The 444066-nt window shown below is 67.2% G+C and carries 425 protein-coding genes, 6 tRNA genes and 1 pseudogene (1 of these 432 only partly in view); 190 read left to right on the forward strand and 242 right to left on the reverse strand.

The genetic code is table 11. The features are described from left to right. Positions 1–13, reverse strand: partial view of an IPTL-CTERM sorting domain-containing protein gene (locus ACN20X_RS07900; RefSeq protein ID WP_392442605.1) — the 5' end (the start) only. The gene continues 2057 nt to the left of window position 1, outside the view; 13 of the gene's 2070 nt are visible here — the first part of the coding sequence; it begins with the start codon at positions 11–13; its stop codon lies off the left edge, out of view. Positions 14–901: 888 nt separating this feature from the next. Continuing rightward, positions 902–1315, reverse strand: coding sequence for a winged helix-turn-helix transcriptional regulator (locus ACN20X_RS07905; RefSeq protein WP_034347780.1), 414 nt, complete (start codon positions 1313–1315; stop codon positions 902–904). A gap of 95 nt (positions 1316–1410) precedes the next feature. Here ACN20X_RS07905 and ACN20X_RS07910 point away from each other — a divergent pair, with 95 nt between their 5' ends. Beyond that, positions 1411–2364, forward strand: a complete 954-nt coding sequence (locus ACN20X_RS07910) for an aromatic alcohol reductase (protein WP_074922799.1) — start codon at positions 1411–1413, stop codon at positions 2362–2364. A 175-nt stretch (positions 2365–2539) separates the two neighbouring features. After that, positions 2540–3700, forward strand: a complete 1161-nt coding sequence (locus ACN20X_RS07915; RefSeq protein WP_016448150.1) for an IS30 family transposase — start codon at positions 2540–2542, stop codon at positions 3698–3700. 337 nt (positions 3701–4037) lie between these two features. On the opposite strand, the gene ACN20X_RS07920 is transcribed toward ACN20X_RS07915, so the two are convergent. From ACN20X_RS07920 to ACN20X_RS07930, 3 genes are all read right to left on the reverse strand, one after another. After that, positions 4038–5296, reverse strand: a protein-coding gene (locus tag ACN20X_RS07920) for an IS3 family transposase (RefSeq protein ID WP_232357001.1) whose coding sequence is annotated in 2 segments (ribosomal slippage) — positions 4038–4966 and positions 4966–5296 — 1260 coding nt in all. Because the reading frame shifts where the segments join, the coding sequence is not laid out codon by codon here. Positions 5297–5462: 166 nt separating this feature from the next. Further along, positions 5463–6692 (reverse strand): multidrug effflux MFS transporter, encoded by a 1230-nt coding sequence (locus tag ACN20X_RS07925; RefSeq protein WP_016454546.1) that lies wholly within the window; start codon positions 6690–6692, stop codon positions 5463–5465. After that, complete coding sequence (locus tag ACN20X_RS07930; protein ID WP_016454547.1) at positions 6689–7126, reverse strand: winged helix-turn-helix transcriptional regulator; 438 nt, start codon at positions 7124–7126, stop codon at positions 6689–6691. The genes ACN20X_RS07925 and ACN20X_RS07930 overlap by 4 nt, the downstream gene beginning before the upstream one ends. Positions 7127–7390: 264 nt before the next feature. Here ACN20X_RS07930 and ACN20X_RS07935 point away from each other — a divergent pair, with 264 nt between their 5' ends. From ACN20X_RS07935 to ACN20X_RS07945, 3 genes are all read left to right on the forward strand, one after another. Continuing rightward, complete coding sequence (locus tag ACN20X_RS07935; RefSeq protein WP_043791185.1) at positions 7391–8194, forward strand: SDR family oxidoreductase; 804 nt, start codon at positions 7391–7393, stop codon at positions 8192–8194. 34 nt (positions 8195–8228) lie between these two features. Beyond that, the gene (locus ACN20X_RS07940; RefSeq protein ID WP_016454549.1) at positions 8229–8525 is read left to right on the forward strand and encodes a YciI family protein; all 297 of its coding nucleotides are present in this window, start codon (positions 8229–8231) and stop codon (positions 8523–8525) included. An 860-nt stretch (positions 8526–9385) separates the two neighbouring features. Continuing rightward, positions 9386–9712 carry a hypothetical protein gene (locus ACN20X_RS07945; RefSeq protein ID WP_080649883.1) on the forward strand — a complete coding sequence of 109 codons (327 nt, stop codon included), beginning with the start codon at positions 9386–9388 and terminating at the stop codon, positions 9710–9712. Positions 9713–9974: 262 nt separating this feature from the next. On the opposite strand, the gene ACN20X_RS07950 is transcribed toward ACN20X_RS07945, so the two are convergent. The 6 genes from ACN20X_RS07950 to ACN20X_RS07975 all read right to left on the reverse strand — a co-directional run bounded on the left by ACN20X_RS07950 (position 9975) and on the right by ACN20X_RS07975 (position 19192). Next, positions 9975–10049, reverse strand: a tRNA-Arg gene (locus ACN20X_RS07950). Between the two features lie 77 nt (positions 10050–10126). Beyond that, the gene (locus tag ACN20X_RS07955; protein ID WP_473210436.1) at positions 10127–14446 is read right to left on the reverse strand and encodes a translocation/assembly module TamB domain-containing protein; all 4320 of its coding nucleotides are present in this window, start codon (positions 14444–14446) and stop codon (positions 10127–10129) included. Positions 14447–14448: 2 nt separating this feature from the next. Beyond that, positions 14449–16371 carry an autotransporter assembly complex protein TamA gene (locus ACN20X_RS07960; protein ID WP_473210437.1) on the reverse strand — a complete coding sequence of 641 codons (1923 nt, stop codon included), beginning with the start codon at positions 16369–16371 and terminating at the stop codon, positions 14449–14451. Positions 16372–16375: 4 nt separating this feature from the next. Further along, entirely contained in the window at positions 16376–17563 is a 1188-nt protein-coding gene (locus tag ACN20X_RS07965; RefSeq protein WP_016453729.1) for a vWA domain-containing protein, read from the reverse strand. A 31-nt stretch (positions 17564–17594) separates the two neighbouring features. Continuing rightward, on the reverse strand, positions 17595–18329 hold the full coding sequence (locus ACN20X_RS07970) for a GNAT family N-acetyltransferase (RefSeq protein ID WP_016453730.1): 735 nt from the start codon (positions 18327–18329) through the stop codon (positions 17595–17597). Between the two features lie 8 nt (positions 18330–18337). Further along, positions 18338–19192, reverse strand: coding sequence for an AAA family ATPase (locus tag ACN20X_RS07975; RefSeq protein WP_016453731.1), 855 nt, complete (start codon positions 19190–19192; stop codon positions 18338–18340). Positions 19193–19308: 116 nt separating this feature from the next. On the opposite strand from ACN20X_RS07975, the gene ACN20X_RS07980 reads away from it, so the two are divergent. Then, entirely contained in the window at positions 19309–19983 is a 675-nt protein-coding gene (locus ACN20X_RS07980; RefSeq protein WP_016450129.1) for a c-type cytochrome, read from the forward strand. Between the two features lie 75 nt (positions 19984–20058). On the opposite strand, the gene ACN20X_RS07985 is transcribed toward ACN20X_RS07980, so the two are convergent. Together ACN20X_RS07985 and ACN20X_RS07990 are read right to left on the reverse strand one after the other, a co-directional pair. After that, positions 20059–20517, reverse strand: coding sequence for a DUF1841 family protein (locus tag ACN20X_RS07985; protein ID WP_016453732.1), 459 nt, complete (start codon positions 20515–20517; stop codon positions 20059–20061). 79 nt (positions 20518–20596) lie between these two features. Continuing rightward, complete coding sequence (locus tag ACN20X_RS07990; protein WP_017405388.1) at positions 20597–21196, reverse strand: short chain dehydrogenase; 600 nt, start codon at positions 21194–21196, stop codon at positions 20597–20599. Positions 21197–21302: 106 nt separating this feature from the next. On the opposite strand from ACN20X_RS07990, the gene ACN20X_RS07995 reads away from it, so the two are divergent. Further along, a complete protein-coding gene (locus ACN20X_RS07995; protein WP_244387281.1) occupies positions 21303–22193 on the forward strand; it encodes a LysR family transcriptional regulator in 891 nt (296 codons plus the stop codon). A 10-nt stretch (positions 22194–22203) separates the two neighbouring features. Here the strand turns inward: ACN20X_RS07995 and kefC are convergent, their stop codons facing one another. After that, positions 22204–24087, reverse strand: a complete 1884-nt coding sequence (kefC, locus tag ACN20X_RS08000; RefSeq protein WP_473210438.1) for a glutathione-regulated potassium-efflux system protein KefC — start codon at positions 24085–24087, stop codon at positions 22204–22206. A gap of 298 nt (positions 24088–24385) precedes the next feature. Between kefC and ACN20X_RS08005 the strand changes: the two genes are divergently transcribed. After that, positions 24386–25015 (forward strand): LysE family transporter, encoded by a 630-nt coding sequence (locus tag ACN20X_RS08005; protein WP_012203595.1) that lies wholly within the window; start codon positions 24386–24388, stop codon positions 25013–25015. A gap of 76 nt (positions 25016–25091) precedes the next feature. Next, positions 25092–25556, forward strand: a complete 465-nt coding sequence (locus ACN20X_RS08010; protein ID WP_017406698.1) for a MaoC family dehydratase — start codon at positions 25092–25094, stop codon at positions 25554–25556. 154 nt (positions 25557–25710) lie between these two features. On the opposite strand, the gene ACN20X_RS08015 is transcribed toward ACN20X_RS08010, so the two are convergent. The 3 genes from ACN20X_RS08015 to ACN20X_RS08025 all read right to left on the reverse strand — a co-directional run bounded on the left by ACN20X_RS08015 (position 25711) and on the right by ACN20X_RS08025 (position 27493). Next, positions 25711–26016 carry a DUF4148 domain-containing protein gene (locus tag ACN20X_RS08015; protein ID WP_016453737.1) on the reverse strand — a complete coding sequence of 102 codons (306 nt, stop codon included), beginning with the start codon at positions 26014–26016 and terminating at the stop codon, positions 25711–25713. A 183-nt stretch (positions 26017–26199) separates the two neighbouring features. Beyond that, a complete protein-coding gene (gene trmL / locus ACN20X_RS08020) occupies positions 26200–26697 on the reverse strand; it encodes a tRNA (uridine(34)/cytosine(34)/5-carboxymethylaminomethyluridine(34)-2'-O)-methyltransferase TrmL (RefSeq protein WP_016450136.1) in 498 nt (165 codons plus the stop codon). A 52-nt stretch (positions 26698–26749) separates the two neighbouring features. Next, positions 26750–27493: a phosphoribosyltransferase family protein gene (locus tag ACN20X_RS08025; RefSeq protein WP_473210439.1), complete on the reverse strand. Its 744-nt coding sequence runs from the start codon at positions 27491–27493 to the stop codon at positions 26750–26752. Between the two features lie 89 nt (positions 27494–27582). On the opposite strand from ACN20X_RS08025, the gene ACN20X_RS08030 reads away from it, so the two are divergent. The 7 genes from ACN20X_RS08030 (at position 27583) to ACN20X_RS08060 (ending at position 34066) form a co-directional block, all read left to right on the forward strand. Beyond that, positions 27583–28485, forward strand: a complete 903-nt coding sequence (locus ACN20X_RS08030) for a class I SAM-dependent methyltransferase (protein WP_473210440.1) — start codon at positions 27583–27585, stop codon at positions 28483–28485. Between the two features lie 670 nt (positions 28486–29155). Beyond that, the gene (gene coxB / locus ACN20X_RS08035; RefSeq protein ID WP_016450139.1) at positions 29156–30337 is read left to right on the forward strand and encodes a cytochrome c oxidase subunit II; all 1182 of its coding nucleotides are present in this window, start codon (positions 29156–29158) and stop codon (positions 30335–30337) included. A 35-nt stretch (positions 30338–30372) separates the two neighbouring features. After that, a complete protein-coding gene (ctaD, locus tag ACN20X_RS08040; protein ID WP_016450140.1) occupies positions 30373–32043 on the forward strand; it encodes a cytochrome c oxidase subunit I in 1671 nt (556 codons plus the stop codon). 105 nt (positions 32044–32148) lie between these two features. After that, entirely contained in the window at positions 32149–32256 is a 108-nt protein-coding gene (locus tag ACN20X_RS08045) for a cytochrome oxidase small assembly protein (RefSeq protein ID WP_016450141.1), read from the forward strand. A gap of 28 nt (positions 32257–32284) precedes the next feature. Then, positions 32285–32905, forward strand: coding sequence for a cytochrome c oxidase assembly protein (locus ACN20X_RS08050; RefSeq protein WP_016453742.1), 621 nt, complete (start codon positions 32285–32287; stop codon positions 32903–32905). Further along, positions 32902–33114: a DUF2970 domain-containing protein gene (locus tag ACN20X_RS08055; RefSeq protein ID WP_016450143.1), complete on the forward strand. Its 213-nt coding sequence runs from the start codon at positions 32902–32904 to the stop codon at positions 33112–33114. Before ACN20X_RS08050 ends, ACN20X_RS08055 begins: the two co-directional genes overlap by 4 nt. 70 nt (positions 33115–33184) lie before the next feature. After that, positions 33185–34066, forward strand: a complete 882-nt coding sequence (locus tag ACN20X_RS08060; protein ID WP_016450144.1) for a cytochrome c oxidase subunit 3 — start codon at positions 33185–33187, stop codon at positions 34064–34066. Positions 34067–34136: 70 nt separating this feature from the next. Here ACN20X_RS08060 and ACN20X_RS08065 read toward each other — a convergent pair whose 3' ends face one another. Next, entirely contained in the window at positions 34137–34379 is a 243-nt protein-coding gene (locus tag ACN20X_RS08065; RefSeq protein WP_016450145.1) for a twin transmembrane helix small protein, read from the reverse strand. A 29-nt stretch (positions 34380–34408) separates the two neighbouring features. On the opposite strand from ACN20X_RS08065, the gene ACN20X_RS08070 reads away from it, so the two are divergent. The 5 genes from ACN20X_RS08070 (at position 34409) to ACN20X_RS08090 (ending at position 40305) form a co-directional block, all read left to right on the forward strand. After that, positions 34409–35182 (forward strand): SURF1 family protein, encoded by a 774-nt coding sequence (locus ACN20X_RS08070; protein ID WP_473043205.1) that lies wholly within the window; start codon positions 34409–34411, stop codon positions 35180–35182. Beyond that, the gene (locus ACN20X_RS08075) at positions 35169–35858 is read left to right on the forward strand and encodes an SCO family protein (RefSeq protein WP_473042469.1); all 690 of its coding nucleotides are present in this window, start codon (positions 35169–35171) and stop codon (positions 35856–35858) included. The genes ACN20X_RS08070 and ACN20X_RS08075 overlap by 14 nt, the downstream gene beginning before the upstream one ends. A 208-nt stretch (positions 35859–36066) precedes the next feature. Further along, positions 36067–36681 carry an SCO family protein gene (locus ACN20X_RS08080; protein ID WP_016453745.1) on the forward strand — a complete coding sequence of 205 codons (615 nt, stop codon included), beginning with the start codon at positions 36067–36069 and terminating at the stop codon, positions 36679–36681. 160 nt (positions 36682–36841) lie between these two features. Continuing rightward, complete coding sequence (locus ACN20X_RS08085) at positions 36842–38437, forward strand: methyl-accepting chemotaxis protein (protein WP_473210441.1); 1596 nt, start codon at positions 36842–36844, stop codon at positions 38435–38437. After that, the gene (locus tag ACN20X_RS08090; RefSeq protein ID WP_473210442.1) at positions 38434–40305 is read left to right on the forward strand and encodes a putative bifunctional diguanylate cyclase/phosphodiesterase; all 1872 of its coding nucleotides are present in this window, start codon (positions 38434–38436) and stop codon (positions 40303–40305) included. Before ACN20X_RS08085 ends, ACN20X_RS08090 begins: the two co-directional genes overlap by 4 nt. 69 nt (positions 40306–40374) lie before the next feature. On the opposite strand, the gene ACN20X_RS08095 is transcribed toward ACN20X_RS08090, so the two are convergent. The 9 genes from ACN20X_RS08095 to ACN20X_RS08135 all read right to left on the reverse strand — a co-directional run bounded on the left by ACN20X_RS08095 (position 40375) and on the right by ACN20X_RS08135 (position 51152). Next, entirely contained in the window at positions 40375–41040 is a 666-nt protein-coding gene (locus tag ACN20X_RS08095; protein ID WP_016450151.1) for a Crp/Fnr family transcriptional regulator, read from the reverse strand. 227 nt (positions 41041–41267) lie between these two features. Next, positions 41268–42227: a DUF6999 family protein gene (locus tag ACN20X_RS08100; protein ID WP_473210443.1), complete on the reverse strand. Its 960-nt coding sequence runs from the start codon at positions 42225–42227 to the stop codon at positions 41268–41270. After that, positions 42227–44179: a 3-oxoacyl-[acyl-carrier-protein] synthase III C-terminal domain-containing protein gene (locus tag ACN20X_RS08105; protein WP_473210444.1), complete on the reverse strand. Its 1953-nt coding sequence runs from the start codon at positions 44177–44179 to the stop codon at positions 42227–42229. Before ACN20X_RS08105 ends, ACN20X_RS08100 begins: the two co-directional genes overlap by 1 nt. A gap of 15 nt (positions 44180–44194) precedes the next feature. Beyond that, on the reverse strand, positions 44195–45130 hold the full coding sequence (locus ACN20X_RS08110) for a fatty acid desaturase (RefSeq protein WP_473210445.1): 936 nt from the start codon (positions 45128–45130) through the stop codon (positions 44195–44197). After that, positions 45127–45873 (reverse strand): sterol desaturase family protein, encoded by a 747-nt coding sequence (locus tag ACN20X_RS08115; RefSeq protein ID WP_016453752.1) that lies wholly within the window; start codon positions 45871–45873, stop codon positions 45127–45129. The genes ACN20X_RS08110 and ACN20X_RS08115 overlap by 4 nt, the downstream gene beginning before the upstream one ends. A gap of 33 nt (positions 45874–45906) precedes the next feature. Next, on the reverse strand, positions 45907–46899 hold the full coding sequence (locus ACN20X_RS08120) for a Bug family tripartite tricarboxylate transporter substrate binding protein (protein WP_392417847.1): 993 nt from the start codon (positions 46897–46899) through the stop codon (positions 45907–45909). Positions 46900–47003: 104 nt separating this feature from the next. Beyond that, positions 47004–47948: an RNA polymerase sigma factor RpoH gene (rpoH, locus tag ACN20X_RS08125; protein WP_016450157.1), complete on the reverse strand. Its 945-nt coding sequence runs from the start codon at positions 47946–47948 to the stop codon at positions 47004–47006. A gap of 264 nt (positions 47949–48212) precedes the next feature. Beyond that, a complete protein-coding gene (locus ACN20X_RS08130) occupies positions 48213–49280 on the reverse strand; it encodes a 2,3-butanediol dehydrogenase (RefSeq protein ID WP_016450158.1) in 1068 nt (355 codons plus the stop codon). 69 nt (positions 49281–49349) lie between these two features. Next, positions 49350–51152, reverse strand: coding sequence for an NAD(P)/FAD-dependent oxidoreductase (locus ACN20X_RS08135; protein ID WP_473210446.1), 1803 nt, complete (start codon positions 51150–51152; stop codon positions 49350–49352). A 320-nt stretch (positions 51153–51472) separates the two neighbouring features. On the opposite strand from ACN20X_RS08135, the gene ACN20X_RS08140 reads away from it, so the two are divergent. Then, positions 51473–53440 (forward strand): sigma-54-dependent Fis family transcriptional regulator, encoded by a 1968-nt coding sequence (locus tag ACN20X_RS08140; protein ID WP_473210447.1) that lies wholly within the window; start codon positions 51473–51475, stop codon positions 53438–53440. 112 nt (positions 53441–53552) lie between these two features. Here the strand turns inward: ACN20X_RS08140 and ACN20X_RS08145 are convergent, their stop codons facing one another. Continuing rightward, positions 53553–54350, reverse strand: coding sequence for an SDR family NAD(P)-dependent oxidoreductase (locus ACN20X_RS08145; protein WP_016453773.1), 798 nt, complete (start codon positions 54348–54350; stop codon positions 53553–53555). 118 nt (positions 54351–54468) lie between these two features. Here ACN20X_RS08145 and ACN20X_RS08150 point away from each other — a divergent pair, with 118 nt between their 5' ends. Beyond that, positions 54469–55368 carry a LysR family transcriptional regulator gene (locus ACN20X_RS08150; RefSeq protein ID WP_016450162.1) on the forward strand — a complete coding sequence of 300 codons (900 nt, stop codon included), beginning with the start codon at positions 54469–54471 and terminating at the stop codon, positions 55366–55368. A gap of 29 nt (positions 55369–55397) precedes the next feature. On the opposite strand, the gene ACN20X_RS08155 is transcribed toward ACN20X_RS08150, so the two are convergent. The 3 genes from ACN20X_RS08155 to ACN20X_RS08165 all read right to left on the reverse strand — a co-directional run bounded on the left by ACN20X_RS08155 (position 55398) and on the right by ACN20X_RS08165 (position 58210). Continuing rightward, the gene (locus ACN20X_RS08155) at positions 55398–56390 is read right to left on the reverse strand and encodes a Bug family tripartite tricarboxylate transporter substrate binding protein (protein ID WP_034367978.1); all 993 of its coding nucleotides are present in this window, start codon (positions 56388–56390) and stop codon (positions 55398–55400) included. A gap of 73 nt (positions 56391–56463) precedes the next feature. Further along, complete coding sequence (locus ACN20X_RS08160) at positions 56464–57306, reverse strand: alpha/beta fold hydrolase (RefSeq protein ID WP_235434561.1); 843 nt, start codon at positions 57304–57306, stop codon at positions 56464–56466. 115 nt (positions 57307–57421) lie between these two features. Beyond that, a complete protein-coding gene (locus tag ACN20X_RS08165; protein WP_016453776.1) occupies positions 57422–58210 on the reverse strand; it encodes an IclR family transcriptional regulator in 789 nt (262 codons plus the stop codon). 274 nt (positions 58211–58484) lie between these two features. Between ACN20X_RS08165 and ACN20X_RS08170 the strand changes: the two genes are divergently transcribed. The 4 genes from ACN20X_RS08170 to ACN20X_RS08185 all read left to right on the forward strand — a co-directional run bounded on the left by ACN20X_RS08170 (position 58485) and on the right by ACN20X_RS08185 (position 63804). After that, positions 58485–59462 (forward strand): tripartite tricarboxylate transporter substrate binding protein, encoded by a 978-nt coding sequence (locus tag ACN20X_RS08170; protein WP_473210448.1) that lies wholly within the window; start codon positions 58485–58487, stop codon positions 59460–59462. A gap of 33 nt (positions 59463–59495) precedes the next feature. Next, positions 59496–60287 carry an enoyl-CoA hydratase/isomerase family protein gene (locus tag ACN20X_RS08175; protein WP_016450167.1) on the forward strand — a complete coding sequence of 264 codons (792 nt, stop codon included), beginning with the start codon at positions 59496–59498 and terminating at the stop codon, positions 60285–60287. A 4-nt stretch (positions 60288–60291) separates the two neighbouring features. Continuing rightward, positions 60292–62394, forward strand: coding sequence for an acetate--CoA ligase family protein (locus ACN20X_RS08180; protein WP_473210449.1), 2103 nt, complete (start codon positions 60292–60294; stop codon positions 62392–62394). A 72-nt stretch (positions 62395–62466) separates the two neighbouring features. After that, the gene (locus ACN20X_RS08185; RefSeq protein ID WP_473210450.1) at positions 62467–63804 is read left to right on the forward strand and encodes an MmgE/PrpD family protein; all 1338 of its coding nucleotides are present in this window, start codon (positions 62467–62469) and stop codon (positions 63802–63804) included. A 23-nt stretch (positions 63805–63827) separates the two neighbouring features. Here ACN20X_RS08185 and ssuD read toward each other — a convergent pair whose 3' ends face one another. The 14 genes from ssuD to ACN20X_RS08255 form a co-directional block, all read right to left on the reverse strand. Then, entirely contained in the window at positions 63828–64982 is a 1155-nt protein-coding gene (gene ssuD / locus ACN20X_RS08190; protein WP_016450170.1) for an FMNH2-dependent alkanesulfonate monooxygenase, read from the reverse strand. After that, a complete protein-coding gene (locus ACN20X_RS08195; RefSeq protein WP_473210451.1) occupies positions 64979–66139 on the reverse strand; it encodes a sigma-54 interaction domain-containing protein in 1161 nt (386 codons plus the stop codon). Before ACN20X_RS08195 ends, ssuD begins: the two co-directional genes overlap by 4 nt. Before the next feature lie 9 nt (positions 66140–66148). After that, complete coding sequence (locus ACN20X_RS08200; RefSeq protein ID WP_473210452.1) at positions 66149–67330, reverse strand: acyl-CoA dehydrogenase family protein; 1182 nt, start codon at positions 67328–67330, stop codon at positions 66149–66151. Further along, positions 67327–67956 (reverse strand): FMN reductase, encoded by a 630-nt coding sequence (gene msuE, locus ACN20X_RS08205; RefSeq protein WP_016453782.1) that lies wholly within the window; start codon positions 67954–67956, stop codon positions 67327–67329. Before msuE ends, ACN20X_RS08200 begins: the two co-directional genes overlap by 4 nt. Positions 67957–68227: 271 nt before the next feature. Further along, a complete protein-coding gene (locus ACN20X_RS08210) occupies positions 68228–69529 on the reverse strand; it encodes an acyl-CoA dehydrogenase family protein (RefSeq protein ID WP_473210453.1) in 1302 nt (433 codons plus the stop codon). Positions 69530–69616: 87 nt separating this feature from the next. Continuing rightward, positions 69617–70981 (reverse strand): LLM class flavin-dependent oxidoreductase, encoded by a 1365-nt coding sequence (locus ACN20X_RS08215; protein ID WP_277849462.1) that lies wholly within the window; start codon positions 70979–70981, stop codon positions 69617–69619. Between the two features lie 25 nt (positions 70982–71006). Beyond that, positions 71007–71831, reverse strand: a complete 825-nt coding sequence (locus tag ACN20X_RS08220) for a MetQ/NlpA family ABC transporter substrate-binding protein (protein ID WP_012203704.1) — start codon at positions 71829–71831, stop codon at positions 71007–71009. Positions 71832–71856: 25 nt separating this feature from the next. Further along, positions 71857–73134, reverse strand: a complete 1278-nt coding sequence (locus ACN20X_RS08225) for an SfnB family sulfur acquisition oxidoreductase (RefSeq protein ID WP_473210454.1) — start codon at positions 73132–73134, stop codon at positions 71857–71859. A gap of 5 nt (positions 73135–73139) precedes the next feature. Beyond that, positions 73140–74432: an SfnB family sulfur acquisition oxidoreductase gene (locus ACN20X_RS08230; RefSeq protein ID WP_473210455.1), complete on the reverse strand. Its 1293-nt coding sequence runs from the start codon at positions 74430–74432 to the stop codon at positions 73140–73142. An 83-nt stretch (positions 74433–74515) separates the two neighbouring features. Further along, complete coding sequence (locus ACN20X_RS08235) at positions 74516–75178, reverse strand: methionine ABC transporter permease (RefSeq protein WP_012203707.1); 663 nt, start codon at positions 75176–75178, stop codon at positions 74516–74518. Next, on the reverse strand, positions 75150–76343 hold the full coding sequence (locus tag ACN20X_RS08240) for a methionine ABC transporter ATP-binding protein (RefSeq protein ID WP_047217974.1): 1194 nt from the start codon (positions 76341–76343) through the stop codon (positions 75150–75152). Before ACN20X_RS08240 ends, ACN20X_RS08235 begins: the two co-directional genes overlap by 29 nt. 23 nt (positions 76344–76366) lie before the next feature. Continuing rightward, entirely contained in the window at positions 76367–77173 is an 807-nt protein-coding gene (locus tag ACN20X_RS08245) for a MetQ/NlpA family ABC transporter substrate-binding protein (RefSeq protein ID WP_016449092.1), read from the reverse strand. Positions 77174–77220: 47 nt separating this feature from the next. Next, entirely contained in the window at positions 77221–78036 is an 816-nt protein-coding gene (locus tag ACN20X_RS08250; protein WP_034390727.1) for a MetQ/NlpA family ABC transporter substrate-binding protein, read from the reverse strand. Between the two features lie 267 nt (positions 78037–78303). After that, complete coding sequence (locus tag ACN20X_RS08255; protein ID WP_016454129.1) at positions 78304–78876, reverse strand: MarR family winged helix-turn-helix transcriptional regulator; 573 nt, start codon at positions 78874–78876, stop codon at positions 78304–78306. A gap of 162 nt (positions 78877–79038) precedes the next feature. Between ACN20X_RS08255 and ACN20X_RS08260 the strand changes: the two genes are divergently transcribed. The 4 genes from ACN20X_RS08260 (at position 79039) to ACN20X_RS08275 (ending at position 81946) form a co-directional block, all read left to right on the forward strand. Beyond that, positions 79039–79497 carry a VOC family protein gene (locus ACN20X_RS08260; protein ID WP_012203712.1) on the forward strand — a complete coding sequence of 153 codons (459 nt, stop codon included), beginning with the start codon at positions 79039–79041 and terminating at the stop codon, positions 79495–79497. Positions 79498–79536: 39 nt separating this feature from the next. Continuing rightward, complete coding sequence (locus ACN20X_RS08265) at positions 79537–80223, forward strand: flavin reductase family protein (protein WP_016454131.1); 687 nt, start codon at positions 79537–79539, stop codon at positions 80221–80223. Positions 80224–80233: 10 nt separating this feature from the next. After that, a complete protein-coding gene (gene hpaH, locus ACN20X_RS08270; protein ID WP_016454132.1) occupies positions 80234–81037 on the forward strand; it encodes a 2-oxo-hept-4-ene-1,7-dioate hydratase in 804 nt (267 codons plus the stop codon). 138 nt (positions 81038–81175) lie between these two features. Continuing rightward, complete coding sequence (locus ACN20X_RS08275; protein WP_013803947.1) at positions 81176–81946, forward strand: SDR family oxidoreductase; 771 nt, start codon at positions 81176–81178, stop codon at positions 81944–81946. Positions 81947–81964: 18 nt separating this feature from the next. Here ACN20X_RS08275 and ACN20X_RS08280 read toward each other — a convergent pair whose 3' ends face one another. Continuing rightward, positions 81965–82972, reverse strand: coding sequence for an AraC family transcriptional regulator (locus tag ACN20X_RS08280; RefSeq protein ID WP_016449087.1), 1008 nt, complete (start codon positions 82970–82972; stop codon positions 81965–81967). A 192-nt stretch (positions 82973–83164) separates the two neighbouring features. Here ACN20X_RS08280 and ACN20X_RS08285 point away from each other — a divergent pair, with 192 nt between their 5' ends. The 8 genes from ACN20X_RS08285 (at position 83165) to cutA (ending at position 90148) form a co-directional block, all read left to right on the forward strand. Then, positions 83165–83956 carry an SDR family oxidoreductase gene (locus ACN20X_RS08285; RefSeq protein ID WP_012203717.1) on the forward strand — a complete coding sequence of 264 codons (792 nt, stop codon included), beginning with the start codon at positions 83165–83167 and terminating at the stop codon, positions 83954–83956. 36 nt (positions 83957–83992) lie between these two features. Further along, positions 83993–85288 (forward strand): styrene monooxygenase/indole monooxygenase family protein, encoded by a 1296-nt coding sequence (locus ACN20X_RS08290; RefSeq protein WP_016454134.1) that lies wholly within the window; start codon positions 83993–83995, stop codon positions 85286–85288. Between the two features lie 14 nt (positions 85289–85302). Beyond that, positions 85303–85830, forward strand: a complete 528-nt coding sequence (locus ACN20X_RS08295) for a flavin reductase family protein (protein ID WP_074923062.1) — start codon at positions 85303–85305, stop codon at positions 85828–85830. 59 nt (positions 85831–85889) lie between these two features. Continuing rightward, positions 85890–87125, forward strand: a complete 1236-nt coding sequence (locus ACN20X_RS08300) for a dienelactone hydrolase family protein (RefSeq protein WP_016449084.1) — start codon at positions 85890–85892, stop codon at positions 87123–87125. Between the two features lie 144 nt (positions 87126–87269). Then, positions 87270–87827 carry a MarR family winged helix-turn-helix transcriptional regulator gene (locus ACN20X_RS08305; protein WP_473210456.1) on the forward strand — a complete coding sequence of 186 codons (558 nt, stop codon included), beginning with the start codon at positions 87270–87272 and terminating at the stop codon, positions 87825–87827. Then, the gene (locus ACN20X_RS08310) at positions 87820–88653 is read left to right on the forward strand and encodes a class II aldolase/adducin family protein (protein ID WP_275405839.1); all 834 of its coding nucleotides are present in this window, start codon (positions 87820–87822) and stop codon (positions 88651–88653) included. The genes ACN20X_RS08305 and ACN20X_RS08310 overlap by 8 nt, the downstream gene beginning before the upstream one ends. An 18-nt stretch (positions 88654–88671) precedes the next feature. Next, a complete protein-coding gene (locus tag ACN20X_RS08315; protein WP_473210457.1) occupies positions 88672–89697 on the forward strand; it encodes a 2-dehydropantoate 2-reductase in 1026 nt (341 codons plus the stop codon). Positions 89698–89749: 52 nt separating this feature from the next. Then, positions 89750–90148, forward strand: a complete 399-nt coding sequence (cutA, locus tag ACN20X_RS08320) for a divalent-cation tolerance protein CutA (protein WP_133072566.1) — start codon at positions 89750–89752, stop codon at positions 90146–90148. Here cutA and ACN20X_RS08325 read toward each other — a convergent pair. The 6 genes from ACN20X_RS08325 to ftsY all read right to left on the reverse strand — a co-directional run bounded on the left by ACN20X_RS08325 (position 90135) and on the right by ftsY (position 97842). Then, entirely contained in the window at positions 90135–91124 is a 990-nt protein-coding gene (locus ACN20X_RS08325; RefSeq protein ID WP_126312518.1) for a Bug family tripartite tricarboxylate transporter substrate binding protein, read from the reverse strand. The genes cutA and ACN20X_RS08325 overlap by 14 nt on opposite strands. Before the next feature lie 323 nt (positions 91125–91447). Then, positions 91448–92377, reverse strand: a complete 930-nt coding sequence (locus ACN20X_RS08330) for a DMT family transporter (protein ID WP_016454141.1) — start codon at positions 92375–92377, stop codon at positions 91448–91450. A 120-nt stretch (positions 92378–92497) separates the two neighbouring features. After that, the gene (locus ACN20X_RS08335) at positions 92498–93469 is read right to left on the reverse strand and encodes an aminoglycoside phosphotransferase family protein (protein WP_133072565.1); all 972 of its coding nucleotides are present in this window, start codon (positions 93467–93469) and stop codon (positions 92498–92500) included. A gap of 10 nt (positions 93470–93479) precedes the next feature. After that, positions 93480–94607 (reverse strand): hypothetical protein, encoded by a 1128-nt coding sequence (locus ACN20X_RS08340; protein ID WP_082145145.1) that lies wholly within the window; start codon positions 94605–94607, stop codon positions 93480–93482. 344 nt (positions 94608–94951) lie between these two features. After that, on the reverse strand, positions 94952–95689 hold the full coding sequence (locus ACN20X_RS08345; protein ID WP_223275154.1) for a GntR family transcriptional regulator: 738 nt from the start codon (positions 95687–95689) through the stop codon (positions 94952–94954). Between the two features lie 932 nt (positions 95690–96621). Further along, positions 96622–97842, reverse strand: coding sequence for a signal recognition particle-docking protein FtsY (ftsY, locus tag ACN20X_RS08350; RefSeq protein WP_016454145.1), 1221 nt, complete (start codon positions 97840–97842; stop codon positions 96622–96624). Positions 97843–97870: 28 nt separating this feature from the next. On the opposite strand from ftsY, the gene ACN20X_RS08355 reads away from it, so the two are divergent. The 4 genes from ACN20X_RS08355 to coaD all read left to right on the forward strand — a co-directional run bounded on the left by ACN20X_RS08355 (position 97871) and on the right by coaD (position 102072). Then, positions 97871–99349: a M16 family metallopeptidase gene (locus ACN20X_RS08355; RefSeq protein ID WP_034366071.1), complete on the forward strand. Its 1479-nt coding sequence runs from the start codon at positions 97871–97873 to the stop codon at positions 99347–99349. A 26-nt stretch (positions 99350–99375) separates the two neighbouring features. Next, positions 99376–100737, forward strand: coding sequence for a M16 family metallopeptidase (locus tag ACN20X_RS08360; RefSeq protein WP_046985885.1), 1362 nt, complete (start codon positions 99376–99378; stop codon positions 100735–100737). Next, complete coding sequence (gene rsmD / locus ACN20X_RS08365) at positions 100734–101441, forward strand: 16S rRNA (guanine(966)-N(2))-methyltransferase RsmD (RefSeq protein ID WP_016449073.1); 708 nt, start codon at positions 100734–100736, stop codon at positions 101439–101441. The genes ACN20X_RS08360 and rsmD overlap by 4 nt, the downstream gene beginning before the upstream one ends. A gap of 130 nt (positions 101442–101571) precedes the next feature. Further along, the gene (coaD, locus tag ACN20X_RS08370; protein WP_016449072.1) at positions 101572–102072 is read left to right on the forward strand and encodes a pantetheine-phosphate adenylyltransferase; all 501 of its coding nucleotides are present in this window, start codon (positions 101572–101574) and stop codon (positions 102070–102072) included. A gap of 53 nt (positions 102073–102125) precedes the next feature. Here coaD and ACN20X_RS08375 read toward each other — a convergent pair whose 3' ends face one another. From ACN20X_RS08375 to ACN20X_RS08395, 5 genes are all read right to left on the reverse strand, one after another. Further along, positions 102126–103244 carry a zinc-binding metallopeptidase family protein gene (locus ACN20X_RS08375; protein ID WP_016449071.1) on the reverse strand — a complete coding sequence of 373 codons (1119 nt, stop codon included), beginning with the start codon at positions 103242–103244 and terminating at the stop codon, positions 102126–102128. Positions 103245–103409: 165 nt separating this feature from the next. Beyond that, positions 103410–103730 carry a BON domain-containing protein gene (locus ACN20X_RS08380; protein WP_012203732.1) on the reverse strand — a complete coding sequence of 107 codons (321 nt, stop codon included), beginning with the start codon at positions 103728–103730 and terminating at the stop codon, positions 103410–103412. Between the two features lie 70 nt (positions 103731–103800). Then, complete coding sequence (locus ACN20X_RS08385; protein WP_016449070.1) at positions 103801–104190, reverse strand: hypothetical protein; 390 nt, start codon at positions 104188–104190, stop codon at positions 103801–103803. A gap of 111 nt (positions 104191–104301) precedes the next feature. Further along, on the reverse strand, positions 104302–104463 hold the full coding sequence (locus tag ACN20X_RS08390; protein ID WP_013803930.1) for a DUF1328 domain-containing protein: 162 nt from the start codon (positions 104461–104463) through the stop codon (positions 104302–104304). Between the two features lie 244 nt (positions 104464–104707). Beyond that, positions 104708–106057, reverse strand: a complete 1350-nt coding sequence (locus tag ACN20X_RS08395; RefSeq protein WP_016449069.1) for a sensor histidine kinase — start codon at positions 106055–106057, stop codon at positions 104708–104710. A 143-nt stretch (positions 106058–106200) separates the two neighbouring features. Between ACN20X_RS08395 and ACN20X_RS08400 the strand changes: the two genes are divergently transcribed. Then, positions 106201–106833, forward strand: coding sequence for a response regulator (locus ACN20X_RS08400; RefSeq protein ID WP_012203736.1), 633 nt, complete (start codon positions 106201–106203; stop codon positions 106831–106833). An 89-nt stretch (positions 106834–106922) separates the two neighbouring features. On the opposite strand, the gene ACN20X_RS08405 is transcribed toward ACN20X_RS08400, so the two are convergent. The 4 genes from ACN20X_RS08405 to gpmA all read right to left on the reverse strand — a co-directional run bounded on the left by ACN20X_RS08405 (position 106923) and on the right by gpmA (position 110566). Beyond that, positions 106923–107321 carry a response regulator gene (locus tag ACN20X_RS08405; protein WP_013803928.1) on the reverse strand — a complete coding sequence of 133 codons (399 nt, stop codon included), beginning with the start codon at positions 107319–107321 and terminating at the stop codon, positions 106923–106925. Positions 107322–107440: 119 nt separating this feature from the next. Then, a complete protein-coding gene (locus tag ACN20X_RS08410) occupies positions 107441–108193 on the reverse strand; it encodes a HesA/MoeB/ThiF family protein (RefSeq protein ID WP_017404230.1) in 753 nt (250 codons plus the stop codon). A 71-nt stretch (positions 108194–108264) separates the two neighbouring features. Further along, positions 108265–109701 carry a S41 family peptidase gene (locus ACN20X_RS08415; protein ID WP_016449067.1) on the reverse strand — a complete coding sequence of 479 codons (1437 nt, stop codon included), beginning with the start codon at positions 109699–109701 and terminating at the stop codon, positions 108265–108267. A gap of 121 nt (positions 109702–109822) precedes the next feature. Continuing rightward, positions 109823–110566, reverse strand: a complete 744-nt coding sequence (gpmA, locus tag ACN20X_RS08420; RefSeq protein ID WP_473210458.1) for a 2,3-diphosphoglycerate-dependent phosphoglycerate mutase — start codon at positions 110564–110566, stop codon at positions 109823–109825. 98 nt (positions 110567–110664) lie between these two features. Here gpmA and ACN20X_RS08425 point away from each other — a divergent pair, with 98 nt between their 5' ends. From ACN20X_RS08425 to ACN20X_RS08440, 4 genes are all read left to right on the forward strand, one after another. Beyond that, a complete protein-coding gene (locus ACN20X_RS08425) occupies positions 110665–111072 on the forward strand; it encodes a rhodanese-like domain-containing protein (RefSeq protein WP_017404233.1) in 408 nt (135 codons plus the stop codon). An 88-nt stretch (positions 111073–111160) separates the two neighbouring features. Then, positions 111161–111418, forward strand: coding sequence for a glutaredoxin 3 (gene grxC, locus ACN20X_RS08430; RefSeq protein WP_016449064.1), 258 nt, complete (start codon positions 111161–111163; stop codon positions 111416–111418). Between the two features lie 129 nt (positions 111419–111547). Next, complete coding sequence (secB, locus tag ACN20X_RS08435; RefSeq protein ID WP_013803924.1) at positions 111548–112003, forward strand: protein-export chaperone SecB; 456 nt, start codon at positions 111548–111550, stop codon at positions 112001–112003. Between the two features lie 120 nt (positions 112004–112123). Next, complete coding sequence (locus tag ACN20X_RS08440; RefSeq protein WP_017404234.1) at positions 112124–113134, forward strand: NAD(P)H-dependent glycerol-3-phosphate dehydrogenase; 1011 nt, start codon at positions 112124–112126, stop codon at positions 113132–113134. A gap of 189 nt (positions 113135–113323) precedes the next feature. Here ACN20X_RS08440 and lysA read toward each other — a convergent pair whose 3' ends face one another. Further along, positions 113324–114577 carry a diaminopimelate decarboxylase gene (lysA, locus tag ACN20X_RS08445; RefSeq protein ID WP_061288232.1) on the reverse strand — a complete coding sequence of 418 codons (1254 nt, stop codon included), beginning with the start codon at positions 114575–114577 and terminating at the stop codon, positions 113324–113326. A gap of 102 nt (positions 114578–114679) precedes the next feature. On the opposite strand from lysA, the gene ACN20X_RS08450 reads away from it, so the two are divergent. After that, a complete protein-coding gene (locus ACN20X_RS08450) occupies positions 114680–115609 on the forward strand; it encodes a LysR family transcriptional regulator (RefSeq protein WP_473210459.1) in 930 nt (309 codons plus the stop codon). 16 nt (positions 115610–115625) lie between these two features. On the opposite strand, the gene ACN20X_RS08455 is transcribed toward ACN20X_RS08450, so the two are convergent. The 5 genes from ACN20X_RS08455 to ACN20X_RS08475 form a co-directional block, all read right to left on the reverse strand. Beyond that, complete coding sequence (locus ACN20X_RS08455; RefSeq protein WP_016454156.1) at positions 115626–115838, reverse strand: DUF3079 domain-containing protein; 213 nt, start codon at positions 115836–115838, stop codon at positions 115626–115628. A 45-nt stretch (positions 115839–115883) separates the two neighbouring features. After that, entirely contained in the window at positions 115884–116735 is an 852-nt protein-coding gene (gene panC / locus ACN20X_RS08460; protein WP_017404238.1) for a pantoate--beta-alanine ligase, read from the reverse strand. Positions 116736–116809: 74 nt separating this feature from the next. Further along, complete coding sequence (gene panB, locus ACN20X_RS08465; protein WP_012203749.1) at positions 116810–117691, reverse strand: 3-methyl-2-oxobutanoate hydroxymethyltransferase; 882 nt, start codon at positions 117689–117691, stop codon at positions 116810–116812. 87 nt (positions 117692–117778) lie between these two features. Next, complete coding sequence (locus tag ACN20X_RS08470) at positions 117779–119341, reverse strand: hypothetical protein (RefSeq protein WP_473210460.1); 1563 nt, start codon at positions 119339–119341, stop codon at positions 117779–117781. 3 nt (positions 119342–119344) lie between these two features. Next, positions 119345–120574, reverse strand: a complete 1230-nt coding sequence (locus tag ACN20X_RS08475; RefSeq protein WP_473210461.1) for an ATP-binding cassette domain-containing protein — start codon at positions 120572–120574, stop codon at positions 119345–119347. Positions 120575–120739: 165 nt separating this feature from the next. Between ACN20X_RS08475 and ACN20X_RS08480 the strand changes: the two genes are divergently transcribed. The 5 genes from ACN20X_RS08480 (at position 120740) to ACN20X_RS08500 (ending at position 125132) form a co-directional block, all read left to right on the forward strand. After that, positions 120740–121468 carry a Crp/Fnr family transcriptional regulator gene (locus ACN20X_RS08480; RefSeq protein ID WP_473210462.1) on the forward strand — a complete coding sequence of 243 codons (729 nt, stop codon included), beginning with the start codon at positions 120740–120742 and terminating at the stop codon, positions 121466–121468. A 221-nt stretch (positions 121469–121689) separates the two neighbouring features. Further along, positions 121690–122001, forward strand: coding sequence for a DUF4148 domain-containing protein (locus tag ACN20X_RS08485; protein ID WP_016449055.1), 312 nt, complete (start codon positions 121690–121692; stop codon positions 121999–122001). Between the two features lie 189 nt (positions 122002–122190). Beyond that, positions 122191–123360: an aminodeoxychorismate synthase component I gene (gene pabB / locus ACN20X_RS08490; protein ID WP_473210463.1), complete on the forward strand. Its 1170-nt coding sequence runs from the start codon at positions 122191–122193 to the stop codon at positions 123358–123360. Positions 123361–123374: 14 nt separating this feature from the next. Beyond that, positions 123375–124010 carry an aminotransferase class IV gene (locus ACN20X_RS08495; protein ID WP_473210464.1) on the forward strand — a complete coding sequence of 212 codons (636 nt, stop codon included), beginning with the start codon at positions 123375–123377 and terminating at the stop codon, positions 124008–124010. A gap of 138 nt (positions 124011–124148) precedes the next feature. Then, positions 124149–125132 (forward strand): Bug family tripartite tricarboxylate transporter substrate binding protein, encoded by a 984-nt coding sequence (locus ACN20X_RS08500; RefSeq protein WP_126312553.1) that lies wholly within the window; start codon positions 124149–124151, stop codon positions 125130–125132. 48 nt (positions 125133–125180) lie between these two features. Here ACN20X_RS08500 and ACN20X_RS08505 read toward each other — a convergent pair whose 3' ends face one another. From ACN20X_RS08505 to ACN20X_RS08550, 10 genes are all read right to left on the reverse strand, one after another. After that, the gene (locus tag ACN20X_RS08505) at positions 125181–125819 is read right to left on the reverse strand and encodes a tRNA-uridine aminocarboxypropyltransferase (protein WP_016449051.1); all 639 of its coding nucleotides are present in this window, start codon (positions 125817–125819) and stop codon (positions 125181–125183) included. 15 nt (positions 125820–125834) lie between these two features. Then, entirely contained in the window at positions 125835–126194 is a 360-nt protein-coding gene (locus ACN20X_RS08510; protein WP_012203756.1) for a 5-carboxymethyl-2-hydroxymuconate Delta-isomerase, read from the reverse strand. 31 nt (positions 126195–126225) lie between these two features. Next, entirely contained in the window at positions 126226–127443 is a 1218-nt protein-coding gene (gene bioF, locus ACN20X_RS08515) for an 8-amino-7-oxononanoate synthase (protein WP_473210465.1), read from the reverse strand. Further along, a complete protein-coding gene (gene bioD, locus ACN20X_RS08520) occupies positions 127440–128141 on the reverse strand; it encodes a dethiobiotin synthase (protein ID WP_043790591.1) in 702 nt (233 codons plus the stop codon). The genes bioF and bioD overlap by 4 nt, the downstream gene beginning before the upstream one ends. After that, positions 128138–129460: an adenosylmethionine--8-amino-7-oxononanoate transaminase gene (bioA, locus tag ACN20X_RS08525; protein ID WP_473210466.1), complete on the reverse strand. Its 1323-nt coding sequence runs from the start codon at positions 129458–129460 to the stop codon at positions 128138–128140. Before bioA ends, bioD begins: the two co-directional genes overlap by 4 nt. A gap of 27 nt (positions 129461–129487) precedes the next feature. Beyond that, positions 129488–129868, reverse strand: a complete 381-nt coding sequence (gene panD / locus ACN20X_RS08530; protein ID WP_016449047.1) for an aspartate 1-decarboxylase — start codon at positions 129866–129868, stop codon at positions 129488–129490. A 151-nt stretch (positions 129869–130019) separates the two neighbouring features. Further along, positions 130020–130385, reverse strand: coding sequence for a 6-pyruvoyl trahydropterin synthase family protein (locus tag ACN20X_RS08535; RefSeq protein ID WP_016449046.1), 366 nt, complete (start codon positions 130383–130385; stop codon positions 130020–130022). A gap of 8 nt (positions 130386–130393) precedes the next feature. Next, positions 130394–131032, reverse strand: coding sequence for a 7-carboxy-7-deazaguanine synthase (queE, locus tag ACN20X_RS08540; protein ID WP_016449045.1), 639 nt, complete (start codon positions 131030–131032; stop codon positions 130394–130396). A gap of 59 nt (positions 131033–131091) precedes the next feature. Beyond that, a complete protein-coding gene (locus ACN20X_RS08545) occupies positions 131092–131958 on the reverse strand; it encodes a segregation and condensation protein A (protein ID WP_026062089.1) in 867 nt (288 codons plus the stop codon). Positions 131959–132033: 75 nt separating this feature from the next. Continuing rightward, the gene (locus ACN20X_RS08550) at positions 132034–132237 is read right to left on the reverse strand and encodes a DUF3460 family protein (protein ID WP_016449043.1); all 204 of its coding nucleotides are present in this window, start codon (positions 132235–132237) and stop codon (positions 132034–132036) included. 46 nt (positions 132238–132283) lie between these two features. Here ACN20X_RS08550 and bamE point away from each other — a divergent pair, with 46 nt between their 5' ends. Together bamE and ACN20X_RS08560 are read left to right on the forward strand one after the other, a co-directional pair. Beyond that, a complete protein-coding gene (gene bamE / locus ACN20X_RS08555; RefSeq protein WP_016449042.1) occupies positions 132284–132781 on the forward strand; it encodes an outer membrane protein assembly factor BamE domain-containing protein in 498 nt (165 codons plus the stop codon). A 173-nt stretch (positions 132782–132954) separates the two neighbouring features. Then, positions 132955–133605, forward strand: a complete 651-nt coding sequence (locus ACN20X_RS08560; protein ID WP_016449041.1) for a YitT family protein — start codon at positions 132955–132957, stop codon at positions 133603–133605. A gap of 2 nt (positions 133606–133607) precedes the next feature. Here ACN20X_RS08560 and ACN20X_RS08565 read toward each other — a convergent pair whose 3' ends face one another. The 4 genes from ACN20X_RS08565 to ACN20X_RS08580 form a co-directional block, all read right to left on the reverse strand. Further along, positions 133608–133892, reverse strand: a complete 285-nt coding sequence (locus ACN20X_RS08565) for a hypothetical protein (protein WP_047217956.1) — start codon at positions 133890–133892, stop codon at positions 133608–133610. Between the two features lie 12 nt (positions 133893–133904). Next, a complete protein-coding gene (metG, locus tag ACN20X_RS08570) occupies positions 133905–135971 on the reverse strand; it encodes a methionine--tRNA ligase (RefSeq protein WP_473210467.1) in 2067 nt (688 codons plus the stop codon). Between the two features lie 139 nt (positions 135972–136110). After that, the gene (locus tag ACN20X_RS08575; RefSeq protein WP_016449038.1) at positions 136111–137349 is read right to left on the reverse strand and encodes a patatin-like phospholipase family protein; all 1239 of its coding nucleotides are present in this window, start codon (positions 137347–137349) and stop codon (positions 136111–136113) included. 56 nt (positions 137350–137405) lie between these two features. Next, a complete protein-coding gene (locus ACN20X_RS08580) occupies positions 137406–137966 on the reverse strand; it encodes a restriction endonuclease (protein ID WP_026062090.1) in 561 nt (186 codons plus the stop codon). 138 nt (positions 137967–138104) lie between these two features. Between ACN20X_RS08580 and apbC the strand changes: the two genes are divergently transcribed. Both apbC and ACN20X_RS08590 read left to right on the forward strand, forming a co-directional pair. Further along, positions 138105–139196: an iron-sulfur cluster carrier protein ApbC gene (gene apbC / locus ACN20X_RS08585; protein WP_012203771.1), complete on the forward strand. Its 1092-nt coding sequence runs from the start codon at positions 138105–138107 to the stop codon at positions 139194–139196. Between the two features lie 192 nt (positions 139197–139388). After that, the gene (locus tag ACN20X_RS08590; RefSeq protein WP_047217954.1) at positions 139389–140348 is read left to right on the forward strand and encodes a LysR family transcriptional regulator; all 960 of its coding nucleotides are present in this window, start codon (positions 139389–139391) and stop codon (positions 140346–140348) included. Here ACN20X_RS08590 and ACN20X_RS08595 read toward each other — a convergent pair. The 5 genes from ACN20X_RS08595 to ACN20X_RS08615 all read right to left on the reverse strand — a co-directional run bounded on the left by ACN20X_RS08595 (position 140345) and on the right by ACN20X_RS08615 (position 146253). Further along, positions 140345–142669: a xanthine dehydrogenase family protein molybdopterin-binding subunit gene (locus tag ACN20X_RS08595; protein WP_016449035.1), complete on the reverse strand. Its 2325-nt coding sequence runs from the start codon at positions 142667–142669 to the stop codon at positions 140345–140347. The two genes, ACN20X_RS08590 and ACN20X_RS08595, sit on opposite strands and share 4 nt — an antisense overlap. A gap of 107 nt (positions 142670–142776) precedes the next feature. Continuing rightward, a complete protein-coding gene (locus tag ACN20X_RS08600) occupies positions 142777–143466 on the reverse strand; it encodes an N-carbamoylsarcosine amidohydrolase (RefSeq protein ID WP_017406172.1) in 690 nt (229 codons plus the stop codon). After that, a complete protein-coding gene (locus ACN20X_RS08605) occupies positions 143463–144548 on the reverse strand; it encodes a 2,5-dihydroxypyridine 5,6-dioxygenase NicX family protein (RefSeq protein ID WP_473210468.1) in 1086 nt (361 codons plus the stop codon). Before ACN20X_RS08605 ends, ACN20X_RS08600 begins: the two co-directional genes overlap by 4 nt. Before the next feature lie 50 nt (positions 144549–144598). After that, entirely contained in the window at positions 144599–145453 is an 855-nt protein-coding gene (locus ACN20X_RS08610; protein WP_016449032.1) for an alpha/beta fold hydrolase, read from the reverse strand. A gap of 11 nt (positions 145454–145464) precedes the next feature. After that, complete coding sequence (locus ACN20X_RS08615; RefSeq protein WP_016449031.1) at positions 145465–146253, reverse strand: maleate cis-trans isomerase family protein; 789 nt, start codon at positions 146251–146253, stop codon at positions 145465–145467. 323 nt (positions 146254–146576) lie between these two features. Here ACN20X_RS08615 and ACN20X_RS08620 point away from each other — a divergent pair, with 323 nt between their 5' ends. From ACN20X_RS08620 to ACN20X_RS08635, 4 genes are all read left to right on the forward strand, one after another. After that, positions 146577–147734 (forward strand): FAD-dependent monooxygenase, encoded by a 1158-nt coding sequence (locus ACN20X_RS08620; protein ID WP_016449030.1) that lies wholly within the window; start codon positions 146577–146579, stop codon positions 147732–147734. A gap of 102 nt (positions 147735–147836) precedes the next feature. Then, positions 147837–148394 (forward strand): (2Fe-2S)-binding protein, encoded by a 558-nt coding sequence (locus ACN20X_RS08625; RefSeq protein WP_047474625.1) that lies wholly within the window; start codon positions 147837–147839, stop codon positions 148392–148394. Beyond that, on the forward strand, positions 148391–151399 hold the full coding sequence (locus ACN20X_RS08630; RefSeq protein WP_473210469.1) for a c-type cytochrome: 3009 nt from the start codon (positions 148391–148393) through the stop codon (positions 151397–151399). Before ACN20X_RS08625 ends, ACN20X_RS08630 begins: the two co-directional genes overlap by 4 nt. A gap of 353 nt (positions 151400–151752) precedes the next feature. Continuing rightward, entirely contained in the window at positions 151753–153069 is a 1317-nt protein-coding gene (locus tag ACN20X_RS08635) for an MFS transporter (protein WP_016454172.1), read from the forward strand. A 90-nt stretch (positions 153070–153159) separates the two neighbouring features. Here the strand turns inward: ACN20X_RS08635 and ACN20X_RS08640 are convergent, their stop codons facing one another. Beyond that, positions 153160–153603 (reverse strand): MarR family winged helix-turn-helix transcriptional regulator, encoded by a 444-nt coding sequence (locus tag ACN20X_RS08640; RefSeq protein ID WP_016449026.1) that lies wholly within the window; start codon positions 153601–153603, stop codon positions 153160–153162. Between the two features lie 299 nt (positions 153604–153902). Here ACN20X_RS08640 and ACN20X_RS08645 point away from each other — a divergent pair, with 299 nt between their 5' ends. The 3 genes from ACN20X_RS08645 to ACN20X_RS08655 are packed head-to-tail and all read left to right on the forward strand — an operon-like array spanning position 153903 to position 159304. Continuing rightward, positions 153903–156113: a formate dehydrogenase subunit gamma gene (locus tag ACN20X_RS08645; RefSeq protein WP_473210470.1), complete on the forward strand. Its 2211-nt coding sequence runs from the start codon at positions 153903–153905 to the stop codon at positions 156111–156113. Positions 156114–156125: 12 nt separating this feature from the next. Next, positions 156126–159062, forward strand: coding sequence for a formate dehydrogenase subunit alpha (gene fdhF / locus ACN20X_RS08650; protein WP_126312544.1), 2937 nt, complete (start codon positions 156126–156128; stop codon positions 159060–159062). Beyond that, positions 159062–159304, forward strand: a complete 243-nt coding sequence (locus ACN20X_RS08655) for a formate dehydrogenase subunit delta (RefSeq protein ID WP_126312543.1) — start codon at positions 159062–159064, stop codon at positions 159302–159304. Before fdhF ends, ACN20X_RS08655 begins: the two co-directional genes overlap by 1 nt. On the opposite strand, the gene ACN20X_RS08660 is transcribed toward ACN20X_RS08655, so the two are convergent. Further along, on the reverse strand, positions 159301–160185 hold the full coding sequence (locus ACN20X_RS08660) for a LysR family transcriptional regulator (RefSeq protein ID WP_280048043.1): 885 nt from the start codon (positions 160183–160185) through the stop codon (positions 159301–159303). The two genes, ACN20X_RS08655 and ACN20X_RS08660, sit on opposite strands and share 4 nt — an antisense overlap. Before the next feature lie 72 nt (positions 160186–160257). On the opposite strand from ACN20X_RS08660, the gene ACN20X_RS08665 reads away from it, so the two are divergent. Further along, positions 160258–161214 carry a DMT family transporter gene (locus ACN20X_RS08665; RefSeq protein ID WP_473210471.1) on the forward strand — a complete coding sequence of 319 codons (957 nt, stop codon included), beginning with the start codon at positions 160258–160260 and terminating at the stop codon, positions 161212–161214. Positions 161215–161230: 16 nt separating this feature from the next. On the opposite strand, the gene ACN20X_RS08670 is transcribed toward ACN20X_RS08665, so the two are convergent. From ACN20X_RS08670 to ACN20X_RS08720, 11 genes are all read right to left on the reverse strand, one after another. After that, complete coding sequence (locus ACN20X_RS08670; RefSeq protein ID WP_012203791.1) at positions 161231–162226, reverse strand: Bug family tripartite tricarboxylate transporter substrate binding protein; 996 nt, start codon at positions 162224–162226, stop codon at positions 161231–161233. A 111-nt stretch (positions 162227–162337) separates the two neighbouring features. Continuing rightward, positions 162338–163252 (reverse strand): dioxygenase family protein, encoded by a 915-nt coding sequence (locus ACN20X_RS08675; RefSeq protein ID WP_473210472.1) that lies wholly within the window; start codon positions 163250–163252, stop codon positions 162338–162340. A gap of 47 nt (positions 163253–163299) precedes the next feature. Beyond that, positions 163300–164292, reverse strand: coding sequence for a Bug family tripartite tricarboxylate transporter substrate binding protein (locus ACN20X_RS08680; protein WP_046984479.1), 993 nt, complete (start codon positions 164290–164292; stop codon positions 163300–163302). A gap of 42 nt (positions 164293–164334) precedes the next feature. Then, entirely contained in the window at positions 164335–164613 is a 279-nt protein-coding gene (gene catC, locus ACN20X_RS08685; RefSeq protein ID WP_046984478.1) for a muconolactone Delta-isomerase, read from the reverse strand. 28 nt (positions 164614–164641) lie between these two features. Further along, positions 164642–165829 (reverse strand): muconate cycloisomerase family protein, encoded by a 1188-nt coding sequence (locus ACN20X_RS08690; RefSeq protein ID WP_061288260.1) that lies wholly within the window; start codon positions 165827–165829, stop codon positions 164642–164644. 184 nt (positions 165830–166013) lie between these two features. Next, positions 166014–168395, reverse strand: a complete 2382-nt coding sequence (locus ACN20X_RS08695) for a TonB-dependent siderophore receptor (protein WP_473210473.1) — start codon at positions 168393–168395, stop codon at positions 166014–166016. A gap of 88 nt (positions 168396–168483) precedes the next feature. Next, positions 168484–169560: a FecR family protein gene (locus ACN20X_RS08700; protein ID WP_473210474.1), complete on the reverse strand. Its 1077-nt coding sequence runs from the start codon at positions 169558–169560 to the stop codon at positions 168484–168486. After that, positions 169557–170120, reverse strand: coding sequence for an RNA polymerase sigma factor (locus ACN20X_RS08705; protein ID WP_016449015.1), 564 nt, complete (start codon positions 170118–170120; stop codon positions 169557–169559). Before ACN20X_RS08705 ends, ACN20X_RS08700 begins: the two co-directional genes overlap by 4 nt. Before the next feature lie 146 nt (positions 170121–170266). After that, a complete protein-coding gene (locus ACN20X_RS08710; protein ID WP_473210475.1) occupies positions 170267–172792 on the reverse strand; it encodes a sensor histidine kinase in 2526 nt (841 codons plus the stop codon). Between the two features lie 15 nt (positions 172793–172807). Continuing rightward, the gene (locus ACN20X_RS08715) at positions 172808–172978 is read right to left on the reverse strand and encodes a hypothetical protein (protein ID WP_016454269.1); all 171 of its coding nucleotides are present in this window, start codon (positions 172976–172978) and stop codon (positions 172808–172810) included. Continuing rightward, a complete protein-coding gene (locus ACN20X_RS08720; protein WP_017407052.1) occupies positions 172978–173349 on the reverse strand; it encodes a response regulator transcription factor in 372 nt (123 codons plus the stop codon). Before ACN20X_RS08720 ends, ACN20X_RS08715 begins: the two co-directional genes overlap by 1 nt. 113 nt (positions 173350–173462) lie before the next feature. On the opposite strand from ACN20X_RS08720, the gene ACN20X_RS08725 reads away from it, so the two are divergent. Further along, the gene (locus tag ACN20X_RS08725) at positions 173463–174113 is read left to right on the forward strand and encodes a response regulator (RefSeq protein ID WP_016450119.1); all 651 of its coding nucleotides are present in this window, start codon (positions 173463–173465) and stop codon (positions 174111–174113) included. Further along, complete coding sequence (locus ACN20X_RS08730; RefSeq protein WP_203399882.1) at positions 174110–174910, forward strand: Hpt domain-containing response regulator; 801 nt, start codon at positions 174110–174112, stop codon at positions 174908–174910. Before ACN20X_RS08725 ends, ACN20X_RS08730 begins: the two co-directional genes overlap by 4 nt. Positions 174911–174934: 24 nt before the next feature. Here ACN20X_RS08730 and ACN20X_RS08735 read toward each other — a convergent pair whose 3' ends face one another. The 5 genes from ACN20X_RS08735 to ACN20X_RS08755 form a co-directional block, all read right to left on the reverse strand. Beyond that, the gene (locus ACN20X_RS08735; protein WP_016450117.1) at positions 174935–175132 is read right to left on the reverse strand and encodes a hypothetical protein; all 198 of its coding nucleotides are present in this window, start codon (positions 175130–175132) and stop codon (positions 174935–174937) included. Then, a complete protein-coding gene (locus tag ACN20X_RS08740; protein ID WP_017407054.1) occupies positions 175129–176271 on the reverse strand; it encodes a PepSY-associated TM helix domain-containing protein in 1143 nt (380 codons plus the stop codon). Before ACN20X_RS08740 ends, ACN20X_RS08735 begins: the two co-directional genes overlap by 4 nt. Positions 176272–176370: 99 nt before the next feature. Continuing rightward, positions 176371–178539, reverse strand: coding sequence for a TonB-dependent receptor (locus ACN20X_RS08745; protein WP_473210476.1), 2169 nt, complete (start codon positions 178537–178539; stop codon positions 176371–176373). Positions 178540–178613: 74 nt separating this feature from the next. Next, positions 178614–181124 carry a TonB-dependent siderophore receptor gene (locus ACN20X_RS08750; RefSeq protein ID WP_473210477.1) on the reverse strand — a complete coding sequence of 837 codons (2511 nt, stop codon included), beginning with the start codon at positions 181122–181124 and terminating at the stop codon, positions 178614–178616. A 172-nt stretch (positions 181125–181296) separates the two neighbouring features. Further along, a complete protein-coding gene (locus tag ACN20X_RS08755; protein WP_473210478.1) occupies positions 181297–182493 on the reverse strand; it encodes an MFS transporter in 1197 nt (398 codons plus the stop codon). A 95-nt stretch (positions 182494–182588) separates the two neighbouring features. Between ACN20X_RS08755 and ACN20X_RS08760 the strand changes: the two genes are divergently transcribed. Continuing rightward, positions 182589–183176: a TetR/AcrR family transcriptional regulator gene (locus ACN20X_RS08760; protein ID WP_473210479.1), complete on the forward strand. Its 588-nt coding sequence runs from the start codon at positions 182589–182591 to the stop codon at positions 183174–183176. Here ACN20X_RS08760 and ACN20X_RS08765 read toward each other — a convergent pair. Beyond that, positions 183173–184552: an aminotransferase-like domain-containing protein gene (locus ACN20X_RS08765; protein WP_043781063.1), complete on the reverse strand. Its 1380-nt coding sequence runs from the start codon at positions 184550–184552 to the stop codon at positions 183173–183175. The two genes, ACN20X_RS08760 and ACN20X_RS08765, sit on opposite strands and share 4 nt — an antisense overlap. Before the next feature lie 123 nt (positions 184553–184675). On the opposite strand from ACN20X_RS08765, the gene ACN20X_RS08770 reads away from it, so the two are divergent. Further along, a complete protein-coding gene (locus tag ACN20X_RS08770) occupies positions 184676–185539 on the forward strand; it encodes a DMT family transporter (RefSeq protein ID WP_012203816.1) in 864 nt (287 codons plus the stop codon). Positions 185540–185603: 64 nt separating this feature from the next. Here ACN20X_RS08770 and ACN20X_RS08775 read toward each other — a convergent pair whose 3' ends face one another. Together ACN20X_RS08775 and ACN20X_RS08780 are read right to left on the reverse strand one after the other, a co-directional pair. Continuing rightward, the gene (locus ACN20X_RS08775; protein WP_473210480.1) at positions 185604–186533 is read right to left on the reverse strand and encodes a tripartite tricarboxylate transporter substrate binding protein; all 930 of its coding nucleotides are present in this window, start codon (positions 186531–186533) and stop codon (positions 185604–185606) included. 3 nt (positions 186534–186536) lie between these two features. Next, the gene (locus ACN20X_RS08780; RefSeq protein ID WP_012203818.1) at positions 186537–187466 is read right to left on the reverse strand and encodes a LysR family transcriptional regulator; all 930 of its coding nucleotides are present in this window, start codon (positions 187464–187466) and stop codon (positions 186537–186539) included. Between the two features lie 145 nt (positions 187467–187611). On the opposite strand from ACN20X_RS08780, the gene ACN20X_RS08785 reads away from it, so the two are divergent. Further along, the gene (locus ACN20X_RS08785) at positions 187612–189000 is read left to right on the forward strand and encodes a hypothetical protein (RefSeq protein WP_198818814.1); all 1389 of its coding nucleotides are present in this window, start codon (positions 187612–187614) and stop codon (positions 188998–189000) included. 350 nt (positions 189001–189350) lie between these two features. Here the strand turns inward: ACN20X_RS08785 and ACN20X_RS08790 are convergent, their stop codons facing one another. Together ACN20X_RS08790 and ACN20X_RS08795 are read right to left on the reverse strand one after the other, a co-directional pair. Further along, entirely contained in the window at positions 189351–190241 is an 891-nt protein-coding gene (locus ACN20X_RS08790; protein WP_473210481.1) for a LysR substrate-binding domain-containing protein, read from the reverse strand. 64 nt (positions 190242–190305) lie between these two features. Beyond that, positions 190306–190704: a hypothetical protein gene (locus ACN20X_RS08795; RefSeq protein ID WP_473210482.1), complete on the reverse strand. Its 399-nt coding sequence runs from the start codon at positions 190702–190704 to the stop codon at positions 190306–190308. 725 nt (positions 190705–191429) lie between these two features. Here ACN20X_RS08795 and ACN20X_RS08800 point away from each other — a divergent pair. Next, the gene (locus ACN20X_RS08800) at positions 191430–193508 is read left to right on the forward strand and encodes a bifunctional 2',3'-cyclic-nucleotide 2'-phosphodiesterase/3'-nucleotidase (protein WP_034367775.1); all 2079 of its coding nucleotides are present in this window, start codon (positions 191430–191432) and stop codon (positions 193506–193508) included. A gap of 72 nt (positions 193509–193580) precedes the next feature. On the opposite strand, the gene ACN20X_RS08805 is transcribed toward ACN20X_RS08800, so the two are convergent. After that, positions 193581–194189, reverse strand: a complete 609-nt coding sequence (locus ACN20X_RS08805) for a PaaI family thioesterase (RefSeq protein WP_016450103.1) — start codon at positions 194187–194189, stop codon at positions 193581–193583. A gap of 105 nt (positions 194190–194294) precedes the next feature. Between ACN20X_RS08805 and ACN20X_RS08810 the strand changes: the two genes are divergently transcribed. Both ACN20X_RS08810 and ACN20X_RS08815 read left to right on the forward strand, forming a co-directional pair. Continuing rightward, positions 194295–194768, forward strand: a complete 474-nt coding sequence (locus ACN20X_RS08810) for a MarR family winged helix-turn-helix transcriptional regulator (protein ID WP_061289369.1) — start codon at positions 194295–194297, stop codon at positions 194766–194768. Positions 194769–194803: 35 nt separating this feature from the next. After that, positions 194804–196087, forward strand: a complete 1284-nt coding sequence (locus tag ACN20X_RS08815; protein WP_034367777.1) for an MFS transporter — start codon at positions 194804–194806, stop codon at positions 196085–196087. Positions 196088–196117: 30 nt separating this feature from the next. Here the strand turns inward: ACN20X_RS08815 and ACN20X_RS08820 are convergent, their stop codons facing one another. Together ACN20X_RS08820 and radC are read right to left on the reverse strand one after the other, a co-directional pair. Beyond that, positions 196118–196777 (reverse strand): Smr/MutS family protein, encoded by a 660-nt coding sequence (locus ACN20X_RS08820; RefSeq protein WP_012203828.1) that lies wholly within the window; start codon positions 196775–196777, stop codon positions 196118–196120. A 62-nt stretch (positions 196778–196839) separates the two neighbouring features. Then, positions 196840–197520 (reverse strand): RadC family protein, encoded by a 681-nt coding sequence (gene radC / locus ACN20X_RS08825; protein WP_160853355.1) that lies wholly within the window; start codon positions 197518–197520, stop codon positions 196840–196842. 97 nt (positions 197521–197617) lie between these two features. Between radC and ACN20X_RS08830 the strand changes: the two genes are divergently transcribed. Then, positions 197618–198088, forward strand: coding sequence for an FKBP-type peptidyl-prolyl cis-trans isomerase (locus ACN20X_RS08830; protein ID WP_016450099.1), 471 nt, complete (start codon positions 197618–197620; stop codon positions 198086–198088). Between the two features lies 1 nt (position 198089). Beyond that, complete coding sequence (gene ispH, locus ACN20X_RS08835) at positions 198090–199088, forward strand: 4-hydroxy-3-methylbut-2-enyl diphosphate reductase (RefSeq protein ID WP_016454293.1); 999 nt, start codon at positions 198090–198092, stop codon at positions 199086–199088. Positions 199089–199164: 76 nt separating this feature from the next. Here the strand turns inward: ispH and ACN20X_RS08840 are convergent, their stop codons facing one another. Beyond that, on the reverse strand, positions 199165–199863 hold the full coding sequence (locus ACN20X_RS08840) for a CBS domain-containing protein (protein ID WP_016450097.1): 699 nt from the start codon (positions 199861–199863) through the stop codon (positions 199165–199167). A 137-nt stretch (positions 199864–200000) separates the two neighbouring features. On the opposite strand from ACN20X_RS08840, the gene serS reads away from it, so the two are divergent. Both serS and ACN20X_RS08850 read left to right on the forward strand, forming a co-directional pair. Further along, a complete protein-coding gene (gene serS / locus ACN20X_RS08845; protein WP_016450096.1) occupies positions 200001–201317 on the forward strand; it encodes a serine--tRNA ligase in 1317 nt (438 codons plus the stop codon). A 33-nt stretch (positions 201318–201350) separates the two neighbouring features. Next, a tRNA-Ser gene (locus ACN20X_RS08850) sits at positions 201351–201440 on the forward strand. 118 nt (positions 201441–201558) lie between these two features. Here ACN20X_RS08850 and ACN20X_RS08855 read toward each other — a convergent pair. The 4 genes from ACN20X_RS08855 to ACN20X_RS08870 all read right to left on the reverse strand — a co-directional run bounded on the left by ACN20X_RS08855 (position 201559) and on the right by ACN20X_RS08870 (position 203319). Then, entirely contained in the window at positions 201559–201840 is a 282-nt protein-coding gene (locus tag ACN20X_RS08855) for an H-NS histone family protein (protein WP_392414965.1), read from the reverse strand. A gap of 140 nt (positions 201841–201980) precedes the next feature. Continuing rightward, positions 201981–202340, reverse strand: coding sequence for a hypothetical protein (locus ACN20X_RS08860; RefSeq protein ID WP_016450094.1), 360 nt, complete (start codon positions 202338–202340; stop codon positions 201981–201983). Positions 202341–202492: 152 nt separating this feature from the next. After that, positions 202493–202843, reverse strand: coding sequence for a four-helix bundle copper-binding protein (locus ACN20X_RS08865; RefSeq protein WP_047219217.1), 351 nt, complete (start codon positions 202841–202843; stop codon positions 202493–202495). 119 nt (positions 202844–202962) lie between these two features. Next, entirely contained in the window at positions 202963–203319 is a 357-nt protein-coding gene (locus tag ACN20X_RS08870) for a PRC-barrel domain-containing protein (RefSeq protein WP_016450092.1), read from the reverse strand. A 401-nt stretch (positions 203320–203720) separates the two neighbouring features. On the opposite strand from ACN20X_RS08870, the gene ACN20X_RS08875 reads away from it, so the two are divergent. Both ACN20X_RS08875 and ACN20X_RS08880 read left to right on the forward strand, forming a co-directional pair. Further along, positions 203721–204101: a hypothetical protein gene (locus tag ACN20X_RS08875; protein WP_016450091.1), complete on the forward strand. Its 381-nt coding sequence runs from the start codon at positions 203721–203723 to the stop codon at positions 204099–204101. Between the two features lie 99 nt (positions 204102–204200). Continuing rightward, positions 204201–204551 carry a DUF1304 domain-containing protein gene (locus ACN20X_RS08880; RefSeq protein WP_017407778.1) on the forward strand — a complete coding sequence of 117 codons (351 nt, stop codon included), beginning with the start codon at positions 204201–204203 and terminating at the stop codon, positions 204549–204551. Between the two features lie 91 nt (positions 204552–204642). Here the strand turns inward: ACN20X_RS08880 and pdxA are convergent, their stop codons facing one another. Further along, positions 204643–206376, reverse strand: coding sequence for a 4-hydroxythreonine-4-phosphate dehydrogenase PdxA (pdxA, locus tag ACN20X_RS08885; protein WP_046241203.1), 1734 nt, complete (start codon positions 206374–206376; stop codon positions 204643–204645). A gap of 138 nt (positions 206377–206514) precedes the next feature. Here pdxA and ACN20X_RS08890 point away from each other — a divergent pair, with 138 nt between their 5' ends. Next, positions 206515–207501 (forward strand): LysR family transcriptional regulator, encoded by a 987-nt coding sequence (locus ACN20X_RS08890; RefSeq protein WP_473210483.1) that lies wholly within the window; start codon positions 206515–206517, stop codon positions 207499–207501. A gap of 7 nt (positions 207502–207508) precedes the next feature. Here the strand turns inward: ACN20X_RS08890 and ACN20X_RS08895 are convergent, their stop codons facing one another. Beyond that, positions 207509–208429 carry a LysR family transcriptional regulator gene (locus ACN20X_RS08895; protein WP_047219220.1) on the reverse strand — a complete coding sequence of 307 codons (921 nt, stop codon included), beginning with the start codon at positions 208427–208429 and terminating at the stop codon, positions 207509–207511. Positions 208430–208571: 142 nt separating this feature from the next. Between ACN20X_RS08895 and ACN20X_RS08900 the strand changes: the two genes are divergently transcribed. The 5 genes from ACN20X_RS08900 to ACN20X_RS08920 all read left to right on the forward strand — a co-directional run bounded on the left by ACN20X_RS08900 (position 208572) and on the right by ACN20X_RS08920 (position 212984). After that, positions 208572–208778 carry a DUF3311 domain-containing protein gene (locus ACN20X_RS08900; RefSeq protein ID WP_016450086.1) on the forward strand — a complete coding sequence of 69 codons (207 nt, stop codon included), beginning with the start codon at positions 208572–208574 and terminating at the stop codon, positions 208776–208778. Between the two features lie 13 nt (positions 208779–208791). Then, on the forward strand, positions 208792–210174 hold the full coding sequence (locus ACN20X_RS08905; RefSeq protein ID WP_016450085.1) for a sodium:solute symporter family protein: 1383 nt from the start codon (positions 208792–208794) through the stop codon (positions 210172–210174). A gap of 14 nt (positions 210175–210188) precedes the next feature. After that, positions 210189–211853 carry an amidohydrolase gene (locus ACN20X_RS08910; protein ID WP_343740928.1) on the forward strand — a complete coding sequence of 555 codons (1665 nt, stop codon included), beginning with the start codon at positions 210189–210191 and terminating at the stop codon, positions 211851–211853. Next, positions 211850–212830, forward strand: coding sequence for a CobW family GTP-binding protein (locus tag ACN20X_RS08915; protein WP_209672571.1), 981 nt, complete (start codon positions 211850–211852; stop codon positions 212828–212830). The genes ACN20X_RS08910 and ACN20X_RS08915 overlap by 4 nt, the downstream gene beginning before the upstream one ends. A gap of 77 nt (positions 212831–212907) precedes the next feature. Further along, positions 212908–212984 (forward strand) — tRNA-Gln (locus ACN20X_RS08920). 63 nt (positions 212985–213047) lie between these two features. Here ACN20X_RS08920 and ACN20X_RS08925 read toward each other — a convergent pair. Beyond that, positions 213048–214016, reverse strand: a complete 969-nt coding sequence (locus tag ACN20X_RS08925; RefSeq protein WP_473210484.1) for an NAD-dependent epimerase/dehydratase family protein — start codon at positions 214014–214016, stop codon at positions 213048–213050. 101 nt (positions 214017–214117) lie between these two features. Between ACN20X_RS08925 and ACN20X_RS08930 the strand changes: the two genes are divergently transcribed. Further along, positions 214118–215011, forward strand: coding sequence for a LysR family transcriptional regulator (locus tag ACN20X_RS08930; protein WP_016450081.1), 894 nt, complete (start codon positions 214118–214120; stop codon positions 215009–215011). Between the two features lie 27 nt (positions 215012–215038). Here the strand turns inward: ACN20X_RS08930 and ACN20X_RS08935 are convergent, their stop codons facing one another. From ACN20X_RS08935 to xsc, 4 genes are all read right to left on the reverse strand, one after another. Then, positions 215039–215344 (reverse strand): hypothetical protein, encoded by a 306-nt coding sequence (locus ACN20X_RS08935; protein ID WP_016454302.1) that lies wholly within the window; start codon positions 215342–215344, stop codon positions 215039–215041. 137 nt (positions 215345–215481) lie between these two features. Next, entirely contained in the window at positions 215482–216528 is a 1047-nt protein-coding gene (locus tag ACN20X_RS08940) for a YeiH family protein (RefSeq protein WP_016450079.1), read from the reverse strand. Further along, positions 216525–217499 carry a bifunctional enoyl-CoA hydratase/phosphate acetyltransferase gene (locus ACN20X_RS08945; RefSeq protein WP_016450078.1) on the reverse strand — a complete coding sequence of 325 codons (975 nt, stop codon included), beginning with the start codon at positions 217497–217499 and terminating at the stop codon, positions 216525–216527. Before ACN20X_RS08945 ends, ACN20X_RS08940 begins: the two co-directional genes overlap by 4 nt. Positions 217500–217711: 212 nt before the next feature. After that, on the reverse strand, positions 217712–219523 hold the full coding sequence (xsc, locus tag ACN20X_RS08950; protein WP_016454303.1) for a sulfoacetaldehyde acetyltransferase: 1812 nt from the start codon (positions 219521–219523) through the stop codon (positions 217712–217714). 131 nt (positions 219524–219654) lie between these two features. On the opposite strand from xsc, the gene ACN20X_RS08955 reads away from it, so the two are divergent. Genes ACN20X_RS08955 through ACN20X_RS08965 form a run of 3 tightly spaced genes read left to right on the forward strand, consistent with a single transcriptional unit; the run spans position 219655 to position 223133 of the window. After that, positions 219655–220482, forward strand: a complete 828-nt coding sequence (locus ACN20X_RS08955) for an IclR family transcriptional regulator (RefSeq protein WP_016454304.1) — start codon at positions 219655–219657, stop codon at positions 220480–220482. After that, on the forward strand, positions 220475–221452 hold the full coding sequence (locus ACN20X_RS08960; RefSeq protein ID WP_016454305.1) for an AAA family ATPase: 978 nt from the start codon (positions 220475–220477) through the stop codon (positions 221450–221452). Before ACN20X_RS08955 ends, ACN20X_RS08960 begins: the two co-directional genes overlap by 8 nt. After that, positions 221442–223133, forward strand: a complete 1692-nt coding sequence (locus ACN20X_RS08965) for a cobaltochelatase CobT-related protein (RefSeq protein ID WP_473210485.1) — start codon at positions 221442–221444, stop codon at positions 223131–223133. Before ACN20X_RS08960 ends, ACN20X_RS08965 begins: the two co-directional genes overlap by 11 nt. Positions 223134–223190: 57 nt before the next feature. On the opposite strand, the gene pcaD is transcribed toward ACN20X_RS08965, so the two are convergent. Continuing rightward, complete coding sequence (gene pcaD, locus ACN20X_RS08970) at positions 223191–223955, reverse strand: 3-oxoadipate enol-lactonase (protein ID WP_473210486.1); 765 nt, start codon at positions 223953–223955, stop codon at positions 223191–223193. Between the two features lie 108 nt (positions 223956–224063). Further along, on the reverse strand, positions 224064–224684 hold the full coding sequence (locus tag ACN20X_RS08975; RefSeq protein ID WP_016454308.1) for a hypothetical protein: 621 nt from the start codon (positions 224682–224684) through the stop codon (positions 224064–224066). An 86-nt stretch (positions 224685–224770) separates the two neighbouring features. Here ACN20X_RS08975 and ACN20X_RS08980 point away from each other — a divergent pair, with 86 nt between their 5' ends. The 4 genes from ACN20X_RS08980 to ACN20X_RS08995 all read left to right on the forward strand — a co-directional run bounded on the left by ACN20X_RS08980 (position 224771) and on the right by ACN20X_RS08995 (position 228756). Then, positions 224771–225508 carry a helix-turn-helix transcriptional regulator gene (locus tag ACN20X_RS08980; protein WP_227469573.1) on the forward strand — a complete coding sequence of 246 codons (738 nt, stop codon included), beginning with the start codon at positions 224771–224773 and terminating at the stop codon, positions 225506–225508. A gap of 25 nt (positions 225509–225533) precedes the next feature. Further along, positions 225534–225902 carry a DUF2946 family protein gene (locus tag ACN20X_RS08985; RefSeq protein ID WP_016450071.1) on the forward strand — a complete coding sequence of 123 codons (369 nt, stop codon included), beginning with the start codon at positions 225534–225536 and terminating at the stop codon, positions 225900–225902. Positions 225903–226025: 123 nt separating this feature from the next. Next, complete coding sequence (locus ACN20X_RS08990; protein ID WP_016454310.1) at positions 226026–226691, forward strand: SCO family protein; 666 nt, start codon at positions 226026–226028, stop codon at positions 226689–226691. A 226-nt stretch (positions 226692–226917) separates the two neighbouring features. Continuing rightward, on the forward strand, positions 226918–228756 hold the full coding sequence (locus tag ACN20X_RS08995; RefSeq protein WP_016454311.1) for a sensor domain-containing diguanylate cyclase: 1839 nt from the start codon (positions 226918–226920) through the stop codon (positions 228754–228756). 82 nt (positions 228757–228838) lie between these two features. Here the strand turns inward: ACN20X_RS08995 and ACN20X_RS09000 are convergent, their stop codons facing one another. From ACN20X_RS09000 to ACN20X_RS09130, 27 genes are all read right to left on the reverse strand, one after another. Continuing rightward, positions 228839–229885, reverse strand: coding sequence for a hypothetical protein (locus tag ACN20X_RS09000; protein WP_047219229.1), 1047 nt, complete (start codon positions 229883–229885; stop codon positions 228839–228841). Beyond that, positions 229876–230916, reverse strand: a complete 1041-nt coding sequence (locus tag ACN20X_RS09005; protein ID WP_016454313.1) for a hypothetical protein — start codon at positions 230914–230916, stop codon at positions 229876–229878. The genes ACN20X_RS09000 and ACN20X_RS09005 overlap by 10 nt, the downstream gene beginning before the upstream one ends. Positions 230917–231390: 474 nt before the next feature. Beyond that, positions 231391–232038, reverse strand: coding sequence for a hypothetical protein (locus ACN20X_RS09010; RefSeq protein WP_473210487.1), 648 nt, complete (start codon positions 232036–232038; stop codon positions 231391–231393). Between the two features lie 257 nt (positions 232039–232295). After that, positions 232296–233063: a hypothetical protein gene (locus ACN20X_RS09015; RefSeq protein ID WP_016454315.1), complete on the reverse strand. Its 768-nt coding sequence runs from the start codon at positions 233061–233063 to the stop codon at positions 232296–232298. Positions 233064–233085: 22 nt separating this feature from the next. Next, on the reverse strand, positions 233086–233613 hold the full coding sequence (locus tag ACN20X_RS09020; protein WP_473210488.1) for a low molecular weight protein-tyrosine-phosphatase: 528 nt from the start codon (positions 233611–233613) through the stop codon (positions 233086–233088). 24 nt (positions 233614–233637) lie between these two features. Next, on the reverse strand, positions 233638–234708 hold the full coding sequence (locus ACN20X_RS09025; RefSeq protein WP_279994787.1) for a tyrosine-type recombinase/integrase: 1071 nt from the start codon (positions 234706–234708) through the stop codon (positions 233638–233640). 1 nt (position 234709) lies between these two features. Then, positions 234710–234925 (reverse strand): excisionase, encoded by a 216-nt coding sequence (locus ACN20X_RS09030; protein WP_046987606.1) that lies wholly within the window; start codon positions 234923–234925, stop codon positions 234710–234712. 192 nt (positions 234926–235117) lie between these two features. Then, complete coding sequence (locus ACN20X_RS09035) at positions 235118–235555, reverse strand: hypothetical protein (protein ID WP_250439383.1); 438 nt, start codon at positions 235553–235555, stop codon at positions 235118–235120. A gap of 105 nt (positions 235556–235660) precedes the next feature. Next, complete coding sequence (locus tag ACN20X_RS09040) at positions 235661–236317, reverse strand: hypothetical protein (protein ID WP_473210489.1); 657 nt, start codon at positions 236315–236317, stop codon at positions 235661–235663. Then, positions 236314–236946: a hypothetical protein gene (locus ACN20X_RS09045; protein ID WP_473210490.1), complete on the reverse strand. Its 633-nt coding sequence runs from the start codon at positions 236944–236946 to the stop codon at positions 236314–236316. Before ACN20X_RS09045 ends, ACN20X_RS09040 begins: the two co-directional genes overlap by 4 nt. Next, positions 236943–237179, reverse strand: coding sequence for a hypothetical protein (locus ACN20X_RS09050; protein ID WP_473210491.1), 237 nt, complete (start codon positions 237177–237179; stop codon positions 236943–236945). Before ACN20X_RS09050 ends, ACN20X_RS09045 begins: the two co-directional genes overlap by 4 nt. After that, positions 237172–237432, reverse strand: a complete 261-nt coding sequence (locus tag ACN20X_RS09055) for a hypothetical protein (RefSeq protein WP_473210492.1) — start codon at positions 237430–237432, stop codon at positions 237172–237174. The genes ACN20X_RS09050 and ACN20X_RS09055 overlap by 8 nt, the downstream gene beginning before the upstream one ends. After that, positions 237429–237722 carry a hypothetical protein gene (locus tag ACN20X_RS09060; protein WP_473210493.1) on the reverse strand — a complete coding sequence of 98 codons (294 nt, stop codon included), beginning with the start codon at positions 237720–237722 and terminating at the stop codon, positions 237429–237431. The genes ACN20X_RS09055 and ACN20X_RS09060 overlap by 4 nt, the downstream gene beginning before the upstream one ends. Further along, the gene (locus ACN20X_RS09065; RefSeq protein WP_473210494.1) at positions 237722–239047 is read right to left on the reverse strand and encodes a hypothetical protein; all 1326 of its coding nucleotides are present in this window, start codon (positions 239045–239047) and stop codon (positions 237722–237724) included. Before ACN20X_RS09065 ends, ACN20X_RS09060 begins: the two co-directional genes overlap by 1 nt. 197 nt (positions 239048–239244) lie before the next feature. Then, positions 239245–239430, reverse strand: a complete 186-nt coding sequence (locus tag ACN20X_RS09070; RefSeq protein ID WP_322737116.1) for a hypothetical protein — start codon at positions 239428–239430, stop codon at positions 239245–239247. After that, positions 239427–240329, reverse strand: a complete 903-nt coding sequence (locus tag ACN20X_RS09075) for a ParB/RepB/Spo0J family partition protein (RefSeq protein ID WP_322737114.1) — start codon at positions 240327–240329, stop codon at positions 239427–239429. Before ACN20X_RS09075 ends, ACN20X_RS09070 begins: the two co-directional genes overlap by 4 nt. Beyond that, positions 240326–240667: a hypothetical protein gene (locus ACN20X_RS09080; RefSeq protein WP_322737112.1), complete on the reverse strand. Its 342-nt coding sequence runs from the start codon at positions 240665–240667 to the stop codon at positions 240326–240328. The genes ACN20X_RS09075 and ACN20X_RS09080 overlap by 4 nt, the downstream gene beginning before the upstream one ends. Positions 240668–240674: 7 nt before the next feature. After that, complete coding sequence (locus ACN20X_RS09085) at positions 240675–241652, reverse strand: recombination-associated protein RdgC (protein WP_324622771.1); 978 nt, start codon at positions 241650–241652, stop codon at positions 240675–240677. Positions 241653–241746: 94 nt separating this feature from the next. Further along, a complete protein-coding gene (locus ACN20X_RS09090) occupies positions 241747–242037 on the reverse strand; it encodes a hypothetical protein (protein WP_324622770.1) in 291 nt (96 codons plus the stop codon). Then, positions 242015–242284: a hypothetical protein gene (locus tag ACN20X_RS09095; protein ID WP_473210495.1), complete on the reverse strand. Its 270-nt coding sequence runs from the start codon at positions 242282–242284 to the stop codon at positions 242015–242017. Before ACN20X_RS09095 ends, ACN20X_RS09090 begins: the two co-directional genes overlap by 23 nt. Before the next feature lie 184 nt (positions 242285–242468). Next, a complete protein-coding gene (locus ACN20X_RS09100; protein ID WP_473210496.1) occupies positions 242469–243158 on the reverse strand; it encodes a hypothetical protein in 690 nt (229 codons plus the stop codon). 602 nt (positions 243159–243760) lie between these two features. Beyond that, positions 243761–244000: a hypothetical protein gene (locus ACN20X_RS09105; RefSeq protein ID WP_473210497.1), complete on the reverse strand. Its 240-nt coding sequence runs from the start codon at positions 243998–244000 to the stop codon at positions 243761–243763. A gap of 704 nt (positions 244001–244704) precedes the next feature. Further along, positions 244705–244905 (reverse strand): hypothetical protein, encoded by a 201-nt coding sequence (locus ACN20X_RS09110; RefSeq protein WP_473210498.1) that lies wholly within the window; start codon positions 244903–244905, stop codon positions 244705–244707. A 67-nt stretch (positions 244906–244972) separates the two neighbouring features. Next, the gene (locus ACN20X_RS09115; RefSeq protein WP_473210499.1) at positions 244973–245596 is read right to left on the reverse strand and encodes a hypothetical protein; all 624 of its coding nucleotides are present in this window, start codon (positions 245594–245596) and stop codon (positions 244973–244975) included. 2 nt (positions 245597–245598) lie between these two features. After that, positions 245599–245946, reverse strand: coding sequence for an STAS-like domain-containing protein (locus ACN20X_RS09120; RefSeq protein ID WP_473210500.1), 348 nt, complete (start codon positions 245944–245946; stop codon positions 245599–245601). Between the two features lie 10 nt (positions 245947–245956). Continuing rightward, positions 245957–246841, reverse strand: a complete 885-nt coding sequence (locus ACN20X_RS09125; protein ID WP_473210501.1) for an ATP-binding protein — start codon at positions 246839–246841, stop codon at positions 245957–245959. Positions 246842–247361: 520 nt separating this feature from the next. Continuing rightward, the gene (locus tag ACN20X_RS09130) at positions 247362–248084 is read right to left on the reverse strand and encodes an XRE family transcriptional regulator (RefSeq protein WP_473210502.1); all 723 of its coding nucleotides are present in this window, start codon (positions 248082–248084) and stop codon (positions 247362–247364) included. 81 nt (positions 248085–248165) lie between these two features. Here ACN20X_RS09130 and ACN20X_RS09135 point away from each other — a divergent pair, with 81 nt between their 5' ends. After that, entirely contained in the window at positions 248166–248438 is a 273-nt protein-coding gene (locus ACN20X_RS09135; protein ID WP_473210503.1) for a helix-turn-helix domain-containing protein, read from the forward strand. A gap of 341 nt (positions 248439–248779) precedes the next feature. Here ACN20X_RS09135 and ACN20X_RS09140 read toward each other — a convergent pair whose 3' ends face one another. Then, the gene (locus ACN20X_RS09140) at positions 248780–249031 is read right to left on the reverse strand and encodes a hypothetical protein (RefSeq protein ID WP_473210504.1); all 252 of its coding nucleotides are present in this window, start codon (positions 249029–249031) and stop codon (positions 248780–248782) included. Between the two features lie 156 nt (positions 249032–249187). Between ACN20X_RS09140 and ACN20X_RS09145 the strand changes: the two genes are divergently transcribed. Genes ACN20X_RS09145 through ACN20X_RS09175 form a run of 7 tightly spaced genes read left to right on the forward strand, consistent with a single transcriptional unit; the run spans position 249188 to position 253557 of the window. Further along, positions 249188–249646 (forward strand): phage regulatory CII family protein, encoded by a 459-nt coding sequence (locus tag ACN20X_RS09145; RefSeq protein WP_099750637.1) that lies wholly within the window; start codon positions 249188–249190, stop codon positions 249644–249646. Beyond that, positions 249643–250545, forward strand: coding sequence for a hypothetical protein (locus ACN20X_RS09150; protein WP_473210505.1), 903 nt, complete (start codon positions 249643–249645; stop codon positions 250543–250545). The genes ACN20X_RS09145 and ACN20X_RS09150 overlap by 4 nt, the downstream gene beginning before the upstream one ends. Then, positions 250532–251194 (forward strand): DUF6475 domain-containing protein, encoded by a 663-nt coding sequence (locus ACN20X_RS09155; protein WP_193726210.1) that lies wholly within the window; start codon positions 250532–250534, stop codon positions 251192–251194. The genes ACN20X_RS09150 and ACN20X_RS09155 overlap by 14 nt, the downstream gene beginning before the upstream one ends. Next, positions 251191–251736 carry a hypothetical protein gene (locus tag ACN20X_RS09160; RefSeq protein WP_473210506.1) on the forward strand — a complete coding sequence of 182 codons (546 nt, stop codon included), beginning with the start codon at positions 251191–251193 and terminating at the stop codon, positions 251734–251736. The genes ACN20X_RS09155 and ACN20X_RS09160 overlap by 4 nt, the downstream gene beginning before the upstream one ends. Positions 251737–251792: 56 nt before the next feature. Continuing rightward, positions 251793–252320, forward strand: a complete 528-nt coding sequence (locus tag ACN20X_RS09165; RefSeq protein ID WP_473210507.1) for a hypothetical protein — start codon at positions 251793–251795, stop codon at positions 252318–252320. Further along, positions 252314–252916 (forward strand): recombination protein NinG, encoded by a 603-nt coding sequence (locus ACN20X_RS09170; RefSeq protein WP_473210508.1) that lies wholly within the window; start codon positions 252314–252316, stop codon positions 252914–252916. Before ACN20X_RS09165 ends, ACN20X_RS09170 begins: the two co-directional genes overlap by 7 nt. Further along, on the forward strand, positions 252913–253557 hold the full coding sequence (locus tag ACN20X_RS09175) for a hypothetical protein (protein WP_473210509.1): 645 nt from the start codon (positions 252913–252915) through the stop codon (positions 253555–253557). Before ACN20X_RS09170 ends, ACN20X_RS09175 begins: the two co-directional genes overlap by 4 nt. Before the next feature lie 465 nt (positions 253558–254022). Here the strand turns inward: ACN20X_RS09175 and ACN20X_RS09180 are convergent, their stop codons facing one another. Further along, the gene (locus ACN20X_RS09180) at positions 254023–254286 is read right to left on the reverse strand and encodes a hypothetical protein (protein ID WP_016454573.1); all 264 of its coding nucleotides are present in this window, start codon (positions 254284–254286) and stop codon (positions 254023–254025) included. A 447-nt stretch (positions 254287–254733) separates the two neighbouring features. Between ACN20X_RS09180 and ACN20X_RS09185 the strand changes: the two genes are divergently transcribed. The 31 genes from ACN20X_RS09185 to ACN20X_RS09335 all read left to right on the forward strand — a co-directional run bounded on the left by ACN20X_RS09185 (position 254734) and on the right by ACN20X_RS09335 (position 278367). Continuing rightward, a complete protein-coding gene (locus ACN20X_RS09185; RefSeq protein WP_473210510.1) occupies positions 254734–255051 on the forward strand; it encodes a hypothetical protein in 318 nt (105 codons plus the stop codon). Positions 255052–255060: 9 nt separating this feature from the next. Beyond that, entirely contained in the window at positions 255061–255438 is a 378-nt protein-coding gene (locus ACN20X_RS09190) for an HNH endonuclease (RefSeq protein WP_473210511.1), read from the forward strand. A 371-nt stretch (positions 255439–255809) separates the two neighbouring features. Then, positions 255810–256130, forward strand: a complete 321-nt coding sequence (locus tag ACN20X_RS09195; protein WP_473210512.1) for a hypothetical protein — start codon at positions 255810–255812, stop codon at positions 256128–256130. Positions 256131–256161: 31 nt separating this feature from the next. Further along, on the forward strand, positions 256162–257838 hold the full coding sequence (locus tag ACN20X_RS09200) for a terminase large subunit (protein WP_473210513.1): 1677 nt from the start codon (positions 256162–256164) through the stop codon (positions 257836–257838). Continuing rightward, complete coding sequence (locus ACN20X_RS09205) at positions 257835–259139, forward strand: phage portal protein (RefSeq protein ID WP_473210514.1); 1305 nt, start codon at positions 257835–257837, stop codon at positions 259137–259139. The genes ACN20X_RS09200 and ACN20X_RS09205 overlap by 4 nt, the downstream gene beginning before the upstream one ends. Next, complete coding sequence (locus tag ACN20X_RS09210) at positions 259120–259920, forward strand: head maturation protease, ClpP-related (RefSeq protein ID WP_473210515.1); 801 nt, start codon at positions 259120–259122, stop codon at positions 259918–259920. Before ACN20X_RS09205 ends, ACN20X_RS09210 begins: the two co-directional genes overlap by 20 nt. 96 nt (positions 259921–260016) lie before the next feature. After that, positions 260017–261261 (forward strand): phage major capsid protein, encoded by a 1245-nt coding sequence (locus ACN20X_RS09215; protein WP_473210516.1) that lies wholly within the window; start codon positions 260017–260019, stop codon positions 261259–261261. A gap of 59 nt (positions 261262–261320) precedes the next feature. After that, positions 261321–261722 carry a hypothetical protein gene (locus ACN20X_RS09220; RefSeq protein ID WP_473210517.1) on the forward strand — a complete coding sequence of 134 codons (402 nt, stop codon included), beginning with the start codon at positions 261321–261323 and terminating at the stop codon, positions 261720–261722. Next, entirely contained in the window at positions 261709–262032 is a 324-nt protein-coding gene (locus tag ACN20X_RS09225) for a head-tail connector protein (protein WP_099750621.1), read from the forward strand. Before ACN20X_RS09220 ends, ACN20X_RS09225 begins: the two co-directional genes overlap by 14 nt. Beyond that, positions 262032–262367 carry a phage head closure protein gene (locus tag ACN20X_RS09230; RefSeq protein WP_473210518.1) on the forward strand — a complete coding sequence of 112 codons (336 nt, stop codon included), beginning with the start codon at positions 262032–262034 and terminating at the stop codon, positions 262365–262367. The genes ACN20X_RS09225 and ACN20X_RS09230 overlap by 1 nt, the downstream gene beginning before the upstream one ends. Next, positions 262364–262618 carry a hypothetical protein gene (locus ACN20X_RS09235; protein ID WP_461609002.1) on the forward strand — a complete coding sequence of 85 codons (255 nt, stop codon included), beginning with the start codon at positions 262364–262366 and terminating at the stop codon, positions 262616–262618. The genes ACN20X_RS09230 and ACN20X_RS09235 overlap by 4 nt, the downstream gene beginning before the upstream one ends. A gap of 5 nt (positions 262619–262623) precedes the next feature. Next, positions 262624–263220, forward strand: coding sequence for an HK97 gp10 family phage protein (locus ACN20X_RS09240; RefSeq protein ID WP_473210519.1), 597 nt, complete (start codon positions 262624–262626; stop codon positions 263218–263220). Beyond that, positions 263210–263563, forward strand: coding sequence for a gp17 family tail completion protein (locus ACN20X_RS09245; protein WP_473210520.1), 354 nt, complete (start codon positions 263210–263212; stop codon positions 263561–263563). Before ACN20X_RS09240 ends, ACN20X_RS09245 begins: the two co-directional genes overlap by 11 nt. Before the next feature lie 98 nt (positions 263564–263661). Next, positions 263662–264318, forward strand: coding sequence for a phage tail tube protein (locus ACN20X_RS09250; RefSeq protein WP_473210521.1), 657 nt, complete (start codon positions 263662–263664; stop codon positions 264316–264318). Between the two features lie 102 nt (positions 264319–264420). Beyond that, a complete protein-coding gene (locus tag ACN20X_RS09255; protein ID WP_473210522.1) occupies positions 264421–264864 on the forward strand; it encodes a phage tail assembly chaperone in 444 nt (147 codons plus the stop codon). Then, on the forward strand, positions 264861–265172 hold the full coding sequence (locus ACN20X_RS09260; protein ID WP_230590765.1) for a DUF1799 domain-containing protein: 312 nt from the start codon (positions 264861–264863) through the stop codon (positions 265170–265172). Before ACN20X_RS09255 ends, ACN20X_RS09260 begins: the two co-directional genes overlap by 4 nt. 38 nt (positions 265173–265210) lie before the next feature. After that, the gene (locus ACN20X_RS09265; RefSeq protein ID WP_473210523.1) at positions 265211–265534 is read left to right on the forward strand and encodes a hypothetical protein; all 324 of its coding nucleotides are present in this window, start codon (positions 265211–265213) and stop codon (positions 265532–265534) included. A gap of 78 nt (positions 265535–265612) precedes the next feature. Beyond that, complete coding sequence (locus tag ACN20X_RS09270; RefSeq protein WP_473210524.1) at positions 265613–270835, forward strand: phage tail length tape measure family protein; 5223 nt, start codon at positions 265613–265615, stop codon at positions 270833–270835. Further along, complete coding sequence (locus ACN20X_RS09275) at positions 270832–271764, forward strand: hypothetical protein (protein ID WP_133073383.1); 933 nt, start codon at positions 270832–270834, stop codon at positions 271762–271764. Before ACN20X_RS09270 ends, ACN20X_RS09275 begins: the two co-directional genes overlap by 4 nt. After that, on the forward strand, positions 271761–272987 hold the full coding sequence (locus ACN20X_RS09280; RefSeq protein WP_473210525.1) for a hypothetical protein: 1227 nt from the start codon (positions 271761–271763) through the stop codon (positions 272985–272987). The genes ACN20X_RS09275 and ACN20X_RS09280 overlap by 4 nt, the downstream gene beginning before the upstream one ends. Then, positions 272984–273688 carry a hypothetical protein gene (locus ACN20X_RS09285; protein WP_082001562.1) on the forward strand — a complete coding sequence of 235 codons (705 nt, stop codon included), beginning with the start codon at positions 272984–272986 and terminating at the stop codon, positions 273686–273688. Before ACN20X_RS09280 ends, ACN20X_RS09285 begins: the two co-directional genes overlap by 4 nt. A gap of 10 nt (positions 273689–273698) precedes the next feature. Beyond that, entirely contained in the window at positions 273699–274211 is a 513-nt protein-coding gene (locus ACN20X_RS09290) for a hypothetical protein (protein ID WP_473210526.1), read from the forward strand. Positions 274212–274271: 60 nt separating this feature from the next. Beyond that, entirely contained in the window at positions 274272–274667 is a 396-nt protein-coding gene (locus tag ACN20X_RS09295; RefSeq protein ID WP_473210527.1) for a hypothetical protein, read from the forward strand. Beyond that, on the forward strand, positions 274664–274969 hold the full coding sequence (locus ACN20X_RS09300) for a hypothetical protein (protein WP_473210528.1): 306 nt from the start codon (positions 274664–274666) through the stop codon (positions 274967–274969). Before ACN20X_RS09295 ends, ACN20X_RS09300 begins: the two co-directional genes overlap by 4 nt. After that, positions 274959–275441: a glycoside hydrolase family 108 protein gene (locus ACN20X_RS09305; RefSeq protein WP_473210529.1), complete on the forward strand. Its 483-nt coding sequence runs from the start codon at positions 274959–274961 to the stop codon at positions 275439–275441. Before ACN20X_RS09300 ends, ACN20X_RS09305 begins: the two co-directional genes overlap by 11 nt. A 20-nt stretch (positions 275442–275461) precedes the next feature. Then, positions 275462–275803 carry a hypothetical protein gene (locus tag ACN20X_RS09310; RefSeq protein ID WP_407080947.1) on the forward strand — a complete coding sequence of 114 codons (342 nt, stop codon included), beginning with the start codon at positions 275462–275464 and terminating at the stop codon, positions 275801–275803. Further along, positions 275800–276075, forward strand: a complete 276-nt coding sequence (locus ACN20X_RS09315; RefSeq protein ID WP_473210530.1) for a hypothetical protein — start codon at positions 275800–275802, stop codon at positions 276073–276075. Before ACN20X_RS09310 ends, ACN20X_RS09315 begins: the two co-directional genes overlap by 4 nt. A gap of 114 nt (positions 276076–276189) precedes the next feature. Then, positions 276190–276513, forward strand: a complete 324-nt coding sequence (locus ACN20X_RS09320; RefSeq protein ID WP_473210531.1) for a hypothetical protein — start codon at positions 276190–276192, stop codon at positions 276511–276513. Beyond that, a complete protein-coding gene (locus ACN20X_RS09325; RefSeq protein ID WP_473210532.1) occupies positions 276513–276719 on the forward strand; it encodes a hypothetical protein in 207 nt (68 codons plus the stop codon). Before ACN20X_RS09320 ends, ACN20X_RS09325 begins: the two co-directional genes overlap by 1 nt. A 357-nt stretch (positions 276720–277076) precedes the next feature. Further along, positions 277077–277310: a hypothetical protein gene (locus ACN20X_RS09330; RefSeq protein WP_017407940.1), complete on the forward strand. Its 234-nt coding sequence runs from the start codon at positions 277077–277079 to the stop codon at positions 277308–277310. A gap of 307 nt (positions 277311–277617) precedes the next feature. Continuing rightward, complete coding sequence (locus ACN20X_RS09335; RefSeq protein ID WP_223275174.1) at positions 277618–278367, forward strand: hypothetical protein; 750 nt, start codon at positions 277618–277620, stop codon at positions 278365–278367. A 41-nt stretch (positions 278368–278408) separates the two neighbouring features. Here the strand turns inward: ACN20X_RS09335 and nirD are convergent, their stop codons facing one another. The 3 genes from nirD to ACN20X_RS09350 all read right to left on the reverse strand — a co-directional run bounded on the left by nirD (position 278409) and on the right by ACN20X_RS09350 (position 282558). Continuing rightward, positions 278409–278750, reverse strand: a complete 342-nt coding sequence (gene nirD, locus ACN20X_RS09340; protein ID WP_016454319.1) for a nitrite reductase small subunit NirD — start codon at positions 278748–278750, stop codon at positions 278409–278411. 32 nt (positions 278751–278782) lie between these two features. Beyond that, positions 278783–281299 (reverse strand): nitrite reductase large subunit NirB, encoded by a 2517-nt coding sequence (gene nirB, locus ACN20X_RS09345; RefSeq protein ID WP_026063040.1) that lies wholly within the window; start codon positions 281297–281299, stop codon positions 278783–278785. Between the two features lie 251 nt (positions 281300–281550). Continuing rightward, positions 281551–282558: an AraC family transcriptional regulator gene (locus ACN20X_RS09350; RefSeq protein WP_016454321.1), complete on the reverse strand. Its 1008-nt coding sequence runs from the start codon at positions 282556–282558 to the stop codon at positions 281551–281553. Positions 282559–282720: 162 nt separating this feature from the next. Here ACN20X_RS09350 and ACN20X_RS09355 point away from each other — a divergent pair, with 162 nt between their 5' ends. Genes ACN20X_RS09355 through ACN20X_RS09375 form a run of 5 tightly spaced genes read left to right on the forward strand, consistent with a single transcriptional unit; the run spans position 282721 to position 287746 of the window. Further along, entirely contained in the window at positions 282721–283569 is an 849-nt protein-coding gene (locus ACN20X_RS09355) for a TauD/TfdA dioxygenase family protein (RefSeq protein WP_016454322.1), read from the forward strand. Positions 283570–283598: 29 nt separating this feature from the next. Next, positions 283599–284657 (forward strand): beta-keto acid cleavage family enzyme, encoded by a 1059-nt coding sequence (locus tag ACN20X_RS09360; RefSeq protein WP_012203932.1) that lies wholly within the window; start codon positions 283599–283601, stop codon positions 284655–284657. Between the two features lie 14 nt (positions 284658–284671). Beyond that, positions 284672–285640, forward strand: a complete 969-nt coding sequence (locus tag ACN20X_RS09365) for a Bug family tripartite tricarboxylate transporter substrate binding protein (RefSeq protein WP_016454819.1) — start codon at positions 284672–284674, stop codon at positions 285638–285640. Between the two features lie 39 nt (positions 285641–285679). Next, the gene (locus ACN20X_RS09370) at positions 285680–286651 is read left to right on the forward strand and encodes a quinone oxidoreductase family protein (protein WP_016454820.1); all 972 of its coding nucleotides are present in this window, start codon (positions 285680–285682) and stop codon (positions 286649–286651) included. A gap of 12 nt (positions 286652–286663) precedes the next feature. Further along, entirely contained in the window at positions 286664–287746 is a 1083-nt protein-coding gene (locus tag ACN20X_RS09375) for an AraC family transcriptional regulator (protein ID WP_016454821.1), read from the forward strand. 4 nt (positions 287747–287750) lie between these two features. Here the strand turns inward: ACN20X_RS09375 and ACN20X_RS09380 are convergent, their stop codons facing one another. The 3 genes and pseudogenes from ACN20X_RS09380 to ACN20X_RS09390 all read right to left on the reverse strand — a co-directional run bounded on the left by ACN20X_RS09380 (position 287751) and on the right by ACN20X_RS09390 (position 290699). Next, positions 287751–288809, reverse strand: coding sequence for a beta-keto acid cleavage family enzyme (locus tag ACN20X_RS09380; RefSeq protein ID WP_126312797.1), 1059 nt, complete (start codon positions 288807–288809; stop codon positions 287751–287753). A 57-nt stretch (positions 288810–288866) separates the two neighbouring features. Continuing rightward, positions 288867–289710: pseudogene (locus ACN20X_RS09385) on the reverse strand (TauD/TfdA dioxygenase family protein). Positions 289711–289730: 20 nt separating this feature from the next. Further along, positions 289731–290699 carry a Bug family tripartite tricarboxylate transporter substrate binding protein gene (locus ACN20X_RS09390; RefSeq protein ID WP_016454807.1) on the reverse strand — a complete coding sequence of 323 codons (969 nt, stop codon included), beginning with the start codon at positions 290697–290699 and terminating at the stop codon, positions 289731–289733. A 246-nt stretch (positions 290700–290945) separates the two neighbouring features. Here ACN20X_RS09390 and ACN20X_RS09395 point away from each other — a divergent pair, with 246 nt between their 5' ends. From ACN20X_RS09395 to ACN20X_RS09405, 3 genes are all read left to right on the forward strand, one after another. Further along, positions 290946–292166 (forward strand): porin, encoded by a 1221-nt coding sequence (locus tag ACN20X_RS09395; protein WP_016454806.1) that lies wholly within the window; start codon positions 290946–290948, stop codon positions 292164–292166. Between the two features lie 84 nt (positions 292167–292250). Next, a complete protein-coding gene (locus ACN20X_RS09400; protein WP_016454805.1) occupies positions 292251–294785 on the forward strand; it encodes an ABC transporter permease in 2535 nt (844 codons plus the stop codon). A 218-nt stretch (positions 294786–295003) separates the two neighbouring features. Then, positions 295004–296191 carry an IS481 family transposase gene (locus ACN20X_RS09405; protein WP_473210533.1) on the forward strand — a complete coding sequence of 396 codons (1188 nt, stop codon included), beginning with the start codon at positions 295004–295006 and terminating at the stop codon, positions 296189–296191. A gap of 352 nt (positions 296192–296543) precedes the next feature. On the opposite strand, the gene ACN20X_RS09410 is transcribed toward ACN20X_RS09405, so the two are convergent. Both ACN20X_RS09410 and ACN20X_RS09415 read right to left on the reverse strand, forming a co-directional pair. Beyond that, positions 296544–296846 (reverse strand): hypothetical protein, encoded by a 303-nt coding sequence (locus ACN20X_RS09410; protein ID WP_232357016.1) that lies wholly within the window; start codon positions 296844–296846, stop codon positions 296544–296546. 661 nt (positions 296847–297507) lie between these two features. Then, positions 297508–298389 (reverse strand): LysR family transcriptional regulator, encoded by an 882-nt coding sequence (locus tag ACN20X_RS09415; protein ID WP_016454804.1) that lies wholly within the window; start codon positions 298387–298389, stop codon positions 297508–297510. Between the two features lie 205 nt (positions 298390–298594). On the opposite strand from ACN20X_RS09415, the gene ACN20X_RS09420 reads away from it, so the two are divergent. Together ACN20X_RS09420 and ACN20X_RS09425 are read left to right on the forward strand one after the other, a co-directional pair. Beyond that, positions 298595–300109 (forward strand): MFS transporter, encoded by a 1515-nt coding sequence (locus ACN20X_RS09420; protein WP_080649893.1) that lies wholly within the window; start codon positions 298595–298597, stop codon positions 300107–300109. Positions 300110–300148: 39 nt separating this feature from the next. Further along, positions 300149–300550 carry a group II truncated hemoglobin gene (locus ACN20X_RS09425; protein ID WP_016450756.1) on the forward strand — a complete coding sequence of 134 codons (402 nt, stop codon included), beginning with the start codon at positions 300149–300151 and terminating at the stop codon, positions 300548–300550. Positions 300551–300630: 80 nt separating this feature from the next. Here ACN20X_RS09425 and ACN20X_RS09430 read toward each other — a convergent pair whose 3' ends face one another. Next, complete coding sequence (locus ACN20X_RS09430; RefSeq protein ID WP_016454802.1) at positions 300631–302052, reverse strand: NAD(P)/FAD-dependent oxidoreductase; 1422 nt, start codon at positions 302050–302052, stop codon at positions 300631–300633. A gap of 334 nt (positions 302053–302386) precedes the next feature. Here ACN20X_RS09430 and ACN20X_RS09435 point away from each other — a divergent pair, with 334 nt between their 5' ends. Together ACN20X_RS09435 and ACN20X_RS09440 are read left to right on the forward strand one after the other, a co-directional pair. Then, a complete protein-coding gene (locus tag ACN20X_RS09435) occupies positions 302387–302785 on the forward strand; it encodes a nuclear transport factor 2 family protein (protein ID WP_016454801.1) in 399 nt (132 codons plus the stop codon). 124 nt (positions 302786–302909) lie between these two features. Next, complete coding sequence (locus tag ACN20X_RS09440; protein ID WP_016450754.1) at positions 302910–304352, forward strand: amino acid permease; 1443 nt, start codon at positions 302910–302912, stop codon at positions 304350–304352. A gap of 47 nt (positions 304353–304399) precedes the next feature. Here the strand turns inward: ACN20X_RS09440 and pdxR are convergent, their stop codons facing one another. Beyond that, entirely contained in the window at positions 304400–305929 is a 1530-nt protein-coding gene (gene pdxR, locus ACN20X_RS09445; protein ID WP_473210534.1) for a MocR-like pyridoxine biosynthesis transcription factor PdxR, read from the reverse strand. Positions 305930–306112: 183 nt separating this feature from the next. Here pdxR and ACN20X_RS09450 point away from each other — a divergent pair. The 3 genes from ACN20X_RS09450 to greB all read left to right on the forward strand — a co-directional run bounded on the left by ACN20X_RS09450 (position 306113) and on the right by greB (position 307110). Further along, a tRNA-Arg gene (locus ACN20X_RS09450) sits at positions 306113–306189 on the forward strand. A 160-nt stretch (positions 306190–306349) separates the two neighbouring features. Next, a tRNA-Arg gene (locus tag ACN20X_RS09455) sits at positions 306350–306426 on the forward strand. A gap of 117 nt (positions 306427–306543) precedes the next feature. Next, the gene (greB, locus tag ACN20X_RS09460) at positions 306544–307110 is read left to right on the forward strand and encodes a transcription elongation factor GreB (protein ID WP_016450306.1); all 567 of its coding nucleotides are present in this window, start codon (positions 306544–306546) and stop codon (positions 307108–307110) included. Positions 307111–307114: 4 nt separating this feature from the next. Here the strand turns inward: greB and ACN20X_RS09465 are convergent, their stop codons facing one another. Next, positions 307115–308509 carry a lytic murein transglycosylase gene (locus tag ACN20X_RS09465; RefSeq protein ID WP_016454734.1) on the reverse strand — a complete coding sequence of 465 codons (1395 nt, stop codon included), beginning with the start codon at positions 308507–308509 and terminating at the stop codon, positions 307115–307117. An 88-nt stretch (positions 308510–308597) separates the two neighbouring features. Between ACN20X_RS09465 and ACN20X_RS09470 the strand changes: the two genes are divergently transcribed. Further along, on the forward strand, positions 308598–309461 hold the full coding sequence (locus ACN20X_RS09470) for an NAD-dependent protein deacetylase (protein ID WP_016454733.1): 864 nt from the start codon (positions 308598–308600) through the stop codon (positions 309459–309461). A 27-nt stretch (positions 309462–309488) separates the two neighbouring features. Here ACN20X_RS09470 and ACN20X_RS09475 read toward each other — a convergent pair whose 3' ends face one another. The 4 genes from ACN20X_RS09475 to ACN20X_RS09490 form a co-directional block, all read right to left on the reverse strand. Continuing rightward, the gene (locus ACN20X_RS09475; protein ID WP_016450309.1) at positions 309489–311756 is read right to left on the reverse strand and encodes a RelA/SpoT family protein; all 2268 of its coding nucleotides are present in this window, start codon (positions 311754–311756) and stop codon (positions 309489–309491) included. Positions 311757–311857: 101 nt separating this feature from the next. Continuing rightward, a complete protein-coding gene (gene rpoZ, locus ACN20X_RS09480) occupies positions 311858–312061 on the reverse strand; it encodes a DNA-directed RNA polymerase subunit omega (RefSeq protein WP_016450310.1) in 204 nt (67 codons plus the stop codon). 18 nt (positions 312062–312079) lie between these two features. Further along, a complete protein-coding gene (gene gmk, locus ACN20X_RS09485; protein ID WP_016450311.1) occupies positions 312080–312709 on the reverse strand; it encodes a guanylate kinase in 630 nt (209 codons plus the stop codon). 44 nt (positions 312710–312753) lie between these two features. Further along, positions 312754–313647 (reverse strand): YicC/YloC family endoribonuclease, encoded by an 894-nt coding sequence (locus tag ACN20X_RS09490; protein WP_017407182.1) that lies wholly within the window; start codon positions 313645–313647, stop codon positions 312754–312756. Positions 313648–313736: 89 nt separating this feature from the next. On the opposite strand from ACN20X_RS09490, the gene ACN20X_RS09495 reads away from it, so the two are divergent. From ACN20X_RS09495 to hemW, 4 genes are all read left to right on the forward strand, one after another. Then, a complete protein-coding gene (locus ACN20X_RS09495) occupies positions 313737–314768 on the forward strand; it encodes a serine/threonine protein kinase (protein ID WP_016450313.1) in 1032 nt (343 codons plus the stop codon). Next, positions 314765–315670, forward strand: coding sequence for a PP2C family protein-serine/threonine phosphatase (locus ACN20X_RS09500; protein WP_016450314.1), 906 nt, complete (start codon positions 314765–314767; stop codon positions 315668–315670). The genes ACN20X_RS09495 and ACN20X_RS09500 overlap by 4 nt, the downstream gene beginning before the upstream one ends. A 99-nt stretch (positions 315671–315769) precedes the next feature. Beyond that, positions 315770–316372, forward strand: coding sequence for an RdgB/HAM1 family non-canonical purine NTP pyrophosphatase (gene rdgB / locus ACN20X_RS09505; protein WP_016450315.1), 603 nt, complete (start codon positions 315770–315772; stop codon positions 316370–316372). After that, positions 316369–317613 carry a radical SAM family heme chaperone HemW gene (gene hemW, locus ACN20X_RS09510; protein ID WP_016454731.1) on the forward strand — a complete coding sequence of 415 codons (1245 nt, stop codon included), beginning with the start codon at positions 316369–316371 and terminating at the stop codon, positions 317611–317613. The genes rdgB and hemW overlap by 4 nt, the downstream gene beginning before the upstream one ends. Positions 317614–317689: 76 nt before the next feature. Here the strand turns inward: hemW and ACN20X_RS09515 are convergent, their stop codons facing one another. From ACN20X_RS09515 to ACN20X_RS09535, 5 genes are all read right to left on the reverse strand, one after another. Beyond that, positions 317690–318043 carry an I78 family peptidase inhibitor gene (locus ACN20X_RS09515; protein ID WP_016454730.1) on the reverse strand — a complete coding sequence of 118 codons (354 nt, stop codon included), beginning with the start codon at positions 318041–318043 and terminating at the stop codon, positions 317690–317692. 175 nt (positions 318044–318218) lie between these two features. After that, positions 318219–319790: an SPOR domain-containing protein gene (locus ACN20X_RS09520; protein ID WP_016454729.1), complete on the reverse strand. Its 1572-nt coding sequence runs from the start codon at positions 319788–319790 to the stop codon at positions 318219–318221. A gap of 98 nt (positions 319791–319888) precedes the next feature. Beyond that, the gene (fahA, locus tag ACN20X_RS09525; RefSeq protein ID WP_016454728.1) at positions 319889–321205 is read right to left on the reverse strand and encodes a fumarylacetoacetase; all 1317 of its coding nucleotides are present in this window, start codon (positions 321203–321205) and stop codon (positions 319889–319891) included. A gap of 75 nt (positions 321206–321280) precedes the next feature. Next, the gene (locus ACN20X_RS09530) at positions 321281–322099 is read right to left on the reverse strand and encodes a 3-hydroxybutyrate dehydrogenase (RefSeq protein ID WP_016450320.1); all 819 of its coding nucleotides are present in this window, start codon (positions 322097–322099) and stop codon (positions 321281–321283) included. Then, the gene (locus tag ACN20X_RS09535) at positions 322096–322839 is read right to left on the reverse strand and encodes a GntR family transcriptional regulator (protein WP_016454727.1); all 744 of its coding nucleotides are present in this window, start codon (positions 322837–322839) and stop codon (positions 322096–322098) included. Before ACN20X_RS09535 ends, ACN20X_RS09530 begins: the two co-directional genes overlap by 4 nt. Before the next feature lie 176 nt (positions 322840–323015). Between ACN20X_RS09535 and ACN20X_RS09540 the strand changes: the two genes are divergently transcribed. Continuing rightward, positions 323016–325325, forward strand: coding sequence for a hypothetical protein (locus ACN20X_RS09540; RefSeq protein ID WP_473210535.1), 2310 nt, complete (start codon positions 323016–323018; stop codon positions 325323–325325). Between the two features lie 72 nt (positions 325326–325397). After that, entirely contained in the window at positions 325398–326513 is a 1116-nt protein-coding gene (locus ACN20X_RS09545; RefSeq protein ID WP_016450323.1) for a 3-deoxy-7-phosphoheptulonate synthase, read from the forward strand. A 350-nt stretch (positions 326514–326863) separates the two neighbouring features. Here ACN20X_RS09545 and ACN20X_RS09550 read toward each other — a convergent pair whose 3' ends face one another. From ACN20X_RS09550 to ACN20X_RS09560, 3 genes are all read right to left on the reverse strand, one after another. Continuing rightward, complete coding sequence (locus ACN20X_RS09550; RefSeq protein ID WP_016450324.1) at positions 326864–327319, reverse strand: PaaI family thioesterase; 456 nt, start codon at positions 327317–327319, stop codon at positions 326864–326866. After that, on the reverse strand, positions 327312–327779 hold the full coding sequence (locus tag ACN20X_RS09555) for a MerR family DNA-binding transcriptional regulator (RefSeq protein ID WP_016454514.1): 468 nt from the start codon (positions 327777–327779) through the stop codon (positions 327312–327314). The genes ACN20X_RS09550 and ACN20X_RS09555 overlap by 8 nt, the downstream gene beginning before the upstream one ends. Before the next feature lie 84 nt (positions 327780–327863). Continuing rightward, complete coding sequence (locus tag ACN20X_RS09560; RefSeq protein WP_016454515.1) at positions 327864–328646, reverse strand: SDR family NAD(P)-dependent oxidoreductase; 783 nt, start codon at positions 328644–328646, stop codon at positions 327864–327866. A gap of 66 nt (positions 328647–328712) precedes the next feature. On the opposite strand from ACN20X_RS09560, the gene ACN20X_RS09565 reads away from it, so the two are divergent. Next, a complete protein-coding gene (locus ACN20X_RS09565) occupies positions 328713–329660 on the forward strand; it encodes a LysR family transcriptional regulator (protein ID WP_016454516.1) in 948 nt (315 codons plus the stop codon). A 162-nt stretch (positions 329661–329822) separates the two neighbouring features. Here ACN20X_RS09565 and dbpA read toward each other — a convergent pair whose 3' ends face one another. The 5 genes from dbpA to ACN20X_RS09590 form a co-directional block, all read right to left on the reverse strand. Continuing rightward, entirely contained in the window at positions 329823–331223 is a 1401-nt protein-coding gene (gene dbpA / locus ACN20X_RS09570; protein WP_016454517.1) for an ATP-dependent RNA helicase DbpA, read from the reverse strand. A gap of 565 nt (positions 331224–331788) precedes the next feature. Further along, positions 331789–332226, reverse strand: coding sequence for a DUF4279 domain-containing protein (locus ACN20X_RS09575; protein WP_350337291.1), 438 nt, complete (start codon positions 332224–332226; stop codon positions 331789–331791). Between the two features lie 42 nt (positions 332227–332268). Continuing rightward, positions 332269–332604 (reverse strand): hypothetical protein, encoded by a 336-nt coding sequence (locus tag ACN20X_RS09580; RefSeq protein ID WP_143044711.1) that lies wholly within the window; start codon positions 332602–332604, stop codon positions 332269–332271. Positions 332605–332944: 340 nt separating this feature from the next. Then, positions 332945–333664 carry a hypothetical protein gene (locus tag ACN20X_RS09585; RefSeq protein ID WP_151020306.1) on the reverse strand — a complete coding sequence of 240 codons (720 nt, stop codon included), beginning with the start codon at positions 333662–333664 and terminating at the stop codon, positions 332945–332947. A gap of 516 nt (positions 333665–334180) precedes the next feature. Further along, positions 334181–334438, reverse strand: coding sequence for a hypothetical protein (locus ACN20X_RS09590; protein ID WP_151020308.1), 258 nt, complete (start codon positions 334436–334438; stop codon positions 334181–334183). A 435-nt stretch (positions 334439–334873) separates the two neighbouring features. On the opposite strand from ACN20X_RS09590, the gene ACN20X_RS09595 reads away from it, so the two are divergent. The 4 genes from ACN20X_RS09595 to ACN20X_RS09610 all read left to right on the forward strand — a co-directional run bounded on the left by ACN20X_RS09595 (position 334874) and on the right by ACN20X_RS09610 (position 336664). Continuing rightward, complete coding sequence (locus tag ACN20X_RS09595) at positions 334874–335275, forward strand: hypothetical protein (protein ID WP_051139131.1); 402 nt, start codon at positions 334874–334876, stop codon at positions 335273–335275. Positions 335276–335300: 25 nt separating this feature from the next. After that, positions 335301–335615: an ArsR/SmtB family transcription factor gene (locus ACN20X_RS09600; protein ID WP_016454521.1), complete on the forward strand. Its 315-nt coding sequence runs from the start codon at positions 335301–335303 to the stop codon at positions 335613–335615. Continuing rightward, entirely contained in the window at positions 335612–335968 is a 357-nt protein-coding gene (locus ACN20X_RS09605; protein ID WP_016454522.1) for an SRPBCC family protein, read from the forward strand. The genes ACN20X_RS09600 and ACN20X_RS09605 overlap by 4 nt, the downstream gene beginning before the upstream one ends. A gap of 90 nt (positions 335969–336058) precedes the next feature. Continuing rightward, positions 336059–336664, forward strand: a complete 606-nt coding sequence (locus ACN20X_RS09610; RefSeq protein ID WP_013803771.1) for an ATP-dependent Clp protease proteolytic subunit — start codon at positions 336059–336061, stop codon at positions 336662–336664. 199 nt (positions 336665–336863) lie between these two features. On the opposite strand, the gene ACN20X_RS09615 is transcribed toward ACN20X_RS09610, so the two are convergent. The 6 genes from ACN20X_RS09615 to ACN20X_RS09640 form a co-directional block, all read right to left on the reverse strand. Beyond that, positions 336864–337829: a DNA/RNA non-specific endonuclease gene (locus ACN20X_RS09615; RefSeq protein WP_016450334.1), complete on the reverse strand. Its 966-nt coding sequence runs from the start codon at positions 337827–337829 to the stop codon at positions 336864–336866. Between the two features lie 140 nt (positions 337830–337969). Continuing rightward, positions 337970–339181, reverse strand: a complete 1212-nt coding sequence (locus tag ACN20X_RS09620; protein WP_126313045.1) for an MFS transporter — start codon at positions 339179–339181, stop codon at positions 337970–337972. 11 nt (positions 339182–339192) lie between these two features. After that, complete coding sequence (locus ACN20X_RS09625; RefSeq protein WP_126313046.1) at positions 339193–339540, reverse strand: DMT family protein; 348 nt, start codon at positions 339538–339540, stop codon at positions 339193–339195. A 104-nt stretch (positions 339541–339644) separates the two neighbouring features. Further along, the gene (locus ACN20X_RS09630) at positions 339645–340313 is read right to left on the reverse strand and encodes a hypothetical protein (protein ID WP_047326122.1); all 669 of its coding nucleotides are present in this window, start codon (positions 340311–340313) and stop codon (positions 339645–339647) included. A 173-nt stretch (positions 340314–340486) separates the two neighbouring features. Then, positions 340487–341821, reverse strand: coding sequence for a sigma-54-dependent transcriptional regulator (locus ACN20X_RS09635; RefSeq protein WP_473210536.1), 1335 nt, complete (start codon positions 341819–341821; stop codon positions 340487–340489). Beyond that, positions 341806–343158, reverse strand: coding sequence for a sensor histidine kinase (locus ACN20X_RS09640; RefSeq protein WP_126313049.1), 1353 nt, complete (start codon positions 343156–343158; stop codon positions 341806–341808). Before ACN20X_RS09640 ends, ACN20X_RS09635 begins: the two co-directional genes overlap by 16 nt. A 368-nt stretch (positions 343159–343526) precedes the next feature. Between ACN20X_RS09640 and ACN20X_RS09645 the strand changes: the two genes are divergently transcribed. After that, positions 343527–344081 (forward strand): hypothetical protein, encoded by a 555-nt coding sequence (locus ACN20X_RS09645; protein WP_043792335.1) that lies wholly within the window; start codon positions 343527–343529, stop codon positions 344079–344081. A 15-nt stretch (positions 344082–344096) separates the two neighbouring features. After that, the gene (locus ACN20X_RS09650) at positions 344097–345539 is read left to right on the forward strand and encodes an EAL domain-containing protein (protein WP_473210537.1); all 1443 of its coding nucleotides are present in this window, start codon (positions 344097–344099) and stop codon (positions 345537–345539) included. 52 nt (positions 345540–345591) lie between these two features. On the opposite strand, the gene ACN20X_RS09655 is transcribed toward ACN20X_RS09650, so the two are convergent. The 22 genes from ACN20X_RS09655 to ACN20X_RS09760 all read right to left on the reverse strand — a co-directional run bounded on the left by ACN20X_RS09655 (position 345592) and on the right by ACN20X_RS09760 (position 376120). After that, positions 345592–346866, reverse strand: a complete 1275-nt coding sequence (locus ACN20X_RS09655; RefSeq protein WP_016450342.1) for a glycosyltransferase — start codon at positions 346864–346866, stop codon at positions 345592–345594. Between the two features lie 34 nt (positions 346867–346900). Then, complete coding sequence (locus ACN20X_RS09660; RefSeq protein ID WP_016450343.1) at positions 346901–348295, reverse strand: sigma 54-interacting transcriptional regulator; 1395 nt, start codon at positions 348293–348295, stop codon at positions 346901–346903. A 47-nt stretch (positions 348296–348342) separates the two neighbouring features. Further along, on the reverse strand, positions 348343–350619 hold the full coding sequence (locus tag ACN20X_RS09665) for a TadG family pilus assembly protein (protein ID WP_473210538.1): 2277 nt from the start codon (positions 350617–350619) through the stop codon (positions 348343–348345). A 17-nt stretch (positions 350620–350636) separates the two neighbouring features. After that, on the reverse strand, positions 350637–351155 hold the full coding sequence (locus tag ACN20X_RS09670; protein WP_473210539.1) for a TadE/TadG family type IV pilus assembly protein: 519 nt from the start codon (positions 351153–351155) through the stop codon (positions 350637–350639). Between the two features lie 140 nt (positions 351156–351295). Then, on the reverse strand, positions 351296–351811 hold the full coding sequence (locus tag ACN20X_RS09675) for a TadE/TadG family type IV pilus assembly protein (protein WP_016450346.1): 516 nt from the start codon (positions 351809–351811) through the stop codon (positions 351296–351298). Positions 351812–351843: 32 nt separating this feature from the next. Beyond that, positions 351844–352293 carry a DUF3613 domain-containing protein gene (locus ACN20X_RS09680; RefSeq protein WP_016454534.1) on the reverse strand — a complete coding sequence of 150 codons (450 nt, stop codon included), beginning with the start codon at positions 352291–352293 and terminating at the stop codon, positions 351844–351846. A gap of 10 nt (positions 352294–352303) precedes the next feature. Then, positions 352304–353278, reverse strand: coding sequence for a tetratricopeptide repeat protein (locus ACN20X_RS09685; RefSeq protein ID WP_046239030.1), 975 nt, complete (start codon positions 353276–353278; stop codon positions 352304–352306). 2 nt (positions 353279–353280) lie between these two features. Beyond that, entirely contained in the window at positions 353281–354285 is a 1005-nt protein-coding gene (locus tag ACN20X_RS09690) for a type II secretion system F family protein (RefSeq protein WP_016450672.1), read from the reverse strand. Between the two features lie 60 nt (positions 354286–354345). Further along, positions 354346–355308: a type II secretion system F family protein gene (locus tag ACN20X_RS09695; protein ID WP_016450673.1), complete on the reverse strand. Its 963-nt coding sequence runs from the start codon at positions 355306–355308 to the stop codon at positions 354346–354348. Then, positions 355305–356627: a CpaF family protein gene (locus ACN20X_RS09700; RefSeq protein WP_016450674.1), complete on the reverse strand. Its 1323-nt coding sequence runs from the start codon at positions 356625–356627 to the stop codon at positions 355305–355307. Before ACN20X_RS09700 ends, ACN20X_RS09695 begins: the two co-directional genes overlap by 4 nt. 7 nt (positions 356628–356634) lie before the next feature. After that, positions 356635–358176: a P-loop NTPase family protein gene (locus ACN20X_RS09705; RefSeq protein ID WP_473210540.1), complete on the reverse strand. Its 1542-nt coding sequence runs from the start codon at positions 358174–358176 to the stop codon at positions 356635–356637. Positions 358177–358180: 4 nt separating this feature from the next. Further along, on the reverse strand, positions 358181–359686 hold the full coding sequence (locus tag ACN20X_RS09710) for a type II and III secretion system protein family protein (RefSeq protein WP_203399848.1): 1506 nt from the start codon (positions 359684–359686) through the stop codon (positions 358181–358183). 25 nt (positions 359687–359711) lie between these two features. Beyond that, positions 359712–360758, reverse strand: coding sequence for a Flp pilus assembly protein CpaB (gene cpaB, locus ACN20X_RS09715; protein WP_016450677.1), 1047 nt, complete (start codon positions 360756–360758; stop codon positions 359712–359714). A gap of 192 nt (positions 360759–360950) precedes the next feature. Next, the gene (locus ACN20X_RS09720) at positions 360951–361535 is read right to left on the reverse strand and encodes an A24 family peptidase (protein WP_080649882.1); all 585 of its coding nucleotides are present in this window, start codon (positions 361533–361535) and stop codon (positions 360951–360953) included. Positions 361536–361537: 2 nt separating this feature from the next. After that, positions 361538–361714, reverse strand: a complete 177-nt coding sequence (locus tag ACN20X_RS09725) for a Flp family type IVb pilin (RefSeq protein WP_016454539.1) — start codon at positions 361712–361714, stop codon at positions 361538–361540. A gap of 109 nt (positions 361715–361823) precedes the next feature. After that, a complete protein-coding gene (locus tag ACN20X_RS09730; protein WP_016450680.1) occupies positions 361824–362000 on the reverse strand; it encodes a Flp family type IVb pilin in 177 nt (58 codons plus the stop codon). A 98-nt stretch (positions 362001–362098) separates the two neighbouring features. Beyond that, positions 362099–363826 carry a TolC family protein gene (locus ACN20X_RS09735; RefSeq protein ID WP_473210541.1) on the reverse strand — a complete coding sequence of 576 codons (1728 nt, stop codon included), beginning with the start codon at positions 363824–363826 and terminating at the stop codon, positions 362099–362101. After that, entirely contained in the window at positions 363826–365223 is a 1398-nt protein-coding gene (locus ACN20X_RS09740; protein WP_016454541.1) for an HlyD family type I secretion periplasmic adaptor subunit, read from the reverse strand. The genes ACN20X_RS09735 and ACN20X_RS09740 overlap by 1 nt, the downstream gene beginning before the upstream one ends. Next, on the reverse strand, positions 365220–367064 hold the full coding sequence (locus ACN20X_RS09745) for a peptidase domain-containing ABC transporter (RefSeq protein WP_016450683.1): 1845 nt from the start codon (positions 367062–367064) through the stop codon (positions 365220–365222). The genes ACN20X_RS09740 and ACN20X_RS09745 overlap by 4 nt, the downstream gene beginning before the upstream one ends. 99 nt (positions 367065–367163) lie before the next feature. Continuing rightward, a complete protein-coding gene (locus tag ACN20X_RS09750; protein ID WP_473210542.1) occupies positions 367164–370331 on the reverse strand; it encodes a UDP-N-acetylmuramoyl-tripeptide--D-alanyl-D-alanine ligase in 3168 nt (1055 codons plus the stop codon). Between the two features lie 136 nt (positions 370332–370467). Then, positions 370468–370992 carry an OmpA family protein gene (locus tag ACN20X_RS09755; protein WP_016450685.1) on the reverse strand — a complete coding sequence of 175 codons (525 nt, stop codon included), beginning with the start codon at positions 370990–370992 and terminating at the stop codon, positions 370468–370470. A gap of 82 nt (positions 370993–371074) precedes the next feature. Beyond that, positions 371075–376120 (reverse strand): hypothetical protein, encoded by a 5046-nt coding sequence (locus tag ACN20X_RS09760; protein ID WP_473210543.1) that lies wholly within the window; start codon positions 376118–376120, stop codon positions 371075–371077. A 480-nt stretch (positions 376121–376600) separates the two neighbouring features. Between ACN20X_RS09760 and ACN20X_RS09765 the strand changes: the two genes are divergently transcribed. Together ACN20X_RS09765 and ACN20X_RS09770 are read left to right on the forward strand one after the other, a co-directional pair. Beyond that, a complete protein-coding gene (locus ACN20X_RS09765) occupies positions 376601–377965 on the forward strand; it encodes a L,D-transpeptidase Cds6 family protein (protein WP_392443184.1) in 1365 nt (454 codons plus the stop codon). Next, complete coding sequence (locus ACN20X_RS09770; RefSeq protein ID WP_126312399.1) at positions 377965–379473, forward strand: L,D-transpeptidase family protein; 1509 nt, start codon at positions 377965–377967, stop codon at positions 379471–379473. Before ACN20X_RS09765 ends, ACN20X_RS09770 begins: the two co-directional genes overlap by 1 nt. 12 nt (positions 379474–379485) lie before the next feature. Here ACN20X_RS09770 and ACN20X_RS09775 read toward each other — a convergent pair whose 3' ends face one another. The 12 genes from ACN20X_RS09775 to ACN20X_RS09830 form a co-directional block, all read right to left on the reverse strand. Continuing rightward, positions 379486–379875, reverse strand: coding sequence for a hypothetical protein (locus tag ACN20X_RS09775; protein ID WP_016449810.1), 390 nt, complete (start codon positions 379873–379875; stop codon positions 379486–379488). Between the two features lie 192 nt (positions 379876–380067). After that, positions 380068–381120 (reverse strand): GntR family transcriptional regulator, encoded by a 1053-nt coding sequence (locus ACN20X_RS09780; RefSeq protein WP_016449809.1) that lies wholly within the window; start codon positions 381118–381120, stop codon positions 380068–380070. A 63-nt stretch (positions 381121–381183) separates the two neighbouring features. Beyond that, positions 381184–382374 carry an ABC transporter substrate-binding protein gene (locus ACN20X_RS09785; RefSeq protein ID WP_473210544.1) on the reverse strand — a complete coding sequence of 397 codons (1191 nt, stop codon included), beginning with the start codon at positions 382372–382374 and terminating at the stop codon, positions 381184–381186. Positions 382375–382387: 13 nt separating this feature from the next. Continuing rightward, positions 382388–383431 (reverse strand): CobW family GTP-binding protein, encoded by a 1044-nt coding sequence (locus tag ACN20X_RS09790; protein WP_473210545.1) that lies wholly within the window; start codon positions 383429–383431, stop codon positions 382388–382390. Then, positions 383428–383721, reverse strand: coding sequence for a hypothetical protein (locus ACN20X_RS09795; RefSeq protein ID WP_016449806.1), 294 nt, complete (start codon positions 383719–383721; stop codon positions 383428–383430). The genes ACN20X_RS09790 and ACN20X_RS09795 overlap by 4 nt, the downstream gene beginning before the upstream one ends. A 182-nt stretch (positions 383722–383903) precedes the next feature. Next, positions 383904–384662 (reverse strand): SDR family NAD(P)-dependent oxidoreductase, encoded by a 759-nt coding sequence (locus tag ACN20X_RS09800; RefSeq protein WP_473210546.1) that lies wholly within the window; start codon positions 384660–384662, stop codon positions 383904–383906. 11 nt (positions 384663–384673) lie between these two features. Further along, positions 384674–385450: an SDR family NAD(P)-dependent oxidoreductase gene (locus tag ACN20X_RS09805; protein ID WP_313283484.1), complete on the reverse strand. Its 777-nt coding sequence runs from the start codon at positions 385448–385450 to the stop codon at positions 384674–384676. Positions 385451–385457: 7 nt separating this feature from the next. Then, positions 385458–386903 carry an MFS transporter gene (locus ACN20X_RS09810; RefSeq protein ID WP_473210547.1) on the reverse strand — a complete coding sequence of 482 codons (1446 nt, stop codon included), beginning with the start codon at positions 386901–386903 and terminating at the stop codon, positions 385458–385460. 28 nt (positions 386904–386931) lie between these two features. Continuing rightward, positions 386932–387807, reverse strand: coding sequence for a polysaccharide deacetylase family protein (locus tag ACN20X_RS09815; protein ID WP_016449802.1), 876 nt, complete (start codon positions 387805–387807; stop codon positions 386932–386934). A 16-nt stretch (positions 387808–387823) separates the two neighbouring features. Further along, positions 387824–389260: an amidase gene (locus tag ACN20X_RS09820; protein WP_473210548.1), complete on the reverse strand. Its 1437-nt coding sequence runs from the start codon at positions 389258–389260 to the stop codon at positions 387824–387826. Between the two features lie 137 nt (positions 389261–389397). After that, complete coding sequence (locus ACN20X_RS09825) at positions 389398–390171, reverse strand: siderophore-interacting protein (protein WP_016452642.1); 774 nt, start codon at positions 390169–390171, stop codon at positions 389398–389400. After that, complete coding sequence (locus tag ACN20X_RS09830; RefSeq protein WP_473210549.1) at positions 390164–391372, reverse strand: arabinose transporter; 1209 nt, start codon at positions 391370–391372, stop codon at positions 390164–390166. The genes ACN20X_RS09825 and ACN20X_RS09830 overlap by 8 nt, the downstream gene beginning before the upstream one ends. A gap of 60 nt (positions 391373–391432) precedes the next feature. Here ACN20X_RS09830 and ACN20X_RS09835 point away from each other — a divergent pair, with 60 nt between their 5' ends. Beyond that, on the forward strand, positions 391433–392092 hold the full coding sequence (locus ACN20X_RS09835; protein WP_016449798.1) for a TetR/AcrR family transcriptional regulator: 660 nt from the start codon (positions 391433–391435) through the stop codon (positions 392090–392092). 31 nt (positions 392093–392123) lie between these two features. Here ACN20X_RS09835 and ACN20X_RS09840 read toward each other — a convergent pair whose 3' ends face one another. Then, positions 392124–392672 (reverse strand): hypothetical protein, encoded by a 549-nt coding sequence (locus tag ACN20X_RS09840; RefSeq protein ID WP_016452640.1) that lies wholly within the window; start codon positions 392670–392672, stop codon positions 392124–392126. A 158-nt stretch (positions 392673–392830) separates the two neighbouring features. Here ACN20X_RS09840 and ACN20X_RS09845 point away from each other — a divergent pair, with 158 nt between their 5' ends. After that, positions 392831–393175: a hypothetical protein gene (locus tag ACN20X_RS09845; RefSeq protein WP_016452639.1), complete on the forward strand. Its 345-nt coding sequence runs from the start codon at positions 392831–392833 to the stop codon at positions 393173–393175. Positions 393176–393196: 21 nt separating this feature from the next. Then, complete coding sequence (locus ACN20X_RS09850; RefSeq protein ID WP_016452638.1) at positions 393197–393724, forward strand: hypothetical protein; 528 nt, start codon at positions 393197–393199, stop codon at positions 393722–393724. A 24-nt stretch (positions 393725–393748) separates the two neighbouring features. On the opposite strand, the gene ACN20X_RS09855 is transcribed toward ACN20X_RS09850, so the two are convergent. Both ACN20X_RS09855 and ACN20X_RS09860 read right to left on the reverse strand, forming a co-directional pair. Further along, positions 393749–395281, reverse strand: coding sequence for an ArnT family glycosyltransferase (locus ACN20X_RS09855; RefSeq protein WP_223275280.1), 1533 nt, complete (start codon positions 395279–395281; stop codon positions 393749–393751). 191 nt (positions 395282–395472) lie between these two features. After that, on the reverse strand, positions 395473–396390 hold the full coding sequence (locus tag ACN20X_RS09860; RefSeq protein WP_016449796.1) for a LysR substrate-binding domain-containing protein: 918 nt from the start codon (positions 396388–396390) through the stop codon (positions 395473–395475). A gap of 226 nt (positions 396391–396616) precedes the next feature. Here ACN20X_RS09860 and ACN20X_RS09865 point away from each other — a divergent pair, with 226 nt between their 5' ends. The 5 genes from ACN20X_RS09865 to ACN20X_RS09885 all read left to right on the forward strand — a co-directional run bounded on the left by ACN20X_RS09865 (position 396617) and on the right by ACN20X_RS09885 (position 402501). After that, positions 396617–397585 carry a Bug family tripartite tricarboxylate transporter substrate binding protein gene (locus ACN20X_RS09865; RefSeq protein ID WP_016452636.1) on the forward strand — a complete coding sequence of 323 codons (969 nt, stop codon included), beginning with the start codon at positions 396617–396619 and terminating at the stop codon, positions 397583–397585. A gap of 16 nt (positions 397586–397601) precedes the next feature. Continuing rightward, complete coding sequence (locus tag ACN20X_RS09870) at positions 397602–399263, forward strand: FAD-dependent monooxygenase (RefSeq protein ID WP_473210550.1); 1662 nt, start codon at positions 397602–397604, stop codon at positions 399261–399263. A 145-nt stretch (positions 399264–399408) separates the two neighbouring features. Then, entirely contained in the window at positions 399409–400533 is a 1125-nt protein-coding gene (locus ACN20X_RS09875; RefSeq protein WP_473210551.1) for a porin, read from the forward strand. Between the two features lie 77 nt (positions 400534–400610). Then, on the forward strand, positions 400611–401447 hold the full coding sequence (locus ACN20X_RS09880; RefSeq protein WP_016449792.1) for a fumarylacetoacetate hydrolase family protein: 837 nt from the start codon (positions 400611–400613) through the stop codon (positions 401445–401447). Between the two features lie 76 nt (positions 401448–401523). After that, on the forward strand, positions 401524–402501 hold the full coding sequence (locus tag ACN20X_RS09885) for a VOC family protein (RefSeq protein ID WP_277849550.1): 978 nt from the start codon (positions 401524–401526) through the stop codon (positions 402499–402501). A 128-nt stretch (positions 402502–402629) separates the two neighbouring features. Here the strand turns inward: ACN20X_RS09885 and ACN20X_RS09890 are convergent. The 8 genes from ACN20X_RS09890 to ACN20X_RS09925 all read right to left on the reverse strand — a co-directional run bounded on the left by ACN20X_RS09890 (position 402630) and on the right by ACN20X_RS09925 (position 412918). After that, positions 402630–402717: transfer RNA gene (locus tag ACN20X_RS09890), tRNA-Ser, on the reverse strand. 114 nt (positions 402718–402831) lie between these two features. After that, positions 402832–405129, reverse strand: a complete 2298-nt coding sequence (locus ACN20X_RS09895; protein ID WP_012204029.1) for an NADP-dependent malic enzyme — start codon at positions 405127–405129, stop codon at positions 402832–402834. 185 nt (positions 405130–405314) lie between these two features. Next, positions 405315–406802 carry a nucleobase:cation symporter-2 family protein gene (locus ACN20X_RS09900; protein ID WP_034366640.1) on the reverse strand — a complete coding sequence of 496 codons (1488 nt, stop codon included), beginning with the start codon at positions 406800–406802 and terminating at the stop codon, positions 405315–405317. A gap of 404 nt (positions 406803–407206) precedes the next feature. After that, positions 407207–408499, reverse strand: coding sequence for a M20 family metallopeptidase (locus ACN20X_RS09905; RefSeq protein ID WP_133073331.1), 1293 nt, complete (start codon positions 408497–408499; stop codon positions 407207–407209). After that, on the reverse strand, positions 408496–410271 hold the full coding sequence (gene uraD / locus ACN20X_RS09910) for a 2-oxo-4-hydroxy-4-carboxy-5-ureidoimidazoline decarboxylase (protein WP_133073330.1): 1776 nt from the start codon (positions 410269–410271) through the stop codon (positions 408496–408498). The genes ACN20X_RS09905 and uraD overlap by 4 nt, the downstream gene beginning before the upstream one ends. Positions 410272–410277: 6 nt before the next feature. Then, positions 410278–411234, reverse strand: coding sequence for an allantoinase PuuE (gene puuE, locus ACN20X_RS09915; RefSeq protein WP_016452629.1), 957 nt, complete (start codon positions 411232–411234; stop codon positions 410278–410280). Continuing rightward, complete coding sequence (locus tag ACN20X_RS09920; RefSeq protein ID WP_012204034.1) at positions 411231–411908, reverse strand: GntR family transcriptional regulator; 678 nt, start codon at positions 411906–411908, stop codon at positions 411231–411233. The genes puuE and ACN20X_RS09920 overlap by 4 nt, the downstream gene beginning before the upstream one ends. Before the next feature lie 86 nt (positions 411909–411994). Beyond that, positions 411995–412918 carry a LysR family transcriptional regulator gene (locus ACN20X_RS09925; protein ID WP_016449787.1) on the reverse strand — a complete coding sequence of 308 codons (924 nt, stop codon included), beginning with the start codon at positions 412916–412918 and terminating at the stop codon, positions 411995–411997. A gap of 124 nt (positions 412919–413042) precedes the next feature. Between ACN20X_RS09925 and ACN20X_RS09930 the strand changes: the two genes are divergently transcribed. The 3 genes from ACN20X_RS09930 (at position 413043) to ACN20X_RS09940 (ending at position 416606) form a co-directional block, all read left to right on the forward strand. After that, positions 413043–414149 (forward strand): tartrate dehydrogenase, encoded by a 1107-nt coding sequence (locus tag ACN20X_RS09930; RefSeq protein WP_061288956.1) that lies wholly within the window; start codon positions 413043–413045, stop codon positions 414147–414149. A gap of 52 nt (positions 414150–414201) precedes the next feature. Next, positions 414202–415179: a tripartite tricarboxylate transporter substrate binding protein gene (locus ACN20X_RS09935; protein WP_473210552.1), complete on the forward strand. Its 978-nt coding sequence runs from the start codon at positions 414202–414204 to the stop codon at positions 415177–415179. Between the two features lie 104 nt (positions 415180–415283). Next, complete coding sequence (locus ACN20X_RS09940) at positions 415284–416606, forward strand: glycerate kinase type-2 family protein (RefSeq protein WP_046985281.1); 1323 nt, start codon at positions 415284–415286, stop codon at positions 416604–416606. An 83-nt stretch (positions 416607–416689) separates the two neighbouring features. Here ACN20X_RS09940 and ACN20X_RS09945 read toward each other — a convergent pair whose 3' ends face one another. After that, positions 416690–417607 (reverse strand): LysR family transcriptional regulator, encoded by a 918-nt coding sequence (locus ACN20X_RS09945; protein WP_016449783.1) that lies wholly within the window; start codon positions 417605–417607, stop codon positions 416690–416692. Positions 417608–417727: 120 nt separating this feature from the next. On the opposite strand from ACN20X_RS09945, the gene gcl reads away from it, so the two are divergent. From gcl to glxR, 3 genes are all read left to right on the forward strand, one after another. After that, positions 417728–419518 carry a glyoxylate carboligase gene (gene gcl / locus ACN20X_RS09950; RefSeq protein ID WP_016449782.1) on the forward strand — a complete coding sequence of 597 codons (1791 nt, stop codon included), beginning with the start codon at positions 417728–417730 and terminating at the stop codon, positions 419516–419518. Positions 419519–419758: 240 nt separating this feature from the next. Beyond that, on the forward strand, positions 419759–420559 hold the full coding sequence (gene hyi / locus ACN20X_RS09955; RefSeq protein WP_047217819.1) for a hydroxypyruvate isomerase: 801 nt from the start codon (positions 419759–419761) through the stop codon (positions 420557–420559). A 51-nt stretch (positions 420560–420610) separates the two neighbouring features. Further along, a complete protein-coding gene (gene glxR / locus ACN20X_RS09960; protein ID WP_016449780.1) occupies positions 420611–421525 on the forward strand; it encodes a 2-hydroxy-3-oxopropionate reductase in 915 nt (304 codons plus the stop codon). A gap of 96 nt (positions 421526–421621) precedes the next feature. Here the strand turns inward: glxR and ggt are convergent, their stop codons facing one another. Beyond that, the gene (ggt, locus tag ACN20X_RS09965) at positions 421622–423442 is read right to left on the reverse strand and encodes a gamma-glutamyltransferase (protein ID WP_016449779.1); all 1821 of its coding nucleotides are present in this window, start codon (positions 423440–423442) and stop codon (positions 421622–421624) included. A gap of 337 nt (positions 423443–423779) precedes the next feature. Here ggt and uraH point away from each other — a divergent pair, with 337 nt between their 5' ends. Then, positions 423780–424130: a hydroxyisourate hydrolase gene (gene uraH / locus ACN20X_RS09970; protein WP_012204044.1), complete on the forward strand. Its 351-nt coding sequence runs from the start codon at positions 423780–423782 to the stop codon at positions 424128–424130. Between the two features lie 110 nt (positions 424131–424240). Here uraH and ACN20X_RS09975 read toward each other — a convergent pair whose 3' ends face one another. Then, positions 424241–424630: a DoxX family protein gene (locus ACN20X_RS09975; protein WP_016449777.1), complete on the reverse strand. Its 390-nt coding sequence runs from the start codon at positions 424628–424630 to the stop codon at positions 424241–424243. A gap of 318 nt (positions 424631–424948) precedes the next feature. Between ACN20X_RS09975 and ACN20X_RS09980 the strand changes: the two genes are divergently transcribed. Continuing rightward, positions 424949–425533: a BPSL1445 family SYLF domain-containing lipoprotein gene (locus tag ACN20X_RS09980; RefSeq protein WP_016449776.1), complete on the forward strand. Its 585-nt coding sequence runs from the start codon at positions 424949–424951 to the stop codon at positions 425531–425533. A gap of 65 nt (positions 425534–425598) precedes the next feature. On the opposite strand, the gene ACN20X_RS09985 is transcribed toward ACN20X_RS09980, so the two are convergent. Then, positions 425599–425928 carry an Arc family DNA-binding protein gene (locus ACN20X_RS09985; protein WP_016449775.1) on the reverse strand — a complete coding sequence of 110 codons (330 nt, stop codon included), beginning with the start codon at positions 425926–425928 and terminating at the stop codon, positions 425599–425601. A 93-nt stretch (positions 425929–426021) separates the two neighbouring features. Here ACN20X_RS09985 and ACN20X_RS09990 point away from each other — a divergent pair, with 93 nt between their 5' ends. Next, the gene (locus tag ACN20X_RS09990) at positions 426022–426411 is read left to right on the forward strand and encodes a hypothetical protein (RefSeq protein WP_016449774.1); all 390 of its coding nucleotides are present in this window, start codon (positions 426022–426024) and stop codon (positions 426409–426411) included. 3 nt (positions 426412–426414) lie between these two features. Here ACN20X_RS09990 and ACN20X_RS09995 read toward each other — a convergent pair whose 3' ends face one another. Continuing rightward, the gene (locus ACN20X_RS09995) at positions 426415–426903 is read right to left on the reverse strand and encodes a hypothetical protein (protein ID WP_016449773.1); all 489 of its coding nucleotides are present in this window, start codon (positions 426901–426903) and stop codon (positions 426415–426417) included. 130 nt (positions 426904–427033) lie between these two features. On the opposite strand from ACN20X_RS09995, the gene xdhC reads away from it, so the two are divergent. Next, on the forward strand, positions 427034–427900 hold the full coding sequence (gene xdhC, locus ACN20X_RS10000; RefSeq protein WP_279493100.1) for a xanthine dehydrogenase accessory protein XdhC: 867 nt from the start codon (positions 427034–427036) through the stop codon (positions 427898–427900). 186 nt (positions 427901–428086) lie between these two features. Continuing rightward, positions 428087–429415: a urate hydroxylase PuuD gene (locus ACN20X_RS10005; protein ID WP_473210553.1), complete on the forward strand. Its 1329-nt coding sequence runs from the start codon at positions 428087–428089 to the stop codon at positions 429413–429415. Between the two features lie 70 nt (positions 429416–429485). On the opposite strand, the gene ACN20X_RS10010 is transcribed toward ACN20X_RS10005, so the two are convergent. After that, positions 429486–431369: an EAL domain-containing protein gene (locus ACN20X_RS10010; RefSeq protein WP_473210554.1), complete on the reverse strand. Its 1884-nt coding sequence runs from the start codon at positions 431367–431369 to the stop codon at positions 429486–429488. Between the two features lie 140 nt (positions 431370–431509). Between ACN20X_RS10010 and ACN20X_RS10015 the strand changes: the two genes are divergently transcribed. Then, complete coding sequence (locus ACN20X_RS10015) at positions 431510–432145, forward strand: Crp/Fnr family transcriptional regulator (protein ID WP_016449769.1); 636 nt, start codon at positions 431510–431512, stop codon at positions 432143–432145. Between the two features lie 120 nt (positions 432146–432265). Then, positions 432266–434527: a sensor domain-containing diguanylate cyclase gene (locus ACN20X_RS10020; protein ID WP_310038136.1), complete on the forward strand. Its 2262-nt coding sequence runs from the start codon at positions 432266–432268 to the stop codon at positions 434525–434527. A gap of 16 nt (positions 434528–434543) precedes the next feature. Here the strand turns inward: ACN20X_RS10020 and ACN20X_RS10025 are convergent, their stop codons facing one another. Both ACN20X_RS10025 and ACN20X_RS10030 read right to left on the reverse strand, forming a co-directional pair. Continuing rightward, positions 434544–435236: a Crp/Fnr family transcriptional regulator gene (locus tag ACN20X_RS10025; protein ID WP_017404028.1), complete on the reverse strand. Its 693-nt coding sequence runs from the start codon at positions 435234–435236 to the stop codon at positions 434544–434546. Positions 435237–435350: 114 nt separating this feature from the next. Beyond that, positions 435351–437675, reverse strand: coding sequence for a DUF6351 family protein (locus ACN20X_RS10030; protein ID WP_473210555.1), 2325 nt, complete (start codon positions 437673–437675; stop codon positions 435351–435353). A 276-nt stretch (positions 437676–437951) separates the two neighbouring features. On the opposite strand from ACN20X_RS10030, the gene ACN20X_RS10035 reads away from it, so the two are divergent. The 5 genes from ACN20X_RS10035 (at position 437952) to ACN20X_RS10055 (ending at position 443828) form a co-directional block, all read left to right on the forward strand. Then, the gene (locus ACN20X_RS10035) at positions 437952–438884 is read left to right on the forward strand and encodes a LysR family transcriptional regulator (protein ID WP_016449767.1); all 933 of its coding nucleotides are present in this window, start codon (positions 437952–437954) and stop codon (positions 438882–438884) included. Positions 438885–439004: 120 nt separating this feature from the next. After that, complete coding sequence (locus tag ACN20X_RS10040; protein ID WP_133073323.1) at positions 439005–440594, forward strand: ABC transporter ATP-binding protein; 1590 nt, start codon at positions 439005–439007, stop codon at positions 440592–440594. Then, on the forward strand, positions 440581–441687 hold the full coding sequence (locus tag ACN20X_RS10045) for an ABC transporter permease (RefSeq protein WP_473210556.1): 1107 nt from the start codon (positions 440581–440583) through the stop codon (positions 441685–441687). Before ACN20X_RS10040 ends, ACN20X_RS10045 begins: the two co-directional genes overlap by 14 nt. Beyond that, positions 441687–442607 carry an ABC transporter permease gene (locus ACN20X_RS10050; RefSeq protein ID WP_016452615.1) on the forward strand — a complete coding sequence of 307 codons (921 nt, stop codon included), beginning with the start codon at positions 441687–441689 and terminating at the stop codon, positions 442605–442607. The genes ACN20X_RS10045 and ACN20X_RS10050 overlap by 1 nt, the downstream gene beginning before the upstream one ends. A gap of 48 nt (positions 442608–442655) precedes the next feature. Continuing rightward, on the forward strand, positions 442656–443828 hold the full coding sequence (locus tag ACN20X_RS10055; RefSeq protein ID WP_052155404.1) for a BMP family ABC transporter substrate-binding protein: 1173 nt from the start codon (positions 442656–442658) through the stop codon (positions 443826–443828). Positions 443829–444066: the final 238 nt, after the last annotated feature.

Raw genomic sequence — 444066 nt, forward strand, 5'->3', positions numbered from 1 at the left:
GGCGCTGAATCATGTGTGGACACCTTTGAGGAAAACCCCTGAAAGCTTGCAATGCACGCCTTGAGGATTGGGGAGGCTGGAAAGAAGACTTGCTTAGACCGGAGGTTTGGGCCTTGGTCTCATAGTGAGACTTTTGCTACAAATTAGAACAAAAAGAAACATTCTGAATCTGAGCAAGTCTGAGCAGATCGCGTTGCCAGGCGCGTCTTCAGAAGGTGCTGGGGTAGGAGAGAGTTGCGGAACGCCACAACACATTAGTTCTTCCGCCACTGATCTTTAGTTTTTTCGGGGCGCGCCCGCGCTGCCCAGCGGCGAAGCGAGGCCTGCAGGAGCACACAGAACTTCCGGCGAAAGGCTGGCGCTGAATCACCATGCAGCCTTGCGGGCTGTGTCCTAACGTCGCATTGAGGGCGCCCCTGGCCGTGGGGCTGAGCGCACCCAAAATCAGCCAGCCGTGCAGAGTGACTGCCCTAGATCAGGCGCGAACGAGACCGAAGCCTCGGCTGGTGACCTCTGTGGAGTCGAAGGGAGGGAAGCTCCGCCTTCGTGGCACGATGGCGGGCCAGCCCTAGAGGGGAGCTTGACCAGGTCGGGCGCGGATGAGGAGCGAAGCCTCTGGCGATGACCTGTGCGGGGTGGTTTCGAGTACTCGGCCGACCTGCCTCACTGGCGCGATGAGGGGTGAGCATCTTTTGCATGGCTCAAATCGAGCCTGAGTGACGCGCTCCCGGGGACTTCGCGGCCACCATGCCGCCCGCTACAGGGAGGCTTATGCGAGACATCAGGGGCGCTTAGCGCTCCGTAGAAAGGCTTGCCCTCGCACAAGGACAGTTGTCGGCCAGAAGCTGCCGTTGGCAATGACTGCTTGGCTGACCGCTTTATTAGTCAACACCGCAGCAGCCTATGAGTCGGCATCGCGGTGAAGAGTGTCAAACGTTTGCCTAGCTTCCCGAAAGTGGTCTGCATTCTCGACGATCCACGTCCACAGCGGCACCATGCGCAGGAGCAACTCCATGCCGGTTTCCGACAGCTCGTATTCCACCCTGGGCGGCACCTCTTCGAAGTCATGGCGCAGCACTAAGCCATCACGCTCCAACTGCCGCAGTGTCAGCGTCAGCATGCGCTGGGTGACGCCGTGCATACGCCTGCCAATCTCCGCGTGGCGCAGCCTGCCATACACCCCCAGCGTATGAAGAATGCCAAGCGACCAGCGGTTTCCGGCATGCGCAAGCACCTCGCGTCGCACCCCATCGTCATCGTCTCGCAGGCCATCGCAAACGTTCTGCGCGTATTGAAGAATTTCGTCTCGGTTCACTGTGGTTTTGCTCTCGGTATCACGCGTGTGCCTTCTTACATCATCTTCGGTGCGTGGCTAGACTGCCAGAACTCTCTCATTCTCCTGTCCACACGATGAACCAATTAGACCCTAGCGCGACGTCTCGAAGCATCCTCGTCCTCGGTGCCGGCGAACTCGGCCTGCCGGTGCTTCGCAACCTCGCACGTCGCGCCAAGAGCGTGGCTGGTAGCAAGATCAGCGTGCTGCTGCGCGCCAGCGCCGTGGATTCCTCCGCGTCTGCCAAGCAGCGGGATATCGCGGAGATTCGTAGCCTCGGCATCGAGATCGTCCTGGGCGACCTGGTGAAAAGCTCCATCGATGAGCTTGCCGTGGTTTTCGCACGCTATGACACGGTGATCGGGTGCGCTGGCTATGCAGCCGGCATCAACACACCGATGAAGCTGGCGCGGGCCGCGCTGCAGTCAGGCATTCCCCGGTACTTCCCCTGGCAGTTCGGGGTCGACTTCGACGTGATCGGCCGGGGCGGCCCGCAGGACATCTTCGACGCACAGCTCGACGTGCGTGAGCTGCTGCGCAGCCAGATTCAGACGGAGTGGGTCATCATTTCCACCGGCATGTTCATGAGCTACCTGTTCGAGCCCGAGTTCGGCGTCGTCGACCTGCACAACGATGCGGTCCACGCCCTGGGAAGCCTTGATACTGCAGTGACGTTGACCACTCCCGACGACATCGGCGCGCTGACGGCCGAAGTGGTGTTCGCCCAACCGCGCATCCGCAACGAGATTGTGTATCTGGCAGGCGACACCGTGACTTACGGCGAGGTGGCGGACAAGCTGGAGGCGGGCCTTGGCCGCTCTTTCACCCGGTCGGTATGGACCGAGCAGTACCTGCTGGATGAGCTGGCGCGCGACCCGCAAAACATGATGAGCAAGTACCGTGCAGCCTTTGCCCAGGGGCGCGGCATGTCGTGGGCCAAGAGCGGCACGTTCAACCAACGCCGCTCCATTCCGGTAACGGACGTGTCGTCGTGGATTAATGCAAACCTGGCATCTCGCCGCGACAAATGATGGGTTTTAAGGCGAGCGTTTCTGGCTTATCAGTTGGCAACGGAATCTGTCCGCAATCAGCGACGACTGCTCGAAAGCCGACTCCCGCAAACTGAAACTGAGCGACAGCAACGGGTTGTGAATTCAACCGGTCGATGCAACACAATGACTGCACCTGGCGCAAGGAGTGCTGGCCATGAAGCAACGACCTCGGATCTACTACACCGAAGCACAGAAGGCGATGATGTGGGATCGCTGGAGCAAGGGCGATACCCTGCACCAGATCGGCAAGCTGTTCGATCGGCCGCATACCTCCATTCAGAACATCCTGGCCGCAACCGGCGGAATCCGCCCGCCAGCGCGTCATCGATCACGATTGGCACTGACTCTCGCTGAGCGCGAGGAGATCTCGCGGGCATTGGCTGCGGGCGAATCCATCCACTGCGTTGCCGCGCGATTGGGGCGAGCTGCATCCACTGTCAGCCGTGAGCTTCACCGCAACGGTGGCAAGAGTTGCTACAGGGCTGCGCGCGCCGATGAAGCAGCCTGGGAGCGTGCGCACCGCCCCAAGCCTTGCAAGCTGGCGAGCAATCCAGCCCTGGCGCAGATCGTGGCTGGCAAACTGCAGCATCGATGGTCGCCTGAGCAGATCGCCGGTTGGCTCAAACGGACCTACCCAGAGCAAAGGAGCATGCAGGTGTCCCACGAAGCCATCTATCGCACGCTCTTTGTCCAGACGCGGGGCGCTTTGAAGAAGGAGCTTCTGGAGCATTTGCGGCGCACCAGAGGCATGCGTCGTTCACGGCACTACACGCAAAAGACCAGTATCCATGGCCGAATCGTCGGTGCCGTCCCCATCAGCGAACGTCCGGCCTGTATAGAAGATCGGGCCGTGCCAGGGCATTGGGAAGGAGACTTGCTGTTCGGCGATGCTCATAGCCAGATCGCGACCTTGGTGGAGCGACACACGCGCTATGTGATGCTGGTCAAGCTGGTGGACAAAGACTCGTACACCGTGGCTGCGGCCCTAGCCAGACATGCCAGGAGCCTGCCGCATGAGCTCTACCGCTCCTTGACCTGGGATCGCGGCTCGGAAATGGCGGGGCACAAGCGCTTCACGTTGGCGACCGACATCCAGGTCTACTTCTGCGACCCGCACCATCCATGGCAACGGGGCACCAACGAGAACACGAACGGGTTACTCAGGCAGTACCTTCCCAAAGGCCTGGATCTGTCGGGCTACTCACAGGAGAGCTTGGATGCGATTGCAAGGCAGTTGAACCAGCGTCCCAGGAAGACGCTGGGGTTCAGAACACCTGCTGAAATGTTTGATGAGTGTGTTGCGTTGACCGGTTGAATCCACCGTCGGTAGCTGCCACACGAGAGCCCTTGGCAACCCGCTACGCCGCCGCACATCGGCCCTGAGCCCTTGCGCCTCGGCCGATAGCTCGCTCTCAGCCTTACTGGTCTAAAAAACTAAAGTCCAGTGGCGCGTTTTCCGTACAGACGAAAGTCCAGTGGCGCATCTCTCTAAAGATCGATGGCGCATGGCTTGCGAGGACGTGAGAAATCAACGAGTTATCTGCGTGACGCGCTGCGTGTTCAGTGGCGTTCCGCAAGAATTCTTCCAGTTGTGTGTTTGTGCTACAGGGGCAGGGTCCTGCTGATGTTGCCCCCGTATTCCCGACCCCGCCCTATTCGCAATAAAGCACTTGGTCAGCCCCTGCAGCCTGTTGCCGCCTGAACTCCCGAGGCGAACGCATTTTCAACGAAGAATGCGGATGCACCTCGTTGAAGTGCTCGAAGGCCGCTGGCAGTTGTGCCAGTACCGTCTGCGCGTCACTTAGGTCCATGCGCGCCACATAGTCGCGCTTGAAGGTGTTGACGAAGCTCTCGGCCATGCCGTTGCTCTGCGGGCTGCAGACGGGCGTGTTGATGGGCTTCAGGCCCAGCGCGCGTGCCAGTGCCCTCGTTTCGGAGGCGATGTAGGCACCGCCGTTGTCACTGAGGAACTCCAACTCCTGGCCCTGCGGGACCGCTTCGACCGAGCCGAATCGGCGTTCGACGGCCTCGATGAGCATCTCGCGAACCGGCTCGCCTGGCAGTCCCTTGCCCTCCCATGCACGCCAAGCCAGCACCTCACGGTCGCAGCAGTCCTTGGCGAAGGCGGCTGTCACGGTCTGCCCTGAATCGCACTTGATTTCCAGACCATCGGAGCACCATCGAAGGTCGCTGCGCGAGACCGCAACACGGCCCTCATGCGTGCGTGCGGACTGGCGGCGGCGAGGCGCCTTGGGCAGCAGCAAAGCGGCTTGTGCCATGACGCGATAGACGCGTTTGGCGTTGACCCTCGGGGCGCCCCGTGCCGCACGCTGGCGGTTCACCAAGGCACAGGCACGTCGGTAGCCATAGCTGGGCAAGTCGGCAATTTCCTGGCGCAGTTCGGCGAGCAGCCCGGCATCGTCGCTGGGTGTGCGATGGCTGCGGCCATCGGTCCAGTCTTCACCGCGCCCAAGCAGCTCGCGCACATGCGAGCGCGCCAGCCCCATCGTCCTGCAGACCGTCTTCACTGGTCGTCCCCGGGCAACAAGGGCGAGCGCGCAATCCACTTTTTTTCTGCGGCGTACTCCACGGCTTCCTTGAGGATTTCGTTCTCCAAGGTTTTCTTGCCGAGCACGCGCTGCAGCTTGGCGATTTCCGCGCGGGCAGCCGCCAGTTCGGATGCGGGCACGACTGCCTCGCCAGCGGAGACGGCGGTCAAAGCCCCCTGGCGTTCGAGCTTGCGCCACTGGAACAGCAGTCCAGCCGAAACGCCTTCCTGCCGAGCGACCAATGACACGCTCATGCCTGGTTCGTAGGTTCGGCGCACCAGCGCCGCCTTCTCTGCGAGAGACCAGCGCCTGCGGCGCTGGTCCTTCACGACTACCTCGATTGACTCCGTATGCCTAGTCATATGCACAGTCCTGTTCCTATCTTCAAAGATAAGCGATAGGACGGGGCCGGGGAATCAGGGGGCTATTTCACTGCGGCCATTGAGTCCTCACGCTGCGGCAGTCGGGCAAAGGCTCCATCCAATTCATGCTGGCGAAGGTGTGCCTCGTGTATCCACTGGAATCTCGTCAAAAACCAGCCGTCCTGGGCTGGTTCCAGAAAGTGATGAAAGCAAGAAGTGCGAAGACTGAGATAAGCAGTCCTACCGCCGCCATGTGGGAGATCCCTGCCATCGTGCTGACCAGCATGGCGCCAAGTGCTGCGCCGGACATCTGTATGAAGCCCAACATGGCGGAGGCTGCACCTGCTTGAGCTCCAAATGGAGAAAGCGCCTGTGCTGTACTGAGAGGATTGGCAACGCCCATTCCCATGAGGAAGACACAGAGCGCGAACGTGAACGCTGTGAGGCTGGATGGGTATCGAACCGAGGCCAGGTAGATCATCACGCCTCCAACCAAGGCCAAGACGATTCCGGCTTGGATGACTCGAGCTGCACCCCAGCGATGTGAAAGTCTTGGTACAGCGAGGCCTGCAGCAAAAACCACGGGCACCGTGGCTGCAAAAAAGAGCCCCATCTCCAGCGCGCTCAACTTGATGGCGCCCATCAGCACTGATGGAGCAGCAGCGAAGAATCCATAAAGCCCGCCTGTGAGACACATGACAGCGACGACTGGACGGAGGAAGCGTGGATCGATCAGAAGGCTGGCATAGATCCTGAGTATGGGGCCAACGGCAAGCGGCATCCGCCGCGACGCGACGTGTGTTTCTGGAAGTCGGAAGGCGTACCACATTGAAAGTGCAAGCCCGAAGGCACTGACCGTCAGGAAGGTCATGCGCCAGCCAATCATTTTCTCAGTCATGCCGCCCAGCAGCGGAGAGAACCCCGGCGCCGCGGCCATAGCCACGATCACCATCGCAAGAACGCGTGCCAGAGTTTCGCCTTCATACATATCTCTTGCGATCGCGCGTGCAAGTACGGACGCGGCGCATACGCCTGCAGCCTGTATTGCTCGGCCGACAATCAGTTCGGCTGGAGCCGCCGCCTGGGCACACACCACCCCGCCAGCCGCGAAGACCAGCAAGCCCCCTATGACCAGTTTGCGACGCCCGAAGCGATCAGACAGAGGTCCCACGAAGAGTTGCCCCGCCGCGAAAACTACGAAGAAGACACTGAGTGTCAGGCCGAGCTGGGCATCTGACGCACCCAGGGTTTTAGACATCGCCGGAAACGACGGCAGGATGATGTTGGTTGACAAAGCGCCTATCGCCGCGAGCGCAGCCAACAGAAGAACTACGCCACGGTTCGCTGTGCCTGCTTGATTTTCCGCCGGCACTGGAGCCCGACTGCTTGGCTTCATTCCGGCATCACCATGCGGATTTCGCGAGTCCCGATCTCTGCGCCGGTCTCTGCGTCGATCGCAATCGGCTTCAGATCGTTGCCCGTCTCGGCATCCAGAAACCGAACCAGCTTGCCTTCGCCACGGTGCTTTCGGCCCCAGGCAGCAATCATGAAGAGAACGGGCAAGTAGTCCCTCCCAGCTTCGGTCAGGACGTATTCCTCGCGAGGTGGCCGCTCCGAATACTGCCGCTTTTCCAGCAGTTGCTCATCCGTGAGCGTCGCCAAACGCTTCGTCAGCATCGTGGGAGCGATGCCAAGGCTTTTCCTGAACTGATCGAAGCGCGTCAGCCCAGCGTTCGCATCCCGCAGGATCAACATAGTCCACGCATCGCCCAGGAAGGCCAGGCTGCGCGCGATGGGGCAAGTGCTTTCAGAAGTTTTCTTCGAGTCCATATCATTTCAGTATTGACTAAGTACTAAAACGATACTAACATGCGCCCATCGTTCAGTCCAGCACCCACGCCCGAAAGGAGTCATGCGCGCAGAGAGCCCAGCCTCATCTTGAGAGGTAACGGTTGTGAGCCATGCCTTGGCTGATGAAGGCTTGTTCATGGTCGCGCTGCCAACCCCGATAGCAAATAGCCCAAAGCCCTTCTGCACGCACGTTCAGCCGGGCAAAGTTTTCAAGAATTTCCATCATCTACGGAGAAGCTACCCATGAAGAAGACAGTCCTAATCACCGGCGCATCCTCGGGCTTCGGCCTGCTGCTCGCCAACAGCCTGCACAACCAGGGCTTCGAAGTCATCGGCACCAGCCGTGAACCTGAAAAGCACGAAGGGAAGGTTCCCTTCAAGCTGCTGCGTCTGGACATCAGCGACGACAACTCCATCAACGCGTTCGCTGAAGAGCTGTTTCGCAGCGTCAGGCAGCTGGATGTATTGGTGAACAATGCCGGCTATATGGTGACGGGGCTGGCAGAAGAGACTCCCGTCGAATTGGGACGTCAGCAGTTCGAAACCAACTTCTGGGGCACGATCAAAGTGACGAATGCCTTGCTGCCCCGGCTGCGGGCGCAAAAGCATGGGCAGATCATCACAATCAGCTCCATCGTCGGCTTGATCGGCCCGCCGAATCTCTCGTACTACACGGCTTCAAAGCACGCAGTCCAGGGCTACTTCAAATCTCTGCGCTTCGAGCTGGATCCGTTCAACATCCAAGTCAGCATGGTGGAGCCAGTGTGGTTCAAGACCAACCTCGCTCATAACTCCGTGTCTCAATCAAGCGGGCGTATTGCTGATTACAACGCCTACCGCAAGCAAGCAGATGCTGCGACACAGAAGGGGATCGATGAGGCGGAGGCGCCCGACGCCGTCGTCAACACGATTACCAAGCTGATCGATACCAAGAAGCCAAAGTTCAGTAACCCCGTTGGAAAGATGACCGGAATGATCCTGTTCCTGCAGAGCTATGCGCCCAAGATGTTCGAAGGGGCAATATTGAAGAGTGTGAAAACAGCTTGAATCCCAGCATCATTTATCTTTGAGAGGAGCCGAAATGAAATACTACCTGTGCAAATTTGTCCCGCCTCGCGCGAATTTCCTGGGCACCATGTCCGGCGAAGAAAAAACATGGATGAGGCAGCATGGCGAATATATGAACGGTCTTCTCGAGCAAGGTGTGATCGTAGCGCACGGGCCTGTGATTGACGATGGTGATGGCTACGGCGTGTCTCTTTACCAGATCGCCGACAACCAAGAGATCGGTTCGTTTACATCCGAAGATCCCATCGTGAAGAATGGGATTGGCCACTATGAGCACTACACGATGGCCAGCTTGACTTCCCGCAACTGAACGCATCTTTCTCCGCAGCAGCGTCTCTCTGCGCTGACCTGTCTTATTGACAAGGCTGCCATAAAAAATGGTGGATATCAATTGGGGAAGTTGAAATGACTAGCTCTCTTATTGCTGGCGCCTCCAGTGGCATTGGTGCTGTTTACGCACGCCGCTTTGCGGCTAGTGGCCACGATCTCGTATGGGTGGCCCGTACCACCGACCGGCTCAATGCATTGCTGCCTGAGTCTTCCCAAGGTATTTGCGCAGCAACGAAGTCCTACATGTTGGCCTTCTCGCAGCGCCTTGCAGCTGAGGCAGGGCCCAGGGGCGTCTACATACCAGCGGTTTTGCCGGCCGCCACACGCACCGAGATCTATGAGCGCTCTGGTAGCGATGTCATGGATGGAGGTTGACGAACTCGTTGATGCAGCCTTGGTGGGTTTTGATCGCAGAGAGCTTGTGACCATTCCACCAGTGCCTGAGGCAGCGGCATGGGACGCATTTGAGCAAGCGCGCGGAGATTTGGCCCAGGGTTTCTCAAACTCCAAGCCCGCTACTCGTTACCTCACTTGAATTTCAACATCTATTTGGTTTTTGCAGCATTCGTGCACTGGTCTGCTGCGTGTGGATATTCCCTGAGCAAGACTTTGGGTAAAGATCAGCAAAGTGTTTTGAATTTTCAATTACTTTTTGGATTGAAAAAGAAAAGTTGATTGGAAACTTATTCTGAATATTGATTGATGAATATATCTAGTAGTCATCAATTTTCTTTAGGAAAGGAGTGGCTCAATATTTAATATTGCGTCTTTGATTCATTCGGTCAACACTGCCGCATAACATACTTGCCGGTAGCCTCATAGTCATCTGTCATTTAAACCATGTCAAAAATAGCCTCGCCCTTGATCAGGGCAAGTGCATTGCGCACTCTAAAATTCGCATTCTTCACAATAGCTATTTCTACTTGCTATGCAGCCAATTCTCAAGAGAGCAGCGCAGCAAATAAAAAGGAAGTAAATAGTACTTCCCGCGCGGAGGTCATGGCCGATCTGGCACTCTGGCGTCGTGCCGGAGTCGACCGCTATGAAGTACTGTCGACTTCGTACGGTATGGAATCAGAAGCCTATCGGTTGGCACATCAGGAATATCTTCGCCTTCGGAATGGTGAGGAATTCCAGGAAGAACTGAAAAAAGCAATCACTAAGTGATTTGCCCTGCCTGAGCAGGCCCTGCGGTGGCGCTGGAGAAGGTTCGGCGCTGATGCGGGTGCGCGCGCTTAGCTCGGGCCAAATGAAACGAAAACGGCCCCTTCGATTCCCATGAGGGCGCCGAGGGGGCTGTCGTCGTTTCCGTGTTGAGAGCCCACTGCGCGGGCATGCAATCCAGCCCTTGAGACCGTATTCATGTCCCACTTATGGCCCAGACACCCACTCAATGAGCTGTAAGTGGTTGTCGCCATTGGAAAATTGATGGTCCCTCCGACAGGAATCGAACCTGTATCTGGCGCTTAGGAGGCGCCCGTTCTATCCATTGAACTACGGAGAGGAGCAAACGGCGATTGTAAACCCATGGCGGGTCCGCCCCGCGCAGCGCCGGCAGGGCGGCTGCGCAGGGGTGGGGCGTCAGTCCTTGCGCACGGTGTAGATCAGGTCCAGCGCGCTGGTTTCCCCGGTCTGGCCGCGCAGGGTGAGGCGGCGCGAGAGGTCGTAGAAGATGTACAGCGTGCCCATGGCGCCCGAGAGGCTTTGCTCGTAGGTGACATAGAGGTCGCTGGACAGGCGCTTGCCCAGGGTGAGGGCCGCGCCCGTGGAGCCCTCGCCGCCCGGTCCCTTGAAGCCGATTTCGTCCAGGCCCAGGTTGCTGGCGATCTTGCCGCTGTTGTTGCGCCCGCCGCTGAGCAGGGACAGCGCGGCCTGCTGGAGCAGGGCGCTTTCGGCGCCGCCCGTGGCGGGGTCGCGGCCCATGACCACCCAGGAGAGCTTTTCGGCATCGGGCATTTCGGGGTCGGAGTACAGGCGCACGCGCGGGGCGTTGGCCGTGCCCTGCACCTGCACGCCTGCGCGCACGGCGATGTTCGGGCGCAGCGCCAGGATGTCCAGCGAGGGGTTGGCGTAGGGGCCGTTGAAGCGGATGAGGCCGGTCTCCACGTCCAGCGACTGGCCCCAGGCGCGGTAGCGGCCCTGCACGGTGCGGATCTCGCCGGTAATGCGCGGCGGGCCGCCCGCCACGGTGGGGCCCTGCACTTCCAGCGCGCCTTCCAGGCGGGTGGTGATGCCGTAGCCCTGCAGCGCGAAGTCGCGGCCCAGGTCAAGCTTGACGAGGATGTCGGGCAGCTTGATGGTTTCCGCGCGGGCCTGGGCCTTGCGGTCGGCCTGCTGCTGCTTGCGCGCCGCTTCCTGCTCGGCCTTGCGCGAGGCGGCCGAGTGCACGACCACGTCGGAGTCCAGCGAGGGCGCGGATTCCTCGGGCAGGATGATGGTGGCGCGGTCGGTGGTGAGGTCGCCGCGCAGCGTGAACTGGCCTTGCTCCAGCCTGGCCTGCAGGCCGCCCGAGACGCTGACCTGGCGGTCCGCGCGCACCAGCACCTGCAGCCTGGTGGCCTGGGCGCGCAGGTCCATGCTCAGGCCGGAGTTGCTGCCATCGGCGTTGGGCGGGTCCCAGCGCACGAAGCCCGAGCCCGTGAGTTCGCCGCCTTCACGCGGTGCCGTGGTGAGGTTGCCGCTGTAGCCCAGGATGCGCGCATTGCTGCCGCGCCCGCCCTGCATGCGCAGCTCGGTCAGATCCAGGCGGTTGCCTTGCAGGCGCGCGCGCAGCACGCCGTTTTGCAGGTCGATGCCGTCCAGCGCGGACAGGATGCTCAGGCCGTCGGCCGAGAGATTGCCCTGCCACTGCGGGTTCTGGCGGTCGCCGCTGATCTCGGCCTTGGCCTGCAGCGAGCCGGTGACGCGCCAGCCGGGCGGAGCGAACAGCGCCCAGATGCCGATGTCGGGCATGCGGGCGTCGATCTGGCCGGACAGAGGGGCCTTCTCGGGCCAGGTCCAGGTGCCGTCCTGCTGGGCCAGGCGCGTGCCCAGCTGCGCGGTCAGGGTGCCGGCGCGTTCGCTGTCCCAGTCGAGCTTGGCCTGCACGTCGTCGCCCTGGGCGCGCACGCTCAGGCGGGCCTGCTTGATGTGGGCGCGCATGCCGGCGCCGCGCACGGTATGCGTGCGCACTTCGCCGGGCTTGCTGGAGCGCGGCCCCGTGGTGTGGATGACGGTGGTGCCCGAGCCGTCTTCCACGGCCAGGCGCAGGTCGCCGGCTGCACGCTCGACCAGCAGTTCGGCCTTGAGCGCGGGGCCCGTCGTGTCGATGTCCCAGCGGGCGTTGAAGCTCAGGTCGCCGCTCAGGCCCATGGCGGCCAGCGGGGGCTCCTCGGCCATGGACAGGGCATCGACCCAGGCCAGCGGCAATGCCTGGGCGCGGCCTGTGCTGCGCAGGGCCCAGCGGCCGTCGCCGCCCTGGCTGGCGCGGGTGTCGTCCCAGGCCAGCAGCACGGGCTGGGGCGCTTGGGCATTGGTGCGGCGCTGGGGCAGGGTGGGCGGCGTGACCTGCAGGCTGCCGGCCGATGCCGTGAAGGCGGTGGACAGCACGGTGCGGCCCGTGGTGCGCTGGGCGATCCGTACGGGCTGGTTGCCTGCCAGTTGCAGCTGCCATGGGCCGGGCAGGTCCTGGCCCGGACTCAGCCGGGCCTGCAGCTTGTCGATGCTGGCCTGCCAGTCCAGGGGCGCGGCACCGCGCGCCGTGGCAAGGCCTGCCTGCAGGGCCGTGTCGATCTGCGCGGTCTGCGTGCCGCGCTTCGCCTGGCCGGCCAGGGTGAGGCTGGCCTGCTCGGGCGAGCCCTTGAGGGCCAGGCGCAGCTCGGGCAGCTCCAGCGCTTGCTCGGGCGGCGTGTTGGCGGGCAGGTAGCGCAGCTTGGCGGCCTGCAGGTCGGCCTGCAGCTGCAGGCCGCTGGCGGGCAGGGGGTCGCCCACGGCGGCCTTCATGCGCTTTTGCAGTGCGCCCCATCCGCCGCGCCAGCTGGCGTCCAGCTGGGCCTGGCCTTCGATCAGGGCGCCGGCCAGCGGGTCCTTCATGCCGGGCAGCTTGCGCAGCCACTGTGTGAGGGCGGTGAGTGACGACAGCTTGAGCTGGCTGCTGCCCTGGCCTGCGGCAGGGCTGATGTGGCCGTCCAGCGAGAGTTCGGCGCCGGGCAGCTGGGCCTTCAGCACGGTCTGCAGCTTTTGCTGTTCGGTGTCGAACTGCAGGCTGCGGCTGCGCACCGAGGCCTGCAGCGCATCAAGCTGCAGGTTCTCCAGCGACAGCACGGGCTGGGCCCAGCGGCCTTTGGTGGCGAGTTTTTCTATGCGCAGGGGCTGGCGCTTGGCGCCTGCGGGCGCTGCTGCGGCCTGGATGTCCACGCTGAAGTCCACCTGCTGCTCGGCCGTGGTGCTGGCGCGCAGCTCGCCCTGCAGCGGCGCGGCTTCCAGGAGGCTGTAGAGCGCGGCGGGGTCCAGGCGCTGGACCTTGGCCTGGCCTTCGAAGACCTTGGTGGCAGGCTCGAAGCGGCCCTGGGCGTCGATGCTGCCCGAGCCTATGGCGATCTGCGCCTGCTCCAGCAGCCACTGCTGGCCGTCATAGCGCACCGCGGCCTCGATCTGGTCCAGCGGCAGGCGCTGGCGGTCCCAGGGGCCGGGCATGGCGTTGTTCAGGCGTGTCGTCAGCTGCCAGGCGGTGGTGGCTATGGCCGAGCCTGGTGCCTGGTCCGGTGCCTGTTCCGTGGCGGGTGCCTGGGCTGTATCAGCTGCCTTGCCATCCGGCCCTGCCTGCAATTCGCCGCTGATGCGGGTGCGCGGTCCCTGGGGCCAGAAGGCGGCGATGTCGATCTGGCTGAGCTGGGCGCGCGCGGTCTGCAGCGGCTGGGGCTGCCAGGGCCGGATGCTGGCCTCGATGTCCGCGTGCATGGGTTCGGACACGGGGGCGGCTTCCTTGCGCTCCCTGGCCTTGCCGTTCTTGCCATCGGCCTTGGCGGATTTCTGTACGGCGGCAGGGGCAGGCGTTTCCTCGGACACCGTCCCGGGCTTGGCATCAACCTGGAGCTTGATGCCCAGTTGCGCAGCGGCGGTGGCCAGGGTGCCGTCGATCCGGGCCTTTGCCTGCACGGCCAGCGGTGCAGGTTTGGGAGCCTTGGCTGCGGAGGCCTCGTCGTCCGAAGCCAGGGCAGGCGCCTGCAGGTCGCCCTGCAGCTCGGCCTGGATGGCCATGGGCGCGCGGGCCTGCAGGCGCAGCTTGGCCTGGTAGCTGCCATCGGCCCATTGCAGGTCGCGCACGTCCAGCTGGTGCTCGCTACCGTCGTAGGCGTAGTGGCCTTGCAGGCCCAGTACTTCGGCCTGGGGCGGGCCTTGCCAGACGATGCGCTCCACATGGAAGGGCACGTCGATCTTCACGGGCAGCACGAGCTGCTGCAGCGGCTCGACGGGTTTCTTGTCCTCGGGGTCGGGCGTGCTGGCAATGTTCAGCTCGGCGATGCGCACTTCGCCCAGGCGCACGGTGCGCGACAGCAGGGGACGCAATTGCCAGCCGATGGTGGCGTCGCGCAGCTCCACCTTCATGGTGGGGCTTTGCCATTGCAGCCAGCCGATGCGCCCGCCCTGGCGCAGGGTGCCGGTGACTTCCTTGGCTTGCAGGCTCTGGCCTGCGGGCAGCCAGCCGGCCACGCGCTGCAGGGTGTAGGCCAGCGAATCGGCACGGCCGCTCCACCACCAGGCGGAACCCAGCAGGGCGGCCAGCAGCAGGACCAGGACCAGGAAGAACCAGAGCAGGTAGCGCAGCCAGCGGCGGCGGGGCGCAGGCGACGGAGGGGACGCCTGGGGGCTTTGGTCTGGCGCGGCGGAGGAGGCAGGGGTATTCAAGCGGGAATCCACCATGGTCAGAAGTTGAAGCCCAGGCGCAGGTGCAGGCGCAGCTGCTTTTCCTGGGCGCCCCAGGCGATGTCGGCCTGCACGGGGCCCACGGGGCTGCGCCAGCGCAGGCCGGTGCCCACGCCCACGCGCATGTACATGGAGTCGGGCGCATCGCCCACGGTGCCGGCGTCCAGGAAGACGGCGTGCTCCCAGTCCTGTGTGTTGCCCTTGATGACGATGGGCCGCTGCCACTCGATGCTGCCCACGGCCATGTAGCGCCCGCCGATGACCTTGCCGCTGTCGGTGCGCGCACCGATGCTCTGGTACCCGTAGCCGCGCACGGTGTTGTCGCCGCCGGTGATGAACAGCTGGGTGACGGGCAGGTCGGCATCCTTGCGGGCCAGCAAGGCACCGCCGGAGGCGCGCAGCGCCAGGCGGCTGCGGCGCTTGGTCTCGGGATCGACCTCGCCGATGGGAATCAGGCTGAGCCAGCGGCCCGAGACACGGCCGAACGGCGTGCGCTGGGGCGTGAGCGTGGTGCCCGCGCCGACTTCCCAGGCGAAGCCGAAGCCCGAGGAGGGCGCCAGCGTGCTGTCGAAGTAGCGGCCCGTCCAGCCGTAGTTGGCCGTGACCGATGAGCTGGAGGGCGGCGCGCCCTCGCCCTGGGTCTTGGCGTAGTCGTACTGCAGGTAGTAGTTGCGGTCGATGTGGTCTTCGGACTTGGTGCGGCCGGCGCGCAGCTGCAGGCTGTTGACATCGAAGTCGCCCGAGGGCGCGCGCTCGGCCTTGGCCGTGGTGAACCAGCGCCACAGGGTTTCGTCGGGCAGGGCGGTCCACTGCGTGGAGATCAGCGGGTTCTTGCGGTCGAAACGCATGCGCGTGACGGCGCGCCAGCCCAGCCAGGGCAGGCGGTTGTGGATGTGGTCCACGCTCAGGCGCGGGCCGGTGTCGGTGCTCATGCCCACGCCGAAGACCCATTTCTGCATCTGGGCCTCGCGCACCTGGGCGATGACGGGCGTGGTGACCTGGGCGCCCTTGCGCTTGAGGGCCTCCTCATCCTCGGCGGCGCTGTCTCCCTGCTGGGGCACGTTGGCCAGCGTGAGGAAGACGGAGTCGTAGTAGCCGCTGCTGGCCAGGCGCAGCTGGGCGTCGACCAGGGCGGTCTGGTCGTATTCCTCGCCCTCGGGCAGGCGTGCGATGCGGGCCGTCCCCACGGGGTCGTAGCGCTGGGCGCCTTCGATGCGCAGCGGGCCGAAGGTGTAGGCCGGGCCGGGCGCATAGGCCACGCTGACGTCGGCCTCGTGCGTGTCGGCGTCGACGTCGGCCAGGCTGGAGTCGATGCGCGCCAGCGGGTAGCGGCGCGACTGCAGCGTGCGCAGGCCCTGGCTCTTGGCCTGGCTCCAGCTGGCCTGGCTGAAGCGCTGGCCGGGCTGCAGCGGCCAGTCCTCTTCGATGGTGGCGCGCTGCGAGGCGCCTTCGGGATCGTCGGCATTGACGCCCGCAAAACGCACCTGGCTGCGCGCAATGGTGGCGGGCTCGCCAGGGTCCACCTTGACGGTGACCTCCAGCGGGGCCTCGTCGGATTCGGGCGTTTCCTTGATCTCCACCGTGACCGTGGGGCTGAAGTAGCCCAGCGTGCCGATCAGGTCGCGCACGTTGGCGTCGGTGGCGCCCAGCAGCCGCGTCAACTCGCGCCGCTGCAGGTCGCTCTGGTAGCGGTAGCGGCGCAGTTCGAGGTGCTTTTCCAGCAGCTCGCGCACTTCCTTGGGCGCATCGACGACAAGGGAGAAGGCCGGGTCGCCGGTCGCTGCAATCAGCGACGGGTCCGTGTCCTTGTCATCATTCTTGGACGGCAGGAGGCTGCAGCCGCCGAGCATCAGGGCTGCACTCAACAGAAACAAAAACGCCGGCCCTCGGGCCGGCGCTGTCGCGGGGGGGAGCTTGGGCATCGGCCTATTTTGACAGCAGGCGCATGGCGTCTTCCAGACCTTTGAGTGTCAAAGGGTACATGCGGTTGCCCGTGAGCTGCTGGATGATGCTGATGCTCTGGCGGTACTGCCAGACGCCGGGCGGCTCGGGGTTGATCCAGGCAAAGCGCGGGAAGGCATGCGTCAGGCGCTGCAGCCATTCGGCGCCGGGCTCCTCGTTCATGTACTCCACGCTGCCGCCGGGCTGCAGGATCTCGTAGGGGCTCATGGTGGCGTCGCCCACGAAGATCAGCTTGTAGTCCTTGTTGTACTTGCGGATGATGTCCCAGGTCGGAAACTTCTCGGCGAAGCGGCGGCGATTGTTCTTCCACATGAAGTCGTAGACGCAGTTGTGGAAGTAGTAGAACTCCAGGTGCTTGAACTCGCTCTTGACGGCGGAGAACAGCTCCTCCACGCGCTGCACGTGCTCGTCCATGGTGCCGCCCACGTCCATGAGCAGCAGCACCTTCACGTTGTTGTGGCGCTCCGGGATCATCTTGATGTCCAGGTAGCCCGCGTTGGCGGCCGTGCTGCGGATGGTGTCGGGCAGGTCCAGCTCCAGGTCGCTGCCTTCGCGTGCGAACTTGCGCAGCCGGCGCAGCGCCACCTTGATGTTGCGCGTGCCCAGCTCCTGCGTGTCGTCGTAGTCGCGGTAGGCGCGCTGCTCCCAGACCTTGACGGCGCTCTTATTGCGGCCCGGCCCGCCGATGCGCACGCCGGCCGGGTTGTAGCCGCCGTGGCCGAAGGGGCTGGTGCCGCCCGTGCCTATCCACTTGTTGCCGCCTTCGTGGCGCTCCTTTTGCTCCTCCAGGCGCTTCTTGAGCGTGTCCATCAGCTCGTCCCAGCCCATGGCTTCGATGGCGGCCTTCTGCTCGGGCGAGAGTTCGCGCTCCAGCAGCTTCTTCAGCCAGTCCTGGGGAATCTCGCGCGTGAGGTCGGCCACCATCTCCACGCCCTTGAAGTAGGCGGCGAAGGCGCGGTCGTACTTGTCGTAGTGCTTCTCGTCCTTGACCAGCACGGTGCGGCCCAGGTGGTAGAAGTCGTCCAGGCTCCAGGCGTCCTCGCTCCTGGGGCCGACCACGCCGGCCTGCAGCGCCTCCAGCAGGGTCAGGAACTCCTTGACCGAGACGGGCAGCTTGGCCGCGCGCATGGTGTAGAAGAAGTCGATCAGCATGGCATCTCCCGGGGGCCTTGCGTACGCGCCCTCATGTGCGCGCCACGGCGGTGCTGCCGTCCGAATGGCGCTGCAACTGGTCCAGCAACTGGGCGCGCGACTCGGGCCATTCGCCGCTGCGCAGGCTGTACATCACGGTGTCGCGGATGGTGCCGTCACGGCGCAGCGCGTGGCCGCGGATCACGCCGTCCTTCCTGGCACCCAGGCGCTCGATGGCGCGCTGGCTGGCGAAGTTGAAGCAGTCCGTGCGCCAGCCCACCACATGGCAGGCCAGCGTGTCGAAGGCATGGCCCATGAGCATGAGCTTGGCCGAGGTGTTGACATGGGTGCGCTGCACGCTGCGCGCGTACCAGGTGTAGCCGATCTCCACGCGGCGCACCTCGGGCAGGATGTCGTGGTAGCTGCTGGTGCCCAGCACGCGGCCGCTGTCGTCGTCGAGCACGGCAAACGCGAAGCGCTTGCCCTGGCTGCGCTGCTCCAGCGCGGCCTCGATATAGGCGCGCACGTCGTCGGGCTCGGGCGCGGAGGTCACGCGGATGCGCCACAGCTGGCCGTCCTGCACGGCCTCGCGCAGGCCCGCTTCATGGCTGAGCGCCAGGGGCTCGAGCCGCACGCCGTTGAAGCGCATGACCACGGGCTGCACGAAGCCCTGGTGCGCCACGGCGCCAGCCACGGGGATGGTGGTGACCTGGCCGGTGATGGCCGGCACGCGCGATTCTGCGCCGGCGTGGTCGGGGCCTTCGGTGTCGGGCTTGGAATCCGGCATGGCTGGCCTCAGCGGTTGCGCTGGTTCATGAAGACCAGCTTCTCGAACAGGCTCACGTCCTGCTCGTTCTTGAGCAGGGCGCCCACCAGCGGCGGCACGGCGACCTTGCCCTCGGCGGTCTGCAGCGATTCCACGGGAATGTCCTCGGCCACCAGCAGCTTGAGCCAGTCGATCAGCTCGCTGGTGGAGGGCTTCTTCTTGAGGCCGGGCAGGTTGCGCACGTCGTAGAACACCTTCATCGCGGCGGCCAGCAGCTCGCCCTGCAGCTTGGGGAAGTGCACGGCCACGATCTGGCGCATGGTGTCGGCGTCGGGGAACTTGATGTAGTGGAAGAAGCAGCGGCGCAGGAAGGCGTCGGGCAGCTCCTTCTCGTTGTTGGAGGTGATGAACACCAGCGGCCGGTGCTTGGCGCGGATCATCTCGCGCGTCTCGTAGCAGTAGAACTCCATGCGGTCGATCTCGCGCAGCAGGTCGTTCGGGAATTCGATGTCGGCCTTGTCGATCTCGTCGATCAGCAGGGCCACGGGCCGGTCTGCCGTGAAGGCCTGCCACAGCACGCCCTTGACGATGTAGTTGTGGATGTCCTTGACGCGCTCGCCGCCGTCGATGTCGGACAGTTGCGAGTCGCGCAGGCGGCTGACGGCGTCGTATTCATACAGGCCCTGCTGGGCCTTGGTGGTGGACTTGATGTGCCACTGCAGCAGCGGCATGTCCAGCGCGGCGGCCACTTCCTCGGCCAGCATGGTCTTGCCCGTGCCGGGCTCTCCCTTGACCAGCAGCGGGCGCTGCAAGGTGGCTGCGGCATTCACCGCGAGCATCAAATCCTGGGTGGCGACGTAGTTCTCGGAACCTTGAAATTTCATGGGCGGTATCAGCGTAAGTATTGATGGGGACGCTTGACGGTGACTGCCATAATCGTTCGCGCTACCCGCTCAGCAGTAGGCATCCGTCAGAACTCTTGAAGGATTGTGCGCGCAAAATGATAAAAACTTTGACCACGGTATTGGCGCTGGCTGTCGCATCTGTGACCTCTGTGGCACAGGCCCAGCAAAGCAAAGGTGACGCAAAGGCAGGGGAGGGGAAGATCGCCATGTGCATTGGCTGCCATGGCATCCAGGGCTACCAGGCCAGCTTCCCCGAGGTGTACAAGGTCCCCAAGATTTCCGGCCAGGGCGCACCCTACATCGTGGCCGCGCTGCAGGCCTACCAGAAGGGCGAACGCAAGCATCCCACCATGCGCGGCATTGCCGATCCGCTGACCGAGCAGGACATGGCCGACGTGGCGGCCTACTACGCCGAGCATGGCGTGGCCAAGGCCGCCGACGCCAAGGTCCGCGAGCCCAGCACCCAGGTCGCCGCGCTGCTGCAAAAGGGCGCCTGCGTATCCTGCCACGGCCAGGGCTTTTCCAAACCCATCGATCCCAGCTACCCCAAGGTGGCCGGCCAGTACGCGGACTATCTGTACTCCGCCCTCAAGTCCTACAAGACCGAAGGCAACCCCCATATCGGCCGCAGCAACGGCGTGATGGCCGGCATTGCCAAGCAGTTCACCAACAGCGAACTCAAGGCGCTGGCCAACTACATCGGCAGCCTCGATGGCGAGCTGCAGACCCTGCCGCAGCCCCATTTCCGCCTGGGCCACAAATCGCAGTGAATCGCGCGCAGCCCCATACCCCATAGCAAAAGCCCGCAATCGCGGGCTTTGTCTTGAGGGTGATGCACAGAGGCGCTATGCGCCGCCCGTGGCCTTGGCGCCGTCACTCGTGGCGCGGCGCTGGACTGCGGCGATATAGGCTTCGCCATCGGGCGGGCGGCCCGAACGCTGGCTTTCCCAGAGCATCTGCCCCAGGCATTCCATGGTGGCGTGGTGGGCGTCGTGCAGCGAGTCCAGGCGGCGGCTGAGCAGCTCCACGGCCTGGCGTATGCCGCGCGGCTGGTCGATGCTGCACTGCTCGCTGATGGACAGATGCATGGACAGATGCAAAAACGGATTGGTCACGCCGGGCGTGGCGTCGTAGTCGCGCAGCAGGGCGGCGTCCACGTCGGCAAGGTCATCGAAATACTCGGGATGCTCGGCGATCCAGAGGCTGGCCAGCGTCTCTATGGCCTCCATCGGCGCGCCGCTCAGCATCTTGGTGCGCACGCCGCAGAAAAAGCGCCGCACATCGGCTTGGGTGGGGTTGAACATGGTGGCGCGCAGCGTAGCACGCAGCCTTTTTGGGCGGGGCACGCAAGGACTTTGCCGAGGGCCCGCCGCAAGACATGGATCAGAGCACTTCGAAGACCCTGCCGGTCTGGGCGCCTTCCACGCTGCGCTGGTAGGCCAGGGCCACGCGCGCGGCGGGCACGGTCTCGAAGCCGGGGAAGACCGAGCCATAGGCATCGGCCGATTCGGTCAGCAAGGTGGGGCTCACGGCATTGATGCGCAGGCCGCGCTGCAGTTCGACCGCAGCGCCGGTGACGAAGCCGTGGAGGGCGGCATTCACCGTCGATGCATTGGCGCCGTGGCGGATGGGCTCGGTGGCGGCGACGCCGCTGGTCAGCGTGATGGAGCCGCCGTCGCGCAGCCAGCGCTGGCCCAGCAGGGCGAGCCGCACCTGGCCCAGCAGCTTGTCCTGCAGGCCGGAGTTGAACTGCTCGGCCGTCATCTCGGACAGCGGGCCGAAGTGCAGTTTGCCGGCCGTGCTGACGATGGCGTCCACCTGGCCGGCGGCTTCGAACATTTTCTGCAGCGTCTCGGGCTGCGTGAAGTCGGCGCGCAGGTCGCCGCTGTTGCGGCCCACGGTGACGATCTCATGGCGCGGGGCCAGCAGGGCGTGGACAGCGCGGCCAATGGTGCCGGTGGCACCGATGAGCAGGATCTTCATGCGGTTTTCTTTCGGAAGGAGTGAACAGGCCTCCAGTGTTTTGCAAATCGCTCATGCCATAAAGTAGCGAAATCTTTTTGTACTACTAAGCATTGGTTAGCAATCCATGGACAAGCTGCGCAATATGGAGGTCTTCATGGCCGTGGTCGAGGACGGCAGCTTTGCCCAGGCCGCGCGGCGCCTGGATATCTCGGCCGTGATGGTGGGCAAGCATGTGCAGCAACTGGAAGCCCACCTGGGCGCGCGCCTGCTGCAGCGCACCACGCGGCGCCACAGCCTGACCGAGGTGGGCCGCAGCTTCTACGAGGACAGCCGCCAGGTCTTCGAGCAGTTGCGCTGGGCCGAGTCTGCCGTGGAGCGCAGCCGCAGCGCACCCCAGGGCCTGCTGCGCATCAGCGCGCCGACCACGCTGGGCAACCATGTGATCGCGCCGCTGGTGGCCGACTACCAGCTGGCCAATCCGCTGGTGCGCGTGGACCTGCAACTGAGCGACAGCATGGCCGACCTGGTGGGCGAGAACATCGACGTGGCCGTGCGCATCGGTCCCGTGGGCGGCGAAGGCCTGGTGGCGCGGCCGCTGCAGCCCTATCGCATGGTGATCGCGGCGGCGCCTTCGTACCTGCGGCGGCGCGGTCATCCGCGTGGCGTGGGCGATCTGGCGCGCCATGACTGCCTGAGCTACGCGGTCTGGCAGCGCCGCTCGGAATGGATTCTGCGCGGCGACGGCTCGGCGCCGGTGCAGTGGCCCGACGATGCCCGCCTGCGCTGCAACAGCGGCGACGGGCTGCGCCATGCGGCGCTGCGCGGCCTGGGCCTGATCCTGCAGCCCGAGGTGCTGCTGGCCGCCGACATGGCCGCTGGCCGGCTGGTGCCCGTGCTGCAGGACTGCGTGCCACTGCCGCGCCCGGTGCACCTGGTCTATCTGCCGGACCGCCGCCAACTGCCCAAGCTGGCGCAGTTCGTGGACCACATGGTGCAGGCGCTGGGCGCGTCCTGAGGCCCGGTTTTCAGGGGGCGGGCGGGGGCGGGGTTTCCTGCGGCGCCTGGTCCTTCTCCTGCTGCGCCTGGGCCTCCTGCCGCTCCTTGGCCATCTGCTCGACCAGCTGCTGGCGGCCCTGCTTGGCCACGGCGATGAGCTGGGCCTGGTCCTTGTGGTGGGGGTACATGCGCTCGATCAGCTGCAGGTTGTGCTCCCGAAAGCGCGCGGTGGTGCGCCGGGCCTCGGCAGGGCTGTGGCCAGCGAGCTCCAGCACGGTGCGTGCCGAGACCAGGCTGGACTCGAAGACTTCGCGCTCGACATGGTGCACGCCCAGGTCGCGCAACTGGTACCAGTGGGCCATGTCGCGCGCGCGGGCCACGATCTCCAGGTGCGGAAAGCGCTTGCGCACGCGGGCGGCGATCTTCAGCGATTGCTCGGAAGAGTCCACGGCAATGACCAGCACCCGCGCCTTGTCCGCGCCGGCAATGCGCAGCAGGTCCATGCGCGTGGCATCGCCGAAGAACACGCGGTAGCCGAAGGTGTGTGCCACTTCCAGCATCTCCACGCTGTGGTCGAGGATGGTGGCCGGCACGCCCTGGGTCAGCAGCACGCGCGCCACGATCTGGCCGTAGCGGCCAAAGCCCGCAATGATGACCTGCGCGTCCTGCGGCTCCGATATTTCATGGGGCCTGGCAGCCTGGCCCGCGCCGTCGACCTGGCAATCCTTCATGTCGGCAAAGCGCTGGAGCAGCAGCTTGTCCATCAGCACCAGCACCAGCGGGCCGATCAGCATGGACAGGGCCACGGCGGCCACCAGCATGGACGAGATGCTGTGGTGGAACACCTTGTACTGCGCCGCCGTCTGGAACACCACGAAGGCGAACTCGCCGCCCTGGGCCAGCAGCAGGGTGAACACCGGGCGCTCGCGCCAGGGCAGCTTCAGCACGCGGGCCAGGGTGTAGAGCACGGCGCCCTTGAGCGCCAGAAAGCCCAGCACCATGGCCGCCATGGCCCAGGGCGCGCGCAGCAGCACGCCGAAATCGATGCTCATGCCCACGGCCATGAAGAACAGGCCCAGCAGCAGGCCCTTGAAGGGCTCGATGTTGGTCTCCAGCTCGCTGCGGTACTCGCTGTCTGCCAGCAGCACGCCGGCCAGGAAGGCTCCCAGCGCCATGGACAGGCCCACCTGCACCATCAGCATGGCAATGCCCACCACCAGCAGCAGCGAGGTGGCCGTGAAGATCTCGGGCGTGCGGCTGCGGGCGATCCAGCGCAGCAGGGGGCGCAGCAGCAGGCGGCCGCCCACCACCACGGCGGCGATGGTGCCCACGGTCTTGAGCACCTGCAGCCACAGGTGGCTGTCTGTGTGCGTGGCATTGGCGGCCTTGACCGCGCCCAGGATGGGGATCAGCGCCAGGATGGGAATGGCGGCCACGTCCTGGAACAGCAGGATGGAAAAGCCGGCCTGGCCGCTGGGCGTGCGCATGAGGTTGCGCTCGGCCATGACCTGCAGGCAGATGGCCGTGGACGACAGGGCCAGGCCCATGCCCGCGATCAGGCTCACGCGCCAGGAAAAGCCGAAGGCCCAGGCCGCCAGGAACAGCACGCCCGTGCAGGCCAGCATCTGCGCGAGCCCCCATCCCAGGATGGGCCGGCGCAGCTCCCACAGGCGGCTGGGCTGCAGCTCCAGCCCGATCACGAACAGCATCAGCACCACGCCGAACTCGGCAAAGTGAAGAATGTCATCCACATTACTGACAAGCGACAGTCCCCAGGGGCCCATGGCAATGCCGGCACCCAGGTAGCCAATGATGGCGCCCAGGCCCAGGGCACGCGCAATGGGCACGGCCAGCACGGCGGCGGTGAGATAGAGAAAGCCGTAGGTCAGCCAGATGGGGGCGCTGTGTTCCATGGAAGCTCGGGATCTTGGAGTTGGTGTTTACCCTGGGGTGATTGATTGTGTCACTCTCACAGCTGGGTCAGCTTTTTGACAGGGTTGAAAATGCCCCCCCACGCTCCCTTTGCTGCGCTAGGTCCGCTGCCCCTGGCCGGGCGCCCCCCGAGGGGGCCGTTTTCATCTTGGGGCGGCCCGGCGATGAAAAATGTCACCGAATGCTTCACCGCCCCATCCGGCTTTGCCGCGGCAGTGCGCCAGATCGGCTGCACGGTTTTAAGATGCCGGCCTGCTCCGTATTTTTAAGGTGTTTGGCATGGATTGGCACACTTGGATCGCCTACTTTGTGGCCTGCTGGATCATTGCGGTCTCCCCGGGCTCGGGCGCCGTGCTGTCCATGAGCCATGGCCTGTCGTATGGCGTGCGCAAGAGCAGCGCCACCATCTTCGGGCTGCAGCTGGGGCTGCTGACCATCTTGCTGATCGCCGGCGCGGGCGTGGGCTCGCTGCTGCTGGCCTCCGAATGGGCGTTCAACGCCGTGAAGATCGTCGGCGCCTGCTATCTGATCTACCTGGGCATCAGCCAATGGCGCTCGGGTGCCGCACCCCTGGCCACCCAGGAATCCATGCCCGAGCTCAGCGTGCGCCGCCGCGTGCTCACGGGCTTCCTGACCAACGCCACCAATCCCAAGGGCATCATCTTCATGGTGGCCGTGCTGCCCCAGTTCATGACCACCAGCCGCCCGCTGTGGCTGCAGTTGCTGATCCTGGCCGCCACCATGCTGGCCGTGGACACCATGGTCATGCACGGCTATGCGGCCAGCGCCAGCGCGCTGCGCGGCTTCATGCGCAGCGCGCGTGCCGTGCGCAGCCAGAACCGGGTCTTCGGCGCGCTGCTGATGGCCGTGGGCACGGGGCTGTTCTTCGTGCAGCGCGCCTCGCGCTGAGCCCCTCCCTGGGCTAACCCTAGCCTGTCGCGCGCCCGACATGGAGCGCGCGGCACCGGCCCCTACCATTTGGGGCATGAAAACCTTCCATTCCTATTCCGAAGTGCGTGCCTGCGTGGGGCAGGAAGTCGCCGTCAGCGACTGGATCACCATCACCCAGCAGCAGGTGCAGCTGTTCGCCGATGCCACGGGCGACCAGCAGTGGATCCATGTGGACCCCGAGCGTGCGTCCAAGGGCCCCTTCGGCGCGCCGATCGCGCATGGCTTTCTGACGCTTTCGCTGATTCCCCAGTTTTTCCAGAGCTGCTTTCACATCGAAGGCGCGCAAATGGGCGTGAACTACGGCCTCAACCGCGTGCGCTTCACCTCGCCCGTGCCCGTGGGCAGCCGCCTGCGCGCGCGCCTGACGCTGCAGGCCGCCGAGCCCATCGAGCCCGGCGGCCTGCAGATGACCTGGCTGGTGACCGTGGAGCGCGAAGGCGCGGACAAGCCCGCCTGCGTGGCCGAGTCCGTGGCCCGCAACTACGGTGCCAAGGCCTGAATGAAAACTGACCCCCACGCTATCCTTGCTGCGCAAGGCCCGCTGCCCCCCCAAGGGGGCGCTTTTCATCTTGGGGCGGCCCGGCGATGAAAAAAGCCCGCAGGCGGCACCTGCGGGCTGGCTGCGTGGTGGCAGCGGTTGCGGGGTCTGGGGCTCAGGCGCCGAAGTTCAGCTGGCCCGAACGCTCGGCAGCGGCGGCCTCGCGGCGCACTTCCTCGCGGCTCACGCCAGCGGTGGCGGTGTTCTGGATGGGCAGGTAGCCTTCGGCGACGGAGGGCATGGTGCCGTTGGCCTGGGCGGCCTTCAGGTCAGCCATGACCTGGGCACGTGTCAGCGTGCTTTGGGTCTTCACTTCGGGCGGGTAGCTGCTGTTGTCGGCGTAGTCGAAGCCGGCGGCCTGGGCGGCGAAGGCGGAAACGGTGAGGGCGGCCAGGACGGCAAAACGGCGGGTGTTCTTCATGATTCAAGTCCTTTGTTTTGTTTCTGGGACAGGGCGTTCCTTGCGGAAATCGCTTGGTAACGTAGAGCCCATGACTCAAATGTAGGACGGTGTGGAATCGGGATAAACCCTTGGATTGGCAATGCGCTTTTTCAGCGGTTGAAACAATCGGCGGGGAACTTTCCGCCGACCCGGGCCGGTCGCTCAGGCCGCGCCGGGCGCGCCCTCGGCCAGTGCGGCGCCGGCAAACTGCTGCTGGCGCCAGGCTTCAAACACCGTCACGGCCACGGCGTTGGACAGGTTCAGGCTGCGCTGCTGCGGCAGCATGGGCAGGCGCAGGCGCTGCTGCGGCGGGAACTGCTCGCGCACCTCGGCGGGCAGGCCCTTGCTTTCGGAGCCGAACACCAGCCAGTCGCCGGGCTGGAAGCCGATGGCGTGGGCGGGACTGCTGCTGTGCGTGGTCATGGCGAACATGCGCTGGCGGTCCGGCCGGCAGTCCTGCAGGAAGGCCTGCCAGTCGGCATGGCGGCGCACGGGCGCGTACTCGTGGTAGTCGAGGCCGGCGCGGCGCATCAGGCGGTCTTCCATGGAAAAGCCCAGCGGCTCGATCAGGTGCAGGCTGCAGCCGGTGTTGGCGGCCAGACGGATCACATTGCCGGTATTGGGCGGGATCTCCGGCGCGACGAGAACGATATGGAACATGGCCCGTATTGTCTCGCGGCGGCAGATGCCCCCGGGCCCCGGTCCCCTGCGGTCAGGGCGTGCGCGCCAGCACCAGGGCGCTGACCTCGGCCGCGCCTGCGCGGCGCAGGCAGGTGGCCAGCGCATGCAGGCTGGCGCCCGTGGTCATCACATCGTCGATCAACAGGATCTTGCGGCCGCACACGTGGGCCAGCTGCGCAGGTGGCACGGCAAAGACCGTGCGCAGCTGGCGCAGGCGCAGGGCGCGCGGCAGGTCATGCTGGGCCTGTGCCGTGTGGGCGCGCTGCACGGCCTGGTGCCGCAGCTTGCCCCGGGTGGATGCGCTGCAGAGCGCGCGGGCCAGCACCAGGGTCTGGTGAAAGCCGCGCTCTCGCAGGCGCTGCGGCGACAGCGGCATGGGCAGCAGCAGGTCGCATTGCTGCAGTTGCTCGCGCGCCTGAGGCAACTCCAGCAGCAGATCGGCCAGGCTGCGTGCCAGGCCGGTATCTCCCCGGAACTTGAAGTCGCCGATCACCGTGTGCCACGGGTAGGCATAGTCCAGCGCGGCCAGGCAGTGCGTCAGCGGCGGCGGCTTGAGCAGGCAGGCGCCGCAGGTGCGGGGACCATCGGCGCCGGTGCGGGCCGGCAGCGGCATGGCGCAGCGCCCGCATCGCGCCATGGGTCTGGCCCAGCGTGCGCGGCAGTCCTGGCACAGGCGCCGCGCAGGCCAGCGGTGGCAGACGGCGCATTGGCTGGGCAGCAGGCCGGGCAGGCCGGCATGCCAGCGCGAAAGCCATGACGCAGGCAGGTTGGGCATGGAGTCAATATACTCGCGCCGCGTCCGCCACCCCTTTGCTCCGGGGCCGGGCGCCTGTCTTTTGAGGAGCACGGATTCCCCGCCCAGCCATGTCCCACGAATTGCCTCCCACCATCGATCCGGCCGCCGCATTGCGCTGGCAGCAGGGCGCGCCTGCGGCCTCGCCGTGGCTGCATGAGGAGGTGGCGCGCCGCATGCAGGAGCGGCTGGACTGGATCGTCAAGCCGCCCCAGCGCTGGTGCCACTGGCAGCCCGTGCGCGGCGGCCTGCAGGCCCATGCGCTGCTGCGCCAGCGCTATGCGCAGTCCGAATGCCTGGTCTATGAAGCCTCGCCGCTGCATGAGGCCGCCGCCCGCGAGCAGCTGGGCGCGCGCTGGTGGCAGCCCGCGCGTTGGACCGGGGGCGCCACGCGCTTCGGCGAGCCCGAGCCCGCCGGCGTGGACATGCTGTGGGCCAACATGGCCCTGCACCAGCAGGCCGACCCGCAGGCGCTGATCGCGCGCTGGCACCAGGCGCTGTCCGTGGACGGCTATGTGATGTTCTCCTGCCTGGGGCCCGATACGCTGCGCGAACTGCATGCCCTCTACGCCCAGCTCGGCTGGCCGCCCGCCGGGCAGGCCTTCACCGACATGCACGACTGGGGCGACATGCTGGTGCACGCAGGCTTCAGCGAGCCGGTGATGGACATGGAGCACATCACGCTGACCTTTGCCACGCCCGAGCGGCTGCTGCAGGAGCTGCGCGAGCTGGGCCGCAACTTCCATCCGCAACGCTTTGCCGCGCTGCGCGGCCGCCGCTGGCAGCAGCGCCTGCACGACGCCTTGCGCGAACGGCTGGCCGGCCCCCACGGACAGCTGGCGCTGACCTTCGAGATCGTCTACGGCCATGCCTACAAGCCGCAGCCGCGCGTGCGCCTGGAGTCCAGCAGCGCCGTGTCGCTGGAGGACATGCGCAGCATGCTGCGCCAGCCGCGCAACACGGGTTTGCGATAGCCTGAATGTCGCTTTCCGGTCATTGATCGAAAACAAAAACGTCTACACTTTTCCCGAGCTGACAGAGACAACAGCTTTTCCCTGGGCTCGCTCTCCCGGGCCGGGAAAAGACCAGCGGTCCGCAGGCCGAAAGGGGAGACGATTTGGTGTTTCGCTTTGCCACGGGAACGAGAACGGGCCGGCGCATTCAAGAGTGGCCCGCCCGCAAGTTTGATCATCACCGGCTGCAGCAGTGCCTGCTCCTCTGGGAGCGGGCACTGGTTTTTCTGTCCCTGTGTTCCCTGCTGCCCGCACTGCTGGGCCGCATGCGCTGCCTCTTTCCATCCGCTCCCGGCCCGCACGGCACACACGGCACACATGCCCTGAAGGGCCGGCGCGCGCGCATCCTCCCATCCACTTTGCTGCTGTCCCCCGAGTTCATGCGCCTGCAGGCGCAGGCGGGGATGGCGGCCCGCCCCCATCCTGGTCCCACGTCCGAGCTGCCGTTGATGCCGGCTGGCACGCTATTGGTGATTGCGCGCAGGCACATCTGCGGCGCTTTCATGCATGCTCGGACAGTTGAGGCCGGGAGTTGCCCTTTGGGCAGGCGTTGAACGGTCTGGCTGCGCGGCCCCCACGCCGGCGCAGCGGAGCGAGTGGATAACCCGAGGCTTAGATGTAAGTGAAAACTATGAAAAGCATTTCCACCAGGCTGGTTCTCTGGGGCTTGATGAGTGTGGCAGGGGCAGGCTCCCTTGCACATGCGGCGACAGATCTGCCAGGCGGCCCGGCCGTCAATCAGCTCAACCTTCATCCGGCGGTCACGCGCATCGCGCATGAGCAGCATTACCTGCACTGGATGATGCTGATCATCTGCACGGTGATCTTCATCGGCGTGTTCGCCGTGATGTTCTATTCGATCTGGAAGCACCGCAAATCGCGCGGCGCCAAGGCCGCGAACTTCCACGAATCGGCCACGGTCGAGGTGGTCTGGACCGTCGTGCCCTTCATCATCGTCGTGCTCATGGCGCTGCCTGCCACCAAGGTGCTGGTGGCGCAGAAGGACACCACCAACGCCGATGTCACGATCAAGGCCACGGGCTACCAGTGGAAATGGGGCTACGACTACATCAACGGCGAAGGCGAGGGCCTGAGCTTCATCTCCACGCTGGACAGCAGCCACCGCGTGCTGTCCGACAGCGGCGATGTGTCCAAGGCACCCAACGACTACCTGCTCAAGGTGGACAACCCGCTGGTCGTGCCCGTGGACCGCAAGGTGCGCATCATCACCACGGCCAACGACGTGATCCACTCCTTCATGGTGCCGTCCTTCGGCATCAAGCAGGATGCGATTCCGGGCTTCGTGCGCGACACCTGGTTCCGCGCCGAGAAGACCGGCGACTACTACGGCCAGTGCGCCGAGCTGTGCGGCAAGGAGCATGCCTACATGCCCATCCACGTGAAGGTGCTGTCCAATGACGGCTACAAGGCCTGGGTGGACGAGCAAAAGAAGATCGCCGCCGCCAAGAAGGACGACCCCAGCAAGGTCTGGTCCCTGCAAGACCTGATCGCACGCGGCGAGAAGGTCTATGCGGCCAACTGCGCGGCCTGCCACCAGGCCAACGGCAAGGGCGCCGGTCCCATCAAGGCGCTGGACGGCAGCCCCGTGGTCCTGGGTCCCACGGCCGAGATGATGCATGTGGTGCTGGAAGGCCGTGCCAACGGCGCCATGCCCGCCTGGAAGCAGCTGAGCGATACCGAGCTGGCCGCCGTGGTCACCTTTGCCAAGAACCACTGGTCCAACAAGACCGGCCAGCTGGTGCAGCCGGCCGAGTTCGTGGCCGCCCGCACCGGCAAGTTCCCTGCGCAGTGAGCACGCAAGACAGATGAGCGATTGGAGATAACAGCATGAGCGCCGTACTTCCCCCCATCCACAGCCCTGCGGGCGAGGGCCACGAACATGCGCATGAGCACGAGCATGGACACGGGCATGACGACCATCACCACCACGCCACGCCCACGGGCTGGCGGCGCTGGATGTTCGCCACCAACCACAAGGACATCGGCACGCTGTACCTGCTGTTCTCGTTCACCATGCTGATGGTGGGCGGGGTGCTGGCGCTGCTGATCCGCGCCGAGCTGTTCCAGCCCGGGCTGCAGATCGTCAACCCCGAGCTGTTCAACCAGCTGACCACCATGCACGGCCTGATCATGGTGTTCGGCGCCATCATGCCGGCCTTCGTGGGCTTTGCGAACTGGATGCTGCCGCTGCAGATCGGCGCCTCCGACATGGCCTTCGCGCGCATGAACAACTTCAGCTTCTGGCTGCTGATCCCGGCCGGCCTGATGCTGGTGGGCTCGTTCTTCATGCCCGGCGGCGCACCCGCCGCAGGCTGGACGCTGTATGCGCCGCTGACGCTGCAGATGGGGCCGTCCATGGACACCTCCATCCTGGCCATGCACATCATGGGCGCCAGCTCCATCATGGGCGCCATCAACATCATTGTCACCGTGCTCAACATGCGCGCGCCCGGCATGACGCTGATGAAGATGCCCATGTTCGCCTGGACCTGGCTGATCACGGCCTACCTGCTGATCGCCGTCATGCCCGTGCTGGCCGGCGCCATCACCATGACGCTGACGGACCGCCATTTCGGCACCAGCTTCTTCAACCCCGCAGGCGGCGGCGATCCGGTGATGTACCAGCACATCTTCTGGTTCTTCGGCCACCCCGAGGTCTACATCATGATCCTGCCGGCCTTCGGCATCATCAGCCAGATCGTGCCGGCCTTCAGCCGCAAGAAGCTGTTCGGCTATGCGTCCATGGTGTATGCGACCTCGTCCATCGCCATCCTGTCCTTCATCGTGTGGGCGCACCACATGTTCACGACCGGCATGCCCGTCACGGGCCAGCTGTTCTTCATGTACGCCACCATGCTGATCTCGGTGCCCACGGCCGTGAAGATCTTCAACTGGGTGGCCACCATGTGGCGTGGCTCCATGACCTTCGAGACGCCCATGCTGTTCTCGGTGGGCTTCATCTTCGTGTTCACCATGGGCGGCTTCACGGGCCTGATCCTGTCGATGGCGCCCATCGACATCCAGCTGCAGGACACCTACTACGTGGTGGCCCACTTCCACTACGTGCTGGTGGCCGGATCGCTGTTCTCCATGTTCGCGGCCTACTACTACTGGGCGCCCAAGTGGACGGGCGTGATGTATTCGGAGACGCGCGGCCAGATCCACTTCTGGGGCTCGCTGATCTTCTTCAACATCACCTTCTTCCCCATGCACTTCCTGGGCCTGGCGGGCATGCCGCGCCGCTATGCCGACTACCCCATGCAGTTCGCCGACTTCAACATGGTGGCCTCGCTGGGCGCGCTGGGATTTGGCCTGATGCAGGTGTATTTCTTCCTCTTCGTCGTCGTGCCCGCCATGCGCGGCAAGGGCGAGAAGGCGCCGCAAAAGCCCTGGGAGGCTGCCGAAGGCCTGGAGTGGGAAGTGCCCTCGCCGGCGCCGTTCCATACCTTCGAGACGCCGCCCAAGCTGGATGCGACGGCGACCCGCGTCATAGGCTGAAATGAACCACCGCCTGGGTCGCTTCGCGCCTTCCCCCTTCCTCGGTGCCCCTGGGGTGGGGCGCGACAGTCTCAGAGATTGCCAGTAGTCATGGAGATCAGAAAAATGGATGCACAGCAACGAAAAGCCAACGTGCGGCTGGCGCTGATCCTGGTATCGGTGGCGCTGGTCTTTCTGGCCGGCTTCGTGATCAAGATCACCGTGCTCCATTGAGCGCTTGAAGGCAACAGGAGGGCAATCCGTGAGCGTGCGCAGTGAAAACGCGAAGATGGTGGGCAAGCTGGCCGTGGTGGCGCTGGGCATGTTTGCCTTCGGCTACGTGCTGATTCCCATCTACAAGCACATCTGCGAGCTCACGGGCATCAACATCCTGTCGCTGTCCGAGCGGCAGGTGCCGGGCAACGGCACGGCCGGGCGCGATGTGAAGCTGCCGGCCAACTCGCAGGTGGACAAGAGCCGCACCATCACCGTGGAGTTCGACGCCAATGCGCGCGGGCCCTGGGACTTCAAGCCGGCGCAGCGCTCCATGCAGGTCCATCCGGGCGAGCTGGCCACGGTCATGTACGAATTCCAGAATGTGCAGAACCGCCGCATGGCAGCCCAGGCGATACCGAGCTATGCGCCACGCCAGGCGGCTGCGCATTTCAACAAGCTCGAGTGCTTCTGCTTTTCGCAGTACACGCTGGAGCCAGGGGAAAAGCGCGAGTGGCCGGTGGCCTTCGTGATCGATCCGCGCATCTCCAAGGACGTGACCACGATCACGCTGTCCTATACCTTCTTCGAGGTGGGCGGCAGGACGCCGGCCGCGCCCACGGGCGATGCGCCGGTGGCCGCAGGGCCGAAGCAGGAGCCGGCCTCATGAATGCGCCGCAACCCGGGGACAAGCGCCGCCCGCCCAGCGTGTGGCGCACGGTGCGCGCCGTGGCCTGGTCCCTGTTCGGCGTGCGCAGGGCAAGCGAGTATCAGCAGGACGGGGAGCGCATCACGCCGCTGCATGTGATTGCAGTGGGGCTGGCGGCCATCTTCCTGCTGGTGCTGGGATTGATCGCGCTGGTCAAGCTCGTGGTCTGAGCGGCGCGGCCATCGGGGACAGAGAGTGATCGACGGGAAACACAGAACCAAGAATGTCAGGAGCTGAGCAATGAGTGCAACCACCCACGGCAAAACGCCTTACTACTACGTGCCGGCAGAGTCCAGCCATCCCGTCATGGCGGCGGCGGGGCTGTTCTTCGTGATCCTGGGCGCGGGCAACTGGATCAACGGCCATGAATGGGGCATGTACAGCCTGGGCCTGGGCCTGGTCTGGTGGCTGGCCGTGCTCTTTTTCTGGTTCCGGGAGGCCGCGCATGAAAGCGAGTCGGGCAAGTACGGTCGCAAAATCGACCTGTCCTTCCGCTGGAGCATGAGCTGGTTCATCTTCTCCGAGGTGATGTTCTTCGGCGCCTTCTTCACCGCCCTGTGGTGGGCGCGCTCGCACTCGGTGCCCGCGCTGGGCAGCCTGGACAACGCCTTGCTGTGGCCCGACTTCAAGGCCGTCTGGCCCAGCATGGCAGCCGGCGCCACGGCCTCGCCGGCCAACAGTGTCGAGCCTTTCCAGACCGTGGGCCCGTTCTGGCTGCCCACCATCAACACGGCGCTGCTGCTGACTTCGGGCGTGACGCTGACCATTGCCCACCATGCGCTGCAGGCCGGCCACCGCGCCCGCACCATCGCCTTCATGTGGATGACGGTGATCCTGGGCTTCGTCTTCCTGTGCGTGCAGGGCTACGAGTACTACCACCTGTACACGGATCTGAACCTCAAGCTGTCCTCGGGCGTGTTCGGCTCGACCTTCTTCCTGCTCACGGGATTCCACGGCTTCCACGTCTTCGTGGGCATGCTGATGCTGTTCTTCATCACCATGCGCCTGCATGCCGGGCACTTCACGGCCGAACGGCATTTCGGCTTCGAGGGCGCGGCATGGTACTGGCACTTCGTGGACGTGGTGTGGCTGTTCCTCTACGTGCTGGTCTACTGGATGTAGTCTGTATCCGGCCCCATGCAAAAAGAAGCGCCAGGGCGCTTCTTTTTGTTTGTGGTGGCAGGGGGCTTGTCTATTGCCCGGCGGTCCAGCCGGTGGGATGGATGTAGCCCAGCTTGGCCGCCAGCAGCACGCACAGGAACAGCGCGATGGACAGGCCCACGCGCAGCGCCAGTGCACGGAACATGGCGCGGCTGCGGCGCCTGTCGTCGCCCGCTCCCTGCTGGTCTTCGGGATTGCGGCGCATCATGAAGAACAGGGCGCTGCCCAGACTGGCGACAATGGCCAGCAGGGCGAGAACGATCACGAATTTCATGGGTGGATTATCCGGTGCGTGTTTCCAGAATGCCAGAGCGCTGGCGGTTTGTACTGATCACCTTGGCCGCGCTGATCGGCGTGGCCGTCACGCTGTCCCTGGGCCGCTGGCAGCTGCAGCGCGCGGCCTACAAGCAGGAACTGTTCGACGCCGTGCAGCGCCAGCAGGGCCTGCCGCCGTGGAGCAACGCCCTGCTGGCAGCCGTGCAGCCCGGCGCGGTGCCGAACCCCGAAGCCGCGCCCTGGCTGCACCGTCCCGTGCAATTGCAGGGCCACTGGATTGCGGGGCAGACGCTGTACCTGGACAACCGCCAGATGCAGGGCCAGCCGGGCTTCTTCGTGCTCACGCCGCTGCGGCTGGCTGCGCCGCATGAGGACGTGGTGATTGCCGTGCAGCGCGGCTGGGTGCCGCGCAACTTCCTGGACCGCACGGCCCTGCCCGAGGTGCAGACGCCCGAAGGGCTGGTGACCGTCCAGGGGCGCATGGAGGCCGCGCCGTCCCGGCTCTACGAATTCGGCCGTGCAGGGGCAGACCCTGATGGGCAAAAGTCGCGCATCCGACAGAATGTGGACATTGCCGAATGGGCCGTGGCCTCCGGGCTGCCGCTGCGCGAATGGAGCCTGCTGCAGACCGGCGAAGCCAGCGAAGGCCTGCGGCGCGACTGGCCCGTTGTGACGGCCGGTGTCGAGAAACACCATGGCTATGCGTTCCAATGGTTTGGACTTGCGGCCCTGATCACGCTTTTGTATGTCTGGTTCCAAATCGTCCGACGCTTTGTCCGCCCGCGCCATGCCCGCTCCTGAGACTCCCCTGGAGATGACTGTCCATGGCCTGCCACCCTTGCAGCCGGGCCTTGCCGGCGCGCAACGCACGCGCAGCGGCCGCTGGAAGATGCTGGCCGTGTTCGCGGTCTGCGCTGCGCCCGTGGTGGCCTCCTATTTCACCTACTACGTGCTGCGGCCTGGCCAGCAGCGCAGCTTTGGCGAGCTGATCGCGGACCAGCCAGCCTTGCCACCGGCCACGGCCACCACGCTGGACGGCACCCCTGTACCGCTGCAGTCGCTCAAGGGCCAATGGCTGCTGCTGAGCGTGGCGGGCGGGGCCTGCGGCAGCGCCTGCGAAAGCCATCTCTATCTGCAGCGCCAGCTGCGCGAAACCCTGGGCCGCGAAAAGGACCGGCTGGACCGGGTCTGGCTCATCTCCGACGACGCTCCCGTGCCCGCCCACCTGCGCCCCGCGCTGGCCCAGGCCACGGTGCTGCGCGTGCCCGAGGCCGTGCTGCGCGGCTGGCTGCAGCCCGCGCCCGGCCATGCGCTGCAGGACCACCTGTACGTGGTGGACCCGCAGGGCCACTGGATGATGCGCATGCCCGCCGGGCTGGGCATGGCCGACGCCGGCAAGGCCAAGCGCGACCTGGACCGGCTGCTGCGAGCATCGGCCTCGTGGGACACGGCGGGACGCCCCGGCGACGGCGACTGAGGCCTGCGCCAAGGAACCGAGCCGGCAGCCAGGCCGTCTCATGGAGGCAGGCAGGCCCCGCAGCGCCGGGGTCTTGCGGTTATGGGTTATGGTTTGCGGCTGTGCGAAAGCGCCTTCAGCAGACGCTTTCGCCTTTTCACTTTCCAGCCCGGGCGGCGCGCAGGCTTTGCGGCCACGCAGCCTGCGGCAACTACCTTGTTGAGGAAGCATGAACAAACGGACAGCGCTGCGCTTTCTGGGCGTGACCGCCATGGCATGGGGCGCCCTGGCGCTGAGCGGATGCTCGCGCGAGGCCAAGACCAGTTTCCAGGGCGTCGATGTCACGGGCGCCGAATACGCCAAGGACATTCCCCTGCGCGATGTGGACGGCAAGCAGCGCAGCATCAAGGACTTTGCGGGCAAGGTCGTCGTGGTCTTCTTCGGCTACACGCAATGCCCCGACGTCTGCCCCACCACGCTGCAGGAGCTGGTCGAGGTCAAGCAGCAGCTGGGCGCCGATGGCGACAGGCTGCAGGGCGTCTTCGTCACCCTGGACCCCGAGCGCGACACGCCCGAGGTGCTCAAGGCCTACCTGGGCAACTTCGACCCCGGCTTCGTCGGCCTGCACGGCACGCCCGAGGAGACGGCGGCCGTGGCCAAGGATTTCAAGCTCTTCTACAAGAAGGTGCCCGGCAAGACCGAAGGCACCTACACGCTGGACCATTCGGCCGGCAGCTATGTCTACGACACGGCCGGCCGCCTGCGCGTGTACGAGCGCTACGGCGGCGGCCCGCAGGTGCTGGGCGCCGACGTCAAGGCCCTGCTGCAGGAAAAGCGTTCCTGATCCTGCGCGCGCCGCAGCCAGTGTGACCGCCGTCACATTGGCTGCGTTTAGGCGCGATGCGGCACACCATCCCTGATGTGCATCGCCGCAGGACTGCTTAGAGTGGGCCCCGCCTGGAGCGTCATGCCGACGCCCCGCCCATCTCCAAGAGACCTGATCCATGCGGCGAAACGTGTACGTCACCCAGCGTGAGTACCCTTTGAACGAAGGAGAGACGCTTCTTTCCGTCACCGACCTGAAGGGGCGCATCGTCTATGCCAACGATGCCTTCATCCGCGTCAGCGGCTTCGAGGCCGCCGAGCTCTACGGCAAGGCCCACAGCATCGTGCGCCATCCCGACATGCCGGCCGCCGCCTTCGCCGACATGTGGTCCACCATCCAGCGAGGGCTGCCCTGGAGCGCCCTGGTCAAGAACCGGCGCAAGAACGGCGACCACTACTGGGTGCGCGCCAACGCCAGTCCCATACGGCATGCGGGCGCCGTGGTCGGCTACCTGTCCGTGCGCACCCGGCCGCAGCCGTACGAGGTGCAGCAGCATGCGGCGCTCTATGAACAGATCAATGCCGGCGTGCGCTCGCTGGGCCTGCACCGGGGCTTTCCGGTGGGGCGCGGCGCCGCGGGCGCGCTGCAGCGCTGGTGGCGCTTCAGGCCGCTGGCCTGGCGGGCGCAGGCCATGGTGGCGGGACTGTGGCTGCTGGGATCGGCCGGGCTGTGGTTGCCGTCGCTGCAGGCCTGGGCCTCGGCTTTGCCCCTGTCCCTGACGCTGGCCGAGATCTGGCCCGCCTGGCTGATCTGGAGCCTGGCTTGCGTGGCGGCCGGGCAGTGGCTGCGCACCAGGCTGCTCATGCCCCTGGCTGCCCTGCGCGGACAGGCCCAGGCCGTGGCCAGCGGGCAGCAGACGGGGGAACTGTTCACGCAGCGCACGGACGAGATCGGCGCCATCGGCGGCGCCGTGCGGCAGACCGGACTCAACCTGGTCTCCCTGGTGGACGACATCCAGGGCAAGAGCGACCAGGTGCGCCGCTGCGCGCTGGCCGTGCAGCAGGGCAGCACCGAACTGAGCGACCGCACCGAGGCTGCCGCCGCCAGCCTGGAGCAATCGGCCCAGGCCATGCAGGCCCTGGCCTGCGCCATAGAGCGCAGCAGCGCCCAGGCCGGCGAGGCCGCCCGCCGCGCGCGGCATGGCGTGGACATGGCCGGGCAGAGCAGCCGCATGGTCGCACAACTGGACCAGGGCATGCGCGGCGTGGCCCGGACCAGCGACCAGGTCGGGGAGATCAGCTCGCTCATCGACGGCATTGCCTTTCAGACCAATCTGCTGGCGCTCAACGCCGCCGTGGAGGCCGCGCGCGCCGGCGAGCACGGCAAGGGCTTTGCCGTGGTGGCCGACGAGGTGCGCGGCCTGTCCCAGCGCAGCGCCCAAGCTGCGCGCCAGATCAAGGCATTGATCGAGGCATCGCAGCAGCAGGTGGCGCAAAGCTGCGCCATGGCGCGCGAAATGGGCGAGGCCATGCTCGCCGTGCAGGCCGACATGCGCGAGCAGCTGCTGCTGGCCGAAGGCATGCAGGCCGCCAGCCAGGCCCAGGCCGGTGGCGTGCAACAGGTTCAGGCCGCCGTGCAGCAGCTCGAACAGATGACCCAGCACAACGCCACGCTGGCGCGCGACACCATCGCGCACGCGCAGCAGCTGGCCGGGCAGGCTCAGGCGCTGGAGGCTGCGGCATCGGTCTTCCACGGCAAGGGGCCGTCCGCATGATGGCGTCGGCCTGGAGCGCGCAAGCCGGCCATCTGATCGGGCCGTGCGAGGCGCTGGATGAGGAGCTCAAGCGCGTGGCCATGGAGGCCGCGCCCGACGGCATCGTGCTCGTGGATCGCAAGGGCCGCATCCTGCTGGCCAATCCCGCCATGCAGGCCATGAGCGGTTATGGCGCCTCCGAGCTGCTGGGCCGTCCGCTGCAGATGCTGCTGCCGCCCGAGGCGCATGCGGCCCATGGGCCGCAGCTGCAGTCCTACTTCGCCCAGCCCGCGCGCCGGCCCATGGGGCAGGGGCGGGACCTGTGGCTGCTGCGCAAGGACGGCAAGCGCCTGTCCGTGGACATCGCCCTGGGCCATTCCCCGCACGGCGGGGGCGTGGCCGTGGCCTTTGTGCGCGACCTGTCGCAGCTGCGCCAGATGGAGGCCTGCATGCACTACCACGCCACGCACGACACGCTCACCGGCCTGCTCAACCGCTGGCAGTTCGGGTTGCAGCTGGAGCAGGCGATCTCGCAGGCGCAGGTGCAAGTGGGTTCGGGCTCGGGTTCGGGCTCGGGCACCGGGCCCGCGTCCTTTGCGCTGCTGCTGCTGGACCTCGACAACTTCAAGGCCATCAACGACGGATATGGCCACGACGTGGGCGACCAGGTGCTCAAGGAAGTGGCGCGCCGCCTGCAGGCCGCGCTGGGCACTTCGGCCACGCTGGCGCGCATGGGCGGTGACGAGTTCACCGCCGTGCTGCATCCCTGCAACGGGCCGGACCTGCGCCGGCGCGTCGACGCGCTGCTGGGCGAGCTGTGCCGGCCCTGCGCCATCGGCCACTACGCGCTGAACTTCGGCGCCAGCGTGGGCGTGGCCTTCTACCCGCAGGACGCGGGCGATGCGGCCACCCTCATGCGCTATGCCGACATGGCCATGTACGACGCCAAGCAGCGCGGCCGTGCCTCCTACGCCTGCTATGCCAGCGCCATGGGCGAGGCCATGGCCGAGAAAGTGCTGCTGCACGAACGCCTCAAGCGCGCCCTGGACCGGGGTCTGCTGAGCCTGCATTTCCAGCCCCAGGTGCAGGTGCTGGGCGGCCAGGTCCAGGGCGTGGAGGCCCTGCTGCGCTGGAACGACGAGCAGATGGGCTGGGTCTCGCCGGAGCGCTTCGTGCCCGTGGCCGAGTCCACGGGCCTGATCCTCGCTCTGGGCGAATGGGTGATCGATGCGGCCTGCCGCCAGGCCGGCGACTGGCTGCGCGCAGGCATGCCGCTGCGCGTGGCGGTCAACCTCTCGGCCCAGCAACTGCGCCAGGCCGACCTGCAGCAGCGCCTCATGGGCAGCCTGGCCCGGCATGGCGTGCCGCCGCACCTGCTGGAGCTGGAAGTCACCGAGTCCGCCGCCATGACCGACCCGCAGCAGGCGCGCGAACTGCTGGGCAGCCTGCTTGCCGCAGGCGTCTGCGTGGTGCTGGATGATTTCGGCACCGGCTACTCCTCGCTGGCCCACCTGCGCGATCTGCCCGTCTCGCGCGTGAAGATAGACCGCACCTTCATCGGCCCCATGCTCGACAGCCCGGCCGACGCCAAGATCGTCAAGGCCGTGATCGCGCTGGCCCGCACCCTGGGCCTGCAGGTGGTTGCCGAAGGCGTGGAAACCGCCGAGCAGCTGCGCCTGCTGCGCATCCTGGACTGCGACGCCTACCAGGGCTGGCTCTTCGCCCGCGCCATGCCGGCGGAGCAGATTCCCGCGCTGATTCACAAGCCCGTGGCGACCTTGCTGGCGCAGCAGGAGGAAGAGGCGCTTGAGCATCAAACTGCGGACTGTTGCGATGGGAAGGGAGCGATGGTGAGCAGGGACGGCGGTTCTGCCAAACCTGGCGCTTGATGTTGCAACAGGTCGGCAAGCCTACCGGTCCGCCCGATCAACCGCCACGCCTCTCGCACCCCACCTCCTTCACCCCACCTCCCTCACCCCACCCCCACTGATCCTCGACAACACCGCAGGCTGCAGCACGCAATGCCATCGATCCGGCCGCTCCAGCGCGCCCAGTTGCACCAGGCGCACAAGGCTGCGCGCAATGGTTTCGCGCGTGGTGGCCAGCAGGGCGGCCAGTGCGCCCTGGCTGGGCAGGCGCACGAGCAGGCTTGACTGCAGCGCGGCCAGTTGCATCAGGGTGGCGGCCAGCTGGCGCAGCACGCCGGGGATGCGGACGATGTGGGCCCATTCCGCCAGCAGGGCGTTGTTGCAGGTGTAGCTGGTGGCCAGCGCGCGCACGAAGGCGGCATCGACCAGGCCGCGGCGCGTGATGGTGGCGATGTCCACGCAGCAGATGCGCCCCGGACCCAGGGCCTCGAAGTGCATGGCCGAGGGCTGCTGCAGCCAGCCCGGGCTGCCCAGCGCGTGGCCGTTGCCGAACAGCGCCACGGGCCGCTGCACGCCGTCGCCGCCACGGCGGATAGCCAGGACGAAACCGAGCTTGATCACCTGGAATTCATGGGCAACGCAGCCTTGCGCCTGGAGCTTCTGGCCCTTGGCCAGGCCGCGTTCGCGGATGTGCGGCAGCCATTGCAGGAAGGCGGGTTCGGGCAGTTGCCCCAGCAGGCAGTGCGACGAACGCATGCATTCGCTGCAGCGTACGGCTGAAGGCGCAAAGGACGACGATGGCATGGCACGGACGGTTCGAAGGCGCCGCAAGCCAGGGCAGGAGGCGCCCCGGCGCTGGCAGGGACCCGGGCGTGCGGCCAGGGCGAAGCCGTGCAGGCTAGCGGGCCCTGCGGCTGAATGCAACGTGATGTAACCGTTTTCGCGCCAGATGGCGTCAATCCGCCGCTGTTCCTTGACCTGGGTCAGACGGCTGCCGTGCTGCTGGCGCTGCTGGCCGTTTCGCTGCCGTGGGCGCGGGCGGCTTCGCGCATGCGTGCCAGCTCGCGTGCGGGCAGGGGGATGTCGCCGCTGGCGACCTTCATCAGCAGGCAGTGCAGCATTTCGGTGGACAGGCCGTGCAGCACCAGGCGGTGGCCGGCGCGCAGGGTGGACAGGGGCACCAGCGGGTGCTTGTTGTTGAGCATGACCAGGTGCTCGGGCGAGGCGAGGATCTTGGCCGCATAGATGGCCACGGTCTCATCCAGCTGCAGCGAGTTGCTGGCGCGCCAGAAGTCGTTGTCGGTCAGCAGCAGCTGGTAGACGGGCGTGTAGACCTCGATGGCGCTTTGCAGGTCCAGCAGGTTCAGGCGCCCGCGCGGCATGTCCTCCAGGCGCAGGGGCGGGTTGCGCAGCATGGAGAAGTCGGGCTCGGCCACGGGCTGCAGTTCCTGGCCTGCGGCGCGCAGCGCGTTGTTCAGGCGGATGACGAAGTTGAACAGGTTCAGGTCGTGCCTGAGGAACAGGTCGTCCTTGATGTCGTCGATGCTGTCCGGCTCCAGCGGTGTGGTGGACACGGGCGTGGGCGCATTGGCCGCGACAAAGGCCAGGATCTGCGAGCCCAGGTGGAAGTGGCGCAGGATGAGCCAGTTGGCCTCGGGCGAGACGAAGCGGTTCATGCTGAAGGCCAGCAGCCGGTGCAGCAGCCTGGAGTGGGCCCAGTTGCGCGGCAGCAGCACCTTGAGGATCTGGATGAGGACGATGCTGGTGCGCGCCAGCGGCCGCAGGAAGGGCAGCAGGTACTGGCGCGAGCCGCTGCTGCAGTCGCGCAGCCAGGCGGCCTTGACGTCGTCGGGCAGCGGCGTGCTCTGGTCCAGGTACAGGGCACGCCAGGGGCTGGGGTCGCGCTCGTCGTGGGGCTGGTCGATGAAGTCTGGCGGTGGCATCAGTTCTCCTCGGTCAGGACATGCTCGAACTGCATCAGGTACAGCGCCGCCGTGTGGCGCGCGGTGCGCACGATGGCCTGCGCCGCCGTGCCCCCGCTGCCGTCTGTGCCGTCCAGCGCCATCACCATCTGCACGGCCATGAGCCAGCGCTCCAGGTGGTGTTCGTCGTTGGCGCCGTGGTATTCCAGGAAGCGGAAGGCATCGGGCGGCAGCGGCAGGCTGGCGCGCAGCAGCGGCAGCAGGCTGGGCACGATGCGCTGGCCCGTGCCTTCGATGATGTAGATGGCGCCCAGCAGGCCCACGGGATTGGGCGTGGCGGCCAGGCCGTGCAGATAGGCGTTGAGCGCCTCGCCGCCGGGGTTGCGGCGCAGGCGGGTGAGGTCGGTCTCGGTGCCGCCGGCCTTCAGGTAGTCCTCGTGCAGGATGCGGAAGTCGTTCTGCTCCTCGCCCGCATGCACGTCGATCAGCGCAGCCAGCGCCGCGTGCTCGCCGGTCAGCGAGGCCGCGCCCTCGCGCATCCACAGGCTGCCCTCGCGCACCTGGAGAACCCAGTGGCTCATCCAGCGCACGTAGTCCGCCGTCTGCAGCCTGCCTGTGCGTATGCGCTGCAGCAGCGGCGTGCGCCACACGCGCGAGCGGTAGTCCTGCCAGAGGCTGGCCAGTTCGGTCAGCAGCGGCGCGAGCGTGGCCGGGGCCTGGTTCGGGTCGTGGGGCGGGGCGATGGTGGAGACATCGGGCAGCAGGTCCGGGGCAGCGGGAGCTTCGGCGGTGGCACTGCGCGCTGTGGCCTTGGCCGGGGTGGCGGTGGGAGCCTGGGCCGCATCCTCCACTTCCAGCAGCATGTAGCCGGCCGTGAAGCGGCCCGATTCGGGAATGAAGCACAGCACGGTGTCGCCGTGCTTCAGGCGTGCCGATTCCGTGCGCAGGAACTCGGACAGCATCACGAAGATGGAGGCCGCGCCCGTGTTGCCGCGCCAGGCCAGGTTGCTCCACCAGCGTTCGCGCGGGATGCCGAGCTGGGCCTTTCCCAGCAACTCGTCCACCACGGGGATGAAGCGCTCCGACGAGTAGTGGCACAGGAAGTGGTCTATGCCGCGCCCGGGCACCCAGCCCGTGTGCGCCAGGTGGGCGTATTCGTGGATGCAGACATCGAACAGGTGCGGCAGCAGGCGGATGTCCTGGCGCAGCGACAGCGCGCCTGCGGCCTCGGCCTCGCCCCAGGCGGCAAAGTCCAGGTGGCTGGTGGCGCGGTCGGGCGTCAGGCCCAGCTGCATGCAGACCGGGTAGTCGCCCGCAAAGCTGCGCAGGTGCGTCCAGCGCAGCTTCAGGCGCAGGCCGGGCGCCTGGGGCAGGGCCTGCGGGCCGCCCAGCAGCACGGCGCCTGCGCCATCGGACAGCATCCAGCGCAGGAAGTGGGCGTCGAAATCCGTGTTGTATCCCTGGGCCGCGAAGCGCGAGCGCTTGAACAGGCGCGAGGGCATTTCGCTGGCCACGGCCAGGGCCAGCGAGTCGGGCGCGCGGTCCACGGCCTGGGCCGCTGCCTGCAGCGCGCCCACGCTGGCGGCGCAGACGCCGTGCACGGACAGGGTCTCCATGGGCGGCGCAGCCATCTCGCCCTGGATCATGCTGGCAAAGCCGGGCATGAGCGCATCGCCGCCCGAGGAACCGCTGGCCAGGAAGCCCACATCGCCCAGCGCGCGCCCGGCCTGCGCCAGGCAGTCCTGGATGGCCTGGGCGGCCATGGCCGTGTTGCTGTGCACGGTGCGGCCTTCGGCGTCGATGGCGTAGTGGCGCTGGACAATGCCGTTCTCGGCCAGGATGCGGCGCTTGAGGCGCTCGGACAGGCGGTTGAGCGGCGCCACGTAGGCATCCATGCCTGCGTTGTCCACGGGTTCACCGGGCAGGAACATGCCTGCGGCATGCAGATAGACGTTGGAATAGGCGACGGGCATGGGTTCTGGGACGTATCAGTCGTATGTTCCGGGAGGCATGTGCGCGCGCGTGCGCGCCGGCGGCCAGACCGTGCCGAGCACGAAGACGCGGGCCATGTAGGGTAGCAGTCCGCCTTCGTTGAGCGCGGGGGCCACGCGCTGGCGATAGTGCAGGTCGTGCAAGCGCGTGAGCTCGGACCAGTGGGCCTGGGGCTGCTCGTGGTGGGCCGTGTGCAGGCCGATGTTGAACAGCAGCGGATTGACCCAGCCCTCGAAGTTGCGCGCGTAGTTCAGTGGCGTGGCGCTGTCCAGCCGCTGGCCGCGCGTCAGTGGCCGGCCATCGGCATGGGCGTGCTGCAGGTAGTTGGTGGCCAGCAGCCAGTGCAGGCCATGCAACTGGGGAACGATCACCAGCAGCAAGGCCTTTTGCCAATCCAGCGACAGCAGCAGCGCCCAGCTGCCCAGCCACAGCAGGTACTGGCCCATGCAGTAGCGAAAGGCGCCGGGCCAATGCCGCCGCAGCTGGCCCAGCCAGCGCAGGAACAGCGGGTACAGCACCCAGCCGGCCTGCAGCGGGTGGAGCAGGTAGCCCAGCAGATGGTTGTGGTCGCCGCCGAAGCGGTAGGTGCGTGCCATGTCGCGCGGGCCGTGGCGGAAGCGGTGGTGGTTGGCCACATGGGCGGGCCAGAACACAAAGGTCGGGTGGCCTTGCAGCAGGGTCAGCCAGTAGTCGGTGAAGCGGTTGGCCCAGCGCCCGCGCCACATGCGCAAATGCGTGTGGTTGTGGTGGATGACGCCCACGCCCAGCGTGAGGAACAGCTCGATCCCGTAGAGCCACAGGTTCCAGCCATGCTGCCACTGCCACCACACGATCAGCGGCAGCGCCACCAGATAGGCCAGCGACTGCAGGTCGCGCCAGTGGAGCAGCCGGGGCAGCCGTGGCTGGACGTGGCGAGCAGGCGGCCGGCTCATTCCGTCCTGGGCCGGGCCGTGGCGGGCAGTGCCACGCGCGTGCGCATCAGCCGGTCCATGAAGGCCAGCGCAAAGCCATAGTTGCCGTTGGGCCGGGCATGGTGCAGGTGGTGGCGCCGGCTGGCGGCCAGCGCATGCGTGTCGGACACCCCGGGAAAGAAGTCGTAGTTGGAGTGGCCTATGACGTTCAGCAGCAGGCTGAGCACCGGCACCGAGGCCAGCGACCAGAAACTGAAGTCGTGCACCACCATGGGCAGCAGGATGACGTTGCCCAGCATCAGCGCCTCGATGGGATGGAAGCTGTAGGTGGACCACGGCGTGGTGACGATGGAGCGGTGGTGGTCGCCATGAAAGCGCCCCAGCAGCCGCGTGTGCAGCAGGCGGTGGTTGATCCAGAAATGCACATCGTTCCAGATCAGCAGCACCACGACTTCGATGGCAATGCGCCAGGGGCCTGCATCGGGCTCCAGCCGCGCCCACCCCAATTGCAGAAGGCCCCAGGGCACGATCATGCCGATGCCGAAGATCAGCACCGAATGCAGCGACTGGCGCCATTCGCGCTGCAACTGGTCGGGCTTGAGCGGGCGCGTGTCCAGCACGCGGCCCACGCCGCGCCGCTGCAGCCAGCGCGTGAGCGCCGACATGCCCCAGCCGCCGGCCAGGTAGAGCACGCCAAAGAAGGCCAGGCCCCAGGCCATGACCTGCCAGGCATTGAGTTCGGTAAAGGCTTGGGCTGCGGTCATGGGGGTGTCAAAGAGGGCACGTCACTGGGCGCATCATTGTGCGCGTATGCCCTGTTCGCGGATGATGCGGCCCAGCGTCGCCACGTCCTGGCGCATGCGCAGGGCCAGGCCTTCGGGCGAGCTGCCCACGGCCTGCCAGCCCTGGGCGGCCAGGCGCGCGCGCATCTCGGGCGAGCGCACGATCTCGCTCACGGCCTCGGCCAGCTTGTGCACATGGGCGGCGGGCATGGCCTTGGGCGCGGCCACGGCGTTCCAGATCTCCAGGTCGAAATCGCCCACGCCCAGCTCCTTGAGGCTGGGCAGGCCCGGCGCCAGCGGGCTGCGCGCGGCCGAGGTCACGGCCACGCCGCGCAGCTTGCCGGCCTGGACCTGGGCCATGGCCAGCGCGGGCGGCAGCATGGACAGCTGCAGGTCGCCGCCCTGGATGGCGTTGAACACCTGCGGGTAGCCGGGATAGGGAATGTGCTCGGGCCTGAGCGCGGAGCGGCTCTTGAGCAGCTCCATGCCCAGGTGGCCCACGGTGCCCACGCCGGGCGAGCCGTAGCTCCAGCGGCTGCCGGCCTGGGCAGCGGCCTCCAGGAAGGCCCGGCCCTCGGGCGCGCCGGCCGGCGCCACCAGCACCAGGGGTGCCACGCCGATCAGGCTGACGGGCTGCAGGTCCGTGACGGGGTCGTAGCGCACGGCGGGGTTGAGCAAGCGGGCAATCGTCAGGTTGCCGTTGATCATCACGCTGAAGGTATGGCCATCGCGCGCACGGGCCACCTGCTCGCCTGCAATGTTGCCGCCTGCGCCCACCTTGTTCTCGACGATGACGGGCTGGCCCAGGCGCTTTTCCAGCGGCTCGGCCAGGGCGCGCGCCGTGAGGTCGGGGGAGGAGCCCGCGGGAAAGCCCACGATCAGATGCAGGGGCCTGCTGGGCCACTGGTCGCCCGCCACGGCGGCGCAAGGCAGCAGGGCCGAAGCCAGGGCGGTGGCCAAGGCATTGGCGAAGAGGCGGCGTAGTGGCGAGATGGCGCTGGCGGGCATGGGTGCGTGGGGGCCGCAAAGGCTGCGGGCAATAAAAAACCCGGAGATTATCCGGGTTTGTCTTGAAGCGGCCTGTCAGCCCAGGCCGTCAGGCCATCAGGCCATCAGGCGAACTCGGCCAGGGCCTTCTTCATCTTCTTCATGGCAGCCACCTCGATCTGGCGAATACGCTCGGCGCTCACGCCATACACGGCGGCCAGCTCATGCAGCGTCATGCCGCCCGAGCCGTCATCGTTGACCTTGAGCCAGCGCTCCTCGACGATGCGGCGGCTGCGGTCGTCCAGCGAATCCAGCGCCATGGCAATGCCGTCGGTGGCCAGGTGGTCACGCTGGCGCGACTCGATCATGGCCGTGGGCTCATGTGCGCCGTCGGCCAGATAGGCGATGGGACCGAAGGCCTGCTCGCCATCATCGCTGGGCGAGGGGTCCAGCAGCACGTCGCCACCGGCTAGGCGCGTTTCCATCTCCATGACTTCTTCGCGCTTGACGTTGAGCTTCTCGGCCATGGCGTCGATCTCGCCGGAGGTCAGCGTGTCGCGCAGCATGGCGCCGTCCTCGGCCATGGCGGCGTCGGACTTCAGGCCCTGCTTCATGGAGCGCAGGTTGAAGAACAGCTTGCGCTGGGCCTTGGTCGTGGCGACCTTGACCATGCGCCAGTTCTTGAGGATGTACTCGTGGATTTCGGCCTTGATCCAGTGCATGGCGTAGCTCACCAGGCGCACGTTCTGATCGGGATCGAAGCGCTTGACGGCCTTCATCAGGCCGACATTGCCTTCCTGGATCAGGTCGCCGTGCGGCAGGCCGTAACCCAGGTACTGGCGCGAGATGGACACCACCAGGCGCAGGTGGGACATCACCAGACGCCCTGCGGCGTCCAGATCGCTGTGTTCTTTGAGCTTGCGGGCGTAGTCCTGCTCTTCCTCGAGGGTGAGCATGGGCAGGCGGTTGACCGCGGAAATGTAGGCATCCAGATTGCCCAGAGGCGGCACCAGGGCCCAGGGGTTAGCGGGCGCCAAGGTGGTCGCAATGGAGCCGGAGGCGTTTGTCATTGCAGAGTTCCTTTCTTCCATTCCTTCATATTAGCACTCGTTAGGATTGAGTGCTAAAGCCGAAGTTCCGCGGGTTTTTCAGTCGGTTGCAGAAATCTTCGGCACTGCAAAAGTCGCTTCTGGCTAGTCTGAGCGATTTTTGGAAACCCTGCTTGCCGGCGGGAGGCATGTGTCGGCCCCCGCCGGGTTTTGACCCCTTTGCGCCTGGCTCCGCCGGCGACCGGCACGAAGGATCCAGGTTCGTGCAGTCGCGGTGCCCAGCGGCTATTTGAACCGTGGCTGCACGATGATCTTCACCGCCGACTCGTTGTTGTGGATCAGCGTGTCAAAGCCCTGGGCCACCAGGTCATCGAGCTGGATGCGCTGGGTGATGAAGGGCTCGAGGTTGATCTTGCCCTCCTCGACCAGCTTGATGGTTTCCTGGTGGTCGTTGCAGTAGGCGATGGTGCCGCGCACGTCCAGCTCCTTCATGACCACGCTGTGCACGTTGATGGTGGCCGGATGGCTCCAGATGGACACGATCACCACCACGCCCGTGGCCTTCGTCGCGGCCACCAGCGTGTCCAGCACCTTGTTCACGCTGGTGCATTCGAACGACACATCCACGCCCTTGCCGCCGGTGAGCTTCATCACCTCGGCCACCACGTCCACCTCGGAGGGGTCCAGGATGTGATCGGCCACGCCCGATTCACGCGCCTTTTGCTTGCGCTTGGCACTGAGCTCGGTGATGACGACGGTCAGGCCCTTGGCCTTGAGGATGGCCGACAGCAGCAGGCCGATGGGGCCGGCGCCGCCCACCAGTGCCACATCGCCGGCCTTCGCTCCGCTGCGGGTGTAGGCATGGTGGCCCACGGACAGCGGCTCGATCAGCGCGGCCTGGTCCAGTGGAATGGCATCGGAGATGGGATGCACCCAGCGGCGCTTGACGGCAATGCGCTCGGACAGCCCGCCACCGCGCCCGCCCAGGCCGATGAAGTTCATGTCCTTGGACAGGTGGTAGTTGTCGCCCGGCCCCGTGGGCACATCGTCGGCCACGATGTAGGGCTCCACCACCACATGCTGGCCGACCTGGATATCGTCCACCCCTGCGCCCACGGCGTACACCACGCCCGAGAACTCATGCCCCATGGTGATGGGTGCGGACTCGCCCGAGATGGGATGCGGGTGGCCGCAGGGCGGGATGAAGATCGGCCCTTCCATGAACTCATGCAGATCCGTGCCGCAGATGCCGCACCAGGCCACTTCGATGCCCACGGTGCCGGGCTCCACCACGGGTTCGGGGATGTCCTCGATGCGGATGTCGCCCCGGTCGTGGAAACGTGCTGCTTTCATGATTGAACTTTCTGTTTTGCAAGGCTGGGTTGGCGGGCGGCACAGCCGCCCCATGGCGATTATTCGGCCTTACCGCAGGTGATGAACTTGCTGCAGGTCATAGACACGCACCGGCAGGCCTTCCTGCCGCGCCTTGAGCTGCAGCGCCAGGTACAGCGAGTAGTGGCGCGACTGGTGCAGGTTGCCGCCGTGGAACCACAGCGCCTCTTGCTGCGTGGGCTTCCACATGTTGCGCTGCTCGCCCTCCCACGGTCCCGGGTCCTTGGTGGTGTCCGAGCCCAGGCCCCAGACCTTGCCCACCTTGTCCGCCACCTCCTGGCTGATCAGGTCGGCCACCCAGCCGTTCATGGAGCCATAGCCGGTCGCGTAGACCACCAGGTCCGCCGGCAGCTCGGTGCCATCGGCCAGCACCACCGCGTTTTCCGACAGGTGGCTGATCTGCTTGCCCGCCTGCAGCTTGATGCTGCCGTCGATCACCAGATCGCAGGCCCCCACGTCGATGTAGTAGCCCGAGGCGCGGCGCAGGTACTTCATGAAAAGGCCCGAGTCGTCATCCCCGAAGTCCAGCATGAAGCCGGTCGCCTCCAGCTGGCGGTAGAACTGAGCGTCGCGCTCGCGGATGCGGTTGTACACCGGCACCTGGAAGTCGGCCATGATGCGATAGGGCAGAGAGGCAAAGATCAGGTCCGCCTTCCTGGTCGTCACGCCGCTGGCCACGGCGCGCTCCGAGTACAGGTCGCCCAGGCCGATGTCCATCAGCGAATCGGAGCGCACGATATGCGTGGACGAGCGCTGCACCATGGTCACATCGGCGCCGTGCTCCCACAGGGCCGCGCAGATGTCGTGGGCGGAATTGTTGGCGCCGATCACCACCACCTTCTTGCCCGCGTAGGCGTCCGGGCCATGGTGCTGGGACGAGTGCTGCTGCTCGCCCTTGAAGATGTCCTGGCCCTTGATCTTGGGCACATTCGCCTTGCCCGACATGCCGGTGGCGAACACCACATGCCTGGGGCGCAGCACCTGCGTCTCGCCATTGCGCTCCACGGTCACTTCCCATTCCTGCCGGACCTCATCGAAGCGGGCGTTCAGGCAGTTGGTGGACGGCCAGTAGTTGACCTCCATCACCTTGGTGTACATCTCCAGCCAGTCGCCGATCTTGTCCTTGGGCGCGAACACGGGCCAGTTGTCCGGGAAAGGCATGTACGGCAGGTGGTCGTACCAGACCGGGTCGTGCAGGCACAGCGATTTATAGCGGTTGCGCCACTGGTCGCCAGGGCGCGCCTGGCGGTCGATGACGATGTGCGATACCCCCAGCTGGCGCAGCCGCGCGCCCAGCGCAATGCCGCCCTGGCCGCCGCCGATGACGAGCACGAAAGGCTGCCTGTCGCGGCCCAGTTCCTGGGCCTCCTGCTGGCGGCGCTCCAGCCAGGTCTGGCGGCCACGCCGGATGCCGTGCTCGGCCCCCATCGGGCGGCGCGTGCCCATGGGTTCCTCATGGCCCTTGAGCTCCTGGGCGGCCGTCAGCAGCGTCCAGATGCGCCCGTCCCTGATGCGGACATGGCCGCCGCCGCGCGCATGGAGCGTGTCGATCACGATCCAGGCGGACACCACGCCATCGGCCTCCTCCACCGACTCGCGCTCGTCCAGCGAAAAGCGCACGGGCGCCGCGGCGTCCAGCTGCGCAGCCAGCATGTCGGCGATCTGGCTGCGCCCTTCCATGGTCTTGATGTTCCAGGTCAGCAGCACCAGGTCGCGCCAGTAGCATTCGTCGGCGAACAGGCGGCTGGCGGCCGCGAAGTCGCGGTCTCCCAGGGCATGGTTGAGTTGGTCAAGCATCGCCTTGGCGCGGACGTTGGGCGTCGTATCGGTCATGGTTGTCTCCTTGATGCGGTCATGCCCGCTGGTTTTTCTTCGGGCAGGCGCTCTTACGCAATCACCATGCCAGGCAGGCCCGGCGGCAGGATGCGCCAGGCAAATCAAGGGGTTGCCTGCGCGCCTCCGGTACAAACCCTGCGCCTTGCAACCCACTGCCCGGCATTGCCGCCCGCCACAGGTGGGGCAGCCCTGCGACACCTGTCGCACCAGGCGTGCTGCAGCGCAGCAGGGGCAGTGGGTAAGTCTTGATTGGCGCTGCGCCGCACAGGGCACAGAATCGTCTGCGGCACGTTCAAAGCCCGCATCGACTCCACGCCATGCCCCTGCAGTCCTACGCCTCGCACATCCAGGAAATCGAAGCCTTCGGCCTGGGCTACTCCCACCGCGGGCAGGAACGCGACCGCGCCGTGCTGCGCAGCTGGCGCCGCTGCATCGACTCCCACCGGCTCGACCCGGCGCATACCAGCGAAGCCCACATCGTCACCGAAGGCCAACTGCGCGCGCACCGCGAGGAGTCCGAGCCGCTGATCCACATCGCCCGCCATGCGCTGGAGCGGCTGTACCAGCAGCTCAAGGGACTGGACTACGTGCTGCTGCTGGCGGACCGGCATGGCGTGGCCGTGGACTTTCTGGGGCATGAGGCCGACAAGGGCGACCTGCGCCGCGCGGGCCTGTATCTGGGCGCGCAATGGCGCGAGGACCACTCGGGCACCTCGGCCGTGGGTGCCTGCCTTGAGACGGGCGAGGCGCTGACGGTGCACCAGAGCGACCATTTCGACTTCACCCACACCGGCCTGTCCTGCACGGCCGCGCCCATCTACGACATGCGCGGCGAACTCGCGGCGGTGCTGGACCTGTCGCTGCTGCGCTCACCTGCCGAGCGGGCCAGCCAGAACCTGGCGCTCAACCTCGTCATGGCCGCGGCGCGGCGCGTGGAGCAGGCCAACCTGATGGCGCAGTCCGGCCAGGACTGGGTGGTGCGCCTGGCCCAGTCGCCCGATTTCCTCGACGTCGATCCCGACGCCTCCATCAGCGTCGATGCACGTGGCCGCATCCGCGCCATGACCCACGCGGGCGCGCGGCTGTTGGCAGCGGCCGCGCAACTGGACTGGCGCCAGCGCAAGAGCCTCATCGGCCAGCCGCTGGAGCGTTTCTTCGACGTGGACCTGCGCCACCTGTCCGAGCTGCGCCGCAATCGCCCGGCGCAGGAGCGCATCATCCGCGCCCGCGACGGCAGCATCCTCTTCGCCCATGCCATGGAGCCGCAGCGCCGGACACGCCGCCTGCAAGCGCAGGCAAGGCCGGCGCAGCCCCCGCTGCCCCCGCTGCCTGCTGCGCTGCAGGCGCTGGACACGGGTGATGCCGCACTGCAGACGCTGCTGCGCAAGGCCGCGCGGCTCGCACCGCAAGAGCTGCCCGTGCTGGTGCAGGGAGAGACCGGCGCGGGCAAGGAATACCTGGCCCGCGCGCTGCATGCATCCAGCGGCCGCAGCGGCGCCTTCATTGCCATCAACTGCGCAGCCATTCCCGAGGCACTGTTGGAGAGCGAGCTGTTCGGCTACCTGCCCGGCACCTGGACCGGCGGCGCCAGCAAGGGCCGCGAAGGGCTGATTGCTGCGGCACACGAGGGCACGCTGTTCCTTGACGAGATCGGCGACATGCCCCTGGCCCTGCAGGCCAAGCTGCTGCGGGTGCTGTCCGAATCCGAAATCACTCCCTTGGGGGCGCGCGTGCCACGGGCGGTGGCGGTGCGCTTCATCTCGGCCTCGCACCAGCCGCTGGCCGAGCTGGTGCGGCGTGGCAGCTTCCGGGAAGACCTGCTGTACCGCCTCAACGCGGCCGAGCTTCGCCTGCCTGCGCTGCGCCAGCGCAGCGACCTGCAGACCATTGCCGACCAGATGCTGGCCACCCTGGGCAGCCACCTGCACCTGGGCGACGCAGCCCGCGCCGTGCTGGCCGCGCACGCCTGGCCCGGCAACCTGCGCGAGCTGCACAACGCGCTGCGCTACGCCGCAGCCCTGTGCGGCCACGATGGCGACGGCACCATCGAGCCCGACCACCTGCCTGACCACCTGCACGATGCGCTGCACCGCGCACCAGCGCGCACCGCCTTGGCTGGCAATGCCGGCGAGCCCGCCGCACAGGCGCTGGAACAGCTGCTTGCGCAATGCCAGGGCAATGTCTCCGAGGCGGCGCGCCAGCTCGGCGTCAGCCGCTCCACCATCCACCGGCGCATCCAGCAGCTGCAGCTGGGTGTGCGGCATGCCCATTGGCGCGGGACATAGCACGGCCTTCGCCCCAGGACCCATGCGATGTCCATGGCGGCTGGCCGCGGCGATCGGCCCGTCGGTCTCAGCGCCAGGTCAGTCGCAGTGCAAGTCCAGTCGCAGTGCAATTTCAGTCGCAGCGGGCGGTCATGCCGCCGTCCACGACAAGCTCGGTTCCCGTCACGAAGCGGGCCTCGTCGCTGGCCAGGTACAGGGCGGCACTGGCGGTATCGCGGCCATCGCCCATGAAGCCCAGCGGGATGCGCCTGACCCGCGAGGCCAGCAGCGTCTCCACATCGCCGCCTGTGCGCTGCCTGGCCAGCCGCGCTTCCACCATGGGGGTGTGCAGCTGGCCCGGCACCACCGTGTTCACGCGAATGCCGTCAGGCGCATGCTGCACGGCCACCACGCGGGACAGGTGGATCACGCCGGCCTTGCTGGCCGCATAGGCGACCTGCGCGCTGCCGGTCCAGCGCAGGCCCGAGGTGGACGCCACGTTGACGATGGCGCCGCTGCCGCGTTCGACCATGTGCGGGAGCACATGCTTGCAGGTCAGAAAGACGCTCTTGAGGTTGATGTCGATCTGGCTGTCCCAGTCCTGCTCGCTCAGCTGAATGGGGCCGCCGGCTGCGGAGCCGCCCACGTTGTTGATCAGGATGTCCGGGACGCCCCAGGCCTGCAGGCAGGCCTGGACCATGGCCTTGACGCTGGACGAGTCGGTGACATCGCAGATGCAGGTCGTGATGGACGCTGCCGCCTCGCCGGCCAGGGACAGCGTTTCGTCAAGCCGCGCCTGGTCACGGTCCACCGCCAGCACCTTCGCGCCTTCCTCCGCCAGGCGCACGGCCATGGCCCTGCCGTTGCCCCAACCTGCTGCCACGCATCCGGCCCCCGTAACGATGGCTATCTTGGACTTGAACCTGCTCATTGGCTTTCCTCATGTGACACGGTGGAGCCGCTGTGGCAAGCGGCGATGCAGGCCAGTTTGCGATCGATGCCGGCAAAGTTAAACTGGATGGCGCCTATACCAGCTATGTTGAATACCTATGGATCTGCGCCAACTGGAGTACTTCGTCGCCGTGGTGGAGCACGGCAGCATCAGCCGCGCGGCCGTGGCGCTGAATTTGGCGCAGCCGAGCGTGAGCCGCCAGATCGCACTGCTGGAAGAGGAGCTGGGGCAGCGGCTGCTGGACAGGACAGGGCGCGGCGTGGCAGCAACCGCGGCCGGGGAGACACTGCTGTCGCATGCACGCACGATGCTCAACTCGGCCAGCCAGGCGCTGTCCGATCTCAAGGAAATGCATGCCGAGCCCGTCGGCAGCGTGGTCGTGGGCCTGCCCCACCGGGTGGCGGCAAGCCTGGCCGTGCCGCTGATACGGGAGTTCCGGCGCCGGCTGCCGCATGCACTGCTTTCGGTGGTGGAGGGGCTGAGCCTGTCCTTGCGTGAGGGAATGATTGCGGGCCGCATCGACCTGGGTCTGATGTTCGACCCCGCTCCGACGCCCCTGCTGTCCTACGAACCCCTGATGCGCGAGTCCATGCTGCTGGTGGCTCCCAAGGGCTACCGGTTGCCTTCGCGCATCGGCCTTTCGGCCCTGGCGGACTTTCCGCTGGTGCTGCCGGGCACCCATAACCCGATACGCAGCCTCGTGGACGCCGTCCTGCTGCCGCGCAAGATCCGGCTGAACGTGGTGGCCGAGGTGGGGGCCGTGCACACGGCGCTGTCCGTGGTGGAGGAGGGACTGGCTTGCTCCATTCTTCCGGACAGTGCGTTGAATCTGGCCGGTGCCCGCACTGGCATACAGTCTGCGCCCATCGGCCCGCCGGCCATACGCAACCAGCTCGTGCTGGCCATGCCCAGGGCGCGTCCCGCGAACCGGCTGATCGCGGAAACCGCCAAGTTGCTGCGCGAGCTTGACTTTCGCAAGGGCGCCCGCGCCGTGTAGGGCATGCCTCACGGATCGGAAGCGGCAGGTCAGTCGATGCGGATGCCCGCTTCCCTGACGGCCTTGCCGATCTTGTTCAGGTCGTCAGCGATCAATTTCCGGAACTGCGCAGGACTGGACTTCGCGGGGACAAAGGACAGTTCGGCGAACCTGGATTTCAGCGACGGCGCCTCCACGGCCTTTGAAATTTCGGTGTTCAACCTGTGGGTGATGTCTGCGGGCAGGCCGGCCGGGCCCCAGATTCCGTACCAGGACAGGAGCTCGAACCCGGCAATGGTGCCCTCCGCCAGCGTCGGCACATCGGGCAGCGACGGGACGCGGGTCTTGCTGGTGACGGCAAGGGGCCGCAGACGGCCGGCCTGCACGAAGGGCATGACACCCGGCATGGGCGAGATGGCCGCGGAGACATGGCCGCCGATCACGTCCGTCAATTGGGGAACGGCACCCTTGTAGGCGACGATGTCCATCTGCAGGCCAAGGGCCCGGTTCAGCATCTCTTCGCTCAGGTGGCTGGTGGTACCCAGGCCGGAAGTCGCCCAGGTGTACTTGCCTGGATGGGCCCTGGCCAGTTGCACGAACTCTGCCACGGTCCTGACGGGCAACTCGTTGGTGACCGCCACGATCAGCGGCACGTATCCGATTTGCCCCACGGGCGTGAAGTCACGCTCGGCGTCATAGGTTTTCTTGGAACTGACCAGCGGCAGGTAGGCGTGGCTGGAGGCATTGAAGATGAGCGTGTATCCGTCAGGCTTGGCCTTCTTGACCTGCAGGGTTCCCAACAGGCCGGAAGCCCCCGGAACGTTCTCGATCACGATGGCCTGGCCCAGCTGCCTTTGCAGTTGGTCGGCCACCAGGCGGCCCACGGTGTCGATCGAGCCACCCGGCGTGTACGGAATCACCATGCGGATCGGCTTGCCCGGATAGTCTTGCGCGCCCACCAGGGTGCAGGTGGCCCAGGCCGCACAGGTCATGGCGAACTTCCAGGCTTTCCTGATGGCGGCTGCGGGCGTGTGGATGGTCATCTTTGTCTCCTGAGCACTGTTTCTGTCCGGCGCATCCCCGAAGGGGCCGGGTGTCTTGCGGGCAAGGGCTGGCCTAGGCGGCGTACACGCGGCGCGTGAATGCCGCAATGGCGTCTGCCATGGCAAGGGGCTGCTCGGGCGCCAGGGCGTGGCCCGCGTCGGCAATCACCTGTTCCGTCACCCGCTCGCCCAGGCAGGACTTCATCACATGGGGGATCACGACCGCGTCATGCTCGGCCCGAAGGTCCAGTATGGGAACGGTCGTTCCTGCGCTGAAGTAGTCATCGACGGGCGTGACGCGCCGTGCATGGCCTTGCGCTTCATGGGCCTGGGCGTTCCACCCGTCCAGCCAGGCGCTGGGGTCATGTCCCGGGGCAAAGAAGGCGCGGCGCAGGCAGTCCAGGCGCTGCTCCCTGGACAGCCGTGCATCGCCCGCGCCGTCGATTGCGTCCCGCAGGCGGCCGTACGGCTTTTCGTCCGATCCCGGCGGCAGCTTGCCTGCCGAGGCGGCGGCCATGACGACGCCGCGCACCAGGTCCGGCCTGTCGGTCGCCAACATGCGCGCCGGCTGGCTGCCCCAGGCATGACCCACGACCACGACAGGGCCGGTGGCTTCGTGGTCGATGACGGCGGCGACGTCGGCTGCGAAGTCGTGCAGCGTCAGCCCCTGCATGGGGCCACGGCTTTGGCCTATGCCCCGAGGCTCGGGGCGCAGTACCCGCAGCCCTTGCGCCTGCAGATGGCGGGCAACGACGTCGTAGTCCCGGCCGGAACGGGCCAGCGATGGCAGCATGCAGACGACCGGCCCTGCGCCCTGGTCCGCATACTCGATTTGTATCTCGTCCTTCGCAGCCTGCGGGCGGTAGCGCACGAGCCGGCGAGTGACGCCGGTTGTCTCCAGATGGGTGTTTGTCATGCCGCCAGTCTGGGTTTCGGGCGCCATTGCGATAAGGCAATGCAGCCTATATCAGCTATGTTTTTTCCCTATGCAAAGCGGGCCGCCCGCAGGTGCGCGGAACGGCGGGCAAACCTCACCGTTTCTCCAGCAGGCTCTGAATCTGGCGGCCCAGCTGCAGCAACGCCGGGTGCAGCTCCTGCACGATGGCTGGCACAGGCTCCGTCGTGGACACGCTGCAGTTCAGGACATAGATGGCATCGGGTGTCACCAGCGGCGTGGCCAGTGCAACCACTTCCGGCTGCCACGATGCAGCGCAGAAGCCTTGGCTTTTCACGGACCTGATGGCCGCCTGGATCTGTTTTTCCAGGTCGCGCCATTGGGCGCCTCTCTTGAGCCTGAAGCTGTCGAACAGTGCCTTGCGCCTGGCAGGCGGCGCCACGGCAAGGTAGGCACGGCCCAGCGACGTCAGCTCCATGGGCACGCGCTGACCCGACACCACATGCCTGAGCACAATCCGGCGGTTGTAGCGGATCGATTCCAGATAGACCATCTCGTCCCTGTCGGGACAGGCCAGGCCCACGTTGATCCTGCGTGTCTCGGCGAGGGTGCGCATCAGGGGGGCCGCCATCGACAGCACCGTCGATCCGGTACGCATGGCGTGCGCCAGGCTCAGGACAGCGGGAGCCAGGCGAAAGGCGCGGCTTTGGTGATCGGCCTGCAGCATGCCGCAGCCCACCAGGGTCTGCGTCAGCCGGCTCACGGTGGCCTTGGACAGTCCGGTGCGTTCCACCAGGTCGCCGTTGCCCAGCAGTTCCGACCCGGGCCTGAACGCACGGAGTATTTCGATGCCTCTTTCCAGGGAGCGGTTGCTCGGGGACTGACCGGGCTTGTCATGGAGTATGGGGGATCGCCTGTGGGTCATGTTGCTGCCGCCTGCGGGAGGACCGGTTCATCCTCGGTTGAAAGCCTGGTTCTTGCTGCACAGGCGCGGGCGCCTGATGGCGTGGAGTATTCCACCGAAAGGATGGCAGATGAAAACGCAAGTCCTGGCGCGCTCGCTGTGCGGTTTCACTGGTTGGAACATGGGGGATCACAACTGCGGCGCGTTTCCCTAAGCTTTCACCAATCCGTCGCCAGCGTCATCGCAACGCTTGCGCATGGAACGGACCTCTGCCCATAGAACCAGGAGACACACCATGCTTCGTTTCGCCGCCCGCCGTTGCGCCAGGGCCATTGCGCTCATTGCCGTGCTCGCGACTGCCTGCAACGCAGTCTTTGCAGCCTTCCCCGAAAAGCCCGTGCGCCTCGTCGTGCCCTTCGCGCCCGGTGGCGGAACCGACCTGATCGCACGCACGCTGGGGGCCGAGATGGCCAAGGACCTGGGCCAGCCCGTCATCGTGGACAACAAGCCCGGTGCCGGCACGATCATCGGCACCGACAACGTTGCCAAGAGTGCGCCGGACGGCTACTCCGTGATCGTGGCTTCCTTCGCGCACGCCGTCAATCCGGCGCTGCAGGCCAAGCTGCCGTACGGGAGCAACAAGGCCTTTGCTCCGGTGATCCTGATCGGCCGCGGCCCCAACGTGCTGGTGGTGCCCGCCGCCAGCCCGTACAAGACGGTGGCGGACGTGATGGCCGCCGCCAAGGCCAGTCCCGACAAGCTGACCTATGCCTCGCAGGGCGCCGGGACGTCGGCGCATCTGGCCGGGGAGCTGTTCGCTAACCTGGCCAAGGTCAGGATCACCCATGTGCCCTACCGTGGCGCAGGCCCGGCACTCACCGATCTCATGGGCGGGCAGGTGGACATGATGTTTGCCACCGCGGCGGCGGTATCCACCTTCATCGACAACGGCAAGCTGCGCGTGCTGGGTGTGACCACTGCCGAGCCGTCTGCGGCCTTCAAGGATGCGCCGCCCATCGCCGTCACCGTCCCGGGCTACCGCGTCGAGAGCTGGTACGGCCTGTACGTGCCGGCCGCCACGCCCGCTGCCGTGATCGAGCGCCTGAACACTGCGGCCCGCAAGGCGGCCCGTTCGCCGGACTTCGTTCGCAAGCTGGAACACGAAGGCCTGGTGGTCAATGCCGGGCCGGCGGCGGAACTGGACACCTATGTGCAGGCCGAGGAAAAGCGCTGGGCCCAGATCGTCAGGCAAAACAACATCCATCCCGATTGATCGCATTGCCCGCGATCGCCTTGAGAGCACGCCATGAACTACGAACTGATCCAACTGAATGTCGCCGATGCGGTGGCGACCGTGACCCTGAACCGCCCCGACAAGCGCAACGCCATGAGTGACGACATGCGCACCGAGTTCATCGATGCCCTGGAGCGCGTGGCGGCAGACAAGGCCATCAAGGCCCTGGTGCTGACAGGCGCGGGCAAGGGCTTTTGCGCCGGCGGGGACATTGCCGGAATGCAAAGGCGCATGAATGCGCCTGCGGGCGAGGTGGGCTTCAACGGCTGGCAGCGCCAGCAGCGCGTGCACCACGTCCAGGCCCTGTTGCACACCATGCCCAAGCCCGTGATCGCCGCCGTCAACGGCGCAGCGTCGGGCCTGGGCGCGGACACGGCGCTGGCCTGTGATTTCGTCATTGCCAGCGAGTGGGCCAGCTTCGCGTGGAGCTATGTGCTGCGCGGCATCATCCCCGACGGCGGCGGCATGTACTTCCTGCCGCGCCGCGTGGGCCTGGCCAAGGCCAAGGAGCTGATCTTCACGGGCCGCCAGGTCAAGCTGCCGGAAGCCCTGGCGCTGGGCATCGTGGACCGCCAGGCCAGCGCCGAGACCTTGGTGGCAGAGGCCCAGGCCTGGGCGCGCGAGCTGTCCTCGGCTTCTTCCACCGCGCTGGCGTTGACCAAGACCATCCTGAACCAGAGCTTCGAGCTGTCTTCGCACGATGTCTTCGCCCAGGGCAGCCAGGCCCAGGGCATCTGCTACACCAGCAGTGAACACCGCGCATCGGTGGAGGCCTTCCTGGCCAAGACGGCCGCCAAGGAGTGATGCCATGAGCCAAGCCATTGCCAAGCTGCTGTCGCCGCGCAGTGTCGCCGTCATAGGCGCCTCTGCCGACCTGAAGAAAACCACGGGCCGCCCGGTGGCCTACCTGCAAAAGCACGGGTTTGCCGGCCGCATTCTTCCCGTCAATCCGCGCGTGGAGCGCATCGGCGATTTGCCTTGCTATCCCGATGTGGCCTCGTTGCCTGAAGTGCCCGATGTGGCCGTGGTGCTGCTGGGCGCCGAGCGTGCGCACCAGGCCGTCAGGGAGCTGTCGGCGCTGGGCTGCGCGGCAGCCATCGTGCTGGCCAGCGGCTATACGGAAACGGGCGAGGACGGGGCGCACCGCCAGCGGCAACTGATCGAGGCGGCGGGCAGCATGCGCCTGCTGGGACCCAACACCATCGGGCTGGTCAACCTGACCGACCGGATCGTGCTGTCGCCTTCTGGGGCGCTGGAGATGGATGAGTTCCCCGCGGGCGGCATTGGCGTCGTCTCGCAAAGCGGCGGCATCCTGGGCTCGCTGCTGTCGCGCGCGGCCGCGCGTGGCATCGGGCTGTCCAAGCTCATTTCCACCAGCAATGAAGTGGATCTGGAACTGGCCGACTTCATCGATCACCTGGCCGATGACCCGGCCACCAAGGTGATCGCGCTGTATGTGGAAACGGTGCGCCATCCCGCCAGGTTCCGTGCCGCCTGCCTGAAGGCCGCGCGTGCCGGCAAGCCCGTGGTGGCCTTCAAGATCGGCCGCTCCGAGGCCGGCGCCAAGGCCGCCGTATCGCACACGGGCGCCATGGCCGGAGCCGATCGCATGTACGACGCGCTGTTCCGCCAGGTCGGCGTGATCCGTGCGCACAGCTTTGCCGACCTGCTGGACGTGCCCGCTGCGCTGGCCACGGGCCGCAGGCTGCGCGGCAGGCGCATCGCCATCCTGACTTCCACCGGCGGTGCGGGCACCCTGGTGTCGGACGATCTGGGCGTGGCCGGATTCGACACGCCTGCGCCGGACGAGGCGACGGCCGATGCACTGCGCGCGCTGCAGACCGGCAGCGAGGCCGTGCTGGACCGCAACCCCATCGACGTGACCCTGGCGGGCCTGCGTCCCGACCTGCTGCGCGGCGCCATCAATGCCTTGCTGGCAAGCCCCAGCTACGACGCGCTGGTCATCATCGTCGGCTCCTCCAGCCTGGCCATGCCCGAGCTGCTGGCCGGTGCCATCCAGGACTGCCTGCCCCACTCCGACAAGCCGGTGCTGGCCTACGTCAGCCCGCATGCGCCGGAAATCGGCGCGCTGCTCACGCAACGCGGCGTGCCGGCCTTCGCTGCGGCGGAAAGCTGCACGGCCGCGCTGGCGGGCATGCTGCGCGTCAACGGCGTCCAGGGTGCGCCTTCCGAGCTGGTCGTCGGCAAGCACACCCTGCAGGAACTGGACCTGCCCGTCGGCTGCCTCGATGAAGCGCAGGCCAAGTCCGTTTTCCGCCGCTTCGGCGTGCCGTGCGCGGCCGAGCGCGTGGTGCATACCGCCGAAGAGGCCGAAGCCGCCGCGCGCGAACTGGGCGGCCGGGTGGTGCTCAAGATCCTTTCGTCCCGGATCACGCACAAGAGCGATGTGGGCGGTGTCGCCGTCGGCCTGACGGCGCAGACCATCGGTGCGCGGCTGGCAGCGATGGTGGCCGACGTGCAGGCCAGGGCGGGCGTGCGTCCGGACCGGTTCCTGGTACAGCAGATGGTGACCGGTGGCACCGAGCTGATCCTGGGCCTGCACAAGGATGCGCTGGGCACCGCCGTGATGCTGGGCATGGGGGGCGTTGCGGCCGAATTGTTCCAGGACACCACGCTGCGCCTGCTGCCCGACGATGGGACACAACTGGGTGTGCTGAGCCGCTCAGAAGCGCTGGACATGGCCAGGGAGCTCAAGACCTGGCCGCTGCTGGACGGCTTTCGCGGCCGCCCCAAGGCGGATGTCGATGCCCTGGCCGATGCCATCGTCGCGTTCTCTGCGATGGCCGCCCAACTGGGCGACCGCGTGATCGAGGCGGAGATCAACCCGGTGTTCGTGCTGCCGCAGGGCCAGGGCGTGTGCGCTGCGGATGGTGTGCTGGTTCTGGCCTGAGGGGCCGGCCACTGCACATTTGTGCCAAAAAAGTGAGACTGCCCCGGCCAGTGTTCATCCAGGAGACCACGCATGCATGCGACCGAAGTGTTCGGACAATTTGCCTCTCGATACCAACGCACCGAGCTTCCCGACACCGTCATCCACCACGCCAAGCGGGCCGTGATCGACTGGTATGCCTCCCTGTTCCCGGGCCTGGGCTGCGCCCCTCTTGCACAGTTGGAACAGGTGCTTGCCGAGGATCTGGACCGTGGGTCCTGCCGGCTTGGAAACGGCCGCATGGCCACGGCGCGGGCGGCGGCACTTTTCAACGGCTCGGCGGCCCATGCCGCCGAGGTGGACGACAGCTTCCGCGATGCCATGTACCACCCCGGGGCCGCAACCATTGCAGCGGCGTTGGCGGCAAGCCAGCAGGCAGGGGCCAGTGGCCTGGACTTCCTGCGTGCCGTGGTGCTGGGCTATGAGGTCTCCACCCGCATCGGCGTGACCCTGGGCCGGGCCCACTACCGCTTCTGGCACAACACCGGCACCGTGGGCGTCTTCGGGGCTGCGGCGGCCGCAGGGTATGCGCTGCGGCTGGATGCAGGGCCATTCGCCCATGCACTGGCCACGGCGGCCACCTTCTCTGCGGGTCTGCAGCAGGCATTTCGCATGGATTCGATGTCCAAGCCCCTGCATGCCGGGCGCGCAGCGGAGGCCGGCCTGCTGGCTGCGCAACTCGCGCACAGGGGGGTGACGGGATCGCTGGATGTGCTGGAGGGGGAGTCGGGCCTGGGCCGCGCTGTCAGCGACGGACCCGACTGGTCAGGCATCGGGGACACGCTGGGCAGGGACTTCCACATCACCCGGCTCACCTTCAAGAACCATGTCGGCTGCGGCCATACCTTTGCGGCCATCGACGCCGCGCTGGCTCTGCGCAGCCAGCATGCCCTGCGGGCGGACGACATCTGCAGCGTGGCCGTGGCCACCTATGGCCCGGCCCTGGATATCGCCTGCTACACCGATCCCGTGACCGAAAACGAAGCGCGCTTCAGTCTCCGGTTCGTGGTGGCGACGGCCTTGGTCCATGGCAGCGTGCGAATGTCCGCTTACACCCCCGAGCGCCTGGCCGATCCCGCCGTGCGCGCGATGCTCGAGCGCGTCCAGGTCTCGGTGGACCCGCAAATCGATAGGGCCTTCCCGGGAAAGAGATCGGCGCGCCTGGAAATCGTTGCCAGGGATGGACGCCGCCATGTCTGGGTGCAGCCCGATCGCAAGGGCGATCCCGAACTGCCGTTGTCGGATGGCGAGCTGGAGGACAAGTTCATGGAGCTTGCCGCTCCCGTCGCCGGCGCGGGACGTGCCCGGCAGCTGCTGTCAAACATCTGGGGGCTTGAGCGGGCGAGCTGCCTGCGGGGTCTTGCGGTCTGACAAGGCGCAAGCCCGGGGGCGGCTCACGATGCAGACTGCCGGCGCTGGATACTGCGGATGTCGAAGGCGCCGCCGGTCTGGGCCTGGTCGCTGGTGGTGACGGCCTGCTTGCCGAGCAGGGGGAAGACCAGCTCGGCAAAGCGGATGGACTCCTCCAGGTGCGGGTAGCCCGAGAGCACGAAGCTGTCCGCGCCCAGCGCGGCGTACTCGCGCAGGCGCTCGGCCACGGTGGCCGCGTCGCCGACCAGGGCCGTGCCCGCGCCGCCGCGCACCAGGCCCACGCCGGCCCAGAGGTTGGGCGCCACCTCCAGCCGGTCGCGCCGCCCGCCGTGCAGCGCGGCCATGCGCGACTGGCCCACGGAGTCCATGCGCGCATAGCCGGCCTGGGCGCGGGCGATGTCCTCGTCGGTGAGCTTGCTGATCAGGCGCTCGGCATCGGCCCAGGCCTCTTCGTTGGTCTCGCGCACGATGACGTGCAGCCGCACGCCCAGGCGGACTTGGCGGCCCTGCTGCGCGGCGCGGCGGCGGATGTCGGCGAACTTTTCGGCCACGGCGGCGGGGGGCTCGCCCCAGGTGAGGTAGGCGTCCACCTGGCGCGCGGCCAGGTCATGGGCGGCGTCCGAGGAGCCGCCGAAGTACAGCGGCGGATGCGGCTTTTGCACCGGGGGAAAGAAGTTGCGGCCCTGCTTGACCTTGAAGTATTTGCCGTCGAAGTCCACGGCCTCGCCGGCGAGCAGACGGCGCCAGATGGTCAGGAATTCATCGGCGTAGGCATAGCGTTCGTCGTGGGCCAGGAAGATGCCGTCGGCCTCCAGCTCGGTGGCATCGCCCCCTGGCACCACGTTGAGCAGCAGGCGCCCGCCCAGGGCCTGGTCCAGCGTGGCGGCCTGGCGAGCGCTGGAGACGGGCGCGCCCAGCGAGGTGCGCAGGGCCACCAGCAGCTTGATGCGCTGCGTGACGGGCACCAGGCTGGAGGCGACCACCCAGGGGTCCAGGCAGGAGCTGCCGGTGGGGATCAGCAGGCCGTCGTAGCCCAGCTCCTCGGCCGTGACGGCGATCTGGCGCATGTAGGCGTTGGTGGGTGCGCGGCCGAAGTCGGAGGTGCCGAGGTAGCGCGTGTCGCCCGAGGTGGGCAGGAACCAGAAGATGTCTGGCGATGCGTGGGGGTCTTGGCTCATGGGATCTCCGGGGACGATGGAAAAGACGGTGGCGCGGCCTCGCCCGGCACCTGGCCCAGGCGCTGCAGCCGCGCGCGCACCACGCTGCGGCTGATGCCCAGCTGGCGCGCGGTCTGCACCTGGTTGCCGCGGTTGCGTTGCCAGGCCTTGAGCAGCAGGGCGCCCAGCACGTGCTGCTCCAGGCCTTCGGCATGCACGTCGCACAGGCTGTCCAGCGCTTCACCCAGGGCCAGTTCGGCGGCGGCGGCCTGGGCGCCGTGTTCGGCTTCGCGTGGGGGGACGGGATCGGGCTCGCCCTGGCTGCTGGCGATGTGCAGGTCGCCCGCGCCGATGTGCATGCCCTGGGTCAGCAGCAGGCTGCGGTGGATGACGTTCTCCAGCTCGCGGCTGTTGCCGGGCCAGTCGTGCTCCAGCAGCTTGCGCTGCGCGTCCTGGCTCAGTGCCATGGGCGCGTAGCGCATGCGCTGGCAGTAGCTTGCGATGAAGTGGCGCGCCAGCGGCAGGATGTCGGCCGGGCGCTGGCGCAGCGGCAGCACGGTGAGGGTGACGACATCGAGCAGGTAGTACAGGTCTTCGCGAAAGCGCCGCGCCGCCACCTTGGTGCGCAGCGGCGCGCTGCTGGCCGCGAGCACGCGCACATCGGCCGGCGTGCGCTGGCTGGCGCCGATGCGGGTGACCGCCTTGTCCTGCAGCACACGCACCAGCTTGCTCTGGATGTGCAGGGGCAGGTCGTCGATCTCGTCCAGCAGCAGGGTGCCGCCGTGGGCGTCCTCGAAGCGGCCGGGCAGGTTGCCGAAGGCACCTGTCAGCGCACCGCTTTCGTGGCCGAAGAGCTCGGCGTTGATCAGGGCCTCGGACAGCGCGCCGCAGTTGACGGCGACAAAGGGGCCGTGGCGGCGCGGGCTCAGGCGGTGGATGTGGCGGGCCACCATTTCCTTGTCGGCGCCGCTGTCGCCCAGGATGAGGACTCCGGCCTCGCTGGCGGCCACCTGTCCCATGGTCTTGAGCAGGGCCTGCGAGGCCGGGTCTTGCAGTATCCACGGCGCGGGCGCGGCGCCGTCATCGTGCGCGGCAGAGGCTGCGGGCGCGGGCGCAGGTACGGGCGCAGGTGTTGCCGAGGACTTGCCGGGCGGCCAGGTGGGCAGACGGGTGTTCATGGCGCGGCGTCACGAATAGAAGCTGGGCTGCGGATGGGTTCCGTTGAGCACCCAGTCGCCCAGCTCCTGCAGCTTGTAGTGCAGCGGGTCGTGCAGCGTCTGCGTGCGCAGGTTGCGCCAGAAGCGGTCAAAGCGCAGCGCCGCGTGCGTGGCGCGCGCGCCCGTGGCCTCGAAGATGCGGCTGGACAGGTCCAGCCCCGAGCGCGTGGTGGCAATCTTGGCGGCCGTCACGGCCACGGCGACTTCGCCGCGCTCGTGGGCGGTCAGCGCCGGGCCCCGGCGCCAGGCGGCGTCAAAGCGCTGCGCGGCCTGCAGGGTCAGCAGGCGCGCGCCTTCCAGCGCGGCCCATAGCTCGCCATACAGCGCCTGGATGTGGGGGTCTGCGCCGGCCGCATCGGCAGGGGACTTGAACCAGGGCCGCGCCTCGTTCAGCGTGTAGCCGCGCGCCTGCTCCAGCGCACCCTGGGCAATGCCCAGGAACAGATGGGCCAGGATGAGCTGGGCCAGCAGCGGGCGCAGCGCGGCATGCGGCGTGGACAGCGGGCCGGGGTCCAGCAGCAGCTCGGCCGCCTCCACGCGCACGCGCTCGAACAGGGCCGAGCCGCTGTCGGTCTGGCGCTGCCCCATGTTGTCCCAGTCGCGCAGCAAGGTGATGCCCGTGCGCTCGGTGGGCACCACGCCGATCAGCAGCTGGCCGCTGTCGGCATCGATGGCCGAGGCCACCAGCATCTGCGAGTCCAGCGCGCCCGAGGTGAAGCTCTTCTTGCCCGAAAACTCCCAGTGGCCGGGCTGGCGCGTGGCCGTGGTGCGGCGGTCCAGAGGGTTCAGCGTATTGCCCCAGAACCAGCGGTGGCGTGCCGTCTGCAGCAGCCAGGGCCGCCACTGGGCGGGCTGGCCGAACAGTTGCACGGTGGCCAGGTGCAGGTGCTGGAAGCCGTAGACATGGGCCAGCGAGCCGTCTGCCGTGGCCAGGATGCGCACCGTCTCCAGCGTCTGCACCCAGTCCGCGCCCAGGCCGCCCAGCTCGCGCGGAATGCTCAGTGCCAGCAGGCCGCTGGCGCGCAGCGCATCGCGCTCGGCCTTGGGCGTGCCGCCTGCGGCATCGCGCAGGGCCGCCGTGGCGGCGAGGCGCTGCGCCAGATCCTGCGCAGTGGCTATCGGGTCCGCAGGGACGGCCTCTGCCTGGCTCACGCGGGCTGCCCGGCCAGGGCCAGGTCGGCGGCTTCGGGAACAGGCGGCTGTGCCTCGGCCTGGATTTGGGCCTGCACCAGCTGCTGCAGCGCACCGCGCAGCACCGGGGCCGACAGCTGCACGGTCAGCTCGATGCGCTGGCGCAGCGATTCGCTGTGGACCTGGCCGTCCTGGATGTCCTCGGGCGTGGAGTACACGCCAATGGGCAGGGTGAGGGCCGAGAAAAAGCCGAACAGCGGGCGCAGCTGGTGGTCCAGGATGAGGGCGTGGCGCGGGCTGCCGCCGGTGGCGGCCAGCAGCACGGGCGTGCCCTGCAGCGCGTCCAGGTCGATGAGGTCGAACAGGTGCTTGAGCAGGCCCGGCAGGCTGGCGCGGAAGACCGGGGCGCCGACGATCAGGAAGTCGGCCTGCTCGATGGCTTCGATGGCCTGCAGCGTGGCCGGCGGCAGGTCGTTCTTGGACAGGGCCGCGCCCAGGTGGGGCTGCAGGTCCAGCAGGTCGATGACCTGTGCCTGCAGCGGCAGCTCCTGGCCCAGGCGGGCATGCAGGGCGTCCAGCAGGACACGGGTGCGGGAGGGGCGGCTCAGGCTGCCATTGACGATGACAGTCTTCAGCGATCGGCTCATGGAAACTCCTTGGCGTGGGTTCCAGGAGGCAGCGCGGCATGCTGTTTGCGAAGACTGCCAGCCCGGATGAGGTGGGATGGATGCCTTCATTACAGGGCCGAACGCCGGTATGGCGAAAGAAACTTAACGCATTTGCTTATCGGTTTGGGTGCCTTGGCAAGTGCTTGTTTCTGAAAGGAATTTTGTGGCGCATGGCATGTGCTAATGCGTTCTGGCGATATGGGCACGGCCGCTGCGCCCGTCCCTGCGCAGCGCGGCCGCGCAAGGGCCTTCAGCCCGCCACGCCCGTCACGCCCACGTGCCAGTAGTAGATGGGGTCGGCGCCGTTGAGCAGGATGTCGCCCGCCGAGCGGGCCTTGTACAGCACGGGGTTGTGTGAGGCCAGGGTGCGCGCATTGCGCCAGTGGCGGTCCAGTGCCAGGTCTTCGGACAGGGCGCTGGAGCCGCCCACCTCGAACAGCCGCGCGGCCGCCTGCAGCACGGGATCGACCACGGCCACCTGGGCCTGGGCCGTGCGCAGCTCCAGGGCATGCAGCTGCTGCAGCGGCACCTCGCGCCCGGCCTCGCGCTCACGCGCGATGCGGCCCAGCTCGGCGGCCACGTCGGCCACGGCCAGGCCTGCGATGTAGGCCGTGCCGGCCAGTTGGCCGACGATGTGCTGCACCAGCGGATCGTCCTTGGGCAGGGTGGCGCTGCCGTGGCTGAACACGCGGCGGCGCGCCTGCACATAGGCGATGGCATCGCGCTGCAAGGCCCGGGCAATGCCGGCCAGGGTGGCCAGGTGGGCCAGCTGGAAATAGGCCACCAGGGGCGTGGGCTGGGCGCGCGGGAAGCGGATCACGGCGTCGTCGGGCACGCGCACCTGGCTGAGCACGGTGGTGCCCGAGCCGGTCAGGCGCTGGCCAAAGCCGCGCCAGTCATCGAAGCGCTGCACGCCGGCCTCCGAGGTGGGCACGACGGCGTGCACGGTCTGGTCTTCCTTGCCCGGCTCCACCGCGCGCGCCACCACGGTCACCCAGTCGGCATACAGGGTGCCCGTGCTGTAGAACTTGCGCCCGTCCAGCCGCCACCAGCCGGGCTGCGCATCGGGCACCAGGGTGGTCTGCAGCGTGCCCAGGTCGCCCGTGCCCACCTCGGTGGTGGCATTGCCGAACACGGCGCCGCGCGCGGCCAGCGGCAGCCAGCGGGCCTGGGTGGCGGCATCGCGGTCGATGAGCACGCGGTCCAGAAAGCCGAAGTGCGGGCGCAGGATCTGGGCGACGTTGGAGTCGGCCTCGGCCAGTTCGGTCCACAGCGCGAACAGCTGCTCCACGCTGGCGCCGGCCCCGCCAAGGCGACGCGGCACGCGCAGCGCGGTGAAGCCGCTGTCACGCAGCCAGGCGATGGGTTCATGGGCCAGGCTGCGCGTGCGTTCGCGCTCGGCCGCACCCTGGGCGATGCGGTCGAACACGGGGCGAAAGCGCGCCTGCAGGGATGGCAGCGAGGGCGCGTCGGGATCGGCCGGGCCGTCTGTGGTTGGGCCGGGCGCCGCGTAGGCCGCAGGCTCGGTGGCGCAGGGGAGGGTGGTGGTCATGGCTTTGCAAATTCAAAGGCCCGCCAACCCGGCCTGCCTGCAAGGTAGGGCCGGGCCACGGGCCGGTGGGGAGGGTGGCTAAGGACTTCAACGCCGCCAGCGCGCGGCGGCGTGGCTGGCGGGCAGGCGGTCGCCCTGGCCGAACAGGCGCTGGCGCAGTGTGGCGTCGTCGCCGTAGCTGGTGCGGTAGCGGCCCCGGTTCTGCAGCTCGGGCACGACCAGGCGGGCGAAGTCTTCCCAGGTCTCGGGCGCGACGATGCGCGTCAGGTTGAAACCGTCGATCTCGCCCACGTCGATCCAGCGCTCCAGCTCGTCGGCCACCTGGGCCGGATCGCCCACGATGGTGGCGTAGCGGCTGCCCAGTGTGAACTGCTCCAGCAGCTTGCGCCGCGTGGTCCAGCCCTGCTTCTGCGCGGCCTGGGCCGCCGACTGGATGGCATTGGTGTTGCCGAAGGAGATGGGGTCGTCCAGCCCGTACTGCGCAAAGTCCACGCCGGTGCTGGCGGCAAAGTGGGCCAGCCCGCTTTCCGCGCTGGCGTGGGCCAGGTAGTCGGCGTATTTCTCGCGGGCCTCGGCCTCGGTGCGGCCGGGCACCACGGCCACGCCGGCGTAGATCTTGATGTCCTCGGGACGCCGGCCCGCGTCCACGGCGGCCTGGCGCAGCTGGCGCGAGGCCTCGCGCGCGGCCTCGGGCGTGCGTGCGCCGATGAAGATGCCCTCGGCATGCCGGCCCGCAAAGCGCAGCCCGCGCGGCGAGGTGCCGGCCTGGAACAGCACGGGCGTGCGCTGGGGCGAGGGCGCGCTCATGTGGATGGCGTTGGCGCGGTAGAACGGCCCCTCGTGCACCACCGGGTGCACCTTGCCGGGCAGGGCGTGGATGCGCCGCGCCTTGTCGGCGATCACGGCGCCCTCTTCCCAGCTGCCTTCCCAGAGCTTGTAGGAAAGCTCCAGGAAGTCGTCGGCGCGGTCGTAGCGGCTGTCGTGCTCGGCCAGGCCGTCCTGGCCCAGGCCGCGCGCGCCGCTGTCCACATAGCCGGTGACGATGTTCCAGCCGATGCGGCCATTGGTCAGCTGGTCCAGCGTGGTCACGTCGCGCGCGAAGGTATAGGGCTGGTGCGCGCCCACGGTGGCCGTGAGGCCGAAGCCGATGTGCCGCGTCACCGCCGCCATGGCCGAGACCAGCAGCCAGGGGTTGTTGACGGGCAGCTGTATGCCTTCGCGCAGGGTCAGGTCCACGCCGCCCTGGTAGACGTCGTAGTAGCCGACCACGTCGGCGATGAAGATGCCGTCGAACAGGCCTTCCTCCAGCACCCTGGCGATGTGGGTCCAGTAGGCCAGCGTGCCGTACTCGGTGGAGCGGTCGCGCGGATGGGTCCACAGGCCGTGGTGTATGTGGCCCACGCAGTTCATGTTGAAGGCGTTGACGTGGATGTGGCGCTTGGCTTGCGTCATGGGGCGGGTCCTGCAGTCCGTTGCGTCAGTTCTTCAACCAGGCCAGGCGGTAGAGCTTCTGGTCGTTCAGGTAGAAGGCGTGGATGGTCTTGCGCACCACGTCGGAGTTTTTGTAGATGTCCAGGAAGCGGGCAATGCGCGGGTCGGCCGCGCGGTCGCTGCGGGCCACGAACTGGATGGCCCAGGAGTCGTCCTCGTAGCTGGTGTAGGCCAGGCCCTTGCTGGCATCGAAGGCCTTGGAGGCGATGATGAAATACGGAAAACCCTGGGCCAGGTCCACGTCGGGCGTGGTGCGCGCCAGCTGCGGGCCCTCGATCTCCACGAACTGCAGCTTCCTGGGGTTGGAGACGATGTCCGCCTGGGTGCCCAGCAGCCCGGTGTCGGGGCGCAGCGTGATCAGGCCCGCGTGCTGCAGCAGGCGCAGGCCGCGGCCCACGTTGACGGGGTCGCTGGCAATGGCCACCTTGGCGCCCGTGGGCAGGTCGGCCAGGGATTTGTGGCGCGTGGAGTACAGGCCCAGGTAGGACAGGATGCCCGCCTGCACGCTGGTGAACTTGAAGCCCTTGCTGCGCGCTGCATTGGCCAGGTAGTTGCTGTTCTGGTAGTAGTTGAGGTCGATATCGCCCGCGTCCAGCGCCACGTTGGGCGTGGCCCAGTCGGTGAATTCCACCACCTGCACGTCCAGGCCCTGCTTCTTGGCTTCCTTGGCGGCGGCTTCCACCGAGTCCGCGAAGATGCCCGGCACCACGCCGATCTTCAGGGGAGCGGCCAGGGCGCTGCCCGCGAGCAGGGCAGCGCCCAGGAAGGCGGCCAGCCGGGGCCAGAGAGTGGGGGAGGTCGTTGTCATCATTGCATTCCTGTGTCGTTGATAAAGGTCAGAGCGCGCCATGGCGCGGCGGGCGTATGCCGTTGAGCACGTAGTTGCCCACGGCGTGGTATTTCCAGCGCACGGGGTCGTGCAGGGTGTGGGTGCGCGCGTTGCGCCAGAAGCGGTCCAGGCCCTGTCCCGCCAGGGTGGAGGCCGTGCCTGCCAGCTCGAACAGCTTGCTGCCGGCCAGCAGGCTGGCGCTGGTGCTCAGCGCCTTGGCCTGGGCCACGGCCACCGAGGCAGCGGCCACGCTGTCGTCCGTGGGCGCACGCTGGGCGGCGTCCACGGCCAGGGCCGCGCGGGCCACCAGGGCATCGGTGGCGCGCAGGCGCACGTGGACATTGCCCAGTTGCTGCAGCAGCAGCGGGTCCTGCGTGGCGCTGGCCACGCCCGCGTCCACCCAGGGCCGCGCATGCTCGCGGATGAAGGGCAGGGCGGCCTGCAGCGCGCCGTGGCCAATGCCCGCGTCCAGGGCGGCATGGATGATCTGGGCAAAGGGGCCGATGGTGGTGGGCCGCTCGAAGGAACTGGTGAAGGGCACCACCCATTCGGGCTCCACGCGCACGCGGTCGAACTGCACCGAGCCGCTGCCCGTCACGCGCTGGCCGAAGCCATCCCAGTCGTCGGTGACGGTGACGCCGGCCGCATCGCGCGGGATGAAGACCAGATACATGCGTTCGCCGTGCCCCGGCGCCTCTTCCTGGGCGCTGACCAGGGTGGGAATCCAGTGCGCGAACAGGGCGCCCGTGCAATAGAACTTGCGCCCCTGCACGAACCAGCCGCCGCTCTCGCGCAGCAGCCGGGTGCGGCGCTGGAAGTCGCGGTGGCCGATCTCGGCCAGCGCATTGCCCAGGCGTTCGCCGCGCAGCACACGGTCATAGAAGAAGGCCTTTTGCGCGGGCGATCCGCCCACGCGCAGCACTTCCAGCGAGTAGTAGTGGTTCTGCGGAATGTGGCCGAAGTTGCCATCGGCCGCCGCGATCAGGGCAATGGCCCGCGTCAGCGTGGCAGTGGACACGCCCGCGCCGCCGTACTCCCGGGGAATGGTGATGCCCCACAGGCCGCTCTGGCTGAACTGCTCCACCTCCTGCCAGGGCAGCAGGCGGTCGCGGTCGCGCGCCAGCGCGCCGGGGGCGATGAGGGCGGCAAAACTGCGGGCCGCCTCCAGCGCCTCGGCCTCGCTGCCGATGATGTGGGCGGGCCGGGCCGGAGGCGCTGCGGGAGCGGGCTGGCTGCCCGGCGTGGAGGCCAGGGCCTGCAACTCTTGGGTCGATGTCTGTGTCATGGCGGTCAGTTCCACTGGTGGCGGCGCGGCAGGGCGCCGTTGAGCAGGTAGTTGCCCAGCAGGTGGTATTTCCAGCGCACGGGGTCGTGCAGCGTGTGCACGCGGGCGTTGCGCCAGTGGCGGTCCAGGCGGTGGGCGGCGCGGCTGGCCGAGGAGCCGGCCAGCGCGAACAGGTGCTCGCCGGCCTGCAGCGCGGCCTCGGTGGTGAGGATCTTGGCCTCGGCCACGGCCACCGAGGCCTGGGCGCTGGCCTGCTCGTCCACCGCGCCACCAGCCGCTGCAGCAAGCGCATCCAGCGTGCGCGCGGCCTCCAGCAGCACGGCATGGGCCGCGTCCACCTCGATCTGCAGCTGGCCGACCTCGTGGATGAGGTGGGGATCGTCGCTGGCACGCGCCACGCCCGAGTCCATCCAGGGCCGGCTCTTGTCGCGCACGAAGTCCACCGCGTCGCGCAGCGCGCCCTGGGCAATGCCCGCGTCGATGGAGGCCTGGATCAGCTGCGACACCGGGCCGGACAGCGAGGGCGTGGCCTCGAACTGCCAGGCAGGCACCACGTCCTCGGGCTGTACCTGCACCTGGTCCAGCTGCACGCTGCCGCTGGCCGTGGTGCGCTGGCCGAAGGAGTCCCAGTCGTCGAACACGGTCACGCCCGGCGCATCGCGCCGCACCCAGACCTGCACGATGCAGCCTTCCTCGTCCTGGGCGCGAAACGGCACCCAGTGCGCAAATGCCGAGCCCGTGGAGTAAAAGCGCGTGCCGCTGACGCGCAGGCCGCCTGCCGCATCGCGCGACAGGCGCGCCGTGGCCTCCAGCACATGGGCCGCGCGCCCCTTGCGTTCCGGCCCGGCATTGCCCAGGCGGTGGCCGGCCAGCACGTCGGCGAACCAGCGGCGCTTCTGGGGCTCGCTGCCCATGTCCCGCAGGTTCTGCAGCACGGCGAAATGGTTCTGCGGAATCTGGCCCAGCGAAGGGTCGGCCGCGCACAGCGTGACGAAGACCTGGGCCAGCGTCTCGTAGGAAACGCCCAGGCCGCCGTAGGCGCGGGGCACGGTGATGGCGCCCAGCCCGCTGGCCGTGTAGCGCTCGATTTCCTGCCAGGGCAGGCGCCGCTCGTGGTCGCGGGCCGCTGCGTCCACGCGCCATTCATCGGCCAGGGTCTGGGCGGCCTGCAGGGCCTCGGCCTCGCTGGTGATGCGGTGCGGGGTGGAGGGCGGCAGGGGCAGGCGCCGCAGCGCCCCGCCCGGGGTGTGGTGTGTGTTGCCGGGCAAGGCTGCGCCCAGGGCATCCGGTGTGGTCATTCCGTGCCTCGTTGCTGAGTCGGTGGGGAGAGGGCCGCCAGGCGGCGGCCCCGGAGGGAAAGGCGTGGTGCCTGTTTTCAGCGTCAGCGGCTGCGCAGCCGGCGCACGTAGCGGTCGCCCAGCACCTGGACCACGGTGACCAGCGCGATCAGCACGGCAATCACCAGCAGCATCACCTGGGTGTCGAAGCGCTGGTAGCCGTAGCGGATGGCCAGGTCGCCCAGGCCGCCCGCGCCCACAGCGCCGGCCATGGCCGAGGAGCTGATCAGCGCCACCAGGGTGATGGTGAAGCCGCCCACGATGCCGGGCAGGGCCTCGGGCAGGTAGACGTGGCGCACGATGTCCCACTTGCGGCAGCCCATGGCCTGGGCGGCTTCGATGAGGCCGGGATCGACCTCGCGCAGGCTGACCTCGACGATGCGCGCGAAGAACGGCGTGGCGCTGATGGCCAGCGGCACGATGGCCGCCCACACGCCGATGGTGGTGCCCGTCACCAGCCGCGTGAACGGGATCAGCGCCACCAGCAGCACGATGAAGGGCGTGGCACGGAAGCCGTTGATCACGCTGCCCAGCGCGCGGTGCGTGCGCGGCGAGGCCAGGAAGCCGCCGGGCGCGGTGACGATGAGCAGCACCGCCAGCGGAATGCCCGCCGCCAGCGCGATGCCGCCCGAGACGCCGACCATCATCAGCGTGTCGGCCAGCGCGTTGCCGTAGCGCTCAATGGGAATGGACAGATTCAGCGACATATCCGAGATCCTTGATGTCATGCGCAATGGCCGCCGGGCCCTGCGTCAATGTGTGCCAGTCATGCGCGGCCGTGCCGCCGCCCAGCGCGATCAGCAGCTGCCCCTGGGCATGGCCCTGGATGCGGTCCACGCCGCCATGCAGCAGGCGCACCCGGCCGCCCAGGGCCTGGGCGATGCGCGGGAAGTCGGGCTCCAGCCCGTCCTCGCCGCGATAGGTCAGCTGCAGGATGCGTTCGTGGCGGCCTGCGGGCGCGTCGGGCAGCAGGCGCTGGCGCAGGTCGTCGGGCAGGCCATGCTGCAGCGGTGCCAGCAGGGCGCGCGTGGCCGGGTGCTGCGGGTTGCCGAAGACCTTCCAGACTTCGCCCAGCTCGGCGATGCGGCCCTGCTCCAGCACCAGCACGCGGTCGGCGATCTCGCGGATCACGCTCATCTCATGCGTGATCAGGACGATGGTGATGCCCAGCTTGCGGTTGATGGTGCGCAGCAGCTCCAGGATGGACTGCGTGGTCTCGGGGTCCAGGGCCGAGGTGGCCTCGTCGCACAGCAGGATCTCGGGGTCGGTGGCCAGGGCGCGGGCAATACCCACGCGCTGCTTTTGCCCGCCCGACAGCCGGCTCGGATAGGTGTCTGCCTTCTCCTGCAGGCCCACCAGGGCCAGCAGCTCATTGACCCGCGCATTGATGCGTGCGCGCGGAAGGCCCGCCACCTGCAGGGGCAGGGCCACGTTGTCATGCACCGTCTTGGCCGACAGCAGGTTGAAGTGCTGGAAGATCATGCCGATGCGCCGGCGCAGCTGCACCAGCTGCGATTCGTCCAGCGTGCCGATGTCCACGCCGTCGACCCGCACCTGGCCGCTGCTGGGCTGCTCCAGCCGGTTGATGGTGCGCAGCAGGCTGGACTTGCCCGCGCCGCTGCGCCCGATGATGCCGAAGATGCTGCCCGGCGCGATCTCCAGGCTGATCGCGTCCAGCGCCTGTACGGGCCCGGCCGAAGACTGGTAGGTCTTGGCCACGCCGCTGAAGGCCACGGCGCCGGGTCCACGGATGGATTCCCGCGCGGTGCCGGCCGCTGCCGATGAGCGCCTGCCCGCCTCATGGGCCGGCCTGTCCGCCTCGTGGGCCGGCCTGTCCGCCAGGGGCTGCCTGGCTGCAATGCTGGTTGACATGGCTGAAGTCCTCCCCGCGCCGCTCAGGGCTTGACCCAGGCCAGGTTGTACAGGCGCTTGTCGTTGGAGAAGGCGCGCTGGGCTTCGGCCTTCACCGCATCGGAGTTCTGGTAGATGCGGATGAACTTCTGCACCACGGGGTCCTGCGTGCGGTTGGCCTTGACCACGAACTGGATGGAAAAGCGCGCGTCCTCGATGCCCGAATATGCAAGCCCGCTGGACGGATCGAAGGCCTTGGCCGCCACGATGAAGTGCGGGTAGCCCTGGGCGATGTCCACGTCGCCCGTGATGCGCACCAGCTGCGGCCCCTCGACCTCGACGAAGCTGAGCTTCTTGGGGTTCTCGACGATATCGTCCAGGCTGCCCAGGTAGCCCACGCCGGGCTTGAGCTTGATCAGCCCCACCTTCTGCAGCAAGAGCAGGCCGCGCCCCTGGTTCACGGGGTCGTTGGCAATGCCCACCTTGCCGCCCTGCGGCACCTGGGCGATGGCCTTGTGCTTGAGCGAGTACAGGCCCACGTTGGCCAGGATGCCCGTGCCCGCGCTGGCCAGCTTGTAGCCGTTCTTCTGGATGGCGTTGTCCAGGAAGGGCTGGTGCTGGAAGTAGTTGATGTCCAGGTCGCCCGAGTCCACGGCCACGTTGGGCGTGGTCCAGTCGGTGAACTCCACCACCTGCACATCGATGCCCTGGGCCTTGGCCTCCCTGGCGGCCACGGCCACCGAGTCGGCGTAGGCGCCGGGCACCACGCCGATGCGCAGCTTGTCGGCAGCGTGGGCGGAGAACAGGGCCAGGGCGGCCAGCGGGGCGATCAGGGCACGGGAAAGCTTCATCGGGATCTCCGGAAAAAAAGGGTTCGAAAAGGCAGGAAGGGGCCGCGTCACGGCTTGCGCCACGGCAGGCTGTACAGCCTGTCGTTGGCGGCGAATGACTTGTGGATCTGCGCCTGCACGGCGCCCGAGGTCTGGTAGATGCGCACGAACTGCGCAATGCGCGGGTCCCGGGCGTTGTCCTGGCGCGAGACGAAGCGGATGGCGTAGTACAGGTCGTCAATGCCCGAATACAGCAGCGCATTGCCGGCCACCTGCGGCCGCCCGGCGTTGACGAAGTGGGCCGGGTAGCCCTGGGCCAGGTCCACATCGTCCAGCGCGCGCACCAGCTGCGGCCCTTCGATCTCGACAAAGCGCAGCTTGCGCGGGTTGGACACGATGTCGTCCAGCCCCGCGCGCGGGCCCTTGCCTTCGCGCAGCTGGATCAGGCCGGCCTTCTCCAGCAGCAGCAGGCCGCGCCCCTGGTTGACGGGGTCGTTGGCCACGCCGACGCGCGCTCCCTCCTTCAGGTCGGCAAAGCGCTGGGTCTTGAGCGAGTACAGGCCGATGTTGGGCAGCAGGCCCGTGGCCACGCTGGTGAAGGCATAGCCGCGCTCGCGGATGGCGTTGTCCAGGAAGGCCTGGTGCTGGAAGTAGTTGAGGTCGATGTCGCCGGCCGCCAGCGCCGTGTTGGGCGTGGTCCAGTCGGTGAACTCGATGACCTGCACGTCCAGCCCCTGGGCGCGCGCCTCCTTGGCGGCGACCTCCACGGAGTCGGCCAGCGAGCCGGGCGTGACGCCTATCTTCAGCGCGGCGGCCGCCGCAAGGCCGGGCAGCGCCAGCGTGGCGGCGAGCGACCAGAGCAATGTGTTTCTGCGCGTGGGCAAGGCGTGGTTCCTCCAGCTCGGCCAGGCCCGGCGCCGGCGCCCACATGGCGCCTGCCGGCATGGCCTCTGAAGGCATTGCAACACCCGGCCCCGGCGCGCACCACGACGGAATTCACATTTCCTTATAGCGAGCCATGCGCGGCGCAAGGCATTGATCGCAAAGGAAATTTTGCACAGGCAAGATTGAGCTTATGCCCGCGCGAAATATGGCACCGTGCCGGCTGCGCAGGCTTGCGGCAGCCAGGGCAGCCTGCCGCGCTCCCAGGCTCAAGCGCCCTGTTGCGCCTTCATCCTCGTCCAGGCCTTGAAGAGGATGGACTGCAGGCTGGCACGCTCGCCCTCGTCCAGGTAGTCGACCAGCGACTCGCACATGCGCCAGAAGGCCGGCAGCGCGCGGGCCAGTACCTCGCGGCCCTGGTCGGTGAGCGCCAGGTCGAAGCTGCGGCGGTCTTCCTGGCTGAGGCTGCGCGCCAGCAGCGAGCGCTTTTCCAGCCAGTCCAGCAGGCCCGTCACCGACGAGCGCGTCACGCCGACGTAGCTGGCGATATAGGAGGGCGTGACCACCGTGTCGCCCAGCAGCCCGCGCTCGGCCAGGCCGAAGATCATGAGCACGTCGAGCTTGCTCTCGGACAGGCCGAACGCCTGCAGCGATGCGTTGGCGCGCTGCTCCACATCGTCGGCCAGCCACAGCAGCAGCAGGCCCAGGCCGGCGGCCGGCGTGTCGGTGCCGGGCTGCGCGGTCTCGGCCATCAGGGCCAGGTGCGGGCGCAGCGCTTCGGGGGCGTTGGCGAGGGGGGTGGAATCGGGGGCCGGTGCGGCAGCGGTCTTGCGCGGACTCATGGGAGTGGATGGAAGCGGGTGAAGGCGTGTGAAACCGGGTTGAAGGCGGGTTGAAGCCGGGAGAAGAAAGGGCGGTTGATTTTACGGCTTTCATATATTACGCTTTGTTTATAGTACGTTAAGCGTATTATTTGGCGGCACACAAATCTGCAAGGACATCCCATGCCCATCAAAGTTCTTGAACTCCACCATGTCGGATTCGGCGTCAACCACGCCCAGGCCGATGCCATGCTCGACTTCTACCGCGAAGTGCTGAACCTGCCCCAGGACGCCGCGCGCTGGAAGATCCCCGGCATCTACGGCTCCTGGATCAACCTGCCCAACGGCAGCCAGTTGCACATCCTCGGCAGCGAGGGGCCGTCGCGCTATGCGCAGGGCCCGGGCAAGGACCCCGTGTCCAACCACATCGCGCTGGCCGTGGACGACATCCTCGGCGCCGAGCAGGAGCTGCAGGCGCGCGGCGTCGATTACTTCACGCTGGACAACGTGGCATCGCCCAGCCTCAAGCAGCTGTTCCTGCGCGACCCGGCCGGCAACCTGGTGGAACTGCACCAGTCCAATGCGCGCGCCCCGGGCATCGCCCAGGCCGAGCAGGACGCGGCGCGCGCCGGCAACGAGTGACGCGACGCCCTCCCTTTTTCCCTTCCCCTCCGGATTCCCATGTACTTTGAAATGCAATCGCTCAACAGCGAGCAGCGCAGCAACATCCTGCACTCCCTGGTTCTGCCCCGTCCCATCGCCTGGATCAGCTCGGTGGACGGGGACGGCACGGTCAACGTCGCGCCGTTTTCCTTCTTCAACGCCATGTCGGGCGATCCGCCGCTGCTGTGCGTGTGCATTGGCTCGCGCCAGGGCGTGCTCAAGGACACGGCGCGCAACATCGCGGCCACGGGCGAGTTCGTGGTGAACCTGGTGTCCGAGCCGCTGGCGCGCCGCATGGCGGTGACGGCCATAGAGTTCGGCGCGCAGGTGGACGAGTCGGCCCAGGCCGGTCTGGTCCTGGGCGATGCACGGCGGGTGAAGGCGCCGCGCATCGTGGACAGCCCTGCTTCATTCGAGTGCCGCGTGCGCCAGCTCATCGATATCGACGGCGTGCGCAGCCTGGTGCTGGCCGATGTGCTGGCCGCCCATGTCATGGATGCGGCCGTGGTCGATGGCGAGCTCATGTACTTCGACCCCGCGCCCATGGAGCTGATCGCGCGGCTGCAGAACCCCGGCTGGTATGGCCGCGTGGGCGATGCCTTCCAGATGCCCACGCCCTCTGTGGCGCAGTGGGATGCCATGCAGCGCCAGGGCGTGTCCGACAGCTACCTGGCCTGGGCCGACGATGGCGCCGCCGCGCGCTGAAGGGCCGCCCATGCTTGCGCAACACACCATAGACAGCCTGGCGGCCGAGCTGCACGCCAGCGAAAAAAGCCGGGTGCAGGTCCGGCACTTTTCCCGCCGCCATCCGGACATGACGGTGCAGGACGGCTACGCCATCTCGCGCGCCTGGATGCGGCTCAAGCGCGCCGAGGGCCGCACGGTCAGGGGCCACAAGATCGGCCTGACCTCGCGTGCCATGCAGCAGGCCGTGCAGATCACCGAGCCCGACTACGGCACCCTGCTGGACGACATGTTCTTCGAGCCCGGCGGCGACATTCCCTTTGCGCGCTTCATCGCTCCGCGCGTGGAGGTGGAGCTGGCCTTCGTGCTGGGCCGCACGCTCAAGGGGCCGGGCGTCACCCTGTGCGATGTGCTGGCCGCCACCGACTGGGTGGTGCCCGCCGTGGAAATCATCGACGCCCGCATCGAGCAAAAGGACCGCGATACCCAGGCCATGCGCACGGTGCGCGACACCATCGCCGACAACGCGGCCAATGCCGGCATCGTCATGGGCGGGCGGCCCGTGCGCCCAGACGCGGCGGACCTGCGCTGGGTGTCGGCGCTGCTGCAGCGCAACGGCGTGATCGAGGAGTCCGGCGTGGCGGCCGCCGTGCTCAACCATCCGGCCACGGGCGTGGCCTGGCTGGCCAACCGGCTCGCGCAATGGGATGAGCAGCTGGACGCAGGCCAGGTGGTGCTGGCCGGCTCGTTCACGCGGCCCGTCACGGCCCAGGCCGGCGACAGCTTCCATGTGGACTACGGGCCGCTGGGCTCCATTGCCTGGCGCTTTGCCTGAGCTTCGTCTGCAGTGCGGCGATGGTGTCGCCTGCGGCACAGTCCGCAGGCCCGGCGCGTCGTCGACAATGCAGCGGCGCCGCCCGCCACCGGTGCGCGGGCGGCGGCTGCAATACATGCACTACAGGATGGACAAGCAATGGAGATGAAGAACGCAAAGACGGCCGTGGTCACGGGCGGAGGAACCGGCGTGGGCAAGGCCGTGGCGCTGGCCCTGGCGGGCGCGGGCTACCAGGTGGTGGTGGCGGGCCGCCGCCAGGCGCCGCTGGATGAGACCTGCGCCGAGGCCCAGGCAAAGTACGGCGCGGGCGAGCGCATGCTGGGCATTGCCACCGATGTCAGCGACCCGGCTGCCGTGGAGCAGCTGTTCGCGCGCACGGTGCAGCGCTTCGGTCGCGTGGACCTGCTGTTCAACAACGCGGGCCGGGGCAATCCGCCCGGCTCCTTCCTGGACTGGACGCCCGAGCAGTGGCGCGAGGTGGTCGATGTCAACCTCAACGGCATGTTCTATTGCCTGCAGCAGGCGTTTCGCACCATGCGCGACCAGTCGCCGCGCGGCGGCCGCATCATCAACAACGGCTCCATCTCCGCGCATGCGCCGCGCCCCAATTCCAGTGCCTACACGGCCACCAAGCATGCCGTCATGGGCCTGACCAAGACCGCTGCGCTCGACGGCCGTGCCTACGACATCGCCGTGGGCCAGATCGACATCGGCAATGCCATGACCGAGCTGGCATCGCGCATGGCCAAGGGCGTGCCCCAGGCCAATGGCGAGATCGCGGTGGAGCCGCTGATCGACGCGGATGTGGTGGGCCAGTCCGTGCTCTACATGGCCAGCCTGCCGCTGGAGGCCAACGTGCTGTTCCACACGGTGATGGCCACCAAGATGCCCTTCGTGGGCCGGGGCTGAACCGGCAAAGGCAGGCCCTCAGGCCTGCACGCGGCGGCTCGCCGTCTCGGACGGGAGCTCGCCGAAGCGGCTGCGGTACTGGGCCGCGAAGTGGCCCAGGTGCAGGAAGCCGTATTTCTGCGCCACATCGCGCACGCCTGAGCCGGCTGCGGCGCCCGGGCCCTTGGCTGCCTGGAGTTCGGCGCGCACGCGGTCCAGCCGCAGCTGGCGCAGGAAATCCATGGGCCCCATGCCCGCGTGCTGGCGGAAGGCGGCCTGCAGCGTGCGCGCGCTGCAGCCGGCCTCGCGGCAGACATCGGCCAGCGACAGGGGCTGGTCGGCATGGGCCTGCATGTACTCCTGGGCCTTGCGCACGCCGCGCGGCAGCAGACTGCGCCGGCTGTCCCCTGCCAGTGCGCGGCTGTGGCTGTGCGTGGCCGACATCAGCAGGCTGGTCAGCAGGTATTCCTCCGCATGCCGGGCCAGCGCCTGCGTGGCCTGCAGGGCGTTGCCCGCATCTAGCGTGTGCCGCAGGCAGTCGATGAAATGCACCAGCGGTGCCAGCGCCGGCTGGTCCAGCGGCACGCCCAGATCGAACACCAGGGGCCGGCCTGCGGGCGCCTGCAGCAGCGCCTCCAGCCGCGCCACCAGGGCCGGGCGGGCCATGCGCACGATCAGGTGCGGGCTGTCGTCGGCCCAGCGCATGGACAGCGGCTCGGTCGGCGAGGGCAGGGAGGCCAGGCGCGGCGTGGCATCCACCTGCTGCGCGCCGCAGCGAATCTCGGCACTGCCGCGCAGGGGAATCTGCAGCAGGAAGAAGTCCCGCAGGTAGCCGGGCTCGATGTGCACGCCGGGGCCGTACTGCACATAGTTCAGGCTGACGTTGCGGGAAAGCGGCGCGCTGTGGTGGCAGGCGTCCAGCTCGGCGCGCGGGCGCAGCATGCCCAGGCCATGCGGACAGAAGACGCGCGCCACGCTTTCGCGGGCCTCGTCCATGTCGTGGCTCTCGAAAAGCCGGTAGCGCTGCAGGGGCAGCGGTGTGTGCATGGCGTGTTCCATAGGCTGCGCAGAACGTAGCAAAAACCACCCGCTCCCACAATTCGGACCATTCCCCGGGAGCCAATTTCTGCGCGCCAGGGACAGTGCCTGCGCTTGCCGGATGCCTGCGCGGACCGGCCCCCCGTAACGTGTGCTGCACAGGCCAGCCCGGCCTGGCATCCACACGGGAGAACAAGCGTCATGTTCAAGGGACTCGAAGGCAAAAGCGCCATCGTCACCGGCGGCTCCACCCTGATAGGCGCCGGCGTGGTGCGTGCGCTGCACGCGGCCGGCGTGAAGGTGGTCATTGCCGACATCGATGCCGACAACGGCCAGGTGCTGGCCGATGCGCTGGGCGAGGGCGCGCTTTTCGTGCGCACCGACATCACCGACGACGCCCAGGTCGCCGCCTGCGTGCAGCAGGCATGCAGCCGGCACGGCGGCGTGCACATCCTGGTCAACCTGGCCTGCTCGTATGTAGACGAAGGCCTGCAGTCGCCGCGCGCCGACTGGCTGGCCTCGTTCAACGTGAACGTGGCCAGCGCCGTGGCCATGCTGCAGGCCGTGCACCCGCACATGGTAGCCGCCGGTGGCGGGGCCGTGGTGAATTTCACCAGCATCTCTTCCGAGGCCGCGCAGACCGGGCGCTGGCTCTACCCGGCCAGCAAGGCGGCCATGAAGCAGCTCACGCGCAGCATGGCCATGGATCTGGCGGCCGATGGCATCCGCGTCAACAGCGTCTGCCCGGGCTGGACCTGGTCGGCGGTGATGGACCGGCTCAGTGGCGGCGACCGCGCCAAGACCGACCGCGTGGCCGCGCCCTTTCACCTGCTGGGCCGCGTGGGCGATCCGCATGAGGTGGCCCAGGTGGTGCTGTTCCTGTGCTCGGACCATGCCAGCTTCGTGACGGGGGCCGACTATGCGGTGGACGGCGGCTACGGCGCCATGGGGCCCGAGCGGGCCGTGGCCGCCATTCCCCAATTGATGGACTAGCACGCAGTACGGACACGGAGCCGCAAGGAGACAGCCATGAAGAAAATCGCCATCGTCGGAGCCGGCCAGTCGGGCCTGCAACTGGGCCTGGGCCTGCTGGCCGCGGGCCATCAGGTCACGATACTGAGCAACCGCACGGCGCAGGACATCGCCCAGGGCCGGGTCATGTCCAGCCAGTGCATGTTCGACAGCGCGCTGCAGATAGAGCGCGGCCTGGGCCTGGACCACTGGTCGCGCGAATGCCCGGTGGTCGAGGGCATCGGCCTGTGCGTGCCGCATCCGGCGCAGCACGGCGGGAAAGCGGCCGACAAGGCCATCGACTGGGCGGCGCGTCTGAACGCGGGCGCGCAGTCCGTGGACCAGCGCCTGAAGATCCCCGCATGGATGGACGACTTCCGCCGCCAGGGTGGCGAGCTGGTGCTCAAGGACGCGGGCATCGCCGAGCTGGAGGAATGCACGCGCAGCCATGACCTGACCCTGGTCGCCAGCGGCAAGGGCGAGATATCGAGGCTGTTCGAGCGCGATGCCCATCGCTCGCGCTTCGACCAGCCCCAGCGGGCGCTGGCACTGACCTATGTGACGGGCATGAAGCCGCGAGAGCCGTTCTCCGCCGTGTCCTTCAACCTGCTGCCGGGCGTGGGCGAGTATTTCGTGTTCCCGGCGCTGACGACCACGGGCCCCTGCGAGATCATGGTGTTCGAGGGCGTGCCCGGCGGCCCCATGGACTGCTGGGGCGATGTGAAGACACCGGAGCAGCACCTGGAGCGCAGCCGCTGGATACTCGACACCTTCGTGCCCTGGGAGGCCGAGCGCTGCCGCGACATTGCGCTGACCGATGACAACGGCATCCTTGCGGGCCGCTTCGCCCCCACGGTGCGCAAGCCCGTGGCCACGCTGCCGTCGGGGCGCAAGGTGCTGGGCATGGGCGACGTGGTGGTGCTCAACGACCCCATCACGGGCCAGGGCTCCAACAACGCGGCCAAGTGCGCCGACACCTATCTGCGCAGCATCCTGGCGCGCGGCAATGGCGACGGAAATCGTGACGGAAATGGCGCATTCGACGCCGCCTGGATGCAGCAGACCTTCGACCGCTACTGGTTCGGCTATGCGCAATGGGTCACGCAGTGGACCAACATGCTGCTGGCGCCACCGCCACCCCATGTGCTCAAGCTGCTGGCCAGCGCGGGCACGCTGGCACCGCTGGCCAGCGCCTTTGCCAACGGCTTCGATGACCCGCGCACCTTCTTCCCCTGGTTCGCGGACGCGGGCGAGGCAGACCACTACATCGACAGCTGCGCGGCCATCGCCGCCATGGCAGCCGTCCCCGCCTAGCCGCAGAGGCCGCCATGAGCACATGCGAAACCCCGGCCCCCGCCACGGCCTGCTCCTTCGATCCGCGCGAGCTGCGCAAGGCCTTCGGCCAGTTCACCACGGGCGTGACCGTCATCACCACGCGCGCGCCGGACGGGCGGCGCGTGGGCATGACGGCCAACTCGTTCTCCTCGGTCTCGCTGGACCCGCCGCTGGTGCTGTGGAGCCTGGCGCGCCAGGCGCCCAGCGTCTGCGATTTCCAGGGCGCCAGCCACTTCGCCATCCACGTGCTGGCTGCGGGCCAGCACCTTCTGTCGCGGCGCTTTTCCACGCCGCAGCAAGACAAGTTCGTCGGCCTGGACTGCGCGGAAGGCCCGGCCGGCGTGCCCCTGATCGATGGCGTGCTGGCCCGCTTCGTCTGCCGCAACGTCCGGCAATACGATGGCGGCGACCACCTCATCTTCATCGGCCAGGTCGAGCGCTGCGAACGCTTCGACGGCGAGCCCCTGGCCTTTCACGCGGGCTACTATCAGGTGACGGTGCGGCACCCCGAGTGCGTATGACGGGTCATGAAAAAAGCGGCACCGCAGCTTTCCCCACCCTTTGAAACGGAGACAACCCCATGCAGCAGAAAGAACCCCCGGCAAGCCGCCATGTGCGCATCAACGCGCTGGACGGCAGCGGCAGCTTCAACGCCTACCTGGCCGTGCCTGCCTCGGGCAGCGGCCCCGGCCTGGTGCTGGCGCAGGAGATCTTCGGCGTCAACGCCACCATGCGCGAGGTGGCCGACTACTACGCCGAAGAAGGTTACGTGGTGCTGGTGCCCGACCTGTTCTGGCGCCAGCAGCCCGATGTGGAGCTGGGCTACACGCCGGCGGACTGGGAGCGCGCTTTCGGTTTCTACAAGGGATTCGACGAGGCCCTGGGCGTGCAGGACATCCAGGCCTGCCTGAACGCCTTGCGCCAGCGCCCCGAGGTCACGGACGGCAAGGCCGGCGTGCTGGGCTTTTGCCTGGGCGGCAAGCTGGCCTACCTGGCCGCCTGCCGCACCGATGCCGATGCGGTGGTCGGCTACTACGGCGTGGGCATCGAGGCGGCGCTGGACGAGGCCGAGCGCATCCGCTGCCCGCTCACCCTGCATGTGGCCGAGCTTGACGCCTTCTGCCCGCCCGAGGCGCGCCAGCGCATCGTCCAGGCGCTGGGCGGGCGTCCCGGCGTGGCCGTGCATGTCTATCCGGGCGTGGACCATGCCTTCGCGCGCAAGGGCGGCGATCACTTCCACCGCGCCTCGGCCCTGATGGCGCACGAGCGCAGCATTGCCACGCTCAAGTCCGCCATCGGCCCGCACTTCGACCTGGCCGCGCTGTGGGACAAGCACTGCGAGTACGAATTCGCCACTCGCAACGTGGACGACACCATGGCCACCATGGTGGCCGAGCCCTATGTGAACCACATCCCCACCATGACCGGCGGCGTGGGCTTCAGCAACCTGCACGCCTTCTATACGAACCACTTCGTCAACAGCAATCCGCCCGACACGTCGCTGACCCCGATTTCACGCACGGTGGGGGCCTCGCAGGTGGTGGACGAGATGCTGTTCTGCTTCACGCACACCACCGAGATCCCGTGGATGCTGCCCGGCGTGCGGCCCACGGGGCGGCGCGTGGAGATCCCGCTGCTGGCCGTGGTCAAGTTCCGGGGCGACAAGCTCTACCACGAGCACATCTACTGGGACCAGGCCAGCGTGCTGGTGCAGGTGGGCCTGCTGGACCCGGCGCTGCTGCCCGTGGCGGGCGTGGAGACGGCCCGCAAGCTGCTGGACGAGACCCTGCCTTCCAACGAACTGCTCAAGCGTTGAGCGCGGCGCGGGCGCACGGGTTTCACCCTGCGCCCGCTGGCGGCCTGCAGGCCGCCAGGGCTCTCAGGGTTGCCACCAATGTTGATATGTCAACATTGGTGGATCATGCGGCCATCGCAATCGCCGCCCGATTCCCTCCGCCCAATGCCCCGCCCACGCACATCCCCGAGCCCTGCCGCCGATGCCGCCACCGGCCCTGCACCGGACACGCAGGTCTGCAGCCAGACGCTGGCGCTGGAGGACTTCATCACCTTCCGCCTGGGCGCGCTGTCCAATGCGCTGCAGACCCAGGTGACACGCCACTACATCGCGCCGGCATCGCCCGTGGGGCTGACCGAGTGGCGGCTCATGGGCCAGATCCAGCGCCACGGCGAGCTGCATGCCAGCGCGCTGTCGCGCCTGAGCCTGATGGACAAGGCCCAGATCAGCCGCGCGCTGCAGCCGCTGATCGACCGGGGCTGGGTGCTGCGCCGCGCCGATCCGCAGCACGCGCGGCGCCACCTGCTGCAGCTGAGCGAAGCAGGGCAGGCGCTCTTCGACGAGGTGCTGTCCCGCGCACGCCCCTACCAGGCGGCCCTGCTCAATGCCCTGACGGCCGATGAGCGCGCCATGCTGGACCGCATCCTGGACAAGCTGGGCCGTGCCTCCCAGGCGCTGGACCAGGGGCTGGACCAGGGGCTGGACCAGGGGCTGGATGCCTGATTTCCCCACAAGCCACTGCACAACCCACCTCAAGACCCACCTCAGAACCCACCCCACGAGCCACACCATGAATTGCTCCATGCACCCTGAAGAGCGGGCCGCCCGCATCGAACTGGCCGCCTGCTACCGCGTCTTCGCCATGCTGGGCTGGGACGAGCTGATCTACAACCACATCACGGTGCGCCTGCCCGACAGCGTGACGGGCGGTGAAAAGCAGTTCCTGATCAATCCCTTCGGCCTGCATTACGAAGAGGTCACGGCCAGCAACCTGGTACGCATCAATGTGCGCGGCGAGGTGCTGGACGGCTCGCGGCATCCGGTAAATCCGGCCGGCTTCGTGGTGCATGCGGCCATCCACGACGGGCTGCCGGGCGCGCACTGCGTGATGCACACGCACACCACCTCGGGCATGGGCGTGGCCTGCCTGGAGCAGGGCCTGTCGCAAAGCAACTTCTACAGCGCCCAATTGCACGGCATGGTGGCCTACCATGACTTCGAGGGCATCACCATCCATGCCGACGAAGGGCCGCGCCTGCTGGCCAGCATCGGCCACCGCAAGGCCGTGATCCTGCGCAACCATGGCCTGCTCAGCTGGGGCAGCGACCTGCCCCAGGCCTTCGTGGTGCTGTGGACGCTGCAGCGCGCCTGCGACGTGCAGATGGCCACCCTGTCCATGGGCGCGCCGCGCATGGTCTCCGACGCCATGGCCCAGCGCTGCAACGAGGACTCGCTGACCTTCAACGACAGCCACGGCGGTGCCCGCGATGTGTTCGACCACCTGGTGCGCCGCGTGAACCGGCGCGACAGCAGCTATCTCGATCTTTGAACCCGGAGCTTCCCGCGCATGACCATGGAACAGACAAGCATTTCATTCGACAAGGCCTGCATCTTCGGCGCCGGTGCCATCGGCGGCTGGATGGGCGCGGCCCTGGCCCGCGCCGGCTGCCAGCTCAGTGCCGTGGCGCGCGGCGCCGCGCTGCAGGCCCTGCGCACCCAGGGCCTGACCCTGGTGCACGGCGAGCAGCGCGAGCACTTCGCGCTGCGTGCCGAACAGGACCCGGCCGCCCTGGGCGTGCAGGACCTGGTCATCATCTCCGTCAAGGCGCCGGGCATGCCCGATGTGGCCGAGCGCATCGCCCCGCTGATCGGCCCGCAGACCGTGGTGCTCACGGCCATGAACGGCGTGCCCTGGTGGTTTCTGCAAGGCGGTGTCGATGCCAGCGTGCGCGGCAAGCAGCTGAAGGCCGTGGACCCTGAAGGCCGCACTGCGCAAGCCATCCCGCTGGGCCAGGTGCTGGGTTCGGTGGTCCATGCCAGCTGCTCCAACGATGCGCCCGGCGTGGTACGCCGCCACTTCGGCAACAGCCTGATCCTGGGCGAGCCCCTGGCCACAGGGCCCGGCCAGCCGCCCACGCCGCGCCTGGCGGCACTGGCCCAACTGCTGCAGCGCGGCGGCATCGAGGCCAAGGTCTCCGACAACATCCAGCGCGACGCCTGGTACAAGCTCTGGGGCAACATGACCGTCAACCCCGTCAGCGCGCTGACGGGGGCCACCTCGGACCGCATCCTGGGCGACGACCTGGTGCGCGGCCTGATCACGCGCGTGATGCTGGAGGCCAAGGAGATCGGCGCGCGCATCGGCCTGCCCATCAACGAATCGCCCGAGGACCGCCATGCGGTCACGCTCAAGCTGGGCGCCTTCAAGACCTCCATGCTGCAGGACGTGGAAGCGGGCAAGCCCGTGGAACTCGATGCCCTGGTGGGCGCGGTGCGCGAAATGGGGCAGCTGTGCGGCGTGGACACGCCCTTCACCGATGCGCTGCTGGGCCTGGCGCGGCTGCAGGCGCGGCAAAAGGGGCTGATGGCCTGACGCCGCAAAGGCCAGTACCGGCCTGCAGCGCGCAACCGTAGACTACGCCTCCATGACTTCCGCCAAGAACCCCGCCTCGCCCTGGTCCACGCTGTGCGTGGTGGCCACCACCGTCCCCAGTGCCGAGGAGGCCGCCCATCTGGCGCGCAGCCTGGTGCAGCAGCAGGCCGCGGCCTGCGTGCAGGTGGAGGCCATCACCTCGCACTACGTGTGGGACGGCGAGATGCACGCCACGCCCGAGTGGCGGCTGGTCTGCAAGACCTTGCCCGACGTGCTGGAGCGCCTGGCCCGGCTGCTGCGCGCCGGGCACAGCTACAGCGTGCCGCAGATCACCATGCGCACCGAGCGCTGCATGGCCGACTATGCGCAGTGGCTGCGCTCCCAGGTCTCGACCCGGGACGTGGCGGACACTGCAGAAAGGGTCGCCGCGCCCCGCATCACTGCGGCGTGACGTTGGCGGCCTTGATCACGGGCACCCAGGTCGCTGTCTCCTTGCGGATCAGCTCGCCGAAGGCGCTGCCCGTGACCACCCAGGGCTCGATCCCCTGCAGGTCCAGCTGCCTGACCACGGCCGGCGTGTTGAAGATCTCCTGAATATCCTTTTCCAGCTGCTTGAGCACGGCCGGTGGCGTCTTCTTTGGCGCCATCACGCCGTACCAGGACGAGATGGCAATGCCCGGCACGCCCGCCTGGGCCAGCGTGGGCACCTCGGGCAGGTACTTGCTGCGCGCCGGGTCGGTCACGGCCAGCGCGCGCAGCTTGCCCGACTGCACATGCGGCAGCAGCGCGGGCACATTGCCCACGATCATCGGCACCGTGCCGCCCAGCACATCGTTGAGGCCGGGCGCCGTGCCCTTGTAGGCCACGTGCAGGATGTCGGCACCGGTCTGCTGCTTGAACAGCTCGCCGGCCAGATGCAGGCTGGAGCCCACGCCGGGCGAGGCATAGCTGATGGTGGCCGGCCTGGCCTTGGACAGGGCCACCAGCTCCTGCACCGTTTTGGCGGGCACGCCGGGGTGCACGGCGATCACATTGGCCGCCTTGGCCAGCGAAGCCACGGGCGCGAAGTCCGCCTCCACGCTGTAGCCGGGCCTGGCCAGCAGCGTGGGATTGATGGTCAGGTTGCCCTGGGGCACGACCAGCAGCGTATGGCCGTCCGCCGCGGCACGCTTGACCATGTCGATGCCGATATTGCCGTTGGCCCCGGGCTTGTTCTCCACCACCGAGGTCTGCTTATAGCGCTCGGCCAATCCCGTGGACAGCAGGCGGGCCAGCGCATCGACCGGGCCGCCGGGCGGGAAGGGCGCGACGATGGTGAAAGGCTTGGCGGCCAGCTGCTGCTGGGCGGCGGCATCCTGGGCCAGGGCGCTCTGGCATGCGGCTGCTGCCAGCAGGGCGGCAGCGCCGAGCAAGGTGGGGGCTTTCATGGGGAACTCCGGGGAACAAGGCAAGGCAGGTACAAGCAAAAGAAATGCCTGAGGGCTATCGATTGTTTCTTGTATAAAACAACGTTCTTCTTGTAAATCAATGCAAAGCATAAAACCTGCGGCTTGATTCGAATCAAGGGAAAACCCTTGCCTGCATGCCTGGGCCTTCGCTGCGTTCGCATGCCCATGAAAAAAGGAGCGCAGCGCGCTCCCGTAAGTCCACTCCAGAGAATGGGTCAAAGCGCATCAACAGGGGAGCTGATGCAGTCGATGCCAAGCCGCAGGACGACAGCTCCACGAGCAGGTCTTGCTGCCATCGCATGTCAGGCCTGTAGGCAAGTCACCACTAAGCCCAACAGCATCAGGCCCATGCCTATCTTCTCTGCTCGACTGAAGCTTTCGCTGAACACGCGGCGCGAAACCAGGTAGCTGAAAACGACCTCGATCATTCCCAAAGTGCGCACAGGTGATGCTCCTTGCATGGCGTAGGCCGTGAACCAAGCAATTGAAGCGGCTGCCCCCATGCAACCGGCAAGCAGCGAGATGCGCCAAGCTCGAAAAATAGGTGCCAGACCTTGAGCTGTGCGCAACTGGATCCAAAGTCCCATGCCGACGGTTTGCATCGACTGTGCGATCAGCACGCCCCAGGCGCCAGATAACCATGCCGTTTCGGCGCCAAGTGCCAGCGACCCTCCTCGAAATCCTACTGTTGCAACTGCAAAGCAGGAGCCGCAAGCCAGGCCATAAAGTGCAGATCGGTTGAGCCACGCGGACGGTGAGAGCAACTGTTCGCGTGGCGGCAGGGACAGCAGCAGCATACCGATTGTGGCTACGATCATTGCGGCCAACGCCAGCGGTGTTGGAAGTTCATGGAGAAAAACCGATGCGAACAGAGCTAGCTGCAGCACCTCTGTCTTTGTCAGAGTGACAGCCACGGCAAAGTTGCGCTCCTTCATCGCCAGCAGCAAAGCGACCGTTCCAGCCAATTGGAAAAAAGCGCCCAATGCAATCCAGCCAAGGTAAATCGGCGTGATCGAAGGTACAGCGTATGGCTTTGCTGGTACCAGATACAGCAGTGCCAGCCACAACATGGCAAAAGGTAGGCCATACAGAAAACGCACCAGCGTGGCCGATAGCGCGCCCAGCTCCTGTGTCAGGCTGCGCTGCGCTGTGTTTCGTACCGTTTGAGCGAGAGCGGCGAACAGGGTTATGGGAACCCATAACCAAGAAAAACCTTGAATGGATTCAAGCATGAATATGGAGGAGGGATGGGTAAATGGGGCGTAGAGTAAATTCTTACATTGCTGTGGATTATTTGGTAATGCACAGCAATGCTCATTTGCTGATTAGAGAAATTTTGCTCTCTTGAAGATTTATTGAACGGTTGAAGACAGAGACTCGAGATAGAACATGAGGCCTGCGTAGAGCGTTTCTTCTGGGGTGCCCGCGCGAGGAGAGCTCGGCATCATCCAGGTATCCTTGCTGCCGTTTATCCGCATGCTGCGGAGAAAGCAGTATGTGGTCAATGCGTAGAATTTACGGTAATTTTCTTCGCCAATCCAATTGGATATTTCATGAATGCTACGAATTACCGGTATTTGATCCAGCATCTGCCGATGCTGATCATGCTTCATGAGAAATAGTATGCTTTTCTCAAGTGGAACGATGTTGATGCTATCGCGAATCTCGGCCGCCAGCTCATGCCAGAAGGAAAATGCGAAACGCGAAAATCCAAAGTAAGGGTCGATGCCTTGAACAGAACCATCCGGATCGATGAAGCTGATTTCATTCAAAGTCTCGTCGTAGAGAACATTGCCAAAGTGAAAATTGCAGTGTGCACTTGTGCTGCTAGCCAGGAAAATTTCTTCCTCGGCATAAGCAAGAGCCCTTTCTACCACGGCACGACCACTTGGGATAATAATCTTTCCCTCAATAATTGCAGGTTTGTCAAACAGGCTGTGCAATTGTTTTAAGGAATCCCATTCGTAGCGAATCTTTTGGTGTAGTTGATACGTTGAATCTATTGGTTGATTGCATTCAATTTTCACTGCTGTCTTTATGCTGTCCAGGGCATGTTTTATGATTTGGTTTCTATATTCTATGGATTTTGTTGCATCGAACACAAGGCTTGCCAGAGATGCACCAGATTTCTTTTCAAGAATATAAAAATGACGACCTCCAACCAATCCTGTGTGAAGAACTGGCACCATCAGTTTGGGATAAATTCCGTGAAGAGCTTGAATCTGTTGGACTTCTGTTTTGAGCTTCTCATTGAACTCGGCTGTATTAGCTGTTTTAAAAACGAATCCCGAATCAAGAATATCGACGCTGTGCGAGCTTGTCATTTCACATTCCTTAGAAAATGGTGCTGGAAAGACCTAACGCGATGTTGCGTGCAGCTGAAATAGCGAGGCTGGAGTAGCCTACGGTATTGTTGACAAAGGATTGAATTGTTAGTTGAGAAAGTCCTTGTGGCTCCAAATAGCTGGGTCGAGATAGCAGTAAATGGTGAGAGTCAGTAAGAATAGTGGCGCATCGATGGTCGTGTGCATAGGCTCTGCTTCCGAGTGGCATCGTGGTTCCTTGCGCGATGTATCTATATCTATCAAATAAATTATCGATTGATGCTTCAACAGCCTCGCGGGTCATCAAGCCTCGATCCTGAACGATGAATCGGTTTATCTGAAAACCTGGCGCATGGACCGGCGCTCGCAGGGAGATGGTATTTACGAGAGGTGCCCAAGGCATAACCTTGGTTTGGCTTTGGGTGATTTGAGAGAAGCTAGGGCGTAAATTGTTCCGTGCATCTTGATCCCTGCCTTCGAAGGAACGGGTGCCTAGAACTCCGTTGGGAGTATCCGGGTGGATGATGTCCGTCTCCACTGCGAGGATGCTCTGGGCTGTAAGGCCAAGTGTTCGCAGCGTATCTATAACTATACGAAGAGACGCATGCATGCCATTGGTTTGGCATGAACCAAGACAATAAACACCATTAGTAATTACTCTGGTTTTTGCGGTTGGCAGATCTGAGGATGAAAGATCTGCAAGACAGCTATATATACTTGGGAGATCATTTGCTTCCGCAACTCCTAGAATCGTGTGACATTTTCTTTTAAGCCACGAGACTACAGCGCTTTCTGCAGAAATGTCTGCTTTGCTCGTCGCGAGAAAAGCTATATCAAAGGAGGTTGATATTGTTGGAAACTCTTTGCGCAGATCACAGAACTCGAATTTGACTTCCCTGGATCCAATTTTCAGTGTTTTTTCATCGATTGCCTGTACAAGCGCATGTGCTCCAGGTTGAGCGAGGGCGAGGCGCGCAATAATTCCATCAATTGGCCGGAGGTGGGGATAGTTTTTGTGAACAGGTGGTGTGTTTGTTAGTACTGTTGTAATTGCAAATCCGTCTTTTTCCGGATTGTTCAAGAGCAGTAAATTTGAACCAATTTCTGCGCCTGCTCCAACAAGCATTGCCGTTTTCATGTCATTATCCTCCACGTTGTGATTTGGCGATATTTCTTTGGAAATCGTTTATTTTGACTGGGTGATTGCGGGCTGTGTCTCAGTCGCGATAGATTTTTTGGCTGTAGATTGACTCGAAAATACGCTTAAGATGATTTTTCTTAAATGTGGAGATATTGAAGTCGATTTGCAGAGTGCGCACTTCTAGCAAGCAATTCGGGGAAAGAATTGCTTTTTCTCAAAAGCAAGCATGAGTGTGCTTGCTATAAAAAGATGATGCGGGGTCTTTATTCTCTGATGCTATCTAAAAATAGCATGACTATAGATGGTGGCTTATCTTGCGTACCAATTTTGAAAGAGAGATTTCATAGGTCCCTGCGTATAGCCGCCAGCAGGCTTTTCGAAGAATTCCAGATATGCTGCTCGGCAAGGGCCTGGGCCTTCTTTGGGTCGCGATTGCGGATGGCGGCGAGGATGCCGCGTTTTTCTTCTGTGCTTTCTGAGGCCCGTGAGCTGTGAGAAAGTGAGAGTCTCCGCAGGCGTGCGAGGCGGCTCCTTTGTGAAGAAAGATAGCTTGCCATCAGCGAATTTTGGGCTGCATCCAGGAGAACTTCGTAGAACTCCTCGATGGTCTCGATCTGAGCCCCGACATCGCCCGAAATCTGCGCTTCACTCATCGCTTTCACTGTGACATCCAGGCGCTCGATTTGCTCTATGGTGGCTCGCTCTGCGCACAGTGCCGCCACATAGCCTTCAACGGCTGCACGCATTTCAAAGATCTGGCGAATGCCGTCTTCATCGATAACGGCGACTATCGGGCCTTTATAGGGCTCCTTTGTGATCCACCCTTCTGCCTCCAATTGCCCCAGGGTTTCACGAACTATCGTTCTGCTCACATCAAGGAGATCGCACAGCTTGCGTTCTACCAAGCGTGATCCAGGTGGAAGTTGGCCTTCCACAATGGCGCGCTTCAATTGCTCAAGTGCCAGCTGTCGGAGCGTTGGATTCACACGCTCTACGGCCATACTGCCTCGCGGAATTCCCATGTCTGTCAATGCAGGTCTGTCTGTGTCTGTACCTGCTTTAGAGGCTTGCCGTTTCATGTCTGTTGGACTTTCTTGCGAATTGAGTGATGGTATACCAACATACAATCTTGGGTCAAGATATGGAAGGGTGCGAAAAATTGAGAGGCATCTGGTTGGGAAGGCAGCAGGAAGACAGTGACCAAGCCATCTCCGCCATCGATGGTTTGTTTCTGATTGGTTTGCAAGCCACATAAATTGGCCTGAACTTGCCATCTGCAGCCAGCAAGTAGCCTAATCGGCTGGTTTAAAACACTTATGTGCTTTTACGAGCCCCGAAAAGTGGGGGGTGGCAGAGCGGGAGAATATGCTTGAAATGATGCGCGGCACACGCCGTAGTTGGCATATCGAAGGCAGGTCGCACTGAAGAGTCTGTTGCCGAGTTTTCGCACAGGCACTCAACAGAGTTGGTGCGCTTGCCGAGGCATGGGCCGTACGCTCACCCGCACGCAAAGGTGGAGCGACGGGAAAAAATGCGTTCTCCACATCGGAGGCCAGAGATGAGTGCGGTGGTGCACCGCAAGGCCTGCCAGCCGGCGTCAGTGAGGAAGAGCTAGGATTTCTGACCGTCCGAAGCAAGGACGGGCTTGTCGGTGCTACCGAGCACTGGCGGAAGTGCTGCTTTGACTGGCCGAAGAGATTCGTCAATTGCCACGTGACGATGAGTGGCTGCTTCGGTGATTGAAGGGCATGCCCTTTCTGGTCTTTGCCGCGCCCACGCTGTCGCCTGTGGCGAAGTTACTGGGCTTTTGCGGCAAGTCACATGAGCTAACCCGGTAGGGCCTGGCCTGATCAGTCCCGAAGCGGTTGAGTGCGTCAGAGGTTGAGGCTGGAGAGCTCTTCGTTGAGCGGTCACTCCCCAATGGATGAGCGGAGAGCGGCTTGAGCGCCAGCCCGCAATTCATCCATTCCGCCTTCCTGTGGCGCCTGTCGAGAAAACTCTGAACAGATTGTCAGGACAGCAGCGCCTGCGCGAATTCCCTGGCGTTGAAGGTCTCCAGGTCTTCGACCTTTTCGCCCACGCCGATGAAGTACACGGGGATCGGCCGTTCCTGGGCAATGGCGGCCAGCACGCCGCCCTTGGCCGTGCCGTCGAGCTTGGTGACGATCAGGCCCGTGAGCTGCAGTGCATCGTCAAAGGCGCGCACCTGGGCCAGCGCGTTCTGGCCGGTGTTGCCGTCGATGACCAGCAGCACCTCGTGCGGTGCCGTGGCATCGGCCTTGGTGACCACGCGGCGGATCTTGCGCAGCTCTTCCATCAGGTGCAGCTGGGTGGGCAGGCGGCCCGCCGTGTCCACCAGCACCACATCCTTCTTGCGGGCGCGGCCGGCGGTGACGGCATCAAAGCTCACGGCTGCAGGATCACCGCCTTCCTGGCTGACGATCTCCACCGTGTTGCGGTTGGCCCAGACGCCGAGCTGCTCGCGCGCGGCGGCGCGGAAGGTGTCGGCGGCAGCCAGCAGCACGCTCTGGCCTTCGTCGGCCAGATGCTTGGTCAGCTTGCCGATGGAGGTGGTCTTGCCTGCGCCGTTGACGCCAGCGACCATGACCACGGTAGGCTGGTGCTCGCCGATGATCAGCGGCTTTTCCAGCGGGCGCAGCAGGTCGGCCAGTGCATCGGCCAGCAGGGCCTTGACGGCTGCAGGGTCGGTGGCCTTGGCTTCCTTGACGCGGCGGCGCAGTTCGGTGAGCAGGTGCTCGGTGGCCTTGACGCCGGTGTCGGCCATCAGCAGGGCGTCTTCCAGCTCTTCGTACAGCGCATCGTTGATCTGCGTGCCGGTGAAGACCGTGGCGATGCTGTTGCCGGTCTTGCGCAGTCCGGCCTTGAGGCGCTGCATCCAGTTCTGGCGGCTGGCGCCTTCGGCTTCGGGCTTGGCCGTGGGCTCGGGTGCGGCAATGAAGTCGGCAGGCGCGAGCGTGGAAGCAGCAGCAGTGGGTGCAGCGGGTGCGGCAGGCGGGGCGGCATCGCCCTTGCCGCCGCCGAAGGGCTTGCGCCACCAGGCGCTGCCGGTGTCGGCTGCGGCCGGTGGGGCAGGTGTGCCAGGGGGCAGGTCTGGGGCGCGGTCCTGCGGCGGGGTTGCGGGAATGCCGGCCTCTTCAGGCGCGGCGCTGCTGTCCGCCGGGGAAATCTCGGCGGAGGAGGGGGTGGGCTTTTTCTTGAAAAAACTGAACATCGGCAGGTTCTTAGAATCACAGCATTCTATGAAACATGCACTCACCCTCCTGGGCTTAATGGCCTGCATGGGCACCGGGGCTGCTTTGGCAGCCCCGGATGCATCCTCTTCCTCCCCTTCGTCACTGCTGCAGACGGTGGCCAGCCAGGCCGCAGGCGGCCAGCGGTCCGCCACAGCAGCGCAGCAATTCACCCTGAAGAACGGCATGCAGCTCATCGTGCAGCCCGACCGGCGCGCGCCCACGGCCGTGCACATGGTCTGGGTGCGCGTGGGCGCCATCGACGAGGTCGACGGCACCTCGGGCGTGGCCCATGCGCTCGAGCACATGATGTTCAAGGGCTCGCGCAAGGTGGCGCCCGGCGAGTTCTCGCGCCGGGTGGCGGCCCTGGGCGGCCAGGAGAACGCTTTCACCAGCCGCGACTACACGGGCTACTACCAGCAGATCCCGTCCAGCCGGCTGGAGGAAGTGATGAAGCTCGAATCCGACCGCTTCGCCAACAACCACTGGCCCGACAGTGAGTTCAAGAAGGAGATCGAGGTCATCAAGGAAGAGCGCCGCATGCGCACCGAGGACCAGCCGCGCGCCGTGCTCATGGAGCAACTGATGGCGGCGACCTTCATGGCCTCGCCCTACCACCGGCCCGTGATCGGCTGGATGAGCGATCTGGACGCCCTGACGCCCGGCGACGTGCGCGATTTCCACAGCCGCTGGTATGTGCCCGGCAATGCCACCGTCGTCATTGCCGGTGATGTGGACGTTGCCAAGGTCCGCGCCTGGGCCGAGAAGTATTACGGCAGCATTCCCGCACGCGCCGTGCCGGTGCGCAAGCCGCGCACCGAGCCTGCGCAGATCGGCATCCGCCGCATCGAGGTCAAGCAGCCGGCCGAGCAGGCCCTGGTGGCCCTGGCCTTCCGTGCGCCCTCGCTGACGCGCGTCAGCGATCTGCAGGCCGATGACCGCGATGCGCTGGCGCTGCTGGTGCTCTCGGCCGTGCTCGACGGCTATGACGGCGCCCGCCTGGAGCGGGCCCTGGTCCAGGGCGAAGGCCGCGTGGCCGACGGCGCGGGCAGCTCCATGTCGCTCATGAGCCGCGGCCCCGGCCTGTTCATGCTGACGGGCGTGCCCGCCACCGGCAAGACTGCGGCCGAGGTCGAGGCCGCGCTGCGCGCCGAAGTGGCCAAGGTCGCCAGGGAGGGCGTCGAGCCTGCCGAACTGGAGCGCGTGAAGACGCAATGGATGGCCTCCAATGTCTATGAGCGCGACTCGGTCATGGGCCAGGCCCAGAGCCTGGGCAATTACTGGATACAGGGCATGCCGCTGGATGCGGAAGACCAGTTGCTGGCCCAGCTTCGCACCATCACGCCCGATGACGTCAAGCGCGTGGCGGCCAAGTACTTTGGCGATGACCAGCTCACGGTGGGCACCCTGGTGCCGCAGCCCCTGCCTGAAGGCGGCAAGCCCCGCCGCACCGACGCGGGTGCCGGCATTGGCGGACCCCTGCATTGATGCCCCCGAAGCACGCTGGAGTGAAGATGAAGAACATGAAAAAGATGGTGGCCAGCTCCGTGCTGGCAAGCGTGGGCCTGGGCTTTGGCGCCACGTCCGCATGGGCCTTGCTGCCCATCCAGCACTGGACCCAGCCCAGCGGGGCGCAGGTCTGGCTGGTGGACAGCCCGGGCATTCCCATGGTCGATGTGCAGATGGATTTCGACGCCGGCAGCCGGCGCGATCCCGCCAATCAGGTCGGCCTGGCCAGCGCCGTGGCGCTGATGGCGTCCAAGGGCGTCACGGCCCAGGGCAGCGCGCCTGCTCTCGATGAAAACGGCCTGGGCCAGGCCTGGGCCGATCTGGGTGCCAGCTTTGGCGCCCAGGCGGGCCGCGACAGCTTCAGCTACGGGCTGCGCTCCCTGACCGAGCCTGCGCTGCTGCAGCGCGCCGTGGCCCTGGCCGCGCGCCAGATCGCCAGCCCCAGCTGGCCGCAGGATGTGTGGCTGCGCGAGCGCGAGCGCTGGACTGCGGCCATCAAGGAATCGGACACGCGCCCCGGAACGGTGGCCGGCAAGGCCCTGAGCCAGGGCGTGTTCGGCACCCACCCCTACGGTGCGCGTGCCACGGCCGAGAGCCTGTCGCGCATCGACCTGTCGGACATGCAGTCCTTCCACCGCCGGCTGATCGCCGCCTGCCGTGCCAAGGTCAGCATCGTCGGCGCCGTCAGCCGCGAGCAGGCCGACCAGCTGGTGCAGCAATTGCTGGCTCCGCTGCAGGCGGCCCAGGGCCAGGACGCCAGTGCCTGCGCTCCGCTGCCCGACGTGCCCAAGGTGCAGGCGCTCAAGGCGCCGGTCAACGAGAACATCCCCTTCGCCTCGGCCCAGGCGCAGGTGCTGATCGCCCAGCCCGGCATTGCACGCAACAGCCCGGACTTCATGGCCGTGCTCGTGGGCAACCACATCCTGGGCGGCGGCGGCTTCACCTCGCGGCTGACCGAGGAAGTGCGCGAAAAGCGCGGCCTGAGCTACAGCGTCTACAGCGACTTCTCGCCAGGCCTGGACGCGGGGGCCTTCACGATCGCCCTGCAGACACGCCCCGACCAGGCGGCCGAGGCCTTGAAGGTGTCGCAGGACACGCTGCGCCGCTTTGTCGCCGACGGCCCGACCGAGAAGGAGCTCAAGGCCGCCAAGGACAATCTGATCGGCGGCTTTGCGCTGCGCATCGACAGCAACCGCAAGCTGCTGGGCAATGTGGCCAACATCGCGTGGAACGGCCTGCCGCTGGACTATCTGGAGCACTGGACCGAGCGCGTGCAGGCGCTGACCGTGCGTGATGTGCGCGAGGCCATGCAGCGCATGCTGCAGCCCGATCGCATGGTGACCGTCGTTGTGGGAGGCAAGCAATGAGCCGCAACAGCATCAAACTGCATACCCCTGCCGGCAAGCGCTGGCTGGAAAAGGCCACGGCCGAGGCCGCGGCGCCCAAGGCGCCTGCCGCAGCACCGGCCGCAAAGGCAAAGGCGGGCAAGCCGGCACCCTCGGGTGCGGGCGAGGTCCGCATCATCGGCGGCCAGTGGCGCCGCACGCGTCTGCCCGTGGCGCAGCGCCCGGGCCTGCGCCCCACGCCGGACCGCGTGCGCGAGACCCTGTTCAACTGGCTGGGCCAGGACCTGACGGGCTGGCACTGCCTGGACGCCTTCGCGGGCACGGGTGCGCTGGGCTTCGAGGCCGCATCGCGCGGCGCGACCAGCGTGCTGATGAACGAGCAGGACGCCGCCCTGGTGCTGCAGCTGCAGCGCCTGCGCGAGCGCCTGGACGCCCAGTCCGTGCGCGTGCTGCGCGGCGATGGCATCGGCTGCCTGCGCCAGGTGGCGCCGGGCACGCTGGACCTGGTGCTGATCGATCCGCCGTTCGACCATGCCGAGCTGTTCGAGCCTGCGCTGAAGGCCGCTGCGCTGGCCGTCTCCGCCCAGGGCTATGTCTATCTGGAGGCGCCCCAGGCCTGGACCGAGGAGCAACTGGCCGAGGCTGGCGGCCTGCAGCTGTTCCGCCATCTCAAGGCGGGTGCCGTCCACGCCCATCTGCTGCGCAAGGCCGCGCAGGACGAGTAGGCTGGCGCCGCAGCCGTGTTCCAGCGCAGGAATGCGGCTGTCGCGCAGCCGACGGGCCATGCTGCAGTGCAATGCATAATGCGCCATCCGTGCCGGACCAGGGCACGCGCAGCCAAGGAAAGTGAACGCCATGAGCCACGACGTGATTGCCGTCTATCCCGGAACTTTCGATCCGATCACGCTGGGTCATGAAGACGTGGTGCGCCGCGCGACCCAGCTGTTCAGCCACGTCATCGTCGCCGTGGCGGCGGGCCACCACAAGAAGACCATGTTCAATCTCGAGGAGCGCATGGAGATGGTGCGCGAGGCCGTGTCCATCTATCCCCATGTCCAGGTCGAGAGCTTTCATGGCCTGCTGCGCGACTTCGTGGTCGAGCGCGGCGGCAAGGCCATGGTGCGCGGCCTGCGTGCGGTCACCGACTTCGACTACGAGTTTCAGCTTGCCGGCATGAACCGCACGCTGATGCCCGAGGTGGAAACCGTCTTCCTCACGCCCAGCGACCGCTACCAGTTCATCAGCAGCACCTTCGTGCGCGAGATCGCCACGCTGGATGGCGAGATCGACAAGTTCGTCTCGCCCAACGTGCGCACGCGACTGCTTGAGAAGGTGCAGGCCAATCGCGCTCCTTGAGAGAGGGAGGCCGGCCAGGCGCCTTGGCCCGCCCCCATGACGAGTTCACGATATCAGGCGCTCTGCGTGGCGGCACTTGCATTCACGGCCGCATGCACGAATTCCAGCTTGCGCCGCGCGCCCATTGAAAGAGCGAACGGATAGGCATCCCCGTGGCCCAGGCTGCGGTTGAGGCTGTTGGTCAGCAGCGTCAGCGGCACCCACTGGTCCAGCATGGTGCCGAAGTCTGGCCGGGCAGGGACCGCGAACGGGTCCTGCACGCACAGCGCGGCCGGCGTTCCCATGCCCGCCGCCGTGCCTGCGCCTCCTGGCAAGGTGATGCAGGTGCCATAGCTGGCCGCAGTCTCCAGCAGATCCACCATGTGCAGGTAATGGGCCCAGCTTTCGGCCCAGTCTTCCCACGGGTGGGAGGTGGCATAGGCGCTGACGAAGTTGTCGCGCCACTGCCCATCCAGCGGGCTGCGTGCGTAGTAGTTCTGCAGGGCCTGGGCATAGTCCTGGCGCTCGTCGCCGAACAGGCGGCGGAATTCCTCGATACGGCCCGCGCCCACCACCAGCCTGTCCCAGAAGAAGTGGCCGGACTCATGGCGCAGATGGCCCACCAGCGTCCGGTAGGGCTCATGCAGCGCCTGGCGGCGCCGGGCACGCTCGGCATCGTCGGCCTCCACCACGTTCAGCGTGATGGTGCCGTTGGCATGGCCGGTCATCACCGGCGCCTGCCCGGGCAGGTCGGCCAGCAGTTCGAAGCGCGGCCCGTCCTCTCCAGGCCTGGGGCCCAGGCCCAGGCGGGCCAGCGTATAGAACAGCTGGCGCTTGGCCGCCTCGATCTTGGTCCAGCGCAAGGCATTGGCCGGGTCTGACAGATCGGGCAGCCAGCGTGTCTGGCGGCAGGATTCGCACAGCGCGTGGGGGTCGTCGGCGGGCAGGGCGAAGTTGCACTGGCCCACAGGTCCCCGGTGGCTGCACATCTTGTAGAGGCGGCCTGGCGGCTTGCCTGCGCCCAGGGAGGACAGGCTCTCCCACAGCGCGCTGTCCCGCGCGCCGGAAACCGGTCGCAGGCAAGCCACATGCAGTCGCTCTGGCAGGAAGGCCAGGGTGGCGCCGCAGTGCACGCATTGAACGCTGTCGAAGAAAACCGGGTGGCCGCAGGCATCGCAGTTGAAAACTCGCATGTCGGTCACTTTACGCCGTATGCCCTGGCGTCATGAAAAATGATTCCCATGTCGCCCTGGCGCTGCAAGGTCAGATTCCCCCAAGGGTGGTTTTCACCGGGGTGGCCCTGCAATGAAAAAAGGCCGGATGACACCGGCCTTTCGATGGCCCCATGGGGGCCTGCATCAGGGGCGAACCACGATGCTGTTGCGCACTTCGCGCACGTTCTTGGTGGTGCGTGCGATCTCGGCAGCGCGGGCCTTTTCCGACTCCGACTTGGCAAAGCCCGACAGTTGCACCGTGCCGTTCAGGGTCTCGACGCTGATGGAGGTGGCCGAGACGCTCTTGTCCTCTGCCATCTTGGCCTTCACGGCAGTGGTGATGCCGGCGTCATCCACATACGAACCCACGGTCTGCTGGTCGCGGGCCACGGAGCAGGCGGTGGTGCCGAGCACGGTGGCGCCGGCGACGAGAGCGAAAGCGATGGCACGGGTGTACTTTTGCATGGTCAGTTCTTTCTTGGACAAGAAATGGAGGGAAACGGTAGTCGAGGGAACTCGGGGGCTGGGCTGCAGCTCACTTGCGCGAGCGGGAACTCATGAAGAACGCGGTGGCCAGGGCTGCGCCCGTGGCTGCTGCCAGCAGCATGGAGCGGCCAGGCTGCTCGATGACGTAGCGCGTGGTGGCTTCCGTGGCAGATTGCAGCTGGCGGCGGGCGCGGTCGGAGCTGTCGGCGCAGAAGTTGATTCCGCGCGTGGCCAGTTCCTGGGCACGTGCCGCGAGGTCGTCGATGACGGGATTCAGTTCACGCTCGATGGACTTCACGCCTTCCTCGGCCTTGTCCAGAGCATTTGCTGCAGTGCGGCGCGTGGTGTTGACGGCTTCCTTGGCAGTGTCTGCTACGTCCTGGGCAACGTCCTTGGCGGTATCGGCGGCTTTGTTCACGGCTTTCTCGGCTTGGCTCATTGGTTCTATCTCCTCAAAACTTGCATGAATGGGAAAGGCGGTCGGGCTGCCGGGCTGGCTGCCCGCCGGAGGCGGGCTTGGGCTGGCAGGTGGCTGAAGGCGGCGCCGCCGCTACTTCTTGATCAGGCTCATCACAAAGGTGACTACAGCCATGATCACGAAAATATAGAACAGGATCTTGGCGATGCCTACAGCACCTGCCGCAATTCCGCCAAAGCCGAAGATGGCGGCGACGAGAGCGATCACGAAAAACACGATGGCGTAGTGCAGCATGTAGAACTCCTTGGTTGTTCGTTGCCAAGAAACGGCATCTGGCTGTCAGGAGCCGAGTGCTGTTCCCATGCGATTGACTGTACCGAGCCGCCCGAGGCCGGATTGACGGTGCCCGGCGTGGCATGGCGTCAGGGTTAGGCAGGGGGTGGGTGTAGGAAAAGCGCCGGCCCGCAGTGCCCATCAAGAAAAACCCCTGCCAGGGCGGCGCCGGGCAGGGGTTGTGCGTGCAGGCGATGCGTCGTGGTCAGGCGGATGCCGGGCTCAGCGGAATGACGGCGGAGATGGCCGTGCCCTTGCCCAGTTCGGAGGAGACGGTCAGCCGCCCGCCTGCCGCCTCCACGCGATGGCGCATGCCGGCCAGCCCGTGGGAGTTGGGGCGCATGGCCGAGGTCTCGAAGCCCTCGCCATCGTCCTGGATCTGCACCGTCACATAGGTCGGGTAGTTGTGCACGGAGACCAGTACGTGGCTGGCCTTGGCGTATTTGCCGATATTGGTCAGCGACTCCTGCACGATGCGGTAGACCGTGAGCTGGGTCGATTCCGGCAGCTCCACCTGCTCCAGGTTCGCTGTGACCTCGATGCCGCTGCGCTCGCCGAATTCGCGTGCCAGGATTTCCAGCGCCGTGGTCAGGCCCAGGTTGGACAGTGACGAAGGACGCAGGTCCTCGATGATGCGGCGCTTGAGGGCAATGCCGCTGTTGAGCGTCTCCACCAGATGGCTGACGCGCTCTCCCACGTCGGGGGCGCTGAGGTCGATCTTGGATTTGAGCCGGGCCACATCGAGCTTGGCCGCCGTCAGCAGCGAGCCCAGTTCATCGTGCAGCTCGCGCGCCAGGTGGCCGCGCTCATCCTCGCGCACCTGCTGCAAGTGGTTGGCCAGCTCCGTCAGCGTGGCCGTGCGTTCGCGCACCAGGGCTTCAAGGCGGTTGCGCTCGTCACGCTGGATTTCCTGCTCGCGCTGATGGGCCTGCTGCAGCGCGTGGGCCTGGCGCAGGTACATGAAAAAGCCCAGCACGCCCAGCGCGGTCACCGTGGCAATGCCTATGCGCGACAGCGACAGCGTGTGCTCGATATCCTGCAGGTTCTTGGCCGAGCGCTCGTCTATGCCTGACAGCAGCTTGCCGGTGTAGTCCCGGATGGCGTCCATGTTCTCCATGCCCACGTCCGTGAACATGACGAAGCGCCAGGCTTCCTCGTTGCCCTGGCGGTACAGGCGCAGGCTCAACTCCATCTCGCTCATCTTGCGCTCGACCTGGCGGGCCAGCGGCGTGAAGATGGCCAGTTCCTGGGGGTCGTAGATGAAGATCTGGCGCAACTCGTCCATGTTGTAGTTGATGGCCGTGATCGCCTTGCTGTAGGGCTCCAGGTAGCGCTCCTCCCCCGTGAGCAGGTAGCCGCGCAGGCCGGTCTCTGCATCGAGCATCAACCGCAGCAGTTGGCTGATTTCCGAGCGGGTCGCCTGGGTCTGGGTCATGGCCTCCAGCGCCTTGGTCGAGCGCTTGTAGCTGGCCTCGTTAATGCTGACAAGCAGCACGGCCGCAACGATGGCAAATGCCAGGCTGATCGCAATTCTTCGGAAATTTATCCAACGCATAAGCATCCTCTCACCTACAAGATCTTCGCCGATATTCTGCATAATTCGTGTTATCGGCAGCCGGAGCAGTTCCTGCCCCGGCCGTTACCATATATTGTTTGCACGACCGGCGTTCCTGCTGGTCCCCCGAAAAAGAGGTATTCATGATCAGAATCGGCATTGTGGACGACCATGCAATTGTGCGCTCGGGTCTGCGTCAGTTTCTCTCGGAACATGTGGACCTGCGTGTAGTCGGTGAGGCCGCCAATGGCCGTGAGGCCATCGACCTGGTCCGAGCCCACGAGATCGACGTGCTGCTGATGGACCTGTCCATGCCCGGGCAAAGCGGCATCGATGCGCTGGCCATGCTGCGGGCCAAGGCCCCCGACATGGGCATCCTGATCCTGAGCGGATATCCCGAGGAGCACTACGCGATCAACCTGATCCGCCAGGGCGCCAGCGGCTACCTGAACAAGGAATGCGATCCCCAGGAGATTGCCGAAGCGATCCGCACCGTGGCCCTGGGCCGCCGCTACCTGACGCCGGCCGTGGCCGACCTGCTGGCCCAGCAGCTCAACCGCAAGGATGACGCGCCAGCGCATGAACAGCTGTCCGAGCGTGAGTTCCAGGTCTTCCTCAAACTCGCGCGCGGCGAAACGGCAGGTGATATTGCGAAATCGCTCTCGCTGAGCGTGAAGACGGTCAGTACCTATCGCACGCGGCTTATGGAGAAAATGGGATTGTCATCCAACAGCGATCTCACGTATTACGCGCTGAAAAACCGGCTGATCGACTGATTTCCAGTCAATAGAAAATACGGGCTGCACGATTATCAAGTCGTGCAGCCTTTTTCTTTGATGGAGAGTAAAAATGCCGTGTTTTGGGTTCAGGCTGTTTTGAGTTGATTGAGCGATGCGGCGTCGATATTCATGCAATAGTCCATGAGTGCATCGATCTCATTGGACTTGTCGAAGACCGCATCCACGCCGAGCTGGGCGCAGCGGCTGCGGATGTCAGGGGTGGCGTAGTTGCTGAGCACCACGATCTTCTGGTGCGGCTGGCGCTCGCGGCAGGCGGTGAGCACACCCAGGCCGCTGCCCTGGCGCAGGAACAGGTCGACGATGGCCAGATCCCATGCATCGGGGTTCTGCTGAAGCCAGTCCGTCCCCGCGCTTTCCGTCTCGGCGATGCCCACGGCCTCGACATCGGCGAGTTCCTCGAGCGTGGCGATCAGGTTCTCGCGGATCGTAGGGTTGTCTTCAACAAGATAGGTGCGCAATTTCACGGCTGTATCCAATAGGGACGCGGATGGCAATCGGAGTCCGGCGGAACCCGGCCTTCATTGTCCTGCGCGACAGCGGGCGATTGTGCCAGTGGGGGATCGGCCTGGAAGTCAGCCGATTCCTACGCCTTGTTGCCGCAAACGGGACAGTCCGGCACACGGGTGGTTTGCATGCTACTCCAATCGAGGCTGCGGCTGTCGAACATGGTCAGGCGGTTTGTTGCAGGCGTGCCAAAACCCGCGATCAGCTTGAGGGCTTCGGCCGCCTGCAGCGTGCCCATGACGCCGACCACGGGGGCGAAGACGCCCATGGTCGAGCACTGCACTTCCTCGAACTGCGCCTCCGGCGGGAATACGCAGGCATAGCAGGCGCAGTTCTCGTCGCGTGGGTCCATCACCATGAGCTGGCCGTCCAGGCGGATGGCCGCCCCCGCCACCAGGGGCACCTTGTGCCGCACGCAGGCCGCGTTGATCATGTGGCGCGTGCGGTAGTTGTCCGTGCAGTCCAGCACCACCGTGGCTTGGGGCACGAGCTCGTCGAGCAGGGCATCGTCTGCGCGCTGCTGGCGGCAATCAATGCGGATGCCGGGGTTGATGGCATGCACGGCCGTGCGTATGGATTGCACCTTGGGCTGGCCCACGCGATCGGTGGTGTGGGCAATCTGGCGCTGCAGGTTGGTCATGTCCACGGCATCGTCGTCCACCAGGGTGATGCGGCCGATGCCGGCCGAGCCCAGGTACAGCGAGGCAGGCGCGCCCAGGCCGCCTGCGCCGATGATGAGCACATGCGCTGCCAGGATGCGCTCCTGGCCTTCGATGCCGATCTCGTCCAGCAGGATGTGGCGCGAGTAGCGCAGCAGTTGATCGTCGTTCATTCGCGTCTCCAGACGTGAAAAAGCCGGGCGCGGGCCCGGCTTGGTGGGAGCGCGGACCCGGTCCGCGCTCTTCAGTTTTCCTTCTTTTCGGGCTCGCGCTCGGTCAGGGTCTTGCTGACCATGACGGGCTGGCCCTTGAGGCGGTTGAGCGCCTGCTGCAGCTGGAAGTCCTTTTCGGTGCCGAACTCGGGCAGGCGACGCTCGGCCAGGGGCTTCTTGGCCTCTTCCTCCAGGCGCTTGCGGGCTTCCTCGCGGGCCTTCTCGCGCACTTCGTCCTTGACTTCGGCGCCCTGTCCGCTGGACAGGTGCTTTTCCAGGTCGGCCTCGCGCATGCGCAGGGCAGCGAACAGATCGCCTTCAGGGGTCTCGTCCACCATCACGTCAGGAACGATGCCCTTGGCCTGGATGGATTTGCCGCTGGGCGTGTAGTAGCGGGCCGTGGTCAGCTTCAGGCCCGTGTCGGGACCCAGCGGGCGAACGGTCTGCACCGAGCCCTTGCCGAAGGTCTGGCTGCCCATGATGACCGCACGCTTGTGGTCCTGCAGGGCGCCGGCCACGATTTCGCTGGCCGATGCCGAGCCTTCGTTGACCAGCACCACCAGCGGCAGCTTCTTGAGCGAGGCAGGCAGGCGCTGCAGCGGGTCTCCCATGCCGCGGCGGGCATAGAAGCTGGGCGAGGCCTTGTAGGTTTCCTTGCTCTCGGCCAGCTGGCCGTTGGTGGACACCACGGTCACATCGGGCGGCAGGAAGGCTGCCGAGATGGCGACGGCCGCGTCCAGCAGGCCGCCCGGGTCGTTGCGCAGGTCCAGCACCAGGCCCTTCATGTTGGGTTCCTGCTTGTACAGCTCTTCGACCTTGCGCACGAAGTCGTCCACCGTGCGTTCCTGGAACTGGCTCAGACGAATCCAGCCGTAGCCGGGCTCGATGACCTTGCCCTTGACGGATTGCGTCTTGATTTCCTCGCGCGTGATGGTCACGGGGAAGCTGCGGCTTTCATCCTTGCGCAGGATGGTCAGCTGCACCTTGGTGTTGGGCTCGCCGCGCATGCGCTTGACGGCGTCGTTGAGCGACAGGCCCTTGACGGCCGTGTCGTCGATCTTGGTGATCAGGTCGCCTGTCTTCAGGCCCGCGCGGAAGGCGGGGGAGCCTTCGATGGGCGAGACGACCTTGATCAGGCCGTCTTCCTGCGTGATCTCGATGCCTACGCCGACGAAGCGGCCCGAGGTGCCCTCGCGGAATTCCTTGTAGGACTTCTTGTCGAAGTACTGCGAATGCGGATCGAGGCTGGACACCATGCCGGAGATGGCATCGGTGATCAGCTTCTTGTCGTCGACCGACTCGACATAGTCGGTCTTGATCAGGCCGAAGACGGCGGACAGCTGCTGGATCTCTTCCAGCGGCAGCGGGGTCATGGCACCGCGGGCCACGGTCTGCAAGGAAACCGTGGTCAGTGCTCCGGCGATTACGCCTACGGAAACCCAGCCGGCAATTTTGATTTTCTGGCCCATATCACCCCTTTAACCGCGTCAATATACACCCGCTTGGAAAGGCAAGCGCCCGCGTGGTTCCCTAAAAACGGCGCAGCAAGTGCAATTTCCGTAGCAGGCGCTCACCTCAGGCGGGTCAGGCTCAAGCCTTGCCCTGTGCGGCCACGGCGGCTGCCGCCTTGGCGGCAGCCTCGGCATCGCCCAGGTAGTAGTGGCGAATGGGCTTGAGATCGGCATCCAGCTCGTAGACCAGCGGAATGCCGTTGGGCACGTTGACGCCGACGATGGCGTCATCCGAGATGCCGTCCAGGTACTTGATCAGCGCGCGGATGGAGTTGCCATGCGCGGCAACCACGACGCGCTTGCAGGACAGGATGGCGGGCGCGATGGACTCGTTCCAGAACGGCAGCACGCGCGCGACCGTGTCCTTCAGGCATTCGGTCAGCGGCACCTGGCTGGGGTCCAGCTGGGCGTAGCGCACGTCGCTGCGCTCGCTGCGCGGGTCCTGGGGCTCCAGGGCCGGCGGGGGCGTGTCGTAGCTGCGGCGCCAGACCAGCACCTGGGCGTCGCCGTATTGCTTGGCCATGTCGGCCTTGTTCAGTCCCTGCAGGCCGCCGTAGTGGCGCTCGTTCAGGCGCCAGCTGTGCTGCACGGGCAGCCAGGTGCGGTCCATTTCGTCCAGCGTGTGCCACAGCGTGCGCGTGGCGCGCTTGAGCACGCTGGTGAAGGCCAGGTCGAAGTCGTAGCCTTCGGCCTTGAGCAGGCGGCCGGCGTTCTTGGCCTGTTCGACGCCGGTGGCGGTCAGGTCCACATCGGTCCAGCCGGTGAAGCGGTTTTCGAGGTTCCAGGTGGATTCACCGTGGCGGATCAGCACGAGCTTGTACATGGCGGCTTTCTAAGTCTCTCGATGCGACAAAGCTGGGCTGTCGCGGGGGCAAAAGCCAGCATTCTAGAATTGACAGGTTTGCCAACCCAAGGAATGACGTGAAATTCATCATCGATAACTGGTATTTGATCCTGATCGCGCTGGCTTCCGGCGTGATGCTGCTGCTGCCCCTGGTGCGCGGCGCAGGCGGCGGCTCGCTGACGGCGGCGCAGGCCGTGCAACTGATCAACCGCCAAAAGGCCGTGGTCATCGATGTCTCCGAGCCCGAGGAGTACGCGGCCGCCCATGCCAATGGCGCCAGGAATGTGCCGCTGGGCCAGTTCGAGGAAAAGCTGCCTGCCACCGTGAAGAACAAGGCCCTGCCGCTGGTGCTGATCTGCACCAAGGGCAACCGCGCCTCGCGTGCCGAAGGCATTGCGAAGAAGCTGGGCTACGAAAAGGCCCAGGCCCTGGCCGGTGGCCTGAAGGCCTGGCGCGATGCCGGCATGCCGGTTGAAAAGGCCTGAAGCGCCTCCAGTTGATCACGATGGAAGCCGCTGCGCCGCGTCCCCGGCGCCTGCAGCCGGCAAGCCGCCCACTCGAAGAAAGTCGCATATGCAAGCCGTGAAGATGTACACCACCGCTGTCTGCCCCTATTGCATCCGGGCCAAGCAGATCCTCAAGTCCAAGGGCGTGGAGCAGATCGAAGAGATCCGCATCGATACCGACCCTGCCGCGCGTGACGTGATGATGCAGAGCACGGGCCGCCGTACGGTGCCCCAGATCTTCATCGGCGACCACCATGTGGGCGGCTGCGACGACCTGATGGCGCTGGACGCCGACGGTGGCCTGGTGCCCATGCTGCAAAGCTGAAACACGGGCACTGCATAATGCAGGCCCAGGTGCCCGCTGCGCAACCTATTGGCAGCGGGCATTTTGTTGGTGATTTTTTTGATGCCCTGGCCGCCGTGCCAGGGTTTTTTGCCCAGAAAGACTGATTCCATGGCCGAACAGGACACTCCCGTCTTCCAGATCCAGCGCGTCTACCTCAAGGACCTGTCGCTGGAGCAGCCCAATTCGCCCGCCATCCTGCTGGAGCAGGAGCAGCCCAGCGTGGACATCCAGCTCGGCGTCGAGGCGACTCCCGTGGCCGAAGGCATCTACGAAGTGGCCGTGACGGCCACCGTGCAGACCAAGATCCAGGACAAGACCGTGTTCCTGGTCGAGGCCAAGCAGGCCGGCATCTTCGAGATCCGCAACGTGCCCGAAGACCAGATGGGTGGCGTGATCGGCATTGCCTGCCCCCAGATCATCTATCCCTACCTGCGCGGCAACGTGGCCGACGTGGTCACACGCGCCGGCTTCCCGCCCGTGCACTTGGCCGAGATCAACTTCCAGGCCATGTACGAGCAGCAGCAGGCAGCCGCCCAGGCGGACGGCAACTCGCTGCCGCAGTAAGCCGGTCCCATCCCGGCCGATGAGACTTGCGCCCAGGCGCGTCGCATCGCTGTGGTACAAGAAAAGAGGCCCGAGGGCCTCTTTTTTTCATCAACGTCGCTTCTTCAACGTCGGGCAGATATGAACATTGTGGTGATTGGTGCAGGCGCCTGGGGCACGGCGCTGGCAATGAGCGCGGCCTCGCGCGATGACGGACGTGTCGTGACGCTGTGGGCGCGCGACGCTGCCCAGGCGCAGGCCATGCGGGACAGCGGCGAGAACGCGCGCTACCTGCCGGGCGTGGCGCTGCCTGCCGCGCTGCAGGTGGTGCATGGCGAGATCGACGGCCACCTGGCTGCGGCAGACCTGATCGTGATCGGCACGCCCATGGCGGCCTTGCGCGAATGGCTGGGCCGCCTGCGCAATGTGCGGGCGCCCGTGGTGTGGCTGTGCAAGGGCTTCGAGGCCGTGCCCGCAGGCGCGTCGGCCGCCGCCCATGGACTGATGGCGCACGAGGTCTGCGCCCAGGTGGCGCCCGATCTGCTGTGCGGTGTGCTCAGCGGCCCCAGCTTTGCGGCCGAGGTGGCGCGCCACCAGCCCACGGCCCTGGTGGCGGCCAGCCGGCATGCCGAGGTCAATGACGCCCTGGTCGCGGCCTTCCATGGCGATGCCATGCGCGTCTACGCCAACGCCGACATCGTGGGCGTGGAAGTGGGCGGCGCCGTGAAGAACGTGCTGGCCATTGCCACCGGCCTGTGCGACGGCCTGCAGCTGGGCCTGAACGCCCGCGCCGCGCTGATCACGCGCGGCCTGGCCGAGATGACGCGACTGGGCCTGGCCCTGGGCGCGCGGGTGGAGACCTTCATGGGCCTGTCCGGCCTGGGCGATCTGGTGCTGACGGCCACGGGCGACCTGTCGCGCAATCGCAAGGTGGGCCTGCTGCTGGCCCAGGGCCGCACGCTGGAGCAGGCCGTGGCCTCGCTGGGCCATGTGGCCGAGGGCGTGTACAGCGCGCGCACCGTGCTGGCGCGCGCGCGGCTGCTGAACGTGGAGATGCCGATCACCGAAACCGTGGTCGAGCTGCTGGACGGCCGGCTGCAGGCGGCCGAGGCCGTGCAGCACCTGATGGCGCGCGATCCGCGCGGCGAGTGATTCTTCGGTGTCCATGAAAAATGGCCCACACGCTCCCCTTGCTGCGCAAGGTCCACTGCCCCCCGAGGGGGCCGCTTTTCATCTTGGGGCGGCCCGGCGATGAAAAAGCCCCGGAGCTGGAAGGCCCCGGGGCTTTTTTGCGTCAGAAATCCTGGCGCCTGGCGCGCTACATGCCAGTTACAGGCCCAGTTACAGGCCCAGCTCCAGACCCAGCAGTTCCTCCACCGTCTGGCGGCGGCGGATGAGGCGCGCGCTGTCGCCGTCGACCAGCACCTCGGCGGCCAGCGGGCGCGTGTTGTAGTTGCTGGACATGGAGCTGCCATAGGCGCCCGTGTCATGGATGACCAGCAGGTCGCCCACCGAGGCGCCTGCCAGCGCGCGCGGCAGCACCACGCCGCCATCGCCCTGGGTGAACACGTCGCCCGATTCGCACAGCGGGCCGGCGACCACGGCATCGCGCAGGGGCATGGCCTGGCCGTCGCGGCGCAGCACTTCCATGCCGTGCCAGCTGCCGTACATGGAAGGGCGCATCAGTTCGTTGAAGCCCGTATCGACCAGCACGAAATGGTTGCTGCCCGCGTTCTTGGTGGCGCGTACCTGGCCCAGCAGCACGCCCGACTCGGCCACCAGGAAGCGGCCCGGCTCGATCTCCAGGCCCAGCGCGTGGCCCACGATGGCCTCGGCGTCCTTGCGTGCCGCATCCCACAGGCCGTGGTAGTGGGCGGTGTCGATGGTGGCGTCGCCATCGCGGTAGGGAATGGACAGGCCGCCGCCGGCCGAGATGGCCTGCAGGTCATGGCCTGCCTGGCGGGTGGCGCGCACCAGCTCGACCATGGCGCCGCAGACCTGCTGCAGGTGGCCGTAGTCCACGCCCGAGCCGATGTGCATGTGCAGGCCTGCCAGCTTCAGGCCGCCGTCGCGGATGGCCTGCAGCGCCGCCAGCAGGTCGCTGTGCCAGATGCCGTGCTTGCTGTGCTCGCCGCCCGTGTTGGTCTTGTTGCTGTGGCCGTGGCCGAAGCCGGGGTTGATGCGCAGCCACACGGGATGGCCGGGCGAGGCCTGGGCCAGCTGGTGCAGCATGTCGATGGAGCCGGCGTTCACGGGCACCTTGTGCTCGGCCACGCAGGCCAGCGTGGCCTCGTCCATCACGTCGGCGGTGAACACGATGTCGCTGTGCAGGTCGTCGCCATGGCCGGCCGCGTAGCCGGCGGCCAGCGCGCGCAGGATTTCGCCGCGCGATACCGCATCCACCTTCACGCCCTGCTCGCGCATCAGCCGCAGGATGTGGATGTTGGAGCAGGCCTTCTGCGCAAAGCGGATGGTGTCGAAGGCCTTGAGCTGGGCGATGCGCGCGCGGATGGTGGCGGCGTCATAGACCCACAGCGGCGTGCCGTGCTGGTCGGCCAGGGCCCAGAGCTGGGCGGGCGAGAAGGGATTGGACATGGTGTCTCTTTCAGGGGAACTGCCGCGCATGATGGCGGATGGAGGGCATTCAGTCCAATGCTTGTTCTTATGGTGTCTATTTGATTTGGATATGCTCTTGCCATGCAAGACCCCGCGCCGTCGCACACGTCCCCCGAGCCCCGCATCTCCCATCGCCACCTGGAGGTGTTTCGCGCGCTCATGCTCAGCGGCAGCGCCACGGCGGCGGCGCAGATGCTGTACAGCTCCCAGCCCACCGTCAGCCGCGAACTGGCGCGCCTGGAAAGCCTGCTGGGCTATGCGCTGTTCGAGCGCGCCCAGGGCCGGCTGCGGCCCACGGCACGCGCCCTGTCGCTGTGGGCCGAGGTGCAGCGCAGCTGGCAGGGGCTGGACCGGGTGGTGGAGCATGCGCTGGCCCTGGGGCGTCCGCACCAGGCGCGCATCAACGTGCTGTGCCTGCCCGCCCTCAGCCATGCGCTGCTGCCTGCAGCGCTGGCGCGCCTGCATGCGGAGCACGGCCCCGTGGCCGTCAGCGTGGCCACGCAGGAGGCGCCGCTGCTGCAGGAGTGGATGGCCGCCCAGCGCTACGACCTGGGCCTGGCCGAACTGGCCGAGGCGCCGCCCGGCACGCGTGCTCTGGCTTTGCCCGCCATGGACGAGGTGGCCGTGCTGCCGGCAGGGCATGCGCTGGCGGCCCGCCCGGTGCTGGAGGCGGGCGACTTTGCGGGGGAGGGCTTCATCAGCCTGGCGCGAGACGACCCCTATCGCCAGCAGATCGATGCCGTGTTCGAGCAGGCCGGCGTGCAGCGCCAGCTGCACCTGGAGACCCACAGCGCCGTGGCGGTCTGCGCCATGGTCCAGCATGGCCTGGGCGTGGCCATCGTCAATCCGCTGACGGCGCGAGTCTGCGCCGGGCCGCAGCTGGTGGTGCGGCCGCTGGCGTTTTCCATTCCCTTCCAGGTCCATGCGCTGCTGCCGCTTCACCGGCCGGCCGTGGCCGAGGCGCAGTGGCTGGTGGACGCGCTCGCCGCCGAGGTGGCCGCGGTCGCTTGAAGTGGGGTGGGCGACTTCAGCGCGCCGCGTCCTTCAGGCTGGCTGCGTTGTCTGCCGCCGGCTCGGGCGGCAGGCCCCACTCCATCCAGTCGTCGCCAAAGATCTCCACCGGGTGCTGTGTGCGGTCCGATCCGTTGCCGCAGGCCAGCTCGTCGCGGGCGCAGTAGCGGTCGCAACCCCAGCAGGTGCGCTCGGGATGGGCGGGGTGGATGGGGAATTTCCTGGCCATGGCATCCAGCTTGGATCGCCATGGCCGCCAGGGTTTTGCGCTGGATCAGAACTCCAGGTTGTCGATCAGGCGCGTCTTGCCCAGGCGCGCGGCGCCCAGGGCCACCAGGGGTGCACCGGCCAGTTGCGCGCCCTCGGCCGGCGGCTGCAGGTCACGGCGCAGGCGCACGGTCAGGTAGTCGGGCTCCCAGCCCTGTGCGGCCAGGGACTGCATGGCCCATGCCTCCAGTTCGGCCAGCGGCGCCTGGCCTGCGCGCGTGGCGTCGGCCAGTTGCTTGAGTGCGTGCGACAGCGCCATGGCCTGCTGGCGTTCATCGGGGCTCAGGTAGCCGTTGCGCGAACTCAGCGCCAGGCCGTCGTCGGCGCGCGCCGTGTCGCCGGCCACGATGTTCACGGGCAGGGCGAACTGCTCGACCATGCGGCGGATCACCAGCAGCTGCTGGTAGTCCTTCTTGCCGAACACGGCCGTGCCGCCGCCGCTGGCGAAGAACACGGCCGAGAACAGCTTCATCACCACGGTGCACACGCCCGTGAAGAAGCCGGGGCGGAAATGGCCTTCGAGGATGTCGGCCAGCTGCGCGTCGGGCTGGATCTTGAAGGTCTGCGGCTCGGGGTAGAGATCGGCTTCGCGCGGGGCGAACAGCAGGTCGCAGCCTTCGCTCTCCAGCTTGGCGCAGTCCTGCGCCCAGGTGCGCGGATAGCTGTCGAAATCCTCGTGCGGCAGGAACTGCAGGCGGTTCACGAAGATGCTGGCCACGACGATGTCGCCGTGCTGGCGCGCGGCGCGCACCAGGGACAGGTGGCCATCGTGCAGGTTGCCCATGGTGGGCACGAAGGCAGGGCGGCCCTTGCTGGCCAGGATGGCGCGCAGGTCGGCGATGGAGTGGACGATTTGCATGGGGAAGCGGGGAAGCGGGAAAACGGGGGAACGGGAAGCGGGAAGCGGAAAAACGGACCGTGCAGCCTGCCGGACTACCAGGCGTGCTTGCTGTCGTCGGGGAAGCTGCCGTTCTTCACGGCATGTACATAGGCCTCGAAGGCGCCCTTGACGCTGCCCGCATCGGCCATGAAGTTGTGCACGAAGCGGGCCATCTTGCCCAGGTTCACGCCCAGCATGTCGTGCAGCACCAGGACCTGGCCGGCCGTGCCGCTGCCCGCGCCGATGCCGATGGTGTGGCAGTGCGGCAGCTCGGCCGTGAGTTCGCGCGACAGCTGTGCCGGCACCATCTCCAGCACCAGCATGGAGGCGCCTGCATCCTGCAGTTCCAGCGCATGGCGGCGCAGCGTGGCCGCGCCCTCGTCGCTCTTGCCCTGGACGCGGTAGCCGCCCAGCGCATGCACGGTCTGCGGCGTCAGGCCCAGGTGGGCGCAGACGGGCACGCCGCGCTCGACCAGGAACTGCACGGTGGGCGCGGTCCAGCCGCCGCCTTCGAGCTTGACCATATGGGCGCCGGCCTGCATCAGCTCGCAGGCGCTGCGCATGGCCTGCTCGCGGCTTTCTGCATAGCTGCCATAGGGCATGTCGGCGATCAGCCAGGCCGTGCCCTGCACGCGGTGCAGGCCGCGCGCCACGCTGGCCGTGTGGTAGCACATGTCCTGCAGCGACACGCCCACGGTGCTGTGCAGGCCCTGGCAGACCATGCCCAGCGAATCGCCCACCAAAATGCACTCCACGCCGGCCGCATCGGCCACGGCCGCGAAGGTGGCGTCGTAGGCGGTGACCATGGTGATCTTCTCGCCGGCCTCGCGCATCTGCGCCAGGCGCGGAAGGCTCACGGGGCGGCGCTGGGGCAGCGGCGAGGCGGGAGGGATGGTGCCGTAGGGCGTGCCGGCGGTGACGGGGGCTTGGGTCATGGGGCGCTCGGAGGGGGATGGAATTGCCGCGAGTCTATGCGATGCGCGCCGGGGGCACCTGTCCCTGAGCTGTCCTTTGCTGTTCCGTCACCTTTCGGGCAGGCCACGCCATCGGCGCCACAGCGGAGACAGCAGGGCCACGAGCGTGGCCGTGCTGGCTGCCACGGCAGGCGCGCCCATCAGCAGGTCCAGCCAGTGCTGGGTATCCGTCCAAGGGTCTGCGCTGCCGGCGGGTTGGGGCAACAGCAGTGCGGACCACTTGGACCAGGCGGCGGCGAGCCATATCAGGGCCAGCGACATGCCCAGGGCCAGCAGCACCGCGCCGGCCCAGGGGCGCTTGAGCACACGGATGCGCAGCCAGGCGACCGATATCAGCGCGGCGGGAAACAGCCCCAGCACATAGAGGTTGGTGATTCCCAGCATCCCGGCCAGCACGCTGCCAAGCAAGGTCAGGACCAGGCATGCGCCCCAGGCCACCAGCTGCATGGCGGGCATCAGGCGCACCAGCACCAGGGCCAAGGCGAGGAAGAAGCCAACGCTGGCGGCCGCAAGCAACTGGGACATCCTTGGCCATTCGTCGTCGCGGGACCTGTCAGCGCGCCGCAGATGGCTTTCCTGGTAGGCCGGCAGGGCCAGGCCGTAGCGCGGGTGCTGCCATTGCACATGCTGCAGCGGGCTCCACCGGCTGTCGAACCTCTCCAGCAGCATGAGCCACTCACGGTTGCTCTGGGCCAGATAGGTACCGAAGCATTTGCGCGGATCCGGCTCCAGATCCAAAGGCCTGCTGCGACCCAGGGGTGGTTTGCAGTTGGAGTTCTGCGCTCTGGATACCTTCTCGCCAGTCTCTGGTTGCGGGTTCGCTGCCAGGTAGGCGCGCCATTCCTGGGCCAGGGGGGATTGCAGCGCGCTGCGGTAGCTGGCCAGCAGGTGCTCCGCCTGGTCCTGCGCGGAGCTGGCAGACTGGCGCACATAGCCTCTGGCCTGCAATGGCTGGCCGTAGCGCTCCAGCGTCGCGGCAATCGCGCCCTGGTCTCCGCGCATCAACCAGACCAAGGCCTGGATGCCCGGGTACTTCGCCGGATCGACCTCTTCCTCGCGCAGCACACGTATCCATTCCACGAGCATGGCCGCCTGGCGTGGCGCGACAAGCGCCTCCAGGGCTGCGACTTGCTCGACAGTCTGGATCTGTGCACTGACATCCGTGTCCGACCATTGGCGCTGCATCCGCATTTCATAGATGGGCGAAAAGGCGATCGCAGGCGCGAACAATAGCGATAGGAACAAGGCTCCCCACAGGTACTCCCACCACAGGCCCCAGCGGCCCACGGGGGCGTGTTCGCGCCAGCGGTTGTGGATGCGCACGCGCAGCAACCACCACAGCGCCAGGCCGATCGCCACGATCCAGGCCACGACGGAGCCGATGTCCAGTGCCAATTGCTCGGGCGTTTGCTGTGCCGTGGACGCAACGCCGGGCAGGGAGCCCATCCAGCGCGCGGGTTCGGCCATCCATTGCATCCAGATGCCCAGCACCAGCACGCACCACAGCAGCGCCAGCGGCAGATACCAGTGCAGCCGCAACTGCCACAGCAGGGGGCAGCGCATCAGCACCCATTGGTCCCAGCGGTTCGTCATATCGGAAAAACGTGGCATGGCTCAGTCCCTCACGAACAGGCGGCGGGTGGATGCGGTGATGTCGCGGAAATAGCGCACGGGCATCTGTGCCTGCACGGCCTGCGCCAGGAACTGCGCTGCCGTGAAGGGCACGTGAAAACTCACGATGTGGGTCTGGCCGCTGAGCTGGTGCGTATGGGATGGCAGCTGGTCCAGCCAGGGTTTCAGTTGCGCCATGGCCCAGCCGGTCTCGAACTCGATGGCGCAGCCTTGCATGGCGGCAAAGCTCTGCTGAACGCTGCGCGGCTGGCCTTGCTCCAGGAACAGCACCTGGTCGGCCACCTTTTCCACCTCGTACAGCTGCTGTGAACTCAGCACCAGGGCCATGGGTTGCCAGGGCGAGCGCGCCAGCGACTGCAGATCGGTCAACAGGGTCTGCTGGGCGTTGATGTCCAGGTTGGCCAGCGGCTCGTCCAGCAGCAGCACGCGCGGCCGGCACAGCAGGGCGCGCGCCAGCTCGAAGCGCATCTTGTAGCCCGAGGACAGCTGTTTCCACTGGTGGCCCCGGAAGGCGCGCAGCCCCAGCTGCGCGATGACCAGCTGTACCAGGCAGATGTTGCGTGGGCCCACGGCGCCATGGCTGCGCGCGGCGAATTGCAGATGGTCCATCAGGCGCCCGCTCCAGACGGCCGGGCGCTGGGGGATATAGGCGAGCTGTGTGCGCAGCAGGTAGGCATCGGCGGCGGGAACGCCCCAGTCCAGCTGCCCCGCGTCGGGCGCCAGATCGGCGGCCAGCAGGCGCAGCAACGTGGTCTTGCCGTTGCCGTTCTCGCCCACCAGTCCGAGGATGGTGCCGGGCTCCACGGCCACATCCACCGGCCCCAGCGCAAAGCCGCCGCGCCGGTAGCGCTTGACCAGTTGCCGTCCCAGTATGCGGTGCGCACGGTATGCACGGTGCGCGCTGGGAGGTGCGGAATCGGCCTGCAGCGCCTGGCCCGGGGCATGGGCGGCATGCAGGGCGTCGAAAACCTGCTGCACCAGCGCGCGGCGGGGCTCTGCGCCGGAATCGGCAGCGAGGCCATCCCAGGCGTCCAGCGCAGTCAGCAGGCTCTGCTGCACGGCGGTTTCGGCCGGCAGGGCGGCGTCTATGAGTGCACGCCAGGCCCCATGCCATTGCTGGCTGGCGATCGCCTGTTCCACGGATTGCGCCCAGGCCGCCACGGTGGCCTGCGGGCGCGCGGGTGGTCGTGCCGATTCGATGCTCGCTTCCATGAAGCCCTCCCTTTTTTCTGTGCTGCGCGGTGCGGCCATCCGGGGAGCCGGACAGTGCGATTCCCGGCGCGCGACGAGTCTATGCGATCCCGCTATGCTGTACTTCCCGCGACGGACGACAGGGCCCGCACAGGCCCTGCGGATGCGCTTCAACGGTGTTGCACCATGTCCGGTTCCTTACAGACATCTCCGCTTCTTCCCGCCGTGGCCTGGCAGGGCCTGCGCCAAGTCCATGTGCTGCAAAGCCTGTCCGACGAGCGCCTGGCCGAACTGGCGGCGCAATGCCGCTGGCAGCAACTGGCCACGCACCAGAGGCTGGAGGGCGCCTATGCCGACCAGCGCATGTACATGCTCGTCCACGGCAGCCTGCGCGTCAGCAGCTATGCCGCGAACGGACGCGGGCTGACGCTCGGTGAAATTGCCACAGGCATGTTCGTCGGCGGCCAGATGCAGCAGCAGCAAAACGAATGCGGGGGCATACCACTGGTCGTCGAGGCGGGAGAACCCAGCCTGGTGGCCTCGCTCGCGCCCGAGGATGTGGAAGCACTGCTGATGAGCGAGCCCCGGGTGCTGCGCGCCTTCATCGTGCGGCTCAGCAGCCTGGCCGTGACGCTGGCGCGGCGCATGGTCAATCTGGGAACCCTCAGCGTGCGCAGCCGACTGCATGCCCTGCTGCTGGAGCGCGCCGAACTGGCCGGGGAGGAGCAGGGGCAGGCCCTGCTCGCCCCCGCGCCCCGGCAGACCGATCTGGCCCTGATGCTGGGCTCCAGCCGCGAGGAAGTGGCGCGCGAGATGTCGCGCCTGGTGCGCCTGGGCCTGCTGCGGCGCGAAGGCCGCAACCTGCGCATCTGCCATGTCGAAGGCCTGCGCGTGCTGCTCGAGGAAGCGCGCTGAGCCTTGTCTGCCGCGGCTGTTTCAAGCCGCGAAAAACACTGTTTCTAGAACGCGTGAATCGGCCTTCTGTCGAGGGGAGCACGGGTGAAAAGGCAGCGGGCCGCCCGGGCTGGATGCCAAAACACGTGAGAAAACGCACAGACGAAGAATGCTGCAGCGCCGCATAGTACGTCCATGCCGTGAGGAAATGAATGCCGAGCGGCCTTTTGAAAGGATCTGACATGCGTACCCTCTCCGCTGCACTGGCCGCCCTGACCCTGGGCCTCGCCGGCACTGCAATGGCCCAAGAAGCCGTTTCCCCCTCGTCCTCCGCCACCGCAGGCCTGAGCCGCGCCGAAGTGCTGGCCGACCTCGAGATGTGGCACCAGGCAGGCATGACCTACCTGCCCTCGCCCTCGGCTGACCGCGAAATCGGCTACAACTCGGCCGAATACCAGCGCGGCCTGGCCCGCTACCAGCAACTGCGCAGCGGCCCTGCCTACCGCGAGGCCGTGGCCCGCCTGGAAGGCCAGCACACCGTCACCCAGAAGTGATGTGAATGGATATGGGTCCGGCATGGTGCCGGGCCTGTTGGTGGAAAGCGTCCTTTCGGGACGCTTGGTTTGGCGCCCTTCGGGGCGCTTTTTTGTTTCCCTCGCTCTACACTGGGCGGCCCCGTGTCAGTGGCTGCTATCGATAGCGAAGCTGCTGATGCAAGTACAGCATGCGTTGACGGCCGTTTTGTGAAGTTTCTGATCGATTTTCCCAACCCCCATGACGGCTCGGCCGCCCGGCTGCGCCATGGCTTCGGGCCGCCGCTGCGCAGCCTGGCAGCCCATGCGCCCGAGCAGGTGCGCGGTGTGCTTGACGCCGTGCAGCAGGCTGCCCAGGCCGGCCTGTGGTGCCTGGGCTGGGTGCGCTACGAGGCGGCGGCGGCGTTTGACGCGGCCTACGCCGGCGCCCTGCATGCCACGCCGCCAGGCGAGCCGCTGGCCTGGTTTGCCGTCTTCGACGGCCCCCGGCCCTGGCCTGAAGACGCGGACGCAGTCGAGACCGGCCCTCAGGCGCAATCTCAGGCGCAATCTCAGGCGCAATGGCAGCCCGGCCTGGAGCGTGCCGATTTCGATGCCGCCATTGCGCGCATCCACGAGGCGATTGCGGCCGGTGACTGCTATCAGATCAATTACACGGCCCAGTTCATGGGCCGGCTGCTGGGCGACATCCCATCGCTGTTCGCCGCGCTGCGACGTGCCCAGCCCGGCGGCTACGTGGCCTGCATGGACAGCGGCGACGAGCAGGTACTGTCCGTCTCGCCCGAGCTGTTCTTCGACTGGGATGGCGAGCGCATCCTCACGCGCCCCATGAAGGGCACGGCGCCGCGTGGCGCCACGCCTGCACAGGACGAGGCGAATGTCCAGGCCATGCGGTCCTCGCCCAAGGAGCGGGCCGAGAACGTGATGATCGTGGACCTGCTGCGCAACGATGTCTCGCGCATTGCCGAGCCTTTCAGCGTCCAGGTGCCGCGCCTGTTCCATGCCGAACCCCTGCCCACCGTGTGGCAGATGACGTCCGACGTGCAGGCGCGCACGCGGCCCGGCACCGGCCTGGCGGACGTGTTTGCGGCGCTGTTTCCCTGCGGCTCCATCACGGGCGCGCCCAAGCGCCAGGCCATGCGGCTCATCCACGAGCTGGAATCGGGTCCGCGCGGCGTCTACTGCGGGGCCGTGGGCGTGGTGCGGCCCGGCACCACCGCGGGGCGCGTGCACGCCACCTTCAATGTGCCCATACGCACGGTGGTGGCGCGTGGCACGGAACTGCGCTGCGGCATCGGCAGCGGCATCACCTCGGGCGCCGAGGCGCCTGCCGAATGGCAGGAATGGCGCCACAAGAGGGCTTTTCTGGACAAGGTGTGAAAGGGCGTGCAGCCATGGCGGATACGGACTTCGATTTCGACATTCTGGAAACCCTGGCCCTGCGGGATGGCGGTTTCATCCACCTGCAGCGCCATGTGACGCGCATGCAGGACGCGGCGCGGCATTTCGGCCGGCCCTGCACGGATGCCGTGCTGGAGCAGGCATTGCAGCAACTGCGCCAGGCGCACGCCAGCGGCCACTGGCGCGTGCGCCTGGCGCTGGAGGCCACGGGGCGGATACAGACCCAGGCGGCGCCGCTGCCGCCTTCGGCCACGCCTGTTCGGCTGGCGCTGGCCGACCGGCCCATCGCCAATGCGGTGGCGCGTGGCGACTGGGTGCGTTTCAAGACCTCGCGCCGCGCGCACTACGACAGCCTGCAGCCCACCGATGCCTCGGTGTTCGACACCGTGCTCCACAACGAGGACGGCGAGATCACCGAGGGCACGCGCGGCAACATCGCCGTGCTGCTGGCGGGCCGCTGGGTGACCCCGCCGCTGTCCAGCGGCCTGCTGCCCGGCGTGGGCCGCGCGGTGGCGCTGGACGAGGGCCGCGTGGTGGAGCACCCGGTGCGGCTGGACGACCTGCCACGCGTGCAGGGCTGGGCCTTCGTCAACAGCCTGCGCGGCTGGCTGCCGGCGGTCCTGCGCTGAATTGCAGGCCAGGGCCACGGGCGGAACTCATGGTTTTCAGGGATGGATTCCACAAGGCAATGTCAGACAATCGGTGAATATTGTTGAGCAATATCATTTTGATTGTTGGCTGATGCCTGCCTCCCCTGAGATCGATCCATGCATGAATTCCATATTTCCCGCCGCGCGCTGATCAGCGCCGCGGCTGTCCTGGCGGCGGGCCCGCTGTGCGCCCAGACCACCTATCCCAACAAGCCCATTCGCGTCGTCGTCGGCTACGCGGCAGGCGGCTCGGTCGACCTGGTGGGGCGCGTGGTGGGTGACATCCTGGCCAAGCACCTCAATGCGACCGTCGTGGTCGACAACGTGCCCGGTGCCGCCGGCGTGGTGGCCGCGCAGCGCGTGGTCGGTGCCAAGGCCGACGGCTATACCCTGCTCGCAGGCTCCAGCAACGAATTGGCGGGCACGAAGTTCGTCAACGCCGCGCAGAAATACGACCCGGCCACGGACCTGACCGGCATCGCGCTGACCGGCGTGCTGCCCAACCTGTGGGTGGCCGGCACCAAGATGCCGGCCAGGACCCTCGACGAGTTCATCGCCCTGGCCAAGGCCCATCCCGGCAAGTACAGCTACGGCAGCCCGGGCATCGGGTCCACGCCGCATTTCTCGGGCGAGCTGATCAAGAAGATGGCCGGAGTGGACATCGTCCATGTGCCCTACAAGGGCTCGGCCGCGATGACCAGCGACCTTGCGGGCGGCAACCTGGACTTCGCCATCGTCTCTCCCTCGGTGGCGGCTCCGTTCATCCAGAGCGGCAAGATCAAGGCCCTGGGCGTGACCACGGCCCACCGCATCGCCATGATGAAGGACGTGCCCGCACTGGGCGAGAACGCGGCGCTCAAGGGCTACGCGCTGAGCGGCTGGTTCGGGCTGGCGGGTCCCAAGGACCTGCCTGCCGATGTGGTGGCCAGCCTGCAGAAGGCCTTGAAGGCGGGCCTGGCCGATCCGGCGATGCGTGCGCGCCTGGAAGGCGCGGGCATCATTGCCCCCACGGGTGACGAAAACCTGGCCCAGATCATCCGTACCGACATGGGCAAGTACGCCGAACTGGTCAAGTTCGCCAGGATCACGCCGGAAAACTGAAGCACGGCCTGCCGCCATGAAAAACGCCTCGTTCCCCGAGGCGTTTTTTCATTCGGGCCTGTGCCGGGCATGCAGGGCCAGCAGCCCCTCGAGCGCATCGCGCAGCGGCTGCAGAGACGGGCCGGCAGGCGCCAGCCGTTGCAGCGCGCAGGCCGCTGCCTCCAGCGTGGACAGCTGGCCCGGCGCATGGGCCTTGCGCAGGGCGCCGTAGCGCGAGGCGGGCAGGTCGCCCTGCAGTGCCAGGCGGGGCAGGGCCTGCAGGCCGGGGTTGAGGTAGAGCATCTTGCGGCTCTTGCGCCAGGTGGCGTCCAGCACCACCAGGCGCAGGTCCTCGGGGCATGGCGCGGGCTGCGGCCAGGGCGCTTGCCTGGCCAGGCCCAGCTGGTCGCCGTGCGGTGTTTCCGGATAGAGCAGTACGGCCTGTCGCGGGGCGTCGCCCGACTGCCAGGGCGCGTGCAGCAGTGCCTGCAACTGCGCTGGCTCGAAGGCCTCGCCCACCGCCAGGCGGCTGGCGGGCAGGCACAGGTGCAGCAGCCGGCCCGTGCCCTTGGCCTGCAGTTCTTCCTCGGGATGCTGGAGCACCAGCAGCTGCACCGCATGCGGCACCGGCTGCACCAGGGGGCACAGGCAGGTGCGCTCAGGGCGCAGGCATTGCGCGCAGCGTGCGCGGGTGCTCACGGCGGACAAGGCCCGGCGCCTGCCTTACAGGCGACCCTTGTAGTAGCTGGGCTTGTCCATGTCGGCGATTTCCACGCTGAGCTGGACCATCATGCCGGCCGGCTGGGGCGTGAGGCGGCGCAGCACCGCGGCAATGCCTTCGGACAGTTCCTTCTTGGCCGTGTCGGTACGGCCCGCCAGCAGGCGCAGCTGCACGTGGACGAAGCCGCGGTTGGCCGGTGCCGAGCCGATCTCGAACTGGCTGACCGGCAGCAGGCGGGCCTTGACGTCGGCCTCGTCCAGGATGCTGGGGTGGCCGCAGACGAAGGCGTTGAGTTCGGTCAGCAGTTGCTGGCCGGGCAGGCCGGCGAGGTTGTCGGTGTATTCGACGTAGAGATGGGGCATGGATGTCTCCGTTCCGGTGGTGAAGAGGGATTCAGGGCAGGGGTGGGGCCAGGCGCGAGACCTCGTCCAGCGCCGTCAGCAGCAGCTGCACGTCGATGCGCGTGTGGGAGGCCGACAGCGCGATGCGCAGCCGCGCCGTGCCTTCGGGCACGGTGGGCGGGCGGATGGCGGGCACCCACAGGCCGCGCTCGCGCAGGCCTTCCATCACGGCCAGGGCCGTGGCGTTGGAGCCTATGACCAGGGCCTGCACGGCGGTGCGCGAAGGCAGCAACTGCCAGCCCGTGCGCGCCAGCAGCGGCGTGAGGCCGGCGCGCAGCTCGGCAATGCGTTCGGCCAGGGCCTCGCGGCGCTCGTCCTCGGCCTCGATCAGGGCCACGCTGGCCTGCAGAGCGCTGGCCAGCATGGGCGGCGCGGCCGTGGCGAAGATGTAGCTGCGCGTCTTTTGCAGCAGCCACTCGACCAGCATGTCGCTGCCTGCGACAAAGGCACCGGCCACGCCAGCGGCCTTGCCCAGCGTGGCCATATAGAGCACGCGGGGCGAGGCATTTGCGCCCGTCAGTCCCGCCTCGGCCAGGCTGCCCCGGCCTTGTGGGCCGAGCACGCCGAAGCCATGCGCGTCGTCGAGCAGCAGCAGCGCGTCGTACTGCTCGCACAGCGCCAGCAGGCCGCGGATGTCGGCCACGTTGCCATCCATGCTGAACACGGCATCGCTGATGACCAGCTTGCGCCGGGCCGTGCTGGCGGCCAGTTGCGCGGCCAGGTCGCCCAGGTCGGCATGGGCATAGCGGTGGACCTGGGCGCGCGACAGGCGGGCGCCGTCGATCAGGCAGGCGTGGTTGAGCGCATCGGAGAACAGGGCATCGCCCGCGCCCACCAGGGCCGGCACGATGCCGGCATTGGTGGCGTAGCCCGCATAGAAGTAGAGCGCGCGCGGCAGCTGCACGAAGTGCGCCAGCTGTTCCTCCAGCGCGGCGTTGGCCGTGCTGTGGCCGCTGACCAGGGGCGAGCCGCCCGAGCCCACGCCAAAGGCCTGGGCGCCCGCGCAGGCGGCGCGCACCAGGGTGGGGTGGCCGGCCAGGCCCAGGTAGTCGTTGCTGCAAAAGGCCAGCATGGGGTGGCCGTCCACCTCCATGTGGGCGCCGCTGGCAGCGCCCTGCAGCGGCGCCGTGGTGCGGCGGCGGCGGCGCAGGTGGGCCGCGTCGAGCTCGGCGATGCGCGCGGGGATGTCGTCCAGCCAGGAGCCGCTCATTGCCATTGCTCCGGCAGGGTGTAGGTGGTGGCGCGCGGGTCGGGGTGCTGCTGGAAGGGGATGTCGGCCAGCAGCGGCGCCTGCAGTTGCCGGTCCAGGTGCTGGCGCAGCCAGGCCATGTTTTCCTCGGGCACCAGCATGGCGGGGTCCACGCGGCTGGCAATCCAGCCGGCCAGCCGCAGTCCGCGCGCGCGGATGGCCTCGGCCGTGAGGGCGGCGTGGTTCAGGCAGCCCAGCCGCAGGCCCACGACCATGACCACGGGCAGGTCCAGCGCGCAGGCCAGGTCGGCGCCCGAGAGCTGGTCGGACAGCGGCACAAGAAAGCCGCCCGCGCCTTCCACCACCACGGCGTCGGCCTGTTCGGCCAGGCGCCGGTAGCTGTCCACGATGTGTGCGATCTCTATGGAGCGGCCCGCGCGCTGCGCGGCGATGTGCGGCGACATGGGATCGGGCAGCAGCACGGGGTTGTCGAGTTCGGGCGGCACGGCCAGGGTGGAGGCGGCGCGCAGCGCCAGCGTGTCCTCGTTGGCCCAGCCGCCGTGGCCGTCGGGCTCGGCGCCTGCGGCCACGGCCTTCATGCCCACCACGCGGGCATGGTGGCGGGCCAGCGCATGCAGCAGCCCGCAGGAGGCCAGGGTCTTGCCCACGCCCGTGTCGGTGCCGGTGACAAAGCAGCCAATGGTGCGGTGGGCGTTCACGAATGGTTCTCCTGGGCCAGGGTGTCTTCAAGGGCCGCCAGCGCGCTGGCCGCCAGGTGCTGCACGGCTTCTTCGTCCAGCAAATAGGGAGGCATGGCGTAGAGGGTGTTGCTGATAGGGCGCAGCAGCAGCCCGCGCTCCAGCGCGGCTGCGCTGTAGCGACGCGAGAAGTCGGGCAGCGAGGTCTGCACATCCCAGGCCCAGATCATTCCCTGGCGCCGTGCGTGGCGCACGCGGGCGTGCTGGTTCAAAGGGGCGAAGGCGCCGTCAAGCCTTTGCGCCAGCGCGAGGTTGTCGTTGATGGCATCGGTCTGCTCGAACAGCTCCAGCGTGGCCAGGGCCGCACGGCAGGCCAGCGGGTTGCCGGTGTACGAGTGCGAGTGCAGGAAGCCGCGCGCCACGGAATCGTCGTAGAAGGCGGCGTAGACGGTCTCGGTGGTCAGCACGGCCGACAGGGCCAGCGTGCCGCCCGTCAGGCCCTTGGACAGGCAGATGAAATCCGGCCGGATGCCGGCCTGCTGGTGGGCGAACATGCTGCCCGTGCGGCCGAAGCCCACGGCGATCTCGTCCACCACCAGGTGCACCTCGTAGCGGTCGCACAGGGCGCGCGCCAGGCGCAGGTATTCGGGGTCGTGCATGGCCATGCCGGCCGCGCACTGCACCAGCGGCTCGACGATGAGGGCGGCCGTGGTCTCGTGGTGCTGCTCCAGCCACTGGCGCAGGCCTTCGGCGGTGCGCCGTGCCACATCGACCGGGCTTTCGCCGCCTTGCGCGCCGCGTGCATCGGGGCTGGGCACGGTGTCGGCCAGGCGCACCAGGGGGGCATAGGCTTCGCGGAAGATGGGAATATCGGTCACGGCCAGCGCGCCCACGGTTTCGCCGTGGTAGCCGCCGGCCAGGCCGGCAAAGCGGCTCTTGGCGGGGCGGCCCAGGTTGCGCCAGTAGTGCGCGCTCATCTTGAGGGCGATCTCGGTGGCCGATGCGCCGTCGCTGCCGTAGAAGGCATGGCCCAGGCCGGTGAGCGTGGCCAGTCGTTCGGACAGCTCCACCACGGGCGCGTGCGTGAAGCCGGCCAGCATCACATGGTCCAGCCGGGCGAGCTGGTCGGTGAGTGCGGCCTGGATGTGCGGATGGCTGTGGCCGAAGAGGTTGACCCACCAGGAGCTGACGCCATCCAGGTAGCGGCGTCCTTCGGTGTCGTGGAGCCAGGGCCCCTGGGCGCGCGCGATGGCGATGGGGGGCGCGGCCTCGTGCCGCTTCATCTGGGTGCAGGGGTGCCACACAGCCGCAAGGCTGCGGGCGGCAAGCGATTGAGTCATCGCGCGATTGTCACACCGCAGCGCAGCTCACAGCTGCTGCGTGGGCACGTGGTGGCGCAGCTCGACCTGGCGGTTGGCATCGTCCACGAAGACCAGCTGGGGCCGGTGCTCGGCCACGTCGGTCTCATGCACCTGGGCAAAGGACGCAATGATCAGCAGATCACCCACGGCAGCACGGCGCGCGGCCGAGCCGTTGACCGAGATCATGCCGCTGCCGCGCTGGCCCTTGATGGCATAGGTGACGAAGCGCTCGCCGTTGTCGATGTTCCAGATGTGCACCTGCTCGTTCTCGACGATGTTGGCGGCGTCCAGCAGGTCCTCGTCGATCGCGCAGGAGCCTTCATAGTGCAGCTCGCATTGCGTGGTCTTGACGCGGTGGATCTTGGATTTGAGCAGGGTGCGGAACATGTTTTGTCTCTCGAGGGGGCGCTTGGGCGCGATCTTGACGGTGGCGGGGACTGGCAAAAAAAGCCACCAAGTCTATCTGCGAACCGCCAAACCCATGATGGCCGTGGAGTTGCTCTTCCGGGGGCGGCTCTCTGGCAGGCCTGGCTTGAGGTCAGCCCAGATCCAGCACGCAGCCATCGCCGATGCTGTCGCGCCATACGCGGATGCGGCTGGGAGCGGGCTGCAGGTCGGCCAGGGAATCGGCAATGAACAGGCACAGGTTTTCCAGCGTGGGCTTGCCCAGGCCGGGGATTTCGTCGAGGAAGCGGTGGTCCAGCGCGTCGCCCAGGGTCTTCAGGCGCGAGCGCAGGTAGCCCAGGTCGATCACCATGCCGTTGTCCGGGTTGCGCGGGCCGGTGACGCTGACTTCGGCGTAGTAGGTGTGGCCGTGGATGCGGCGGCTGCTCTCGGTCTCGATGGCGCGCTCCAGCGTGTGGGCGGCGTCGAAGAAAAAGCGCTGGTGAACGGTGAACTGCATGGCAAAAATCAGCGGATGCCGGTGAGCTTGTGGGTCTGCAGGCTCAGGCGCCAGGCCGGGTGCTGCAGGCATTGCGCTATGCAGGCGGCCGTGTTGTCGGCCTGCAGGACGTTGTCCATGGGCTGCAGGAAATAGTGGTCGAAACGGGTGCCGGCCTCGATGGCCTGCAGATCGAAGCCGGGCTGCGGCCAGACCAGCTTGAGCTCCTGGCCGCTGCGCTGCACCCAGTCGGCGCCCGCCTTGGGGCTGATGCACAGCCAGTCGATGCCCTCGGGCGCTGCCACGGTGCCATTGCTTTCCACGGAAATGCGAAAGCCGCGCGCATGCAGGGCCGCGATCAGGGGCTCGTCCACCTGCAGCAGGGGCTCCCCCCCGGTCAGCACCACCATGCGGTGCCGGCTGTCGCCGGCCGGCCACTGGGACAGGATGCGTTCTGCCAGGGCGTCGGCCGTGGCGAACTTGCCGCCCAGCGTGCCGTCGGTGCCCACGAAGTCGGTGTCGCAGAACTGGCAGATGGCGCTGGCGCGGTCCTGCTCGCGGCCGGTCCAGAGGTTGCAGCCTGCAAAGCGGCAGAACACGGCCGGCGTGCCGGCCTGGCCGCCCTCGCCCTGCAGGGTGTAGAAGATTTCTTTGACGCTGTAAGTCATGGTGCATGGAGGCCGGTGGTGCCGGCCTGTCGGTGTGCGCGTGCCTGTGTCCGTGCCCGCTAGACGGGCGTATAGGCCAGGCGCACGTAGATGGGCGCAAAGGCTTCGGCCTGGGTGATCTCGATCAGCGTTTCCTTGGCCAGCTCCAGCAGGGCGATGAAGGTCACGACCAGCACGGTCGATCCCTTCTCTGGCTGGAACAGGGTCTCGAACTCGACGAAGCGCCGGCCCTGCAGGGCCTTGAGCACCTGGCTCATGTACTCGCGCACCGAGAGTTCCTCGCGCGTGATCTTGTGGCTTTGCACAAGCTTGGCACGCTTGAGAATGTCGCGCCAGGCCGATTGCAGCTCGGCCACGTCCACATCGGGGAAACGCGGCTGCAGGTTCTGCTCGATATGGACCTGGGCCCGGAGGAAGTCGCGCCCGTAGTGCGGCACCTGGCCCAGCTGTTGGGCAGCGAGCTTGATCTGCTCGTACTCCAGCAGGCGGCGCACCAGTTCGGCGCGCGGGTCCTCGGCTTCCTCGCCATCGTCCTGCTTCTTGGGCGGCAGCAGCATGCGCGACTTGATCTCGATGAGCATGGCCGCCATCAGCAGGTACTCGGCCGCCAGCTCGAGGTTGCGGCTGCGGATTTCGTCGACATAGCGCATGTACTGGCGCGTCACGTCCAGCATGGGAATGTCGAGGATGTTGAAGTTCTGCTTGCGGATCAGGTACAGCAACAGGTCCAGCGGCCCTTCGAAGGCTTCGAGGAAGACCTCCAGCGCATCGGGCGGGATGTACAGGTCCTGCGGCAGGGCGAACAGCGGCTCGCCGTACAGGCGCGCCAAAGCCACCTGGTCGATCACGACCGGTGAATCGTCGCCAGGAGCGGGGGATGCGGCGCCGGCGCCCGCAGGCGCCAGTGCGGACTCAGCCTCGGCCATGCCTTGCTGCGCAGGCATCAGCTGCATGCGCACGGTGCCACAGCGAAACAGGCTGATGTGTCATTGCAGCCGAAATCAGGAGTTCGTCTGGTAGACGTAGGGCTTCTGGTCCACGCGGCCGGCGCGCAGGTCTTCCCAGACTTCGTGGTTCACGTCCTTGTCCCACAGCAGCGAGCGGCCGGCCAGCTGCTGGCTGGGCAGCTCGGGCTTTTGCTTCTTCAGCTCGTTGATGAAGTTCGTGGCGTCGGAACGGTAATCGGGGCGGCGAAAGAATGACATAGACTGATAACCTCTTGAATCGCGTGATTTTACCGGGACACCGCCGATGAACCTAGTCTCCCGTCTTCTGGGCGTTGCCGTGGCCGTGATGGGCATGCTTGGGCTGCCCGGCTGCGATCCCCAAAACATCAAGGAACTCGAAGAAGGCCTGTCCACCGAGGCCGACGTCCGCGCCCGCTTTGGCGAGCCCGAACGCATCTGGACCGAGCCCGACGGCTCGCGCACCTTCGAGTACAACCGCCAGCCCGCCGGCAGCCGCAACTACATGATCACCATCGGCACCGATGGCCGCATGAGCGCGCTGCGCCAGGTGCTGGCGCCGCACAACTTCGAGAAAATCCGCCCCGGCATGGACGAGGAGCAGGTGCGCCGCATGCTGGGCAAGCCTGCCAAGGTCACCACCTACCAGCTCAAGCAGGAAACCGACTGGGACTGGAACTACATCGATCCCCCCACGCGCGACATGGAGTTCACCGTGACCTTCGGCCCCGACGGCCGCGTGCTGCGCAGCGCCGGCCGCGAGAAACTGCACGGCGGAGCCTGACAACAGGCCCTTGCAAGCTCCTGCAAGCCCCTGCGGCGCGCTGTACCCTGCACGCCACAGCGCGCCGGGGCAACAGTCTCTAGAATCCGGGTTTGTACCTATGACACCCCATGGGTACGGTGAAGGCCCCGAACCGGGGTCTTTGCGACGATAGATCTGTCATCACCCCGACAATGTCCACGCCTTCCCTACCCGCTGCCGCGCCCGCTGCGCCTGTTTCGGCCACCGCTTCGCTGCGCCATGGCCTCTTCGAGGATGTCCAGGCCCTCTTCACCGGAACCCTGTTCGTGGGCATCGCCATGATGATGTTCGCCCAGGCGGGGCTTTTGACGGGCAGCACGGCGGGCCTGGCCTTCGTGTTGCACTACGCCACGGGCTGGCCGTTCGGCCTCATCTTCTTCGCGATCAACATCCCGTTCTACTGGTTTGCCTGGACGCGCGTGGGCCGCACCTTCACGGTCAAGACCTTCATCTGCGTGGGCGCGCTGTCGCTGATCACAGAAATGGGGCCGCGCCTCATCCACATAGACTACCTGCACCCGGCCTTTGCCGCCATTGCGGGCGGCCTGCTCATGGGCTCGGGCCTGCTGTTCCTGGCGCGCCACCGCTCCAGCCTGGGCGGCGCCACCATCGCCTCGCTCTACCTGCAGGACCGGTACGGCATCCGCGCCGGCAAGGTGCAGATGGCCATCGACTGCTGCGTGGTGCTGCTGGCGCTGTGGGTCGTGCCCTTCGAGCGCGTGGCCTGGTCGGTGCTGGCGGCCGTGATCATGGGCGTGTTCCTGGCCGTGAGCCACCGGCCCGGGCGCTACGCCGGGCAGTAGCCTCAGGGCGTCAGGGGCTGCCCATCGGGCGTGCGGTAGCGGACCGTGATGCCGCTGTTGTCTGCGGCTGCCCCGTCATCGCTCATCGCATCGACGGCCTTGCCCACTCCCTTGCCGACGATTTTTGCCGTGCCCACAGCCGCATCCGCGGCCAGCCCCACGGCCGAGGCCGTGACGCTGACCGCCGTGGCCGTCACGGCCACCACGGTGCAGCCGGACAGCAGGGCCGCGGCGCACAGGCAAAGAAAAGCCCCCAGGGCCGGGGACCGTGAGGGCTTGCGGGACATGGATGGCTTGCTTCAGTGGATACGCATGCCGGGGGTGGCGCCTGGGAAAGGCTCCAGCACATAGATGCCGGGATTGCTTTTCTCATCGGCGTGGCTGGCGGCCAGCACCATGCCTTCGGAGATGCCGAACTTCATCTTGCGCGGCGCCAGGTTGGCCACCATCACGGTGAGCTTGCCCTGCAGCTGCTCGGGCTGGTACATGCTGGAGATGCCGGAGAACACGTTGCGTGTCTTGCCTTCGCCCACGTCCAGCGTGAGCTGCAGCAGCTTGGTCGAGCCTTCCACGGGCTTGCATTCCACGATCTTGGCGATGCGCAGGTCCACCTTGGCGAAGTCGTCGATGCTGATGGTTTCGGCAATTTCCTCGCCACCGGGCAGGACCTTCTCGACCACGGGCTCGGGGGCCTCGAACAGGGCCTCCAGCTGCTTGACGTCCACGCGCTGCATCAGGTGCTTGTACAGGCCGATGGCATGGCCGGCGCCCAGCAGGCTCTGTGCGTCGGCGAACTGCAGCGGCGCCACGTTCAGGAAGCCTTCCACCTGTTCGGCCACGGCCGGCAGGATGGGCTTCAGGTAGATGGTCAGCAGGCGGAAGGCCTCGATGCAGGTGGTGCACACGTCCTGCAGGCGGGCGTCCATGCCTTCCTGCTTGGCCAGCTCCCAGGGCTTGTTGGCGTCCACGTATTCGTTGACGCGGTCGCACAGCTGCATGATCTCGCGCACGGCGCGGGCCGTGTCGCGGTTCTCGAAGGCCTGGACGACGGCCTCGCTCTGGCCGCGCAGCTGGGCCAGCAGGGCCTGGCCGTCTTCGCTGACCGTGCCCAGCTTGCCGTCGAAGCGCTTGGCGATGAAGCCGGCCGCGCGCGAGGCGATGTTCACGTACTTGCCGATCAGGTCGGAGTTGACGCGGGCCATGAAGTCATCGGGGTTGAAGTCGATGTCTTCATTCTTGCCGTTGAGCTTGGCGCCCAGGTAGTAGCGCAGCCACTCGGGGTTCATCTGCAGGCCCAGGTACTTGAGCGGGTCCAGGCCGGTGCCGCGGCTCTTGCTCATCTTCTCGCCGTTGTTCACGGTCATGAAGCCGTGCACGCAGATCTTGGTGGGCGTCTTGCGGCCGCTGAACTTGAGCATGGCGGGCCAGAACAGCGTGTGGAAGGTGATGATGTCCTTGCCGATGAAGTGGAACTGCTCCAGCGCGGGGTCGGCCATGTAGGCCTCGTAGTCCTCGCCGCGGCGGTCCAGCAGGTTCTTGAGCGAGGCCAGGTAGCCCACGGGCGCGTCCAGCCAGACGTAGAAGTACTTGCCCGGCGCATCGGGGATCTCGATGCCGAAGTAGGGCGCGTCGCGCGAGATGTCCCAGTCGCCCAGGCCCTCGCTGGTCGTGCCGTCCGGGTTGGTGCGCACGCTGAACCATTCCTTGATCTTGTTGGCCACCTCGGGCTGCACGTGCTGGCCGTCCTGGGTCCACTCGGTCAGGAATTCCACGCAGCGCGGGTCCGACAGCTTGAAGAAGAAATGCTCCGAGCTCTTGAGCACGGGCTTGGCGCCGGACAGCGCCGAGTAGGGGTTGATCAGGTCGGTGGGCGCGTAGACGGCGCTGCAGACCTCGCAGTTGTCGCCGTACTGGTCCTTGGCGTGGCAGCGCGGGCATTCGCCCTTGATGAAGCGGTCGGGCAGGAACATGTTCTTCTCGGGGTCGAAGAACTGCTCGATGGTGCGCGTCTCGATGAAGCCGGCAGCCTTCAGGTCCCTGTAGATCTGCTGGGCCAGCGCGTGGTTCTCGGGCGCGTCGGTGTTGTGCCAGTTGTCGAAGGCGATGTGAAAGCCGTCCAGGTACTGCTTGCGGCCTGCGGCGATGTCGGCCACGAACTGCTGGGGCGTCTTGCCGGCCTTCTCGGCCGCAATCATGATGGGCGCGCCGTGGGCGTCATCGGCACCCACGAAGTTGACCGCGTTGCCCTGCATTCGCTGCGCACGCACCCAGGTGTCGGCCTGGATGTATTCCATGATGTGGCCGATGTGGAAGTTGCCGTTGGCGTACGGCAGGGCGGTGGTGACGAAGAGTTTGCGTGCGGTCATGGATGGCGGCTTTCTCGGGGGAACCTGACATTCTAGAAGGGCTGGGCGGTTGTGGGGCGGCGATGGCTTTTCCGTGCAGGCCGACATACGGGGGAGTTGTTGCGGGCCTTCGCTGCGCCAGGCCTGTTGGCTGCAGGCGTCAGCTGGCGACCAGCGGGCGCTGCCAGCCCATGAACTGCTCTATGTCGCTGCGCCGCGCCAGCGCGTCGCGCCGGCCCAGGGCCATGAGTTCGCGGGTGAAGCTGCGCTCGAACAGCAGGTAGCTGGCCAGGGCGGCGCCGCGCGGGTCGCTGGCGTCCTGGCGCACGCCCAGGGCACCCAGCAGGGTGCGCATGGGCAGCGGCAGCTGGCCCACGTGGCGCGCGGCGATGGCGTCTATGCGCTCGGAGGGCGAGATGACCAGCAACTGCAGCGGGCGCAGCCGGCTGCGTTCGCGGTCGGCGGGCGGGATCAGGGCCAGGGTCTGGTTGATGCGCTCGGCACGCTCCACGTCCAGGGACAGGGCGTCCAGGAAGATGCTCGACAGCGTGTGGCCCGCGATGTGGGCCAGCGACGGGTAGCTTGCGCCTTCCGGCGGAGGCCTGGCCGGCGGCTCGGTGCGCCGGCCCGCGCCCACGACGAGGATGCGCTCTGCGCCCAGGTGGATGGCGGGCGCCAGCGGTGCGGTCTGGCGCATGGAGCCGTCGCCGAAGTATTCGGTGGCGCCGTCCAGCGGCAGCGGCGTGGCCGGAAAGATGAAGGGAATGGCCGAGGAGGCCAGCAGGTGCGCGTGCGTGATCTGGGCGGCGGCGGCCTTGCGCTGGTTGCGCACCCAGGGCTGGAGCTGGTCCTGCGCCTGGCAGAAGGTCACATGCTCGCTGGTGGTGTAGCTGGAGGCCGAGACCGCCAGCGCGCGCAGGTGGCCGTCCGCGATCAATTGCGGCAGGCGTTCCAGCGGAACCAGGCCACACGACAGCAGGCGGCCCAGTGGCTGGTTGTCCAGCAGCGAGCGCGGGCGCATGCGGCCCCAGCGCGCCAGGGCCCAGCCCAGGGACAGCAGGGTCAGCCAGCGCGCGCCGCTGCGCAGCACGCTCAGCGAGTCGGACAGGTAGATGTCCTCGGGCCGCAGGTTGCGCCAGATGCGCGACATGCGGCGCACGGCCCGGTCGAAATGGTCGCTGCCGCAGGCCAGGGCGGCCGCGTTGATGGCGCCGGCAGAAGTGCCGACCAGGATGGGGAAGGGATTGGGGCCATGCTGCTGGCCGCAGGCGCGGCGTATCTCGGCAATGGCCTCCAGCACGCCGGCCTGGTAGGCGGCGCGGGCGCCGCCGCCGCTGAGCAGCAGTCCGGTGCTGGGGGGAGGGAGGCTGGAGTCGGGTGAGGGCGCGGCATCGGGCATGCCTGGAGTGTGCCGCGCGCCGGCCGTCATCAGATCAGGGGATGACCCCGAAGGAATCAGGCCTTGGCCAGCAGGGAGCCCAGGTCCTTGCCGGAGATCAGGGCGATGCCCTGCTGCTTGGCCCAGGCGGCTGCATTCTCGGCCGGCGGCTGCAGCGACAGGTAGCAGACCGTGGCCGCATCGCGCGCCTGGCCTGCGGCCAGCAGGGCGCGCAGCGGCTCCATGCCGTGCACGCCGGCCTTCCAGCGCCTGGCGCTGGCCACGGTGGTGCTGCCTTCGCGTTCCAGCACGAAGTCGGCGCCGTCCTTGTCGGACAGGCGGGTGACGGTGTAGCCCTCGGCCTGCCAGGCGCGATCGAGCCGATCGGCGAACTCGCGCCAGCTTTGCTGGGCGGCGATCTCCAGGGCCTGCTCCACCTTGGCGGGGCTGGGCGCGCGCAGCTGGCGCCAGGCGGCAACGCAGCCTATGCCGAAGAAGGGCAGGGCGGTGATGGCGGCGAACGGCGCGATGTCCTTGGGCAGCAGCGCCGTGGACACCAGGGTCACCAGCGCGGCCAGCGCGATGCTGATCCACCAGCGCGAGCGCAGCAGGATCGCGAACAGGGAGTTGTGGGCCATCTTGAATTTCACGGGGCGGATCTTTCGCGGAAAAAGGCGGGAGAAATGGGAACAAAGCCAGCGGGGCCTGCATTGTCTCGCGCGGGCGAGGGCTTGGGGCCTTGGATAGACTATCCGGCTCTAGGAGTAATCAAAGCAATGGCAGTCACAGAACAAGCGCTCTTGGCCGCGCTCTCCAGCGTGCTCGACCCCCACACCGGCAAGGACTATGTGAGCACCCGCGCCCTGCGCAACCTGCAGGTCACGGGGGCCGACGTGGCCTTCGACGTGGAGATGGGCTATCCGGCGCAAAGCCTGGTGCCGGCGCTGCGCGGCCAGTTCGTCGCGGCGGCCAAGACCGTCGAGGGCGTGGGCAATGTCTCGGTCAACATCACGTCCAAGGTCGCCGCGCATGCGGTGCAGCGCGGCGTGCAGCTGCTGCCGGGCGTCAAGAACATCATCGCCATCTCGTCCGGCAAGGGCGGCGTGGGCAAGAGCACGACCACGGCCAACCTGGCGCTGGCGCTGGCCGCCGAGGGCGCGCGCGTGGGCATCCTGGACGCCGACATCTACGGCCCCAGCCAGCCCATGATGATGGGCATCTCCGGCCGCCCCGAAAGCCCCGACGGCAAGACCATGGAGCCCATGGAAAGCCATGGCGTGCAGGTCATGTCCATCGGCTTCCTGGTCAACAACGACCAGGCCATGATCTGGCGCGGCCCCATGGCCACGCAGGCGCTGGAGCAGATGCTGCGCCAGACCAACTGGAAGGATCTGGACTACCTGCTGGTGGACATGCCGCCCGGCACCGGCGACATCCAGCTGACGCTGGCCCAGCGCGTGCCCATGACGGGCGCCGTGGTCGTCACCACGCCCCAGGACATCGCCCTGATCGACGCCAAGAAGGGCGTGAAGATGTTCGAGAAGGTGGGCGTGCCCATCCTGGGCCTGGTGGAGAACATGGCGGCCCACGTCTGCACCAACTGCGGCCATGTGGAGCACATCTTCGGCGCCGAGGGCGGCAAGCAGATGGCGGCCGAGTACGGCATCGACTACCTGGGCGCCCTGCCCCTGTCGCTGCAGATCCGCCTGCAGGCCGACAGCGGCAAGCCCACCGTGGTGGCCGAGCCCGACAGCGAGGCCGCGCAGATCTACAAGAAGGTGGCGCGCGACCTGGCCGTGAAGGTGGCGCTCAAGGCGCGCGATTTCACGAGCAAGTTCCCCACCATCACGGTGAGCCAGGGAACCTGAAATGCTGCGCCCCCTGAGCGGCTGCGCCGCTTCCCCCTCTCTCGCTGCGCGGGAGGGGGACGACGCCCTCGGGGCGGGGCGGCCCTTCCTCGGCGTCCCTGGGTTGGATTACGCCAGTTTTTCTCGCACTGTCCATGTCGATCTGATTTGTGCCGAAATCGGTGGCATGGTAATCGACTCAGGTTATTGCGCATGAACCTGCTGACCTCGATGCGGTATCTGGCGGCGCTCAACGAGCACCGCCATTTCGGCCGCGCGGCGCTGGCATGCCACATCACCCAGCCGGCGCTGTCCAATGCGCTGCGCGCGCTGGAGGAGGAGTTCGGCACGGTCATCGTGCGCCGGGGCCGCTCGTTCGCGGGCTTCACGCCCGAGGGCGATCAGGTGCTGGCCACGGCCCTGGCCATGCTGCGGGCCGAGGAAGGCCTGCGCCAGGAACTGAGCGCCGCCGCCGGCGCGCTGCGCGGGCAGCTGCGCATGGCGGCCGTGCCCACGGCCATGCCCATGCTCACGCGCTTTGCGGCCCTGCTGCGCGAGCACCATCCGGGCATCACGCCCGTGGTGCTGTCCATGAGCTCGGCCGAGATCGAGAGCGGGCTCGAAGACCTGTCCCTGGACCTGGCCCTGGGCTACAGCGCGCGCATGCCGCCGCGCGGACCGCGCCTGCAGTCCTGGCCCCAGTACGAGGAGCACTACTACCTGCTGTGCCGCGAGTGCTGCGATGGGCAGGGCGAGGGCCGGCCCTTTGCCTTTGGCGCCGACATCGCCTGGCGCGAAGTGGCCGGCATGCCGCTGTGCCTGCTCACCCCCGACATGCACAACCGCACGGTGATCGACGAGGCCTTCGCCGCCGTGGACATGGCCGTGCAGCCCGCCATGGAAACCAACTCCGTGCTGACCCTGGTGATGGCCGTGGCGCAAGGAACGGATGGCATGACCACCGTGCTGCCCGGCGCCATGGTGGCCACGGTGCGCCACATGCCGGGCCTGGTGGCGCGGCCGCTGCGCTCGCCCGAACTGGTCACCCCCATAGGCTTCATGGCCCAGCAGGGCGTGGCGCCCACGCGCGCGCTGCAGGCCGCGCTGCAACTGCAGGACGACGCCGGTTGGCGCGCGCAGTGCCTGCGGCATGCGGGGGCGCTGAAAGACTAGGCGGGTTGTGCAGTCTCTGGCGTGGCGTTCGGCGCGGCATTCAGTGCGGCGCGCACCACGTCGGGCGTGAAGGGCGCGGCGTAGAAGCGCCGGCCGGTGGCGTCGAACAGCGCATTGGCCAGCGCGGCCGGGCCGGGGACCGAGGCCGATTCGCCTGCGCCCATGGGGGGCTCGTCCTGGCGCGGCATCAGCACCACTTCGATGGGTGGCAGGTCGCGGAAGCCGATGATGGGGTAGCTGCCCCACTCGCGGCTGGCCACGCCTTGCTCGTTGAAGGCGACCTTCTCCATCAGGCTGCGGCTCAGGGTCTGGATGACGTTGCCGTGGATCTGGTGGCGCACGCCGTCGGGGTTGACCATCATTCCCGTGTCCTGGCCCACGACCAGGCGCCGCACGGTGATGCGGCCGCTGGCGGGGTCCACGTCGATGTCGATGACCCAGGCGGCCCAGGCCGCGCCGAAGCCGGGAAAGCGGCTGTGGATGTAGCGCGCATAGGCCACGCCGCGCCCGTGAAGCAGGCCGTCGGCGCCGGGGAGGCCCCGGCTTCCCGGCTGGTTTGGCTGCCAGCCCGCGTGGCGGGCCGTGGCCTCGATCAGCTCGACGGCGCGCGGGTCATCGAGGTGGCGAACACGGTAGTCCACGGGGTCGGCACCGGCCGCGTGGGCCAGCTCGTCGATCATGCAATCGTGGGCAAAGGAATTGGGCAGGGCCGAGACGCCGCGCAGCCAGGACGAGCGCACGATGGGCGCCATGTCATGGCAGGTGATGCGCTGGCTGGCGTAGCGGTAGGGCGGCACGGCCGTGCGGTCGCCCATCTCCAGCGTGCGCGGCTCGCCCGGGATGCGGCCCGTGAGCAGCAGGGCCAGCAGCGGCGCGTCGTTGGAGGGGTAGCGCACGGCAAAGTCGTAGGCCAGCAGTTCTCCCCGGGCATCGATGGCCGCGCTCACGTCCATGAGCTGGGCCGTGCCCTTGGGCTCCCACTGGTGTTCCTGCTCGCGCGTGAGCTGCACGCGCACGGGCGCGCCCACGGCCATGGACAGCAGGGCGGCGTCGGCGCAGACATCGTCGGCGCAGTTGCGGCCGTAGCAGCCGGCCGCCTCCAGGCGCACGATCTCGATGCGGTCCTCGCCCAGTTGCAGCAGGCGGTCCAGGTCGGTGCGCAGCATGTGGGGGTTCTGCGTGCCGGCCCAGAGCTTGAGACGGCCCTCGCTGAAATCGGCCACGGCGCAGGACGGGCCGATGGAGGCATGCATCTGGTAGGGCCAGACGTAGCTGCGGCGCAGTTCGGTGGCCGCACCCGTGCCGACGCCCGCGAAGGCATCGTCCACAGTGCCCTGGTCCACCAGCGAGCGGTGCTGGGCGGGATTGGCGCGTATCGCCGCAGCCAGATCGGATAAGTCAGGCGCCGGCGGCACGGCCTGCCATTGCACGCGCAGCGCGCGCATGGCGGCAATGGCCTGTTCCTCGCGGTCGGCGACCACGCCGACGAAGTCGCCCTCGGTGACCACCTGCACGTTGCCGGGCAGGTGGGCCACGGAGTCGCGCTCCACTGCCACCAGGCAGCGGCCGATGAAATCGCCGCCGTCGCGGCCCGGGTGCGGAGGGCGGATGACGCGGCCATGGCGCATGCCGGGCACGCGCACATCGTGCACAAAGCTCAGCTCGCCCGTGGCCTTGGCAGGGATGTCCACGCGCGCCGTGCCACGGCCGACGAGCCGGTATTCGCTGGCGGGCTTGAGCTTCACCTCCTGATCGGGCGGGGCCAGCGTCAGCTGCAGCTGCTGGCCGCGCAGCAGATCGCCATAGCCGAGTTCGCGGGCATCGCTGCCATCGGCAAAGCGCACCAGGCCTTCGCGCGCCTGGAGCCGGTCCGCCGCCACGCTCCATTGCTGCGCGGCCAGCGCCAGCAACTGCTCGCGCGCCTGGGCGGCGGCGCGGCGCAGCGGCACGGCCGAGATCTGGATGCTGGCGCTGGCAATGGTCGGGCCCTGGTTGGGTGCGGCGGCCGTGTGGCCCAGCACCATGTCCAGGCGCTCCAGAGGCACTTCGAGTTCTTCCGCCACGATCTGCGCCAGGGCCGTGCGTATGCCCGTGCCCAGGTCCACATGGCCGTTGAAGGCCAGGGCGCGCCACCCCTGGGGCGCGGCTTCGTCGGCCAGCACGGCCACGAAGACCTCGGGCGTGGATTGCACATAGTCGGAGGCCGTGCCGGGCTGGCCGGGCGCAGGGCGCGGCGGCGCCACGGGCTGGCGCACCACGAGCAGGGTGTCGGCGCGCGTGAGCAGCTGTGCGTGCAGGGCTTGGGGCTGGGGCAGGTTCATGGGGCGGTGTTCTTCGCGGGCACGCCTTCAGGCGAGCCCTGTGCATGTTATGCACTCCGGGGCCGGCTGCGCAGGGCCGGCCCCATAGGCGCGTTGGCGCGGTGGGATCAACCTGCGGCGAGGGCGTCGGTGTCGGCGATGGCCTGGCCCAGCGGCATCACGGCCGCGTACTTCTGGGCCATGTCGAACAGGTTGGCCTCGTGCGGGCCCAGGGCGCGGTCGCCGCAGCAGTCGGCCACGACCAGCGGGCGGAAGCCCGACTGCATGGCATCGACCACGCTGGCGCGCACGCAGCCGCTGGTCACGCAGCCGGCCACCAGCAGGGTCTGCACGCCGCGCTGGGCCAGCCAGGGTGCGAGCATGGTGCCGAAGAAGGCCGAAGGCGTGCTCTTGCGCACCACGTATTCGCCAGCGGCCGGGGCCAGCTGGGGCACGATGGCGCTGTTGGGGCTGTCTTCCTTCAGGGTCAGCATGCCGGGCACCTTCAGGCAGAAGATGTTGTGGTCGGCATCGTCGTCCGAGAACACGATGCGGCTGTGCGCCACGGGCCAGCCGCGCTCCCGCGCATGGGCCAGCAGGTGCTGCGTCTGCGCGATGGCTTCGGGGATGTTGCCGCCGCCGAAGACGGCCGGGTCGGCAAAGCCGTTGACGAAGTCGATGATGAGCAGGCCGAACGGGGCCTTGAGCGGCAGCGGTGTGCCGAAGCCCTGGCGTGCATAAACCGAGATGTCAGCAGAGATGTCGCCCTGCACGCCCTCGGTGGGAACGCTCTGCGTGCTGGTGGTGGCGGTTGTCATGCGATGTCCTTTCCTTGCTTGGACCTTTTGGCGGCGCGCGCCAGTCCTTCCTCGTCCTGCACCACACCGTCGATGACCGTGGGCTTGCCGTCCAGCGCCACCGAGCAGTGGCGCATGGGGATGTCGATGTGGCAGGCCGTGGTGCGGCTGCCGCCGGCCTCGTTGTTGGGGCCCATGGACCAAAGGAAGTTGCCCTCGAAGGCGCGGGCGTCCATGCCGATGTGGGTTTCCTTGTTGTAGTGGGCCAGCATGGACCAGTGGGCGCGCGGCTGCAGCCCCCAGCCGATGTGGGAGACGGCATAGGCCTCGGGGTCCTCGTAGGAGGCCATGTACTCCTTGAGGATGTCGGCCTGCAGGCCGCCGCTGATGCGCGTGACGTAGCCCTTTTCGATGACGAGTTCGATGGGCTCGGTCACGTAGTCCTTCATGGGCAGCAGGATGTCGCCCCGGTCCAGCACCACGCGGCCGTTGCTCTCGCCCTCGTCGGGCCAGGTCAGCACGAAGCCGCTGGGCCAGTGGTCCCAGCGGCCGGGCTGGTCCACGAAGCCGTATTCGCAGATGGCCGGGAAGCTGCCCAGGCGGCAGCGCAGGTCGGTGCCCGCGGCCGAGGTGATGTGCATCTGCCCGGCCGCCTCGATCAGCTTGGATGCGGCCTGCACGCGCGCGCGGTCGCCCTCGGTGGGCACCAGGCGGCACAGCACCTCGGGCGGCTCCACGGCCAGCAGGATCTTGGTGCCGGTCTGCAGGATCTCGTGCTGCTCGGGCGAGAACAGCAGCGTCATCAGGTCCAGCACCAGGTCGCTGGCCTTGAGCGCGGCGATGGCGGCGGGGTTGTCGGTCAGCGGTGTCGTGCCCAGGTAGGCCAGCGAGTCGCGGCTCAGTGATTTTTCGGCATTGACGGGCGGCAGGTCCAGGCGGTTGACGCGCGCACCCATTTCGCTGGAGGCGGCAATGGCGCAGCGCAGCGTCTGCGGGTGCGTGTCGGCGCCCGTGAGCACGGTGACGGTCTGGCCGGCTTCGAGCCGGGACAGCGTGAGCACCTGCTTCCAGGCGTGGATCAGATCGATATCGCTGACGGACATGGTCGGCTCCTTGGTGTCGCGATGGATGGGAGTGGGCTGCGGTTGGACATTCAGTCCACCCGCGCGCCGAGGAAATCGCCCAGGGCCGAATAGAACCCGGCCTCGTTGTCCCAGGGAATCATGTGGCCGGCATTGGGCACGCGCACATGCTCGGTCTGGGGTGCCAGGCCTTGCCACTCGGCCACGTCCTCGCTGCGCACCACGTCGCCGCGCTCGGCCGTGACCAGCAGCAGCGGGTGCTGGATGCGGGGCAGGTCGGCATGGATGTCGTCACGGCCGAAGTCCTCGAAGCTCTGCACGATGGCCGGCTCGTGGCAGGTGTGCAGCCACTGGGCGCGCAGCTGGCGCTGCTCTTCGGTCCAGGTGGGGCAGAAGGCGCGCATGGCCTCGGCATCCATGCCCAGCGTGGCCTGGCGGATGGAGTCCACATACCAGGGCAGGGCGGCCGGGTAGGCGCGGCGGCCGGGGCCGGAGACCGGCGGATCGACGATGACCAGGCGCGTGAGCCCCACCGGCTGGCTGCGCGCGGCGCGCACGGCGATGCGCCCGCCCATGGAGTGGCCGACCAGCGCCCAGCGCTGCAGGCCCAGGGCCTGGGCGAAGGCGGCCACGTCGGCGGCCTGGGCATCGAGGCTGTAGTCCAGGCCCGGGCCCGAGGACGACAGGCCGCGCCCGCGCACGTCCAGCACATAGGTGTCGAACTGGCGGCCCAGGTGCTCGGCCACGAAGCCCCAGGTCACGGCCGGGCTGGTGATGCCGGGGATCAGGATGACGGCGTCGCGCTGCGCGCGTTCGCCCTCGGCGCCGCCGTAGCGCAGGTAGTGCTGGCGGATGCCGTTGGCATGGACGTTGCCGCCGTAGCGGAATGTGCTGGGGGTGCTGGGGGTGCTGGAGGTGCTGGTCATGCGTGTGTTCCTCAGGCCTTGGCTGCGCTGTTGCCGGTGTCGTAGGGGTAGGCGCCCGACAGCAGCGCACCCGCGCCCGGCACCACGGGGTCCAGCCCCAGTTCCTTGAGGATGGCATAGGTGGTGGCGATGGAGGCGGTCAGCACGGGCTTGCCGGTCTGGGCCTCGACCTGGGCCACGGCCGGCAGCGATGGCATCTGCACGCAGGCCGACAGCACGATCACGTCGGCGTCGGCGTAGTTCATGCCGGCCACGATGCCGGGCAGCTTGGCGGGGTCGTGGCGGCCCACGTCCAGGTTGTCGGGGATCTCCAGCGCGCGCCAGTCCACGATCTCGAAGCCTTCGGCGGCCACGTAGTCCATGACCAGCTGGGTCAGCGGAATCATGTAGGGCGCCACCAGGGCGATCTTCCTGGCGCCCATGACCTTGAGCGCTTCCACCAGCGCGCCGGCGCTGGTGATCACCGGGGCGGTGGCGCCATTGCTGGCCGTGCGCTCGGTCAGGCGCTGCTGCGAGACGCGGTGGTAGCCCTTGCCCATGGCCATGATGGCCACCAGGCAGGCATAGCCCAGCACGTCCACGCGCGCGTCGCTCAGCTCCAGCGCGCAGCGGTCGCTTTCGGCGTCCATGGCGGCCAGTTCCTCCTTCTGGACCTTCTTCATGCGCATGCGGCTGGAGTGGAAGGTGAAGCGGTCCTGCGGGCGCAGCGTGGAGTGGGCCTGCAGCATGGCCGGCACCTCGGTCTCCATGGTGGTGTTGGAGCTGGGGACGATCTGGCCGATGCGGAACGTTTTGGTCATGGACTTGCCTTTGCGAAGTTTCGAGGGTTTCTGATCAGAATCAACTGAGTGTGTACGCTTTATTCTTGCAAAAGACGTGCCGCCTTGCAAATGAGAATTTTCTCGGGGTTTGTACTTATTTGGTGCAGAAATTGCACCAAAAATGGCGAACTTCAATTTATTCTGCCGCCCTATGGTGCATGCGTCGATTTGAAAAATTCAAGCGCATACACCTGAATTAAGTGTTTTGTTGCCTGGCACGCTTCCTGCTCTACACCCTGCAAGGACGCGCCGAAGCAACGGTTGCCCCGTCTGGCTTTCAACATTCCTGCAAGGAGAAAACTGTGTCTCAATCCCCTCGAATCGCCGTTGTCGGCGCCGGTCTCGGCGGGGCTGCAGCTGCCAAGCTGCTGCTCCAGGAAGGCTTCAATGTCCGCGTCTATGAGCAGGCGCCCAGCTTCTCGCGCCTGGGAGCCGGCATCCACGTCGGGCCCAATGTGATGAAGATCCTGCGCCGCATCGGCATCGAGGACGCGCTCAACGAGCAGGGCTCGCATCCCGACTACTGGTACAGCCGCCACTGGCAGACGGGCGACGTGCTGGCCCAGATTCCGCTGGGCGACTACGCCGTCAAGGAATACGGCGCCAGCTACCTGACCGTGCACCGTGGCGACTTCCATGCGCTGCTGGTCGAGGCCCTGCCCGACAGCGTGATGGCCTACGGCAAGTTCCTGACCAAGGTGGAGGATCGCGGCAATGTGGTCGTCATGCACTTTGCCGACGGCACGACCGAGGAGGCGGACATCGTCATCGGCGCCGATGGCGTGAACTCCCGCATCCGCGAGGAACTGCTGGGCCCCGAGCTGCCCAAGTACGCGGGCTACCTGGCCCACCGCGCCGTGTTTCCCACGCCCGAAGTCAAGGCCGGCATGCTGCCCTTTGACGCCTGCGTGAAGTGGTGGAGCGATGACCGCCACATGATGACCTACTTCGTCACCGGCAAGGCCGACGAGCTGTACTACGTGACCGGCGTGCCCGTCGAGAAGTGGGACCTCAACGACCGCTGGCTGCCCAGCAGCAAGGAAGAGATGCGCGAGGCCTTCTCGGGCTGGCATCCCACCGTGCAGGCACTGATCGACGCCACCGTGGAAGTGACCAAGTGGTCGCTGCTCGAGCGCGATCCGCTGCCGCTGTGGAGCCGTGGCCGCCTGGTGCTGCTGGGCGATGCCTGCCACCCCATGAAGCCCCACATGGCCCAGGGCGCCGCCATGGCCATCGAGGACGGCGCCATGCTGGCGCGCTGCCTCAAGGAAGTCGGCGCGCACAACCATGAGCTGGCCTTCGCCCTGTACGAAGCCAACCGTGCCGAGCGCGCCAGCAAGGTGCAGCGCATCTCGCACGACAACACCTGGCTGCGCACCAACGAAGATCCGTCCTGGTGCTTCGGCTACGACGTGTTCAACGTGCCCCTGGTCGAGCCCAAGGTCAAGGCAGCGGCCTGATACTCGCTGCCTTGCCGGACGAGGGGAGGGAATCTCCCCCTCCTGTCCGGCCGCAGAACGCCGACATCCTGAACCGCAGCCAAGTTGCAAGAGCCTCGTCCCATGGGAACCCCAGTCCATCCAAGCAGTACCCCCCACCCCATCCGCCTGCAGGTCAATGCACGCGCATGCGAGGTGCCGGCAGCGCCCGGGACGGCGCTGCTGCATGTGCTGCGCAATGACCTGGAGCTGAACGGGCCCAAGTACGGCTGCGGCCTGGGCGAATGCGGCGCCTGCACGGTGCTGATCGATGGCGTGGCCGCGCGTTCCTGCGTGATCCCCGTGCGGGCGGCCGTGGGCCGCGAGGTCACCACGCTGGAAGGCCTGGGCTCGCGCCAGTGCCCCGGCCCCACGCAGCAGGCCTTCATCGACTGCCAGGCGGCCCAGTGCGGCTACTGCCTCAACGGCATGATCATGACCGTGGAGGCCCTGCTGCGCCGCAACCCCAATCCCACCGAGCAGGAGCTGCGCAACGAGCTGCACCACAACCTGTGCCGCTGCGGCACGCATGTGGAAATCATGCAGGCCGCCCTGCGCGCCGTGCAGCTGCGTGCGCAACGCGCCGCGCTGCAGGCACCCTCCGGTTTTCCATCTTCCAGCGCGGGCGAGGTCCAGCCATGAGCCCGGCCGGCAACACACCCGCCCTGCCTTCCGACCTGCTGCACGGCCTGGCGCTGCGCCCGCCCGTCGCGGCCTGGGACGGTCTGCGCTACCGGGGCAGCGTGCCCCTGCATGCACGGCTGCAGGACGCCCAGGCCATGGCTGGCGTGGTGGCCGCGGTGCAGCGCGGGCATTTTCTGGGCGTGGTGGCCGTGGCGCCTGTCCATGCCCGGCAGGCCGCTGCCGGCCTGGCCCCTGCCTGGGACGACCGGCAGGAAGCCAGGGCCGCCAGCGCGCCCCGTGCTGCCGACAGAGCCGACAGAGCCGACAAGGCTGGCAAGGCCGACCTGCCCGATGCCGGCCGCTATGTCTGGCGCATGGCGGCGCCCGCGTCTTGCGAGGGTGCCGCACGCGCAGCCGTGTGGTGCCTGGACGGCCATGCCAGCGTCTGGTTGCCGCCCTGTGACGCGGATGCGCGGCAGATGATCGGCCGCGAACTGGCCGCATTGCTGCAATGCCCCGAGTCCGCGCTGCGGCTGTTCAGCCTGCCGGCCACGGCGGCCGTCACCCCGCATGTGCTGGATCTCATGGACGCAGCGGCCGATGCGGCCCTGCTGTCCCAGGCCGTGGGCCGGCCTGTCAGCGTGGCCTGCGAGGCCTGGACTGCTGCGGGCAGCGCAGACAGCCGGGAACTGGTGCTGAGCGTGCATGCGCGGCCTTCGCAAGGGCTTGAAGCCGACACGGCGGTGCAGCCTCAGCCGGGCAATGCATCGCCGCAGCCAGACCTGCTGCTGTCCGACACGCCCTGGGCCGTGCGCCCCAGCATGGCACGCCTGTTGAGCCAGCCCGAGCTGGCGCGCGCCGCGGCCCTGGCCACCGTGCTCGATGCCGGCGAAGTGCATGAACGCAGGCTGGCCGCCGGCCTGCGGCATGCCGGCGTCGATGATCTGAATGCCGCCCAGGTCTTTGCCCGCGAAAGCCACTGGCATGAGCAGGCGCTGGACCAGGGCCGTGACCCGCTGCAATGGCGGCTGCAGCACCTGCCCGAAGGCCCGGTGCGCGATCTGGCCCGGCAGGTGGCCGAGCGTGCGCAGGCGTCGCAGCAGGCGCCATCCCACCAGGGGGCCGACGGCCGCCTGCTGGGCCGGGGCTTTGCCACCGCCCAGCTGCAGACCCTGGATGCGCAGGGCGCCGACCTCCATGCCTGGAGCGCCTGGGTGGCCGAGGTGGCCGTGCACCCGCAAACGGGCGAGATCGAAGTGACCCGCGTCGTGGCCGGCCATGACAGCCGCAGCATGCAAGCGGCGCAGGCCGCCAGCACGCGGCCCGAGATCGTCCAGCAGGACCCGCAACTGCTGGCCGATGCGCGCCGGCTGCTGGGCACGGCGCCCGCTTTTGACGACTGGGCAGGGGCCACAGCCTCCGCTGCTTCTTTCGATGTGATCGCCAAGCCCGGCTCCGACCTGGCGCAACATGTGCCCGGCGATGTCGCGGTCATCCGCCAGGGCAATCTGGCGCTGGATGGCGTGGCCACGCTGCCCGCCGCCGCCGCCATTGCCAACGCCATTCACCATGCGACAGGCGTGCGCCTGCGCGAAGTGCCCTTCCAGCCCGAGCAGCTGCGCCTGGCCCTGGCGGGCGAGGGTGCCGGCAAGCCCGGTGCGGCGCGGCCCGGCCGTGGCTGGGGCTGGCTGGCCGCAGGCGCCGCAGGCCTTGCCGGCATGGCCGCCATGGCCTGGCCGCTGAAGCCGGCCCTGCCGCTGACCGACGGGCCCGACGTTTCCCTGTACTCGCCGCAGGCCCTGGAGCGCGGCCGCCTGGTGGCGGCTGCGGGCGACTGCGTGGTCTGCCACACGGCCCCGGGCGGCGCGGCCAATGCCGGCGGCTTCGGGCTGGAGACGCCGTTCGGCACCATCTACTCCACCAACATCACACCCGACAACGAAACCGGCATCGGCCGCTGGTCCTACGCGGCCTTCGAGCGCGCCATGCGCCACGGCATCCACCAGGATGGCAGGCAGCTGTACCCGGCCTTCCCGTACACGGCCTTCGCCAAGCTCAGCGATGGCGACCTGCAGGCCCTCTACGGCTACCTGATGTCCCAGCCTGCCGTGAAGGCCAAGGCGCCCGAGACGCAGCTGGCCTTCCCCTACAACCTGCGCCCGGCCATGGCGGGCTGGAACCTGCTGTTCCACGACGCCACGCCCTTCAAGGCCGACCCCGCGCGCAGCGCCGAATGGAACCGGGGCGCCTACCTGGTCGAAGGCGCGGGCCACTGCGCGGCCTGCCACTCGCCGCGCAATGCGCTGGGTGCCGAAAAGACCGGCATCCACTACCTGGGCGGCGGCGAGGCCGAAGGCTGGACGGCGCCCGCGCTCAATCAACTGGCCGGCGGCAAGCTGCCCTGGAGCCGCGAAGAGCTATACCAGTACCTGCGCACCGGCTTCTCGGCCCGCCACGGCGTGGCGGCCGGCCCCATGGCGCCCGTCATCCACGGCCTGGCCCAGTTGCCCGAAGCCGATGTGCGCGCCATGGCCACCTATCTGATGGAGTTGCCGGGCCAGGCCCCACAGGCACCACAGGCCGCCCAGGCCGCCCAGGCCGCCCCGGCCATGCCGGCACCGGCGCCGGCCGCCGTGCAGGCGGCGGCGCCTGCGGCGCCACCTGCCAGGGCCCTGGACCGCCACGCCAATGGCGAACGCATCTACCAGAACGCCTGCGCCGTCTGCCATGAGGCGGGCAGCGGTCCCACATTGTTCGGCGTCAAGCCGCTGCTGGCCCTGAACACCAACCTGCATGCGGCCAGCCCCGACAACCTGGTCCAGGTGATCCTGAACGGCATACAGGCGCCGGCCGACGATGCGCTGGGCTACATGCCCGGCTTCGGGGACAGCCTGGACGACAGGCAGATCGCGGACCTGCTCGGATATTTGCGCGAACGATTTGCACCGGAGGAAAAAGCTTGGCCAGACGACACGAAGACGATTAACCGGCTGCGCATGCAGGCACAGGCGCATGCGCACTGAGGGCGGCAATGGGCAGCAATGGGCGGCGGCATGGGCGATGCCGCGGATATGGACACCTTGCCCTGGAATCTCTCCAGGGCCTGGGTCCTGACATCTGATGCTGGGGACGGGTGATGGGCAACAACGGACGGCGCTGTCGATGTGCAGCCTGTCCGCAATGCGCCCATCGCCCGGATGCAGAGACCGACATCCTGAATTTTTTCATCGGGCCATGGAGATGGCGCCGAGGGAGCGGTTCGCTCCGGATGTGTGAAGGGTGGAAGGCACGGCAGGAGACGGCAACACAAGCTGAACGGCCTTGCCTGGGAAAAGACAGATTCAACAATTGCGATGGCTAGAAAAGGAGTCCCTGCATGTCATCTACATACATTTCGGTGGAAAAAGGCATCCAGACAGCGGGTGTCGGCAAGTTCCAATATCGGCTGTTCGTCATCTTCGGGCTGGTCTGGCTGGCCGACGCCATGCAGGTGCTGTCCATCGGCTTCAGCGCGCCGTCCATTGCCAAGACCTTCGGCAAGACCGTGCCCGAGGCGCTGCAGACCGGCACCTTCTTCTTCATCGGCATGCTGATCGGTGCCTTCGTCTTCGGCCGCCTGGCCGACCGCATCGGGCGCCGCCCGGTGCTGATGATGGCCGTGGTGATCGATGCCTTCGCGGGCGTGGCCTCGGCCTTTGCGCCCGAGTTCGCCTGGCTGCTGGTGCTGCGCTTCATCACCGGCATCGGCGTGGGCGGCACGCTGCCCGTGGACTACACCATGATGGCCGAGTTCCTGCCCAGCGACCGCCGCGGCCGCTGGCTGGTGCTGCTGGAATCGTTCTGGGCCGTGGGCACCATCTTCCTGGCCATCCTGGCGCTGGTGGCCGTGTCCTGGGGTGACGATGCCTGGCGCGTGATCTTCTTCGTGACCGGACTGCCGGCGCTGATCGGCGTGGTGCTGCGCTTCTACATCCCCGAGTCGCCCATGTTCCTCAACCGCAACGGCAAGTCCGAAGAGGCCCGCAAGGTGCTGCAGCGGGTGGCCAAGGTCAACGGCACCACGGCGGAAATCCCCGCGCTGCAGCCTGAAAAGCAGGAGCGCAAGTCCATCCTCGCGCTGTTCAACGGCGGCCTGCGCCGCCGCAGCCTCTCGCTGTTCCTGGCCTGGGCGCTGATCTCCATCGCCTACTACGGTGTCTTCGTCTACCTGCCCGTCAAGCTCAGCAGCGAGGGCTTCGCCTTCATGCGCGGCCAGGTCTTCCTGGTGGTGCTGGCCCTGGTGCAACTGCCCGGCTTTGCGCTGTCGGCCTATGGCGTGGAGCGCTGGGGCCGCAAGCCCACGCTGATCGGCTTTTTGCTGCTCAGCGCCGTCGGCTGCATGTTCTACAGCCTGGGCTCGTCGCCCTTCGTGGTCATCGGCTCCACCCTGCTGATGAGCTTCTCGCTGCTGGGCACCTGGGGCGCGCTGTATGCGTTCACCCCCGAGGTCTACCCCACCGACCTGCGTGCCAGCGGCATGGGCATGGCCGGCGCCGTGGCGCGCTTCGGCGGCCTGTTCGCCCCGGCCATCATTGCGCCTATCATGGCCACCCACTTCACACTGGCCCTGGCCGTGCTGTCCGCCATGCTGGTGGGCGGTGCCCTGTCGATCTGGGCCGTGGATGTGGAATCGCGCAACCGGGCGCTGGATTGATGACGGCCTGAGCTGACTGAAAGGTCGGCTCAGCAAAAAGGCCAGAAGGATTTGTCCTTCTGGCCTTTTTTTTGGGGAGGCTGCAAGGGCTCAGTCGGCCTCGCCACCTTCCAGCATCTTCTTGAGCAAAAAATCCAGCGCCAGGCGCTCGGCCGGATTGAGCTTGCCGTAGGTGCTTTCGGTGATCTGCTTGGCGAAGGGCTCCATGTCGCGCACCAGGTCCTGGCCGGCCTCGGTGAGGTTGATGACGACCTTGCGGCGGTCGATGCGGTCATGGTCCACCTGCACCAGTTCGCGCTGCTTGAGCCGGTCCACCACGCCGCGGATGGTGGCCTGGTCGATCACGGTGGCTTTGACGATGTCGGCCAGCGAGCTGCCGCTGTTGTCGCGCACGGAGCACAGCACCACGAATTGCGCGGCGGTGAGCTGCGAGTCGGGAATGTATTGCTGGAAGAGTGCAGTGTGGCGCTGATAGACACGCCGCAGCAGGTGGCCGATCTGGTCTGAAAAATGATAGCCATCCTGTGGCGTCATGGCTGATGGCTGGTGGTTCATGGTGCGCGTGAGCTTATCAAAATTCACACCAAATACCGTGTGATTTGCGACAAGCCGGGCGCATTTGCCAAGTGGCGCAAACCCGCGCTGGCTGCGGCATCCGCAAGGCCCGGGCAGCAGGCGCAGCACTGCCCGGCGGCTCATTTGCCGATTGAATGGCGCAATCATCCGTTTGAATTTGACGGCTTGCCCGGCAAGGCTTGAAATGGGCATCAGAGACAAAGCGCCAGCGGACCGGACCGCGCCGCTCCCCACAACGAAAGCCAGCAGGGACACCCATGCCAGCCACACAAGGGAAGATCATTCCCATTGCCGTCCTCAATGCCGCTGTTGCCGGCAGCGCACTCGGCGCCCATGAGCGCGAGGCCGTCGAGCACGCCATTGCCGTCCACGCCCGGCGCCCCGGCCCCCTGATCGAGTTGCTGCACGACGTGCAGGACATGCTGGGCCATATCCCCGAAGCCGCCGTGCCGCGCATCGCCGATGCGCTGAACCTCTCGCGTGCCGAGGTGCATGGCGTCATCTCCTACTACCCCCATTTCCGCAGCACGCCAGCGGGCCGCCATGTGCTGCAGGTCTGCCGCGCCGAGGCCTGCCAGTCGCGCGGTGCCGACGCGCTGCTGGCCCACGCAGGCCAGGCGCTGGGCTGCGGATCGAGTGGGCATGGGCATGGGCATGCAACCAGTGCCGATGGCGCCGTCACGCTGGAGCCGGTCTACTGCCTGGGCCTGTGCGCGTCATCGCCTGCCGTGATGCTCGATGGCCGGCCCCATGCGCATGTCACGGCCAACGGCCTGGATGCACTCATCGCGCAATGCCGCCAGCCGGAGCAGGCCGGCGAGCCGGTGGCCCAGCCTGCGCATGCAGGGACAGGGACAGGGACAGGGACAGGGGCAGGGGCAGGGGCAGGGGCAGGCCCCGGCGTGCGCGTCTATGTGCCCCGCGATGCCGCCGCGCTGGCCTTGGGCGCTGACGCCGTGGCCGGCGCCTTGCAGCGCGAGTGCGCGGCGCGCGGCCTTCAGGTGCAGATCGTGCGCAACGGCTCGCGCGGCCTGCTGTGGCTGGAAACCCTGGTGGAAGTCGAGACGCCCGAAGGCCGCGTGGCCTACGGCCCGGTCACGGCCGATGCGGTGCCGGGCCTGATCGATGCCGGAATGCTGCAGGGCGGCAGCCATGCGCTGTGCCATGGACTGACCGAGGCCATTGCCTACCTGGCGCGCCAGGAGCGCCTGACCTTTGCGCGCGTGGGCGTCATCGACCCGCTGGACCTGTCCGACTACGCATCCCATGGCGGCTGGCAGGGGCTGGAGCGCGCGGCGCGCATGGAGCCCGCGGCCATCGTGCAGGAGGTGCTGGATTCGGGCCTGCGCGGCCGTGGCGGTGCGGCGTTTCCGGCCGGCATCAAGTGGAAGACCGTGGCCGCCGCAGCGGGGCCGCAAAAGTACATTGCCTGCAATGCCGACGAGGGCGACTCGGGCACCTTCGCCGACCGGCTGCTGATGGAGGGCGATCCCTACACGCTGATCGAAGGCATGGCCATCGCTGGCCTGGCCGTGGGCGCCACGCAGGGCCTGGTCTATGTGCGCAGCGAGTATCCGCATGCCATCGCCACCCTGCGCGAAGCCATTGCGCGTGCCGAGGCCGCAGGCTGGCTGGGCCGCAACGTGGCCGGCAGCGGGCGGGCCTTCCACATGGAGGTGCGCAAGGGCGCGGGCAGCTATGTCTGCGGCGAGGAAACGGCCATGCTGGAGAGCATCGAGGGGCGGCGCGGCATTGTGCGCGCCAAGCCGCCGCTGCCGGCCATAGCGGGGCTGTGGGGCCGGCCCACGGTGATCAACAACGTGATCACGCTGGCCACGGTGCCGCTGATCCTGGCGCGCGGCGCGGCCTTCTACCAGGGCTTCGGCATGGGCCGCTCGCGCGGCACGCTGCCGTTCCAGCTGGCCGGCAACATTGCGCGCGGCGGCCTGGTGGAAAAGGCCTTCGGCCTGAGCCTGCGCGAGCTGGTGGAAGACTTCGGCGGCGGCACGGCCACCGGCCGCGCCATCAAGGCCGTGCAGGTAGGCGGCCCGCTGGGCAGCTATGTGGCTCCGCCCGATTGGGATGCGCCGCTGGACTACGAGGCCTATGCCGCCAAGGGCAACGTGGTGGGACACGGCGGCATCGTCGTGCACGACGACACGGCCGACATGGCGCAGCTGGCGCGCTATGCCATGGAGTTCTGCGCCATCGAGTCCTGCGGCAAGTGCACGCCCTGCCGCATCGGCTCCACGCGCGGCGTGGAGGTCATCGACCGCATCGTGCGCGCCGGCGCCGACCCTGCCGCCCACGCCGGCCAGGTGGCCCTGCTGGAGAACCTGTGCGACACCATGCAGCACGGCTCCATGTGCGCCATGGGCGGGATGACGCCGTATCCCGTGCGCTCGGCGCTGAACCACTACCCCCAGGACTTCGGCATCGAGTCCACCACGGCCGCAACGGCTGCCTGACCGGAGAACACCATGCTCGACCATTTGAAGCAAGCCGACTGGGGCACGCCCGCCAGCCCGTCCGAACGCCTGATCACCCTGGAGATCGACGGACGCGAGGTCTGCGTTCCCGAGGGCACCTCGCTGATGCGCGCTGCCATGGAAGGCGGCGTCAGCGTGCCCAAGCTGTGCGCCACCGACAGCCTGGAGCCCTTCGGCTCCTGCCGCCTGTGCCTGGTGCAGATCGAAGGCCGCAAGGGCTTTCCGGCCTCGTGCACCACGCCGGCCGAGCCGGGCATGAAGGTGCGCACGCAAAGCCCGCAACTGCAGGAGCTGCGCCGCGGCGTGATGGAGCTGTACATCTCCGACCATCCGCTGGACTGCCTGACCTGCAGCGCCAACGGCGACTGCGAACTGCAGGACATGGCCGGCACCGTGGGCCTGCGCGAGGTGCGCTACGGCTTCGACGGCGCCAACCATTTCAAGGGCCAGGCGCGCGCCGAGGTCGATGACTCCAACCCGTACTTCAGCTACGACCCCAGCAAGTGCATCGTCTGCAACCGCTGCGTGCGCGCCTGCGAGGAGACGCAGGGCACCTTTGCGCTGACTATCTCGGGCCGAGGGTTCGAATCGCGCGTCACGGCGGGGCAGGGCGGCAGCTTCATGGACAGCGACTGCGTCAGCTGCGGCGCCTGCGTGCAGGCCTGCCCCACGGCCACGCTGCAGGAAAAGACCGTGACCGAGCTGGGCCAGGCCGGGCACAGTGCCATCACCACCTGCGCCTACTGCGGCGTGGGCTGCGGCTTCAAGGCCGAGATGAAGGGCGAGCAGGTCGTGCGCATGGTGCCCTGGAAGGACGGCCAGGCCAACGAGGGCCATGCCTGCGTCAAGGGCCGCTTTGCCTGGGGCTATGCCACGCACAAGGACCGCATCACCCGGCCCATGGTCCGCGCGAAGATCACCGACCCCTGGCGCGAAGTGAGCTGGGAAGAGGCCATTGCCCACACGGCCAGCGAGTTCCGCCGCATCCAGGCCAAGCACGGCAAGGATTCCATTGGCGGCATCACCTCCTCGCGCTGCACCAACGAAGAGGCCTACCTGGTGCAAAAGCTGGTGCGCACGGCCTTCGGCAACAACAACGTCGATACCTGCGCGCGCGTGTGCCACTCGCCCACGGGCTACGGCCTGGGCCAGACCTATGGCACCTCGGCCGGCACGCAGACCTTCAAGTCCATCGAGCACACGGACGTGGTCATGGTCATCGGCGCCAATCCCACGGCCGCGCACCCGGTGTTCGGCTCGCGCATGAAAAAGCGCCTGCGCGGCGACGGCCGGCGTGCGGGCGCCAAGCTCATCGTCATCGACCCGCGCGAGATCGAGCTCGTCAAGTCGCCCCACATCCGCGCCGACTACCACCTGCAACTGCGGCCCGGCACCAACGTGGCCATGATCACCTCGCTGGCCCATGTCATCGTCACCGAAGGCTGGCTGGCCGAGGGCTACATCGCCGAGCGCTGCGATGCCAAGTCCTTCGCGCAGTGGAAGGAATTCGTGGCCCGGCCCGAGAACTCGCCCGAGGCCATGGCCGAGGTCACCGGGGTCGCTCCCGAACTCGTGCGCGGCGCCGCGCGCCTGTATGCGCTGGGCGCCGAGGACCACCCAGCGGGCCGCCCCGTCAACGCGGCCATCTACTACGGCCTGGGCGTGACCGAGCATGCGCAGGGCTCGACCATGGTCATGGGCATTGCCAACCTGGCCATGGCCACGGGCAACGTGGGCCGCGAGGGCGTGGGCGTGAACCCGCTGCGCGGCCAGAACAACGTGCAGGGCTCCTGCGACATGGGTTCCTTCCCGCATGAGCTGCCCGGCTACCGCCACATCTCGGACAGCACGGTGCGCGCCGAGTTCGAGGGGGCCTGGGGCGTGGCGCTCAGCCCCGAGCCCGGCCTGCGCATTCCCAACATGTTCGAGGCGGCCCTGGCCGGCAGCTTCATGGGCCTGTACTGCGAGGGCGAGGACATCGTGCAGTCCGACCCCAACACCCAGCATGTGACGGCCGCGCTCTCGGCCATGGAATGCGTGGTGGTGCAGGACATCTTCCTCAACGAAACCGCCAAGTACGCCCATGTCTTCCTGCCGGGCGCCTCCTTCCTAGAAAAGGACGGCACCTTCACCAATGCCGAGCGCCGCATCTCGCGCGTGCGCAAGGTCATGGCGCCGCTGGCCGGCCATGCCGATTGGGAGGTCACCCAGCTGCTGGCCAATGCGCTGGGCTACGCCATGCACTACACGCACCCGAGCGAGATCATGGCCGAGATCGCCGCGCTCACGCCCAGCTTCGCGGGCGTGAACTACGACAAGATCGACCGGCTGGGCAGCGTGCAATGGCCCTGCAATGACAGCACCGAAGAGGCCGGCACTCCCATCATGCACAGGGACCGCTTCGTGCGCGGCAAGGGCCGCTTCATCATCACCCAGTACGTGGCCACCGACGAGAAGGTCACCCAGCGCTTTCCGCTGCTGCTGACCACGGGCCGCATCCTGTCGCAGTACAACGTGGGCGCCCAGACCCGGCGCACGCACAACAGCCACTGGCACAGCGAGGACCGGCTGGAAATCCATCCGCATGACGCCGAGGACCGCGGCATACGCGATGGCGACTGGGTCGGCATCGCCAGCCGTGCGGGCGAGACCGTGCTGCGCGCCACCGTCACCGAGCGCATACAGCCCGGCGTGGTCTACACCACCTTCCACTTTCCCGAATCGGGCGCCAACGTCATCACCACCGACAGCTCCGACTGGGCCACCAACTGCCCCGAATACAAGGTCACGGCCGTGCAGGTGCTGCCCGTCCCCCAGCACGCCCAGCCGTCCGACTGGCAGCGCGGCTTTGCGCGCATGCATGAAGAGCAGATCGGCCTGTTGCAAGCCGCGCAGGCAGGCAGCATGGCCGTGGCGGGAGGCAAGTGATGGACAGCGCGAACCTGGTCCGCATGGCCAACCGCATCGGCGAGTTCTTCGAGGCCATGCCCGAGCGTGACGATGCCCTGCAGGGCATCGCCGAACACATCCGCAAATTCTGGGAGCCCCGCATGCGCGCTGAACTGGCCCGCGTGCTGGCCAGTCCCGACGAGGCCCAGGCGCTCAAGCCCATCGTGCGCGAGGCGCTGGTGCTGCATCCGCTGACCTTGCCGTCGGCGGCGCAGGCTTAGCCAAACTGCTTCTTCCTGGCCATCTCCCGCGCCAGCTCCACAAAGCCGGCAGCGGCCGGCGACAGCCGTTCCATGCTGCGCACGGCCAGGCCGGTGACGCGGCGCTGGCGGGGCGAGAGGCTGCGGTAGACCATGCCTTCGGGCGCCTGCTCGGGCACGGCCAGGCGCGCGGCAATGGCAATGGCGTGGCCCTGGGCCACGAAGCCCTGCATGGAGGACATCTGCTCGAAGTGGTAGATGGCCGCAGGCTGGGCGCCGGCCTCGGCCAGGAAGCGGTCGATGTGCGCGCCCGACCCGGCCGAGGTGCGCACAAAGGCCTCGCCCTGCAGGTCGGCGGCGCGGATGCTGCGCTGGGCCGCCAGCCGGTGCGCGGCGGGCAGCAGCGCCACCAGTTCGTCTTCCACCAGGGGCACGGTCTCGAAGCGCTCGTCGGGCAGCACGACGAAGCCGATCTCCACGCGCCGCTCCAGCAGCCACTTGACCACGGTGTCGTCGTTTTGCTCGTCGATCTGCACCAGCACGGCGGGCTGGCGGCGGCGGTATTCGGTGATCAGCGGGGGCAGCAGACGCAGCGAGGACGTGGCGCCGAACGAGGCCACGCGCAGCGTGCCGCGCGCCATGCCGCGCTCGGCATCGGCCTCCTGCCGCAAGGCCTCCTTTTGCTGGAGGATGTCGTTGGCGCGCTGCAGCAGCCGCGTGCCTGCGTCGGTCAGCGGGGAGTGGGGGCCTTCGCGGCGCACCAACTGCACCTGCAGCTCGCCTTCCAGCGCGCGCAGGGCATGGCTGACGGCGCTCTGGGTAATGCCCAGCAGCGCGGCCGCGCGCGAGAAACTGCCGGCGCGGGCCAGTGCCGCGAACACTTCGAGCTGGGTGAAGGTCATGGGATCACGTTGTCCAGGTCATGAGCATTCGCTCATTTGTCTATGAATCGATATGAGCACATAGTACGCGCCATGAATTTTCAACGCTTCTTCGGTCCCCACCTGCGGCTTGTCGGCATGGCCCTGCTGTGGGGCGCTTCCTGGCCTGCGGGCCGCGTGGTGGCACAGAACATGCCGCCGCTGGCCGCCGCCAGCCTGCGCTTCCTGCTGGCCGCCGCCGTGCTGCTGCCGTGGCTGTACTGGGCCGGTGGCATGGCTGGCCTGCGGCAATGGAGTGCCAAACGCTGGCTGGGCATGGCGGCCGCCGGCGCCACCGGCGTGTTCGGCTATGCGGCCTTCTTCCTCATGGGGCTGCAGCATGTGCCGGCCGGCAAGGCGGCCCTGGTGATCACGCTCAACCCCGTGCTCACGCTGGCGCTGGCGGTCTGGCTGTTCGGCGAGCGGCTCAACCGCACCATTGCCCTGGGCATGGCGCTGGCGGCCTGCGGCGCCGTGGTGGTGATCTCGCACGGCCAGCCGCTGGCGCTGCTGCAGGGATCGGTGGGCGCGGGCGAGCTGCTGATCCTGGGCTGCGTGGTGTGCTGGGTGAGCTACACCCTGATCGGCCGCTGGCTGCTCACGGGCGTGGATGCGCTGTCGGCCACGGCCGTGACCTCGACCATGGGCGCGGCCATGCTGGTGGTGGCCAGCCTGGTTGTGGAAGGGCCGGCCGGCCTGCAGGCTGCCGTGCTTGGCAACGCAACCGCCTGGAGCGCGCTGGCCTTCCTGGCCTTCGGCGCCACGGCGCTTGCCTATGCCTGGTACTTCGACGGCGTCAAGGCGCTGGGCGCGGGCGCGGCCTCGGGCTACATCACCCTGGTGCCCGTGATCGGCGTGGCGCTGTCGGCGCTGTGGCTGGGCGAGAGCATCGATGCCAGCATCGTGCTGGGCGGCGGCATGGCCGTGGCCGGCACGGCGCTGATGAACTGGGGGCGCAGGCCTGCGGCTGCGGTGCACGTGGTTGCCAAGCGCACCGCAGTCCAGAGCTGAACGGACCCCGTCCGGATCAGTCCAGCGAGGCGCCCGAGGTGCGCACGCGCTCGCCCTGCACCTGGTAGTCGCGCGCCAGGAAGTCGCGGTATTCGGCGGGGCTGGAGGCCACGGCCACGTAAGAGAACGCGTCCACCTGGGTCTTGCGGAATTCGGGCTCCAGCAGCACGCGGCGCACATCGGCGGCGATCTTCTCCACCAGGGGCGCCGGCGTTCCAGCCGGTGCCAGCAGGCCGATGTTGAAGACAGCCTGGATGTCGCGCACCCCGGCTTCCTTGAAGGTGGGCACATCCGGCAGGGCGATGCTGCGTGTCTCCGAGGACACGGCCAGGGCCTTGAGCTTGCCCGACTTGATGTGCTGCTCGATCACCGACACGCCCAGCACCGCTGCGTCGATCTGGCCGGCGATGACTTCGGGGATCAGCGGTGCGGCGCCCTTGTAGGGCACGTGCACCATCTCCAGCCCTTCCTGCTTGGCGAACATGGCCAGCGGCAGGTGCACGATGCCGCCCGCGCCCGATGAGCCATAGGTCAGCGGTTTGGTCTTGCCTGCCTGGCGTGCCTGAGCGATGAACTCCTGCAGCGTGCCGGCCTTGGAGCTCTGGGGCACGAAGAAGACCATGGGCACGCTGATCAGGCGGGAGATGGGGGCGAAGTCCTTTTGCGGGTTGTAGGGCAGCTTCCTGTACAGGTGCGGGTTCATGGTCAGCGACGCTTCGGTCGCGGCGAACAGCGTGTAGCCGTCGGGTGCGCTCTTGGCCACGTACTCGGCCCCGATGATCTCGTTGGCGCCTGTGCGGTTGAGGATGACCACGGGTTGCGACCAGACCTTGTTCAGGCGCGTGGCCAGCGCGCGTGCCAGGTTGTCCACGGGGCCGCCGGCCGCGTAGGGCACGACGATGTTCACCGGCTTGGAAGGAAAGGCTGCCGGAGCCTGGGCGTGTCCCAGGGCGGGCACGAGGGCCACGGTGGCGGTCAGCAGGGTTGCGGCGATGCGATGCAGGCTGGACATGGTGTGGGAAGCGGATACGGTGAAGCAGGCCGCACTCCAAGGGGCGGCCTGCTGTGGAACGGAAGAATCGAAAAAATGGCAGGCCGGAAGGCCCCGGAAGGTGGAGGCGCCTCAGGCGCGCACACGCTCCATGCGTGTCAGCGGCAAGGACTCGCCTTCGCTGACTGCGGGCTGCAGCACGAAGTCGAAGCGCGTGCGGACGAAAGGCGCGTTCACGCCCAGCGACTCATAGCCGGCCGGCGACACGCCGCGCTCCAGCTCGACGATCAGGCCGTCACGCGTGGCGAAGGCGAAGTCGTCGTCCAGGTAGGTATCGCCGGGCAGGTTGACCTGGGTGGTCAGCGTGCGCATGCCGGGTGCAACCACGAGGAAGTGGATGTGGGCGGGACGATGGCCGTGGCGTCCCAGCGCGTCGAACAGTTCCGAGGTGGGGCTGTTCGGCGGTATGGAGTAGCCGGGCGGCACATAGCTGCGAAAGCGGTAGCGGCCCTGGTCGTCGGCTTCTATGCGGCGGCGCAGCTCGTAGGGCTTCATGCCCGGGAAGAAGTGCGAGTAGCCGCCCTGGACATTGGCATGCCAGACATCGATGAGCGCATGCGGCAGAGGCCGGCCGTCAAGATCCAGCACCCGTCCTTCCATCACGAAGACCTCGCCCTGGGGTTCGCCCTCGTCCAGGCGCGCCTCCGCTTGCGACAGCGGTGCACCGGCCACGAACAGCGGGCCTTCGATGGCGCGCGGCGTGCCGCCCGCACGGCCGGCACGCGCATCGGCCTCGTCGCTGCGGATGTCCAGCAGCCGGTCGAAGCCCAGGCCTGCCGTGATCAGGCCCAGCTGGCCGCTGCTCCCCAGGCGGCCCAGCCAGTCCACGGCGGCCCAGAACTCGTCGGGCGTGACATCCATCTCGTCGATGGTCTGGAACAGATCGCTGACGATGCGCTGGGTCAGCGCCCGCACGCGGTCGTTGCCAGGGGCGATCTGCTTGCTGTTGACCAGATTCAGCAGCTGGTCCTGGGACAGTTCGGACATGTTTGTCTCCTCGTGGTTTTATGGGATGTCCTGGAAAAGAGAAGCGCTCAGTCCATGCTGATGTTGCGCTCCGTGATCACCTTGGTCCAGCGCACGGACTCGGCCTGCAGGTGCCTGGCCGCTTCCTCGGGCGTGGAGCCCACGACTTCGGCGCCGATGGCCTTGAAGCGTTCGAGCACGTCGGGCTGCTTCATCTCTGCCACGAAGACCTGGTTGAGCTTCTTGACGATGGCTGGCGGCGTGCTGGCGGGCATGAAGACGGCGAACCAGGGCGAGACCTCGTAGCCCTTGATGCCGGCCTCTTCCATGGTGGGCACGTCGGGCATGCTGGACGAGCGCTTGGCCGTGGTCACGGCCAGGGCGCGCAGCTTGCCCGACTGGATGTGCGGGCGCGCCGATGTGATGGAGTCGAACATGTAGTTGACCTGTCCGCCCAGCAGGTCGGAGACGGCCGGGCCCGATCCCTTGTAGGGGATGTGCAGGATGTCCACGCCGGCCAGCGAGTTGAACACTTCGCCCGCCAGGTGGATGGAGGTGCCGTTGCCGGCCGAGGCATAGGTCAGCTTGCCGGGCGAGGCCTTGGCGGCGGCCACCACGTCGGCCACGCTCTTGACGTTGGGCTGGGTGGAGTTGGTGACCAGGATGTTGGGCACCACGGCCAGCACGCCCACGGGGGCGAAGTCCTTGATCGGGTCGTAGCTGAGCTTGCGGTACAGCGGCTTGTTGGTGGCCATGCCGATGGAGGTGATCATCAGCGTGTAGCCGTCGCCGGGCTGCTTGGCCACGAAGTCGGCGCCGATGTTGCCGCCGGCGCCGGGACGGTTCTCGATCACGAAGGGCTGGCCCAGCGTGCGGCCGGCCTTCTCGCCCAGGGTGCGCGCGATGGCGTCCATGGCGCCGCCCGGCGGGAAGGGCACGATCCAGCGGATGGGCTTGCTGGGCCAGTTGGCCTCGGGAGCCTGCGCATGGGCGGCGGGCATCACGGCGGACAGGCACAGGCCTGCGGCTGCGGCGGTCAGAAAACGGCGTTTCACATTCACTTCAGTTGTCTCCGAACAATTTGGTCTTGGTTTGGGCTGTGCTCAGGCGATGGCCGAGGGATGCTTTGCCAGCGGCGTGACCTGGATGTCCATGTAGGGGAACAGCGGCAGGCCCTGCAGCAGCTCGTGCAGCTCGTCGTTGGAGGCCACGTCGAACACGCTGTAGTTGGCGTACTCGCCGACCACGCGCCAGATGTGGGGCCAGCGTCCGTCGTGCTGCAGCTGCTGGGAATAGGCCTTCTCGCGGGCCTTGATCTCGGCTGCCACGTCGGCGGGCAGGTCGTGGGGGATCTTCACGTCCATGCGGACCAGGTAAAGCATGTTTGTCTCCAGGAGGAATGAAAGGAATTCAGGTCGCAGCCCCGGTCCGGGCCTGCCCCATGTCGAAGTGCTGCGGCTGGCTGCCGGCCAGCGCGCGGTCGAAGCTCGCCAACTGCTGCAGGTCGATCTCCAAGCCCAGGCCGGGCCCGTCGGGCAGTTGCAGCTCGAAGTCGCGGATGGCCATGCGCTCGGTGACGATGTCGTCCACCAGCAGCTGGGGGCCGAACAGCTCGCAGTTGTAGTGCTGCCCGCCCAGCGTGGCAAAGACATGGGCGGAGGCGGCCGAGCCGATCGAGGTCTCCAGCATGGTGCCGCCGTACCAGCCGATATCGGCCGCCTGGGCAATGGCCGCCACCTTGCGCGTGCGCAGCAGGCCGCCGTGCTTGGCCACCTTGAGCGAGAACACATGGCTGGCCTGCTCGCGCGCCAGGCGCATGGCGTCGTAGGGCGTGCACACGCTCTCGTCGGCCATGACCAGGGCGCCCTGCAGCGTGGCGGTCAGCTCGCGCAGCGCGGGCACGTTCCAGCCGGCCACGGGCTGCTCGATCAGGGTCACGCCGGCATCGATCAATTGCGGCAGAAAGCGCCGCGCCGTGGCGCCGTCCCAGGCCTGGTTCACGTCCACGGTCAGCGTGGCGCGGCCCTGCAGGCCGCGTGCGATCTCGCTCACATGGGCCACATCGGCCTCGGGCGTGCGCGCGCCGATCTTCATCTTGAAGATGCGGTGGCGCTTTTGTTCCAGGCGCAGCTGGGCCTCGGCCAGGTCGCGCTCGATGTCGCCGCTGGCCAGCGTCCAGGCCAGGGGCAGGCTGTCGCGCTGCTTGCCGCCCAGCAACTGCCACACGGGCAACTGCAGGCTGCGCGCCACGGCGTCCAGCAGCGCGATTTCCACGGCGCTCTTGGCAAAGGCATTGCCCTTGCAGGCCAGGTCCATGCGCGAGAGGCAGGCCTCGAAGCGCGCGCCGTCCTGGCCGATCAGGCTGGGCGCCAGGTGGTTGGTGATGGCATGGTGGATGCTCTCGGGCGATTCCTCGTTCCACGACGGGCCGCCGATGGTGGCGGCCTCGCCAAAGCCCGTGGCCCCGTTGTGCAGCCACAACTGCACGATCACCGGGCTTTGCCGGCTGATGGAGCCGAACGACAGCTTGTGCGGGCGGATGGTGGGAATGTCGAGGATCCGCGCCTCGATGCGCTCGATCAGAAAACGGTCTTGCATGGCAATGGCTGGTGTCCTGGCTGGCGGCGGCTGCCGGCAATGGACACAAGCGTAAATCCATGCATTGTGTGGATCTATTGAATTATTTGTGAGAAATCATTCGATGGTGTCGATGTGTTGAATGCCTGCGCGGCAGGCAGGGGGCGCGGCAGCCTTGTGCTGCGCACGCCCTCTGGCGACGGGATCAGAAACTGCTGCGCAGCGTGACCATGATGCTGCGCGGCAGGCCGTAGTAGTTGCTGCGCGTGGCCGTGCCCACGCGCTCCCAGTAGACGCGGTCGAACAGGTTGTCGATGTTCACGGCCAGCTTGACCTGGGGGGTGAGCGGGTAGGCGGCATAGACGGACCAGACGCCGTAGCCGCCCGCGCGCCAGCGCACGGTGCCCAGGGTGTCGTAGAACTCGCTGACGGCGCGCACGCCCGCGCCCAGCTCCAGCCCCTGGGCCACGGGGCCGGCCACGCGGTAGCGCGCCCACAGGTTCACGCTGTGGCGCGGCGACATGGTGCTGAAGTCGGTGCCCGTCTGCGTGACGGTGCCCTGCAGGTATTTGGAGCGCATGTAGGCGTAACTGGCCGCCACGTCCCAGCGCGGCGACAGCGAGCCGACCACCTCGGCCTCGAAGCCTTCGGAGCGCACCTTGCCTGCGGGGATGACGAAGGCGGCATCGGCGGGGTCGGCCAGCGCGCGGTTGGTGTCCTGCATGCGGTAGACGGCGGCGGTGGCATTCAGGCGTCCGTCCAGCAGGCTGCCCTTGATGCCGGCTTCCACCTGCCGGCCCTCGCGCGGGGCGATCTGGCCGCCGCCGGCCAGGCGCCCGCTTTGCGGCTGGAAGATGCGCGACTGGCTGGCGTAGAGCGTCCAGCTGTCGTTCAGATCGAAGAGCACGGCGCCGAAGGGCGTGAACTGGCCATCGACCTCGTAGCCCGAGCGCGTGTTCTGCAGCCGATCCGAGGTTTCTGTCTTCCACCAGCTCTTGCGCGCGCCCGCCACCAGGGTGAGGGCCTGCGTGGGCTTGATGCGCAACTGGCCGTAGACGCCGCGCAGGCTGGTGCGCGTAGTGTCGTCGGCAAAGGGCTTGAAGCTGGGCTCGGGGATGGAGGAGGGGTCGTAGTGGAACAGGTCGGCCGGCGTGTTCATGGCGCCGCGCAGCATGCGCAGGTGCATGTTGGAGCTGCGGTAGTCCGCGCCCGCGATGAAATGGTGCGTCTGCCCGGCCCATTGCCAGGGGGTGCTGTAGTAGATGTCGGCCGTGGTGTCGGCATAGTCGCGGTCCACGGTCTGGGCCTGGGTGAGGCGGCTGATGCCGGTGTCAGAGACGGCCGAGTAGCCGTTGATGTACTTGTCGCGCTGCTGGCGCAGCACACGGCGGGCGGCCAGCTTGAACAGGCCGCCGCCGTCGAGCCGCGTCTCCGACTCGATGAAGCCGGCCAGCGATTCGGGCGCGGCGCGGCCCCAGTCGGCGGCAATGGCCACGTCGCGCGGAATGGGGGCCAGCCTGCCGTCGGCGTGGGCGGGCAGGCCGGTGTCGTAGTTGCCCCGGCCGCGCTGCCAGGTGGCGCCCACCGAGACCGTGCTCTGGGAAGTGACGTCCAGCTCCACCGTGCCGTACAGGGCCTGCTTGTGGCCGTCCATGGCCATCACGGGGCTGCCGAAGTTCTCGTGCAGCGCCACCACCCGGCCACGCAGGCGGCCATCTTCGGACAGCGCTCCGGTGACATCCACCTCGGCCCGCTTGCGGCCCCGCGAGCCCAGGCCGATGGCGCCCTGGCCCTGGTAGTCCGGCAGGGCGCGCTTGCGCACCAGGTTGAGCATGACGCTGGGCTCGCCCGCGCCCGAGAACAGCCCGGCCGGCCCGCGCAGGGCCTCGACCCGGTCGAACAGGGCCAGGTCCAGCGTTTCCTGGGTGGCCGGGTTGCCGCTGACGGTGAGACCGTCCAACTGGTAGGTGGACGACTGGTAGCCGCGCGAGAGGATGTCGCTGCGCCCGCCCGGGCTGCTTTGCCGGCGCACGACGATGCCGGGCACCACCTTGGCGGCTTCGGTGAGCTCCACGAAGTTCTGGTCATCGAGTCGTGCGCGCGAGATCACGGACACGGACTGCGGCGTCTCCCGGGCCGTCAGCTCGATCTTGGTGGCCGCGCTGGCATAGGGCGCCCGGTAGCTGCCCGTGCCTTCCGTGCGGCCGTCGCGCAGGGCCGTGGCTGTCACCCGCACTTCGTCCAGCGCGGTCTGCGGGCGCGCCGGGGCGGGGCGCAGCAGCCAGCCGCCCTGGGGCTGGGCAGAGGCTTGCAGGCCGCTACCGGCCAGCAGGCGCTGCAGTGCCTCGGCCGGCTCCAGGCGGCCCTGGACGGCGGGCGCGGACTTGCCTGCGAGCAGGGCGCTGTCGGCCGCGATGCTGGTGCCGGTGGCGCGCGCCAGGGCCTTGATGGCGTCGGACAGCGGCTGGGCCGGCAGGTCGATGTCGGCAGGGGCGGCCAGGGCTGGCGTGCAGGCCAGGGCCGCCGCGCAGGCGAGCAGGGACAGGCAGGCGCGTGCCGGGCGGGAGGAAAGAGGGCGGGCGGGCATGGCGGGAACGTTCTCCTGGAAATCGGTTGTGCTCGCCTGTATGACGGGGCAGCCCGCCGGATCCCTGATGTGCGTTGGCCGCTTTTTTTCAGTTTTTCCGGATTTTTTCCGGCGCCGTGCTGCGCGGGGCCAGCCAGGTGGCGCCGTCGCGCTCCTGCACGCGCACGGCGGCGATGCGCGGCAGCGCGTCCAGGAAACTCTCCACATCGGCGCGCTGCACGGCGGCCGTGATGCGCGGCCCGCCCGTGCCGTCGGCTACGGCCGCACGCACGGGCTGGCGGCGCCAGCGCGACAGCGTGGCCGCGATCTCGCCCAGCCCGGCGCTGTCGAAGACGATGAGGCCGCGTTCGATGGACGAGAAACTGTCGCGCGCATCGCGCTGCACGCGGCGGGGGCGGGGGCTGGCGTGGGCGCCATCGGCACCGGGTGCGGCACCGGGGGCGGCACCGGCGCTTTCGTCCGGCAGTTCCCCCACTTCGCCAGCCTGCAGCAGCAAGGACGGTTCTCCGTCACCACCTTTCACCGCCAAACGCACCGTTCCATGCTCCACGCCCACCCGCACCAGTCCCGGCAGGCGGTTGACGGTGAAGCGCGTGCCCAGCACGGTGATGCGGGCCTGGCCGGCGGCGATGGTGAAGGGGCGGTCTGCATCCCTGGCCACGTCGAACAGGGCCTCTCCCTGCTCCAGCACCACGGCGCGCTGGCGGCGCGTGTAGCGCGTGGCGATGCGGCTGGCCGGTCCCAGGGTCAGCACGCTGGCGTCGGGCAGGTTCAGCACGATGCGTTCGCCAATCGCACTGTCGCGGGCCAGGGCGAACACGGTGGTGTCCTGCCATTCAAGCCAGCCGCGCCATGCCAGCAGGCCCGCCGTGCCCAGGCCGGCAACGCCCAGCACGCCGCGGGTGATGATCGCGCGGCGCGCGTTGCTGCGTGTGTTGCGGCGCTGGCGTGCGGCGGTGTCCACCGCCGTGGCCAGGGCCTCGGTGCGGGGCGTGGAGTCGAAGTCCTGCCACAGCGCCTCGAAGGCGGCGTATTCGGCGGCGTGGCGCGGGTCGGCGTCCATCCAGCGGCGCCAGGCAGCGGCATCGGCGGCGCCCGGCCGCGCTCCCGCATCCCGGTGCATGCGTATGAACCAGCGCGCGGCTTCCTCGCGCGGCGTGCTCATGGCGCGAGCAGCTCGCGTGCGGCGCGCAGGTCCAGCAGGGCGCGCATCAGGTGGCGCTCCACCATGTTCAGGCTGATGCCCAGCATGGCGGCAATCTGGGGCTGGGAGTGGCCTTCCACCTTGCACAGCCAGAACACCTCGCGGCAGCGCGCAGGCAATCCCTGGATGACACGCTGCACGGCGCCCAGGCGCTGCTGCAGGTCGGCCAGCATCTCGGCCGAAGGCGCCGTGAAGGCTTCCTGCAAGGCGATTTCGTCCGCGCGTGCCACCGGGTGCTGCGCGGCGCCGGCCTCGCCTGCCAGCTCGGGCAGGGGCACGAAGCGGCGCTCATGCGCCATCTGGTCGGCCAGCACGGTGCGCGCCACCACGCGCAGGTAGGCATGCGGCTGGGCGATGCCTTCGTGCCGGCCGCTGAGGGCGTAGCGCACGAAGGCGTCATGCAGCACATCCTGCGCGCGGTGGATGCAGCGCGTGCTGCGCCAGATGGCGGGCAGCAGGCTTCCATAGGCCCAGTGCAGGTCCAGGCCCAGCCAGGCGGCAGGAGTCGGATGGCGTGTCATACAAGCAAGCGGGGAGGGAAGGCAGGCGGGCAGGGCGGGACGAAGTGCTGTCATTCTAAATGAGACTTTTTCTCATTTGTTGCCGCCCGTTTGCCACTTGTTCACCACCCGTTTGCCGGCCGCAGGCGCGCCGGCCGGCGGTGCCGCTACAGCAGCTCCGCCGGGCGCGTCTCCGATGCGCTGCGGCAGGGAAGGGTGATGCGAAACAGCGAGCCGCCCTCGGGCCGGTTGCTGGCCACGATGGTGCCGTCCATGGCGTCGATGATCTTGCGGCAGATGGCCAGCCCCAGGCCCGTGCCGCCCGAGCCGTTGCGGGTCTTGCTGGACTGCACGAAGGGCTGGAAGATCTTGTCCAGCTCCTGCGGCGGAATGCCCGGGCCCTGGTCGGAGAAGGCGATGCAGATGTCGCCCTGCCCGTCGATGCGGCCCTGCACATCGATGCGCCCGCCGATGGGCGAGAACTTGATGGCATTGGCCAGCACATTGCGCACCACCTGCTGGAAGCGCACGGGGTCGGCCTTGGCGATCAGCGGGGCGTCGTCGAGTTCGAGCCGCAGGTCGATGAGCTTGTGCTGCTGCTGCGGCTCCAGCTCGCGCACGACCGGCCGGATCAGGCTGCGCAGATCCGTGCGCTCCAGGTGGATGGTTCCCACGGCGCTGTCCAGCTTGGCCACATCGAGCAGGTCATTGACCAGGGCCAGCATGCGCTGGCCCGCCGCATGGATGTCGTTGAACATGTCGGCCATGGCGGGATTGCCGCGCGAGCGCAGGCTGCCCAGCTCGGCAAAGCCCATGATGGACTGCAGCGGGGTGCGCAGCTCATGGCTCATGTTGGCGACGAATTCCGACTTCACGCGGAAGGCCTCCTCGGCCGCGTCGCGGGCCTCGCGCGTGGCATGCTCGGCCGCGCGGAATTCGCTCACATCCACAAAGATGCTGAGCACGCCGGTGGTCTGCCCCTGGGCATCCTTGACCGCCGCCTTGGAGATCTGCACGTCGCGGTAGCTGCCGTCCACGTGGGGCAGCCGGGCCTCCAGCACCATGCGCTGGCCCGAGCGCATCACGACCTGGTTGCTGCGTATCTGCAGCAGGGCATCGTCGCGCGAGTGCAGTCCCTTGATCTCGTGGCCGAGCACGGCATAGCGGCCGCGGCCGAAGAAGTCCTCCCAGGCCTTGTTGACCAGTACCACGCGGTGGTCCGCGTCGGTGACCAGCATGGGCAGGGGCGTGGTCTCGAACAGCAGGTGCTGGAAGGCCAGCTGGGTCTGCAGCTCCTGCTGTGCCTTCCAGCGGGCCGTCACGTCCACGGCGCTGCCCGCGAAGCCCACGAGCCGGCCGTCGCGCAGCAAGGGGACGACGGCGATGTCGCAGAGTATTTCCCGGTGGCCCGGCAGCTGGAACATGGCCTGGCAGTTGCGCGGCGCCAGCCGGGCCAGGGGATCGAGCAGGGCCTGGATCTGCGCGCGGTACGGGCCGTCCACGATGTTCTCCAGCGGCTGCCCTACGGCCTCGGAGCTGGGCTGGCCGGTCAGCTGTTCCCAGCGTGCGTTCACGAAGGTCAGCAGACCCTCGCTGTCGGTGCGAAAGATCAGCTCCTGCACGCTGCGCATGAGCACGGCCATCTCATGCTCGCTGCGCGCCAGGCGTGCCTGGGCCTGCTCCATGGCCTGCTGTGCCGTCTTCTGCTCCCTGCGCGTCTTGAGCACCGACCAGCTCAGGCCCAGCACCAGGGCCAGCAGGGCCACGCCGGCCACGAAGAAGGCGAAGGCGTCATCCCTCCAGCGCGCCACCAGGGCTGCGTAGGGCTCCTCCACCACCAGCAGCAGGGGCCAGTTGCGCACGGTGCGAAACGACACGATCTCATGGGAGCCGAGCATGCCCGCGCCGATGTAGGAGCCGAATTCGCTGTGCGGCAGCCATTGCCGGAACAGCGGTGTCTGCAGCACGGCGGTCGCCTGCACGCCGGTGCCCGCATTCGTGCTGGCCAGCGGCCGGCCGTCGTAGGTCAGCAGCACGGCCTCGTAGCTGAGGATCTCCAGCGTGGCCTGGTAGAAGTTGGCCACGGCGTCGGGGTTGATCAGGGCCACCAGCACGGCGGGCATCCCGTTGTCCTGGTGAAAGCCCAGCAGCTGCGGCAGAAACGACACGCCGCGCGGCGACGGGTGCGCGCGGGGCGCCAGGGCCGACAGGCCACGGCCGGGCACCAGCCGGCCCAGCAGGGGCTTGCCGGGCACGACGACGGCGCTCTTGTCGTGCAGCAGCTCCTGCATGTCGATCTGCTGGCCGGCCTCGCCCGCCTGGGTGCTGGCCAGTATGAGTCCCTTGTCGTCGAGCAGGGCCATGCTGCGCAGGTAGGGCAGCTGGGCGATCAGCTGGGCCATGGCGGCCTCGCGCGTGCTGCGCGTGTTGCCGGCGGCCAGGATGGCGGGGTGGTGCGCCAGGCTGGACAGGGCCATTTCTGTGTTCTCGAAGGTCTTGGCCGTCTGGTCCTCCAGCACGCGCGCCAGCAGTGCGGCCTGGGACTTGCTCTGGTCGGCCTCGGCGTGCAGCTGGCTCCAGACGAAGAGCACCAGCCCGGCAAGCACGCACAGGGCAAAGGTCAGCACCAGTGCCTTGATGTGGGCGCTGCGTCCGGCACCCAGGAAATGATGCGCGGTAGCTCGATCAGACATGATGAAGATGCTCCATCAGAAATTCCGGGGCGCGACGATGGCGGTCAACCCGTCGTGCGGCACAGGAACGGGCCGGGCCGGCGCGAACGCCTGCGTCCAGTGCCAGCCGCCCGCCAGCCTGCGGCTGGACGGGCCGTCTGCCATGGACAGGTCCACGCGGCCGGTCTCCCGTGCGCGCATCATCATCAGTCGCTCCTTTCAAGGCTGGCCAGGATCTGCAGCAGCCGGGTCGGGCTGAAGGGCTTGACCAGGTATTCGTCGGCGCCCGCATTGAAGCCCGCCTCGCGGTCCTCTGCGCTGTCCCGGGCGGTGAGCAGCACCACCAGGGTATGCCGCAGATCGTAGGAGGTCTTGATGCGACAGCACACCTCCAGGCCGTCCAGCGTGCCGGGCATCATCATGTCCAGCAGCACGATATCGGGCTTGTTGCGCTGGGCCACGGCCCAGGCTTCGTCGGCGGTGGGCACCTCCATGACCTCGTAGGCGCCGGACTCCAGCGTCATGCGCAGCAGTTTGCGGATGTCGGCCTGGTCTTCGACGATCAGTATCTTCTTCATGGCGGACCTTTCACAACGCAGTTGAAGGGGGCTGCGTGAGGTTAAATCATAAATATCAAATTCATCAAATTTATATTGAATTTTTCAATCGTATTTGATGCAAAATTGCTGCCATGTCCGAGAACAGCACCCCATCAGGCCAAATTCCGCACTACACGACTGCCGAGGTGGCAAAGCTGCTGGGCATGGCCGTGCGATCGGTCCAGCTCATGGTCGATCGCGGCGAACTCGAGGCCTGGAAGACGCCCGGAGGCCATCGCCGCATTACGCGCGCTTCCGTGGAGCGCTGGCGCAGCAGGCAGGGCGAGCGCGCAGCGCCCGGGGTGCCCGGCGCACCAGCGGTGGCACAGGCGCCGGCCCCTGCCCAGGCGGGATCGGGCACCGGGCAGCGCGTGCTGCTGATCGAGGACTCCGTGCACTTCCAGAATCTGGTGCGCATGCTGGTGCAGCGTCACTTTCCCGACGTCCAGCTGCATGTGGCGAACGACGGGATCACGGGCATGGCGCTGTACGGCCAGATCCAGCCCGATGTGCTGCTGGTGGACATCCTGCTGCCCGACATCGACGGCGCCGCCCTGATCACCACCTTGCGCACCCATGAGCAGTTCGCGCGCTGCAAGCTGCTGGTGGTCACCTCGCTGGAGGCGTCAGAGCGCGAGGCCTATGCCTTCGCATTGGGCGGCGTGCGCGTGATCCACAAGCCCCAGCTGGTGCAGGAACTGCCCGAAGCGCTGGGCGGGCTGCTGGGCGGGCCGGCGGCGTGAACGCGCCCCTTCCTGCGGTCCTGCTGGTCGAGGACGATGCCTCGATTGCGCGGTTCGTTGCGCTGGCGCTGGAGGGCCTGCCCCTCACGCTGGTGTCCTGCACGAGTGCGGAGCAGGCCCAGCAACTGCTGCAAACCCAGCCCTTTGCCCTGCTGATCACCGATCTGATGCTGCCCGGCGCCTCCGGCGTGGAGCTGATCGAGTGGCTGCGCCGCTCGCCGCAGGCGGGCTGCTGCGCCGTGGTCTTCAGTGCCGGCGTGCGGGCCGATGTTGCGCTGCAGCTGGAGCAGTTGAAGGTGTGGCGCGTGCTGCTCAAGCCGGTGTCGGTGGCGCAACTGGTGGACTGCGTGGAGTCGGTGCTCCAGCAGCATGCGCCGCCTCCCCCTCCCAGGCAGGAGGCCGGGACGGGCGAGGGCGCCGATGCGCAGCCGGATGTGCGACCGGATGTGCAACCGGATGCGCCGTCGGACGCGCTCGCCATTGCCAATTTCTTTGGTGGCGACGCAGGCCTGTTCCACAGCTACCGTGACATCTGCCTTGCGCACTTGCCCGACGATATCGCCCGGATGGAGGTCCTTATCGCGGAGCAGAACGCCATGGCCCTGCGCAGGCAGGCGCACAGCCTGCAGAGCGTGTTGCGCCTGCTGGGACAGGAGCGGGCCAGCGGACTGACCAGGAGCCTGGAGCAGGCCTGCCTGGCCGGCGACTGGGCCGGTGTCACCGATGTCTGGCGGCCACTGGGCGCAGCCTTGCAGCAGCTGCTGGAAAGCGCAGGCCAGCGCGACCCGCGCGACTGAGCGCCGTGCCGGCCTGCCCCGGCTTCAGCCCGGCGGCCTGCGCCGCAGCCATCCATGCCAGATCCCTGCCGCCGTGGGAACGGCCAGGCAGACGCCGGCCAGCATGTCGCCAAGGCCGCCGTCGCTGAACAGGGCCGAGACCAGGCCGATGGCCGTCAGCACGCCCAGCGCGATGGGCCAGCCCCAGAGTGCGAGAAAGCCCCGGTGTCGCGCGCCGCTCATGCCGAGACCTCCTTGCCGCGCGGCGCGGGCTGCGGGGCCGGCACGCTCTTGCCCTTGTTGACCCACAAGTACAGGCCGGTGCCCAGCACGATGATGCTGGCGATGTCCAGCAGCGCCCAGAGGATCTGCATGGCCCGCCCGCCGTAGTCGCCGAAGTGCAGCGGCTGGGACACCAGCAGCGCCGTCAGATACCAGGGCAGGGCGGGCGCGGCCGTGACCTGGGCGGTCCTGGCGTCCACCAGCACGGGCAGGAACAGGCGCGAGGTCAGGGGCTCGTTGCCGCGCAGGAAGAAGGTGTGGTGGTGGGGGCTGGAGAACGTGGTGCCGGGGAAGGCGATGAAGTACAGCCTGGTGCCCGGCACCTGCTGCTGGGCGGCCTGCAGCGATTGCTGCAGCGAGGCGCGCTCCGCCACCGGCACCGTGTCCTGGCCCTGGTAGGGCGCCAGCACGCTGCTGAGCTGGTCATGCTGCCAGTACTTGATCAGCAGGTCGGCCCAGGTATTGATCATGCCGGTGGCGCCCACCACGAACAGCCATACCAGGGTGACGATGCCCAGCAGGTTGTGCAGGTCCAGCCACTTCAGGCGCGGCTGGCGCGTGCGGCGCACGGTGCCGAAATCGAGCTTGCGCATGAAGGGCGCGTACAGCACCACGCCGCTGACGATGGCGATCAGCAGCAGCAGCCCCATGAAGCCCAGGAACAGCTTGCCCGGCAGCCCCGCGAACAGGTCCACGTGCAGCTTGAACATGACCCACATGAAGCCCTGGTCGAAGCGCGGCTGGGCCAGCAGCTCGGCCGTGCGCGCATCGATGACCACGGAGCGGAAATCGTCCGTGGGCGCCGGCGTGGGCGTCATGGTGACGAACCAGAGGTCGGCGGTGTCGTCGGACTTGGAGACGAACTGCACCACGCGGTCCGGGTGCTGGGCGCGGGCCACCTCCAGCACCTTGTCCAGGCTGGCATGGGGCGTGCCCTGGGGCATGGGCGGGGCCTCCACCTCGGTGCCCAGCAGGTGGCCGATTTCGTGGTGGAAGATCAGCGGAAGGCCGGTCAGGCACAGCAGCAGCATGAAGACGGTGCAGACCAGGCTGCTCCATTTGTGCAACCAGGCCCAGGTCTTGATCGTGTGGCTTTGCATGGGGTGTTCTTTTCTCTGACAGAAGGGGGCCTGGGGCCCCCGCCATCACCGCGCCCCGGCGCCATGCCGGGGGCGGGGCGGTTGCCGGTGGCCGGTGGCTTAGAAGTCCACTTGTGCCGACAGCATCAGCGTGCGCGGCGCGCCCGTGGTGGTGTAGCCGGCGGCAGTCACCCAGTAGCTCTTGTTGCTGACGTTCTCCAGGCTGGCGCGCAGCACCACCGGCTTGCCGGCCACGTGGGTGCGCAGGCGTGCGCCCAGGTCCAGGCGTGTCCAGCCGGGCATGCGCAGGATGTTGGCCGCGTCGTAGTACATGGACGAGGTGTGGATCACGCGGCCGTTCAGGCTCAGGCCCTCCACCCAGGGCGTATCCCAGTCCAGGCCCAGGTTGAAGGTGCGGTCGGGCACGCCGTTGGCATCGTTGCCCTGGTTCACGCCGCCTGCCGTGCGCGAGAGCTTGGCGTTGTTGAAGGCTGCGCTGGCCAGCAGGCGCAGGCCCTTGTGGATCTCGCCGTAGGCGGTCAGCTCCAGGCCGCGGTTGCGCGTCTCGCCGCCGAAGCTGTAGACATTGGTCACCGGGTCCGTCATGGAGCCCGGGCGCTGGATCTGGTAGAGCGCGGCCTGCGTGGTCATGCGGCCCCAGTCCACCTTCACGCCGACCTCGTACTGCTTGGACTTCTGCGGCGCGAACACCTGGCCGGCATTGGCCGTGTTGGGCCCGGCCGTGCCGCCTGCCGACAGGCCCGCCGTGTAGTTGGCGTAGACCGCGACATGGTTCTGCGGCTTGAACACCACGCCGGCCAGCGGCGTCACGGCGCTGGCCTTGTACAGCGTGGTGCCGCTGGCGTTCTTCTGGTCTATGGTCTGGTCGCGCAGGCCCACGGTCACCAGCAGGCGGTCGCTGAACAGCGCCATGGTGTCGGCCAGCGCCAGGCTGTGCTGCGTCAGCTCGGCGTTCTTGGTGGGCGCGCCGCGCACGAAGTCGATGGCAGGCAGGGGCGACGGGTTGTAGATGTTGGAGGGGACGGCTTTGGTGGTCAGCTGGTAGAAGTAGCCGCTCTCGCGGTCCATGTAGTTGGCCGCTGCCACCACGGTGTGGCCGATGGCGCCGGTCTTGAAGCGTGTGCGCAGGCCCACGTCGGCCGAGGTGGTCTTGTTGAACTCGTCGTAGAAGCCGTTGCGCACGGTGAAGTTGCCCAGCGAGTCGATGCGCTGCACGGCCGTGGGAAAGCTCTGGTCGCTGGACACATCGCTGTAGCCCACGCCGCCGTAGACGGAGGTGTTGGCGTTGATGTCGTATTCCACGCGCGAGATCACGGTCTTGGCCTTGTCCAGCAGTTCCGTGCCCGGGTTGAAGTTGGTGCGGCTGTCGGGCACGGCGGGCACCTGGGTGATGCCGGCCAGGAAGGCGCTTTGCGGGCGGAACTCCGTGGTCTTGCCGCTGGTGGTCAGCGCGTCCAGCGACCAGCGCAGGCCCTGGCCTTCGTAGTCCAGGCCCACCGAGGCCAGGCCCAGGCGCTGGCGGCCGCCGTCGATGTTGCCTTCGCCGTTGCGCCACACGCCGTTCACGCGCACGCCCCACTGGTTGTCTTCGCCAAAGCGGCGGCCCACGTCCAGGTGGGTGCCGAACTGGGCCTTGCCCATGTAGGTGGCGGTCAGGCGGTTCAACGGCACGTCGCCCGCGCGCTTGGTCACCACGTTGATGCTGCCGCCGATGCTGCCGCTGGGACCCACGCCATTGGTCAGCGAGCCGGGGCCCTTGAGCACTTCCACGCGCTCGATCACCTCCAGCGGCAGGCGCGTGGAGGGCGACAGGCCGTACAGGCCGTTCACCGACACATCGCGCATGGACAGGGAAAAGCCCCGCACCTGGAAGTCATCGCCATAGCCGCCGCGCGCCTGCAGGGTGCGCACCGAGGCGTCGTTCATCACCACGTCGGCGATGGTCAGCGCCTGCTGGTTCTCGATCAGCTCCGAGGTGTAGTTGGTCGTGCTGAAGGGCACGTTCATCTGGTCGGTCTTGCCGAGGATGCCCAGGTCGCCGCCGCGCGCGATCTGGCCGCCGGCATAGGTCTTTTGCAGTCCGCCGATGGCCTCGGCCTGGTCGCTCACCGTCACCTCCTTGAGGGCCGGGCCCTCGGCCGTCTGGGCCGCCACGCCCACGGCGGCCAGGGCCAGGCCGGCGCCCAGGCATTGGCGGATCAGGCGCGTGAGGGGATGGGGAGCGAAGCGGAAGTCCGCAGGAGTGCTGTGGTGCGTCATGGCAGTCATGTGCAAAGGTTGGAAAAACCGGGAAGAAAAGCCGGGAAGAAAAGCCGGGAGGGGAGGGCAGGCCGGCCGTGGCCCTAGAAGCGCGCGCGCAGCGACACCGTCACGTTGCGCGGATCGCCGTAGTAGTTGTTGAAGTAGGTGCTGTTGGGCGAGAACTTGGCGTAGTAGCGCTTGTCCAGCAGGTTGCTCACGTTCAGCTGCAGCGAGTAGGTGTCGTCCAGGCGGTAGGCCAGCAGCGCGTCAAAAAGCGCATAGCCACCCTGGCGGGTGGTGACATCGCCCACGCTGGCGTAGGCATCGCTTTGCAGCCGCACGCCGGCGCCTGCGGTCCATCCCTGCAAGGGCCCCTTGAAGCGGTGGCTGGCAAACAGGCGCAGCGCATGGCGCGGGTCCACGGGCCGCAGCGGCTGGCCCACGTTGGCCTCGGAGGCGTCGCGCAGGTACCTGGCGTGGGTGTAGGTATAGCCGGCCAGCACCTGCCAGCCCGGCGCGGGCTCGCCGGACAGCTCCAGCTCCCAGCCCTGGCTGCGGCTCTTGCCGCCGGCCATGAAGCAGTGGCTGGTCGGGTACCACGGCAGGCAGGGCATGGCCGATGCCGTGTCCTGCATGGCGCTGCCCACGCGCTGGATGCGGAACAATGACACGCTGGCCTGCAGCCGGCCGTCCATGAAACTGCCCTTGAGCCCGGCCTCCAGGTCCTCGCCCCGGGCGGGCGCCAGGATGCTGCCATCGGCGGCCTTCTTGTCCTGGGGGCTGAAGATCTCGCTGTAGCTGGCATAGGCGTCGAGCGTGTCCGACAGCGCATGCACCAGGCCCGCATAGGGCGTCAGCTCGCGGCGCACGCTGTAGCCGCTTTGGGCATTGCCGGGCTCGAGATAGCTCCACCAGCTCAGGCGCGCGCCGGCAATGGCGGTGAGCGAGTCGGTCAGCGACAGCCGGGCCCGCGCGAATCCGCCGTACTGGTGGATGTGGGACACGGGCGATGAATAGGCGTTGCCGTTGCCCTCGCTGTAGAACGGCTCGGGGTAGCTGGTGTATGGATTCCAGCCGCGGATGTCCACATTGCGCAGCGGGCTCACGCCCCAGTAGCCCGTGGCGCCCGTGCTGCGGATGCGCTGCAGGTCGGCGCCCAGCGACAGCTCGTGCCTGCGGCCCAGGGCCTCGAAGGGGCCGCTGGCCAGCAGGCTCAGCGCGTTCTGCGTGCTGCCGTCGCCGCCATAGATGGAGGTGCTCACGTCGAACAGGTAGGGATTGCTGTCGCTGGCCCTGGAAAACGAGGTCTGCTTGAACCCGTCCGACCGAAAGCGCGTGTGCGCCGCCTGGGCCTTCAGTTGCCAGCCGCTGTCCAGCCGGTGCTCCAGCTCGGCAAAGGCCTGCTGGTTGTGGCGGTCCCAGGTATTCCAGGGCGTGCCCAGGTAGGTGCTGCGCGGCAGGCCGAGCTGGCTGCCGTCGGCGGCGGCGGGCAGGCCGCCCCAGGAGCCCGTGGCCTGCAGGTCCGTGTGCTGCAGGCCGGCCGTGAGCGTGGTGCGCGGCCCCAGGTCCGCCTCCAGCACGCCGTACAGGCCCAGGCGCTTTTCCTTGCGCGCGGTCTGGAACGATGCCTTGTCGTCCGCCAGCGCCACCAGCCGGCCGCGCAGCGTGCCGGCTGCGTTCAGCGGGCCGGACAGGTCGGCCTCCATGCGCTGGCGGTCCCAGGAACCCAGCGTCAGCGCGGCCGAGCCCTGCCATTGCGCCGTGGGCCGCTTGCGCACCATGTTCACCATGGCCGAGGGCGAGCCCGCGCCACGCAGCAGGCCCGTGGCGCCGCGCAGCACCTCCACGCGGTCCAGCATGGCCGTATCGGGCTGGATGAAGGTGGAGGCCGAGGCCACCTGGTTCACATTGAGCCCGTCCACCTGCAGCGAATCGATCTGGTAGCCGCGCGAGTAGTAGGCGATGCGCTCGCTGTCGATGTACTCCACCGTCACGCCCGGCGTGTGCTGCAGCACGGCATGCAGGTCGGGCAGGGCCTGCTCGTCCAGCCACTGGCGCGTGAGCACGGTCACGGGCTGCGGGATGTCGCGCACCGACTGAAGCCCCTTGTAGCCCGTGACCAGGCTGGCGGCATAGCTGTCCGAGGTTTCGGTCGTTGCACTGGCCGGCGCCGTGGCCCGGACGTTGACGGTGCCCAGCATCTGGCCGCCCGTGCCCGAGGCGGCCGCTGGCAGGGGCCGCAGCGTATAGACGCCGCCGGACTCGCGCACGGCCTGCAGCGCCGTGCCCTCCAGCAGCCTCGCAAAACCATCGTCCACGGCATAGCGGCCCTGCAGGCCCGGCGACTGCCGCCGACCCAGTTGGGCCGCATCGAACGACAGCGCCACACCGGCCTGGTTGGCGTACTGGGCGATCACATGCGCGAGAGGTCCGGCGGCAACGGAAAAGCTGCGCTGCGCCGCCTGGGCTGACGACGCCGCCCGGGAGGGGGCCGGCGCCGCAGCGGCCAGCAGCAGCGCGATTGCCAGCAGCACGGCGCTGCCCCTGGACGCACGCCACCCCGGGGCGGCGGGGCAGCCGTGCTGGGGCTGTCGGGAGTGCGGGCGTGGCATGGTGGCTGGGAAAAGTGGCGTGACTCCCCGTATGCCGAACAAGCCATGCCCATCCTGCAAGTTCGGCTGGACTTTTTTTTGCGCTGCCGCTGAGATTTCCCTCGTTGCTTTCTGTTTATAACCAGGTGGAGTAAGGCTGGATTGCTATGGTTTTATTTTTCCAGCCAACGCATCAGGACAACACCACCGGCCTGGGCTGGCGCGTCCCCGCCAGCGCCAGGCCCGCGAACAGCATCAGCATCAGGCCGTAGGCATAGGTGACCGGCAACAGGCCGAAGCGCGCGGTGGCCATGCCCGCCGCGATGGCCGGCACGCTGAACGCCAGGTAGCTGGCGATGTAGATGGCCGAGATCAGGGCGCCGCGCTCGTGCGGCTCGGCCAGCGGGATCACGCTGCGCAGCGCGCCCTGGAAGCCCACGCCGAAGCCCGCGCCCGCCACCACTGATGCCCCCAGCACCAGGGGCAGGCTTTGCAGATGGGCGCCGACCAGCAGCAGGGCCACCCCGGCCAGCAGGCCGCTGCCGCCGAACTGCAGCATGGCGCGCGGCGCGCGGCTGCGCAGCGTCCAGATGGCGGCGGCGGCGCTCAGCGTGTTGATGCACACGGCAAAGCTGGCCGCGACCTCCGAGCCCGTGACCGAGCGGATCATCGAAGGGCCCAGCGACAGGTAAAAGCCCCCCAGCGCCCACACCGTGATGCTCATGGGCAGCACGCGCATGAAGTCGGCCCGGGCCTGGCCCGGAATGCGCACGCGCGGGCGCATGGCGGCCACCGCGCCGGGGCGGCGCGCGCCCGTCTCGGGCAGCACGGCCATGGCGGCGGCCACGGCCACGAAGATCAGCGCCATGAGCCAGAACACCAGGCCCAGCTGCTGGCGCCACAGCTGCGCGAACTCGCCCGCCACGACAATGCCCGCCGCCATGCCGACCATGGGCGCCATGGTGCTCACCAGCGTGCCGCGCTCGCGGTGCAGGTCCAGCAGCGCCGCGCCCATGGCCGCACTGGCCATGCCGGTGGCAAAGCCCTGCAGCACGCGCGCCAGCACCAGGGCCTGCACGTCGCCCGCGCGGGCGAACACCGCCAGCGAGACGATCTCCAGCACCAGCGCCGCCAGGATCACGGGCTTGCGGCCCAGGTGATCCGACAGCGCGCCCGTGGTGAGCAGGGCCAGCAGCAGGCTCAGCGCATAGACCGCGAAGACCAGGGTCAGCATGCCCGAGGAAAAGCCCCAGTCATGCTGGTAGAGCCGGTACAGCGGCGTGGGCGCGCTGGAGGCGGCGAAGAAGCTGCCCAGGCCGAAGGCCAGGACGGCCAGGCTGCGGCCGGGCCGGGCAGCGGGAGTGGAGTTGGATGGTTGCAGTACCGACATGGTTAAGAGCCCTGCTGCACAATTAATGCAAAGTTTTTGCGTTAGCGAATTCTGCGCTTGTACGCTGCTAACGCAAATTTTTAGCTTTAATAACCATGAGCACGCAAGTCCCATCCCTTTCCAAAACAGGCGGTCCCGCCCGTCCCGGCGGACGCAGCGCGCGCATCCAGGCCACGGTCTACCAGACCGTCAAGGGCCTGCTGGGAACCATGCCGCGCGAGGAACTGAGCTTTCCGCTCATCGCCGCCCAGGCGGGCGTGACGCCGTCCACCCTCTACCGGCGCTGGGGCGACATACAGCAGCTGCTGGCCGATGTGGCCGTGGAAATCATCCGGCCCACAGCGCCGCCGCTGGACACGGGCACGCTGGAGGGCGACCTGCTGGCCTGGGCCGAGCAGTTCCTGGAGGAATCGGCCTCGCCGCTGGGCCGCACCATGCTGCGCGACATGGCCGCCGCAGCGGGCAACGAGCACACGCCCTGCGCCTGCGTGGAAATCCTGCGCGGGCAACTGGCGCAGATCGGCGAGCGCGCAGCGCGGCGTGGCGAGGCGATGCCCGCTGCGGACACCCTGATCGACGCGCTGGCCGCGCCCATCGTCTACCGCGTGCTGTTCGATCTGCCGCCGTCCCTGGAACACGTGCAGGCACGGGTGCGGGGCCTGCTGCAGGCTGAAACGGCCTAGCCCTTCAGCGCCCGCGCCAGCACCTCGAAGATCCGCGCATCCGAGCACTGCGCCACATTGAAGCGCAGGAAGTCGCCTGCGCTCTGCGACTGGCTGAAGGCATTGCCGGGCGCCAGCACCACGCCATCTTCCAGGCAGGTGCGTGCAAGCGCCGTGGCATCCATGCCCCCGGGCAACTGGCACCACAGGAACATGCCGGCCTGCGGCACCAGCCAGGGCTTCATGCCCAGGGCCTGCAGCCGCGCGGCCGTGCGTTCCATCTCCTGCGCCAGCCGCAGCCGCACGGACTCCATGTGCCTGCGGTAGCCGCTGTCGGTCAGCGTGCGCAGCACGATGTCGGCGGCCATGCGCCCGCCGCCGAAGTTGGTGGCGATCTTCAGGTCCGCCAGGTCCTGCGTCCAGTCGGGCCGCGCCGCGATGAAGCCGCAGCGCAGCGAGGCCGACACCGTCTTGGAGAAGCTGCCGATCTGGATCACGCGCGACAGGCCGTCGAAGGCCGCCAGCCGGGGCGCCGCATGGGTCTCCAGGTCGCAGAAGATGTCGTCCTCCACGATCACCAGGTCCGAGCTGTCGGCCAGCTTCAGGATGCGGTGCGCCACCAGTGGCGACAGAGTGGCGCCCGTCGGGTTGTGGATGGCCGAATTGGTGATGTACAGGCGTGGCGAATGTGCCTGCAGCGCGTCGGCGAACCGGGCCACGTCGGGCCCCTGCGGCGTGTAGGGCACGCTCACGGCCTGCACGCGGTGCGCCTTGAGCAGCGCATGGAAATTGAAATAGCAGGGGTCGTCGATCAGCACCGTATCGCCGGGCTCCAGCAGGAAACGGCAGACCAGGTCGATGGAGTGCGTGCCCGACTCCGTCAGCAGGATCTGCTCGGGCGAGGTCTCCAGCCCCATGGCGGCCATGCGCCGCGCCAGCAGGCGGCGCAGTGCCGGGTGGCCCAGCGGCGTTGCGTACTCCGTCAGCTCCAGCGTGCCCGAGCGCGCCAGGGAGCGCAGCGCGCGGCGCACGCCTTCCTCGTACAGCCATGAAGGAGGCAGCCAGCCGCAGCCCGGCTTGAGCGCGTGGGCATCTGCCTGCAGCGACTGGCGGGCCAGCCACAGGGGGTCGACCTCCCTGTCCACGCGCGGCCCGATACCGCCCAGCGCCAGCGGTGCCACCGGCCCCGCCACATAAAAGCCCGAGCCCGGGCGCGAGACGATCACCCCCTCGGCCGCCAGCCGCTCATAGGCCTCCACCACCGTGGACACCGACACCTGCATGGCCTGCGCCTGCGCGCGCACCGAGGGCAGGCGCGTGCCGGGCAGGTAGGTGCGCGCGGCGATGCGCGACTGGATCTCTTCCATCACCGCCTGGATGCGTGTGCCGCTGCGCATGGCTGCTCTTTCTTCTGTAGTGGTTTTGTGTGCATAACAGTTCTTTTGAATTGTATTGGACTGTCTATGGAAGATCCAGCCGTGCAATGGCCCACTTCCCGCTGCAAACCAAGGAGTTTTTTGATGGACAAGACAAGCAGCGGGTGGATCAACGGATTCATCGGCGTGGCGATCTTTGCGGGATCGCTGCCGGCCACCCGCGTGGCGGTCGCCGACCTGGACCCCACCTTCCTGACCTGTGCGCGCGCCAGCATCGCGGCATTGCTGGCCCTGGCCATGCTGCTGGCGCTGCGCCAGCCCCGGCCCGCGCGCGCCGACATGCCTTCGCTGGCGCTGAGCGCGCTGGGCGGCGTGGTGGGCTTTCCGCTGCTGACCGCGCTGGCGCTGCAGTACGTCACCTCGGCGCATTCCATCGTCTTCGTGGGCCTGCTGCCCCTGTCCACAGCGGTGTTTGCCGTGCTGCGCGGCGGCGAGCGCCCGCGCCCGGCCTTCTGGCTGTTCTCGCTGGCGGGCGCGGCCTTCGTGGCCGGCTATGCGGCCGTGGGCGGGGCCGGGGGCTCGCTGCGCGGCGATCTGCTGATGCTGGCCGCCATCATCGTCTGCGGCCTGGGCTATGCCGAGGGCGCGCGCCTGTCGCGCACGCTGGGCGGCTGGCAGGTCATCAGCTGGTCGCTGGTGCTGGCCCTGCCCGTCATGCTGCCGGCCGCCCTGCTCAGCATGCCGGCATCGCTGGCCGATGTGGGCCGGCCCGCATGGCTGGGCCTGGCCTATGTCTCGCTGTTCAGCATGCTCATCGGCTTTGTGTTCTGGTACCGGGGCCTGGCCCAGGGCGGCATTGCGGCCGTGGGCCAGATCCAGCTGCTGCAGCCCTTCATGGGCCTGGGCCTGGCGGCCCTGCTGCTGCACGAGCAGGTGAGCTGGGGCATGGTGCTGGTCACCATGGCGGCCGTGGTCTGCGTGGCCGGGGCGAAGAAGTACGCGCGCTGAGCCCGTCCGGCGTGGTGCAGGGCGTGGTGCGGGAGCGTGGTGCGGGGGGAGCGATGCAGGGCGGTCAGCGCCCGGCCTCGCGCATCACCTGCTGCGCGAACTCTGCGGCCGAACCCTCGAACGGCTGGTTGCTGGCCGCCTCCAGCCGGCTGCGGATGGCCGGCGCGCGCAGCGCCTGGGCCACCGCGGCATTGATGCGCTGGGCCAGCGCTGGCGCCATCTGCGGCGGCGCGAACAGGCCGAACAGCGAATCCAGGTTGGCCTGCGCATGGCCCAGCTGCGCCAGCGTGGGCACATCGGGCAGGGCCGCCAGCCGCTTCGGCGCGCCCACGGCCAGGGCCTTGAGGCGGCCCGCGCGCAGCGCCTGCAATTGCAGCGGCGCCACATTGGTGGACAGCAGCTCGAAATGCCCGGCCAGCGCATCGTTGAGCTGCTGGCCCCCGCCCTTGTAGGGCACATGCACGATGGGAATGCGCGTGGCCTGCTCTATGCGCTGCAGCACGGCGTGGCCCGTCGTGCCCTCGCCCGTGGTGGCCCAGCGTATGCCGCCGGGCATGCCGCGCGCCTCGGCCAGCATGCCTTCGAAATCTGCGGCCTTCAGCGCCGGCGTGCCCACCAGCAGCATGGGCGTGCGCATCACGCCAGCCACGGGCGTCACGGAGGCTGCGGCCAGGCCCACGGCGGTGGCGGCGGCAAAGACCAGGGTGCGGCCGTCGGGCGCGCTGCGCGCCAGCAGCTCCAGCGCCACGGTGCCGCTGGCGCCGGGGCGGTTGTCCACGATCACGGCCGTGCCCCATTGCTGCGCCAGTTGCTCGGCCAGGGCGCGCGCCACCATGTCGCTGACACCGCCTGCGGGGTAGGCCACCACGATCCGAACGCTGGCGCCCGGCCAGGCGGACCGGGCCGGCCATGCCTGGGCGGGCCAGGCCAGCGCGCAGGCACCCGCCGCCAGCAGGGCGCGCCGGCCGGTATCGGTGCCTTGGGGTGCCCGCATGCCTCAGCCGCCCGGCGCCTGGTGGCGCTGTGCCAGCTCGCGCGCCAGGGCGATGAAGGTGGCCGCAGGTCCTGCGCCGCCGGTTTCCGTGCCGGCCTCGCGGTGCACCAGGGTGAGCGGGGCGCTCAGCCGCACGGCGGGCTCGAAGGCGCGGTAGACCACGGCCTCAGGATGGGCGCCGCGCACCGAGGCCGGCACGATGGACAGGCCCACGCCCGCCGCCACCAGGTTCACATTGGTCATCATGCGTTCCACCTCGGCGGCCACCTCCACCTGTACCTTGTGCCGGGCGCACAGCGCCAGCAGGTTCGCATACAGCCCCGGCGCGCCCGTGCGCCGCACAAGGATCAGGCGCTCGCCATCGAGCTGCCTGAGCGCCACGGGCCGCGATGCATCGCGCGCCAGCCGGTGGTCCACGGGAATGGCCAGCAGCGCGGGCTCCTGCAGCAGCGTCTCGAACACCAGGCCTTCGGGCCGGGCCACCGGCACGCGCAGAAAGCCGCAGTGCATGCGCCCGGCCTGCACGGCCTCGGTGATCTCGGCGGCATTGTTCTCGCTCACATCCAGCGCAATGTCGGGATGGCGGCCACGGCACAGGCGCAGCACCTCGGGCGTGAAGGCATGGGCCGCCGCCGAGCTGGTGAAGCCCACATGGATGCGCCCGCGCTCGCCGCGCGCAAAGGCCTGCATGCGGTCGCGCATGGCGGTGAAGTCGGCCAGCAGCCGCGTGGCCTCGCCCTGCAGCTCCAGGCCCGCGTCGGTCAGGTCCACGCCCTTGGGGTGGCGCCGGAACAGGGCAATGCCCAGCTCCTCCTCCAGCGCGCGGATCTGCTGCGACAGCGGCGGCTGCTGCATGCCCAGCAGCTCGGCCGCGCGCGTGATGTGGCCGGTATCGGCCACGGCCAGGAAGTAACGGAGATGGCGCAGTTCCATATATGTGAAAAGTATCCAGCCGATATCCTAAAAATCTTTGAAATATTGGACAAGCCTCTACAGAATCCCATCCAGTCACCGATGCGACCGCTTGTCGCGGCGCGGCAGGTGACTTCCAACAAGAAGCCAAGACAGGAGACAAGACATGCAAGCATCCGCGTATTTCCCCCTGCGTCCCGCCAGCGCCTCGCTGCTGGCCGCGCTCGCCCTGGCCGGCTGCGGCGGCGGCTCGGCCGTGCTGCACGGGCCGGTCACCTCCATCGAGACCGCTCCCAAGAGCACGGCCTGCCCCGCCGAAATTCCTGCGGGCATCAGCTGCTGGGCCGGGCAGGACTCCAAGGGCGCCTACTACCTGATCGCCAAGCCCGCGCAGTGGAACGGCACCCTCGTGCTGCACGCCCACGGCGGCCCGGACCTGGCCGCGCCCACCGCCGACCGTGCGGCCGAAGACCTGGTGCGCTGGTCCATCATGGTGCGCGCAGGCTATGCCTGGGCCGGCTCCACCTACCGCCAGGGCGGCGTGGAAGTGCGCGCCGCCGCCGAGGACACCGAGCGCCTGCGCGGCATCTTCCGCCAGCATGTGGCCAAGCCGCAGCGCACCATCCTGCACGGCCAGTCCTGGGGGGCGGGCGTGGCCGCCAAGGGCGCGGAAATGTTCAACGAGCAGACCGTGGGCGAGCGCCCCTACGACGGCGTGCTGCTGACCAGCGGTGTGCTGGGCGGCGGCACCCATGCCTATGACTTCCGCACCGACCTGCGCGTGGTCTACCAGTACCTGTGCGGCAACCACCCGCGCCCCAATGAGCCGCAGTACGCGCTCAACCTGGGCCTGCCCGCAGATGCCAAGATGCGCCAGGCCGACGTGGCCCTGCGCGTGAACGAATGCCTGGCGCTGGACAAGCCCGCCGCCCAGCGCACGGCCGCGCAGCAGGCGAAGATCGACACCATCACCAAGGTCATCAAGATCCCCGAAAGCGCCATCCAGTCGCACATGAACTGGGGCACCATGCACTTCCAGGACATCTCGGCCAAGCGCACGGGCGGCGCCAGCCCCTTCGGCAACGAGGGTGCGGTCTATGCGGGCTCGGCCGACGATGCCGCGCTCAATGCCGGCGTGCTGCGCTACCGCGCCGACCCTGCGGCCTACCGCAAGTTCGCCGATGACACCGACCCCGTGGGCAAGATTGGCGTGCCGGTCCTCTCGGCCAAGTGGATCAGCGACCCCACGGCCTTCGTGGAGCTGGATGCGCGGTTTCGTGCGGTGATGCAGCAAGGGGGCAGTGGAGACCGGCTGGTGCAGACCTTTACGCGGCAGGGGACGCACAGCTATATCAGCGATGCGACCTATCCCACGTTGATGACTGCGTTGATGCAGTGGGTGGAGGCGGGGGTGAAGCCGACTGCGGCTGGGATTGCTGCGGCCTGTTCTGCTAATGAGGCCAAGTTTGGGGTGGGGTGCAGTTTTGATGCGGCTTATGTGCCGGCTTCTTTGACTACTCGTGTGCCTGAGAGGCAGCGGCCTTCTTTGCAGTGAGCGGGTTTTTGACCCTGCCGGGTGGTATTTTTTCGAAGCCGGGTCTCGGCCCGGCAGCCGACCTCCTTTTCTTTGATTCGTCACCGGTACGCCGGCCGAAGAAAAGGAGGCAAAAGAAAGACGACCCGGATGTCCGCGACCCCTTCGCTGCGCTGCGGGGCAACCTGCGTCGGGCCGCCTGCGGGGTTCGCCGCAGAACTCACTGCGCGCTCCGTTCAGACAGCTGCGGCGAGTCAGTTGACGAAGCAGTCCTGTCCTTCGGCAGGACTGCAACCCCGCAGGCGGCCCGACGCAGGCGCTGACATACGGGGAGTTTGCTCGGGCCTTTGCTTCGCTCGGCCTGGGGTTTTTTAGCGGGGCATGTTGGTTCTGGTGGCGGGGGCCAGTTGCGCCGCGAACTCGCGCGCGGCCGTACTGTAGCTGGCGCCTCGGCGCCACAGCAGGCCTGCCGTGCGGATGAGCTGGGGGGCGACCAGGTGGATGGCCACCATGTCCGTGGCCTGCTGGGCGGCGCGCTCGGGGACGATGGTGGCCATGTCGCCCCAGCGGCACAGCGCGATCAGCGATTCCACCGAGCCCATTTCCGCGCGCAGCAAGGGCGTGACGCCTGCGGTGCGCAGCCCGTCCTCGATCAGGCTGCGCGTGTAGAACGTGCGCGGCAGCAGGGCCAGGGGCACGCCGGTCAGCGACTTGACGGACAGCGTGCGGCGCCCGGCCAGCGGATGCGAGGGGTTGACCAGCAGCATCATGCGTTCGTCGAACAGCGGCAGCGCGTCCAGCTCGGCGCGCTGGGGCGGGTGAAAGCTCACGCCCAGGTCCAGGCTGCCGTCCAGCAATCCCTGCTCCACGGGCGGGGCCAGCAGCTCGATCACCACCACGTTGACCTTGGGATAGGCGCGCATGAAAGCCGCCACGGCCGGGGCGACCAGGGTGTTGAGGAAGGTGGGAATCACGCCGATGGTCAGCGTGCCGGTCTGCAGCTCGCTGAGGTCGGCCAGCGCCATGCGCCCGGCCTCCACCTCATGCAGCGCACGCTCCGCATAGTTGCGGAACACAACTCCGGCCTGCGACAGCTTCAGCCCCCGGCCAATGCGCTCGAACAGCGCCATGCCCAGCTCCTCCTCCAGCTGGCGCAGCCCATGCGAGAGCGTGGACTGCGTGACATAGAGGTTTCTGGCCGATGTCGTCAGGTGCTCGGTCTTGGCGATATCGACAAAGTAGCGCAGCTGGCGCAGTTCCATGGGTGAAGGCAAGGGGGTGTTCGGCGGGCCAGTTTCTCACAGAGATACGGGCGCGCCGCACAGTTCACTCGCCGTCGTCCTGGTCCACGAACTCCACCAGCTCCGGCAGCATCTCCAGCTGCTGGATAGCATCCTTGAGCCGCAGGCCAAAGCGTGATTCCGGCCGCCCGAAGGCGCCCTGCGCCAGCCGCAGCGCCGCTGTTGCCTTGATCCACTCCACCTCGAAGGCATAGCGGTCCGCATGCTGCTGGACACTCATGCGCTTGATGTGCTCCAGCGCCAGCTCCACGGCGCAGTCCACATCGACTTCGCTGTCGTCCCTGTCGGGATCGTCGACCATCAGTTCGATCAACTGCTGCAGCGTGCTCTGCACCAGGCCCAGCGAGGCATGCATGGCCTGCCGCCAGGTGGGCAGAAGGGGGAGTTGGGGAGAGGTCGCCTGCGCGGCGGTGAGAGGGTGCATGTCTTGGTTCCTGTATGAATCAAGAGAACCACACGCCACCGTACGACGGGCAACGGGTGGACGGGATGTTCGTAACACGTATACAGACGTGCGGCCATCCTTGCGGGTAAGCCCATCCCGTCCAAAACCGTTGGAGACGGACGCGCGATGACGCATCTGCCCCAGGAATCTGGACATGACAAAGCCCCCTTCAAGGTGGGGGCCGCACCTCTGTATTGGTGTTACGACACACCAAGCCTTTCGGCTCGCCGCAAGTTTAACGGCTGCGTATCAAGAAACCAGGCCGAGCGCAGCGAAGGCCCGAGCAAGCTCCCCGTATGTCAGCGCCTGCGTCGTGGCGGTTGTGGGGTTGCAAGCCTGCCGAAGGACAGGCTTGCTTCGTGATCTGACTCGCCGTGATGTTTGAACGTAGCGCGCAGCGCGAAGTGAGTTTCACGGCGAACCCCGCAACCGCCACGACGCAGGTTGCCCCGCAGCGAAGCGAAGGGGTCGCGGACATCCGGGTCGCCTTTGCTTTGCCTACTTTCCTTCGGCCGGCGTACCGGTGGCGAAACAAAGGAAAGTAGGTCGGCTGCCGGGCCGAGACCCGGCCTCGAAAAGAAACCCCCCGGCAGGGACAAAAAACAGCACCAGACCAAGACCAGACCAAGACCCCCCTCACCTGTCACACCCCTGTAAACCCCCACCAACAAACTCCCCCCCTTCACCACCCCCACAAAAACCACATGCCGCTGAGCAAACTCCCCACATTGCAATCCCTGCTCCTGTCCCGCCGCCTGGCGCTGAGCGTCCTGGCCAGCGCCGCGCTGGTGGCCGCCTGCGGTGGCAGCGACAGCAACGACAGCACGACGCCCCCGGTGGCCAGCCAGCCCGCGACGGCCACGCTGGCCGTGCTGGAGACCACGGATCTGCACTTCAATGTGCGCAGCTATGACTATTTCAAGCTGGCCGAGGATGCCTCCTACGGCTTCGAGCGCACGGCCACGCTGGTGCGTGCGGCGCGCAAGGAGTTTGCCAATACGCTGCTGGTGGACAACGGCGACACCATTCAGGGCACGGCCCTGGCCGATTACGAGGCCGAGGTGGCCAAGATCCCCTGCACGCAGCAGCTGTCCATGTACAAGGCCATGGGCGCGCTGGGCTTTGATGCGGGCACGCTGGGCAACCATGAGTTCAACTACGGCCTGCCCTTCCTGAACCAGGTGCTGGGCGGCGGCCTGGACGTGGACGGCGTGGACAAGTCGGTCAAGTGCGCGGGCAATGGCTTTCCGGTGGCGCTGTCGAATGTCTACAGCAGCAAGACCAAGCAGCCGCTGGTGCAGCCCTACGTGATTCTGGAGCGCAAGATCGCGGCCAAGGACAAGGATGGCAAGGCGGTGGAGCTGCCCATCAAGATCGGCGTGATCGGCTTCACCACGCCGGGCATCATGAACTGGGACAAGCGCTATCTGGAGGGCAAGCTCTACACCGAAGGCGCCGTGGAGTCCGCCCAGAAGTACCTGCCCGAGATGCGCGCCAAGGGCGCCGACGTGGTGGTGGCCATGCTGCACGGCGGCCTGGACGGCGCGGCCTACTCGCCGACGATGGAGAACCCCGGCCTGCACCTGAGCAAGGTGGCCGGCATCGACGCCATGGTCATGGGCCACCAGCACGGCGTGTTCCCCGATACGGCGGCCACGCCGGCGTTCACGCAGGCGGGCGTGGACAACAAGGCGGGCACCATCAACGGCGTGCAGTCGGTGATGGCCAGTTCCTGGGGCAAGGCACTGGGCGTGATCCAGCTGGCGCTCAAGTGGGACGGCAAGCAGTGGAGCGTGGACAAGAGCGCGGGCAAGAGCGAGCTGCGCAATATCCAGACCGGCAAGGACGCCGCAGGCAAGGCCACCTACGTGGCCGTGGACCCGACGGTGGCGCCGCTGATCGAGAGCCAGCACCAGGCCGCCATCCAGTACGTGAAGACGCCCATCGGCAGCACGGACTTCCGCATGAGCACGCTGTTCGCCGATGTGGGCGACCCGGGCGCCATCCAGATCGTCAACCAGGCGCAGCGCGACTATGTGGCCGACTATGTGAAGGCCAGCCTGCCGCAGTACGCGCAGCTGCCCGTGCTGTCGGTGAGCGCGCCGTTCAAGTCGGGCTTCCAGGGCGGCGCCGACTACACCGACGTGGCCGTGGGCCCGCTGGCCATCTACAACGCGGCCGACCTGTACCTGTACCCCAACACCGTGTATGCGGTGAAGGTGAATGGCGCCGACATCAAGGACTGGCTGGAGGCCGCTGCCAAGCGCTTCAACCAGATCGATCCGGCCAAGACGGGTGAGCAGCAGCTGATCAGCACCTTCCCGGGCTACAACTTCGACATGTTCACCACGGCCGATGTGCAGTACGAGATCGACGTGACCCAGCCCGTGGGCAGCCGCATCAAGAACCTGCAGTACCTGGGCAAGGCCATCGACCCCGCGCAGGAGTTCGTGATCGCCACGAACAACTACCGCGCCACCAGCGGCAAGAGCTTCATCGCCAAGCTCGACGGCTCCAGCGCCATCTGGGCCTCGCCGGACGCCAACCGCGACGTGGTGATCGGCTACGTGCGCAAGAACGGCAGCATCACGCGCGCTGCCAATGGCGCGGCCAAGAGCTGGCGCTTCACCAAGGTGGCCACCTCGGCCAACGTGGTGTTCAGCTCCGGCGCCAACGCGCTGCCGGTGGCACAGGCGGCGGGCCTGGCCAACATCTCGCTGGTGGCGGCCGATGACGGCTCGGGCAAGGGCACGTCCAAGTACCGCCTGGATCTGTCGAAGTAAGTTCTGGCAGGCAAGCAACAAAAAAGCCCCGTGCATCTGGCACGGGGCTTTTTTGCTTGTGCCGAACGGGCTTCAGCGCGCAGGCGGCATCTCGAACACCAGGCAGGTGGTCGTGGCATGGGCGTAGAGCGTGCCGTCGGGGCCGACCAGGCGCGCCTCGGCCGTGGCCAGCTGGCGGCCGCAGTGCAGCACGCGGCCTTCGGCGCGCACGCGCGGCACGCGGGGGGTCAGTGCCTTGACCAGGTTCACGCCCAGCTCGGCCGTGGTGTAGCCCCGGCCCGGCGGCATGCAGGTGTGGACGGCGCAGCCCAGCGCCGAGTCCAGCAAGGTGGCGAACCAGCCGCCGTGCACCGTGCCCATGGGGTTGAGATGGTTGGCGCCGGGGCGGCCCTGGAAGACGGCGCTGCCTTCGCCCACGGAAATCAGCATGAAGTCCAGCGTGCGTGCAATGGGCGGGTAGGGCAGTTCGCCGCGCAGCATGGCCTGCATCAGCTCCAGCCCGCTGCGGCCTGCGACCTGGTCGGGGCGCGACACGCCTGCGCCGGGGCCGGCGTCCAGCCGGAGGGTGACCGCCTGTTCCTCGTCCAGCCAGGCTTGCAGGGCAGGGGAGATGGCACCGGTGGTGGCGCTGGAGGTGAGGCTGTGGGCGGCCTGCTCCGGGGAGTGGGTGCGGGTGTCCATGGAATGTCTCTCTTTCATTGGGAAAAGTGCGGGCGCCAGGCTGTCTGGGATGGCGGCGTGGATATTATTGTATCTACAACAGTTGTATATGCAATAATCTGCGCCATGCCAGTGAATCCAGACATCCTCGCCGTGCCCCAGGGCTGCACCAACCACCGCGTGCGCCAGCTCATGCGCAGCGTGGGCCAGGTGTACGACGCCCATCTGAACGAGACGGGGCTGCGCATCACCCAGTACTCGCTGCTCAGCCATGTGCTGGCCGCCAGTCCGGTGCGGCCCTCGGACCTGGCGCGGCGCATGCGCATGGACGCCTCGACGCTGACGCGCAACCTCAAGCCGCTGATCGACGCCGGCTGGGTGCGCATGGGCCAGGGCGAGGACCAGCGCAGCCGCCTGGTGCACATCACCGACGCGGGCCAGGCCAAGCGCGAAGAGGCCAAGCAAAGCTGGAAGACCGCACAGAACGAGCTCAACGCCCGCCTGGGCCTTGAGCGCGTGGCGGCCCTGCATGCGCTGATCGACGAATGCCTGGTGCTGCTCGATGGCGATGGCCACGCTGCAGACGGCCCGCAGGCATAGGCCCTACCGAATTCCCAACCCCCGAAGAGACTCCCATGCTCTCCAACTCCACGGCGCGCTGGCTGCAGCGGCGCGGCATCCACTACGGCTGGCTGGTCGCGGCCATCACTTTCCTCACCATGCTGACCATGTCGGCGGCGCTGGGCCTGCCGGGCGCCATGCTGCAGCCGCTGTCGCGCGAGTTCGGCTGGAGTACGGAGCAGATATCGAGCAGCCTGGCGCTGCGCTTTGCGCTGTTCGGCCTGCTGGGGCCGTTTGCGGCCGTGATGATGGAGCGCTTCGGCCTGCGTGCCGTGATGTGCATGGGCCTGGCCCTGGTGGGCGGCGCCATGGCGATGGTGACGCAGGCCACGCAGCTGTGGCATCTGTTTTTGCTGTGGAGCCTGCTGCTGGGCATGGGCACGGGCCTGACGGCGCTGGTGCTGGGCGCCGTGGTGGCCAACCGCTGGTTTGCGGCGCGGCGGGGCCTGGTCATCGGCGTGCTCACGGCCAGTGCGGCCACGGGGCAGCTGGCCTTCCTGCCGCTGGCCGCCTGGATGATCGAGCACTGGGGCTGGCGCTCGGCCACGGTGCCGGTGTTCGTGGCCAGCGCCTTGATTGCCGTGCTGGCCCTGCTGTTCGTGAGGGACCGGCCTTCGGACCTGGGCCTGGTGCCCTTTGGCGGCGATGCCTCGGCCCCGCCGCCGCCGGCCATGGCCATGAACTTCGGCACGCCCTTCAAGGTGCTGGCCGAGGCCGCGCGCAACCGCACCTTCTGGCTGCTGGCGGGCACCTTCTTCATCTGCGGCCTGTCCACCAACGGCCTGGTGCAGACGCACTTCATCTCGCTGTGCGGCGACAACGGCATGGGCGCGGTGCCCGCCGCGTCGGTGCTGGCCATGATGGGGGCCTTCGACTTCGTGGGCACCGTGCTGTCGGGCTGGCTGTCGGACCGCTACGACAACCGCAAGCTGCTGTTCTGGTACTACGGGCTGCGCGGCCTGTCGCTGTTCTGGCTGCCGCATTCGGAGTTCACCTTCTACGGCCTGGGCCTGTTCGCCATGTTCTACGGGCTGGACTGGATCGCCACGGTGCCGCCCACGGTCAAGCTCACGGCCCAGCATTTCGGGCCGCAGAAGGTGGGGCTGGTGTTCGGCTGGATCTTCGCGGCCCACCAGCTGGGCGCGGCCGCCGCTGCCTGGGGCGCAGGCCTGACGCGCACTTTGCTGCTGACCTATACGCCCGCGCTGTATGCGGCCGGCCTGGCCTGCCTGGTGGCGGCGGTGATGGCGCTGGTGATAGGGCGGGCGCGCAAGGCGGCGGCGGTGGCCGCGGCCTGAGCCCCATCACCGCTCACGCCATCCACGCCCTCAGTACAGCTGGCGCCTGCCCGGCTGCAGCAGGACGACCAGGGCGCCCGCGCCACCTTCGGCCGGGCGGGCCTGCACAAAGGCCAGCACTTCCTTTTTCTGCACCAGCCAGCGCAGCACGCGGCCCTTGAGCACGGGGGTCTTGCCCGGCGAGCCCAGGCCCTTGCCGTGCACCACGCGCACGCAGCGTATGCCGGTGCGGTGCGACAGGCGGATGAACTGACCCAGCGCCTCGCGCGCCTCGTCCACGCGCAGGCCGTGCAGGTCCAGCTGGCGCTGGATGCTCCACTGCCCGGCGCGCAGCTTGTGCGTCACGTCCAGGCCGATGCCGGGGCGCCGGAAGCTGAGCTGGTCGTCGGTGTCCAGCAGGGTGCTGACGTCGAACTCGTCGCTCATGGCCTCCTGCAGCACGCGCTGCTCGTCCAGCTCCAGCTGCAGGGGCAGCGGCTCGGGGGGCTCGGGGGCATGGAGGTGGCGGGCGTGCGCGGACTTGAGCGCATGCACCGGGCCCACGGTGTTTTCGAACAGCTTTTGCTCGGCCAGGAGGCGGCGCGCCGCCTCGGCGCGCTGCTGCTGGAGCAGGGCCTCTTGGGCGGCGGCTTCGGCCAGTGCGCGGCGCACTGGCGCGAGGTCCTGCAGGCTGGTGGCTTTCAAAGTCATGGTGACGCCGGTTGTACCGCAATTTCAGCACCCCGGCGGCCATGGCGGGCCCAGCCGGGGTCCTACAGCATCCCCTGGCCCGCCATGGACAGCGCGGCGCCCGGCGCGACGATCACATGGTCCAGCACCTGGATGTCCATCAGGCCCAGGGCAGCCTGCAGGCTCTGCGTGACGGCCCTGTCCGCAGCGCTGGCCTGGACATGGCCGCTGGGGTGGTTGTGGGCCAGGATGACGGCACCCGCGTGGTGGTGCAGGGCGCGCAGCACCACTTCCCGGGGGTAGACGCTGGTGCGCGTGAGCGTGCCGCGGAACATCTCCTCCAGCGCGATCAGCCGGTGCTGGCTGTCCAGGAACAGCACGGCGAACACCTCGTGCTGGCGTGCCGCCAGGTGCAGCTGCAGGTAGCGCGCCACGGCCTCGGGCGAGGCCAGGGCAGGGCGCTCGCGCAGTTGCTCGGCCGTGGCGCGGCGCGCCAGTTCGAGCACGGCCAGGAGTTGTGCGCTCTTGGAAGGCCCCAGCCCCTTGATGGCCTTCAGGTCGGCATGCCCGGCCTGCAGCAGCCCGGACAGGCCGGGCCGGCCGGGCAGCTGCAGCAGTTCCTGGGCCAGCTGCAGCACGCCCTTGCCGGCCATGCCGGTGCGCAGCACGATGGCCAGCAGTTCGATGTCGGAAAGCGCCGAGGGGCCGTGTGCCGCGAGCCTTTCGCGCGGCTGGGCCTGGGCGGGCAGGTCTTTGAGAGCCATGGTTCAGCCAGGTGAGGGGCGCCGCAGGGGCACCGTTGCACGGGGCGTGGGGACATGGATGTTTTTCTACAATACGGGCCAGTTTATCGGGACTTCCATGACCTCTAGCGCTTCTTCCCCGGCCCACCCCACGGTCCAGGCCGGCTCGTTCCTCACGCTGCACTACCGCCTGTCCGGGCCTGCAGGCGATGTGATCAACACCTTCAACGACAAGCCCGCCACGCTGTCCCTGGGCGCGGGCGAGCTGTCGCCCGCCGTCGAGCAGCGCCTGCTGGGCCTGGCCGAAGGCACGCGCACCACGTTCGAGATGCCGGCCGGCGAAGCCTTCGGCGAGCGCAACGGCGACATGATGCAGTGGGTGGCGCGCAAGCTGATGAACGAGCTGGGCGACCCGCACGAGCAGTACGCGCCCGGCGACGTGGTGCAGTTCCCCACGCCCGACGGCCTGGGCAGCTACGCGGGCGCCGTGGTGCAGGTGCGCGAGGACGGCGCCGTGCTGTTCGACTTCAACCACCCGCTGGCCGGCCAGCCGGTGACCTTCGAAGTGCAGATCATCGGGGTGCTCTGAGGTGCCGGATACGACCTCGCCCCAGGAAATCCTGCTGGCCGAGCCCCGGGGCTTCTGTGCCGGCGTGGACCGCGCCATCGAGATCGTGGAGCGTGCGCTGGCCAAGTTCGGCGCGCCCATCTACGTGCGCCACGAGATCGTGCACAACACCTTCGTGGTCAACGATCTCAAGGCCAAGGGAGCGATCTTCATCGAGGAGCTGGACGACGTGCCGCCCGGCGCCACCCTGGTGTTCAGCGCCCACGGCGTGAGCCGGGCAGTGCAGGAAGAGGCGCGGCGGCGCGGTTTCTCCATCTTCGACGCCACCTGCCCGCTGGTGACCAAGGTGCATGTGGAAGTGGCCAAGCTGGCCAAGGAAGGCTACGAGTTCCTGATGATCGGCCACAAGGGGCATCCCGAGGTCGAGGGCACCATGGGCCAGCTGTCCGAGGGCATCCACCTGGTCGAGGACGAGGCCGATGTGGCCCGTGTCACCCCCCGCCAGACTGAGAAGCTGGCCGTGGTCACGCAGACCACGCTGTCGGTGGACGACGCCGCAGGCATCACGGCGGCCATCCGCGCGCGCTTTCCGCAGGTGCGCGAGCCCAAGCAGCAGGACATCTGCTACGCCACGCAAAACCGCCAGGACGCCGTCAAGGTGCTGGCGCCGCAGGTGGATGTGCTCATCGTCGTGGGCAGTCCCACCAGTTCCAACAGCAACCGCCTGCGCGAGCTGGCCGCGCGCCTGGGAACGCCCGCCTACATGGTGGACAACGCGGGCGAGCTGTGCGAGGAATGGTTTGCCAATGCCGGGCGCGTGGGCCTGACGGCCGGCGCCTCCGCCCCCGAGGTGCTGGTGGACGAGGTCATCCAGCGCCTGCGCCAGCTGGGCGCGCTGTCGGTGCGCAAGATGGATGGCATCGAAGAAACCGTGAAGTTCCCGCTGCCCAAGGGCCTGAAGATCGACGCGGCCACGGGGCTGGAGATCTCCGTGGGCAAGCAGCCCGAGACGGGCGGCTGAGCCGCAGGCGCAGCGGGCATTGGCCAAAAAGCAAACGGGCGCCTGGCGCCCGTTTTGCATGGTGGGGCCGAAAGCCTCAGCTCCACAGATCCAGCGGCGGATCGGAGGCCACGGCGCGCAGGATGTCGGTGCGGCTGATGAAGCCGGCCAGCAGGCCCTGCTCATCGGTCACGGGCAGGCCCGGCAGGCCGGTCTCCAGCAGCACGCCGGCCACGCGGCGCAGGTCGGTGGTGGTGGCCACCGTGGGTATGGGGGAGATCATGACCTCGTTCACGGGCCGGCGCGCCAGGGCAATGGCGTCCTTGATCGCACCGGGCTCGGGCAGCAGGTCCAGCGGCGCCATGTCGGCACGCAGCAGCAGCCCGACCACGCGGCCACCGGCATCCAGCACGGGGGCCTGGGCCACGCCGTGCTCGGCCAGCACGCGCCAGGCGTCGTTGACACCGGCCTCGGGCGACACCGTCACGGCCTCGTGGCTCATCACGTCGGCCACGGTCTGCAGGGGCTGGCGTGGCTGGCTGGGGCCTTTTTCCGTGGAAAGGTAGGCATCGACCGCGCCACGGCTGCGCGGAGCGGGCTCCGGCGCGCCGGCAGGCTGGCCCGCGAGGTCGGCCAGGATGGCGGGGAACGAGGCGGCGGCGTCGCCCGCCATCACATCGGCCGAGCGCGTGCGCAGGGCTTGCGGGCGTTGTACGCGGCGCACGGGCGCCACCTGGCCCAGCCGCTCGGCGGGACCGCGAAACATCTGTCCGTTGGGACCGAAGACAAAAAACATGGGTGCTCCCGGGTGCGCAAACCGCTGTGGGCGGCATATTGGAAGTATCGGCGCCGGCGCGGGTTTTCTGTAGCGGCAAGACCCCCAACGCCCAGGGGCGGGCGCTGCCATGGCGATACCGCCTAAAATTGCCGGCTATGCTCGATATCCTTCTTCTTCGCAAAGACCTTGACTCGGCCGTCGCACGGCTGGAGACCCGCAAAAAGCCCCAGGCCTTCCTGAACGTGGAGGCCTTCCAGTCCCTGGAAGCAGAGCGCAAGTCCCTGCAGACACGGACCGAGGAGCTGCAGTCCAAGCGCAACCAGCTGTCCAAGCAGATCGGCATGCTGATGGGCAAGGGCGAGAAGGATGCGGCCGAGGCCGCCAAGGCCGAAGTCGGCAGCCTCAAGACCGAGCTGGACCAGTCGGCCACGCGCCTGGAGCAGATCCAGGGCGAGCTGCACGCCATGCTGCTGGCCGTGCCCAACCTGCCGCACGAAAGCGTGCCCGTCGGTGCGGACGAAAGCGGCAATGTGGAGGCGCGCCGCTGGGGCACGCCCAAGACCTTTGATTTCGAGGTCAAGGACCATGTGGACGTGGGCCAGCCGCTGGGCCTGGATTTCGACATGGGCGTCAAGCTGTCGGGCTCGCGCTTCACCGTGATGAAGGGCCCCATCGCCCGCCTGCACCGCGCCCTGGCGCAGTTCATGATCGACCTGCAGACCGACTCGCATGGCTACACCGAGTGCTATGTGCCCTACGCCGTCAATGCCGACTCGCTCAAGGGAACGGGCCAGTTGCCCAAGTTCGAGGGCGACCTGTTCGCCGCCAAGAAGGGCGGCCAGGACGGCGAGCCCGTGCCCGACAACGCGGCGCTCTACCTGATTCCCACGGCCGAGGTGCCGCTGACCAACTTCGTGCGCGACGTGGTCGTGGCCGAGGACCAGCTGCCCATCAAGCTCACGGCCCACAGCCCCTGCTTCCGTTCCGAGGCCGGCAGCTACGGCCGCGACACGCGCGGCATGATCCGCCAGCACCAGTTCGACAAGGTCGAGATGGTGCAGATCGTGCATCCGGAAAAGAGCTACGAGGCGCTGGAAGAGATGACCGGCCACGCCGAGGCCGTGCTGCAGAAGCTGGGCCTGCCCTACCGCGTGATGAGCCTGTGCACGGGCGACATGGGCTTTGGCTCGGCCAAGACCTATGACCTGGAAGTCTGGCTGCCTGCGCAGAACACTTACCGCGAGATCAGCTCGGTCTCCAACTGCGAGGCCTTCCAGGCCCGCCGCCTGCAGGCGCGCTTCAAGAATGCCCAGGGCAAGAACGAGCTGGTGCACACCCTCAACGGTTCCGGCCTGGCCGTGGGCCGCACGCTGGTGGCGGTGCTGGAGAACTACCAGAACGCCGACGGCTCGGTGACCATTCCCGAGGCGCTGCGCCCGTACATGGGTGGACAGACTTTGCTGAAGGCCTGAATTTTTAGGCTATAATTTCAGCTTCGACGCTGCGGAGAGGTGGCAGAGTGGTCGATTGTACCTGACTCGAAATCAGGCGTACGTGCGAACGTACCGAGGGTTCGAATCCCTCCCTCTCCGCCAGAAACATGAAACCCAGTGCTATGTGAATAGCACTGGGTTTTTCTGTTTCCGGCATTGCCTGGCGAGAGTCCGGGCGATTGGGGCCGCCATAAAAAATGCCCGCGTTGGCGGGCCATGCTCAGATCTCGAGGGCCTTGCGGTCCTTGCCTTCGATCCAGCGCGGCGGCTTGCCCCGTCCCGTCCAGGTGGCTCCGGTGGCGGGGTCCCGGTATTTCGGCACGCCAATGTTGGCGGACTTGGTTTTGCGGGCGCTGAAGATGTCGTCGTGGGTCAATCCGAACTCATGGACGAGTTCTCGGACCTTGGCGATGACTCCGCCTTTCTCCGCCTTCAGCGTTTCGGCAATCCGTGCCTCAAGCTCGCTCTTTTGCTTGAGCAGGGTTTTGTAATCTGCTGTCATATGTTCCTCATGGATAGTGTGCTACACAATGACGCATTTTATGGAGACAGGGTCGATGTCGCATGTGGGACATCGTCGGTGTTTGCACCTAGGTTTTTCAATATTCCGCCATTGTTCGGGATTGAGCGCGAGGCCTTTGTCTACGCCTCGACAAACTCCCGGTGGCTGCTGAAGTGCAGGATTTCGGAATCCTGCGCTCCGCCCTGTCTTTGAATGACGATGGTGCCATTGGCATGCAGATAGATTCGGATGCCCGGCGTGGTCTCCGAATCCCAGTAGCAGGGGCTTTTGTCGAGGTTTTTCCAGCCGTGCTCTGCGCACAGCGTGCGCTGGCGCATGCTGTTGAGCAATTGCCTGCGCGCGCCTGCGCCTTCGCAGATGCGCATCCACAGCAGCAGGAGCATGTCGTGCGCTTCCTGGCGGGATGAGCAGGGAGGCATGTGCTTCAACTGGCCCAGGAGGGTAAGGAACCGCTGTTCTATGCTGATGTTCAGTGCCATGCCCATCTCCTTTGTGCGTGGATATGCATCAAAGTGTAGGCAGCGTCGAAGGCTGCCGATATAGGGCGGATGACGACAGCGCCGGTGGCTTTTTTTCCTGCCGGTTTGCAGGATGGGCGCCTGGCCGGCTGTCGTGACAAAGGCCAGCGGCGTCAGTGCGATTGCATGCCCATGAGATTGCACGACATGGCGCATTGCTGGCAGGCTGCCGCGCAGGTCTGGCAATGGTCGTAGGAATGCTTGCTGCATTCGTCGGCGCAGGCCTGGCAGATCCGGGCGCACAGGCGGCAGATGTCTGAGACATGCGGACTTTGGCGCGCCATTGAGGCCACGGCCAGTTCGCAGACCTGCGCGCATTCAAGATCCTGGGCAATGCAGGCGGCCATCATCTGGACGTCTGTTTCCTTCAGGCAGGCGGCGGCACAGGTATTGCAGGCAATGATGCAGGCCTGGCAGGCATCCATGCAGGCCTTGTAGTCGATGGCCGGTGGGGTGGTATTCATGGGAGTTCTCCTGGAATGAGGGAGTGAAGTCGCGCAGGGCGTTCTTCCTTGGCCAGCTATCCGCACCAAAGAAAACGCCCCGCGAACGGGGCTGTGTCAAAGACCGCAAGGGTCGGGATTTACAGGTAGGGCACGCCGTAGTAATCGTTCACGCGGCGTCCATATTCATCGGTGTAGGCCGGTGCCGTGTCGCGCTCATAGCGGGGCGCGTTGTCCAGCTGCTCGCGCGTGAGCGACACCACGTAGCCGTTCATGTCGGGCTCGTACTTGAGGGATTCCCAGGGCAGCGGATAGCGGTCCGTGCCGATGCCCAGGAAGCCGCCGAATTCCATCACGGCGTAGCGCACCTTGCCGGACAGCTTGTCGATCATCAGCGTGTCTATGCTGCCCAGCTTGTCGCCTGCGGGGTTGTAGACATTGGTGCCGCTGACGGTTTCGGAAGAAATGACGCTCGATACGGTGTTGGGTGTGACCATGAGGCTCTCCATTGAGTGGGTTGGTGCTGGCACGCCGACGCTGTGCATCTGGCGGCTGGGCGATGCGGCATGGGAAAAGGCGCGGGAGGCGGCCCCTTCAAAGCCCGTGCACCGCCTGGCGAAGTCGAAGCCTGTGTGCTTCTGGGTTCCAGCTTAGGACCGCAATGAAGTGCTCCGGGTAGTCGGTGCGCCGCGACCGGCGTAGGAGGGTCCTTGGGTGCCGGAGGCCAGGTCCTACGAGCCCTTGTAGTCAAGGTCTGCGCAGCTGCGGCCCTTTGCTGACGCGGCAGCGCAGCCTGGGCCGGCGTCGGTCTGGCGGGCACAGGCGTACAACGAAAAGTGCAAGAGGGATGCAGCGGATGCAGTCCCGCGTCCACGGTCCATCCCCGAAGGAGATTCCCATGAATGCAAGCAACAAGCCATCCATCCCGCCGGTGTCTGCAGATGCGGTGGAGGACGAAGACCTGGCCGAACAGGCACGACCGGGCCACGGCGTACCTTCCCAGGACCCCGAGGCAGCTGCCCAGTACCAGCTGTCGCCGCAGGATGCGCAGCGCGAGTCACGCTCGGTGTTCATCGGCGGCGGCGTACTGGCCGGAGCCGCTGCCGGCGCTGCCGCCGGTGCGGTCATTGCAGGCCCGGTGGGTGTGGTGGTGGGCGGCACGGTAGGCAGCGTGGCCGGTGCGCTGGGCGGTGCGGCCGCAGGTGCCGTGGCGCCGGCAGAGAGTGCGCAAAAGCCAGTGGAAAAGCCCGTGCCACCCGGCAGCAAGTCTTCCGGGTGACACGGGCAGGCCGTTGCAGGCCATGTGTGGCGCGGCGGGCATGGACGGCGGCGGATGCATCCCGTATACAGGGGCCTGTCCACTTTCCTATCCACCCAGATGGCCAACGTTCTCATAGGCATCGTCGCCGCAATCCATGTCTACATCCTCGTGCTGGAGATGTTTCTCTGGGACCGGCCGGCTGGCAGGAAGGCCTTTGGGCTGACGCCGGAATTTGCGCAGCAGACCAGGACGCTGGCCGCCAACCAGGGGCTTTACAACGGCTTTCTCGCCGCAGGGCTGATCTGGGGGCTGGCGCAGGGCGCCGACGGCCTGGCGTTCAAGTACTTTTTTCTCCTGTGCGTGCTGGTGGCAGGCCTGTATGGCGCCGCCACCGCCAGCCGCAAGATCCTCTGGGTGCAGGCCGTGCCGGCCGCCGTTTCGCTGCTGGCCCTGTACCTGGGGCTGTGAGAACGCCCGGGCACCGGTGGGCGAAACCGCTGCAGCTGCTGCTGGACCGTGGCCCCGGCGTGCGAGGCGCGGGCCGGCATAGCCGACATGGTCAGTCCACCAGCGCCTGTATGGCCTGCAATTGCGCCGCCAGCCCGGGCCGCGCGGCCGGAAAAGTCTCCTCGAAGGCGGCAGTGCCTATCGTGAAGCCCGCTGCGCCGCCGGCCAGCACGGCCGCGATGCGTTCACTGCGATCAATGGAGCCGGCTACGACCACGGGTTTGTCCACCGCATCGCAGACGGCCTTGATCAGGGCCGGCACATCGCCGTGGAAGCGGTAGGCCAGCAGGTCCAGGCCATGCACGCCGTCCAGCCCCGCCATGCGGCGGGCGCTGGCCACGATGTCCTGTACCGGGCCTGAAAGCACGCTCGGATGCCCGCTCACCTTGCCGGGAAACGGGTAGTACGCAATGCCGCTGCCGCGCAGCACGGGCAGCACCGCCTCGGGCCGTGTGCCACCCATGAGCACGTCCACACCGAGCTCGACCGCCGCGCGGGCGGAGGCCACTTCGCTGGCCTCGTCGAGGCTGACAACCTCCAGATAGACCCTGGCGCCGCCCGCACGGATGTCCCGGGCCAGGGCATGCAGCTCGGGCAGGGGCAGGCCGATGTCCTTGAAGCCCACATGGCGAACGCCCTGGGCCAGCACCTCGCGCAGCCGCTCGCGCGCATCGGCAATGGTCCTGTCCTGCTGCGTAAGCATGAAGATGAAGTCCGGGCGCTGCGTTCGTGCGCTGGCACCGGTACGGGTGGCCTGCACCATGGCTGCCGCCTGGCGCAGCGCGCAGGCCAGGCTGGCGTGGTCGGCGCGGCCCGTGCCCGCGATGTCGAAGGCCGTGCCATGGTCCACCGAGGTGCGCACAAAGGGCAGGCCCACGGTGATGTTCACGCCTTGCTCCACACCCAGGTATTTCACGGGAATCAGCCCCTGGTCATGAAACTGGGCGACCACCACGTCGAACTCGCCCCGGCGCGCCCGCATGAAGACCGTGTCGCCGGGCCAGGGGCCGCTGGCGTCGATGCCTTCGGCGCGCGCGGCGGCAATGGCGGGGATGATCACCGAGCGGTCCTCGTCCCCGAACAGACCGTTTTCACCGGCATGCGGATTGAGCCCTGCCACGGCCACCCGGGGCCGGGTGATGCCGAACGCGCGGCAGGCCTGGTGCGCGAGGCGAATGGCACGCAGCTCGTTGTCCATGGTCACGGAGGCGATGGCCTGCTGCAGCGGCACATGGATGGAGACCAGCAGCACCCGCAGCTCATCATTGGCGAGCATCATGGCGAAGTCGCGTGTGCCGGAACGCTCGGCCAGCATCTCGGTATGGCCCGGATGCGGGCAGCCTGCCGCGCGCAGCGCTTCCTTGTGGATGGGGGCGGTCACCAGGCCCGAGACGTCGCCAGCCAGGGCCAGGTCGATGCCGCGCTGGATATAGGCATGGCAGGCCGCGCCGGCGCGTGCATCGACGCAGCCCCAGGGCAGGTCCGGCGGCAGGTCCTCGCCGGCCTGCAGCACGAAGAGCGTGGCGGGCGGCACCAGGGCAGGGACCTGGGCCGGTGTCTCGATGGCCCGGATCTGCGGATGGACGCCCAACCCATCGGCCGCCCGCTGCAGCCGGGCGATGTCGCCGATGACGAGAAACGGCGTGCAGGGCCGCGCAGGGTCCATTGCCAGCTTGACGATGATCTCGGGCCCGATGCCCAATGGATCGCCCATGGTGATGGCCAGGGGCGCGCTGGCCGGGGTGCTGGCCGAGGGGTTGGCGGAGTTGGGGCTGGAGTGCTTCATGGTTCTTGCTGAAACCTCAATCGATGGGCTTACTTTGCATGAAGATGCTCCAGTAATAAATCGATATAGACTCATCATTCAATTGAGCAATGTTCAACTGAAAGTCCGCTGTTCCACCTGTCTAGAGCCGCCATTGCCATGCCCGCACCCGTCCACATGCCGCCGCTGTCTGCCCTGCGCGCCTTCGAGGCCACGGTGCGCCATGGCAGTGTCTCCAAGGCCGCGCGCGAGCTGCACCTGACCGATGGCGCCGTGAGCCGTGCCGTGCGCGACATGGAGGAGGCGCTGGGCTTTGCGCTGTTCCAGCGCAGCAACCGCAGCATCATTGCCACGCCCACGGCCCGCGTGCTGGCCGAGGAGGTGGCCCTGGCGCTGGAGCGCCTGCGCGGCGCGCTGGGCCGCGCGCGGCAGGCGGCAGGGCCGGACCGGCCGCTGGTGCTGTCGTGCGAGCCCACGTTTTTGATGCGCTGGCTGATTCCGCGTCTGGGCGGTTTGCAGGAAGCGATCGGCACGCAGCGCGAGCTGCGCCTGGTATCGGCCGGCGGCTCCGTGCCCTTTGCGCGCGAGGGCATTGATCTGGCCATACGCCGCGCGGATTTCGACATGGGCGCCGATGTGGTGGCCGAGCCCTTTCTGCAAGAGCGCGTGGGGCCCGTCTGCAAGCCCGCGCTTGCCAAGGCGCTGGCACGCTCAGGGCCGCTGGGCGGGGTGCTGCTGCATACGCAGTCGCGGCCGGACGCATGGCGGCATTGGAGCGAACTGACCGGCGTGCCGCTGCGGGCCGGTCGCGAGGTGCGCTTCGAGCATTTCTACCTGAGCCTGCAGGCCGCCGTGGCCGGGGCCGGCGTCGCCATCGGCCCGCTGGCACTGGTGGCCGATGACCTGGCCAGCGGCACGCTGTGCGCGCCGCGCGGCTTCGTGGCCGATGGCTCGCACTACGTGCTCATGTCGCCCCGGCCGGTGCAGGACGAGGCCAGCTTCGCCCTGGTGCTGGACTGGCTGCGCGCGCAGACCTTGCCGCTTGGCCTGGCGCATGCACAGGCACATGCACAGGCACATGCACAGGCACAGGCACAGGCACATGCACATGCACATGCACATGCACAGGCCCCGGCGGCCGGCTGAGCGTCGATCAACCGGGCTCCTGATCGTGCTCCGACAGTTCGCGCCAGTGCGTGCGCGTGAAGGCGTAGGCCGTGTCCAGCGCCGGTGACAGGGTGCGCGCGGCCATGCGCGCCATGCCGTAGCGGCCGCATCGGCGGGGATCGGCGGGCAGGGGCACTTCGGCCATGGCGCCGCTGGCGCGCTCCTTGCGGGTGATGGACAGCACGCCGAACAGCAAGGTGTCCGTGGCCAGGGTCACGCCGCGCAGCAGGTCCAGGTCGTTGCAGTGCAGGGTGAACAGCTTGTCGGGCTCGGCGCCTTCGCCCCACAGCTCGGCCAGCTGCCGCGCCATGGCCGTGCTCAACGTGGTGGTGGCCAGCGGGTAGCGGCGGATCTCGTCCATGCCGGGGTTTTGCAGCACGGGGTGGCCCGCGCGGCATACCAGGCCGGCCGGCAGCTCGCCCAGCAGTTCCATCTCCACGTCATCGGCGGCGCGCAGCACGTAGGCGTCGCCGACGATGGCATCGATGGATTCGTTGCGCAGCAGCTGCAGCAATGCGCTGGTGGCACCCATTTCGGCGCGCACCTTCACGCGCGGATGCGCCTGCGCCATGTGGATCAGAAAGGGCTTGAGCAGCAGCGCCGCGGGCGCGGGCGCCACGCCAATGGCGAGCGCGCCTTCCTGGCCGCCGCGCAGCAGCTCCAGGTCACGCCGCAACTGGGTTTCCTCCAGCCGCATGCGGCGTGCGCGCTCGGCCACGAGCTCGCCAAACACCGTCAGCCGGGCGCGCCGCGCGCCCCGGTCGAACAGCTGCGCCCTGAGTTCATCTTCCAGCGCGCGGATGCTGCGGCTCAGCGCCGGCTGGGTGAGATGCACGGCGCGCGCTGCGTCGGAAAAGGTGCCGTGCTCGACGATGGCCAGCAGGTGCCGCAGCTTCTGTGTATCCATGCGGAGTCCTCATGGTTTGTTGGCAAATTTTTCATTTGAATTATAGGTAGGCGCTTCCTAAGATCGCATCCAGGGACATTGAAATGTTCTATAGAGCGGCCACAACCGCCAACTCTTTCATCGGAGCAAAAGGAGACAAACCATGCTCAAGCTGTTCATCGGCATAGGCATCCCGTACATCGCGGTGATCGGCCTGCTTCCCTGGGTCGCGTCCGTCGATCGCTTCGTGTTCGGCGTGCCCTTCATCTACCTGTGGATCTTCATGTGGTTCGTGCTGACGTCGCTGTGCATGCTCGTGTGCTGGCTGATGTTCGACCGCCACGAAGCCGACGACGCGCAGTCCGCCTGAGGGGAGCACCGCCATGACCACCGCAGTCTTTCTGGGCTTCATCGCGCTGTCCCTGTACCTGGCCATCCGCTCGCGCACGGGCAAGGGTGCGCAAAGCGTGCATGACTTCTTCGTCGCCTCCCGCCAGTTCGGCGCCTACCTGGTGTTCTTCCTGGCCGCCGGCGAGATCTACAGCATCGGCACCATGGTCGGCTTTCCGGGCGGCATCTACGCCAAGGGGCCGACCTATGGCGTCTGGTTCCTGGGCTACATCCTGCTGGCCTATCCGCTGGGCTACTTCCTCGGCCCCATGATCTGGAAGGCGGGGCTGCGGCACAACGCCATCACGCTGCCGGACCTGTTCAAGGGCCACTTCGGCAGCCGTGCGCTGGAGCTGATCGTGGCCGGCTCGGCCATCCTGTTCCTGCTGCCCTGGGGCCAGCTGCAGTTCACGGGGCTGGTGGCCGCGCTCAAGGGCCTGGGATGGAATTTCCAGCCGCTGCACCTGCTGCTGATCTCTGCGGGCCTGGCCTTCACCTACATCGCCATCTCGGGGGTGCGCGCCTCGGCCTATATCGCCATCCTCAAGGACATCCTGATGGTGGTGGCCATCATCGCCACGGGCGTGGCCGTGGGCTGGCATGCGGGTGTGGGCGATGTGTTCACCGCCGCCAGTGCCAAGGTCAGCAACCACATGACCGATACGCAGCTGCGCTTTTCCATGAGCACCATGCTGTTCCAGGCGCTGGGCTTCTACATGATGCCGTTCGCCGTGCAGAACTTCTTCACGGCCAAGAGTTCGCACACCATCCGCCGCACCCAGATCGCCATGCCGCTGTACATGCTGATGTACCCGTTCCTGGTGCTGGCCTCGTACTACGCCATCAGCCAGAACCTGCAGCTGGCATCGCCCAACGAGGCCTTCTTCGCGGCTGCCGTGCGACTGCTGCCCGACTGGCTGCTGGGCCTGGTGGCCGCAGGCGCCGCGCTGTCGGGCCTGCTGGTGCTGGCGGGCATCTGCCTGGCCATCGGCCCCATCGTGGCCCGCAACCTGCTGCCCGGCCTGCCCGAGGCCAAGCAAAAGCAGGGCGCCAAGGTGGTGATCGTCATCTACCTGGTGCTGTCCATCGTGATGACGCTGCTCACGCCCAACCTGATGCTGACCCTGATCAACACCACCTACTACGGCGTGACGCAGTTCTTCCCCGGAATGATGGCCATCCTCTTCGGCTGGCGCATCCGGCCCATGGCCGTTGCCCTGGGCATTGCCTGCGGCCAGGCGCTGGCCATTGCGCTGTACATCCAGCAGCCGGATTTCGGCGGCATCAACCTGGGCTTCATCAGCCTGGCGCTGAACCTGCTGGTCACGGCCATCGTCCACTATCTGCCGGGTGCCGCGCGCGTCAAGGCCGCCTGAAAAAGACCACCACCATGAACCACGACGAGAACGCGCGCACGCAGGTCTTTGTGGCGCGCACCATCCTCACCATGAACCCGGCCCAGCCGCAGGCCACCCATGTGGCCGTGCAGGGCGGCCGCATCTTGGCCGTTGGCCAGGAGGCCGACATGGCTGCCTGGCCCGAGGCCGAGCGCATCGACCGCCTGTGCGACAAGGTCCTCATGCCCGGCCTGATCGAGGCGCACAGCCACCTGATGGAAGGCGCCATGTGGGAGGCCGTGTACCTGGGCTACTTCGATCGGCGCGATCCCGAGGGCCGCCTGTGGCCCGGCCTGCGCACGCTGGACGCCGTGCTGGCGCGCCTGGCCGAGGCCGAGCGTGCCCTGCCCGATGCGCAGGCCACGCTGCTGGCCTGGGGCTTCGATCCCATCCTCTTCGGCAGCAGCCGGCTGTCGGTGCGCGAGCTGGACCGTGTCTCCGCCACGCGGCCCATCGTCATCCTGCATGCCAGCGTGCACCTGATGAATGTGAACTCGGCCATGCTGGCGCTGGCCGGCATTGACGAGGACACCGACATCGACGGCATCCACAAGGACGCCGAGGGCCAGCCCACGGGCGAGCTGCAGGAATTCGCCGCCATGTACCCCGTGCAGAAGGTGATCGGCAGCGCGCTGTCGCTGGCCGCTGCCGAGCAGCGCGAGGCCATCTGGAAGTTCGGCCGCGTGGCCCAGCTCGCGGGCGTGACCACGGCCACCGACCTGGTCAGCGATCTCTCGCCCCAGGGCCTGGCCGCGCTGCGCGAAGTCACGGGCGACGCGGCCTATCCGCTGCGCATCGTCCCGGCCTTCGCGCCGCAGCGCAACCCGGAAGGCGGTGCCGCGCGCGTGCATGCTGCAGCGGCGTCCTCGGCCAGCGACAAGCTGCAGTTCGGCCCCGTCAAGTTCATCGTGGACGGCTCCATCCAGGGCTTCACCGCGCGCCTGCGCGCTCCCGGCTACGCGGGCGGGCAGCCCAACGGCCTGTGGCTGATTCCCCCGTCGCAGCTGCCCGCGCTGTTCGAGCCCTTCCACCTGGCCGGTCTGCAACTGCACATCCACACCAACGGAGACGAGGCCACCGAGGTGGTGCTGGATGTGATCGAGGACCTGCTGGCCAGGCACCCGCGCGCCGACCATCGCCACACCCTGCAGCACTGCCAGCTGGCCAGCAGCGCCCAGCTGCAGCGCGCCGCGCGCCTGGGAATGTGTGTCAACTTCTTCTCCAACCATCTCTATTACTGGGGCGATGCCCACGCCGAGCAGACCGTGGGCATGCAGTGGGCCTCGCGCATGAACGCAGCGGGCACGGCGCGGCGCCTGGGCATGGATTTCGCCATGCATTCCGATGCGCCCATCACCCCTATCCACCCCCTGTTCACCGCCTGGTGCGCGGTGCAGCGCGAAACCGCTTCAGGCCGCGTGCTGGGCGAGGCCGAGCGCCTGTCGGTGGACGATGCCCTGCACGCCATCACCATGGGCGCGGCCCGCTCCCTGAAACTGGAGCAGCGCGTGGGCAGCATCGAGCCCGGCAAGCTGGCGGACTTCGCCGTGCTGGAGGACGATCCCCGCGCGGTGGCGCCAGCGGCCCTCAAGGACGTGAAGGTCTGGGGCACCGTGCTGGGCGGCCGCATCTTCCCCGCGCCCGGGTCAGCGCCATGAGCACGCCGGCCGCCGCGGCGCAGCGGGCGCCCGTTCCCATGGTCGTCGTGGGCGGCTACCTGGGCGCGGGCAAGACCACCTTGCTCAACCGGCTGCTGGAGCGCGCCGATGGCCTGCGCGTGGCCGTGCTGGTCAACGACTTCGGCGAGATCAACATCGACGCCGCCCTGATCCGCACGCGCAGCAGCGACGTGCTGCAGCTGGAAAACGGCTGCATCTGCTGCTCCATCGGCGGGCGGCTGGCCGAGGCCCTGGCTGCCGTGGGCGCGCGGCCCGACCGCCCGGACCTGCTGGTCATCGAGGCCAGCGGCGTCTCCGACCCCGTGCGCATCGCCCAGGTCGGCATGCTCGATCCCGCACTGCAGCTCAACGCCATCCTGGTGGTGGTGGATGTCCAGGCCGTCGATGAGCAACTGTGCGACCCGCTGGTCGGCGACATGGTCCGCCGCCAGATCTCGGGCGCGACGGCGCTGGTGCTGACCAAGGCCGATCTGGCCGGCGCATGTGCCACCGAAAAGGTGGCCGCGCGGGTGGCCGGCATGGCGCCCGGTGCCGTGGTGCTGGCGGCCCGCCATGGCGAGATACCGCTGGCCGTGTTCATTGATGCGGCTGCCTCGCCACGCCGCGCGCAAGGCCTGCTGCAAGCGGGCGGCTCCTGGAAAAGCCAGGCCGGGAACATGGCCGGCATGGCCGATGTGGGCAGCTTTTCCTACGCAACGCGCCGCTGCTTTGACCGGCAGCGGTTGCGGCAGGCGCTGCGTACGCTGCCTGTCCCCCTGTTGCGGGCCAAGGGCATCGTGCGGCTGGGCGGGCAGGACAGCGTCCAGGAAGTCCACGTGGTGGGTGGGCGCTTGCGCATTGCCAGCCTGCATGGGGCCAGGGTCTCGGAGTCCGTGTTTGTCTTCATTGGCTGTTTCACGGCGATGGGGCGGGAGGCGATACTCCGCTGTCTTGAGGGAGCCCTGGCCGCGCCATGAAGACAACTTTGGCGGTGTCGAAATTTTTGGAGTTTTGGATATCGGGCCAAAAAAACGTATTAGAATTTAGGTCTCCTAGGGGAGTCGCCAAGTTGGTAAAGGCACCGGATTTTGATTCCGGCATGCGAGGGTTCGAGTCCTTCCTCCCCTGCCAGATAGACAAAGGCCCTGACAGTTTTGCTGTCAGGGCTTTTTGTTTTCGGGCTGCAGGCCAGGCTCAGGCCGCGGCCAAGTGTGAGTCGGCACTTGCCATGGCGGCGTTGAGCGTTGCGCGTATGCCCTGCGCATAGGGCGTCTTGGCGATGGGGCCCAGCAGGGCGTGCAGGGCGGAGTCCTCCATGATCAGCGGATCGGTCAGCAGGTAGTGCATCTCGGCCAGCTCGCGCATGAAGGGGTTGAACAGGCCGGCCAGGCGCAGCGCGGTCTTTCCTGCAACGCGCAGCTTCAACGGCCTGCCGCTCAGGCGTTCGATCTCGGAGACGATGTCGCGCTGCGTGGTCACACCCGCGCCAGCCAGGTGCCAGACCCTGCCGAATGCCTGCGGCGTGTCGATGAGGCGCGCCACGACGGGGCCCACATCAGGCACATAGACAAACTCGTGCGGACGGTCCAGCGGGCCGATCATGTCGGCCCGGCCGCCGTGGGCTGCCGCCTCGAAGGCGCCGTGCAGCAGGCTGTTGTGTACTCCGGGACCGTAGAAGTCGGGCAGGCGCAGCACGGTGGCCTCGATGTGGCCCTGTGCATGGGCTTGCAGCAGCAGGTCCTCCTGGGCTTTGCGCATGCGGCCCTTGAAGGTATGGGGCTCGCGCGGATGGTCTTCTGCCACGGGCAGGGTGCGGGCCTTTCCGTAGGGATAGACGGTGCCGATCAGCACGATGCGGCGCACGCCCGCGGCAATGGCGCCTTCCAGCGTCTTGCGCATCAGTTCGGGATGCAATTGAAACTGCCAGTAGTTCACGCCCACCAGGTAGATCAGCGTGTCCACGCCGTGGGCGGCAGCCTCGATGGAGCCGGCGACATCCGGGTTCCAGGTGGCGATCTCGGCCAGGGGATCGGCGCCGAAGGTCTGGCGCAGGCTGGCTGCGTTGCGGCCGACCACGCGGTAGGCGCGGCCCTGTTGTCTGAGCGCGGCGGCCAGGCTCTGGCCGATGGCGCCTGCGGCGCCGAAGAGTGCAATGGATGGCATGGGCTGGGTCCTGTGGTGACAGCCTCAGTGTCAGCAACCCGCTGCAAAAAGAAAATTGCCTAGAATTCTCTGGTGTCCATGCATAAATGAATGGATGAGTGATGTCGGAACCCCACTGGGAGTGGTATCGCAGTTTTTTGCAGGTGCTGGAGTCCGGGTCGCTGTCAGCGGCGGGCCGGGCCATGGGTGTGGCGCAGCCGACCGTGGGCCGCCACATCGACGGGCTGGAGTCGGCGCTGGGCCTGCAACTGTTCACCCGCTCATCCGATGGCTTCGCGCCCACGGAGGCGGCCTACGAGCTTCAGCCCTATGCAGCCAGCATGGCCGCGACGGCGGCCGCGCTGCGCCGCGTCGCGGCCAGCCATGGCTCGGGCGTGCGAGGCACGGTGCGGCTGACGGCCAGCGAGGTGGTGGGCGTGGAGGTGCTGCCGCCTGTGCTTGCGCAATTGCGCGCGGCACACCCTGAACTGGGCATCGAGCTGGTGCTGTCCAACGCGGTGGACGACCTGTTGCGCCGCGAGGCCGACGTGGCCGTGCGCATGTTCCGGCCGCAGCAGGAGGCGCTGGTGGCACGCCATATCGGCGCCATCGAGCTGGGGCTGCATGCCCATGAAAGCTATCTGTCCGCACGCGGCGTGCCGGAATCGCTGGAGGACCTGGCCGGGCATTCGCTCATCGGCTTCGACCATGAAAGCGCCCTGATCCGAAAGATGCAGCAGCAGTTTCCCATGCTCACGCGCGAAGGCATGGCGCTGCGCTCGGACAGCGACCTGGCCCAGCTGGGCGCCATCCGCGCGGGCTTTGGCATTGGCGTGTGCCAGTCGGCATTGGCGGCCCGGGAGCCGGGCCTGGTGCGGGTGCTGCCCCAGGCGTTTTCATGGAAGCTCGATACCTGGGTGGCCATGCACGAGGACCTGCGCAAGAGCGAGCGCTGCGCCGTGGTCTTCAAGGCCGTGGCCCAGGCGCTGACGGCCTATGCCAGAGGCGGTGCCTGACGCCCGGCACCCAGGGGCACTTGTGCTTCAGCCGGCGTGCAGCAGGCAGGAGCGCGCGAGATGGCGCAGCGTGGACTTTCTGCGCTGGGTGGCGACAAAGGACTGGCAGTTGTGGGCGATGTAGGCGGCCATGACCACGGTCAGGCTGGCGATGGCCCACAGCGGAATGGGCAGCAGGGAATCGAGCAGCACCGCGCACACGGCCAGCATCGACAGGCAGGGCAGCAGCCGCAGCAGGGCGGCTTGCCGGGGGTGCTGATTGCGCAGCAGGGTGAGGACTTGGGTGGCGGTCAGCCTGCGGAATCTGCCGGCTTGCTTGCGAAAAACGTTCACGGCGCGGTAGGGCGTTGATGTGGATCAAAAATTTGTGTGCAAATGTATCATCTTGGTGCATGCCCATCAAGCGATGTGTGGCGCCATGACAAAGGCCCGCGCAGGGCGGGCCTCTTGCGGCAATGCCTGTGCAGGCGTCAGCGCATCTCGATCTCGATGGCGATCAGCACGAAGGCTGCCATCCACAGCGTCTCCACCACCAGCAGTGCAAAAGGCCGCCAGCCGGCCTGGGCCAGTTGCTGGAACGAGGTCTTCAGGCCCAGGGCCGCAATGGCCAGCACCAGGCAGTTGCGCGACAGGTCGCTCAACTGGTGCTGCAGGCCCGGCGGTACCCAGCCCAGCGAGTTGATGGCCACCAGCGCGACGAACACCCACAGGAACCAGGGCACCAGGCCCGGCTTCTTGCCGTGGTGCTGCTCGGCCGCTGCCTCGCGCTGGCGCTTGAACAGGGCCGAGACCATGACCACCACCACGGCCAGCATGGACACGCGGAACAGCTTGACGATGGTGGCGTAGTCCCCCGTGGCCTGGTCGATGGTGTAGCCCGCGCCCACCACCTGGGCCACATCGTGGATGGTGCCGCCGATGAACAGGCCCGCCAGCTCGGGCGGCAGATGCAGGGCGCGCGCCACCAGCGGATACAGCACCATGGCGGCCGTGGACAGCACGGTGACCGTGACCACCACGGTGAGCGTGAAGCGGTCGCTGTCCTTGTCGCGCGGCAGCACCGACGAGATGGCCAGCGCCGCCGAGGCACCGCAGATGGCCACCGCGCCGCCCGACAGCACGCCCTGCGGGCGTGTCAGGCCCAGGCGCCGGCCCAGCAGCGTGCCGCACAGCAGCGTGGTGACCACGGCCGCGATGACGATCAGCGCCGTGGTCCAGCCCAGGCCCGCGATCTGCGTGGCCGTGATGCGCGCGCCCAGCAGGCCCACGCCCAGGCGCAGCACGCCGCGCGCGCAGAACTCGATGCCCGGCTTGGCGCGCGCGTCCTGGCTCAGGAAGTGGAAAGCCACGCCGAAGAACAGCGCGAACAGCAGCTGCGGCCCGCCATGCAGCGTGGAGACGAAGGTCGCCGCCAGCGCGATCACGCCCGACAGGCCCGTGCCGGGCAGGAGCCTGAGCCACTGCAGCATGCGCGGCACGGGCGCCTGCGCAGCCACCTGTGCTTGGACCTGGCTCATGACTGCTCCTTGCCGCCCGCCGCGCTGGCCAGCACGGCCAGCGCGCAGGACGCAATGCGGCTGGCCACCGAGTCCGAACGGCTGGTCAGCACGATGGGCACGCGCATGCCCAGCACCAGGCCCGCGCATTCGGCGTCGGCCATGTAGACCAGCTGCTTGTAGATCATGTTGCCGGCCTCCAGGCTGGGCACCAGCAGCACGTCGGGCTGTCCCGCCACGTCGGAGACGATGCCCTTGTGGTGCGCCGAGCGCAGCGAGATGGCGTTGTCGTAGGCCAGCGGCCCGTCAAGGATGGCGCCGCTGATCTGCCCCCGGTCGGCCATCTTGCACAGCGCGGCCGCGTCGATGGTGCCGGGAATGGCGGGGTTGACCGTCTCCACCGCCGAGAGCACGGCCACGCGCGGCCGGGCAATGCCGATGGCACGGGCCAGGTCGATGGCGTTCTGCGCAATGTCGCGCTTGTCCATCAGCGTGGGGAAGATGTTGACCACGCAATCGGTCATCAGCAGCGGGCGCTCGAAGCCCGGCAGGTCCATCACGAACACATGGCTGGCGCGGCGGCTGCCGCGCAGGCCGGCCTCGCGCGCCACGGCGGCGCCCAGCAACTCGTCGCTGTGCAGGCTGCCCTTCATCAGCGCGCGGGCCTGGCCGCTGCCGCACAGCGCCGCCGCCTGGGCCGCCGCCGCGCGTGGATCGTCGGCGGTGGAGTGGATGGACGCGCCCGCCAGGTCCAGCCCGGCTGCCTGGGCCGCCGCTCGGATGCGTGCCTCGGGGCCGACCAGCAGCGGCGTGATCAGGCCCGCCTGCGCGGCCTGCATGGCGGCCTGCAGCGAGCCTGCATCGCAGGGATAGGCCACGGCCACGGGAATGGGGCCTTGCGCCTTGGCCTGGTCGAGCAAGTGCTGGAGATGGGGACGGGGCGTGGCGGGCGCATCGTCGGCGGCCACGGCAAGTGAAAGTGGGGGGACCATGAAAGCTCCTGCGGGAAAGTACAGGGCCCGGCGCGAGCAACGCAGGGAATCTGGGAATCGGCTTTCGAGGGCCTTGCGCTTCACCCAGGCGCATGAAACCGGCGCGGCCCATCCCAGGGACACCGAGGAAGGGCCGCCCCGCACCGAGGGTGTCGTCCCCCTCCCCCGCGCAGCGGGTAGAGAGGGGGAAGGCGCGTCAGCGCCTCAGGGGGTTAGACAAAGTCCTTGTACTTTTCGAGGAAGCGCACGGGCTTGGAGAGCGCATCGCGGCGGAACGGGTCACCCAGTTCGCGCGTGCACATCACCTCGATCACGCAGGTCTTGCCGTGGTTCATCTGCAGGTCGATGGCCTTTTGCAGCGCCGGGCCCACGTCCTCGATCTGGTCGACCACGATGCTCTCGGCGCCCATGGCGCTGGCAATGGCTGCGAAGCTCTCGCTTTCCAGCTCGCCGGCCACGAAGCGGCGGTTGTAGAAGTCCACCTGGTTCTTCTTCTCGGCGCCCCACTGGCGGTTGTGGAAGACCACGGCCGTGACGGGAATGTCATGGCGCACGGCGGTCATGATCTCCACCATGCTCATGCCCCAGGCGCCGTCGCCGGCGTAGGCGATGGCCGGGCGGTCGGGCGCCGCGCACTTGGCACCGATGATGGTGGGCAGGGCATAGCCGCAGTTGCCGAAGCTCATGGGCGCGAAGAAGCTGCGCGGCTCGTCGAAGCGCAGGTAGCTGTTGGCCACGGAGTTGATGTTGCCGATGTCGGTGGAGACCATCACGCGCGGCGGCATGGCCTTCTCCAGCTCGCGCAGCACCTGGCGCGGGTGCAGGTACTTGCCGCCCGTGGGCGTGCGCTCGCCCTTGGCCTCTTCGATCATGTCCAGGCTGTAGGGGTCGCGCTCATGCGTCCACTCGTCCAGCTCCTTTTCCCAGGCCGCCTTCTCGGTGGCGATGGTGTCGGCGCGCGCGGCCTTGGTGGCGTCGCAGGCCAGGGTCTGGCCCTGCAGGCGGCGGCCCAGCTCGCGTGCCACGGCCTTGGCGTCGCCGTGGATGCCCACCGAGATCTTCTTGACCAGGCCCAGGTTGGTGTGGTCGGCCTCGACCTGGATGATCTTGGCGTTCTTGGGCCAGTAGTCCATGCCGTGCTGGGGCAGGGTGCCGAAGGGGCCCATGCGCGAGCCCAGCGCGATCACCACGTCGGCCTGGGCGATGAGCTTCATCGCGGCCTTGGAGCCCTGGTAGCCCAGCGGGCCGGCCCACAGCGGGTGCTTGGCGGGGAAGGCGTCATTGCGCAGATAGCCCGTGACCACGGGTGCGCCCAGGCGCTCGGCCAGCTGCCGGCACTCCTCGACCGCATCGCCCATGACCACGCCGCCGCCGGCCAGGATCACGGGGAACTTGGCCGTGGCCAGCAGTTCCGTGGCGGCCTGCAGGCTGTTTTCGCCGCCCGAGCCGCGCTCCACGCGCATGGGCTTGGGGATTTCGCACTGCACTTCGCCATAGAAGTAGTCGCGCGGAATGTTCAGCTGTGTGGGGCCCATCTCGGAGATGGCGCGGTCAAAGCAGCGGGCCGTGAACTCGGCCATGCGCTTGGGGTTGCAGACATGGCCCTGGTACTTGGTGAACTCCTGGAACATGGGCAGCTGGTTGGCTTCCTGGAAGCCCCCCAGGCCCATGCCCATGGTGCCGGTCTCGGGCGTGATCATGACCACGGGGCTGTGGGCCCAGTAGGCGGCAGCAATGGCGGTCACGCAGTTGCTGATGCCGGGGCCGTTCTGGCCGATCACCACGCCGTGGCGGCCCGAGACGCGCGCATAGCCGTCGGCCATGTGGGCCGCGCCCTGCTCGTGCACCACGGGGATCAGGCGGATGCCGGCGGGCGCGAAGATGTCCATGGCATCCATGAAGGCCGAGCCCATGATGCCGAACATCTCCGTGACGCCGTTGGCCACGCAGGTCTCCACAAAGGCTTCGGAAGGGGTCATCTTCTGGACGCCTTCGACCACCGTACGATTGTTGGCTGCAGTCATGTTGTCTCCTTGAAAATGGAACTTTAAGTTCCGAAAAAAGAAATTACGGCGCAAGTCTAGGTGTGATTTCGCCTGGATGTCAAACAAATTTCTTTTTTCGGAACAAATTGACTCGAAAAATTGAAAAACATATGATGGCCAACACCATGAACACCCGAGACCCTGTCCCTGCCCGTATCGATGGCGATACCCCCAACCTGCGGCTGTTCGCGCTGCTGGAGGCCATTGCGCAGAAGAACGAGCCCTTCACGCTGCAGACCATGGTCGAGGAGACAGGCCTGCCCAAGCCCACCATGCACCGCATGCTCCAGCAGCTCGAAGGCGCGGGCATCCTGCAGCGCGAGGGCAACGGACGGCACTACGGCACGGGCCGGCGCCTGATGCGGCTGGCCGAAAGCGTGCTGCTCAACAACACCACGCATGGCGCGCGCCACGCGGTGCTGGCGCAACTGGTGCGCGACATCGGCGAGAGCTGCAACATCACCGCCTTCTCGGGCAGCGAGGTGCTCTACCTGGACCGGGTGGAGACGCCCGCGCCGCTGCGCTTTTATCTGCACCCGGGCTCGCGCGTGCCGGCCCATTGCTCGGCCACGGGCAAGCTGTTCCTGAGCCAGATGGCGCCCGCGCAGCGCAGGCGGCTGCTGTCGGCCGTGCCGCTGGAAGGCTTCACGGCCAATACGTTGACGGCCTTCGACGCGCTGGACGCCGAGCTGGACCAGGTGCGCGCCCAGGGCCATGCCTTCGACAACGAGGAATTCCTGCCCGGCCTGCTGTGCCTGGGCGTGCTCGTGCCCTCCATCCAGGGCGGCCCCTCGAACATGGGGCTGGCCGTGCAGGCGCCCATCATGCGTTTCACGCGCGAACGGGCGCTGTCCTTTCTTCCCCAACTGCGCGCGGCGGCCGAGGCGATTGCGCGCATCAACGACGAAGTCCCCCCGGGAGCCCCTGACGATGACTGAGCTGACCCTGATGCATCCCACGCGCACGCTTGGCGTGCGCGAGACCTTCGGCCTGGACACCGACATGCAGGTACCGGCCTTTGCCGAGCGCAGCGAGCATGTGCCGGCCGTGGACCCGGCCTACCGCTTCAACCCGCAGGCCACGCTGGCCATCCTGGCCGGCTTTGCGCACAACCGGCGCGTGGTCATCCAGGGGCTGCACGGAACGGGCAAGTCCACCCATATCGAGCAGGTGGCGGCGCGGCTGAACTGGCCCTGCGTGCGCGTCAACCTCGACGGCCACATCAGCCGGCTGGACCTGGTGGGCAAGGACGCCATCGTGCTGCAGGAGGGCCGCCAGGTCACGCAGTTCCAGGAAGGCATCCTGCCCTGGGCGCTGCAGCGGCCCGTGGCCCTGGTCTTCGATGAATACGACGCGGGCCGGCCCGACGTGATGTTCGTCATCCAGCGCGTGCTCGAACGCGAGGGCAGCTTCACCCTGCTGGACCAAAAGCGCGTGCTCCAGCCGCATGCGCAGTTCCGCCTCTTCGCCACCATGAACACCCTGGGCCAGGGCAACCTCAGCGGCCTGTACCACGGCACGCAGATGCTCAACCAGGCCCAGCTCGACCGCTGGAACCTGGTCACCAGCCTGGACTACCTGGCACCGGCCGAGGAAGCCGCCATCGTGCTGGCGCGCGTGCCGCAGTTGGCCACGCCGCAGGGGCGCGAGCAGGTGGCCGCCATGGTGGCGCTGGCCGCGCTCACGCGCAAGGGCTTTGCGGTGGGCGACCTGTCGCTGCTGATGTCGCCGCGCACCGTCATCACCTGGGCCGAGAACGCGCAGATCTTCCATGACCTGCGGCTGGCCTTCGAGCTGTCCTTCCTCAACAAGTGCGAACCGGCCGAGCGGGCCATCGTGGCCGAGTACTTCCAGCGCTGCTTCGGCCAGGAACTGGCGCTGCGCGACGAGCCCGCCCATGCCTGCTGAGGCATCCCCCTCGCTGGCGCGCATGGAGGCCTGGGGCGGCGCGCTGCTGCGCGCCATGGCGGGCGATGCCTCGCTGCAATGGAGCGGGCAGACGCTGTACCGGGGCACGGCGCCCGTGGTGCTGGCAGCGGCCCACCAGGCCGATGTGCCGGCCCGATTGGCCGACCAGCGCGGCCTGCTCGACGGCGCCAGCCTGCGCCTGCGCCTGAGCGATGCCGCGCTGCACGCACGCCACCTGCCCGGCGACCCGGTGGAGCGGCTGGTGTTCGAACTGCTGGAGCAGTTGCGCGTGGAAAGCCTGGCGCCCGAGGAATGGCCCGGCGCGCGCGCCAACCTGCATGCGCGCTTTGTGCACTGGAGCCAGGCCTTTGCCGATTCGGGCCTGACCGAAAGCAGCCTGGGCATCCTGCTGTTCACCGTGGCGCTGACCGCCTGGAGCCGCCTGGGCGGACATGAGCCGCCCGATGCCCTGGCCGACCTGGCCGAGGCCACGCGCGCCGGCCTGTCCGCGCAACTGGGCGCGCAGTGGGCCCTGCTGCGCCGCCACCGGCAGGACCAGCAGGCCTTCATTGCGCCGGCCCTGGCCATCAGCCGCTGGGTGGGCCAGGCCGTGCGGTCAGCCCAGGAAGAGGCGCCGCGCGGCGCTGGCGGGCCGCGCCGGCGGGGCAGCTTCGCGCTGCCGCTGCACTTTGAATCGCAAAGCCTGGATGCGCCGCCCGTGGCGCTCAGCGGCGACAGCCGCGCCTGGGCCGGCTCGGCCCACAGCTACCGCGTGTTCACGCGCGCCTATGACCGCGAGGCGCAGGCGGCCGAGCTGATCCGCGCCGCGCAACTGGCCGAGTTCCGCGAGCAGATGGATGAGGAACTGGCGCGCAGCGGCTTGCATGCGGGCCGGCTGGCCCGCCACCTGCAGCAGCGCCTGGCCGTGCCGCGCCACGACGGCTGGCAGTTCGGCCTGGAGGATGGGCACCTGGATGCAAGCCGGCTGGCGCAACTGGTCAGCGATCCGCAGCAGCGCGCCATCTTCAGGAACGAGCTGCCGCGCCCCGTCAGCGATGCGGCCGTGGCCATCCTGCTGGACTGCTCGGGCTCGATGAAGGCGCATGCGCGCCCGCTGTCCCTGCTGGTGGACCTGCTGGGCCGCGCGCTGTCCATGGCCGGCGTGCCGGTGGACGTGCTGGGCTTTTCCACCCAGGCCTGGAACGGCGGCCGCGCCCGCCGCGACTGGCAGCGCGCGGGCCAGCCCCACATCCCGGGCCGGCTCAACGAGCGGCTGCACATCGTCTTCAAGGATGCCGCCAGACCCTGGCGCCACGCCCGCCACGGCGTTGCCGCGCTGCGCAGGCCCGACCTCTTTCGCGAGGGCGTGGACGGCGAGGCCGTGGAATGGGCCTGCGAGCGGCTGCTGGCGCGGCCCGCGCAGCGCCGCATCCTGCTCGTCATCTCGGACGGCTGCCCCATGGACACGGCCACGCACCAGGCCAACGACGAGCACTATCTGGACCAGCACCTGCGCCAGGTCATCGCCCGGCACGAGCGCGCGGGCGATGTGCAGATCCGCGCGCTGGGCGTGGGCCTGGACCTGGGCGTGTTCTACCGGCGCAGGCTGGCCGTGGACCTGCGCGAGCAGATCGATGAGGCCTTGCTGATGGACGTGGCGGAGTTGATCTGCCGGCCGTGATGCCGGCCTGCTAGCGGCGTCGCTCAGCGACCATTCCGTCCGGGCAGGGCGGCAGATCTAGCGGATCTGCGCGACAAAGTCGCTCACCAACTGCGCAAACTCCGCGGGCATTTCCACGGCACTCAAATGCGCGGCGGGCAGCGACACCAGCTGCGCGCCCGGAATCTGCGCCTGCATGTCTTCGGACAGGGAAGGGGGCGTGGCCTCGTCGCGGCTGCCTGCAATGACCAGCGTGGGGCAGGCGATGCGCCGGTTGCTCTCGCGCAGATCGATGCCGCCCACGGCCGCACAGGCCGCCGCATAGGGCGCGGCCGCCGTGGCCTCCAGCCCGGCGCGCAAGGCTGCCACTCGGGCGGCCTGCCCGGCGCGGAATTCGGGCGTGAACCAGCGCTGCATGGCGCCATCGGCAATCGCGGCCACGCCCTGGGCGCGCACCGTGGCAATGCGCGCCTGCCAGCCTGCGCGCGCGGCCTCGTCGTAGTAGCTGGCCGAATTGGCGACGGTGATGCTGCGCACCAGCGCCGGATGGCGCGCTGCCAGGGCCTGGGCCGTCATGCCGCCCATGGACAGGCCCACGAAGTGCACCGGCCCCTGGCCCAGCGCCTCGATCACGCCGGCTGCGTCGTCGGCCAGGTCGTTCATGTCGAAGGCCTCGCCGATGGCGGGCGAGCGGCCATGGCCCCGGTGGTCGTAGCGCACCACGGTGAAGCGGTCTTGCAGGGCCTGGGCCACGCCGTCCCACATCTGGAGGTCACAACCGAGCGCGTGGCTCAGAACGAGGGCCGGGCCTTGGCCCTGCTGCACAACATGGAGTTTCGACATGGCGGTCACTGCTTGGGGAAAAGGCGATTATGGGATGGCCGGTGCAGGCTGGCGGATACGGATACCACGCATATCCGGCATCCGGCCAAGGCGCGGCGATGGCGGCGCTCAGGCCACCCTGTCCCAGAACTGCAGCTGTGCCGACCCCGGCGCGATCAGTTCCAGATAGTCCTGGCAGGCCGGATCGAACGGTCCCTGGCCCCACTTGCTGCACAGCTGGTGGGCGCGGCCGGCGCTGTCGGCCAGCACCACGTCGGCATACAGGCCGGGGTCGTGGGCGCTGCGCATCACGCCATGGGCCGTGAAGCCGGGCTCATTCCGGTACAGGCCATCGGCCATGCGGTGCGCGGCGGCGGCCAAGGCATGGGAATCGGCGCCGGGGCGCAGCCGGAACAACGAGAACTCCATGCCCTGCGGCAGTCCATGTTCCCCGCCGTGGCTGAACACGCTGGCGCCCAGCAAGGGAGGATGCTCCACGCGCATCAGTCCGAAGTAGGCCGCGCAGGCAGCCGACCGGCCGGCCTGCGCCAGGGCGGCACGGGCCGCCTCCTGTGATTGCCAGGTGACGACATCCGCATAGCGCCCCTGGCCCAGCTGGACCAGATGGCGTGACAGGCATCCGCCCTGCACATCCAGGAACTGGTGCTGCATGGCGCTGGCGGCTTGCAGCAGGGTGTTTTCCGTCACACCGGGCAGCAGGCTGAACGCTACCCATTCGATGACTTGCATGGCATTTCTCCGTGGATTGAACATGCCGCCCATGGTCCCTGCATCGCTGCCATTCAATGGCTGTCAATTGCGCCATGATGCCGGCCATGAAACCGCGCACGCTGCCCGCCCGTCTGTCCCGGCTTGACGCCCTTTCTCAGCGCCTGTCCGATGGCGCCGTGCACGGCGTGGCGGCGCTGTCCGAGGAACTGGGCGTCAGCCAGCGCACGCTGGCGCGCGACCTGTCGTTGCTCAGGCAGCAGGGCTGGGAGCTGGACAGCTCCTCGGGCAGGGGCGGCGGTGTCCGCGTGGTCCATCGCTGGCCCTCCGGCCGCGTGACGCTGCGGGGTGACGACGCGCTGGAGCTGCTGATGTCCCTGGCGCTGTCGGAAGCCCTGGGCCTGTCGCTGGCGGGGCGTCATGGCGAACTGCGCCGCCAGTTCGCGCGCTGCTTTGCGCCGGCCGATCGCGCAGATATCGCGCAACTGCGCCAGCGCATCCGCGTGGCCTCGCCGGTGTCCGTCGAAGTCCAGGCTTCGCGGCGCGAGCGTGCGCAGGGCGTGGAGGCGCGCGCCAGCGTCTACCAGGCATTTGCACAGCAATGGATGCTGGCCTTGACCTACCTGGACGGACGCCAGCGCCGCAGCGAGCGCGTGGTGGAGCCGCAATGTCTGCTGCTGGCCTGGCCGTTCTGGTACCTGCTGGCCTGGGACTGCGAGCGCGAGGGCGTGCGCACCTTCCGGCTGGACCGCATCGTGCAGGCGCGTCGCGGCGGACAGCGCTTTCAGGTGCGCGACCCGGCCCGGTTTTGGGCCGCCTGCGACGAGGTCGGCGTGGCCCTGTGACGGCCTGCCCCCATAATCCCCAGCCATGCAAGCCCTGCGCAACTCCGTCCCACTGGCCCGCCTGGTCATGGCGTGGTTCGCGCTGACGCTGGGCCTGGCCATTGCATCGCCCCTGGTGCACCCCCAGGCCATGGAGCTGGTCTGCACGGCTGGCGGCAGCGTCAGGCTGGTCGTGGTCAACGGTGAAGAAGGACAGGCGGTGTCTGCCCAGCATTCGCTTGACTGCCCGCTGTGCCTGGCGGTGACGCCGCCGCCGGCGCATGTCCCTCCCTCCTGGGCGCAACTGCAGCCGATGGGCCGCGCGCTGCAGCCCATCGTCTCTGCCCGCATTGCCTCCCTGGTCGGCGCGCCGCTGCCGCCGCGCGGGCCTCCCTTGTTGCTGTTGATCGCCTGAGCCCTTGGCTGCTTGTAGCGCTGTCCTGCGCTGTCTGGCCGCTGGCCTGTCTCAGAACATTGCCGCACCGGCCGGGCGCAGCCTTGGCGGTGCGGCTTCGCCAAGATTCCACGCAGGGATGCCATGTTCCGTTTCGATTGCCATGCGGCGCCGCAGCGCGCCGCCGATTTTTCTTCGACCCTCCCATCCGTTGCTTCCGTCGCCCTGTCTCGCCGTGCCTGCCTTGGCGGCGGCCTAGCCGCACTGGCGCTGCTGGCCGGCTGCAAGCCCGCCGCCGTACCGTTCAAGGGCATAGACCTGACCGGCGCCCAGTACGGCCGGGACTTCCGCCTGCGCGATGCCGATGGCCGCGAGCGCACGCTGGCCGACTTCAAGGGCCAGGCCCTGATGGTCTTTTTCGGCTTCACCCAATGCCCCGATGTCTGCCCCACGGCGCTGACGCGCGCCCTGGAAATACGCCAGCTGCTGGGACCCGATAGCCAGCGCCTGGCCGTGGCCTTCATCACCATCGACCCCGAGCGCGATACGCCCGACGTGCTCAAGGCCTATGTGGGCGCCTTCGATCCCGGCTTTGTCGCGCTGCGCGGTGACGAGGCGCAGACGGCCGAGGTCGCCAGGGAATTCAAGGTCTTCTACAAGAAGGTGCCCACGGGTGCGTCCTACACCATGGACCACTCGGCCATCACCTATGTCTTCGATCCCGAGGGCCGGCTGCGCGTGGCGTTCCGCCATGAGCAGGACGCACAGGACTGCGCGGCCGACCTGCGGCAGATCCTGCAGGCTGCATGACGGCTCTGCACTTTCTCAGGTGGCCGGCGCAACAGGCCTTTGCGCAGCGGCCCCCGCCCTGGCCCAGGCAGCGACCATTCTTGCGGAGGTGAAGGTACGCCAGCGGCGCGAGCGCCGTTGCCATCGGTCAAAACCTTGTCTGGATCGTCCCGTCCTTGTGCTAAAAATGTGCGGCTCCATCCACCCGGACGCTCATCCAGCCAGACGGAAAGGGACACCCGGCGCCATGAAGACGCTTCTTTCTGACAAGGTGCTGCGGCGCCTGGTGCTTGGCAACCTGCTGGTCGCCGGCCTGCTGGGCCTGGCCACCTGGCTGAGCCTGCGCGCCAACCACCAGGCCGACCTGGACCTGGGCGTGGCTGTCACCCAGAACCAGGCCCGCAGCCTGAGCCTGGAGCTGACGGCTGAGATGCGGCTGGTGGACAACGCACTGGCCACCGTGGCAGGCCGCTACCGCAGCCGGGGCCTGGACGGCGACGATGTGGCGGCCCTCGCCCTCTATGAAATCCTGCAGGAGCAGCGTGCCCTGCTGCCCTTCGTCACCGCGCTGCGCGTGACCGACGCCAAGGGCCAGGTGCTGCTGACGGCCAACGAGGAAGAGCCCCCGTTTTCCGTGGCCGACCGCAGCTACTTCGAGCGCGCGCGCCACTCCGACCGCATGGTGATCTCCGATCCGCTGGTCAGCCATTCCTTCAACAAATGGGCCATCGTGATGGCACGCCGGCTGCAGTCCGGGGACGGGGATTTCAAGGGCATCGTCTATGCCGTGGTCTCGGCCACGCATTTCCAGTCGCTGTTTCGTCGCCAGGCCTTCGGGCCCGACAGCGCCATTGCGCTGCGCTCGGACAAGGACCTGCTGGTGGCCCGCTACTCGGCGGCCGATCCGTGGTCGGTGGCCGGCATTGGCGGCTCTGCGGTCTCCAGCGAGTACCACCATGCCCTGGCCGGCAACCGGGACAGCGGCTGGTACATCACGCCCACGGTGATGGACGACGTGGAGCGCATCACGGCCTACCAGCGGCTGGCCGGCTATCCCCTGACCGTCTTCACGGGCCTGGGCACACAAAGCTACCTGGCCGCATGGCGTGCATCGGCCTGGCGCGCCTGGGCACTCACGGGCCTCAGCATGGCACTGATCGCGCTGGGTTCGGTCAGCCTCTACCTGCTGCAGCAGCGCGAGCGCGTGGCGCGCATCCGGCTTGCCGAGCTGCTGCGCCAGCAGGAACTGTTCATGGACAACGACCTCATCGGCATCGCCCGCCTGCGCGAGCGCCGGCTGCTGTGGACCAACCAGGCCCTGCAGCGCATGCTCAAGCGCCCGGCCGGCGAGCTGCAGGGCACCTCGGCGCGCATCCTTTACCCGGATGAGGAAACCTATGAACGCTCCGGCGAGCTGGCCTATGGCGCACTGCGCTCCAGCGGCAAATGCCATGCCCAGATGCAGCTGAAGACCAGCGATGGCAGCCTGCTGTGGGTCGATGTCAGCGGCGCAGGCCTGGCCGACGGCGAATCGATCTGGGTCTTCGTGGACATAGACGCGCTCAAGCGTGACGAGCAAGCCGCGCAGCACCAGGCGCTGCACGACGTGCTGACCGGCCTGGCCAACCGCCGCGCACTGCAGGCCCGGCTGCAGCGCGAATTGGCCCAGGCCTGCGGACCGGGGCAACTGGCCGTCTGCTTCATGGACCTGGACGGCTTCAAGCAGATCAACGATACCGAAGGCCACGATGCCGGCGACGAAGTGCTGCGCATCGTCGCCCGCCGCCTCACCACCCAGGCCCGCGAAACCGACTGCGTGGCCCGCATGGGTGGAGACGAATTCGTGCTGCTGCTGGGCGAACTGGCCTCGGCCAACGACGCCCTTCAGGCCATGCAGCGCTGCCTGGCCTCCATCTGCCAGCCCATCCGCCTGGAAAACGGTGCCACCGTCCAGGTCGGCGCCAGCATCGGCATCGCCCTCAATGCCGCCCGGGAAAACACCACCCAGCTGCTGCAGCGCGCCGACGAGGCCATGTATGCGGCCAAGCGCGCGGGCAAGGGGAGGGTGGTGGTGGCGGAGGAGTAAAGGCGGAAAATATGGTAATCCCTCGGATAAATCCGAAAATTGGATTGTGGAGTCTCTCTTTGGGGAAGCTCTGATGGAGAGATCACTTCTCCAAGCCTGTCTTATGGCGCTCCATATTTTCCGATGCAGATTTTATGGCGGGTATATAAGAATAGCTGGTCATGAACTTATCAAGATTCTCAAGGCCTATTTGGTGATCTTTGCTTGCTATCACTTTCTTCATGATTTTTAATCCAATATCCGGAGAAATGGATAGCGCCAGCAGCTCTCTGGGATCTATGAGTGGATTTTTGAAGGGGGCAGAAAGAATATCCACGGAATCTGCCCCATTGAGGATTGACTCAACGTTTGCTTTGGCCATGGCCCATTCATTGTATTGAATGGCTTCTGTCAGGCTGAAACTGAAAGGAGCGCCGGAAAATTTTATGGGATGGCTGTTTATGTAAACTAATAGTTCTTGATCTATGATCTTTTTTCCGTTGCTTTCTGTTATGCCGGATATGTAATTGTATAGCACAATATTTGAATATTCGTCCCCTGTGTTTAAACCGTTTTTGATCATCGCTTTGTCGTCAAAAAGAAAACCCATGTGTATAGATTCTCCAGCATATTCTGCGGTGGTCAGGATCCCATTTTTCAGTCCCAAATCGAGAACTCTGATGGCTTCGGAGGCGTTATCCAGACTATTGAGTGATCTCGTATAGTCGAAAATTGCGGATTTGACTATGTCTTTGGATCTGTTGCTGTCAATGACGCTAAGCAGTTCTTGGCGGAGGGATTCTCTGACCTCTCTGCGTTGGGTCGATCGAATGATGTTGTGAAGCCGGTTAGTTGCTTGCAATTTCTCATCGTGGGATAACGGATCTGCAAGAGATGTGCGAAATCTATCAATTTCATCCTGAATGAATGCGGAAGTCTGGGATGCACTTGATTGTTGCTGTTCCACTGTGACTTGATTCGCATTTTGTGTGTCTTCGTTTGCTGTGCTTTTTGATTGTTGATTAAAAATTTCGGTCTTTACATTTGGTGTGATGTGGTTCTGCGGTTTTAAAGATTCGTTTATAAATAGATAGGCTGCATATAATGCGGCGACAATGATGGAGTAAGATATTATTCGCTTCATTGCCATTGCTTGAGTTTGTTGTACAAGGCAGCAGGTGCTTTGACATTGGCTCCTGTTGCATCAATATATTTTTGATACCATGAGGCTATATTTGCATCAATAATTCGTAAAGGTAGCCATCGGCCCTGAATGTGTGAGTGAGTATGTGATCCAGGACTTCGAACCGTTGCGCCCATAATATCCGTTATAAAAGTATCACACCGATATCTTCCTTTCGTCGGAGGCCAGGTTACGTATTTATTCCAGTCCCTGCTGGGTGGAATATTCACCGTAGGCTCGGCTGGAGTAACGTAAGGTGTCACAACATATGTTGCACCTATGACATATATTTGATTTGCTCTCGCAACCATCGCATACAAGGCTGGGTAAGATTGCTTGTTAGCTCTTGGTCTGTCAAAATCCTCTGTGCATGCAGAAGAGAAGCAAGAGAGTACGTTATGGGCAGGCCATTTGGTTCTGCTTATTGGCCAAACTTTGCTGCGTTTGAAAAAATTCTCGTAGTTGTTTTTCTGAACAACCTGCGGCTCGTTGAGAACTTCAATTACGGAAGTTCCATCCCATATTCCGATGTGCCCGGCACCTTCGATAACTGGCCAATCTAGATTTCTCGCAACTATGTCTCCGACATAATATGGGCGCTCTTTAATTCCGTCGCCAGGGAACTTGATTTTTACAGGTGAGTTGTTCAATTGCTCGACGAAACCATTACGTCCTATGGAGTAAACTAGAACTCTGTGTTCCTGTCCGTCTTTCAAGTCTTCAGTAAGATTTATGGGTATGGAGAAACCATGCGCACTGTGGCTGCCAAGGCAAGCCGATCCTACAGCGGGTTCCCTGATTATATTTGCGCTGCTCCCACCAAGAAATTGGTTGTCATCGCGCCAAACGTGTACGGCCACTATGTCATTCGGAAATCTAACATCACACGCCCAGCCAGTAACCATTGCGACCGAATAGTTGTCAATGTATCCTTTTGAAAATACATTGTTTGCATAGATGAGAAATGCAAGAAGGAAATAGTATTTTATATTGCGCATGGAATTTCATTTCAATTTTCGGTTGATATATGAATGCGGCGGCAATAGATGTCGTAGATTGCCTAGAAACTAAAGATGATTGGATTTTCATACGCGAGGAATTCATGCTATTCTCTATGCGTCTCGTTGAAAATAAGACAGCTCCTATTTTTCTTTGTTTTTGAAGGAAAAATAGGAGTGTTCCTAGTTCGGGTGCGCGGAGCTAGGTGGTGAAGCCATATGGCGGCATCGCGTTAATGCCGCAGACAAGGCTCTGCCGAAACCAATTTGGCAGTTTGGGCTGTTCACGGTTGTGAACAGCAAAAATGGGCGTTGCGAGACGCTCGCTCCGCGTGCGGCAAATGCCAGCAGGCTAAGAAAGCCCCAATTTCGAGAGTCGAACCAAAAGTCGACGCCATGCCATTGATAGCCCGAGGCCGAGCGGCAGACCCGGCCTTTTCTTTTCTTGCTGTCGTTTTTCAGCGCTCGGCCTCTTCAATCCATATCCGGATCCTCGTCGCAGCCCGAGCCATTGACGGAGCACATGGAACCTATCTTGATTTTCCGCATGGGCTGCTTGGCCAGCCTTTCACAGCGCGACATTTGCTCTGCATACATATCGTCCATGTGCGTGCCGTCAATCATGATCACCCCATTGCGAATGATGGGCTTTGCCTGACCATCGGCAAGGGCGAAGGCCATTTTCCTGAGAAGAAAACCGGCATGGTGGCAAGGGCCCAGGGCCATGGCAATCCTGGTTATTTCAGGATCAGGAACGCGATTTTTGGCCTGCGTCAGGCTGTCCATCTTTTGCATGAAAGCCCCGTCGTTCTGCGCGATCTGCCCCACCAGCTTGGTCATGCCCGCCTGATCCTCCAGGCGTCTTGCCGCAGCGGCATCACCGAATGCAGCCAGAGAGGAAGATAGTGCATCGTTCTCGGCCGCCGATGCTCCGTTCGGCACACACAGTACAGCGCTCGCAGCCAGCAAGGCAGCCATGATCCGGCGAGTCCGGATTGCGCCTTGCGGCCGCAGGCGTCCTCCCAATGCAATGGTGTTCATGTTCTTTGAAGATGGATTGAAATGAAAAATCTCCATTGCACAGGTGCAGTGGAGAAGAAGGGCTTGGGCGGGAATGGCCAAGCCGCCGAACTCTATCTCAATATGCGAATGGATATGCAGGCATCAGCCAGTCAATTGCTTTGTCGCACCACCAGCTCATGACCCAGATCCAGGCTTGGCGATTCACCGGTATCTCCCCGCATCCATTGCCGCAGCATGCGCACACCTTCGGTGCCGACGCGGCCAAGGTGCGGATTGTGGTGGCGGGTGGGTAGGGCTATGGAGGCCGTACCGCTGCTGTGATCGGGGCAGTTACCGGGCCAAGGTGGGCCTTGGGCTCAACAAGGCAAGACCTCGAATGCCGAGCCAAAAGACGACGCAAGGCCGTTGATGGCCCGTGTGCACACGCGTGCCCGGTTGAATGCGATGTCGCACAGCAGCGCGATGGCAAAGGCCAGATAGGCCATGTAGGCCAGGCCGATGTAGCTGCCAAACACAATGGTGTGCAGCCAGTCCTGTGCGAACAGATACAGCATGGCAGTCACCGCTGAGGCGGTCACCAGCACGATGGCGGGCAGGGCCAGCTGCAGCCCCGCCCGCCTGCGTCGCGCCGTCACGCCCACCAGGGCCAGAAACACCAGCGCATTGGACGCAGTGAAGACCCTGAACTCCCGCACCAGGCTGGCCGTGGTCTGGTGGTAGGCCGACTCGATGAATTCCACCAGCCGGGCACGCATCTGGATCAGCGATGCCAGCTGGGTGGCTTGGCGCTGCTGCATGTAGACGGCATTGCGCTTGCGGCATTCGCAGTCGGCGCGGCGCATGTCGGTCATGACCGAAGCCAGCTTGTCGGGGATGCCTGCCTCGATCTCGCGCCGCACTGCGGCGATCTCGCTATCTGTCCTGCCAAGCGCTTTCTGGGCCAGGTCCGCCATGCGCGAGCCTGTCAGCGTGTCCAGCTGGGTGCCCAGCCTGTGCTCGATCTCGATGCGGATGATCTCCTTGCCCAGGTTCTCGACCAGCAATGGCGAGGAAAACGAGAGCACGAAGGCCGATCCGAACAGAACCGTGCCCACGATGCCGAAAACCAGGATGAGAGCCCGCATATCGTCGCAGTGCAGTGGCTTGTCAGCGCTTTTGCGGCGCCATGCCCAGCGTGGCCAGCAGCCCCCTGCAGCCGTCCTCCACCAGGTCCAGCACGTCCTCGAAACCCCGGTCGCCGCCGTAATAGGGGTCGGGCACTTCGCGTGCGGTGTGCTCGGTGCAGAAGTCCGTCAGCCGCTGTACGCGGTGCCATTCGGACTCGGGGCAGATCCTGCGCGCGGCAGATTCGTTGGCGCCATCCATCACCAGCACCTGGTCGAATGCCATGAAGTCCTCGGCCCGCAGCTGCCGCGCGCGCTGCTGCGAAAGGTCATAGCCGCGCCGCGCGGCATGGGCCTGGGAGCGGCGGTCGGGTGCCTCGCCCACGTGGTAGCCGTGCGTGCCTGCGGAGTCCACTTCGATGCGGCCCGCCAGGCCCGCGTCGGCCACCATTTTCTCGAGCACGCCGTGGGCCGTGGGGCTGCGGCAGATGTTCCCTGTGCAGACCATGAGGATTCTTTTCCTCTCTGTAGAACGGCCCGTGTTACCTAATTGTTCCCTAATTTGTTCCATATCTCCTCCTGTGGATAACAGGCCCTAAGACACCTTCACGCGCACCGGCTCAATGCCACGCGGGTCGGCATAAATCGCGGCCACGCTCTCTGACTTGTGTCCAAGCAAGGCCTTCGTGTCCACGTTCCCCTGGGCCATGTACGTGCGCTTCGACAGGGAGCGTATCTCATGGAACGTGGGGGCGTTCTCTCCCGTGATCCCTGCAAGATCGCGCGCCTCGGTGAATGCCTTGCTGATGCGGTCCACGAACACAGGGCTGCCCGCCTCGACGCCTGCGCGGTAGGTCTTGCGGTGGTGCACCACATATTTGCTGACCACATTTGACCGGCATGCAGACAGTGCATCCAGCAGCGTCATGCCCATCGCGTCCATCCGCAGTGACAGCGGTATCTCCATCCAGATGCCTGTCTTCGCGCGGTTGATCGTCAGGAACTCCTTGCCAATGGCTTTGCGCTCAAGCTTGGACACGGTGTCTCGGTCCATGCCAGAGATCAGTGCCACCAGCATGGCGCCAGGCAGCCATGGCGCGATCTCTGGGGCCTTGTCGAGAATCAGGCGGAACTGGTCAAGCGTAAGGCGGCTGCGGGATGTCTTGGCTGCTGGCTTGGAGACTGGCTCCACAGGGTTCTCATCCATCCACCCCAGCGCGCGCCCTCGGCTGCAGACGGCGTGCAGCCTGGACCGCAGCGCCTGAGCCGATCTCTTCCTGCCGGCGTCTGCCTCGTCCTCAATGAACTTCGCGCAGTGAGCCACTGAAAGGCCGCCACACGCAATCTGCCCAAGGCCTTCGCGGATCTTCTTGTCGAGCGAGCGGTTGCTTTTCGCCGTGTTGTAGACCTGGCTGGCGGGCATCTTGTCGAGCAAGTCGGCAATCGTGTTGTCCTTTCCCTGGATGCGTTCCAGCAAAGCGGGTTTGTCAGAGAGCACGAATGCAAGCGCTTCGTTCGCCTCGCGCTTGGCCTGGGCGATGGAGACGCGGCCGATTGCCAGATCCTTGCCTGTCGCTGGATTGCGCCAGGTGAAGTATCCGGGCCGCGGCTCGCGCAGGCCGGCAGGCCAATCCCTGCGCGATCTATCCCTTGGCCTTGCTGCCATGTCATGCCGCCTTTCTTGCGCGAACGCGATCCAGTAGTGTCTGCCGCTGGCTGTGGTCGATGGGGCGCGCGTCTTCCTGCACGTAATAGCACTTCCCCACCTTGACCGGCTTCGGCTCGATCTTCCCATCGCGCACCAGACGGCGCAGCGTCCAAAGGCTGGGCACAGGGTCAAAGTGCCGCGCAGCCCAGTCCAGTAGCTTCACTCGTTTGCTCATTTTGTCCTCACTGAAAAGTCTCGGCCCGCTGGTTGTTGGCGCGGGTCGCGCTCATGCTGATATGCGGCCCACAGCGCCGCCCCGGCGGAACACCGCTCCTGCGAGCGCGTGACGCCGGCTGCGATGCACTGCTGGCAGCTGAAGTGGTGGGCCTGATATGCCTTGTCGGCGGCTTCCCAGGCACTTGGCGGATCAGACATCGATCACCGACCCTGGCTCAATGAGCGGGTGCGTTATCTGGCCGCAGGAGATGACGTGGTTGAACCAGTGCGGGATGCGCTCGTAGATGGATGCCGGTACGCCGCTGAATTCCACGCAGTGGAGCCGATGCAGGCGCTCGAAAGAATCCTGGGTTTGATGGGTCAAGGGAATCCGCATGTTCTTCAGGAAGTCGCGCAGCGAGCAGATGTCGAAGCTGCGGTAGCGCGTGTACCGCTCTTCGACCTCCCGTCGCAGCTTCCGCACTTCCAGCTTGCCCCAGTCGTCCAGGCTGTCCTCGTCGGGCCAGACGAACAGATCCAGCGGGCCGCGTGAGATCTGGAAGGTGCGCACGGGCACGATGCTGGCCGCCTCGGCGCTGCCGGCGATCACGGCTGATGCGAGGCGCAGGCGCTCAAGTACTGCTGTCATCCTCATCCCCTCAAATAAAAGAACCCGCTGGTGCGGGCTCTGGTTGCTGGTCCTGTGGCTCTTGCCACCTGTCTCGCTTGTCTCCTCGCTCTCGGGCTCGTTTGCTCATGACGATCCTCCGGTGATGCCCGGCAGCGGGCCGGTGGCTTTGGATGCGAGCGCGGCGTCGTGCTGGTCCGTGATCGCCACGAACCACGCCTCGGCCTCGGCCACGTCGTTGAAGTGCAGGCTGACCGTGGCGCCCCCGTCGATGCTGCTGGTCATCGCGACGGCACGGTAGCTCAGCGGCAGCGGCTTGCGCGCCTCCAGCTCATCCACTTCGGCGCGCTTGAGGATGCTGTTCTCGGACGCGAGGTCCAGGGCGTCCATCTCCAGCTTGTGGATGCATGCGTTCTTGCGCTCAACCAGTGCGGTGATCGCGCGGCACGCAGGCTCCAGCAGCTCGGCTGGGCTGTGGTCTCCCTGCCATTCGTTGCTGCCCGTGGCGGCGTTGATCGCCTCGATGAGCGGCAGAGGCACGCCCTGGAAGCGGCCTACCTTGCCTTCCAGCTCATCGATGAGGGCGGCCATCCGCTGGATCTGTGCGCCCCTGAGCGCGTAGTCTCCGCGCAGGCGCTCGTTCTCGGCCTGCAGGCGGCGCATCATCTTGACCGCGCTGTAAGCCTCCAGGGACAAGGCGTTCTGCTTCCCCCATTTGGCTACGCAGTGCTCCAGCCGCGCCGCCAGGGCGTGGAATTCTTCGGGTGTTGGTGCTGTGGTCACGGGGTCTGTCCTTTCTGCTGCGCCTGGGCGCGCGACTTGGTCGTCGTGTAGCTCGGCGACCACTCCACCTCCAGGTCGAACTTGCCGCCGCAGGTGTCGCATTCGAGGCCCTGAGCCGAATCGTGGCGGTCATCGCTGCTTTGTTTGGTGGCGCAGTACGGGCAGATGATGTCGCTCGTGTAGACGCAGTCTTCCTCGCTGTGGCCCTTCGCCTCGGCGGCTGCGAGCGCTTCAGCTTTCCGGGCCGAGTCCAGGCGATCCTGGCATGGCTTGCACCGCCAGCCGCCATCGCGCGCACCCCACGGGGCCTCCGTCAGGTCGGCACGGGTGCAGTTGCAGGTGACACAGCGGTCGTGCGCCTCGCATGGGGAGTAGTTGTAGGACTTGCCGGTTCCCAAGCATTTTTCGCAGGCGCACACCCAGTACCAGGCACCATCAATGCGGTCGGCGAACAGTCCCTTGGTAGGCGGCTCCATTCGCACTTCCGGCAAGCCAGTCTTGTGCCATGGATCGTTCCAGACCTGAGTGCTGCCGCTGCGCGTGCGCTGCTTCCACTCGCCGGGGATTTCGGGGATCAGGATCTTCGTGTCGCGCAGCGATGTGCCTGCGCCGTTCAATGCGTTGGTCATGTGCTCTCCTTGTGCCCAGTGGGGCGCGGGTTGCAGGGCGCATCGCGGCCGGGGTGCATGTCCTCCCACCAGCCGGTGTCCGCCATGCTCATGCCGTATTGGTCTTGGACCAGCCCGCAGCAGGTGCACTGCCGGCTGTAGGGGTTGCGGTATTCCCAGCGATGGGGAGGCGGGCCAAAGCCCAGGCCCTCCACCATGGCGGCGATGCTGATGGCCAGGACGCGCTTACGCATCGAAGCCTCCGCCATTCCGGCCCACGGCCTTGGCCATGCCGGCTTCGAATGCATCGGCGCTCATGCCGCTTGCTGTGCCGCAGCCTCCGTCCACGGCGTCGATGAACTCGTTGTAGTCCACGTCGCCGGGCTCGCATCCGTAGACTGCAATGCAGTGGTTCGCGATCTTCGTGCGCGCAGCGTTGGCGGCGTTGGTGGCTGCCGTCAGCGCGTCGAGCGCCGCCTGCAGCTTGCTTTTCGAGAGCCTGCTCATGATGCGTGCTCCCCCTTGGCTGCTGCCTGGGCTGCGTCGATAGAGGCCAGTGCTGCGCGACCGGCATCCGTGAGACGGACGAAGCATTTGCCATTGCCGGTGCGCGTGATCAGTCCGCGTGTTTCGAGGTTTTGATACCAGCGCTCGCGATCTCCGGCGGAGTAGAAGTCGAACTCCATGTGGGTGTGCCGCGTGTAGAACGGCACGCCTTCTGGGAAATCGTCTGTCGCGGCCTCGCTCGCGGCGACAGTCCGAAGGAAGCATTCCTGCTTTTCGCTCAATCGCGCCATCACGCACCGCCTTCCTTGGCCTGGGCTGCGAGAGCGGAGTCCACGGCAACGGGGTCGAACAGCTCATGCGCGGCCGAGAACTCGATCCAATTGCCGCGGGCGTCATCCACACGGCGGAGATTTCCCCGAGAGTCGATGTGGAACGACCATCGCGGAATCCTGCACAGGCGCTGGCGCACGGCCTCGAAAGCCGCGTCGCGCTCGCCCTGGGCATCCACTGCAGGCGCAGCAGGTGCTGCCACAGGGCTCTGTGCCATCGCATGCAGCAGTTCAGCATGCGCATCGACAAAGCGGGCGAAGGCCGATGCTGGGATGCGCGCGTCAAAGTCGCCGCCAGACTCGTCAATGGGCGATGCGGAGCCGTGCAGGGCCGTCATCGTGGCCTTGGCCTTCTCCAGCAGCGCGTGCTGGCCGTCCAGCAGCGCGGACAGGTGGCCCGTAGAGGCTTGCAGGCCGGCGGTCTCCGCGCGGGCCAGATCTCGCTCGCGGCGGGCCGCGTCCCGTGCAATGCACAAGCTGCGCAGCTCGCGGCTATCAGCATCATGCTGGCTTCGTGAATAGGCCGAGGGCGCAGCAGGTGCTGCTGCATAGACCACCGGCCGGTAGTTCGCCACGTACCCGGCTGGCAGCGGCGCCGCGCCGCGCACGAACATGGGGTCGAATGCACCGGGGCCCGTGCACTCATCTTTGACCCACCCAACCACGCCCACGGTCGCATCAGGTGCTGCCGCATCGGCGCGCGGCCAGATGTCGTCGCGGTATGCCCAGTGCGTGCACACGCGGGCAACTTCAGCGCCGTCCCCATCGCCATCAGTGTGGAAGTCGCTCGCGCGGATGTCGTGGACCTGGACGCCGCCGAAGTCGTCTTGTGCCGTGACGGCAATCACGCGCACGGACCTGTCATCGGTCCATGGGGGAATGCCGGTGCGCCAGGGCAAGCCCACGGGCGCAGCAGGTGCCTGGGGCGCTGCTGCCGCGAAGCTCTGGTTGTCGCACCAGTGCGTCGGGTTGTGCTCTGCCGGCGACAGGCCACAACGCTCGCAGACCGGGGCTGCAGGCGCTTCCAGGGCGGGCGCTGCCGGCGCGGTGTACAGGCACTCGGCGTCGCACAGAGGCGGCGGCGCGTCGTCATGCCGCGTGTACGTCTCTGCGCCATCGGAGGTTTCGCCCGTCGCCACCAGGAAGACCTTCCGTGCGGCCGACGCCACAGCGGCAGGAGCTGCCCCGGCTAGGCCCTGCAGCATGCTGATGTCGCGGAAGAAGATGTTGCCGTCGCTGTGCACGATTCCGCCCGCGGCGCGGATGGCTTCAAGGGTGATCGTCATGGGTTGCTCCTGTCGATTTGCCAGTTGCTGGCAGTGGTGTTGATGACGTGGCCTGCGCGCTGCAGCAGCGGGCAGGTCTGGGGTGGTTTGGAATTCACGGGATGCAGAAACAGGAAAGCCCTCGCGGCATGCGCCGGGAGGGCTCAGGGGGAGGGGAGGTATCAGGACAGCGCCCATGCGCTGTGCTCATGCCTCGGTCAATGGCCGCAGGGCAGGCCTTCGCCGGGTTTGGGCGGTGATTCGACGGGCGCGCCACAGCTGGCGCAGCGCGCAGGTGTCTGCTGCTCCCACCAGATGGACCGCGCACGGCGGCTGGCGCTGAGAGCTGCTTGTCGGTCGCGTTCCGCGCGTTGCGCGGCAATGTCGTGTGTCTGGCTGGTCATGTGGTGATCTGCTGCTTGATTGCGGTATCGATTGCGAGGCGTGCGGTCTCGAAGATGCCGGGCTGCGTTGCGCCGCTGGGCCATTCGAGCCAGTAGCCGTGCTGCCCGTCAGGGGTGGCCAGGTCGGAGCGGCTGCCCTGGCACACGCGTGCACCCTCTGCGATGAGGAAATCGAGGTGCTTTGAATCGGCACGGGCCTTGCTGGCGCTGGTTTTGCCCCCGCCGATGGTCTTGGGCGTCACGCGCGCTGCGCCCTGGGCCTTCGCTTCGCTGACCTGGGCGGCGAGCATTTCCGCAGCCTTGTCGCCGCCAAGAGAGCGGGCCGTCTTGGCGGCATGGCTTGCAGACACATCGCCGGCCGTTACCATGTCGCGCACGGGAGTTGGCGCATCGCCGAGCGCGAGCAGCTGCTGGACGTGCTCTGTGGACTTGCCTACCTTCTTGGCGATGTGGGCCGGAGGCCATCCGAAGGCCCGCAGGCGCTTGTATCCCTCGGCCATCTCCAGTGGTGTCAACGGCTTGTTGGCGGCGCTGGTGATGATCCGGGCAGTGCGGTCTGCGTCGTTACCCTCGAAGAGCACCATCGGAATCCACACCTTGCCGTCGCGCGGGTCCTCCAGCGGCGCGCCGCGCTCCAGTGCCAGACCGATGGCCGCGTGGCGCCGGTGGCCGTCCACGATGTACATGCCGCCCGCATCACGCACGCGCAGCTCCAGGGGTGGGTAGGTGCCGCCGTCGATGATGTGCTGCGCGAGGGCTTCGATGGACTCTTCGAGTTCGGCGCCGCCCAGGCGCAGGTTGAAGCCTGGCTCGATGTGGATCTCTTCGTAGAGGACTCGCACCGCGTCGGCGCGCTTTGCGACCTTCGCGGCCAGCATCTGGCGTATGGAGTTCGTCATGATGGATTGCGGTAGATGTGTTGCTGGACGGCCAGCGGAATGACGGAGCACACGTCGCTCAGGACGGCGCGCGCATGGGCGGCGTCGCGGCCGTAGCCGGAGGGGGCGCTGAATTCGAGAGCGTCGCGCAGCTTGGCTGGGCCTATGCGGGCGAGGGAGCCGATGGGGTCGGCCTCGGGCAGGGCGGTAGACCAGGTCTTGGCCATCGAGTGCACGATGAGCATGGGCACGCCACCCACGCGGGATGTGCCGGGCTCCACGACCAGGTAGATGTCGCCGATGTCTGCGATCTCGGTGACGCGCAGGGAGAGCAGGGGAGGGGTGTTGGTGGCTTTCATGGCCCCCTCAGAACGGGATCGTTTCGGAGTCGTCGTCTGCTGGCGCTGCCGACGGGCCGGTCCGGTTCAGGGACGCGGGCAGATCCTTGCCAAGCCCCGTCCGCCCTTCGCCGCCCAGCGCCTCGATCAGATCGGGGATGAGCTTGGACAGCTCGCCCGTGGCGATCGCCACATCGGCATCGAAGCCGCCGTCGTCCTGCGACTGGCCTTCCATCACGGCATCGAGCAGCGCGATCTTGCGGATCTGCAGACCCTCGGTGAGCACAAAGCTCACTCGGTCGTCCCAGGTCATGGCCACGCGCGTCGGGAGCTTGCCGTGCTGGATGTGCTGCTTGACCTCCTCGATGTCCAGCGGGTGCCGTCCGTACCGGACAACCGATTTGGACTCGTCGCAGGACTTCAGCTCGCACTCGCGATCCACACTGAAGCCAGTGGGCGGCTCCTGAGAAACCAGCCAGTGCGCCATGGCGGCCTGTGCGCTGGTCTGCGTATCGACCAGGGCCAGCGCAAAGCCTGTGAGGCCCTCCACCAGCGAGCTGACCACCTCGTCGGCGCGCGCCTGGCTGCCGGTGTCCAGCACCAGGGTGCGGGCCTGCGGGTCCAGCCAGACCCACATGGCGCCCTGCTTGGTGAAGGCCATGGGCAGCAGGTCCAGCTTGGCCTCGTCCTTGAGTTCCTTCTTTTCCTTCTTGCCGGGCTTGCGGCCTTCGGTGGCCTCGATGTGGGCGGCCTTCTCGTTGACACGGCGGTTGAGCACGCTGGCCGGCAGCATCTTGGCCTCGGTCATGAAGCGGAAGATCCACTGGCCGCCGATGTTCTCCGCGAGGGCGCCGTGCTCTTCTCCCCGGGGCGGCACCCAGCCGGCAGAACGCTCTTGTGTCAGGCCGCATGCAGCGAACGGGGACTTAGCCAGCGCTGTCTCGATGGCCTGGAAGTCGGGCGCCCAGGAGGAGTCAATGCGATAGATGGTGAGGTTGGTGAACATGATCAGGTGGGGTAGAGGTTTCTTGCAGCCGTGGCGGCGGCGATGGCGCCCGCGCAGACGGCGGACCAGATGAAGACATGGAGCAGCGCGCGCATCACGGCCGCTCTCGTAGGCAGGTGACAACCTCCCCGGACCACTCGGCATGCATGCCAGGGCACAGCCAGGCCGAAGCCGCCGCGCGCTTGATGTCCGCCGCGCTGGCGCTGGGCTCCGCCGCATCTGCCGCAGTGCAGCCGCTGCAGGACAGCAAGATCAGGACCAGCAGCACAGCGGCGAGCCAGCGGCCCGGGATGCGCTCCTGCACGGCGAGCGGCCCCGGGGATTCGCGCAGGTAGCGCGCATCCGGGTCGTCGCAGAACGGCTCAGAAGGAGTAACGCGAATCATCGATAGCTCCTTTCGTTACCTCGGTCAGCTCCAGTGCCAGCCAGCCCGAGCGGTCGGCCAAGTCCTTGCACTGCATCGCAGCGGTCATGACCTCGTAGGGCTTGGAGCGCACCGGCTTTTTCTTCGCCTTCGCGATCCACGCGCCGTGGTCGAAATCCGCAATCGGTTTGCCGCGCTTCTCCGCGTCGCGCGCCTTCTTGATGTGTTCCTCGCGCGCTTTTTCCAGGCTGCCAGGCGGGATGCCCATGACCCTCCAGCCCTTGTGATACGCGTCGGGCTGGGCGCGAGCTTTCTTCTTGACTTCGATGGGGGGGGGCGACGCTCACGGGCCGCCCGTGGATGTTCACGTAGCTCAGCATGCGTATCTCCTGGGGATGTGGCCCGTGGGGCCTGAACATGAAAAAACCGCCTCAGCGGGCGGTCATGGATCGTCAGTCGTCGTATTGCTCGCTGGCGGCAGACTTGACTTCGTGCTCATCCATGTCGATTTCCAGGGTGGTGCGACCGACGTACAGCGCGAGCAGGATGGCGTCAAACTCGCCAACCGCGTTGGGCATGCTCAGCGGCGTTACCAGCTTGTCGTCAAGCCGGAGAGAAAAGACGTGCCCGTCATCGCCAAACCCGAGCCTCATGGATGCGGAGTGCGCGTATCGTCGCGATTCGTCGTCGTCAAGCGAAAGCCAGCCGCCACCGCTGCTGAACTCGCTCATTTCAAGTTCAGCAAAGAAGGCTTCGTGCGATTCCTTGTGGAATCCGCTGCGCGCCCTCTGCAGCAATTCCGACAACTTGATGCTTGAGGGAAGATCCGGCATGAAGGTGCCCACGGCAGTCGAGATGGCCGTCTGAACGGCTTTCGCGTTCTCACCCTGCACCGCGCTGGAAACCGCTGCATTGAGCACCTGCTGGAACTTGGCAGTGTCATCAATCCGCAGGCCGTGCGGCATGGCTTCGCTGAGCTGCTCTTTCATGGCATCGCGGAACTTGCTGCGATAGCCGGTGGCATCGTTGATTGCATCCTTGACCGCTTCTGCGATGGCCTTGTCTACGATGGGCTGGATGCGCTCGGCGCTGACGGCCTGGGCGATGATTGCGGGCAGGTCGAGTTCGATCTTGATTTCCATGGCTGATCTCCGGTTGTGGCCGCAGCGGGCCGACAGCAAAACGCCCGCGATGTGCGGGCGAGACGTGAACAAAGGCCGGTGCCGCATGGCGGCGCGCAAGGGATAGATGGCGTGGTGGTGAAGCCTTGCCCGGCGAAACTGAGATGAGGATTGATGGCTGCCGTGTTCGCCCCGGCTTGTCCTTCTATATGGAGGGCAGACTTTCACTGGTTGCAGGTGGGCAAGTACCTGTCACGATTTGCCATCACGGCGGGGGACTGGGCCACCTAGGCCTAGCGCGCGGAGGCGCATCGGAGTAGTTCACGGAGTCGAACCGTGTCCAATCCCCCTGCGTGATGGTCCTGGCCTTTATGTCGCCAGGGCGGACAACCCAAAATCAACTCTTTGCTTTGTGGTTCAGGTGCGGTTACATGGCGGCCTCCATGGGTGGTCCCTGCGCGTTCTGGCGGCGCAGGTGTCGCCGTGGTGAAAAGAGTCGCATGGTGTGCACGAAACCTTGCATTCCGGCCATCGGAGGTGGTGCACGCGACTTCAAACCGAGGGGCTCGACGGCTGGCGCTGAGCCCCTTGGTTTGCCCCGGTGCGGAGCCGGGGGATGGTGGTCAGGCGGCGCACAAGCGGATGTGGCCCGCCTTACTGGTCGTGTCTTTCACGATGTCCGCACGGCGCATCGGTTCGTGCACCCCTGGGCCATTGAGCATTTGGGCGCGCACTGCGAGACGGTCTCCGCGCTGGGATGTGTAGCCAACCGCTGCCAGGAGAGGGGCGCGGCGGGTGTTCTCTTGGTGGTCGAATCGGAACATGCGGAACTGCTCGTACCAGCGTTGCTTCATCTTGTTCATGGTGTGCTCCTTGAAAAAACGAAGCGCACTCGGCTGAATGCGCTTTGTTTTGCCCAGATACGCTCTGGGCCGCGCCGGTTTCCCGGTCATGCTGTGGCTTCACTGATTGCGTTGAGGGGTCGCCACTCCCAAGTGCCCGGTGCCTGATGGCTCCATGCCCGGTAACTCGCCTTTCGCATGTCCGCGAGACTGCGCGGCCAGGTGGTGGCCGGGTCTGCCGGCCTATTCATCTCGCATGTGTTCTCCTTCGCGGCCTGCCGCGTGCGTGTTGCCCTGTGTTGCTCGTCTTGGCCCAGGGAGTGGCCTCATCTCTTTTGCCCGTCTACCGCGCTTTGGCGGACTGTGGCCTGGCAGGACTGCCAGAGCAGAGCAGCGGCCCGAGCCCGCTGGTGCATGTGCCGGACGAAGGCCCTGCAGGTAGGGCCAGCAACATCGGCGGCAGCTTTTTAATGATCCGGAGGGGGATGGGGCTCGGTCCGATCACTTGGCCCAGCGCAACCTGTTTGTGGTGCGTTGGGTTGAATTCTACGGTTGTAGAATTTGGTTCGTCAACGGTTGTAGAAAAAATGTTGAAGAATTTTTGGCAGTGGCGACAATCAAGGCCATGACCACGCAACACATGGCCGCAAAAAAGCCCCGTCGCGCGGGGCTGTGCTGGGGTAGGCCGGCTCGTTTGGTCGATCGCGCCGGGTGGGGCGGCCTGGCTATTCGCGGCCTAGCTCGGCCAGCGTCTCCCGCAGTGTCTTGATGAGCCGTTCCACGTCCTCTGGCGGCATCTCAACCCAGGTCGTGGAGACAGGAAGTCCGGCCGATGTCTTGGCCGTGTGCTTGAGCCCGATGAGCGTTCTGCCGCCCTCAACGCGCGTGCGAACGCTGGTGAACTGGAGCAAAGGTGCTGGAGTCATGGCGCCATCGTGGCATGAAAAAGCCCGCTCGGGGCGGGCTTTCAAGACACGTCTGCGCCTATCTGTACTACCTCGAAAGTAACTTCCCTTGTGCTGCAGCTTGACTTATCACGTTGCGGTTTGCGGTAAATACAGTTATCCCTGGTACTGACGTGAAATCTCCATCATCTGTAATTATATTAGTGATGCCTGACGATAGCATGGCATGTAAATTCATTAAGTCATAACCATCAAGCTTGTATTCTGGAAAAGACTTTACCAATTTTAGAGACTCCCTCGAATCGATATGTATTGGGAGTTGAGACGAAAGCCCGTGCAATTGGTCGCACGCAATTTTTATCTCTGAGCATACTTCAATCCGCTCTTTCGGATGGTTGTGTCTAAACTCCTTTTTGTAAATTCCTCTGTTGTTCGATTCGAATATCGTGTATTCAGCGTTTTCTACAAGATGTATAAGTTCGCTGACGTTTAGCCCAGAACAGTAGAACTTGCAGTTCGCGTCAAGTGCATCATTGAAATAGTTCGGATAATTCTTTGTTTGATATGGTTTGCAGTTTAGCGTTGGGCTGCTTATTTTTGTATATGTCATCCAATACCAGACATTGGTATCTACAAAAAATAAGTCGCCTTCACTGGGCGAATCGTTGCAAACATCCACAACATTTGAGGCAATCTGAAGATTAATCGCCATGATTAACTTTCATTCTGCTTGGCTAGTATCATTTCAAGCGTTGCCTTGAGGTCGGCATTTGATTTAAATGCCAAGGAATTCTCCACAACCTTGCTTGCAATCATCTGGCCTACTTCGTTGAGATTGGAGACGTGCAGAATTTTGCGCAGAATTTCCTCATCCCCATTGGCAAAAAGCTGGCCAATAGAGTAGTTAAAGAAGGGCGAAGCGAAGAGTTTGACATCTGAAAAATCTAAAGTCACCTCTTCTCCGGAAGCTAATGGCACTGACGCCAGATCAAATAGCTTTTGGCCATGAGCTGCAGAGATGCAACGAGCCCCAATGACTTCTATTACCTTGATGTTAGACATATTAAATATATTATGCAGTATTGCTAAACCTGTAGTGACGGCCGTCGCAGATCATTTTTAGCTGTACGCACGTTCCAGGGAAGTGGTTCTTTCGTGTGTAGAAGTGCAGCCCGCTACCATTCGCTATCGCGTACCCTTGCCCGCTATATAACTCAAGTGATCCGTTGTTTATATACACGAAATCCCTTAGCAGGTCAAGTCCAAGACCCCTTGGGACTCCTGGGTTTGCGGTGGAATTCCCGGACTCAAATGCCCAGCGAACGCACGATTCGTCTGTAAGTTGGCTAAACCTGGAATCAATTCTTGAAAAGTGCGCTCTTACTTTGCTTGGTATCCCAACTCCAAAATCAACTACAGAGAGAATAATTTCCCGCTTGTTCTGAAAATGCTGGCCGCACGAAAATGTGCCTAACACAGAATTTGAATGTTCGAAAGAGTTGATGAATATTTCCCAAACTCTGCCAGCAATGTCTCCCCTCAGGTCTTCGCTAAAGTGAATCCAATCACGAACTAGCCACCTGTTTGTGAGGTGATCCAAAATGTCATCTGCATCATAGTTTGTTGGGTGATCCTGTCTAAATGGAATTGAATTTCCAGCCCATCCATTTTTTTTGTACCCAAACTTTGCTGCAAATCCATTTTGGCATAAGTTAACTAGAATTTTTCTGCTTATTGATTCCCAGTGAATAATACATGTGATGCCGAGTTGTGCGCTGCTTTTAATTGCTGCTCCGAGAAATGCCACTGCTGTCGGGCCGAAGAACGTGCATCTTGAAAAATTAATGATTTTTAATCTATCTCCCTCTTCAAGTAGTTTTTTTATTCTTATCAATTCCTCTATATCTTCAACCTCTTGATTTAAGGTTGGGATATATACAACTTCATATGTTGTCATATTGAGATGGATATTTAAATTGCATCCTTGTGGTGAGTGGGTGCTTTGTGTTTTCGAATTTATTGGAGAAATAGTGAGCCGTTAAGCCCAACAATTTGGCGTGGTTTACTGGAGCTAGCTGCTGTGTCGCCAGCCCGCCCTAGAACCTCGCGGCGTCGGCCTTGCATGGTGGATGCGTCATGGCGGTATGGCGGCTGACACTTGGTGCGGCCCCGTGACCTTTGCTATCGGTGCCCATACGAGGTAGGCGACCCAACTCTTGCCGTCACGTGTGCAGTAAACAAGGAATTCCCCCTTGTCGCGGCTGCTCGGCCGATACTTGAACTCGCCGCAACCCCTGACCGAGTTTTGCGCAAGAGCCTTGCTGATGGGCAAGTTGAAGTCATCTCTCCAAGGGCCGGGGTAACGCTCCTGCAGCGTCATGTCGGCATGGGCAGCAGCGGCTGCCATCACCCCCGCCACGATCAAAACCCTCTTCATCCCTCTCTCCTTGTGTCATAAGGCCGCAGCAGCCGAAGCTTTACCCCTGATGTAGCGTCCACCAGGCCTTTACACGGCCCGCGACGTTGATACTGTCTGCGGCTGTTCGCAGGTCGATACGTTCTTCATCCGGAAACTCTTCTGAGTTGTCACTCCGTAGCACCAAAGTCCCTGTGGAGTGGATCAGCGCACGCTTGAGCAGTAGGCGGTCGCACACGTCCAGCACGTAGATGCCTGGCACATCGATGGACTTCTGCCCCATGTCCACGAAAACCAGGTCGTGGTCGTTGATCGTGGGCAGCATGCTCTGGCCGCAGCCCGTGAGGATCTTGATGCGGTCGTAGTTCGTGCTCCCGACCTTTTGGCGCACCCAGCTTTCCAGCACATCGAGGTGCCGGATGATCTGGACGGGCTCGCTCAAGCCCCGCCCAGGCCCCATGGAGGGCGTCGGAGAAAGGTGTTGGAGCCTCACATATCCGTAGGGGACAACATCACCCTCAGCCGGAACTCCGATTGGGGCCGCAGCTGGCGCTGGAGCCTTTGGCGCCGCCGCCGATGGCGCGTAGTCCTGATCTTCTGCCTCCAGCATCTCAACAGTCATTCCCAGGCCTTGGGCGATGGCCGTTGCGTACTTGGAGCGGCTGCTGTCGCGGTTCTCCAGTGCTGAGATGGTGCCAACGTCCACGCCCGAGCGTTCAGACAGTTGTTCCAGCGTGAGCTTCGATTTTTCACGGTAGTGACGGATGCGCGAGCCTAGTGCCATAGCCTAGATCATTAAACGTTTGTTGAATTCAGGCAAACGCAGGTGTTGAAAAGAGATTTCTACAACTGTAGAATCTCTCGCATGAACCCAATCTCCCAAGCTATCCAAGGAGCTGGCGGCCCCGCCAAGGTGGCGCGTCAGTGTGGCGTGTCCGTGCAGGCGGTTTGCTTCTGGCGCGATGGTCTTCGCACTCTTCCGGCTGAGCACTGCATCACGCTGGAAAAGATGAATGCGGGACAAGTCCGCTGCGAGCAGATGCTGCCCGGGGTCGATTGGGAGTACCTGCGCGCTTCAGCTAAGGCGCCCGAGCTGGCGCAGCCCACCCCCCAGACCCAGGAGGCCACCCATGGCTGAGCAGCGATACCGCTTTGGCGGCCCCATCCCTGAGTCTGTGCAGACGCTGCGCGCCCGCCGTCGGTATCGCGGGTCCGAATCGTTCGCGACGCTGAAGAAGAACCGTCGGCAGGACTTCTGGGCGAACCCGCCTGCCGGCTGGGAGCAGGTGCGGGATTGCTGGGGCGGGGTCATCGGCATCAGGCGTGCGCTACCCGCTGAAGCAGCTGAGGGCCGGACCGTCACGTACCGGTTTCTGGAAGACGCAGAAGACCGGGTATTGGCGGACTCCGAAGCCGTCATCGAGTCCGCGGCAGATGCATGTGCCGCACAGCCCCTCTCGGCCGAGCAGGTTGACGCCTTCAAAGTCGCGCTTTTAGGGCGTCCTGGAACAACTCCAGGTCCCTGGATATGGCGTCCCTCGTGTGCTCCGACACCGCCGTATTCAGCATCAGCGTGGTCACGGATTCGCTGTGCTCTTGCAGGGCTTGCAGCAAGGGCGCGACGGTATCTCTCGGCACGACCTGAATGAGCGCCCTGATGAACGCCATTTGCGCCATCTGGCTGCCCTTGAGGTCGCAGATGCCCACGAGCAAACGCTCTTCGTTTTCCATGTCCGTCCTCTCTGGTGCTGGTTGTGTAGGAGCTTCCAGCATAGCCCAGGGTGTGGCGGGCACCTCTCTCGCTCGTTGTTGTGATTTTTTGCATGCGGCGAGTTTCCTGTTCAGCGGCCAAGCCCGCAACGTCCACTTACACCTTGGAGCAGACAAATGATGTGGCTCGACGCACTGCGTACGGCAGTGAACCAATACCCAGGCGGCCGCACCGCGATTGCCGCGCGTCTCAACAAGTCCGATGAGGTCCTGCGCAAGGAGCTTGCCGGCACTTCCAGCACGCACAAGCTGGGCCTGTCGGACAGCCAGCAGATCGCCGAGATGCTGGCAGAGCAGGGCGTGGACTGCTCTGGCTTCCGTGTGGCCGTGGACGCCGCCTGCATGGGCGTGGACCAGTTCCGCGCTGCCTGCCTGCACATGCTGGCTGCCGATGGCTCCCGCGAGATTGCAGACGTGGTGACCGAGATCGCCTCGTCGCTGGCTGACCTGCACATGTCGGACAACGACCTGCGCCGCTGCTCGAAAGAGATCTTCGACGTGATCGGCAAGATGACACTGCTGCTGGCCGCTGTGAACGCGCGCCACGCGGCGGACAACGCAAGGAGCCAGGCATGAGCAAGCGACTCCCTTGGCTCCGCCTGTACACGCGGATGGTCGATGACGACAAGCTCAAGCTGCTGGCGTTTGAAGATCGCTGGCACTTCGTGGCGCTGCTGTGCTTGAAGGGCGAGGGCTTGCTGGACAAGGCCGACACCCCTAGCCTGCTGATGCGCAAGATTGCCGTGAAGCTGGGCCTGGACGTGCGCAGCCTGGAAGAGGTGGCCCGCCGCCTGGCCGAAGTGGGCTTGATCGAGCAGGAGACGCTGCAGCCGGTGAAGTGGGCCGTGCTGCAGATGCAGAGCGACGTGGACACCACGGCAGCCGTGCGCAAGCAACGCCAGCGCGAACGCCAAAAGGCCGCGAAAGCCGCGCCAGGCAACGATGTCACGCAAGGTCACGAAGAGGGCACGGATGCGTCACGCGTGACAGGTACGAATGTCACGCGTACAGATACAGATACAGATACAGATAAAGAAGAAGAGACAGTTAAAGAACAAGTACCTGTTGGTCCGCGTCACGCCGAAACTTCGCCTCCGGCTCAGCCTGCCAAGCCCGAACCCGATGCAAAGCCATCGACCACGGGGACTCGACTGCCAAGCGACTGGATGCTGCCGAAGAGCTGGGGCACATGGGCCATCGAAGAGCGCCCCGAGATGACGGCAGAGGAGGTGCGTCGCCAGGCGGCCATGTTCGCCGACCACTTCCACGCAGCTGCGGGCAAGGACGGCCGCAAGGTCGATTGGAAGGCGACGTGGCGCAACTGGATCCGCCGCGCCAACCTGCCGCGCGCCGGTCGGTCTGCCGCTGGCGCTGGCGCCCCGCTGAACAAGCAGGAGGCCCTGGAGCAGCGCAACCGCAATGTGGGCGCGGCCTGGGCGGCGCAGGGACAGGGAGGCAGCCATGCAGCAGCATGAACAAGGCCAGTTCGCCGACCTCCTGACCGACGTGATGGCGTACTACGGCAAAGACGTCTCCAAGTTCCTGCTGGACGTGTGGTGGGACGCATGCAAGTCGTTCGACATGCAGCAGGTTTCCAAGGCGCTGCAGCGACATGCATGCGACCCGGAGCGCGGCCAGTTTGCGCCGAAGGTGGCGGACGTTGCTCGCGTCCTGTCGGGCACATCCACAGACCGTGCCGCCATCGCTTGGGGCAAGGTGCACGAAGCCATGAGCGCTGTCGGCGCCTACACCGATGTCGTGTTCGATGACCCGGCGATCCATGCCGTGGTCGAAGACCTGGGCGGCTGGCCCAAGATCTGCCGGATGGAGCTCAAGGAGCTGTCCTACCTGCAGCACCGGTTCCAGGAGTCGCACCGCGCGTACACCGAGCGCGGCCAGTACGAGTACCCACGCCGCCTGATGGGCGACCGCTCGCCAGACCACGAATACACCCGCAACGGCTTGCCGCTGCCGCGTCCCGCGTTGGTCGGCAACCGTGATCGCGCCGTGGCCGTGCTCAAGAACGGCAGCGCAGCGGGCAAGACCAACATCACCATGCTGGCGCATCAAGCCATGCACCTGCTGGCGAACTCCGGCGCGAGCCAAGAAGCGAGGCGCGCATGAGGACCATCGAAGACATCAAGGGTCGCTGCTTCATCGACGCTGATGGCCATTGGATGTGGCGCGGCGCAACCCGTGGCGATGGTGGCGTGCCGTTCGTCTACGCACCGAACCTCGCGCGGGGCGGAAAGATGTCAACGCAGTGCGGCTATCGGGCTGTGTACCACGTCGCCAAGGGCGTGCCCGTGCCGCCAGGGCATCGCGTGTTCAACACCTGCGGCAACCCGGCGTGCCTGAACCCCGATCACATCCGCTGCGCGACCGATGCCGCATATGGCCGCTACATCCGCAGCAAGGGGCTCTTCAAGGGGCAGGTTCGTCGCATCCTGGCCAACCGTGCGATCACGCTGAGCCGCACCAAAGTGACGCCGGAGATCGTCGGCCAAATCCTCGCCAGCGAGCATAGCTGCGCGAAGACGGGGGCTGTCTTCGGAGTGAGCGCCAATTTGGTTTGGCGCATCCGCAACGGCAAGCACCCAGTCAAGCCGGCTGGCGCTGGCGGCCTATCCACCATGGTTTCAGCACTCACAAGGGGAGGGAAGTGATGCGACTGATCGCACTCTGTGGCGCCGCTGGCGCTGGAAAAGACACGGTTGCGGGCATGCTCCCCGCCTGGCGGCTGGCATTCGCTGATGCGCTGTATGCCGAGGTGGCTGATGCCTGGGATGTCAGTGAGGACGATCTCAAGCGCAGGGACGCCAAGGAGCGGCCCTCGTACCTGATGTCCATCGACTTTTGCAAGGATCCTGGCTTCTGGGAATTCAAGGCGGGCCAGGACATGCACGCGGCGCGCAGCCCCCGGCAGATTCTGCAATGGTGGGGGGACTACCGCCGCTCGCAGGAGCGCGACTACTTCGTCCAGAAGGTGCGCGACGTGCTGGAGGGCGAGGGGGCGGGCCTGTTCTGGGTGATCACGGACTGCCGCTTCCAGAACGAGGCCGCGATGGTCCGCGAGTTGGGCGGCCAGATATGGCAGGTCACGCGCCCAGGCGTCTCGGCTGGCGCTACAGGCCACGTCAGCGACACGGATGGCAGCCAGTTCAACCCCGACCGCGTGATCGCCAACTATGGATCGCTCAAGGCCCTGCAGCTGGCGCTGCGCGATGTGATGCGGGAGGTTGGATGCTGAAGAGCACGAAGCCGAACCGCTGCAAGCACTGCAAGAAGCGGATGCCGGAGGACAAGGCCCACCACGTCCTGCACGACGGTTGCAAGGATGCCTGGATCGCCGCGCACCGCAAGAAGCAGGACCAGAAGAAGGCCCGCGAGGTGCGAGCCAAGGCAAAGATTGAGCGTGCGGAGACGCGCCGCCGCAGGGAGGCCCTGAAGACCGTGCCCCAGCTGCTCCGCGAGGCTCAACAGGCGTTCAATGCCTTCATCCGCGCCCGTGACCAGGCTGCGGGCCATGCCTGCATCAGCTCCGGCCGCCCTCTGGACTGGTCGGGCAACGCGGTGGACGCTGGCCACTACCGCTCCACTGGCGCCGCGCCTCACCTCCGGTTCAACGAGGACAACTGCCACACCCAGAGCAAGCATGACAACCGGTTCCTGGCCGGGAACGTCATCGAGTACCGCATCAGGCTTATCGGCCGCATCGGCCTGGAGCGAGTGGAGGCCCTGGAGGCCGACAACCAGGTCCGCAAGTGGGCCCGCCCCGAGCTGATCGAGATCCGAGACACCTATCGAGCGAAGGCCAAGGCACTCAAGAAAGCGAGCAACCCATGAGCGAAGCACCAACGACGCAAGAGCGGTACAGCACCGCAACGCACTCCAACTCCCTCTGCGTGGACGCGCGCACAACGGGAGATGTGGACTACCTCATCGCTGCCGCGTGGGGAAGTCAGCAGTTCGGCGCCGCGCTGATGCGACTGCAGGCCGAATTTGATGGCGCTGGTCGCCGGCTGCCGAAGAAGCCCTCGCGCAGCGATGTGTTCCACGCCGCGCGCGTCTCGATGGGAAAGGGCATCACCAAGGTGACGGCCAGCAGCACGAAGGCGGCCAAGGACAGGCTGCAGGCCAGCTATGACAGCGAGATGCGGATGCTGGTCCAGCCCCTCAAGTCGCTCCGCAGCGTGCGCCGCCACCTGGCCATCAAGCTGCTGCTGGAAGGCATGCCCGACAAGGCGGTCGATCAGATCATCCTGCAATGGCTCTCCCCGAAGTGCCCGCTGTGCTGCGGCCGTGGGCTGATGCTCCAGCGCTGGAGCGACACGGAGCTGTCCGACGACAAGTGCATGGCCTGCGCTGGCAAGGGGGTACTGCCACCTCCTGAGGGCGCCGTGGGCGCGAAGGCGATGCGCTACATGGACAGCTGCATGCAGGACGCTGGCGGACGGATTGGCGCAAAAACGCGCTCGACCCATTGACCATCTGAAAACTGTTGTTAGAATTGCGACTGCCGGTTCGCATGAGAAAGTCTGCATGCCGGCGCCACCGTCCAGAACTCCGATGACTGCCCGTAGCGGCTTCGGTGAGCAAGAGATGGAAAGACACGTCCAAAGCCCGCACGGTTCGCACCTTGCGGGCTTTTCTGTTTCCGCCTTGAGCCAGTCAGGGTGCGCGCTGCAATCCGAGCGCGCGGGTTCTCTGCCGTGAGCTGCCACGGTGCCGGTTGCGAAGCGAACGGCATTCCCCCTGTGGCATTGGCCATAAGTCCGAAGGGGCGACCTACACATGGGCTCGGCATCGCCGGGCCTTTCCTGTTTCTGGAGGTCCTATGAGCGATCTAAATGAAAAGAGCCTGGGAAGCATTGGGGCTGCGAGCGAACTCAGCAGCCCCAAAGAGTTGGCGGCCGCATATGCGTTTTCACAAAGCGACCTCCAGAAGATGCTTACCGCGTGCCCCGGTCAACATTGGCTTGGAGTAGCTGCTCTACCGTCTCAAGCTCTCGCTGCATTGCTGCCAGGATGATGGCAGGCGCGCCCTGCTTGGCGCGGCGGTCGATAACAACTGGCTTCAGATACTTCAGTTGCTCAAGAGTGATGGCTTGGGTTTCTGGAGGGAAGGTGCTTGCGATCGCCATAAACATGGTGCGCAATGCCTCAACGCTGCCTCTGAGGTCATGAATGTGCTCAATTACGTGTTCATTCGACATTGTTTCGCCCTCCTGGCGATGGGTTGTGTGGAAGCTCCCATCGTATGCCAGGAGGGTGTCTGCCGCTAAAAAACGTATTGCGCGTTGCACTTCAGGCACGTGACGGCGATTTTGCTGTCGCCGTGCTCCTTTGCTGCGAATTCTCCTTCTACCTGTTTAACCCGTAGATCAACGCTGCTCATGAATGGGTGGTTGTTCTCGGTAACGGTGACGGTGCCTTTTTGTCCGCAGGCTTCGCACCCCAATCCGTATCGAACAGTTTCTCTTGATGCCATAGCGCGCTCCTTGATGAGTGGGTTGTCGGCTTCATTAGCTGCCGATACGCATCGTAGTGTGTGACAGCTGAATCAGTTTCCGCCGCCACCAGGTGCACCCGGCAAAGCATGCATTGCGCATGGGGTGCAAGGCCTGCGTGGCGGCACCTATCCCGCCATCAAGGAGATCCACATGTCCCAGACTGAAGAAGCCGAAGGCGTTGTTTACCGCCACCTCGAAGATGACGTAGACCGAATCATCCCGACGCAGGCCAGGGCCCAGGCGCGCGACTTGGGCCAGAAGGTGGAGATCCTCCACGATGGCGTCCACCGCCTGATCTTCGTGAACGGCCACCCCATCGGCCAAGTGCTGAAGCTCGAAACACCCCGCGACGTTGGGGTGCTGGCAGGCGTCGTGAATCTCAGCTTTGTGGCTGCCGAGATCGTGGAGCGCAAGGTGAGCCGCGATGAGTTCAATGCCCTCAAGTCCGAGGGCGTGGCAAGGAGCTGAGGCGCCGCCATGGGCCAGCGACCACGCATCAGCGCGCTGCCGCTGAGGATCCAGAAGGCCGACTCCCGCAAGCTGCAGCAGGCCCCGCGCCTGGGTGCCACTGGCCGATCCAGGGGGCGAGCCAGGCAAGAGGCTCGGCTGCGGATCTGGTTGCGGGATGGCCCGCGCTGCGCCTGCTGCGGCGAGCTGATCGACATCACGCCCGGCACGCCCCGGCCCTTCGAGCTGGATCACATCGTCCCGCTGTGGCAGGGCGGCGAGGACACCGACGACAACCGGCAGTGCCTGTGCGTCGTCTATGACGCCGAGGGCAACAAGCGCGGCTGCCACGTCGAGAAGACGGCGCGCGAGGCGGCAGACCGGTCCAGGGTTGATCGCCGCGCCTGAGCCCTTCTGACGCGAACCAGGGGCATCGCCGGGGCGGTCGAGGGGAGGGGGTGGGCCAAAGGCTGGGAGCCTCAGCCCCGGATACCGCCCTGTTCCGCACGCGCACAAAAAAGCCCCCTGTTTGATTGTTTCGGGGCAGTCGTCCACATGAGGTTTCGGCTGCAACCCGTTGCGGTAACAGGGAAATTCGGACCTTTGAATTCTGGGGAATCGCGGAAATCAAAGAAATCAAAGAATCAAAGAGGTGAGCCATGCCACGAGGGGGCTCTCGGCCCGGTGCTGGCCGCCCAAAGAAGACGCCAACCGCTGCGCCGGCCGCCGAGGCTGTGGCACCTGAGCCGAGGAAGTACAAGCGGCGCACGGCGCCCAGCGTGGACGCCGAAGGCTTCAAGCCAGAGGGCGCGCCACCGACCTGGCCATTCGGCAAGGAGCGGCCAGCGCCGCCCGAGCCTGAGCCGGATCTGTCCGGGCTCATGCCGCTGGACTACCTGCTGGGGGTAATGCGGAATCCCGATCTGCCGCCGCCGCTGCGCATGCAGGCCGCCACGCTGGCTGCCCAGTACTGCCACCCCAAGCCAGCGCCCAAGAGCGCCAAGCAGGAGGCTGAAGCGGAACGCCAAAAAAACCGTTCGTCGCGCTTCGGCCGACGCCAGCCGCCCACACTGACGGCAGTGCAGGGCGGAAAGTCATAGCCGGTTTCCGGCGTCAACGCCGGAGATCTCTATGGAATGGACCACTGCGTGCCCTGACTGGGAGCGCCGAATCGTTGCGGGCGAAAGCCTGATCGTCTCGCCGCCCCTGTTCCCCAGCGTTGCTGATGAGGCCTGGTCGATTTGCAGCCAGTTCAGGCTGGTGGACCTGGGTGGGGTGACGATTGGTGAGGTAGCTCGCCCATGGCTGCGCGATCTGGTGCGCACGATCTTCGGTGCGGAAAGCCCAGAGGGCCGGCGCCTGATCAATGAGTACTTCCTCATGGTCAGCAAGAAGAACGCCAAGAGCACGATTGCGGCGGCAATCATGCTGACAGCGCTGCTGATGAACTGGCGCGACGAGGCCGAGCTGCTGATCCTGAGCCCGACGCTTGAGGTGGCCAACAACAGCTACAAGCCCATCAGCGCCTTCATCAAAGCCGATGAGGAGCTGTCGGACATGCTCAAGGTCCAGGACTATCACCGCCTGGTCACCCACAAGGACACAGGAGCGTTCCTCAAGGTGGTGGCCGCCGACGAGGCGACGGTCACGGGCAAGAAGGCCGGCTTCGTCTTCGTGGATGAGCTGCACGAATTCGGAAAGAAGGGGCGGGCCTCCAACATGCTGCTGGAAGCCACGGGCGGCCTGGCATCCCGGCCTGAGGGCTTCGTTATCTACGCGACCACGCAGTCGGAGGAGCCGCCTGCGGGCGTATTCAAGGACAAGCTGGCCTATGCCCGCAAGGTCCGCGACGGCGAGAAGGTGGACCGCAAGTTCCTGCCGGTCATCTACGAATTCCCGCGCCACATGCTGGAGGCGGGCGCGCACAAGGATCTTGCCAACGCCCATGTGACCAATCCCAACTGGGGTGCGTCCGTGGACATCGAGCGGATCACGCAGCTGCACGGCGAGGCCGAGGAAAAAGGCGAGCAGGGGCTCAAGGAGTTCTGGGCCAAGCACCTCAACGTCGAGATCGGTCTCAACCTGCGCTCCGACCGCTGGGCTGGCGCTGACTTCTGGGAGGCTGCGGCCATCCCCGTGTTTTCGCTGGAGGAGCTGTTGGAGCGCAGCGAGGTGGTGGAGGTTGGAATAGACGGCGGCGGCCTTGATGACTTGCTCGGCCTGGCGGTGGTCGGCCGCGAGGCTGATACCGGGAGATGGCTTTCCTGGGGACGAGGCTGGATTCACCAGATCGCGCTGGAGCGCCGCAAGTCCGAGGAATCCAAGTACCGCGACTTCATCAAGACTGGCGACCTGGTGCTGGTGGATGGGGTCGGCCAGGACGTCGAGGAGCTGGTCCAGATCGTGGAGCAGATCGTGGATACGGGCCTGCTCGACAAGGTTGGCGTGGACCGCCTTGGCCTGGGCGCCATCTATGACGCGCTGGTGGGCACCGATGACGAGCCCGGCCCAGTGGAAGCTGACCAGGTGGTGGGTATCCCGCAGGGCTACCAACTCAATGGCGCGATCAAGACGGCCGAGCGACACGTTGCCGCAAAGAAGCTGGTGCACGGCGGCAGCGCCCTCATGGCCTGGTGTGTGGGCAACGCCAAGACGGTGATGCAGGGCAACGCCGTGACCATCACCAAGCAGGCCAGCGGCGTCGGCAAGATCGATCTGCTGATGGCCCTTTTCGATGCCGTGTATCTCATGGCCCTGAACCCGGAGGCTAAGGCCGGCCCGGCGATTTACTCACTGGAGCTGGGATGACACAGACATTCAACATGACCGCGCACCCGCACGGCAGCCGCGTGCTGTCGGGCTGGATCGCGGGCCGCGATGGTGCGGCAGAGCGCGCCGGCCTGGTGGCGCTGGGTGAGAACGAGGTCACCAGCGGTGGCACATCCATGAGCGAACTGGCAAACCTGCTGGGCGCATCAAGTCGCTCCGTTGCCGGCGTGAACGTCACCAGGGAAACGGCGATGCGTGTGTCCGTGGTCTATGCCGCCGTGGCCCTGGTGGCAGGCGCAATCGCCTCGCTGCCCATCGCGCTCTACGAGCGCCACACCCGGGAAAAGGTCGATCACGACTACTGGTACTTGCTCAACGAGAACGCGGGCGGCGCTTGGACAGCCTTCACGTTCTGGGAGTACATGGTCAGCTCCAAGCTCTTCGAGGGCGACGGCTTTGCGGAGCTGGTGCGCTCCAGCGTGCGCAGCTCCAAGATCATCGCGCTCAGGCCGCATCACCCGCTGAGCGTGGATCCGTTCAAGAAGGGCGACAAGCTGCTGTACCGGGTCAACCCATCGGATGGCGGGCCGTCGTACACGCTGGACAGCGCTGACATGCTGCAGTTCCCGAGTTTGGGCTTCGACGGCCTGCGAAGCCCCAGTCCGATCCTCAAGGCTGGTCGCGATGTGATCGGAGCCGCCATCGCCGCCCAGGATTACAGCAGTCGATTCTTCGCTGGCGGCGCGAACATTGACTATGCGCTCAAGGCGCCGGGCCGGCTGTCCGGCAAGCAACTGGATGACCTGAAGGCCTCGCTGCTGGCGCGAGCGATGAGCGGAGGTCGAGGTCCGCTGATCCTTTCGGGCGGCTTGGAGCCGGCGCAGTTGTCCATCAACAGCAAGGATGCCGAGATTCTGGCCACGCGCTTGTTCAACGTCGAGGAAATCTCGCGGATCCTGGGCGTGCCGCCGCACCTTATCGGGCACACGGACAAGCAGACCAGCTTCGGCACAGGCATCGAGCAGCAGGGCATTGGCTTCGTGCGCTACGCCCTGCAGCGGCAGTTGGACCCCATCCGGCAGGAGCTGAACCGCAAGTTCTGGCCCGTGCGCGAGCGGCTGTTTCTGGAGCATGTGGTCGAGGCGCTGGAGCGCGCGGACCTGAAGACCCGTTACGAGGCCTACCGCATCGCGATGGGCCGGGCCGGAGAAATGCCATGGATGGACGCCAGCGAGGTGCGCCGCCGCGAGAACCTGCCGGAAAACCTCAATCTGCTGCGCAACCCTGGCAACCCAGGCAAAGACGACGGGAAGGGAAACAATGAAAAACCGACTCAGTAAGCTGTACGCGGACAACCGCCGCGCCAGTGCCCGCAAGTTCGAGGTGGTGGCCAAGGCCGACGACCGCGAGGCCGAGGTCTTCCTCTACGACCACATCGTTTCCAGCGAGCTGGAGGCCGAATGGTGGGGCGGCATCGCCCCGGGCCCATTCGTGAAGGCCATCCGTGATCTGGACGTGGACACTATCCATCTGCGCATCAACAGCCCAGGCGGTTCGGTGTTCGCGGCCCGCGCCATGGAGCAGGCGCTGCGCGAGCACGGCGCCAAGGTGATCGTGCACATCGATGGCATCGCGGCCAGTGCGGCGACCTTCATCGCCATGGCGGGCGAGGAGGTGATCATGGCCAAGGGCGCCATGTTCATGATCCACAAGGCATGGACCGGCATGTGGGGCAACGCCAACGACCTGCGCAAAGAGGCCGACCTCCTGGACAAGATCGACGGCACCCTGGCCGAGACCTACGCGGCGAAGACCGGCAAGGAACTGGCGCAGATCGCTGATTGGATGGCCGAAGAAACCTGGTTCACCGCCGACGAGGCGCTGGAGAACGGCTTCGCCACCTCCATCGCCGCCAGCGACGCCAAGGCGCGCGCAAGCGCCAGGGCCAACGCCAAGGCCTGGAACCTCTCGGCCTACGCCAACGCGCCGCGCGACCCCTGCGACGAGCCAGAGCCCACGCCCCAGACTGAGCCCGCGAACGACCAGCAGTTCGCCACCGAAGACCACCGCGCCCGCCAGCAGCAGCGTTTGAGCATGCTGGCGCGCCTCTCCCATCAGTAAAGCGCCTCGCGCAACTGAGACCGCCGCCCACCGAGGCGGCTTTTTCATGTCCGAACGACCTGCGCGAGCGGTCACAACCTGAAAGAAAGGCTCACCATGAGCAAACTTGCACAACTGCGCGCCCAGCGTGACGCGAAGGCCAAGGCCGCCGCCGAACTGAACGCCAAGACCCCGGCCGATCAGCGCATGCCGTCCGCCGACGCTTCGGCCCTGGACACCATCCTCAACGAGATCGAGGCCATCGACGGCGAGATCGCCCGCGAGAACCGCCTCAACCAGGTGGCCGGCGACGAGCGCGCCGAGCACGAGGATGCGCTCAACCAGGCCACGGTCCATGGCGGCGGGCGCACCGAGGAATCCCAGGCTCTGCGCGCCATGCTGACGGGCGGCCTGTCCAACCTGTCTTCCGAGCAGCGCAACGCCATGGCCGCGCGCCAAAATCCCGACATCCGCGCCGCCATGTCCACCACGACCGGCTCCGAGGGTGGCTACACCGTGGCCACCGAGTTCAGCCGCTCGCTGATCGAGGCCATGAAGCAGATGGGCGGCGTCCGCGCCGTGGCCAGTGCGCTCCAGACGGCGACCGGCGCGCAGATGCTGTTCCCCACGGCTGACGCGACGGCGGAGGAGGGCGAAATCGTTGGTCAGAACGCTTCGGTCACGAACGGCGAAACCGCCTTCGGCCAGGCGTCCATGGACGTCTACAAGTACAGCTCCAAGAGCATCGCACTGCCCTTCGAGCTGCTGCAGGACTCGTTCATCGACATCGAGGCCTACATCAAGTCGCTGCTGGCTCTGCGCCTGGGCCGCATTCAGAACCGCCACCAGACCGTGGGGACTGGCACCGGCCAGCCTCGCGGCATCGTGACGGGCGCCTCCGTCGGCAAGACCGGCGCCACGGGCCAGACCACCGGCGTGACGTATGACGACCTGGTGGACCTGGAGCACTCGGTGGACCCGATCTACCGCTCGCGCGCTGCCTGGATGTTCCATGACGATGTGCTCAAGGTGCTGCGCAAGATCAAGGACACCCAGGGCCGTCCGATCTTCGTGCCGGGCTACGAGCAGGGCAACCCTGGCGGCGCCCCTGACCGCCTGTTGGGCCGCGCCATCAACATCAACCAGAACATGGCCCCTATGGCGGCCAATGCCAAGTCGATCCTGTACGGCGACTTCAGCAAGTACCTGATCCGCGACGTGATGGACGTCACCCTGTTCCGCATGACCGACAGCGCATACACGCTCAAGGGCCAGGTGGGCTTTGTGGCCTTCTGCCGTTCGGGCGGCAACCTGCTGGACGTGGGCGGCGCCGTCAAGGCCTACGCCAACTCGGCCACCTGATCGGCCACCGATGAACCCAGGCCCCGGCTACGGCTGGGGCCGCATCTCAAGGAGCCGACATGGCAACGAAACCGAAACCCACTCTCACGGCAGCCGAGGCGCCGGCCGCCGACCAGGCTGCTGGCCAGCAGGCCCAGCAGCAGGGCACCGACGAGATCGCCCAGGCCAGCGAGACACAGGCCCCGGCTACGGCTGGGGCCGCAGACGCGCAGGGCGCTGGCGCTGGAACCCAGCAGGATCCCGCGCCCCAGGACGTGGCGCTGGTCGCTGTGCGCGTCCTGGCCGCAGTGACCATCGATGGCGTGCGCTTCGCGCCGGACGATGTGATCGAGCGCATGCCCGAGCCTGTGGCCAAGGTCTACGCCGGCAGCGTGGACCCTCACCCCGACGCTGTGGCCTACGCCCGCTCGGTGGGCGCGCCCGTCAAGCCTTTCCCGGGCCAGGCCCATGCAGAGGATTGACCTCGCGCGGGCCAAGCTGCACCTGCGGGTCGATGGTGATGAGGAGGACGCCCTAATCGAAGGCTGGATCGCTGCGGCGTACCTGGCCATCGAGGGGAAGATCTTCGCCAAGCTCTACGAGGACCAGGCTGAAATCCCGGAGGGGGCTGTCGGCGTGGTCATCGATGAGGCCATCCACTCGGCCGCGCAGCTGATCATCGGGCACCTGTACGCCAACCGCGAGGCCGTGGCCCCGGGCCAGGCCGCCGAGATCCCGATGGGTGCCGACTGGCTGCTGCTGCCCTACATCAACACGGCAGGAGGCTTCTGATGCAGGCCGGCACTCTTCGAGACCGCATCCACATCCAGCGCAAGACAGGCGGCGCGGATGAATGGGGCACTCCGCTGCCCGAAGGCTGGGAGAACATCTCCCCGGGCCGCATCGCAGCCAACGTGCTGCACAAGTCGGGCCTTGGCACGATCAAGGCAGACGCTGAGGTGTCCATCGTCCGCGCGAGCATCCGCATCCGGCGCCGTGCTGGCGTGGACGCTGGCATGCGCGTGCTGTTTGACGGCAACGTCTACGAGCTCAAGGCCGTGCTGCCTGGGCCAACCCGCGAGTACATCGACATGGTGTGCGAGCTCACGAAAGGACCGACCCAATGACCAAACCACGGACCCCGCGCGCACCGCGGGCGCCGCGCGCCGCCCTGGCGTCGGCTGACGACGGCGGGCCGCGCACGGTGCTGACCACCAAGCCCGGCACCATCGGCCCCTACGGCTACGACGCCGGCCTGCTGATCGATGATGTGCCCGCCGCAGTGGCTGCGGTAAACGCGGCCTGGATGGACGCGGACCCCGAGCGCGTGGCCGAGGCCCGCGCCGCGCGTGCCGACGCTGTGCCGTTCAAGGGCTGACGGCCATGGCCAGCCGGCGCGATCTGCGCAAGCAGGCCCTGCAGGGGAACAAAACGTTCGGCATTGCTGTGGATCTCGATGGCCTCGACAGCCTGCTGGCTGACCTTGGCGGCGAGGTTCACGCTGCTGTGCGCCCTGTGGCCCAGGCTGCGGCCCAGGTGCTGTACGAACGGGTCAAGATCAATGTGCGGGCGCTCGGCCGCTCCACGGGCAATCTGGAGCGCTCGATCTATCAGGCCTTCAGCCCCGAGAAGTCGGTCGAAGGGCAGCGCGCGGAGTACCACGTCAGCTGGAACCACCGCACTGCGCCCCATGGCCACCTGGTCGAATGGGGCTACCTGCAGCGATACCGCTACTACCGGGGCAACGACGGCCGAGTGCGACCAATGGTGCGGCCTGGCATGGATGGCAAGAAGCCGCCTGGCCGGCGCGCCAGCCAGGCGCAGAAAGATGCGTACTACGTGACGTTGCCGACTCCGATTCAGGTGCCTGGCAAGGCGTTCATTCGCAGCGCGGAGAGTTCGCTGGCCGAGGCCCAGAAGGCTGCGGAGGCTGAGCTCTGGCGGCGGCTATTCGAGAAGGGGGCCTACGGTGGCGCTTGAATCTGACCTCATGGCCGAACTGCTGGCCGAGTGCCCGCGCGTCGTCGTGGGCACGGCTCCCTACGGCACGGCCATGCCTTACGTGACCTGGCAGCACATCGGCGGCGACGTGCTGCGCTACACGGACAACGCGCCGGCCGACAAGCGCAAGCCGCTCATCCAGATCAACACCTGGGCGGCCACGCCGCTGCAGGCCTTCGCGCTCATCCAGAGCATTGAGGAACGGCTCTGCGCTGCTGCAGCGTTCACGGCGCGGCCTCATGGCGACCCCATCGGGGCCTATGACGATGCAGGCGTTGTCTCTGGCTACCTGCAGACCTATTCCATTCTGGGCGCCCGATAGGCCGCCTGACCAGTTCCGCCGCCCTGGCGGTCTCCCGCCCGCGAGGGCACTCCATCAACCCGCTTCGGCGGGTTTTCTGCTTTTGAAAGGGCCACAACATGGCATCTCTCCCTACCGGCTCGCGCATCGCCGTGGCCACTTCCATCGGCGCCAAGGTGATCATCACCGCGATCACCAACGCGACCGAAGCCGTCTGCACGGCGGCGGGTCACGGCCTGGCCGTCGGCAACATCGTGATCATCACGTCCGGCTGGGGCCGGCTGAATGGCCTGGTGTTCCGCGTGAAGGCTGTGCCGACGACTGACACCTTCACCCTTGAGGGTCGCAAGGCCAACACCACCAACACCAGCCTGTTCACTCCCGGGAGCGGTGGCGGAGCGTTCCAGAAGGCCCTGACCTGGGTGGACGTGGTGCAGATCCTGAACAACAACACCAGCGGCGGCGACCCCAAGAAAGTCACGTACCGCTACCTGGAGTCCGAGAACGAGCAGGAGATCAACGATGGTTTCTCGCCCGTGTCGCGCACGCTGGAAATCGACGCCGACGCCATCGAGACGCCCGGCTACGCCGCGCTGGAAGACCTGTCTGCCAGCGGCGCCGACACGATCCAGCGCCTGACCATGCGCAACGGCGCGACAAGCTACCTGGCCTGCACCGTGGCACTCAACGATGAAGTGCTGATGCAAGAAGGCCAGGTCAACCGCGTGAAGTGCGACTTCTCCGGCAAGGGCCGCTCCACCCGCTACGCCAGCTAAGGCGTCCACCCCATGCACCGACGCAGCCGCTTCGCTCCTTTCAGCGGGGCGGGCGGCTGCGCACGGGCTTTCTCTTTTTCCATCCGCTGAAAGGATCACTCCATGGCCACTCAATCCAAGACCGCCGTTTCCACTGCCGCAGACCAGGCCGGCAAGCAGAAGCCGCCCGCATTCATCTTCGGCGCTCGCCCCGACACAATCACCGCGCCCGTCTCTTTCGTCCGCGTGACCGGCGAGGTGGTCGAGCTGGAGTGCAAGTTCAAGTACCGCACCCGCCGCGAGTTCGGCGAGCTCTGGGACGAGGTGTCCAATGCCAACGTTCCCCAGCCGGCCGACGGCGAGAAATTCAGCTTCGCCAACCTGGCCGACCGCGGCCTGGAATTCAGCGCCGAGCGCACCCTGAAGTACCTGGCGGGCTGGGACGTCGAGATTGAGCTCGACAAGGCCGCCCTGGTGCAGTTGTTCGACGAGGAGCCCAACGCCGCTGCCGCGTTCTGGGATGCCTACCGTGGCGCTCTGGTGGACGGCCGCGTAAAAAACTCCTGAGCGCCACCGTCGCCTATTTCACCCCCGACCCTGAGGTCGCAGAGGGCTGCGAGCCAGAAGACTACTGGGAAGACCCGGTGGAGGCCTGGCCCGAGAACGCCGAGCCGCTGGCGCTGTTCGTCGGCCTGCAGACGCAATGGGCCTGGGTGGTTGGAATGGGCGGCGGCGGGCGCATAGGCCTGCGATACGAGGCGGTCTATCCGCTGCTTGACCGCGTTGCGCAGGGCGACCAAGAGCTCTGGGACGAACTCTTTGCGGACGTGCGGCGGATGGAGATGGCCGTGGTCAACATTCCGCAAAAAAGGTGATGCGGTAGCATGCCCTTCAATTTTCAAGCGAGGGGTATATGCGCAAAGTCTTGTCTGTCGGGCTGTTGGTTCTGCTGGTGCTGGGTGCCTGCATTTACATGTACGGCGCCTACGTCGTTCATCAACACCGCAATGCGGTGCGCGCCGAGTTGAAAGACCCAGATTCTGCTCAGTTCAGAAATGAGCGGTTGATCAACGGATGGACCGTAAAAACCAGCATTCTTTGCGGCGAGGTGAATGCCAAGAACGAACTCGGGGGGTACTCGGGGTTCAAGCTATTTGCCTCGACAAGCGGAGAAAGCGCCGATGTCGAAAAGGACGTTGGCAGCAAGGTTTTCATAGAGGGCTATTGCGGTAAATAGCCCCGCACAGAACACATCGGCCCGCACAGCGGGCTTTTTTATGGCTCGCTTCGGCGGGCCATTTTGTTTGGGGGCGTCATGGAAGAACAAAACCGCAAAATTGGCTTCGTGGTTTCTGCGGAAGACGACACCAAGACCACCTTTCAGAACATCAAGACTGGCGCGGCCGATATGGCTGCGTCCGTCGCCAAATCCGGCGAGCAGGCCGCCAAGGGCGTGAAGGGGATCGGCGATGGCGCCGATGAGGCCGCCCAGAAGATGGGTCGGGCCGAAAGCGCGATGGCCCAGGCGCTGACCCGCGCGACGGAAAAGGCCAGGATTGCCACCCAGGCCGGCGAAAGCCTGTCGCGCGCCTTCGAGCAGAAGATCGAGATGCGCGGCCTTGATGCCACGAAGTTGAATCCGCTGGTTGCCAAGCTGCGCGAGGCTGAAGAGGCGCTCGCATCTTTCAAGGCCCAGCAAGCCAAGGAGGCGGGACAGAGCTCGTTCCTGGAATCCCTGCGCTCGCAGACCCAGGCCCTGGGCAAGACCAAATCCGAGCTGCTGGAGCTGCAGGCCGCGCAGCTGGGGGTGGCCAGCCAGGCGGCCCCGTACATCGCCAAGCTGCGCGAGACCGAGGCCGGCATGGGCAAGGTGGGCGTGTCGGCTGCGCAGACAGCGGCCGCCATGCGCATGGTGCCTGCGCAGTTTACCGACATCGTGGTCAGCCTGCAGGCGGGTCAAGCGCCGCTGACGGTGCTGCTGCAGCAAGGTGGGCAGCTGAAGGACATGTTTGGCGGTGCTGGCGCAGCCGCGCGGGGTATGGCTGGCTATGTTGTCGGCCTGGTGAACCCATTCACGGTGGCTGCAGCGGCTGTGGGCACGCTCGGCGTGGCGTACTACCAGGGCAGCAAGGAATCCGACGCCTTCCGCAAGGCGCTTGTGCTGAGCGGCAACCAGGCCGGCACCACCGTTGATGAGCTGAACGCCATGGCCCGCGCCATCGCCAGCACATCGGGCACTCAGGGCGCTGCCGCTGCTGGCCTCGCCGAGATGGCTCGCTACAGCAAGGTCGCATCCGACCAGCTGAAGGAATTCACGGCCATCGCCCTGCAATGGGAGAAGACCACAGGCCAGGCCGTCAGCGAGACGGCCAAGCAGTTTGCCGACCTGGCCAAGGATCCGCTACAGGCATCGCTTGCTCTGAACGAGCAGATGAACTACCTGACGGCGAGCATCTACGACCAGATCAAGGCGCTGGAGAAGCAGGGCAAGACAGCCGAGGCTGCGGCCGTGGCTCAGAAGGCCTACGCCGACGCGATGAAGACCGGCGCAGATGAACTGACCCAGAACCTGGGCTACATCGAGCGCGCGGTCCAGATCGTGACGGGCGGCGCGAAGAAGATGTGGGATGCCATCCTGGGCGTGGGGCGCCAGACGTCCCCAACGGACCAGGCAGCGAAGCACCTTGAGGCGCTGCAACAGGAGTTGAATACAAAGCTCGCGCACGGGCCGAAGAACGAGCAGTCCCGTACGAGCTGGGATAAGGGCGTCGAAAACCTGAAGCGGCAGATCCAGCAGGCCTCCGATTTCCTCGCTTTCGCTGGCGCTGCTGGCAAGTCCATTGCCGAGACTCAGGCCGCCAACAAAGAGTACGTCGGTGCAATGGAGGATTTCGACAAGGTTGCCGGCCAATTTGCGACTAAGGAAGTCAGGCGCAAACAAGAGCTGACCATTGCCGAGAACAAGTACAACACGGCCGTTGAGCAGACGGAGAAAGCGTATGCCAATAGCCCCAAGCTGATGGCATCGAAGCTGGCTGAGCTGGAGGCGCGCTACAAGAACACCGTCGAGGGAATCAACAAGCGGTACACCGAGAAGGGCTCGGGCGGCGTCAGCATCTCGGACAACCAACTCGCGAACCTAGAAGGCCAGCTCGCCGCCGCCAAGCAGTACCGCGAACAGCTGCTCACGCTGGGCGTGGCCGCTGCAGACCTGAACGTCGGCGAGCGCGAGTCGCTCAAGCTGTCGGCCCAGATCGAGAAAGCCACGAACGCGAAGACGCGCGCCAAGCTGGAAGAGGCGAAGGCTCTGGCCGATGCCCTGGGTGTGCAGCTGCGCAGCAATGACGGCCTGGAGAAGTCGATGAAGGCTCAAGAGGCCCTCATCTCCGGCAACTTCAAAGCCGCCGATTCGATCACCGAGCGTGCGAGCGAGCAGGAGGCTGCCAATGCTGTGTTCGGCAAGGGGCGCACGGAGATCGAGCGCATGACGCTGGCCACGCTTGAGCAGCAGATGGCTGAGGCCCAGGGCAGCGATAGCTTCGACCCGAAGTACATCGCCTCGCTGGAGGCCAAGATCGCCGCCCAGAAGCGCTACACCGCTGCCCTGCAGCAGGCAGACTACAAGCAGATGGACGACCGTCTCACGAAGTCGCTGCAGACGGCTAAGGATGAGCTGGCGATCCAGAAGGAGGGCCTGTCGCTGCTCGGCGCCGATGAGGTGCAGCGCAAGAAGATCATTGCGCAGCGCCGCATCGAACTGGAGCTCGCCAAAGAGCTTGCGGAGATCGACCGCACGATCTACAGCGACGACAAGGACGAGAACGAAAAGAAGCGCGAGACGCTGCGCCAGAAGGCCCGTGAGAAGGCCGAGACCAATACTCAGACCTCGCTGCTCCGCATCCAGGAGGAGTACGTCAACAAGCAGGTTGAGCAGTACGACGAGATCTTCCGCAAGGGCTTCGCCGACATGCTCAACAACGGGCGCGACGGCTGGGACAGCTTCACGAAGAGCCTGACCACGACGTTCAAGACGACCGTTGCGGACCAGATCTACAAGATGTTCCTGCGGCCGTTCGTGGTGCAGGTTGTGGCGTCGCTCATCGGGGTCCAGGGTGGCGGCGGCGGTGGCCTGGGGGGCGTAGGCGGCACGGGGGCATCGGGCGGCGGCTTTGGCGGGGGCATCCCTGGCCTGGGTCTGCTGGGTGAGAGCGGCCTGTTCGCCGGAACGAACTTCGGCGCGGGCCTCATGGGCGGCATGCCGGCCCTGTCTGGTGGCATCGAGATGATGATGGGCGGCGAGCTGCTGGCGGGCGGTATGCAGGCCTTCGGCGCGGCATTGCCGTACCTGGGCGCGGCCATCGCGGTGTTCTCGCTGCTCAAGGGGGCGTTTGGATCGCGCGGCCCGAACCACTCGGGCGGCGTGGCCTCGACTGCGACTAAAGACCGCGACCAGGCCGCGAAGCAGGCGCTGGGTGTCGATGCCTGGGGCAACACCCTGGGCGACTTCACCTCGCGCGGTAATCCGGAGCTTGACAAGCAGCTGGACCTGACGGTCAACGGCATGCTGGACATGTACAAGTCCTTGGCCAAGTTCAGCAAGACGGCGGTCAAGGATCTGGATATCGCGGCCGGCTTCAGCGTGAATCCCAAGTACGGCGACGAGGGCGCCATGGGGTTCTTCCAACTGATCGACAAGTCCACGGGCGAGATCCTGAAAAGGTTCAAGGACCGCGAACTCGACAAGGATCCGCAGAAGGCCTGGGCGCAGTTCGTCGGTGAGATGGGCGGCGCGCTGATCGATGAGATCAAGAAGGGGGATATCCCGGGCTGGATGCGCAACGAGCTCGATGCGCTGGGCGACAACGTGACGGTGGAGGGCCTCAACCAGGCGCTGCTCAAGATCGCGGCCATCGACGCGGCATTTAAGGGTTGGGGCGACACGATGACCGGCTTTGCCGGCATCTCGGAGAAAGCCCAGACCGAGCTGCTCAAGCTCAGCGGCGGCCTGGAGGCGCTGGCCTCCAATGTCAACGCCTTCTATGCCAGCTTCTACAGCGAGCAGGAAAGGGCGGAGATCCTGCAAAGGCAAGTGCGCGAGAAGCTCAAAGGCCTCGGCGTGGACATCGACCCAGCTGGAGGCGAGGCGGCCAAAAAGGCCTTCAGGAAGCTGATCGAGGATGCCCTGGCCTCTGGCAACACGGAGTTGGCGGCCAAGCTCCTGGCCCTGGCGCAGCTCTTCGGGGTCGCCGCCGATGCCGCGCAGAAGTCGGCGGACACGGCGGCCGAAGCTGCCAAGACCGCAGCAGACGAAGCGGCCAAGGCCCTGGAGGAATCGCGCAAGAAAGCCAAGGAGGCAGCGTACGCGAACTTCGAAGCCGCGATCCAGCGTGAGCAGCAGTACTGGCAGGACGTGGCCAGCGCATCGCAGGAGGCCATAAGCAGCCTGTCGAGTGCGCTGAGCACGTTGCGCAGCAATGCGCGCGACCTGTATGGCTCGCTGGATGCCACACAGCAGATGCTGGCCGCCCAGGGGATGGTTTACATCGAAGACGCGCTGTCGGGCGTGCGCGGCGGGCGAAAGCTCACCGACTACGCCGGCCTGACCGATGCCATTGGTGCGGCCCGGGGCGGTATCAACTCGGGGCGCTACGCGACGCAGTTCGAGAAAGACCGCGATGCGCTGATCCTCGCCGGCCAGCTCAGTGAGCTGGCAGACAAAGGTGATGCGCAGCTGAGCGTCGAAGAGCGGCAGCTCAAGAACTCGCAAGAGCAGCTTGAGCGCCTGGACAAGACGCTGACGTACTGGCGCGATCTCCTTGACGGCAGCAAGGCCCAGATCGATGCAACGTTGAGCGTGGAGGCCGCGATCAAGGCGTTGGAAGCGCTGCTGTTCCCTGAAAAACCGCCCGCAGCGGGTGGCGGATCAGGGTCGGGCAAGGCGCCAACGCCGGACTGGGGTGGAGGTGGTGGCGGCGGGTTCCAGCCGGCGAACAGCGGCAAGTACAAGACGCCCACGGCGATCTTGGGCGGCGGCGCGGTCATCTATGACTACGCCGATGCCGACTACTCGAAAAAGCTCGATGGTCTCTCGTCTACGTTCCACAAGTACGACGGCACGGGAGATTTCGCGGGGCTGGCAAACGAGTTCAAGGGTGCCGGAGGCACTGCCAAGGACCTCGCGTACCTCTACGGCTTTTCCGAAGCCGATGTGCTTGCCGCTCTGGACCGCAATGGCATCCCGCGCTTTGAAGCGGGCGGCATGTTCGCGGGCGGCCTGCGCATGGTGGGCGAGCGCGGACCAGAGCTCGAAGTGACGGGGCCAGCTCGCTACTGGTCCTCTGCACAGACGCAGGCGCTCCTCAGCGGCGCGGGCGGCAGTTCGCGCCTGGAGTCTTTGGTCGAGCAACTGGTCGCCGAGAACCGCCTGATGCGCGGGCAGATCGCGGTGTTGGAGCGCAACACGGCTGGCATGCCCCACATGGTGGAGCAGTTCGACACCGTGGCAGAGCAGGGCGTTTTGAGGGTTGCACAGGTATGAACATTCTTTTGCCGAAAGCGATCACGCCGGATTCTTTCGGCCCCGCCACGTCGATTCCCGAGCTGGATGCAGCCCGGGGCGAGGTGGCGTGGGTCGGCTCCGGTAACTACAAGGTGGGTGACCGCCGCGTGTACGAAAGGAAGATCTATGAATGCGTGAAGGATCACACGGGCACCGCGACGACGCCGGACAAGAGGCCGGCCGAGTGGCTGTTCAAGGAGCCTACAAATCGCTGGTGCCCGTTCGATCAATACCTGTTCACGAAGGCGCGGGCTGTCCAGGCGTTGACCTATGAATTGAAGGGCGTGTTTGCAGACGGCCTGGCGCTCTATGGCCTGGAAGGCGACTCGCTGAGCATCACGATCACAGCGGGTGCGGGCGGGCCCAACCTCATCCCGCCGATCAATGCCGACCTCTGGCGCCAAGCGTATGGAGAGTGGGAATACTTGTTCGGCGACCTGCAGCGCGGCGATCACTACGTGCTCCGGGGCATCCCGTTGCACCCCGATCAGCGCATCAAGATCACCGTGCGCCGCACTGCGCCGACGGCTGAGGCCGCAGTCGGCTACATCAGCGTCGGCAACCACAAGACCTTGCTGGCTCCCTCAGGCGGCATCAGCGCGGTCGAGGATGGCGCCGAAGTCACAACCAAGGACTACGGCTACACCAAGGACAACGCGGACGGCACATACGAGGACATCGAGGGCCGCAAAGCCAAGAACATCAGCCTTTCCGTCGTGGTGGCGGCCGACCAGGCCCCGCTGATCGATTCGCTGCTGACTCAGATATCCGGGAAGGTCGTGGCCGTCGAAGTCTCAAAGCTCGCCAAGTTCTCGCACTTGTCCACAGTCGGAAAGGTGTCCGGCACCGTGCGCTCGTCGGGCGGACCAACCGCTCGCGCAGAAATCCAAATCAAAGGCAACGTATGACCGATATCGTGACGATCCCGGACGTGCTGCCCATCTCGCCGTATCCGGCGCTCGGCAGCATCAATTTCAATAACGAGGCCTACGCATACGCCACGTCTGTTCCGCCTGCTGTTTCGCGGATGCGCGAGATTGCCGTCGCGTGCCGGACCTGCGCCGTAGCTGCCCAGGAGTATGCGCAGACAGCCCAGGCTGCAGCGCTGACTGCGACGACACAAGCAGACGCTGCGATGGGCTATCGCAACCAAGCCGGCAATTCTGCGACTGCGGCAGCCAGCAGCGCGAGCACTGCGTCCTCAGCTGCAGGAACAGCCACGACTGCGCTGACGGCAATGCAGGTCATGTACTTGGGCAGCAAGGCGGTCACCTCGCACCCGACGACCGACAACATGGGCAACCCGTTGCAGGCCGGCGCGCTTTACACCAACACGGGCACGAATGCCTCGATCAACAAGCGAGGCTGGTGGTGGGATGGTGCGATGTGGCAGTTGGCATGGGGCGAATTTACCGGCGCATACCTCCCAATCACAGGAGGGGTGCTGCAAGGACACCTGAGCGTGCCGGCCGGGGCGACCGGCAACCAGGTGCCTCGGGCAAATGAGGTGATGCCTCGCGCGGCGGCTTATTACAGCACTGCGACGCCCATGTCTGCATCCCCGCCAGGAACCGTTGGCTTCTTTGAGTCCACGACTGGGGGCGGCACTGATTGGCCTATGCAAGGTAGCTTGACCGTGCATGGGTGGGTAGTGGAGACGTGGGATCGAGGTGGAGTCCGTACTGTGCAGACTGCGACGTTCGCTATGGCGTCGGGGTCTCTTGCTCAGGGCACACAATTCCGTAGATACCAAGTTGACGGTGTGTGGTATCCGTGGGCAAGAGCCGTTTCGGATCTTGATTTTCGTGAAAAAGTCTATGCAACAAACACCGGAGTTGGACCAGGTGATGCGAAGGTTTACTACCTTGACCCATCAAAGGGCTCAATTCATCAGCTGACAGTGCAGTACAACACGTACTTTACGGGAGCTCTTCGTGGTCTGGGTGATCAGATAACACTGCGTTTGAAATTCTCGGGAGGGGCGTGGCCCATAAGTTTCAACACTAATTTCAGGTTTCCTGCAGGCGCCGGATTTCCAACATACGCATCTGGACAAACACTTACGATGACCTTCTTCAACACCGAAGGTTCGTACATAGACGGATTTATTGCAGGAGTGCACAACCCATGACAGCGCGCTGGATAATGGCTTCTGGTGGGCAAGGTGTAATACTTAACTTTTCAGGGTTAAGCATTAATCCCGATCTTCTAGCACTTGCTAGGGCTCAGGGATGGCTAGGCTACGGGAAAATAACAATTAACGTCCTCTCCGGTGGAGATGTCGGCGCTCTAGTGATTCCTAATGATTTCCCGGACGAATCTGTCATTATCATAAATAATGGAAGAATTGGTGGATACGGCGGTAGTCGAAACTCCCGTGGAGGTACGGGCATATACACGCGCCGCAAGATCACGGTCACGAATAACGGCACCATATTCGGTGGTGGTGGCGGCGGCGGTGATGGCGGTGATGCAACGATATGCGCTTATTCCTCGTGCAGCATAGGTCGTGGCGGCGGTGGCGGTGTTGGTGGTGGATATGTCCTCGTGTCGTCGGTTTACCAGTACCGGCAAACCGGAGGCGTCGGTAATCAGGGGTCAAATGACTCGATACCTGGGGTAAATTCTGCTTCTGGCGGAAGAGGTGGCGATGGTGGCGCAATTGGATTAGCTGGTCAATCTGGGTCATCCGGATCAACAAGTGGAACGTCTGAGCCGGGGTCCCCGTCCTATACCACTCCTGGCACTGGAGGGCCTGCAGGATATTACGTTGATGGCAATTCATTTGTTACCTGGCTTGTCGCAGGGACGCGGATCGGAAATGTGATTTAAAGGGGATAATATGTATATTGACAAAGAAACAGGCGATTATCCGTTGAATATCTCACAGATACAGGAAAGGCACCCGCTGACAATGATGGCGCACAATTTGATGCGCTATGCGCTCGTTGAGCGCTCGGAGCCGCCTGAGCACAACGCGGACACGCACAAGCCCGTCGAGATCGAGCCTGTCGAGATCGATGGCGTGTGGCGGCAGCAGTGGTCTGTTGTACCGCTCAATGCGATTGAGCTTGCTGAGCGCGAGCGTCAACGCGAGGCCGAGGCTGCGGCGCTGATCCCGAAGTCCTGCAGCCGTCGCCAGGGCCGCCTTGCGCTGCTGGCCTTCGGCCTCGATGACGACGCCGAGGCTGCCATCGCAGCGATCTCGGACCCCGTGCAAAAGCGCGAGGCACAGATCGAGTACGAGGCCGACACATGGGAGCGCGCTAACCCGTTCCTGCAGCAGCTCTGGGCTCAGCTCGGTGGCACGCCGCAGTCGCTCGACGAAGCCTTCGCGCTCGCTGTGACGCTCTGATCCGACCCCAGCCAACCCCAACCCGCTTCGGCGGGTTTTTTTATGCCCGGAGGAGGGCCGATGAATCAACTTGAACCGACGAATGTGGCCATCGCACTGGCCTCGGTGCTGTTCGGGCCGGCCCTGGCCGCCCTGGTGGGACCGTATGCCGTGATCCTGATCGCGTCCACCGTGGGCGCGGCCTGGGCGCTGGGCCGGCGAGACCCGAGCGCGCGCCTGGGTGCTGCTGGCTACTTCCTGCGACTGAACGTGACGGCGCTGCTCGTGACTTGGGGTCTGGCCACTCTTGCGGGTCGCTGGCTGGGCTTCGATGAGACGAACTGGATGCTGGCCCCGATCGCGCTTCTGGTGGGCGGCGTGGGCGACGACTGGCCGCGCCTGGGGCGCTGGATGTTCGAACGCATCGGCCGAGTGCTTGAGCGCAAGGCGGGCGGCGGGGAAGGAGGCACTCCATGACATGGCAATCCCATCAACTGCTCGCGATGCTCAATCTGGGCATTTGCCTGGCCATTGGCTGGGCATGCATCTGCCGGCTGAACTCCCATGTTGCCCGCGTGCACAAGCTGGCTCGCGCTCGGTACGTGCTGCTACTGGCCGGCGCGGTGGCCTCTGGCCTGCAGCCCATGCTGTGGAACACCTGGACCACCGTGGGCGACACCATTTTCTCGGCCTGCGTGCTCGCGGGCCTGCTCATCAACGTGGCGCGATGGCACGGCGCTGGCCACCCCATGCGGAGGCAAGACGACAATGAACTTTAACCAGGCATTCGACCGCCTGCTCGGCCACGAGGGCGGCTACAGCAACAACTCGGCGGACCCGGGCGGCGAGACGATGTGGGGCGTCACGGACCGTGTCGCGCGCGTCGACGGCTACCTGGGCGAGATGCGCGACCTGCCGCGGGACCGCGCAAAGAGCATCTATCGCCGGCTTTACTGGGATGCGGTCCGAGCCGACGAGCTGCCCGAGGCGGTGCGCTTCGATGTGTTCGACGGCGCTGTCAACAGCGGCCCCGCTCAGTCCATCAAGTGGCTGCAGCGCGCGGCGGGCGCGGCGGATGACGGCATCCTCGGCCCCAAGACCATTGCCGCAGCTGTTGCCGCCGGGCCGGCGCTGGCCGCCCGCTACAACGGGCACCGGCTGCTCTTCCTTGCCGACCGCCCCACCTGGGGCAGCTTCGGAAAGGGCTGGGCGCGCCGCATCGGCAAAAACCTTCTGGGGGCCGCAGCATGATCACGCCCACGCAAGCCATTGTGACTGCACTCGCCGCCGGCAACCTGCTGCTGGGCTGGGCCTGGCTGTCCGCCCGCGACGATACAACTACGGCTCGCGCCGAGCTGGCGGGCATGCAGCAGCAGCGCGACGGCGCCCGCCGGGCGGCACAGAGCTGTAGCGATGCCACCGATGCCCTGGGCGCGGTGGCCGCGCAGCGTGCTGCAGATGCCGCGCCGGCCCGTGCTGCTGCCGCCGGCCAAGCCCTGTCGCTCAACGCCCGCGCCGACTACACGCTGTCCCGTCAGCCCGCCGCCGGCGACAACTGCGCGAGCCTGCAGGCCCTGGGCGCAGACTGGCTCAAGGGGAGGGCCAAGCCATGATGCGTGTCGCCATACTGTTGGGCGCGCTGGCCCTGGCTGGCTGCGGCACCACGCCGCGTGTCGAGGTCCAGACCGTCAAGGTGCCCGTGCCCGTGGAGTGCCGCGAGCCTGTGCCGGACAGGCCTGCCATGCCCACGGAAGCCCTGGCCGACGATGCCGACCCCTTCGAGCTGCTGCGCGCCGCCCTGGCCGAGATCGACCGCCGCGAGAGCTACGAGGTGCGGCTGCTGGCCGCGCTGCTGGTCTGCACGGCACCGCTGACGCCGCGCTGATGCGGGATGCGTGGCCCAAGGTTGCGCGCTGAAAAAAAGGTGTTGACGCAGTACGGATTCCGTACTAAATTAGCACCCATGGCGACACGTTGAGCGCCACAACCAGGGGCCAGAATGATCTACCACGTTGCACCGCAAGAACACCAAGGAGCCATCCTCTCCCTGTACGCTCTGCACGGCGACGAAGCGTACGAGATGTACGCAACACGCTGGCCCGAAGCTGGCGAGCTGGCCCAGTATCACGCTCACTACGTGCACTGCTATGACAGCCTCGATGACGCCCGTGAGCACGTAGAGCAGCACGGCGGGAAGATTTACGAGATCAACGCAGAAGCCATGGCTGAGGACCTCATCGAGGTTGAGCGAGATCGCCTGGAATTTGACCATCCCATGGTCCGCGGCGAGATCCCGGCCGAGTACATCCGCGAGGTCCTGTGATGACAGCGAGCGACCTTCGCGCCTGGCAGGCCCGCCACGGCTACACCTACAACACGGCGGCGGAAGCGCTCGGGATGGGCCGCACTACGTTCGCCGAGTACCTCAAGCGCGAGGGCCAGTTGCCGCGCTGGCTGGCCCTGGCGTGCGCGGCCATCGATGCCGGGCTGCGCCCAATTGGGCATCCAGATCCGGGACCGGCCGCCTGAGCCCAAATGCAAAAAGCCCCTCGGCAGCCGTGATGGCGCCGAGGGGCTTTTGTCGTTTCTGATCGCATCACGACTACGGCTGGATATTGCCGCAACGTGTTCCCTAACTGATTGCTAAGTGATTGATTTTATTTCCCGATATTTCCACTATCCACAGGGGGAAAATCCTGTTGTCACATTCCAGCAAGTTGTTGATTTGAAAATAAATTATTCTGTGGATAGTGGGAATGTAGGGGCATGCTCCCTGTGCAGACCATGAGGATTCTTTTCCTCTTGGTGGCTGGCCTGCTGCCAGCTGACTGTTCCCGAATCTGTTCCATAAATCTCCCTGTGGGTAACGGGCTTCACGACATCTGGATGGCCTGCGATGCCCAGGCGCTCGCCGGCATTTTCCACGCCCCGCACCTGATCTGCCGGGCCGCTTATGCTGCGCCCATGGTGGAACTGCTTTGTTTCTGGATGGCCCGGGTGGGTGCGGCCCTGCTGGAGTTGCGGTTGCTGCGCAGCAGCGACGGCGGCTTCAGGGTGATGGTCATCACGGCGGCCATCGTGGTCATCGTGTGCCTGGCGTTGCTGTCCTTTTACGCCTGAGCCCGCAGTCCCGGGTACCGTCGGGCCGGTTGTCAGGGGTCCGCGCCATGGGCAGCTGACGAACCCAGTGCAGCGCCATCTCGCATTCCAGTGCGGATGCTTCGATCACGGCGCAGGCGAGGCATCAAACATGGGCGGCCGCTTTCCCGGCTCGGCACCCCCGAACGTCTCGGGCACGCAAAAGTGGACGACATGCTCCAGACATAAACGCTCGCCAGTCATTAATTGGCCGTGGCTTTCTATTGATTAAATCAATTGAGATCCCTGAAATTTCCAGGATATATTTTTGACGTGACTTCTCGAGGCAATGGATTGGAATAGTTGCTTCATTGATTCTGTTTTTATCTTCATTCAGCCACTGAAGGAAAGATTGATGAGAATAAGGCCTTTAGTTGCCAGCGTATGCCTTTCCTTCTCAGGCCTTGGATCTGCATGGGCAGATACCCAGTACACCTATGCGGGCGTCAACTACAACAACGCCCATGCGCCTTACACCACCGCCATGGGCATCAGCGGCTCAATGGTCCTGCCTGCGTCCCTGCCGGCCAGCCAGACGGACATCGTCATCGGCCCGGGAACGTCCTACCCGATCAGCAGTTGGTCGTTCAGCGACGGCGTGAATACCTATACGCAGGCCAATGCACAGATCCTGGCTGGTATTTCGATCGGTGATCCGCCGCGCTTCAAGGTTTCTACCGATGGCAGCGGCAATATCACTGCCTGGAACCTGGCGATGGTTTCACCTGCTGCGCCCCATGTCCCAGGCCAGCCGGTGGACGTTTTCAATATCGCCTCAGGCTCGGGGGACATCGCTGGTGACCATTCGGACACCACATGCGTCTTGTTGAATGGCAATGTGTGCAGGCAGGTGCTTGCTGGTGGTACAGGATTCACTTTTTCGCCTGCCCAAGGCAGTTGGAGCATGCAACCCTACATTCCCCCGCAGCCCGGCCCGGTGGCGGTGCCGCTGCTGGGGTGGCCTGCGCTGCTGGCGCTGATGGGCGGCGTGGCCGGTCTTGCAGCGTGGCAACGGCGCAGGGATGGTGTGGGAAGCTAGGCACGCAGGACCTTCCTGCGCGGCTGTGCTCCGCACGAATCTCAGTGCAGCGCCACCATCAACTGCCCGTTCTCATTGCGCACCGCATGCACGCGCACGGAGTGCTCGGGCGCTTCCAGGCATTCGCCGGTGGACAGGTCGAAGTGGTGCTTGTAGATAGGCGAGGCGACGACGACGCGCTCGCCCAGGCTGCCGACCAGGCCGCGCGCGAGCACGCTGGCGCCGCAGCGCGGGTCCACGTTGTCTATGGCGTAGAAGCGGTCGTCGCCGATGCGAAAGACCGCCACATGGCGGCCCTGGACGAGGGCGCAGACGCCCGTGTCGGGGACGATGTCCTGGGTGGCGCAAACGGGCAGCCAGTGTTCTTGGGAGGCATGTGCCATGGCGGGTCCTTGTCGCGGGTCTCTAGGGGGTGTCAGGCCGTGGCCTCGCTGCGCTCCTCGGCGCGCGCCGGGCGGATCTGGCCGCGCTCCTGCACGAAGACGATGTGCTCGTCGGGCTGGTCGCTGTTGATGAAGCTGCGAAAGCGCTGGCGCACTTCGGGCGTGGTGACGGCGGTCTTCCACTCGCACTGGTAGGTGTCCACCACATGCTGCATCTGGGCCTCGAGTTCGGCGCCCAGGCCCAGGCTGTCGTTGACCACCACGTCCTTGAGGTAGTCCAGGCCGCCTTCCAGGTTTTCGCGCCAGGTGCTGGTGCGCTGCAGGCGGTCGGCCGTGCGCACGTAGAACATCAGGAAGCGGTCGATGAGCTGCAGCAGCCTGTCCTTGGACAGGTCGGAGGCGATCAGCTCGGCATGGCGCGGCTTCATGCCGCCGTTGCCGCAGACGTAGAGGTTCCAGCCCTTGTCGGTGGCGATCACGCCCACGTCCTTGCCCTGGGCCTCGGCGCATTCGCGCGTGCAGCCCGAGACGCCGAACTTGATCTTGTGCGGCGCGCGCAGGCCCTTGTAGCGGTTTTCCAGCTGCACGGCCAGGCCCACGCTGTCGTCCACGCCGTAGCGGCACCAGGTGGAGCCCACGCAGCTTTTGACGGTGCGCAGCGACTTGCCGTAGGCATGGCCGGACTCGAAGCCGGCCGCGATCAGCTCCTCCCAGATCAGCGGCAGCTGCTCCACGCGCGCGCCGAACAGGTCCACGCGGGCACCGCCCGTGAGCTTGGTGTACAGGCCGTATTTCTTGGCCACCTGGCCGACGGCGATCAGGCCGTCCGGCGTGACCTCGCCGCCGGGCATGCGCGGCACCACGGAGTAGCTGCCGTCCTTCTGGATATTGCCCAGGTAGTAGTCGTTGCTGTCCTGCAGGCTGGCCAGCTGCGGCTGCAGCACGAACTCGTTCCAGCACGAGGCCAGGATGCTGGCGGCCAGCGGCTTGCAGACATCGCAGCCCAGGCCCTTGCCGTGTCGGTGCAGCAGCTCGTCGAAGGTCTTGATACCGCCCACGCGCACCAGGTGGTACAGCTCCTGGCGCGAGTGCGGGAAATGCTCGCAGACATGGTTGTTGACGGCCATGCCGCGCCGGGCCATCTCGGCCTTCATGACCTGGGTGGCCAGGGGCACGCAGCCGCCGCATGTGGCGCCGGCCTGGGTGCAGGACTTGAGCTCGGCCATGGTGCAGGCGCCTTCGCCCACGGCCGCGCAGATCTGCGCCTTGGTGACGTTGTTGCACGAGCAGATCTGCGCCGTGTCGGGCAGGGCGTCCACGCCCAGGCCGGGCCTGGCCTTGCCGTCGCTGGAGGGCAGGATGAGGAACTCGGGCTCCTCGGGCAGGGCGATGCTGTTGAGCGTCATCTGCAGCAGCGTGCCGTACTCATCGGCATTGCCCACCAGCACGGCGCCCAGCAGCTGGCGGCCGTCCTCGCTGACCACGATCTTCTTGTAGACCTGCTTGCGCTCGTCGATGAACTGGTAGTTGCGGCTGCGCGGCGTCTTGCCCTGGGCGTCGCCGATGCTGGCCACATCCACGCCCATGAGCTTGAGCTTGGTGCTGAGATCGGCCCCGCCGAAGGCGGCCTCGGCCTCGCCCGCAATGTGGCGTGCCGCCACGCGCGCCATGTCGTAGCCGGGTGCCACCAGGCCGAAGGTCTGCTCGCGCCAGGAGGCGCATTCGCCAATGGCGTAGACGCTGCGGTCGCTGGTGCGGCAATGGTCGTCCACGGCCACGCCGCCGCGCGGGCCTATGGCCAGGGCGCACTGGCGCGCGATCTCGTCGCGCGGGCGTATGCCGGCGGAGAAGACGATCATGTCGGTCTCCAGGTGCGTGCCGTCGGCAAACACCATGCGGTGGCGTGCCGTGGCGCCGTCGGTGATCTCCAGCGTATTGCGGCCCGTGTGCACCTGCACGCCCAGGTCCTCGATCTTGCTGCGCAGCACGCGGCCGCCGCCGTCGTCCACCTGCACGGCCATCAGGCGCGGGGCGAACTCGACCACATGGGTCTCCAGGCCCAGGTCGCGCAGGGCCTTGGCGCATTCCAGGCCCAGCAGGCCGCCGCCCACCACCACGCCGACGCGTGATTTCGCGGCCGAGGCCTGCATGGCCTCCAGGTCCTCGATGGTGCGGTAGACAAAGCAGTGCGGCCGGTCGCGCCCCGGCACGGGCGGCACGAAGGGCGCCGAGCCCGTGGCCAGCACCAGCCTGTCGTAGGGGATGACTTCGCCATCGGCCGTGGTCACGGTGCGCTCGCGCCGCTCCACGGCTGCCGCCCTGGCCGCCAGGCGCAGCGTGAAGCCGCTGGCCTCGAAGAAGCCGGGCGCCACCAGGCTCAGGTCCTCGGCGCTCTTGCCGGAGAAGAATTCCGACAGGTGAACACGGTCGTAGGCGGCGCGCGGCTCCTCGCACAGCACAGTGACGTTCGCATCTGCCACGCCCAGGGCATGCAGCTGCTCGAGAAATTTGTGGCCCACCATGCCGTGGCCGATCACAACGATGTTCATCTGGCGTCCTGCGTTGCGCATCCAGTGTTTTGCGGGCCGCAGGCCAGGGCCAGCGGGTCAGGGCTGCCAATGCAAGTGCCGTGCCAACACCGCGGCGCGGTGCCTGCCCGTGGTGCACGCTGTCTGGTGCGCAGACAGCGTGCACCGCAATGCGCCCGCCGCACCGCGCAGGGGCGGGGTGCGCCGTGGTGGTGCGTCAAGTGCGATCAAGTGCGCCAGGTCCGCCAGGTGCGCCAGGAACGCTGGGTGCGTCAGGCGCGAGGCAGTCCCTGCGCGCGGCTGCGCCAGGCCTCGGGCGCGCAACCGAATTGCGCAGCGAACCAGCGCGTGAAGGCGCTGTGGCTGGCATAGCCGAGCATGGCGGCGACCTGGCCCACGCTGTAGTGGGGGTGGTCCAGGTAGCGCAGGGCCAGTTCGTGGCGCACTTCGGTCAGCAGCTCGCTGAAGCTCAGGCCCTCGCGGTCCAGTTCACGCTGCAGCGTGCGCAGGCTGCGCCCCATGCCCTGCGCCACGCCCGCGCAGGTGGCGTTGCCCGAGGGCAGCAGCAGGTAGATGACCCGGCGCGCCTGATGGCCCACGGAGGCGGCACGGTGGGCCGGCATGGCCTCCACCAGCCGCAGCGCATAGCGCGCCAGCGCGGGGTCGGCCAGCGGGTTGGGCTCGTCCAGGTCGGCGGCGCGGCAGGCGATGCCGTTGAACTCGGCGCCGAACGTGATGCGGCAGCGGAACATGCGGCGGTGCTCGGACAGGTCGGCCGGTGGCGCGTGGCTGAAGCTGACGCCCTGCGGCCGCCAGCGCTCGCGCAGCAATGCCTCGCACATGCGCCACAGCACGCCCATGGCCAGTTCCACGGACTGGCGCATGGCGCCGTGCAGGACGAAGTCCTCGCGCAGGATGACGATGCCCCCTGCATCCTCCAGGTGGATCAGCAGCGATTCGTTGACCAGGTGCATGTGCGCGACCAGCGTGTCCAGCGCATGGCGCAGCGTGGGCTGGTGCTGCAGCAGCAGGCTCACGGCGCCGAAGCTCGACAGCTGGCGGTGCCGGGCCATGCGCAGGCCCAGGGACTCGCAGCCCGTGGACTGGGCCGCGTCTTCCAGCAGGCGCGCGACGATGGCCACGTCGATCAGCTGGTCCTGCTCGCGCAGCAGCGCGGGCCGCAGGCCGGCCTGGCGCAGTGCCTTGTCGGGGTCGCCGCCCAGTTCGCGCATGACGTCCGAAAAATGGGTCAAGGCCGCCGCGCGCACCATGGTGACCATGCTTGCCCTCCTGTCAGTCCGTGGCCTGGTGGCACGAAATGCAAAGAGGATGGCATGGCTTGCATAGTCCGCGGAACCGGGTTTTCCTACATTGCAGAGACCGGCCCCACGCCGGGCGGACCGTGCCGCCACGGGCCTTCACAACAATGACAGGAGACAGGCATGCGCATAGAGCCCATGACATGCGCCATCGGCGCCGAATTGCTCGGCGTGCGGCTGGCCGACGCGGTGCGCGACGACGCGCTTTTCTCGGAGATCCGGGCGGCGCTGCTGCGCCACAAGGTGCTGTTCCTGCGCGACCAGGGCCTGGCGCGCGCCGAGCACGTGGCCTTTGCGCGGCGCTTCGGCGAGCTGGAGGACCATCCGGTGGCCGGCAGCGACCCCGAGCATCCGGGCCTGGTGCGCATCTACAGGACGCCCGAGCAGCCCAACGACCGCTACGAGAATTCCTGGCACTGCGACGCCACCTGGCGCGAGGCGCCGCCCATGGGCTGCGTGCTGCACTGCGTGGAATGCCCGCCCGTGGGCGGCGACACCCTGTGGGCCAACATGGCGCTGGCCTACGAACGCCTGCCGGACGCCGTCAAGGCGCTGATCGCGCCGCTGCGCGCGCGCCACAGCATCGAATGCACGTTCGGTGCGGCCATGCCCATCGAAAGGCGGCTGGCGCTCAAGGCCCAGTACCCCGATGCCGAGCATCCCGTGGTCCGCACCCATCCCGAGACCGGCGAGAAGGTGCTGTTCGTGAACGGCTTCACCACGCATTTCACCAATTTCCATACGCCCGCCAATGTGCGCGTGGGCCAGGACTTCACGCAGGGCGCCTCCGGCCTGCTGCAGTACCTGATCGGCCAGGCTGCCATCCCCGAGTACCAGGTGCGCTGGCGCTGGCGGGCGGGCAGCGTGGCGATCTGGGACAACCGCGCCACCCAGCACTACGCGGCCATGGACTACCCGCCCAGCCACCGGAAGATGGAGCGCGCGGGCATCGTCGGCACGCCGACCTTCTGAACCACGATCACGACACAAGGAGACATGCCATGAACTTTCTCGACGGCCACCTGTTCCCCGAAAACCAGCAGCCCCTGATCATCACGGCCGCGCCCTATGCGCCCTCGTGGCTGCCCTCGGACTTTCCCGGCGAGATCGCCGTGACCATGGACGAGCAGATCCAGAAGGCCGTGGACTGCTACAACGCCGGCGCCACCGTGCTGCACCTGCATGTGCGCGAGCTGGACGGCAAAGGCAGCAAGCGTTTGTCGAAGTTCAACGAGCTGATCGCCGGCGTGCGTGCGCGCGTGCCCGAGATGATCATCCAGGTGGGCGGATCGATCAGCTTTGCTCCCGAGACGGACGGCGCGGCCGCCAAGTGGCTGTCCGACGACACGCGCCACATGCTGGCCGAGTTGGAGCCTGTGCCCGACCAGGTCACGGTGACCATCAATACCTCGCAGATGAATTTCCTGGAGCAGTTCGATGCGCGCGACATACGCGGCACCTCCATGGAGGACCCGGCCGTCTTCAATGCCTACAGGGAGATGACCGTGCCCGCCCAGCCCGGCTGGGCCGAGGAGCACATCCGGCGCCTGTCGGCCGCCGGCATCCAGAGCGCCTTCCAGTGCTACAACATCAACAGCTTCGAGTCGGTGGAGCGGCTCATGCGCCGCGGCATCTACAAGGGCCCGCTGGTGATGAACTGGGTGGCGATCGGCGGCGGCATGGACGCGCCCAGCATCTACAGCCTGGCCAACTTCGTGCGCGCCGTGCCCGATGGCGCCGTGCTCACCGTGGAAAGCTCGGTGCTCAACGTGCTGCCCGTGAACATGATGGGCATCGCCATGGGGCTGCATGTGCGCTGCGGTACCGAGGACAACCTCTGGAACCAGCGCCGCACGGCCAAGATGGGCACGGTGGCGCAGATCGAGCAGCTGGTGCGCATCGCAGGCGAGTTCGGCCGCCCCATCGCCACGGCGCAGCAGGCGCGGGAGATCTGCCGGATCGGCCAGTTCTACGGCACCGTGGACGAGACGCTGGCGGCCAATGGCTTCGCACCCAACCGCAACGGCGCCCAGCAGGGATTTCTGCGCAAGGCCGCCTGAACCGGGAGCCCATGATGCAACGCATGCCCCCCTGGACTGCCATCGCCCTGGCCGCCTCGCTGCTGGCCGGTGGCGCCCACGCCTTCGGCGACAAGCCGGTCCGGCTCATCGTGCCGGCGCCGCCCGGCGGCACCATCGACGTGTTCGCGCGCATCATCAGCGACCAACTGGCGCAGGAGGTACGCCAGCCCGTCATCGTCGAGAACCGGCCCGGCGCCGGTGGCGCCATCGCCGTCAAGCACATGCTGTCCCAGCCGGCCGACGGCAGCACGCTGCTGGTGACGGTGACCAACATCCTCACCGAGGTGCCCCATGTGCTCAAGGTCGGCTTCGACCCCATGAAGGACGTGCGGCCCGTGGCGCAGATGGCGCGCTCGGTGATGCTGTTCATCGCCTCGCCGCAGTTTCCCGCGCGCGACGGGGCCGAGGCCATCGCCTACGTGAAGGCCCACCCGGGCACGCTGTCGTTCGCCTCGTACAGCCAGGGCACGGCCTCGCAGTACGCGGGCGCCATCCTCAACAGAAGGGCCCACCTGGACATGGAGCATGTGGCCTTCCCGGGCTCGGCGCCCGCGCTGGCCCAGGTCATGGGCAACCAGATCCCGCTGATGTTCGACGGATCGGTCACCTCCAAGCCGCTGATCGCGGGCGGCAAGGTCAGGCTGCTGGCCGTGGCCTACAAGAGCCGGCTGCCTGACTACCCGCAGGTGCCCACGCTGGCCGAGCTGGGCTACCCCGAGGTGGATTTCAGCAACTGGAGCGGCGTGTTCGCCTCGGCGCAGACGCCGCGCCCGCTGCTGGAGAAGATCCACGGCGCGCTGGCCCGGGTCAACGCCCGCAAGGCCGTGCGCGAACGCTATGCGGGCACGGGCTTCGAGCCCGTCGAAGGCGATCGCTCGCTGGAGCAGATGTCCACCGACCTGCGCGCCGAGTTCGAGCGCAATGCCGAGATCGTCCGGAACTTCGACATCCGGCTCAACTGATGCAGGGCGCCCCACCCAGGCGCTACACAAGGAGACTCCATGGCAAAGGCCATACGCTTTCATACCACCGGCGGCCCCGAGGTGCTCAGGCTGGAGCATGCCGAGGCCGGCGCGCCGGGACCCGGCCAGGCGCGCGTGCGCCACAGCTTCATCGCCGTCAACTTCATCGACATCTATTTCCGCACGGGCCGCTATCCGCTGGCCCTGCCCAACGGCCTGGGCTCGGACGCCGTGGGCGTGGTCGAGGCCGTGGGGGAGGGCGTGACCGAAGTGCGGCCCGGCGACCGCGTGGGCTACCTGATGGGCCCGCAGGGCGCCTACAGCGATGTGCGCGTGATGCCGGCCGATGTGCTGATCCCGCTGCCCGACGGCATCAGCGACCGCACTGCGGCCACGCTGATGATGAAGGGCATGACGGCGCAGTACCTGTTCCGCCAGGTCCATCCGCTGCAGGGGGGCGAAACCATCCTCTACCACGCGGCGGCCGGAGGCGTGGGGCTGATCGCCTGCCAGTGGGCGCGTGCCCTGGGCGTGACCATGATCGGCACGGTGAGCACCGACGAAAAGGCCGCCGCCGCGCGCGCCAACGGCTGCGCTCACGTCATCGTGACCTCACGCGAGCGCATCGTGGACCGCGTGATGGAGATCACGGGCGGCAAGGGCGTGCCCGTGGTCTATGACTCGGTGGGCAAGGACACGCTCATGGATTCGCTGGACTGCCTGCAGCCGCGCGGCCGGCTGATCAGCAACGGCACCTCGTCGGGCTCGGTGGTGGTGGACTCCCAGCTGCTGGCCTCCAAGGGATCGATCTGGATGACGCGGCCCGCGATGGTGCACTACATCCAGCCGCGCGCCCACATGCTGGAGATGGCGCGCGAGCTGTTCGACCATGTGCTGGCCGGGCGCATCGCCAGCGAGCCCCAGCAAAGCTTTGCGCTGGCCGATGCGGCCCAGGCGCACCAGGCGCTGGAGTCGCGCCGCACCACGGGCGCGACGGTGCTGATTCCCTGAAATGGACCTGCCATGCAGACCCCTGCGCTCCATGCCTTCGGCACCGTGGCCGCAGGCCGCAGGCCCGTCACCTGCGGCCTTATCCGCAGTGCCAGCCTGCATGGCTATGCCGACCTGGTGAAAAGCCTGGGCCATGATCCCGCCGTCCTTGTGCGCGCGGCGGGAATGTCGGCGCGCCTGCTCGACGACCCGGAGACGCTGATTCCCATCCATGCCGTGCGCGAGCTGCTGGAGGTGGCCGCGCGCACCACGGGAACGCAGGATTTCGCGCTGCGCCTGGCGGCGCGGCGCAGCCTGTCCCACCTGGGCCCCATCAGCCTTGTGCTGCAGCAAGAGCCCACGCCGCGCCAGGCGCTGGACACGCTGTGCCGCTACCTCAAGCTGCTGAGTGCAGGCATGTTCGTACGCATCGAGGACGCGGGCTCCGGGGTGCTGGTGCGCCAGGACCTGGTGCCCATCGCGGGCATGGCCATGCGCCAGTCCATGGAGCTGGCGGTGGGCGTGATGTTTCGCGTGCTGCGCGAGCTGATCGGCGCCCAGTGGCGCCCGCAGCAGGTCAGCTTCGTACACCGTGCACCGGCCGATGCGTCGGCCCACCGTGCCTTCTTCGGCGTGACCCCTTTGTTTGACCAGCCTTTCAACGGCATGGTCTGCCGCCTGGCGGATCTGCAACTGCTGCGCGAATGCGGCCAGGCGCAGGGCTCGGGCGTTGCGCGCTTTGCGCGAAGCCATCTGGAGCAGGCGCTGCGCAGCCGGGGCGAAGGCATGCAGGCGGCCTGCAGGGAGCTGATCATTGCATTGCTGCCGGGCGGCCGCTGCACGGCCCAGCAGGTGGCGCGCCACCTGGGAATGGACCGCCGCACGCTGCACCGCCGCCTGCTTGCGGAGGGGCAGACTTTCTCGGCACTGCTCGACACCCTCCGCAGGGAACTGGTGCTGCGCCATCTGCAAGACGGTGGCCAGCCCCTGAGCGAGGTGGCGGGCCTGCTGGGGTTTGCCGCGCCCAGCGGCTTTTGCCACTGGTTCCGGGCCGCTTTCGGCGCCAGCGTCTCGGACTGGCGCAGGCGGGGGCAGGGACGGGTTGGCGAGGCCTAGTGCGTCAGGCGGTCTTGCGCAGAAATCCCTGGTTGCCGCCGTTGCGGTTGGGCGCGAAGCCGTTGGCCGCCAATGTCTCTTCGGCGGTGTCGTAGAACACGCCAATCTTGCTGATGGCGCGCGCCTGTTGCGCCGTGGCGATGGGGCGGCCGAACTCGCGCGCGATGCGCACCAGCTGTTCGATCTGGGAGACCGTGCTGGCCTTGGCGCTGCGCGACTGGTTCCACAGGCAGTCCTCGGTGCCGCAGCGCACGTGCAGGCCCATGGCGATGCCCATCATGTTCACGGGCAGCACGTTGCGCACATTGCTTTCCACGGTGAGCACGGCGCCGTCGGGCACGGCGCGCACGAAGTGGGCCAGGCTGTAGATGCTGGGCGCGTCCATGCCGCCGCCGATCGCCACCCAGTTCATCACCAGCGGGCCCTTGTAGATGCCCCGGCGCATGAGCCGCTCCACCGACTCGAAGCTGTTGATGTTGTAGCACTGGAAGGCGCTCTGGATGCCGGCGGCGGACAGGCGCCGGATGTGCTCCTCGGCCCAGCCGGGCTGGGCGGGCACGGTCATCTCCTTGTAGGCGTCGAAGATGGCGGGATTCTCGCGCGAGGTGCCCCTGAAGTCCGCGTCCTCGGCCTGCTCCGTCACGTTCATCTGCGAGGTATTGACGGTCACCGTGACCTGGTCGGGCACGGGCTCCAGCTCGGCCAGCATGTGGCGCGTGTCGTCGGACAGCCACTTGGCGGCCGCGCCGTCCGTCTCGGGAGCAAAGCTGATCGATCCGCCCACCTGGATGATCATCTCGGGCACGCGCGCACGCACGCCGGCGATCAGCTCGTTGAACTTCGACAAACGCTTGCTGCCTTTGCCGTCGAGCTCGCGCACATGCAGGTGCAGCACGGTGGCGCCGGCGTTGTAGCAGTCCACGGCCTTCTGGATCTGCTCGTCCATGGTCACGGGAATGTCTTCGGGGAAATCGCCGGGCAGCCAGCCCGGCGCATAGGGGGCCGCCGTGATGATCAGGGGCTGCTGGTTTTCGGGGAACAGGTGGCCATCGAGAAAATTCATGGGACGCTCCGGTGGGTGGGGGTGGGGGGTAGGTGTGGAAAGAGTCTGTGCAGGGCCTCAGCGCGGGATGTCGCCGACGATGCCCGCGCGCTCCATGCGGCGGGGCGCCGGGTAGTAGTCGTTGAGCGCGTAGTGCTGGGTGCTGCGGTTGTCCCAGACGGCCACGTCGCCGGGCTTCCAGGACCAGCGCACCTGGTATTCGGGAATCGTGGCGCGGCTGATCAGGTAGTTCATCAGCAGCGCGGCGCCGGGCGCCTTGTCTATGCCGTGGCGCACGTTCTCGGGCGTGCTGTAGTTGACGAAGTGGGTGCTGAAGCCCGCGCCCACGAACAGCAGCTTCTCGCCGGTCTCGGGGTGGGTGCGCACCACGGGATGCTCCACGGGCGGGTGCTCGCTGGCCAGCCGCGCGCGCCTCGGGCGCCATCACGGCACCGAAGGTGTGCTCTATGCCGGCCTTGGCGCGCAGGCCGTCGATGCTGCGCTTGATGCTCTCGGGCAGCTCATCGTAGGCCTTGACCATGTTGACCCAGATGGTGTCGCCGCCGATCGGCGGGCACTCTATGCAGCGCAGCACCGCGCCCATGGCCGGGTTGGGGCGCCACAGGCCATCGCAGTGCCAGGTGTTTTCGTAGCTGTGCGGATCGTCGCTGCGGTAGATGCGCACCAGGCCAGGGTGCTCGGGATCGCTGCCTGCCACGGGATGGTCCTCCAGTGGGCCGAAGCGGCTGGCAAAGGCCACATGTTCGGCGCGCGTGATGTCCTGGTCCCGGAAGAACAGCACGCGATGGGTCAGCAGCGCGGCGCGGATGTCCGCGAACAGTGCGGCGTCGCGTGCGGCATCGCCGAGATGGACGCCGGAGATTTCGGCGCCGATGGCGGGGGTGATCTGTCGGATCTGCATGGTCGGTGTTTCCCTGGAAGTCAGTTCGCGGTGATCTGGTATTTCTTCACGATGCCGGCGTTGCGCTCGGACATCTGGCGTGTCTCGCGCTGCAGCGCGGCGGTGTCGGTGAGCACCTCGGGCTCCAGCCCCACGTCGGAGAGCTTTTGCTGCACGGCCGGCGCGCTGGCCGCTTTCCCGATGGCGGCGCGCAGGCGTTCCATGGTTTCGGAGGGCAGGCGGGCGGGCGCGATCAGGCCCACCCAGCCGCGAAACTGCAGCTCGGGGTAGCCGAGTTCGGCGGTGGTCGGCACCTGGGGCAGGTGGCGCGAACGCCGGGGGCCGGAGAACGCGTAGGCACGCAGCTTGCCGGCCCTGATCAGGGGCACCGAGGTCAGCATGCCGTCGAACATGACGTCCACCTGGCCGCCCAGCAGGGCCTGCACGGCCGGCGGCGAGCCCGCGTAGCCCACGTGCTGCAGGTCCAGGCCCGCCTTGTCGCTGAGGATCAGGCCGGCGTAGTGCGACACGGTGCCGGGGCTGTAGCTGGCAAAGCTGGTCTGGCCTTTGCGTGCCTTGAGCTGCGCGAGCAGCTCCTGCATGTCCTGGGCGGGCTGGCTGGCCCCGGCCACCAGCACCACGCCCGAGCGGGCCAGCGAGGCCAGGGGCACCAGGTCCTTGAGCGGATCGAACGGCATCTTGATCACATGGGGGATCTCGGCCAGCAGATTGCTTGCGCCCACCAGCAGCGTCTGCCCGTCGGCGGGCGCCTGCAGCAGGGTCTGCATGCCCAGCAGGCCGCCCGCGCCCGGGCGGTTGTCTATCACCACGGCCTGGCCTGTTTCAGACGCGAGCTGCTGGCCCACGACGCGCGCCACGATGTCCATGGTGCCGCCCGGCGGTGCGGGCACGATGAGCCTGAGCGGCTGGCGGCTCCAGGCCGTGCCGGCGATGGCGATGGTGATGGCGCAGCCCGCGAGCAGCGTGGCGATGGCGTGGGGCAGTCTCATATCCGTGTCTCCTTGTTCCGTGTTCTGGCATCCAGTATCGAAAGCCCGCTGTCCCGGGACTTGCCATTGGGGGACAGGCATTTGCCTTGTTGGGACAAATCCATGGCAACCCTGACCAGGGCAACCCGCGCATGTCGTGAATTGCAAAGCCGTTGGCATGAACTGCCAAGAAGCGGCGCGATGGCTTTCCTAGAGTCGATTCGTGGCGCAGGACCGCGCCAGCCCCACGACGAACAGGAGACCTCCATGCCCCGACTTCACCCCCATCCCTGCGGCCTGCACGCGCTGGGCCTGCTGTGTCTGACAGGCGCGGCCGCCGCCCAGTCGCCCACCTCGGTCACGCTGTTCGGCGTGATGGACGCCGGCATCAGCCGCTACAGCGTGCGCAGCGAATCCTGGGACACGGGCCCCGCGCGCTCGGCGCGGCAAAGCACCTGGGCGCTGTCGCCCTCGGGCAACCTGGCCAGCCGCATCGGCATACGCGCCAGCGAAGACCTGGGCGGCGGCCTCATGGCCGGCCTGTGGCTGGAGGCGCCGGTGGCCAATGACACGGGCGGCGGCGCGCTCAACTTCGGACGGCGCGCCACCATCAGCCTGTCCGGGCGCCTGGGCGAGCTGCGCATGGGACGCGACCACACGCCTTCGTTTCTGAACGACTGGGCCTTCGACCCCTTCACCGTCAACGGCGTGGGCACCAACCTGATCGCCGTGGTCAACAGCAACCTGGCCATCGCCCGCGCGCTGGCCACGGGCGGCCTGCTGGGCGGCGGGCTGTCGGCGGGCACGGACACCTATCTGCGCGCAGGCAACTCCATCGGCTACTTCCTGCCGCCGGGCCTGGGCGGCGTCTACGGGCAGGCCATGTACGCCTTCCCCGAGAACAGCTCGAAGCGGGGGCGCTACGCGGGTGCCCGTATCGGCTGGGCCATGGGGGCGGCCGATGTGGCGCTGGGCTATGGCGAGAACACCCTGGGCACCTCGGGCGCCGGCGCGGAAAAGATCCGCTCGCTGAACCTGGGCGGCTCCTATGACTTCGGCCCGGTCAAGCTGTTTGGTGAATGGTCCGGCGTGCGCAACGAGCGGCGCGACGCCGGCACGCTGGCCGCCATCAACGACCGCTACCTGGGCGTGCTGGCCGGCGTGAACATCCCCGTGGGCCAGGGGGCGCTGCGCGCCTCCTATGCACGTGTGCAGTTCAGGAATGGCCAGGGCCTGGCCGACGGCGATTCCTCGGTGAACAAGCTCGCCCTGGGCTATGTGCACCCGCTGTCCAAACGCACGGCGCTGTACGCCACGGTGTCACGCATCAGCGTGGGCAACGGGCGCAACAACCCGGGCGTGATGGGCGTGACGCCGCTGGTGGTCAGCAACCCGGCCATCCTGCCCCAGCCCGGCTACCTGACCACGGGCGGCATGCAGCCGGCCGGCGCGCTCGGGCTGGACCTGGGCCTGCGGCTGATGTTCTGAACGGCCGCGCCAATAGTCCTGAACGGCCGTGCCAATAGCCGTGGCGCCCGGGTGCCCATCTTCGCCTGCGCTAATCTGCGCGGCATGAATGGATCTTCTGCATGGACCTTGGGTTGGCGCACCCTGTGGCGCGACCTGCGCGCGGGCGAGTTGCGCCTGTTGATCGTCGCCGTGATGCTGGCCGTGGCCGCGCTCAGTTCGGTGGGCTTTTTTGCCGACCGGCTGCAGGCGGGGCTGCAGCGCGATGCGCGCCAGCTGCTGGGCGGCGACGTGGTCGTGGTCGGCGACAACCCCACGGCGCCGGCCTTTGCCGAGCGCGCACGCGCCGAAGGGCTGCAGGCCCTGGAGACATCCAGCTTCCCTACCATGGCGCGCGCCAGCGACGCGCAAGGCGGCATGAGCCGCCTGGTGGCGCTCAAGAGCGTGCCCGAAGGTTATCCGCTGCGCGGCAGCCTGCGCGTGGCCGATGCCCCCGGCGCGGCCGACCGGGCCACGCGCGAGATACCGGCGCGGGGCGAGGCCTGGGTCGATGCGCCGCTGCTGGAGTCGCTGGGCATAGGCGTGGGGGACATGCTGCTGCTGGGCGACGCCCAACTGCGCGTGGCGCGCATCATCTCCATCGAGCCCGACCGGGGCGCGGGCTTCATGAACTTTGCGCCGCGCGTGATGATCGCCTCCGCCGACCTTGCCGCCACAGGCCTGGTGCAGCCGGCCAGCCGCATCACCTACCGCCTGGCCGTGGCCGGCGCGGGTGATGGCTCCGAGCCGGCCGTGCAGCGCTACCGCGTCTGGGCCGAGCAGCAGGCCAAGGCGCCCGGCGTGCATGGCGTGCGCGTGGAGTCGCTGGACAGCGGCCGCCCCGAGATGCGCCAGACGCTGGACCGCGCCGAGAAGTTCCTGAGCCTGGTCGCCCTGCTGGCGGCGCTGCTGTCGGCCGTGGCCGTGGCCCTGGCTGCGCGCGGCTTTGCCAACAGCCACCTCGACGCCTCTGCCATGCTGCGCGTGCTCGGCCAGAGCCAGCGGCGCATTGCAGGGGCCTATACGGTGGAGTTCGTGCTGGTCGGCCTGGCCTCCAGCGCCGCTGGCGTGCTGCTGGGCTGGGCCATCCACCATGTCTTCGTGCTGCTGCTGGCCGGGCTGGTGGAAACCGCCTTGCCCGCACCGGGCCTGTGGCCTGCCGCCTTCGGCGTGGGCATGGGGCTGACCCTGCTGCTGGCCTTTGGCCTGCCGCCCGTGCTGCAGCTGGCGCGCGTGCCGCCGCTGCGCGTCATGCGCCGCGACCTGGGCGCGCTCAAGCCTGCCTCGGTGGTGGTGCTGGCCGTGGGCGTGGCCGGTTTTGCGGCGTTGCTGCTGGCGGCCAGCCGCGACATCAAGCTGGGCCTGATCGCCGTGGGTGGCTTTGCCGTGGCCGTGCTGCTGTTCGCGGCCCTGGGCTGGCTGGCCGTGCAGGTGCTGCGCCGCCTGGTGCACGAGAGCACGGCGCCGCGCTGGCTGGTTCTGGCCACGCGCCAGATCGCCGCGCGCCCCGCCTATGCCGTGGTGCAGATCAGCAGCCTGGCCGTGGGGCTGCTGGCGCTCATGCTGCTGGTGCTGCTGCGCACCGACCTCATAGGCAGCTGGCGCCAGGCTACGCCGGCCAATGCGCCCAACCGCTTCGTCATCAACGTGCAGCCCGAGCAGGCCGAAGGTTTCCGCGCGGCGCTGGACAAGGCTGGCGTCACCTCCTATGACTGGTTCCCCATGATCCGGGGGCGTCTGGTCACCGTCAACGGCAAGCCGGTCAGCCCCGACGACTTCAGCGAAGATCGCGCCAAGCGCCTGGTGGACCGGGAGTTCAACCTCTCCACCACGGCGCAGGCGCCCGCGCACAACCTGATCACGGCGGGCACCTGGACGCCTGGTGCCAAGGGTGAGATCAGCGTGGAGGACGGCATTGCCGAGACCCTGGGCCTCAAGCTCGGCGACACGCTGGGCTTCGACGTGGGCGGCGTGCCCAGCGAGGCGCGCATCACCAGCCTGCGCAAGGTGGACTGGGGATCGATGCGGGCCAACTTCTTCGTCATCTATCCCGTGGACCACCTGGACGACGTGGCCGTCAGCTACCTGGCCGCCTACCGCGCGCCGGACGTGGCGGGCTTCGACAACGCCCTGGTGCGCGAGTTTCCCAACATCACCAACGTGGACCTGAGCACCACGCTGGCCCAGGTGCAGCGCGTGCTGGACCAGGTGATACGCGCGGTGGAATTCCTCTTCGGCTTCACCCTGGCCGCCGGCCTGGTCGTGCTCTTCGCCGCCGTCACCGCCACGCGCGAGGAGCGCGCCCGCGAGTACGCCATCATGCGCGCCGTCGGTGCCCAGGCGCGGCTGCTGGCGCAGGTGCAGCGCGCCGAGCTGGCTGGCGTGGGCCTGCTGGCGGGTTTCCTGGCCAGCTGCGCGGCCGGTGCCGTGGGCTGGGCCCTGGCGCGCTGGGTGTTCGAGTTCAACTGGACCGTGCCCTGGTGGGCTCCGCTGGCGGGGGCTGTTGCCGGGGCCTTGCTGGCCTGGATGGCGGGGTGGTGGGCGTTGCGGGAGGTGTTGAGGAGGCCTGTGATGGATACGTTGAGGCAGGTGGCTGAGTAGGTCTTTGGGTTCTGTTTTTTGTCCCTGCCGGGTGGTTGTTTTTCGAGGCCGGGGTTCGGCCCGGCAGCCGACTGCCCTTTCTTGATTCGCCAAGAAAGGTCAGGTCAAAGAAGGCGACCGGTACGACTCACACTCATAGGTGACACATCAGTACAAGGACATGGGTAACAGATCCAAGCTTGGCAGCTGGAGCCAACAGCAGCCAAGGAGCGATCACCATGCCCTGGAAGGAGTGCGCACCCATGGACGAGAAACTGCTCTTCATAGCCGACCATCTGCGCAGTGGCGTGCCGCTGAGCGAGCTGTGCAGGCGCTACGGCATCAGCCGCAAGACGGCCTACAAGTGGGTTGAGCGTTACCGCCAACTGGGCATGGATGGATTGCAAGAACGCAGTCGCAGGCCCCACGGGAACAATCAGGCGATCAGCTATGCACAGCGCCGGGCCATCATTGAGCTGCGCACGCAGCAAAGGTCACAGATGGGGCCCAAGAAGCTGCACGCTTTGCTCCTGCAGCGCTGGGGCCCACAGGAGACACCCAGCAAAACCACCATCTACAACGTGCTGAAGGCTGAGGGGCTTGTTTGCAGCAGGCGTGTACGCAGACGCTCGGTGCCTACGGCCCAGCCCTTGCGAACGAGCAAGCAGCCCAATGGGGTGTGGAGTGCAGACTACAAAGGCCAGTTCAAGACAGCCGATGGTCACTGGTGCTATCCATTGACCATCATGGACCACGCCAGCCGCTATTTGCTGGCCGTGCATGTCTACGACAGCCCCAACTACGAGGATGCCAAACGCAGCTTCGAACAGGTGTTTCGGCAATACGGACTGCCCGAGCGCATACGCAGTGACAACGGTCCGCCGTTCGCGACTACTGGCGTGGCGGGCCTGTCACGCCTGGCGATATGGTGGATAAGGCTGGGCATCAGGCCGGAGCGCATCGAGAGGGGCAAGCCACAGCAAAACGGTCGCCACGAGCGGATGCACCGCACGCTCAAGCATGCCCTGGGCAAAGAGCCTGCGGCGGACAAAGCGGCATTGCAGATGCAGCTCGATGCCTTTGTGGAGCACTACAACCAGCAGCGCCCGCATGAGGCCTTGCAGCAAAGCATGCCGGCCCAGCATTACAGCGACTCGACCAGGCCATACCCCTCAAAGCTACCGGAGCTGCAGTACCCGAAGCATTGGGAAAGGGTTCGAGTCAGCCACAACGGCCTGATCTACTGGCGAGCGCTGCGGGTCTACATAGGCTACCTGCTGGCGGGGCAGTGGATCGGGATGCAGGAGGTGGCCGCTGGCCAGTGGGATGTGTATCTGGGGCCGGTGCGACTGGGCTGCTTCAACGAAGAGGATGTGCGAGGACCCCAGAAGGACTATGTGAGCTTGAAGTGTTACCCATGTCTGTGAGCTGAGTTGTTACCCATGTCCTTGACACGTACACCCCAAACTGTCCACGACCCTTCGCTTCGCTGCGGGCGACCTGCGTTGGGCGGGATGCGGGGTGCGCCGTGAAACTCGTTGCGCGCTGCGCGCTCCACTCAAACATCACGGCGAGTCAGATGACGAAGCAGCCCTGTCCTTCGGCAGGGCTGCCACCCCGCATCCCGCCCAACGCAGGCGTGGGCAGAAGGGGGGAGGCTGGGGAACAGCCAATAGCCAATAGCCAATACCCAACAGCCGACTGCCGGAAATACAAAACAGCCGATGCGCCATTGTTGCGCTCGGCTGTTTTTCGTGGGCTGAGGCTACTGCTTCATGCCTAGGGCTTGGCGGTGTTGCGCAGGAGATAGATCTCGTCTTCCACGTAGGTGGCCAGCCGCTCGGCGCTGTGCTGAATGGTGCGCAAGGCGTTGGTCACCACGTCCGTGTCGCGCAGGCCTTCGGGCGATAGCAGCCATGCCTGGGCGAGCTGGGAGATGGAGGAGACCTCGTTGCAGCCCATCTGGACCATTCGGTTCACCTCGGTGATGGAGAAGTTCAGCTGCGTGGTTCTGGCGCTGGTGGATCGTGTTTCCTGCTTCATGGCCTGGCCCTGCAGGTGACGGTAACCAGGATGGGACATATGGCGTGCATGGTTTCGCTCTCCTCTGTGAGATGGAAGCCACCCGCTCCACGTTTTGAAGCGCGAAGAAGGTGGACGGGATGTTCAAAACACGTACAGAGCCGTGCGGACGCCCTTGCGGGTAGCCCCATCCCGTCCGTAACCGCAGGGACGTGGGCAGGTACCCACGGTCCGATGATCCAGACGTGACAAGGCCTCGCTGACGGGGAGGCTGTACCGCTCTATAAAGGTGTTTTGAAGCACCAGCCCCTGAACAGGGGGCCGGTCGAAATGATAGAGGCTTTGGACGACGAGCGCGCCCAAAAAATGGCCGAGCGAAGCGAAGGCCCGCACCAACTCCCCGTATGTCAGCGCCTGCGGCGTGGCGGTTGCGGGGTTGCAGTCCTGCCGAAGGACAGGACTGCTTCGTGATCTGACTCGCTGCGGTTGTCTGAGCGGCGCGCGAAGCGCAAAGCGAGTTCCGCAGCGAACCCCGCAACCGCCACGACGCAGGTTGCCCGCAGCGAAGCGGAGGGTCGCGGACATTCGGGTCGCCTTCTTTGATCTGACCTTTCTTGGCGAATCAAGAAAGGGCAGTCGGCCGCCGGGCCGAGACCCGGCCTCGAAAAACAACCACCCGGCAGGGGCAAAAAAAGGCGACTCCGGCGGGCAGAGAAACAACTCAGCCCTCCTTGAACAACCTCTCCCCCACAAAATCCACAAACGCCCTCACCTTGGGCGACAACTGCCGGCTCGACGCCCACAGCGCCGAAAACTGCCCCGTGTGCGTCAGGTCCTCCGCCAGCACCCGCTGCAGTTCGCCACGCCCCAGTGCATCGCGCGCCAGGAAGTCCGGCATATAGGCCAGCCCCATGCCCGCCACGGCCGCGCCCAGCATGGCTTCCATGTTGTTGCAGACCAGGGCGGCGGGCAGGTGGGGCGGCATGCCGGGCAGCACCCATTCCTCCAGCTTGCCGCTGCTCAGGAAGCGGTAGCGCAGGCAGCTGTGCTGTGCCAGCTCGGCGGGGGATTGCGGTATGCCCCGTGCCGCCAGGTAGTCGGGCGAGCCGGCCAGGATGAAGCGGAACGGCCCCAGCCGGCGCGCTACCAGGCGCGAGTCGGCCAGTTCGCCGCTGCGGATGACCACGTCCAGGCCGGCCTCGACCACGTCCACCAGGTGATCGTTGAAGTCCAGGTCCAGGTCAACCTCCGGGTACAGGGCCTGGAACTCGGGCAGCACAGGCAGCAGGAAGCGGTAGCCGATGGTGGGCAGGCTCACGCGCAGCCGTCCGCGCGGCGCCTCGGCGGCGGCCTGCATGGTGGCGCGCGCATCGTGCAGTTCATCCAGGATGCGGCGGCAGCGCTCATGGAACAGCGCGCCTTCCTGTGTGAGCCGCACCTGGCGCGTGGTGCGCTGGAACAGGCGCAGGCCCAGTTGCTGTTCCAGCCGCGCCACGTTCTTGCCGACGGCCGAGGCCGAGATGCCCAGGGCGCGCCCGGCCTCGGCAAAGCTCAGCAGGTCGGCTGCACGCACAAAGGATTCGAGTCCGCTGAAGCTGTCCATGTCGATTGCCAACCTGGGGTTGGGAGTGTGGGGAGTCTGGCGCCTATTTTCACGGCATTGCAGCGCTTTTATCGTTCATGCATGCCTGGCCATGTGCGGCCGGGAAATTGCGAAAGCCTTGCCAACCATGTCCTCCTGCCTGACTTCTTCCCGCGCACCGGGTGCGCTCCACGGCACAGCGCGACCGCATGCATCCCCGGTCTGGGTGCTGTTGTCGGTGTGCCTTGCCGCGCTGGCGATGCCCCTGAGCTTTACCGGGCCGGCCGTGGCCCTGTCTGCGCTGCGCGAGGCGCTGGGCGGCGGGCCGCTGGCGCTCAACTGGGTGACGAATGCCTTCATGCTGAGCTTTGGCGCCACGCTGATGGCGGCCGGCGCGCTGGCCGATCTGCACGGGCGGCGGCGCGTTTTCCTGACCGGGCTGGGCGTGGTGCTGGCCAGTGCGCTGGCCCAGGCCTGCCTGGGCGGGCAGGGGGCCATCGTCGTGTTCAACCTGCTGCGTGCGCTGCAGGGCCTGGGCGCGGCGGCCGCGCTGGCGGGCGGCACGGCGGCGCTGGCCCAGGTGTTCGACGGGACGGCACGCATGCGTGCCTTCAGTGGCGTGGGCACGTCGTTCGGCGTGGGCCTGGCCTTCGGTCCGTTGCTGTCGGGCTGGTTGCTGGGCGTGGCGGGCTGGCGCGGCGTGGTGCTTTGCGTGGCCGCCGTGGCGCTGGCCGCGCTGGTGCTGGGACTGCGCTGCATGCCTGAGTCGCGCAATCCGCAGGCGCAGCGGCTGGACCGGGCCGGTGCGCTGCTGTTCACCGCAGCCCTGGCGCTGCTGACCTGGGGCGTGCTGCAGGGGCCGGAGGCGGGCTGGTCCAGCGCTGCAACGCTGCTGCCGCTGGCCGGCGCCGCGCTGGCGCTGGCGGCCTTTGTGGCCGTGGAGCGGCGCGTGCAGCAGCGCACGGGGCAGCCCATGCTGGACCTGTCGCTGTTTCGCTATCCGCGTTTCGTTGGCGTGCAGTTGCTGGCGGGCGCGCCGGCCTATGCCTTCGTGGTGCTGCTGGTGCTGCTGCCGGTGCGCTTCATCGGCGTGGAGGGCATGGCGCCGCTGCAGGCGGGGCAGCTGATGTTTGTGCTGTCCCTGCCCATGCTGTTCGTGCCGTTGCTGGCGGGCTGGCTCACACGCTGGATCTCGGCCGCGCTGCTGTGCCTGGCGGGGTTGCTGGTGTGCGCGGCGGGCCTGCTGTGGCTGGGCGGGTGCGCGCCGGGCACGGCCTTTGCGCAGATGGCGCCCCCGCTGCTGCTGATAGGCCTGGGCATCGGGCTGCCCTGGGGTTTGATGGATGGCCTGGCCGTGAGCGTGGTGCCCAGCGAGCGCGCGGGCATGGCCACGGGCATCTTCAGCACGGTGCGCGTGGCGGGCGAGGGCATTGCGCTGGCGTTGGTGGGCGCGGGCCTGGCGGCGCTGCTGTCATGGCGGCTGTCGGCACTGGCTGCACCACTGGCGCCGCAGGCGCTGGCGGCCACCGGCCCGGCCGCGCAGTTGCTGGTGACGGGTGATCTCGCCGGCGCGCTGTCGCTGCTGCCCGGCCTGCCTGCATCGGCCGTGCTGGCCGCGTATGGCCAGGCCTTTTCCACCTTGCTCGATGTGCTGGCTGGCATCACCGTGCTGACGGCGCTGGGCGTGTATGCCTTCTTGCGGGCCGGCACGCACGCAAGCACGGACATTGCACATGCCTGACAATCGCGGGTTTCACTCAGCCGCCAGCCGCTTCCAGTCATGTCCGAGGAATCCCAGAACAACGCGCCCCAGACCCCCTATGAATGGATCGGCGGCGAGCCCAGGGTGCAGGCCCTGGTGGACCGTTTCTACGATCTGATGGACCTGGAGCCCGGCTATGCCGAACTGCGTGCCGCCCATGGCAGCACCCTGGCCGACGCGCGCCAGAAGCTGTTCTGGTTCCTGTGCGGCTGGCTGGGCGGGCCTGACCATTACCAGGAACGCTTCGGCCATCCGCGCCTGCGCATGCGCCACATGCCGTTTTCCATCGGCATCCTGGAACGCGACCAGTGGGTGGCCTGCATGGACCAGGCCATGGGCGAGACCGGCGTGCCCGAGGAGTTGCGCGTGCGCCTCAAGGCCAGCTTCATGAACACGGCCGACTGGATGCGGAACCGGTAGCAGCTGGCTGCCCCCGGCGCTGCTGAAAAAAAGGGCCGGCCCCCTGCAGGAGGCCGGCCCAAGCAGCAAACGGTTGGGGTTCAGAGCTTTTCGTCGCGCATGTAGTACCAGTGGTACAGGAACCGCTGCCCCAACCGGCGAAACGGCGCAAACGCGGGCGAGCGCACCATGTTGAAGACGTTCGGATACTCCAGCTCCGAGTTGTAGATGGGCAGCTCGAAGGTCTTGCTCTGGCGCCCCGCGATGCGCTCGGCCATGCGACGGCCCGCGTGGGCCGAGAAGGAGACGCCGTTGCCGCCATAGCCCACGGCGTAGAAGATGCTCTGGCCCGGGTCGGGCTGGAAGACGCGCGGCATCATGTCGTGGCTCACATCGACCCAGCCCCACCAGGAGTAGTCGATGGTGATGCCCTTGAGCGCCGGGAACTTACGGTGCAGTCCGTCCACCAGCTTGGCCATGTGGATGGGGTTGGGCGCATCGGCACCCGTGACGGCGCTGCGGCTGCCGATCTGCACGCGGTTGTCGGGCAGGCGGCGGTAGTAAAAGCGCAGCGTGCGCGTGTCGGTGATGACCTGGGTGGTCTTGAAGCCCGTGGCCTCCAGCTCCTGCTCGGTCAGCGGCCGCGTGACCAGCGAGTTCGAGAGGATGGGCATGATCTTGGAGCGCAGGCTGCCATGCAGGGCGTTGCTGGTGTAGCCGCCCGTGGCAAAGCCCACGGCGCGCGCCCGCACGGTGCCGCCGGGCGTGCGCAGGTGGTGCACGCCGTTGCGCGTCTCGACGCCCAGCACCGGGCTGGCCGGGTGCACCTTGACGCCCAGCTCCCGCGCCTTGCGCAGGTAGCCGAAGGCCAGCTTGAGCGGGTGCACGCCGATGCCGTCGGGCTCGTGCATGGCGCCGTGGCTGTCGGCATCGTTCACATAGTCGCGGCGCAGCTCCTCGGGGCTGAGCATGCGGGCGTCGTAGCCGAAGACCTCGCGCATGATCTGGGTCTCGTTGCGCAGGAAGTCGAGTTTCTTTTCGCGGTGGGCGATGTAGAGGTGGCCGCCGGGCTGGGGCTCGCACTCGGGGAATTCGGCCACCAGGTCCTTGAAGGTCTGGAAGCCCTCGCGGATCTCGGCGTCGAGCTTGAGCGCCACGTCCTTGCCCCAGCGCGCGATCCACTGCGAGCGGTACAGGCGCCCGCTGGCGTTCTGGCCCTGGCCGCCATTGCGGCTGGTGCAGCCCCAGGCGGTCTGGTTGGCGTCCAGCACCACGGCGCGGATGCCGTGCTCGCGCGCCAGGAACAGCGCCGTGGCCAGGCCCGTGAAGCCCGAGCCGACGATGGCCACGTCCACGTCCATGTCGCCGGTGACCGGGCCGTCATCGTCTGGCGGGCGTCCCGCCGTGCCGACCCAGTAAGTGGGCGCATAGCCCGTGCCGTGGCCCGGGTTGGCGGCCACCAGCGGGTCGTACTGAGGGTCGTAGGGACGCAGGTGGCTGGGGCGGATGTCCTCGGCTTTCATGGCGGATGTCTCCTGGTGCGGCGGCTTGGGATCTGCCGCTTTTTGCTATGGATTCGGTGGAATGGGGCCAATGCCGGCGAGCCCTGCAAGGCGGTGCACCGACGATGGAATCAGCATAGCCAGCAGGCCATGGAGCCAGTTAGCGCCACAGCCCAGCTTTCGATAGAGCCAGCGGCGGCCGGTGCGCGCGCCTGGACCTAACGATTGATGGCATCTGGTTCTAACGGGTCCGTGTGCCTGCTACCTACCATGGCCCATCGACATTTCGATGACGCGGCGCGGCGGCCCTGCCCGGGCCCGGCGCCGTGGGACCCACCACAGACAAGGAGACAGCATGAGCGCAGACACCAACCCTCCCGACGCACAGTTCCTGGCCCGCTTTGCCGAGGCCTGGAACCGCCACGACATCGAGGCCCTGATGGGCTTCATGGCCGATGAATGCGAGTTCCACGCCGTGGCCGGGCCCGATCTCATGGGCCGCAGCTTCATCGGCCGCCAGGCCGTGCGCGAGGGCTTCCAGATGGCCTGGCAGGCCTTTCCCGATGCGGCCTGGCTCGATGGAGACCACTTCGTGCAGGGCGACCGTGGCGTGTCCGAGAGCACCTTCAAGGGCACCAAGGCCGACGGCCTGCGCGTGGAAGCGCGCATGGTGGATGTCTTCACCTTCAAGGACGGAAAGATCGCCGTGAAGAACGCCTTCCGCAAGGACCGCCCGCCGGTGGCGGCCGCCTGACGGCGCGGGGCCTTGCGGCCCCGTGCCACCGGGAACACCGGATACGCCACGGCAAGGCGCGCACCTGCGCAGCCACCACAACAGAGCATCAGCCGTGGCGCCTGAATAAAACAGGAGACAAGACATGATCGGAAATCAGCACGCCTCTTCACCGGGGCTTTCGCACGGGCTCAAGGAACGCCACATGACCATGATCGCCCTCGGTGGCGTCATCGGCGCCGGGCTGTTCGTGGGCAGCGGCGTCGTCATCAAGTCGGCCGGGCCGGCCGCGATTCTTTCCTTCCTCATCACGGGCCTGCTCGTGGTCCTGGTCATGCGCATGCTGGGCGAGCTGGCCTGCTCCATGCCCGGGGGAGGCTCGTTCTACGAGTTTGCGCGCGAGGCCTGGCGCGACCGCCCCGGCGTGGGCCGGCTGGCAGGCTTTCTGACGGGCTGGATGTACTGGTACTTCTGGGTCATCGTCGTGGCGCTGGAGGCCGTGGCCGGAGCCGACCTGGTGCGCTACTGGCTGCCCGATGTGCCCAACTGGAGCATCAGCCTGGTGCTGCTGGTGATGCTGACGCTGACCAACCTGGTGTCGGTCAAGTCCTTTGGCGAGTTCGAGTTCTGGTTCGCCTCCATCAAGGTGGCGGCCATCGTGGTCTTCCTGTTCGTGGCCGGCGTCTACGTGCTGGGCCTGACGCCCGCCTCGCAGGGCATGCACTTCGGCAACCTCACCGGCAACGGCGGCTTCATGCCCAACGGCATCGTGCCCGTGCTGACCGGGGCGGTGGCGGCCACGGGCTTTTACTTCGGCGCCGAGATCGTGACCATTGCCGCCGCCGAGACGGCCGAGCCGCAGAAGGCCGTGGCCAAGGCGACCAACTCGGTGATCACGCGCGTGCTGGTGTTCTATGTGGGCTCCATCTTCCTGGTGGCCTGCCTGGTGCCCTGGAATGCGGGCGGCATTGCCACGCCGTATGTCAGCGCGCTCAACACCATGGGCGTGCCGGCCGCCGCGCAGATCATGAATGCCATCGTGCTGACGGCCGTGCTGTCGGCGCTGAACTCGGGGCTGTATGCGTCATCTCGCATGCTGTTCGCGCTGACGCGGCGCGGCGACGCGCCCCAGGCGCTGGCCAAGGTCAGCCGCAATGGCGTGCCCACGCGGGCCATCCTGGTGGCCACGCTGTTCGGCTACGGCGCCGTGGTGATGTCCTATGTGTCGCCCGACAAGGTGTTCGCCTTCCTGGTCAACTCCTACGGCACGGTGGCGATCTTCGTCTACATCCTGATCGCCATCTCGCAGCTGCGCCTGCGCGCCCGGCTGGAGCGCGAGGCGCCCCACCAGCTCAAGGTGCGCATGTGGTGCTATCCGTACCTGACCTGGTTCGCCATCTTCGGCATGCTGTCCATCGTCATCGCCATGGCCTTCATCCCCGAGCAGCGCACGCCGCTGGCGCTGGGCGTGGCCAGCCTGTGCATTTTGCTGCTGGCCTACGCCGTGCGGCAGTTCCTGCAGCGCGGCGTGGCGCCCGTGGTGACATCGCTGTCCGAGGCTGCGCGGCCCGAGCCGCAGAAGTACTGACCCAGGGGCGACGGGGCCGGCAGGGCCGGTCCCGGCCATTCCTGGCGTTACTTCTCGGGCTGCTCCTCACGGATCGCATCGGCCAGGGCCTTCACGCCCTGGCCGATGTCGTTGGCGGGTATGGATTGGTAGCCCATGCGCATGTAGCTGCCGGGCGTGCCCGGGCGGGCGAAGAACACATCGCCGGGCTCGATGAGCACGCCGTGCGCGGCGGCACGCTGCGCCAGGGCATCGACAGGAATGTGGTCGGGCAGTTGCACCCAGCACGAGCCGCCGCCGCGCACGGGCGTGATGCGGCAGCCGGGCGCATGCTCGGCCATGGCGGCCGTGAGGGCTGCGTGCCGCTCCTTCTGCGCCTGGGCCAGGCGCCGCTGCTGGGCCTCGTAGTGGCCCAGGGAGATGAACATGGCCAGCGTGCGCTGCACGAAGGTGGCGGGGTGGCGGATCATGAGCCGGCGCAGTGCGCGCAGCTCGCGGATCAGCTCGGGCGCCGCCACGATGTAGCCCACGCGCAGGCCCGGCGCCAGGCTCTTGGACAGGCTGCCCACGTAGATCACGCGGTTGCTGCGGTCCAGGCTCTTGAGCGCCGGAATGGGCTGGCCGTCGAAGCTGCTCTCGCTCTCGTAGTCGTCCTCGATGAGGATGATGTCGTGCGCCTCGGCCATCTCCAGCAGCGCCTCGCGCCGGGCCAGCGGCATGGTCACGCCCGTGGGGCACTGGTGGCTGGGCGTCACGTAGAGGTAGTCCAGCTGGCGCAGCAGCGGCGTGACCGGCAGGCCCTGGCCGTCCACCGGCAGCGGGATGACCTGGGAGGTGCGGCTGCTGAAGATGTTGCGCGCGTCGGGGTAGCCGGGCTCCTCGATGCCCACGGCCGTGCCCTCGCGCATCAGCAGGTCGGCCACCATGTAGAGGGCGTGCTGCGCACCCACGGTAATGATCAGCTCGTCGGCCGAGGCCCAGACGCCGCGGCGCGGCAGGATCTTGGTCTGCACCTGCTGGATCAGCATCTCGTCGTCGCGCGCGATCTGGTCGGGCGCCCACTGGCGTATGTCCAGCACGCCCAGGGCCTTGAGGCAGCATTCGCGCCAGGCGGCCGTGGGAAACAGCTCCTTGTCGAACTGGCCGTACAGGAAGGGATAGGGGTAGCGCTGCCAGTCCTCTTCCTTGACGATGCTGCGCTGCTGGCTGGGCAGCAGCCACAGGCGCCGCGACCAGTCGGTGCGGCGGCCTTCGCCAGGGGTGCTGCTGGCCGCAGCGCCGCCCGGCGTGCGCCCCTTGAGTACATCGGGATGGATGAAGTGGCCCTTGCGCTGGCGGCTCAGCAAAAAGGCTTCCTCGGCCAGCTGCTGGTAGGCCAGCACCACGGTGATGCGTGCCACGCCCAGGTGGCGCGCCAGCTCGCGGCTGGAGGGAATGGATTCGCCGGGTGCGAGGATGCCCGAGAGGATGGCATCGACCAGCATCTCGCGGATCTGGCCCTGCAGGCTCAGGGCAGGGCGGGCGCTGCGGCGAAACAGCTGCCCCCACATGGCGCCCTCGGGCGGTTGCGGCTGCGTGGCCGCGCGCTTGTCTGTCATGTCTTGTCGTTTCCGCCGCTGCGGCGGGCCGCTCGCTGTGTTTGTCTCCCGCGCAGGTGCAGGGCAGGGCCTGCATCCGCGACCGGCCAATATAGGCCAGCGCGGTGCGCCACGGGGCCCGGAGTTTGCGATGGTTGCAATTTTTGCGGAGAGGCCGGAAATTGATATACAATCGTTGTCTTGGCGGCTGTAGCTCAGCTGGATAGAGTACTTGGCTACGAACCAAGGGGTCGTGGGTTCGATTCCTGCCAGCCGCACCAAAACGACAAGCCTCAGAACTGCAAAGTTCTGAGGCTTTTTCGTTTCAGGCGCCTCGCACGGAGGCCGTGGCCATGGTTCAGGCGCTGGTCAACGGTTATTTTTCGATATTTTCATGGTTTTCCGTAGGCGTTCAAAAAGCACGCTATAATTCGAAGCTTGGCGGCTGTAGCTCAGCTGGATAGAGTACTTGGCTACGAACCAAGGGGTCGTGGGTTCGATTCCTGCCAGCCGCACCAAAACGACAAGCCTCAGAACTGCAAAGTTCTGAGGCTTTTTCGTTTGTGCTCAGTTGGTGTCGAGGTTTGTGCGGCGTCTTCGCCTGCTGCGGTGATCTGTGTGAAGATCGGCTCCCTATGAGCAAGGCTTTCACCAAGGAATCCGACGGCGACGACGATGATGAAGTCGGCCTGCCGCCCTTGCCGCCGGGCGGCAAGAACTACATCACGCCCCAGGGCTTCGCGCGGCTCAAGGGCGAGCTGCTGGACCTGATCGACAACGAGCGTCCGCGCATCGTGGAGATCGTGCACTGGGCGGCCAGCAATGGCGACCGCTCCGAGAACGGCGACTATCTCTACGGCAAGAAGCGCCTGCGCGAGATCGACCGGCGCATCCGCTTCCTTACCAAGCGGCTGGAGATCGCCGAGGTGGTCGATCCCTCCGTGCATGCCGGAAGCGAGCAGATCTACTTCGGCGCCACCGTCACCTACGTCGATGACGAAGGCGAGGAGCGCACCATCACCATCATGGGCATCGACGAGGCCGACAGCGCACGCCAGCAGGTCAGCTGGATCGCACCCGTCTCGCGCGCCCTGCTCAAGGCCCGTGTGGGCGACGAGGTGGCCCTGCCCACACCTGCAGGTGTGCGCACGCTGGAAGTGCTGGACGTCACCTACCCGGAGCCGGGCAGCGCCGCCGGGTGAGCGTTCAGGGCTGCAGTTTCTGCAGCAGCTCCAGCGTGGGATAGCCGTCGGCCACCAGTCCCTGGCTTTGCTGGAACTGGCGCAGGCCCGCGCGCGTGGCCGGGCCCATCACGCCATCGGCCGTGCCGGCTGAAAATCCCCGTTCGTTGAGCGCGGCCTGCAAGGCGCGCAACTGCTCGCGCGACAGCGGGGCCAGATCGCGCGGCCAGGCCGCCTGCACGCCCGGGCCACCGGCCAGCTGCTGCGACAGCAGGCCCACGCCCAGCGCGTAATTCACGGAGTTGTTGTAGCGCAGGATGGTGCGGAAGTTGGCGCCCACCATGAAGGCCGGGCCGCGCGTGCCGGCCGGTGCGATCACGCTGGCTTCGGCCATGGCGGGCAGGGCGGAGCCGTCCACGGCCTGCACGCCCTCGGCCGCCCATTGCGCGCTGTCCTGGCGCACGCTGGTCTCGGCGCGTGCATGGTCAAAGCCTGCCGGCAGGCGCACTTCCACGCCCAAGGGCTCGCCCGTCTTCCAGCCCGAATGGGCCAGGTAGTTCGCCGTGGAGGCCGTCACATCGGGCAGGCTGCCCCAGATGTCACGGCGGCCATCGCCATCGGCATCCACCGCATAGGCCAGGAAGACCGAGGGCAGGAACTGCGTATGGCCCATGGCGCCGGCCCAGGAGCCGATCATGTGGGCCGCGTCGATGTCGCCGTTGTCGATGATGCGCAGGGCGGCCAGCAACTCCTTCTGAGCCCAGGCCGCGCGCCGGCCGTCGAAGGCCAGGGTGGCCAGCGCATCGACGGTGGGGAAGTTGCCGAAGTTGCTGCCGTAATTGCTTTCCATGCCCCAGATGGCGGCGATCACCTCGGCCGGCACGCCATGGCGCTGGCTGGCCGCCTGCAGCGGTGCAGCCGCTTCGCGCAGCTTGGCACGGCCCTGGGCAATGCGCTGGGCCGAGACGGCGCTGTCCAGGTACTGCCAGGGCGTGCGCGTGAACTCGGGCTGCGAGCGGTCCAGCTGCACCGCGCGCCGCTGCAGCCGGGCCGGCTCCAGCGCGCTGCTCACGGTCTTGGCGGAGATGCCGGCCTCCAGCGCCTTGCGCGCAAAGTCCCGCTTCCAGGCCTCGAAGCTGGCGGCCTCGGCCTGCTGGGACGCCTCTTGCGCGCCGCTTGCCTCGGCAGCAGGCGCTGCGGCCGGGCCGGCCTGTGCCGCCGCGGCAGGGGCGGCAGGGGCGGCCGCAGCCGTGGAGTTTGCCGCAGCGGAAGCTGGCGCTGGCACCGGCGTGGGCGCAGGTCGGGAGGCGCAGCCGGCCAGCAGAGCGGCAGTCAGGGCGGTGGCCAGTCCGGCGCGGGTCAGCCTGTGGGGGCCGTTGGCGTTGCTGGGGACGGGGGCGGTGGCATGTGCGTGGGGCATGCAGCCATTGTCTCCGCTGCGCCCTGGCGCTGAATGCAACACGGTGTTTCCGCACCAAGCCATCCATGGATCGCTATGCTGTGCTCCCATGACTGCTGCACCATCGCCCTCCCTGTCCCCGCCTGTGCAGGATGCCGCGCAGGCGCTGCGTGCCCTGCTGCGCCCTGGCCAGCGCTGGCTGGTGCTGACGGGCGCAGGTTGCAGCACAGGCTCGGGCATTCCGGACTACCGCGATGCGGCGGGGCAGTGGAAGCGGCCCCAGCCCGTGACGCTGCAGGCCTTCATGGGCAGCCATGCCACGCGCCAGCGCTATTGGGCGCGCAGCCTGCTGGGCTGGCCCGTGATGGCACAGGCCCGGCCCGGCCCGGCCCATGAGGCGCTGGCGCTGCTGCAGCAGCGCGGATGGATGGCCGGCCTGGTCACCCAGAACGTGGATGGCCTGCATACGGCGGCAGGCAGCGAGGGTGTCATCGACCTGCACGGCCGCATTGCCGCCGTGCGCTGCATGGGTTGTGGCGCCGGCATGGAGCGCGCCTCGCTGCAGGCCATGCTGCTGGAGCGCAACCCCGGCTGGGCCGGCCTGAGCGCCCAGGCCGCGCCCGATGGCGATGCCGACCTGGAAGGGCGCGACTTCAGCCGCTTCGACGTGCCGGCCTGCCCGCACTGCGGCGGCGTGTTCAAGCCCGATGTGGTGTTCTACGGCGAGGGCGTGCCGCGCGAGCGCGTGGCGGCGGTGCGGGCCGCGCTCGGGCATGCGCAGGGCCTGCTGGTCGTGGGCTCGTCGCTGATGGTGTATTCAGGCCTGCGCTTCGTGCATGAGGCCGTGGCCCAGGGCAAGCCGGTGGCCGCCATCAACCAGGGCCGCATGCGCTCCGAGGATTTGCTGGCCCTCAAGATCGAGCAGGACTGCGGCCCGTTGCTGCAGCAGCTGGCCCAGGACCTGGAGCAATGAAAAAGCCCCGCAGGAGCGGGGCAGTGTTCAGGGGATGACGCGCGATGCGCGCACCACCGAGTGCACGCGGCGCAGGTTGCGCAGCGCGGACTCCACCTGCTGGTTGTCGTGCACCGAGATCACGAAGCACAGGTCCGTGGTGCTCATGGCGGCCTCGTCGGCCATGTCCACGCGCAGGATGTCCACTTCGGCGCCGGCCAGCTCCGCTGCCACGCGCGCGAGCACGCCCTTGCCGTTGTTGACGGTGACGACGATGCGGGCCTCGAAAAGGCGCGCGGCATCGATGTCATCTGCCCATTCCACGACGATGAAGCGGTCGCTGTCCTTTTCCTGCAGGCGCTGTGCGATCTTGCATTGCGCGTGGTGCACGATCAGGCCTTCGCCGCTGCCCAGATAGCCCACGATGGCGTCGCCCGGCACGGGCCGGCAGCACTGCGCGTAGTGGATGGAGCCCTGGTTGGAGCCGTCCAGCAGCACGGCGCCCTGGAAGGGCCGGTTGCTGGCATTGAAGCGTTCGCGCGTGAGCAGCAGGGCGTCGGGCCGGTGGCCGTGGCGCGCCATCAGCGCCGTCAGGCGCGAGGCCACCAGCGACGCAATGCGCCGGCCCATGCCGATGTCCACCATCAGGTCGGCGCGGCTGCGGCTGCCTGCCATGCGCAGCACTTCGTCCCACAGCGCCTGGTTGGCTTCATCGGCCGGCGGCACGGCGTCCATGCCTTCGGCGCGCATGGCCTGGGCCAGCAGGTTCTCGCCCAGGCGTGCCGATTCGCTTTGCGCGGCCGACTTCAGGTAATGGCGGATCTTGGAGCGCGCGCGGCCGGTCTTGACGAAGCCCAACCAGGCCGGGTTGGGCGTGGCGTCTTCGGAGGTGACGATCTGCACCACGTCGCCGCTCTTGAGTTCGGTGCGCAGCGGCACTTCCTCGTTGTTGATGCGCGCGGCGGTCATGTGGTTGCCGACCTTGCTGTGGATCGCATAGGCGAAGTCCACCACGGTGGCGCCGCGCGGCATGGCCATGATCTCGCTCTTGGGCGTGAACACGTAGACGGCGTCGGGGAACAGGTCCACCTTGACGTGGTCCCAGAACTCGGCGGCATCGCGCGTCTCGTTCTGGATGTCCAGCAGCGATTGGAGCCACTGCGTGCCCAACTGCTCGGAATCGTGGCCGGGCTGGGCCTTGTAGAGCCAATGGGCGGCCACGCCGGCCTCGGCGACGATGTGCATTTCCTCGGTGCGGATCTGGAACTCGATGTTCACGCCCGAGGGGCCCACCAGCGTGGTGTGCAGCGACTGGTAGCCATTGTTCTTGGCAATGGCGATGTAGTCCTTGAAGCGGCCCGGCATGGGCTTGTACATCTGGTGCAGCACGCCCAGCGCCGTGTAGCAATCGATCACGCGCGGCAAGATGATGCGAAAGCCGTAGATGTCCGTCACCTTGGCAAAGCTCAGCTGGTTCTTCTCCATGCGCAGATAGAGCGAATACAGCGTGCTTTCACGGCCGGCAAGGCGGGCCTGCAGCCCCGCGCCGGCGAACTCGGCATTGACCTCGTCCTGCACGCGCTGAACCAGGTCGCGGCGTCGCTTGCGCGAGCGGGCGATGGCTTTTTCCAGTGTGGCGTAGCGCCAGGGATGCAGGTGGCGGAAGGCCAGGTCCTGCAGCTCGCGGTAGGTCTGGTTCAGCCCCAGGCGGTGGGCGATGGGTGCGTAGATCTCCAGCGTTTCCGACGAGATGCGGCCCCACTTGCTGCGCGGCATGTCGCCCATGGTGCGCATGTTGTGGGTGCGGTCGGCCAGCTTGATCAGGATCACGCGCACATCGCGCGCCATGGCCAGCAGCATCTTGCGGAAGGATTCCGCCTGGTTCTCTTCGCGCGTGTTGAACTGCAGCTTGTCCAGCTTCGTGAGGCCGTCGACCAGCTCGGCCACGTCCTGGCCGAAGCGCTGGGCGAGATCGGCCTTGGTGACGCCGCAGTCTTCCATCGCATCGTGCAGCAGCGCGGCCATCAGGGCCGGGGCGTCGAGCTTCCAGCTCGCGCACAGCGCCGTGACCGCGATGGGATGGGTGATATAGGGTTCGCCGCTGCTGCGCCACTGGTCGCTGTGGGCCTGGTCGGCGAAGGCATAGGCTTCGCGCACCTGCTCGATGCTGGTGGCATCCAGGTATCCCAGGTGCTCCATCAGTCCGGCAAAGGCATTGGCCGACACGGCGGTTGCCTGCTCTGCAGACATGCGCTCGGGCCGGGGTGGCGGTACGGGATCAGAGGGGGCTGTGAACGAAGTCAAGGCCGCTTTCATGACTTAAATGTAGCGTGCATGCTGGTTTGTGCAGGCTTCATGTAAAAAAAGCACCGCTGTGCGGTGCTCTTTGTGGGGCCATTGTGTTGCTTTGCAGCAAATCAGCCCGGAACCTTCTTCAGCATCTCGATGCCGACCTTGCCTTCGGCGATCTCGCGCAGCGCGGTGACGCCGGGCTTGTTCTTGGTTTCGATCTTGGGCGTGTGACCCTGGCTCAGCATGCGTGCGCGGTAAGTGGCGGCCAACACGAGCTGGAAGCGGTTAGGGATCTGCTCCAGGCAGTCTTCAACAGTGATGCGTGCCATCAGGATCTCCGGGAAACGTCAGTTGGGTTCAGAAATATTGAGAGACTCGAAGGTCTCTGCGCGGCGGCTGCGCTGAGCCGCATACTTGAGGCGCTGGGCGTGGATGATCGTCTTGAGATCAAACAGTGCGCTCTCGAACAATTCGTTGATTATAACGAAGTCGAATTTCGCCACCTGGGCCATCTCCTCGGCCGCGTTCTTCAGGCGCAACTCGATCACCTCGGGCGCGTCCTCGCCCCGGTTTTCCAGGCGGGCACGCAGCTCGTCCCAGCTGGGCGGCAGGATGAAGATCAGCACGGCGTTCGGAAACGCTTGCTTGACCTGCAGTGCGCCCTGGTAGTCGATCTCCAGCAGCACGTCGGTGCCGACCTGGATGCGCTCTTCCAGCGCCTTCTTGGCCGTGCCGTAGCGGCGGCTGTGCACGTTCGCCCATTCGACGAAGGCGTTGTTCGACACCATGGCGTCGAACTCCTGGTCGGAGACGAAGTAGTACTCGCGGCCGTGCTTTTCCTGGCCACGCGGCGCGCGCGTGGTGTGGGAGACGGAAGGGGAGACGCGCGCATCGAACTCGCGCAGCGCGCGCACCAGGCTGGACTTGCCGGCCCCGCTGGGGGCCGAGACGACAAAGAGGTTTCCGGGGTAATCCATGGAATTTTGCGCAGTGTGTTCACGCATGGGCATCTGTGTTGGGCTTATTCGATGTTCTGCACCTGCTCGCGCATCTGCTCGATCAGCACCTTCATGTCCACGCTGATGCGGGTCAGCTCCAGCGTGGCGGACTTGGAGCCCAGCGTATTGGCTTCGCGGTGCAGTTCCTGGATCAGGAAGTCCAGGCGCTTGCCGATCTCGCCGCCCTTCTTGAGCAGGCTCTGGATCTCGTCCAGGTGCGAGTCCAGGCGGGTGACTTCCTCGGCCACGTCGATGCGGATGGCAAAGGCGGTGGCCTCGGTCAGGGCGCGGTCCTGGGCGGCTTCGGGCGCCACGGCGCCTTCGGCCAGGGCCATCGCTTCCTTCCAGCGCTCCATGAAGCGCAGGCGCTGCTGCTCCACGAGCTGGGGCACCAGGGGCGTGGCATCTGCCGCGAGCTTGCGCAGCTGCGCGATGCGGTCCAGCAGCATGGTGGCCAGGCGCTTGCCTTCGCGGGCGCGGGCCTCCAGCAGTTCGGTCAGGGCCTGCTCTGCCAGCGTGGGCAGCACGCTGCTCCAGTCAACGGCCGAGTTGCCGCTGCCGCTGGCCAGGCGCAGGGCGTCGGAGACGGACAGGCTGCGGGCGTCGGGCAGCCAGGACTGGACAGTGTCCTGGAGCATGGCCAGGCGCTGCAGCATGGCGGTGGAGGGGTCGGGCAGGGAGTTGCCGTCGTCGTTGTCGATGGCGGCGCGCACCTCGACCTTGCCGCGCTTGAGGCGGGCGGTCAAAAGGGCCCGCAAGGCTGGCTCATGCGCGCGCAGTTCGTCGGGCAGGCGGAACGAAAGATCCAGGAAGCGGCTGTTGACCGAGCGGATCTCCAGACCGAGCCGGCTGTTGCGGCCCGACGCTCCACCATCTTCTTCGGACGCGCCGTGCTGGGCACTGGCGTATCCGGTCATGCTGTAAACTGGCATTGGACTTTTGATGGATGCTTGCAATTGCCCGATTATCCGGGTTTCGCCCCATCCCTGAGACTCACCGGAGAAAAATGTCTTCCAAGATCAAGCCGGCGCCATTGCCGCCAGGCAGCACGATCGGCGGCTATCGGGTGGTGCGCAGGCTTGCTTCCGGCGGTTTCGGCGTCGTTTACCTGGCCTTGGATGCAGAGGGCAAGCAGGTGGCGATCAAGGAATACCTGCCCGCCTCGCTGGCCACCCGTGCCCCCGGAGAGCTGCAGCCCGCCGTGGCGCCCGAAAAACTTTCGCTGTACCGCCTGGGCCTCAAGAGCTTCTTCGAGGAAGGGCGTTCCCTTGCACAGATCTCGCACGCTTCCGTGGTCAGCGTGCTCAACTTCTTTCGCGAGAACGAAACCGTCTACATGGTGATGAACTACCTGGAGGGTGCCACCCTGCAGGACTTCGTCGTCACCGCGCGCGAGCTCAAGGCCGAGAAGGTGTTCCGCGAATCGACCATTCGCTCGCTGTTCGACGAGGTGCTGCGCGGCCTGCGCATCGTGCACCAGCACAAGATGCTGCACCTGGACATCAAGCCGGCCAACATCTTCATCACCAATGACGACCGTGCCGTGATGATCGACTTCGGTGCGGCGCGCGAGGTGCTGTCCAAGGAAGGCAACTTCATCCGCCCCATGTACACGCCGGGCTTTGCCGCGCCCGAGATGTACCGCCGCGACGCATCGCTGGGGCCCTGGACCGACATCTACGCCATCGGCGCCTGCATCTATGCCTGCATGCAGGGGTTTCCGCCCAACGAGGCGCCGCAGCGTCAGGACAAGGACCGGCTCACGCTGGCGCTGACCAAGCTGCGCGGCGTGTATTCGGACAACCTCATCGAGGTGGTCGAGTGGTGCATGGCCGTGGACCCGGGATCGCGTCCGCAGTCGGTGTTTGCGCTGCAAAAGGAATTGAGCCGCGAAGGCGAGCGCCGCTACACCAAGCTCAGCGTCTCCGAGCGCATGCGCCTGCAGCTGGACACGCTGGTGACCGACGCCAAGAAGAACATGCAAAAGATCAGCGGCGCAGCGGGCCTGCCAGCCGTGGGCCAGGAGCGCAAGCCATGAGGTTTTCGGTATTCCAGCTGAGCCGCCGCGGCGGCCGTGCGCTCAATGAAGACCGCATGGGTTACTGCTACACGCGGGAAGCCGTGCTCTTCGTGCTGGCCGACGGCATGGGCGGCCATCCCGAAGGCGAGGTCGCCGCGCAGCTGGCGCTGCAGGTGATGTCCGTGCATTTCCAGCGCCAGGCCAAGCCGCTGCTCGAAGATCCGCAGGGCTTTCTGGTCGATGCGCTGCTGCACGCGCACCGGCAGATCCTGCGCTATGCCAGCGCCAAGGGAATGATCGACACGCCGCGCACCACGCTGGTCGCCGCCGTCATCCAGAAGGGCAAGATCACCTGGATCCATTGCGGCGACTCGCGCCTGTACCTGGTGCGCGGCGGCGAGCTGCTGGTGCGCACGCGCGATCACTCCTATCTGGAGATGGGCGAGATCGCGGCCCAGCTCAAGACATCGAGCCGCAACGTGCTGTTCACCTGCCTGGGCTCTCCGTCCAAGCCTATCTACGACGTGACCGAGCCGCGCCGGCTGGAGCAGGGCGACAAGCTGCTGCTGTGCTCCGACGGCCTGTGGGGCAGCGTGGACGAAGGGCACCTGCTGCGCACCCTGCACGGCCGCACCGTGTCCCAGGCCATTCCCCAGCTGGTCGATACGGCGCTGCGCAATGCGGGCGATGCCAGCGACAACGTCACGGCCATTGCCATGGAGTGGGAGACGCCAGACGCCTTCGAGTCCACCATGGGCATCTCCACCCAGGACATCGAGAACGACGCGTTTGAATCCACGATCCAGGGCGGGGCAATCGAAGACCTGGAAGATGAGCTCGACGACGCGGCCATCGAGCGCTCCATCGCCGAGATCAACGAAGCGATACGCCGCTCGGCCGAGCGCCAGTTCAAGCGCTGAACGCCGCTGCCGGCCCGCGGCAGCGGTGCCGTTGGCGCGCATGGACTACCGAACCTATTGACGACAAAGGGCGCACGGGCGCCCGACTGGATTTCTACGATGAAGATTGTGTTGGCCTCCAACAACCGCGGCAAGCTCGCCGAGCTGCAAGCCATGTTCGCCCCGCTGGGGGTGGAGCTGATCCGCCAGGGCGACCTGTTCGAGGGCGAGGCGCCCGAGCCGCATTGCACCTTTGTGGAGAACGCGCTGGCCAAGGCCCGTTTCGCGGCCGAGCGCACGGGCCTGCCCGCCATTGCCGACGACGCCGGCATGTGCGTCTCGCACTTCGGCGGGCTGCCGGGCGTGGATACGGCCTATTACTGCACGCAGTTCGGCTACGAGAAAAGCGACGACAACAACGTGCGCGCGCTGCTGGAGCAGATGCAGGGCGTGGCCGACCGCCGCGCCGCCATGGTCAGCACCCTGGTGGGCGTTCGCAGCGCAAAGGATCCCGAACCGCTGATCGCCATGGGCCGCGTGCTCGGCGAGATCACCACCGAGCGCCGTGGCACGCAGGGCTTCGGATTCGACCCCGTGATGTACATCCCCGAGCTGGGCCAGACCTTCGCCGAGATGGACCCGGCCGTGAAGCACGCGCACAGCCACCGCGGCCGCGCCACGCTGCAGATGATCGAACTCGTGCGCGAGCGCTGGGTGCGATGATTCCCATCCAGCCCCAGGATTCGGTCTCCGGCGCCCAGGCCGCCGTGCAGCGCGACATCCAGCACTACATGCGCCCCGGCACGCTGCAGCTGGGCAGCCTGCCGCCGCTGTCGCTGTATGTGCACCTGCCCTGGTGCATTCGCAAGTGCCCGTACTGCGACTTCAACTCGCACGAGCACGGCCGCGACGGCCCCGAGCTGCCCGAAGACCGCTACATCGACGCCCTGGTTGCCGACCTCGAAAGCGCGCTGCCGCTGATCTGGGGCCGCACCGTGCACAGCATCTTCATCGGCGGCGGCACGCCCAGCCTGTTCTCGCCCGAGGCCATCGACCGGCTGCTGGCTGCCATCCGCGCGCGCCTGCGCATGGAGGCCGACTGCGAGATCACCATGGAGGCCAACCCCGGCACCTTCGAGACCGACCGCTTCCGCGCCTTCCGCGCGGCCGGTGTCACGCGGCTGTCCATTGGCGTGCAGAGCTTCGACGACCGCTTCCTGCAGGCCGTGGGCCGCGTGCACGATGGCGCCCAGGCGCGTGCGGCCGTGCGCGAGGCGGCCGACAGCTTCGAGACCTTCAACATCGACCTGATGTACGCGCTGCCTGGCCAGACCGAACTGGACCTGGCGCGGGACCTGGACGTGGCCATGTCCTTCGCGCCGCCGCACCTGTCGGTCTATCACCTGACCATCGAACCCAATACGTATTTCGCCAAGTTCCCGCCGGCCATTCCCGAGGACGACCTGGCCTACGACATGCTGGACCGCATCACCGCGCGCACCGCCGCCGCAGGCATGCAGCGCTACGAGATATCGGCCTATGCGCGTGAGGGCCACCAGTGCTGGCACAACCGCAACTACTGGCAGTTCGGCGACTACCTGGGCATTGGCGCGGGCGCGCACAGCAAGCTCAGCTTTGCCCACCGCATCGTGCGCCAGGTGCGCTTTCGCGATCCCGCGCGCTACATGGACCAGGCCCTGGCCGGCGCGCCACTGGCGCAGGACGGCGAGGTGCGCCGCGCCGACCTGCCCTTCGAATACATGCTCAACGCGCTGCGACTGCGCGAAGGCTTTGCGCTGCAGGACTTCATGGAGCGCACGGGCCTGCCGCTGTCGTCCATCGCCAAGGGGCTGGATGCAGCACAGGCCAAGGGCCTGATCACGCGCGAACTGGGCCGGGTGGTGCCCACGGAGCGGGGCTTTGACTTCCTCAGCGACCTGCAGGAGCTGTTCCTGGCCGAGTGATCGGGCCGACGACGATTGAAAAAGGACGCCTCGGCGTCCTTTCTTCATCCAGCGCCACAGCGCAATCGGTCGGCGATCAGCCGCAGCGCACGGCCACGATGCGGCCTGTGCCGTCGACCACCAGGTTCAGGCGTTCCTGGTTGAACTCCATCGTCGTTGGCTGGCCTTCGCGCAGCACGCGGGCCATGTAGGCGCCCGACTGCTTGCGTGCGGCCTCCAGCGTGGCCGAGGTATTGCTCTTGCCCACGAAGGACTGGGCCGATGCCGCATTGCAGACCTGCACGGGGCGCGGGGCCGGTTGCGCCGCGCCGCCGCTGCTGCCGCCAAAAGGATTGCCCATGCCGGCGCAACCCGCAACCAGGGTGGTGGCGCCCAGCAGGGCCAGGGCGGCAAGGCGGCGGTGCAGGGCTGGGGTGGTGATCGTCGGCATGGTCTGTCTCCTCAATTCAGGGGGTGTGTGCTGCGCAGTATCAGGGCGGGCGCTGGCGCATCGCCTCGGACAACGCCGCATACCTTAGCCGGGCTCGGGCGGTGCCATTGGCATGCGGAAGTAACAGGCGGCAGCAAAGGCATCACGAAGGCATTGCCAAGGTGCTGCCAGGGCATCACCGCCGCGCGCTGCGGCCTTCCGCGGGGGCGTGGTGGAAGACCGTGGCCTCCAGGCCCATGGCGCGTATCCTGGCCGCCGCCTGATCGGCGCTGCGCTGCTTGGCAAAGGGGCCCGAGCGCACGCGCACGATCTCGCCCTTGTTGCTGTGCAGGGTCTGGCTGAGCGTGGGCAGCTTGGCTTTCTCCAGCCGCTCCACCACGCGCCCGGCATTGGCGGCTTCAGAGAACACGCCGATGTTGATGTAGTAGTTGCCCGGCTCCAGAGCCGCCGAGGCAGGCTTGGCAGGTGCAGGGGCCTTTGCGACGGGTTCGGCAGGCTTGGCAGGCTTGGCTGGTTTGGTTTCAGCCGCCACCTTGGAGGGCTTGGCGGGCGCTGGAGTGGCTGTGTGTACGGACGCTGGTGCAGGGGCAGGTGCAGGCGCTTTGGCTGGCACCAACGCGGCCTTGACGGGAATGGCTGCCGCTGCAGTGGCCGCGACGGCACCCGCCGCGCCGGCCGCTGCTACTACGGGCATGGGTTCGACCGTGCCGGAGACGGTGCTGCCGGCAGCGGGCAAGGGCGCTTGCGGATCAGGGCGCGCCTCGGCCTGGGCGACTGGCTCTTGCGGCCGGGGCGTGGGTGCGGGAGTGGGGGCGGGTGTGGGCGCCGGTTCCGTCCTTGGCGTTTCAACGGCAGCTACGGCTGCGGCGGGCGTTGGCGCCACGGCTGGTGCAGCTGGCGAAACTGGTGCAGCGGCCGGTACGGCTTCGGATGGAATCACCTCCGTCTGTGCCGCCATGAAATGTGGCGTGCCCGACAGCGCCCAGATGCCGGCACCCGCAGCGGCGGCAAGCACCGCACCGGCCGCCACGGCCAGCCGCTTGCGCAAGGGCGTGGCCGCGCGGCGGGCCAGGCGTTCGTGCGCTGCGGCCATGTTGGGAGCCTCGCCAATGGCTTGCAGCGTGTGGCGGCGCACATGGTGCCAGTACAGGGCATTGGCGCCCAGGCCGGGAATGGCAATCGCCATCAGCACCAGCGTGGCATCGATGCCGTGGGCAATCGCCGGGGGCAGGCCCAGCGCAGGGCGCAGCAGCAGGCCCCAGACCAGGCCCGTGCCGCCGGCGGCCAGCGCGTAGAGGCCGCCCTCTTGCCACAGCCCGCGCAGCCCGCACCAGGGCAGGGTGAACAGGCCTGCGGCCAGGTTCCAGGTGGGCAGGGGCTTGCCCAGCGCATCGAAGCGCTCGAACAGCCGCAGGTAGTAGTCGCGCGAGGGCTCGCCAATCAGGCTGGCGTACAGGCCGGGCATCAGGCCTGCGCCCTGGCCACCGGTGAAGCTGGTCGTGCCGGAATTCGTGCCGGAACTTGCGCCGGGGGCCGCCCGTTCGTCGGCGGCCGGGCCATCATCGCCGTGCTGCAGCGCATAGGCTGCGGCGGCGAAGGCGCTGGCGATCGAGGGCGGCAGCTTGCTGGGGCTCTTGGCGGTGCCGGGCTCGGCAAAGGCGGGCTCCTGCCGTGCAGGGGCCGCCTGCCTTCCGAAGTCGATGGTGGCGGGAGGTGCTGAGATGGCGTCTTCCGATGGGGCGGGCATGTCAGCAATTGTGTCATGCACTCGTGGCTGTCGGAATCACGACATTCGTGGCTATCGATCGGGCGAATCCATCGCGCCCGATCGATTGGAGGCTGCTGTCAGCCCTGGCGCGCGGGCAGCACCGTGGCGCGGCACTCGCCGAAGCCGATGCGCGCGGCGCCCGGCTTCTCGCACCAGCCGCGCAGGATCACGGCATCGCCATCCTGCAGGAAGGTGCGGCTCTCGCCATTGGCCAGCGCCACGGGCTTCTTGCCGCCTTCGGTCAGCTCCAGCAGAGCGCCGGCCTCGCTGGAGGTGGGGCCGGACAGCGTGCCCGTGCCCAGCAGGTCACCGGGCTGCAGGTCGCAGCCGTTGACGCTGTGGTGGGCCACCAGCTGGGCCATGGTCCAGTAGGCGTGGCGGTAGCTGGTGTGGGTGATCTGCTGGGCGGCCTGGCCTTCGGCGCGCATGCGGCCGGTCTCCAGCGCCACGCTCAACTGCACGTCGAACGCGCCGCGCTCGGAGTTGGCGGCCGAGCTCAGGTAGGGCAGGGGCTGGGGATCTGCGGCGGGCCGCGTAAAGGCCGTGCGGTAGGGCTCCAGCGCCTCCAGCGTCACGATCCAGGGCGAGACCGTGGTGGCGAAGTTCTTCGACAGGAAGGGGCCCAGCGGCTGGTATTCCCAGGCCTGGATGTCGCGCGCCGACCAGTCGTTGAGCAGGCACAGGCCGAAGATGTGGTTCTCTGCCTCGTCCATGGGAATCGCCTCGCCCCAGGCGTTGCCGGCGCCGGTGTAGATGCCCATCTCCAGCTCGTAGTCCAGGCGTGCGCAGGGCTTGAGTGCGGGCGCGGCGGCGTCGGGCGCCTTCAGCTGGCCCATGGGGCGGCGGAAGTCCACGCCCGACACGCGCAGGCTGGAGGCGCGGCCGTGGTAGCCAATCGGCACCCACTTGTAGTTCTCCATCAGCGGGTTGTCCGGGCGGAACAGCTTGCCGACGTTGGTGGCGTGGTGCACCGAGGTATAGAAGTCCGTGTAGTCGCCGACCTGGGCCGGCACGGCGTACTCCACCTCGGCCTGGGGTACCAGGCAATCCTTGAGGGCGTCCTGCGCGGCAGCGCCTTCGCGCAGCGCGCGCGACAGCGCCAGGCGCAGGGCCGACCAGGCGGCCGGCCCCATGGCCATGAAGCCGTTCAGGCGCTGCTGCGAAGCGGCCTCCAGCTGCGGCTGCACGGCATCGCCCAGCGCCTTGAGGGCGCTTGCGCGCGCCAGGTCCAGCACCTGGTCGCCGATGGCCACGCCGCCGCGCCAGGCCTCCTGGCTGCCTGCGCGGCGGAACACCGCGTAGGGCAGGTTCTGGATGGGGAAGTCGCTGGCGCCGGTGTTGGCCGAGGCCACCCAGCTGCGCAGGCCTGCGTCATGGGTTTCGTTCAAGGACATCTGTCTCTCCTGGTTGGGTTTGTCTGTCGTTGGTATGAAAAGGGGTTTGGCGGGGCAGGGCGAGGCGTGGCGGGGTCAGGCGGCGGCAAAGCCGCCGTCCATGTTCCAGTGTGCGCCGCGCACCTGGGCGGCCTGCTCGCTGGCCAGGAAACCGGCCAGCGCCGCCACCTGCTCCACGGTCACGAAGGCCTGGGAGGGCTGCTTGGCGCCCAGCAGCTGGCGGGCCGCCGCGTCGGCATCCAGCCCCTCGCGCGCGGCCAGCGCATCGATCTGCCGTTGCACCAGCGGCGTCAGCACCCAGCCCGGGCAGATGGCGTTGCAGGTCACGGGCGTGGTGGCGAACTCCAGCGCCACCGACTTGGTCAGGCCGATCAGCCCGTGCTTGCTGGCCACATAGGCCGGCTTGCGCGCCACGCCCACCAGCCCGCTGACCGAGGCGATATTGATGATGCGGCCCCAGCCGCGCTCCAGCATCTGCGGCGCGCAGGCCTGGATGGCGTGGAAGGGCGCCGACAGGTTGACGGCCAGCAGCTCGTCCCACTTGCCGGCCGGGAATTCGAGCAGCGGGCTCACATGCTGCATGCCTGCGTTGTTGACCAGGATGTCGATGGCGCCCATCTCGGCCGCAATGCGCTGCGCCAGCGGGGCGATGGCGCTGCCGTCGCGCAGGTCCAGCCCGTAGTGGCGCACCGGCACGCCATGCGTTTGGGCGATTTCGCGCACCAGCGCATCGGTCTCGGCAGAAGCGGCGGCCTGGCCATGCAGCGCGATGGCCGCGCCCTCGCTGGCCAGATGGCGCGCCACGGCCAGGCCGATGCCGCTGGTCGAGCCGGTGATCCAGGCCACGCGGCCCGCATGCGGGCGGCTGGCCGGGGCGGAGGGGGTGGGGTTCATTTCAGAAGATCCATTTCCATATGCACGTACTCGCTGAGAAAGCGGACCCGCGCCCAGTAGATCAGCAGCCCATCGGCGTTGCATGCCCAGCGCAGCGCCTGCATCAGCGGCGTGCCCAGGGCCACGCCCAGGTGCTCGGCGGCCAGTTCGTCGGCCGGCGCCACGCTCAGGTGCTGGCGCGCCACGGCAATGCGCGAGGGGTCGCTGCTCAGGGCCACGGCCAGGGAGCTGCGCTGCAGCTGGGCCTCGATCTCGGGGAACAGTTGCTGCTCCAGGTACAGCTGCGACAGGCAAAACCGCGCCGCGTCATGGTCGTACACGCGCAGCAGGTGCACGTAGGCGGGGGCCATGCGGCCCACGTCGGGGAAGCCTTCGGGAATCGGCGGCAGGCAGTCGCGCCCGGTGTGCAGGGTGATCTGGCCGATGTGGGCGCCAAAGGCCACCAGCTCCTTCCAGCTGGTGGGCAGCAGAAAGGACGGCGGCTTGTAGGGCGCCGCAATCACCCGCGTGCCGCCGCGCTTGCGCGTGAGCAGCAGGCCCTCTGCCACCAGGGCGCCCAGCGCCATGCGCACCGTGGTGCGCGACACGCCATGCAGCGCCTGCAGCTCCTGCACCGTGGGAATGGCGCTGCCTACGGGCCAGGCGCCCGTGGACACCTTGCTGCGGAACAGCCGCGCCAGCTGCAGGTGCAGCTTGTCCCGGCCTTGTTGAGGGGCCGACGCGGTGGAGTTGGAGGGCATGAAGGCAATAAAGTATCTATTCAGTGCTTTTATTTTTGCACAAAGCAATAGCCCTGACAGCCTGCACTGACGCCCGTCGTTGACAAATGTCTTCAATTGGACAGGCCGAATGACTTTTAAACTGCGGCCCTTTTTCCGTTTTTCGAACGTTGGCCAGAGCGGCCGTTGGGTATTTCATGCAGCAGCAACATGCTTGGGAGTTTTTTCGCGCCGGTGGAGTGGACCAGGTGGTCATCCGCACCGGGCAGGACATTGCGCACATCGGCGAGCTGGACCAGAAGCTGTGGGTGGCCCTGGCCTGCCCCACGCGCGGCATCGAGTTCGACAGCGACACGCTGGACCTGATCGACGAAGACAAGGACGGCCGCATCCGCCCGCCCGAACTGATCGCCGCCTGCCAATGGGCCGTGGCGCGCGTGCGTGACCCCCAGGTGCTGGCCGATGGCGGCGACGTGCTGCAACTGTCCAGCCTGGAGCGCGACAGCGAGCAGGGCGCCTTGCTGCATGCCGAGGCCGAGCGCATGCTGGCCCTGTCCGGTCAGGCCGGCGGCGCCGCGCTGAGTCTGGCCCAGGTGCGCGAGCGCCTGGCCTCCCTGGCGGCCATGCGCTTCAATGGCGACGGCATCGTCAGCCCCGCCACGGCCGAGGGCGACAAGGCACTGGCCGAGCTGATCGAACGCATTGGCAAGGCCTACGGCACCACTGCCGGCGCCGACGGCGTGGCCGGCATCGCGCGCCAGCAGGCAGAGGCCTTCTATGCGGACCTGCGCGCACTGCGCGACTGGCATGCGGGCGCCGACGCCCTGGGCTGCGGCATTGCCGAGCGCGACCAGGCCCTGGCCGCCGCCCGCGCCGTGGACGCGGTGCAGGCCAAGGTGGACGACTTCTTCGCACGCACACGCCTGGCCGCCTTCGACACGCGTGCGCAGGACCCGCTCAACCCCTCCGTGGAGGGCTATGCCGCCCTGGGCCGAGAAGTGCTGGACAGCGGCGCCCAGGCCATTGCCGCCCTGCCCCTGGCCGCCGTGGCGGCCGATCGCGCGCTGCCGCTGACGCAGGGGGTCAACCCCGCATGGGCCGGGGCGCTGCAGGCGCTGCGCGAGCAGGCCGTGCAGCCCGTGCTGGGCGAAGACCTGCAGGAGATCACCGCCGCGCAGTGGGAACAGGTCAAGGCCGCCCTGCAGCCTTGCCGCCAATGGCTGGCGGCCCGGCCCGCCACGCCGCTCGATGCCCTGTCGCAGCAGGAGGTGCAGGCGCTGCTGGACGGCGGCCAGGAAGCCGCGCTGCTGGACCTCATCGCCCAGGACGAGTCCGAAAAGGAACACAGCCTGCAGGCCGTGGCGCTGGAAAAGCTCATCCGCCTGCAGCGCGACCTGCTGGCGCTGCTCAACAACTTCGTCTCGTTCAGCCTCTTTTACCGGCGCGAGGGCGCGGCCTTCCAGGCCGGCACGCTCTACCTGGATGCCCGCAGCTGCGACCTGACCGTGGAAGTGAGCGACACGGCTGCCCATGCCGCGCTGGCCGGCCGCGCCAAGACCTGCCTGGCCTACTGCGAGCTCCGGCGCGAGGGCAAGAAGAAAGCCATCGTCGCGGCCTTCACTGCGGGCGATGTGGACTTTCTCTTCGTGGGCCGCAACGGCGTGTTCTATGACCGCGCAGGCAACGACTGGGACGCCACCATCGTCAAGCTCATCGAGAACCCCACCAGCATCGGCCAGGCCTTCTTCCTGCCCTACAAGAAATTCCTGCGCATGGTGGAGGAACAGGTGGCCAAGCGCGCCTCGGCCAAGGAAGAGGGCGTGACCGCCAGCCTGGGCACGCAGGCCGGCCAGCTGGTCACGGTGCCCGGCACCGCAGCGGCCAGCGCCGCCACGGCCACGGCGGCCGCCGCCCCGCGCAAGACCGATGTGGGCACCGTGGCCGCCCTGGGCGTGGCCCTGGGCTCCATCAGCGCCGTGCTGGTGGGCATCTTCGGCAAGTTCATCGACCTGGGGCCCTGGATTCCCGTGGCCCTGGTCGGCCTCATCGCGGCCATCTCAGGGCCCAGCATGATGATTGCCTGGCTCAAGCTGCGCCAGCGCAGCCTGGGGCCCATCCTGGACGCCAGCGGCTGGGCCATCAACGGCCGCATGCGCATCAACCTGCCGCTGGGCCGCAGCCTGTCGCAGACCGCCAAGGTGCCGGTGGGCGCGCGGCGCACGGCGGGCGATCCCTATGCGGAAGGCAATGGCCTGCGCAACACCCTGGTGGCGCTGGCCGTGGTGGCCTTGCTGGCGCTGATGGCCTGGCGCCTGCACTGGATCGATGGCCTGCTGCCCGCCGGCTGGCAGTACGGCGCGGCACCGGCCGCTGTGCCGGCTGCGCCAGAGTCCGCACCTGCGCCTGCGCCAGCAGCGGCACCGGCACCGGCAGCGGCAGCGGCACCGGCACCGGCACCGGCACCGGCACCGGCACCGGCACCGGCACCGGCAGCGGCGGCTCAATAAGTCGATGCCAAGGGGCGGGCAAGCCACTTGCCCCGCCCCGGTCGGGAAACCTCAAGGCGCGACAATAGCGCCATGACCACCCCCACCCACGTACAACGCAGTGCCGTGCCCCTGAGCACGCACGACACCACCCGCATCGACGACCTGCGCATCAAGGCCGTGCGCCCCCTGATCACCCCGGCCCTGCTGCAGGAATGGCTGCCCGCGCCCGAAGCCGCGCAGCAACTGGTGGAAACCAGCCGCGCCGCCATCTCGGACGTGCTGCAGGGTCGGGACGACCGGCTCATCGTCGTCGTCGGACCCTGCTCCATCCACGACCACGACCAGGCCATGGACTATGCGCGCCAGCTCAAGGCCCAGGCTGACGCCCTGGCCGGCGAGCTGCTCGTGGTCATGCGCGTCTACTTCGAGAAGCCCCGCACCACCGTGGGCTGGAAGGGCTACATCAACGACCCGCACCTGGACGGCAGCTTCGCCATCAACGAAGGCCTGGAAATGGCCCGCGCCCTGCTGCTGGACGTGCTGGCCCTGGGCCTGCCCGTGGGCACGGAATTCCTGGACCTGCTGTCGCCGCAATTCATCAGCGACCTGGTCAGCTGGGGCGCCATCGGCGCGCGCACCACTGAAAGCCAGAGCCACCGCCAGCTGGCCAGCGGCCTGTCCTGCCCTGTGGGCTTCAAGAACGGCACGGACGGCGGCGTCAAGGTGGCCAGCGATGCCATCCAGGCGGCCAGCGCGCCTCACGCCTTCATGGGCATGACCAAGATGGGCCAGTCCGCCATCTTCGAGACCCGCGGCAATGGCGACTGCCACGTCATCCTGCGCGGCGGCAAGCAGCCCAACTACGGCGCCGAGCATGTGCAGGCCGCCTGCGCTCTGCTGGAAGGTGCGGGCCTGCGCCCGCAGGTCATGATCGATGTCTCCCACGCCAACAGCAGCAAGCAGCACCGCCGCCAGATCGACGTGGCGGCCGACGTGGCCCAGCAGATCGCCGGTGGCGATGCCCGCATCACGGGGCTGATGATCGAAAGCCACCTGCAGGAAGGGCGGCAGGACATCGTGGACGGCCAGCCGCTGGCGCATGGCGTGTCCGTGACCGATGCCTGCATCAGCCTGGAGCAGACCGTGCCTGTGCTGCAGCAGCTGGCTGCGGCGGTGAAGGCGAGGCGGGCGAAGCTGCGGGGGTGAGCTTTTAAAGAGGGGGTGTCTGCCTGGGGACTGTTTTTCTGACCCTGCCGAGCGGTTGCTTTTCGAGGCCGGGTCTCGGCCCGGCAGCCGACGGCCCTTTCTTGATTCGCCAAGAAAGGTCAGGTCAAAGAAGGCGACCCGGATGTCCGCGACCCTCCGCTTCGCTGCGGGCAACCTGCGTCGTGGCGGCCGCGGGGTTTGCCGCAGAACTCGCTTTGCGCTTCGCGCGCCGCTCAAACAACTGCGGCAAGTCAGTTGACAAAGCAGTCCTGTCCTTCGGCAGGACTGCAACCCCGCAACCGCCACGATGCAGGCGCTGACATACGGGGTGGGGAGGCGGGGGAACGTTCTCAGGCCCGCACGGGCCTGGGCTCCAGATTGCGCGCCGTGCCCAGCCAGGTCGCGCAATGCGTTTCATGACCATCCTCGGCCACCGCGAACAGGTCGGCTGCGCAGATGCTGAGCACGCGGCCGGCATCCACCACGCGGCCGCGCGCCCGCAGGTGGGTGCCGCGTGCGGGGGCGAAGAGCTTCACGCTGCCGTCCACCGTGGCATTGGCCCAGCCGGCAGGCAGCAGTGAACCTGCGGCCGACACCGCCGCAAAGTCGCCCAGTGCAAAGACCGCCGTGGCCTGCAACTGGCCCGGCTGAAAGCACAGGGCATCGGCAATGGGCATCTCCAGCTCGGTGGCTCCGGGCTCGGCACGCACGAAGCGCAGGCCCAGGGTGCGCGCCATGGGCATGGCCAGCACGGCGTTCTGCAGCGCCTGGGTGGATGGGGTGGGGTGGGTGGTCGGCTCAGTCATGGCCTGTCTCCTTCGTGGTGGGTGAAGCGGCACGGCGCACGCGCGGCCAGGGCGCGGCGGGTTTGTCGGGTGCGTTGGATGGGGCCGGTGCCGTCTGCGCCAGATCCCGCTCGGCCTGGCGGGCGCGCAGCCACTGCACATGGTCCAGGGCCTGGGCGCGCTGGGCCTGCAGCGCAGCGATCTGTTCGTCTATCTCCTGTACGCGCTGCTGCACGGCATCGGCCAGGTCACCGGGGCCTATGCGCCCCGCACGCCAGGCGCGCAGGTTCTCGGCAATGCGCGGCAGCCCGAACCCCAGCGCGCGGGACATGGCGATGAACACCACCTCGCGCCGGGCCGAGCGCGGATAGTCGCGGTAGCCATTGGGCAGGCGCCGGGGCTTGAGCAGGCCCGCGCGCTCGTAGTGCCGCAGCGCGTGGATGGAGACGCCCGTGAGCCGGGCGAGTTCGGAGATCAGCATGTGCCAAGGCTAGCAAGGCTCGTGCTGGGCTAGGGTTGGGAAGGGGACAGGTTTTTTTCTATCGCTGTCTCTTGCCAGTCGTCTTCAAGCCGGCTGCGCGGCAGGCCTCATCACGCGCGCCGTGAACCGGGCCATGAACTCGCGCGTGACAATGCGCCCGCCCAGGGCCGTCAGGTAGTTGGCGCAGCCGTGCACCACCGAGGCGCGGTTGTCGTCGAAGGCTTTCAGCCCCAGGCGAACCACGTCTTCGCTGGAAGCTTTTTTCCCGAAGGATGCGGCCTCGCCGGCGCGGGCGAAGAACGCCGTGTCGGTAGCGCCCGGGCACAACGCCAGCACGCGCACGCCGCGCGGCCGGTACTCGGCCCAGAGCGCTTCGCTGAACGAAAGTACAAAGGCCTTGGTCGCGGCGTAGACCGCCATGTACGGGACCGGCTGAAACGCTGCCGTGGAGGCGATGTTGATGACGCCGCCCTGGCGCTGCTCCAGTGCGGGGAGACACAGGTGCGTCAATTCCACCAGGGCGCCCACATTCAGATCGATGGCTTCCCGCTGTATGTCCAGCGCCAGTTCATCAAACCTGCCGTGGGTGCCGAAGCCGGCGTTGTTCACCAGCAGGTCCGGCAGCAGGCCCCTGGCGCTGACGGCCTCGAAGACCCGCCGGGCCGCCCCGGGTGCGGCCAGGTCCTCCACCAGGAATTCGGCGCCGGGCAATTCGCGGGCGAGCTTCTCGAGCCTGTCGCGGCTGCGCGCGATCAGCACGACTTTGGCGCCACGGCGGGCAAGCTCCCTGGCGAATACTTCACCGATGCCCATGGAGGCGCCGGTCACCAGGACGGTTATCTGGGAGAAATCAAAAGGGGTTTTCATGCACTCGAGTATTGCGACGGGGGGCCCGCCTGGGAATGGGCAGCGCTGGTAAGCTGATTTGCATTCATGAAAAACCAACCGCCCACCACCTGGGATGACCTGCGCGTGCTCCTGGCGCTTCACCGCCACCAAAGCCTGCTGGCCGCAGGCGCGGCCCTGGGCCTGTCCACCTCCACCGTCGCGCGGCGCATCGAGGCGCTGGAGCAATCCCTTGGCCGCGCCCTGGTACACCGCAGCAGCGCAGGGACGACGGTCGAGCCCGATGCGATGGAACTGGTGGAGCTGGCCGAGCAATTCGAGCTGGGACTGGGCGGCATCAAGCGCGACGACCGGCCCGCTGAGAAGGCCCATGCGCTGACCGGCACCATCCGCGTCAGCATGGGCGAAGGCTTCGTGAAGCCGGTGACCGCCGTGCTCTCGCAGTTGAGAAGCGCGCACCCCGGGCTGCATATCGAAGTGGCCGTGGAGTCGCGCTTCACGGATGTCGGGCGGCGCGAAGTGGACGTCGCGCTCCGGGTCGGGCGCTCCAGCTCGGCCGTGGTGGTGGAGAAATGGGCGGGGCAACTGACGTTTGGCCTGTACGCCTCGCACGGCTATGTTGAGCAGCGCCTGCCGGGTCGCCGCCTGCGCGTGCAGGACTTCGCCAGCCACGACTTCGTGGGACAGGACCTGGCCACCGGCCGGCAGGACACCTCCAACCTGTGGCTGGCCAGCCGGGGCGCCACCCGGTTCGTCTTTCGATCCGGCTCCGACCTGGCCCGCCAGGAGGCCACGGAGCAAGGCCAGGGCATCTGCCTGCTGCCCGACGCCATGGCCCATGCCGTGCCCGGCCTGGCACGGCTGGAGGTGGATGCGCCGCTGCCGTCCTGCCCGGTGTACCTGGCCTATCACCGCGACCGCCGCAACGTGCCGGGCGTGCGGGCAGTGATCGACGCGCTGGGCGCGGCGCTGGCCGAAGGGCTGCAGCCGCCCGCAGAAAAAGCCGAAGCGGCCAACCCTGCCGCGCAGTCATGACAGGCCCGGTCTTTCCAGACCGTTCAAGGCGAGGGCGCGGCCGGCGGACCCGGTGAGCAGCCAGGACCATCGTTGGCCGTCGATCCCAACGAAACAAGAATGGGCAGTGGCTGGCGCGAAACGACCCGTTGTGGTCGTTCGTGCCTCGGCGCCTGCAACCGCTCAATCCTTGAGCAAGCGCGCCTTCACCGTTCTCCCCTTGATCTTTCCGCTATTGAGCCGGGCAACCACGTCATGCGCAATCTTGCGGTCCACGGCCACATAGGTTGCGAACTCGTTGATGTCGATCTTGCCCACTTGCTCGCGGGTGTAGCCCAGGTCTGCGGTGAGCGCGCCCAGCACATCGCCCGGGCGGATCTTGTCCTTGCGGCTGGCATTGATGTGGATGGTGGCCTTGGATGGCAGGAGCCGGCCGCCGGGAGTCGGCGTCAGCTCGTCCAGCGGGTACCAGACGGATGGGCTGCCCTGCATCTGCTCGATGTTTCCGACCGCGCCCATTTCGTCCATCGTCGCAAGACTCAGGGCCAGGCCTTTCTGGCCGGCGCGGCCTGTGCGGCCGATGCGGTGCACGTGCACTTCAGGGTCGGGCGTGATGTCCACGTTGATGACGGCGCCCAGGTTGGTCACATCCAGCCCGCGAGCCGCCACATCGGTGGCGACCAGCACGGAGCAACTGCCGTTCACGAAGCGCACCAGCACCTGGTCACGGTCACGCTGCTCCAGATCGCCGTGCAGCTCCAGCGCGCTGTAGCCCTGGGCCTGCAGCAGCTCGGCAAGGGCCCGGCAGCGCGCCTTGGTATTGCAGAAGGCCAGCGTGCTCTCGGGCCGGAAATGCTCCAGCAGGCGAGCCACCGCAGGCAGCCGCTCTTCCTTGTCCACCTCGTACCAGCGCTGCTCGATCTGCTCGCCGCTGTGCTGCGCGGCGACCTTGACCGTGACCGGGTCACGCATGAAGCGCGCGGCCAGCTTGGCAATGCCTTCAGGGTAGGTTGCGGAGAACAGCAAGGTCTGGCGCTGCGGGGGGCACTGCTTGGCGACCTTGGCGATGTCATCGACGAAACCCATGTCGAGCATGCGATCCGCTTCGTCAAGCACCAAGGTGTTCAGCGAATCAAGGTTCAGATTGCCCCGGTCCAGGTGATCGATCACACGGCCGGGCGTGCCCACGATCACGTGCGCGCCGTTCTCAAGGCTCGCGTTCTGGCCGCGCAGCGGAACGCCGCCGGACAGGGTCACCACCTTGACGTTGTCTTCCGCACGCGCCAGGCGGCGAATCTCGGTCGTCACCTGATCGGCCAGCTCACGGGTGGGGCAGAGCACCAGGCCTTGCACCGAGAAATTGCGCGTATCCAGCTTGGCCAGCAGCGCCAGGGCAAAAGCTGCGGTCTTGCCGCTGCCGGTCTTCGCCTGGGCGATCACATCCTTGCCTTCAAGCGCAGGGGGCAGGCTGGCGAGCTGAATCGCCGTCATTTCAAGGTAGCCGAGCCGCTCAAGATTGGCGAGCGTCGCAGGCGAAAGCGCAAGTTTGTCGAAGGAATGGGGGGAAGCCGAGGGTGCAGTCATGGCGGCATTTTAGTTTTGGCGCTCTCAGGACCGGGGCGCGGCACGCTGGTCACTGAGAAAGAGCAGGGGCTTGCTGGGCCATTGCCGGCATGTGCGAGAAGACGGCCAGCGGGGTGTTGACGGCATGTATGGCAAGAGGTCTGTCGTGGGGCTGCTGGCGTTGGCGTCGGCGGCGTCCTGGCTGCGCACGCTCGGATCAGTGCCCTTGGGCAGGTTTCGGAGCAGCAGCCCGTTGGTGTTCTTTCAGGGGCGGGCACTCCAGTTCGGCCGTGGTGGTGGAGAAATAGGCGGGGCAACTGACGTTTGTCCTGTGCGCCTCTCACGGCGATGTCAAGCAGCGCCTGCGGGGCGTCACCCGATTCGTCTTTCGATAAGGCTCCGACCTGGCCCGCCAGGAGGCCACGTAGCAACGTCAGGGCATCTGCCGGCTGCCCGACGGGCTGCAGCCGCCAGCCGAGAAGACGAAAGCGGCCAATCCCATTGCTTAACCATGACAGGTCAGCTCTTTCCAGACCTTCCGATCGTGCGTGCCGATGAGCCTGGCGACGAAGCCGCCTTCGTTAAACTACGACGCATCTTCATAATAGAAGCAAATCTCTATTTCGGCTTCATGCTCGGCGAGTAGGGCCGAAGTTTCGCTTGTGATAAATGGACCGCCTCCCGTCCCATTTCCGCCCCAGAAGACTGAGAAATAATATTTATAGCCCATTGATTTCAAATCGCCAAGGCGTCTTTCATTATTCAGGCAGCTTAGCAAGGATTTAATATGATCCTCTATGCTTGTACTGTGAACCTTACCGTTCGTTTCTAAAACCCATCCATACCTAGGCAGATCGGGTCGCCTTCGGATTCCAGCTGCGTCTAGTCGTTTTCGTGTCTGGCGTCGCTCTGGAGATTCTTCATCTGTAAAATCGAAATTCTCCAGTGAAGATTGCAGAAATACTTCGGAAGTAAGTTCCGAGCGGTCATCGGAGCGAATAAATAACGTGCAATAACATGTCATTGAGGATAATCATCTATTAGATGGTTGATGGATGATATTCTCCTATTTCGGCGCAAAAAGAGCAGGCAATCCATTGATCCAGGGAACTTCGGAGTCGTCATCGCTTTCGAGTGCATCAAGTTCTTCCAAGGTGAGCCAAACCCCATGCGGGTCTACCCAATATCGTTGACCGTTGGTTAAGGTGACAGCCTTTGAGATTGCTCGCAAATTACCTCTCAAAAGTAGTTCCGTAGGAACGACTTTAGTCATAAAAACAGTGTGCTCCGGTGTCTGCGCTTCTGTCGCGAGTTGCAGCGCATGTGTACGAGCGCCGTCAGGCGCTTGGCACAACGCAATCCGATATTCCTGCAATTGGTCGATACTGGCTGGAGACCACATTTTGTATTCCTCAAATGAATTAAGGATGGATTGGCTCGGGAAACGCGTGCCGATCCATCAGGGCGGGGTACGACGCAGAAAAGCTACTCTTCATCACTGACGTCGGTTGGATAGGGCTTGAGGGCACCGCCGAACTCTACTCGCCTACCAGTGGCGGCGAACCAAAGCTCATGACACGCTATAGATCCCTGACAGAACCGCCTCAAGCGCCGTACCTGCGTGCTGGCCTGCGCCGCGACGTTACCGGCAGGGCGCCGCAAAACCTTCTCTGGCAACCCGTTGCAGATGAGCAACTAATACATGAGTTAAGCCACGAAGCGGTGTGGGATTGAATGATTACTTAAATTCCAGCGGTCCACACTTTTGCATGCCTTATCTTCTCCAATAATTCCTCGTACTGCGGGGATTTTGTGGCTAGATCTTCGATAAGGAGGATCGCTTCTTGCTCGATACGCCTCCCGCGTCGAAGGAAGGCCGCATCTTCCCCGGTTTCATATGAAGATCCGTAGCAGAGACGACCGAGAAAGCGCTCGAAGAAAAAAGGGATGCATCTATCATCGAAATCTTTGAGATCAACATAGTAAGTGCTCCCTTGAGGACCAGAATCTCGATATCGGCCATGAGCAGCGATTCGCACTGGATGGGTTGGGGCGAACGGCCAGTCGTCTAGCTCTGGAAAGCAAGGAATGGATGTGTCGAGGCTCATAGGATTAACTGGATTTAGACGGCAGCATAATCGAGATTGACGTTCGGATGTTTGACGTTTGTGCTGAACGGATGCCTCTGAATAAAAGATGTCCGCCCTTATGGAGGCTTGGTGACCAACATGAAGGTCAGCAGCAGGCTGCGCAAGACGTACCCCGGGATCTTCAGCGACGAAGACCTGGTCAAGCGCGTCGAGCGCGCGGTCTTCAAGGCCTTTGAGCTGCTGTCCGGCGATGACGATGAGGTGGTGCCGCGCCTGGATGTGGTGGCTCGATGAATTCCTGAAGGCTCGTGTCAATTCGGTTTCCGGATCTCTGGATGCAATTTGCTTAGCAGCCAATTGCTGCTGCTTCATGGCCAGCAATCGTCCGCCTTTGGCTCTTTTGTACGGGGATGGTGAGCTGCCGGTTTTGGCCGAACTCGACCGGCCAGAAGGAAAGAGCAGGAACACACCGATTCTGCGATCGCTTCAGCACAATACCGGAAGCGCACTCAATGGCCCCCTGAACATGCCAAGAAGACACCGGTCGCTACAAGGAGGATGCTGACAAGTGCTATGCCTGCCCACCAGATGCGCGAATCACGCTTTGCGCATTTTTGGCATACACGTGCTGAAGTGGCCGAACCGGGACCTCCAGCTACACGAATAAAAACGGATTGCATAGGACCCAAGTTTGCGCCGCAACGAAAGCAATTCCAGGAGGAGATGATCTTCCTTGCTTTCCGGTAATTCCAACGGTCCCAGACGAAAACCCCTAAGAACACTACAGCAACGAGTGCAAAAAAGAGGAGATCTTTATTCATGATGCCGGGAGATGGTGGTGAAGATCAGGTTTTAGTCGCATGCTGTACTTTGCAAGCGCGCCTATTTTTACTTAACGACAAGGTGGCCGAGCAGACTGTCAATTTCTTCGTCTGTATGACCCTTGCCGTATCCTGCCATATCCCAGTGCCAAAGGGCTTGGACTTCGGGTGTTGCAATGTTCTGAAATATGTCTGCCGCAACCCATGCAACATCAGTGCGTTCGAGCTGAAAGCGCCGTGCAATAGCTCGCAATGCCACTGAAGGCCGACCTGCTGTTAGCTCCGAGCGGGCGGTGGCAAGAATATCTGGCGTCACTTCGAACATATGGGTCTTAGGATACTCGGGCTGAAGGCTGACCGGCTGCTTCTGGTGGCTTGCCGTCGTCTGAGAAGAACAGCCTCCCTTCGAGATATCGATACGCAGCCAGCGATCTCTCGCCGCTTAATCCTGCCAACATGCCGTCATCGGGGCTGCAGTTGATTCGCCCCTGCCGCCCAGCCACCAACCCCAACACAGCTTTTTTCGCCTGCGCCCGACCGCCGCGAGCAAGCTTGCTCCACGCCAGGATCACTTCAGCAAGATCATCGTCCTCGCAGTAAAGGTAGGCAGTCGGCACTCCGAGGATTTGCGCAATCCGGTGAGACGTTTCCACGGGTGGCCGCCATCTTCGTATCCAAGCCGAAGACAACCATCCTGGCTTGCCTTCCGTTCTACGAATTCCGTAGAGACGCCCCTCGCCGATTCAACGAGCATCGCAGGATGCCTCATCATCCCGATCCTTCAACGGCTGCTTCTGGCGCGCCTCGGCTCGCCGACCTCGCCATCGACGCCGTCCTGCACATGGGCGCCGCGCTGGATGTGCTGGACCTGCACGCACGCCAAAACATCACGGCCATCAACTGCGTGTGCCGGGACCTGCTGCGCATCTACTACGTGAAGGCCGATCAGGCGCAGTCGCTGGAGCCTGAGGACAAGGAACTGCTGGGCCTGCTGCACGACACGGCGGTGGACCTGGGCTATGCCATCGAGGTGGTGGACCATCTGAATGGCGACGAGGCCGACGACCCCATCCTCTATGCCGTGAGCTATCTGCTCAAGGCGGCCAAGCGGTTTGCGGATGAGGGCGTGGCAGTGGGATTGGCGTGCGGGGCTTGCGTTTGAAATAAGTGGTTGCTAAAGTGTTGCCATGCCCGAGAACGACATCTTCAAGGCCCTGGCCGACCCTACGCGCCGCTCCATCTTCGAGAAGCTGGCCGCTGGCAGCATGCATGCCAGCGCGCTGCGCGAGGGGATGGACATCAGCCAGTCGGCCATGTCCCAGCATCTGGCGGTGCTGCGCAATGCGGGGCTGGTGAGCGAGCAGCGCCAGGGGCGCTTCATGCATTACGAGGTTGATCCAGAAGGGCTGGCGCAGATTGCGGGCTGGCTGGCGAAGTACCGCGCCTACTGGCCGCAGCGCGTGGATGCACTCAAGGGCCTGCTCAAGGACATGGACCAATGAACAAGATGAGCAATATGGACACCGACGATGCGGCCCGCGAGCTGGTGCAGGAGTACGCGCTGGACGCCCCGCCCGAGAAGGTCTGGCGCGCGCTGAGCATTCCCGAGCTGCGCGCGCAGTGGCTGCCGGGCACCGAGCATGCCGAGCCGCTGCTGCAGGTGCCGCAGCAGGAACTGCGCCTGCGGCTGCGCGAGGCGGAGCCGCCCTTTCTTGAAAGCACGGTGGACCTGCAGATCAGCCCCGGCGCCGATGGCGGCACGCTGCTGCGCATCGTCCATGTGCTGACCGACGCGCGGGTGCAGCCCGCCAGGGAAGCGGCCAACGACGGCGGCTTCCTGATGTACGCGACCTGATACACGCGACCTGAGGGCCCCGGCAACGGGGCGTGCGGCGCAGGGCCGCAGCCCTTTCTTTTTTTCACCACCACACACAGGAGTTCGCCCATGCGCGAATCGATGATGCTCGTCCCCATGGTTGTCGAACAGTCGGCGCGCGGAGAGCGGTCCTTCGACATCTACTCGCGCCTGCTGCGCGACCGCGTGATCTTTCTCAACGGCGAGGTGAACGATGCGGTCTCTGCCCTGGTCTGCGCGCAGCTGCTGTTCCTGGAGGCAGAGAACCCCGACAAGCCCATTCACCTCTACATCAACTCGCCCGGCGGGGTGATCACCAGCGGCCTGGCCATGTACGACACCATGCAGTTCATCAAGTCACCCGTGCACACGCTGTGCATGGGCACGGCGCGCTCCATGGGCTCCTTCCTGCTCATGGCCGGCGAGCCCGGCCACCGCATGGCCCTGCCCAACGCCAGCCTGCACGTGCACCAGCCGCTGGGCGGCGTGCAGGGCCAGGCCTCGGACATCCGCATCCATGCCGAGGAAATGCTGCGCACCAAGGACCGCGTGACACGCCTGTACGCCCAGCACTGCGGCCGCAGCTACGAAGAGGTGGAACGCGACCTGGACCGCGACCGCTTCATGACCGCAGAAGAAGCCCGCGAATGGGGCCTGATAGACAAGGTTCTGGACCGACGCACGGTAACCCCCTGAGCCGCAACCGCCACGACGCAGGTTGCCCGCAGCGAAGCGGAGGGTCGCGGACATTCGGGTCGCCTTCTTTGATCTGACCTTTCTTGGCGAATCAAGAAAGGGCAGTCGGCCGCCGGGCCGAAACCCGGCCTCGAAAAACAACCCCCCGGCAGGGGCAAGAAACAGCCCCCTGGCCCACGCCAGAAGCCTGCGAGGGGCACTAACCCCGCCCCCTCATCACCCCCGCCAACAACGGCATCCCCGTCCTCCGAGTGAACTCCTCATAACTGATGGGCGCACTCATCCGCGTATCCGGGCTATTGGCCTGCCAGTGCGCCCAGGCACGCCCCGTGCTCGCGTCGTAGACCAGCTTGAAGATATGGCTGGGCACATGGACCTTGCCCGGCCCGATGGTCAGCGGCTGGCCGTCGAACACCGGCCCGGTGAAGACGTAGACATCGCCCTTGGCGCGCTGGGCGTAGCGGCGCGTGTCCTGCTCGACCTTGCTCCAGACGCCGCCGTTGTGGGTCTGGTCCTGGGGAACCATGTTGGCCAGGCTGAAGCTCTGGGCCATGGCCTCGGGCGAGTACATGTCGCCGGCCGGCGCCATGTGGCCGCGCGAGTAGCCGGAGCGGCGGTAGTCGTCCAGTTCGGCACGCTCGGCGCGGGGCAGGCGGGCATCGGCATAGAACTTGTCGCTGCGCTTGAGGCCCTGGCCCTGCTCCAGCAACTGGCGGTTCAGGCGCTCCACCACGAAGACGGGCGTCTTGGTCTGTCCGCTGTGCAGCACGGCGAAGGCGCTGAAGCACAGCTCGCGCTGAAGGGGCTGGACCTGCAGGGCAGGGGGCTCGCCACCGGGGAAGAAATCGCGGCAGTGCGAAAAGCCCGTGGCCAGGCTGCCGGCAGGCGGGCTGCCACCACCGGAGGCCGTGCCCGAACCTGTCTCCGGCTGCTTGCGCAGGTGCTCCAGCCCGGGGATGGGCAGGGTGGACAGCAGGGGCGGCTCGGGCAGCTTGGGATGCCAGTTCGGGTCCAGGCTGCAGCTGGCGATCTGGAAGGTGCCCGCTGCCGCGACCACGGCGGCGATCACGGAGCGCCACAGTCCGCTGCGGCCGGAGGCTTTCTTCTTGGAGGCGGGGGAGGAACTGCGCTTGCGCGCGGAAGGCTTCTTGTTCTTGACTGTCATTCGGGGGCGGCAGGCGCTGGCCGCAGGGAGGCAAGTCCGCAATGGCGCGGGTTCTGGTTCGGGTCCTAGGAATTCTCCTATGTTTCCAGGCCTCCAAATGTGTCCAGGTGCTCCGAAAGTGAGCCGTGCCCTGCCGGTCCTCAGGCCTTGGGCTGGAGACGGGCCGCCCGGTGTTCGGACGGTGCGCCGAACCAGCACAGCGCCAGCGCCAGCACCGCGATGCCGCCCAGCGAAAGAAAGGCCGCATCAAAGCCGAAGCGCTGCGCGATCCAGCCCGCCAGTGCCGGGCTGGCGGCCGCGCCCAGGCCCTGCAGCGTCATCACGGCGCCCAGGCCTGCGTTGACGTGGCCGGTGCCGCGCAGCGTCTGCGCGACCAGGCCCGGCAGGGCAACGCCCAGCAGCCCGGCGCCCACGCCGTCCAGCACCTGCACGGGGATCAGCGCCCAGTCGGAGTCCCAGGTGGCGGCGACCAGGCCGCGCAGCGGCAGCGACAGCAGGGCCGCCTTGACCAGCAGCCAGTAGCCGCTGCGCTGGGCGTGGCGCCCGGCGAGCAGGGCCATGGGGATCATGACCAGTTGCGCCACGATGATGGTCAGCGCCGTGAAGCCGCTGGGGTTGGCATGGCCGCGCGCCACGGCGGCCTGGCCCAGCAGCGGCAGCATGGCGGCATTGCCCAGGTGGAACAGCAGCATGGCCACGGCCAGCACCCGCAGCGCCGGCGTGCCCGTGAGCACGTGCATCAGGCCGGGTGCGCAAGGCCCGGCCTGCTCTGGGTGCGGCGTGCCTTGCGGGGTTTCATCCAGCCGCATCAGCGCCAGGCAGGCCAGCGAGGCGCAGCCCATCAGGGCCATGAGCACGAAGACGGAAGGCAGTCCCCAGCGCAGGCCCATGGCCCCCGCCAGTGCGGCCGTGGCCACGTTGCCGGCGTGGTTCCAGGCTTCGTTGATGCCCAGTTGCCGGGGCAGGTCCGCATGGCCGGTGATCTGCAGCGTGATGCCCAGCAGGCAGGGGGCGATCAAGGCCGCGACCACGCCGGTGATGACCTGCGATGCCGCCGTCACGGCCAGCGATGGTGCGGTCCAGATGGCCAGGTTGCCCGCCAGCAGCAGGGCGATGGCCGCTGCCAGCAGCCTGCGCTTGCGGCGCGAGGCATCGACGAGCGCGCCCAGCGGCGTGGTGGCCAGCATGCCCGTGATGCCGCCCAGGGCCATGACGTAGCCGATGTCGTCCAGCCGCCAGCCCTGGGCGAGCAGGAAGATGCCCAGGAAGGGGCCCAGGCCGTCGCGCACATCGGCCAGGAAGAAGTGGAGCCCCGGCAGCCAGCGCCGCGCATGGTGGTGTGTGCGGTGCATGGCGGCTTCCTTTAGCGCAAGGGGCCCTTGAACACGAAGAAGGCGCCCAGGCAGATGAAGCCGAAGCCCACCAGGTGGTTGAGGGTGAGCTTCTCGCCCAGGTAGAGCACGGAGAAGACGGCGAACACCACCAGCGTGATCACCTCCTGGATGGTCTTGAGCTCGGCCGCGCTGTAGACCTCATGGCCGAGCCGGTTGGCAGGCACGGCGAAGCAGTACTCGGCCAGCGCGATCAGCCAGCTCACCAGGATGACGAGGTACAGCGGCCGGTTCTCGAACTTCAGGTGCCCGTACCAGGCGAAGGTCATGAAGATGTTGGAGATCAGCAGCAGCAGGACGGGGGCGATCTTGGGGGACATGGCGGGTTCGGTGAAAGCGGGAGAGCAGGGCAGCAGGGAAGCAGGAAAGCAGGAAACCAGGAAGGGGCAGGAACCCGCCCGGCCCCGGGGGCCGGGCGGTGGCGTCAGCGCGCGCGGTCGTACAGCGGCTGCAGGTCCGACAGGCTGGCACCCATGCTGATGGCCTCCAGCGAGGTGCCGTGCGCGTTGCGCGTGCCCAGGCCCGAGGCGGCAAGAAGCTGGCCCTGCTGCAACGGCTGCTGCAGCGCATGGGGGGCAAAGCGCACGATGGCGCCGTCGGACAGGATGACGCCGTTGGCATCGCCGCGCGGGCCGGTGAGAACGGCCTCGATGCGGCCCTGGGCCTGCTGCGTCTGCAGTCCGGCCATGCGCAGGTGCGGGGGCATGGGGCGGGCGCGGCCGGGCTCCGGTGGCTGGTCATACACGGTCTGGCCGGTGGCGGTGTTCACGATGGCGTCGGCCTTGACCGCACCACCGGCTTCGCTGCGGCCGATGATGCGCACCGTGTCGCCCACCTTCACGGCGGTCGTCAGCGCATCGGCCATGTGGGGCGGGAACCGGACCACCGTGCCGTCGTTCAGGCGCAGCCCGTCCACTTCCCCGTAAGGGTTGGTGAGCAGCCGGGCGACTGGGCTCTCGAGCACGGCCTGCGCGTGCGGCATGGCCGCGTGGGGCGCGCCAGGGCCGTGGGCAGGCAGGGGCGGGGCGGCATGCGCGTTCAGTGCGCTGGCACCCAGCCACAGGGCGGCGGAAGAAAGGGTGAGACGGGTCATGATGGCTCCTGGGTTGGCGATGGACATGCACAGTCCAATGCAAGCGCCATGCCATCCGGAAGCCTCATGAAATCAAGGGCTTGCGGTCGCTGATGCGGGCCATGTGTCCGAGATGGCGACAGGGGGTGTCACCCATCCGGACACCGCAGGCGGCGCCTGTGCCCGCTGCTGCCTCAACCCAGCCCGAACTCCGCCAGCTTGCGGTACAGCTGCTGGCGCGACAGTCCCAGGCGGCGCGCGGCCTCGGCACGGTTGCCCATGGTTGCGGCCAGGGCGCGCGTGACCATTTCACGTTCCAGCTGGGCGACGGCGGGGGCCAGCGGCCCGTTCCAGTCGATGGCGGGGCCGTTCGCCGCCGCAGGCTGCAGGCCGATGTGCTCGGGCCCGATGACCGGCCCGGGGCACAGCAGGGCCGCGCGCTCCATGGCGTTGCGCAGCTCGCGCACGTTGCCGGGCCAGTCGTGCGCCAGCAGCAGGCGCGCGGCGTCGGCCCCCAGGCTCTTGGGCGAGGCGCCGCCGCCTTGGCGCAGGAAATGCTCGGCCAGCAGCAGCACGTCGCCCAGGCGCTCGCGCAGCGGCGGCAGGTGCACGGGCACGACCTGGAGCCGGTACCAGAGATCCTCGCGAAAGCGCCCCTGCCTGACGGCGTCCGGCAGGTCGCGGTGCGTGGCCGCGATGATGCGCACGTTCACGGGCAGCGCCCGGCTGGCGCCCACGGGCGTGATTTCGCGCTCCTGCAGCGCCCGGAGGATCTTGGCCTGCGTGGGCAGCGGCATGTCGCCCACTTCATCGAGGAACAGCGTGCCGCCCTGCGCCTCGCGAAAGCGCCCTGCGCGGTCGCTGACGGCGCCCGTGAAGGCGCCCTTCACATGGCCGAAGAGTTCGCTTTCCATCAGGTCTGCCGGAATGGCGGCGCAGTTGACGGCCACGAAGGGGCGTTCCGCCCGGGCGCTGTTGCGGTGCAGGGCGCGTGCCACCAGTTCCTTGCCCGTGCCGGTCTCGCCCAGCACCAGCACGGTGGCGTCGCTGTCCGCCGCCAGGCCGATGCGCTTGAAGACCTGCCGCATGGCCTCGCTGCCGCTGACCAGTTCACCATCGTCATGCATCTGCGGCTGGCCGGCTTGGCCGTCCCCGGAGTCCTGGGCCGGCCCTGCGCCTTGCAGCGCGCGGTCCAGGGCCTCAACCAGGGCGGTGCGGGCGATGGGTTTGGTCAGGTGGTCGAAGGCGCCCAGGCGCATGGCCTCGATGGTGTTGCCGCCGCTGGCGTAGGCCGTGAGCATGATGCAGGGCGCCCGCGAGAGGCCGCGGGCCTTGCGCAGGAAGGCCAGGCCGTCCTCGCCCGGCATGCGCAGGTCCACGATGGCCGCATCCACGGACCCGGCCTGCAGGATCTGCAGCCCCGCCGCCACGGTCGGGGCCTGGCTGACCCCATGGCCCAGGTCGCCGAGCATCTCGGCCAGGCTTTCACGGAAGGCCGTGTCGTCGTCCACGATCAGGATGCGGGCCATGGAAATTCCATTTCTATGCGGGTGCCTTGTGCAGTCTTGCCTTGTGCAGTCTTGGCCAGGGCGATCCGGCCGCCGTGGGCCTGGACGATTTCGCGCACCAGCGCCAATCCCAGTCCGGTGCCGCCGGGGCGTGCGGTGGTGAAGGGCTCGAACAGCGTGTCGCGCAGTTCGGCCGCGATGCCGGTGCCGTCATCGGCAATCCACAGCCGCAGGCAGCCTTTGGCGTCCCGGTCCGCGCCCAGTTCCACCCGGCCGCCGTCCGCCGTGTGCGCCAGGGCGTTGAGCAGCAGATTGTCCAGCGCGCGGGCCATCTGTGCGGGGTCCAGCAGCGGGCGGCGCCCTTCCCGCAGGTCCCGGGCAAGGCCGGCGGACACCGCCGTTGCCAGCTGCACGCCGCTGGCCTGGGCCATTTCTGCATGGGCCTGGAGCCTTTCGTCCAGCAGCTGCTGCAGGTCCACGGGCTCCGGGTGCACGCGGAAGGGCTGGGTCAAGGCCAGCAGGCTCGATACCAGGTCTTCCAGGCGCGCGGTCTGTGCCAGCACGGCCTCCAGGGCGCCCTGGCTGCGGGCCTGCCGCAGTGGCTCGGGCGCGGCCAGGGCGTTCTCGGCCTTCATGCGCATGGTGCCCAGCGGGTTGCGGATCTCGTGCGCCAGGCCGGCCGACAGCCGGCCCAGGGTGGCCAGCCGTTCGGCGCCGAGCAGTTGCTGCTCCATCTGTGCCGACTGCCGCTGCCAGCGCCGCAGCATTCTGCCCAGCCACAGGCCCGAGACCAGGACCATGCCCAGCAGCAGGCTGACGGCAAGGATGAGGGGGTTGACCACGTCGGCGCTGATCAGGGGGACGCGCATCAGCGTCCAGGCCACCAGGGCGGACGCATCGGCCTGGGCCGGGCAGGCGGCAAAGACCACCGCCTCGCGCAGGCCGGGGCGCAGGTCGGTCACCAGCCCGGCGCTGTCCCTTGCGCGCTGGGCGGTGGAGGCGATGCGCTCCATCTCCGCACTGGGCGCATCGCGCTTGATGCCCGAGCCGTCATAGGTGGGAAACGCATAGGCCACCACGCCGGGGCCCTCGCGCCAGAAGCCGCCCTCCATGCCCGGGCGCTCGCGCAGCGCCAGGTCCAGCACGGCCTGCGCGGCGGACCGGGCCTGGGCAGATGGCGTATCTGCCGTCAGCCCCGCCAGCCCCATGCGCGCGGCCCCGGCCTGCAGCGCGCTGCAGCTGACGCCTGCGGCGTCGCGGGCGCGGGCAATCTGCGGTTCGGTGCCCTGCCGGGTCAACAGCAACAGCAGCCACGCCAGCACCAGGGCGACGGCCGAGATGGTGAGCCAGAGGATCACCAGATCCCGTTGGATGGACTTTTGCGGGGACAGGGCCGGCTCCTGAAGTGATGCGCTGGAACATACACCGAAAGGGGGGCCGCGCCTGGCAGCCAGGGCAGCGTCGTCCTGCGCAGCCGCCGTGAAAGTAACGCCGTGGCGTGCCGGCGTTACGTGACATCGCCCGTAACGCTGCGGGGTGACACGGTGGTGGCTGTGCTTGGGTGCCCAAATAAATCAATAGGTTACAGATGGCTTTGCGTTGGATGAAGACGTCCAGGCCCATGGCACGCTTGTTGCAACAGGATGCAAAAAGCTTGTCGCAGTGTCTGGAAAACCGTGTGCTGCGCCGGCCGCCCCATTGATCGCTGTCTTTCGGAGGAGAAACCATGGCCGCTGTCTCGTTGTCGTTTGCAGGCATGCCCCTGCCGCGACTGCGCGCCTACCCGGAAAGGGCGCGCAGCAAGCCGTTGAACGTGCCCGCGTCGTTTGCGTCTGCCGCCGTGCCGCGCACCGCTGCGCGCGAGGCGGGCGACGGAAGCCCCCATGCGCAGGTGGCGCAGGCGGCGCCGGTGGCGCTGCTCACGCGGGTGAGCGAGGGCGTGCGCATCGTGCGGCGCAGCGATGTGATCGTGGCGCAGGCCGGCGCCTTGCTGCAGCAGGGCGACCGGGTCATCGTGCCGCAGCAGGGCAGCGCGCAGGCGGTGTTCCAGGAGCAGGACGGGCAGGCGCTGCTGGGCAGCTTTGCCGGCGGAACGGATGCCACGCTGGCGTATTTCAGCCGCAAGGCGGATGCCTGCTCGGTGGTCTTTGACCTGGTGGCCGGCCATGTGGACCTGGCGCTGTCGGCCGTGGATGCCGGCATGCTCGGCGGCGGGCCGGCCGGCCGGGGGCGCAGGGCGATCGGATTTCACTGCTATTCACAACCCATTGCAGGCCGTTGAACGAAGGCGCTCACCATGCACGACATCATCGAACCCTCGCACAGCGACATGCCCCTGGATCTGGCCATCTGGCTGCCGCCCCTGCAGGCCTGGCGCAGCGTCTATGGCAACGGTTTCTGCGACGAGGCCATGCAGGCCTGCATGGACCGGCTCAAGGGCCTGGGCATCGATGCCCAATCGCTGGAGCGCGCGGGCGATACGCTGCTGGTTCGCGGGTTCGACCCCCGCACGCTGGCCGACACGGTGCTGCCCGGCCATCATGCCCGGCATGGCTGGATGCATGCGCTGGAGTCCGCCCTGGCGAGCGAGCCCGTGGTGCACGGCTCGCGCCAGGCCTATCTGCGGGCCGAGGTGCAGGCGCTGGGCTGCGTCTCCTTCGCGGGGCTGCACGAGATACGCGGCAAGGGCCACGCCACGGCGGGCGGCCAGGACATGGCGGTGCGCAGAATGCCCGCCAGGCTCATCAAGGGCTACCAGGCCGACATGCAGCTGGCGGGCCGCCTGCTGGACGATCTGCGGCTGGGCCATCTGGCGCTGGCATTCCAGCCCGTGACGCTGCTGGAGCCCGGGGGCATGGCAGGGGGAGGCAGTGGGGCCGGCACGGGCCGCACGCTTTACCACGAGTGCCTGCTGCGCCGCAGCGTGTTCTCTGCCTACGACAACTATGCCGTGCCCCATGCCATCGAGGCGCTGGAGCGGCTGGGCCTGGCCGCGCGGCTGGATCGCAGCGTGCTGTGGTCGGTGATAGGGGCGCTGGAGATGAAGACCGGCCACAGCCTGGGCTGCAATCTGTCGGCCGCCTCGTTCTGCGACGAGGCCTGGTGGGAAGGCGTGTTCGACTATCTGGAGGAGCGGCCCGAGATCGCCCAGCGCCTGGTGCTGGAGATCACCGAGACCGGTGTCTTCCCCTGCGAGAAGGCCGCGCTGGGCCTGGTGCGGCACCTGCAGATCCTGGGCGTGCGCGTGGCGCTGGACGATATCGTTCCCCGGCGCGGCGGCCTGGACATCCTGGGCAAGCTGCGCGCCAACATCGTCAAGATCGACAAGTCCGTGCTGGACCAGAGCCTGCAGGCCCGGCCGTCGGCCCGGATGCTGCAGGGCCTGATCAGCCTGTGCGCCGACCGCGGCGCCTGCGTGATCGTGGAAGGCGTGGAGTCCGCCCAGGGCATGGAGGCCGTGGCGCTTGCGGGGGCGCATGGCGTGCAGGGGTTTTTCATAGCTCGGCCATCGCTGCATGGGCTGCTCGACCAGGTGGTGTGCGTTGCCGATGTGCTGGAGGTGCTGCAGGCGTCCGAGGCGCAGGAGGGCGACGCGCTGGACATGGCACTGAGCATGGCCCTGAGCTGGAGTGGCATGGACCGTGTGACGGCTCTTTCGGCTGCCGACGGCGGGGCTGTCGGGGCCGTCGGCGCTGTCGGGGCTGTCGGGGCCCCTGCATCGGCGCTGTCCGCCGCCTAGGCGCGCAAGGGCCCGCACCTGAACGCAGGCCGGGCCCGGCCCGCATTGCACCTCACTCCAGCATCAGCGGGCTCGCCCTGCGCCGCGCCATGGCCAGGCGGAACAGGTCCATGAAGCGCGGTGCCACGTTGGAGATGTGAAAGCGCTTGCCCGTCTCGCGCGCGGCCCGGCTGTAGCGCTGGCGCCGGGCCGGGTCGTCGCGCAGCTGGCGGATGGCGCCGATCCAGGCGTCGTCGCTGTCGGGCAGCAGCAGGCCGTTGACGTCGTTTTGCACCAGCTCCGGCACAAAGCCCCAGTTCGAGCCGATCACGCAGCCGCCGCGCGCCAGGATCTCCATCAGGCCCCAGTTGGCCACGCCGTAGCGCAGCGGGTAGAGGAACAGGTCCACCGAGGCCAGGGTGCGCGCGAACTCGTCGTACGGCAGCTTGCCCGGGAACTCCACCACCTGTGCGGCCGGGTGGATCTGCAGCAGATGGTCGCGGAAACTGGCCACCTTGCCCTGGTAGCGGCGCTCCACCCATTGCTGTTCGTAACCGTAGGTCACGGCCGTGGGGTCGCCCAGGGCGATGAAGCGCATCTGCTGGCCATCGCCCTCGCGCACCAGGCGGTCGACCAGGCGCATGAAGGTCTCGAAGCCCTTGGAGCTGGACAGGTCGCGCGATGAGAAGGCCACGGTGAAGCGCGCGTCCTGGCGCGGCACCGGCTCGGCCTGCTCGTCAGGGGCCTGGATGTCGAAGCCCTCGAACTGCACGGCCACGCGCTCCTGCAGCAGCGGCGGGAACAGCGAGCGCGCATGGGCGCTGGGCGCGATGGTCAGGTCGCTGCACAGCACCTGGTGGTAGTGCAGCATTTCCATGTTGCGGTCGGCCAGGCGCTGGGACAGGTCGGGCGGGTAGTCGGGCTCGTTGCCGTGCACGCGGTAGCTGGGGAATTCGATGTAGCTGACGATGGCGGCATCGATCTCGCCGTACAGCAGGTTGGGCGCGGCCCACAGCGAGTGGGCGACCACCACGTCGATGCGCTTGCCCTTTTCCTTCTCGAAGGCCTGCAGGCCCTGCAGCAGGCCGCGGCCTATGCGCGCCGAGCGCTCCACCTTGCTGGAGTAGTAGTAGCTTTGCGGGCCGACGATGTCGCCATCGGGCCGGAACGACAGCAGGTGGTCGCACTGGCTGGCGTAGTTCTCGGCATGGCCGGGCATGGTCATGAACCAGCTGTCGGCCGCGCCGCTGGCGCGAAGGTGGCTGCACAGCAGGCTGTACTGGCTGGGGTAGACGGCGCTGACGAAGATGATGACCGGCTTGTCCTGCATGTTCGTGGAAGTCTCCATGGCGTGGGGGGATGGGATGTGTCGGAGGGCGTGCTCAGCCCGGCACGGGCACTTCGGGCTCGCCGTCGCTGATCTGGTACTTGCGCATCTTTTCCCAGAGCACCTTGCGGCTGATGCCCAGGTGCTGGGCCGTGTTCTGGCGCTTCCAGTCATTGGTGTTGAGCGCCGCGATGATGCGGTTGCGCTCGTCCATGTCCCAGTTGCTGCGGTCGGCCAGCAGGGGCTCGGCGGCGCCGGCGTCCGGCGGGAAGGTGGTGGCCGACAGGGCCTGGGCGTGCTGCAGGATGCGCTGCGTGGCGCCGTCGGCGTTCCAGTCGCGCGTCTGGCGGGCGGCCACGCCGATGCGCTCGGCCAGGTTGCGCAGCTCGCGCACATTGCCGGGGAAGTACATCTGGGCCACGGCGTCGAGGATGAAGAAGGGCGGCTCGCCCAGCTCCTTCATCGTGGCCTCGCCCACCACCTTGTGCAGGATGGCGTGGAAGATGGCCAGCTTGTCGGCCTCGCCGCGCTCCTCCAGGCTGGGGATCTGCAGCTCGATCACGGCCAGGCGGAAGAACAGGTCGGCCCGGAAGCGTCCCTCGCGCACCAGCCCGCGCAGCGGCTTGTTGGTGGCCGCCACCAGCCGGAAATCCAGCCGCACGGCGGCGGCCGACCCCAGCCGCGTGATGGCGCGCTCTTCCAGCACGCGCAGCAGCTTGACCTGCTGGTACAGCGGCAGGTCCGCGATCTCGTCCAGGAACAGCGTGCCGCCGTTGGCCTGCTCCAGATAGCCCTTGTGGGCATTGACCGCGCCCGTGAACGAGCCCTTGGCGTGGCCGAAGAACAGGGACTCGAACAGCCCGTCCGGGATGGCGCCGCAGTTGACCACCACGAAGGGGCCCTGGCCGTAGCGGTTGTTGCGCTCGTGCAGCCGCTCGGCAATGCGCTCCTTGCCCACGCCGGTCTCGCCGATGATGAGCACGCTGTGCTCGCAGTCGGCAAAGGTGTCCACGTCGCGCAGCAGGCGCTGCATGCAGTCGGCCACGGCGATGATGTCCTCCGAGCGCTGCACCTGGCGCTGGTTGCTCTGCATGCGCCGCAGGATGCGCACCAGCATGGCCCGCAGCTCGGCCCCCGTGAAGTCGAAGGGCAGCACATGCGAGTACTCCATGGCATAGGTGCCGGCGTTGGCGTCGCGCTGCTTGGCGCTGACCCACAGCACGGGCATGCCGAAGGTGCCCTCCACGCCTTGGCGCGTGAAGCGCGCGCCCTCCAGCACCGAGACGCTGACCACCGCGATCGCATTGCCCAGCTCGCTGGTGTCGGCGGGCAGGGTCAGCCCGTCGGCGCGCACCACGTCCACGCCCAGGTTGAGCACGCAGCGCTCCACCCGCTCGGCGATGTCGGCCTGGCCTTCCCAGACATAGATGACGAGCTCGTCCAGATTCACGTTGCATTCCCTCGTTGTCGATTCATGGATTGGATGGCCTGTGCAGTTCAAAAAACCAGTTGCGCCGTGTCGCAGCCGATGGACAGGGCCTTGATGTCGGTGCGGCCCACCTCCAGGCCCAGCGTGTCCTTGAGCACCGTGGTCAGCAGCCCGCCCACGCCATTGAGGATGGGCTTGAGCACGCCGGTGATCATCGGCTTGAGCAGGGTGCACAGGGCGCCGGTGCAGGTGAGGTTTTCGTCGCGGTTGAGCAGGGACTGGATCTCGGGGCTGTTGGCGTTGATCGCGTACAGGTACTGCGGGTGCGAGGTCAGCAGCTTGGTCACGTTGTGCTTGACGCAGCCGTTCCAGTTGAGCAGCGAGCTGAGCAGGCCCGCGCAGCTCTGGTAGCCGTTGTCGTAGGTGGAGATGCCCAGCACATCCAGCAGGCCGCCGGGCACGCTGGTGTAGGAGTTGAGGGCTGCCGAGAACGTGCCGCTGTTCCAGGTGGAGGACGGGCAGGCCACCAGCAGGCAGGACTTGGCGATGGCGTTGTTGAACGTGAAGTTGGAGGTGAGCAGCGGCGGCATGTAGTCCTTGTCGCTGGCCACGCCGCGCCCGTTGAGCAGCAGGTTGGTGAGGCTGGTCACGTTGTAGAGCCCGTTCACCATGGAGGCGTCCAGATAGGAGCCCAGCAGCCGCGTGGTGATGTCGGTGGGCGTGGTGCCCGGCGGCTGCAGCAGGCCGCTGAGCAGGTTGAGCAGGCCCGTGACGATGTTGTCGACCGTGTCGCCCAGCGCCAGCTGGTTCACCTGCGTGGAGCGGTTGGTCTTGGACCAGTTGGGGTCGGCCGGATCTTCGTAGCCCGGCTCCATGCCCAGGCCCGTGGTGGAGTCGGTGTACTCCAGGGCCGGCACCCACAGCTTGCCGGTCAGCACGGGCAGGTGCAGAAGGGTGATGAGCTGCTCGTCCTGCAGGCCCTTCTCGCAGCTTTGCTTGTTGGCCGGGTCCATCTTGCCCACGCAGGCGTTGAGGATGGAGGACTTGACCGACAGGTCCATGGTCTGCGGGCTGGCGCTGCACTGCAGCGCCGTCAGCGTGCCCGTGGCGTTGGTGATGTCCACGGCAATGGGCAGCTTGACCTGGGTGCCCAGGATGTCCTTGACCAGCCATTTGAGCGCGCCGCCCAGCAGCTGGTCGGTGTCCACGTTCAGGTTCAGCCGGATCTGCGCGCTGTAGCCCTGCGTGCCGACGGGGCCCACGGCAATGGTGGGCGGCTGCACGATGGTCAGCTGGGCCTTGATGAGGCCGGCCACATCGAGCTGGTTGGCCTGCAGCGCATGGCCGTTGGCGCCGATGGCGATGGCGGTCTTGAGCACGTCGCCGATGCCTAGCTGCACGTCCATGGCCGCGTTCAGCGGATCGGTGCGGCCGGCGCCCAGGAAGGCGAACAGGCCCTTCTGGTCATCCAGGCTGCCCAGCGGGATCTTGATGGTGCTCAGCCCCGCGTTGATGATCTGGGTCTTGAGCGCGTTGAGCTGCACGGCCAGCGCGTTGTCGGTGATGGCGCTGATGGAGGCGTCGATCACGTTCAGCAGGGTGACGCTGGCGATGTTGGCCAGGCCCTCGGGCGACAGCGCGCGCAGCTGCTCTATGCCCAGGTTCACGCCCAGGGCCTTGAGCAGGCCGGCCGGGCTGATCTTGGCGTCGGCCAGGCCCTTGGAGTCCAGCAGGGTCAGCATGCCCACGTCCAGCCCCACCAGGCCCAGCAGCCCGCCCAGCGGCGTGTCCTTGTTGAAGCGCAGCAGCTGCGAGCCCACCTGGAAGGACGCCACCGAGTCGTTGCGCATGGCAATGGCCTCGGCCACCACCAGGCGGCTCCAGGTGCCGGGAAAGATGGTGGGCGAGGTGCCGCCCACCGTGACGCGCGCCGCGTTGAGCGGGCCGGAGGCGGCGTCGAAGAAGCGGCCGCCGCTGGACTGCCTGGCCGGGTCCGCCGGGTTCCAGTTGCCGCAGCTGACCAGGGTCTGGGCGCTGCTGCGGGTCAGGGGAACCGGCCAGTTGGCCGTGATGCTGTCCTCGCCCGCCGTCACGCAGGCGGCGCGGTTGCTGCGCTCGGCATTGATGGTCTGGGCGGCCTGGGTGGCTGCCAGATCGGCAATGCGCTGCAGGTCGCGCTTGGCGTAGTACATATAGCCCAGGTCCACGATGCCGAGCAGCAGGAACAGCACCGAGCCCAGCAGGGCGAACTGCACGAGCAGGCTGCCGCCTTGCCGGCGCCCTGGCCGGCGCCCTTGCCGGCGCGTTCTGGGGCGTCGTACGGATGCGGGGAGGTGGGTGAGCATGCTCTGGTCCTCCTGTCTTAGCTGCCGGGGGCGAGCCTGATCAGGCTGCGGGCCTCCAGGCGCGTGGGTTCGCCCAGGGTCTGGCTGCCCACCTGCAGGCCCTGGCCCAGCACGGGGGGAAGCATGTACACCACGCTCAGCGTGGCTTGGGAACTGGTCCAGTCGATCTGCACCTGGGTGGGCGCCGTGCCGGGCGGAATGCCGCTGGCCGTCAGGCTCTGGTTCACCACGTCGGTGGTGGCCTGCAGGATGTTGGCGCGCTCGGCCGGCTTGGCCGGATTGAAGCCAGCCATCCCGCCGAAGGCCAGATGCTGGACCATGCGCGCGCCGTCGCCCGTGGCGCGCGCCACCGACTGCTGGGCCTGCAGCACGCGCCAGTACACGAACATGCCCATCAGCAGCATCACCATCACCCCGGCGATCAACGCGAACTCCACCGCCGCCACGCCGCGCTGCCGCCTGCGCAGCCCTGCCGAGAAGGTATCGCCGGTGTCCTGCATGAACTCGGCCGATGCAGCAGGGCGTGCCCCACGCACGGCATGCCCCAACCCAGGGACACCGAGGAAGGGCCTAAGCCGGCCGCGCCGCCCCGCCCCGAGGGTGTCGCCGGTGGCCCGGATGCCCCCCTCCCGCGAAGCGAGAGAGGGGGAAGGCGCGAAGCGACTCAGGGGGAGCTTCATAGCCCCCCCCTGTCCACCATGATGCTGGCGCTGGCGGTCAGCGTCGTCGGCATGACCAGGCCGAAGCCCGGCAGGGCGGGTGCTATCGGGCTGGTTCCATAAGGGATGGTGAAGCCCACGCGCACCATGCAGCGTTCGGCCACCAGCACGCCGCAGGTCAGCGTGGCCGAGCACAGCTCGCTGTTTTGCAGCCTGCAGATGCGCACGTCGATGCTGCCTGCCGTGGGCCTCAGGTCGGCAGGCAGCCAGTCCAGCCGCTGCTGCACCAGGCTGCGGGCTGCGTCCAGGCGGGCACTGCGGCTGGTCTGGTAGCGCAGCGTGGCCCGCGCGGCGTCCTCGGCGGCGGCCTGCATGGATTCGCGCACCAGGAACGCCAGCCCGTAGCTGATGCAGGCGTACAGCAGGGCGAAGAACACCGGGAAGATGATGGCCCACTCCAGCGCGTACACCCCCCGCTGCCGCAGGCTGGCAGGCCGGTGGGGGCGGTGAGCGCGGAGTGGGCGCCGGATCATGGTCGTTCCTCAAGCTGCTGGCCGGGGCGGGCTCAGTTCTTGCCGCCGGCTTCGACGCCGGTCTTGTACAAGGCGGGGATTTCCGTCTCGAAGCTCTTGAGGTAGCGCGCATAGCTGCGCCGCGCCTGCTCGCCGTCGATGGGGCGGGCACGCTGGCCCGGCTGGCTGTGCTGCATTCCCAACAGCCGCAGGGTGCCGCCGCCGATGTCGATCTCGCGCCGGGGCACGTACATCACGGTTCCATCGGGGTTGGTGTAGAGCGTGTAGCCGGCCAGGATGGAGTCGGTGGAGGGCTCGGCGGACACATGGGGCCGTGCATCCACCTGCTCGGGCGGGCTCTGCACTTCGCCAAAGGCCTGGGCGTGTGCCGGGGTCGTATGGGTCAGGGCCAGTGTCAGGGCCAGGCCGGCAGCCGGCAGCCAGGGCGCCAGCGCTGCGGCGGCTGCGCGGCGGGGCAAATGCATGCGGTGTGTGTCTGGCATGTCGTGGTCCTCAAAGTGGCGAGGCCGGTGCTGCGCCAGCGGCGCCGGACGGCTCGGACAGAAGAATGCGCCGGGTGATGCCGGCCGGCAGGGCGCTCGCGTCGGTGGCGGGCCTGGGCACGGGCTCCACGCCCCGTGCCTGCCGGGTCCCGGGCGCGGGCGCTGCGGACAGTTGGCCGCCGCGCAGGCGCACCGCCTCGTTCACGCTGGCCAGCTGGGACTGCAGGGTCTGCAGCGAGGTCTGGTCGATCATGGGCAGGGCGCCCTTGGCCTGGGGCTGCGCCAGCTGGCGCAGCAGCTGGGAGGCCTGGGTCTCGTTGCCGCTGGCCAGCCAGAACAGCGCCATGTTCAGCTGCACCCGCGCGTTGGCCGGGGCCAGCTGCGAGGCCTGCATGATGGGCATCTGCGCGGCGGCCAGCTGGCCGTCGAGCATGTGGGCGTAGGCCAGGTCGCTGAGCACGTTGGCGTCTATGGGATTGAGCTGGCGCGCCTTCTCCAGCTGTTCCACGGCCTGGCCATACTCGCCCTGGCTTGCGTGCAGCAGGCCCAGGCCGCGCCGCGCGCGTGCCGTGGTGGCGCCCTGCAGCAGCGCCTGGTAGGCCAGCCGGGCCTGCTCGGCCTGGCCGGTGTTGCGCAGCGCGTCGGCCCGCATCAGGCGCGATTCCGGTTGCGTGCCGTATTGCTGCTCGAAGGCCTCGGTATGCGCCAGCGATGCATACCACTGGCCGGCCTGCTGCATCTGCGTGATCAGGTCCAGATAGGTCTGGGCGTTGTCGACCTGGGTGGCCTGCTGGGCGTTTTGCAGCTGCTGCTGTGCCTGGGCTGCGGTCTCCTGCTGCGAAGAGGTGGCGCCGTAGCCTTGCGGCCCTTTGCCGGCGCAGCCGGCCAGGGCCAGGGCCATGGCCAGGGGAGCCAGGGCTGTCCGCGCTGTCAGTGCTGTCAGCGCTGGCGTCCGCCCGGCGGGGGTGCCTTTGTGGTGTTTCATGCCTAGCGTCCTCCCATGGTGGTCAATGCCCTGATCACGGCCAGGAAACCGGGGCCCGCCGTGATGACCAGCAGGGCGGGCAAAAGCGTGAGGACCATGACGCCCGTCATCTTGACGGTGATGGAACCTATCTTTTCCTTGAAGCTGGCCTGGCGCTTTTCGCGCAGCCGGATGCTGAATTCCTTGAGCGGCTCCTGCACGGCGCCGCCATGCTTGTCCACCTGCACCAGCAGGTTGACGATGGCGCTCATGTCGTCGTCCGCGCTCATGTTGACCATGCGCTGGAAGGACTGCTCGCGCGTGCGGCCGGTGTTGTAGAGCTGGTTGGCCAGGGCCAGCTCGCCGCTGATGACGCGCAGCACGCCCTTGAACTCCGAGGCCAGGATCTGCAGGCTCTGGTCCACGCTCAGGCCCACGCCCTGCAGCAGTCTCAGCAGGTCCACGAACAGCGGCAGTTCCTCGACCACCTGCTCGCGCCGGCCCTTGGCCCGCGAGCGCAGAAACCACTTGGGAAGCATGAGCCCCAGGCTCACTCCTACAAAGCCGTAGACCAGCGCAGCGTTCTCGCCGGGGCGCAGCACACCCAGCGCCAGCAGGGGCAGGACCACGCACAGCACCATGCGGCTGGCCACATAGGCCATGCTGCCGTTGCGCGTGCCCACGCCGGCCTGGTCCAGCAGCTTGCGGTCCTCATCGGCCAGCAGGGCCTTGGCCACGCCCCATTGCAGCCAGGCCGGTGGCGGCAGGTTGGCCGCCACCGCCTGCGGGGAATCGGACGAACGCACGTTGATGGACAGCGGGTTGAGCAGTTGCGCGTCGTTGGCCTGCATGGCGCTCTTCGTGGCCGCCTTCGTGGTCGATGCCGAGTCGCGCGCCTGCAGGATCCTGGCGACCTGGCTGGAGGCGCGTGCCGAGCGCCACAGCCTCCACACCAGGGTGGACGCCCACAGCACCAATCCCAGAGCGCCCAGGCCGATGCTGGCGATCCACAGTTGCTGCGTGTTCATGCGTGGCTCCTTGCGCAGACGGGTGGGCGGGCGTGTGCTTGTGCCTGTGCTGTCATGGGTTCACCTCAGCTTGGCCAGCCGGTACAGGAGAAAGGCGCCCAGGGCTTCCAGGGCGGCGGCGACCAGGACCATGGTCTGGCCGCTGTCGTCGTTCCACATGCGCATGAAATAGCCCCGGTTGATCACCATGATCAGCGTCCCCACCACCAGGGGCAGCAGGGCCAGCACCCAGGCCGACATGCGGATCTCGGAGGACAGCGCATGCAGTTCGCGCTCGGCGGACTGGCGGTCGCGGATGTAGGCCGACACGCGCTCGAGCACCAGGTCGGCGCGGCCGCCATAGCGCACGCTCATGCGGAACACGGCGGCCAGCAGGCCGAATTCGGGCAGGCGCCAGTTGCGCTCGAGCTGGCCCATGGCCTGCCCCAGATCGGGCGAGGCACTGAGCATGGCCGCCGCCTGCTGCAGGGCATCGCCCAGCGGATCGGGGACGTTGTTCAGCGCCATCTGGAAGGCTGCATGGGGCGAGTTGCCGATGGAGATCAGGCGGACCATGTTGTCCAGGAAGCCGGGCAGCTGCTGCAGCAGCCTTTCGCGGCGCTTGGCCTGCCGCCGCCAGATGCCCAGGCCCAGAAGCACGGCATAGAGCACGGCCACCACCAGCCCTGCCGCCGCTCCTGCCTGGCTGGCAGCCAGCAGGGCCAGGACCAGGCCGGTGATGGCGAACAGGGCCAGGGTGTTGGATGAGATGCCCCAGGACTGGATGCCCAGGCGCTGGTTCAGCCATTGCACCGCGGCAGGCGCCGGCGCAGGCTGCGGCGCGGCGGGCTTGTAGACAGGCTCGGCCATGGCAAGCGCGGGCGCAATCGCCTCCCTGTGGCCTTCGACGCTGCGCTGCAGGTGCAGCTTTATCGACTGCTCATGCTCCTTGCGGCGCCCGCGCATGATCACCCACAGCGCCAGTGCCAGCAGCAGGCAGGCCAGCGCGCCGAGGATGAGGATGACGGGTGCCAGGCCTGTCATCGCACGCCTCCGCTGCCGGCCTGCTGCTGCGAGCGCCACCAGCTCAGCAGCTTGGGCGAGTGGGGCGAGATGCCCAGCGAGACCCAGTGGTCGATTTCCTGCCCGTCGCCGCCCACCTGGGGCTCGTAGCGGTACAGCTCCTGCATGGAGATCATGTTGTCGGTCATGCCCGTGACCTCGGTCAGCGACAGCAGGCGCCGGCGGCCGTTGGACAGGCGGCCGATCTGCACGATGAAGTCCACGGCATTGGCGATCTGGCGGCGCAGGCTGACCTCGCTGCCCTGGAAGCCCGCAAAGCCTGCCAGCATCTCGGCCCGGTACAGGCACTCGCGCGGCGAGCTGGCGTGGATGGTGCCCATGGAGCCGTCATGGCCGGTGTTCATGGCCTGCAGCAGCTCCAGCACTTCGCCGCCGCGCACTTCGCCGACGATGATGCGGTCGGGCCGCATGCGCAGGCTGTTGCGCAGCAGGTCGCGGATGCTGACGTGGCCCGAGCCGTCGAAGCCGCCGGGGCGGCTTTCCAGCCGCACCACATGGTTGTGGTTGAGGGCCAGCTCGGCCGTGTCCTCGATGGAGACGATACGCTCGCTGGAGGGGATGAAGCTGGCCAGCGCGTTGAGCAGCGAGGTCTTGCCCGAGCTGGTGCCGCCGCTGACCAGGATGTTGCAGCGCGCCTGCACGGCCATCTCCAGGATGCGGCAGATGTCGTGGTTGAAGGTGCCCAGCTGCACCAGCTCGGAAGGCGTCAGCGGGTCCTTGCGGAACTTGCGGATGGAGACCGAGGGGCCGTCGATGGACAGCGGCTCGATGATGACGTTGATGCGCCCGCCATCGGGCAGGCGGGCATCGACCATGGGGCTGGATTCATCGAGACGCCGGCCCAGCGGCGCCAGGATGCGGCGCACGATGCGCAGCACATGCTCGTCGTCCTTGAAGTGCAGGGTCTCGCGCTGCAGCACGCCGCCGCGCGAGACGTAGATGTTGCCATGGCCGTTGATGAGGATGTCCTCGACCCGGGGGTCCTCCAGCAGCGGCTGCAGCGGTCCCAGTCCCGTGAGTTCGCGCGTGAGGGCGCGCGCCACCTGCAGCGCTTCCTGCTCGTTGACGGGCACGGAGTGCAGGCGGATGAAGCTGTCCAGCTCCATCAGCACGAACTGCGCGATGGCAGCCTGCGACCAGCGGCCGAACTCGGCGCCCAGCTCCTCGATGCGGCTGAGCAAATGCTCGTGCGTGCGGTTCTTCAGGTCGAGGAACAGCGCGCTTTGCTCGAACTCGCTGGCCTGTGCGTCCGCCAGATGGGAATAAGCCGTGGTCGTCATGGTGCGTTCAGCTTCTTGTTCGGTGGAAGAAACGGTTCAGTCCGCGGGCGGGCGCGGCCTGATCGCCAGCATGGGCCTGGTGGTGGGTGGAGATCAGCAAGGTGGCGAGCTTGTCCACGGCCTGCACATAGGGCTCCCGCTGCAGGCGGCTGGGCAGCAGCTGGCCCTGGTTGACGGCCTGGGCCAGCTCCCGGCGGCGCTCGGGGATGGTGGCCAGCAGCGGCAGCTGCAGCTGCTTGGCGATCTGCTGGGCCTCCAGTTCGAGCTGGCTGTCGTGCCGGCTGACGATGAGGTGCATGCGTTCGCGCTCGATCTTTTGCTCGTCCAGCTGCCGCAGCAGTTCGGTGGTGGAGACCACGCTGGCCACGCTCTGGTCGCAGACCACCCAGACCTGGCTGGCGCGCAGCGCCACGCGCATGGCCAGGTGGGTGGGGACGACGGCGCCCAGGTCGGCAATCACGTGCCGGAAGTACTGGCGCAGGCGCAGCAGCAGGGCATCGACGTCGGCATACGAGACATCGCGCAGGCGGCTGGACTGGCGCGGCAGCGTGAGCATGCGCAGGCCGCTTTCGTGGCGTGACAGGCCGGTGGAGGCCAGGCGCCGGTCGAAGCGGCGCAGGTTGTTGACGGCCTCGATGAAGTCGAAGTCGCTTTGCGTTCCCATGTACAGGGAGCAGTCGCCGCTGGGATTGCCCAGGTCGATGAGCAGGCCGTCCAGCGTTTCGTTGCTGATTTCGCTGGCGCTGATTTCCTTGCCCTCGATCCGGCCGTGCAGGCGCTTTTGCAGATACCAGGCCAGGTGCGAGACCAGCAGGCTGCTGCCCAGGCCCGCGCGTGCGGACAGGATGGCCGTCAGCGGCGCGCTGGGCGCGCTGGACTGCGGTGCCGGCATGCGCTTGATCAGCTCGCGCACGGTCTGCAGCGCGGTCTGCACGGGCGCGTCCACGTCCAGGAAATCCTGCACGCCGGCACGCAGGGCGGCCAGCATGCACTGCGGGTACTTGGTGCGGCCCACGGCCACGCAGGGCAGGTGGGGGTGGGAGATGTGCAGTTGGGAGGCCAGATGGGCGGCCTCGTCGGTGGACAGCGGGTCGAAATGCACAAAGATGGCATGCGGCATGAAGCGCTGTACCTGCTCCGTGATGTTGTCCTGGAAGCGCGCCACGTGCAGCCGTGTGCCGTCCAGCATGCGCTGCATCCAGGACTGGGCCAGCGCGCTTTCGGGCGTGCCGGCATGGATGAACAGCAGCTCCATCTCCAGCACATCGTCGAGCGGCTGTGGCGGCTGGCGCAGCGCGGCAGTCGATGCAGCGGCGGACGCCGCTGCGGCATGGGGCGGCGCCATCCTGTCCGGTGGCGCCTTGTCCAGCAGCGCCTTGTCCAGCAGCGCTTTTTCCTGGGCCATCGCGTCGGTGGCGGGCTGCAGCTTGCCGGCCAGCGAGGTCGAGGAACGCAGACCCAGCAATGTCTCCAGCGAGGTGGGTGAGCCGATGGCCGGCGAGCCTGTGGCGTCCACAGGCGAATCGGTTGCGGTGGGCTTGCTTGTCATGTCGTCAGTACGAGAAACCGGGTACGGCGGTGTCTTGGTTCATTCCGCCGGCGAGGTAGGGCAGCCAGACCTTGCCGGCGTTGCGCTGCTCGGAGCGCGCGCCCGGCAGCAGGGCTTCGAGGTTGGTGCTGGCGGGCAGCGGGTGGACCAGGCGCGGGGTGACGATGATCACCAGCTCGGTCTCTTCCTGCGTGTAGTTGAGGTTCTTGAAGAACGTGCCCAGGATGGGCAGGTCGCCTAGCACGGGCACCTTGCTGACGTTGGAGGTGGTGGCGCGGCTGACCAGCCCGCCGATGACGAAGCTCTCGCCATCGGCCAGCTCCACCGAGGTGTCCGCGCGGCGCGTGCGGATGGCGGGCACGGTGACGCCGCTGATGGTCACGCCGCTGTTGAAGTCCAGGTCGCTGGCCTCGGGCGAGACCTTCAGGGCGATGCGCTCGTCCGACAGGATGGTGGGCGTCAGCTGCAGCTTGATGCCGAATTCCTTGTACTGGATGGCAATGTTGCCGTCGCGCGCAGGCACGGGAATCGGCAGCTCGCCGCCGGCCAGGAAGCTGGCGTTCTGGCCGGTCTGTGCCAGCAGGGTCGGCCGGGCCAGCACGCGGGCCATGCCGTTGCCCTCGAGGATGCTCAGCTGCGTGACGATGCCGGCGCCACTGAAGGCCTTGCCGAAGGTCATCACCAGGCTCATGGCGCTGGCAATGGCCGAGGAGGTGTTGTTGGACACGCTGCCCGATCCCGTGTTGCCCGAGCCCGTGCCGCCCGACCCGGTATTGCCCGTTCCCGTGCCCGTGCCGTTGGTATTGGTGCTGATGCTGCCGACCACGCCGGGGCTGAAGCTGCCGAAGCTGAAGCCCTGGTTGTTGCGCCCGCCGCTGTAGATATTGACGCCTACGCGCTTCATGGCGGATTTCTTGAACTCCACCACCTGCACGTCCACCTGCACGGTGTTGCTCCTGACATCGATCTGCGCGTTGTCCACCAGCGGCGTCTGGGCGGGCGCGCCCAGGCGCAGTTCGGCCACGGCCTGGGCATGCTCGGGGACCGAGGCCAGCCGCTTTTCCAGCAGCAGGTGCTGGCCTCTGACCTGGACCTCCCAGCGCTGGGGAACGCCGCCCTTGCGGGGCCACACCACCAAGCTGGTGCTGCCCTGGGCCTTGGGCGTGAGCAGCAGCTCGGTTCCGCCGGAGCCGGAGCCGGCACTGGCGCCGGAGCCGGAGCCCGGCGTGGCGCGCAGCAGTTTCACATCCAGCACATTGGGGTCGCCCACGGCGATGCGGACCGGGGCGTCGGCCAGCGCCATCAGGTGCTGGCGCCCGGCCACCAGCTGCAGGGATTCGCCAGAAAGCATGTCGCCGGCACCAGGGTTGGCCATGCCCTGGCCGGCAGCGGTGTCCGCTGGGGCAGACACCGCTGGCGTCAAGGCCAGCAAGGCCATGCTGCCGCACAGCGTCCAGACCGCCCTCTGCAGCGGCGTTGCCCCGGCCGTCGAGATGTTCTTGCACTTCATGGCATCTCCCTCTTGTTGTGTGTTGTCAGTAGTTCACCATCTGCACGGCCGCTCCGTTGTGCAGCTCCACCGTGCGTTCGCGCGGGGCCCGCTGCGGCTGCGGCCGCACGGCGGGCGCGAGGGCCGTCATGGGCTGCGCGGCCGGCTTGCGGATGTTCCTGGCGTCGGCGCCGGTGGCCAGGTCCTGCATGCGCAGGCCGGCGAAGGCGCGGTCTGCACCCTCCAGCGTCTGGTCCTTCCTGAGGCGGCCGGCCACCGGCTGCAGCGCGCCGGGCAGGGCGGCGAAGAGCTTGGGATCGGGCACGGACAGGTCGTCGGGGTTGCGCAGGGCCAGGGTGAGCTGGCCGAATTTCTCGGCCAGCGTGAGGCGCTCCACATCGTCCAGCGGCACGGCCAGCACGGCCGATTGCACGTTCTCCGGGCGCTGGCCTGCCTGATCGCCGGCGCTGGCGCGGCGCAGCGGCGAGCCTGACGACTCCTTGTCCTGCTGTGCCTGGCGCTGGGCCGCCGACAGGGGCGGGCGCTCGACGCTGCCGGCGCCATAGGCCAGCACGCGGCTGCGCGCCAGCAGCAGCCGGGTCTGCGCGTCCACGGGCGCCTGGTCGGACTTGCCGTCCAGCGTGAAGTAGACATCCACAAAATCACCGGGGCGCACATGGTGGCCTGCGGCCATCTGCTCCCGGATGGCAATCGCAACGGCCCGCTGGCCCGGCTCCAGTTGCAGCGCCAGGCCGCTGAGCAGTTGCTGCTCGAACAGCGGGGTGCCCGGTGTGAGCGGCATCAGCGTGGTGCGGCCCAGCACGTCGTCGGTTGCGGCAAAGCTGCCCGGCACGGGGGCAGGCAGCTGGGCCAGCTTCACATCGTCGCTGCCGATGCGCTGGCCTGCGGCAATGGCCTGGGCCACGACCACGACGGCGTGCAGCTGGGCCGGTTCGGGGGCCGGCTGCGACGAGGCCGCGGGGGAGGGGGCAGCCACGGGGCGTGCGGGCTGGCTGCCCAGCATCCAGGCAAGGCCCGCAAGCACGATGGCAAGCCCCACCAGCAGTCCGGCAAGAATCTTGGTGAGGTTCATGGCTGGGACTCCTGGTGCAAGTGCGTTGCGACGGTGTTCATGGCCGGGGGCTGCCCTGGCGCTTTCCTGCCATGGCGGAGAAGCTCCTCCAGGGCAGGAAAGCGTCCAGGCAGCGCACGGCCATGGCGTGTGGCGGAGCCGGTCCATGGACGGCGTGGAGGCAGGCAGGTGACAGGCATGGGCATCTCCGGTTCAGACAAGTGGCTGGCTGTGGCGCCAGGCCAGGGCGATGGCCGCAATGGCCATGTAGCCGGCATAGGGGATGGAGCGCTGGGGCTGGCGCGGTCCATCGGTGGCGCCTGCGGGCCGGGGCGTCGCGCCCAGGGGCGCCAGGCGGGCAGTCCAGGACAGGGCCGCGCTGGACAGTGGCAGCCGTGCCTGCAGCCACAGCCCGGTGGGGCTGTCCCGAAGGTGGCGCAGCGACAGAACCAGTACACCGTGCAGGCCGGCCAGCAGGCTGCCGCCGGTCCAGATCAGCAGCAGGTCGAAGCCCCACCCGAACCACAGTCCCGCGACCGCGCCGAACTTGACGTCGCCCGCACCCATCCAGCGCAGTGCATAGAAAGGAAGCAGTACGGCAAACCCCGCCAGCATGCCGGCCAGCGCGTTCCAGGCCGAGACCTGGAACGGCTGGGCCCCACTGGCCAGTGCGCCAGCGCCTGTGGCCAGGCCGAGCAGCACCATCCAGTTGCGCACGCGGCGGATGCGCAGATCCATGGCCGCAATCGTTGCGAGCCATGTGATGCAGACGCATAGCCATAGCGAGGTCGGCTCCATCTTCAGGGCGCAAGACCTGTGAGCTTGGTGGCCAACCGGTTGAACAGTCCGTTCAGATCGGTGCCCAGCGCGGTGGCGCCCACGACGATCCCCACGGCAATCAGCCCGGCAATCAGTCCGTACTCGATGGCGGTGGCGCCTTCCTCGTCTTTCCAGAAGTTCTTGATCGTTTCGGTCATGTCATGGTCCTTTCGGTTTGCAAGTTGCCTCGGGGCCGGTGGCCGGCATGGCGATCGCGCATCGGGCCGCCCCCTTGCGGGCCCACTCGGATCGCGCCGGAGCCGGCGCTCAGGGCGTGAAGCCGGTGAGCTTGGTGGCGATCCGTGTGAACAGGCCGTTCAGATTGGTGCCCAGCGCAGTGGCGCCCACCACGATCCCCACGGCGATGAGGCCGGCGATCAAGCCGTACTCGATGGCGGTGGCGCCTTCCTCGTCTTTCCAGAAGTTCTTGATGATGTCGGTCATGGCATCGTCCTTTCGGTTGCAAAAGCCCATCGTTGTCGATGGCAGCGGCTGGCGATGGGCCCAAGCCGGCCGCTGCACGGGAACCCCTGCTTCCCACTTCACCACTGCTGTCGCGCGGCGGTGGTTTGAAAAGCGTCTGAAATGGGGCGCAACTGCTGCTCAAGGCGCAGCTGGATTCGTTGGGGCATGGTGCTGGCGGACAGGGTGGCCACGGCAGCGTCCATGGGGTCGGGGCGGGTGCGTGAGGGGGCCTGGCCGGGAGCCATGCCGGGCACCGTGCCGGGCGAGGGGTCCGGCGTGCCGCCACCTGCTGGAATGGTTTTTTGCGTGCTGAACAGCGCGTTCAGCCATTGGTCGGGCGGGTCCTGCGGCAGCAGGCGGCCGGTGGTGCGCGCCAGGCGCAGTTCGTTGATGCGCTGGTCGTAGATGGCGTCGGCCTCGTCCAGCAGCAGGCGCTGCATGTCCAGCTGGGCGTCCAGCACCTGGGCCAGGCTGCCGCGGCCGACTTCGAGCAGGCGCCGGCGGCCCTCGAAGGCGGCGCGCGCCTCGCGCACGGCGTCGGCCAGCTGGCTTTCGCGCTGGCGGCCGGACTGGGTGCGGCCCCAGGCGGCGGAGGCGGTCTCGCGCACCTGACGGCGCACGGTTTCCTGTTGCGCTTCCTGGGCCTGCAGTTCGTTGATGGCCTTGAGGATGCGGTCGCGCAGCTCGAAGCCGTTGCCGAAGTTCCAGCTCAGCTCCACGCCGTAGCGCGTGCCCTCGGCATAGAGCACGCCGCTGGGGTCGCGCGTGTGGGCCACCACGGCGGCCAGGGTGGGAAAGCGCTGGGATTTGCTGCGGTCGACTTCGGCGCGGGCCTTCTCGATCTGCTGCTGCATTTCCTGCAGCTCGGGGCTGACGGCTTCGGACGCCTGCAGGGCCGAGTCTTCGCTGGCCGGCATCCATTGCTCGGGCACATTGAGCTGGGGCAGCCAGCCGGCCTGGGGCGTGAAGCCGAAGTAGCGCGTGAAGCGGGCCAGCGCATCCATGCGCTGCGACTCCAGCGCATGCTGCTGGGCCAGGGCGCCGGCCTGGCGCGAGGCGGCCTGGCGCAGGTCGTTGCGGCCCACGGCGCCCAGTTCGGCGCGGCGCTCCTCGATGCGCGCGAGCTGGCCGATGATGCGTGCCGACTCGGCCGCCACGCGCGCCTTGTCCTCGAAGCGGTGCAGCTCCAGCAGGGCGGTCAGTGCCTCCAGCAGCACGTTCTGGCGCGTGCCGTAGAGTACGCTGCCCTGGGCCGCTTCCTGCGATTCGGCCGAGCGGATGCCCGCGCCGATGGCTCCGCCATCGAGCAGGGCCATGCGCACTTCGGCATTGACGGCGGTGTACGACTCGCGGCCCCGGCGGAGCTTGGCATCGCCCGTGTTGGTGCCCACCTTGAAGGTGGGCCAGCGCGCGCCGCGCGCGGTGTTCACGTCATGCCCGGCCGATTCCAGCGCGGCGCGCGCCTTGCGCACGTCGGGGTATTCGTCGAGCAGGGCGTAGAGGGCATCGAGCAGGCGGCGCTGCCCGCTGTCGCTGGCCAGGGTGCCGGGCGTGAGCTGCTGGGCCAGGCGCAGGACCACGGCGTCGGGTACCGGGACGGATGCGGGTTCGGGTGAAGGTGCGTGAGCGTGAGCGGAGTCCGCCGTGCCCGCCGCAGCCGTGGTGGCCAGGTCCGGTTCCTCGGCCGCCATGGGCGCGGCCTCAGCCTGCAGCGCCTGCAGGGCCGATACGCAGCAGGCAGCGGCCAGCAGCTGGCGCAGCCGGGCGTGCCAGCCTGTGGTGGGAGTGGACGGGCGGCCTTGCATCAGGGCTCCCGGAAGGCTTCGCTCTGGATGCGCAGCACGGGCCGCAGCAAGTACCAGATAAAGGGTTCATGGCCCAGCAGCAGGTCGAGCTCGGCCTGCATGCCGGTGGTGATGCGGTTGTCGGTGCGGCCCACCCAGGGCTGCTCCAGGCTGGCCTGGATGCGGAAGTACGAGGGCGAGTCGGCCAGGTTGGGGTCGCGGTCGGCATCGGCGGCCACCAGCGTGACCTGGCCGGGCACCGAGCCGTAGCGCAGGAAATCGTAGGCCGAGATCTTCACCCGGGTGGGCTGGCCGGTGCGCACGTAGCCACGGTCGGCGGGGCTCAGGCGTGCTTCGACGATGACCTCGTCCTTGTCGGGCACGACTTCGAGGATGGGCTCGCCTGGCTTGACCACCCAGCCTGCACCCGAGCTGCGCAGTCCCTTGACGAAGCCGCTGGTGGGCGCCAGCACGGCGGTGCGCGTGCGCTGGGTCCGGGCGCGCACCAGGTCTTCGTTGAGGCTGGCCAGCTCGCGTTCGGTCTGGGCCAGTTCGTCGGAGGCGCGGCGGCGGAAGGCGCCCTGGGTCTCCTGCAGCTTGGCCTGGGCCTGCTCGATCTTGGCGCGGTTGCTGAACAGCGTCTGGCGCGATGCCGCCAGCTCGGCGCGGACCTGCTCCAGCGCCCGCTGCTTGTCCAGCACTTCCAGCTGGCCGATCAACTGCTCGGCGGCGAGCTGCCCGGCAATGGAGGCTTCCTGCTGGTGCAGGCGCAGATTGGTCTCCAGCCCCTCGATGCGGGCCTGGACCTGGGCCACGTCGCCGCGCGCCTGCTGCAGCTGGGCCTGGGCCGCGGCAATGCTGCCCTGGTGTTCCAGCGCGCGGGCCGAGAAGGCGCCCAGCTCGGCCTGGACCACCTGCGGGTCCAGGTCGGCCGGGAAACTGGCGCGCTGCAGCGGCCTGCCCTGGCTTTCCGCGCCCAGCCGTACCTTGACCGCCTGGGCCGTGGCCATGCGCGCCGTGAGCTGCTCGAGGTTGAGGCTGTTGCCGCCCAGGTCGATCTCCAGCAGGGGCTGGCCCTGGGTCACGGCCTGGCCTTCGCGCACATGGACGGCGGTGACGATGCCGCCTTCCAGATGCTGCACGGTCTGCACGCGGTCGGAGGGGATGACCTGGCCGCTGGCCACCACCACGTTCTCCACGGGATAGAACAGGCCGGTGATCACCAGCGCGGTGACCGGGATGGCGAGCAGCCACTTGCCGCGCGCCAGGCCTGCCCAGCGCGATACGGGGGGCGTTGCGGGTGGCGTTGCGCCAGATGCATCCGCGCCGGCCCCGGCCGGCCCGGCCTCGAGCGGGCGGGATGGCTGGTGCGACTGGCGCAGCACCAGGGGCAGATCGTCGTAGCGGCCGGCTCTCATGAGGCAAGCTCCGGCGCCACGGCGGGCTGGTCGGGATGCGGGGCCTTGTCTGCGGGTGCGGGGGCCGCTGCGGGCACGGCGGCCTCGCGTGCCGTGCCGAACAGCTGGGGCAGCAGTTGCTGGGGCGAGCCATGCTCGATGCCGCCATCGCCGCGCACATGGTAGAGGTGCTGGGCCATGGAGGCCACGCGCAGCGAGTGCGTGACGACGATGACCGTGTGCTTGAGCGCAATCTGCCGCAGTGTCTGCAGCAGCGCGGTTTCGCTCTCGAAATCCAGGTCGTTGCTGGGCTCGTCCAGGATCAGCACGGAGGGGTTGCGCAGGAACAGCTGGGCCAGGGCCAGCTTGCGCAGCTCGCCCGCCGACAGGCCCGCGCCGCCTTCGCCCAGCACCGTCTGGTAGCCCTGGGGCAGGCGGCTGATGAAGCCATGCGCGCCCGAGATCTGGCAGGCGGTGACGATCTTGTGGTCGTCGGCATCGGGGTTGACCATGCGCAACCCGTCCACGATGGGGCCGCTGAACCAGTACACCTGCTGGGCCAGGCAGCCTATCCAGCGGCCCAGCTCGGCGCGCGGGAACTGGGCCATGTCGTATTCATCGATGAAGATGCGGCCCTGCGTGGGCTGGTAGAGCCCTGCCAGCAGCTTGGCCAGGGTGGACTTGCCGGCGCCGTTGCGCCCCACGATGGCGTGCAGCCCGCCGGGGCCGATCTCCAGCGACGCCTGCTCCAGCGCCACATGGCCGCCCGGGTAGTGGAAGCTGGCCTGGTCCAGGCGCAGCCGGCCCTGGGGACGCGGCAGGTCCACGGTCTCGGCCGTGATTTCGACGGGCTCCTCCAGCACGGACTGCAGGCGGCGTGCGGCCTCGTTGGCCTGGGCCAGCGAGCGCCAGTTGCTGGCCAGCTGCGAGATGGGGCCCAGCGCCTTGCCCGACAGCAGGTTCACGGCCATCAGGCTGCCGATGCTCATCCACTGCGCATTGATGGCAATGGCACCCACGGTGATCACCGCGATGGAGAACAGCGTCAGCAGCACGGTGCTGGCTTCGCGCGCGTTTTCCATCTCGCCGTTCTTGCCGAAGCTCTCGGCCAGCCAGCGGTCATAGCCGTTTTGCCAGTTCTGGCGCGCGGCGGCGTCGTAGCCCAGCACCTTCAGCGTGGCGCGGGCGTTGCAGACTTCGGCCGTGCCCCGGTCCAGCATGCGGGCCTGGGCGATTTCCTCCACGCGGCCGCTGCGCACCTCGTCGGCCCACCACCATGCCAGCACGCCCATGATGAGCATGGCCACCAGGATCACCGGCAGCACGGGCCAGGCAATGATGCCGATGACCACCAGGGCCAGCAGGGCCATGGGCAGGTCCAGCAGCGAGGTCGCCAGGCCCCCGGACATGCCCGAGCGCATGGCGCTCACGTCGCGGAACAGCTGCAGCCACTGGCTGGAAGAGCGCTGCTCCAGCGCGGCCAGCGGGTGGCGCAGCATGGAATGCATCAGCGCCTGGGAGACATCGCGGTCGATCATGGCGCCGGCTTCGCGCAGGGCGCGGGCGCGCCGGCGGCGCAGCCACCATTCCAGGCCCAGGAAGCACAGCACGCCGGCCACCATGGCCGTGAGCGTGGCCGTGCCGCCGCGTGCAATGACGCGGTTGTAGACCTGCAGCAGGAAGATGGATGGCAACAGGCCCAGCACACTGATGGGCAGGGACAGCCACGCGGCACGGCGCAGCTGGTGAGCGGCCCGGTCGAAGGACTCGGCGATGGCAGTTGCAAAAGCCCCCACCGTCTCCGTTCCCGACGGCATCGCCGTGGCCTTGGCCAACTGGCGGGGAAGAAGGTATCGGATCATGTTCTGATGGGCTTAGTAAACGTCTTTACAAAATGTAAAGGCGCTCGTTTCCCAAATACTGTAGCGAGTTATATACAGTCCTCTATAAGTTTTATTCAATCAATAATGCATGTTCATTTGATTTTGATGTGGATCAAAGCGGGTGGCGGGGCTGGATGCTATTAGGTGGGCCCCGTGTCCACTGAAACTGTCTCGTATGGCATCTGCGGCCAGGGCCAGATTGGTAGTGGCGCGGCCTGCCAACAAAACCGTGTCGCCTTTATGGGTTGTGCGAAGAAGTGAACAGATCAATTGATTGAGATCGTCATACCAATTGACGTGCAGAAGATCTGCCAGCGCCGCCGCCAGCTGCCGCAGCGGCTCGCCGTACAGCAGCACGCGCCGGGCCTGGGCCGCGCGCACCAGCGGCTCCAGCGCCAGCTGTGCAGTGTCCATGCTGACCTGGCCCGGCTGTATGCCGGCCAGCACGATCAGCCTGCGGCTGACATGGGGGGCGTGCTCCTGCAGCTGGGAAAAAGCAGCATGCATGGACAGTAAGTGGTTGCTCAGGCTATGGTCCAGCAGGCAGATCCCACTGGGCAGCAGCTGCGGCTGGCCGGCGCCGATCAGCGGCCGCCAGTGCGCGAGCGAGGCCTGGACCTGTGCAGGCGCATAGCCCAGCGCATGCATGGCGGCCAGCGCGGCCTGAGCATTGCGGGCCATGTGGTGGCCATCCGATTGCAGGGAAATCCCGAGGCGCCGGTTGTCTATGCTTATTTGCAGATTTCCATTGTGAAACCCCATTTCACGGACCTGCGCATTGGAATGCGGACCGAAGGTGATGAGACGCATTCCCATGCGTTGGGCATTCTCAATAATGCACGGGTTTTCACCTATGTCTTGTTCGATCACCAATGCACTGCCTTTGTGCATGTGCTGCATGGCTTCCACGACTTCCTGCAGCGCCTCGTATTTGCGGCAGGCGGACAGACCGGCCGGTCCGCACTGCTCGGAATCACCAGTACTGGGGATGTCATTAATTGAAAGATTAGTAATAACCAGAATGTCTGGATCAATCAGCGGCAGATCTCCACGCAGTGCCTGCAATGGCAGCTCCAGCAGGGCGCAGGGCGCTGCCTCGCTCCAGTTGATCATCTGCAGCGCCGTGCCCTGGGACAGCAGGGCGTCGCCCCGTGCATCGCCGCCGTCCTGCAGGCATTGGCGCAGCATGCCCAGGGTGGATGTCTTGCCCACGCAGCCGCTGACCGCGATCACGGGCGCCTGGATGCGGCGCCGGGCGGCCTGCGCCAGGCTGCGCAATCCTTCCTGTATGTCGGGCACATGCAGCACGGGCACGCCATGGTGCAGCAGGCCCTGCGGGCTGCTGCTGATCAGGGCCGAGGCCCGCAGCGTGGGAAGCGCGGCGGCCTGCACGCCCAGGGCCATGCCGGCACGCCGCACCAGCACGGCGGCGCCGGGCTGATGGTGCAGGCGGCTGGCGTCCAGCCCCGCGCAGCAGGTGCCGGTACCTCTGCCTTGCGCTGACGGGGCATCCAGCCAGCGTCCGTTCATCAGCTCGGCCAGTGCAGGGCCTTCCCAGGACATGGACGGGTACAGGGTCCCGGCCGCGGGCGAGAAAGCCGGCCGGCCCGCGGCCTCGCCGTCGCGCGCCCCCGGCAAGCAGGCCCTGGCAGGGCTGCCGTCCGCATCCGGGCCATTGCCGGCCTGCGCAGGCACGGCCTCGCCTTCGCCTTCGCCTTCGCCTTCGGTTTCGTGCTCCAGTTCGGTTTCGGCCACGGCGTGGCTGGCAGCCGAACGCAGTGCCTGGGCCAGCGCGTCCAGCAGCTCCAGGCCGGCCAGGCTGGATGCCAGCAGCCAGGCGATTTCGCGCGGGGACTGCAGCACCTGGCGCAGGCTGGCGTCGGCAAAGGCGGCATGGCGGCGCCGGGCGGGCGGCAGGTACAGCGCCTGTTCCGGCCAGATGGCGCGCTGGGCCAGGGCCTGCAGATGGCGCTGCAGGCCGATCTGCCACTGGCGCAGCAGGTCCGTGGGCTGTGGCTCCAGGCCAGCGTCGAGCTGCAGGCTTTCGACCAGTGCAATGCCTATCCAGCGAGCGCAGGGGTCGTCGGCTTGCCCGCCAGGGCGGTCATCGGGGCTGCCGGGCATGTGCAGCAGCGGCGGCAGCGCGGCCTGCAGGAAGGCGGCGGGCAGGACGGCCGTCTCGGGCAGGGCGCTGCGCGCCGCACGCAGCGTGGGGCTGTCGCTGGTGGGCGGGCGGGAGCTGGCATAGGCATGCATGGCCAGTTCGGCCCAGCTCAGCAGGGGCTGGCCGCTGCGGGATGCATCGGCGTGGGCCGCAGCCTCGGCCTTGGTGGCGCTGGCCGACGCGGCCGCGGTGGACAGCAGGCTTTCCGCCAGCGGGTCCATCAGCGCCGGAATGCGGGCGCGGGCCTGGCTGTCGGCCCCCGGCCCCAGCACAAAACTGTTGCGCAGGTGGCGGGCCAGCACCAGCATGGCCAGCGCGCCGGACAGGCAGTCGCCGGGCAGCGGCTGCAGCCGCTGCTCCACGTGGCCCATGGCCAGCGCAATGGCCTGCGCCAGTGCGGCGCTGCCCGCATGGCGCTGGGCCTGCAGCAGGGCGTAGGTCACGCCCAGGTGGTCGCACACGTCTTCGCAACCGGGCCAGCTCCCTTCCTTGCCCTGTTGCGCCAGCAGCTGCTGGACCGCGGCGTGCACGGGCACGAGGTGTGGCCACAGGCGCTGCTGCGGCGGGTCGGTTCGCGGCACGGCCAAGGCGGGATGCTCACCGCTGATGTACATGCCGCGCAGGTGCAGCAGCAGGCAGGGGGGATGCAGGGGGCGTGGGAGGGGGGGCTCATCATCGGGTGCGTCGGCAGCCCCACCCTGGGGCGGATCGGGCAGCAAGGGGTGCAGCAACTGCGCGCGCTCCAGGCTGGCATCGGCCAGGGCAAGGGAGCGCAGGGGCATCTCGGTCCAGGCACGGCAATCGGGCAGGGGACTGTCCGCCTCCAGGGGTGTGATGTCCTGGACCCAGTCGATGCGCAGATCGACCTCATCGCGCTTGCGGGCCCAGGCCCACTGGCGCACGCGGGTCGCCCCCTCGCGCCAGGCGGCCTCCAGCGTGGTGGCGCGTACATGGAAGACGGAGGCGGCCTTGTTCTCGGCCGCCACCGTGAAGAAAAGAATGCAGCCGGGGTAGGGCTCGGGCAGCAACACCATGTGCCGTGCCAGGTACTCCAGGCCATTTGCCAATTGCTGCGACAACATGCTCTCGGCCTCGGTCAAGGTCAGTGGGAGGCTGCGCTTCCCGTGGGGACGGGACGCCGGGCTGCGGTGCGCTGACCGCGTACGGATCTGTTCTTTCATGGCGGCCCGGCGGCAGGCGAGTGCGGAGCGCGGCGGCTCAGCGGTAGTCGAATTCCACGCGCCGGTTGCGCTGGTGGGCGTCTTCGCTCGTGCCTTCGTCGGCCAGCCGCTCCTTGCCGTAGCTGACGGACTCCACGCGGGCCGGATTCACGCCCAGCAGCTGCAGGCTGTTGCGCACCGCGTCGGCACGTTTTTGGCCGAGCGCCAGGTTGTATTCGATGCCGCCGCGCCTGTCCGTATGGCCGCGCAGCATCACCGAGCGGCCGGGATTGCTGCGCAGCCACTGCGCATGGCTTTCCACGATTGCCCGGTCGCTGCTGCGGATGGTGTAGGCGTCAAAGTCGAAGTAGACGATGTGGGCGACATTGGCGGGACCGCGCTGGTCGGCCTGGCTCGTGGCCACCACGGGTGCGACGCCGGAGCTGGCCGGCGCAGGCGCCGGGGCCTTGCCGAAGGCGTAGTGGTGTTCGGAACGCTGCGTGCTGGTGGTGGCGGTGGATCCGCAGGCGGCCAGGCCTGCGGCCAGCAGCACGATGGTGCACAGCCTGAGAGTGTGTGACATGGAAAATCTCCTGGGACGTGCGCCGCCACCGCGAGGCGGCGGCGCAGGGAAGGAATGCGGCGCCCGCAGGCGCCGCTGCAGCTCACAGCAGGGCGTTGTGGTGCAACTGCTGCGTCAACACGCTGGCTGCTGCATCGGCCGTGCTGCTGGCATGGCTGCTGATGGAGGTGGCAATCGGATCCAGCTCGGCCGCAGAGGCCGTTGCCGCTTGCGAAGTGCCGCCCAGAAGGCCTCCGAGCAGTCCGCCACCGGACGATCCCCCCAGCAGCCCGCCCAGCAGGCCACCGCCACTGCTGCCGCCACCCAGCAGTCCGCTGACGATGCCGTTGTCGCCGACGACCGTGTTGACCACACCGCTGACGATGCCGTTGTCGCCGACGACCGTGTTGACCACACCGCTGACGATGCCGTTGTCGCCGGCCACGGTGTCGAGCACGCCGCTGACGATGCCGTTGTCGCCGGCCACCGTGTCCAGCACGCCGCTGACGACGCCGTTGTCACCGGCCACGGTCTCCAGCAGGCCGCCGACCAGGCCGGTGCCGCCCGTGAGGCCACCCAGCAGGCCACCGTCGCCGCCGAGCAGCCCGCCGACGACGCCGTTGTCGCCGGCCACGGTCTCCAGCAGGCCGCCGACCAGGCCGGTGCCGCCCGTGAGGCCACCCAGCAGGCCACCGTCGCCGCCGAGCAGGCCGCCGACGATGCCGTTGTCGCCGGCCACGGTGTCGAGCAGGCCGCCGACCAGGCCGGTGTCGCCCGTGAGGCCGCCCAGCAGGCCACCGTCGCCGCCGAGCAGGCCGCCGACGATGCCGTTGTCGCCGGCCACGGTCTCCAGCAGGCCGCCGACCAGGCCGGTGTCGCCCGTGAGGCCGCCCAGCAGGCCACCGTCGCCGCCGAGCAGGCCGCCAACGATGCCGTTGTCGCCGGCCACGGTGTCGAGCAGGCCGCCGACCAGTCCGGTGTCGCCCGTGAGGCCGCCCAGCAGGCCACCGTCGCCGCCGACCACGCCGCCAACCACGCCGCCCAGTAGGCCGTCGCCTCCCGTCAGACCGGCCAGCACGCCGTTGACGGTGCCGATCACCGGCTGCAGCGCCTGGCCCGGGATCTGCGTCAGGCCGTTGGCCAGGTCCGTCACCACGCCCAGCGGGCCGCCGTTCACCTGGGTCACGCCTTCGACCAGGCCCGTGACCACGGACAGGGCGCCGGTGCCGGGGTTGATCACCGCATCCAGCACCTGGCCCACAGGCGCTCCGGCCGTGCCGCCGAGCAGGTCATCGACGGTGTTCTGCACCGTGGTGACCAGGCCTTCGCCGCTGCCTGTGCCGCCACCCGGAACCAGGCCGCCCAGCAGCCCGCCGACCAGGCCGTCCTCGCCGAGCACGCCACCCAGCAAGCCGCCGTCACCGCCGAGCAAGCCACCGACCAAGCCGTCGTCGCCAAGGACGCCGCCCAGCAGGCCGCCGTCACCGCCGAGCAGGCCGCCGACCAGGCCGTCATCGCCAAGCACGCCACCCAGCAAGCCGCCGTCACCGCCGAGCAAGCCACCGACCAGGCCGTCGTCGCCGAGCACGCCACCCAGCAGGCCGCCGTCACCGCCGAGCAAGCCGCCGACCAGGCCGTCGTCGCCAAGCACGCCGCCCAGCAAGCCGCCGTCACCGCCGAGCAAGCCACCGACCAGGCCGTCGTCGCCGAGCACGCCACCCAGCAGGCCGCCGTCACCGCCGAGCAGGCCGCCGACCAGGCCGTCCTCGCCAAGCACGCCACCCAGCAAGCCGCCGTCACCGCCGAGCAAGCCACCGACCAGGCCGTCGTCGCCGAGCACGCCACCCAGCAGGCCGCCGTCACCGCCGAGCAAGCCGCCGACCAGGCCGTCCTCGCCGAGCACGCCACCCAGCAAGCCGCCGTCACCGCCGAGCAAGCCGCCGACCAGGCCGTCGTCGCCAAGCACGCCGCCCAGCAAGCCGCCGTCACCGCCGAGCAAGCCACCGACCAGGCCGTCGTCGCCGAGCACGCCGCCCAGCAGGCCGTCGCCTCCCGTCAGACCGGCCAGCACGCCATTGACGGTGCCGATCACCGGCTGCAGTGCCTGGCCCGGGACCTGCGTGAGGCCGTTGGCCAGGTCCGTCACCACACCCAGCGGACCGCCGTTGACCTGGGTCACGCCTTCCACCAGACCCGTGACCACGGACAGGGCGCCGGTGCCGGGGTCGATCAGCGCATCCAGTACCTGGCCCACAGGCGCTCCGGCCGTGCCGCCGAGCAGGTCGCCAACGGTGTTCTGCACCGTGGTGACAAGGCCGTCGCCGCTGCCTGTGCCGCCGCCCGGAACCAGGCCGCCCAGCAGGCCGCCGACCAGGCCGTCTTCGCCAAGCACGCCACCCAGCAGGCCACCGTCACCGCCCAGCAAGCCGCCGACCAGGCCATCGTCGCCAAGGACGCCGCCCAGCAGGCCACTGTCACCGCCCAGCAGGCCGCTGACCAGCTCGCCGATGCCGCCTTCACCCAGGCCGCTGCCCAGGCCGGCAATCAGGCCGTTGAGGGTTCCGATCACGGGCTGCAGGGCCTGGCCATCGACCTGGGTCAGTCCATTGACCAGTTCGGTCAGCACGCCCAGGGGGCCGCCGTCCACGCTGGTCAGGCCTTCCAGCAGGCCGGTGACGACCGAGGCCGTTCCATCGGTGGGATTGGCCAGCGCGTCCAGCAGTTGGTCCACAGGGGCTGCGACGGTGCCGCCGAGCAGGCCGTCCACCACGTCCTGGACCGTGGTGACCAGGCCGTCACCGCTGCCGCCTCCCGTGCCGCCCGGGATCAGGCCGCCCAGCAGGCCGTCGACCAGTTCACCGATGCCGCCTTCACCCAGGCCGCTGCCCAGGCCGGCAATCAGGCCGTTGAGGGTTCCGATCACGGGCTGCAGGGCCTGGCCGTCCACCTGGGTCAGGCCGTTGACCAGCTCGGTCAGCACGCCCAGGGGGCCACCGTCCACGCTGGTCAGGCCTTCCAGCAGGCCGGTGACGACCGAGGCCGTTCCATCGGTGGGATTGGCCAGCGCGTCCAGCAGTTGGCCCACAGGGGCTGCGACGGTGCCGCCGAGCAGGCCGTCCACCACGTCCTGGACCGTGGTGACCAGGCCTTCTCCCGTGCCGCCACCCGTGCCGCCGCCGGGCACCAATCCACCCAGCAGGCTGCCGACCAGTCCGCCGAGCCCATCTTCGCCCAGGCCGTTGCCCAGGCCGGCAATCAGCTCGTTGAGCGTGCCGATCACCGGGGCCAGGCCTTCGCCGTCCACCTGGGTGAGGCCGTTGACCAGTTCGGTCAGCACACCCAGGGGGCCGCCCTCGACATTGGTCAGGTTCTCCAGCGCGCCGGTCACGGTGGACAGCAGTCCGTCCGTGGGATTGGCCAGGGCATCCAGCAACTGGCCCACAGGCGCTGCCACCGTGCCGCCCAGCAGGCCGTCCACGACGTCCTGCACGGACGTGACCACCCCGCTGTCAGGCGTACCGGGCGGGTTGCCCGTTCCGCCGCCCACCAGGCCGCCCAGCAGGCCACCCACGCCGGCGAGCAGGCCGCCCAGCGCGCCGTCTTCGTCGAGCAGGCCGCCGAGCACGTTGTCCACTACCGTGCCGATGGAGCCGCCGGAGCCCGCTTCATCCAGGCCCTTGAGCAGCTCATTGAGGGTGCTGATCAGGGGCTCCAGGCCCTGGTTCTGGATGTTGACCAGGCCGTCCACCAGCTCGGTGAGCACGCCCAGCGGCCCGCCATTGGTGCTGGTCAGGCTCTCCAGCAGGCCTGTCACCCCGGACAGCGTGCCGCTGCCGGGATTGACCAGCGTATCGATCAGGTTGCCCACCGGGCCGGCGACCGTGCCACCGGACAGCGCACCCACCACGTCCTGCACGGAGGTGATCAGGCCGTGGCCGTCCGTGGGATCCGTCGGATTGGTGGGGTCCGTGGGATTGGTCGGATTGGTCGGGTTCGTCGGGTCCGTGGGATTGGTGGGGTTGGTCGGGTTGGTGGGATCCGTGGGGTTGGTCGGATTGGTGGGGTTCGTAGGATTGGTCGGGTTCGTGGGATCCGTGGGGTTGGTCGGATTGGTGGGGTTCGTAGGATTGGTCGGGTTCGTGGGATCCGTGGGGTTGGTCGGGTTCGTGGGATCCGTGGGGTTGGTCGGATTGGTCGGATTCGTGGGGTTGGTCGGGTTCGTGGGATCCGTGGGGTTGGTCGGATTGGTCGGGTTCGTGGGGTTGGTCGGGTTCGTGGGGTTGGTCGGGTTCGTGGGATCCGTGGGGTTGGTCGGATTGGTCGGGTTCGTAGGATTAGTCGGGTTCGTGGGATCCGTGGGGTTGGTCGGATTGGTGGGGTTCGTAGGATTGGTGGGGTTCGTAGGGTTCGTAGGGTTCGTCGGATCCGTGGGATTCGTAGGATTCGTAGGATTCGTCGGGTTGGTGGGATCCGTCGGATTGGTCGGGTTGGTCGGGTTCGTGGGATTGGTCGGATTCGTGGGATCCGTGGGGTTGGTCGGATTCGTGGGATCGGTCGGCACCGGGGGGGCTGGGTCGTCGTCGTCGTTGCTGGCTGCGGCGATCAGGCCCACGCCGCCCGCGCCGATCAGGCCGGCCAGCAGGAAGTCGCTGAGCACGGAGCCGCCGGCTGCGGCTGCGGCGCTTTCCTTGGTCACGATCAGGCCCACGGCGTCACCGTCACTGGCGGGCGCCACCTGGACGTTGCCAGATGCCAGGTCCAGCACCATGGCGCCTGCGCCATCACCCTCGCGCTGGGCCAGCGTGGCCTGGGTGCCGCCCTCGAAGGTGCCGACCAGGGTCTGGCCGTCCTTGCCCTGGAACAGCGCCTTGGCGCTGCCATCGGCGGGCACGATGATCTTGTCGCCGACCTGCAGGGCACTGCCCGGCTGGGCCATCAGGGTTTCCCCATTGCGCACGATCTGCACGCCCGGGCTGACCTGGGACAGCGTGGCGGGAGGCGTGCCCCGGGGCATGACCGCTGCGGCTGCGCCGGGCTGCATGTTCGACGTATTGAGCTGCGCAAGCACAACGCTGGAGGGCTGCGGGTCACCGAACTGCACGGGGCTGACGGTGGTGTTGCCGGTGGGCTGCATCGATTGGGCGGTCATTTACTCTCTCCAGACAAGGGTTGAGACGACAAGGTCAGACGGTGGCTTGGAAGCCGTGAAAAATCTGTCGAGCCCTTTTGTGCAACATGCATGCCACGTGCACGCTGCAGGTCCGGATGGCCTAGGAATCATCCTAAGATATTGATTTGTATGGATTTATCTATTGATCACAATGTCTCATCAAGGGTCTGTTACGGCACACGTTACGTAACGCTGCCGGGTCTGCTCCGTTACTCGGGCGCCGGTGCCGCGCCATGTTTCATGGCCCTTGACTCGCGGGCCCATGCAGCGGGGCAAGATGGCTTTCGCCTATAAAATCGCTGGCTTTTGGCTGCAGGCGTGTATCGGCGCATGCAGTAAGCCCAAAAGCGAACAGGCCCGTCTTCCAACTTTCATTGCGTAGAGAGCGCCCATATGCTGATTTCGTCCAGAGTTCCGTCGCGAGTGCCGGGTCGTACCTATTTGCGGATAGCCCGGCCCGTGGCCATTGCCGCCTTCAGTCTGGGGGCGGCTTTGTGCGGGGCGTTTGCCCATGCATCGCAGGAGGCGGTGGACGAGGTCTCACGGCTGCTGGAGCAGGGCAAGGCGCCCCAGGCCGCCAAGCAGGCCGAGGCCTATCTCAAGCAAAACCCGGCCGATGTGCAGATGCGCTTTCTGCAGGGCGTGATCGCCGCGGAGCAGCGCCAGAACGCCCAGGCCATCAAGATCTTCACGGCGTTGACCCGTGACTACCCCAGCCTGCCCGAGCCCTACAACAACCTGGCCGTGCTGTACGCCGCCGAAGGCCAGGAACGCAAGGCCTCGGAAGTGCTGGAGCAGGCCATTCGCACCAACCCCAGCTACGCCACGGCGCATGAGAACCTGGGCGACCTGTATGCGCGCATGGCCAGCGATGCCTATGCCAAGGCCTTGCAGCTGGACGGATCGCGCCAGGCCATCCAGCCCAAGCTGGCCCTGATCACGCAGATCTTCCCCAAGCAAGGTGGCGCCCAGGGAAAGACGGTCCAGGCTGCAGCTGCCTCGACCAAGGTCGCCGATGCCAAGGCGGCCGATGCCAAGGCCCGCGAATCCGACGCCAAGCTGGCCGAGGCCCGCGCCGCCGAGACCAAGGCGGCAGAGGCCAAGGCCGCCGAATTCAAGGCCGCTGAAGTGAAGGCGGCCGATGCCAAGGCAGCGCAGGCCAAGGCCGCAGAAGCCAAGGCCGCAGAGGCCAAGGCAGCGGAGGCCAAGGCAGCGGAGGCCAAGGCAGCGGAGGCCAAGCTGGCCCAGGCCAAGGCAGCGGAGGCCAAGGCAGCGGAAGCCAAGGCCGCCGAGACCAGGCTGGCCCAGGAGAAGGCTGCCCAGGCCGCACAGGACAAGGCGCGCGCTGCCGAGGAAGCCAGGCAGGCTGCGGCCAAGGCCGCCGCCGTGACCACCGCTGCGGCCCCTGCCGCCGCCGCTGTGGCCGCCGCCGAGCCCGCCAAGGCAGCGCCTGCCGTCGACGAGAAGAAGGCGGCCCAGTCGGCCGCAGCGCAGGAAGTGGAGGCCGCCGTCAAGGCCTGGTCCACCGCCTGGGCCGGACAGGACATGGACCGCTACCTGGACGCCTACAGCGACCACTTCTCCCCGGCCGATGGCAGCAGCCTGGCCAAGTGGAAGGAACAGCGCCGCCAGCGCATTGTCGGACGCACCACCATCGTCGTCACCGTGCGCGACCTCAAGGTGACCGTGGACGGCGACAAGGCCACGGCCCAGTTCCGCCAGTACTACGCATCGGGTGCGCTCAAGACCACGACCCGCAAGACCCTGCGCATGCAGCGCGAAAAGGGACAATGGCGCATCACCCACGAAGGAACCGGTTCCTGATGCCTGAAAGAGCGCGCCCCCTGGCACGGTCATCCGCCGGCTTGCTGCGCCTGCATGCGCGGGCCGCCGGCGTGGCCGTGCTGCTGGCCGCTCTGTCCACGATGTCGTTCGGCACGGCGGCCTACGCCAAGCCGGCCAAGGCCTCCAAGACGGCATCCGCCAAGCCTGCAACGGGCAAGACCAGCAAGACCGGCAAGGCCGGCGCAGCCAGGCTGCGCTCGGCGTCGGGCAAGACGGCCGTGGCCGCCGCTGCGGTGGCGGCCACGGCAGGCGGCGCTGCTGCCACGGCAGGCCATGCCAAGGCGGCGGCCGGCTCGCAAAGCCAGGCGGAGGCCCGCCTGCTGGCCATCATCCGCCAGGTGGAGCAGCGGGATCTGGATGGCGCCCTGAAGGCGGCCGCCGATCTCACCGCCGAAGTCCCCAATTTCCGCGCAGCCCAGCTGGTGTATGCAGACCTGCTGCGCTTCAAGACCGGCCGTGCCGGCGAGGTGCTGGCGGGCACGCCCGTGGCTGCGTCCGCCGCTCCCAGCCATCCGGGCCAGGGCGTGCTGGTGCGGCACAACCTGTCCGTGGGCAGCGTCACACGGCTGGAGGGTCCGGCCAGTCCCGCGCAGGCGCAGCTGCAGGATCTGCAAAACGAACTCAAGCGCCGCCTGCAGGCGGACAGCGGCGCGCCGCCTGCGGGTTCCGTTCCCGGCGAGTTTTTGATGCTGGGCGCATCCGTGCGGCATGCCATTGCCATCGACGCCAGCAAGTCGCGGCTGTACCTGTTCGCCCATGAGGCAGGCGGGCTGCGGCTGCTGGGGGACTTCTATGTCTCCGTGGGCAAGCTGGGCACCGACAAATGGCAGGAAGGCGACCAGCGCACGCCGCTGGGCATCTACTTCGTGGGCCGCCACATTCCCGGGCCCCGTCTGCCGGAGTTCTATGGCAAGGGTGCGCTCACGGTGAACTTTCCCAATGACTGGGACAAGGCCGTGGGCCGCTCGGGCAGCGGCATCTGGCTGCATGGCTCGCCGCCCGACCAGTTCTCGCGGGCGCCCGAGGCCAGCGATGGCTGCCTGGTGCTGGCCAACCCCGATCTCACCTTGCTCATGCAGACCGTGGACCGGCAGACGCCGGTGCTGATCCGCGAAAAGCTGCAATGGGTGGCCCCCAAGGCCCAGGCCCAGCAGAAGGCGGCAGACGCCTTCGTGCGCGTCATCGACGACTGGAAGAGCGCCTGGAACGGTGCGGACCCGCGCAAGCTGGCCGCCCTCTACGCGCCCGACCTGCTGCAGTCGCCGGCCTCGCGCACATCACAGGAGCGGCTGGCCGCCTACCTCAACCGCCCCGGCGTGACGCTGCAGGACCTGTCCATCTATTCCTGGAAGGACGCCAAGGGCGAGATCCGCGTGGTCAACCTGCGCGCCAGCAGCAAGTCCTTTGCCGAAGGCCTGCCGCTGCGCCAGTACTGGCGCAAGACGGGCGGGCGCTGGCAGCTTTTCTCCGAGGACGTGATGGGCTGAGCCCGGCGCAGCTCAGGTGTTCTCGTTGTGGCGGTTGCTGTCGAAGCGGCGCTCCGCATCGAACAGATGCTGTATCAGCACATGCGAGGTCATGTTCACGCCGATGCCGCCAATCATGGCCGGCAGCAGGTACAGCGCCGTGGACAGCTCGGAGACGAAGAGGGTGTTGTCGGACAGCGAAGGCGTCGCCTTGGCCGCCGAGGCCAGGCTTTGCAGCAGGTAGACATCCACCCCCGCCATGGCCACCAGGGCCAGCCCGAACAGCAGCACCGTGGTGCGCGAGATGCTGCGCTTGGCCAGCAGGGCGGCGTAGATGGCGCAGGGAAGAACGACCGAGAAAACCACCAGGCTCCAGAATCTGGCTTCGGTGAAGACGGTGGTGCTGATGCGCAGGGCATTCATCGGTGCGGTCTTTCGGTGCGGTCCTTCGGTACCTGTGGGGTCCTGCGGTTCCCTGTCGGCCGCCCAATATGCCGCGCTTGCGTAAACGCCCGGTGAACCCGGCGCAAACCGGTGGTTGCACATGCAACCAGGCGCACCGGTCGCAGTCTTGTCCGCTTCGGCCCTGCCTGGCCCGATGCGTCCCTCAGGGGGTCACGACTGCCGCACCAGATAGGCCGGCAGCTGCGCCTCGGGCAGCACGGACAGGACCTTGAGCTGCAGCTGGGCGCGCTTGCGTGCCTGGGCAAGGTAGTCCTGCAGCGCCTGCGCGGCCCGCTCGTACTCACCATCCCACAGGGCGTCGATGACCTGGCGGCAGTTCTCGAGCAGGGGCGGGTTGGGCGACTGCGGGAACATGCGGTCAAAGGTGCTGTGGATCAGCCACGGCATCTGGCACTGCTGCAGCATGCCCACCAGCTTGTGGTTGGGGTGCCGTGCCAGCAAGGCGCCGTGCAGGTGCTGCTCCAGCCGCAAAAGCTCCTGCGCTTGCGGTGCGGCGGGGGCGTGCAGGCGGCGGCGCAGGTCTGCGAGCATGTCCCTGTCCAGGCGCGGGCCGCTTTCGCGCAGCGCCGCTGGCGCCAGCAGCGCCAGCAGCTCGAAGTCCTGGTTCACCGCGCGTGCCGTCAACGCCGCCACGCGCCAGGAGGCATAGGTGCTCTTGTCCACCAGTCCCCGGTCCACGAGCCGGCTCAGCACCTCGCGCAGGGCCACGCGGTTCACGTTGAAGTGCTCCATGGCCGCGCTTTCGTCGATCTGGAAGCGCCCGAAGATCATGGCGATGGAGATGGTCTGCTCCAGCTCGTCGTGGATGCGCTCGCTTTCCGAGGGGATGTGGATGGTGGCGTTGCCCTCCTCCAGGCCCAGGGCCCGCGCGTCCAGCGGCAGGCGCTGGGGCTGCACGGCCTGCCCGGGCCGGGCCACCAGGTAGCCGCGTCCGTCGAAGGTGCACAGCAGCCCTTCGGCATGCAGCAGCTCGAAGGCCTTGCGCACGGGTATGCGGCTGGTGCCGAAGACCTTGGCCACCGGCCCCTCCAGCAGCACCAGGCCGGGCTCGATCCGCTGCTCGACGATGGCCCCGCGCAGGCGCTGGCGTATCAGTTCATAGCGCAGCCGGCGTTCGCCGGGATCGCCGGATTCACCGGATTCGCCGGGGCCTGCTTCCTCGTCGCGGGCAAGCTGCGTGGGTGCTGGGGTGGCTCTTGTCATTCCTGCTTCATCTGCATGTACCTGTGCACCGGCCGCCGCAAAGGGGGCCGGTATCCGGCAGGACTATAAGGGGCGGGCGCGGCGCAGCAGCGTGGCCCATTGGCGCACCAGGTAGTTGTGCTCGTCCATGACGGTGTTCCAGACGGCGATGTGGCCCAGGCGCTGCTCGTAGGAGCCGCCGTCGCGCACGCTGCCGCGCGGGATCAAGATCTGTCCGTCGGTGCCCCGCAGGTCCTCGGCGGCAGGCAGGCCGGCGTACCAGTAGTCCCATTCGCTGGCGCGCAGGTGCTCGCGGCTGCGCAGCGGGTTGGAGATGTAGTAGCCCTGCCGTGCCATCGCCGCACCGGGCCAGCCGGACTGCCACCAGTTCAGGTAGCGGTAGGCGGCATCCAGCGTATCGCCCCTGGCCTGGCTGGAGATGCCCAGGCCGCCGTACCAGGCCCGGTAGCCTTCGCGCGGGCAGGCCAGCCGGTAGTCCAGCCCCGCCGCGCGGTAGTGGGCGATGGCCGGCGACCAGTGGCTTTGTATGGCGACGCCGGCATCGATCATCAGCCGCGCCGCATCGGCGTAGTTGCCCCAGAAGCCCCGGAACTGCCCCGACTCCTGCCGCTGCAGCAGCAGGGCCATCATCTGGTCGATCTCCTCCAGTCCCAGGTTGCTGATGTCGCCAAAACGCATGTCGCCGCCGGCCTGCAGGGCCAGGGCCGCATCCAGCGCGCCGATGGCCGCATCCGCCTGCAGGGCCGCACGGCCACGGCAGGCGGGAGACAGCAGCCACGACCAGCTCTCCTCGGTCTGCGCGAACAGATCTGGCACGGCGGCGGGCAGGTAGACGAAGCTGTCGGCGTTGTGCGTCAGCGGCAGCATGCTGATGCGCGATGCGGGCGTGCCGCCCAGGGTGCCATCGGCCTGCACGTACAGGCGCATGGCCGGGTTGCAGCCCGCGCCCAGGGCCGCCTGCGGCGTGATGCGCCCGGTCTTGGGCAGGGCGTTGACCTCGTCCCAATGCGCCAGCCTGCCGATGTCTATGGGTTGCAGCGCCCCTGTCGGCCACAGGCAGTCCAGGCTGTGGAACCATTGGTCGTAGAGATCGAAGCTGTCCTGGCGCATGACGGCCTGGCGCTGCGCGTCGAAGCCGTCGAGCACCTCGAAGCGGATGCGCAGGCCCAGGTCCTGCTCGGCGCGGCGGCGCATGGCCTCGGTCAGCGTCACCGAGGTGCCCAGCACCCGCAGTTCAGGCATGTTCTTGCGCATGGGGTGTTCCTTGTCAATGGAAGGCGGCCGGGCCGGGTGCGGCGCCGGGCTGCGCCCCATTGTCCTGCGCGAAGAAACGCTGGAACGACTGCCAGGAGTCGTCCACGTGCTGCCCGTTGAGCCCCGAGGCGATGAAGACCAGGCGCGAGCGGCAGTCGCCACCGGGCCATTCGGCCAGATGCTCGGGCGCATGCATCAGATGACCCATGCCGTGCAGCACCGTCGGCTGCCCCTGCGGCCATCCTTCGGCGGCCACGGCCACGAGCCCCTTGAGCCGCAGCACCCGCTCGCCATGGCGGTGCAGCAGCCAGGTCAGCCACAGCGTCAGCGCACACCAGTCCACGGGGCCGTCGAGTTCCAGGCAGAAGGCCTGGATGCTGCCGTGCGGCTCCTGGCCCTTGCGGCTGCGAGGCGTGCCTGCAATGGCGCGTGCCAGCCAATTGCTCTCCTGCACGGGCTGCTCCTGCCAGGCCGGCAGCGCTTGGCGGCTGTTGCCGAGCACGGCCAGCGGATTGAGCCTGGCAAGCTGCGCGCGCAGCGCCTCGGCGTCCTGCGGCCGGGCCAGGTCGGTCTTGCTCAGGTACAGCCGGTCGGCGGCGGCGACCTGGGCCTGCCATTCGGGCCGCTGCGCATGCGTGGCCGCGTGCAGGGCATCGACCACGGTGGCGACATGGGCGGGCCTGAAGACCTGGCGCAATTGCGCATCCCCTATGAGGGTGGCGATCACCGGGCCGGGCGCGGCAAGGCCCGTGGTTTCGATCAGCACGCGCTGGAACGCAGGCAGCTCGCCGCGCTCGCGGCGCTGGTGCAGCCGCCACAGCGCCTCCTTGAGTTCGCCGCGGATGGCGCAGCAGATGCAGCCGTTGTCCAGCAGCACCGTGTCGGCGTCGATGCGGCCCACCAGCAGATGGTCCAGCCCCACGGCGCCGAATTCGTTGATCAGCACGGCGGTCTCGGCAGCGGGAGAGTCCTGCAGCCATTGCCTGAGCAGCGTGGTCTTGCCGCTGCCCAGAGAGCCCGTGAGCACGCCCACGGGCAGGCGTGCATCGCCGGTCATGGCGCCTGCTCCGGTTGCGGCCAGGGCATGGCCAGCGGATCCAGCTCGCGGGCCAGCAGCCGCTCGGCCGCGGGCCACAACGCACCGAAGTCGGGCACCAGAACGCTGGCGCCCGTAGGCCCCTGCAGCAGGTAGGACTGGCCGTGGAAGTCGCTGAGCCGCAGCCGCCACAGCGCCAGCAGCCGGTTGGCGCGCGCAATCTGAATCAGCCGCTGGCGGCGCCCGGCCGATCCGGCCGGCGCCTGGCTCCAGTGGCCGGAGCCCTGCAGCAAACCGCACATTCCACACATGACAGAAAACCTTTCGGTTGCGAATGGAGCCGCCTGCGAAACTGGCGCAGCCAAAGAGCAGAGACACCCAGGAAGGGCCTATGCCGGCCGCGCCGCCCCGCACCGAGGGTGTCGCCGGCTGCCCGTACGCCCCCCTCCGAAGAGAGGGGGAAGGCGCGAAGCGACTCAGGGGGTGCTTCTTTTCACGGCATGACATCGCCGGAATTGGGCCCCAGCGTCTGTCCCACATACAGATTGCCACCGGGATCGGAGGCCAGCAGCACCGCCGTGGGCGCCACCTCGTCGGCGCGGCCGAAGCGGCCCAGCGGCAGGCTGGCCTCCTTGGCGCGCTTCCATTCCGCGCTGATGCCGTCGACCAGCGGCGTGGCGATGGGGCCGGGGGCAATGGCGTTGACCAGGACATTGTCAGGTGCCACTTCCAGCGCCAGCGACTTGGTGAAGCCGATCACGCCGGCCTTGGCCGCCGCATAGTGGCTCAGTTCCACGCCGCCCTTGATGCCCAGCTGCGAGGCGATGTTGATGATGCGGCCCCAGCGCTGCGCCTGCATGTGCGGCACCGCGCGCCGCGCGCACAGGAAGACGCTGCGCAGGTCCACGCGCAGCATCTCGTCCCACATCGCGGTGGACATGTCGGCGCAGCGCGACTGGGTGAGCATGCCGGCGTTGTTGACCAGGATGTCGATGCCGCCGAAGGCCTGCACGCAGCGGTCGATGATGCGGTGGGCCGTGGACTCGTCGCCCACGTCGCCGATGACGGTCTCGGCCTGCGTGCCCAGCGCGCGGCAGCGCCAGGCCACGTCCTCGGCCCGCGCGGCATCGATGTCGGCCAGCAGCAGCCGCGCGCCGGCCTGCGCATAGGCCAGGGCGATGGCCTCGCCGATGCCGCTGCCGGCGCCTGTCACGACGGCGCGGCGGCCGTCCAGGGGCTTGGAGGTGTTCATGTCGGATGTCCTCAACTGGGCCAGCGCACGGTCAGGCCGCCGTCGGCAATGATGGATTGGCCGGTGATGTAGGAAGCCTCGTCGCTGGTCAGGAAGCGGATCAGGGCGGCGATTTCGCGGGCCTGCCCCACGCGTCCCAGCGGGATGCCCCTGGCCGCCTGCGCCAGGCCCTCCGGCCCCAGCGAGTTGACCGGGTCCAGCGATTGCGGCGTCTCGATCAGGCCGGGAATCACGGCATTGCAGCGTATGCCGCGCGGTGCCAGCTCCATGGCCACGGCGCGGCACAGCCCGGGCACGCCTGCCTTGGCGGCCGCATAGTGGGCATGCTGCTCCCAGCCGTAGACGCCGCCTGCAATGGAGGAGACGGCCACCATGGCCCCGCCTGCCGCCATGTGGCGCGCGCTGGCCCGGAAGGTGCGCATGACGCCGCCCAGGTCGATGTTGATGACCTCCTGCCACTGCGCATCGCTCATCTCTGCCAGGGCCGCCTGGCGCAGCAAACCTGCATTGGCGACGGCGAAGTCCAGCCGGCCGAAGCGGCCCACGGCGACGCGGGCCAGGTGCTCGACCTGCTCGGCATCGCCCACATCGACCGCCTCCATCACGCACCGCCCGCCCGCGCGCTCGACAAGGTCCCGGGTCTGGCCGGGATCGTGCGGGTCCTGCGGGTAGTAGCTGCCGGCCACGGCAACGCCGGCCTGCGCGTAGGCCACGGCCAGCGCCTGGCCGATGCCGCTGGCAGCGCCGGTGATGAGGGCGACCTTGTTCCTGTCGATCTGCGGGTGCATGGCGGCCTCACTTCACGGTCTCGGGATCGACATGGGGTGCCAGGAACATCAGCAGTCCCGAGGCTGCGCAGGGAATGGCTCCCCAGTACAGCGCCGCCTGTGCCCAGTCCGCCCCCTGCGACAGCGTCCAGGTCACGCCGAAGCCTGCCGCGATGGCGCCCACCTGGCCCATGGCGTTGACAAAGGAGCTGGCCGTGGCGCGGATGTGGCTGGGAAAGCTCTCGCCGATCAGGAAGAGGGCCGCTGCATAGGGGCCGATCAGGAAGAACAGCCCCAGCGAGTACAGCGGCACGATGCGCCAGAAGTCGCCCGAGGGCGCGTTCAGCATGAGCGCGAAGGCCAGGCCACCCAGCATCCAGCCTATGGCCACGGCGTTGCGCCGGCCTATGCGGTCACCGAGCCAGCCATGGAAGACATAGCCCAGGAAGCCCGCGAGATTGGAGATGATGAGCACCTGCAGCGCGCTGGAGAAATCCACGCCCTTGCCCGGCGTGCCACCGGCGCCGCCCAGCACCGAGGTGCCCAGCACCGCGAAGATCACGATGGCGAACCAGTTCAGGAAAAAGCCCAGGGCCAGCGACAGCGTGGGCCGCAGCGAGGCGCCCCGGAACATGGCCGACAGGCCGGTGTGCTGCGCTTGCTGCGGGTGGGCGCCATGGGCCTGGGCCAGGCGTGCGGCCTCTGCCTCGCGTCCGGCACGGCGCAGATCGGCAACGCGCCGCGCGGTCAGGAACTGGGGCGTTTCCACCAGCCGTCGGCCCAGCACGGCAATCACCAGGGCGGGGAACATGGCGAACACGAAGGACAGCACCCAGCCGCCGCCCTGGCCGAACCAGCGCTCGCCCAGCGGATACAGCAGGGCCACCAGCACGGCCGTGAGCACCGCGCCCACGGGCCAGCCGCCTTGCACCAGCGAGTAGATGAAGCCGCGCCGGCGCAGGGAGGCCGGGTCCGTGTAGACCAGGGAGAACAGCTCGCTCAGGTAGGTGGCGTTGATGCTTTGCTCTGCATAGCCCAGGCCCGCCAGCGAGCGCACCACGATCAGCAGCACGAAGCCCAGCCCCGCCGACAGCCCGATCACCCAGCCGGCCAGCGCCGTCAGGCCCGAGCACAGCGCGGCGCCCGCCACGGCGATGATGATGCCCTTGCGCCGGCCCAGCCGGTCGGCGATGGGGCCGATGCCGAAGGCCACGATCACCGTGCCCAGCGTCACCCAGGTGTTCAGCCGCGCCTGCTGCTCGGCGCTCCACTGGAAGTGCTCGCCCAGTTGCGGCAGCAGGGTGCCGAAGAGGATGAAGTCGTAGACGGCGAACACCCAGGCGAAAAAGCAGACCCAGGTGGCGTAGCTGACCTGCCTGCGCGTCACGGTGGGCGCGGTCCAGGGGGCATCGGTCCCGGCCGGGGCCGGATGGCCGGCGCCTGGGGCGTCGGAGGCAATGGCGGAGGTATTCATGGTGTCCTCGCTGAGGTGGGATGCGGCATCAACGCGGCTGGCGGCGCAGGAAGTCGTCGGCGATCTGGTCGCACGTCATGAAGCGCACGCCGTCGTGCGACTGGAAATGCTCGATCAGGCGCTCCAGCATCAGCAGCACCTGGGGGCGGCCGGAGACATCGGGGTGGATGGTGATGGGGAAGACCGCGTAGTCGTGCTCGCGGTAGACCCAGTCGAACTGGTCGCGCCACATCTGCTCTATGTCGCGCGGGTTGACGAAGCCGTGGCTGTTGGGCGACTTCTTGATGAACATCATGGGTGGCAGGTCGTCCAGGTACCAGTTGGCGGGGATCTCGACCAGCCGTGTCTCCTTTCCGCGCACCAGGGGCTTCATCCAGGTGTCGGGATGCTTGCTGTAGTCGATGCGGGTCCACTGGTCGCCCACGCGCACGTAGTACGGGTGGAAGTCGTTGTGCATCAGGCTGTGGTCGTACTTGATGCCTTTCTTGAGCAGCAGCTCGTTGGTGACGGGGCTGAACTCCCACCAGGGCGCCACATAGCCCGTGGGTGCGCGGCCGGCCAGCCGCGTGATGACCTCGATGCTGCGGTCGAGCACCGCTTCCTCCTGCTCGGGCGTCATGGCAATCGGGTTCTCGTGGCTGTAGCCGTGGATGCCGATCTCATGGCCCGCGTCCACCACGGCCTTCATCTGCTCGGGAAAGGTCTCGGCAGAGTGGCCCGGGATGAACCAGGTGGTCTTGAGGCCGTATTTGTCGAACAGCCTGAGCAGCCGCAGCGAGCCGACTTCGCCCGCGAACATGCCGCGCGAGATGTCGTCGGGCGAGTCCTCCCCGCCATACGAGCCGAGCCAGCCGCCGACGGCATCGACGTCCACGCCAAACGTGATCTGTATGTCCTTGCTCATTGCATGCACTCCTTTTTCACTGGGAACGGTTGAGGGAGGAAAGCGCCTGTTCGACGGCCAGGGCAATGCGCAGCAGCCGGTCGTCATCGCCCTGCGGGCGCATCAGCTGCAGGCCGATGGGAAGCCGTTCGGCGCTCGCGCCGGGGCCTTGCAGGCACAGGGCGCCGCAGGGCAGGGCCACGGCCGGCGCATCCAGGAAGCTGCCGGGCATGGTCAGGCGCAGCGTGGCGAGATTGGTCTGGGCAAACAGCGCGTCGTCTTCCAGCAGGGGCTGCAGCAGCGGCGCCGGATGGCCCACCGTGGGCAGCACCAAGGTGGCGCCGCCCAGCTCCTGCGCAAACAGCTCCATCAATGGCTGGCGCCGTGCCAGCAGTTGCAGGTAGCCGCCATGGTCCAGATGCCTTGCGGCCTCCAGCCGGCTGCGCACGCGCGGGTCCATGCGCGCGGCCTGCTCCGGGGCATCCAGGCGCTCGCGGTGCGTGGCCAATGCCTCATGCGCGCCCAGCCAGCCATGGCGCTGCGTCAGCGTCTGCACCGTGTCCAGGCTTTGCAGCCGGCGCCGCTGCACGCGGGCGCCCTGCCGCTGCAGCAGGGCCAGGCCGGCTGCAATCGCGTCGCGCACCTGCGCCTGCACGCGGTCGTCGTCCAGCAGGCCGGGGTCGATGACGAACACCTGTCCCTGCAGGCCTATGACAGGGCCTGGGACGGCAGGGCCTGCAGCGGCATCGCCGGCAGGCACGGTGCTGCGCAGCACCTGGTCCAGGGCCATGCAGTCGGCCACGCCCAGGGCCAGCGGCCCCAGCGTGTCCAGGGAAGGTGACAGCGCAAAGACGCCTTGCATGGGATAGCGCCCCCGGCTGGCACGAAAGCCCACCAGCCCGTTGAAGGCTGCGGGAATGCGCACCGAACCTGCCGTGTCCGTTCCCATGGCCAGCGGCCCGCAGCCCTGCACCACGGCCAGGGCCGCGCCGCTGGAGGAGCCGCCAGGCGCCCGTGCGCGCCCACCCAGGCGGGGATTGGCGGGGGTGCCGAAGCCGGGGTTCAGGCCCAGTCCCGAATAGGCGAACTCGCTGAGGTTGGTCTTGCCCAGGCAGACCATGCCGGCCGCCGCGGCCCGCGCCACCACGGGGGCATCGGCAGGGGCTGGCGGGGCAGAGCGAAGCAGGGCCGATGCCGCCGTGGTGGGCGTGCCACGCACATCGAACAGGTCCTTCCAGCTGATGGGCACGCCGTCCAGCGGCCCGAGCGGGCGGCCCGTACGCCAGCGCTGCGTGGATTGCCTGGCCTCTTCCAGCGCGCGCTCCGCCGTGATGCGCGTGAACACGGACGGGCTTTCACAGGCCGCTTGCAGGCAATGCTCGGTGGCTTGCGTGGGCGTCAGCGTGCCGGCGGCATAGGCTGCATGCAGTTCGCAAGCCGAGGCAGGCGCTGTCCGGAGGCCGCTGTTTTTCATTGAATTTGAATGTTGTTGTCAAAGTTCATTTTTGAATTCTAGTGAGCGCCTCCATCCCGTGTCCGGGTGATTACCCGGGGGATGAGGCGCTCTGTGTTGATCTGTGAAGGAGGCCGTTTTGTGCCGCTTGCGCCGCTCTAGCGGTCCTTGTGGTCCGCCTCGCCGCACTTCCAGTAGCCCTTGGCGCTCAGCTGGCCGGGTGCGATGCCACGGTCCAGGAAATGCCGCTTCAGCGCACGCATGGCGCCGGACTCGCCCGCCATCCACAGATAGCCGTTGCCCGGCGGCAGCGGCCGGTACATCAGCCGCTGGCACAGCCTCTGCCCAGGCTGGCCCGGCGCGGCGGTGATCCACTCGGTGCGCCAGCGGGCAGCGCTGTCCATGGGCTGGCATTCGCCGTCATCGGTGATTTCCACGTAGGCCTTCACCCGCGCGGAGGCTGGCAGGCGCGCCGCGATCGATTGCATGGCCGGCAGTGCCGAGCCATCGCCCGCCAGCATGAGCCAATCGGTGCCGGCCGGCGGAGCGAAGCCGCCGCTGCGCGGGCCGGCAATGGCCACCTGCTCGCCCACGCGGGCCTGGGCGGCCCAGCGGGAGGCGGGGCCGTCGCCGCCAGCGGAGGTGCTGTTCTCATGCTTGGCGTTGAACGCATCGCCATGCAGTACCAGGTCAATGTCCAGCGTGCCGGCCTGGCGGTCCACGCTGCGCAGTGTGTACGCCCGGCCCTCGCCCGTGGGCAGGAACAGCTTGACCCAGGCGGCGGGCGTATCCACGGCAGGCGCCCGCGAGAAGGCGGCGATCTGCTCGCCACCCAGCGTGATGCGGCGCATGCGCGGCGTGACGGATTGCACCTTCAACACGGTGCCCAGCGCGCGCTGCGTGCCGGCAGGCATGTGAATCGGCTCAGCCATGGGTGGCTCCCGGGGCTGCGTTCAAGCGCAGCAGCAAGGCCACGGCGATGGACAGCGCCACGCTCACGGCGGCGGCGAAATACACGTCTCCGACGCCCGTGACACTGGCCAGCAGCCCGGCGGCAGGGGCCGTCAGCCCCATCGACAGGTCGAAGAAGGCCACATAGGCGCCCATGGCCGCACCGCGCGCCTGGGCAGGCGCCCGGCGGACGGCCTCCACGCCGAAGGCCGGGAAGGCCAGCGAGTAGCCGAAGCCGGTGAGCGCGGCGCCTGCATAGGCCCATGGCGCATCGCCCCCGCCCCAGATCAGCAGCAGGCCGGCGGCTTCCAGCGGAATGCTGGCCAGTGCCACCCGCACGCCGCCCAGCTTGTCCGGCAGATGGCCGAAGAGCAGGCGCGCGCCGATGAAGGCCAGGCCGAAGGCCGTGAAGGCCAGCGAGGCCGCTCCCCAGCCCCGCGATGCGAACAGCAGCGCTGCAAAGGTCGTGATCACGCCAAAGCCCACGCTGGACAGGGCCAGCCCCAGGCCGGGAAGCCATACCGTGCCCAGCACCTTGTAGAACGGCGTGCGGCGCTGGGCCGCAGCCGGCGTGGCGCGCAGGCCCCAGACCATGGCCAGGGCGGCCAGCGGCAGCACGATGGTGGCCACGGCAATGCCGGAGAAGCCCCAGGCCGCCTGCACCGCCACGCCGGCCGGCGCGCCCGCCGCATAGGCGCCGTACATGGCAATGCCCACCCAGGCCATGACCTTGCCGGCGTTTTGCGGACCGATCATGCCCACGCCCCAGCTCAAGGCCCCGGTGATGATCAGGCTCTCGGCGCAGCCCAGCAGCACGCGGCCGGCGGCCAGCACCCAGACTGCGGCCTGTCCGCCCTCGAAGGCGCGGGACATCAGGTAGGCCACGCCCGAAGCGGCGGCCAGCAACATACCCAGCACCACGGCACGCCTGGCGCCGCGCGTGTCGGCCAGAGAGCCGGCCCAGGCCCGCGACAGCAGGGCCGCCGCGAACTGGCAGCCCATCACCGTGCCCACGCCCAGCGTGCCCAGTCCCAGGGTCTGGTTCAGGTGCAGGGGCAGCACGGGCATGGGCATGCCCAGGCAGAGAAAGCTGACGAAGACCGCCAGCGTCAGCGGCAGCAGCCGCGCGAATGCGTTCACCGGCGGCGACGCGGCCGCAGATGGCGAAATTCCGGAAGACATGTGCATTCCCTTTCAAATACGAGTAAAAACTCAGATCACATGTCCAGGAGAATATGAGCCATGGCTCGCATTGAAAACTCGCATTCGCAGGCGGCGCAGCGCCAGCCGCCCCAGCCCCGCAAGCAGCCACGGCAGGCGCGTTCCCTTGCCACGGTCGAGGCCATTCTGGAAGCTGCGGCTCGCGTTCTGGCCGAGCGCGGCTATGCCGCCACCAACACCAATCTGGTGGCCGAGCGCGCAGGTGTGAGCGTGGGTTCGCTCTACCAGTACTTTCCCAACAAGGACTCGCTGATCACGGCCTTGCACGAGCGCCACGCCGCGCAGATGTACGCGGCCATTGCCGCCGTGCTTGCGGCAGAGCGGCCGCAGGGCCTGCAAGGCCATGTGCAGGCCATGGTCCGGGCGCTGCTGGCGGCGCACCGGGTCGAGCCCGATCTGCACCGGGTGCTGGAAAAGGAATTCCCCTTCTTCGACGCGCCGCGCGAGCAAAGCGCGGCCGACGGCGGCATCTTCCGCCAGGTGCGCCAGCTCCTGGAGCTGCACCGCAGTCAGCTCGCCCACCGCGATCTGGACCTGGCCACCTGGATGCTGCTGCAGACCATGGAGTCCCTGGTGCATGCCGCCGTCATCGATCCGCCTGTCATGTTCACCCCCCAGGCCCTGGAGGATGGCATCGTGCAGGTGCTGATGGGGTATCTGCGAGCGCCTGCCCTGGGTTGAGGATGCAAGGAGCGGTTTGGCCGCCAGGTCCTCAGGGCGCGAAGACCTCTGGATCGTCGTGGCGCCATGCGCCTATGCAGCCGATGAGGCACACCACAAAGCTGGTGATGGAGCCAGCTTCGCCGGCATCCGCATACTCGGCCACGATGTTGACCTGCGGCTTGCGCCAGGCCAGCAGACGTCCGCCATGTCCCGGTCGCTCGATCCCATCTTCCATTTGCGGCGGCCCAAAAACCGCCACCAGCGCTTCAGGTGGGGATTGCATGCTCAGCCCCGAAGGCAGGCTGCCCGCAAATACGGCCCGGATTCTGCTGTCTGCCCCCGGCGCAAGAAAATGCACGGAGCCAATGAGCCAGACATCGCCATCCTCCCAGTCTCTCCCCGTCAGCCTGGAAAGTGCCCGGGGACGATAGACATCGATGCGCAGCGAGGACTTGGCGGACCAGATGATGTCGTCATCAAAATGGCTCGACGGCCTGGGCATTCGCTTGACACCCAGTGGGCCAAGCAGTTGGGCCACTTTGCCGGCGCCATAGGGCTGGCCCAGCATGTCGATGAGTTCTTCGCAGGGGGATTTCATGGGCACGGTGGTGGTTCTCAACAATGGGTGCAATCACGCAATGCCGACAGGCGCGGCCCGCAAGCAGCGTATTCTTTCTGCCCATCATTTCTCGAGCAAGGCAATGTGACATGAGGCCTGGATTTTTGCGTCACCATTACGCGGTCAGACGGCTTGGCATGCTGGCCCTGCTTGCCAGCTTTCCCATTCAATCCCTGTTCACACAGATCTGGTGCCATGCAGGTCTGACCCGTTTCTGGCTTGCCAATGCACTCGTGATGCTGGTGCCGCTGGGCATGCTGGCCTGGCCCAGTTCCTGGCCTTGCCTGGTTTCTGCGGCAACGGTGCTGATTTTCAGTCTGTGGGCCAATGCACAAGAATGCGCGCCCTATGCAGGCGGCGGTGCATCCATGGCCTATGTGGTGGTGTTTCTTTTTGGTTGGCCCATGGCCTTGATCGGTGGAATGGTCATTGGATATGTGACCGTGATTCAGCCAAGACAGCAGAAAATTAACAAGCCTTGATTTGAAACACATAGCGCACCCATGTCCAAGAAGCCCAAGAAGACTTACAGCGAATACTTGCTCGAACAGCATCCCGAGCTGCACGCGCTTTTTCCGTACTACGAATCCCTGGGTATGGCCGAGCCCGTGCTATGGGCTCTGAGCGAAAGCCGCGGAGAGCCCGCCGTGGCAATGGCGGCACTGGTTCACGGGTTGTGCAGCGAGGTATCGGCTGCCGGAGACAGCCGCCGGCTGGAGCAGTTGCACCAAGGAGATCTGAACGTCAACGAAGGCCCGTTGCTCAGCGATGCGCAGCAGGCGCTGGGCCACCTGCGCGCGTTGGGCATTGCCGACGACTTGCTGATGCCCCTGGTGCGAGCGGCACAGGTGCAGGCGGTCAACAACATCGCAGCCATGATCGACATGGGGCCGCAGATCTCCTGTCTGCCTTTGCCGCAAGGCAGGCAAGCGCACTGGCAGTTGTTCGATGTGGACGTCGAAGACGGCGAAGCCCCGGGCAAGGGTTTGAGCGGCTTTGCCATCGATGTGCGGCACGCGCTGGTTCGCTAGTGCCCGGCCCAGCCATCACCCTGTTCAGCTTTCGACGCAGTTGCCCGCATCCTCCTGCGGCGGGGTGACACGCCAGTAAAGGGAGGGAAAGCCTTCGCCCACCGGCTGGTGTCCGGGCGGCGGCGATGCCGCCAGCTGCAGATGCAGCACCCCGCAGGCATCCACCATGTGCTGGGAAATCCAGGGGCTGATGTCCATGCGGCCATCGATCAGCACCAGCGGCTTTTCGCGCAGCTTCAGGGCCAGGGCCTTGGCCTCGGCCGTGGGGCCTGAGATCACGCGGATGTCGCCTCCCAGTGCCTCGCGCGCGGGTTCGGCAAGCGCCTGGCTCAAGGCCTTTGAATCGAAGTTTCTCCAGTGCCGGCTGTTAAGCCGCAGTTCACTGCGCGCCGAGGTCATCTGGGCCACGAGCAGCAAGGCCAGTTGAAGCGCCACGAAGCACTTGATGGCGGTGGTGATCGATATGCGCGACGGCTGCAGCCTGGCACCGGCCAGCTCCATGGCGACGGGAACGGCCAGCAGCAGAAAGGGCGTGCCCCAGTGCAGCTGCAGCGACGAGCCCGCAAAGATGCCGATGGCGCAGGTCAGCACGATGGGCGTGAGGCCAAAGCACAGGATCAGCGCGCGCGATGCATCGGCTGTCCCGGGACGCTGCGGTGTGTCCTGCGGCGCAAGGCGGCTGCGGCGGTGCAATGCCATTACCAGTCCCAGCAGCACCCAGGCCAGCAATGCGCGGTTGAACAGCTGGTCGGCCAGCCAGTGCAAGGTATTGAGCAGTCTTGCGCCGCCGCCCAGGCTGGCGCCCAGCGAGGATTCGGTGGCATAGCGGATGGGGCCGAAGTCGTTCAGGAACAGCCAGTACAGGTGCGGCGAGATGATGGCCAGCGAAATGGCAGCGGCCAGGGCCAGGCCGATGACATGGACCCGCTCGCGCCAGGCGCCTGACGCCAGCCAGAACAGGAATACCGCCACGGCGGCCAGGATCATCTGGTACTTGGCCAGTGCGCCCAGGCCCAGGCAGCAGCCCAGGGCCGCCCACCAGTGCAGTTGCCTGCTGCCCACCGCACGCCACACCAGCAGGGCACTGGCCACGAAGAAGGGCATCAGCACCACTTCATGGTTGAAGAAGTGCAGCCGCTCGTTGTAGTAGGTGATGCACAGGGCCGCCAGCAGGGCCAGCGTGGCATGGCGGCTGCCGCGCAAGGTCTGCATCAGCTTCCAGAAGACAAACAGGCCGGCCAGCGTGAAAAGCGCGCCCGTCACATAGCTGGTGCGGGCAGACAGTCCGAACACATTGACCGGCACCGAGAACATCCAGGTCGGCAGCGGTGGATGCTTGTAGTAGCCCCACTCCAGGCTGTGCACCCAGGTCAGCTGCTCGAGGTTGTCCTTGGGTGCCGTGAGGCTGGAGCTGTCGATCTGCAGCAGCCAGACCACCGTAAAGAGAAGGAGGCCAATGAGGACCTTGATGTCCAGGGAAAGCGACGGTGCGGGCATGGCCAGCGGAGCGCTTCGCGTGATCGTGCTCGCTGCTTGTGAGGGGACGGGATGGGTCATAGGAAATGCCAGCGGCGATGACAAGTGCGCTGGCACAGGGGAAATTCCCAGGAAGGCGGTCGAACGGGAGCTTCAGCGTTGGCTACGGACTCTTGGCTTACGCGAGGCGCTATGAGTCCGGCAGAATATGTCTGCCTGGTCAATGCAATGTAAAGATTGTATGAAGATATTGTGGAGACGCCGGCCGCGGCTCAGGCGCCGGCCGGCTCGCCGAAGTCGTGGACTGCCGCGCGCAGCAGCAGCATCGACAGGCGTTCCGCGGCGGGCGTCAGAGGCAGCGCAGCACGCGTGACCTGCACGATGTCGGGTGCCATCAGGCTCTCGCGCACGGCAATGGGCTCCAGTACACCGTTGAAGAGGGGCGTATCGGCCCACTGGCGCGGCAAGAAGGCGAGGGCGTCGCTGCTGGCCAGCAGCGCCAGCAGGGCCATCAACGATTCGGCGACCGTCACCACGCGCGGGCTGCGCAGGCCGAGCGCGGAGAACTGCTCCTCGAATTCTTCCTCGCGGCGCTCGCGCAGGCCGGTGACGATCCAGTCCGCCTCCAGCAACGCCTGCAGGCTGCCCGCGGTGCGCAGCGGATGGCCGCGGCGGGCCAGCACGACACGCTCGTTGCGGTGAACCAGGGCCACCTGGTAGCTGGCGCTCAATTGCCTCTCGGGCCGGGGGCCCAGATAGAAGTCCAGCCGGCCGTCGCGCAGCGCCGGCTCGACGGCCGGGAACAGGCCTTCGACGAAACGCAGGTGCACATCCGGCCAGTCGCGCCGGAACTGGGCATAGGCGCGGGCCAGCAGCGACAGCACGGGGGCGCTGGACAGAGCGACGGCGACATGGCCCTGCATTTCGCCGCGCGCCTGGGCGGCCTCCTCGCTGCCGCGACGCAGTTCCTCGAGCGCGGCCTGCGCGCGCAGCAGGAATCGCTCGCCCGCCACGGTCAGCGATACCCCGCGCGCATGGCGCTGGAACAGCGCCACGCCGAGCTCGGCTTCCAGCTCGCGCACGCTGCGCGTCAGCGCCGGCTGGGTCAGGCCCAGGCTGCGGGCGGCGCTGCGCAGGCTGCGTGCCCGGGCAACGGCGACGAAATTGCGAAGGTGATGAAGTTTGGGCATCGGTCGGAGCGTGTTTATGCCCGTTTCCGAGCGCGCCAAAGCCAGGGGATTTCCCGCAGGGGCCGTGCACGCGGGCTCCGCCGCGCCTGAGCCGCTGCGGAACGCTCCAGTGATAACGACCATGCATCGCTGAGGCGTTTCTGCCCTCTGCCGCAGCCGGGCTGCCAGACCTAGCATGCCCTCCATAACGTCGGCGCAGCCCGGCGACCCATAGGAGACAAGCAGCATGAGCACGAGGAAATGGGCCGGCGCCTGTGCGCTGGCAACCCTGGCGGCGGGCTCCGTCGCCGCGCAGACGGCCGCCGGCGGAACGGTGCGCATCACCAGCGCCTTTCCCGCGGGCAGCGGCCCCGACGTGGTGGCCCGGCTGGTCGCCGACAAGCTCTCGGCGCAATGGAGGCAGCCGGTCGTCGTCGACCCCAGGCCGGGTGGGGCCGGCGTGGTGGCCATCAATGCGATGAAGAACGCGCCGCCCACGGGCAACGACCTGGTGGTGGTGGACGTAGGCCACTTGTCCATCAATCCGCTGGTCTTGCGCAAGCTGGCCTATGACCCGCAAAGCGAGCTGACGCCGGTGGCGCTGCTCTACAAGACCGCCTTCTTCGTCGTGGTCGGCGCGCAAAGCCCGTTCCACAGCCTGGCCGAACTGATGGCGGCGGCACGGCGCAGGCCCGGCATGACCTATGGCTCCAATGCGGTGGGCGGGCCGCTGCATCTGGGCGCGGCCCGGGCCGCGACCGCCATGGGTGTCGAAATGATGCATGTCCCCTACAAGGAGACTTCGCAGCTGTACGCCGCCGTGTCGACGGGCGAGGTGGACTGGGCTTACGGCAGCATTGCGACGTCCGGCCCCCTGCAGCAGGCCGGCAAGCTGCGCTTTCTTGCCGTGGCGGACAGCCAGCGTTCCCCGGCGCTGCCCGATGTGCCGACCGTGCAGGAGGCCGGTGGCCCGGCCGGCATCGATGCGCTGACCTGGGTTGCGCTCATGGCGCCCAAGGGCACGGCGCCGGCCGTCGCCGAGCGCATCAACGAGGCGGTGAACCGGGCCCTGTCCGCGCCTGACGTCAGGGATCGCCTGGCCGGTTTTGGCTTCTTCACCAGCATCGGCCCCGCAAGGCAGGTTGCCGACCTCATGCAGGCCGACCGCGAGCGCTATGCCCAAGTGCTGCGCCGCGTCAAGGTGACCGTCGATTGAGCCCCGGGGAGACGCCATGAAGACCGAAGTTGCGATCATCGGAGGAGGGCCTGCGGGGCTGATGCTGGCCATCGAGCTGGGCTGCAGGGACATACCGTGCGTGCTGATCGAGGAGCGCAGCGGGCCGCCGACGCTGCCCAAGGCCAATGCCACCTCGTCCCGGACCATGGAGCATTACCGCCGCCGGGGCTTTGCCGACCAGGTACGCAGGCTGGGCCTGCCGCCCTCGCACCCCCAGGACATCGTCTATTGCACGCGGCTCACGGGGCCCGAGCTGGCGCGCTTTCGCATTCCCTCGGCCGAGGAGGCCGCCTCGGGCACGGCCTATGGCGACTACGGGGAACAGGCCTGGCCCACGCCCGAGCTGCCGCATCGGGCGCAGCAGATGTTCATCGAGCCCGTGCTCAGGGCGCAGGCCGAACGCCATGCCAGCGCCGTGCTGCGTTTTGGCCTGAGGGCCGAGGCGGTGCAGGACACCGGTTGCGCAGTCCAGATCGAATGCCGCGAGCCGGACACGGGCCGTACCGAGTTGCTGCAGGCCGCCTATGTGGTCGGCTGCGACGGGCCGCGCAGCCTGGTCCGCCAGGCCATGGGCGTCGTCTACGCAGGCCATGGCAGCGAGCGGCGGGACTTCCTGGGCGGCCCGATGATGTCCATCTACTTCCGGGCCCCCGGTCTGTATGGGCTGATCGGCAAGCCCAGGGCCTGGCAGTACTGGGCCGTCGGTCCCGGGCAGCGCGGCCTGCTGTGCGCCATCGACGGCGTGGACCGGTTCGTGCTGATCGTGCAGCTGCCCCAAGGCACCCAGCCTGCCGATTTCCATCCGCAGCAGGCGCTGCAGGCCGTCGTCGGCCGGCCTTTTGCGCACGAGCTGATCGCGCTGACCCCCTGGAACGCGGGCTATGCCCTGGTGGCCGAGCGCCTGCGGCACGGCAGGATGTTCATCGCCGGCGATGCGGCGCACCTGTTCACGCCCACGGGCGGCATGGGCTACAACACCAGCGTGGACGACGTCGTGAACCTGGGCTGGAAGCTGGCGGCGGCCATCCAGGGGGCGGCCGGCCCGGCGCTGCTGGACAGCTATGAGGCCGAGCGGCGGCCGATCGCCCAGCGCAACACCAGTTTTGCACGCAGCATGGCCGACAGCATCGGATGCCTGCCGGTCACGGCTGCAGTGGAGCAGGAGGGGCCCGCGGGCGACAGCGCCCGCCATGCGCTCGGGCAGGCACTTTCGGAGCATGTGGCACGCGAGTTCAACATCCCGGGGCTGCAACTGGGCCTGCGCTATGCCGACAGCCCCGTCGTCGCCCGGGAGTTGGCCGAGCCCCCGCCGGACGAGCCCAACCGCTACCTGCCTGGAGGTTATCCCGGCACGCGCGCTCCGCATGTGGCAACGGGGCCGGACCGGTCCCTGCTCGATGACTTCGGACGCGATTTCACACTGCTTGCATTCGGCCCGGACGGGCTGGAGCCCTGGAGGCAGGCTGCTGCGCAATACGGCATCCGGCTGGATGTGGTGAGGAGCGAAGACGGGCAGACGCGTGCGCTGTATGGCGCCGACCGCATCCTGATCCGCCCGGACCACCACATCGCCTGGCGCGGCGACGGTGCGGCGCCGCCGACCGAGGTCCTGGCGCTGGCGCTGGGCCATCGCACCCCGCCGGTGGGGCCCGGCTAGCCCCGGCCCATCCGGCCGCCTGCCCCCCGGGCCGTCCGGCCTTTCGCGTTCCTGACCCTGGCCAGTCCGGCCGGGGGACGCCGGCCTGCGCCTGAGTCTGCGCTTTCGCCGTCCTTGCCGACATCCATCACTTTCAGGAGACAACATGCCACATCCCTCCTTTCCTGTTCGCGCCGCGCTATCCGCGCTATGCCTGGCCGGTGCCGCTGCCGTGCCCTCGGCACCCGCCCTGGCCCAGGGCGTCAAGCTCTATGGCCTGCTCGATGCATCCGTCGAGCACCTGACCGATGTGGGCCAGGGAGGCGCTTCGCTGAACCGCATGCCGGGCCTCACCGGCAGCGTGCCGTCGCGCATCGGCCTGCGCGGCTCGGAGGACCTGGGCGGCGGCCTGCGTGCCCTGTTCACGATGGAGCAGGGCCTGGCGCTCGACGCGGGCGTGCTGAACCAGGGCGGGCGCGCCTGGGGGCGCCAGGCCTTCGTCGGCCTGTCCGGCGACTGGGGCAGCCTCACACTGGGGCGCCAGTACACCATGCTGTACTGGTCCCAGCTCGATGCGGACATCCTCGGCCCGAATGCCTACGGCGCGGCATCGCTGGACAGCTACCTGCCCAATGCGCGCGCGGACAACGCGCTTGCGTGGCGCGCCGGCCTTGGCGGCTTCACCGTCGGCGCAACCTACAGCCTGGGGCGTGATGCCGTCAATGCTGGCCCCGGTCCCGCGGGAACCAACTGCCCCGGCGAGCAGCCGGGCGACTCCAGCGCCTGCCGGCAATGGTCGGCAATGCTCAAGTACGAGGCCAAGGCCTGGGGCATCGCGCTGGCCGTCGATGAAATCCGTGGAGGCCCCGGCGCCTTCGCAGGCCTGACCAGCAGCGCGCGCAAGGACCGTCGCTCCACCGCCGCGGGATGGGTGCGCTGGGGAGCATGGAAGCTCGGCGCCGGGGTCATTGCCCGCCACAACGACGGCCGTTCCGACGCGCCACGCAGCGATCTCTGGTACCTGGGCGCCAGTGTCGCCGCCACACCGGCCCTGACCCTCGACGCGCAGGCCTTGGATCTGCGTTTCAGGCGAAGCGACGACGGGGCGCGGCTCTTTGCCCTGCGGGCCCGGTATTCGCTGTCCAAGCGCACCACGCTGTATGCGACCGCAGGGCATCTGTCCAACGAGGGAGCACTTGCGCTGTCGGTCAGCAATGCGGCGCCAGGCGCCGCGCCCGCCCCCGGGCGTTCGCAGAACGGCTTCGCTGCCGGCGTGCGGCATAGCTTCTGAGGCTCCACCCGCATGCAGGGTCCGCGTCTCGATCCATTTCCTTCCCACTTTCCACTTCCCGTCCCAGGAGACAGACCATGAAACTGATACGCCACGGCGCCAGCGGCTGCGAGAAGCCCGGCGCCATCGATTCCCAGGGCCAGGCGCGCGACCTGTCGGACCTGGTGCCCGATTTCACGCCCGAGTGGATGGCGCCCGGCAGGCTGGCCGCGCTGGCCGCCGTCGATCTGCAGCGGTTGCCGCTGGTGGCGCAAGGCAGCCGCCTGGGGCCCCCTGTCGCCGGCACGCGCCAGTTCGTTGCCATCGGGCTCAACTACCGGCGGCATGCCGAGGAGTCGGGTCTCGACATTCCGAAGGAGCCCGTGGTCTTTCACAAGGCGCTTTCATCGCTGGCCGGGCCGGACGACGAGGTGCGCCTGCCCGAAGCGTCGGTTGCCACCGACTGGGAGATCGAACTGGGCTTTGTGATCGGCACGCGCGCAAGCCGCATCCCCGTGGAAGGTGCGCTCGCGCATGTGGCCGGCTACCTGCTGGCCAACGACATCTCCGAGCGTGACTGGCAGATCAAGCGCAACGGCCAGTGGGGCAAGGGCAAGAGCTTCGATGGCTTCGGCCCGGTCGGGCCGTGGCTGGTCACGGCCGACGAGCTGCCCGACCCTCAGGCCATCGAACTGACGCTGTCCGTCAATGGCGAGGTCATGCAGCGCAGCAGCACGGCAGACATGATTTTTCCGGTGGCCTGTCTCGTGTCCTATCTGAGCCAGTTCATGACGCTGCTGCCCGGCGACCTTGTCATCACCGGCACGCCCGCAGGTGTCGGCCTGGGCATGAAGCCGCCCCGCTTCCTGAAGTCCGGCGATGTCATGACGCTGGACGGCGGGGTTCTTGGGCGGCAGCTCCAGCGGGTGCGGTGATGGCCTCGCCCGCCCACCGGCCGCGTGGCGCTGCCCGCCGGTCTTCGCGCAGTGAACATGCAAAGGAGGGGATACCATGAGCGGCCTTCCCACGCCATCTGGAACGACACCTGGAACGCCGTCCGGCGCGGCCGGGCAGCCGGCCGTGCATTCGATCGATGAGTTCGTCTTCAGCGTGCCCGATCTCGAAGCGGCGCGGCATTTCTACGCCAGTTTCGGGCTCGAGGTGCGCGACATCGACGGCGCGCTGGCGCTGCACACCTACGGGCATCCCCACCGCTGGGCGCGGGTGCTGGAGGCCGCAACGCACAAGAGGCTGCAGTGGCTGAGCCTGGGCATCCATGCAGCCGATCTCGATGCCTTCTCGCGCCGGATCGACGGCGCGGGGATCGCACGCATTCCTGCGCCGGCCGGTGCCCGGACCGACGGTATCTGGATCGCCAGCCCCGACGGGGTGCCCATCCAGCTGCGTGCAGCCCCCAAGAGCTCTCCGTCGGCGCCCGCACCGCACGAGCTGCCGCCGGCCTGCCGCAATTCCGGCCGCGCGCCGGCTCGCAGCCTCATGCCGCAGATCCGGCCGCTGCACCTGTCGCATGTGCTTTTGTTCTGCGCCGACGTGGATGCCGCGCTGGCGTTCTACACCGATGTGCTGGGACTCAGGCTCTCGGACCGCTCGGGCTCGGTCATCGCCTTCCTGCACAGCCCGCACGGCAGCGACCATCACCTGCTGGCACTGGCCGCATCGCATGGACCCGGCCTGCACCACAGCAGCTGGTGCGTGCCTTCTGTCGACGCCGTGGGCAGCGGCGCCCGGCAGATGGCCGAGGCGGGCTATGCGCAGGGCTGGGGCGTGGGCAGGCATGTGCTGGGCTCCAACTTCTTTCGCTATGTGCGCGATCCCTGGGGCAGCTTCGCCGAGTACTCCTGCGACATCGACTTTGTCGAGGCGGGCGCGGTGTGGCCTGCGGCCGACCATCCTCCCGAGGACTCGCTCTACGTCTGGGGGCCGGACGTGCCCGCCGACTTCGTCACCAACCACGAGCCGCCACGCTGAGGTGCCCGCCAATGCCCCAGACGCAGGAGCGCCCCGCTGCCTTGCGGCATCGGGGCGCTTTTTTATGTGGGCACTTCTGTGGGTATTGCTCTTTTGTGCCTTGTAACCTATTGATTTATATGGCTATCTGGCGGAGGCTGTGAGATTCGAACTCACGGACGGTTGCCCGTCGGCAGTTTTCAAGACTGCTGGTTTAAACCACTCACCCAAACCTCCGAAGCTCCGTATTCTAGCCGGGCTTGCGTGGGTCCCGAGGGATGCGTGCCGATGCACGACCCGCAATCAAAAAGGCGCCCCTTCGCAGGGGCGCCTTTCGGGGGGCGCAACGGATCAGCCGCGGGCAGCGATGGCCTGGGCTGCGGCCAGGGCCGTCATGTTGACCACGCGGCGCACGGTGGCGGAGGGGGTCAGCACATGGGCTGCGGCAGCACCGCCCAGCAGGATGGGGCCGATGGTCGTGCCGTGGCCGCCCGTGGTCTTGAGCACGTTGAACAGGATGTTCGCGGCGTCCAGGTTGGGGCAGATCAGCACGTTGGCCTCGCCGTGCAGCGAGGACTCGAGCAGGGCGCGGTCGCGGATGGCTTCGGACAGGGCGGAGTCGCCGTGCATTTCGCCATCGCATTCCACGTCGGGGTTGGCGGCGGCGAACAGGTCGCGCGCGGCGCGCATCTTCAGCGCCGAGGGGCGGCTGGACGAGCCGTAGTTGCTGTGCGACAGGAAGGCCACCTTGGGCGGCAGGCCGAAGCGGGCCACTTCCTCGGCCGCCAGGCGGGCAATGTCGGCCAGCTCGGTGGCGTTGGGCGCCTCGTTGATGTAGGTGTCGGCGATGAACAGCGTGCCGCTGTCCAGCATCACGGCGTTGACGGTGGCGAATTCGCCAGCGCCTTGCTTGAGGCCGAGCACGTCGCGCACATGGGCCAGGTGGCTGTCGAACTTGCCGACCAGGCCGCAGAGCATGGCGTCGGCATCGCCCAGGTGGACCATGAGCGCTGCGATCAGCGTGTTGGAGCGGCGCACGGCGGCCTTGGCGGTCTCGGGCGTGACGCCGTTGCGGCCCATCAGGCGGTGGTAGGTTTCCCAGTACTGGCGGAAGCGCGGATCGTCCTCGGGGTTGCAGATCTCCACGTCCTTGCCCAGCACCAGGCGCAGGCCGGCCTTGGCGATGCGGGCCTCGATCACGGCGGGGCGGCCGATCAGGATGGGCTTGGCCAGGCCGTCATCGACGGCGACCTGGGCGGCGCGCAGCACGCGCTCGTCTTCGCCTTCGGCATAGGCCACGCGCTGCTGGTTGGCCTTGGCAGCGGCGAACACCGGACGCATGAACATGCTGGTCTGGTAGACGAAGCGGGTCAGGCTCTCGCGGTAGGCGTCGTAGTCGGCGATGGGGCGGGTGGCAACGCCGGACTCTTCGGCGGCCTTGGCCACGGCCGGCGCGATGCGCAGGATCAGGCGGGTGTCGAAGGGCGTGGGGATCAGGTAGTCGGGGCCGAACTTCAGCTCCTTGCCCTGGTAGGCGGCGGCGACTTCATCGCTGACGTCCTGCTTGGCCAGTGCGGCGATTTCGCGCACGCAGGCCAGCTTCATGGCTTCGGTGATCTTGGTGGCGCCGCAGTCCAGCGCGCCACGGAAGATGTAGGGGAAGCACAGGACGTTGTTGACCTGGTTGGGGTAGTCAGAACGGCCCGTGGCCATGATGCAGTCCGGGCGCACGGCCTTGGCCAGCTCAGGGCGGATCTCGGGTTCGGGGTTGGCCAGGGCCAGGATGATGGGCTTGTCGGCCATGGTCTTGACCATGTCGGCAGTGAGCACGCCGGGAGCCGAGCAGCCCAGGAAGACGTCGGCATCCTTGACGGCATCGGCCAGGGTGCGGGCGTCCGTCTTTTGCGCGTACTGGGCCTTGGAGGCGTCCAGGCCACCGGGGCGGCCTTCGTAGATCACGCCCTTGGAGTCGCACATGAAGACGTTTTCGCGCTTGACGCCCAGGCCCACCATCACGTTCACGCAGGCGATGGCAGCAGCGCCGGCACCGGAGACGGCGATCTTGACGTTGCCGATCTGCTTGTCCACCAGCTCCAGCCCGTTGAGCAGGGCGGCGCTGGAGATGATGGCCGTGCCGTGCTGGTCGTCATGGAACACGGGGATGTTCATGCGCTTGGACAGCTCCTGCTCGATGTAGAAGCACTCGGGCGCCTTGATGTCCTCGAGGTTGATGCCGCCCAGCGTGGGTTCGAGCGAGGCGATGATCTCGATCAGCTTGTCCGGATCGCGCTCGGCCAGTTCGATGTCGAACACGTCGACGCCGGCGAACTTCTTGAACAGGCAGCCCTTGCCTTCCATCACCGGCTTGCCGGCCAGCGGGCCGATGTCACCCAGGCCCAGCACGGCCGTGCCGTTGGTGATGACGCCGACCAGGTTGCCGCGCGCCGTGTATTCGGCGGCCAGCGAGGGGTCGGCCTGGATGTCCAGGCAGGGGTAGGCCACGCCGGGCGAATAGGCCAGCGACAGGTCGCGCTGGTTGGACAAGGGCTTGGTGGGCGTGACGGAGATCTTGCCCTTGTTGGGGCTGCGATGGTATTCGCGGGCTGCGTCGCGCAGGGCTTGTTCGGCGTTGGACAGGTTTTGGGTCATACAGGAATTCTCTGCAAATGCTCTCGGAGCTTACCGGATAGCTACAGCCTATGAGGGTCAGGACAGTTTTGCCTCAGGGATTTCGACAACAAGCCCCCTGGCGCCTATGGACGGCAGGGGGCGCACAGCCCGGCGGGTAGGCCGGGCGATTGTTGGGCGTGCCCGCCAGGGCGGGCACTGTTTCATCAGTGGGCGTCTGCCTGGCGTGCGGCCTGGACGGCAGCAGAGGTGTCGCTGCTGGCTCCGTTGAAGAAAATGTTCAATGCCACCGCGGTAATCGAGGCCAGCAGGATACCGGATTCGATCAACGGATGAATGGCGTGGGGCATCCATTGGCGGAAATTCGGCGCCACCAGCGGAATCATGCCCACGCCGATGGACACGGCAACGATCATGGCGTTGTTGCGATTGGTCTGGAAATCCACGTTGCTCAGGATGCGGATGCCGGTGGAGGCCACCATGCCGAACATCACCAGGCCCGCGCCGCCCAGCACCACGGTGGGCAGGGACTCGACCAGGGCGCCCATCTTGGGCAGCACGCCCAGCACGATCAGGATCACGCCGCCGGCCACGCAGACCCAGCGGCTCTTGACGCCGGTGACGGCGACCAGGCCCACGTTCTGCGAGAAGCTGGTGTAGGGGAAGGTGTTGAAGATGCCGCCGATCAGCGTGCCCAGGCCGTCGGTGCGCAGGCCGCGCGTCAGCTCGTCCTGGCTGATCTTGCGATCGGTCATGTCGCCCAGGGCCAGGAACATGCCGGTGGACTCGATCATCACCACCACCATCACCAGGCTCATGGTCAGGATGAGGATGGGGTCGAACACCGGCGTGGCGATCTCGAAGGGCAGCACCATCGTGAACCATTCGGCCTTGGCGACCTTGCTGAAGTCCATCAGGCCCATTGCCACGGACAGCACGCCGCCGATCAGGATGCCCATGAGCACCGAGACGTTGGCCAGGAAGCCCTTGGCAAAGCGCGCGATCAGCAGGATGGACAGCAGCACGATGGCCGAGATGCCCACGCCGGTCAGGTCGCCGTACTTGGGGTTGGGAATGGTGGGCACGACCGCGAAGCCCTTGGGCACGGGCGGCAGCGAGGAGCCCGGCGCGCCGGCCGTGGCCTGGGCGTCGGCCAGCCATTTCAGGTGCTCGGGGTTGGGCACGCTGGGCGCGGTGGGGCCGACGGGGTTGCCGAAGATCCAGTTCACGCCCACGCGCATCAGGCTGATGCCGATGACGGCAATGATGGTGCCGGTCACCACGGGCGGGAAAAAACGCAGCATGCGGCTGATCAGCGGGGCGATGAGGATGGACACGATCCCCGCCCCGATCACCGAGCCGAAGATCAGCCCCGCGCCCGCCGAGCCGCCCGTGGTCTGCGCCATGGACACCATGGGCGCCACGCTGGCGAAGGTCACGCCCATCATCACGGGCAGCTTGATGCCGAACCACTGGGTCGCGCCCATGGCCTGGATCAGCGTGATCAGGCCGCAGCAAAACAGGTCGGCCGAGATCAGGTGGGCCACCTGCTCGGGCGGCAGGTTGAGTGCGCGGCCGACGATCAGGGGCACGGCCACGGCGCCCGCATACATCACGAGAACGTGCTGCAGGCCCAGCGCCGTGAGCTTGCCTGCGGGCAGCATCTCATCGACGGGATGAACGGAAGATTGCATGGGGATTTGTCTCCTCGGGATTTATGGGAACGGACGCCGGCGTGACAGGGTTTGGCACCAACATCCATACAAAAAGTGTATACAGATCATGGGAAATTTCTGCTCCCGGTAAACCCTGTTGCGGCAGTCGCGCCAACCCGTTTTGGTGCGCATCGCCTGCCAGGGCGGGAGTGCCATGGTGCATTGCAAGATGGATGCCAGCCGCCAGGCAAGCGCCAGGCAAGCAACAGGCACCGTGCTGGTGCCTGGCGGCCGCTGTGGCGCGGCTCGGGCGTGGGTCGGGCGCGGCTCGGGTGCACGGCATGGGCTGCGGAGGTGCACGCGCCCCGATGCGGTGCCCGGACGCAAAAAAGCCCGGCGGCGCCGGGCTTGGGGGTCAGGCCTTGATGCGGGCCGTCAGGCGGTCAGGCCGTCAGGTCGCACAGCATGCGCGCGATGACCTTGGTGGCGCGGCGCAGGTCCTCCAGCACCAGGCGCTCGTCGGCGCGCTTGGCATGGGACTCCAGCACGGTGCGCGGGCCGGCGCCGTAGATCACGCCGGGAATGCCACGCTCCACGTACAGGCGCACGTCGGTGTACAGCGGCGTGCCCACGGCCGGGGGCTTTTCGCCGAAGACGGCTTCGCCATGGGCCTGGATGGCGTCCACCAGGGGCTTGTTGCCGGCCAGCGGCGTCATGGCATTGGCCAGCAGCAGGCGCTTGATGTCCACGCGCACGGCATCCTCGCCCGTGTAGCCGCCCTTGGCGTTGAAGTCGGCAATGGCCTGGGCAATGACGGCGCGGATGCTGGCCTCGACCTCGGCGGGGTTCTCCTCGGGGATCATGCGGCGGTCGATCTTGAGCACGACCTTGCCGGGCACCACGTTGGTGTTGGTGCCGCCTTCGATGCGGCCGATGTTCAGGTAGGGGTGCTTGATGCCCGGCACCTTGGAGGTCACCTGCTGGTACTTGGTGTTCTCGGCGTACAGCGCGTTCATCAGCGCCACGGCGGCCTGCAGCGCGTCCACGCCCGTGTGGGGCACGGCGGCGTGCGCCATCTTGCCCTGCACGGTCACTTCCATCTGCAGGCAGCCGTTGTGGGCGGTGACGACTTCGTAGCTGAAGCCGGCCGCGACCATCAGGTCGGGTTGGGTGAGGTTGTTGGCCAGCAGCCAGCCGGGGCCCAGGATGCCGCCGAATTCCTCGTCATAGGTGAAGTGCAGTTCCACCGCGCCCTTGGAGGGCTTGGCCACGGCTTCGAGCGCACGCACGGCGTAGGTGAAGGTGGCGAAGTCGCTCTTGCTCACGGCGGCGGCGCGGCCGTAGAGCTTGCCGTCCTCGATGGCGGCGCCATAGGGGTCCTGGGTCCAGCCCTCGCCGGGCGGCACCACGTCGCCGTGGGCGTTCAGCGCAATGGTCAGGCCGCCGCCGGCGTCACCTGCGCTGCCGTAGGGGCGGCGCACGATCAGGTTGGTGATGGATTCCATGCCGTAGGCCTTGACCTCGGCCTCGGGCACGGTGTGCTTCTCGGCCTCGTAGCCGAAGGTCTTGAGCAGCTCGGCCGTGCGCTCGGCGTGGGGGGCGTTGTTGCCGGGCGGGGTGTCGGTCGGAACCTGGACCAGGGCCTGCAGGAATTGCACCTCTTCATCGAAATGCTGGTCGATCCAGGCGTCCAGGGCGGCGTAGGTGGCTTGCTTGTCTTGGTTCATGTTGGTCATTGCTGCTCTTGGGCCAGTTGGTTCAGTACGTGGGAGAAGGCATCGACGGACAGTTGCATGTCGTCGGCGGTGGAGCTTTCCAGCGGGTTGTGGCTGATGCCGGCGTTCAGGCCGCGTACGAACAGCATGGCCTGGGGCATGATTTCATGCAGCTTCATGGCGTCGTGGCCGGCGCCGCTGGGCATGCGGTACAGGGGCACGCCCAGGGCGTCCACGGCGGCTTCCCAGCGCTGCTGCCATTCGGGGGCGCTGGGAGCGGCGGCGGCCTTCATGGCCAGCTCGGTGCTGTAGCGCAGGCCACGGCGCTGGGCGATGGCCTCGATCTCGGCCAGGATGTCGGCCACCATGGCGTCGCGCTGTTCGTTGGTGGGCGCGCGCAGGTCCAGGCTGAACTGGCAGCGGCCAGGGACCACGTTGACCGAGCCGCTGGGCACATTGAGCTGGCCCATGGTGGCCACCGAGGTGCCGTCGCGCGCGGCGCGCTTTTCGATGTACAGCGCCAGCTCGGCCACGCCGCAGGCGGCATCGCGGCGGCGGTCCATGGGCGTGGTGCCGGCGTGGCTGGCCATGCCGATCATCTCGCAGATGTAGCGCGCGCTGCCATTGATGGAGGTGACGATGCCCAGCGGGATGTCCAGCTCGTTGAGCACCGGGCCCTGTTCGATGTGCACTTCGATGAAGCCCAGGTAGCGGGCCGGATCGCGCTGCAGCTTCGGAATGTCGTCAATGCACAGGCCGGCGTGCTGCATGGCCTCGCGCAGGGTGATGCCGTCGGCATCCTTTTGCTCCAGCCATTCCTGCCTGAAGTCGCCGATCAGTGCGCCCGAGCCCAGGAAGGTGGCCTTGTAGCGCTGGCCTTCCTCTTCCGCAAAACCCACGACCTCGATGTGGAACGGCAGGCGCCTGCCCTGGCGGTGCAGCTCGCGCACGCAGGCCATGGGCACGAAGATGCCCAGGCGGCCGTCGTACTTGCCGCCGTTGCGCACGGTGTCGTAGTGGCTGCCGGTCAGCAGGGTCCTGGCATCGTCGTTGGCAGCCTTGTAGCGGCCCACGACGTTGCCCACGGCGTCGATCTCGACCTCGTCGAAGCCGCAGTCGCGCATCCAGTGGCTGATGCGCTGGGCGCAGGCGCGGTGGGCATCGGTCAGGTAGGTGACGGTGAGCTGGCCCTTTTCGGCATAGCCGGGGTCGCTGTGCTGGGCCAGCTTTTCCTGCCAGTCCCAGACATCGTTGCCCAGCTCGGGCGTGTAGCCGAACTTGTCGTTCAGGCGGATCTCGGCAATGCGGTGGATGTTGCGCAGCGCCTCGCCCAGCTCGAAGTCGGGGTGGTTGTGCAGGCGGCGCTCGAAGGTCTCGATGATCTCGGCCTTGGCCAGGCCCGCGCCGCGCGGACCGCGCACGGCCAGGATGAAGGGAAAGCCGAAGCGCTTGCCGTACTCGGCGTTGAGCTTGCGGATGTGCTCCAGCTCCTCGGGCGTGCAGCGGGTCAGGCCGGCCTTGTTCTGCTCGTTGGTGGATTCGGCCGTGAGCGTGTTGGTCTCCATGGCCTTGCCGGCCAGCTCCGGGTGGGCGCGGATCAGGTCGAGCTTGGCCTGCACCGGCGCCTTGTCCAGCACCTGGGCCATGGCGTACTTGATCTGTGCCAGCGAGCGGAAGGGGCGCTGGGCCAGCGCGGCCTCGGCAATCCAGGGCGAGTGTTCGTACAGGCCGTCGAGCAGACCTGTGGCGGTGGCCAGGTCGGCGGCATTGAGTTGTTCCAGCGTCAGAGCCATGCTGCGTTATTCCTTGTCGGGATGGTGGTGCGCCCAGTGGCGCGCGAGGTCGATGCGGCGGCAGACCCAGACCTTGTCGTGCCGCTGAATGTGGTCCAGAAAGCGCTGCAGTGCCGTGATGCGGCCGGGGCGGCCCAGCAGGCGGCAGTGCATGCCAATGCTCATCATCTTGGGGGAGTCATCGCCGGCCGGATCGCCCTCGGCGTAGAGGGCGTCGAACGTGTCCTTCAGGTATTGGAAGAACGGGTCGGCGTGCGAGTAGCCCTGGGGCAGGGCGAAGCGCATGTCGTTGCAGTCCAGCGTGTAGGGCACGATGAGCTGGCTGCGGGTGCTGCCGTCGCTCTTGCCGACCTTCATCCAGAAGGGCAGGTCGTCGCCGTAGTAGTCGCTGTCATAGGCGAAGCGGCCGTCGTCGGCCACCAGGCGGTGGGTGTTGGGGCTGTCGCGGCCCGTGTACCAGCCCAGGCCGTGGTCGCCATCGTGGCCATACAGCTCGCCGAAGATCTCCATGCACTGGCGCATGTGCTCGCGCTCGACCTCGGCGGGAATGTTCTGGTAGTGGATCCACTTGAGGCCGTGGCAGGCCACTTCATGGCCCAGCTCGTGGAAGGCGGCGGCCAGTTCGCGGTGCTTTTGCAGGGCCGTGGCCACACCGAACACGGTCAGCGGCAGGCCGCGCTTCTCGAACTCGCGCAGGATGCGCCAGACACCGGCGCGCGAGCCGTACTCGTAGATGCCTTCCATGCTCATGTGGCGTTCGGGGTAGGCGGCCGGATTGAACATTTCGGACAGGAACTGCTCGCTGGCGGCATCGCCATGCAGCACGCAGTTCTCGCCGCCCTCTTCGTAGTTGAGGACGAACTGCACGGCCACGCGGGCCTGGCCGGGCCAGCGGGCGTGGGGGGGCGTGCGACCGTAGCCGATCAGGTCGCGGGGATAGGGGGCAGTGGCGTCGTAGGTCATGCGGATACGGAGGAAAGGGCCATCGAAAGATCGCTGGTCGGCATGTCGCGGTCGAAGGTCAGGCCGGCTTCCACGTGGTCCAGGTGCTGCTGCATGAGCTGCACGGCATGGTCGGCGTCGCCGCCGGCCAGGGCCGTGACGATTTCGGCATGCTCGTCATGGGAATGCTCGGCGGCCGTGCTGGACTGGTACATCAGCGTGATCAGCGCGCAGCGCGAGATCAGCTCGCCCAGCAGCTGGGCCAGCACCTCGTTGCCCATGAGTTCGGCCATGCGCACGTGGAAGTCGCCCAGCAGCTCGGTGCGCTGGCCGACGTCGTTGCCGTCCATGGCCTTTTTCTCGGCCGCCACGTGCTGCCGCAGCGCGCGGATCTTGGCCGGCGTGCTCTGGGCGATGAAGGCGCGCACCATCTCGGCCTCGAGCATGCGGCGCACGGCGAAGACCTGGCGCGCCTCGTCCACCGAGGGCGTGGCCACGAAGGCCCCGCGCGCGGGTTCGAGCCGGATCAGGCGGTTTTGCGACAGCTGGAACAGCGCCTGGCGCACCAGGGTGCGCGAGACGCCGAAATGGTCTGCCAATTTCTGCTCGGCCAGCTTGGTGCCGGGCAGAAGACGGTGTTCGACGATGGCCCGGGTCAGGCTCTCGACAATGAAACTGGTGGTGGAAGTCTCCATCCGGCCATCATAGCGGCTGGCCACAAGAGTTGTATACAGTTTCTGTCTACTGCTTATTGGCGTTTCCCCGCATACGGCATGCCTTTTCAGAAACCGGGCGCGGCCGTATCGAAGTGCCGTGCCAGGTGCTCCACAAAGCGCTGCACGCGCTGGGTTGCCGCATGCCGCTGCGGATAGACCACATGGATGTCGGCCGGTGCCGTGGCATGGTCGGCCAGCACCTGCACCAGGCGGCCGCTGCGCAGGTAGCGGGCGATATCCCATTCGGCCCGCATGACGATGCCAAGGCCGGCCAGGGCCCAGCCCACGGCGATCTCGCCATCGTTGGTGCTCAGGCTGTCGCGCAGGCGGATGGCTTCGGTCTTGCGGCCGGGGCCGTTGTGGGTGAAGCGCCAGACGCCGTGGGCGTCGTCGCCCTGGCGGATGTCGATGCAGTCATGCTGCATCAACTCGCGCGGGGTGGCCGGCGTGCCGCGCCGCGCCAGGTAGGCGGCAGACGCGCACAGCAGCCGCCGGTTGGGCGCCAGGCGCCGCGCGATGACGCGCGCGTCCGGCGGCTCGCCAAAGCGTATGCACAGGTCGAAGCTGTCATCGACCAGGGGCGGCGGCGAGGCCGACAGCTGCAGCTGCACCTGGATCTGCGGGTGCCTGCGCACGAAGCTGGCGATCAGCGGCGCGATATGGCTGCGCCCGAATCCCAGCGTGGCATTGATGCGCAGCAGGCCCTGCGGCTGCCCGGGCATGCCGGCCACGGCCTGCTCCATGGCGGCAATGTCGTCCAGGATGCGCCGCGCATGGGCCAGGTAGGTCTGGCCCTCATCGGTCAGGCCCAGGCGCCGCGTCGTGCGGCTGACCAGCTGCACGCCCAGCCGCGCCTCCATCTGGGACAGGCGCTTGCTGGCCGCCGGCGTGGTGATGCCCAGCTCGCGGGCCGTGGCCGACAGGCTGGCGCTGCGGGCCAGCAGGCAGAAGAAGGCCATCTCCGATGGCGCCGAGACGGGTGTGCTCATTGTTGAATCAAAGTGAACGATGCCATCACTCTAGAGGCGCGCGCGGCGTTGTTCCATCGATAGATTCACGGACAAGGCCATGGAACCGCATGGCGCTTCATCCACCGTAATCCAAGGAGCCCTCATGACAAAGACATACCGCATCGCCTGCATTCCCGGCGATGGCATCGGCAAGGAAGTGGTGCCCGCAGGGCAGGAGGTGCTGCAGGCGCTGGCCGAAACCCAGCCCGGCCTGGGCTTTGCCTTCACCAGTTTCGGCTGGGGCGGCGACTGGTACCGCGCGCACGGCGAGATGATGCCGGCCGACGGGCTGGACGCGCTGCGCGGCCAGGACGCCATCCTGTTCGGCTCGGCCGGCGACCCGCACATTCCCGACCATGTCACGCTGTGGGGCCTGCGCCTGAAGATCTGCCAGGGGTTCGATCAGTACGCCAATGTGCGGCCCACGCGCATCCTGCCCGGCATCGATGCGCCGCTCAAGCGCTGCGCACGCGAGGACCTGGACTGGGTCATCGTGCGCGAGAATTCCGAAGGCGAATACGCGGGCGTGGGCGGCCGCGCCCACCAGGGCCATCCCATCGAGGTGGCCACCGACGTGAGCATGATGACCCGCGCGGGCGTGGAGCGCATCATGCGCTTCGCCTTCCGCCTGGCGCAGTCGCGGCCGCGCAAGCTGCTGACGGTGATCACCAAGTCCAACGCCCAGCGCCATGCCATGGTGATGTGGGACGAGATCGCGGTGCAGGTGGCCGCCGAGTTTCCCGACGTGCGCTGGGACAAGGAACTGGTGGACGCAGCCACGGCGCGCATGGTCAACCGCCCGGCCTCGCTGGACACCCTGGTTGCCACCAACCTGCATGCCGACATCCTCAGCGACCTGGCGGCCGCGCTGGCCGGCAGCCTGGGCATTGCGCCCACGGGCAACATCGATCCGGAGCGCCGCTACCCCAGCATGTTCGAGCCCATCCACGGATCGGCCTTCGACATCATGGGCCAGGGCCTGGCCAATCCCGTGGGAACCTTCTGGAGCTGCGTGATGCTGTTGGAGCACCTGGGCGAGCACCGTGCCGCGCAGCGGCTGATGCAGGCCGTGGAGCAGGTGACCGCCGATGCCGCGCTGCACACGCGCGACCTGGGCGGCAAGGCCACCACGCGGCAGGTCACCGACGCGGTCTGCGCACGGCTGCGCGCGCAGACCGCCGAGACCCAGGCCGAGCCCGTGCCTGCCTGAGCGCGCGCTGCATGGTTCGATAACCCACAAAAGAACAGACAGGAGACAAGCCATGAACCGCATCACCAGGGTTGCCGCCGCGTGCGCGCTGGCCGCCGCCATTCCTGCCACCATCCCAGCTGCCTGGGCCCAGGCCTGGCCGGCGCGCCCCGTCAACCTCATCGTGCCGTTTCCCGCAGGCGGCACCACCGATGTGCTGGCGCGTGCGCTGGGCCAGGAGCTGTCCAAGAGTCTGGGCCAGCCCGTGGTCGTGGAAAACCGCCCCGGCGCGGGCGCCACCCTGGGCGCCGACCATGTGGCCAAGGCGAAACCTGACGGCTACACCCTGCTCATGGGCGCCGTGCACCACACCATTGCCACCAGCGTCTACCGCAGGCTGGGCTATGACTTCCAGAAGGACCTGGCGCCCATCACCGTGGTGGCCGTGGTCCCCAATGTGCTGGTGGTCCATCCGCAGGTGCCCGCCAAAACCGTGCAGGAGCTGCTGGCCCAGGCCCGGGCCCAGCCCGGCAAGCTGGCCTATGGCTCCAACGGCGCGGGCACGGGCCAGCACCTGATCGGCGCGCAGTTCGAGTCCATGGGCGGCGTGCAGCTGCTGCACGTGCCCTACAAGGGCAGCGGGCCGTTGACCACGGATCTGCTGGGCGGGCAGATCGCCATGTCCTTCGATACCGTCACGCCTGTGCTGCCCCACATCAAGGCCGGCAAGCTGCGCGCGCTGGCCGTGACCACGGCCCGGCGCTCGGTGGCCCTGCCCGATGTGCCCACGCTGGACGAGGCCGGCCTCAAGGGCTTCGACATGGGCACCTGGTTCGGCGTGCTGGCACCGGCCGCCACGCCCAGGGAGGTACTGGCGCGGCTGGGCGCAGACATGAACCGCATCATCGAGTCCCCGCAGTTCCGCCGGAAGATGGAGGAGATAGGCGCCGAGCCCATCGGCGGATCACCCGAGCAGATGGCGCGCCAGATCCGCGACGACACCGACCGCTTCACCAGGCTGGTCAAGGACGCCAAGGTGGCCCTGGATTGAGTTGAGTTGGCGCGAGGAACGAGGCCGGGCGAATCAGTTGTGACTTGACCGCATGCCACCGCCGGTGCAGGAAATTCCATAATGCCCGGCGGAGACAACACACCATGACCAGCACCACGGACCTGCACCTCACCGATCCCCAAGCCTTTCTGCTCGACCTCTACCGCGCTGCGGTCAAGGATGCGCAGCCCCTGTACAGCATGGCCCAATGCCTGCCAAAGCCTCCCAAGGGCCGCACCCTGGTGCTGGGCGCGGGCAAGGCCGGCGGCTCCATGGCCCAGGCGCTGGAGGCGCTGTGGCCAGCGGACGCGCCGCTGTCCGGCCTTGTGGTCACACGCTACGGCCACATCCCGCCGCGCCCCGAAGGGCTGGCGCAGCGCATCGAGGTGGTCGAGGCCGCCCACCCCGTGCCCGATGCGGCAGGCCTGGCCGCCGCCGAACGCATCCTCGCGCTGACCGAAGGGCTGACCGAGGACGACCTCGTGCTGTGCCTGATCTCGGGCGGCGGCTCGGCCCTGCTGACCCTGCCGGCCGAAGGCATCGACCTGGAGGAGAAGCAGCGCATCAACCGCGCCCTGCTGGAAAGCGGCGCCGCCATCGGCGAGATGAACTGCGTGCGCAAGCACCTGTCGCGCATCAAGGGCGGGCGCCTGGGCGCGGCCTGCGCGCCCGCGCGCGTGGTCACGCTGACCATCAGCGACGTGCCGGGCGACGACCCCTCCATCATCGCCAGCGGCCCCACCGTGCCCGATGCCAGCAGCTGCGCCGACGCGCTGGCCATCCTCGCGCGCTACCGCATCGACGTGCCTGAATCCGTGCGCCGCGCGCTGGAGGCGGGCGAGCTGGAAACCCCCAAGCCCGGCGACGCGCGCTTCGACGGCCACGAGGTCCACATGATCGCCACGCCCCAGCACTCGCTGGAGGCGGCCGCACGCGTGGCCGAGGCCGCAGGCCTGCGCGCCCATGTGCTGTCCGACGAGATCGAGGGCGAATCGCGCGAAGTCGCCAAGGTCCACGCCGCCCTGGCGCGCGCCGTGTCCCGCCACGGCCAGCCGTTTGCAAAGCCCTGCGTGATCCTGTCCGGCGGCGAAACCACGGTCACGATCCGGCAGCGCCCGGCCGGCACGCCCAAGGGACGCGGCGGCCGCGCGGGCGAGTTCTGCATGGGCCTGGCCCAGGCCCTGCAGGGGCAGGACAAGGTCTGGGCGCTGGCGGCCGATACCGATGGCATCGATGGCGTGGAAGACAACGCGGGAGCGCGCGTGTCACCGGATACCCTGGCGCGGGCCCAGGCCCAGGGCATGCGGATTGCCGAGTACCTGGACCGCAATGATGCGTATGGGTTCTTTGATGCGCTGGGGGATCTGGTGGTGACCGGGCCCACGCATACCAACGTGAATGACTTCCGGGCGATTCTGGTTCTCTAGGTTTTTGTCCCTGCCGGGTGGTTGTTTTTCGAGGCCGGGACGTGCGCCCGGCCACTTGTTTCAGGCCCGCTTGCTTCAGGCGCTCACGCCCCGCGCGGCAGCGTCTCCCACCATTCGGCATCGAACCGCCCCTGCAGGAAGGCGATGAAGGACTGCACCTTCTGCGGCACCAGGCGCGGCGAGGGGTAGACGGCGTGGATTTCCTGCTCGGGCAGGCGGCAGGTCTTGAGCACTTCGACCACGCGGCCGGCCTGCAGCGAGTCGTGGGCCACGTAGCGGGGCAGGGCGGCGATGCCCATGTGCGAGCGTGAGGCCGCCAGCAGGGCCGAGAGGTTGTTGGAGCGCAGGCGGCCGGTGACGGGCACGGACACGGGCTCGCCGCTGGCGTTGCGCAGGCGCCAGAGGTCATTGCCCTGCACGCTGCTGTAGATCAGCGTGGCGTGTTCCTTGAGGTCGGAGGGGCGGCGCGGCGTGCCGCGCTTGCGCAGGTAGGCGGGCGAGGCCACCAGCACCCAGGGGTTCACGCCCAGGGTGCGTGCGCCCAGGCTGGAGTCGGCCAGCTTGCCCAGGCGCAGGGCCACGTCGATGCCGTTGGCCACCAGGTCGGTGTAGCGGTCCTCGAAGCTCAGGTCGATCTGCACCTGGGGGTTGTGCGTCATGAACTCCAGCGCCAGCGGGATCAGCACGCGCCGGCCGAAGGCCACCGAGCTGCCGATGCGCAGCTGGCCCTGCACCTGGGTCTGTCGCACCTGCACCACCTTGTCCGCCTCGGCCACGTCGTTGACGATGGTCTTGCATTTCTCGTAGTACAGCGCGCCCGCTTCGGTCAGGCTCACGCCACGCGTGTTGCGGTTGAGCAGGCGCACCTTCAGGCGCGTCTCCATGGCCGCGACCTGCTTGGTCACCGTGGGCTGGGTGGTGGCGAACTCGTGCGCGACCTTGGTGAAGCTGCCGGTCTCCACCACGCGCACGAACATGTGCATGGCATCGAGTCTGTCCATCGTGCTGTCTCCTTTTTCATTGATAGTTATTCCTGCACGGAATAAATTTTATGGTCTGTGCAGGCGTTCCGCCAACAGGCCCGTCTGCCTAGAGTTGTCTCCAGTTTGAAGGAGACCTCCATGGCGAAAATGAAAGCAATCGAAGCCGCAGTCCGCGTGCTGGAAAAAGAAGGCGTCACCGTCGCATTCGGCGTTCCCGGTGCCGCCATCAACCCGCTGTACGCAGCGCTCAAGGACCATGGCGGCATAGGCCATATCCTGGCGCGCCACGTCGAAGGCGCAAGCCACATGGCCGAGGGCTACACCCGCGCCGTGGCCGGCAACATCGGCGTGTGCATCGGCACCAGCGGCCCGGCCGGCACGGACATGATCACGGGCCTGTACTCGGCCAGCGCGGATTCGATTCCGATTCTGTGCATCACGGGCCAGGCGCCGCGCTCGCGTCTGCACAAGGAAGATTTCCAGGCCGTGGACATTGCCTCCATCGCCAAGACCGTGACCAAGTGGGCCACCACGGTGCTGGAGCCGGCCCAGGTGCCGCGCGCCTTCCAGCAGGCCTTCCACCTGATGCGCTCGGGCCGCCCCGGCCCCGTGCTGATCGACCTGCCCATCGACGTGCAGCTGGCCGAGATCGAGTTCGACATCGATACCTACGAGCCCCTGCCTGTCTACAAGCCGGCCGCCACGCGCAAGCAGGTGGAAAAGGCCATCGCCATGCTCAACGAGTCCGAGCGTCCGCTGCTGGTGTCGGGCGGCGGCGTGATCAACGCCGATGCGTCTGAGCTGCTGGTGGAGTTTGCCGAGCTGCTGGACGTGCCCGTGATTCCCACGCTGATGGGCTGGGGCACCATCCCTGACGACCACCGCCTGATGGCCGGCATGTGCGGCCTGCAGACCAGCCACCGCTACGGCAATGCCACCATGCTGGCCTCCGACTTCGTGCTGGGCATCGGCAACCGCTGGGCCAACCGCCACACGGGCTCGGTCGAGGTCTACACCAAGGGCCGCAAGTTCGTGCACGTGGACATCGAGCCCACGCAGATCGGCCGCGTGTTCGCGCCCGACTACGGCATCGTCTCGGATGCCGGCGCGGCGCTGCAGCTTTTCGTGGAGGTGGCGCGCGAGTGGAAGGCGGCTGGCCGCCTGAAGGACCGCAGCGGCTGGGTGGCCGAATGCCAGGCCCGCAAGAACAATGTGGAGTACCTGCGCAAGACCAATTTCGACAACGTGCCCATGAAGCCGCAGCGTGTCTACCAGTGCATGAACCGCAGCCTGGACAAGGACACCTGCTACGTCTCCACCATCGGCCTGTCGCAGATTGCCGGCGCGCAGTTCCTGCATGTCTACAAGCCGCGCAACTGGATCAACTGCGGCCAGGCCGGCCCGCTGGGCTGGACCGTGCCGGCCGCCCTGGGTGTGCGCGTGGCCGACCCGGCCCGCAAGATCGTGGCGCTGTCGGGCGACTATGACTTCCAGTTCATGATCGAGGAGCTGGCCGTGGGCGCGCAGTTCAAGCTGCCCTACATCCATGTGCTGGTCAACAACAGCTACCTGGGCCTGATCCGCCAGGCGCAGCGCGCCTTCTCCATCGACTACTGCGTGCAGCTGGCCTTCGACAACATCAATGTCGACGACAAGGAAGAGTCCAAGGGCTACGGCGTGGACCACGTCAAGGTGGTCGAGGGCCTGGGCTGCAAGGCCATCCGCGTGCACCGTCCCGAGGACTTCGCGCCCGCCATGCAGCAGGCCGAGGCCTGGATGGCCGAGCACCGCACGCCGGTCGTCGTCGAGGTCATCCTGGAGCGCGTGACCAACATCTCCATGGGTGCCGAGATCGACAACGTGATCGAGTTCGAGGACCTGGCCGCAGCGCCTGCCGACGTGCCCAGCGCCCTGGCCCTGCTGGATTGAAGCAAGGCACCCCCTGAGCGGCTGCGCCGCTTCCCCCTTTCTTCGGAGGGGGACGACGCCATCGCTGCGGGGCGGCCCTTGCCTGGCATCCCTGGCTGGCGCTGCGCCAATCCCTGCATTGCGGGCGGTGCAGGCACTCGGGGGTTCCGATTTCCATTGCCCCTTGGGCATTTTTACCGGCGGGCGCCTTGCGTGCCCTGCCGCTCCCAACCCACCAAACGACTACCGGAGACTTCTGACATGCCCCGTTTTGCTGCCAACCTCAGCATGCTGTTCACCGAGGTGCCCTTCCTCGACCGTTTCGAGCGCGCGGCGCGCGCCGGCTTCGAGGCCGTGGAATTCCTGTTTCCCTACGCCCACACGGTCCAGGAGATCAAGGAGCGCGTCGACGCCCACGGCCTGCAGATCGTGCTGCACAACCTGCCGGCCGGCGACTGGGATGCGGGCGAGCGCGGCATTGCCTGCCACCCCGACCGCGTGGACGAGTTCCGCGCCGGCGTGGCCAAGGCCGTGACCTATGGCCATGCGCTGGGCGTGCCCCAGCTCAACTGCCTGGCCGGCAAGGCGCCTGCCGGTGCCGATGCCGCGCTGCTGCGCCGCACCTTCGTGGACAACCTGCGCTTTGCCGCATCGGCGCTGAGCGCGGCCAATCTGCGCCTGCTGATCGAGCCCATCAACCCCTTCGACATTCCCGGCTTCTACCTGAACCGCACGGACGAGGCCCTGTCCATCCTCGACGAGGTGGGCGCGCCCAACGCCTTCGTGCAGTACGACATCTACCACGCCCAGCGCACCGAGGGCGAGCTGGCGGCAACGCTGCAAAAGCATCTGGCGCGCATCGGCCACGTGCAGCTGGCCGACAACCCGGGCCGCAACGAGCCGGGCACGGGCGAGATCAACTACCCCTTCCTGTTCGCGCACCTGGATCGCATCGGCTACCAGGGCTGGGTGGGCTGCGAGTACAAGCCTGCGCGCGATACCGAATCGGGCCTGGGCTGGCTGGACGCCCACACCAGCGTGCGCGCGGCAGTCGCCGCCTGAGCGCCGCCGGAGTTTTTCTCAGCTTTTCAAAAACGACAAGGAGTACACAGCATGAATGCATCCTCTCTCAAGCTTGGTTTCGTGGGCCTGGGCATCATGGGCGCGCCCATGGCAGGCCACCTTCTGGCGGCTGGCCACCAGCTCTTCGTGAACACCCTGGGCAAGATCCCGGCGCAGATCGCCGAGAGCAGCGCCACCCAGTGCACCACCGCGCGCGGCGTGGCCGAGCGGGCCGACATCATCTTCCTGATGCTGCCCGACACGCCCGATGTCGAGAAGGTGCTGTTCGGCGAGGACGGCGTGGCCGCCGGCCTCAAGGGCAGCAGCGGCAAGGTGGTGGTGGACATGAGCTCCATCTCGCCCGTGGCCACCAAGGACTTCGCTCGCCGCATCGAGGCCATCGGCGCCCAGTACCTGGATGCGCCGGTCTCCGGCGGCGAGGTGGGCGCCAAGAACGCCACCCTGTCCATCATGGTCGGCGGCCCCGAGGACGTGTTCGCGCGCGTCAAGCCGCTGTTCGAGCGCATGGGCAAGAACATCACCCTGGTGGGCGGCAATGGCGACGGCCAGACCGCCAAGGTGGCCAACCAGATCATCGTGGCGCTGAACATCGAGGCGGTGGCAGAGGCCCTGCTGTTCGCATCGCGCGCCGGCGCCGACCCGGCCCGCGTGCGCGAGGCGCTGCTGGGCGGCTTTGCCTCGTCCAAGATCCTGGAGGTGCATGCCGAGCGCATGATCAAGCGCACGTTCGATCCGGGCTTCCGCATCTCGCTGCACCAGAAGGACCTGAACCTGGCCCTGAGCAGCGCGCGCCAGCTCGGCGTGTCCCTGCCCAACACCGCCCAGGCCCAGGAGCTGTTCAACAGCTGCGTGGCCCACGGCGGCGCGAACTGGGACCACTCGGGCATGGTGCGTGCGCTGGAGATCCAGGCCAACTTCGAGGTCGGCCAGAAGGTCCCGGCCTGATGCCGCGCAACTGACAACGCGATTGGTGGGAGGGCGGCCTTGCGCCGCCCTATTGTGAAAAGCCGCGCTCGGCAACGGGCGCGGCTTTTTCTTGCTTCAATAGCCCAGTGTCTGCCCGTCGGGGTTGCGCGGGTCGGAGGCGCCGTAGAGCATGCCGTCGCGCAGCTGGATGGTCTGCGTGCGGCCCATGGATGCCTTCACGGCAACGTTGTGGCCGCGCGACTTGAGCAGAGCCACGGTGTCGGGGCTGATGCCCTTTTCCACGCGCAGCTCGTCGGGCGTCCACTGGTGGTGAAAGCGCGGCGTGGCGGCGGCCTCGGCCGGGTTCATGCCGAAGTCGATGGTATTGACCACGGTCTGCAGCACGGTGGTGATGATGCGCGCGCCGCCGGGGCTGCCGGTGACCAGCACGGGCTTGCCGTCCTTGAGCACCATGGTGGGCGTCATGGACGACAGCGGGCGTTTGCCTGCGGCCACCGCATTGGCATCGCCGCCGACCAGGCCGTAGGCGTTGGCCACGCCGGGCTTGGCAGAGAAGTCGTCCATCTCGTTGTTGAGCAGGATGCCCGTGCCCTTGGCCACGATGCCGCTGCCGAAGTTGGTGTTCAGCGTATAGGTCACGGCCACGGCGTTGCCCATCCTGTCCACCACGGAGTAGTGCGTGGTCTGGTCGCTCTCATAGGGCTGGGGCTTGCCGGGCTTGATGTCCTTGCCGGCGCGCGCCTGGTAGGGATCGATGCCGGCGGCCAGCGCCTCGGCGTAGCGCTTGGACGTCAGGCCCTTGAGCGGCACGGTCACGAAGTCCGGGTCGCCCAGGTATTCGGCCCGGTCGGCATAGGCCAGCTTCATGCCTTCGGCCATGTAGTGGATGCTCTGTGCGCTGTTGGCGCCCCACTGGTTCATGGGCCAGCGTTCCATCATGTTGAGGATCTGGATCAGGTGGGCGCCGCCGGAGGACGGAGGCGGCATGGTCACGATCTCGTAGCCGCGATAGGTGCCGCGCACGGGCTCGCGCTCGACCACCTTGTAGTTCTTGAGATCCTGCAGCGACAGGGCGCCCGCATGCGGCGCCATCTCGGCCGCGAGCTTGCGGGCAATGGCGCCTTCGTAGAACACCTTGGAGCCCTGCTGCCCGATCAGGCGCAGCGACTGCGCCAGGTCCTTTTGCACCAGGCGGTCGCCGCGCTTGAGGGGTTCGCCGTTGCGCCAGAAGATGGCCTGGGTGGCGGGCCACTGGCCCATGTTCTTCTTTTCCTGCTCCAGGATCTTGGCCAGGGTCTCGCTGACCGTAAAGCCCTTGTCGGCCAGCTTCACGGATGGCGCAATCACCGTGGACAGCGGCAGAGAGCCCCATTTCTTCAATGCATGCTCCATGCCGGCCACGGTGCCGGGCACGCCCACGGCGTAGTGGGTGTACAGCGACTTGCCGTCGATGACCTTGCCGTCCGCGCCCACGTACATGTCCCGCGTGGCCTTGGAGGGTGCGACCTCGCGGAAGTCCAGCGCAATGTTCTTGCCGCTCTTGGCGTCGTGCACGATCATGAAACCGCCGCCGCCGATGTTGCCGGCATTGGGCAGGGCCACCGCCAGCGCAAAGCCCATGGCCACGGCGGCATCCACCGCATTGCCGCCCGACTTCAGGATCTGCAGGCCGATGCGCGAGGCCAGCTCCTGCTCGCTGGACACCATGCCGTTCCTGGCCACGACGGGATGGAATACATCCATGTCGAAGTCATAGGCTGCACTGGCCGCCTGGGCTGCATTGCTTTGCGTGATGGGCGCTGCCGCCGGTGCAGGTGCTGCGGCCACCGGCGCTGGCGGCGCCGAGGCCGCGGGCGGCTGTGTGCTGCTGCAGGCGGCCAGGCTGGCAATGGCCAGCGCCAGGCTGGTTGCCAGCAAGGGGGAGCGAAATGGCATCGGTATCTCCTTGGCAGATGAAACAGTGGAACCGTTGAAATGAGCGAAAGTCCTTTGCCGCCCGGTATGCGATGGCCGCAGGGCCTGCAGCCGGGGCGGCGGCGGACCACAGTGTAGAAGCATGGCGTTGCAGGCCTGCCCACGGGCCGCTGCCGACGCCGAAAGTGCGGGTATCTGCCTAGGCTCGAGCTGCATGGCGCACTTCAAGGGCGTACAAAAACTGTATACACTTTGCGAATGCACGAGGGGGCCGCGAGTGCTGTCGCGCGCCGCGCTTCGTGCATCGACCAACCAATGACAACCGGGCGGGCCAGCTCCCGCTTCACAGGAGATTTCCATGGGCCTGAGCACCCACGTCCTCGACACCATGAACGGCTGCCCCGCAGCCGGCATGGCTGTCGCGCTGTATTCCACCGATGGCGACCAGGCCACGCTGATCAAGAGCCTGGTGCTCAACCACGACGGCCGCACCGATGCGCCGCTGTTCGACAACAACAGCCTCAGGACCGGCACCTACCGCCTGACCTTCGACGTGGCGGCCTACTTCAAGGCCCGTGGCGTGCAACTGCCCGAGCCCAACTTCCTCAACAAGGTGAGCCTGGACTTCGGCGTGGCCCATGCCGACCAGCATTACCATGTGCCCCTGCTGGTCAGCCCCTGGAGCTATTCGACGTACCGGGGCTCCTGAGCCCTGGACTGCAGGCGCAGGCTGTCGGGGGATGGCCTGGAGTGAAACCTGAAATGGCGAACGGCCCGCATTGCGGGCCGTTGCTTTTGCATCTCCAGCAAGCGTGCGGCCTACTTGCCCTTGGAATGCCCCATGGCCACGACCAGGGCCGAGATGAAGAAGAAGGCCTGCAGCTCCAGCGCCCAGCCTCCCGAGCTGTGCAGCTGCATCACCTGGCCCGTGTGCACCAGTGCGAAGGCCACGATCATGTTGACCGCAATCACCAGCGCCGCGGGCACCACCCACAGGCCCACCAGCAGCAGCAGCGGCGCCACCACCTCACCCAGATACACCGCATAGGCCAGCCAGCCCGGCGCGCCCGCGGACTCCACCATGCGCTCGATGCTGCCTATGCCGTAGCGGATCTTGGCCCAGCCATGAAAAAGCAGCAGGACCGCAAGCGTGACGCGCAACAGCACCATGGCTGCCTGGGGATGGTGAAAGTGGCTCCAGAACTTCATGAACTCCCTCGATGTGGATGGGCCCGGTGGGCCGGGTGTTGCTGTGGGTGCATTCTGGCATCAGCGGGCTTTCGGTGTCGGCTGTGGCGGCCCGGAACGGGATTTTCAGACATTTCCTGCGGGCCTGTAGTCCTATGGCGCAACTTGTGACATGTCTCATCACAAGTACCGCAAAGCGGCCTAGCATCGTCCCCAGCCTGTCTCCGAAGCGGTTTGCGAGCACTGGTAGGGGTGCCCGGGACCGGGAGGCAAGGTGATCAATCCAATGAACCGATGGGGTCTCCCCAAAACGTCCAATCAAGAAAGGCAGGTTTTCCCATGCGTCAGTTTTCTTTGCGTACCGTCGTGATGGCCACTGCACTGGCGGCCGGCAGCGTGGCCATGGTCGGCTGCACCACCACCAAGCCGGAAACCCAGTCCGCGCCGCGTGCTGATTCCACCACCGTCAATGCGCGCGCCAACGCTGCGCTGGAGCGGCTGTACCAGACGGCGCCGGGCTCCAAGGAAATGGTGGCCCGCTCCAAGGGCGTGCTGATCTTCCCCTCGGTGATCGGCGGCAGTTTCGTCATCGGTGTGGAGCATGGCCGCGGCGTGCTGCGCGTCGGCGGCCAGAACAAGGGCTTCTACAGCACCACGGGCGCCTCGGTGGGCTGGCAGGCAGGCGGCCAGTCCAAGGCTGTGATCTATGTGTTCAACACCCAGGAAGCGCTGGACAAGTTCCTGGCCAGCGACGGCTGGTCCGTGGGCGCCGATGCTACGGTGGCCGCAGGCAAGGTGGGCGCCAATGGCAGCGTGGACACCACGACCGCCCAGGGCCCCGTCACCAGCTACGTGCTGACCAACGCGGGCCTGGAAGCCGGCGTGTCGCTGCAGGGCTCGAAGATCACCAAGGTGGTCGAATGATCCCGGCCCTGAGGGGCCTTTGAACGAAACCGGCCTGCGGGCCGGTTTTCTTTTTTGCGGGCGGATCAGGCGCCGCCGGTTGCGCCGTCTTCACTGGCGGATTGCGGCGCAGCGGGCGCGAGCACGGCCTGCTCTATGCGTTCCAGGCGCTTTTCGATGCGCTCCACGGCTTCGGCGCTCATCTTGATGTCGTAGATGCTCACGGGCTCTTCGCATTCCAGCGAAGGGTCCGTCGAGGCCGACAGGCGGCCCAGCAGGGGGGCCTCGAACGTGGTCTGCAGCCGGGCCACGACTTCGGCGTTCATGGAACGGCCGGTGCGCTTGGCTGCCTCCTCGACGAGGTCCTTGAGTTCCTGCGGCAGGCGCAGCTTGTACTGAGGATCGGTCTGTTTCATCGCCGGCAATCATGGACCGGAAAGGTATTGACTGCAAGGGACCTGATAGGTATTGTTGCTTCGGGACCAGCACGGTCCCGCGCAAGGGATGCCATGAAGACAGTGAAGCAATCGGGCCACAGCCATCAGGAACCCTCACCGCAGCACCAGGAGGTGCTGGCGGTGGATGCGTTGTGCCATATGGGAGCGGCCCTGGGCGTGCTGGAGCTGCATGCCGAACGCGCCGGCTCGGCCATGGTGTGTGCCGCGCGTGATTTGCTGCGTGGCTACCACGCCAGCGCTGACCAGGCGGTGGCCGGCCTGCAGGCCGGCGGCCGCTCGGCAGGCGTGCTGCCGCAGCTGTCGCAGGACCTGGGCTATGCCATCGAGGTCATCGATCGCGTGAACGATGACGCACCGGACGACCTGGTGCTCTATGCCGTGACCTGCCTGCTCAGAAGCGCCCGAAGCTTTGCCGACGGCCAGCCGTGCGCAGCGGCCTGAGGCTCAGAGCTGGCCCTCGGTCAGCGTGTCGAGCTGGAAGCGGCCGGACTTGTCCCAGAGCCAGGTATCGGTATAGGTGATGCGGGCGGCGCCGGCAGGAGCGGGGAAGGGCGCGGCGGCGCGCACCAGGCGCTCGATCTCGCTCACCACCTCGGGGGCATGGCCGGGCGCGCGCATCCAGTGCAGGCGCTGGACCTGGCCGTTGCGGTCGATCTGGACCTGGAGCACGCCGATCGCGTAGAGCATGGGTGGCAACTGGCCCTTGTAGATGCGATCGGCATTGCGCGCGTACAGATGGTTGGCGGCCACCTTGCGGTACTGCAGCTGTGCGCTGGAGCTGACGTCGTCGGGGCGCGGGCCGGGGCCGGGCGGGGACTTGCAGGCCGTGACCAGGGAGGCAATGGCGGCCATCAGGCCGGCCCACAGCCAGGGGCGGCCGGAACGTGGCTTTTGCACGGAACTGTGCTGCGTGGAATCAGGGGAATCGGGCATGATTGCGAGCGTATCCTGAAACACTGCGGCACCGGCAGTCGGAGCGCAAAACTCAAGTGCCGCAGCGGACAATCCCGCAACAAATTCCAATGAAGCCCGCAGGCGCCACGACGGGCTGTCAGGTGCGCCCATGTGGAGTGACACGTTCAACAAAGTCGAGCAGGGCCTTGCGCAGGGGCCGCTGTGCTGGGTCGAAGTGATGGACTCGCGAGGCTCCGTGCCGCGCGAGCGCGGCGCCTGGATGGCGGTGTTCGCCGACCGCGTGGCCGGCACCATCGGCGGCGGGCACCTGGAGTTCGATGCCATCGACAGGGCCCGCAGCCTGCTGCGCGGCTGGGCAACGCCTGGCGAGCAGGGTAGCCAGGTCGCCACCGAGCACCAGCACCGCTATCCGCTGGGCCCCAGCCTGGGCCAGTGCTGCGGGGGCGTGGTGATGCTGAGGTTCGTGCTGGTGCCCCAGGGACGCATGGACATGCTGCGCGAGCGGCTGCAGCCGCCACGCGACTGCGTGGCGCTGTTCGGTGCAGGCCACGTCGGCCATGCGCTGGTGCGCCTGCTGTGCAATCTTCCCTACCGCGTGATGTGGGTGGACAGCCGCGATTCGGTCTTCCCCGAGGAGGAGCACGAGCTCGTGCAGTGCGAGTATTCAGACCCCGTGCAATCGGCCGTGGCCGATCTGCCTGCAGGCTCCCAGGTGCTGATCATGAGCTTCAGCCATGCCGAGGACCTGGAGGTGGTCGCCCAGTGCCTGGGCCGCCAGCGCCAGCACGGCGACCTGCCCTATGTGGGCCTGATCGGCAGCGCCACCAAATGGGCCACCTTCCGGCGCCGCCTGCGCGAGCGCGGCTTCAGCGATGCGGAGCTGGACCATGTGACCTGCCCCATCGGCGTGCCCGGCATCAAGGGCAAGGAGCCCGAGGTGATCGCGGTGGCCGTGGCGGCGCAGCTTCTGCAGCGGCGCAGCGCGGTGTCCGCGCGGAATCAGGGAAATCTCTAGTGAATTGATGCTGCGCAAGCCGATGGGTTGGCGAAAAATTGCATACACTTTGTGTCTACGAAATGGTCGCAGCGGTGCACCGGCGGTATATCTACCGGGTGCGCGGCCTTTTTCTTCTGCTCAGAGCGCCCGCAGTGGTGAGCAGGTTGAACACCGGCGGCCCCCACGCTGCCAAGGTTGAGAGCTATGGAAAGCTACATTCTCGACTGGGCCAACCTGCTGTTGCGGTGGCTCCACGTCATTACGGCCATCGCCTGGGTCGGTTCCTCCTTCTATTTCGTCTTCCTCGACAGCAGCCTGACGCCGCCCGTCGATGACGATCTCAAGAAGCAGGGCGTCAGCGGCGAACTCTGGGCCGTGCACGGCGGTGGGTTCTACCACCCTGTCAAGTTCAATGTCTCCCCGCCCAAGCTGCCCGACTACCTGCACTGGTTCTACTGGGAAAGCTACACCACCTGGCTCAGCGGCTTTGCGCTGCTGACGGTGTCGTACCTGTGGAACGCCAAGATCTACCTCGTCAATCCGGCCGATCCCAACGCCATGGGCTCGGCTGCGGCCATTGCCTCGGCCCTGGCCTTCCTGGTCGTGTTCTGGCTGCTGTACGACGGCATCTGCCGCGTCTTCGGCCAGAAGAAGAACGGCGACGCCACGGTGGGCGCCATGGTGCTGGTGCTGGTGTGCATCGCGGCCTTCCTGGCCTGCCACATCTTCCCGGGCCAGGCCGCCTTCCTGCTGATGGGCGCCATGCTGGCGACCTCGATGAGCGCCAACGTGTTCTTCTGGATCATCCCCGGCCAGCGCACGGTGGTGAAGGCCCTGAAGGAAGGCCAGCCCGTGGATCCCATCCACGGCAAGCGCGGCAAGCAGCGCAGCGTGCACAACACGTACTTCACGCTGCCGGTGCTGTTCGCCATGCTGTCCAACCACTACGGCTGGCTGTACAGCCATGAGCTGAACTGGCTGGTGCTGATCCTGATGATGTTCGCAGGCGCCGCCATCCGCCAGTTCTTCGTGATGCGCCACGGCTTCAAGCTGGGCCGCAATGCCCATCCCTGGCCCTACGCCCTGGTCGGCGTGCTGGTGTTGATCGGCACGGCCGTCTGGCTCAAGCCCGCGCCGGCGCCTGCCGCAGCGCCTGCGCCGGCTCCCGCCGCCGTGCAGTCGCCTGCCGCAACGACCGAGCCCGCAGCAGCGGCTCCCGGTGGTGACTCGGCAGCGCCGGCTGCGCCTGCAGCCCCTGCGTCCCCGGCTGCCGCAGCTCCTGCCGACGGCGCCGTCGGCTATGCCCAGCTCGCGCCCTTCTTGCAGCAGCATTGCGTGGTCTGCCACGGTGCCGCCCTGCAGCAAAAGAATGTGCGGCTGGACTCGCCCGAGCAGGTCAAGGCCCATGCCCAGCAGATCTACCAGCAGGTGGTGCAGCTGCGCAAGATGCCCTTCGGCAATCCGGGCGCCCTGAGCGATGACGAGCGCGGCATGGTCAAGCGCTGGTACGAATCGGGTGCATCGGTGAACTGATCATCCTGCCGCGCCCATGCGCTGCCAGCCACCCGCCCGCAGTCTCGCAAGAGCCTGCGGGCTTCTTGTTTCAGGCAGGCCAGGCCGCTGCGGTGCCGTGCAGGGCCGGATGCCGCGCTTCATCGTGCGGCGTGTGCAGCGCGATGGCGCCGCGCCCCGGCAGGCTTTGCGCCTTGGCCTGCTGCTTGGCCAGGGCCGCGAGGTTGGCGATGTCCTCGGGTGCCAGCACGCTGCCCGGCGCGACGCGCACCACGCCGATGGACAGCGTGGTACAGGCAAAGAATCGCCGGATGCCGTGGCGGTCCTCGGCCCAGATGCCGCCGGCCTCGCGCGCCTGGTCGTCGAACAGCTGGCGCGCCTCGCCTGCGAAGGCGCCGACGATGTCCTCGCAGCGCCGCTGCCAGTCCTCGCTTTGCAGCAGCAGCATGAAGTCGTCCCCGCCCACATGGCCCACGAAGTCGCGCCGCGCATCGCAGTGCGCCACGGCCAGCCGCGCCACCAGGCGGATCATCTGGTCGCCGCGCCAGTAGCCGTAGTGGTCGTTGAAGGGCTTGAAGTGGTTGAGGTCGGCATAGCAGGCCACGAAGCCGGCGCCGCTGTCCAGCAGGCGCTGCATGTGCAGGCTGATGGGGATGTTGCCGGGCAGGAAGGTCAGCGGGTTGGCGTGGCGCGCGGCCTCGATGCGGGCCTCGGTCACGCGGCGCACCAGCTGCTCGCCCGTGCCCAGGCCCACATAGCGGCCGTTGTCGGTGACGATGAAGCCGTCGCTCAGGTAGCGCTGGTCCTGCGAGGTCAGGATGCCGACGAGCTGGTCCACATCGCAGTCCAGCTCCACGATGCGCGGCTGCACGTTGGCAAAGGCCAGGCAGGGCTTGCGTCCGTGGACTTCACGGAAGTACAGCGTGGCGTAGTGGTTCATGAACTGCTGGCGGTTGATCAGGGCCAGCGGCCGGCCGGCCTCCACGACGGCAATGGCGTGCAGCTGCTGCCCGGCCTGGAACAGCTCGGCCACCTCGTCGTTGCTGGCCGCCGGTGCCACGCAGGGCGCCTGCATCACCATCAGGTTGCGCAGCACGCCCGGGCGGGCGCTGTGGCCCTGGTGGGGCAGCACGGCCACGCGCGGGTCCTGCGCCACGCTCAGCGCCTGCGGGCTGATCTGCGGCTGGGCGGCTTCGGCGGGCCGGCCCAGCAGCCATCCCTGGCCGTACGCAATGCCCAGGTCGCGCAGGGTGCGCAGCTCGTCCTCGGTCTCTATGCCTTCGGCGATCAGCGTGGTTCCGAAGACCTCGGCAATGCCCTTGATGGCCTGCAGCAGCTGCAGCGCGGCCGGGCGCTGCTCGATCTGGTGGATGAAGTACTTGTCGATCTTGACGAAGTCCGGCTTGGCCTCGGACCACAGGCGCAGGCTGGAGCGGCCGTCGCCAAAGTCGTCGAGCGCCAGGCGCGCGCCCGTGGCGTGCACGGCCTTGACGGCGGCGCAGACGGCGGGCATGTCGGTCACATGGTCGTGCTCGGTGATCTCCACCACCAGGGACCGCGCCTGCACGCCGAAGCCGCGCACCGTGTCCCCGACCATGCCGGGGCCGCAGACGCCCACGGCCTGCACCAGCGCCTGGGCGCTGAGGTTGACGAACAGCCGGCCCGGCGCGCCCTGCCGGCCCCAGTCCTGCAGCGCCACGCAGACCGCCAGCAGCTCGAATTCCCGAAGAATGCCCTCGGCCGCAGCGCCCTTGAGCAAGGCGTCGGGCGTGTGCAACGGCATGCCCCGGGGGCCGCGGATCAGCGCCTCATGCGCATAGATGCTGCCGCTGCGCAAGTCGGCCAGCGGCTGGAAGACACAGTACAGGCCGCCCGCGCGCATGAGCTGTGCCACGGGGCCTGCACCGGACCGCACTGCGGCCGACAGCACGGCCGCCGCAGCGGGCAGGCTGGCGAGCATCTGGGGATCGATCATGGGCTCAACTTTTCAGTTGGATACATTACGTTTCATTGGTGACATAATTGTGACAAGTATGCCGCCTGTCGGCGTGCGTGCTGGCGGCCGATTGACGTGGCTCAAAACGCGGCGGCTGCAAAGCCGGCAAAGTTGCGAGCATGTTCGCCCTGTCTTCCTTGCAAGCTTTCGCCTTCGCGCCGGGTTCCGCCCAGGTGTTGGCCGCGGGTACCTGGCTCAGGCTGCGTCGGCAGTCGCCGGATACGGTGATGTATCTGGAACGCGGTCGCGTGCTCCTGGGCATAGGCCAGGGTGGGCAGATGCGCCACCAGCTGGGTGTGGTGGAGGGGCCGGCCTGGCTGGATGCGGCCTTTGTGCTGCAGCGGCGCGGCAGCAGCCTGGACATGCTGGCCGACAGCGATGTCCGCGTGCAGCAGTTGCCCCAGGCCGACTTCCTGCAGGCCGTCTCGCAACTGCCTTCTCCCGCCCAGCAACTGCTGCAGGACATGGCCCAGGCCTACTGCGCCCAGACCGAGCTGGCCGTGAGCCGCCTGTCCAAGGATGCCGAGGCACGCTGCGCACAGTGGTTGCTGCGCCATGCCATGCCGCACGAGGCGGGCGGCCTGCGCGTGACGCTGCACCTGCGCAAGCGGCTGATCGCCGCCCAGCTCGGCATTGCGCCCGAGACCTTCTCGCGCGTCCTGCGCCAGTTGCGTGAACATGGACTCATCGCGGGCCGGGGCAATGTCATCGATCTGCCCAAGCCGGCGGCCCTCGAGGTGCTCGCAGTAGGCTGATTCCCACGCCGCTGACGGGTGCCGGCCTGCAAGCGCCGGGACTTGCGGGGCGGGGTATCCACTGGTTCGCGGGTTCCACCCAGTGGGACGGCTTTCGGGTCTGCATATATTGAGGGCGTCATGTCACTGGACGCCCGTCGATCCCCCTTTTTCCAGGCGCTGCTGGCATCCCAGGATGCTCCGCAGGTGCCGGACTCGCCCTCGTGGCCGCGCGCGTCCACAGGCTGGGGCGCCATGCGCTGCACGGTGCTGGCGCTGGCCGCGGCGGCCGTGCTTGTGGTGGGCCTGGGCAGTGCCTGGTGGGTATCGCACAGCATGCGCCAGCAGACGCTGGAGCGCGCCATGGCCCGGCAGGCCGACGAGGTCGATACCGTGGCGCGCATGCTGGCCTCGCGGCTGGAGCAGCAGCAGCGCCTGCTGTGGGTGCTGGCCCAGGGCATGGCCGACCAGGGCGGCGACCCCAGCCGCCTGATGGGCGAGATGCTGCGCGGAGACGCATCCGTGCGGCTGTTCGACACATTGCAGCTGGCCGATGCGCGTGGGCAACTGCAATTGAGCCTGCGCGGCGGCCGCTCCGAACCCCTGGTCGATCTGGACGAAGGCGTGCGCGACGTGATGCGGCGCAGCCTGGCCGATGGCAAGCCCGTGGTCTCCACCATGGTCCGCAAGGGGGCCGATCCCGCAATGATGGAGTTGCTGTACGCCGTGCCGCTGCGCGCCGGCAACGGCACGGTCAGCGGCGTGCTTTCGGCGGGCGTGCGCATGTCCGGCCAGGCGCTGCTGCCGCCCGGCATCGACCCTTCGCGCTCCGCAGGGCGGCTGCTGGTCATGCAGCGCGACGGGCAGATCCTGGCCCACTCCGATCCGTCGCGCTGGACGGCGCGCGCCGAGGCCGAGCCCGGCCTGGGCGCGGACTGGTTGCAGGACCCTTCCGCCGGCGGCCTGCAGGTGGGCCCCGATACCCAGCGCCGCGCCGGCTACCTGGTGACGACGGCCGGCATGCCGCTGCCGCAGTGGCTGGTGGTCAGGATCACCCCCGAGGAAGCCATTGCGCCCAGCCTGGCGCCGCGCGTGCTCTGGTGGCTGCTGGCAGCCGTCGCGGGGGTCACGGCGCTGCTGGTGCTGCTGCTGATCCTGGTCACCGAACCCATGGCCGCCTTGCATCGCAGTGCACGCCAATGGCTGGCGAGCCAGGGGCGGCTGATGGCCGAAGAGCCCGATCCCGCGCCGGAGCCGGCGCCAGGCCATGCCGAGGAAGGCGGCTGGCGCATGCCCTGGACCCATGCCTGGGGAGAGGCTTCCACGCTGTGGCAGGCCCTGCACCGCCTGGGCCAGATGGGCCAGGACCAGGCCCACGAGGTCGGCCGGCTGCAACTGCAGCTGCAAACGCTGATGGACTACGCGCCCGTGGGCCTGGTGGTCACGCATGCGGCGCATCTGGAGCTGGTGGGCCTGCAGGCCGCGCGCATGCTGGGATATCCGCCGCGCGAACTGCAGGGGCAGGCGATACGCCAGCTGTGCGCCTCCGACGCTGCGCACGCCCAGTTGCTGGAGCGTGTGCGCAAGGACCTGGACATGTACGGCCAGTTCGACAGCGAGCAGTGCTTTGTCCGCAAGGACGGCCGCCCCATCTGGGTGCGCCTGCACGGCCAGAGCCTGCAGCGCCTGCAGCGCGGCCTGGAGCCACGCGCCGTGGTGCCGGCCGATCCCACCCTGGTCTGGGTGGTCGAGGACGTGACCATGCAGCGCCTGGTGCGCGAGCAGCCGGGCTGGAAGGCCATGCACGATCCGCTGACCCTGCTGCCCAACCGCGAGGCCTTTGCCATGCGCCTGCATGAATGGCTGCAGGAATGCAGCGCCGCCCAGCGCCTGCCCGCCGAGGCGCTGCAGGAAGAGGTCTCCTCCTCGCAAGCCGACGCCGAGGTTGCTGCCGTGGCCACGGCCGCGGTCGAAGTCGCCATTTCTCCCATGCCGCACCATGGCGTGATCCTGTTCCTGGACCTGGACCACTTCGCCCACGTCAACCAGCAAGGAGGCCATGCGGCCGGCGACGAGGTGCTGTGCCACATGGCCCGGCTGATCGACAGCGTGGTGCGGCCCTTGGGCTGGGTGGCGCGCCTGGGCGGCGACGAGTTCGCCGTGCTGCTGGCCGGCGTCCCGGCCGAGCAGGGCATGCTGCTGGCGCAGAGCCTGTGCATGGCCGTGCAGGACTGGGAAGGCGCGCACGAGGGCCAGCGCTACCTGATGGGCGCCAGCGTCGGCATGGTGGTGCTCGATGCCCGCCAGCACACGGTCAGCAGCGCGCTGCGCTCGGCCGACATGGCCTGCTATGCGGCCAAGCGCAAGGGCCGCAACCGCGTCGAGGTGCTGGAGGCCGCATGAGCGCCGGGGCCGCGCCTCATTCGAAGGATTCGCTGAAGCGACGCAGTCCCTCGGGATCGATCAGGGTCAATGCCCCATAGGAGACGCGGACCGCTCCGATGTCCTCCAGCTCTCCCAGGGTGCGATTGACGATCTGGCGCGACACGCCGGCCAGGCTGGCCAACTCCTCCTGCGACATGCCCAGGTGCCGGTTGCCGGTGTCCGGATACAGCCTCGAATCGGTCAGCTCCGAGATGCAGTGCGCCACATGGCGGCTGGAATGGTGCAGCCGCGCATGCTCGCAGCGGCCGATGAACTGGCCCAGGCGCGCATTGAGCTGGTCCAGCAGGAAGCGGTTGAAGCCGAGGCTGCGCTCCAGCAGCCAGTGAAAGGTGCTGGCCGGCATCAGTGCCACCAGCGTATCCTCGATCGCCGTCGCGTCGAACGGCCAGCATTCGTGCTTGAGCAGTGTGCCCTCGCCGAACCAGCAACCCGGGGTAAAGGTGGCCAGCGTGGTGCTGCGCCCGGTAGGCGACAGCGCATGGATCTTGACCGCTCCCTGGACGATGCCGGCCCAGTGGCCGGCCCGGTGCGTCTTGTGGCAAAGCGGGGCGCCGGCCGGTATGTGCCGCAACAGCACCTCCCGCCGCAACCTGAGCAGGTGGGCCCTGCTCAGGTGGGGCGCAAAGGGCGCGGACTTGAGGACGGCGTTGATCGTGGGCGGCTGCATGGTGCTTGATGCAAATCTTCAATGAAAGTCTGCTGCTTCATTGCATGGATTGGCACGCTGCAAACCCTGATCACCGGCCCCCGGACCCCTGCGGGACTTCGCGCAGGGTGCAGCTCAATCGTTGCGCGAGACCGGCGCAGGCCCGGCCTTGGTGCCCGCCGGGCCGGCACTGAAATCGGTCAGGAAGGCCGCCTCCTGGCTCTGGCCCGTTCCGGCCTGGCTCCAGTCGCACACTCCTGCCGCAAACACTGCGGCAAGGCGCTTTTGCTGTGCCGGGCTGAAGGTGATGCCGGCGTACTCCGGGCTGGTGAACGAAAGGGGCTTGAGCTGGCACTGGTAGATGTCCTCCGCGAGCGGACCTCCGGCCACCTGGCGTGGCGACAGGGTCGGCTTGAGGGGACAGGCTGGGTCGTCCAGGGCCAGGACTTTGTCGAGATCCGAAGGGGCGGCTCCCGTTGCGGCGATGCATCCATCCCTGACATCCGAAGGCCTGTTGCGCACCACTTTCTGTGCCAGCGCCGCGCCGGTGGTGTCGCGCTCCACGGCGGTCAGCCAGCGGTCCATCATGACAAAGGCCTCGCGTCGCATGGCAGGGGCGATCAGCAGCGGGACCATGCCCTTGCTGGCGCGGATCACGTGGTTGTCATGGTGGCCGTTGGCGGCATCCAGCCGTGCGCGTTGCTGCAGGCTGCGCCAGGTCATGTGGATGTCGCTGCCGCCCTCGGGCCGCAAGTCAATGATGGCCACCTGGGACAGGTTCCTGCCGTTGCTGGTGAGGCCACTGCTGTAGAGCCTGGGCAGCAGGCTGGCCACGGCCCGCTCGCGGGCTGCCGGCCTGGACGCAGTGCCGCCGGTCCAGTCCATGTCGTTGGTGTAGCTGCCGATGCCTTCGTTGAGCTGCACGAAAGCCTCCGCGTCGATGGCGCCCGACTGCAGTGCCTTGAGTCCGTACTGCAGGCCCGTGTTGTCATACGGCAGCTGCGGCTTGGTGTGGCCGTCGGTGTCCTTGAACGTCCCGAACACCGGGACCAGCATGTCGTGGATCGAGCAGCGCACGCCCTGGCCGCGTGTGCGCGGGTCGTAGACGATGGAGGCGGGAAAGCCCACGCCGCAGTTGTCGGGCAGCCGGGGGTTCTGGGGGGCGATGAAGCTCCCTACCCATTTGTCGCAGTAGCTGGCCGGATGGCCATTGATGGCGGCCTTCGCGGTGTCGCTCAGTGCCTGTCCTGCGGCCGTCCTGTAGTAGTTGGACAGCAGGCCGCAGTCGCGTGTTTCCATCCAGGTGGACACCGCATCGGGATAGCTCAGCCCCGTCTGTATGCCCTGCAGCAGACCCGGCATGGCGGAGGCGATCACTGTCTGCATCATGGAGCCACCCGAGTCGCCGTCGCCCATGGTGTAGCGCACTTCGCCGTAGTTCTCGATCAGGTGCTCCTTGATGCGCATCATGTTCTCGGCGGCCAGCAACTCGTTGTTGTTGTGCAGGTGGTTGGTCAGCATGGCTTTCACGACCATGTGGCCTGCCGCGAGCGCGTTGGGGTCGAACGGCAGGCTGCCGCTGAACTGGTCGAGGAGGTTGACCGCCGGCTCCTGGAAGCGATTGCCGGAAGCGGCTGCGCCGAATCGCCACAGCACCTTGCCGTTCCATCCCTTTTGCGGCTCCCAGGGTGTCCAGGCAAGCGCGGGGTCATGGTAGGCCAGGATCTGGTAGGTGCCGCGGCCCATGACGCCAGTTTCCAGGCGCAGCAGGTGCTTGACCGTATCTCCGCGGTCGTTGGTGAAGTCGGCGATCTCGCTGTCGGCCGGGCGCTGCGATGGGTCGTAGGCCACATGACAGGGCGTGGCGCCTGCCGGACCCATCGTGCAGGCGCTGCCTTGCCTGGCCTTGGGCATGTAGTAGTAGGTGTACTGGGTCCTGGTATTGCACTGGACATCCACCGGATCGGTATCGAGACCGCTGACGCGCGTGGTCACGGTCGCCGAAAGTGCCGTGCCCGGCACGGAAACGATGGCTTGCGCGCCATTGCGCGTGGCGCAGATCCACGGCGCGGTCTGCGGCCCGGCGAAGATGGGATCGCCCCGGCCATGGTTGGTGATGTCCAGCCGTGCCCTCGCGCTGCCGGCCGCCGTGGCGGTGAGGGTGTTGGCGCCCACCCTCAATCCCTCGACCCGGCCCAGAATCCGGCCATTGGCGCGCTGGGCGAACCGGGCGGTGACATCCGTGCCATTGAGCGCCACCTTCAGCGCACCGGGCGGGCTGCCCTTGGGCAGCACAATTTCAATATAGGCATTGCCGTCGCTGATCATGTCGGCCCGGTTGGACAGGCTGCGTATCTCGATGACACCCAGGCCTGAATCACCGCTGCCGCCGCAGGCGGTCAGCACACTGGCGAGCGTGGCTGCGGCCACCATGCCCGAAAAAGGGGTTGGCTGTTTCATCGTCTTGTCTCCTGCAATCCACTTCCTTTTGAAGCGATTTCATTGAATCACGCTAACAATCTGCAAGTCTGTATAGGTTTGGACAATGGTTTGCCGGCGACTGGCTCGCATATTGCATGTGCTGCGTGCACAAGTGTTTAACCGCCCCTGCCCAGGGCATTCTTGGTGCTTGTATCTAGCTGGCGGGGGTCATGGCTGGGTTACGCTGCGGGCTCCCCATGACCTGCGGCGCGTCCCCGGCGCGACCGCTCTTTTTTTCGCTGATTGCTTCGCTACATGCGCGACCAGGCCCTGTTCGACAAGATTGATCTGCACCTGATACGGGTGCTGCACACGGTGCTGACCGAGCGCAGCGTCTCGCGTGCCGCATTGCGCCTGGGCATGCACCAGCCGGCGGTGTCCGCCGCGCTCAAGCGCCTGCGCGACCTGGCCGGCGATTCGCTGCTGGTGCGTTCGGGCGCGCACATGCAGCCCACCGAGGCCGGGCTGCGCATGGTGCAGCCGGCGGCCGACATCCTGCGCGCGGCCGAAGGCCTGTTCAGCGATGCGCGCCATTTCGATCCCCGCACCTCCACGCGCACCTTCCGCATCGCCGCCAGCGACTACCTGGACCCGCTGTTCCTGCCGCGCCTGGTGGCCCATCTCAAGACCGAGGCGCCCGGCTGCCCCGTTGACATCCTGGCCCTCAACGGCGACGCGCACTACGAGGTGCAACTGGCCCAGGGCGATGTGGACGTGGTGATCGGCAATTGGCCCGAGCCGCCGCAGGGCCTGCACATGGCCAGCCTGTTCGAGGACGAGGTGGTCTGCCTGGTCAGCCCCCAGCATCCGGCCGTGCGACGCGGCTGGGACGTGGCCCAGTGGCTGGAGGCCGAGCACATCGCGCCCACGCCCACCTACCCGGGCGCGCGCGGCGTGATCGACGACCAGCTCTCCCGCATGGGCCTGCAGCGCCAGGTGGCGGCGCGCTGCGCGCATTTCAGCCTGATTCCCGACATCGTGGCCACCAGCTTGCTGGTGCTGACCACGGGGCGGCTGTTCTGCGAGCGCTTCAGCCAGCGCCTGCCCCTGGTGATCCTGCCCTGCCCGGTGGAGTTTGCGCCGCTGGTGTACTACCAGCTGTGGCATGCCCGCACGCACATGGGCGCGTCCACGCGCTGGCTGCGCGATGCCGTGCGGCAGGTGGCGCTGATGTCCCGTGCCCGCTAGGCGACGGCGACAGGAACCGCCTTTTGGGTGAACAAAGTGATGGCCGATATGAGGGCCGCCGAGGCGGTTTCAAGGACTTGTGTTCCAGTTTGTTGCAGAAATTGAAAGACAATCCCAGCCATGAATCCCCCCGATACAGTCCCCCTGCCAGCAGCAGCGCCGCCGCGGCTTCAGCTGACAGGCATCACCAAGCGCTATCCGGCGGTGGTGGCCAACAACGGCATCTCGCTGACCGTGGGCGCCGGCGAAGTGCATGCCATCCTGGGCGAGAACGGCGCCGGCAAGTCCACGCTGATGAAGATCATCTACGGCGCCGTCAAGCCCGACGAGGGCCGCATCGAGGTCGATGGCAAGCCGGTCCACATCCGCAACCCGCAGGAGGCGCGCCAGCTGGGCATCGCCATGGTGTTCCAGCATTTCAGCCTGTTCGACACGCTGTCCGTGGCCGAGAACGTCTGGCTGGGCCTGGACAAGAGCCTGCCGCTGGCCGAGGTGGTACAGCGCATCGAGTCCACGGCGCATGACTACGGGCTGGAGGTCGATCCCCACCGCCCCGTGCACACGCTGAGCGTGGGCGAGATGCAGCGCGTGGAAATCATCCGCGCCCTGCTCACACACCCGCGCGTGCTCATTCTTGACGAGCCCACCTCGGTACTCACGCCGCAGGCGGTGGAAAAGCTCTTCGTCGTGCTGCGCCGCCTGGCGTCCGAGGGCTGCTCCATCCTCTACATCAGCCACAAGCTGCACGAGATCCGTTCGCTGTGCACGGCCTGTACCGTGCTGCGCGGCGGGCAGGTGACGGGCGTGTGCAATCCGGCCGTGGAGAGCAATGCCTCGCTGTCGCGGCTGATGATCGGCTCGGAGCCGCCCGAGCTCACGCACCGCGAATCCCAGGTCGGCGCCAGCGTGCTGCGCGTGCAGGGCCTGGCGCTGCCGCGCTCGGAGCCCTTCGGCGTGGACCTGCAGGGCATACAGCTCGATGTGCGCGCGGGCGAAGTCGTGGGCATCGCCGGTGTCTCGGGCAATGGCCAGAAGGAATTGCTGTATGCGCTGTCCGGCGAGGACACGCGCGCGGCGCCCGACATGGTGCAGATTGCCGGCCGGGAGGCGGGGCGCCTGGGCCCCGGCCGGCGCCGTGCGCTGGGCCTGCACTTCGTGCCGGAGGAACGCCTTGGCCGCGGCGCCGTGCCCAGCATGGGCCTGGCGCACAACCTGCTGCTCACGCGCAAGACCGCGCTGGGCAAAGGCGGCTGGATTCGCATGGGCCAGCTGCAGGAGCAGGCGCGCGCCATCATTGCGCGCTTCAACGTCAAGGCCGGCGGCCCCAACGCGGCGGCGCAGTCGCTGTCGGGCGGCAACCTGCAGAAATTCATCGTGGGCCGCGAGATCGATGCCAGGCCCGCGCTGCTCATCATCTCCCAGCCCACCTGGGGGGTGGACGTGGGGGCGGCCGCGCAGATACGCGGCGCCATCCTGCAATTGCGCGACGAGGGCTGCGCCGTGCTGGTGCTCAGCGAGGAGTTGGACGAATTGTTCGAGATATGTGACCGCCTGCATGTGGTGGCCAAGGGCCGGCTGTCGCCCTCGGTGGCGCGGGCCGATGCCACCGTGCAGCAGATCGGCGAGTGGATGAGCGGCCTGTGGGACGGTGCTGCCGCCCCGAACGCCGCCCCGAGTGCCACCAAGGGAGGCGCCCATGTTCAAGCTTGAGCAACGCCCCCAGGCCTCGAAGCTGTGGACCTACGGTTCGCCCGTGCTGGCGCTGGCCATCACGGTGCTGATCGGCGTGTGCCTGTTCGTGATGCTGGGCAAGGACCCGGTGCGCGGCCTGCAGGCCTTCTTCTGGGACCCCGTCAAGTCCACCTATGCGCTGGGCGAGCTGGCCGTCAAGGCCACGCCGCTGCTGCTGATCGCGCTGGGCCTGGCCGTGTGCTTTCGCTCCAATGTCTGGAACATCGGTGCCGAAGGCCAGTTCGTGATCGGCGCCGTGGCCGCAGGCGGCGTGGCGCTGCTGGCGGACAAGACCACGGGGCCCTGGATCGTGCCCGCCATCCTGGTGGCCGGCATGCTGGGCGGCATGGTCTGGGCCGGCATCGTGGCCCTGCTGCGCGACCGCTTCAATGCCAATGAAATCCTGGTCAGCCTGATGCTGGTCTACGTGGCCACCCTGGTGCTGGGCTTTCTGGTCTACGGGCCGTGGAAGGACCCCATGGGCTACAACTTCCCGCAGACCAAGACCTTCGAGCGCGTCACGCAGATCCCCAAGCTGATGCAGGGCATGCGCACCAATATCGGCCTGCTGCTGGCGCTGGCCGCGGCGACCATGCTGTGGATCTTCCTGTTCCGCACCCGCGCCGGCTTTGCGCTGCAGGTCGGTGGGCTGGCTCCGGCCGCCGCACGCTACGCGGGCTTTTCCTCGCGCCGTGCGCTGTGGACGGCGCTGCTGATCTCGGGCGCCGCCGCCGGCCTGGCCGGTGCGCTGGAAGTGGCCGGCCCGCTGGGCCAGCTCACGCCCTATGTCCCGGCCGGCTACGGCTTCGCCGCCATCATCGTGGCCTTCGTCGGCCGCCTGCATCCCGTGGGCATGATCTTTTCCGCGATTCTCATGAGCATGTTCTATATCGGGGGCGAACTCGCCCAGTCGCGCCTGGGCCTGCCCAAGGCGCTGACCGGCGTGTTCCAGGGCCTGCTGCTGTTCACGCTGCTGGCCTGCGACACGCTGGTGGCCTACCGCGTGCGCTGGGTGTCCCGCACGCCCGTGGTCCCGCCCGCAGCGGCGCCTGCCGTCAAGGAGGCCCGCTGATGGAATCCTACGCACTGCTGCTGGGCTCCACGCTCAGCGCCGGCACCGTGCTGGCGCTGGCCGCGCTGGGCCTGCTGATCAATGAAAAGGCCGGCATCGTCAACCTGGGTGCCGAGGGCATGATGCTGTGCGCCGCCATCGCGGGCTTTGCCGCCGTGGTCCACACGGGCAGCACCACCGTGGGCTTTCTGGCCGGCATGGGTGCGGGCGCGCTGCTGGCCGCCATCTTCGGCGTGCTGGTGATCTGGCTGAACACCAACCAGTACGCGACGGGGCTGGCCCTGTCGCTGTTCGGCACGGGCTTCTCGGCCTTCCTGGGCCTGGGCTATGTGCAGGCGCGCCTGCCCGAGCTGCCCAAGTTCGCCGTGCCCTGGCTGTCCGACCTGCCCGTGGTGGGCACGGCGCTGTTTCGCCTGCATCCGCTGGTCTATGGCGCGGTGGCCATTGCGGCGGCCCTGGTCTGGTTCCTCTACCGCACCCGGGCCGGCCTGGTGCTGCGCGCCGTGGGCGAGTCGCCCCAGTCGGCCCATGCGCTGGGCTATCCGGTGCGCCGCATCCGCCTGGCGGCCGTGGTCTTCGGCGGCGCCATGTGCGGTCTGGCCGGTGCCTACATCTCCACCGTCTACACACCGCTGTGGGTGGAGGGCATGGTGTCGGGCCGGGGCTGGATCGCGCTGGCGCTGACCACCTTCGCCACCTGGCGCCCTGCGCGCGTGCTGCTGGGCGCCTACCTGTTCGGCGGTGTGACCATGCTGCAGTTCCACCTGCAGGCCACGGGCGTGCAGGTGGCCAGCCAGCTGCTGTCCATGCTGCCCTACCTGGCGACCATCGTCGTGCTGGTGCTGATCTCGCGCAATCCGGCCTGGATCCGTGCCAACATGCCGGCCTCGCTGGGCAAGCCCTTCTACCCGGGCTCCTGACGCTTTCATTGTTTCTCTCTCCCTCCAGAACCACAAAAGGACAAACGCATGCCCGCTTTGCGCGAACGCACCCTGAAACCTGGCCTCAAAAGCACGCTTGTGAAGATGATCGGCCTGTCGGCCATCTCGGTGGCGGCCCTGACCGCCTGCGGCAAGAAGGAAGAGGCCGCAGCGCCGGCTCCCGCTGCCGCGCCCGCAGCGCAGGCGCCGGCCGAGAAGCTCAAGATCGGCTTCATGTACGTCAGCCCCATCGGCGACGGCGGCTGGACCTTCCAGCATGAGCTGGGCCGCAAGGCCATCCAGGAGAAGTTCGGCGACAAGGTGGAAACCTCCTTCGTCGAAAGCGTGCCCGAGAGCGCCGATGCCGAGCGCGTGATGCGCGACATGGCCGGCCAGGGCAACAAGCTGATCTTCGCGACCAGCTTCGGCTACCAGGAGTTCGTGCAGAAGGTGGCGGCCGACCTCAAGGACGTGAAGTTCGAGCACGCCACCGGCTACAAGAATGCCGACAACGTGGCCACCTACGACACCAAGACCTTCGAGGGCGCCTACCTGGCCGGCATCGTGGCCGGCGGCATGACCAAGACCAAGACCATCGGCGTCGTGGCCTCGGTGCCGATTCCTGAAGTGGTGCGCAACATCAACAGCTTCGTGCTGGGTGCGCAAAGCGTCGATCCCTCGATCAAGGCCAAGGTGGTCTGGGTGAACGAGTGGTTCGCCCCGCCCAAGGAGTCCGAGGCCGCCACCTCGCTGATCAACGGCGGCGTGGACGTGCTCTACCAGAACACCAACTCCCCGGCCGTGCTCAAGACGGCCGAGGAACGCGGTGCGCGCGCTTTCGGCAAGGACGGCGACATGAGCGCCTTCGCGCCCAAGGCCCACCTGGGCTCGGCCGTGATCGACTGGACGCCTTACTACAGCAAGGTCACCCAGGACACGCTGGACGGCAAGTGGCAGGGCGGCTCGTTCTGGTGGGGCGTGAAGGAAGGCGCCATCGACCTCGTGAAGATCGCCGACGACGTGCCCCAGGACATCAAGGACAAGGTCGCCAAGGCACGCGACGGCTTGAAGGACGGCAGCTTCGCCGTCTGGACCGGCCCCATCAAGGACAACACCGGCAAGGAAGTGCTGACGGCAGGACAGGTCGGCGATCTGGGCTTCATGACCAGCATCAACTTCTTCGTCAACGGCGTCGAAGGCAAGGTGCCGGGCGCCAAGTGATCCGGCGGCAGTCCATGCACCAAGGGCCCTTCGGGGCCCTTTTTTCTGCCGTGATCCGCCAGACGGGTCCGCCCTATGCACCACGATTGTGCAAAGCCCCCAAAATGTGGTTTTCCCGCATGCCTGGTGGCTCTGGTGCAGCCGGCTGGCGCCATTCTTGCTTTATTCTCGGGACCCATCGCGGCGGGTCTGCGCCCCTGCGGACACCGCCTTCTTCCTGCCTGCCGCAGGACCACTT

This window comes from Delftia sp. PX-1, assembly GCF_055797465.1.

Excerpts from the sequence above, each read along its gene's own strand:
- ACN20X_RS07910 (WP_074922799.1), top strand. The coding sequence starts at position 1,411 with ATGAACCAATTAGACCCTAGCGCGACGTCTCGAAGCATCCTCGTCCTC.
- ACN20X_RS07915 (WP_016448150.1), top strand. The coding sequence starts at position 2,540 with ATGAAGCAACGACCTCGGATCTACTACACCGAAGCACAGAAGGCGATG.
- ACN20X_RS07925 (WP_016454546.1), bottom strand. The coding sequence starts at position 6,692 with ATGAAGCCAAGCAGTCGGGCTCCAGTGCCGGCGGAAAATCAAGCAGGC.
- ACN20X_RS07930 (WP_016454547.1), bottom strand. The coding sequence starts at position 7,126 with ATGGACTCGAAGAAAACTTCTGAAAGCACTTGCCCCATCGCGCGCAGC.
- ACN20X_RS07935 (WP_043791185.1), top strand. The coding sequence starts at position 7,391 with ATGAAGAAGACAGTCCTAATCACCGGCGCATCCTCGGGCTTCGGCCTG.
- ACN20X_RS07940 (WP_016454549.1), top strand. The coding sequence starts at position 8,229 with ATGAAATACTACCTGTGCAAATTTGTCCCGCCTCGCGCGAATTTCCTG.
- ACN20X_RS07945 (WP_080649883.1), top strand. The coding sequence starts at position 9,386 with ATGTCAAAAATAGCCTCGCCCTTGATCAGGGCAAGTGCATTGCGCACT.
- ACN20X_RS07955 (WP_473210436.1), bottom strand. The coding sequence starts at position 14,446 with ATGGTGGATTCCCGCTTGAATACCCCTGCCTCCTCCGCCGCGCCAGAC.
- ACN20X_RS07960 (WP_473210437.1), bottom strand. The coding sequence starts at position 16,371 with ATGCCCAAGCTCCCCCCCGCGACAGCGCCGGCCCGAGGGCCGGCGTTT.
- ACN20X_RS07965 (WP_016453729.1), bottom strand. The coding sequence starts at position 17,563 with ATGCTGATCGACTTCTTCTACACCATGCGCGCGGCCAAGCTGCCCGTC.
- ACN20X_RS07970 (WP_016453730.1), bottom strand. The coding sequence starts at position 18,329 with ATGCCGGATTCCAAGCCCGACACCGAAGGCCCCGACCACGCCGGCGCA.
- ACN20X_RS07975 (WP_016453731.1), bottom strand. The coding sequence starts at position 19,192 with ATGAAATTTCAAGGTTCCGAGAACTACGTCGCCACCCAGGATTTGATG.
- ACN20X_RS07980 (WP_016450129.1), top strand. The coding sequence starts at position 19,309 with ATGATAAAAACTTTGACCACGGTATTGGCGCTGGCTGTCGCATCTGTG.
- ACN20X_RS07985 (WP_016453732.1), bottom strand. The coding sequence starts at position 20,517 with ATGTTCAACCCCACCCAAGCCGATGTGCGGCGCTTTTTCTGCGGCGTG.
- ACN20X_RS07990 (WP_017405388.1), bottom strand. The coding sequence starts at position 21,196 with ATGAAGATCCTGCTCATCGGTGCCACCGGCACCATTGGCCGCGCTGTC.
- ACN20X_RS07995 (WP_244387281.1), top strand. The coding sequence starts at position 21,303 with ATGGACAAGCTGCGCAATATGGAGGTCTTCATGGCCGTGGTCGAGGAC.
- kefC (WP_473210438.1), bottom strand. The coding sequence starts at position 24,087 with ATGGAACACAGCGCCCCCATCTGGCTGACCTACGGCTTTCTCTATCTC.
- ACN20X_RS08005 (WP_012203595.1), top strand. The coding sequence starts at position 24,386 with ATGGATTGGCACACTTGGATCGCCTACTTTGTGGCCTGCTGGATCATT.
- ACN20X_RS08010 (WP_017406698.1), top strand. The coding sequence starts at position 25,092 with ATGAAAACCTTCCATTCCTATTCCGAAGTGCGTGCCTGCGTGGGGCAG.
- ACN20X_RS08015 (WP_016453737.1), bottom strand. The coding sequence starts at position 26,016 with ATGAAGAACACCCGCCGTTTTGCCGTCCTGGCCGCCCTCACCGTTTCC.
- trmL (WP_016450136.1), bottom strand. The coding sequence starts at position 26,697 with ATGTTCCATATCGTTCTCGTCGCGCCGGAGATCCCGCCCAATACCGGC.
- ACN20X_RS08025 (WP_473210439.1), bottom strand. The coding sequence starts at position 27,493 with ATGCCCAACCTGCCTGCGTCATGGCTTTCGCGCTGGCATGCCGGCCTG.
- ACN20X_RS08030 (WP_473210440.1), top strand. The coding sequence starts at position 27,583 with ATGTCCCACGAATTGCCTCCCACCATCGATCCGGCCGCCGCATTGCGC.
- coxB (WP_016450139.1), top strand. The coding sequence starts at position 29,156 with ATGAAAAGCATTTCCACCAGGCTGGTTCTCTGGGGCTTGATGAGTGTG.
- ctaD (WP_016450140.1), top strand. The coding sequence starts at position 30,373 with ATGAGCGCCGTACTTCCCCCCATCCACAGCCCTGCGGGCGAGGGCCAC.
- ACN20X_RS08045 (WP_016450141.1), top strand. The coding sequence starts at position 32,149 with ATGGATGCACAGCAACGAAAAGCCAACGTGCGGCTGGCGCTGATCCTG.
- ACN20X_RS08055 (WP_016450143.1), top strand. The coding sequence starts at position 32,902 with ATGAATGCGCCGCAACCCGGGGACAAGCGCCGCCCGCCCAGCGTGTGG.
- ACN20X_RS08060 (WP_016450144.1), top strand. The coding sequence starts at position 33,185 with ATGAGTGCAACCACCCACGGCAAAACGCCTTACTACTACGTGCCGGCA.
- ACN20X_RS08065 (WP_016450145.1), bottom strand. The coding sequence starts at position 34,379 with ATGAAATTCGTGATCGTTCTCGCCCTGCTGGCCATTGTCGCCAGTCTG.
- ACN20X_RS08070 (WP_473043205.1), top strand. The coding sequence starts at position 34,409 with ATGCCAGAGCGCTGGCGGTTTGTACTGATCACCTTGGCCGCGCTGATC.
- ACN20X_RS08075 (WP_473042469.1), top strand. The coding sequence starts at position 35,169 with ATGCCCGCTCCTGAGACTCCCCTGGAGATGACTGTCCATGGCCTGCCA.
- ACN20X_RS08080 (WP_016453745.1), top strand. The coding sequence starts at position 36,067 with ATGAACAAACGGACAGCGCTGCGCTTTCTGGGCGTGACCGCCATGGCA.
- ACN20X_RS08085 (WP_473210441.1), top strand. The coding sequence starts at position 36,842 with ATGCGGCGAAACGTGTACGTCACCCAGCGTGAGTACCCTTTGAACGAA.
- ACN20X_RS08090 (WP_473210442.1), top strand. The coding sequence starts at position 38,434 with ATGATGGCGTCGGCCTGGAGCGCGCAAGCCGGCCATCTGATCGGGCCG.
- ACN20X_RS08095 (WP_016450151.1), bottom strand. The coding sequence starts at position 41,040 with ATGCGTTCGTCGCACTGCCTGCTGGGGCAACTGCCCGAACCCGCCTTC.
- ACN20X_RS08100 (WP_473210443.1), bottom strand. The coding sequence starts at position 42,227 with ATGCCACCGCCAGACTTCATCGACCAGCCCCACGACGAGCGCGACCCC.
- ACN20X_RS08105 (WP_473210444.1), bottom strand. The coding sequence starts at position 44,179 with ATGCCCGTCGCCTATTCCAACGTCTATCTGCATGCCGCAGGCATGTTC.
- ACN20X_RS08110 (WP_473210445.1), bottom strand. The coding sequence starts at position 45,130 with ATGAGCCGGCCGCCTGCTCGCCACGTCCAGCCACGGCTGCCCCGGCTG.
- ACN20X_RS08115 (WP_016453752.1), bottom strand. The coding sequence starts at position 45,873 with ATGACCGCAGCCCAAGCCTTTACCGAACTCAATGCCTGGCAGGTCATG.
- ACN20X_RS08120 (WP_392417847.1), bottom strand. The coding sequence starts at position 46,899 with ATGCCCGCCAGCGCCATCTCGCCACTACGCCGCCTCTTCGCCAATGCC.
- rpoH (WP_016450157.1), bottom strand. The coding sequence starts at position 47,948 with ATGACAAACGCCTCCGGCTCCATTGCGACCACCTTGGCGCCCGCTAAC.
- ACN20X_RS08130 (WP_016450158.1), bottom strand. The coding sequence starts at position 49,280 with ATGAAAGCAGCACGTTTCCACGACCGGGGCGACATCCGCATCGAGGAC.
- ACN20X_RS08135 (WP_473210446.1), bottom strand. The coding sequence starts at position 51,152 with ATGACCGATACGACGCCCAACGTCCGCGCCAAGGCGATGCTTGACCAA.
- ACN20X_RS08140 (WP_473210447.1), top strand. The coding sequence starts at position 51,473 with ATGCCCCTGCAGTCCTACGCCTCGCACATCCAGGAAATCGAAGCCTTC.
- ACN20X_RS08145 (WP_016453773.1), bottom strand. The coding sequence starts at position 54,350 with ATGAGCAGGTTCAAGTCCAAGATAGCCATCGTTACGGGGGCCGGATGC.
- ACN20X_RS08150 (WP_016450162.1), top strand. The coding sequence starts at position 54,469 with ATGGATCTGCGCCAACTGGAGTACTTCGTCGCCGTGGTGGAGCACGGC.
- ACN20X_RS08155 (WP_034367978.1), bottom strand. The coding sequence starts at position 56,390 with ATGACCATCCACACGCCCGCAGCCGCCATCAGGAAAGCCTGGAAGTTC.
- ACN20X_RS08160 (WP_235434561.1), bottom strand. The coding sequence starts at position 57,306 with ATGACAAACACCCATCTGGAGACAACCGGCGTCACTCGCCGGCTCGTG.
- ACN20X_RS08165 (WP_016453776.1), bottom strand. The coding sequence starts at position 58,210 with ATGACCCACAGGCGATCCCCCATACTCCATGACAAGCCCGGTCAGTCC.
- ACN20X_RS08170 (WP_473210448.1), top strand. The coding sequence starts at position 58,485 with ATGCTTCGTTTCGCCGCCCGCCGTTGCGCCAGGGCCATTGCGCTCATT.
- ACN20X_RS08175 (WP_016450167.1), top strand. The coding sequence starts at position 59,496 with ATGAACTACGAACTGATCCAACTGAATGTCGCCGATGCGGTGGCGACC.
- ACN20X_RS08180 (WP_473210449.1), top strand. The coding sequence starts at position 60,292 with ATGAGCCAAGCCATTGCCAAGCTGCTGTCGCCGCGCAGTGTCGCCGTC.
- ACN20X_RS08185 (WP_473210450.1), top strand. The coding sequence starts at position 62,467 with ATGCATGCGACCGAAGTGTTCGGACAATTTGCCTCTCGATACCAACGC.
- ssuD (WP_016450170.1), bottom strand. The coding sequence starts at position 64,982 with ATGAGCCAAGACCCCCACGCATCGCCAGACATCTTCTGGTTCCTGCCC.
- ACN20X_RS08195 (WP_473210451.1), bottom strand. The coding sequence starts at position 66,139 with ATGAACACCCGTCTGCCCACCTGGCCGCCCGGCAAGTCCTCGGCAACA.
- msuE (WP_016453782.1), bottom strand. The coding sequence starts at position 67,956 with ATGAGCCGATCGCTGAAGACTGTCATCGTCAATGGCAGCCTGAGCCGC.
- ACN20X_RS08210 (WP_473210453.1), bottom strand. The coding sequence starts at position 69,529 with ATGACCACCACCCTCCCCTGCGCCACCGAGCCTGCGGCCTACGCGGCG.
- ACN20X_RS08215 (WP_277849462.1), bottom strand. The coding sequence starts at position 70,981 with ATGACGCAAGCCAAGCGCCACATCCACGTCAACGCCTTCAACATGAAC.
- ACN20X_RS08220 (WP_012203704.1), bottom strand. The coding sequence starts at position 71,831 with ATGATGACAACGACCTCCCCCACTCTCTGGCCCCGGCTGGCCGCCTTC.
- ACN20X_RS08225 (WP_473210454.1), bottom strand. The coding sequence starts at position 73,134 with ATGACACAGACATCGACCCAAGAGTTGCAGGCCCTGGCCTCCACGCCG.
- ACN20X_RS08230 (WP_473210455.1), bottom strand. The coding sequence starts at position 74,432 with ATGACCACACCGGATGCCCTGGGCGCAGCCTTGCCCGGCAACACACAC.
- ACN20X_RS08235 (WP_012203707.1), bottom strand. The coding sequence starts at position 75,178 with ATGTCGCTGAATCTGTCCATTCCCATTGAGCGCTACGGCAACGCGCTG.
- ACN20X_RS08240 (WP_047217974.1), bottom strand. The coding sequence starts at position 76,343 with ATGTCAACCAGCATTGCAGCCAGGCAGCCCCTGGCGGACAGGCCGGCC.
- ACN20X_RS08245 (WP_016449092.1), bottom strand. The coding sequence starts at position 77,173 with ATGAAGCTTTCCCGTGCCCTGATCGCCCCGCTGGCCGCCCTGGCCCTG.
- ACN20X_RS08255 (WP_016454129.1), bottom strand. The coding sequence starts at position 78,876 with ATGAGTCCGCGCAAGACCGCTGCCGCACCGGCCCCCGATTCCACCCCC.
- ACN20X_RS08260 (WP_012203712.1), top strand. The coding sequence starts at position 79,039 with ATGCCCATCAAAGTTCTTGAACTCCACCATGTCGGATTCGGCGTCAAC.
- ACN20X_RS08265 (WP_016454131.1), top strand. The coding sequence starts at position 79,537 with ATGTACTTTGAAATGCAATCGCTCAACAGCGAGCAGCGCAGCAACATC.
- hpaH (WP_016454132.1), top strand. The coding sequence starts at position 80,234 with ATGCTTGCGCAACACACCATAGACAGCCTGGCGGCCGAGCTGCACGCC.
- ACN20X_RS08275 (WP_013803947.1), top strand. The coding sequence starts at position 81,176 with ATGGAGATGAAGAACGCAAAGACGGCCGTGGTCACGGGCGGAGGAACC.
- ACN20X_RS08280 (WP_016449087.1), bottom strand. The coding sequence starts at position 82,972 with ATGCACACACCGCTGCCCCTGCAGCGCTACCGGCTTTTCGAGAGCCAC.
- ACN20X_RS08285 (WP_012203717.1), top strand. The coding sequence starts at position 83,165 with ATGTTCAAGGGACTCGAAGGCAAAAGCGCCATCGTCACCGGCGGCTCC.
- ACN20X_RS08290 (WP_016454134.1), top strand. The coding sequence starts at position 83,993 with ATGAAGAAAATCGCCATCGTCGGAGCCGGCCAGTCGGGCCTGCAACTG.
- ACN20X_RS08295 (WP_074923062.1), top strand. The coding sequence starts at position 85,303 with ATGAGCACATGCGAAACCCCGGCCCCCGCCACGGCCTGCTCCTTCGAT.
- ACN20X_RS08300 (WP_016449084.1), top strand. The coding sequence starts at position 85,890 with ATGCAGCAGAAAGAACCCCCGGCAAGCCGCCATGTGCGCATCAACGCG.
- ACN20X_RS08305 (WP_473210456.1), top strand. The coding sequence starts at position 87,270 with ATGCCCCGCCCACGCACATCCCCGAGCCCTGCCGCCGATGCCGCCACC.
- ACN20X_RS08310 (WP_275405839.1), top strand. The coding sequence starts at position 87,820 with ATGCCTGATTTCCCCACAAGCCACTGCACAACCCACCTCAAGACCCAC.
- ACN20X_RS08315 (WP_473210457.1), top strand. The coding sequence starts at position 88,672 with ATGACCATGGAACAGACAAGCATTTCATTCGACAAGGCCTGCATCTTC.
- cutA (WP_133072566.1), top strand. The coding sequence starts at position 89,750 with ATGACTTCCGCCAAGAACCCCGCCTCGCCCTGGTCCACGCTGTGCGTG.
- ACN20X_RS08325 (WP_126312518.1), bottom strand. The coding sequence starts at position 91,124 with ATGAAAGCCCCCACCTTGCTCGGCGCTGCCGCCCTGCTGGCAGCAGCC.
- ACN20X_RS08330 (WP_016454141.1), bottom strand. The coding sequence starts at position 92,377 with ATGCTTGAATCCATTCAAGGTTTTTCTTGGTTATGGGTTCCCATAACC.
- ACN20X_RS08335 (WP_133072565.1), bottom strand. The coding sequence starts at position 93,469 with ATGACAAGCTCGCACAGCGTCGATATTCTTGATTCGGGATTCGTTTTT.
- ACN20X_RS08340 (WP_082145145.1), bottom strand. The coding sequence starts at position 94,607 with ATGAAAACGGCAATGCTTGTTGGAGCAGGCGCAGAAATTGGTTCAAAT.
- ACN20X_RS08345 (WP_223275154.1), bottom strand. The coding sequence starts at position 95,689 with ATGAAACGGCAAGCCTCTAAAGCAGGTACAGACACAGACAGACCTGCA.
- ftsY (WP_016454145.1), bottom strand. The coding sequence starts at position 97,842 with ATGTTCAGTTTTTTCAAGAAAAAGCCCACCCCCTCCTCCGCCGAGATT.
- ACN20X_RS08355 (WP_034366071.1), top strand. The coding sequence starts at position 97,871 with ATGAAACATGCACTCACCCTCCTGGGCTTAATGGCCTGCATGGGCACC.
- ACN20X_RS08360 (WP_046985885.1), top strand. The coding sequence starts at position 99,376 with ATGAAGAACATGAAAAAGATGGTGGCCAGCTCCGTGCTGGCAAGCGTG.
- rsmD (WP_016449073.1), top strand. The coding sequence starts at position 100,734 with ATGAGCCGCAACAGCATCAAACTGCATACCCCTGCCGGCAAGCGCTGG.
- coaD (WP_016449072.1), top strand. The coding sequence starts at position 101,572 with ATGAGCCACGACGTGATTGCCGTCTATCCCGGAACTTTCGATCCGATC.
- ACN20X_RS08375 (WP_016449071.1), bottom strand. The coding sequence starts at position 103,244 with ATGCGAGTTTTCAACTGCGATGCCTGCGGCCACCCGGTTTTCTTCGAC.
- ACN20X_RS08380 (WP_012203732.1), bottom strand. The coding sequence starts at position 103,730 with ATGCAAAAGTACACCCGTGCCATCGCTTTCGCTCTCGTCGCCGGCGCC.
- ACN20X_RS08385 (WP_016449070.1), bottom strand. The coding sequence starts at position 104,190 with ATGAGCCAAGCCGAGAAAGCCGTGAACAAAGCCGCCGATACCGCCAAG.
- ACN20X_RS08390 (WP_013803930.1), bottom strand. The coding sequence starts at position 104,463 with ATGCTGCACTACGCCATCGTGTTTTTCGTGATCGCTCTCGTCGCCGCC.
- ACN20X_RS08395 (WP_016449069.1), bottom strand. The coding sequence starts at position 106,057 with ATGCGTTGGATAAATTTCCGAAGAATTGCGATCAGCCTGGCATTTGCC.
- ACN20X_RS08400 (WP_012203736.1), top strand. The coding sequence starts at position 106,201 with ATGATCAGAATCGGCATTGTGGACGACCATGCAATTGTGCGCTCGGGT.
- ACN20X_RS08410 (WP_017404230.1), bottom strand. The coding sequence starts at position 108,193 with ATGAACGACGATCAACTGCTGCGCTACTCGCGCCACATCCTGCTGGAC.
- ACN20X_RS08415 (WP_016449067.1), bottom strand. The coding sequence starts at position 109,701 with ATGGGCCAGAAAATCAAAATTGCCGGCTGGGTTTCCGTAGGCGTAATC.
- gpmA (WP_473210458.1), bottom strand. The coding sequence starts at position 110,566 with ATGTACAAGCTCGTGCTGATCCGCCACGGTGAATCCACCTGGAACCTC.
- grxC (WP_016449064.1), top strand. The coding sequence starts at position 111,161 with ATGCAAGCCGTGAAGATGTACACCACCGCTGTCTGCCCCTATTGCATC.
- secB (WP_013803924.1), top strand. The coding sequence starts at position 111,548 with ATGGCCGAACAGGACACTCCCGTCTTCCAGATCCAGCGCGTCTACCTC.
- ACN20X_RS08440 (WP_017404234.1), top strand. The coding sequence starts at position 112,124 with ATGAACATTGTGGTGATTGGTGCAGGCGCCTGGGGCACGGCGCTGGCA.
- lysA (WP_061288232.1), bottom strand. The coding sequence starts at position 114,577 with ATGTCCAATCCCTTCTCGCCCGCCCAGCTCTGGGCCCTGGCCGACCAG.
- ACN20X_RS08450 (WP_473210459.1), top strand. The coding sequence starts at position 114,680 with ATGCAAGACCCCGCGCCGTCGCACACGTCCCCCGAGCCCCGCATCTCC.
- ACN20X_RS08455 (WP_016454156.1), bottom strand. The coding sequence starts at position 115,838 with ATGGCCAGGAAATTCCCCATCCACCCCGCCCATCCCGAGCGCACCTGC.
- panC (WP_017404238.1), bottom strand. The coding sequence starts at position 116,735 with ATGCAAATCGTCCACTCCATCGCCGACCTGCGCGCCATCCTGGCCAGC.
- panB (WP_012203749.1), bottom strand. The coding sequence starts at position 117,691 with ATGACCCAAGCCCCCGTCACCGCCGGCACGCCCTACGGCACCATCCCT.
- ACN20X_RS08470 (WP_473210460.1), bottom strand. The coding sequence starts at position 119,341 with ATGCCACGTTTTTCCGATATGACGAACCGCTGGGACCAATGGGTGCTG.
- ACN20X_RS08475 (WP_473210461.1), bottom strand. The coding sequence starts at position 120,574 with ATGGAAGCGAGCATCGAATCGGCACGACCACCCGCGCGCCCGCAGGCC.
- ACN20X_RS08480 (WP_473210462.1), top strand. The coding sequence starts at position 120,740 with ATGTCCGGTTCCTTACAGACATCTCCGCTTCTTCCCGCCGTGGCCTGG.
- ACN20X_RS08485 (WP_016449055.1), top strand. The coding sequence starts at position 121,690 with ATGCGTACCCTCTCCGCTGCACTGGCCGCCCTGACCCTGGGCCTCGCC.
- ACN20X_RS08495 (WP_473210464.1), top strand. The coding sequence starts at position 123,375 with ATGGCGGATACGGACTTCGATTTCGACATTCTGGAAACCCTGGCCCTG.
- ACN20X_RS08500 (WP_126312553.1), top strand. The coding sequence starts at position 124,149 with ATGCATGAATTCCATATTTCCCGCCGCGCGCTGATCAGCGCCGCGGCT.
- ACN20X_RS08510 (WP_012203756.1), bottom strand. The coding sequence starts at position 126,194 with ATGCCCCATCTCTACGTCGAATACACCGACAACCTCGCCGGCCTGCCC.
- bioF (WP_473210465.1), bottom strand. The coding sequence starts at position 127,443 with ATGAGCGGCTCCTGGCTGGACGACATCCCCGCGCGCATCGCCGAGCTC.
- bioA (WP_473210466.1), bottom strand. The coding sequence starts at position 129,460 with ATGACTCAATCGCTTGCCGCCCGCAGCCTTGCGGCTGTGTGGCACCCC.
- panD (WP_016449047.1), bottom strand. The coding sequence starts at position 129,868 with ATGTTCCGCACCCTGCTCAAATCCAAGATCCACCGCGTCAAGACCACG.
- ACN20X_RS08535 (WP_016449046.1), bottom strand. The coding sequence starts at position 130,385 with ATGCAGTTCACCGTTCACCAGCGCTTTTTCTTCGACGCCGCCCACACG.
- queE (WP_016449045.1), bottom strand. The coding sequence starts at position 131,032 with ATGACTTACAGCGTCAAAGAAATCTTCTACACCCTGCAGGGCGAGGGC.
- ACN20X_RS08545 (WP_026062089.1), bottom strand. The coding sequence starts at position 131,958 with ATGGCCGAGGCTGAGTCCGCACTGGCGCCTGCGGGCGCCGGCGCCGCA.
- ACN20X_RS08550 (WP_016449043.1), bottom strand. The coding sequence starts at position 132,237 with ATGTCATTCTTTCGCCGCCCCGATTACCGTTCCGACGCCACGAACTTC.
- bamE (WP_016449042.1), top strand. The coding sequence starts at position 132,284 with ATGAACCTAGTCTCCCGTCTTCTGGGCGTTGCCGTGGCCGTGATGGGC.
- ACN20X_RS08560 (WP_016449041.1), top strand. The coding sequence starts at position 132,955 with ATGTCCACGCCTTCCCTACCCGCTGCCGCGCCCGCTGCGCCTGTTTCG.
- ACN20X_RS08565 (WP_047217956.1), bottom strand. The coding sequence starts at position 133,892 with ATGTCCCGCAAGCCCTCACGGTCCCCGGCCCTGGGGGCTTTTCTTTGC.
- metG (WP_473210467.1), bottom strand. The coding sequence starts at position 135,971 with ATGACCGCACGCAAACTCTTCGTCACCACCGCCCTGCCGTACGCCAAC.
- ACN20X_RS08575 (WP_016449038.1), bottom strand. The coding sequence starts at position 137,349 with ATGCCCGATGCCGCGCCCTCACCCGACTCCAGCCTCCCTCCCCCCAGC.
- ACN20X_RS08580 (WP_026062090.1), bottom strand. The coding sequence starts at position 137,966 with ATGGCCCACAACTCCCTGTTCGCGATCCTGCTGCGCTCGCGCTGGTGG.
- apbC (WP_012203771.1), top strand. The coding sequence starts at position 138,105 with ATGGCAGTCACAGAACAAGCGCTCTTGGCCGCGCTCTCCAGCGTGCTC.
- ACN20X_RS08590 (WP_047217954.1), top strand. The coding sequence starts at position 139,389 with ATGAACCTGCTGACCTCGATGCGGTATCTGGCGGCGCTCAACGAGCAC.
- ACN20X_RS08595 (WP_016449035.1), bottom strand. The coding sequence starts at position 142,669 with ATGAACCTGCCCCAGCCCCAAGCCCTGCACGCACAGCTGCTCACGCGC.
- ACN20X_RS08600 (WP_017406172.1), bottom strand. The coding sequence starts at position 143,466 with ATGACAACCGCCACCACCAGCACGCAGAGCGTTCCCACCGAGGGCGTG.
- ACN20X_RS08605 (WP_473210468.1), bottom strand. The coding sequence starts at position 144,548 with ATGTCCGTCAGCGATATCGATCTGATCCACGCCTGGAAGCAGGTGCTC.
- ACN20X_RS08610 (WP_016449032.1), bottom strand. The coding sequence starts at position 145,453 with ATGACCAGCACCTCCAGCACCCCCAGCACCCCCAGCACATTCCGCTAC.
- ACN20X_RS08615 (WP_016449031.1), bottom strand. The coding sequence starts at position 146,253 with ATGACCAAAACGTTCCGCATCGGCCAGATCGTCCCCAGCTCCAACACC.
- ACN20X_RS08625 (WP_047474625.1), top strand. The coding sequence starts at position 147,837 with ATGGGAACCCCAGTCCATCCAAGCAGTACCCCCCACCCCATCCGCCTG.
- ACN20X_RS08630 (WP_473210469.1), top strand. The coding sequence starts at position 148,391 with ATGAGCCCGGCCGGCAACACACCCGCCCTGCCTTCCGACCTGCTGCAC.
- ACN20X_RS08635 (WP_016454172.1), top strand. The coding sequence starts at position 151,753 with ATGTCATCTACATACATTTCGGTGGAAAAAGGCATCCAGACAGCGGGT.
- ACN20X_RS08640 (WP_016449026.1), bottom strand. The coding sequence starts at position 153,603 with ATGACGCCACAGGATGGCTATCATTTTTCAGACCAGATCGGCCACCTG.
- ACN20X_RS08645 (WP_473210470.1), top strand. The coding sequence starts at position 153,903 with ATGCCAGCCACACAAGGGAAGATCATTCCCATTGCCGTCCTCAATGCC.
- fdhF (WP_126312544.1), top strand. The coding sequence starts at position 156,126 with ATGCTCGACCATTTGAAGCAAGCCGACTGGGGCACGCCCGCCAGCCCG.
- ACN20X_RS08655 (WP_126312543.1), top strand. The coding sequence starts at position 159,062 with ATGGACAGCGCGAACCTGGTCCGCATGGCCAACCGCATCGGCGAGTTC.
- ACN20X_RS08660 (WP_280048043.1), bottom strand. The coding sequence starts at position 160,185 with ATGACCTTCACCCAGCTCGAAGTGTTCGCGGCACTGGCCCGCGCCGGC.
- ACN20X_RS08665 (WP_473210471.1), top strand. The coding sequence starts at position 160,258 with ATGAATTTTCAACGCTTCTTCGGTCCCCACCTGCGGCTTGTCGGCATG.
- ACN20X_RS08670 (WP_012203791.1), bottom strand. The coding sequence starts at position 162,226 with ATGTCCAGCCTGCATCGCATCGCCGCAACCCTGCTGACCGCCACCGTG.
- ACN20X_RS08675 (WP_473210472.1), bottom strand. The coding sequence starts at position 163,252 with ATGTCCGAACTGTCCCAGGACCAGCTGCTGAATCTGGTCAACAGCAAG.
- catC (WP_046984478.1), bottom strand. The coding sequence starts at position 164,613 with ATGCTTTACCTGGTCCGCATGGACGTGAAGATCCCCCACGACCTGCCC.
- ACN20X_RS08690 (WP_061288260.1), bottom strand. The coding sequence starts at position 165,829 with ATGCAAGACCGTTTTCTGATCGAGCGCATCGAGGCGCGGATCCTCGAC.
- ACN20X_RS08695 (WP_473210473.1), bottom strand. The coding sequence starts at position 168,395 with ATGCCCGCCCGCCCTCTTTCCTCCCGCCCGGCACGCGCCTGCCTGTCC.
- ACN20X_RS08700 (WP_473210474.1), bottom strand. The coding sequence starts at position 169,560 with ATGAGCACGCCGCGCGAGGAAGCCGCGCGCTGGTTCATACGCATGCAC.
- ACN20X_RS08705 (WP_016449015.1), bottom strand. The coding sequence starts at position 170,120 with ATGACACGCCATCCGACTCCTGCCGCCTGGCTGGGCCTGGACCTGCAC.
- ACN20X_RS08710 (WP_473210475.1), bottom strand. The coding sequence starts at position 172,792 with ATGTCTGATCGAGCTACCGCGCATCATTTCCTGGGTGCCGGACGCAGC.
- ACN20X_RS08715 (WP_016454269.1), bottom strand. The coding sequence starts at position 172,978 with ATGATGATGCGCGCACGGGAGACCGGCCGCGTGGACCTGTCCATGGCA.
- ACN20X_RS08720 (WP_017407052.1), bottom strand. The coding sequence starts at position 173,349 with ATGAAGAAGATACTGATCGTCGAAGACCAGGCCGACATCCGCAAACTG.
- ACN20X_RS08725 (WP_016450119.1), top strand. The coding sequence starts at position 173,463 with ATGTCCGAGAACAGCACCCCATCAGGCCAAATTCCGCACTACACGACT.
- ACN20X_RS08735 (WP_016450117.1), bottom strand. The coding sequence starts at position 175,132 with ATGAGCGGCGCGCGACACCGGGGCTTTCTCGCACTCTGGGGCTGGCCC.
- ACN20X_RS08740 (WP_017407054.1), bottom strand. The coding sequence starts at position 176,271 with ATGCAAAGCCACACGATCAAGACCTGGGCCTGGTTGCACAAATGGAGC.
- ACN20X_RS08745 (WP_473210476.1), bottom strand. The coding sequence starts at position 178,539 with ATGACTGCCATGACGCACCACAGCACTCCTGCGGACTTCCGCTTCGCT.
- ACN20X_RS08750 (WP_473210477.1), bottom strand. The coding sequence starts at position 181,124 with ATGCCACGCCCGCACTCCCGACAGCCCCAGCACGGCTGCCCCGCCGCC.
- ACN20X_RS08755 (WP_473210478.1), bottom strand. The coding sequence starts at position 182,493 with ATGTCGGTACTGCAACCATCCAACTCCACTCCCGCTGCCCGGCCCGGC.
- ACN20X_RS08760 (WP_473210479.1), top strand. The coding sequence starts at position 182,589 with ATGAGCACGCAAGTCCCATCCCTTTCCAAAACAGGCGGTCCCGCCCGT.
- ACN20X_RS08765 (WP_043781063.1), bottom strand. The coding sequence starts at position 184,552 with ATGCGCAGCGGCACACGCATCCAGGCGGTGATGGAAGAGATCCAGTCG.
- ACN20X_RS08770 (WP_012203816.1), top strand. The coding sequence starts at position 184,676 with ATGGACAAGACAAGCAGCGGGTGGATCAACGGATTCATCGGCGTGGCG.
- ACN20X_RS08775 (WP_473210480.1), bottom strand. The coding sequence starts at position 186,533 with ATGCGGGCACCCCAAGGCACCGATACCGGCCGGCGCGCCCTGCTGGCG.
- ACN20X_RS08780 (WP_012203818.1), bottom strand. The coding sequence starts at position 187,466 with ATGGAACTGCGCCATCTCCGTTACTTCCTGGCCGTGGCCGATACCGGC.
- ACN20X_RS08785 (WP_198818814.1), top strand. The coding sequence starts at position 187,612 with ATGCAAGCATCCGCGTATTTCCCCCTGCGTCCCGCCAGCGCCTCGCTG.
- ACN20X_RS08790 (WP_473210481.1), bottom strand. The coding sequence starts at position 190,241 with ATGGAACTGCGCCAGCTGCGCTACTTTGTCGATATCGCCAAGACCGAG.
- ACN20X_RS08795 (WP_473210482.1), bottom strand. The coding sequence starts at position 190,704 with ATGCACCCTCTCACCGCCGCGCAGGCGACCTCTCCCCAACTCCCCCTT.
- ACN20X_RS08800 (WP_034367775.1), top strand. The coding sequence starts at position 191,430 with ATGCCGCTGAGCAAACTCCCCACATTGCAATCCCTGCTCCTGTCCCGC.
- ACN20X_RS08805 (WP_016450103.1), bottom strand. The coding sequence starts at position 194,189 with ATGGACACCCGCACCCACTCCCCGGAGCAGGCCGCCCACAGCCTCACC.
- ACN20X_RS08810 (WP_061289369.1), top strand. The coding sequence starts at position 194,295 with ATGCCAGTGAATCCAGACATCCTCGCCGTGCCCCAGGGCTGCACCAAC.
- ACN20X_RS08815 (WP_034367777.1), top strand. The coding sequence starts at position 194,804 with ATGCTCTCCAACTCCACGGCGCGCTGGCTGCAGCGGCGCGGCATCCAC.
- ACN20X_RS08820 (WP_012203828.1), bottom strand. The coding sequence starts at position 196,777 with ATGACTTTGAAAGCCACCAGCCTGCAGGACCTCGCGCCAGTGCGCCGC.
- radC (WP_160853355.1), bottom strand. The coding sequence starts at position 197,520 with ATGGCTCTCAAAGACCTGCCCGCCCAGGCCCAGCCGCGCGAAAGGCTC.
- ACN20X_RS08830 (WP_016450099.1), top strand. The coding sequence starts at position 197,618 with ATGACCTCTAGCGCTTCTTCCCCGGCCCACCCCACGGTCCAGGCCGGC.
- ACN20X_RS08840 (WP_016450097.1), bottom strand. The coding sequence starts at position 199,863 with ATGTTTTTTGTCTTCGGTCCCAACGGACAGATGTTTCGCGGTCCCGCC.
- serS (WP_016450096.1), top strand. The coding sequence starts at position 200,001 with ATGCTCGATATCCTTCTTCTTCGCAAAGACCTTGACTCGGCCGTCGCA.
- ACN20X_RS08855 (WP_392414965.1), bottom strand. The coding sequence starts at position 201,840 with ATGACAGCAGATTACAAAACCCTGCTCAAGCAAAAGAGCGAGCTTGAG.
- ACN20X_RS08860 (WP_016450094.1), bottom strand. The coding sequence starts at position 202,340 with ATGGCACTGAACATCAGCATAGAACAGCGGTTCCTTACCCTCCTGGGC.
- ACN20X_RS08865 (WP_047219217.1), bottom strand. The coding sequence starts at position 202,843 with ATGAATACCACCCCACCGGCCATCGACTACAAGGCCTGCATGGATGCC.
- ACN20X_RS08870 (WP_016450092.1), bottom strand. The coding sequence starts at position 203,319 with ATGGTCACACCCAACACCGTATCGAGCGTCATTTCTTCCGAAACCGTC.
- ACN20X_RS08875 (WP_016450091.1), top strand. The coding sequence starts at position 203,721 with ATGAATGCAAGCAACAAGCCATCCATCCCGCCGGTGTCTGCAGATGCG.
- ACN20X_RS08880 (WP_017407778.1), top strand. The coding sequence starts at position 204,201 with ATGGCCAACGTTCTCATAGGCATCGTCGCCGCAATCCATGTCTACATC.
- pdxA (WP_046241203.1), bottom strand. The coding sequence starts at position 206,376 with ATGAAGCACTCCAGCCCCAACTCCGCCAACCCCTCGGCCAGCACCCCG.
- ACN20X_RS08890 (WP_473210483.1), top strand. The coding sequence starts at position 206,515 with ATGCCCGCACCCGTCCACATGCCGCCGCTGTCTGCCCTGCGCGCCTTC.
- ACN20X_RS08895 (WP_047219220.1), bottom strand. The coding sequence starts at position 208,429 with ATGGATACACAGAAGCTGCGGCACCTGCTGGCCATCGTCGAGCACGGC.
- ACN20X_RS08900 (WP_016450086.1), top strand. The coding sequence starts at position 208,572 with ATGCTCAAGCTGTTCATCGGCATAGGCATCCCGTACATCGCGGTGATC.
- ACN20X_RS08905 (WP_016450085.1), top strand. The coding sequence starts at position 208,792 with ATGACCACCGCAGTCTTTCTGGGCTTCATCGCGCTGTCCCTGTACCTG.
- ACN20X_RS08910 (WP_343740928.1), top strand. The coding sequence starts at position 210,189 with ATGAACCACGACGAGAACGCGCGCACGCAGGTCTTTGTGGCGCGCACC.
- ACN20X_RS08915 (WP_209672571.1), top strand. The coding sequence starts at position 211,850 with ATGAGCACGCCGGCCGCCGCGGCGCAGCGGGCGCCCGTTCCCATGGTC.
- ACN20X_RS08925 (WP_473210484.1), bottom strand. The coding sequence starts at position 214,016 with ATGCCATCCATTGCACTCTTCGGCGCCGCAGGCGCCATCGGCCAGAGC.
- ACN20X_RS08930 (WP_016450081.1), top strand. The coding sequence starts at position 214,118 with ATGTCGGAACCCCACTGGGAGTGGTATCGCAGTTTTTTGCAGGTGCTG.
- ACN20X_RS08940 (WP_016450079.1), bottom strand. The coding sequence starts at position 216,528 with ATGAGCCAGGTCCAAGCACAGGTGGCTGCGCAGGCGCCCGTGCCGCGC.
- ACN20X_RS08945 (WP_016450078.1), bottom strand. The coding sequence starts at position 217,499 with ATGGTCCCCCCACTTTCACTTGCCGTGGCCGCCGACGATGCGCCCGCC.
- xsc (WP_016454303.1), bottom strand. The coding sequence starts at position 219,523 with ATGACTGCAGCCAACAATCGTACGGTGGTCGAAGGCGTCCAGAAGATG.
- ACN20X_RS08955 (WP_016454304.1), top strand. The coding sequence starts at position 219,655 with ATGATGGCCAACACCATGAACACCCGAGACCCTGTCCCTGCCCGTATC.
- ACN20X_RS08960 (WP_016454305.1), top strand. The coding sequence starts at position 220,475 with ATGACTGAGCTGACCCTGATGCATCCCACGCGCACGCTTGGCGTGCGC.
- ACN20X_RS08965 (WP_473210485.1), top strand. The coding sequence starts at position 221,442 with ATGCCTGCTGAGGCATCCCCCTCGCTGGCGCGCATGGAGGCCTGGGGC.
- pcaD (WP_473210486.1), bottom strand. The coding sequence starts at position 223,955 with ATGTCGAAACTCCATGTTGTGCAGCAGGGCCAAGGCCCGGCCCTCGTT.
- ACN20X_RS08975 (WP_016454308.1), bottom strand. The coding sequence starts at position 224,684 with ATGCAAGTCATCGAATGGGTAGCGTTCAGCCTGCTGCCCGGTGTGACG.
- ACN20X_RS08980 (WP_227469573.1), top strand. The coding sequence starts at position 224,771 with ATGAAACCGCGCACGCTGCCCGCCCGTCTGTCCCGGCTTGACGCCCTT.
- ACN20X_RS08985 (WP_016450071.1), top strand. The coding sequence starts at position 225,534 with ATGCAAGCCCTGCGCAACTCCGTCCCACTGGCCCGCCTGGTCATGGCG.
- ACN20X_RS08990 (WP_016454310.1), top strand. The coding sequence starts at position 226,026 with ATGTTCCGTTTCGATTGCCATGCGGCGCCGCAGCGCGCCGCCGATTTT.
- ACN20X_RS08995 (WP_016454311.1), top strand. The coding sequence starts at position 226,918 with ATGAAGACGCTTCTTTCTGACAAGGTGCTGCGGCGCCTGGTGCTTGGC.
- ACN20X_RS09000 (WP_047219229.1), bottom strand. The coding sequence starts at position 229,885 with ATGGCAATGAAGCGAATAATATCTTACTCCATCATTGTCGCCGCATTA.
- ACN20X_RS09005 (WP_016454313.1), bottom strand. The coding sequence starts at position 230,916 with ATGCGCAATATAAAATACTATTTCCTTCTTGCATTTCTCATCTATGCA.
- ACN20X_RS09015 (WP_016454315.1), bottom strand. The coding sequence starts at position 233,063 with ATGCGGGCTCTCATCCTGGTTTTCGGCATCGTGGGCACGGTTCTGTTC.
- ACN20X_RS09020 (WP_473210488.1), bottom strand. The coding sequence starts at position 233,613 with ATGGAACAAATTAGGGAACAATTAGGTAACACGGGCCGTTCTACAGAG.
- ACN20X_RS09025 (WP_279994787.1), bottom strand. The coding sequence starts at position 234,708 with ATGGCAGCAAGGCCAAGGGATAGATCGCGCAGGGATTGGCCTGCCGGC.
- ACN20X_RS09030 (WP_046987606.1), bottom strand. The coding sequence starts at position 234,925 with ATGAGCAAACGAGTGAAGCTACTGGACTGGGCTGCGCGGCACTTTGAC.
- ACN20X_RS09035 (WP_250439383.1), bottom strand. The coding sequence starts at position 235,555 with ATGACAGCAGTACTTGAGCGCCTGCGCCTCGCATCAGCCGTGATCGCC.
- ACN20X_RS09045 (WP_473210490.1), bottom strand. The coding sequence starts at position 236,946 with ATGACCAACGCATTGAACGGCGCAGGCACATCGCTGCGCGACACGAAG.
- ACN20X_RS09050 (WP_473210491.1), bottom strand. The coding sequence starts at position 237,179 with ATGCGTAAGCGCGTCCTGGCCATCAGCATCGCCGCCATGGTGGAGGGC.
- ACN20X_RS09055 (WP_473210492.1), bottom strand. The coding sequence starts at position 237,432 with ATGAGCAGGCTCTCGAAAAGCAAGCTGCAGGCGGCGCTCGACGCGCTG.
- ACN20X_RS09060 (WP_473210493.1), bottom strand. The coding sequence starts at position 237,722 with ATGGCGCGATTGAGCGAAAAGCAGGAATGCTTCCTTCGGACTGTCGCC.
- ACN20X_RS09065 (WP_473210494.1), bottom strand. The coding sequence starts at position 239,047 with ATGACGATCACCCTTGAAGCCATCCGCGCCGCGGGCGGAATCGTGCAC.
- ACN20X_RS09070 (WP_322737116.1), bottom strand. The coding sequence starts at position 239,430 with ATGACCAGCCAGACACACGACATTGCCGCGCAACGCGCGGAACGCGAC.
- ACN20X_RS09075 (WP_322737114.1), bottom strand. The coding sequence starts at position 240,329 with ATGACGAACTCCATACGCCAGATGCTGGCCGCGAAGGTCGCAAAGCGC.
- ACN20X_RS09080 (WP_322737112.1), bottom strand. The coding sequence starts at position 240,667 with ATGAAAGCCACCAACACCCCTCCCCTGCTCTCCCTGCGCGTCACCGAG.
- ACN20X_RS09085 (WP_324622771.1), bottom strand. The coding sequence starts at position 241,652 with ATGTTCACCAACCTCACCATCTATCGCATTGACTCCTCCTGGGCGCCC.
- ACN20X_RS09090 (WP_324622770.1), bottom strand. The coding sequence starts at position 242,037 with ATGATTCGCGTTACTCCTTCTGAGCCGTTCTGCGACGACCCGGATGCG.
- ACN20X_RS09095 (WP_473210495.1), bottom strand. The coding sequence starts at position 242,284 with ATGGGCATCCCGCCTGGCAGCCTGGAAAAAGCGCGCGAGGAACACATC.
- ACN20X_RS09100 (WP_473210496.1), bottom strand. The coding sequence starts at position 243,158 with ATGGAAATCAAGATCGAACTCGACCTGCCCGCAATCATCGCCCAGGCC.
- ACN20X_RS09105 (WP_473210497.1), bottom strand. The coding sequence starts at position 244,000 with ATGAACAAGATGAAGCAACGCTGGTACGAGCAGTTCCGCATGTTCCGA.
- ACN20X_RS09110 (WP_473210498.1), bottom strand. The coding sequence starts at position 244,905 with ATGACTCCAGCACCTTTGCTCCAGTTCACCAGCGTTCGCACGCGCGTT.
- ACN20X_RS09115 (WP_473210499.1), bottom strand. The coding sequence starts at position 245,596 with ATGGCGATTAATCTTCAGATTGCCTCAAATGTTGTGGATGTTTGCAAC.
- ACN20X_RS09120 (WP_473210500.1), bottom strand. The coding sequence starts at position 245,946 with ATGTCTAACATCAAGGTAATAGAAGTCATTGGGGCTCGTTGCATCTCT.
- ACN20X_RS09125 (WP_473210501.1), bottom strand. The coding sequence starts at position 246,841 with ATGACAACATATGAAGTTGTATATATCCCAACCTTAAATCAAGAGGTT.
- ACN20X_RS09130 (WP_473210502.1), bottom strand. The coding sequence starts at position 248,084 with ATGGCACTAGGCTCGCGCATCCGTCACTACCGTGAAAAATCGAAGCTC.
- ACN20X_RS09135 (WP_473210503.1), top strand. The coding sequence starts at position 248,166 with ATGAACCCAATCTCCCAAGCTATCCAAGGAGCTGGCGGCCCCGCCAAG.
- ACN20X_RS09140 (WP_473210504.1), bottom strand. The coding sequence starts at position 249,031 with ATGGAAAACGAAGAGCGTTTGCTCGTGGGCATCTGCGACCTCAAGGGC.
- ACN20X_RS09145 (WP_099750637.1), top strand. The coding sequence starts at position 249,188 with ATGATGTGGCTCGACGCACTGCGTACGGCAGTGAACCAATACCCAGGC.
- ACN20X_RS09150 (WP_473210505.1), top strand. The coding sequence starts at position 249,643 with ATGAGCAAGCGACTCCCTTGGCTCCGCCTGTACACGCGGATGGTCGAT.
- ACN20X_RS09155 (WP_193726210.1), top strand. The coding sequence starts at position 250,532 with ATGCAGCAGCATGAACAAGGCCAGTTCGCCGACCTCCTGACCGACGTG.
- ACN20X_RS09160 (WP_473210506.1), top strand. The coding sequence starts at position 251,191 with ATGAGGACCATCGAAGACATCAAGGGTCGCTGCTTCATCGACGCTGAT.
- ACN20X_RS09165 (WP_473210507.1), top strand. The coding sequence starts at position 251,793 with ATGCTCCCCGCCTGGCGGCTGGCATTCGCTGATGCGCTGTATGCCGAG.
- ACN20X_RS09170 (WP_473210508.1), top strand. The coding sequence starts at position 252,314 with ATGCTGAAGAGCACGAAGCCGAACCGCTGCAAGCACTGCAAGAAGCGG.
- ACN20X_RS09175 (WP_473210509.1), top strand. The coding sequence starts at position 252,913 with ATGAGCGAAGCACCAACGACGCAAGAGCGGTACAGCACCGCAACGCAC.
- ACN20X_RS09180 (WP_016454573.1), bottom strand. The coding sequence starts at position 254,286 with ATGTCGAATGAACACGTAATTGAGCACATTCATGACCTCAGAGGCAGC.
- ACN20X_RS09185 (WP_473210510.1), top strand. The coding sequence starts at position 254,734 with ATGTCCCAGACTGAAGAAGCCGAAGGCGTTGTTTACCGCCACCTCGAA.
- ACN20X_RS09190 (WP_473210511.1), top strand. The coding sequence starts at position 255,061 with ATGGGCCAGCGACCACGCATCAGCGCGCTGCCGCTGAGGATCCAGAAG.
- ACN20X_RS09200 (WP_473210513.1), top strand. The coding sequence starts at position 256,162 with ATGGAATGGACCACTGCGTGCCCTGACTGGGAGCGCCGAATCGTTGCG.
- ACN20X_RS09205 (WP_473210514.1), top strand. The coding sequence starts at position 257,835 with ATGACACAGACATTCAACATGACCGCGCACCCGCACGGCAGCCGCGTG.
- ACN20X_RS09210 (WP_473210515.1), top strand. The coding sequence starts at position 259,120 with ATGAAAAACCGACTCAGTAAGCTGTACGCGGACAACCGCCGCGCCAGT.
- ACN20X_RS09215 (WP_473210516.1), top strand. The coding sequence starts at position 260,017 with ATGAGCAAACTTGCACAACTGCGCGCCCAGCGTGACGCGAAGGCCAAG.
- ACN20X_RS09220 (WP_473210517.1), top strand. The coding sequence starts at position 261,321 with ATGGCAACGAAACCGAAACCCACTCTCACGGCAGCCGAGGCGCCGGCC.
- ACN20X_RS09225 (WP_099750621.1), top strand. The coding sequence starts at position 261,709 with ATGCAGAGGATTGACCTCGCGCGGGCCAAGCTGCACCTGCGGGTCGAT.
- ACN20X_RS09230 (WP_473210518.1), top strand. The coding sequence starts at position 262,032 with ATGCAGGCCGGCACTCTTCGAGACCGCATCCACATCCAGCGCAAGACA.
- ACN20X_RS09235 (WP_461609002.1), top strand. The coding sequence starts at position 262,364 with ATGACCAAACCACGGACCCCGCGCGCACCGCGGGCGCCGCGCGCCGCC.
- ACN20X_RS09240 (WP_473210519.1), top strand. The coding sequence starts at position 262,624 with ATGGCCAGCCGGCGCGATCTGCGCAAGCAGGCCCTGCAGGGGAACAAA.
- ACN20X_RS09250 (WP_473210521.1), top strand. The coding sequence starts at position 263,662 with ATGGCATCTCTCCCTACCGGCTCGCGCATCGCCGTGGCCACTTCCATC.
- ACN20X_RS09255 (WP_473210522.1), top strand. The coding sequence starts at position 264,421 with ATGGCCACTCAATCCAAGACCGCCGTTTCCACTGCCGCAGACCAGGCC.
- ACN20X_RS09265 (WP_473210523.1), top strand. The coding sequence starts at position 265,211 with ATGCGCAAAGTCTTGTCTGTCGGGCTGTTGGTTCTGCTGGTGCTGGGT.
- ACN20X_RS09270 (WP_473210524.1), top strand. The coding sequence starts at position 265,613 with ATGGAAGAACAAAACCGCAAAATTGGCTTCGTGGTTTCTGCGGAAGAC.
- ACN20X_RS09275 (WP_133073383.1), top strand. The coding sequence starts at position 270,832 with ATGAACATTCTTTTGCCGAAAGCGATCACGCCGGATTCTTTCGGCCCC.
- ACN20X_RS09280 (WP_473210525.1), top strand. The coding sequence starts at position 271,761 with ATGACCGATATCGTGACGATCCCGGACGTGCTGCCCATCTCGCCGTAT.
- ACN20X_RS09285 (WP_082001562.1), top strand. The coding sequence starts at position 272,984 with ATGACAGCGCGCTGGATAATGGCTTCTGGTGGGCAAGGTGTAATACTT.
- ACN20X_RS09290 (WP_473210526.1), top strand. The coding sequence starts at position 273,699 with ATGTATATTGACAAAGAAACAGGCGATTATCCGTTGAATATCTCACAG.
- ACN20X_RS09295 (WP_473210527.1), top strand. The coding sequence starts at position 274,272 with ATGAATCAACTTGAACCGACGAATGTGGCCATCGCACTGGCCTCGGTG.
- ACN20X_RS09300 (WP_473210528.1), top strand. The coding sequence starts at position 274,664 with ATGACATGGCAATCCCATCAACTGCTCGCGATGCTCAATCTGGGCATT.
- ACN20X_RS09305 (WP_473210529.1), top strand. The coding sequence starts at position 274,959 with ATGAACTTTAACCAGGCATTCGACCGCCTGCTCGGCCACGAGGGCGGC.
- ACN20X_RS09315 (WP_473210530.1), top strand. The coding sequence starts at position 275,800 with ATGATGCGTGTCGCCATACTGTTGGGCGCGCTGGCCCTGGCTGGCTGC.
- ACN20X_RS09320 (WP_473210531.1), top strand. The coding sequence starts at position 276,190 with ATGATCTACCACGTTGCACCGCAAGAACACCAAGGAGCCATCCTCTCC.
- ACN20X_RS09325 (WP_473210532.1), top strand. The coding sequence starts at position 276,513 with ATGACAGCGAGCGACCTTCGCGCCTGGCAGGCCCGCCACGGCTACACC.
- ACN20X_RS09330 (WP_017407940.1), top strand. The coding sequence starts at position 277,077 with ATGGCCTGCGATGCCCAGGCGCTCGCCGGCATTTTCCACGCCCCGCAC.
- ACN20X_RS09335 (WP_223275174.1), top strand. The coding sequence starts at position 277,618 with ATGGATTGGAATAGTTGCTTCATTGATTCTGTTTTTATCTTCATTCAG.
- nirD (WP_016454319.1), bottom strand. The coding sequence starts at position 278,750 with ATGGCACATGCCTCCCAAGAACACTGGCTGCCCGTTTGCGCCACCCAG.
- nirB (WP_026063040.1), bottom strand. The coding sequence starts at position 281,299 with ATGAACATCGTTGTGATCGGCCACGGCATGGTGGGCCACAAATTTCTC.
- ACN20X_RS09350 (WP_016454321.1), bottom strand. The coding sequence starts at position 282,558 with ATGGTCACCATGGTGCGCGCGGCGGCCTTGACCCATTTTTCGGACGTC.
- ACN20X_RS09355 (WP_016454322.1), top strand. The coding sequence starts at position 282,721 with ATGCGCATAGAGCCCATGACATGCGCCATCGGCGCCGAATTGCTCGGC.
- ACN20X_RS09360 (WP_012203932.1), top strand. The coding sequence starts at position 283,599 with ATGAACTTTCTCGACGGCCACCTGTTCCCCGAAAACCAGCAGCCCCTG.
- ACN20X_RS09365 (WP_016454819.1), top strand. The coding sequence starts at position 284,672 with ATGCAACGCATGCCCCCCTGGACTGCCATCGCCCTGGCCGCCTCGCTG.
- ACN20X_RS09370 (WP_016454820.1), top strand. The coding sequence starts at position 285,680 with ATGGCAAAGGCCATACGCTTTCATACCACCGGCGGCCCCGAGGTGCTC.
- ACN20X_RS09375 (WP_016454821.1), top strand. The coding sequence starts at position 286,664 with ATGCAGACCCCTGCGCTCCATGCCTTCGGCACCGTGGCCGCAGGCCGC.
- ACN20X_RS09380 (WP_126312797.1), bottom strand. The coding sequence starts at position 288,809 with ATGAATTTTCTCGATGGCCACCTGTTCCCCGAAAACCAGCAGCCCCTG.
- ACN20X_RS09390 (WP_016454807.1), bottom strand. The coding sequence starts at position 290,699 with ATGAGACTGCCCCACGCCATCGCCACGCTGCTCGCGGGCTGCGCCATC.
- ACN20X_RS09395 (WP_016454806.1), top strand. The coding sequence starts at position 290,946 with ATGCCCCGACTTCACCCCCATCCCTGCGGCCTGCACGCGCTGGGCCTG.
- ACN20X_RS09400 (WP_016454805.1), top strand. The coding sequence starts at position 292,251 with ATGAATGGATCTTCTGCATGGACCTTGGGTTGGCGCACCCTGTGGCGC.
- ACN20X_RS09405 (WP_473210533.1), top strand. The coding sequence starts at position 295,004 with ATGCCCTGGAAGGAGTGCGCACCCATGGACGAGAAACTGCTCTTCATA.
- ACN20X_RS09410 (WP_232357016.1), bottom strand. The coding sequence starts at position 296,846 with ATGTCCCATCCTGGTTACCGTCACCTGCAGGGCCAGGCCATGAAGCAG.
- ACN20X_RS09415 (WP_016454804.1), bottom strand. The coding sequence starts at position 298,389 with ATGGACAGCTTCAGCGGACTCGAATCCTTTGTGCGTGCAGCCGACCTG.
- ACN20X_RS09425 (WP_016450756.1), top strand. The coding sequence starts at position 300,149 with ATGTCCGAGGAATCCCAGAACAACGCGCCCCAGACCCCCTATGAATGG.
- ACN20X_RS09430 (WP_016454802.1), bottom strand. The coding sequence starts at position 302,052 with ATGAAAGCCGAGGACATCCGCCCCAGCCACCTGCGTCCCTACGACCCT.
- ACN20X_RS09435 (WP_016454801.1), top strand. The coding sequence starts at position 302,387 with ATGAGCGCAGACACCAACCCTCCCGACGCACAGTTCCTGGCCCGCTTT.
- ACN20X_RS09440 (WP_016450754.1), top strand. The coding sequence starts at position 302,910 with ATGATCGGAAATCAGCACGCCTCTTCACCGGGGCTTTCGCACGGGCTC.
- pdxR (WP_473210534.1), bottom strand. The coding sequence starts at position 305,929 with ATGACAGACAAGCGCGCGGCCACGCAGCCGCAACCGCCCGAGGGCGCC.
- greB (WP_016450306.1), top strand. The coding sequence starts at position 306,544 with ATGAGCAAGGCTTTCACCAAGGAATCCGACGGCGACGACGATGATGAA.
- ACN20X_RS09465 (WP_016454734.1), bottom strand. The coding sequence starts at position 308,509 with ATGCCCCACGCACATGCCACCGCCCCCGTCCCCAGCAACGCCAACGGC.
- ACN20X_RS09470 (WP_016454733.1), top strand. The coding sequence starts at position 308,598 with ATGACTGCTGCACCATCGCCCTCCCTGTCCCCGCCTGTGCAGGATGCC.
- ACN20X_RS09475 (WP_016450309.1), bottom strand. The coding sequence starts at position 311,756 with ATGAAAGCGGCCTTGACTTCGTTCACAGCCCCCTCTGATCCCGTACCG.
- rpoZ (WP_016450310.1), bottom strand. The coding sequence starts at position 312,061 with ATGGCACGCATCACTGTTGAAGACTGCCTGGAGCAGATCCCTAACCGC.
- gmk (WP_016450311.1), bottom strand. The coding sequence starts at position 312,709 with ATGGATTACCCCGGAAACCTCTTTGTCGTCTCGGCCCCCAGCGGGGCC.
- ACN20X_RS09490 (WP_017407182.1), bottom strand. The coding sequence starts at position 313,647 with ATGACCGGATACGCCAGTGCCCAGCACGGCGCGTCCGAAGAAGATGGT.
- ACN20X_RS09495 (WP_016450313.1), top strand. The coding sequence starts at position 313,737 with ATGTCTTCCAAGATCAAGCCGGCGCCATTGCCGCCAGGCAGCACGATC.
- ACN20X_RS09500 (WP_016450314.1), top strand. The coding sequence starts at position 314,765 with ATGAGGTTTTCGGTATTCCAGCTGAGCCGCCGCGGCGGCCGTGCGCTC.
- rdgB (WP_016450315.1), top strand. The coding sequence starts at position 315,770 with ATGAAGATTGTGTTGGCCTCCAACAACCGCGGCAAGCTCGCCGAGCTG.
- hemW (WP_016454731.1), top strand. The coding sequence starts at position 316,369 with ATGATTCCCATCCAGCCCCAGGATTCGGTCTCCGGCGCCCAGGCCGCC.
- ACN20X_RS09515 (WP_016454730.1), bottom strand. The coding sequence starts at position 318,043 with ATGCCGACGATCACCACCCCAGCCCTGCACCGCCGCCTTGCCGCCCTG.
- ACN20X_RS09520 (WP_016454729.1), bottom strand. The coding sequence starts at position 319,790 with ATGCCCGCCCCATCGGAAGACGCCATCTCAGCACCTCCCGCCACCATC.
- fahA (WP_016454728.1), bottom strand. The coding sequence starts at position 321,205 with ATGTCCTTGAACGAAACCCATGACGCAGGCCTGCGCAGCTGGGTGGCC.
- ACN20X_RS09530 (WP_016450320.1), bottom strand. The coding sequence starts at position 322,099 with ATGAACCCCACCCCCTCCGCCCCGGCCAGCCGCCCGCATGCGGGCCGC.
- ACN20X_RS09535 (WP_016454727.1), bottom strand. The coding sequence starts at position 322,839 with ATGCCCTCCAACTCCACCGCGTCGGCCCCTCAACAAGGCCGGGACAAG.
- ACN20X_RS09540 (WP_473210535.1), top strand. The coding sequence starts at position 323,016 with ATGCAGCAGCAACATGCTTGGGAGTTTTTTCGCGCCGGTGGAGTGGAC.
- ACN20X_RS09545 (WP_016450323.1), top strand. The coding sequence starts at position 325,398 with ATGACCACCCCCACCCACGTACAACGCAGTGCCGTGCCCCTGAGCACG.
- ACN20X_RS09550 (WP_016450324.1), bottom strand. The coding sequence starts at position 327,319 with ATGACTGAGCCGACCACCCACCCCACCCCATCCACCCAGGCGCTGCAG.
- ACN20X_RS09555 (WP_016454514.1), bottom strand. The coding sequence starts at position 327,779 with ATGCTGATCTCCGAACTCGCCCGGCTCACGGGCGTCTCCATCCACGCG.
- ACN20X_RS09560 (WP_016454515.1), bottom strand. The coding sequence starts at position 328,646 with ATGAAAACCCCTTTTGATTTCTCCCAGATAACCGTCCTGGTGACCGGC.
- ACN20X_RS09565 (WP_016454516.1), top strand. The coding sequence starts at position 328,713 with ATGAAAAACCAACCGCCCACCACCTGGGATGACCTGCGCGTGCTCCTG.
- dbpA (WP_016454517.1), bottom strand. The coding sequence starts at position 331,223 with ATGACTGCACCCTCGGCTTCCCCCCATTCCTTCGACAAACTTGCGCTT.
- ACN20X_RS09575 (WP_350337291.1), bottom strand. The coding sequence starts at position 332,226 with ATGACATGTTATTGCACGTTATTTATTCGCTCCGATGACCGCTCGGAA.
- ACN20X_RS09580 (WP_143044711.1), bottom strand. The coding sequence starts at position 332,604 with ATGTGGTCTCCAGCCAGTATCGACCAATTGCAGGAATATCGGATTGCG.
- ACN20X_RS09585 (WP_151020306.1), bottom strand. The coding sequence starts at position 333,664 with ATGAAGCAGCAGCAATTGGCTGCTAAGCAAATTGCATCCAGAGATCCG.
- ACN20X_RS09590 (WP_151020308.1), bottom strand. The coding sequence starts at position 334,438 with ATGTTCGAAGTGACGCCAGATATTCTTGCCACCGCCCGCTCGGAGCTA.
- ACN20X_RS09595 (WP_051139131.1), top strand. The coding sequence starts at position 334,874 with ATGCCTCATCATCCCGATCCTTCAACGGCTGCTTCTGGCGCGCCTCGG.
- ACN20X_RS09600 (WP_016454521.1), top strand. The coding sequence starts at position 335,301 with ATGCCCGAGAACGACATCTTCAAGGCCCTGGCCGACCCTACGCGCCGC.
- ACN20X_RS09605 (WP_016454522.1), top strand. The coding sequence starts at position 335,612 with ATGAACAAGATGAGCAATATGGACACCGACGATGCGGCCCGCGAGCTG.
- ACN20X_RS09610 (WP_013803771.1), top strand. The coding sequence starts at position 336,059 with ATGCGCGAATCGATGATGCTCGTCCCCATGGTTGTCGAACAGTCGGCG.
- ACN20X_RS09615 (WP_016450334.1), bottom strand. The coding sequence starts at position 337,829 with ATGACAGTCAAGAACAAGAAGCCTTCCGCGCGCAAGCGCAGTTCCTCC.
- ACN20X_RS09620 (WP_126313045.1), bottom strand. The coding sequence starts at position 339,181 with ATGCACCGCACACACCACCATGCGCGGCGCTGGCTGCCGGGGCTCCAC.
- ACN20X_RS09625 (WP_126313046.1), bottom strand. The coding sequence starts at position 339,540 with ATGTCCCCCAAGATCGCCCCCGTCCTGCTGCTGCTGATCTCCAACATC.
- ACN20X_RS09630 (WP_047326122.1), bottom strand. The coding sequence starts at position 340,313 with ATGACCCGTCTCACCCTTTCTTCCGCCGCCCTGTGGCTGGGTGCCAGC.
- ACN20X_RS09635 (WP_473210536.1), bottom strand. The coding sequence starts at position 341,821 with ATGGCCCGCATCCTGATCGTGGACGACGACACGGCCTTCCGTGAAAGC.
- ACN20X_RS09645 (WP_043792335.1), top strand. The coding sequence starts at position 343,527 with ATGGCCGCTGTCTCGTTGTCGTTTGCAGGCATGCCCCTGCCGCGACTG.
- ACN20X_RS09650 (WP_473210537.1), top strand. The coding sequence starts at position 344,097 with ATGCACGACATCATCGAACCCTCGCACAGCGACATGCCCCTGGATCTG.
- ACN20X_RS09655 (WP_016450342.1), bottom strand. The coding sequence starts at position 346,866 with ATGGAGACTTCCACGAACATGCAGGACAAGCCGGTCATCATCTTCGTC.
- ACN20X_RS09665 (WP_473210538.1), bottom strand. The coding sequence starts at position 350,619 with ATGCTCACCCACCTCCCCGCATCCGTACGACGCCCCAGAACGCGCCGG.
- ACN20X_RS09675 (WP_016450346.1), bottom strand. The coding sequence starts at position 351,811 with ATGATCCGGCGCCCACTCCGCGCTCACCGCCCCCACCGGCCTGCCAGC.
- ACN20X_RS09680 (WP_016454534.1), bottom strand. The coding sequence starts at position 352,293 with ATGCCAGACACACACCGCATGCATTTGCCCCGCCGCGCAGCCGCCGCA.
- ACN20X_RS09685 (WP_046239030.1), bottom strand. The coding sequence starts at position 353,278 with ATGAAACACCACAAAGGCACCCCCGCCGGGCGGACGCCAGCGCTGACA.
- ACN20X_RS09690 (WP_016450672.1), bottom strand. The coding sequence starts at position 354,285 with ATGAACACGCAGCAACTGTGGATCGCCAGCATCGGCCTGGGCGCTCTG.
- ACN20X_RS09695 (WP_016450673.1), bottom strand. The coding sequence starts at position 355,308 with ATGACAGGCCTGGCACCCGTCATCCTCATCCTCGGCGCGCTGGCCTGC.
- ACN20X_RS09700 (WP_016450674.1), bottom strand. The coding sequence starts at position 356,627 with ATGACGACCACGGCTTATTCCCATCTGGCGGACGCACAGGCCAGCGAG.
- ACN20X_RS09705 (WP_473210540.1), bottom strand. The coding sequence starts at position 358,176 with ATGACAAGCAAGCCCACCGCAACCGATTCGCCTGTGGACGCCACAGGC.
- ACN20X_RS09710 (WP_203399848.1), bottom strand. The coding sequence starts at position 359,686 with ATGAAGTGCAAGAACATCTCGACGGCCGGGGCAACGCCGCTGCAGAGG.
- cpaB (WP_016450677.1), bottom strand. The coding sequence starts at position 360,758 with ATGAACCTCACCAAGATTCTTGCCGGACTGCTGGTGGGGCTTGCCATC.
- ACN20X_RS09720 (WP_080649882.1), bottom strand. The coding sequence starts at position 361,535 with ATGGAGCCGACCTCGCTATGGCTATGCGTCTGCATCACATGGCTCGCA.
- ACN20X_RS09725 (WP_016454539.1), bottom strand. The coding sequence starts at position 361,714 with ATGACCGAAACGATCAAGAACTTCTGGAAAGACGAGGAAGGCGCCACC.
- ACN20X_RS09730 (WP_016450680.1), bottom strand. The coding sequence starts at position 362,000 with ATGACCGACATCATCAAGAACTTCTGGAAAGACGAGGAAGGCGCCACC.
- ACN20X_RS09735 (WP_473210541.1), bottom strand. The coding sequence starts at position 363,826 with ATGCAAGGCCGCCCGTCCACTCCCACCACAGGCTGGCACGCCCGGCTG.
- ACN20X_RS09740 (WP_016454541.1), bottom strand. The coding sequence starts at position 365,223 with ATGAGAGCCGGCCGCTACGACGATCTGCCCCTGGTGCTGCGCCAGTCG.
- ACN20X_RS09745 (WP_016450683.1), bottom strand. The coding sequence starts at position 367,064 with ATGATCCGATACCTTCTTCCCCGCCAGTTGGCCAAGGCCACGGCGATG.
- ACN20X_RS09750 (WP_473210542.1), bottom strand. The coding sequence starts at position 370,331 with ATGTTGTCGCAGCAATTGGCAAATGGCCTGGAGTACCTGGCACGGCAC.
- ACN20X_RS09755 (WP_016450685.1), bottom strand. The coding sequence starts at position 370,992 with ATGTCACACACTCTCAGGCTGTGCACCATCGTGCTGCTGGCCGCAGGC.
- ACN20X_RS09760 (WP_473210543.1), bottom strand. The coding sequence starts at position 376,120 with ATGACCGCCCAATCGATGCAGCCCACCGGCAACACCACCGTCAGCCCC.
- ACN20X_RS09770 (WP_126312399.1), top strand. The coding sequence starts at position 377,965 with ATGCCTGAAAGAGCGCGCCCCCTGGCACGGTCATCCGCCGGCTTGCTG.
- ACN20X_RS09775 (WP_016449810.1), bottom strand. The coding sequence starts at position 379,875 with ATGAATGCCCTGCGCATCAGCACCACCGTCTTCACCGAAGCCAGATTC.
- ACN20X_RS09780 (WP_016449809.1), bottom strand. The coding sequence starts at position 381,120 with ATGACAAGAGCCACCCCAGCACCCACGCAGCTTGCCCGCGACGAGGAA.
- ACN20X_RS09785 (WP_473210544.1), bottom strand. The coding sequence starts at position 382,374 with ATGCGCAAGAACATGCCTGAACTGCGGGTGCTGGGCACCTCGGTGACG.
- ACN20X_RS09790 (WP_473210545.1), bottom strand. The coding sequence starts at position 383,431 with ATGACCGGCGATGCACGCCTGCCCGTGGGCGTGCTCACGGGCTCTCTG.
- ACN20X_RS09795 (WP_016449806.1), bottom strand. The coding sequence starts at position 383,721 with ATGTGTGGAATGTGCGGTTTGCTGCAGGGCTCCGGCCACTGGAGCCAG.
- ACN20X_RS09800 (WP_473210546.1), bottom strand. The coding sequence starts at position 384,662 with ATGAACACCTCCAAGCCCCTGGACGGCCGCCGCGCCGTCGTGACAGGC.
- ACN20X_RS09805 (WP_313283484.1), bottom strand. The coding sequence starts at position 385,450 with ATGCACCCGCAGATCGACAGGAACAAGGTCGCCCTCATCACCGGCGCT.
- ACN20X_RS09810 (WP_473210547.1), bottom strand. The coding sequence starts at position 386,903 with ATGAATACCTCCGCCATTGCCTCCGACGCCCCAGGCGCCGGCCATCCG.
- ACN20X_RS09815 (WP_016449802.1), bottom strand. The coding sequence starts at position 387,807 with ATGAGCAAGGACATACAGATCACGTTTGGCGTGGACGTCGATGCCGTC.
- ACN20X_RS09820 (WP_473210548.1), bottom strand. The coding sequence starts at position 389,260 with ATGAAAAACAGCGGCCTCCGGACAGCGCCTGCCTCGGCTTGCGAACTG.
- ACN20X_RS09825 (WP_016452642.1), bottom strand. The coding sequence starts at position 390,171 with ATGGCTGAGCCGATTCACATGCCTGCCGGCACGCAGCGCGCGCTGGGC.
- ACN20X_RS09830 (WP_473210549.1), bottom strand. The coding sequence starts at position 391,372 with ATGTCTTCCGGAATTTCGCCATCTGCGGCCGCGTCGCCGCCGGTGAAC.
- ACN20X_RS09835 (WP_016449798.1), top strand. The coding sequence starts at position 391,433 with ATGGCTCGCATTGAAAACTCGCATTCGCAGGCGGCGCAGCGCCAGCCG.
- ACN20X_RS09840 (WP_016452640.1), bottom strand. The coding sequence starts at position 392,672 with ATGAAATCCCCCTGCGAAGAACTCATCGACATGCTGGGCCAGCCCTAT.
- ACN20X_RS09845 (WP_016452639.1), top strand. The coding sequence starts at position 392,831 with ATGCTGGCCCTGCTTGCCAGCTTTCCCATTCAATCCCTGTTCACACAG.
- ACN20X_RS09850 (WP_016452638.1), top strand. The coding sequence starts at position 393,197 with ATGTCCAAGAAGCCCAAGAAGACTTACAGCGAATACTTGCTCGAACAG.
- ACN20X_RS09855 (WP_223275280.1), bottom strand. The coding sequence starts at position 395,281 with ATGACCCATCCCGTCCCCTCACAAGCAGCGAGCACGATCACGCGAAGC.
- ACN20X_RS09860 (WP_016449796.1), bottom strand. The coding sequence starts at position 396,390 with ATGCCCAAACTTCATCACCTTCGCAATTTCGTCGCCGTTGCCCGGGCA.
- ACN20X_RS09865 (WP_016452636.1), top strand. The coding sequence starts at position 396,617 with ATGAGCACGAGGAAATGGGCCGGCGCCTGTGCGCTGGCAACCCTGGCG.
- ACN20X_RS09870 (WP_473210550.1), top strand. The coding sequence starts at position 397,602 with ATGAAGACCGAAGTTGCGATCATCGGAGGAGGGCCTGCGGGGCTGATG.
- ACN20X_RS09875 (WP_473210551.1), top strand. The coding sequence starts at position 399,409 with ATGCCACATCCCTCCTTTCCTGTTCGCGCCGCGCTATCCGCGCTATGC.
- ACN20X_RS09880 (WP_016449792.1), top strand. The coding sequence starts at position 400,611 with ATGAAACTGATACGCCACGGCGCCAGCGGCTGCGAGAAGCCCGGCGCC.
- ACN20X_RS09885 (WP_277849550.1), top strand. The coding sequence starts at position 401,524 with ATGAGCGGCCTTCCCACGCCATCTGGAACGACACCTGGAACGCCGTCC.
- ACN20X_RS09895 (WP_012204029.1), bottom strand. The coding sequence starts at position 405,129 with ATGACCCAAAACCTGTCCAACGCCGAACAAGCCCTGCGCGACGCAGCC.
- ACN20X_RS09900 (WP_034366640.1), bottom strand. The coding sequence starts at position 406,802 with ATGCAATCTTCCGTTCATCCCGTCGATGAGATGCTGCCCGCAGGCAAG.
- ACN20X_RS09905 (WP_133073331.1), bottom strand. The coding sequence starts at position 408,499 with ATGACCAACATGAACCAAGACAAGCAAGCCACCTACGCCGCCCTGGAC.
- uraD (WP_133073330.1), bottom strand. The coding sequence starts at position 410,271 with ATGGCTCTGACGCTGGAACAACTCAATGCCGCCGACCTGGCCACCGCC.
- puuE (WP_016452629.1), bottom strand. The coding sequence starts at position 411,234 with ATGACCTACGACGCCACTGCCCCCTATCCCCGCGACCTGATCGGCTAC.
- ACN20X_RS09920 (WP_012204034.1), bottom strand. The coding sequence starts at position 411,908 with ATGGAGACTTCCACCACCAGTTTCATTGTCGAGAGCCTGACCCGGGCC.
- ACN20X_RS09925 (WP_016449787.1), bottom strand. The coding sequence starts at position 412,918 with ATGAGCACACCCGTCTCGGCGCCATCGGAGATGGCCTTCTTCTGCCTG.
- ACN20X_RS09930 (WP_061288956.1), top strand. The coding sequence starts at position 413,043 with ATGACAAAGACATACCGCATCGCCTGCATTCCCGGCGATGGCATCGGC.
- ACN20X_RS09935 (WP_473210552.1), top strand. The coding sequence starts at position 414,202 with ATGAACCGCATCACCAGGGTTGCCGCCGCGTGCGCGCTGGCCGCCGCC.
- ACN20X_RS09940 (WP_046985281.1), top strand. The coding sequence starts at position 415,284 with ATGACCAGCACCACGGACCTGCACCTCACCGATCCCCAAGCCTTTCTG.
- ACN20X_RS09945 (WP_016449783.1), bottom strand. The coding sequence starts at position 417,607 with ATGGACAGACTCGATGCCATGCACATGTTCGTGCGCGTGGTGGAGACC.
- gcl (WP_016449782.1), top strand. The coding sequence starts at position 417,728 with ATGGCGAAAATGAAAGCAATCGAAGCCGCAGTCCGCGTGCTGGAAAAA.
- hyi (WP_047217819.1), top strand. The coding sequence starts at position 419,759 with ATGCCCCGTTTTGCTGCCAACCTCAGCATGCTGTTCACCGAGGTGCCC.
- glxR (WP_016449780.1), top strand. The coding sequence starts at position 420,611 with ATGAATGCATCCTCTCTCAAGCTTGGTTTCGTGGGCCTGGGCATCATG.
- ggt (WP_016449779.1), bottom strand. The coding sequence starts at position 423,442 with ATGCCATTTCGCTCCCCCTTGCTGGCAACCAGCCTGGCGCTGGCCATT.
- uraH (WP_012204044.1), top strand. The coding sequence starts at position 423,780 with ATGGGCCTGAGCACCCACGTCCTCGACACCATGAACGGCTGCCCCGCA.
- ACN20X_RS09975 (WP_016449777.1), bottom strand. The coding sequence starts at position 424,630 with ATGAAGTTCTGGAGCCACTTTCACCATCCCCAGGCAGCCATGGTGCTG.
- ACN20X_RS09980 (WP_016449776.1), top strand. The coding sequence starts at position 424,949 with ATGCGTCAGTTTTCTTTGCGTACCGTCGTGATGGCCACTGCACTGGCG.
- ACN20X_RS09985 (WP_016449775.1), bottom strand. The coding sequence starts at position 425,928 with ATGAAACAGACCGATCCTCAGTACAAGCTGCGCCTGCCGCAGGAACTC.
- ACN20X_RS09990 (WP_016449774.1), top strand. The coding sequence starts at position 426,022 with ATGAAGACAGTGAAGCAATCGGGCCACAGCCATCAGGAACCCTCACCG.
- ACN20X_RS09995 (WP_016449773.1), bottom strand. The coding sequence starts at position 426,903 with ATGCCCGATTCCCCTGATTCCACGCAGCACAGTTCCGTGCAAAAGCCA.
- xdhC (WP_279493100.1), top strand. The coding sequence starts at position 427,034 with ATGTGGAGTGACACGTTCAACAAAGTCGAGCAGGGCCTTGCGCAGGGG.
- ACN20X_RS10005 (WP_473210553.1), top strand. The coding sequence starts at position 428,087 with ATGGAAAGCTACATTCTCGACTGGGCCAACCTGCTGTTGCGGTGGCTC.
- ACN20X_RS10010 (WP_473210554.1), bottom strand. The coding sequence starts at position 431,369 with ATGATCGATCCCCAGATGCTCGCCAGCCTGCCCGCTGCGGCGGCCGTG.
- ACN20X_RS10015 (WP_016449769.1), top strand. The coding sequence starts at position 431,510 with ATGTTCGCCCTGTCTTCCTTGCAAGCTTTCGCCTTCGCGCCGGGTTCC.
- ACN20X_RS10020 (WP_310038136.1), top strand. The coding sequence starts at position 432,266 with ATGTCACTGGACGCCCGTCGATCCCCCTTTTTCCAGGCGCTGCTGGCA.
- ACN20X_RS10025 (WP_017404028.1), bottom strand. The coding sequence starts at position 435,236 with ATGCAGCCGCCCACGATCAACGCCGTCCTCAAGTCCGCGCCCTTTGCG.
- ACN20X_RS10030 (WP_473210555.1), bottom strand. The coding sequence starts at position 437,675 with ATGAAACAGCCAACCCCTTTTTCGGGCATGGTGGCCGCAGCCACGCTC.
- ACN20X_RS10035 (WP_016449767.1), top strand. The coding sequence starts at position 437,952 with ATGCGCGACCAGGCCCTGTTCGACAAGATTGATCTGCACCTGATACGG.
- ACN20X_RS10040 (WP_133073323.1), top strand. The coding sequence starts at position 439,005 with ATGAATCCCCCCGATACAGTCCCCCTGCCAGCAGCAGCGCCGCCGCGG.
- ACN20X_RS10045 (WP_473210556.1), top strand. The coding sequence starts at position 440,581 with ATGTTCAAGCTTGAGCAACGCCCCCAGGCCTCGAAGCTGTGGACCTAC.
- ACN20X_RS10050 (WP_016452615.1), top strand. The coding sequence starts at position 441,687 with ATGGAATCCTACGCACTGCTGCTGGGCTCCACGCTCAGCGCCGGCACC.
- ACN20X_RS10055 (WP_052155404.1), top strand. The coding sequence starts at position 442,656 with ATGCCCGCTTTGCGCGAACGCACCCTGAAACCTGGCCTCAAAAGCACG.